This is a genomic window from Pseudodesulfovibrio nedwellii, from assembly GCF_027923765.1.
In the GTDB taxonomy this organism is placed as follows: domain Bacteria; phylum Desulfobacterota; class Desulfovibrionia; order Desulfovibrionales; family Desulfovibrionaceae; genus Pseudodesulfovibrio; species Pseudodesulfovibrio nedwellii.
Window position 1 is genome coordinate 825,785 of sequence record NZ_AP026709.1, and the last position, 461,373, is coordinate 1,287,157.

The window sequence follows — 461,373 nt, forward strand, 5'->3', positions numbered from 1 at the left end:
CAGGCTCTCCCCATTCACCACGACTGCGATCAAGGACTGAAAATTCTCCATTATCAGTGACAAGCACATTCCAGGGATGAAAATCGCCATGAACAACACTCAATCTATGGGCGTAGCCTTTGAGTTTCCATCGCCAATCAATGAGACGTTTTTCCAAAGCCATGAATTCATTATCGTCAAACGGCGCATACGGATGCGGAAACGCTTCATCAATCAGCCCGAGAATGCATTCACTTGAACCAATCAGGTTGCGAATACGCCGATAATACAAATGGGAATCGTCGAGCTTAACGCTGTGCGCCCGGGCAAGCCACCGGGCAAACTCTCGTGCAGTCTCAACATCTGATTCACAAAAATCACCAGACTTGATTCTGTCGAGATCAAGGAAGTAATCATGCCCTTCCAATTTCTCATTGAGAATAAAAAATTCTTTGGGCTCATCCACCGGAATCAGGGAATCCGAACCATCGACATACCCAAGCCCAAGCGGATGAACATGACGTTCCATGCGTGCTGAAGTCTCATACTGAAACATGAGGATTGCTCCCCGGTCCCAATAGAACTGATGACCATATTTGTCCCCTTTCATCACGGACAAAACAGCCTCTCGCATCTCGCCACCGACCTCGAATTGAAGCAGTAAGGGCTTGCCGTAGCCAAACCCTTTCATGCCCTGTTCATCTAGATTGCCAATAGAACCGGCCCCGACAAGTCGGGCGTCATCTCCGAAAGCACGCTTCAAATATGCCTCAATGGATTTGATCTTCAATTCGATCATGACGCCCTCCCCGGCGGGACCTTTTATAACTTATTCCATAGGACCAAAAACGGCCTCATATCGAGCAGTAAACTCATCCATAGTAAAGAAGTGTTCCTGCGTCCCATTCTTTTCCACAGCATAGGTCGCACAGGTCGCTCCCAGCTTGCAGGCATCCACCACAGTCTTACCCAGGGACAATCCCTTGAGCAGCCCTGAGCGAAATGCATCGCCTGCACCAGTGGGATCAACCACGGCTTCAGCGGGAACAACGTCCACGAGCGTTTCTTCGCCTTTGCAGTTCACAGCAGAGCCTTTTTCGCCCAACGTCGTGATGAGATAGGCTACAGAATCCAGAATATCATCTTTGGACATTCCCGTGGTATTCATGATCATCTCCAATTCATAATCATTGGTGATGAGAATTTCAGCGTCCAAAAAGGCCTCTTTAAGCTGCTCACTGGTAAAAGCCGGAATCTGCTGACCCGGATCGAAAATGAAAGGAATTTTGTTCTCTCGGTAATATTTGGGATGATCTATCATATCCCCCAGATTGCCGGGAGAAATAATACCCAGCGCATCATCGCCATTGATCTTGGACATATCATATTGGCAGGGGTATTTCATAGCTCCGGGGTTGAAACCTGTGATCTGGTTATCAGACTGATCGGTAGTGATGTAGGCTCCGGCTGTGAACTCCTGATCAAGAGTACGAATCCCTTCCACAGAAAAACCGAATTGATGTAAACGGTCGTCATAGGCTGCGAAATCCTTACCAACCTGGCTGAGAATAACAGATTTTTCGTCAAGCAATGCAAGGCTATAGGCAATATTACCGGCGGTGCCGCCAAACCTCTCGGTCAGACCGTCCACAAGAAAGCACACATTTAAAATATGAATTTTGTCAGGAAGGATATGATTGGAGAATTTATCAGGGAATGACATGATGCGGTCGAAAGCAAGAGAACCGGTAACATAAATATTCATTGTAACTCCTCAAAAGGTGGCTGGATTTTTCACCGGGAAGGTACGTTCTTGGTCCCATTACTGTCAACGGTCTGCCAATATTAAAAAAGTATATTCATGATACCATGGTTTCTCCGTTGATCCATTGTAAAAAATCCAGATTGCCACCGGTGATGGGGAATGCCACGACACACGGCACCTCATAACTGTGCATAGCCTTAACAGCTTCCGTCAACTCATGAACTAAACTGTCACGAGTCTTGGCAAGAAGCACTACTTCCTCTGCCTTCTCTACCTTGCCTTTCCACCAATACATGGATTTCATGCCGCCAAGGATATTCACACACGCGACCAATCGACGTTCCAGAAGAACTGTTCCGATATTTTCCGCTTCGATCATCGTTTCACATGTCATATAAATAAGTGTTTCATCCATAGAATCTCCCTTGTAGAAAGTCTCACCAATGATACATGCTTTAAAGACGGGCGCAAAGTATAGCGAACAATTGGGACTTGAGCGATGGAAAAGCAGGTGCTAACACCGTCCATCACGGAGACATCATGAAAAAGAAAGAACGCGCATCAGAAATATACGCACGACTGGCCAAGCGGTACCCTTCACCGAAACCGGCTCTGACCTGGGCTACCCCATGGGAATTGCTCGTGGCGACGGCTCTCTCCGCCCAATGTACTGACGAACGGGTAAACAAAGTTACTCCTGTTTTTTTTGAACGATGGCCCGAAATCGAAGATGCAGCCAATGCCGAAGTGACAGACATTGAGGAAGTAGTTCGCTCCACCGGTTTTTTTCGCAACAAGGCTAAAAACATCAAAGCGGCAGCCCTGCGTGTCATGACAGAATACGACGGCACAGTTCCGCAAACCATGGCGGAACTGATCACACTTGGTGGCGTTGCTCGAAAAACCGCCAGCATAGTTCTCTCTAATGCATTCGGCGTTAATGAAGGCATTGCCGTAGACACCCATGTCAAACGGCTCGCTTTCCGTATGGGACTTACCACCAAAACAGACCCCATTCCCATTGAAAAAGACCTCATGCCACTGTATCCACGTGAACAATGGGGCGATATCAACCATTATCTTGTTTTTTATGGTCGCGAGGTCTGTCCGGCACGGAAGCCCAAATGCGATATATGCGAACTCAACGACATCTGCCCCAAAAAGGGAGTCAAATAATGACCAAACCCGGTAAATTTACAGTCCACAATACCGACGGCAAGGCACGACGTGCGACTTTGAGCACGGCACACGGCGACATCCAGACACCTATTTTCATGCCCGTAGGCACTCAGGGCACGGTCAAGAGTTTGACCCCACTTGACCTAGAGGAAATGGATGCTCAAATCATACTCGGCAACACATACCATCTCTATCTTCGCCCCGGTGACGAACTGGTCGCTCGGCGCGGCGGTCTGCACAAGTTTTCCAACTGGAAACGCCCGATCCTGACAGACAGTGGTGGCTTTCAGGTCTTCAGTCTGCAAGGCATTCGTAAACTTTCTGAGGAAGGCGTGGAATTCAGATCGTATCTGAATGGTTCCAAACATTTTTTCTCGCCGGAAAAAGCCATCGATATCCAGAAAAATCTCGGTTCAGATATCATGATGGTCCTTGATGAATGTGTGGGCTACGGTAATGACCGTAAGTACACTGAAAAATCTCTCGAAATGACCACACGCTGGGCGCAACGGTGTCGCGATCACTATCCCAAGGGAAGCGGTGAACAACTTATGTTTGGTATTGTTCAAGGCGGTTTTCACAAAGATCTACGAGAAAAAAGCCTTTATCAATTGCGAAAAATCGACTTTGAAGGCTTTGCCATCGGTGGTCTGTCTGTTGGTGAATCCACCGAAGAGATGTACGATATTCTGCACCACATTGCCCCGAAAATGCCGGAAAAAAAACCCCGCTACCTTATGGGGGTTGGTACTCCTCTGGATATTCTGGAAGGCGTATCCGCCGGAGTCGACATGTTCGATTGCGTCCTGCCTTCACGTAACGCACGCAACGGGACCCTGTTCACTTCCATGGGTAAGATCAACATCAAACGTGCAGAATTTACCGAAGACGATTCACCGCTTGATCCTAATTGCAACTGCTACACCTGCCGCAACTTCACCAAGGCATACCTACGGCATCTGTATCAGGCCAAAGAGCTTTTGTCGTACAGGTTAAACACCTACCACAATCTCTACTTCTATCTGGATCTCATGAAACAAATCAGGGCAGCCATTGAAAACGGAACATTCAATGAACTCAAGGCGCACTACGAAACCGCCTACGCAAAATAAAAGGATCAGAACGATGTGTGAGAGCAGGTTCCCATATGTTCATCCTCAGGCGCAATGCCCAGAATGGACGAGGAATACTGCTCCGCGCAATCAAGCAGAGTGAGATTTGCCTCACTCTGACGGGTATCGTCGGCCAAAGTCCCAAGTAACCTGTCCAGAAAACCGAACTTCTGGTCAAACTCCTCAAAAACCCTGTGTTCACCATCCATGTTCACCACACGGATGATATCCAACACACGAATTTCATCCAACGATCTGGCCGGAGCATATAACTCACACCCCTTTACGTCAGCCAACACCGTATACCCTGCCTTTTGCAACAGATTGAACAGGTCAGAAACCAATGTCGCCGGAGCCATAAGTCCATCCGATATCTCTTCTACGGACGGCAGAGGCTTGCCCGCATAAAATCTCTTGGCAAGCACGATCATCATCAAAACCGCTATTTTTTGACGTTCATACGGCGTGGCTTCGCCAAAAAATCGCTGCTTCACGAAAGAATTAAGATTTTGCCAACTGTAGCTCACCTCAGACCCAAGCAAAACAATAAGCCAACTTATATAAATCCAAATAAGCAAAAGGGGCAATTGAGCAAAACTGCCATAAATAGCATTATACTTGGCCGCGCCGATTTGCCAATTGATATACAGCCATTGCGCCATCTGCCACAACACACCACCGACAACCCCACCGATAAGAGCGGCAACCATATTCACACGCGTATAGGGAATAAAGGCATACATAAACATAAATGCCAATGAAATAAGTATGTATGGAGCCACCTTAAGAAAAATTGTCTCAAGAAATCCGACCGCCTCAACACTCAAAAGATCGGTCATCATCTGTTGCTGTTGAAGACTGACGTTGAAACTCGAAGCGACAATCAACACAAGAGGACAAATTAAAATAACCGGGAAAAAATCGGCTATTTTTCGCCAAGGAGAACGGCCCTTGGTTACATTCCAGATGGTATTAAAGGCCTTTTCCGTGGTCCCAATGAGGGAGAATACCGTAAAAAGCAATGTGGCCACACCAACCCACCCCAACGCTTGAACATTGGTTCGGTCAATATATTCAATAATTTTGTCTGCGACCTCAACACGGCCTGTGGTAAGCTTAAGAATGAGAGTTCTAATAAAGTCGGTATTTTGCAGTCCAAACCCTTTGGAAATGGAAAAAGCAACGGCAAGAAATGGAACAATTGACAGAATGGTTGTAAATGTCAGAGCTGCTGCACGAATAACAGTCTGGTCCTTGATAAAACCGAACCCAACCAAATAAAGCAGACGGCTTGCCCCGCGCCAAAGACGAATATAGCCCGGAGTTTCCGGTGTATTTCTTACCCAGATACCTTCAAGGAAAAGCCGTTTCACATTTCGGGATGTTCGTTCCAACTTGGCTGCACTCATGAGGACTCCACTCGTATCCACCTGTTTCACTACCTGCCTATCTATCGAGTAACATACCTTATTTTTCGCTCAACAGGCAAGGCAACGAATCGCATTAGAAAAGATCACGTAAAAACTCAAAAGACGTCTTTGGTATGCTCAAAATATTGTACACGGTATCGTGGACGATCTTGCCCGTAGGAATTTCAACCTGTGGATCAGTCAGCTTACCTACCAATTTAATGGTAACACTCGGAACCACCACAAAATCATTACGGATTGCGAGATCTATAGAATTATCCGGCAAACTAAAAGAACCTTCTCCATAGGACTGAAGGACAGGAGGAGCTTCAACACGGAATTTATCAGCAGTAAACACACCTTTTTTGACAGAAAAATCGGTGACGGCTTTTTGAAACGGTGTTCGCGGAAGAGGTTTCTGCTGAGTCTCTTTACCCACAGTATCAGTCGATCTTTTCGCTGAAATTTGCTCAGGTTTGGAATTATAGCCAGTAAATTTAAATGAACCATTGGATACGCGTACATTGGTGGTTCCTTGAAGATTGGCCAGAATGTCATCATCAGTCGTGCCCCGACTCTTGAGATCTATGTCTACATCAGTTTTACCGCGGATATAATCTCGTTTGGTCATATCTTTCAAAAGCGGACCAACCTGCATATTCTCCACATCAAGAACAAGATCCGTACTCAATGATATTTCGCTTACCTGTCCTGTCCAATCACCCGTCAAGGAACCTCCATGAAGCTGCCCCTGCACTTTGGAAACATGGATATCGCCGTTATCGGCTCTCAACCGCCCGGTTAAACGAGTTGCACGTATGTCGGCCAAAGTGAATGAATCGAAGGCGACTTTACCGCTTAAACGAAGAGCTCGTAAAAATTCCAAAGGGAGCCTTACCGGCTGAGCCTCTGGTATTTTACCTGTACGAGAATTCGGTTTGCGTGAGGGTGGAAGATATCGATCCAAATCGAAATCCCCAGCTGTCATAGTAAAGGCAAGTACTGGATTTTTAAATCCAGCTCCAGCCACACGGCCCTTAATAGGCATGCCATCAAGTTCACCGCGTAATTCACTCAACACAAAACCTTCTTTATCAATAGAAAATCGAGTATTAAGGACAGCCTTGGTCAAAGCTGTTGTATCTTTTGTTCTGAGAGCCTTACCCGTCAATAAATAGATCACACGCTTGGGATTAGCTCCAGAGATTGAGACGCCCCCACTACCCTTGAATTTCCCGTGCAAATCAGTCAATTGACCTGAACCGGTTATCGAGGTTTCCAAAACTCGTATAAAGCCTTCCGACAAAGCCAGTGTTCCTTTTTCAGAATCAAAGACAACAGTTCCGTTAGCTGTCACTCTTTTGGCTTGCTTAGGTAACAACGAAGACGTCACATGACCATTCATAGCCATGCCGGAACTCCTAACCTCTCCATCATCAATCCCAAAGGACAATGGACCTTGCGCAATCAGAGAGAGAGTTTCGACATTTTTCCCACCACGAGTTTTGGCAGTAACATCAACGATACTGTTCCACTCTGTCTCTAAAATCCCTTGAGCAGGAGTCACACTCACGTTTACATCAGCTTTGGAATAATGCAGCTCCCGCGGTTGCCCAGATTTCTCTTCGTATCGAGAAAATCCTCTGCCCAACGAAAATCCAACAGAACTTTTCAAATGACGTAAAATTGAAATGGATCGCTCTTCAGGAGGACATTTCATTGTGGCAACCGATGTTGAGATCGTGCATCTCCCGGCCCCCCCTACAAAAAGAGGGGAATGTTGCAACAGAGTAAATCCGTCTTTCGAAGAATGAGCATTAATCAAAGTTTCGATAGCCAAAGTAGGAACGCCAGACTGTGAAGAGCTACCGAGAGTTACGTCCATAGAGCCCGTAAGTGACGTCAATTTGTGCCGAGCAGATTCCGCAATAAAAGATATTTTTGAATTCTGTGCAGCTACTTTGAGACGTATATCAGAAATATGTGCACCCATGACTTTGAGTCCGTCTGCTCGAATGGCACCCTTTCCTCTAAATTTTTTAAAAAAATTCAAATGGAAATCATTCCAAACAAAGGGAGTTCCTGTCACAAATAGAGGAAGATACCGATCAAGTTCAATAGTATTGCTGCGTAAAACAAAATCGAATACCGGCTTTGAATACCCTGTGATGCTCAAATTGCCCCGCACAATCAGATCATCAAGTGTAAAGGCCAAATTTTCAAAGGACACTCCTTTGTCCGACACTTTGACAAAGGTCGTCATAGCCCCGCTAGTAAGACCATTCACCTTGCTGAGTGGTAACGACGGAGCATGCCGAGCAATCAACTCGGAAGGGATGAACGGATGCACAGTCACAAGCCCTTCCGCCGTAAAGCCCTTACTCAGATTACCACTTTTAAGATTACCTTCCGCTCGAAGTCCCAAAAAAAGAACCTGTAAATCTCGTAACCCAACAGAACGATTCTTCCAGTCCACATCAAGATACGCTGTTAATTCACCAGGAGCAGCTCCTTCTGGTAGAAAATCACCTGAAACAGTGCCGTACACTGAAGAATCCTTAAGGGTAACCTCCGAACCATCTGAAGAAACTCGGACAACCCCCTTCAACGTCAATGCTGAAAAAAGTCCTTGTTCAGCCCATGAAAAATCACTGCTCACGGAAAACGGGACATCTTCTCCGGGCCGAAACATGCCGGTCCTCAAATCAATACCACTCAATCGGTATTCACTCTGGGTGGGGATATCGCGGTAAAGAACTTCCGCGTCAACAATCTCGACAGCTTCTACAGAGAACTTCCAACCGTCCAACAACGTAGAGGAATCATCATCCTTTTGGTTGACGGTACTATCCAAGAGAGTTTGCCAGTTAAACAGACCATTTTCACTATAAATCACAGAGCCCTGCATACCTTCAACAACTACAGACTCAATTTGGAGCTGCTTGGAAAGCAACGGCAGAACCTCAACCATAATGCGAATAGTATCGAACTCGGCAGCAGGCCCCGTTCCAAAAGCCGGGGTCTCCTCAACAGTCAACCCTTCAACTTCTAAGGCTAAATCAGGCCAAACGACAATATCAAGCTCGCCGGCAAGCTCCACCTTTCTATCAAGGATCACACTTAACTTTTGGGTAAAAGTTGTGCGAAAATCGTCGGTATCAATATAGTATGAAGCCCAAAACAAAGCGACGGTCGCCCCGAAAAGAAGGGCAACACATAACTCCACTAAGAGAAGAAGCAATCGTTTAATCGCTACTCGCATCAGGGACACCTCCGTCCCTATCGTCAGTTTCATCTACTTTTGTCTTATAAAACACACTTGTGCCTAAATCCAAGCCGGTCTTCTCTGCAATCCGTTTACACTTGACCTTAAAGGCACAATAAATTCCAGGCCAACGTCCATCGAGTGCTTCAAAATTACCCAGGCCCTTGGACAAAATCACATCAGCCTGTTCCATGATTTTCAAAAATTCAGGGGTACATCTCTCAAGGATGGTTCCGGGCGTATCCACCCCACTCTCAACCACTCGACAAAGCCGTGTCATCCCGACCGTCACAGCATCTTCCATAGTTGCATCATTAATAACCGGGTAGGAACGGACTGCAAATGTGACATCACATCCCATCCGCTTGAATTCTTTAACCAAAAGTTTATCCAAAACAATTTCACCGGTATTATCACCAAGAATAAGCACCTTGGCCCCAGAGAAAATATCGCCCTTCAGACTATTAAGAACCTCAGGTGAAATTGTCCTTGCAACATTGGAAATTTCTTCTTCCAAATCAAACTCGAGCTCGACTCCCCTGTCTATATAGTTACCTATTATCGCAAATTCCAAAGCAAGGGCCAAGGCATCACCATCGTCATTCGCTCTCTCTTGTGCGATCCGAGCCTCCAGGCCAGGCATAAGAGCGGCTACACACCTGTTAGCCTCATCCTTGTCATCACGATAAAGATCGCCACATCCCGTTTTAATGCGTATCAACTCAGCCAAATGACGAGCTATAGCAGGCGGCGGATCGTTCAAATCTAGCTTGGCGAGGGTCTTTCCCCACTCCACGACGATATCCTGTTGCAAAACAATATCATCAGGACAGGCAAGTCGGGCTTCCCGAACAGCCATTTTCATAAAACACGGCATGCAATCCAGAGCAGTATCCATCTGAACACCTATTTACGATATATGATGACGGCAACAAATTTAACGCCGCCAAAGAATTTCAAAAACTTCACAGAACAATCGCACAGCGTCCCGCTCATTGGCAAGACGTGTCAAAAAAACTATATATGAAATTATGAAGAATCGGCAGGAAAATTAGAATGCAACCCAACAATAGATATGCCGGCTTTATCAGCAAATTCGAGGGCCGCTTCTCTATCAAAGAAAAGACTTTTTCCGGCTTCAATACCAAGACAGGTAGCCTTGCCTTCAGCCATAATTTTTAACGTATCCATTCCCAAACTCGGAAGATCGACCTCTTCCTGCTGACCCGGTTTAAAAACTTTAACAACGACACACCCACTACCGCCAAACTCACATCCACGGCGAATAGCGGTATCCGTCCCTTCAAGAGCTTCAACAGCAGCAACAACGCCCTCACGAACAACAAGGCATTGTCCAACATCAAGACGTCCAAGCTCTTTGGCAATCTTCCAAGAAAATCGAAGGTCGTTCCATTCCTGTTCGTCAGGTTCTCGACGAGTCAAAACTCCTTCCGGAGTCAAAAGTTCCGGCAGGAATTTATGCGCAGGTACAACCTGCATTCCCTCTTTATCGAACTCACCTGAAATAAGATTAAGCAAGGCAGAATCACCACGATTCTTTTTGCCAAGAACCAACTTCACAGCACGCATATCCAAATGTCTGATATCCATGACCTTTGGCTTTTCAATTGTCCCTGCCATAATCACATTCTCAACACCGTTGGACTTCAAGTAATTGATAAGCTTGTTCAACTTACCCAACTTAAGTTCCATCCAGACATCGGCCAAAGGGACAACATCCATATTGGTGTGCCCAGTAAATCCAGCCACAACGAGTTTGTGACCTTTAGCTTTAACGCCTTGAGCAACGAGAACAGGGAACTGCATTCCCCCAGCGATGAGACCGATGGTCTTTACGGATTCTGACATAATAAAAGGGACTTAGTTAGCGTTTCCGCTACGTTGTTTATGATCAGGTGTCACACCATTTTTGCTTTCACGAATGAAAGAAACCAGACGGTCTACTTCTGCAATACCTGTAATTTCTTCCTCAACGAGGGCAAGCCCGTCATCGCGCTTCAAACCTGAACGGAAAATAGTCTTGTAGGCCCGTTTCAATCCTTTACAAGCATCACTGTCGAATCCATTCCGGCGCAAGCCAATGAGATTTGGACCAAAAAGCATTCCACGAACGCCATGAGCCAACATAAATGGAGGAACATCAAGTTTATACCCACTGGCGCCGCCCAAAAAGGCATACTCGCCAATACGAATAAACTGCTGCACAGCCGACAAGCCACTGATTATGACATTGCGCCCGACCTCAACATGCCCTGCCAACTGTACAGCATTGGCAAGAATCGCGTTGTCACCAACAGAACAATCGTGAGCAATATGAGAATAAGCCATAAACATGCAGTTAGAACCAATCTTTGTTTCCTCGGAACCTTGAACAGTACCGCGATGAATTGTGACACACTCACGAATGATGTTGTTATCACCAATACGAGTATATGTTTTTTCACCTTTATAGGCGCTATGCTGCGGCTCTCCACCAATCACGGCATGGGGATGAACGTGGTTATTCTTGCCAAGCTCAGTATTAGCCTGAATAACTGTATGCGATTCTAAAAATGTTCCATCGCCCACTTTTGCTTCCGCCCCAATAACGACATAAGGCCCAATGTGGACGTTTTCACCGATTTCAGCAGTCTGATCAATAACGGCAGTTGAATGAATATCGGTCGACATCTTACATGACCCCTTTGTCCGCAATGGCTGCGGAGAACTCGCCCTGACACGTAACTTGTCCATCAACTTTAGCTACGCCGCGCATTTTCCAAATATTCAACTTATGTCGTTCATAGTGAACGCAAAGTTCCAACTGATCACCGGGCACCACGGGTCTGCGGAATTTCACTTTATTCAACCCTGTAAAAAGAAAGACCTTATCTCCAAGCGGTTCATCAATGGAATTTATGACGAGTATTCCACCAGCCTGCGCAAGCGCTTCCAATTGCAACACACCAGGCATGACCGGCATATTCGGAAAGTGTCCTTGAAAATACTCTTCGTTCATGGTGACATTCTTGATAGCTTTAAGACGGACTCCCGGCTCAAGCTCAAGAACTCTGTCTACAAGAAGAAATGGATAACGATGTGGAAGCATCTCCATTATTTTCTGAATATCCAAAATATGTTCATTACTCATTACTATCTCCACCTGCAGCCTGCTCTGTAAAGGACGCAAGTTTCTTTTCCAGTTTCTTCACCCGCTTAAACAAATCAGGCAGTTTGGGCATGCACACACTGGCTGCTTTAAGAAAAGTCCCCGCCTTCATGGCTGGAGTACCGGCAACTTTACTTCCCGGTTCAATGCTTCCGGCCACACCACTCTGTGCACCGACCATCACACCATCACCAATCTTTGCATTGTCAGCGACACCGACCTGTCCAGCCAACACAACTCCGTTGCCAACAATAGTGCTCCCACCAATGCCGACCTGACCGATGACAAGACAATGCTCACCAATCTCGACATTATGTCCAATCTGCACAAGATTATCGATCTTGGTTCCCCGTTTAATACGGGTCGTGTCCAAAGCTGCACGGTCAATTGCCGTATTGGAACCGACTTCAACATCGTTTTCAATCTCCACAGTACCAATCTGTGGAATTTTCATGTGGCCAACCGGAGTCTGAGCATATCCGTAGCCATCTCCACCTATCACAGCACCCGGCTGCAAAATAATATTATCACCAAGGTGCAGACCGCCCATAACGACACAGTTTGGGTACAAAATACACTGTGCCCCTACATGAGTTTTTTCACCCACATAAGCACCGGCAAAAACCACAGTTCCTGGTCCAACAACCGCTCCTTCACCAATAAAGGCAAACGGGTAGACGGTTGCAGAATCATCAACGAGAGCATCAGGATGAACATAGGCCAACTCACTGATTCCACTCAAACATCCCTGAGGACGGGCAAAGAGATTAACAACTTTTGCCAGATCCATATAGATATTATCGCTGATAAGGGCACATTGGACCTTGTCGGCATAAGGGCCGGATGTGAGAACACATCCGGCCTTCGTTGTTTCGAGTAGGTGCTGATATTTCGGATTAACAAGAAATGAAAGCTCTCCATTTCCGGCCTTATCCAGGGTATTCACCCCAGTAATATCAATGTCAGCACCAGTATATTCAAGCCCAAGCTCCGTGGCCAAGGCTGACAATTTCATGCTCATGGTCTACTTTCCGGATTTTTTCATCTTATCGAGTTCTTTGATGATATCGGCAGAAATATCCAAACCGTCCGCAATAAACGCAAGACCGGGGGTATTTTTGTCAAAAGCAATGCTAAACTTGTTTGCGGTGCAGAATTCCATGACAACCTTTTCCAACTTCTGAAGAACGGGCTTGCCCAGTTGATTCTGGTCGCGCTGAATGGACTTCTGATAAACCTGAAAATCTTCAGTCCAATCACGGCTTCTACGACGAATTTCAACAATCTTGTCCTGCATGGTCTTTTCGTCAAAGGCCTTGCTCTCAATCTGCACTTTCAGTTTCTCAAGAGCCTCTCTCTCCTTCTTGAGCTGCTCGCCACGAGCACCAAACTTGGCATCAAGCTTTGCCCTTACATCTTTGCCATAGAGGCAATCCTGCATGACCTTTTTGGCGTCAAAAACACCAATCTTGGTTTCGGCAAATGCTACGGCCTGGAAAAGAAAGACAAAACAAACAGCCAGCAGACACACTTTTTTCATTGTATAACTCCTTAAATGAAAATCATCTTTAAATTAGAACTGTTGTCCCATAAGCAACTCAATCTTATGACGACCGTTATCATCAAGTGGGTCCAAAGCGTAGCCGTACACAAGGCCAACAGGACCCATGGGGGAATTCCAGTTAACACCAGCGCCCACACTCTTATACAAGCCCAAGGAAGGTTTTTCGCCATACCGAGTAACGGACTCGAAAAACATTTCCTCTTCCTTCCAAGAGTTACCAGCATCAAAGAAAACTAATGCCATTATACCCAATTCTTCACTGATGGGACGCTTCAATTCAATATTGGTATAAAATGCTTTGTCACCACCAACGGTTGAACTGGAAGTCGAATCTTCTGTCGGAGAAATGTCGTAGTTGCTGTAACCACGCACACTGTTAACACCACCCAATTCAAACCGTGGTGCTGTCGGAATCTCTTCTCCACCAAAGTTCTGGTGAATATAACCAGCCCAAAACTTCGTATGAAAGACCACTTTTTCAAAGGCTGGCATATACCAATCGTGTGATCCTACATATTTCACATAATCATCAGTACCACCAATTGGACCACCGGCAAAAATCATCCGTAACAAAAGCTTTGTTCCAGTGGTTGGTGAAGTATAATTATCAAGGGTGTTACGGGTAACACTTGCAGAAAGAGTAGAAGCGAGATGGTATCCGGCATCGTCTTTTACGTCATCGGAAGCATCATCTGCCACATTTTTAATATTATACTTTTCCAAACCGTAATCCCACTTGAGCGTTGTATATTCACCAAGAGGATAGAAGAAATAGACATTACCACCGAGGGCATCTTTATCGTACTGATTGTATTCCGTATCAGTATTATGAGCCTGCAGACCGAAACCAAGATCAGTGTCATTTATACGCGGATTAATAAACTTAGCCACATATGATGTCTTAGAACCACCGATCTGCCCTTCAAAACTAGCCTGATACCCTTTACCGAAGAGGTTACTCTCACCAATGGTACCACCGAAGAACACACCATCATACGTTGAATAACCTATACCACCACTGATCTTACCAGTAGATTTATCCTTAACCTTGACGACCAAATCCATCTCTTCAGGGTTGCCAGTTGGAACCGGTGAAATGTCGACTTTTTCGAAGAAGTCGAGGTTAGTCAGGCGTTGGTTGGATCGTTTCAACTTATCGCCACTGAACTGATCGCCATCAGCCAAGCGCATTTCACGCATGATAACGTTGTCACGGGTACGAGTATTTCCTTCAATAAGGACACGACGAATATGAACACGTTGATGTTTGGAGATGGTATAAACGACATCAACAACTTTGCTTTCTTGGTTGTCCTGTAAATTTACACCTACATCAGCGTAAGCGTATCCGTAATTATTATAATAAACTGTCAGTGCTTCAATATCTCTTTTGAGCACAGTCCGGTCAAAATATTCATCTTCATCATGAAGCGCATCAATAGCAGTCACTTCAATAAGTTTGGAAGGATCTTCAATGAGGTCACCTTTAAACAAGGTCTGCCCCATTTTAAAACGATCTCCTTCCCACACACGATAAATAACATCAATGCCATCATCCTTGATTTCAACATCAGGACGTCCGACTTTGGCAGTAAGGAACCCCTTACTCTGATACAACGCCATGATAGCAGCTGCATCACGCTCTAAAAGCTCTTCTTTTAAAACACCTGAATCATCAATCCAAGAGAACATGCCACGTTCTTTAAGAGCCAGTATATCTTTGACATCATCTGGATCCATTTGTTTGGCACCATCAATGATGATGTTTTCAATATATAACTGCGGACCTTCATCAATGACAAAAGTCAGACGGGCCACGCCCTTCCCGGCATCTTCAACCTCGTGAGTGACCTTGGCTTTGTAATACCCTTCTTTCCGGTACATTTCACGGATGACACGAATATCATCAGCTAAAACCTTAGGGTTAACAACGCCACCCTTTTTGGTGGAAAGAGCTTCAAGGATATCTTCGGAATCAATTTTATCGGCCCCACGTACTCCAAGAGCTTGAATACGTGGCTTTTCCTTGACATCAAAAATGACTTTTTTGCCATTCTCAACAGAATCAACTTTAACCTGAACATCATCAAAATAACCAAGATCATAAATATTTTTAAGCGCAGTATTGACTGACTTGGCTGTCAGGATATCGCCTTTCTGCATAGTAAGACGCATCATGACGACTTCCTTGTCAAGAACCTGAGTTCCCTCGACATCAACTTCGGCCACCACGTCCTGACGAAGAAGGTCCATACGCATACGGTCCACCAAGGCATCAACGGCGGGCAGCAGGTTGATAAGACCGTCTTTGGTCACAGAAATTTTCTTACCAGGACCTTTGGCATATGCATCGACAAGACGAGCATCCAAAGTCAGGCTCTCTCCTATTTGATTCAGAGAGCCGTAAACTGAAAATTCACCACCGGCCAACAAAGAAATCTCACGCGCTGTAGTGGGAGTAAACTGAGTATAGCCTTTTTCGCCGACAATACGAGCAACTTCAGCCTGATCAACGACATTAAAACCAGCCTCATGAAGACGGTCAGTCAAAAGCTCAGGGAGGCTGTCCTTAAGATAGGACAAATCGTCACCGGCATTAACCTCGAAAGGTAATACGGTAACCTTAATATCCTGATTGAGACCATCAGCAGCAAAGGCCGCACCAGCGACCATCAACAAACAAGCTGCAATCGCCCCAATGGCAAGTCTGCGAAGACTAATGAGCATAGAGTTCTCCTGAACGCAATTCAACACGCCGATGCATCATACCTGCGAGTTCCGGATTATGTGTAACGACAACAAACGTCATGCCTAATTCATTATTAAGTGAGACCAGCAATTTACCAATCATGGCTCCAGTCTCCGCATCAAGGTTGCCCGTAGGCTCATCAGCTAGAAGCACTTTAGGACGTAGCAAAATGGCACGCGCAATGGCGGCCCGTTGCCTTTCGCCTCCCGAAAGAGTCGTCACTTTATGTTCTAGTCTATGAGTAAGTTCAACCATATCCAAGGCTTCTCTTGCGAGCCGTATACCTTCAGAACGTCCTTTCCCTGCAATAAAAGCAGGCATGGCAACATTCTCCAACGTTGAAAATTCAGGGAGCAAATGATGAAACTGAAAGACGAAACCAATATCTTGATTTCTTAATTCAGCCCGTTTTCTGTCTCCCAAAGTATTCAAATCCACCCCATTCAAAAATATCTGACCAGCCGTCACATGGTCCAACGTACCAAGCATGTGGAGCAATGTTGTCTTGCCCGATCCTGAAGCCCCCAGAATAGCCAAGGACTCACCTCGATCAATTGTCAGGTCAACGTTTCTCAGGACACTCACCGTTTCAGGCGGTCCTTGAAACTCCTTACTCACGGCAACCAGTCGGTATATAGCCTCTTTATTCATAACGCAAGGCTTCACTCGGACTTAAAGCAGCAGCTCGCCGCGCCGGATAAATGGTTGCCAGAAAGCACAACAAAAATGCCGCAACACCGATTGCCACCATATCAAAAGTTTCAAGACGAACCGGCAGGTAATCAACCGGATAAACATTACTTGGCAGCTTGATAAACTGATACTTCTTCAGCAACAGGCTGAGCGGTACTCCAATAAGAAACCCAATCAAAGTTCCTGCAAGACCTATAAAGGTCCCCTGAAGCATAAATATATTTCTGATACTTTTGGCATCTGCTCCAATGGACATAAGTACTGCAATGTCCTTGGTCTTTTGTATTACCAACATTACCAACGTTGTGACAATACTGAATGAGCCGACCAGCACTATCATGGCAAGAATGATAAACATCGCCGTTTTTTCTAGCTCTAAGGCCGCGAATAAATTCGCGTTCATCTCCTGCCAATGACGAACGTAGACTGTGAACGTAGCTACTTTTTCCCGTAATGCGTCAGAAATAGCTTCAACATTGTAGACATCGTCTACACTAATTTCTAACCCGGAAACCACATCGCCCTTGAATCCAAGCAATTTTCTTGCCTCAGGGAGACTGACGTAGCCCAATGACGAGTCATACTCGAACATACCGGTACGAAACACACCCGCAACAATAAAGCGACGAATTCTTGGCGTAAATCCTGCCGCCCCGGAACGCCCTGATGGCGACAGCAGATTGACTTCAGACCCTTCAATCAGTCCAAGTCTTTTTGCCAATTCAGAACCGATGATAATCCTCGGGAAATCATCGTTGTCACCAAGCCTCCGAACATCGCCACTGATCATGTCTTTGGACAGACTCAAAACGGTGTCTGAAGTTGACGGATCGATTCCGCGGAGAACAACGCCTTTGACTCCAGTTCGCGTGGACAACATGACCTCTGAATAAATGAAGGGCGTGACGCCAATGACGCCAGGCACCTTTTTCGCTTCATCGGCCAAAATGTCTGAATCCTTGATGCCCCCCCGCAGGGAGGTCACCAGAATATGGGCGTTAACGCCCAATATTTTATCACGCAAATCCGTAGAAAAACCATTCATCACACCGATGACGACAATGAGCGCGCCAACTCCAAGAGCTACACCGCACACAGCGAACAACGATATAACAGATATGAACGACTGCTTACGCAAAGCGAACAGATATCTGAGTGCAATAAAGGCTTCAAATCGCATATAATTTACTCGCGGGCCCAAAGCCCTACCCGGCCTCCGGCCTGAGCAACGGGAACAGAATGACTTCACGAATGGAGGCACTGTCCGTCAAAAGCATTACCAGACGATCGATGCCAATTCCTTGACCGGCTGCCGGCGGCATACCGTATTCAAGGGCTCTAACATAATCTTCATCCATAAAATGCGCTTCTTCGTCTCCAGCTTCCTTTTCCTCGACCTGAATCTCGAATCGACCACGTTGATCGACTGGATCGTTCAACTCAGAAAATGCATTAGCCAGTTCTCGACCAGTCATGAACAATTCAAAACGGTCCGTAATATCAGGATTATCTTCATTGCGCCTGGAAAGAGGCGAAATATCTGTAGGATAATGATAAATGAAATGAGGTTGTACGAGTTTCGGTTCTACAAGCATGTCAAAAAGCTTAGCCTGAAGCTTGCCGAGTTTTTCGTCTTCAACGACCTTCTCGCCCTTTTCTTTCACCAAATCACGACACTTTTCATAATCGGTGTAGACATCAGGAGACACTCCACCAATCTTTTCCAAAGATTCGTGAAACGGCATACGGGTCCAAGCGCCGATGGACAGATCAATCTGCTCTCCCTGATATGGAACAACAGTGGAACCGGTAACCTTCTTCGCGAGGCGCGAAAACATCTCTTCGGTCAAATCCATAAGGTTTTCAAAATTAGCATAGGCCCAGTAGAATTCAAGCATAGTGAACTCAGGATTATGCTGGGTGGAAGTGCCCTCGTTACGGAAATTGCGGTTAATTTCGTATACCCGCTCAAATCCACCCACCAAAAGGCGCTTGAGATACAATTCCGGCGCGATACGCATATACAACTTCATATCGAGCGCATTGTGATGAGTCTCGAAAGGCTTGGCAGTAGCACCGCCGGGAATAGCCTGCAGCATGGGGGTTTCAACTTCCATGAACCCCTTCTCATCAAGAATGTCTCGCAACTCACGAACAATAGTGGTCCGCGCCTTGAAGATTTCCATAGTTCTCGGCGTAACAATGAGGTCCACGTACCGCTGACGGTATCGCGTCTCTACATCCTTAAGGCCATGATATTTCTCCGGCAGAGGTCGCATGGACTTGGTGATCAGCTTGAAAGCCTTGGTTTTGACAGTCAATTCACCGGTCTTAGTCCTGAACACCCCTCCAGTCACACCAACAATGTCGCCGATGTCTGTTTTTTTGAAACGCTGATACTCTTCGGTACCGAGTTCGTCTCGAGCAGCGTAGACCTGAATCTTGGCACTGCGGTCTTTAAGGTTAAAGAAAGTAACCTTACCGAAAGAACGGTAGGAAACAACGCGTCCTGCAATAGCGAATGTCTGTTCACTAGCCCCGAGGGTTTCATCATCGGCTTCGGATAATTGATCCAGAATGGACTTCACTTCCGTGTCGCGTTTGAAATCATTAGGGTATAGGTGAACATTATCGTCCATAAGACCACACGCCTTTTCAACGCGAGTCTTAATAACAGAATTCAACTCATCCTTGGCCTGAAGGGCCTCGAGCATCGGCATAAACCGAGCCGCGTACTGCGACTTGGTTGCGAGCTTGATTTTCTTATTCTTTTTCTTATTTTGTCCCAAAGTATTTTTCCCTGTCTCTTATAAAGTCTAGAAAAAAACAAGAGACGTTGATTCCGTAAGCCAAATAACACTTCCCGTCAAGAAAATGGGCCTTTTAACACCCGGTGAATTCTTTTTAAACTTTTCTTAAAAAAAATGTTTTTTTTGCTTGACCGCCACATGAGATTTATTTAGACCCTCATTCGCTTCACACGAACAAATGTTCCCCAGTAGCTCAGTTGGCAGAGCGGGTGACTGTTAATCACTAGGTCCGCGGTTCAAGTCCGTGCTGGGGAGCCACTGAAATTACAAGGGTTGTATCGAAAGATACAGCCCTTTTTCTTTTAGGGAGTTGATACATTGTTTCGTTTTAATTGAGTTTTTCTCTTGACGACTGCCAGCGTTTTATTTAGATAAATAATCGCTTCGGCAATAAATGTTCCCCAGTAGCTCAGTTGGCAGAGCGGGTGACTGTTAATCACTAGGTCCGCGGTTCAAGTCCGTGCTGGGGAGCCAAGCAAATACAAGCCCTTACGAGAAATCGTAAGGGCTTTTTCTATGCACGCCGTGTATAACAAGAAGCCCCTCTTTCGATTCCTTTTTTGAAGACTCAGCAAAAAAACGTATGAAGACAGATTCACCCCGCCAATCCAACACCATAAACCTGTTTACTTTGCCTCCATGCCAAACTAAGAATGTAATATCGATAAATTGCAAGGAGCTATGAACCGACTATGATCTTTTCACTTGGAGCCGGTCTTATCGGCGGACTTGGACTTTTCCTTCTCGGCATGAGACTAATGACCAAAGGACTGCGCAACGCAGCTGGCAACGCCCTGCGTTCCATCCTCGGTAAATGGACAAAGACCCCCCTCAGGGGACTTGCGTCCGGCTTCATGGTTACAGCTCTAGTCCAATCGTCCAGTGCCATCACTGTAGCGGTCATAGGTTTCGTCAATGCGGGACTCATGACAATGCCGCAGTCTGTGGGTGTCATTTTCGGCTCCAATATTGGCACAACTGTGACCAGTTGGATCGTTGCCGCTGTCGGCGTCAGCGTCAAAGTCAAAGCTCTAGCCCTCCCCCTCATTGGCCTTGGCGCAATTCTCAGACTCACAGGTGCACATTCCCGCCGAAAACACATTGGCGATGCCCTTACCGGCTTCGGCATCTTCTTTCTTGGTATTGAAATACTGCAATCCACCTTTCAGGATCTGGGCACAGCAGTTGATCTTGCGTCATTAAACATCGGCGGCATCCCTGGAATCCTGCTTTTTGTCACTCTCGGTGCGATCCTGACTCTGCTCATGCAGAGCTCCAGCGCGGCCATGGCCATCATCCTCACTGCCGCAATGTCGGGTATCGTCACATTGGAAAGCTCTGCGGCTGCGGCCATCGGCACAAACATCGGCACAACATCAACAGCACTTTTTTCTGTTATAGGTGCTACTTACAATGCTAAAAAAGTCGCTGCAGCACATATTATTTTTAATTTAGTGACTGGCATTGTCGCCATCATGACCATCCCACTTCTACTCAAGGCCGTCAGCGTCTTATCCTCACTGGATAGTGATTATAATTTGGCAACAACACTCGCTATTTTTCATACTGTATTCAATGTGCTTGGTGTGGCTATATTTCTGCCTTTCACGTCAAAACTCGTCAATTTCCTAAATCGACATATTGGTCGGGAAGTCACCGAATTAGGTAAACCCAAATACCTTGACAACAACGTCCTTAGCACCCCTTCACTCGCCATGGATGCTTTATTTATGGAATTGGGACGGTTAGGCGAAATGACTCGTGAAGTCTGTCAAAAAGCCGTGACTTCGAAATTCCGCCACACGGATTTTATTAAAGACAAAACCGCCCTCGACACATTGATCGTCGCCATCCGTGGATACTGTGTCAAAATCCAACGACTCGACCTGCCAGATACTGTTGCGCTCAGACTCCCCGCTGCACTTAGAGTTATTCAATATTTTAGAAAAGCCATCAATATCATTACTGAAGTTTCTCAACAGCATACACTTCTCGACCACTCACTTCCCGAGGCAACAACAGAAACTGCCCGGGCATTCAGACGGGAAGTCCGTGACATCATCAATGTGGCGCACACTCCCTGCTCTCCCGAATTTGTGGACCTGAAACAACAACTGCACCAACTCGATGATCTGTACCACGACCTCAAAGACGATCTTTTGCGGACAGGAGCTCAAGGCCATGTGGAATTGAACACCTTGGTTTCGCTTCTCGAATACTACTCCAGCATGCGACAAATGTGCGAACAGGCTGTCAAAGGAACGACCTATTGGGCCTTATTACGAGACATTGACCTCACATGTGCAAACGCTGATGAAGACAATGAATACAGCTGGAAACAGGACGCATAAACTGATAGAAACCTCTCAGGAGATATCACCATGAAAGAACGCCAAACTGCCTTGATCCTCATTGGATGCGCCATATTGCTTGCCCTCGGCTCATACCTGCTTTTGTCTGATTCCCCGGAAGAAACACCGAAGAATACGGCCCAGGTAAAACAAACGGTAGAAAAGCCAGCACAAGCTCCCGACTGGGTGAATGGAGGCCAAGAAGCCACTCCAGACTACTCACCATCTACAGCCACTCCAGTAGACACGACCCCACCACCGGCGCCGGTTCTGATTCCTGTTGTTAAAGAACCACAGACTATCGAAATTTCAGAAGATAAAGTCGTTACTTTCACTTTTGTGGAATCATTGGCTGATTATTTCCTGCACCGTTTTCTGCCATCCGGTCCCAACGGCAAACCGACTTCACTTGCCTCTGCCATGACGCTCAACAAATATTATGGAAGAGAACTCGATGGTTTTGCAGTTTCCGGCAATGATATCCGCGCCTCACGTCGAGCAGTCCTCGACTATGCGTTCACTCCGACCATGCTCAAAACGCTCTATGAACTCTACGCCGAGGCATTTGTCGTTCATCTGGCGGATACGGCAGCTACTGACGAACGCCAATACATCGAAGGCAAAATACAGGTCATGCGCACACTGACCAATGCAGAAATTGCAGTTATGCTTCGACTGAATAGTCGCAGGATTGAACGCACTGCCACCGTATTAAGAGCCATAGGTCAACAACCTCATCTGACCGATATGGCTGGCCGATATCTTCGGGCGGTCAAGGCCGTAGAACGAGCCAATGGACAAATGCAGGTAGCACTTGCTGATGAAAAAGACACAAAAAAGGCTGGCGCTGATCTAAAACGAGCTATTTTACAACGTCAGCAGGTCAAAGCGGAACTTCTCACACAATTAAAACAAACCTGTCATTCATGCACTGAGGCCGAACTTTTCTATTTGGCTCAATGGTCCTACCGTCGCGTTCTCAACGAACCGGAAAAGAAACTCAAAACCTTTGAAACAGCTGCAGACATTCTGGATGACCTCGCGACAAGATTTATCAACAAGGCTGACGAGTTAAAATAATCATTCTCACTTGTTGCCACAGCTTCGTTTTCGACTTACCGTCTTAAGCAATTAAGAAGAGTGTTGAAAAAGGAGCCACTTATGTATTTCAAACAGATCACCACTCCCGGCCTCGGGTGCTTCTCTTATGTTATAGGTTGTCCCACAGCCGGAGAAATGGTTGTTGTCGACCCCAAACGAGATGTGCAGGATTATCTGGACATCTCGCGAGATGAAGGGATGAAAATCATCCATGCCATTGATACCCATGTTCATGCGGATCACGTCTCGGGTGCTCAAGAACTAAAATCTCATACCGGTTGTGATGTCATGGTCTACGAGACTTCGCCGGTCTCATACGCTTTTACCCCACTCAAGGAAGGTGACAAACTCACCATTGGCAATGCAGGTCTCAAAGTACTGCATACCCCCGGCCATACCCCAGACGCACTATCCTTGCTCGTGACAGACTTTTCCCGTGGTAACGAGCCGTGGATGCTGCTCACAGGTGACGTTTTGTTCGTCAATGACATTGGTCGCCCTGATTTGGTCGGCGACGCTAAACTTGATGAGCAAATTCAGAACCTCTGGAATACGCTCTATATCAAATTCAACAAATTCCCGGATAGTCTGGAAGTATTCCCGGCCCACGGAGCTGGTTCTCTATGTGGACGCGGCATGAGTTCCAAACCTAGTTCTACACTTGGTTTCGAGCGTCGCCATAATGCTATGCTCGGCTTCGATAGCTATGAAGCCTTCCATCTAGCCATGAGCCAGGAATTTCCAGCTCGTCCCAAAAGTTTTACACACATCATCTCTACCAATGCCAATGGCGCTCCTCTGCTTGAACGCTGCCCCATGGACCTTGCCATGGACCCGTTCAAGTTTGAAGAAAAGATGCAGGATGGCGCTGTCGTTATCGATGTCCGAGACGCAGCAGCCTATGCAGGGTACCACATTCCCAGTTCCATCAATATCGGATTTGAACCAAGTCTCGCCAACTGGGTTGGCATGGTCGTCGATCCCAAGGCAGACATATTACTCGTCGTGGATTCCAAAGAAGGCTATAATCGTATGCGTACGGAATTACACCGTATCGGATACGACAGGATTTATGGTTACTTATCTGGCGGCATCCAGTCGTGGGTCTTCAGTGGACGTCCGGTAAATAAATTATCCATTGATTCGGCTCAAGACCTCCAAAACTGTCAGGCAGACAATAAACCACTTAGTCTAGTGGATGTTCGCACCCCGGCAGAATGGGAAGGCGGAAGAATCCCCGGTGCGAAACACATCCCGCTGGCCGATATTCTGAACGGCAAATATGACCTGTCCGAAGACGATCATCATATCCTCTACTGCGCAGGTGGTTACCGTGCCAATATAGCGGCTTCATATTTACAAAAACATGGTTTCTGGAATGTCCGCAGCTTGGCCGGAGGCTATATCGCCTGGAATAAAGCCGGTTACAGCACCGAAAAATAATCATCTTATTAAAAACAACAATGGCCCTGTTATTCAGGGCTTTTTTTTGAGTACCCACAAATCGAACGGATACTACTTGCTCAACTTCTTGCGACTAAGATAATAGTCGACATAATTCCAATTTGCTAAAAACATCAAAATGGAGAAAATCTATGATCAACATTATTGAAATTCCTTCAACAAAGACTGTCGGAATAAAGATATCTGGAAAAATCACCAAAGACGGTATGGAAGAAGTTATTAAAAAAGTGAAAACAACAATGGGAAAAACAGATGAACGTCTGAATATTTACGTCGAGCTCGACAAATGGGAAGGATTTACTCTTGCCGCGCTCTATGAAGATATCAAGTTCGCCCTTCCGAATATGCGTCGTTTTGCCAAAGAAGCCATTGTGACCGACAAGGGATGGATTACAAATTTGGTAAAAGTCAGCGACAAACTCTTCCCAAGTATCGAGTTACGAACGTATACCACTGAAGAAAAAGGTGAAGCCTTGATATGGATTCAGGAATAACTTAAGATTTTAGAAGACCCTGACAGCCAATTATACTCGAAACATTTCATTTTGAGAAATCAAGAGTCAGTACATATGAATTAATGGAGATCCTCCTCAAATAGCCCCTTGGTTGCTTCAAATGGTATGGCATCTTGAAAAGACTGTTAAACACGCAAGCTAAAAACCAAAGAACTAAACCGGTCCAGTCGGGTATTCAGTAATGTGAATTATATCACAATACTATCAAAAAGGTTTTTGAGTGGAATTAATCGGTAAGTGGCGTAGATTCATCGGGGAACGGAAGTCAAAACCCTTGACCCGAGACCCATAAATCGAGACAAAAGTCATAACGATGCGCGGTTATAGCCCGAGCATAATATCACGGCAAAGCCACTCTATTCATCACTCTACTGTAGAAAATGAATAACGGGTACTTTGCAAAAAATAATTCTGGCAATTGATCTCAGAAATTATTGGCTGATTAAGTCCTATCAAAAACTGTGGAGAGTTACATGCCAAAAAAAACGATGAAGACAATGGATGGCAATACCGCTGCCGCTCACGTGGCTTATGCCCTGAGTGAGACAGCTGCTATCTATCCTATCACCCCTTCCACCCCCATGGGAGAAATTGCCGACGAATGGGCGGCACAAGGGCGAAAAAACATTTTCGGACAAAGAGTTCAGATCCGTCAAATGCAATCTGAAGCGGGTGCGGCTGGTGCGGTTCACGGCTCCTTGGCCGGTGGCGCACTGACCACCACCTTCACTGCTTCTCAGGGCCTGTTGCTCATGGTCCCCAATATGTACAAAATTTCCGGCGAACTGCTTCCCGGCGTCTTCCACGTATCCGCCAGAGCAATCGCGGCTCACGCATTGTCCATCTTCGGCGACCATCAGGATGTCATGGCCACCCGACAGACTGGTTTTGCCATGCTCTTCTCCAACTCTGTACAGGAAGTGATGGACCTCTCGCTGGTAGCACACCTTGCCGCCATCGAATCTTCAGTTCCTTTCATGTCCGTGTTTGATGGGTTCCGTACTTCGCATGAAATCCAAAAGATCGCCGTCATTGATTACGATGACATGAAACCACTGGTGAACATGGATAAACTGGCTGAATTTCGCAAGAAAGCCATGAACCCCGAGCACCCGGACATTCGCGGCACAGCACAGAACCCGGACATCTACTTCCAGGGCCGTGAAGCAACCAATACATATTATGAAGCCATTCCCGACATGGTCACAGACGCCATGAAAAAGGTCGGCAAAATCACTGGTCGCCGCTACAAATTGTTCGATTACGTCGGTCATCCCGAAGCGGACCAAGTCATCATCGCCATGGGTTCTTCTTGTGAATGTATTGAGGAAACTGTCAATCATCTCAACGCATCCGGACGCAAAGTCGGCCTGATTAAGGTACGGCTGTTCCGTCCCTTCTCCATCAAACACTTGATGTCCGCCATTCCTAAGACCGTAAAGAAGATCGCGGTTCTGGATCGAACCAAAGAACCAGGTTCTCTGGGTGATCCTCTGTACATGGACATCTGCGTTGCCTATGCAGGCAAAAAGGATGCACCAATCATCGTCGGTGGCCGTTATGGCCTTGGCTCCAAAGACTTCACCCCGGCACAGGCCAAGGCAGTCTTTGATTCACTGGCGAAGCCCAAACACGGTTTCACTGTGGGTATTAACGATGACGTTACCAATTCATCTCTGGCTGATTGCGACTGTGTTGATACCACCCCTGAAGGTACTGTGCAGTGCAAATTCTGGGGCCTTGGTTCCGATGGTACTGTAGGCGCAAACAAACAGGCCATCAAAATCATCGGCGACAACACGAAAATGTACGCACAGGGATACTTCGCTTACGACTCCAAGAAGTCAGGCGGCATTACCATTTCCCATCTGCGCTTTGGCAAGAAACCCATTCAGTCTACGTATCTAGTAACAGATGCTGACTACATTGCCTGTCACAATCCAAGCTACGTCAGTCTGTATGACGTCTTGGAAGGCATCAAGGACGGCGGTACCTTCGTACTCAACAGCCCTTGGACCGCCGAGGAAATGGACACGAAACTGCCCGCTTCCATGCGCCGGACCATCGCTAAAAAGAACCTCAAGTTCTACACAGTAGACGCGGTGAAAATAGCTGGTGAAGTCGGTCTTGGTGGACGCATCAACATGGTCATGCAAACTGCCTTCTTCAAACTGGCAGACGTTATTCCTTTCAAAAAAGCCGTTACCCTTCTCAAGGAAGGCATTGAAGCCGCTTACGGTAAGAAAGGACCAAAGATCGTCACCATGAACAATGCCGCAGTTGACAACGCCGTGGATGCCATCGTTGAAATCCCAGTTCCTGCTGCATGGAAAAAATTGAAAGACGACAAGGCCACCTCTCGCCGTGAACCCGCATACGTCTCCGACGTAATGCGTCCTGTTCTGGCTCAGAAAGGTGACACTCTGCCGGTTTCAGTATTCTCACACGACGGCACTATGCCCGTTTCCACCAGCAAATATGAAAAACGTGGTGTTGCCATCATGGTTCCCGAATGGATTGCAGACAACTGCATCCAGTGCAACCAATGTGCATTTGTCTGCCCCCACTCTGCTCTGCGTCCGGTCCTCACGGACACAACAGAAATGGAAAAAGCCCCCAAATCTTTTGGAACCGTGGACGCCATGGGCAAAGATGTGAAGGGAATGCAATACCGTATGCAGGTCAACACTCTTGACTGTCTCGGTTGCGGCAACTGTGCAGACATCTGCCCAGCTAAGGAAAAAGCTTTGGTCATGAAGCCCATCGCATCCCAAACCACCGAGCAGATACGCAACTTCAACTTCGCTGACAAAGTCTCCTACAAAGATGCTTTTGGTCGCGAATCCGTCAAGGGCAGCCAATTCCGCAAATCTCTTATGGAATTCTCCGGTGCCTGCGCCGGTTGTGGCGAAACTCCCTACGTCAAGGTCATCACCCAACTCTTCGGCGAACGTATGATTGTTGCCAACGCTACTGGATGTTCCTCAATCTGGGGTGCTTCCGCACCGACCACACCGTACTGCACTAATGTTGACGGGCACGGTCCGGCATGGGGCAACTCCCTGTTCGAAGACGCCGCTGAATTCGGCTTCGGTATCGAAATGGCAACAGATCAACGTCGTGCTCATCTCGTAGAGTTGGCCAAAGAGGCCGCAAAATCCGAAACAGGGGCACTCAAGACAGCTCTCAACAACTGGATTAAGGCCAAGGACGACTCAGAAGAATCCAAAATTGCAGGCGACAAGCTTAAGGGAGCTCTGAAAGGCTCTCGCAAAAAGGATCTCCGCGAAATCGCATCCATGGCCGACTTGTTCACCAAACAATCCATCTGGGTGTTCGGTGGCGACGGTTGGGCCTACGACATCGGTTACGGCGGTCTGGATCACGTGATTGCCTCCGGCAAAGACATCAACATTCTGGTCATGGATACCGAAGTGTATTCAAACACAGGAGGGCAGTCATCCAAGGCAACCCCTATGGGTTCCATTGCCAAGTTTGCTGCAGCCGGCAAATCCACACCTAAAAAGGACCTCGGCCGCATGGCAATGACCTACGGCTATGTCTACGTCGCTTCTGTTGCCATGGGAGCCAACAAAAACCAGTTCCTCAAGGCAATCAAGGAAGCCGAAGCATATCCCGGCCCGTCCCTGATCATCGCATACGCCCCCTGCATCAACCAGGGTATCAAGAAAGGTATGGGCAAAACTCAGTCCGAACAAAAATTGGCAGTCGAGTCCGGTTATTGGCCGCTTTACCGCTACAACCCGGAACTGGCCGACCAAGGCGAAAACCCATTCATTCTGGAATCCAAGGCTCCTGACGGAACCTTGCAGGAATTCCTGTCCGGTGAAAATCGTTACGCCATGCTGGAACGATTCTACCCAGAATTCTCCAAGGAATATCGCGAAAAAATTGAAATCGATTTTAACAAAAGATATGAGACCTTGAAACACATGGCTGGCGGCTGCGACGACAAATAACGTTATATAAAACACACAAAACAAGGCCCTCTCAGTTATACTGAGAGGGCCTTGTTAATGGGCGAATAATTCTTCCTTGATTAGAAAAGAGGCAGACCCAATAAACCAGACTCGTCAACAATACGTAAAATGGTATACACTCTTCGACACTAACTAGAATCTGTAACTGAACTTAGGAGGACGTTATGCCGAATATGGACTACCCCGGACCGTGCCCCAGTTGTATGGGCATTGATGGTTGCCCGTCAGACGCAGGAAAACAGGAAGCCGTTGCCCACTACTGCAAAGGCCTTGAGATGGAGCTGAACACATGGAAAGCCCGTTTGTATGATGTTCTGGCATCAGACAAGGGAAAAGACGTTGCAGACACCATTACCCTCATCAAATCCACCGTCAAAGAACTCGATGCCATCGCATCAGAAATGCAGCAAACCTGCCCATCCAGTCTTGGTGCGCAGGAAAAGGTTATCGGCGGTAAGCTTGAAGACCTGAGGGTCCACTATACAAAAGCACTTGAAGTCATAGCTCCCGGCTGGTTCGGCGGCTAAAACAATAGCTCAACACAATGGAAAAGGCCGGGACAGTGTTCCGGCCTTTTCCATTGTGTTGTAAAGTTGCACAAGCTTGCCACCATTATCAGTGGCGGTTACAGTCTATAAATAAAAGGATTTCACCCAATGACACGTCCCATTTTACACTCTACCAACAAAAAAACCCCGCCTTTTCAGACGGGGTGTGATATTCAGAGTGGTGGGTCACCAAGGAATCGAACCTTGAACCTCCGGATTAAGAGTCCGCTGCTCTGCCAATTGAGCTAGTGACCCACTCGGTGCTGAACGTTGTTACGCTCAACGGGAAAAATCTCTATAAGTCGACGTGGAATTTGTCAACAACTAAATATTTAAGAAACCCGGTTTGAAAACGGGCATTGATCTCAGAGTGGTGGGTCACCAAGGAATCGAACCTTGAACCTCCGGATTAAGAGTCCGCTGCTCTGCCAATTGAGCTAGTGACCCACTCAGTGCTAAACGTTGTTGCGCTCAACGGAGAGAATAACTATAAGTCAGACTTGAATTTGTCAACAATATTATTTTTAATTTTAACCATTTTTAAGATGAAGATAACCAAGCAAATTACCACGCTGTTTTTCGCTCTACTGCTATCTCTGTTTTGGACGACTGCCCATGCACAGATATCACCCAAAAGCATCCCCATGACCACTCCGGTGGAGGCCTACAGGCTTGCCCCGGACGCATTGCTCCTAACGCTCTCTCTGAACATGGAACCAGATTGGTATACCTATGCTAACGATCCCGGTGGCCTAGGTAAACCTACACGCCTTTCAGGGACCACGGCTTCCGATGCTGCTATTACACCGCGCTACCCAGACCCAATCGTCAAACCAGATGCCTTTGACCCTGACTCCATGGTCAACACATACAAAAGTGGAACCAAACTTTTCGCCATAGTTCCGGTTGGTAAACCAGTATTCCCAATAAAGTTGCAATTGGACCTTCTTTTATGCCACCCGACAAAATGCGTCCCGGTTCGTCTGGACCTTACCTTTGGTGACACCAGCCTTGATATTGCGACTCTACCGCTTGCAGATAAACAACCATGGTGGAATACATTTAAACAATTAACCCAACAAACCACGGCACAACCAGCCGAGGCCGTCACTGATTCCACGCAAACAACAATGGTGGAATGGCAATTTACTCCAACGTATCTCCAGCCCGGACTAGAAGTGGCGAGCTTGCTGTCTGCCATACTCATGGGATTGTTGGCTGGGCTTATACTGAACATTATGCCCTGCGTCCTGCCCGTGGTAAGCCTCAAGCTCTCTGCCCTTCTTGGCGCAAGCACATCCACAAACGGCAAAGACCCCATCGCCGCATTTCGCGAACACAACCTCTTTTTCGTCTTAGGCGTCCTCAGCTTCTTCCTCTTTCTCGCCATTGTACTTGGAGCAACAGGTCAAGCGTGGGGAGCGTTGTTTCAATATCGGTGGCTTGTCCTTGGCATAGCCGCCATCATGGGAGCACTCAGCCTCAGTCTGTTCGGATTATTTCATCTGCCAGTCATTGATTTAAAATTCGGTACAGGGCACGCCAATCCTCGCAAACAGGCCTTTTTCACAGGCATGCTGACCACACTCCTTGCAACACCCTGTAGTGGCCCGTTCCTGGGCGGCGTGCTTGGTTGGGCGCTTATTCAAGGACCACTGGTCATTGTCATTGTTTTCATCTCCATCGGTATCGGCATGTCCAGCCCATACCTCTTGTTGATCCTCAATCCAAAACTCGCCCGCTTTCTGCCAAAATCAGGCCCATGGATTGAATATGTGGAAAAAGGTATCGCCTTCTTCCTTCTGGGCACAGCCTTCTACTTAGTCGCCATCGCCATTGGCAGCGAAAGCTTGCGTATTCTGGCCCCACTCTGGGCTGTTCTACTTGGTGGTTGGCTATGGGTACGCACCCAATCTATCAAAGCGACATCGCGCTGGGGCGTTCGCGTAGGTGCACTGATTCTACTGGCAGCCTCTATTATATGGACGATGCCGTCCTCAGTTGAAAACAACCCATGGACTCCATTTGCCCCCATAACTGTTCAACAAAGCATGGGCAAAGAGCTTCTGCTTTTAGATTTCACAGCTGACTGGTGCCCCACCTGCAAAGTATTGGAAGCAACTGTTATGACAGACAAAAACGTCAGTCGTTGGAAAAAGGAATATTCTATTAAATTCATCAAGGTCGACATGACTGAACGTGACGCTGAAGCCGAGGCTTTACTTAAAGCTCTGGGAAGCAGAAGCATCCCCACAGCAGCCATTTTCACAAAAAACGATCCATCGTCACCAATAGTCCTTCGCGATCTCTTCACGGTAGACCAACTTGAAAACATCATGAAATCGCTATAGTACTCCAACAAAACAAGGAGCCTTCAATGTTAAATTTTCAATATTTCATGCCCACACGGGTAATCTTTGGTCCAGACACCCTGAAACAATTGGGTGACACACCACACCTTCCCCGTGGCAATAAAGCCATGGTAGTCATTGGTGAATCTGGCGTCATGGTCAAACAGGGATATCTGGCTACCGTCCAAAGCCAATTGGCTAAACAGGACGTACAGACCATCGTGTTCGACAAAATCCGTCCCAACCCGGAATCAGACATAGTGGACGAAGCCGCAGCCATTTGTCGTGAAAACGGCGTGAACTTCATCGTTGGTCTCGGCGGAGGATCAACCATTGACTCTGCCAAATCCATCGCTCTCATGGCGACCAACGACGGCAAATACTGGGATTACATGCAGTCCGGTAGCGGCGGCGGTCTGGAACCAAATAAGGACGCGTTACCCATTGTTGCTATCCCAACAACAGCAGGCACCGGCACTGAAGCCGACCCATGGACCGTTATCAGCAAATCCGGCACCAATGAAAAAATCGGCTGGGGAAATGATTCCACCTTCCCGGCCTTGTCTATCGTGGACCCGTCCCTGATGCTGTCCGTACCGCCCAAGCAGACTGCCTACACTGGCATGGATGCTTTTTTCCACGCGACCGAAGCGTATCTGGCAACCTGCCGTCAGCCAGCCAGCGACATGCTCGCTCTGGAAGCCGTGCACCTTATCGCACACACCCTGCCCCAGGCTGTCGCCAACGGAGATAATCTCGAAGCACGAACCATTATGGCGTGGGCCTGCACTGCGGCCGGTTTGTGCGAATCCTATTCTTCCTGCATCTCTCAGCATTCTCTTGAACACGCCCTGTCCGCTTTCCACCCGGACTTGCCTCATGGGGCTGGCCTGGTGCTTATCTCAAGAGCCTACTTCGGTTTTCTGGCTGCATGCGGTGAAGAAAGGTTGGAAGACCTTGCATTGGCCATGGGCGACACTCTGGCGGAAAGCATTGATGAAGAAGTCAGCGGTGTGGCCTTTCTGGACGCATTGGATAAACTCATCACGGACATCGGCCTGGCTGACGAAAAACTGTCTGACTACGGCGTAACTCGTGAAGAGATCCCTACGCTGGCAGAAAATGCCCTGACGACCATGGGGGCACTCTTTGATATCACGCCAGTCCAAATGTCCATTGAAGACGTTATCGCCATTTTTGAAGCAGCTTACGAATAAAATCAAAAGGCGCACGGTCTGCACCGTGCGCCTTTTCAGGGAAATATTATGCCAACACATTACTTTGCATCCATTCCTGAACTCGCCCCGCTTTTCAAAAATAGTGACTACACCGATATCAAATCCATTAACACACCAAAAACACTTCGAGAATTTCTGCCGGGATTCATCTACTATGCTCCCCAATGGTTATGTTTTATTTATAAGATCCGAGCGGTATTCATCAGATTCCTTGGCATGCGTCAGGAAAGCGTCGATTTAACGCCAATATATTTTGAAAAACAATTCCCAGACCCAAAAAAAAGACTCCCATTGGGGAATCTTTTTACCATGAGAACATAAACTCTTCACACTACAAGCCATTCCTTTGCCTCCGCCAAACTTTGGAATATCTTATATGATGCAGAACGATTAGTGAGTGATGTTTCTACCAGACGACTTATTTCGACATTCATCGGGGATGTAAGCGCGGCAAGACGTAGTCCAAACGTCGCAGCCCCCATATCCTCAAGATACTTAGCAAACGTAATAACGTCCAACGAAGAAAGTTCAAGAACAAAAGTTCTATTATCGATCAAAAGCCTTGAATAACCAGTTTCCTTGGCTTTGGAGACAAGACTCATTGCCCACTCGATAAAATGCTCCACGTCAGCAACTGTGCCGTCTGAAACACACAGAAGGTACTCTTTCTTTTCAGTAAAAGCCTGTGAATACATCATCACACCCCGACACTCTTGGCAGTTTTCTTATTAAAAAAAATAATCCTACCATATGAAAATTATTCGATAGGAATCATTTCATATGAATCGCCAGAAAGACACCTACATCCATCGTCCGTAATCTCAAACGTATTCTCCACACCCACCATAGCAACACCACGAATACTCTGCTTTGGCTCAATAGCGATAACCATACCATTCTCAAATGGAACATCAAATCCCTTGGCGATGGGCGGGAACTCATCAATAGTCAGCCCTATGCCGTGACCGATAAACGGCACTTTATTCTCATCCAATCCCATAAACCCATCTGCAAAGCCTCGCTTGTCCGCTTGGTCGACGCAATATTCATACAATTCAGCAGGAGTCACACCCGGACGAGCTGTTTCACAACACCAATTCTGCATCTCAATACAAAAATCATGTGCCTTACGGATTTCGTCAGTCTTGGCTGATTCAGGCCCAGCAAAATACGCTTGCGTCTTGTCTGTATGATATCCTTCGATCTGAAAGCCTATGTCGAGCATAAGCGGCTCACCTAATTCCCACACCTTGTTCGCATTCCCCATAAAAACGGAAGCGGGATGTTCACCACGCAAACCAAGCGGCCCATTAAAGCCACTAGGATAATTCCCTGAATCGCCAGCTGCGATATGACCAAGAAAGATTTCTTCCCCGTGTGCCTGCATACGCATCATGCCCATATGCCCCTCCGCAAAAAACGCCTCCCAAGCGAGATGAGATACTTCTCGCTCTGTCATACCTGGCTTCAGCTTCTCGGGTAACATCTCGTAAAGGCATTTATGATGCAGAGCACCACAACGACGCAGAATTTCCAATTCATAATCGGACTTGACCATCTTTGCCAATGCGACAGCATGATCCCCAGGAACGATGGTGTAATCCTTAAGTTTAGCAGACAGCATCAAACCGAGCTGCCATGTCAATCCCGCCATAACAGCCGCAAGAGTCGCAGTAAAAGGACTGCCGGCATCAGCACATAAACCCGGAAGCTCTGAATAGGACTTGAACGACAGTATATGTTCCACCCCAGCCTCAATCCGTGCACGTTGGATACCATTACGGATGAGCAAAACAGGTTTACCATCCAAAGGAAGCCACAGCACTCCTTGACCAAAGGTTCCTGTCAAATAAAAAATATTAAGACGGGAAAAAACTAGAATACCGCCGGCCTCAGGGGCAACTGTCTGTAAATGACGTCGAACCGCATCATGACGACGTGTCAATTCGATTCCAGGAATACGGGCAATAGCTTCAAACATGGAGACTCCTTCACTCTATTACAACTAGGCAATCGGCATTGTTTGCTGTACAAGTCGTCACAGTCAAACGAGGTAGAGACAATGTTGATTGATATGAAAGAGCTAGCCCCGCTGCTGCGCAAGGTCAAGACCATTGCGGTGGTCGGAGCCATAGACAAACCATCCAGACCAGTAGACGGTGTTGGTCGAACCATGATCAATATGGGATTCGACATCATCCCTGTCCACCCGAAACGCTCGGATGTCTGGGGCCTGCCCACTTATCAGACGGTGACAGACATCCCGACTCCCATAGATGTTGTGAATTTGTTCAGAGCAGCACAATTCTGTCCCGATCATGCCCGTGAAGTTTTGAATATGACCCCGCTTCCCAAAATTTTCTGGATGCAATCCGGTGTTATCAGCCCTGAAGCACGAAAGATTCTGGAAGGAAGTGGCATTATCGTTGTTGAAGATCGCTGCCTTAAAGTCGAACTCCAAGCACTGGGGATCACAAGATGAGTGAAATAGCTTTTGATTGTCAAATGTGTGGGCATTGCTGCCAAGGTGAAGGAGGCATAGTCATGACCTCCAAAGACCGTAAACGTCTGGCCGAGCACCTCAATATTTCCGTCGACGAATTGGTCGGGAAATATGCACATCAACGCGGTGGAAAACTCCACCTCAACGTGGGAGAAGACAACTACTGTATCTTCTACAAAGAAGGCTGCGGAGTGCATCCAGGACGCCCGGACATTTGTCGTGCATGGCCATATTTTCGTGGCAATCTCATTGATGAATTGAGTTGGGAAATGATTCAGGATTACTGTCCCGGTGTAAATCCCAAGGCCGGACACAAGGAATTTGTCCGTCAGGGCCGCGAGTATTTGCACAAGGAAGACCTTTTGCGCTATGATCCAGAAACTTCACCAAACGCATTGATTTCAGACGAATAGAAAAGGGTTACCCCATGAATCTCCAGGAATGTCTCACAGTGCTCCAGCTCGACGCAAACGCATCCCTGGGCGAAATCAAAACCGCTTTTCGCAAACTCGCATTTAAATACCATCCAGATCTAAATTCCGGTCCGAATGCGGGTAAGAAATTCCGTGAAATCAACGAAGCCTACGTTACGGCCAAAGGCCTGCTGGAAACGAATGGCTCTTCACGCAATGGTTCCGGACAAACTGAAACGGAAGAACCAAAGGCCAGTCGCAAACAAGGCGCCAAAGCGTATGCGCGACAGCAAAAGAAGGCTTCACCCGGAAGACCCAAACGAGCCAGATCCACACGCGCAAGAACCCAGAAGTATTATTACAAGGAAGAAGAAGTCCTCAAAACCATCCTTGGCGACCCTTTTGCAAAAAAAGTCTTCGAAGATATTTACAGTCAAATCCGCAAGGAACAGCCAGGATATCAAGGCCCACTAGAACTCAAAAAGCGCAAACTCCAACTCCATTGGGGCGAACGCACACTCAACCTTGACTTCTCCAAAGGCATCAAGGGCTGGTTCAAGAGCCAGATGGACCATGAACAAACCGTCCACTTCCCGGCTCACCATCTTATGCCTGGTCGTAAAATACGTATTACGGTAGAACAAAAATTCTCCAAAGGTCCAAAAACAATCGAAGTTACCCTACCCCGAGACTTCGTCGTAGGCCGTCCCATCCGTCTCAAAGGACTGGGACGAAAGCTTGGCCCCATTACCGGAGATCTTCTTTTACGAATTTTAGGGAAATAACCCGATCAATCGTTAAATATCGTTCACAATTTTCTCCTCGCTTGGGAGATTGTCCCGAAATTGGCTAAATCGGATTAACATCTTTGTAAATTTCAAAAAACTCCTTGTTTTCCCCCCGGTTTTTTACTAGTCGCTGTAAGGTAAGAGTACATAATTCGGAGGGACAGATGCTCGCCATATTTGACTACAAAGCTGGAAACCAGACCAGTGTCCGTCGGGCACTTGACCATCTGGGCATTCCAAATGAAATTACCAATGATGCTGAAAAGCTCAACAAAGCTTCAGGTATTATTTTCCCCGGAGTCGGGGCAGCAGGTCAAGCCATGGAGGAACTCCATTCTGGTGGCCTTGATGAAGTCATAAAAGGACTCATTTGGCAAAAAAAACCGGTACTCGGCATATGCGTTGGTTGCCAAATTTTATTGGATTACTCCGAGGAAAACGATACCAAAGCGCTGGAAGTAATCCCAGGCGAATGCCGCCTGTTCAACCCTTCTTGGGTTGATTATGAAGACACCACAATCCGCGTGCCTCACATGGGCTGGAACCAAATCGAACTGGTCAAGGAATGTGAACTCTTTGCAGGTATTGACCCTGATGCGGATTTTTATTTTGTCCATAGCTACTTCCCGCACCCTCAAGATGAGTTCGTCATCGGCAACACCCGATATGGCATCGATTTCTGCTCCGTGCATGGACGCCAAGGACTCTGGGCTGTCCAATTCCATCCTGAAAAATCAGGACGGCCAGGCTTAAAAATGTTACAAAATTTCTACAACTACTGTCAGGAGGCCGCCAATGCTCAGTAAGCGTGTCATTCCCTGTCTCGATGTCCGCAACGGCAGACTGACCAAGGGCATCAAATTCAAAGACAATGTGGATATCGGCGACCCCGTTGAAACCGCCAAGAAATATTATGAAGAAGGCGCGGATGAAATTGTCTTTTACGACATCACCGCCTCCCATGAAGCTCGCGGTATTTTCCTCGACGTGGTTGAAAAAGTAGCCTCTCAAATATTCATCCCCTTTTCTGTCGGCGGTGGGATCAATACAGTTGATGACATGCGCGACGTACTCGTTGCGGGCGCAGAAAAGGTCTCCGTCAATTCCGGGGCTGTCAAAAACCCAGATATTATCAGTGAAGGTGCTGCCCGCTTTGGTTCCCAATGCGTGGTGCTCGGCATGGATGTAAAACGCGTGGAAAAATCTGAAAAAATTCCTTCCGGTTTTGAAATCGTTATTCACGGAGGCCGCAAATTCATGGGCCTTGATGCCGTTGAATGGGCCAAAACCGGCGAGGCTTTAGGTGCTGGTGAAATCTGCCTCAACTCTATCGACGCAGATGGTGTCAAGAAAGGATACGATCTGGAACTAACCCGGATTATCGCTGAATCCGTAACCATTCCGGTTATCGCTTCCGGTGGAGCCGGCAACCCACAACATATGGTTGACGCTGTCACCACTGGCAAAGCGACAGCCGCGCTCATCGCCTCAATCGTGCATTACGGCGAATACACTATTCCCGAATTAAAAAAACAGATGGCTAACGCCGGAGTACAAACTCGCGCTGTCTGGTAAATCATACTGCACCGACCAATATAAAAGCCGCCCTCCATATGGAGAACGGCTTTTTTTACATTCATTTAATTTGTAACTACTCAGCCCGGAAGATTCCACTCTTGCCACCTGACTTGAAGACCAACCGGCAGGCATCAATGACGACATCTTTCTGTACAGCCTTGCACATGTCATAGATAGTGGCAGCAGCAACCTGAACGCCAATCAAGGCTTCCATCTCAATACCGGTCTTGTATGTTGTCCGCACTTCACACTCTAGCTCAATGGCATTTTCATCGTCCAAAACAGTGAATCGGATGTCCACATAGCTGATAGGCATCGGATGACACATGGGAATCAGATCGGCGGTCCGCTTTGCGGCCTGAATGCCCGCTATTTTAGCGGTAGTTAACACATCGCCCTTAGGCAATGCGTTCTGCTTGAGCAAACGCAATGTCTCGGGAGCCAAGCGGACTATACCCCGAACAATCGCTGTCCGTTGAGTGTCTTTCTTCTCCGACACATCAACCATGCGAGCGTTACCGTCATCATCCATATGCGAAAAACCGTCAACCATGTGACTAATCTCCCATTACTTTTTCTTTGGCCTTCTTGAAAAAGCCCTTGGCCTTGGTGGACAATTTACTCGCCTCAATCTCAGCAAACTCTTTCAACAGTTCTTCCTGTTGAGCATTGAGTCGAGTCGGAGTCTTAACCTTGATTTCCACCAAAAGATCACCATTGTGCGTACTCCCCAAATGAGGCATGCCGAGACCACGAAGACGGAAAACTTCTCCGCTCTGTGTTCCACTCGGAATATCCAGATTAACCGGATCATCCAATGTAGGTACTTCCATACGATGACCGAGTGCAGCCTCGACCATGGAAATTTCACGACTGATAATCAGATTTTGTCCCTGACGTTCGAATACGTCGTCCGAGGTTACTCGAATCACGACGTACAAATCACCTGGGGGACCACCAAACATGCCAGCCTCACCTTCGCCACGAAGACGAAGTCTGGAGTTGTTATCCACTCCAGCCGGGATTCTGACCTTGAGGTCCTTGTCCTTAATGACCGAACCTCGGCCCAGACATTCATCACAAGGATCAGTAATAATCTGGCCTGCCCCCTGACAATGAGGACATGTCACGGAAATACGGAAAAAACCCTGTGACTGCTGCATAGAACCGGAGCCACCACACTGAGGACACGTTTCCGCCGTAGACCCTGGTGCTGCACCGGACCCATCACACTCCTCGCAAAGGACTTCAACTGGAATCTGAATATCAACTTCAGCTCCCTTCGCCGCTTCACGGAAAGAAATCTCCAAATTATACCGAAGATCGGACCCGGCACGAGGACGATTGCCACCGCCTCGACCAGCAGAAGAAAAACCGAAAACTTCACCGAAAATATCGCTGAATGCTCCAAATATATCTTCATTACTGGAAAAACCGGAAAAACCGTTCCCGTTTACACCTTCGTGACCAAAACGGTCATAGGCTTGCCGCTTATCATCGTTGCCGAGAATCTCATATGCTTCAGCTGCTTCCTTAAACTTGGATTCAGCTTCAGGGTCATCCTGATTCCGGTCTGGATGATACTTGAATGCCTTTTTTCGATATGCCGACTTGATTTCGTCCTGAGATGCAGACGTATCCACTCCCAACACTTCATAATAATCGCGTTTGGACATGATGAGTTACTTAGGCATCCTCAGGAAGTTCAGAATCAAGATTGGCTTCGGGAATCGGACGGTCGGGAACGACCTTGCCCGCTGCGATTTCACGCAAAGAGCTGACGATTTCCTTATTACTGGATGTCACCAAAGGTTCGTACCCTTCACGGTACTGCTTGACCCTTTTAATTCCCATCTGTGTAATAAGAAAACGATTACTCACTCTTGCCAGACAATCTTCAACAGTAATACGAGCCATGATATTCTCCTTCTTCGTTACGAAGCGATAATTCATCGATATATTAAATCTTACCGGCCGGGAACATGCCCTGCAAATCTTTCAACAACCGACTGGAAACCGGATAATACATCCCGTCTCCATTCTTCATCCAGCACTGCCCCTGAGGCAACTTCGGATCAGCATAGAAGGTCATAGCCTTCAACAGTTGCCCGTCATCATCCAAAAGCTGACACTGCATGAGCTTTACAGCCGAAGTTGCCAAATTATTGAGTGGCAACGCTTCGAACTGTAATTCAGTAAATCTCCATAGCGACATGTCAATGCCGGGAATATCTTTTTCTTCCCCGTGTACACGCCACCCTGTATCACTCCGTTCAAGCACATAACGATTACGGCCGTGCTCAATAACAAAACTGGCTACGTCACCAATCTCCAGAGTAAAGATATTTCGTCCCTGAACATCAAAAGCGCTACGAACCAATTGACTGACACTTTCCACGTCAAGCAGAAAAGGCACTGTCAGCCAGGATGATTTGCCAATATACCGCTTGGGGTCATCCTTAAAAGTAAAAAATTCCACGGAATGGGGTATCTCATTCCGTTTACTCCAAAGCCTAATAGTCAACGCAGCCATTCGCTGTTCAGTCACGACAGGATCAAGCACCAGTTTCCCAGCCCGCAATAAGGCCAAGGCGTGGATATACAGATTAATCTTCGAATCCGAGGCACTTTTTCCCTTAAGATACCCCGGCAAATTAAACGTATATCCTTGCGCGGACAGATCAACCAGCCAACTGGACCCAAAAGGCTGAACCAATTGAACCCTATGAATTTCATCTTCATTAAAAGAAAAGACCCGTGTATCAAAAAAAGTCTCTGCCGGTTGTATCAGTTCATCAAACGACTGCTTGTCGAATTCATACACCAATGCCGGATTTTCCGAATTCCAACCGTAAACAGTCCCAGATTCACAGGAAGTAAGTCGAAGCGTCAGCGGTTCACCGCCTTTTTTACCAAAGGTCAGGATCACCTTAAATTCAGGCTCTTCCAAACCGAATTCTTCGGGACCACCTCGATCAAAGCCACCAATGGACCGCCGTGGAGTCAAATCAACAAGCAAGGACTCATACGACAAGACTCGCCCGGTCAATGCACGAGCCTTGATATTCCAGGATGCCCCCGGCACATGAATTTCCCATCCGGCCCCCACAGAAACCAAGGTATATGAACCCTCTGGAATCTGCACATGAATTGACTCGACTTGGTCGAGTGATCGAGACAACCATCTGGAAACAACCTGACTGGTATTTCCATAAGAATTATACCAATAAGCACCTCCGGCCAAACCGACCACAAGCACCATGGCTGCGAAATACACGTATCGTTTCAAATCAGGCATCCCTCCATGAGGAACCCGCTATCGATAAGGGAAAAAACCGCACCGCCACCACATTCGGTCGGAAAGCTAGTTAAATTGCCCCAGGAGCACTTGCAAGTCAAGGAAGAATACTCTATCTGGCTAACTTGGTCCGCCCTTCATAACAAAACCGGCAGGAGAAGAACAGATGGCCTCATGGGGCAAACTCACCTTTGCACAAAAAAATTGTGTTTCAGCCACAGGAAAACTCATGCAAAAGACCGAAATGGTCTCGCATGGATCACGAATAGGCCTTGCCATATCTGGCGGGGTTGACAGTTTCCTCATGCTCAAAGTCATGATGATTCGCCAAGCGATCATGCCCTTTCCCGTTGAACTGATGGTTCTTCACATAAACCCCGGTTTCGAGCCGGAATCACACACACCGCTTGTTGACTGGTGTGCTCAAAACGGCATCCCTGCACACATCGAACTAACCGATTTTGGCCCCCGTGCCCATACAGATGAAAACCGAAAGAACTCCCCCTGCTTCTATTGTAGTATGCATCGCAGAAAAAGACTTTTTGAACTGTGTCGCGACTACAACCTCAGCCACTTGGCCTTTGGCCACAATGCCGACGATAATGTCGTCACTTTTTTTATGAATATTGTTCAAAACGGACGAGTCGCCGGACTTTCAGCCAATGAACCTTTTTTTGACGGTAACCTACAAGTCATTAGGCCGACCATGCTTCTCGAAAAAAAGACAGTTATTAAAGCGGCAAAACAGTGGGAACTTCCTATTTGGAAAAATATTTGCCCCTCTAACGGTGCGACTAAACGAGATGAAATCCATGACTGGCTACGCACCATGTGGCAAACCGATAAACGAATTAAAAACAATGTCTTCAATGCTATAACTCGCCAACAGGTTGACTTGACAAGTAAAAAAGTCTAGACTAACTACATTCGGAAGCTACATTCTGGCTTAAAAAAAATACTTATAACTCACTGGAAAGGAAATGCTTTTCAGAAAATATCATATAGTTGTCTTTAAAGACAAACAGGGTTCCTGCAAAAAATTCCAGCTTCGAGGCTGGCTTATCGCTACTCTTTTCTTCCTGATGGTCGGCATGGCCACCGGGAATGTTATTTTATGGAAGAAGTATGCACAACATTCACGGGTTGAACAGGGCCTAAACATAGCTGAAAAAACAGTTCAAGAACAAAAGACCCAACTGTTAAGTCTTTCACAAAAAATATCCACGCTGCAAAAGAATCTGGGGCGTATTCGCGACTTCGATTCCAAATTGCGTGTTATGATCAACCTTGATCAAGGCGAAGGCCAGGCTGCGGCACCTAAGGGTGGATCAACCAACGAAAACTTTTCCAAAGGGTATCTTCCACTTTATCGCCAGGAACTTCTAGCCCGCAAAATGCATGAATTCCTGCGCCAGTTAAATATTGAGGCACGGCTCGAGGAAGTGCGGCAGCAGGAAATTATGCACACCCTGCGCAGCAACAAGAATATACTCGAAGCAACCCCGTCCATCTGGCCGACTTCCGGCTGGGTTACTTCCGGTTTTGCATGGCGCACATCGCCTTTCACCGGAAAACGAGAATTCCACAAGGGTATCGATATCTCAGCACCTCGAGGCACCCCCATTTACGCTCCAGCCCGCGGGGACATCATCTTCTCAGGTCGAGACAGTTCCTACGGACTGAGTGTCCAATTAAAACACAATTCCAGCCTGACTACGCGTTATGCACATATGTATCGCATCGCGGTTAAAAGCGGTCAGGAAGTCACAAGAGGCGAGTTAATCGGCTATGTCGGTTCCACAGGACGAAGCACAGGCCCTCACCTCCATTATGAAGTCCGCCTGAATGGCGTTCCGGTTAATCCGAAACGGTACATTCTCAACTAGCGGTCACTGTCTTGTGAATTCATCAGGCCCTTTTGGAATTCAATTTTCCAAAAGGGCCTATCTTTTGATAACCGCTTCCTGCCAGACTCCGGCTGGTTCAGGTTTTGCAATGAGCTGACATATGGATATTTTCGGATTTAACCCGAGCGACATGCTCAGCTTTTTTCTGACGCTTTTCCGAATAAGCGTGGTCCTTTTCCTTATGCCTTTTTTCGGCGGAAATTCTACCCCAAAAACAGTCAAGGCAGCCCTCGTTCTTGTGCTGTCCATGGCAGTTTGGCCACAACTATCTTTCCCCGGGACATTGATGCCCACAGGTTGGAATATCGTCATCATGTTTATTGGGGAACTGGTGCTCGGACTCATCCTTGGGTTGGTCGTCAATTTTTTGTTCGCTGCGGTTCAACTCGGTGGTCAAATCATCGGCTTCCAGATGGGTTTTGCCATGGTTAACGTTGTAGACCCTATTACAGGCACCAGCAACGCAGTCACCGCCCATTTTCTTTATATGACAACCATGCTGACATTTCTCGTCCTTAACGGACACCTCTACCTGCTTCAGGCAGTCGGTATGAGTTTTGAACACATTCCACCCGGTGGCCTCCTACTCAACAACCATCTGGCCACCGATATTTTCCAATTTTCAAACCTTATGTTCACCTTGGCGATCAAGATCGCAGCACCTATTATGGCCTCTCTTTTTCTGGTTGACCTCGCGCTGGCTCTTATCTCCAGAGTCGCTCCGCAAATGCATGTGCTCATTCTCGGCTTCCCCATTAAAATCACTGTTGGTTTTTTCTTTCTCGGCTTCATTTTAACTCTGATGTCTACATATGTAGGAGACTTCCTCCATACGCTCAACTACATGAACGAAACCATCATGAAATACGGATTGGTCGACACCCAATAGGGGGACAACATGATAGGCCAAGAAGATCCGAGTAAAACAGAAAAAGCTTCAACAAAGCGACGAAACAAACAACGCAATGAAGGCAATGTCGCCAAAGGGCAAGAAATCAGCAAAGTCATGGTCCTGCTTGCAGGTGTAATAGCCATGCGTGTCATGATTAACTATTACCATGAAGAATTTATCGAAATATACCGATGGACATTCACTGAAGCCATCCTTTTGGAAGTCGACCAAAATGTCGCATACACCTTGTTTACTTGGGGTGTGCACAAGATGGCCATTCTGGTCATGCCATTTATATTATTCATTGCCTTCGTGGCTTGGCTCACCGGACGGTTGCAAGTAGGTTCCCTGTGGACAATGACACCTCTCAAACCGAAATTTGCCAAGATTTTCAACATTATCGGCGGCATCAAAAAGATACTACTCAGCCCGGAAACATTCATTAATCTGGCAAAAAGCATACTTCAAGCTTTAGCCGTTGGCATCGCGCCTTACATTGTCATCAAACAGGAACTCCCCAATCTCCTACCACTTTTCCATGCAAGTACTTATGGTGTCATAGTTTTCATCCTGTCAGCCGCATACAAAATGACCTGTTATGCTCTCGTCCCAATGCTTATAATCGCTATTATCGACCTCTGGTATCAGCGTTGGAATTACGAAGAACAAATCAAGATGTCCAAAGAAGAAGTCAAAGACGAAAGGAAACAGGCGGAAGGCGACCCAAAAGTCAAAATGCAGCAACGTAACAAAATGATGGAAATGATGGCCTCAAGAATGTTCCAAGACATCCCCAAAGCGGACGTCGTCATTACCAACCCCACACACTATGCCGTTGCCTTGCAATACGATGCCATGGTCGCTCCTGCCCCTCTTGTTTTGGCCAAAGGTGTCAACAAGGTTGCTGAACGAATCAAAGAAGTTGCACGGGAAAACAACATACCTATCCAACAAAACGTTCCCTTGGCACAGGCTTTGTATAAACAGGTGGAGATCGGGGAGACCATCCCGGAGGAACTGTTTCAAGCCGTGGCTGCGATTCTGGCAAAGCTAGAAAAATTCAAGAATCGTTAGGCACTTACATAAGGCGAACAGCACCTCTGACCCCTAAGGGAAAACCATTCAAGAGGTGTCAAAAACATGGCTCAGCCTTCCAAAAAATCAGCGATTCCAAAAATCGACTATTCGAAATTCTCAAAACAAGGTGATTTGCTTCTGGCCGGCGGAGTCGTGACCATCCTCTTTGTGATGCTCATCCCCCTACCGACTCCGTTCATTGATTTCATGCTCACAGTGTCCATTTCTCTGGGATTGGTTATCTTGGTCACCTCAATGTTTATGACATCCCCACTTGAATTTTCTATATTCCCTTCCCTGCTTTTGGTAACAACCCTGCTTAGATTGGCACTTAACGTTGCGACAACCCGCGCCATTCTTCTGCACGGTGACGAAGGAACGTCAGCCGCCGGATCGGTTATCCAAAGTTTTGGAGAATTTGTCGTCGGTGGTAATTACGTCATCGGAATCGTCATTTTCATGATCTTGTTCATCCTAAACAAAACAGTCATCGTCACAGGTACTACCCGTATCGCTGAAGTAGCTGCCCGCTTCACCCTTGATGCTATGCCCGGTAAACAAATGGCCGTTGAAGCAGACTTGAACGCCGGCCTCATCGACGAAGAAGAAGCCACAGAACGACGCGACCACATGCGCCGTGAGGCAGACTTCTACGGAGCCATGGATGGTGCAGGAAAATTCGTTTCTGGAGATGTTAAGGCAGGCCTTATGATTACTGTCATTAACATCATCGGCGGCTTTCTCATCGGTGTTATCCAAAAAGACATGCCATGGATGGACGCAGCCCAAACATACACCCTCCTGACTATTGGTGATGGCCTTGTTGCCACAATCCCTTCCCTGATTATTTCCACCTCAGCCGGTATTATCGTTTCTCGCGCAGCAGCAGAAGCCAAGATGGGTGAAGAATTCATCGGCCAGTTGTCCTTCCATCACCGGGCACTCAAACTGGTATCAGGCATTCTGGTCATATTTGGCATCGTCCCAGGCATGCCGACAATTCCTTTCCTTACGCTAGCAGTCATCACGTATACAATTGGTCATCTCTCTGCCAAACAGCAAAGCGAAATCATCGGTGATACGGAAGACCTTGCTCCCAAAGACATGCCGACGTTGGATACTCCTGAAGAAGTTCAGGCACTCCTCCCCCTCGACCAATTGGAATTGGAAGTTGGTTATGGCCTTATTCCTTTGGTGGACGAAGAACAAAATGGGAATCTGCTTTCACGCATCCGCTCAATCCGTCGGCAATTCGCTCTTGATATGGGGGTGGTCGTTCCTTCCCTGCACTTACGCGACAACTTACAACTCAAGCCCGGCGAATACCGCGTACTCATCAAAGGCAACCCCGTTGCCAGCGCCGAGTTGCTCATAGACCATTACCTTGCCATGGACCCAGGTGATGTCAAACAACGTATTGAAGGTGTCGAAACCGTTGAGCCTGCTTTTAATCTTCCGGCAGTCTGGATTCCAGAAGCCCAGAAGGAAGAGGCTATGCTCGCAGGCTACACCGTGGTCGATCCGTCCACAGTTATCGCCACCCATTTGACGGAAGTTTTCAGACGGAACCTGCACGAATTCCTGGGACGTCAAGAAACACAGGAACTCTTGGACAACCTGTCCAAACGAGCCCCCAAGGCAGTTGAAAGTCTAGTGCCTGCCGTACTCAGTATCGGTGGCGTCCAAAAAGTCCTTCAGGCTCTCGTTCAAGAAAACGTTTCCATTCGCGACCTACTCACTATCGTGGAAACTCTCGCCGACTATGGTGCAGCGACACAAGACCCTGTTCAGTTGACCGAATATGTTCGCGCCAAAATGGGCCGTACCATCGTCAAACCTTATATGGGAGAAGAAGGAGTATTGCCTATCATCACCATGAGCCCACAGATCGATGAAATACTGAGCAATGCAATGCGTCCAGCAGAACAAGGTGGCTATCTGGCCCTGGAACCGGGTGTGGCTCAACAGCTCATTCAGTCCATCAACCAATCAACGGAAGACGCCATGGTTGCCGATGGCCAGCCCATTCTGCTGGTCACCCCGCAGCTCAGAGCGCAACTCGCCCAATTGTTGACCAGGTTCATACCGACCCTTCCCGTCATCTCTCAGGCCGAAATCCCCGCAGATGTCAAAATTCAGTCAGCCGCAACCGTTGAAATTTAGGAACGCATTATGAGAATGAAGACATTCAAGGCCGCCAATTCGACAGCCGCATTCGCCAAGGTCAAAGCCGATCTAGGTAAAGACGCAGTTATCCTTTCCAATAAAACAATTACGGATAACGGATGTAAATGCTGCGAAATAGTAGCTGCTGTTGAACACTCCCCTGTGGCCCCCCCAAGACAGGTCACCAGAGATAGCGTGGTCGACGACGCCTTGCAGGACACTGTCGGTTGGCAGCGAGAATGGAGCCAAATTAAAGGCCAAATAATGGCCTTGATGAAGCCACAAATAGATTTGAGTCGCCTTTCTCCCAAGCAAAAAATGGCCATGGAATATCTTGAAAGAGAAGATGTCAACGAGAAGGTCCTAGCCCGTATTTACTGTAATCTTCGGGACGACCCTAGTCGTTCCATCATGACTGCTTTGGATCCATTGCTCAAAGCAACTCCCTTTGAACCAATGAACTGGGCCAACAAATTTCAGGCGTTCACAGGCCCTGGCGGCGCCGGAAAAACAACCAGCCTTGTTCGGTTGGCTCTCAAAATCAAAAAAGAAAAACCTAACACTCGTATATGCCTAGCAACCGCTGATGGCGGACGCGGTAAAGGACGGCTTGTCCTTAAACATTACGCTGAACTTAGCGGTCTCGCCTTCCGTGAAATCATCACTCGTGATGACTTCGCACTTTTGCAAAAGGAATCCGGACAGTTCGACATGATATTTGTCGACCTACCAGGTCTCCCGGGCAAGACAACACTTGAAGAATGGGTTCACCTCTACGGCATGCAAAACTGCCCCGATATGTCCATGCATCTTGTCTTAAATCCATATTACAGCACCGCTCAATTTGAACGCTTTACCGAAAAATATAAAAGTGAACAACTTGCAAGCGTTATCTGGACGAAACTCGATGAAGCCTGTACATTCGGATCAATATTGAACATGGCGTGCGCCAGCGGGCTGCCGGTTTCCGCTCTTTCATACGGTGCCGGCCTAAAAAACAGCATCAAAGCTGCTTCGGAAGAAATGGTATGGAGACTTTTATTCATGCGCACCATGCCCAACGGCGACATCCAACCTTAAAGGAGTTATAGATACGCCATGAGTACAAATTTACCTCTGGTTTTCTCAGTAACCTCCGGCAAGGGCGGCGTTGGCAAAACCAACATGTCTGTTAATCTTGCCTATTCCCTCAGTGAGGCTGGCAAAAATGTTGTACTTCTTGATGCAGACCTCGGCCTGGCGAACGTGGATGTCATCCTCGGCCTCGCCCCCGAGCACAATCTATTTCATCTGTTTCATGAAGACATGAACCTCGACACAATCCTGTTTGACACACCTTACGGATTCCGTATTCTTCCAGCATCTTCAGGTATTAGCGACATGGTCAGCCTCGACATGGGGCAAAAACTGGACTTGCTGGATGCTATGGATACGCTCGAAGATAACGTCGATTATCTCATTGTAGACACAGGTGCAGGCATCAACGACAATGTCCTATATTTCAATCTGGCCGTACAGGAACGTTTACTCGTCATCACGCCGGAACCGACTTCGCTGACAGATGCATACGCACTGATCAAGGTTCTCAAACTCCACCACGGTGTGGAGAGATTTCGCGTAGTGGTCAACATGGTCCAGAACAAGAAAACAGCACACGAAGTTTACCTCAAACTTCTGGGGGCCTGCGACCACTTTCTTGACGGGATATCCCTAGATTTGGTCGGCTTCATCCCTTATGATCAAAATGTTCGCAATTCGGTCATCGCTCAAACACCGTTTTGCCATAAATTTCCAAAAACTCCGGCTAGTGTCGCCGTAAAACAAACGGCGCAGAAGATTAACGCTTGGAAAGTTACACCGAACACAGATGGCAATATTAAATTCTTCTGGAAAAAACTCCTCTTCCAAGAACGATCCGTGGCTTGATCTGGAAAAGGGCGTCAAAGCTTGGGACGATTTTTCCCCGAGAGATCGGGAAAACATCGTTCGCTTTTACGCGCCCAAAATCCGAATTCTTGCCTTACGACTCAAAGCCAAGTTACCACAAAGCGTTGAACTCAACGAACTTATCAGCGCGGGCAGCCTCGGTCTCCTTGACGCTCTGGGAAAATTCAATCCCACACTTGGCATCAAATTCGACACCTATTCAGAGAATCGTATCAAAGGGGCCATGCTTGATGAACTCAGGAGAATGGACTGGTTTTCCAGAGGATTACGCCAGAAGGTAAAAGTACTGGAAGACGCAACACGCCAGATTGAACATGAAACAGGTGCTCCTGCCACCGCGGAACAACTGCAAAATCATACGGGCATGTCCGAAAAAGAGGTACGCCAAGGGCTTGAGGCTCTACATAATCAAGTATGCCTGAGCCTCGACTCTTTTCAAGAAAATCTCATGGGTCAAAAAAACATGACTGACGATGAGCCTTTCCAGTCTGCCGCATTTCAGGAGATTGTTGACAAAGTAGCCAATCTCATTGAAGAATTGACGCCGCGAGAAAAATTGGTCATATCTTTATATTATGGTGAGGAGTTGAACATGAAGGAGACCGCTGAGGTTATGGACATAACCGAAGGCCGAGTTTCTCAACTTCATTCCCAAGCATTGAAAAAATTAAGAAAAACGTTCCGAGCTCGCTATGAATGCGAGTAGAACTCACGAAAGGAGCTATTGAATGGGTTACGATACCAACATGCGCGTTCTTGTGGTCGATGACTTCTCCACCATGCGAAAAATCATTAAAAATATTTTGCGTCAAATCGGCTTTACCAACATGGTCGAAGCTGATGACGGTTCAACCGCATGGGAAGTCCTCAATAAAGACAACATCGACTTTATCGTTTCTGATTGGAATATGCCTACCATGTCCGGCATTGAACTGCTGCGCAAAGTTCGTGCAAGTGAAGAATACGCCGACATCCCCTTCCTGATGGTTACAGCTGAAGCACAACAGGAAAACATCATCGAAGCAGTCCAAGCCAAAGTGTCCAATTATATCGTCAAGCCGTTCACCCCTGAAACCCTAGGCCAGAAGATCGACAAAATCTTCGCCTAAACGTCCAGCAACAGCCGGTTAGGCGTATACAATGGTCTTGCTTGTCCCTAATGATACCGAAGACGTAACCAATGTTACTTCGACGGACGATCTTTCTGAGCAGCCAAAAGCGCAGCTTGATGATAGCGAGGCAAGCAGGGCCACGCAAAAAGTTGACCTAGACCTCGACGACGCTCCTTTTTTAGAAGACGAAGAAGAGGAAGAAGAAATAACAACAGTAGAGGAGGAAACTCCTCTCCTTCAGGAAGATGATGGCGAGCCAAAACCAGGGCTTGCCGCCCTCTTCAAAAACAAACTATTTCTCATCAGTCTGGGCGTCATACTTGTTCTTGTTGTCGTCATCATTATCCTTCTCCTGCGTGAACCTGACGCACCTCCTCCCACTCCTCCAACTTCAATTGAAGAAATTCAAACAGAAGAAGAAATACCTGTCGCCGTTGAAACGCCACAGATTCTCATTCGACTTGATCCTTTCCTCATTGAACAAAAGGATCAAGAAGGAAACATCAGATTTCTTGAAATACGTGTGTTGGTTTCTACCGAAGACGAGGGACTCTCCATGCAATTCAAGCAGGAGACCTATACAGTCAGAAACGCTTTGTTCTATTATCTAAAGAATAAGGATTTACAATTTTTATCCGATAAGAAGAATAGTGACAAACTCAAAAGTGAACTGCTGGCAATCATCAACCAATACATGGGATTTGGTCAGTTCAAGACACTGATGTTCGAACAATATCTTGTGAGGTAAGCCATGAGCCCGACTCCGCTGGATCTACCGATTCTGATATCGCAATTGCCGTATGTGCAGAAAATCGCCCATGCGGAAAAAGCAAAACCTGAAATCCAACAGCTATTGTTCGGTCCACTCATCCGTGAACAGATGAAACGACAGGAAGGACTTGTTCAACAAGTCGAAAAAAAGACACAGACAGATCCAATCGACAGAGATGGCCGCAACAATGAGCAGCAACAAGCGGCATCTGAACGCAAAAAGAAAGACAAGGACGAAGAAGATTCACCGGAAAATGGATCCTCTAATGCTTCTCCTTGGGCGGGAAACATTGTCAACGTAAAGATTTAACACTATATTCCCCACCTCAAAATAATTTCTCACAGAGGAATACCTCCATGTCCGATCTGCTCATTATCCTGTTTTCCTTCAGCGAAGTCGTTCTGCTTGTCATCGTCATTCTGTTCTTTTTACGGCTGAAAAAATCAGAAACACTATTATCAGGTCTTCAGGCTAACCAACAAGAATTTATCAAACGACTTCAATTCAATACTCAATTAGAAAACGAACTCGTTTCAACCTTTGAGCAACGCCAACAGGAATTGGTTGCCCTCAACACAGAGCTTGAAAAAAAAGCCGCATCCCTCCAAAAACTGGTCGATCTCGCCAATGAATACTGCAAATCACCCCAGTTTATGCGAGAAATAATCATCCAAGGGAACAGGACTGGCAAATCACCTGTTCAACTCGCTAAATCGACAGGCTTAAGCCTGGAAGAAATCGAACTTATCATTGACCAATCCTAGCGGATGAAGAGCAATCAATGCGTATTAAGGGATATGGCAATGGAACAGGAGGCTTCAACGGAGGCGGTAGTCGATCTGATTCATTTTGCAACAAGCACCGCCTCGGCGAAAAAATTCGTGGAAAACTGATCAAAAACATCCCAGAAAACATGGCATGGGTTGATTTCAACGGCGACCGTTTGTTGGCTCAGTTGGCAACCCCACACCCGGAAGGAAGTCTCCTTCTTTTTATCATCAAACAACTTCGCCCTCAGATCATCCTAAAAGAACTGACGGCCAGTCACACTGGTGGAACAAATGCTTTAAATCTAGCAAGTACTTTTGATACGACTCGCACGCTTTTCGAAAATCATTTTTCAGCAGCAATAAAGACTCATCGTCTGACTAAAATATCCTTTTCTTGCACTGATTTCATAAAATTTCTTGCTACAGACGCCCAATTATTTGCTTGTTACATGGATGCTGCTCATTGCGCTCGTTCCATCTCTAACTCCTTGATAAAGACAAAACGTGGTTTAATTGCATACCAACCTTGGCTAGCTCCAGAAAGCCACCGTCAAGCTACTCTTGTTAAAGTAACGGACAAACGAGCTAACATGACAGAATCTATAGTGGAATTCGATCACCCCAATATGGGACTCGTTCGCATAGAATTCCTCTACAAAGTAAAAACAGTAGCATACAAACTCAAAATGCAACGTCCTCAACACAGCCCCGCACTCATACATTTTTTATCCACTAAAAAGTATCGTGGGACCAACTTGAATCTTCAAAATTTAGGAATATCCAAACTCCCGCAAAGTGGACACGGGGGAATCATCGCGGAACTATTGTTTCGCGCATGAAGGATATTTCGAGTTATTCAAAAAAAGTACTTCCCAAGAAATGCATTGCACTCGATGACAAAAAATCTTTTGAACTTATTCTTTTTGCAATCAAAAAGCCCCGGAGCAAATACTCCGGGGCTTTTTGATTTTCTTTAAAATCAAAGTCTAGGCAACGGCTGTAGCTGGCTCCAAGATTTCGCCACCAAGCACTTCCTCGGCAACCCGAGGCTGAGTCAAAACCTTCTCTTCCAGATACAGTTCCCTGTTTTCGTCCAAGTGACGCAGGAAAGAATTGTTCAAAGCGTGACCAGAAGCGAACACTTCAAAATGGCCGCGAATTGGTGCACCAAAAATAGCCATGTCACCAACAAAATCCAGCACCTTATGACGAACGAATTCATCTTTGAAACGAAGCCCTTCCGCATTCAGAATGCCATATTCATCAAGCACCACGGCGTTGTCGAGTGAGCCCCCAAGGGCCAAACCATTTGCGTGCAGATAATCGACCTCTTTCAAGAAACCAAAAGTGCGAGCCTTGGCAACTTCCTTAGCGAAAGTATCGGGAGTAATTTCAAGTTCCATCTGTTGACGGCCGATAAGCGGATGAGCGAAATCGATAATGTAGTCGATACGAAAACCATCATGAGGACGAGCCTTGATGTATTTACCATCCTGCTCAAACTCGATATTTTTCTTGATCGCCATGACCTTACGGGCCTTGCTCAATGTGCGAACGCCCGCCTGCTTAAGTAAATAGACAAAAGAAGCCGCGCTGCCATCCATGATAGGCAATTCGCGGCCAGAAACTTCAATTTGAATATTGTCGATACCCATACCATTAATTGCGGCCATGAGATGCTCGACAGTAGCCACGGTTTCGCGACCATCACCCAGCACGGTCGCCAGACTGGTCTCAACAACCAAAGACGGCGCGGGGGTCAGGAATGTAGACCCGGAACCGTTGCGTAGCGCAAAAAGAATTCCAGTATCCTCGGCGGCAGGACGCAACACCAACTCCACCTGCTTACCGCTGTGAAGTCCGATGCCCGTACAACGGACCGATTTATGTATAGTAGTCTGAGACATTATTCCTCCGGTGATTAACCTACAATCAAAGAAAGCAAGAATGATGCCACCGGCAAACAGGTACATAAATACATAAAATAATTGTATTTATTAAAAATACAGCTTTTTAACCGAGTGTTGCTTTATCGCAACTATTTGTATTTTTACAACAACGATTTTTAATTATTGTTGCATTTCTACGATTATAACTTTTGAGCAGTGACAATACGATCATGGCCAGCCAGGTCCTTGAGCACTCTAACCCGTCCGAATTGCGGAAAGAGATCGAGCATTATTTTTTTTACGCTCTCTCCCTGCCCGCAACCAATCTCCATAAAAAAAAGACCACCGGATTTCAGTGCGACAAGCATTCCGGGAAGCATTTTTCTGACATGGTCGAGACCGTCAATCCCGCTGACTAGAGCCATGGTTGGCTCAAACTCGGTGACCTCATGGCTCGCCTCATCAAATTCAGCCTGCGTAACATAAGGAGGATTGGATACGATAAGATCGAAAACATCTTCACCAAGGATATCCTGCGTAAAATCGGCCTGACAAAAACGGATACGTTTTTCAACGCCATGTTGAATGGCATTGCCCTCAGCAACAGCCAATGCTGCAGAACTGAGATCTATAGCCACGCATTCTGCTTTTGGAAAAAGAGAGGCAATCGTTACGGCAAGTATTCCAGAACCAGTTCCGAGATCGACATAAGAAAAACACGTGTCTTTCGGATAAAGAGATTCCACTTCTTCAACTATATGCTCAGTTTCTGGTCTCGGTATCAAAACATCCGATGTGACGTGAAAATCTAAACCGTAAAATTCTTTTTCACCCAAAATATAAGCGACAGGTTCACCTGCTACTCGTCTTTCGACAAGCGCATAAATCTCCACCAATTCCTCACCAGTCACTTCTCGCTCTCGATCAATGACCAACGAAAGGCGTGAACAACCAAGAACATACCCGACAAGCACCTCGGCGCTCAGGCGCGGCGAATCGACCCCGCTCAAACGGGTTTCGCACTCTTTAAGAATATGCTGAATTGCGGGAGACACCACTGGTTCCCCGTACCAACGATTAATCACCTTGACGCTTCATTGCCTCAGCCTGATAATGGCTGATCAAGGCCTCGGTCAACTCCAGGAGTTCACCTTCCATGATTTGCGGCAACTTGTGTAACGTCAAGTTGATACGATGATCCGATACACGTCCCTGAGGATAATTGTACGTACGGATACGTTCGGAACGGTCTCCGGAACCAACCTGGCTACGGCGAGTTGCATCTTCTTCGGCTTTGGCCTTTTCCTGTTCCAACTGCAAAAGTCTGGAGCGCAGAACTTTCATGGCCTTGGCCTTGTTCTTGTGTTGAGACTTTTCATCCTGACAGATAACCACCAACCCAGTCGGTACATGGGTAATACGAATTGCCGAGTCAGTCGTATTAACGGACTGACCACCGGGACCAGATGCACGGAATACGTCGACACGCAAGTCCTCATTACGTATATTCACATCAACCTCCTCGGCCTCAGCCATAATGGCCACGGTCACTGCGGAAGTGTGAATACGTCCCTGAGACTCAGTTGCCGGCACACGCTGTACGCGATGGGTTCCAGACTCATACTTAAGCTTGCTGTAGACCTTGTCTCCAGAAATGGAAGCAATGACTTCCTTCAGCCCACCGGAACCTGTAGAGTTGGAGCTCATCTCCTCAACCTTCCACTTATTGGCCTCAGCGTAGCGGGAGTACATACGGTAAAGATTGGCGGCAAAAAGCGCGGCTTCATCGCCACCGGTACCTGCCCGAATTTCAAGGATAATATTTTTCTCATCCATGGGATCCTTGGGCAAAAGAAGCACCTTGAGTTGTGCTTCGAGCTTAGACAATTCCCCTTCAATTCCAGAAATTTCGGCCTTGGCCATCTCCTGAATTTCTGAATCTGAATCGTGCAAAAGCTCTTGATTATCTTTCAATTCCTGAGAAAATTCTTTGTACTTACGAAACACTATGACCATATCACCAAGGTCAGCGTGTGCTTTGGAAACCTTCTTATACCGTTCTTGGTCATTGAAGATATCAGGTTGGGCAAGCTCCTGCTCCAATTCTTCGTATTTAACTTCAATCTCTTCAAGCTTGCCAAACATAATTAGCACTCCTCGGGATTAACAGCGCATTGCAAAGCGGCTATAGCCACTTCGATCTGACTGTCGTCAGGTTCCTTGGTGGTCAACAACTGCATCATGAGACCCGGCCAGCACATAAGCTTGCATAAAGAATTCTTGCTGTACTTACCGGCGAACTTAATCATCTCGTAGGCCACACAACTGACCGGAATCATCAGAAAAAGTTTCATGCCAACAATATATAAATGCTTAACCATAAAATTTTCAGGGGAATAAAAAGTAAGCAGATACGGAACCAGAACTGCATACAACAAGATGGAAACGACCAAAACAAAAAGCAAAAAAGCAGTCCCACAACGTGGATGCAAACGACTATAAAAACGGGTGGAATCAGGGGTAAGATCTTTTCCATCTTCCCAAGTCCAAATAACTTTATGCTCTGCACCGTGGTATTCAAAAACCCGACGAATGTCAGGGATAAGAGAAATGGAAACTATATAACCAACAAAAACGAGCATCTTGATAAGGCCATCCCATGCGTGAAAACTCAAAGAATCCACATCACCGGCCCAACCGAGATACTCCATTCCCACAGACAAAAAATGAGGCAAAACTACAAACAGCCCCAAAGCGGCTCCAAGGGCAATAACCATCGTCATGGCGAGATGCCATGACGTCAACTCTCCACCCTCTTCCTCATCGTCCGCAGCCTGCATGGCAGAATAATTTAAAGCCTTGATGCCATTAACCATGGTTTCCATAAGCACTGGAAAACCACGAAGAAAGGGCTTCTTAAGCAAGGGATGTCTTACCATAGTAAACCACGGCCTAACATCTGTGACGATTTCCCCATCTGATTTACGAATGGCAATGGCCAGCTTATCCTTAGCGCGCATCATGACGCCTTCGATCACGGCCTGGCCGCCAACGGCCTGAGGAGCGGCCATCGTCAAAAGTCCTCGCAGATTCAAGTAGTTACCCTCCGCTAATGGGTGGTAGTATTGACAGATCGCCAGAAAATCCCAGCGCATCTCACAGGCAACAGAATTAAGTATTCCCTGAAGATTGTAAAGCCCGTCATACAATAGAATATGCCTTCGCAGGGTGGTTCACCCTTACGAAGGCATATGCTTTCGGCACAAGGCCGGGAAAAGCTACTTTTTCTGAGCGAGAGAGTTCAGATCGCCGTACTTCTTACGGAAACGATCGATGCGGCCAGCGGTGTCAACAAAACGCTGCTTGCCTGTGTAGAAAGGGTGGCAGTTAGAGCAGATTTCTACTTCCAGCTCTTCGCCCTTCGTGGTCAACAATTCAGACTCGTACCCGCAGTGGCAACGAATTTTTGCCTTGTAGGTCTTGGGATGAATATCGTTCTTCATGACTATCTCCTGTCATTCTTTTTGCGTGGAACTCGGTCTTATACGCACTGCCCCACCGGTTGGCAAGTAAAAAATCAAGCCTTTTTCCAGACAATGAAAGCATTTCATTTCTTTCGAGGACGCTTGAGGCACTTACACCATATAATATAAAGCTGCGTCAAACAGCCTCGAGAAAAATGAAAGGCGGACGCCGGAGCGTCCGCCTTGATGATCAAGCTCAGGTGCGGACTAAACGCAGCCGGTGGGCTTGGGCAGGCCAGCCATTTTACAGGCTCCCTTACCAGGTCCGGACGGGAACAATTCGTAGATCTGCTTCAGCTTGAAGCCAGTGACCTTGGAAAGAATACGGACCATCGGAGCGATGCCGTTCTTCTTGTAGTAATCCTGCAGGAAGTCGATGACTTTCTGGTGATCTTCGGTGATTTCCTTGATACCTTCGGACTCTTTTACGTAGTCAACCCACTGCGGGGTCCAGTCTTCAAATTTCTGCAGGAAACCGTCTTCATCAACTTCAAAAGAAGCACCTTCAAATTCAACTAAAGCCATTGTATCCTCCTAATGGATGTTTTTCATGCTGTACCCCCGAAACATTCCGGGGTAACCATATCCGTTTAAACAGCGATCCGCTGCTTAGATGCATTATAAAAAAACACACGGCCTCAAACCGTGCAGGGACATTACGACCACGCATATCCTTTGTCAAGCACAAGGCGAATTTCAACTCAATAAAAAAAGCCCTGCCTTAACCTATCTAAATCTCTATGATTCCAAGAGTTCATCTCGTTGCTTAAGAGCAAATTCAAGGCTTGAATCCATATCGAGAGCCGCGTTCAAATAATCAAGGGCTTCTGAACGATTCCCCATAAACTTGTGACACAATCCCAGATTGGCCAGATCATGTGGCGAACCACTATCGATATCAAGTGAAGCCTGGAAATTTTCGGCAGCCTCACTGTAGCGTTCATTCTTAAAATGAGCGACACCACGCAGGTTGAAAAACTCTTTACACTCTTTATCCAACTCAATGGCTCGATCAAGATGTCCAATGGTTTCTTCCCACTCTTCCATCTGCGACAAAGCGTATGCCTGATAAAATGCAGCCAGGGCTCTCTCTTGGTCTGCTGGCTGAAGAGGCTCTGCTTCCTCAAACTGTGCAGTTGCATACAAAGGATCTCCCATGCGCAACGCTAACAGTCCTCTGAAAAAAGGCAGGAAATACGCCTCAGGATAAACCTCGGCTAACACCTCCAACCCTTCCATAGCCTCATCAAACTCGACGTCTTCAGCCAGAATACGTCCAACAAACAAGCCAATAGACCTATTGGGAGTCCGTTCGCGAAAATCAAACCCGGGGACAACATTATAATTAGTCGTCACCATCAACTCAGGATGTCGGGTATCGACTGCATAAAGAGTATTTCCCTTGTCCTGCAATCCATTAGCGAGAGCCATCAATTCATTATATATATCAGAATTCTCAACTGTAGGAAGAGAATCCAGAGACACAACTGCCCCTTCTTCAAGCCACTGGATCTGTTCAAGTTCAGTAAATTTTGACAGCCCGGATGCTTCATACACACGGCTGGTCTCAAAATCTCCCGCCAACTGCGCGACTTCGGTTACAGCCCGAATAGCCGCCTTGGCCGGAGAAGCCGCGGTCCCGGCGGTAAACACGATTTCACTCAATGCAGGAAACGACTTCGGGTCCCACGCCACGGCTGCAACCGTGGGCACAGGGTACCCCATGGTAAAATCCTTGAGGATAAGTTTGACGCCATTGCGTTCAAAACATTCAACCAACCGGAGAAGGACCGGATCATCCAATGAATCAGGGTCAATCGTTGGAGTGGTCAACCGACTACGGTCAATCACAGCACAAACATGCCGTTCGACCAATTCACAGGCTCCCTGACAAATGGATTCTTCAAAAGTATTCCCGGCTGACGATCCGTTAAACTCGTTAAGCTTCTTGAACCAGTCTAATGGAACACATTCCTCCTGCCCGGCGCCAACGTTCAACGCAGGATGAAAACGCCATTTAACGAGATCTAGGAGACGAATCGCCTCTTGTTCGGAAATATCTTCTTCAACAGATAAAATGATCTGTTGAATATCCATTATTGTATCGGGCCACTTAGCGGCGGCTTCTGACCATGTCAATTCAGTAAAGTTTGTCGCGTCTGCCCAAAAACTAAAATAAGAAAAACGTTCAACCAGCTCCATGAGCGCGGAAGCTTCAGCCTGTTCAGGGGATGCTCCCTTCCCCATCTGCTTACGAGTGGGCATGATTTCTCGCGCTTCAGGGCCGCAGACACTGACAAAAACAGGGATACCAAGTCTGCCGGTATCCACTTGATCTGTCTCGCCAAGAACGCCTTTGCACTTATCCGCCAAGGCCGTCTTAACCCGTGCCACTGTATCCTGAGGGCTACACGCCTTATCCTGATCAGTGGTAAATTCCTTGAGACATTCCTTGAGTTCAATCACGCCTGCTTCCTCTTCATGCGGAACAAATTGACAACATTCTCTTCACCAGTCTCCCTGTCCTTATACTTGGCAGCGGATTTCATCATGGCGTACTGTTCGTTGGCCATATCAAAAAACTTCCGGCCTTGACGCTTCTGATCCATGGCAAGGACAATCTCTGCGGTCGAATTGTCAGACAGATGACTGCTCAGGAATTTCAGCAAAGGCTCAAAAGCCTCCTCTGCATAAAGAACTTCGCAACCAATGATGTAGTCAAAATGTTTTTCAACCGTATCTTCCGTAAAATCGACACGATGCAAGGTAAACTTATCTTCTACCCCATTTTTCAAAGCATTAATTTTACTAAACAGCAGAGCAAACGAATCGACATCACTTACCGTCACATCGTGACCAAGCTTTGCCAAAACAAGGCTATTGACCGCCCCGCCTGCACCGACTTCCAAAATGGAACATTCATTTGAGAATGGGAATTTAGTCAAAGTGTAGCCAAGAATAAGACAGGAAGGCCATATCTTGGCCCATAAGGGCAGAGTTATTTTCTTTCCAGCCCGAGTCTTGTCGATGAGTTTATCAAGATATTGTTGCATATTCTTGATTTGCAGTACTTCAAGAGACATACCGCCCACGTTAACCGTCTCGAATTCGACTTCACCGAACTCGCGCACAGCTATGTCAATGAGCGCACCAATAGGCTGGTCCAAATTATGAACTATATCCGCCACGTTTCCTCCGAATATGATTTGTCTCGAGAAATTGAGACTACTGATCTACTTTGTTGATCTTCTCCAGCACCCACAATGCGCCCAAAACAGTGTCGTCCCGAGAAAATTCCCAGACGACTCGCTGGTGAACGGGCTGTCCGCCCTCCCCAACCCTGAGCTGCGCATCATAAAAGACCGTGGCCGTAGTCCGACCTTCTTCCGACTTCATTTCCATCATCTTTGCATTGAGCAGCATCACCTCTATAGGCCCCTGCCCGGCTTGACTCATGGCATCGTTGAAAACTTCGTCGGAAATGAAATCCCGAAGAGACTGAAAATCCTGTTCGCCACTCGCCTGCTGGAATCGAGAATAAAAAACTTTGGCCCCTTCCAAAAATTCGGTTTCATCAAAACCATCTGTCTTGGCCGAAGGTGTGGATGTCGGTGTTGTAGGAGTCGGCCGTACATTTTCATCGGAACTCAACAAATCCCATGCCTGACGCGCCGCCTCATGTCGATCCATGGGACGAACAAGACGCCCTGCCGGGCGCTCTGAAGAATCGTCAACCGCATCCTCATTCTGATCCCGATGCCCCCACAAACCAGGACGCGTCTTATCACCACCGGAACGGCGGCGAAAGGATCTCACAAGGAAATAAGCTATGCCCGCAAGAAGCAGGATATTAAGAATACCACCGCCTCGACTTGCTGGCGCTTCTTGAGCAAGAGCAGGTGAAGCCAACATCATTAAGGAGAAAACAACTCCCAGACAACGAAAGCTCATCCGCTCAATCCACTTCGGCAAAGATACGAAAATATGTATGTGCATATACTGATATGTAATCGAGAATCCCGATCCAGGCAATCACTCAATAAGTGCCAGATCCCGAAGGACGGCATAGAGGCTTTCAACTTCAATGGGCTTGGGAAGATAGGCGGCCGCCCCGCCTTTATAGTAGGCTTTGACCACTGTTTTGGGGTCATTAAGGGCGGTAATCATAATAACCTTCGCTTCATCAGAGGACCGGACTCCGGCATCCTGTTCGATAACACGAATGTCCTTCAAGGCCTGATGTCCATCTTTATTAGGCATCATGATATCCATACAAACCAGGTCGTAAGGCGAATTTTCTTCAAGAGCCATTTTAAAAGACTCGACACACTCAACACCATCAGATGCCGTGTCACATTGTCCATAATCGGACAGCAATGCCGTCAACAACTTGCGGCTGGTAAATTCGTCTTCAACAATCAAAATACGCATGGAGTCTCCTTTCTCCCGAGTGAATTATTTCAACGACGAGAGAAACATTGGGACCATAGTCTGTAAAAAGGACAAACACAAGAAGATGATTTAGGATGACTCTACACGGCAAAGACTTGCCTCACTGACGTTTGGCACGTAGGAAGATGCACCGGTTCCATAAGCCGTCTGGAGGAAAACAAATAATGACATTTTCGGAATTGCCTTTTTTGCTTGCCAATTTTTTTGATTTTCTTGATAGCCCCGAATGGAGGGCTTGGCCTTTCAATTCGGGATACGGAGAACACCTTCTCCCTGCTGTTGCCCGCCTAGCATTCATTACAATTATTATGGGCGCTATTCTTCTTTTTCTCCGTTTCCTTTTCGGACCGGGTGGTCCTCTCAGGGATAAAGAATTGGAACAGGAAGCAATGGAAGAAACCGCTAAAGAACGCGCCGAAACCGAAAAGTTATTCGTCCAAGGTGAAATCACGGAAATGGAATACAAAATACGCATGAACCACCTTAAAGACTAATCATGCCCTTGTTCGACCACCAAGCATCACTCACAGCTTTTGCGAACAGCCATTTTAAGAGTGAAAAAGACCACGATTATCACATCAAGCTAAAATTCGAACACTCTCTGCGTGTGTGTGAAAACGCCAAAGCGATTGTTGCAGACGAAGATATAACCGGCCACGTTGCAAGCTTGGCAACTCTAGCAGCACTGTTTCACGACATTGGCCGCTTTCCCCAATATACCACATACGGCACATTCAAAGATGCCGAGTCCATCAATCATGGTCGATTGGGTGTTTTGACTCTTCGAGACCAAAAACTACCGCATGCCACGTCTAAAAAAGATCTCAGGCTGATTCGAGCCGCAATAGGTCTCCACAACGTTAAAGCGATACGGGACACGACACCACAACCATTGGCAACCATTGCAAATATCGTCAGAGATGCAGACAAGATCGATATTTTTTCAGTCATTCTGGACCACCTCGACCCTGAAACCGAATCCAAACCAGTGGTGATCCATAGCCTTATCCAAGACCAAACCAAATACTCCGACGAAGTATACCAAACAACGCTTGCAGGAGAAATCGGTGACTACAGCCTTCTACGATACAGCAATGATTTTATTCTTCTTCTGATTGGTTGGCTCTTCGTTCTTCACTACCCCACTTCTGTGCGACTTATTGCCGAACGTGGCCTTATTGAACAAGCTTTCTCAATTTTGCCTAAAGATGATAAAATTCAAACGCTTAACGAAAAATCTCACACATTCATGCGTTATAAAAATACGCGAACCCCTTGATATGATTATCATGAAGCCGTAGGTTGAACAAAAGGAGTACAGGAGCAACCATGCCGCAAAAAAAAGACAGCAAGGCGTTCGGCATCTATAATAGGATTCTTATCCTGACCAATGTCGAGGTACACGCCAAGCGTGATCTGAATACCATAAAGAGCTTTGGCCCCAAAGACGTTCAGGCATTCTCATCCGGTGCCATGGCTATTGATTATCTCTCCGAACATTCTGTTGATTTGATTTTCTGTGATTCTTCATTGAATGACATGAGCGGTCTCAAGTTTGCTCAAACCGTCAACACCAACATGAGCGGACGTCCTCTACCCATCATCATGGTCACACTGGAAAATCGTCGAGATTACGTTCTGGATTCCATTGCCGCAGGCTGTATTGGCTACATACTCCGTCCCTATTCTCTCGACACCTTTGAAAAATATCTTATTCTTGCCGATCAATTGGACAGCTATCCCGAAATCGAAGAAATGGAGCTCAAAGAAGCGCAAGAAATGGTCGAACGTGGTAATTTCGATGAAGCCATTGAAGCCTTTGAAGAACTTATTTCCTATCAGGACGAAGCCCAGAAATACTACGACATGGGCTGCCAGTTCATGGTTCAGGCCAAATATGGCAAGGCGATCGTATCCTTTAAAAAAGCGGTCAAGATTAATGACCTGTTTGCTGAAGCATACAAAGGATTGGCCGAGGCATACAAAGGCCGTGGAGACATGGAATCTTTCAAAAAATTTCTCCGCAGGGCAGCAGATGTCCACGCCCAGTTCGACAATCTGGAAGAAACAAAAACGCTTTTCATCGAAATTCTCAAATACGATTCCGACACACCCAACCCTTTCAATTCTCTTGGAGTAACTCTTCGGAAGCAAGGTGATTATCCTGGTGCTATTCACGCCTATCGCCAAGCTCTTGAACTCACACCGAGTGATGAGAACATTCATTTTAACATGGCAAAAGCCTTGTATTTCATGGGTAAATTGGAAGATGCATCCACAGAAGTCGCGGCCTCTCTCTTGATGAATCCGGATTTTCACGAAGCCAACAAACTCTATCAACGCATACACGGACAACCTTGGACGCCACCCAAGGGGGAAAAAGGGAAAACCCGCACCGTATCCGAAGGTGTCAAAGAATCAGCCAAGGATATCGGTCCATAACACCGTTGCCCCCCTCGGCTTTACTTTCTCTTTCGGGTGGTTATTGTATTCCTGCAACACAACAAATACCCCCTGGAGGTATGATGCCAAATACAATATATGATGTCACCATTCTTGGTTCAGGTCCCGGCGGTTTGCAGGCCGCAATTCATGCTTCCCGCAAAAAAGCCAAAGTTCTTATGCTTGGTCGCATAGATAACAGTAGCCTGTATTGGGCACATGTTGAAAACTATTGCTGCCAACTCAAAATATCAGGTGAGGAAATCCTGCGAACAGGACGTCAACAGGCCGAAAATTTTGGCACATTGTTCCGCGACGAAGATGTTCTTTCCATCGACCCCATGGACAATATTTTTTCGATAAAGCTTGAATCCGGCGACACAGTTTTGTCCAAGACTGTTATTATTGCCACCGGTTCCAGCCGCAACAAACTCAAAGTTCCAGGTGAAAAAGAACTCCTCGGTAAAGGCGTCAGCTATTGCGTTGATTGTGATGCAGGCTTCTTTAAAAATGAAGTCGTGGCTGTGGCAGGATGCCGAAGTGCGGCGGTACATGGAGCCGTAATTTTGACGAATTTCGCCAGAGAAGTTCATCTTTATTGCGAAAAACTCGACGTAGCCACGGCCTTGCGTGAGCAACTCGGCACGACTAGTGTTCATGTTCACGAAGGTGTTCAAATCAAAGAAATCCAAGGCGAGACAGCTGTACAATCGATTCTACTTAACGACGACTCCACGCAAAACGTCAGCGGAGTTTTCATTGAACTGGGTGCTAAAGGTGTTTTGGAACTTACCTCCATGCTCGGCGTACAACTTGATGAATCAATGAAGTATTTAGATGCTGACAAAAAACAACGGACCAATATTACAGGCATCTATGGTGCTGGCGATATTTGCGGCCCCCCACTACAAATGGCAAAAGCTGTGGGTGAAGGCTGCGTGGCTGGAATAGAAGCCGCCAACTACGCAAAAAAAATTGTCGTTGAATAATTGAAACCGGGTGCAGAATTTAATGCACCCGGTTTTTCCTAAAAAAACATAATGTCAGCCGGTCGAAATTCTTGCTACTTCTCTCCACCCTACATCGGGGGCAACACGCAACAAATATGTCCACCAATGAAGCCGGATAAAAGTGCGCGTGCGTCCGGTTCATCGTTATTGAACTTGAGAACCGCGTATCGTTCTCCACTCTTCATGAATGCCTTATGCACCGTGCATCCAATAGAATAATTTTCCTCGCTCGTATCAAAAAGAAGAAAGGTAAGCCGAACAGGCCTTCCCAGTTCTTCAGGAAAGTCCGTTAACCCACCATTCAAATAACGTACTCGAGAACAACTTGCAGACATATCCTCGACAATGGCCTGCGCAGCTTTGTTTCCTTCAACGACAATGGCAGGATATGAACACGAACACCTTGGTTCTCCACGGTCCTCGGCATCAAAAACAGATTCCGGTCCAATCAATTCTACAGTCGCTTCACATCCACCGCTCATACGAAGCACTTGAGATGCAAAACCAAGCAAATGTCCGTCAAAGACATATCGAACCAGCGCATACGTATGAAGCTTCACTCGTCGTATAACACTGTCAGGCACAGTTACATTGACGACAAGATTACCATTGGTCTTTACATTAGAGACCACGCCTAAAAAACGATCTTCAAAGGTGGAAAACTCCAAAATTATTCTGTCGCCGGATGCGATGTCCATAGGGTCCATCCTTTCACATATTCCAAAATATTTCATGGCAATCTTGCAAGCAATTATATATATGCACTCCATGCTCAAAAATATGGGAATTCTTGCATGGATCGGTTGTCTGGTCACTCTCGCCTACCAAAGTATATCCTGGACCCTCTCTGCTGCATGGCCGTCTGTAACGCTTCTTGATGTTCTGCACTCTCTCTTCGGCATCGACCTGCTAAGCTTTATCAGCAACTTACCTCTGGATATGTCGGCCAAAGCTATCTACGTATGTTTTACCACTCAACTCACCCTTTTCTTCTGGTGGCTTGGAGTCGTTCTGTTTATGACGCAATTCCTCACGCAAATCTTCATCAGAAAATAGCTTGCACGACACCCAAAATACTCCTCTGAAGTTCATCCACAAGCCATCTCATTTAAATATGCAGTGGACTTTTCACCCCCTTTTCAGCTATGAAATAGTATTACGCCTAAAATCCAGAGGTTTATGCATTGCAGAAACGGTATCTTCCCATCGCCATCGTGACAGGTGTCCTCTTTCTGATTGCCGTCGGAGGCTATATAATTCCAGCCAGTTCCGACGGTCCACCTATACGCACCCTGCTTGACAACAAGGGGGGCAAAGTTATTCTCAACCACGCAAGTCATGTTCAAACCATGCAGGAAGACTGCGGGGTCTGCCATCACACGACTGGCAATGCCCAAAATCCTCCGGCTTGTGCAGATTGCCATGCCAAAAAATTTGATGAGACCTTTACCGCAAAACATCAGAACACATTGGATGACGCGCTCTGTGTATCCTGTCATCACCTCGGTGCCACCATCGACAACTTCTCCCATGACGATCACGTTGACGACTACTCGGAAGGAGACTGTCAATCCTGTCACCATGATCCTTCAATTGAATCAGAGCCTCAAGCCTGTTCCAATTGCCACATGGACGGCAGTAACAGCGTACTGAACCTCAAAAAGGCCTCCCACACCAGATGCGCGGATTGCCACGACGACATGTATAAAGACGGCATCAAGGGATGCTCCAATTGTCATACCCGATCCACAAACGAGTTGGAACCGGCTCAACAATCGTGCAAAAGCTGTCACGACACACCAGCCGACCAACTCATTCCAACCACCATGAATGCGTTTCACACTCAGTGCATGGGGTGTCATGAAGACAATGGCACAGGACCATTCGGCGACGAAGCCTGTTACCAATGCCATATGAAATAGGGGATCACTCCATATGACCAAATTCAATTTCAGCCTCAAATCCGGCGACACCGGTCCCCTCATCAAGGCATCCAGCCCTGACATCCTGCATATCCCCATGGATGGCATGACGCCTATTATGGCAGCAGGAGATCAAGTGCTGGGAGGGACCAAAGTAGCCATCGCCAATGCTAACGACGAAGGCGATATGCACTCGCCGCTGGCGGGAATCATTCGAGAAATCCAACCCTACGCCATGCTCGTTGAAGTCCGGGGAAACGACCGGATCAAGCCGCACGAACCATGCTCTGATAGTGGGGACACGCTCCGGTCCTGGCTGAAAGACAAAGGAGTCTGCACCCGCCACCTCGTCAAGGCTGCGACATTCATCATCAACGCAGTTCCACCGGAGCCGGGTATATCCATCTATGATCCTCTACTACGCGATTACCGAAAAACGTTGGAACTCGGTCTTGGAACCGTTCAAAAAATAGTAGAACCGAACAAGATGTTTCTCGTGGCCGCCAAAGGCAACCGGGCTAATGCGTTTGCCAACTGTACGGTCATGCACGTCGCTCCCGTCTATCCGAATGGACTCGATCCACTGATCATCAAAACCGTCACGGGACAAGAAGTGCTTCCAGGAATGCTCCCGGATAATGGCACCATCCTTTCTGTCAAAGATCTCTATTTCATAGGCCGTGTCATGGAAACGGGTCGTCCTCTTACGGAAACCGTCATGACCATCAATGGAGACAATCATCTTGTCGCCGTTGGGACACCTGTAGGCTTTCTGGCTGCCAAGGCTGACACAATCATACACCCCGGCGACAGGGTCGTCATTGGTGGCCCACTCCGAGGATTAGCCGCAGTCAATCTCGAACAAGGAGTGGACAAAGATGCTTCCGGCCTCCACATCCTGCGCCAAAGCGAAGGAATGAAAACCACTGACAATTTCTGTTTGGGATGTGGTGAATGCGAACGTCACTGCCCCGCCAGAATCATGCCCGGCCTCATCAGTCGATGTGCCGAATTCAAACAGTTCAAACGAGCTGAAACATATCATATTCATTCCTGCATGGAATGCGGCCTGTGTGGTTACTGGTGCACGGCTGGACGCCCGCTCCTGCAATATATCCGGCTGGCAAAATATGAATTAGCCCTGCTGGCGGGAGCTGTACAACCTCCTCGTCCCACACCTGAAGACATCCAGAAAGGACAATCCGGAGACGAGCCATGCTAAAACAACTCCAACCTATCCTGACAGTATCGGCCCCTCCGCACGTTCATTGTGGGAGAACCATTAAACGGTATATGCTCGACACAGTGCTCGCCTTACTGCCTGCGGCAATCATGGCTGTGATTATATTTGGCATGGATGCACTCAGGGTTATGGCGTTATCCTGCTCTGTGGCAATCGCGACGGAATTCATCTGCAATAAAATCATGAAACGGGAACAATCAGTGGACGACTTCAGCGGCCTGCTGACAGGTCTCCTCTTTGCATTTCTTCTTCCTGCCTCAGCTCCATGGTGGTTGGTCTTCATCGGTTCGGCTTCCGGCATCATCCTTGGCAAAATGATCTTCGGAGGACTCGGAGGCAACCCGCTGAGTGCCCCCCTTGTCGGATGGGCTTTATGCCGCATCTCATGGGCAGACTTCATGGACACCAACACAACCATGTTGAACTCGCTACTTCCGGCTCCGCTTCAGCAACTCAAACATTTTGGCCTGGAATCAATCCAATCAATCGATTTGAGTTCGTTACTTCTCGGCCAACAACTGGGCGGACTGGGTGAAGTTCATATCGCAGCCCTGCTCGCTGGCGGCATTTTCCTGCTCGCACGTCGTCACATACGATGGTACATTCCGGCAGGGTTTATCGCAGGCTTGCTGGTAACAGCTTGGATTTATCAAATTATCGACCCGACCATGTACGCATCGCCTCTCTTTCACTTACTAGCCGGTGGCTCAATTTTTGGTGCTTTCTTTCTGGCAACGGATGCAGCATCGACTCCAGTTGGATTGGTTCCTTCCCTGCTTTTCGGCCTCATCGCTGGAGCAATGGTCATCATCATCCGAGTATATGGCATTTACCCGGACGGAGTTCCCTTTGCCATTCTGTTGGCCAATCTGTTCACTCCACTTCTGGACCGCATACGTCCCAAACCATTCGGCGGCCCATACTCATTTGAAAACACGGAGGACACAGCATGAAAGAAATGCTCAAGATGATTCTTGTGCTGTCGCTTATCTGCGGCCTCTCCGGCCTGACGTTGGCAACAATCCGACAGGCAACCAACCAACGCATTGAAGAACAGGTCATGACGTATGTGCAAGGTCCTGCTCTGGCGCAAATTTTCAACGATTACGACAACAATCCGGTCAAAGATCGCAAAATAATTGACCTCTCTGACGGCTCCATCACGATTTTTCCTGCCATAAAAAACGGCACCCTGACCGGAATAGCTCTTGAAACCTTTGGTAAGGGCTACGGCGGTGACATTGGCGTCATGGTCGGATTCAGCCTCGACGGTACAAAACTCAAAGGCATCGGTATTACCACACTCAAAGAAACACCCGGTCTCGGCGCACGTGTGGTTGAACCAGACTACCGAGATCAATTCAAGGGACACACTACCACGTCCCTTGCCTTAAAAAAACAAGGTGGCGACATCGCAGCCATCTCTGGCGCGACGATCTCGTCCACAGGCACAGTCGCCGCCGTCAACGACGCAATACAGATATTTAACAAGATTAAGGACAAACTCCCCACCGCCTGGGGATCGTAGGATATGTCATGAGCATGTGGAAAGAATTCTCCAAAGGCCTGTGGCACGATCTGCCACCTTTCAAGCTGGTACTTGGTCTCTGTCCGGTGCTGGCTGTAACAAAGACAGCATACAACGGCTTCGGCATGGGTATGGCCGTCATATTTGTCCTTGCCCTGTCCAACCTGTTCGTCTCGTTGCTCCGCAAAGTCATTCCAGCCAAAGTACGCATCGCCTGCTTCATCGTGGTGGCAGCATCGCTGGTTGTCTGCGTAGAATTACTCATGCAGGCATATGCCTACCCGCTGTATCTGCAACTCGGCATCTTCGTCCCGCTTATTGTGGTCAACTGTATTATTCTGGGACGAGCCGAAGCATTCGCTTCCAAAAACCCAGTCCATCTGGCTGTCGCTGACGGTCTTGGCATGGGTGTAGGGTTCACTCTCTCACTGACGTTCCTTGGCTCTATCCGTGAACTCTTCGGATACGGCACATGGTTCGGCCTGCACATCATGGGAGACTGGTTTGAACCGTTCACCTTTATGGTCGAGGCCCCCGGCGCCTTCGTCTGTCTCGGACTCGTATTGGCTGGCATGAATGCACTGACCAACTGGCAACGCAAGACCAAAGGACTGGAGGCCATCGAGGGCCCGGTCCACGACTGCAAAACCTGCGGCATGTGCTCAACGAAACCGGGAGTGTAGGGAGAAACCATGGATTACTTCGTACTCATCATCGCCGCCATATTCGTCAACAACATCGTGTTGGCACAGTATTTAGGTAACTGTCCGTTCATTGGCACATCCAAAGAATCAAGTGTAGCTATCGGCATGGGACTGGCCGTCGTCTTCGTGGCCGCCATGGCCGCATGTATCACATGGTGTGTCCAAAAATTCATGCTCGCCCCTAATGATCTGGGGTATCTTCAGACCATCGCCTTTATTCTCGTTATCGCCGCACTGGTTCAATTCGTAGAAATGTTCCTGAAAAAAGCGATACCACCACTCTATAAATCACTTGGCATCTTCCTGCCGCTCATCACCACCAACTGCGCGGTACTCGGTATTGCTATCATCTGCCAACGTGAAGAATATTCTTTCGTAGAGACCCTGATTTTCTCGATAGCATCAGGCTTCGGCTTCATGCTTGCCCTCGTAGTGCTGGCAGGTATTCGCGAACGACTCGACCTTGCACGCGTCCCGGTAGCAATGAAAGGCACCCCGCTCGGACTGATTCTGGCCGGTCTCATGTCCCTGGCATTCTTCGCCTTCAAAGGCATGGCCTCATAGGAGTATTGAAATATGATCACAGCTTCCGTACTCGTCCTTCTCGGCATCGGCTTTACCGCCGCCGTCATTCTGGCCGTGGCCTCCAAGGTGCTCTATGTCTATGAAGACCCACGCATCGCTCAAGTTGAATCTGTCCTTGCTGGTGCTAACTGTGGCGGCTGCGGCTATCCAGGTTGTGCAGGAGCTGCTCAGGGCGTTGTCGAAGGCAAAGCCGGCGCCACTGTCTGCGTCATCGGCGGAGATCAAGTGGCTACAAACGTCGCGACCATCATGGGCCTCGAATTTTCATCCATGGAGAAACAAATCGCCTTTGTGGACTGTACAGGCGGCACTCGCGCAGAAGATGTTTATATTTATGAAGGAGCCAAGGACTGCCGCGCTCAGCACCTACTTTACAGCGGCTCAAAGATGTGTCCCGAAGGTTGCCTCGGCTACGGCACCTGTGTAACAGCTTGCCAATTTGGCGCCATTGAAATGGGACCGAACGGTTATCCGGTCGTCGATCCAAACCTTTGCACTGCCTGCGGCGGTTGCGAACAGGTCTGCCCACGCGGCGTCATAACGATATGGGGTATGACCGCACGCATCATGCACCTCAACGAAACCACGGATTGTTTGGCTCCTTGTCGCCAACGCTGCCCCGGCCAAATCAACATCCCACGCTATATCGAACAAGTTTCACGCGGCGACTATGCTGGTGCCTTGGAAACCATCCGCGAACGCATCCCCATGCCGCTCTCCATCGGACGCGTCTGTCCTCACCCCTGCGAAGACGTTTGTCGTCGTGGCCATGTGGATGAGCCTGTGGGCATCAATATGATAAAAAGATTTGCCGCAGACTGGGAAATGAACTCGGGACAACGGCTTCCTATTTCCTGTGCGCCTGATACTGGCCGCAAAATTGCTGTAGTCGGCGGCGGCCCAGCCGGGCTGTCCTGTGCATTTTCCCTACGCCGTCTTGGACACAACCCAACTATCTTCGAATCCATGCCCGCCCTTGGTGGCCAGCTTCGTTACGGCATCCCGGAATACCGATTGCCAAAGGATATCCTTAATTGGGAGATACAGGGTATCATCGATCTTGGCATCGACGTTGAATACGAAAAGTTTTTCGGTACAGACTTTACGCTGAACTCCTTAAAGAAAGACGGCTATGAAGCAGTCTTTCTCGGAATTGGCGCATGGATGAACATGACTTTACGCATTGAAAACGAGGAAGCTAAAGGTGTTGAAACCGGCACAGAATTTTTGACCAAGGTCGGCCTTGGCATAGAAACCGGTATCAACAAAAAAGTTGTGGTCATCGGCGGCGGCAACACAGCCATCGACACAGCTCGGACCGGTGTCCGACTCGGTGCAAATGTGACTCTTATGTACCGACGCACTCGAGATGAAATGCCAGCCAACATCGAAGAAATCATCGGTGCAGAAGAAGAAAACGTCAACTATCTCTTCTTGGCTGCCCCCACACGCATTGTTACCGACGACTCCGATCACGTCACTCATGTTGAATATATCGAAATGGAACTGGGGGAACCTGACGACTCAGGCAGACGACGCCCCATACCCATCGAAGGATCTGAAACGCTCATTGAAGCCGATACCGTATATACTGCCATCGGCCAAAAGCCGGAACTTTCTTGTCTATACGAAAACGGGACCTGTGACCTTGAAGAAACACGTTGGCGCACATTAGGCGCCGATTCAGACACTCTCCAAACAGCTCTCCCACATGTCTTCACCGGCGGAGACATGCATACCGGCCCCGCACTTGTGATCACGGCCCTTGGCGAAGGCAGAAAAGCGGCTCGCTCAATCCATCAGTATCTCAATGAGGACGCTCCGCATATCTCAGCTAACACCCAACGTGAAATGATCGATTACACAATGTTCACCAACGTCCCTGATGTTGGCCTGCGCGACCGCTCAAAAATGCCAAACCTCATTGAATGTGATGAACGAACCTGCACCTTCAAAGAAATTGAAGGTGCAATAAGTGAAGCCGAAGCAAAACATGAAACCTGTCGCTGTTTGCGTTGCGGCCTAACCTGTTACAACCGTGATCTTGTCGACGGACAGGAATGTATCGTTGATGAGTGTGTGAAAAATCCGTAAAAAACAGTTGCAAACTAAAAACGTTACAGATATACATTTTTTCCCTTGAGACGAAAGTCACAGGGCAAAAAAAAGGGCGATTAACTCAGCTGGTCAGAGTGCCATCCTCACACGGTGGAAGTCACAGGTTCAAATCCCGTATCGCCCACCAGCTATTTCAATTAGTTACGAGTCGTTTGATGTGTCAGCCGCCAAGCCTACTCACCTTATGACTCACCTTTTTCTAAGCCTTTGGTTAATCGCTGGAGGCTTTTTTCATGTCCGATACCCTGCCGCAAGCTACTCGGTCAACGGTATCCAATCTCCTCTCGGCCAGAAGTCCGCTTCTTCGTGAACAGGCGTATACGCTCGCTCTTGAAATCCACATCCTACCACTTAAGGTTGAATATTTCGCTTCGCTGTGCAGCTGTATACAGCTACAGTGGAAGTCACAGGTTCAAACCCCATATCGCCCACCACTTTGTTTCAAACCAAACAGGTGCTTAGAAATTCTAAGCGTCCGTTTTTTGTTGCACAAGAGTTCCCGCCCACTATATACTCAATTTCTTGAAACGAACTCGCTCCAACCGGGACAGACTTCACTCCATCCGAAAGGTATATATCTCCATGATTGACACACATATTCAAACGATATCCCGAGAACTCTCTCTCAGGCCACATCATGTCAAAGCTGTTGCAGCACTTCTTGATGAAGGGGCGACTGTGCCTTTCATTTCTCGGTATCGTAAAGAAGCAACCGGCACCATGGATGAAGTAGGAGTGGCCGGAGTCCGCGACAGGTTAATCGAACTCGCAGAGCTGGATAAACGACGGGAAGCAATCCTCTCCTCTCTACTTGAAAGAGACCTCCTTTCCGATGAGCTCAAACGGGCTATTAATCAAGCCAAAGACAAAGCTCGACTGGAAGATATCTATCTACCCCATCGCCCAAAACGGCGAACGCGTGCGGCCATGGCCAAAGAACGAGGGCTGGAATCTTTGGCAAACACACTTTTCAGCCAACGAGGCATCGACCCTAAACGTGAAGCTGAACGGTATATAAATCAAAACAAAGACGTGGCCGACATTGAAGCGGCACTAGCCGGAGCTCGGGATATCATTGCTGAAAACATCAATGAGAACCCAAAAGCGCGAGCAGCCATGCGAACCCTATTCGTCAAACGTGGCCGATTTATATCTCAGGTAGCCAAAGGCAAAGAAGAAGCCGGAGCAACCTACCGAGACTGGTTTGACTGGGATGAACCGTTGGCACGTATTCCCGGTCACCGAGCACTTGCCATGTTTCGGGGGGAAAATGAAAAGCTGCTCAAACTCTCTTTACGTCCACCGGAAGAGGAAGCCACAGGGCTCATGCGCAGATCTATCTTGCGCGGCAAGGGCGAAGATTCCCACGAGGTAGGCATGGCTCTCGATGATTGTTATAAACGCTTGCTCGGTCCATCCATGGAAAACGAAGTGCGGGCTGAAGTCAAAAAACGGGCAGACGCTGAGGCTATTGGCGTCTTTGCTGCGAATCTACGAGAATTGTTGCTGGCTGCTCCGCTTGGGCAAAAACGCGTACTGGCTCTCGACCCCGGATTTCGTACAGGGGCCAAACTCACAGTCCTTGACGCTCAAGGCGCACTGAAAGAACACACAACCATTTTTCCCACCGGATCAAAAAGACAACAGGAAGAAGCTGGCGCAACTCTTCAATCTTTGTGTTCCAAGCACGCTGTTGAAGCTATTGCCATTGGCAACGGCACGGCTGGACGCGAAACAGAAACTTTTGTCCGCGGCCTGGACCTTGGTCTCCCTGCGGTGCTGGTCAACGAGTCCGGAGCTTCCATCTACTCTGCTTCGGAAGTCGCCCGTCGAGAGTTTCCCGATCTTGACCTGACCGTTCGTGGTTCTGCTTCCATCGGCCGCAGGCTTATGGACCCACTGGCCGAACTGGTCAAGATTGATCCCAAATCCATTGGTGTAGGCCAATATCAACATGATGTTGATCAGACGGCTCTCAAAAAAGGCCTCGACGACGTGGTGGAACGATGTGTCAACTCGGTTGGGGTAGACTTGAATACGGCAAGTCGGGAATTACTCGCTTCCGTCTCTGGGTTAGGACCTGTTCTGGCTGAAAATATCGTCAATTATCGCGACAAGAATGGTCCTTTTACCTCTCGACGAGAACTGCTCAAGGTCAAACGACTCGGCCCAAAGGCCTTTGAACAGGCCGCCGGATTTCTGCGCGTCGAAGGCAAAGAAATTCTGGACGGCAGTGCGGTCCACCCCGAGCGATATAAACTCGTCAAACAAATGGCCAAGGATGCAGCCTGCTCAGTAGCAGACCTAATCAATGATGCAACAGCCCGTGAACGAATAACAATCGATAATTATATCGCTGAAGAAGTAGGATTGCCGACGCTACGAGACATCATAAATGAACTCACCAAACCGGGACGAGACCCTCGAGCCGAATTCAGCACATTTTCATTCACCGAGGGAATCAACGATATCAAGGATCTATATGAAGGCATGAAGTTGCCCGGAATCGTGACCAATGTTACAAAATTCGGCGCGTTTGTGGATATTGGCGTGCACCGTGACGGCCTTGTTCACATAAGCCAACTGGCCGACAAATTCATACGAGATCCATCAGAAGTGGTTGCTGCAGGCCGTGAGGTCACTGTCACTGTCATCGGCGTTGACGAAAAACGCGGGCGTATAAATCTGAGTATGAAAACGCACACAGAGGCTTAAAACGACTACTATTTTATATATAAATATGCTCTCATGTAGTTATAGACTAAAAAGCAAATTGTTTGCCTAATACAAAAAACGCAACGCCAAGAATACGGGAAACATATTGCCATTATAGTTAATTCAGGCGATATGCATATTCAGTCATGTACAAAGAGAGATTGTTTGGTTCCGACATCTTGACCAAACAAGATATCATTTGATGAGCAAACCACTAACCTATTAACGCTATGCTTATTCCAAACATCTGGTTAGTAATCCCCTGCTTTAACGAGGAAAAAAGACTCCCCGTTGAAGCTATTACGCTTTTTTTGACAGAATCTCCCAAGGCTCACCTATGCATGATTGATGATGGAAGCACAGACCTCACACACGCCGTCTTGCTTACAATCAAAAAAAACCACCCGAAAAACGTAACAGTTCTCCGCCATGATACCAACAAGGGAAAAGGGGAAGCCGTCAGAACTGGTATTATTCACGGCATTACAAATGCCACATGCTCATACTTTGGATATTGGGATGCTGACTTGGCAACACCGTTCTCCCAACTCTCTCTCTTTACAAATGAAAGTAATAAAAATCCGGACTGGGAAATCCTCATGGGATGTAGACATCAACGCCTCGGTACAAATATCAAACGGAAATTAACACGTCATTATTTGGGACGTATATTCGCTACTATTATTTCTTATCTCCTAACTCTCCCTGTATATGATACTCAATGCGGTGCAAAACTATTCCGCAAGGATACGGCTGCAGAACTCTTCTCCAAGCCTTTTCTTTCCTCATGGATATTTGATGTTGAACTTTTAGCCCGCTTCATTGAAACAAAGGGACATAAATACGCACTCGACCACATCCGAGAAGTCCCACTTGAATACTGGGAAGACATCAATGGTTCCAAGCTCTCATTTGCAGCGTATATACAAGCCCTGAGGGATATCATCTCCATCAAACGCGCATACGACGTATAACTCAAGCTGCGCAAAGACATACAATGGTAAGATTATGCTGAATGGAAAAAAAGTCGTCCTCGTCATGCCTGCTTATAATGCAGCCAAGACACTCAAACGAACCTTTAATGATATTCCCCATGGCTACATCGACGAATTTATTCTGGTTGATGATAAAAACCAGGACAACACCGTCGAGATATCCAAGTCACTGGGAATATCTACCTATCTACATCAAAATAATCGAGGGTATGGAGGCAACCAAAAGACATGTTATGCCAAAGCATTGGAATGTGGTGCAGATATAGTTGTCATGCTACACCCCGACTATCAGTACACGCCAAAACTCATACCCGCTATGGTCTCCCCCATAGCTGAAGGCGTTCACGACTGCATGCTCGGCTCTCGCATTCTCGGAAAAGGCGCACGCACGGGAGGTATGCCACTCTACAAATACATTGCGAACAGATTTCTTACCTTGTTCCAAAATATCTTGGTAAATGAAAAATTATCCGAATACCACACAGGATACAGGTCCTTTTCCAAAGAGGTCTTGGAAAAACTTCCCCTGGAACAAAACAGTGATGATTTCATTTTCGACAACCAAATGCTATGCCAAACAATCTATGCGGGTTTCAAAATCGGTGAAGTGACCTGCCCGACCAAATATGAAAAAGGATCTTCATCAATCAATTTTATCCGATCCTGCCAATACGGCATTGGCGTCCTTCAATGTTCCATAGAAACATTTCTTCACCGGTTTGACATCAGAAAATCTGCCATGTTGGAACCTCTCGACATGAATAAAGAAAATTAATGTTCATGGCGATACCCATGATAAAGATATCAAGACGACTCACAAACAGTCCCCTATTCAAATCACTCAATCACTCCCTGCAATCACAGCGGGAACACCTATATGGCTAGTTCAAACAACTCCATACTCAAACGCTTCGGCTACCTTCTCTCAGCGCATTGGGTCAGAGAAATTCTGCAAACGGTTTTCATGATTTCCCTAGCTCGCCACGCAACGGAAACCTATGGCCAATTCATGCTCGCCATCAACATTGGTCAATTGCTGCTCTTTGCTACCGAATGTGGACTCAACCAACATCTTTCCACGATGCTGGCACGAAAAGAGCATTTCCCAACCCATATTCTTGGCCAAATAACCTTCATCAAATCAATTTTTATGGTTATTGGCTGGCTGGCCATGCTGGGCTTCATTTTCTGGCAAGGCTATTCAGCAGAATTACGCCTCATCATAATTATCATCGCCACGGGTATCGCATTAAACGGCATTGGCAATTCTTTCTATGTCGCCTGCCAAGTTCTCGGACGTCAAGATATCGAAGGTAAAACTCGAGGTATAGCGGCCCTAATAGGCTACGGGTATGGCATTGTCGCTCTTCTTCTCGGCGCTCCATCTGCAATCATAGCCCTATTCAAGGGATTAGAAACACTGACCAACCTCATTGTCACTCTCAAAGCATTTTGGACACGTATTCGAAAAGAACTCCATTTAAAAAATATCCATAACGTATGGCGAATTTGGCGCGAAGGTCTTATTTTTACCGCCATGGCGATTTGCGCTATTTTTTATAATAAAATCAACTTATTTTTCCTACAAAACAATGCCGGAGCCGAAGGCGTTGCCCAATACAGCGCAACGTGGCAAATCGTGGATGGAATTTCAATAATCGTCTCCAGCATGCTTCTTGGAAAAGTCCTTTTTCCGCTGTTCACCAAATACTGGAATTCCGATCGAAACCTTTTCATTGGATTAGCCCGACAATCTGCTGCGTGGCTCGTCGCTGTAGCTCTCCCTGTAAGCTATGTCCTTTTTATCGAAAGCGATCGTATTATTACCATAGCCTATGGCTCCAATTACGGCTCAGCGATTCTCATTCAAAAGCAATTGGTAGGATGCATCCTGTTTGCTTTCATTCATAACCTCGCAAGCTATTTGATGATCAGTATGAACTATCAACGCATACTGCTCGGCATGTACATTACAGGACTTATTATCAATATCACAGCCTGTATTTTCCTAACCCAATACAGCCCCCTCTCCAATGCCGCTTATGCTATTCTTTTAACCAAAGGCATCATGGCTTTGATGACAGTCTCCTTCTGTCAAGTTGCACTGGGACTTTTCACCTTCAAAAATATTTGCAAACAAGCTCTGGCAGTGGGAATTGCCGCTGCCATCCACTTCTCTTTTTCGCCAATCCTTATCAGGGAAGTTGTCGAATTCCTGACACTTATTCCTCTGTTATTCTATGCTTTCTGTCTTTATCGAAAGCAACAACACAACTTCGTCACATCAAAATAACAACACTCATTCCAATCCATTGACGTGACCTAGACAGAATTGTACATTTATTCCTGACTCATAGACTAACAACACAACTCAAACAGGAGCCGACGTGCTGCCCAATCATCCCGATTTCAATTTGCTTTACACAATTTTCGAATTGGGGATGATCTTTCATGTGGCGGCAATAGTTCTTCTGCTGCTTCTGACCAAAAATTTTCTACAACGCGCCGTCAAACGCAATACGCATTTCAAAAAAACGACACATCCACAAACTGTTCCCATCATGCTGCCCATAGGAGCCGTTACAAAACACACTGAAAAAAGTGTCCGATCACTCTTGGAACAGGAATATGAAAATTACCGAGTCATTCTTATCTCGGAAACCGACAAGGAAGAGGCCGCCGTATTAATTCGTAAGCTGTGCGCGGAATACGATCATGTCAGTCATATTGTGGCTGGCCCGTCAGAACGATGCTCACAAAAAAACCACAACCTTTTAGCCGCTATCGCCACAATACAACCAGATGAGAACATCCTGGTATTCTGTGACAGTACACATTTAGCTCGACCAGACTTTTTGGCCCGCCTAATCTTACCCATCATCATAGGGGAAACGAAACTGACTTCAGGATATCGTTTTATCCAGCCCGAAGACAACCGCATGGGTACCATCATTCAAATGATTGCGGTCATGTCTCTCCACATGCTTTATGCACTCAAACCGATCAGTCAGCCATGGGGCGGTGCGACGGCTATAGACAGGTCCACATTCTTTGAAAACCGAATTCCAGACCTATGGAGCCGCACGGTTGTTGACGACTACTCCATGGGGCCCTATCTCAAAACCTTGGGAATTCATTCCCTTCCTGTCGCTGAAGCATGTCTTGAAACCCAATTGTCCGGTCAAACCGTTTCCGGCGTATCAAACTGGTTTTACCGTCAGTTACAATTTTTCAAATTTTATACACCGCTGACCTGGATTGCCGCTTCAGTGCTGCCATTATTCTATTTATGCATGGTCACATATATTGCAACCGCCTTAATTACGCCATGTACACCAACCGCACGATTAACAGCTCTCCTTTATCTTGGCACAATGACTATCCTCGGCCTTTGGTACACACAAATTATTCCCAACGAGCTCCCACGACCCAAGAGAATCGCGGCGTTTTTCCTTTTCAACATACTCGCATCAGTACAACTCCTGCGCACTTGGACCTCCAACACTATCTCTTGGCAATCAATTGACTACCACATGAGCCTCGGAGGTGGAATAATCAGGACAATTCGACACAATTCACGGACCCAATAATGACATTACCCCGCATCGCATACGTATCTTTATGGCTCCCAAAACCATCAGAAACCTTCATTTTTCGAGAAGTAAAAACCCTCACGACACTCGGTTTACCGGTGAAGACATTCAACCTATACGCTCCATTAACCAATGGCTTGTCACCGGAAATGTCAACTTTTTCCCCCTCAGAAACTCTGGGCATAAAAAAAACTCATAAAATTGTTGGCGCATTTCTGAAAAACTTCATTTCCAAGCCCAGCCCAATATACTCTCTCTTAAAAAAAGGCCCTTTAAACAAGTGGCGTTCACTGGAAGGATTGGGAGAAAATCTCTGGGCTCTGATGGCAGGCATATACTTGGCGGGTCGATTCAAAGAAGAAAAGATTGAACATATTCACGCCCCATGGGCCAATGGCCCAGCGACTGCACGAGGTCGTGTCAAGATATGTCCGATCTTTTGAATGAACGGTAAAATATAATTCCAATTTCTTTCTGAATTAATCAATGGGATACGCTTGCCGACAGTAGCCAACCGCGAATAAAAGTCTCCCTCAAACAAAAATCCTTGAACGATATCTATGTCATTATTATCAATATACTGACGCAGCCGACGGATCATTTTGATATCGCATTCATACCGCTTACTCCCGACAACAACAACGACCCCGCTTCCCTCAAGCTCTCGTATCCGAGGCACTCTGTCTGTTGTGGAATATATAGTAACGTTGTGCCCTTTTAGGACCAACGCTTTCGCAAGGGCCATCACCTGCGTTTCAGCTCCGCCATAAACCAATGACCCTATCACAAACAGAATATTCATCATGACACCTGAAGGTTGAAATTAGTACACGCCCTTCTGACTCGAACTTCCCATTATTCCTTAAAGGATTTGGTAGCACGATGAAAGTAATTTCAATTTTGCATATCACTCACAAGTAAGACTGAAAAAAACTATCTCACCCTATAAAGGAAAGAACATCAAATACATTCCCATTAAATCCTCACCGTCAAAATCCAGCGAATTCGCCTCACAGGCTCACTCGATACCGGCCTTATCAGGAGAGTAAGAAAGAACACTTGATTACCAAGTGCCCCTTTCTTAATTATTTCATAATCATTCCAAGAAAACTCACTCAAATATTACACGAATTCCGATTTTATCTTTCATGGTACGGATATACTCAACCAACTCTTTCCCTTTTTTGCCGTCTGCCTCAATAATCAAATCGCTTTTTTCTTCAAGGAAATCGGCCAAAGTCAGAGATTCAACCAATATTCCACGTCCAAGGACGTCAATACCGGTTTCCACAGCCAGCGTACTAAATATTTTCATAGATATAGTAATAGGTTCAATATTACGAGCCTTTACTTCTTTCTGTACCGATATATCACTGCGAAAACTTTTATACGGATTGTCACGCCCCATAACTATACCGACAATACCGGGCATAGCACCACCAAGGGCAAGCCTGTCTCCATCTTTTATAAAAACATTGTCGATATCATCGACCGGTCTGTTGTTTCTAAAGATTGTCCGCACAGTCTGCTCAATAAAATTATCTTCGTATCCCAAGACGTCATGCAAAAGATTTCTCACGGACATCCTGGATGTTCCCTGAAGAAAAAATCCTTTTTGTAACAAAAAATTCCAACCTGATGCAGCCCTGGACATCATTTGTATAGTCAAAAAAGAAACATTATTCATTCTTTCCCCCACGTTGGATAAACATCTGTTTCATTAACAATTACATTATGCCCAAAAGAACACAATCGACTGTTTTTTTTGACATTAATTCTTGAAGCGGTGTATGAAAGTCTTGTTAGACAGTTTACCATTATTGCGTCAACACGAACGCATCAATATTAACAAAGCAGAGGGTAATACAATGCCTCAGATTCTCAGAATCAACTGCCGAACCAAAGAATACAGCTTTGATGAAGTCGGCCCTTACGTCAATCTTGGTGGTCGTGCTCTGACCTCCCGTCTTATCAACAAAGAAGTTCCTGCCGACTGCCACCCGCTGTCCGCAGAGAATAAACTGGTTTTCGCGACTGGCCTGTTGGGCGGTTCCACCGCTGCTAACTCCGGCCGTGTGTCCGTTGGCACCAAATCCCCGCTGACCGGCGGCATCAAGGAATCCAACTCCGGCGGCCTGTTCGCCCACAAGATGCCAAAAATGGATCTGTTGGCGATTGTCCTTGAAGACAAGCCTGCTGACGAAGCGCCTTTCTCCACTTTGTTCATAACTGATGGCAAAGTCGAATTCCGCGATGCAACCGACATCGTCGGCATGGACAACTACCCTGCACATGACAAACTGCTTGAACAGTATGGCAATAAACTGTGTGCAGCCATGATCGGACCCGCCGGTGAAACGGTTCGCCAAACCGCGACCATCCAGTTCACTGATCCTTACAAGCGCCCCGCACGTTCCGCTGGCCGCGGCGGCACTGGTGCTGTCATGGGCTCCAAAAAGATCAAGGCCATCGTACTTGATCCCGAATTTGCCAACAAGGTCAGCCCGGTTGACAACGACAACTTCAAAACGGCTCGTTCCACCTGGATCGATATTATCAAGGGCCATCCTGTCACTTCAGAGGGCCTGCCCGGTTTCGGCACCGCAGTACTCGTGAACGTTGTTAACGAAGCAGGTGCACTGCCTACCAAAAACTTCCGTTACGGTCAGTGTGACCACGCCGCTGATATCTCCGGCGAAAAAATGGCCGAGATCATCGAATCCCGCAAAGGCAAAACCACTGAAGGCTGTCATGTAGGTTGTATCATCCAGTGCTCCCAGCAGTACAACGACGCCGATGGTAATTACCTGACCTCCGGTTTCGAATACGAAACCATTTGGGCTTTCGGTGCAAACGCACTGATCAAGGACTTCGACGACATCGCCACCATGGACCGCATCTGCGACGACAAGGGTATGGATACTATCGAAGCAGGAAACACCATCGCTGTGGCCATGGATGGCGGCATCCTCCCTTGGGGTGATGGCAAGGCCGCCATTGAATTGCTCAAGAAAGTCGGTACCGGCGACCCCATGGGCATGATCATCGGCAACGGTGTTGAGTTTGCTGGCGGCGCATTCGGTGTTGACCGTCTGCCCACAGTCAAACGCCAGTCCATGCCCGCCTATGATCCGCGTGCGGTCAAGGGTGTCGGCGTAACCTACGCAACGACGGCCATGGGCGCTGACCACACCGCCGGATATGGTGTCACTGCCAACCTTCTTGGTGTCGGCGGCTCCATCGACGGTCTCAAGAAGGAAGGCAACATTGAGTTGTCCAAAAACCTTCAGGTCGCCACTGCCGCCATCGATTCCATGGGTTTCTGCCTGTTCGTGGCATTCGCTGTGCTGGATTCCGACAACGGAGTCCAAACCATGGCCGACCTGGTTCAGTCCTGGACCGGCAACACCTTCACTCCTGACGATCTGATCGCTCTTGGTGTCGGTGCCATGAAGGATGAACAGGATTTCAACGAACGTGCCGGTTTCACCAAGGCAGACGACAAACTGCCCCGTTTCTTTGAAACTGATCCACTTCCGCCTCACAACGTCACTTGGGATTACGACGAAGACGAGCTTCAAGCCGCCAAAGTCTAAAATTCCCCTATCGTAAATCAAAGGCCGGGAACTCGTTCCCGGCCTTTTTTTTCGTATGTTGACCCACTCACTTCAAATGACTAGATTGGACATATGGGAATAGAACTCAAATGTTTTGCAACGTTGGCTAAGTTCCTGCCTGAAAATGGCGACGATTACCCGATTGAAACGGGGGAGACCGTCAGGTCACTCGTCGGCAAACTCGGCATGCCTGAAAAAGATGTAACACTCATATTCATTAATGCGGTCCGCTCCAATCTGGATAGCGAAGTGAATAATGGCGACAGGGTTGGCCTGTTTCCACCGGTCGGTGGAGGTTAAAACGTGGCAGGGATTCTGGACAAAATCCATGCATACGCCCAAAGCTCTCTGTTACCATGGGGAGAAACGGGTACCATTATATCCAATGAGGCCATCTCCATGCTGGCCCAACAGAATACTATACCCGGTCATGTTGTTGAGCGTCAGGCATTAGCAAAAAGCATTTACCCTCTCAGATATCTACGAAACATGCAGTCCATTACAATCAAAGGACAACAACGCCTTCTGGAATCCACCGTTGCACAAGTTGGCCTTGGTGGACTTGGCGGCAACCTGCTTGAACAATTCCTGAGAATGGGCATCGGAACCATTCATGCTGCTGATGGCGACCACTTTGAAGAAAGTAATCTTAATCGACAGGAACTTTCCACGCTCAACACTCTCAACCAATCCAAAGCGTACGCGGCGATCAAAAGAGCCGAGAAGGTCAATCCGTCAGTAGAATTTTCTGCCACAGAAGAATTTCTGACTGTAAACTCATTACCCGACTTTCTGGCTGGAGCTGATATTGTAATTGATGCTTTGGGAGGACTGGAAACACGCCTTCACCTGCAACAATCTGCTGCTAAAGCCGAAGTGCCACTTATCACAGGAGCTTTAGCCGGCTGGACAGGGTATGTTAGCGTGGTCATACCTGGCGAAATTGGTCCGGCAGACATCATGGGCGTTAACAACGAAGCAGAGGGCATCCTCGGTTGCCCAGCCCCTTCCGTCATGTTGATTGCATCACTTATGGCGGCTGAAACAATAAAGATTCTCACCGATACCCATCCAACATTACAAGGCAAAATGCTTGTCGTAGACCTTGCTTCATCCACCTTTGAAACGGTCATTCTGTAATTTATCGGTGCCGTATCACAAGCGATTATGCTTCCGTTGACTTAATATTAAAGTTCCTGCATATACTTTTTTGAACAACAATTCATGTGAACAATCACTTAATTAATATATAGCCTTGGCACTTTACCATGACAAAAGAACTAGATACAACACTTCGTCTTCGCATATGGCTTGAACAAAAAGACAAGACCTATATTGGCATTGGAAGCACGCTGCTGCTCAAACATGTCGAAGATCTCGGTTCTCTTCGAAAAGCGGCCGAAGCGCTCGGGATGTCTTACAGGCGGGCTTGGGGTAAACTCAAAAATGCTGAAGAACGCATTGGCCAACCTCTGGTTGAAAAGACCAAAGGTATGGGACAACGATTCAACCTGTCTCCTTACGGCAAAGAGTTGATGGAAAAATTTCTGAGCTTCTATCTCGATGTTGAAGACTATGCCACCAAGCGGGCTGGAGAACTCCTGGAAATGGATGTCAAAAAATCCGGCGAATTCTATCGTGACGACACGCAATAAGCGTCACACACTCACCATCAATTAATTTTGTGAATAACAACAAACATCGTACTAACAATTGTCAAATAAAACCCTACCTTTGGAGGATACAATGAAGCGTTTACTTCTCATTTCTCTCACACTCATGCTCACTGTCGCCCTGGCTGTACCTGCTCTGGCCGGCAAAACACTGATGATGGCAACAACGACCAGCACCGCCAACACCGGTTTGCTGGACGAGCTGATCGTTCCGCAGTTCTTAAAAGACACTGGTATTGAAATCAAATTCGTTGCAGTCGGCACAGGTAAAGCCCTGAAAATGGCTGAAAATTGTGATGTCGATATCGTTCTGGTTCACGCCCCTGCTTCCGAAAAAGCATATATGGATAAAGGCGTTCTCATCGACCGTACTGAAATCATGTATAATGATTTCGTCATTATCGGACCTGCCGCTGATCCCGCAGGCGTGAAGGGCATGAGTGTTGCCGAAGCGTTGAAGACCATCGCAGCCAAGAAGGCTTCTTTTGCCAGCCGTGGTGACAACTCCGGTACCAACAAAAAAGAACTTTCCTTGTGGAAAGCAGCCGGCATGGCTGTTCCCGAAAAAGACGCATGGTATGTCCAGACTGGTCAAGGCATGCTCCCGACCATCAATATCGCCAATGAAAAATCCGGCTACACCATGACTGACCGCGGTACTTTCATCAAATATGCAGACAACAATGGTGGCAACCCGCCGCTGATCGTTCTGGTGGAAGGCGACAAGGTTCTGTTCAATCAGTACAGTGCGTTGGCCGTGAATCCCGAACACTGCAAAGATGCTCAGTATGACCTGGCCAAGCAGTACATTGCATGGATGGCTTCCCCCGAAACCCAGAAAGCCATTGGCAACTTCAAGCTTTTGGGCAAGAAGCTTTTCATTCCCAACGCAAAGTAGATAGAGTATGGTAATCCACCGGGGGAACGGACTCCCGTCCCCCCGGTCAAAAAAGGATTGTGAATGGACTATCTGCTTCAAGGTTTTCTTCAAGGTTTTGTTCTCCTCTTCACCGGCGACCCTGAAACTTATTCCGCAATCTGGGCAACAGTGGGGGCATCCTCTCTGTCCATGTTTTTCAGTCTTACCATCGGCGTTCCGCTCGGCTTTTTTCTTGGCCACAAAACATTTTTCGGGAAACGAGTTCTCAGAACCATCGTAGACACACTTCTGTCATTCCCCACGGTTGTTATTGGTTTATTAGTCTATGCTTTCCTGACAAGACATGGTCCTCTGGGCGGGACAGGTCTTCTCTTTTCCATACCAGGGGTTGCCATAGGGCAAACTTTGCTCGGCCTGCCCATCATCATCGCCATGACCGCAAATGCGGTGGAAAGCTTGGACAAAAGACTTCCCATGACACTCATCACACTCGGTGCCAATCCACGACAGATGCTCTGGGCCACTGTTATGGAAGCACGATTTTCCATTATGCTCGCCGCCATGGCCGCTTATGGCCGCATCGTGTCGGAGGTCGGCATATCCATGCTCGTTGGTGGCAATATCAAATGGCATACGCGAACCATCACCACGGCTATTGCACTGGAAACAGGTAAAGGGGAATTTGCTGTAGGGATCGCACTCGGCATTGTCCTGCTTGCTGTGGCCCTCCTCGTCAATGTTGCAGCCACAGGCCTCAAAAAGAAGGCCGTCCAATGAAAACTCCCATCATTTCCCTGCACAATGTTCGGCAAATCTTTTCTGGCCGACAAGTTCTCAGCATCGACAAACTTGATATCAATCATGACGACATCATCGGCCTGGCTGGTCCCAATGGATCTGGCAAATCAACGCTGCTTCGTATACTTGCATTTCTCGATGCCCCGTCTTCAGGTACTCTTTCCTTCATGGGAGCAAAGACCTCAACCAAACCGGGTGCAGTACACCGTCAGGTCACATTGCTTGTTCAGGAACCGTATCTACTTAAACGCACGGTCCATGCAAATGTTGCCTACGGACTCAAGGTTCGCAAAAAATCAGACATTACAACAAAAGTGCATAACGCCCTGATTGAAGTCGGGCTAGACCCAGAATCCTTTTCATCAAGACACTGGTTTGAACTCTCAGGTGGCGAGGCACAACGAGTGGCTCTGGCTGCCCGTTTAGTCCTCAAACCCAAAGTTCTTCTCATGGACGAACCCACGGCCAGCCTAGATGCCAAAAGCGCTACCCTTATTCGACAGGCTGCACTCAAAGCTCGCACAAACAACGGGACAAGCCTCGTCGTTGCCAGTCACGATCTCGACTGGCTCGGCAAGGTCAGTGACCGTATTATTCATCTTGAACACGGCTCTATTGTTGAGACATCATAGCTTTCCCCACGGAGATACGACATGAAAGCAATATCTATAGTCGGACCAAAAAATTCCGGCAAAACAACGCTTGGCCTCGGACTGGCTCATCACTTCAAGGCTTCAGGCCTGACTGTCGCTGCTGCAAAATTCAGCCACCACGGATTCGACTGGGCTGACACCGACACAACCCAATATGCGGAAATCTGTGACGCAGTCGCTGGACTCAGCCCCGAGGAAACCTTCGTCAATTGGACAGACCGACGATTTCTTCCTGACATCCTGCCCCTCCTGACCGCCGACGTTCTTATTGTTGAAGGCGGTAAATCTCTAGGGTATCTTCCTCGTATCCTCTGTTTGAATGGCGACCTTGCCGACGGAACTGACTGGCTCATTCCTGATCTCGCAATCGCCACATATGGCGACACGAAGCTTGAGGGTGTCACCGCTTATGACACCATTGATTCTCTTGCAGAAGCCGTTCTTGAAAAAGGATTTTTCCTACCCGGTATGGACTGTAAAACATGCGGCAGACCTGATTGTCATACTCTGGCTGCCGAAATAGTGGCTGGGAAAACGACTACCAAGGCATGTCTCGCCATGCACAATTCCATCAAAGTAGACATAAACGGCTCTGCGGTAGGAATGAAACCCTTTGTCGAAGACATCATTTCCGCCTCTATCAGGGAAATGATCAGAACGCTCAAGGGATACTCTCCGGGCAAAGCAACCATCAAACTGGACGTATAACTCATGCGCATTGTTCTTTTCGAGCCGGAAATTCCACCCAATACCGGCAATATTGCTCGATTGTGTGCGGCGACAAAAACACCACTTCACCTCATCGAACCGCTGGGATTCTCTGTTGATAACAAACACCTCAAACGAGCCGGCCTGGATTACTGGCCTCACGTGGATGTCACTGTGCACCCGAATTTCGCCGAGTTCATGAACCGGGTGCAACCTCCGCGCCTCGTCATGGCCAGTGCGAAGGCCGCAACGCCACACCATCGCTTCGAATTCATGGCAGACGACGCCATTGTTCTTGGACCTGAGACTCGTGGACTTACACCCGAATTCATGAAAGGATATCCTCAAATTCGCATTCCAATATGGGGTAAAGTCAGAAGCCTGAACCTGTCGACTGCCACAGGCATCCTTCTTTTCGAAGCCTTGCGCCAGACGGATGGAATCATGGAAGACATATCCATATCTTGAAATTTATATCCACGCCCTGTATTGTGCCTTTGCTGAACAAAACACATGACTTTCAACCCGAACACTTGGGATAGAATATACCTATGAAACTTCTCGTCACAGGCGGCTGCGGCTTCATCGGAACAAACTTTGTCCGACTCATGCTCGCCAAGCATCCAGACTGGTCCATCATCAATCTGGACAAGCTTACCTATGCCGGAAATAGACTCAACCTCATGGACCTTGAACAAAACGAAGCCCGTTACACGTTTGTTCAAGGAGATATATGTGACCGCGAACTAATCATGGACCTCCTTGCAGATCAATCCATCGATGCCGTCGTCAACTTTGCTGCCGAATCCCATGTGGACCGTTCCATCAACGATCCATCTCCTTTTGTGACCACCAACGTGGGTGGAGCACAAAACCTCATGGAATGCGCCCGCCAACGAAATATTGGCCGTTTCGTGCACGTATCCACAGATGAGGTGTATGGAACCCTTGGCAAAACAGGGAAATTTACTGAATCCACACCGCTCGCACCCAATAGCCCGTATTCATCAAGCAAGGCCGGAGCCGATCTCATGGCTCGCGCATACTTTGAAACTTACAGATTTCCCATCTTGGTCACCCGGTGCTCCAATAACTATGGGCCATATCAATTCCCGGAAAAACTCATTCCGCTCATGTTTCTCAATGCTAAGGCGGGCAAATCACTTCCTGTCTATGGCGATGGAATGAACGTCAGGGACTGGATCTACGTCGATGACCATTGCCTCGGAGTTGAACTGACCCTGACCAAAGGACGCGAAGGACAGGCATACAACTTCGGAGGTGATGCCGAAGAGGCCAACATCACAGTAATCAAAACCTTATTGTCTCTTTTAGGAAAACCGGAATCACTGATCACATATGTCACAGACAGACCTGGGCACGACAAACGTTACGCCATGGACTTTTCTCTGGCTCAACGGGAACTCGGTTTTGCACCAACACTGAATTTTACAGACGGTCTGAAAAAGACCCTTGATTGGTACGAAGCCAACACGGAATGGCTTGAACAGGTCCAAAGCGGTGAATACCGCACATTCATGGACTCATGGTACGAGGAACGCGCCTAATGAACATAAAAGGACAAACCGTTGCCGTCCTTGGTGGAAAAACGGGCCTGCTCGGTCAAAGCTTGTGTTCTGCTTTTGCAGAGGCAGGAGCGCACCCAATAGCGCTTTCCAGTAAAGACTGCGATATCCTCGATCCTCAATCCGTAGAAGAAATACTAAATAAGGAAGATCCCGATATTCTGATTAATGCGGCTGCTTACACGCAGGTGGATTTGGCAGAAGATGAACAGGAAAAGGCCTTCGCTCTCAACGCCACAGCACCACCTCTTTTGGCAACCTTGGCAGCGAGACGATCCATTCCCTTTGTTCACTACAGCACGGACTTTGTCTTTAAAGGGGATAAGACGTCGCCGTACACAGAATACGACGAAACAAGCGCATTTTCAGTATACGGCATTAGTAAGGCAGATGGAGAACGAGGACTCCTCAAACTAGGCTATGAGCGCACACTCATTATACGAATCTCCTGGTTATTCGGACCGGGTCGAATCAACTTTGTCGAAAAGATTCTCAATTTATGTGATACTCACAACACCCTGACAGTCGTCGAAGACCAATTTGGCTCTCCATCATATACGCCGGACATCGCGACCGGCACTATCAAGCTGTTAAAAAAAGACGCCACAGGTATCTTCCACCTGGCTAACTCCGGCCAGACATCATGGCACGGACTGGCCAGTATGGCCGCAACTCTAGCGGGGAAAAAAAACTCTGTAACCCCCGTGTCGTCAAGCGAATATCCAACCAAAGCTGTCCGTCCGCGCTACTCTGTGTTGGATATATCCAAATACACACGAACAACCGGTATGACTCCTCGTAGATGGGAAGATGCTTTAAAAGAATATGTTCAGAACGAATTAGGCATGCACTCCGAGGAATAACTTGATGCCTACTGCATCAAATCCCGCACCCGCATATTCGCGTCAATCAAACGTTCTGACAAAAGGTTGATCAGAAAACGATTAATAGCGGTCACAAGCCGAGGTGCCCGATTTTCAATGGCATCAAGTTTTGCCAAAGTCATACGGTACAACACACAGTTCTCCGCAGCTCGAATAGTGGCAGAACGCGGTGCCAAAGTATAAATCCCCATTTCGCCAAAGACAGCTCCCGGGCCGACTTTTTTCAACCGCAAGATCTTGCCGCCTTCCATTTCCAGTTCAACATCGAGTCGACCTGACTCAACAAAAAACATGGAATCCGACACATCTCCCTGTCGAAATACGGCTTCACCGGGTTTTGCGACTTCTCGTTTGAGAACCTTCATCAAAGCCGGAATATATTTTTTTTCTGGGAATATTGGAGCCAAAAGTTCAGACAAATTCAACTGCTTGAGTTCCAGCATATTTTCTTCATCAAGCACACGGTTTTCACACCATTCCAAAGCATAATCCAAATTAAGAAACGACTTGAAAACACCTTCTTGATCACCAACAAGTCCAATCGCTTCCAAATGCTCTTCGAGTTCCAACGGGGCGTTGGTAATAATGAGTTCCATATCATACTCAGCGACCAGAATCCGCAGCTTGTCAAACCCGATACCCGCTGCCGAGGCAAACCCACTCACCAATTTGAAATCCAGAATAAGGTACTCCACCGGCAACTGATTCCGATCATCGATTCGAAAACGCACATCCTTGAGCAACCGCTCCATGGCCCCCAGAAAAAGGAATCCCTGCAACCGCATAATATGGATATGATCCCCATATTCCTTGAGTGTCCGTTTTTGAATGGATGCACGATCAACATTACTATTATGATGAGCACCAGACAGGACGTTACGAACAACCCCATCCTTGCTGGCTCTGCTCACTGTAACCATAAGGGCCAATGCCACACCAAAACCAATACCTTCCAAAAGCCCCAAGCACAACGTCGCCAAAAAGGTCAACCAGAGAAGCCAGATATCTGATCTACCAGTAAAAGCCGTCCGAGTTCGGAACATCCAGTCACGAATCAAATCTAGACCAGCATAAACAAGCAATCCTTCAGGGACGAATCGCGGAATCAAGGGCAGAACGACGTCTGCACAACAAAAACCAACGCCACACACCAAACCGGCCACGATACCCGCGATAGGACCACGCCCACCTGAAGCATAACTGCCGGAGCTTCGCCCATAGGTAAGCGAAGCAGGCATCCCGCCACACAGACCGGAAATAATATTAGTCAAGCCAAGTGCACGATACTCCATATTAAGATCACTTTCCCGGCCTCGCAAAATTTCCAATCGAGTTGTTCGATACATGACAGTCAAAACGGCCAGCACGACCATGGCGCCTATATACAAACTGTTGGCCTTAATAACCGCCCACTGAATATTATGAAAAAACAACTCTGAATTCAGAACTTCGAAAGGGTACACCATTGTCGGCCCTTCAGGAAAAGCAACGGGAACTGCTAAAGCTCGAAGAGCATCGGTTCCGCCCCAAATGCCAGCCGCATACCCAACCCCTGATGCAACAAGAATCATGGCCACCAGAAAAAGTGAATGCTTGGTCCGACACAGAGCGAGAAAAAGTACAACGCCAAAAACAAGACTGGGACCTATAGTCCGCAATGTTCCACCTGCATCAAAATCATTCGCAAAAGAGGTGATCACGGTATACGAATTGCTCCAATCAAGCCCCAAATGACCGATCCAATCAAATGCTCCCAAAAGTACAATAATACCGACTGCGCCAATGACACCGCCGATGATTTGCAACGGGATATATCTGACATATTCACCCAGTCGAAATTTCGAAAGGACAAGAAGGCTCAAACCGATAAGCACGGCCGCCAGTGCCACGCCGGCCAACAGAGTAGGAAGAACAAGCTCGGCAGACTCCATAGCCATAGTCCGATACATGCTCCCGACAAATAAAAAAATAACGGCTGTGAGTACTGTTTCCGGTCCGACCAATCCAAAAGGGATTCTCGAAAAAAAAGCATTGAAAATACTTCCGACAATCACACCAGTAAGAGCCGTACCAATAACATATGGTAAGAAATCGTAAGTTCCAGCATTGGCAGAAGCGAGCAAGGAAAGTGAATACACAAAAAACAATGCCAAAACACCCGAAACGATGCCGGCATATAAATTAAGCATAAAAGATCCCCTGAACAACCGCCAACGGTCAGGATCTTTCACGTGATCGATGCTCTCTGAACTGCCATCAAACTGAGCGTCCCAGACCTGCGCTTCTTCAACTTCGGCGAGGTCACTGACATCAACATCACTCTCATCAATTCCCAGCACACCCGACACTGGAACAAGTGAAGCTCCGCACTTGGAACACACATCTTCATGCCCGGCATCCTGAACATGCCCACACTTGGCGCAAATCACATCATCTGAATCGTCCAGTTCTACAGTCACATTCTGATTGTCGAGATCAATGAATTCTATAGGAGTACCATCGCCACCAACTGATTCCGGGACACCAGTTGTTACTGAAGAGTCATCCTCTTCAAACTCCACGTCATACGGAATTGGTTCCTCAGGAAGTTGGTCCAGAATAACTACACCATGTCCGCAATCAGGACACTTGGCCTTTTTTCCAGTCAACTTGGCCGGAACCTCGCGCTCATAGCCGCAGGAATCGCATTTGAAAATCGCCACTATCTACCACCAGAACCCATAAGATATACAGTAGAGCCGGACCACTACTCCGGTAAGAACATTGTCTCAGTCTTTTAAGTACATACGTGAAGCACCGCACGCACGCAAGCTGTCCAACGATTTTCTGCCGTAGAACTTTTTTCATAAAACACATCGCAAGGTATAAAGTTCTCCATCTAACCGTCGATAAGATGTGCACGAGTAAGGTGTAATGTGCACACGGACCGTGCCGACTCCCCCGTTTAAAGCGATATCCCACGGAAGGGACGCAATATGAAGCCAAACACCGTTTCTATAATAATTTCCGATCTGGAAACACACAGCAGTCTCATGCGACTGCTGCATTCCATTTCCCGACAGTCCACTGGACTGGAAGATATGGAAATTATCGTAATTGGCAACGGAAGACACGCACCATCCGATCCTTCCTTATGGCGAAATGTCACCGGCATCGACGCAATACGTCTCGAAGAAATAGACTCTTCCATCACTTCCTCAGCGGCCAAGAATATGGCAGCAATACGCGCTAACGGTGACAAGCTCATATTCCTTCACCCAGACTACCGTCTTGACCCCAAATACATTACCACGGCCCTTTCTGTTTTCGATGACCATCCCGAAACTGACATTATGTACTCGGACTATATCCGACTCGCTCCGACTGACAAAACCGGACGCCCCGGAATTATCCAACTCCCCGCCTTCCGTGAAGGATTACTTCAGGCACGAGGATTTCTCGGGCCAGCGGTATTGTTGACACGTAAAGCATGGGAAAGCACACTGGGTTTCAGAGAAAACACTGCATATTCCGACTGGGATTTATGGGTGCAGGCCGCACTGGCCGGAAATAATTTCTATCATGTGAACTACCCTCTGGCTTCCTGTGAGCACCATAAGGTTTCATTCAAGGAACGCGCCGAAGATGGCCGATGCAAAGCAATGATTGTTATCAATAACCAAGGGTTCTTCCATGAGCACATCGTGCGTTGGGCTCTCTCCTACCTGCGCGGCAAATCCTGGGCCGAAGCATATAGCTTCATGACTATTCCCGGCCCCATTGATGTTACACGAATGATGCACGACCACGCCATAAAGACTATGGGTGTGGACGTCATGACAAAAAAAGCTGTTCAGCAATTTGACCACGCAGTGACAAACACCAAGGTTGCCCTCTAAAAAAAGGCCACCCGAAACCGGATGGCCTTTGCACATATTTTTCTACTTAATTTCTACAACTGAATTCCGTTCTCCATCAAATCCTGCTTGAGCAATTCACGAAGTCTTTTGGCGATTGGGCCGGGCTTAACATTGTGAATAGGCTTGTCATTATACCGGACAACCGAAATTGCATCGCCAGTCGTACCGACAATAATTACCTCTTTTGCCATCAGAATTTCTTCTTCACGAATGCCCCGGAAAATGACAGAGACATCGTCCTTTATCAGGTCCACGGCCCGCAACATGGTGGTGCCGGGTAAGGCATTGGTGAATTCAGGGATAATCAACTTACCATTTTCATTAACGATACAGACATTTTCAACAGCCCCTTCGGCCAGAAACCCCTCATCATCGTAACAAAATGGATAGTCATACCCTTTCTCTGTAGCCTCACGTTTCATCAAAACGTTGGGCAAATAATCAATGGATTTGATAGTCGCCAAATACGACTGCTTGGCCGGAATCGATGTTTTGAATGCGGTCACACCGTTTTCATAAGCCGACTCGGTTTTGATGTAGAGATCATAAGCCACCACATAAAGGCTCGTTTCAGGACACTCCACAGGATCTACGCCGAAGCCTCCCGGTCCACGCCCAATCATCACCCGCGCCATACCGGTTTCACGACCTCCAGCACGACAGACTTCCATGACTAACTCGCTGATTTCTTCCCAGGAACACGGGGGTTCCATAAAAATGGATTCACAGGAACGCTTCATGCGCTCCATGTGCGCGTCAAGCTGATACAACTTGCCGCCAACAAACTTCATGACCTCAAAAATACCATCACCACGATGCACCAGATGGTCATCCCACGGCATGAGCATAACTTCAGGGTCCAAACAAATCATGCCCACACTGTGATCGTAAAAGGCGTGAACTTTACCGCTAACAGGCCGTTCGACAGCTGTCAGGGCATCTATATAACCTTTGGAATCGGTGACTTTTACCACAACAAAATCCTTTTAAGGTACGCGAACCAAATCTCGTTCAATCAGAGTCTCAGCGATCTGGACAGTGTTCAATGCAGCACCCTTGCGAATGTTATCGGAAACAACCCACATATTGATGCCATTCTCAATGGTCTCATCCTCACGGATACGGCCGACATACGTCGCATCGTCACCCGCTGCATTGACAGGCATGGGGTAGGCGTTCTTCTCAGGATAATCTTCAATAATAATACCAGGGGATTTCGCTAATAATGAACGAACATCGTCCGCGCTCAACTTTTCCTCGGTCTCAATATTCACGGCTTCGGAATGACCGTAAAAAACCGGGACACGCACACACGTGGCGGTCACTTTAATAGTCGGATCACCCATGATCTTAACAGTCTCATGGACCATCTTCATCTCTTCTTTGGTGTACCCATTGTCCATAAAGACATCGATATGCGGGAGGCAGTTAAAGGCAATCTGATGCGGATAAACATCAGCAACCACAGGTTGGCCAGACAAAAGTCGACGCACCTGATTTTCCAGCTCTTCAATGGCTTTCTGCCCACTACCGGAAACGGCCTGATATGTAGAAACAACAACGCGCTTGATCCGCGCTTCATCATGAATGGGCTTGAGAGCCACCATCAGTTGAATGGTCGAACAATTGGGGTTGGCAATGATACCCTTATGCCAATCGAGATCCTCCGGGTTCACTTCGGGAACTACCAAAGGGCATTCGTCATCCATGCGCCAAGCAGCAGAATTATCTACCACCACACAACCTGATTTTGCAGCAATAGGAGCATATTTTTTACTGGTTTCACCACCTGCGGAAAACAACGCCAGATCAACACCCTCGAAAGAATTCTCTGTCAATTCCACGACAGACAATTCCTCACCCTTGCAGGTCACTTTCTTGCCAACGCTTCTCGACGAAGCCAAGGGAATGACCTTGCTGTAAGGGAAATTACGCTGTTCCAAAACCTGCAACATTTCCTGACCAACTGCGCCTGTTGCGCCACATATGGCCACTACCAGATTCTTATTCATATCCTACTCCCAACTCTAAAACTTTAAATTCTGTCCGATTTCGAGACACGCCTTGGTCTGATTAAGCGTATACAAATGAACGCCCGGCGCACCACCGTCGATAAGTTCCTGTGCCTGCCTTGTCGCGTAATCAATACCCAACCTATATACGGCATCATCCCCGCCCTCTTCGTGGGCTTTCTCAAGACTACTGAGAAACTTCCCGGGAATGGCAGCGCCACACAACCCTAAAATAAACTTGGCAGATTTAAGAGTCATGATAGGCAGGATACCAGGAATAACTGGCACGTAAGAACCAAGAGCCTTGAGTCTCTCAACGTAATCAAAATAGACACGGTTATCGAAAAACAACTGCGTCACCAGAAACTGCGCCCCCATCTGTACCTTCTTGTTGACCATTTCCAGGTCGGATTGAATGGAAGGTGACTCAAAATGAGGTTCAGGATAAGCAGCCCCGCCAACGCACATCTCTGGATAATGCGCTTTGATATATTTAATGACATCCGTTGCGTGCTTAAATTCTTGAGAATCAAAATCGAAATCGTCCTCGCCACGCGGCGGATCACCACGTAAGGCCAAAACATTCTGTATATCAGCATCGCGGAGGCTTCGTAGGAAGTCGTCCAGCTTATCGGCAGACGCACCAACACTCGTCAAATGAGTAATCGGCTCAATGCCATGATCCTGTTTCATTCGGGTGGCAATTTCCAAGGTATTATCCTGAGTCCCACCACCAGCACCATATGTAACAGATGCAAACAAGGGGTTCAGAACCTTGAGCTGATCAACGACCTCAAAAAATTGAGGCCAGATTTCCTTTTCCCTTGGGGGGAAAAACTCTAAAGAGATGAAAGGGGACTGCCCTTCGATCAAATCACAAACTCGCAATGCTTCTCTCCTTCAACGGTATATGCATAATCGCACCCTTCTTAGGGTAAGAGACATTACATACTCTTTCTTGCAGCAACCTTCAATGGAGAAATTCGAGGAATTCCCGCTTAGGTATTCTGCCACCGTGAATGAAGAGCTTCAACGATAGCAATATCGGCAGGAAGATAGTCCAAAGTTGGCAAACAGGACGGGCTAACCCAAGTAAACTGTTGTTTTTCCATCATCTTCAAACTGCCTGAATAGCTATAAATATGATAGAAATACAAACAGACAAAAAATTCATCATACTCATGCTCAAGATCACACCAATATTCAAACTTGGTCGGAGTAACCCCAAGCTCCTCCTGAAATTCACGAACTAAAGCGTCGTCACGGATTTCGCCTTTTTCTATCTTACCGCCCGGGAACTCCCACCAGCCCGCCATGCGCGCGCCTTCAGGGCGCTGAACAGCAAGATACTCCCCATCACGCCAGATAATACCGGCCACGACTTCCAAACGCGGCTTCATCATTCCTCTCCCACTTCTGACGTAAGAGCTTCAATCTTCTCTTCAAGTTCTCCCATACGCAACATCAGATTTTCAGCCCATTCAGAAGCTTCCTTGTACGCATTATTCAACTTAAGCGCTTCCTCCGGCTTCTCATATGTAACGGGATCATTCATTTTTTCTTCAAGCAAAGCCTGCTCGTCAAGCACCTTTTCCCAATCTCCCTCAAGCTTGTCATATTCCTTCTTGAGCGGTTTGAGAGTGCGATACAATCGGTTGCGCTCTTCTGCCTGACGACGTTTCTCTTCCTTAGATAGCTTCCGTTTTTCACGCACTTCTTCAGAGTTACACGCAGCCAGTCCTACTCGGCATGCCTCTTCCTGCTTGCTCTTGGCATGATACGCCTCAAACCCACCGAGATGCTGAGTTAAACCATCTTTATCCAAAGCCCATATTTCTTCAGCCACTTCGTTAAGCAAATATCTGTCATGCGCCACGAAAAGTAAGGTACCCGCATAATTTTTAAGCGCACGAATAAGTCCTTCACGAGTCTCAATATCAAGATGGTTGGTCGGTTCATCAAGAATCAGGAAATTCGATCGAGATAAAAATAAAGTAGCAAGCAAGAGTCGACTTTTTTCACCACCAGACAATCCCTTGATCTTACGCTCAAAAAAAGACTCGCCTAACAAAAACAAACCAAGCACACTCATAACCTGTTCTTCGGTCAAATTTGAATCAGACAACCGCCTGATTTCACCAATGACAGAATTATCAAGATTGAGAATTTCATGCTGATGCTGACTAAAATAACCAAGATCAGTACCACTACCGACTTTGACATGGCCTGCTGTAGGCGTCAGCGAACCGGTTATCAGTTTAAGCAACGTTGACTTTCCCGCACCATTGGGGGCAACCACAGCGACCTTCTTGCCGCGAAAAAGCTGAAAATCGAGTGTAGGCCACACAGATTCAACGCCATCATAATGAAATTCGAGATCTACAGCGGAGGCCGGAACCTTGTCCCCGCGCTTGGGTTCAGGCAGACGAAAATTCAGACTTCTTCCTCGGTGGGAAGCGGCCTGAGCTTCCTTGATCTGGTTCAACTCCTGTTCCAGCTTTTCCACCTTCTTCAATTTACTCTGCGCCTGTGCAGCCTTACGCGCTTTAACACGAAACTTATTGATATATTTATATTCGTTATCAATCCGTGCCGACAGCTTATCCGCTTCTTTCTGACGTTGCGACCGGTTCTCTTCGTCCCAGACCAAAAATTCATCAAAAGAACCTTTACGAAAAACAGGTTTTCCTGTTCCAAGGAACAAAACATGTGTGCCTACACGATTAAGAAAAATACGATCATGAACAACGAATGCCAATGTGCCACGAAAGCCGAGGAGATACTCCTCAAGCCACTCTACAGCTTCGAGATCAAGATGGTTGGTCGGTTCATCAAGGAGAAGAATATCGGCACCCTGCAAAAGCACTCTGCCGAGTTTTGCTCGTTCACGCCAACCACCGGATAATTCTCCGATATCTTTCAACAAATCGTCATCACTAAACCCTAAGCCGGTTAAAATAGCTCGAGCCTTATGATCAGGATTATAACCATACCGCTCCTCAAATTCGGCCTGACGATGGGACAGTTTTTCAATACGCGCATTATCATCGGCTGCAACAGCCTTTTCCCATTCTTCCCAAAACTCATTCCATGACGGCAACGCCGACAGAACCCAAGACAACAATTGATGCTCTAACACCGTCCCGGTCATTTCCTGCGCAACATATCCAACCTGCGCCCCCTTGGACAACGTCAACTGTCCTGTATCCGGTTCAATCTCCCCGGCCAGAACCTTGAGCAACGTACTCTTCCCGCAACCATTTGGCCCGGTCAGGGCAAGACGCATGCCCGGTGTGACCTCAAAAGCCACATCAGAAAAAACAGGTTCTCCACCATAGGATTTACTAAGACTCTGAACAGTAATTCGCGACATGAAATATAATACCTCTTTAATGTTGAATAAGGGAATATATTGAGCGGTGCAGATTGGCAAGACCGTTTTGACCAGAGCCTCTGTTCAGGCTATAAAGTCGCATGCAACACTGGTACGTTTATCTCATGCGCTGCGCTGACGACAGCCTCTACTGTGGCATTACCACTGATATCGAGCGACGCTTAAAAGAGCATAATGCGGGAACTGCATCAAAATACACACGCCCACGACGGCCTGTAAAAGTGGCTGTCTGTGGAGAAGTGCCCGACAAAAGCACAGCGTTAAAGCTAGAAATCGAAATCAAGAAACAACACCGCAACCACAAAATACCCCATCTCAAAGCCTCGACGAATGCGTTACAATAGCGTGATACTTTCCCTTCAAACGCCTCAAGAGGGTTGCCAACAATCAAAATCACGGGTAGTCAAAAAAATTAACCCATAAAACAAATATACAAATCATCTATGTTAGATTCCAACACGTTATATATGATTCTGGCTATGGCCGGATTCGTACTCATTGCAATTATCGTAGTCCATCACCACAATTGCTCTGACCTTATCAGACACAAACGGGCTGAGGTCAAAGGCATTACAAAACGACTGAGTTACAAGATAGACACCCTTGAGCAGGAAGCCATTGATCTCAAGACACAGATTGAAGAAACCGATGAACAGATCGACACATTAAAGGTATAAGGCTGACCATGACCATTCCCCTCATTATCCTTTGCCTCACCGTATTGATCTTTATTTTCCTTTTACGGATGATAAGTCAGTACAAAATTTCCAATCTGAATTTCTTGTCTAATGAACAGCAAAAAATCCAGTCAAAATATGATTTTATGGTCAAACACAGAAAAGAATTAAAAGCTGAACTGGAAGAAAAGATACAACGACTTACCAGGCTCAGAAACAATCAAGAAGGTGTCAAAATCATTTCATCGGACGACTTAAATATCGAAGATGTCGATGACACTGAAAAAATCAGTCGTTACCTTCTGCAAAATAGTAAAATAACCCTTGAACAAAATGAACGCGCCCTTAAAAAAATGGAAATCCTTAAAATGGACTTCCTGGCAGTCTGCCTCGCTCTCGGGTTTGTGGACATGGAAACCAGCAAACAGGCTCTCAAGGCAAACAATATCCAACTTAAATCATCGTATAAAAAATAAAAAAAGGGCTGTGTCACATGACACAGCCCTTTTTCATATTCATTCCACTCTCTACATATTTGCAAGTACGGCTTCGGCCATTGCAATGCATCCAACGGATTTACAACCGTCTTGCCATATGTCTCCAGTACGATATCCCTGCTCCAAAGTCTTTTCCACCGCCTGCTCAATGCAATCAGCTTCTTCAGTCATATCAAATGAATGACGCAGCATCATGGACACAGACAGAATGGTAGCCAAGGGATTGGCCTTATCCTGCCCAGCAATGTCGGGCGCAGAACCATGGATAGGTTCGTACAAACCAGGATTAGCCTCGCCGAGAGAAGCAGACGGCAGCATACCGATAGAGCCGGTAATCGCAGCGGCCTCATCAGACAGGATATCGCCGAACAGGTTACCGGTGACAATCACGTCAAACTGAGACGGGTCGCGCACCAACTGCATGGCAGCGTTGTCCACGTACATGTGAGACAACTCGATATCCGGGTAATTCTTATGCTCATCAATAACGATTTCGCGCCAGACTCGGGAAACATCAAGCACGTTAGCCTTGTCCACAGAACAGACACGACTGGAACGCTTCCGGGCGGCCTCAAAAGCCACACGGGCAATACGGCGAATTTCATGCTCATAATACGTCATGGTATTGTAGCCAAAACGCTCACCATCTTTTTCGCCATCAAAACGCGGTTCGCCAAAATAAATACCACCGGTCAACTCGCGCACAACCATGACATCTAAACCTTTGGCCACAATGTCCGGACGCAGATAGCAGGCGTCCGCCAACTGCTTAAACAAATTAGCGGGACGCACGTTGGCAAACAAGCCCAATTCTTTACGGATACCAAGCAACCCTTTCTCAGGACGGATGGCTGGATCGATAGTATCCCACTTGGGACCACCCACCGCTCCAAGTAATACGGCATCGGCTTCCTTGCACTTGGCAATGGTTTCGTCCGGCAAAGGTACACCAGCGGCATCAATTGCACATCCACCGATCAAGGCCTCGGAGGTCTCAAAAGTCCGACTATATTTCTCACCAATCTTATCGAGTACGCGCAAGGCTTGGGTAACTATCTCCTGACCTATGCCGTCACCCGGTAAAACACATATTTTCATATCTCTCTCCGATACTTGTCGTTAAGCCAATTTTTTCTTGACGTATTCCACGAGTCCACCGACATCCAGAATTTCCTGCATAAACGCCGGTACAGCGGCAGCCTGTACGGTTTCTCCAGTGGTGATATTCCTAATCACGCCAGTGGCGGTATCAACTTCAACTTCATCGGTATCGCTAAATTTTTCAATATCATCGCCGATCTCCAGCAACACCAGCCCCATATTAAAACCGTTACGGTAGAAAATACGAGCAAAACTATGCGCAACAACAACAGGAATGCCCGCGCCCAATATAGAAATGGGGGCATGTTCACGGGAAGAACCGCAACCAAAGTTCACACCACCAACCATGACATCGTTTTCTTTGACACGTTTGCCCCAACCAGCCTCCAACCCTTCCATACAGTTCTCACCGAGCACTTTGGAATCGGTGGTCACCAAGAAACGAGCCGGGATAATGGCATCAGTATCTATATGATCGCCCACTTTGTGAGCAGTTCCGGTAACTTTCATTCTATTCCCCTTCCTACAGCTTTGCGGGGTTGGTAATCTCACCGACAATGGCACTGGCAGCGGCCACAGCGGGATTGGACAAGAAAACTTCCGCTTTGAGGGACCCCATTCGTCCCTTAAAGTTGCGATTAGTAGTCGCGATACACCGCTCGCCGCCAGCCAAGATACCCATATGGCCCCCCAGACAGGGACCACATGTAGGCGGCCCAACAATGCAACCTGAATCCATGAATATTTCCATCAAGCCTTCGCGCATACACGCTTTCCAGATGGCTGGAGTAGCAGGCAGAATAATACAGCGCACTTTGGGGTCGACCTTGCGGCCTTTCAAAATGGCTGCGGCCACACGCATGTCTTCGATACGACCATTGGTGCAGGAACCGATGACCGCCTGATGAATCTTCAAACCGCTGGTTTCATCCACTGATTTAACGTTGTCCGGCAAATGCGGACAAGCGACCTGCGGAGCCATGTTCGTGACATCGATATTCAGCACACGCTCATATTCGGCATCCGCATCCGGCAGCATAATCTCACCACCAGAAAATCCAGCAGTATTGGCATATTTCATTGTTTTCTCGTCCACAGGGAACAGGCCAACCTTACCACCTGCCTCAATGGCCATATTAGCAATGGTCATACGCCCTTCAATGGACATATTGTCCACGACCTCACCAGAATATTCAAGCGCCTTGTAAAGCGCACCGGCCACACCAAGCTGACCGATCTGATTCAGTACAAAATCCTTGGCACTGACATGGTCACCCGGCGTACCGGTAATATTAACCTTGATGGTCGGTGGCACTTTAAACCAAGTTTCACCAAGCGCCATTGCCGCACCGATATCTGTTGACCCCATGCCGGTGGCGAATGCGCCAAGTCCACCATACGTGCAGGTGTGAGAATCAGCTCCCACCACCACGTTGCCAGGACCGACAATGCCCTTCTCTGGCAGCAACGCATGCTCCACACCGACTTCACCACATTCATAGTAATGAGTCACCCCCATTTCCTCGGCGAACTCACGGACAACCTTAACCTGTTCGGCAGAATCAATATCCTTGTTTGGGGTGAAATGATCACAGACCAAAGAGATCTTGTCCTGATCGAATACTTTTTTTGCACCCATAGCCTTAAAAGACTTGATGGCCAAAGGCGCAGTAATGTCGTTGGCCAGCACCATATCTACCGCACACTGGACAATTTGTCCGGCACCGGTAATCTTCTGGTCTGTGTGTTTCTGCAATATTTTTTCAGCTAAAGTCTGACCCATGGCCTATCTCTCCTCTTTGGCTTTTTCCATGCGATTCAATGCGTTGATCATAGCGAGAGCACTCGCCTTGACCACATCGGCGTCATTGGCGCGCCCAACGGATTTAGTACCGTCGTGCGCGATACGAACGGCCACGCTTGCCAATGCGTCGGACCCTTCGGTTACGGCGTTTACCGTATATACTTCAAGTTTCGGAGCCACACCTACCATTGAGTAGATGGACTGGAACACCGCGTCAATGGAACCTTCACCAAAACTGCTGTTTCGCTTGACTTCGGCCTCGCCCTTGGCGCCGAATTCCATAACGGCGGCAGCATGCGGCGGGACATCCCCTGTACCGGAAAACACTGACATATCAATCAAACGGAACCGATCTTTGCGACGGTACACAGACTCCAAAATCAACGCTTCCACGTCTTCGTCGAAAACCTGCTCCTTCTTGTCAGCCAAATCCTTGACCGCCTTGAAGAGCACTTGAATCTGTTCATCATCCAAAGTGTATCCCAACTCTTTGGCCTTATTCTTAACAGCATGAGAACCAGAATGTTTACCAATGACAATATCATTACTCGTCCGGCCAATGGAATCCGGGGTCATTATTTCATACGTCAAACGATTCTTGATAACACCATCCTGATGAATACCGGACTCGTGGGCAAAAGCGTTAGCACCCACAATAGCCTTGTTGGGCGGAATGGGCATGCCGATAATTTGCGACAAGCGACGACAAGAAGGATACAGCTGCTCGGTTTTAATATTGGTCTCGACGTCATACAACTCCTTGCGAGTGTTGATAGCCATGACCAAATCTTCCAAGGCTGCATTCCCTGCTCGTTCGCCAATCCCAAGCACCGTACACTCGACCTGACGAGCCCCTGCCTTGACCGCAGCCAAGGTATTCGCCACCGCAGAACCAAGGTCGTTATGGCAATGAACAGACAGAATTGCATCGTTCATATTCTTTACGTTATCCTTCAAATACTTGATCAAATCATAATATTCAAAAGGCTGAGTGTATCCCACGGTGTCAGGGATATTGACAACTGTAGCACCAGCCTCAATGGCGACCTCTGTCACCTTGACCAGAAAATCCCAATCTGAACGGGATGCATCCTCAGCGGAAAACTCCACATTATCCGTATACTGCTTGGCGTGTCTGACGGCTTTGTCGATCATGACGATCACTTCGTCGGCTGTCTTACCCAGCTTGTGTTTCATATGAATTTCACTGGTAGCGAGAAATGTATGAATCCGCGGATTTTTTGCATCTTTCACAGCTTCCCAGCAACGGTCGATATCTCCAACAACGGCCCGGCACAGTCCTGCAACCTGCACAGTGTCCACAGCCCGAGCAATGGCTTGGACCGCCTCAAAATCGCCTTGACTGGCAATAGGGAATCCTGCTTCGATGACATCAACACCTAATGTTTCAAGCTGTTGAGCCATGCGGATTTTCTCATCCTGGTTCATGGTTGCGCCAGGGGACTGCTCACCGTCACGCAAGGTGGTATCAAAAACGTACACTCTGTCTGCCATGGTGTCCTCCGATTCTTCCCTTTTTATAGGGGGATTCAGTCTATGATTGCAAATATAGAAAATCGCCAGACGCACCGAATGCGTGGCGATAATGGTCAGTACGACGTACCAATATGGGAGAGGAGGGGGGAGGAGCTAGTTGAGCTCTTCTTCCTTTGAACTGTCCCTATGTAGTCGTTTGTTTCTGCGGGATAGTAGGAAAATAGTATAGAGAGGGCCGGAAATAATATAGCCCAAGAAAATAACAAAACCGAGAACCTTGGGACGCGATGCGACCAAGGAGAAAATCAAAATAGCAGTTACCATCCAGCTGAAGGGATGGGCCTTGAAAGAACTGAGTTCCTTGAATGAATAGAAACGAACAGTGCTGACCATAAAGAAAGACAACACGTACACCAACACCAAGGCACCAGTGGGCATAACAGTATGAATATATTCTGCGGGCACATATTCGGAAAAGAGCACCAAAGTGGCAAGGGTGCAGGCTGCTGCAGGAATAGGCAGGCCTACAAAATGCTTCTTGGAAGTAGTGGCGGCCTGAACATTAAACCGGGCCAACCGAAGGGCTCCGCACGCCATGAACAAGAAAGCGGCCATAAGACCGAGCCTGCCATAGTCGTTGAGTACCCAAAGATATGTCATGACGGCCGGGACCACACCAAAGGCCACCAAATCAGCCAAGGAATCCAACTGGACCCCGAACTCACTGGTGGTGTGGGTGATACGCGCAACTTTTCCGTCCAATCCGTCGAATATACAACTCGCCAGAATACATAAGGCGCAGGAGGCATAGTCTCCCTGAATAGCCCAAGTCAATCCCAGAAAGCCAATAAACAAGCTGGCCGTGGTCAGCAGATTCGGCAGGAGGTAAACGCTCTTGTGGCGCGGCAATTTTTTTTCTTTAACCATGACAATCTTTTATTCTGTTTCCTGATGCAAGCTTAGCGCTTTTCAGCCAAGGAAGTTTCACCTGCGACGACCTTCTGACCGACGCTGACAGTTGGTACATAGCCATCCGGCATGTAAAGGTCAACTCTTGATCCAAACTTGATCAAACCATACCGTTCACCGCGCTTAAGCTTATCACCGGGCTCAGCCCAGCAGACAATGCGTCGGGCAATGAGACCAGCAATTTGCACCATGGTGAACCGTTGATTACCCTTGCCGGTAATAACCACGACGTTACGTTCGTTGTCTTTGCTTGCTTTGTCAAAGGAAGCATTAAAAAACTTGCCGGGAATGTAACGAATGACTTCAACCTTGCCACTGACCGGCATACGGTTCACATGCACATTAAATACATTCATGAAGATGGCAATAACCTGACGTTCTTCGCCAGAAACCGGATCGGTTTCACGCGTAACCTTGATAACCTTGCCATCTGCTGGTGAACACACAGCCTCGGCATTCTCTGGGCCAACCCGTTCTGGATCGCGAAAGAAATGGCCGATAAAACAAGTCAGGCCAAGCCCAATGATAGCCATGGGCCAACAATCTATTAAAGCAAATATCAAAGTGGTAAACGCAGAAATGATAATATAAGGCAGCCCTTCAAGAGCGACGCCGACAGAAGGTTTCAACATGATATGTCATGCTCCTTTGCGTGTTTTTTCCAATTCTTATCTGCCACACAGGCAAACCGCAAGGTTTGTTTTTACAATATTACCACCAAAACGTATATACTGTATATGGTATATCACTTATATATAACGCCGCAAAGGGCCGCTCCATGACATGGTTCCTACTCTCCATGGCTGCCGCCTTTCTGATGGCCTCGAATTCGGCTTATATGAAACGCTTCTTCTCAGACGTTTCACCATGGGAGATGAGTATCATCCCATTTTTCTACATTATACCTTTATGTGCCACAGGCATGCTGTTCATCGACATACCAGAGATCGGCCCTGGATTTCTTCCCGCCCTAGTCTGGGTCCTCCCAGTGCTCATGGTCGCCATCGTCCTGCATTTCAGGGCCATTCACATGTCGCCGCTTTCTCTCACCCTGCCCTTCCTGAGCTTCACGCCAGTCTTTGTCCTGTTCACCGGCGACATCATACTGGATGAGAAACTCAGTACGTTTGGCGTAACCGGCATGCTCCTCGTGGTCGCAGGTGGTTACGTCCTAAACCTCGACAGTGCAAGAAAGGACCTGTTTGGCCCCATCAAAGCAATTTATCAAGAACCGGGATCAGCCATAATGCTCGTAGTTGCAGCCTTATACGGATTAAGTTCCGTCGGCGGTAAAGTCTTGATTCTCAACTCCTCCCCCATGTTCACGGGTATGGTCCTGTTTGGACTATATGGCATTCTGCTTACCACAATTCTTGTTGCCATCGGCAAAGCATCATTCAGGGTAATTCTCCGCAAACCCCTTCTGGGCATGGGGACTGGATTAATCGTATTTGCGGAAATCATATGCCACAATCTGGCCATGTCCATGATAGCCGCAGCCTATATGATCACCATCAAACGCATGGCCGGAATTTTTTCGGTCATTTATGGTTGGATATTATTCAAGGAGCGCGGCATTCGTTACAGATTTGCAGGCACAACAATAATGACCATCGGGGCCGCCATTATCGCGCTGTATGGTTGAAAATATCAAAACCGCCGCCGATTAAACAAAAAAACAAGACCGCAAGAACAATCCAAGCGGCCTTGTTGTACTTAATTCGATGATTAGAACTTTTCAAAACCCCCGTCGTCATTATCCATAGATATGACCACACCGGATGAAATCACAGGTGAATCAATCCGGGACGAAGAAAAGGCCTGAGGCAGTTGGCGTGGAGTAGAAGTTGTTGCGGAATTGTACTGCCCCACATTGCCCGTATTAAAGAAACTCATAACATTCTGCAGTTGCTCACTATGGCTGTTGAGCTGCTCACTGGTAGAAGAAAGTTCCTCTGCTGCAGCCGCTGTCTGTTGAATATTTGAATCCAGCATGGATACGGCTCCGTTAATCTGACTGGCGTTTTCATTTTGATCAATACTGGCAGAGGCTATTTCCTGGACCAATTCTGCTGTTTTCTGAATATCCGGGACAAGCCTTTTCAACATTTCTCCGGCTTTATCCGCAACGGAGACACTCGACGTAGAGAGCTCACTGATCTCAGCTGCGGCTTGCCCACTTCTCTCGGCAAGCTTGCGTACTTCTGCAGCCACAACAGCAAACCCCTTGCCATGCTCACCAGCTCGTGCGGCTTCAATCGCAGCATTCAATGCCAGCAAATTGGTCTGTCGCGCAATTTCTTCAACGATAGAAATCTTTTCTGCGATATTAGTCATCGCGACCATAGCCTCAGAAACAGCATCACCACTTACCTGAGCATCAGAAGACGCCTTACGGGCAATGTTCTCAGTTCGTTGAGCATTGTTGGTATTTTGAGATATATTATTGGCCATTTCTTCCATTGACGATGAGATCTCTTCAATTCCAGCGGCCTGATCATTGGCATTGTCAGACAAACTCCCCGCAGCTGAAGACAACTCCTGACTCCCTGTAGCCACTTGTACAGATCCTTCCTGTACACTGAAAAAAACCTCACGAAGTTTGTCACTCATAGATTCCATTGAATGGCAAAGTTGGCCAATCTCATCTTTTTGATCGACACTGATGGAAGTCGTCAAATCGCCGCATTCGATAGCCTTGCTCAACTGAAGGGCTTGTCCCAAAGGACCTGTGATACCACGAGCAATAAGCCATGTGGCAGCCATACCAATAAGAATGGCGATGCAAACAACAATAACGATCAGAGTCACAGCTCGTTCATTTGCTGCTTGAACCTTTGGTCCAAGTTCATCCTGATCCTTTTTGACAGAAAGTTTCACTTCTTCAATATTTTGGGCAATACTGGGACCGAGACGATCAAGAGTACCGGTTATAATTTGGTTATTACGGTCAAAAACAATTTCAACAACCCGATCAAAAGTTGAAAAATAGAGCGCCTTGGCTTCCTGAACCAACTGAAGTGAATTACGAAGTTCAGGATTTTGCAATTCCTTAGTCAAGATCTCAATGTATTCATCCATTTTGCCCCCTTCGCTTCGCACACGATCAAGGTAAGCCCTATCGTTAGAGGCAAAAAACTTGGCCTGATAAAGACGGGCCAACATGAGATGCTTGATACAAACAGCCGTATTAAAGGCCGCCAACGTATCGTTATCACGATTGGTAACATTTAAAATACTTGTCAACGTCTTCTCCATAAAAGGTCCTTGAACGTCCAAAGTATTCGTTACAAGATTATTCCGCTCGGACTGCATCCTGACCAACTGAGTAAAACCCGCATTATACTCGGTGACCTCTCTATCAATTTTCGCAACAAGTTCAGCGCGCTCTGGTTGCTGAATCTCATTCTTCACTTCATCCATGAGTTTCTGAATAATCTGCCAATATTCTTCATATTGCTGTTTGTCGCTATCGCTATTTGTAATGATGAAATCTTTAACGTTCATGCGTACCATCAACATATTGGCCTGCACTTGTCCGGACAAATTCGTATCACGAGCCAAACCGCGGTACGCTGTAAACCCATCTAAACCATTGGACATCGCAAAATAGCCAATGCCGCCGACCAACAGCATTAATATCAAGACTCCACCAAACCCAAAAGCAAGTTTAAAATTCACAGAAAGATTCTTTAACACCCCGTCTCCTTGGATAATTTTAATTTAACCACACCATTTCTGACACCAGCCCCATCTGCCATATTTCAGACTATAGCAGGAGATAATAGCAATAGTGACTATTATTAAAAAGTTGTGATTTATAAAAGAGAACTGAAGCTGTCAACATATATAACAAATTGATATTTTGGATTTAAAAGGAGTCATCCAATAAACACGACCAAAAAATAAGCATAGGAAAAACGAAACTCCCCTCCCAAGCAAAAAATGCTTGAAAATGGGGAGAAAAAGACATCTCACGCCTGAACAACGTGATATAGTGTATGAAGGTAAAAGAAATATCCCAAATCAGGACCAAACAGCTATTTAAAAACTCTTATTACATGGTCTTTATCTCACGTAACCGATCGGGAAAAAGCTCATCATGGGTTGCTCAAACATTCATCAAAATAAACCGATTCATAGTTAATAAATCTGCACCACTATCAGGTTAAAAATTGATAAAAATCCTGTCCCAATTTATGCATAGGCAGCAATTTTCCTTCAAAAATAAGACCTTGAGGAACAAATTTCTCATTCATGAATTCCTGCGGCGGCTGAAATCTATTTTCCTTGGCGAGAATCACTGAAGCATGGGCCATGGCACTATATGCAATCAACCCTTCCGGGAAAAAGACCGCCGAGTCTAAATTGTTTCCCACAGCATTAAAAAAGGCCTGATACTTTCTGAAGCAATTTTCCGCGGACAAAGATTGCTGAATGCCGGCCAATACTTCATTGGCTACATAGCTTATATTTCGCCCTTGAACGACACCATATGCTCCTTCCCGAGTCGGGTCCGCCAACATGACACTCCCTGCCCCCAAAGAATGAACAAGATCGTGTGTCCTTTCGCCAGACACAGGGTCGGTCTGGTAGCCCAAGGTTTGAATATCAGCAAAACCATTACGCCGAGCCTGAATCTGTAAGGCAAGTAACATGATGCCAGTCCCGGCCCCCAGATCCACGCCAACAAATGGCCCTCCACCGCACTGAGGTGCATCAGTCTGTGTGAGGACCCCACGCATCACATGAGCTGCACGCGGAGCGTCCGCTAACACACGCAAGACCGACGACCACATACGCAATCGATTCATGGTCTCGATATCGTCCGAAGGTTCATTCATGGACTGATGTCGAGAGAATTGCTCATACAGTCCTGCGACTTCACCATACGGAACAGGCTCGTCATAGGCATCGTGTACATAAGAAAAGAAATATTTCACCGCCACATTAAGAAGACGGGCATTCGTAACAGTCTCAGAAGGGTCGCAGAGGCGTTCTACATCCTGCGCCAAACTCTTTGTCGAATAAAAACCTGGATCAATGCCAGCTTCCGGCTCATTGATAGCAGCCGTAAAATTTCTGGCCTGGATTCCTGCCGAAGCCAAGGGAGAACCGATCAGTCCCATGCAGTCGTCATGTCTGCGCTCGTATGTATTTTCTATCTTATTCATAATATCAGGACGGTGTTCTCGGTTGGGAAATTGTTGCCGCCGCGATCATAAATGCACGGACCATACCGAGAACCGCCAAAAGCGGACAGAAAAATGATATTCTTAAAAAGACATAAAACAGCAGACTCAAATAGGCGGGTAACAACTCACAAAATGCCTAAAAACGAAAAAAGCCGACCTCAATGAGGTCGGCTGGATTCTCTGGAGCGGGAAACGAGATTTGAACTCGCGACTTCAACCTTGGCAAGGTTGCACTCTACCACTGAGTTATTCCCGCGTTTGAAGCGAGGGACTGTTTACCTACAGCCCACTGGGATGTCAACAAAAACTTCTAAAAAAACAAAAAGTCTTCAAGAGAAAAGCCGATCTCAATGAGACCGGCTGAATTCTCTGGAGCGGGAAACGAGATTTGAACTCGCGACTTCAACCTTGGCAAGGTTGCACTCTACCACTGAGTTATTCCCGCGACTTGGAGGCGACATCCGGATTTGAACCGGAGAATGGAGGTTTTGCAGACCTCTGCCTTACCACTTGGCTATGTCGCCGAATTTTGGAGCGGGAAACGAGATTTGAACTCGCGACTTCAACCTTGGCAAGGTTGCACTCTACCACTGAGTTATTCCCGCTCTCAAAAGCGAGTCACTGTTTACCCACGCACCTTCTGGGTGTCAAGCGGATTTTTTCATTTTTTGCAATTTTCTAGACTTTTAGAACCTCTTGTAATTTTTCAACTAATGGAAAGACTTTACTTTTAGTAACTTTTCGGTATACCAACGCGCTTTGATTCAGTAGAAGAAGGTTTACACCCTTAACTCCTCAACCACTGTATAAAACTCTGAGGGGAGGTAGCTATGGAAGCGAAAGATCTGCAATACTTCAGGGAGACCCTGACCGGGATGCTCGATGATATTCTCAAGAAAAGTGAGGAAACCATCGAAGACATGACAGAATCCGGCGAAGTTTATGCTGACCCGGCAGACCGGGCAACCGCGGAATCCGACCGCGCGTTCACTCTTCGACTGCGAGACCGCGAGCGCAAGCTGATCAAAAAGATCCAGCAAGCAGCGGACCGCATTGAAGACGGCGAGTTCGGAATCTGCCAGGAATGTGGCGATGACATCTCCATTCCCCGTCTCAAGGCCAGGCCTATGACCACGCTCTGCATCAACTGCAAGAGCAAACAAGAAGAAGACGAGGCCGTTCGCGGCGACTAGCCGTCAACACCCGTCAAATCGACGTCGCCAGACATGGAAGCCAATTTCTTCCGATTCCTCGGAGAAGAACTTGCGTCTTCGCTGGTTGGCCGCCGCATTGACAAAGTCTTTGGACCGGCTCCTGGAATCTGGACAATCAAAATCCAGAACACCGGCGATCCTCTTCATCTGATCTACAGGCCCGCCAAATCGGCGGGCCATTTATTTCTATCGACCATCAAACCGGCCAATCCCCAAGATGCTCCGACTATGGCCATGTGGTTTCGAAAACGCCTGCGAGGACGGAAAATAGTATCCGTACACACAGCCTGGCCCCGCCTTCAACTGGCACTGCTTCTCACACCCCGCGACGAACCAGGATCAGGAAACTATCTTCTCATCGATTGCCGGACTGGGATGAAATTAGTCGACACTCTGGAGCATGAGTTTGATCTTCAACCTGAATGGCCTGCTCTGGAAGATGTCTTGACCGAAACTGACATCTGGCGTGAGTATCCCCATATTTCGCCACGTCTGCGCAAAGCCCTCAACTCCCTCCCCGAAGACCAAGCCCATGCGCTCTATTTTGGCGTAGCAACAGGCAGCACCGAATCATTCTATTTACCTAAGGCCAAAGACGGTTGGTCCCCACCACTTGCGTGGTCTTCCGTCACGGAAGAAGAAGTCTTCCCTTCTGCCTTAGATGCCGCAAACGCTTATGGCGAACGAACGCTTTTCCCCATGATGGAAATGGAAGAAGACAAGCCTCAACAAACTCTGGTCAAACGGGCCAAGAAAAAGCTCCGTCGCAATTTGGCTAGGCTGGGTGAAGAAAAAGCCCGACTTGAAACCTTGGCACAAGAACAAATCAAAGCCGAAGCATTGCAGGCTGAACTTTACCGCTTCAAAAATGCTCAAGGGTTGGAAGAAATTGAAGTAACGCACCCTGTGTACGGAACCATGACTGTTCCGCTCAATCCGTTTCTTTCACCGACAGAGAACATGGCAAAGTATTTCAAACTTGCTGCCAAGGCACAGCGAGGCTTTCCTCATCTCAAACGCCGACGCAAGGAACTCATGCGTCAATTGCAAGAGGCGGAAGACGGTACTCTTGAAATTCACCCAGCTATTCAGGCCAGCCAATCCATCAAACAAGATGGCCCTTCAGCCCTGCCGAAACGGTATCGTGATTTGGCAGTAGCTCTATTCCGATCCTCAGATGGCTTCACCATCCTTCGCGGCAAAAACAAGAAAGCCAATCATGATATGCTCAGTAAAGCAGCCAGCCCATTCGACTATTGGTTCCACATTCAGGATGGCCCCAGCTCCCACGTTATCCTTAAACGAAACCATCCCGGACAAAATGTGCCGGAAACCACATTGAACGAAGCTGCCATCCTGTGCGGACTGAAAAGCTACCGCAAAGACGATGGCAAAGCTGACGTCATGTACGCACTGGTCAAAGATGTACGTAAAGTCAAAGGTTTTAACATCGGTCAAGTTGCCGTGGACAAAAAGATTGGTACTCTCCGCGTAGAACTTGACCACTCTCTCGAAAAATCTCTCGGTTAATCTTCTTTCTCCCTCCCGGCACATAAATGCCGTTATTATTGAAAGCCTCCCACTAGACAGTGTTGAAAACGCCGTGCACAGTGCAAGAATACCAAATTCTCCTTTTTCATGAAGATGACAAACTTTCATTCTTAAAACACGCTGATGCACCAACAAATAACACATGGAGGCAGACATGGAGATGGCCCAATTCGAAAAATGGGACACGTATCTCGTCCACGAACACGAACTGATCGAACGAGCCATGGCTGTGCTCAAAAAAAACCTCGAAGGGCTTGAATCCGGACAATACGACGCCACACAGCTGACCCGTGCCTTAGATTTTCTTCTTGAATTCGGCGACAAAGTTCATAACAAAAAAGAAGAAGATCATCTCTTCCCGCTCATGAACCAACTTGGCATTCCCATTGAAGGTGGACCGCTCGGCGTTATGCTCATGGAGCACGAAGCTGAACGAGAATTGCTTGCCCGCATGATGCTCGACATTCCCAAGCTGGAAGGTTTCCCTATAGAAAATCTCAGTAAATTCAAACAAGAAGGCATGGAATACCTCCGTATCCGGGCAGAACACATCTGGAAGGAAAACGATGTACTCTATGCCATGGGTAGACAGATCATCCCAGCGGATGCAACAGCAACGCTGGTAGACGACTTCAACGCCATTGATCAGAATGCATACGGTGCCTCTGCCAAGAAAAACTACCTGTCCATGGTTGAAGAGATGGAAAGCGCAGACAACGTCCGTACCAGACTAGTAGAAAATCTGACCACAGAACAACTTCATGGCATTCTGGAAACACTGCCCTTTGAGGTTACTTTTGTGGATGCCGAAGACACTGTGGCTTACTTTAACAAACTCGATAAACCAAAAGTTTTTGCTCGAACCCGATCCGTGGTTGGCCGCAAAGTTCAAAAATGTCATCCCCAAAAATCAGTGGATACCGTCCAGCAAATCGTTGAAGGCTTCAAAAACAAAACTCACGACAAAGCGGAATTCTGGATCGACATGGGCGACGAAACCATCATGATTCGTTATTTCCCTGTCTTTGACGACAAAGACGAATACCTTGGCATCTGCGAAGTCACTCAGGAAGTTGGCTGGATTAGACGGCTCGAAGGCGAGCAGCGCTTACTCGACTGGTAATTAATCAATGAATGAAATAAAAAAGGGGCATGTTTAACCATACCCCTTTTTTGTGACCAAATCGCTGTCTCCCCAGACAGTTATACGATCCGGTTGAATTTCGTTTGACCCAGCATATTTAAAGCCAATTGCTTTTCGGAGTTCAATCTGCTGACAACGGATTCCTGCACCCGTTTGGTTGAAGATCCGAACTGTCCTTTCCGGCTGTCATACACCCCCTCAATGAGGGAAGCATTGAAATTAACTTTCTGTCCGCCTTTCACAAAACGGTCGATGACCTTATTAAAAATTTTAGCAGCCCCGGTCGGACCATGTTGAACCGATGTGGACCACAACACCTCGCGTAAAGCCGGTGGAGCGTTATCAAAATCAAGACCAGTCTGTCGCAAAATCATATTTCGTGCCGGCTGATACGTTTCTGCGGCAATAAAATCGTGTTGCATTTTCTCAAAGCGTACTGGCGATTCTGCGGCTATAGCTCGCCACTCTAGTGGCATACCGCCCTCCTTGGACCCGGTATTTGCTGGACCAGCCTCTCGTAACCGCTCACCAAGATCAGGAGCGGTCTTATCAAGGTAGGACAAAAATCGATCCATTGTGCCGGGCTTTGAAGCAATTTGATACTTTCCATATGAAGTCCCGCCGACACGATCATAGCCGATAGCAGACACACCATTTCGACCAGATTCAAACTGCGCCGACAATTCACCGGGAACATGAACTGGAGATTTCAAAACATCGCTTTTTGAAGGACGTCCAACGCTGGGACTTGAATCCGACACAACTTTGCGCTGCGGAAGAGCAGCCTCATCACGCATGAGTCGCGTAATGGTTGCCAAGGCCTCCAGCATTGATGAATCATTGATCATGGAGACGTCAAACGAACCAGAGGAACTCCCCTCCCCATATGAATCAGACCCTTCTCCAAAAAGACTTTGCGCCATGGTCATCTGGGAATCTAAAGCTGTCTGAAACTGCTTATTACGCACCCCATCGGTCACCCCGGATTGCATCCCGTTGCGAACCTGCCCACTAACCAAAGCGGCATAATCGTTGATCTTGCCAAAAGACATGCAGAACTCCTGCGTCAAAGTTTTGGCCTGTATACAGACCTCCGCAAGGAGAAAAGCAAAGGGTGTGCCGATTAAGACAACCCTCTATAATTAAAAAGATATTTACACATCTGAAAACAACGCGTCAAAAGATCTGTCGTTTTTCATGAATTCAACAAGACGACGTTGCCCAGCAGGAAAAGCATAGGATTCCAATTCAGCAGGAAGCATAAATCCGCCCTCAGCAGCTTCATTGAACACAGGCTCGGACGGCTCTTCGGCAAATCGACAGAGAAAACAATGCATGGTCACATGATAGCGAGTATAATTATAAACAATGGTGATAATTTTTTCCACCGGATCAATCGCCAGCTCGACCTCTTCCATATACTCACGTATAATAGCTTGTTCGGGAGTTTCCCCGTCTTCAATCCCTCCACCCGGAAATTCCCACAGGCCAGGCCAAACATCATCGGCCTTACGCTTCTGGATAAGAAGCCTCCCTTCATGCACCAACACACCGGTCGCCATATTAATACGCATGATCTTTTTGGGTGCGGGCAAGACTGGACGTTGCAACACGGTTCCTGCGCCATAAGATTTACAATACACCAGAACCGGACATTGCTCACAATCAGGATTCTTGATGCAAACCAGCGCACCCAATTCCATTATGGCCTGATTAAAATCACCGGCTCTATCAGTCGGAATAAGTGTACGTACCTGCTTTTCAACGCGAGAACGCCCTTTGGCGCCACGAACCGATTCTTCCATGTTAAGCAACCGGGCAAAAACACGAAGCACATTGGCGTCAACAGCAGGCTCTGGTTGTCCAAAAGCTATGCTGGTAATGGCACCGGCTGTGTACTCTCCAATACCGGGTAAACCACGAATGTCCGCATAATCTGTCGGAAATTCTCCACCATGGCCCTGAACAATAACGATTGCCGCCTTGAGCATGTTGCGCGCCCGTGAATAGTACCCCAGCCCTTCCCAATGTTTAAGGACATCCTCTTCGTGAGCACAGGCCAAAGAATTCACATCAGGGAATCGTTTCATCCACCGGTCATAATACCCAACTACACGGTCAATCTGTGTCTGCTGGGCCATAATTTCAGAGACCCAAACAGCATATGGCTCTGGAGTTTTACGCCACGGCAATTCTCGGCGATTGGCATCATACCACTCAAGTAAATGTCGGGAAAATTCAGCTTCGATCATGATGAGGCAGGGTGTACCCGCTCAGGGAAGGATTTGCAACACGGCCATAGAACACGCCTGTAAAAGACTACTGTCGAATCAATAACGCTTGCGAGATCGCTGACGATACTCTTCATCCATCTTATCAAAAAGTTCGCGTTTTTTCTTATCAAAAGTCACAGCACTTTTCACGGCAGCAAAAGCCACACACAGAATACTCAAAATAATGATAATCCCTTTGGATATTTCCCACCGCTTACTTTCATCGTTAAACAAATCGACAAAATAGTTCCCCTGAATATCTCTGGTAAAATAGATAAGCGAAGGGATGCCGACAAGCAACAAACCAAGACCAATAAGCTCCAACCATATGAAATTTCGACCCAACATCAAAACAAAAAGCGTTGAATCACGAATGATACGCAAAGTAACAAGCCGCCTCTGAAGGCTATCAATATGATCTTCAATTTGCTCTACGAATTTTAACGACTTCCTAAAATTCTCCGCCTCATTCAAATGTTGCGTGCTAATCCAATTGATTTTATCCACGCAAGCATTGAATTCCTTGTTAAATTCCAAAAGCAATTTAGGGAATGGAAACCAGGCTGCTTCCTTCTGAATTTGTCGTACTCGTTCCGAAAGATATTCCAGATTGGAATTGACACGTTTAATTTCACGTTTGACTTCGATATCAAGGGCAGCCTCGAATTTATCTGTCCCCCGTAAAAGCAATTGGTACGCTACAAAATTATTTGTCTTTCCGAGCAATTTCAACCGTTCCAATTCTTCATTGGCTGTTTCTGAATACTCATGTTCCTGATTGAAACGTTTGGTAATATCAGTTGAAAGATCATTCACCTTGATACGGACGGACTCCACAGACTCTTCAGCCTGCGTCCACTGCTCCCACAAGGCATTCATAAGCTGTACCCGTCCCCGATCAAGTTCAGGATCAACCAGAATACGGTTGAAAATATTAGGATCACGTCCAATAAGATCAAAAAACAAGTCCATTGCCTGACCTGTGAATCCCATCTTCACCATGCAAACGGCTTGTCTGTATGATGGTTCCAACCACGTCGGAGATTGCGAATTGGCATGCTTGTAAAGATTGATGGCATCCTTGAGATTCCCCTCAACTTCCAAGAGTCTTCCTTGAAGATAAGCCATACACCCTTGCTGCAAAGACGTGTAGCTCAAACGTTCGGCTTCCTGCCAATGGAACAACGCTTGGTTAAAATCTCCCTTCTCCATATACCAGAACCCCCATAGGGAATGTGGCTGGTAATTTCGAGGTGACGCTGATTGCGCCTCCTTGATAAGGTATTCTGCTTTTTCCAGTTCTCCATCTTCAACAGCTTGGATGGCGTCCCAAACAAATTCGCCTTCTTCCGGTGCCAATTGCTTAAACCCGTCCGCCCAATCCTTACCCCGACTTCGCCAGACAAATCTCAGCGTTCGAAGCTGACTTGAAGCATTAATTTCAAAAACAGCGCGGGCCATAATGCTTTTTAAATCATTCTTGGCGTTCATCAATTGTGAAATGCTTACGGAAAAATTCTCCACATCCACGCCAGCATCGATTTCATCAAAGCCACTGGAAAAATCCTGAATATCCGTCTTAGCAAGCTGCCGCCATATTTGAGGTTGAGGTTTAGCAATTCCCTTTGACGGACAATCTCGAGGACTATGGTTTTTCAAACCACAATAAAAGCACTCGGTACCTTCCACCGCGACTAAAATATTGGGTAATGCCACCTGCATAGACCCATACCCAATGTCCTCACCTCCTTCCTTCAATGAAATAGTGCACCACGACTCAAGGGAAATTTGCTCGGTTCCATATCGGGCTTCATTCATACGGAACCATTCGGAAAGGAGAAAACCATCCATGAATCGAACATAAGGGAAATCCGGGGTCATCCGGTTCCAATCCAGACCAACCTTTTTGGGCAAATCTGCCGTAAAATGGTAAGGACCTTGCAACACCGCCGCCATAACAATTGGCCAATACCGTTTGGTATCATCTTCTTTAGTGGCCTTAATTAATCCAAGCAACTCAGTGCACAAAGTCCGAAGCAAACGGAAATTATCCAAGGGGAAAAAGAGTGCGCCTTCCTTGACGTCAGAAATATATTTAAGCCCCAATCTTTGGAGCAATTCAATGATCTCTCCAGAGAAATCACGCCAGCCAAGGATGCTTTCCTTGTCAGACATTTTGCCCAACGGTTTGACGATGAAGTACCACTTCCTCGTGGACTCATAATCAAGCCCCTGATCCGCCGTTATCTTGAGCCATTCCACATTAGCGAGCCCATCAATTCCACCGATGTTTTCGGTACTTAATCCCTGAACACCGTTAACTTTTTCCTTCAGCTTAGGATGAACCACCATCTCAAACTCGTCAGGGACATTAATCGTTTGCCGATCAAGTTCCACAGACAGGGAAACCGTATATTCAAGATCGTATCCGACCAGAAAGGTCAAAGGGACAAGCTGACAAAATACGGGAGTTGGATTGACACGCGTCCAAACTTGCAACCGCGCAACCGCACGAAACACCTCGTCGGAATTACAAAACCATAAAGCCTGATCGCCCTGCCGAGTGATACAAAGCGCCCCATACTCCTGAAAAGTATTGGGAATAGCATTGTGCAGATCACCCTTCCAGGCCACCCAGACTCCATAGCCCGAGGCCACCAATCTAGATTGGCTGACTTCAGGAAGAGTCTCTATGAGTTTGGCTATATCCGCCACGCGCTTACCTCACACCGTGAACAGGCGTCCATGATTTGAACCATAATCGTTCATATCGTTGCTAACATAATGTATTCAAGGGAAATTTCTTCCCATCACGCACTATGCAAAACAGATTCCAAACGCGATTGGCCTCATCACTTTTTCCTCTTTTTTCACACCCTTGCATATATATATCAACCTTTCGTTGCAAGGAAGACAGGGCCATGTCCCATTGTTCTGCGTCAAGTTTTCGACTTTGCAGGATTTTTATCAAAGCACGAATACGATAGAGATCAGCACACGGAACACAAATTGACAACTGATCAGGACGCCCGCCATGCTTGATGGTCAAATCTTCTCGCACCAACCCAACGGGATAGTACAGGCAGGCTCGAAGCCACATATCATAATCTTCACACGACGGCATATTCGTATCAAATGGCCCAATGTCACTCCACGCCCGTCCAGTAAACATTGTACAAGATGGACTTATTAAACACATTTCCAACGAGGCTTCAAAGAACCACCCTTCGGGCTTGGCGTACTTCTTGGGTTGATTAACGCGCTTTCCACCACGATACCATATTTCTTCTGTTTGACAGATGTCGTATCCGTGGTCCTCCATATAAGCAACTTGTGTAGCCAATTTGTTCGGCATCCATTCATCATCAGAGTCCAGTAAGGCCATTATTTCACCTTTGCAGGCCTCGATACCGGTATTACGCGCTCCCGATACCCCCTGATTATCCTGATACAGATAAACAAAACGAGGGTCATTATACTTAGAAAGAACGTCAACGGTCTCATCCGTGGAGCCGTCGTCAATAATAATGCACTCCCAATGACCATAGGTCTGAGCCAAAACTGATTCCAGAGCAGCCCCGATAAATCCGGCACGATTGTACGTGGGGAGAATAATAGATACGAGCCTATTTTCCATATATCGAATACCTTGCGTTCCCCGCCTTGAACTGTCATGTTGTGAATCCAACATTCCAACAGGCGATTTTTATGAAAATATTCCAAGTTATCAATGTCCGCTGGTTCAACGCTACCGCGTGGTATGCGATCACCCTGAGCCGTCTTCTAGCCGATGCAGGCCATGACGTTGTTGTCCTGACTCAAGCAGGAACCGCACCCGATAAAATAGCCCGCGACATGGGATTAAACACGATCCCGGTTGATCTGAATACAACAAATCCAATCCGCTTTGCTGCCGCCACAAAGCATATCATACAACTATTGCGCACGCACCGCCCTGAAATCGTAAATTGTCACAGAGGTGAAGGTTTTTTCCTCTGGGGTCTGCTCAAACTTATAGGTTTCAAATTCAAACTGGTCCGCACCCGAGGCGACCAACGTCCGCCCAGAAACGATGCTTTCAACCGCTGGCTTCACGCAACGGTTGCCGACAGTGTTGTTGTTACCAATCGCCATATGGCCGACTACTTTCTGGAAAAAATGAGCACTCCCGGCAAGGGTCTTTGGCTCATCCACGGCGGCGTAGACTCTGAAAAATTTCGTTTTGACCAGGAAGGCAGAAACCGTGTCCGCGAAGAGTTCGGATTCACTTCAAACCATACCGTGGTCGGCCTACTCGGTCGATTTGATCGGGTCAAGGGACACAAGGAAACAATCGCTGCAGTAGCCCGCTTGCGAGAACAAGGTCACGACTCAATCCGCCTATTCCTCATAGGTTTTGACACCGCCATGACCAGCTCTCAGATTCAAGAACATATCGACGAATATTCCATAGGCGACATTACTCGCATCAGTGGCAAAAGAGCCGATGTCGAGGCTTGCATCAGCGCACTTGATATCGGGGTGGTAGCATCACTCTGGTCTGAGGCCATTGCCCGATCAGCTCTGGAAGTCATGGCAGCAGGACGTCCTCTGGTATCCACAAATGTAGGTGTCATGCCCGACTTGGTCAGCCCCGCCATGCTAGTCAAACCAAACGACGTAGACGGCTTGGCACAGACCATTGGCTTGTTGATTGAACAATCCGAACTCCGTGAAGAGGTTCTGGAAGCCCAAAAAAGGACCATGTCACAACTGACTTTGGAAGAATTCCTGAAAAGGACACTCAACCTCTACCACAGTCTACTCGACGAGTAGTTAACAACAACATACGGCCTAGCCACCAAATAAGTCTTTTGTTTTACTGATTTTGTCAGCAACGGAAAGAATGGTCATAGCATAACTATCTGAATGGTTATACCTATACAGGACTTTGTGCTTACCTTCAGGTGACAGACTATTTTTCCAACCATGTTCAGCTATAAAATTTGCCATACTATGCAAAGCGTCACGCGTTTCAAACAAATCTACACGCCCATCGCCTGTACCGTCTCTGCCATAGTGCTCCGCACTAGTCGGCATAAACTGACACTGCCCAATAGCACCATACATTGAACTCGGAATGGAAAGCGGATTTTGATCATTTCCCTTGGCGTAAAGAAGTAGAGCTTTTAGTTCTGTATACGCCCAACTCGCCTTTTGCTCAGTTCGTTTAATCAACCATTTCATGATGTCATCTGAAACATCTGTCCGCGTTATACGTGATTTGATAAGTGAGAAATCCCGAGACAAAGCCATACTTGCCAAGATGGTAAAGGCATTACTGTCACCGACATTCATCCCGAGACGTGTTTCCACGAGCAAAAGCGCAGTCAACAACTCACCCGGCACACCATAGCGCTCCTCAATTACAGCAAATTCAGCTCTGTTTTCACGATAAAATGCATAGGCCCCGGCAATCAGGATAGGATTAAGATACCGAACCATGACCTCTGGTTGTTTGGGAGGCCCTGCCTTCTTAGTAGAAAGCTTTATGTTAAGTAATGAATTCATTTTTCGAGCCATAATCTTTGGTGAGAACTCCAGATCTGGACTGGAAAAAAGATAGGTCATATGGGCTTGATCAAAACCGTCATCAACCAACTGCTTAACCAACGGCTGCCAAAGTTCTTGCTCTTCTGCCACAGCGAGATTGAACATCGAACAAAAGAAAACGGCGGCCAACGCAACAACGAAGGCCGCACGTTTCATGCGAATAATATTCATGGAATCAGATTCGATCCATCGGGACAAAACCCATTTCCTCCTCGAAGTCCTCATCCATATCGGACACGAACTCCTTGAGATCATACGTTTCCCCACATTGAGGACATCGCAGGGTTACCTCTTGGCAGCCCCTGTAGGCAGTCAGGTCTAACCCGCACTGCTTGCATTCCATGCCATCAGCTCGCCAAGTGCGTTTTCGATGAACAAACACTCTATTTGGCGTCTTTCAGTCCGAGGTTCTTCTCACCCATGGCAACATACAAAGCAGAAACGGCTGTGCCGTAATCTGCCAATGCCTGAGAAAGTTGAGCCTCACTGGCTGTCAGTCTTTCCTGAGCATTCAACACATCGGTATTGGTACCAACCTGAGCCTGATACCGAGCCACCGCCATACGATAAGCTTCTTCAGCAGCAGTCACGGATTTCTTGGCCACAGTGATACGGTCGGCGGCTTCCTGAATGCTCAGCAAAGCCCGCTTGACTTCAAACCCTGCATTGAGGCGAGTATTTTCCAAGTCCGCTTCCAACTGCTTCACAGTCTGATCAAACTGCTTGGAGTTGTAGTAATCGGAACCCCATTCAAAAATCGACATGGACGCACTCACACCGGCAGTCCAGTATTCAGAGCCTTCATGAGTATAATCTCCACCGCCGTTCAAACCAGCAGCATCACCCCGGTTAACGTAATCCCAGGAGGCGTCAACAGACGGATAAAAACTACTTTCGGAGATAGTCACGTCCTTCTTGGCAATTTCAACACTTTTTTCACCGATCAACAGATCAGGACGGTGATCATATGCGCGAGTCAGGCATTCTTTGAGCGAGAGATTAAAAGGAACGTATTGAAGTTCGCCCACGTATTCCACATCCATTTCAATGGGAATATTCAACAAAGTATTCAGTTGGGCTTCTTGAGTAAAAACATTATTACGCGCTGTCAAAAGCCCCTGTTTGGAAGTCGCCAAATCAACTTCGGCGTCCAAGACTTCAGCTTTAGGCCTAAGACCTACATCATAAAAAGCGCTGATAACCTTAAGCTGTGATTCCAGTCGAGCCACGGAATCCTCCGCACTCTTCACATCCATCCGAGCCTTGAGCAAAGACAAAAATGTCGTCTGAACATTCTCAACAAGGGTCAACTCAACACTGGTCAAAGATGCCATCGTGGATTCTTCGGTCAACTGAGCTTTCTGCCAAGTAGCAAGTAAATTGAACCCCTTGAAAACTGGCTGCGTGACGTTGACACTGGCAACCCAATCAGATTGTTGTCCACTTGAAGTATAGCCGCGATCATAATGCTTATAACCATAAGTCGCACCAAGAGCCGGACCAAAATCACCCATGGCTGAACGGGTTCCAAACTTGGTACCTTGCAACTGAGCACGAATTGAAGTCATACTCGGATTCAGGTCCAAAGCGCGTTGCACACCGCGTTCCAAATCAAAAGGACCGGTAATTTCCGCAGTCTTTGATTCAGAACCCATGGCGGGATCAGCATCTTGGGCAAAAGCCAGACCAAAAAAGGCCAGTACAGCCACGAAAGTCAAAATAAAAAGAGAAAACCGGTTACGGCTCATAGTACGTTCCTGCTTGGTATCATATGAAGTTCAGTTGCATTAGCAACGATTAGCAATTCAACCTTGTACCAACTCTCTTCGGGAGTCGCAACCCCTAAAGGACTCAGTCTTTCCGTAAAAGTGCGCAGTCAGACTGATCTCCCTGCAACTTTTCCAAAGTATGACGAAAGGTCGGCAAGAGAGGCTCCAGGCATTCGGCAACAGCCTTGGGACTCCCCGGCATATTAACAATGACCGCTTGTCCCAGAGTGCCGGCAACAGCACGCGAAATAGCACCGTGCGGAGTTTTGACAAGGCTAACCGCTGTCATGGCTCGTTCATACCCCGGCAACCGTTTCTCGATTACGGCCAGAGTCGCTTCGGGGGTCACATCCCGAGGGCCAACTCCAGTCCCCCCGGTTGTCAAAATAAGATCAACTCCCTGATTCAGCGCCAAGTCAGCCAGAAGTCCTTTAAGTTGGAAGACATCATCTGGAATAACAAACCCTTGCACAAAATTAAGCACGAGTTTTTCAGCTACCAGTGTTCCAACAAGCGGGCCGGACTCATCCACCCTTTTACCCTGCGAACCTTTGTCACTTAGAGTAATCCAGGCCAACGCATACCCTTCCCGAATAACGAGACATTTTAACAACCCGGCTTTCACATCTCTCACAGCTTCAACAAGATACATAGCTGTTGACGGCTCACCAAGATCACCAGGAAGCCATGTTACAGCCTGTACCAGAAATTCCCCAGCATCAGAGGTCAAACGGGTACCGACTCGCAAATTCGGCAAGAAATCAGCCGTTGCAATCACCGAAGCAGGCGATGTCACACCGGCACAACACAGATACCCACGGTCACCAGAAGCAACCGACATATTTACAGTCAGAGAAAGATTGGAGGCTGACATTGTCACTCCCTATTAATGTAGTTAGGCTAAAAGCACAGACAGAATTCCCGCAACAAACACACCGCCAAACGTTCCTGGTCCACCAATGGAAACCACGGGCGTACCAACGGAATTGCGAAAACGGGGAATAAGTAATGGAATGAGGTTGCCACCGATAATGGCTCCCATGGTTCCAGCTATATACGCGGCAACAGGCCTGAAAGGTTCAGGCACGAAAAAATACACGGATAAAAACGTCATGATTGCCGGAAGAACCAGAGGAATACGCAGCCCTGTCAGTACATCCGGCTTGGCTGTGATGTAACAACCAAGTGTAACCATGATCATGGCAAATCCGATCCAGAGATAGACTCCATCCGTCTGCCCAATCATGTGTTGACGAATCAAAAAGGTGAAACTGAGCAAAAGCGGCAACAAAAACCCACCAACATTGACAGCGAAAACCTGCTTTTTCAATTCGTTGGTGCCATCTTCTTCAATCTGAACCGGCCTTCCGAATTCATCCAAACCAAAGCTGACCGAACGCGGTTTTGGAACCACGACAAGCCTCTCACTCGTAAAAAACGGTATATTCATAGCCCTGCCAACAAGAATGGCGATGAACATCAACACACCTTGAGCGGGTGTCAAACCGAGCTTCGAAAACGCCTCAGCTACCATAGAAACCGGCAAAAAAATAAAGAGAAAAAAGAGCGCTACCAATAAAAGCAGTGCCGGAATCATGCCGCCTGAAAACTGAAAATACGGATACATTCATTCACCTTGCATTTCCATTCGTCAAATGCCGGTTGATTTTTCTGTTATCCCGCCCCTATACTAGAGCAGAAGTCATGCAATTGGGATGTAACCCAACTCGAACTTGATGTAAATTACAGGACCAAGAGGCACCCATGAAAGGCATTATCCTCGCAGGCGGCTCCGGCACGCGACTCCATCCCCTAACTCGCGTCGTCAGCAAACAACTCCTTCCCGTTTATGATAAACCTATGATATATTATCCTTTGTCTACACTTATGCTAGCAGGCATAAGAGACATACTCATCATATCCACCCCTCAAGATTTGCCCAATTTCAAAAATTTGCTGAGCGACGGCTCGCAACTCGGGCTGAATATTTCATATAAAATACAACCGAAACCAGAAGGATTGGCCCAGGCCTTTGTCATTGGCGAAGATTTTATCGGCAACGATTCCGTATGTCTGGTTTTGGGCGACAACATCTACTATGGACACGGTCTTGGATCCATTCTCAAAAAGGCTGGAGACTTGGAAAAAGGCGGTATTGTTTTCGCCTATCTGGTTAAAGATCCTGAACGATACGGTGTGGTTGAGTTCGACACCAACTTCAAAGCATTGTCCATCGAAGAGAAGCCCGAAAAACCAAAATCAAAATATGCAGTCACAGGGCTGTATTTTTACGACAATGACGTCATCGAGATAGCAAAATCACTCAAGCCATCAGCTCGCGGCGAATTGGAAATCACCGACATCAACAAAATATATTTGGAAAAGGAAGATCTTGAAGTGCAAACGTTAGGCCGTGGATACGCATGGCTCGACATGGGCACCCACGAGTCCTTGCACGGAGCATCAAGCTTTGTTCAAGCAGTCCAAGCTCGTCAGGGGTACGTCATATCAAGCCCCGAAGAAATTGCGTACCGCAGGGGCTTCATATCCCGCGATCAACTCAAGGAGCTGGCGTGCAAAATGAGCAATAACAGCTATGGTCAATATCTTCTGGACGTGGTCCTTGAAGACTCCACGGATTCCTGTCCAAGCACATAAAAAACCGCCTTCCCCCCAAGGAAAGCGGTCTTACATCAAAATCAAAACGCGGCGAATTCGTCGCGTTTTTTTTGTTTAATGATGGTCTTCATTCATGGCTTCACGGACCCGGATAATACCGATGGTCAGAATCCATGCGAGATAAATGAAAATCAGGGATACGCCGACAAAGCCGGGACCCGAGCTGTGAGCCATTCCGGAAAGCAGTTCGCCAATCATCTTATTCCTCCTCGATCATCCGCTTTTTGCTTGAAAAGATGTATCTTATTGCTCACCAAAAGGACGAATTGTCAACCCTATTCCGCAAAAATGAACCAAAGAATTTCATAGCTCACACGATCACTTGTCATAGACTCTTCTTTTCAATACACTTCCATGCAAGTTTTCATCAATCAGCAGCAAAAGTGGTGAACAATGGGTCTTCTCAACTTCTTGAAAAACATATTCTCCTCGTCCGAATCTGCCACCCGTAAAAAGAAAAACCAAGGGCTGACACCCACCCCAAAAACCAAGAAAAAAAATGCGACTCGCAAGAAAAAAGCTGTAAAAAAAACATCCGACATGTCGCTCGAGGTCAAGACGAAGGCTAAAGGCCGGAAAAAATCCAAACAAGTCTCTTCCGACCCTATTGATGAAACGGCCCTCGGTTTCAGTATTTCTCTCAAATCAGATGATGCCTATGCTAAAAAGCGCAATGCCATCCGCATTTCGGTGGAAGGCTTGACTGTCAACATCCCCCGGCTCAAAAAAGCCTTTGAAGTCTCCGATATCAGCGCGACAGGTCTTGGCTTCAAATTCGCAAAACCCCGCATCAAGGCCGGAGTCAAAATCAAAATGGACCTCATTCTCAAGGGTACAAATTTGGCGACAAACATATTGTGCCAAGTCAGACGCCACGAAAAAGGGAATGTCGGCTGTATTTTTGTTGAGCTTGACCGAACGCAAGACGACGCTGTTCACAAGATCGTACTTATAGGTCAAAAAGAGCAGGCCGCTCGAAAAGCAACCAGAAAAGATCAGAACTTCAAGCTACCGACCTAAACGAGTTGGCGTAACTCCGCAATATAGGTCTCGAGATCATTGGGTTCACCGGGTTTGTGATCTTCAGGGTAAAGCAGGGCTGTCATAAAAAACACGCTCCCGATGCGCAAGGCTGCCCCCGCACTCATGGAGAACTGCTCAAGACGCGTTGAGATTTCTGCTCCCAATGCTCCTTCGATCTTTTCAGTATATTTCCACGCATTTTCGCCAAGGGCGGAAAGAATTTTCGCTTTTTCCTCCAGCTTGATTTGAAAATCACGTTGCCCATCGGCTTGAAGAGCCTCTTCTCCTTCTCCTTCCAAACGAAGGACATCCGCATTGGTTTTCTCAAGGAATTCTATTAAATCCAACAAAACATGATCGGCCATGATTTTCTCCTATTTGTGGACATGTACCCTCTGCTCTTCAGGAAAACAAGCAGACAGGCACAAATATGAGGCCATCCACATCCCAAAATTTCTGGACAAAAGCGCACTTTGATCTTACCTCAAAGACTCCCCACGAAACACACATCTACTTGAGGAGACTCAGTTGAGCATACTTTCCGCCAGCCTCGGGCTGACACGATACCGTATCATTGAAGAAGTTCCCAAGGACCTACTTCAAGAGGTCCCGGAAAAACTCCAGAAATTCTGCTTTGTCGACATAGACGCCACAGCCGACGAGCGATCATTCGGCTGGACCAACATTGACGACATGCTGGACATGAACTGGACACAGTCTCCGCCTGAAAAAGCGGAATACTTCGCCTTTGGTTTACGTTTGGATACTCGCCGCATTCCGCCAGCAGTACTCAAAAAGCACACAACTATTGCGCTCAACAAGGAGCTTGAGCACAACAAAGAACAGGGCAAGAATTTCGTATCCCGCGACCGCAAACGGGAACTCAAGGAGCAGGTAACACTCCGACTACGAGCTCGGACATTACCGATTCCAGCCATGTTTGATATCATTTGGAATCCATCAACCAACCGTCTCTATGTGACCACCACCAACTCCAAGGTCTGCGCTCTTTTTGAAGACTACTTCGCCCTGACCTTCGATCTACATTTGGAGCCGTTGACTCCATTTTTCATGGCCATGGATGTCCTCGGCGAAGAAGCCGCGCCCAAGTTGGAAAATCTCGATCCCACCATTTTTGTATAAGGATTTCAGTTCATGGATCTTTCACTCGTCGAACGCGAAAACACTCTGCTTGGTCAGGATTTCCTGACATGGCTCTGGTACAAGACTGACAATGAAAACGTGCTGTTCGCCCTAGAGGACAAACGTACCTTCACCCTACACATGGAGCAAAAGCTCTCAGTTCAAGGCGGCGAAGGTGAAACCAAGGCCACAGCCACTGTGTCCAGCCCTGCCGGAGAGTTGTCCGAAGCCAAAACCGGCTTGGGTACCGGCAAAAAAGTCAGCAAGGCCCAACTCCTCTTTTCAATGGATCAGGACGACTGGCTGGTATCAGTAAACGCCGCCGATTTTGGCCTTTCCGGCCTCAAAACACCAAAGATTGCCACCAAGGACGACGAAGGGGACGACCCGGACGCAAAATTCCTTGAAAAAATGTTTCTCTTGGAACGATGTCTGGAAATGCTCGACATCGTCTTCACCCAATTCCTCAAATTGCGCATGAGCAAGGCGTGGAAAGAAGAATCTGCCAGCGTCAAACTTTGGATCAACGGATAACAATGAAACAAAGGCCCCTGCGTATAGCCTGCTTCGGTGACAGCCTGACCGAAGGATATGGCCTTACCTCAGACGAAGCCCTACCCAAAGTTCTGGAACGTCTGCTGATTGACGAAGGCATCCATGTAGACTGCCTTAATTTTGGTATTTCCGGTGATACTTTCGAGGACGGTCTCAACAGAATCGATACAGTTCTGCAAGTCCAACCGGATGCTGTCATCCTTGAATTCGGAGCCAATGACAGCTTCATGGCCTACCCGGCTGAAAGCATCATGGCTACGGCCTCTTCCGTCATCAAAACCATCATCAAACAGAATTTACCTGTTTTGCTGGTAGGTATTACTGCCCTGCCAGACATGGGGGCTGAATACAAACGGAGCTTCGATCCGATTTTTCCGACATTGGCAACAAGTTTCAGGCTTCCGTTGTTCCCGGATATCCTAAGTAGCTACTTCGGAGACTCTTCTTTGACATTACTCGACGGGATGCACCCCAATGTCGAGGGAGTGGAAGCTATTGCTCACTCTCTGCTTCCGCAAACCCGTGAATTGATCAACACAGTACAGACGAGGGATTGATGCGCTATAAGCTGCAAATGATGGATACGGACTTCGGAGTCGGCATGTTCGCCGCCATGCCGGACGCCAATCTGAGTTTCAACGAAATGACAGACTATCTGCGAAAGCACCCGCATGACGACTACATGCATGAATTCGTGCTTCAGGGATTCAAGGATTTTCGTACCCGCAAGCTTCAGAAGCTCATCAAAGAAGCGATGAAGGACAAAGGGCAGTCCGATCCAATTCTCACCGCTGTCATGTATGAAGCGTGCATCTGCCATTCTCGACAAGCTCCCCTGCTTCCCTTATTTGACGGTCTGGACCCGGCAGCTTTGCTCGACTTCACCCCGGCTATCCACATCCGATCCCGACTCGTAAAAGATCAACCGCTGCATCGCGAATGGATCAATCTTTTTGGGGAAAACATCTTCACCCTGGCTCCGCTGCCCGCACCTGAAGACGCACCAGAACCGCTGTATTCGCAAACCGACTTGGACTTACCCACTTCAATCTCCGCAAGCGTGATACGCAAAGAACTGAACAGTCAACTCCCGCCAGCTAAACCTCGTTGCCCGCTGGAAGAAACAATTGAACGAGCCTTCGGAGCACTAGACAAAGCGGATGCCTTCCTTGGGCCGGTCATGGCACACAAGGCCTCCTTGTCGCCCATAGCCAGCCTGCGTCACTGGATGGTCAAAACGCGCTCGGTGAACGGAACGCTTTCTAATTCACTTGAGGGTATCCAAACGAGTTACGGTCGAGGCTTGTCCCGAAAACAGGCAGACGCTTCCTGCTGTATGGAAATGGCCGAAAGATTCTCTTCATACGCCAGCGCCAACAAAGACGGTCTTGTCGGTTACAAACAAAAGTACCCGCTGACATATGGAACATATGACGAATTAAGCCAGGACGCGATCAATCCAAACGACGTTCGACTGGAAGTCCCTTACGCAAGTCAAAAACTCCATTGGTTGGAAGGCCAACGACCAGATGGAAACGGCGGGACAACATCCATCCTGATCCCGGCCCAATTTATATTCCTTTTCTGTAATCTGGACGAACAAAGTCTGTTCAGCGCCCTAGGTTCTACTGGATTAGCCTCAGGCAACACCATTACCGAGGCTAAAGTCGCCGCCCTGACAGAAGTCATCGAACGAGACTCTGATGCCACCATGCTCTACGACCCAAAACGTTGTTTCCACATTGAAACAGATGACCCGGAAATTTCCAAATTGCTGGACGGCTACAAGACTGACGGCATCGACGTCTGGTTCATGGACATGACCACGGAACTCGGCGTGCCCTGCTACAAATCTGTCGTCCTCGGCAAGCATGGCGATGTAAACAAAGGGGGCGGTTGCAGCCTGAATGGCCAATCCGCCCTGGTCTCTGCCTTAACTGAAACAGCATATCCGTACCCAGGCCCCACAAGCGGACCGGCACCGGAAGGCCTTGAAACCAGACGCCTTGAAGACCTGCCTAATTATTCCACTGGAAGCGCAAAAGGCGATCTCATGGTCCTCGAAAAGACCCTCATGGCCAATGGTTACACTCCAGCCTACGTAGATATGACCCGCAAAGACCTAGATATCCCTGTCACCCGTGCCGTCATTCCCGGCCTTGAGCTTATTTCCGACTTCGACCAATACTCCAGAGTCAGCCCCCGACTATTCCAAAATTATCTAGCAATATTCAAATAACTAAAACCATTGACGTCCTGCCTTTTTGCGGGATAATGAAACAAATCTTCACGCCTGGGTGGTGGAACTGGTAGACACCAGGGACTTAAAATCCCTTGATCGCAAGGTCGTGCGGGTTCAAATCCCGCCCCAGGTACCAGAAATTGAAAGGGCTTTTGAGATTCTCTCAAAAGCCCTTTTTCTATGAAAATTATTTTGTACACTCACTGTACAACCATATCATTTGATAAGAGCCATCAAGCCTCGCTCGTCTTCCATCTTATTCATAAATTGAATACTATACCCAAAAGCGTGCCATCCCGTCATCTCCTTCAATTACGTATCATCGCAGTTGTAGTGATAAAACAGGTACTTAGAAGGGATTCCCGAAACAAACAAAGAGGTGGCCTCGGTTCTTCGGGCCACTGAGCAGCGAATTTAAGGTGGACGAGTTTACGGGTTACGCTGCCTTTTGATTCCAAGCCAGAGGGGGTACCCCCTCTGGCTTGGAATTTTGATATACATCCATCGGCTTTATTTCGTCAAAAGTGAAATGAGGCCGACGATTATTATAGAAATCAAACCACCACGCCAATGCCTCACGCAGCTCACTTCCTGTACGACAATCGCCAAGAGAGAACTGCGCGACTGTGCCAGTCCATGACAGCTACGAGATACAGGAATCCACGTTTCATGGGGATATACGTAATGTCCGTGCACCAAACTGGGTTCGGCTTTGTGATCGGCAGATTTCGAAGCAAGTATGGATAAACCTTATGCCCAGGATGAGGCTGGCTCGTTCGAGGCTTTTGATAGACAGCCATCAAACCCATTTTTCGCATCAGCCTCCTCACCCGCTTTTGACCAACAGAATCCCCCGTATCTCGCAGGATATTCCGCATTTGTCTGGAGCTGAAAAACGGCAATTCCATAAACAACTCATCAATCTTCCGCATCAATACAAGATTGAGCAGAGACTCGCCGATGGCTGATAATAGTATGTTGATCTTTGTAATTGCAGAACTTTGCATTGTCGTCGAACGCTGAGATTTGGATGCCCGTTGTCGACGACCTTGTGCCTTCGCCCGCAGCTCAAATTTTGGCGAAGGCTTGTTGCAAAAAATCCTTCTCCACAGTCAACTGGCCGATCTTTGCATAAAGATCCTTGATCTGCGCTTCGTTGTTTTGTGGGATATTCTTGGTCTTGCCGGAAAAGGATTCGACGATCTCTTCCTTAGCTTGTTTCTTCCACGTGGAAATCTGGTTGGGATGAACGCCATGTTTGCTGGCCAGTTCTGAAATCGTGTGTTTACCGGACAATGCATCAAGTGCGACACGGGCTTTGAACTCTGCTGAAAAATGTCTTCTTTTGGACATGATCGAGCCTCCTTCGACGACTATATGTCCACCTAAACAAGTGGTCCAGTTTTCTGAGGCCACCTCTAAGAGCCCCCCCATGTGAAGGTGTGCTCTTCGTTTAACTACAGATTGCCACCCAATAAATTTTAATGGTCCACATATGACCACAGCCGCTTGCAGACACGTTTCCTGTATGAATGCGTCAGGCTATTAGCCCCAAAACATCTTGCCATGGCCCAAATATTCGCCACTACTCAGGCTCAAAAAAACGTACACGCCTTGACGCCCCCGTCATCAGATGTTGAATATACTCTCCCATGAAGTATATAATAGTATTAAGCCATTTGATGGGACTTTCGCTGCTGCTCCTAACGAACGTCGTTGGGTGTGCGCGAAGCGATGTGGTTGCATCAATGGCGTTAGACTCAACTTGGAACCGCCTCGATTCAGGTGGACCTCTACCTGCTGTTGGCTGGATGCGAGGGCAAGGCGATGTTGTTCATATCTATATTGAAGGCGACGGCGTGGCCTACTCCACGCCTACAACTCCTTCTCTCGATCCAACACCCATCACCCCTACAGCGTTACTTCTGGCCCGCGTAGACGATGCAGCTGCCGTGGCATATGTCGGTCGCCCTTGCCAATATATATCAGGAGATTCCTGCACCAATAAAAGCTGGACCTCTGGGAGATTTTCCGAGGCGACTTTACAAACCGAGAACAGTCTTGTGAATGCAGCCAAAAAATCGGCTAATGCAAAACGTGTAGTCTTAGTCGGGTTTTCAGGGGGCGGAGCAGTTGCAGCCCTGTTGGCCGAGCGGCGAACGGATGTCGCAGCACTGATTACTGTCTGCGGCAACCTCGACCATGCTGTGTGGACAGCCATGCACAATCTTACGCCACTTTACGGATCACTTAATCCAACAGAACACGTCAAACGACTTTCTTCCCTACCGCAAGTGCATTTCTTGGGCGCGGCAGATACCAACATCAACACAAAAGTTACAAACTCTTTTGTAGCAAAACTCGGCCCAGATGCCCCTGCGACGGTCCATATAGTGCCAGAGTTGGCGCATGGGGGCGAAGACTGGGCAAAAGCGTGGCCTGAATTACTTCACGAGTTGCGCTTGAATAACTGATCTCGACGTTTTCACACACAACCTGTATTATATTAAGAAAATGCGTAACGCTCTTTACATTCGAACTTTATTCAGGCGATATTCACTTCATGCGAACACTCTCCTCTTCAATTGACACCTCGACTCTATACCACAGCCAGCGACTGATGCGTGCCCTTTCCGTGATTCACATCAAGCCAATCTCGTTCATTCATGCCCCCATGGGGTACGGGAAGACTGTCGCCGTTAGAGAATACCTTCAGAAAGAAAAAATTCAGACCATCTGGGTTTCCGTATTAACCAAAGATAAGGACGCCTTTTGGCGAGACTTCTGCTGTGTGCTTCGTAAAAATTTGCCCAGAGAAGTCGATGTTCTGGAAGCTGTGGAAAAACTTGGCTACCCCACCGATCCCGTAAAAATGGACACAGTCCGAGGTATGTTCGCCCGTCTGAATTATCCCTCCAAAGCAGTACTGGTTTTTGACGATGTGCACCTTTTGCAGGAATCAGAGGCTGGACAGCTTATTCAACTTTGCCTGCTTCTCGCTCGCCAAGGCGTTTTCCCTCCGATTGTATTCATTTCTCGCCATGCGCCGAGTCAAATGCTCGCAGAACCTTTACTTAAGGGGATTATAACGGAAATCGGCCCCACCTTTTTTGCACTTAACAAGAAAGAAATGCAGGCCTACTTCAAACAATGCGGCATCTTGCTAGATGAAACGGATACTGCAAAATTGCTCAAGGCGACAGGCGGCTGGATAAGCGCATTGTATCTGTATCTGCTGCATTATTCTCAGCATGGAAAAATGGCAGCTCCCACGGGACTATCAGCACTGTTGACAAATCAGGTCTTCGACAAACTGCAAGATGAGACAAGGCACCTGCTTATAGCTCTTTCTCCTTTGGAAAAATTCACCGTACATCAGGCAAGACTCTGTTATGATAATGCGGAGGCAGTCCTTACAGATATCCTACGTCGTAATGCATTTATCAGCTACGATTCGACGACAGAAAGTTACATACTTCACGCTCTGTTCCGAGATTTTTTGCTACAACATTTTAAAACATTGCCGGTGGGACAGCAGCAAAAAATCTATCTGAATAATGCCAAATGGTTAATTGAACATGACGAAATACGAAAAGCAGTCAAACTCCTAAAGGAAATTCACGACGACACTGAGACACTCGATCTATTGGACACAGTAGTTGAACACCTGCCTGTCACGGAAGGAAACGGCCTGTTGATGGACCTTTTCCGTACATGCAGTCCGGATTCCATGAATCAATATCCCGGCGTCATGTTTCGATATGCCATGGCAGCCCTCAGCTCCAAGGATCTGCCAACTTTTTCTGACTTACTTGCTCGCCTGGGACACTATTGCTCCTCCTTACCCGAGAATGATCCGACAGCTAACGGTTGGAAAGGTGAGATGGAGCTTTTACGCGCTTTCACCAAGTATAACGATATCGTGGCCATGTCGGCCCACCACAAACGGGCTGCACAATTTTTCCAGCAATCGGAAAACAATGGCAGCCGTCTTTCAGGACAAGACCCATGGACTATGGGATCTCCTTCGGTTCTATATATGTTTCATAGAAAAAGCGGGATGTTGGAAAAAGAACTGAAACAAATGCACGACTGCCTGCCACAATATTCGCAACTCACAGGTATGCACGGAGCCGGAGCGGAAGATATCATGTTGGCAGAGGCGTTATATAATGCCGGGAAATTCGAATCTGCCGCTATCGCCAGTCATCAGGCTCTGTCAACGGCTCAGACGTACAAGCAAATTGACATTGAAGTATGCGCTCTTTTTCTACTTGCCCGATTAGAAATGCAACATGGTGAATACGACAAATCCATAAATCAATTACAAATCATGCGAAAACGTGTGGAAGAAGAAAAGGCCTTTTCTCTGCTGCAAACAACGGATTTATGCACTGGTTTTTTGCATATGAGTATTCACCGACCGGAAAAAATCCCCAATTGGTTGCTGCAAGACGGTGAAAAGAAACTCTATGCTTTCGCCGGGGGCTGGGCCTACATTGTGTTTGGTGGTACCTTGTTACTCAACAGGGAATACGCAAAATTGGTTGCCCACTTTTCTCGCCTTATACAAAAGGGCACGTACCGCCAAAACATCATGTTCTCCATCTATGCAAATCTATTTATTGCTGCGGGTAACACGGGGTTGGGTTTATATGCAAAGGCGGACACAGCGCTCTTTGCCGCTCTTGAATTAGCACTGCCGGATAAAATATATATGCCCTTTGCAACAAACTCCACATTTTTGCCACAGCTGAAAGGCCTGAAAGACGACGATTCATATGGCTACGATATTCACCGCATCTTGCAACTGTCCACCAAGTTGGAAAAAGTCCGCAACGGTATCATTTTCCGTTTTTTTTCAAAGGTCACTCCTTCTCTCACTCCTCGGGAAAGCGAACTTGGACGATTGGCCATGACCGGTATGACATATAAAGAAATCGCCGGTGCCGCCGGTTTGGCTCCGAATTCTGTTAAACGCTATTTTGCCGCCTTGTATAAAAAACTCGGTATAAACAATCGAGAACAGTTAAAAAATTACTTTTTGAAGCAAGAAAACAATATTTTTTAACCATCCGCCTGTTTCGTCGTTTTACTCAAACAATTCAACCTAAAATATTTTTTCTTAAGACCCAAAAGACAACATCTATCTGCCCTACTTTTCGATCACACAAAAATGTGCATAAGAAGTGAGGCAAATATTTTCAAGAAGTCAGTATTCTTTCACTCATCTAAAAGAACGGCATTGGAGCATATCCAATGCCGTTCTTTTCTTGTTCGTTTCACTGAAGGAAATAATCGAAATTTTTCATACACAAACAAGAAGATGCAACACGAAATAACATTCGCCACTCTCATTATTTTTTAAAGGCCCGCCCACGTTGTTAACCGCCGACATTAGTATAAATAAATTTTCTTTAATAAGCACTCAAAATAAATGAATTTTATTCGCGATATCACCCAAGGTGATATTGCGACCCAAAAATCAAATGGGTACTAGGCAATTTATGTCTTCATATTTCGATCTACAATCTAAAAAAAGACTATAAAAACAATACGCTGAATCGACATTTTATTTGCCTATAGAAACTGAAATTCTGTCCAAACTGCGAAAACAATAGCGACACAGACGTCTACCTAAGGAGATTCCCCATGCGGCCTATCTACCATATTATTTTCTCTCCAAGCCGTCTCGCCCTTTTAATTTTATTGCCCATGCTCCTAGCCCTGCTCCAGTGCTTACCAGCCCAGGCGGTCAGCCTTACCCTAACTGAGGGCTCTAATAGTGCTATTAGCGGCGACGGTTCCACCGTTATTATCAATCGAAACAATAACATTTACGCAAGCCCCAGTTCCCTCGGCAGCAGCACCCTCATAGATTCTTCAGCCGAGATTGTTGGTATATCACAAGACGGGTCTCATATTCTTGGAAAGAAAAATTCGAGTTTTTTTTATATATACTCCGGGACGAATCACCAAACAACAACTTTTTTGACTCCGCTAATAGCAACCCCGGACTTAGCAGGGATCAGTTCAGATGGTCATGCCGTTTTCGGTTCACGGCTTAGTGTCGGCGCACCAAATGAAGCATTGATAGCGGTATCCTCCGACAACTGGACCACTGCAGGTGGTATTACTGATTATTCGATCTCGTACGGTCCCACAGGGTCAATGCCCGCACTCAATGCCATCAGCAACAACATCGCTGGCGTAAGAACAGCAGTAGGAACTATGGCAAACAAACCAATGATATGGAAAACACCCACCGTCGGAACTACTTTGGTTGACACGCCTTTATCCCTTGGGAGTTATACTAGTGGGTCCGCACGGGACATCACCGACGATGGATCGACGGCAGTCGGATATGTCATAGAAACATACCGTCATGCAGCTAAGTGGGATATAACGACCAATTCACTGACTGTTCTCCCGTCCGGTGGCTATCATAACAACCTCGCTCGTTTTGTTAACAAAAACGGTTCAGTCATTGTTGGTGATGTTTGTAGTGCAATCTCAGAAGTAGCCATTTGGACAGAAAATGGTAACTCCTACACGGTTCAAACGCTTTATGACGCTCTCATAAGCAAAGGCGTACAAACGGACCCCAATAATTATTTCATGACCGCCACAGGCTTAAGTGACGATGGCGACCTCATTACGGGACAGAGAGCTGATAGTACAATATTCATTGCCAACCTTGGCGCGGGTGGAGTGATCACCACTGACCAGCTTAACCAATCTCTGGCAACCATGGGGCAAGTCGGATCAGCGGTTTCCGGAATGGGCCAGCTTTCCATGAGCCGTCTGGGCAACGTGGCGGGCGGACAAGGCGCACATTTTCACGTAACCACCCCCGGCACCGAGACTGCCGGAGGTGGAGCCGAACGGGGCCTGTCGAGCGGTGATGAAATGCCGGGAAGTATGGACCTGTGGGTCATCGGCTCCGTGGGATCAAACATTGAGCTGAACGGCGATGACCTCGGTCTGCGCGGCGGTGTCGGCCTCACTTGGGACAACGGCAACGAATGGCGTTTCGGTGGCGGCCTATTTGGTGACATGCGGGATTTGAAGACAAATCACGGTGGCGACCAAAGTATCCGAGCCATCGGACCCGGTGTTTTTGCCGTCTACTCTCCGGAACAAACCGGATTTGAATTCCGCCTGTCTGCTTTATGGCAATCCGTGGCGCTAGACCTGACACGAGGCTATGCCAATGGCGCAGGAAGTGCCACTTCATCCGGCTCCACAGACGCAAATGTCTTCGGTCTTTCCGGTCGAGTACAGTGGACAAAAAACATGACCGATTCTTTCGACCTGACGCCTTTCGCCGAATACACTTGGCAAACCACGCATATCGACAGTTACTCAGAATCCGGGGGCCCTTTCCCGGCCAGCTTTGAAAGCCGAACTGAAACATCCAACTCTATCCGGGCAGGCCTTAGAGCCGACGCGGCCCTCTTCGACAAAGTCGGCACTTGGGCCTGGTTGGCCTGGGATCATCGCTTTGAGGACTCCTCCGCAGGTATGGGCGGCAGCACAATCGGCTTGGGAGCGTTCACCTATCCCGGCGCAAAATTGGACCAAGACTGGGCCGATGCGGGTGTAGGTGCAAGCTGGGACATCACTGAACGTTTGGAAGCTACTTCCAGCCTCGGATTCGCCATGGGGTGTGACGACGAAACCGTCCCCGACCTCACCGCCACCATGGGGCTCAGCTATCAACTCTGGTAGTAGGAATTTTAAATCAAGCAACCAATCAAACCTTAAAAATCATACGATTTGAGAACCGCAACCATCTATTAAATAAATATAAAGGCATGGTCTTCTGATGAAACTGGTAGCGAAGGTACAATATCTCTTCTTCTTGGTCCTGTTGCTTGTCTGTTCGGTTCCGGTTTTATCTTTCGCAGCAGACTTGCCCGATGCCATCGGTGAAGTGGTTTCCATAATGGGAACTGCGACAGCAACCCAACCTGATGGAGCCATGCGCACATTGGACTTGAATGCTCCGGTAAGAACCAAAGATGTCATAAAAACCGGGTGCAAAAGCAATATTGAAATCGTTTTCAAGGACGATTCCGTATTTTCGCAAGGCCCGGATTCCAGCACCTCCCTGGATGAATTCGTGTATTCCGCAACGCCCTCTGCATCCAAAATACTATTAAAAGCCGGAGTCGGAACGCTTCGCTACGTAACTGGTCAAGTGGTCAAGCAGAACCCTGATGCTTTTGCTCTCGTAACTCCAATGACGACAATAGGCATTCGAGGCACTGAAGTATTTGCCGAACTTACGAAAGAACAGGAAGAAATCGGCGTACTTTCCATAGCTCCCGGACATGTGGTCGAAGTCTCTACCTCCAAAATGCAGAAAACCATTTCAAGAGCCGGTTTTTCCGTAAAGGCAGCTCCTGACGGAGGTTTGAACAATCCATCCCCCACAGCTCCGGAGACACGAACCAGAGTTATCAAAGCCGCCCCTCAGACCACACAGGGAGAAACAAGCGATGCCCAAAGCAAAACCGACAAAGACCGCAAAATCAATGCGTTTGCAGCGGCCATTAGCCGAAGCAAAGGAAATCTCGGTGGACTCAATCAGCATCCAAATTACGGAAATCTTAATAATATAACTTTGCAAAAAAGTGCCCACAAAGCAGCTGAATCCGATCAATCCTCAAATAATGGAGCAGGCCTCGGTAGCGACGGTCCTGCCGATGTCGACGATATGTACGGTGATTATTAGGCCAGAATGAAATGAAACTGCATAATGATGCATTCGAAGGAGGTTGTAAAAAGTGAAGGGACGTTATCTCAAACACATCCTGATTCTTACATTCCTGATGATATTTCTGACCGGCTGCATGAGCGTCATGGTCGAACGTCAGGGAACCAAGGCATATATGAAAAAAGATTATACTACTGCCCGCCTGAAGTACGAAGAAGCCGTGGATCAAGGCAATTCTAACGCGATGTATCATCTCGCTGTAATGTATGCGGAAGGCCAAGGCGTCCCACAGGATTACCCCAAGGCCGCCGGCCTGCTTGAACAAGCTGTTGATCAAGGAAACAACAACGCCCGACTCATGTTGGGATTGTTTAATATCTACGGTGACGGCATCCCCCAAAATCCCGACAAAGGCGCGACCTTAATTACTGCCGCGGCCGATGACGGCAACGACACAGCAATGTATTATCTGGCCAACTTGTATGCTGCGGGCCTTGGCGTAGGCAGAGACCTCAACAAAGCCGAATACTGGATGCATGAGGCAAAAAGTGCAGGATTCCCGGTCAAAGATAAGCTTCTGACACAGGAAGGTCTTGCGACTTTATACGAATTATAATGAACGTTTATATAAACGCCTCAAAATCACTTGATCACAAGATTGTGCAGGTTCAAATCCCACCCCAGTACCAAAAGTAAAGGGCTTATGTCTTATAACATAAGCCCTTTACTTTTTGATGAAAATTATGAAATCGTACCAAACGAAATATCAAAAAATCGTAAGTATGACAAATGCTTTGAATTATTAAAACTAATTTAAACTCTAGATAGGATTAAAGACATGAACTGGTGGACAACACTTCCTGTTTTTTAGAAAGGCTTTATTGGTGGAGGAATTTCTGTCCCCGCCGCCATTATTTTTATTAAAATCATACTCAAATTCGTTATTCGCAGGGAAAAACCACACAATAGCACCAACTAATTTTAAGAAGTATCCCCCCCCTCACTCCTTATCCAAAACTGGCAATATTAGAATTGACCTTTTATTTGAGACCACAGGTCACCTTTTGCTGACGCCCCCCTACACACTGACACCCTGTTTAGGCCAACACTCTGTATTAGACAAAACCCCGCGCTAACCGTGGGGATAGGTTGTCGTCTTCACTCTTGATCAAAAGAAAAATCACCTCCCGGCTACGCCATGAAGAAAAACTACAAAAACATCAAAAATGGTATAGATGGCAAGACAAAACCTCCTTCAGAAGAGGGACATGTAGTATTGCTATCTTTTAGTAAAGAAAAATAAATCATTAATTACAGTTATATATAAGTATTAACCAAAAAGAGAAAGTCATATTGACACAATGTCGTAATAATGTTGTAATTTTACAAGAACGACTGACTAACGTGTCAAACAGAGGCTTCATTAAGGGGATCACATGGATATTTTTGAAACAATTCGTTCAGAAATGCCTACAATGCGAAAATCTGAACAGAAGGTAGCAGACCTTGTTTTAAGGTCTCCTGACGTTGTCATGAATGGTTCCATCTCCGAAGCCGCCACACTGGCCGAGACCAGTGATCCTACGGTTGTCCGTTTTTGCAAACAACTGGGCCTAAAAGGATTCATGGAGCTCAAGCTTCGTCTCGCCAGTGCACACCCTATCGATAAAACAGTCCTCGAAGACATCACCGAAACCGACTCGGTCAACTCCATCTTTACCAATGTCATGCGCTCTGTGGTCGAGGCTGTAAGCAGCACAGAACGAGGCATGGACCGGCGTATGCTGGAAGATGCAGTGGACACTATGGTTGCCGCCACCCGCTGGGAATTTTACGGCATGGGCGGTTCCGGTGTCATCGCGCTCGATGCACATCATAAATTTTTCCGTCTCGGCGTCTCTTGTGTTGCCTACAACGACTCTCACATGCAAGTAATGAGCGCAGCCCAGCTCGACGAAAACGCCGTCGCGGTTGTCATATCCCACTCAGGTGCCACCAAAGACATCATCGAATCCGCCGAAATAGCGAAAAAAACCGGCGCCAAGGTTATCGGCATTCTGGGCAAAAAGAATTCTGAAGTCGCAAAACACTGTGACATCCCGTTGTGCGTTTCCTCTCGTGAAATAGCCCTTCGACTCGCCCCCAAAGCTGGCAGGCTCATGCAGCTTGCCCTTCTCGACACGCTCTTCGTGGCCGTAGCAATGCGCCTTGTCAATGAAGAAGGCTTCGACCGCCTCGACAAGGTGAAACGTGCCCTTCTCGGAAAAATAATTTAATCATGCCGGTCCATTCGGACTCGTATGAAAAAATAGGTGTGGTATTAATAAATTGCGGTTCAATCATCAAAAATCAGGAGGATTCTATGCGTAAAATCTGGTTACTGTCTGCCCTGGCACTCATCATGACTTTCGGCCTCGGTTCTGTCGCTTCCGCCCAGACAGATCTTCTGGACAAAATCAAAAGCGACGGCAAAATCGTCATCGGCACCACTCTGGCTGCCCCGCCTTTTGCCTATCGTAACGACAAAGGCGAGCCCGAAGGTTTTGAAATTGATCTGATGAACAAGCTCGGCGAGTACATGGGCGTTGAAGTTGAAGTTGCAGACATGGCATGGGGCGGCCTGATTCCTGCCCTGCTTTCCCAGCGTATCGACCTGATCGGTGCTCGCATGTCCGCCACTATGGAACGCGCTACCAAAGTCGTTTTCGCTCACCCCTGGCTCATGACCGGTACTTTCGCTGTTGCCCGCGACGGCAAAGGCTACAAGTCCTGGGAAGACCTGAACAAACCCGGCGTAAAAATCTGTGCGATCGCTGGCGCCATCGGTGCTACCGTTGCCAAGAAAAAACTCCCCAATGCTGAACTCGTCACCTATGAACTGGACGGCGACCAGCTGAAGGCTCTCAAAGACGGTCGTGTTGACGCTGCCCTGAACGATGAACTCATCGTCATGAGCTTCCCCCAAAAGGTCAAAGGCCTGACCATGCTCGAAGGCAACATCCAGCCTGACGCATATGCATACGCAGTTCGCCCGGACTTCGAATCCTACCGCATGAAGAACTGGCTCGACCTGTTCTTCGCCACCATCATGCGCACCGGCGAATATGGTGAAATCTACGAGAAATGGCTCGGCAAGCCTTGGCAGGCCGACTGGAACATGCATCCGTAGACGATACTGACACATGTCATCGGGGCAGGGGAAATCCCTGCCCCGTTTTTTCACCTGTTAAAACGGTCTAAATAATGAATTACGATTTCAACTACCAGATGATGGTCAATTACATGCCTGATATTATGACAGGCTTGCAAAATACCATCCTCATTTCTCTTATCAGCATCGTACTCGCCGTGGTGTGGGGTGTCATGGTCGCATTGGCCCGCCTCTCACACAAGCCATGGCTGAAACGATCAGCAACCGCTTACGTGGAGTTCATCCGCTCAACACCACTTCTGGTGCAAGTGTATTTTCTCTTTTTTGGTTTGCCGGAATTCGGTATCATCCTGCCCGCCTTTCTGGTGGGTGTAATGGCTTTGATGCTCAACTCTGGTGCCTATGCCGCCGAAATTATTCGAGCGGGCATTGAGTCCATCCATACAACTCAATATGAAGCTGCAGACTGCCTGGCAATGTCGTATTCGCAAAAAATGCGGTACGTAATTTTACCCCAGGCATTTCGAAACATCTTTCCTCCGTTAATCGGACAAGCGTCCTATCTGGTCAAAGACTCAGCTCTTGTTTCTGTTATGGGCGTCGTCGATCTGACCAAGGCTGCCGCCGTTACTCAGGCTGTAACCTTCCGTCCCATGGAAGCATTCCTGCCTGCAATGGTATTTTACCTCGTCATCATCCTGACTCTTATCTACGGGACCTCGTTCCTCGAAAAACGCATGAGGAGATGGTAAGATAATGGATATACTTTCATTGACCGGCAACCTCTTTGTCCTCCTTGCGGAACGAGGACTGCCCGCGACCCTTCTTCTGGCCGTAGCAGGCTTCGTCATAGCCATACTCTTCGGTGTTTTTACTGGCCTCGTCCGGTTCCTCAAAATACCAGTACTCTCACAAATTCTTCGCATTTATGTCGATTTCATGCGAGGGCTGCCTTTCTTGATGATTCTGTTCTTTCTGTTCTACGTGCTGCCGTTTTTCGGCCTACGGCTTTCCGCCCTGACAACAGGTATTTTAGCTCTGTCTATGCATTCGGGGGCGTATGTCTCTGAAATCATCCGCAGTGCTTTACAGTCCATTCCCACAGTTCAGCACGAAGCGGCAAAAGTACTAGCTCTGACCACATACCAACGTTTGCGGTATGTCATCATCCCGCAGGCCTTCAAGCTAACACTACCGCCCCTTTCCGGGCAGATCGTTCTGCACATCAAGGACACGTCCGTTGTTTCTGTCATTGCTTTGACCGAATTGACCCGTGTGGCTCGGGTTCAGATGCAGTCCAACATGGAACCACTGATTACATTCGCGGTCCTGTCCGTGTTTTATTTTGCGCTCTGCTACCCGATTCTCCACCTTTCCGCGAATCTGGAAAAGCGGCTCAAACAAAAGACTACTTAGTTTCAAGGAATATATTATGCCTATAGTATCTGTTAATAATCTCCACAAAAGCTTCGGAGCCCTTGAAGTGCTTCGAGGTGTCAACTTTGATGTTGAACCCGGAGAAACCGTCATCTTTGCCGGTCCCAGCGGCTCAGGCAAATCAACCCTGCTCCGTTGCCTTAATGGTCTCGAAAAAATTCAGGCTGGCGAAATCATTGTCGACGGGACATCCGTTCACGCGCCGAATACAGACCTGCTCGACCTGCGTCGCAGAGTTGGCATGGTCTTCCAGAGCTTCAACCTGTTCCCGCATCTGACCATCATGGAAAACATCACCATGCCTTTGACCAAGGTCCTGAATAAGGAATTGGATGAGGCCCGCGAAATCGGACAATCCCTGCTGAAAAAAGTCGGCATCGTGGATAAGGTCGATGTTTACCCGGACAATCTTTCCGGCGGCCAGCAACAGCGTGCGGCAATAGCACGTGGTCTGGCCATGAATCCCCATGTCATGCTGTTTGATGAACCAACTTCTGCGCTGGACCCGGAACTGACCGGCGGTATTTTGGACGTCATGGACGAACTCAGCAACTCAGGAATGACCATGCTTGTCGTCACTCACGAAATGGGTTTTGCCCGCAAGGCTGCTGACAGAATGATCTTCATGGACGGTGGAGTTATCGTTGAAGAAGGCGCACCAAGTCAGCTTATTGACAATCCGCAGAATGAACGCACTCGTCAATTCATGCACCAGATTTCCCACGACTAATCAAGCACATACAAGGAAAGACTATGCAAAAAATATTGAAAGCAATTCAAATCGCCGGAATCTTCCCGGTCGTCGAGATCGAACGACTTGAAGACGCTGTACCGGTCGCCAAGGCTCTCAGAAATGGTGGTATTGCCGCCATGGAAATCACGCTCCGTACAGATGTCGCTTGCGATGCGATCAAAGCCGTACTGGAAGCCTATCCTGACATGCTCGTTGGCGCCGGGACAGTTTTGACCCCGGAACAAGTTGAAAAAGTCAAGGAAGCCGGTGCCTGTTACATCGTCACCCCGGGCTTTAACTCCCGCGTTGTATACCACTGTGTTGACAACGACTTCCTGATCATTCCCGGAATTGACAGCCCCACGGGTATTGAGCTGGCACTCGAAGCAGGTCTGCCCGCCGTTAAATTCTTCCCCGCTGAATCCAGAGGTGGCATGAAAGGCTTGGCATCAATGGCAGCACCATTCAAGGAACGCGTTAAATTCCTGCCTTTGGGTGGTATCAACCCCGACAACATCACCAGCTATGCGAAAAGCAATTCCGTTCTGGCAGTAGGTGGTACATGGATCGCCAAACAAAAGTATATCAGGGCTGGTGAATTCGAACAGATCACCCGTAACGCCAAAGAAGCCATGGCCTTACTCCACGGCTTTGAATTGCTGAGTGCTGAAATTGGCACGGGTGCAGACGAAACCGGTTCGGCAATGCTCAATACGCTTGCCATGGCCTTTGCGCCTACAAGTATTCCCGACTTTACACCGCTGTCAGCCACAGGAGATGCCCCCGGCACCCTCCGTATTGCATGCAATAACATTCAACGTGCAGTCGTATGGCTTGAAAGCAACGGACAAAAGGTCGAAGCTATCGACACCAAAACAAATTCCGCGTGGATGACAGATACCGCTGGCGGCATTTCCATCCAACTCATTGAAAAGCAGTAGGAGCTAACCATGACACGGTATGCCATGTTTGGTGAAATCATGATGCGGCTCAAGGCCCCCGGCTATGAAAGACTCTTTCAGACACCGTCACTTGAAGTAACCATGGCCGGAGCCGAAGCCAACGTTGCAGTCGGCCTCGGAAGACTGGATGAAGATGTTTCCTTCATCACCGCACTTCCGACAAATGACCTCGGAAACGCCGTGCGTGACGAATTGCGGAAACACGGCGTGGATGTTTCAAAAATTGCCCACCACGAAGGTCGTCTCGGATTGTACTTTGTTGAAACCGGTGCCAACCAGCGCCCTATCAAGGTAGTCTATGATCGAGCTGACTCCTGCATTGCCAAAGTCGAGCCAACAACTTTCGACTGGCGCAAGTTGTTGGCTGATCGGGACTGGTTCCACATCACCGGCATCACACCCGCTATTTCAGAGACAGCCATGCGTTGCACCCTTGAGGCTATGAAAACAGCCAAAGAAATGGGGCTGACGGTTTCATGTGACCTGAATCTTCGTGCAGCACTCTGGCAATACGGCTTCAATCATGTAGACGTATACCGGCGCATGATGGAATATGTGGACGTGCTGGTCGGCAACGAAGGCCACTTCGATTCCTGCCTCGGCCTGTCTGCTCGGGTTGCCGAAAACGATATCTACGACAACCCGTCTGCATATCGCCCGATGGCCGATGAAGTGTTCGAACAATGGCCTAACATCAAAAAAATCGCCATCACGGTTCGCCGGACACAATCCGCTGATCACCAGTCCACTGTCGCCATACTCGCGACACCGGACAAAATGTGGACTTCCCCAGTCTTTGAAATGAAAAATATTATCGACCGTATCGGTGGCGGAGACGCCTTCACCACAGGCTTCCTGTATGCACTCGACAAGACTGGCGACTCTCAGGAAACCATTGATTTCGCGGTTGCGGCCGGAGCCATGAAGCACTCCATTCCCGGCGACTTCCTCCGCGCGACAAAAGAAGAAATACAGGCCCTTGCCGATGGCGCAGCGGGTCGTGACCAACGATAACCACAAGTATCACAGGAAAAAATTATGAAGACTCTCTGCGAATCCCTGAACAAGATGCCCCGTTCCGGAATCCGTGTCATCATGGATCTGGCCATGGGAATGGAAGACGTCATCCACATGGAACTCGGCGAGCCCGGCTTTCAGACCCCGGACCACATCAAAGAAGCCGCCTGCAAGGCGATCCATGACGGTTTCACCAAGTACACTGCCAACAACGGGCTGCTCTCACTGCGAGAGGCTGCTCTCAATAAAATCACCAGAGACGGTGCTGAAATCGGTATTGACCAGATCGGCATTGCCCCCGGTTCAGTGTTCGCTCTGGCTCAGGCCATGATGGCCGTCACGAACCCCGGCGATGAAGTTTTGCTGTCCGATCCAGGCTGGCCGAACTATTACATGCAGACCATCGCCATGGAGCGCACCCCAGTATTCTACCCCCTGCGTGAAGAAAACGGATTCGAGCCGCTCATCGAAGATCTGGAACCGCTGATCACACCCCGCACTCGGGTCATGCTCATTAATACTCCGTCAAATCCCACCGGCGGCGTGTACTCCAAGGAAACCGTTGAAAAATTAGTTGAATTCGCCAAAAAGCATGACATTTACATCATTTCTGACGAAGTCTACGATAAAATCATATTCGACGGCGAGCATCACTCCCCGCTAAATATCGACCCCAACGGCAATGTGATCTCCATCTACGGCGTGTCCAAAGCATATGCCATGACAGGCTGGCGCGTTGGTTACTACAGCGCTCCATCAGAAGTTGCTCCGCAGATGAACAAAATCCTTGAGCCTTACGTTTCTTGTGCTTCCGCAGTCTCACAAAAAGCTGCAGAAGCCGCATTGAATGGACCGCAGGATTGTATCGGCACAATGGTCGAAGCTTACCGCGAACGTCGGGACCTCGTCCTCGACAAGTTGTCCGCAGAAGGCTTTGAGTTCTCCCGTCCCAAGGGAGCATTCTACCTCATGGCCAACGTATCCAAGGCAGGAATGGATTCCTACACATTCGCAAAGGAACTGCTCAAGGAAACAGGCGTTGCCACCGCACCCGGCCTGACCTTCGGCCAAGATTCCGACAAATTCATCCGCTTCTCCTTCTGCGCTGACACCGAGCAAATCAGAGAAGGCATCAATCGCTTCTGCTCTTTCTACAAAAGCAGAGTTTAACAAAGAATCGACCGTTTCCTTCCTAGGACACGGATATCCCGATCAATCAATGCTTAAAGGCCCGGAAGGTTTTCCTTCCGGGCCTTTTTGTCTGTCATTTATAGCAAAACAATACACCAGATATGAGAAACAAAAAAACCCCGGACTCGGCAAATGCCGAATCCGGGGTTGTACATTTTGATTAATTAATTCTTGTCAGGTGAATCAATGATGGTCTGAATCAAGGAATTCAAGGACTCGTGGTCGCTGGAGATGTCCATGTGACCAGTCGGCAAATCCATTTGATCGACGCCGTGGAGTGAGTAGTCCGTCAAAGTGATGGTATAATCATCACCAGGATTCACATCGCCAGCCCCTTCATTGATAGTCAAAACCGTGTCATTCCCAGAGTGGTCGATGGAGATGAACATGTCGCCCATATCATTCAGGACCAATTCGTCGCCGTCACCGAAACCGGATACCGTGATGTCGCCACCGGCAGTACCGATGTAATCAGGATCAACAATAATGGTATCATCGCCGCCATCTGTCAGGTTCACCATAGTGGCGTCATCCGCGATGTAAATGAGGTCTTCACCAGTCGTTCCGTTCATGACGAATTCACCCGTCGCGGTGTCGGCCGTCGCATCGGTGACAACATTGGCGTTGACGTGAATCGGAATCTCAAGATTCGCCACATCAACCGCACCATGACTGTCAGACACCGTGTACTCGAAGGTCTCGGTAACCGTGTGGTCAAGGTCCTGCCAACCATCATGGAGCGTATAATCATACGAACCATCAGCTTCAATTGTCAGATCACCGTAAGTACCATGAATAGTAGTCTGACCGGATGCACTGACATCGTCACCGTTAACGTCAATAACACTCAGGGTATCACCGGTATCGACATCGAAGTCGTTGGCGAGGACATCGCCGGTTATAACTCCTCCGTCAGCAAGACCAAGATCAATAGCAGCTGGGATATCCGCAGTGCCAGGATCAGTCATAATAGCATTTGGAATTGATACAGACTGAATAGTGAAGTTGTCATAGTTGTCAGAAGCCTTTACGTAAACGCCACTAATAGCCCATCCGTTCGGTGCATGCACTGTCAGAGTATCATGAGAGAGATTTCCGAGGTCTACCTTATTCCATGAACCAACGGTTTCAGTCGAACCATCAGTATAAACAATTCTAATTCTAGCATCGTCGTTACTGTCAATGTTCCCAAAACGAATATTCAACGAATCTGAACCTGCAGAATCTTGAACATCAATGTAAACACGTTCATTAACGTCTGCACCATCCATCTGATTATCATTGTCTTCTATAATCCGAGTTCTGGTTTCATAATGCCCACTAAACCAGCCATCCGAGACCCACTCCTGATAAGTCTCTGTGTAACTTGAATCAATTCCAAGGCCTCCATTGACTGCTACTAATTCCATGTTGGAACCGGCAACTCTAATTTGAATTCCATCATTACCAACAGAGACAGCCCCGTCCGGCATTTCGCTGAAATCGTTCAAAAAAGCGTCCCTGTAGGTGGGAGCATCTCCATCAATACCAGGGGTAACATTGATACCGTGATAACTATCATCAATTGCCACTGGCGCATCGTTGGCACCATTAACTTCAAAACTAACCGTTGCCGAATCTTCTCCCCCGTTGCCATCAGAAATGGTGTAGGTGAAGGACTCGGTTTCGGATTCGTCTTGGCCCAAAGCATTTGCGGCAGCCTGATCCGGTGTGTACTCGTAAGAGCCATCACCGTTAATGGTCAATGTACCGTAAGTACCAACAATGGTTGCAGACGGATTGTCTACACCGTCATTAGTGTTGTCTACGAGGTCTACTGTCTCTGTATCATTAGTGATGGAAATGACACTCAAAGCATCGCCATCGGGATCGGAGTCATTGGTCAACACGTTGCCTTCAGCGGTCGTGGCCGGAATGGTCGTCTGGGACAAAACGTCCTGAAGCAGACCATTTAAACCGTTACCATCCAGCATGGAAGCGTCATTTCCTTCATCGATAAGGTCCATATTCCCTTCGTACTGAGCAGGCATGTTGACACCAACGGCAATGAGATTGACATCTGAATTCTCCTGAATGGGAGTAATCAGATTCTTCCAACCATCTCCGCCTTCCGTAGGTTCGCCATCAGACAAGAAAATAACTTGAGTAGGATCAGGATCCGGACCAAGTAATGCCGTAGCGGCCTGGAATGCTGCCGTATAGTCAGTGCCGCCACCAGGGGCAAACGTTCCAATAAAGGCAACCGCGGCATCATAAGCCGTTGAGTCTCCACCAGTAAGGGTGAAGGTATCGACATCCGTCTCATGCCAGAAATTGATGATGCTCACCTTGGATGTAACACCATCAGCCAAGCTCCCCTGCAAAGTCTGAAGCATATTAGTAAGAGCTGTCTGCGTCTGAGCCATTGCTGTATGGCTCAAGGACCCAGATGTATCCACGATAAGCATGTAGTCAGACGGGTTGGTTGAAGTACTGATTCCGCCTTCAGTTACTGAAGTGTCTACTCCACCAGCCAAATCGTTTACAGCGTTGGGGACTCTATTGTCGTCTTCACCGTTAACGGTGACCTTGATATCCGTAAAATCGTTACCGTCCTCGGTGTAGACACGGAAGTACTCGTCAAAACTCTCACCACTATCCTGATTCTGAACTTCAGGCAGGGAGTTATCAATCTTGTATTCCCACACTCCGGCATCATTAATGGTCAATGTTCCAACGTTTGCAGTCGACAATACGTTACCGTTTGCATCCACTGCATCAATATGTGTGGTGCTCATGGCACCGTCGCCGTCAGCGTCGGAGAAAGTGACACTGCCGGACTCAACCAAGAAACCATTTCCATCCAAGTCAGCAGGAGCATCTTCATGAACGGCTCCATCGGTGTGATCGGTAATGCTGGTCGGATCATCTACGCCAATCACCGTAATGGTGGATTGAGCCGGATTACTCCAATCTTCGCCGTCATTCACACGAATGGTTATTTCACGCGTACCGTCCTGTAATGCCTCTGAGTCATTTTCAAAGGTCAGGCTTTGCAGCAATTCTTCGTAATCAGCCTTGGAAGCATCGCCGGAGATAGTCCAAGTCACGCTGCCATCAGGATTAGTAACAGTCCCTTCATCGACAAAGGAACCGAGATCAACATCCAAAGCATCATGCTCTTCTGGTGTATAAGTAATTTCAACCTTGGTGATTGTATCGGAATCGACATCCGAGATATCCACGGCACCGGCAACAGAGAGAGGTGCATCACCTTCAGTAAAGGTCGCGCCATGATCCGCACCAGCCGCGCCAGGATTTTCATTGGCAAGGACGTCATCAAAATCGTCATCATCAACAGAACTCTGTTGATCATCAACTTCGATATCATTGTTATTATTAAGACTATCGCCAAAGGTAGCTTCGGAATCATTCGGATTCAACGTTGCATCGTCAAAATGAACGTTCTGAGTCGTGGCGCCACCATCAAAGGAGATATCCCACTCATTGTTGGTTGCATCCCACACGAATTCAGGGGTTCCGGTAGGAGTGGAACCATATTCGACATCAACCAGGAAGTAATGCAGATCCTGACCGTCACCAAATGTGGTGAGGACATCGCCAACATTTGCATCCTGTACGTCTTCCATAATGATTTCAGGATTCACGGGCTTACCGTCAACCATCTCGTAAACACCAATCATGTTATGGTAGCCGGCGGTATGACCTTCGAAAGTCACTGTACCAGCTGAGAGGTCGAGGGTAGGAGCGTCATTAGAGCCGGTAATGGTAATGTACAGAGAAGCCTTAGAATGAGTCTCTCCGTCAAATACCGTGTAATCGACCTTAATGGGGCCGTCACCATAGACTTCGCCTGCTGCCAAAGACTGGTAGGAGGACGGGTCAAAAGTGTAGGAACCATCGTCGTTGAAGGTCAGACCTTCGGGTGCATCGGCCGGGTTGTCGAGAGAGAACTCAAGTTCACCAAGTGTATTATCAAGATCGATATCATTGTCGCCGACGTTCAGACCGGTCGCCGTTGTATCGTCTTCATTAATGGTCAAGAAATCATCTGCCGCTTCGACTTCCTGATTCACAGGGCCGTCAGGCTGAATGTTGATGGTAACAGTGGAGGCTCCATCAGGATCAACCAATGCGCCGTCGTTACCAGGCTGACCGGAATCAACAGGAATGTAATCAAAGGAATCAGTATCAGTGAACTCTGCATCGATGTAGCGAAGTTCCCAGTTAGAACCATCCGCATCGGAAACGGTGCTGAAAACTATTGTATCGAATTCAAAACCAGAAACCGTGATGGAATTGAACAAGTCTCCGTCGCTGCTAACAGAGCCGGAATTAACCTCTTCACCGTTTAGGTATGCGGTCCACTCAGCGGTCGCATTCTGATAATTATTGCCATCAGGATCAAAATGCCCACCCAAGCCATCGAAGCCGATTTCTGCGTATGAAACGGTTGCGCCATTAAAACTCACGGTCAGTTCGTCACTACCGGGTCTATCTGGCCCAGCATTGAGGCCCTTGTCGTTACCACCGTTACCAGTGGCATCAGCAATACCAAATCCTATGTGATTTTCCTGTCCATGGAACTGTTGGAGTTCTGCGGCTACTCCATCGCTGGTCACGCTGGTGGTTACGGAAACACCATCGCCAAGGTCCATAACGCGGTTCAGGCCATCGGATTCACCCCAGTTATCAAGAGTCGCATCACCTGCAAGACGAGAACCAAGGAGCACACCGTCAATGCCGTCGGAGTCAGGAACATAGGTCAAACCATTCAGATCAAACTGAGTGCCGTTGCCGTCGATAACACCGTCGCCATCAGCATCGCTTGCCAAATCGTCTTCAGTCACTTCCTGACCGTTGTACATCAACTTGCCGCCCGTGGGCAGCTCGGTGATCATAACGTCAAGAGCATCAGCATCGTCTTCTGGATCAGAAACATGATCGGCGTTGTCACCAATGCCACCTTCTGATCCATCAGCGCCGAGGAAGTCTACCGAGCCACCGTCAAGACCGACGGTCATGGTAAAGTCTTCGCCGCTCGGGGCTTCATTCACATTGCCAATCTGGACATTGATATCAACAGACTGACCAACACCGCCCTGCGAGTCCACTGGGGACACGGAGACTGTGTACTGGTTGTTTGCTTCGTAATCGAAGGTCGCACCGTCTGCGGTCACAACCTGATTTCCATCGATAGCGAACAAGAGGTCGGCGCTATCAACCGGGTTGCCATCTTGATCATAATATTGGCCGTCAGCACCAAGCTCGACATATTCGGTATCCGAAATCTCGATCTTGTTGATGACGTAATGCACATCCTGCCCTTCCATGTCGCTGGAGGCCAGTTCTGCAACAGCAACGGAACCTGTCGCGTTTTCAACAACCGTGAAAATCGGATTGCCATCAGCATCAACCGAGCTGACAGCCAAGTTGTCAATACCAAAGGATTCATCGTTGAGATGGCTATCCAAGTCGGCGGAGAATTCAAGATCAACCTGACCATCCGGGTTCGGGATAGTGATGGTCACATGGTGAATCTGATCAGTACCCCACTGCCAAGTATCGCCAGGCTCCAGATTTTCAGCATCGCCGGTCATCGGTGTAACCGTAAAGGTCACACCATTGGGACCGGTGAATGTACCATCTGTAATCTCACCGTCGATTCCGCGCCAAGACAAAATGGTCCCGTTCAAAGCATCATTATGTCCCAAATTAATTTCAGCGGTATCGCCGTTGACGGACATACTAAAGTTTTCGTTATCCCAAGAGTCAATTTCGTAGAGATCAAACTCTATGGTCATGGTGTCGGCGCCATCGGCAACCGCAAAAGTCTTAGTCAGTGTATCATTACCACCGAGGCGACCAAGGTAATCGGTCAGCGGACCATCAGTTTCAGTGACAGGGACATCGCCTCCGTTGACCAGCCAGCCATCAGCGCCGTCCTCAAAATCTTCCACCGGAGCGGAGACATTCGTGATAACCGGAGCATCGTTGGTGCCGTTAATCGTTACGGTAATGACCTGCGTTGCCGTGCCGTCGTAAGAAGTAACCGTTACGGAATCCGTCAAGCTTTCGCCATCACCAAGCTGTTGGATCGCTGCCTGTTCATTGCTGGCAGTATATGTCCAATCGCCATCGGCATTGATGGTAAAAGAACCGTACCCGTTGCTGCCCGGTGCGTCGGTCAAGGGTTGGAAAGTATCTTCAATATCAGGATTGGTGTTGCCCGGAACTGAAGGATCAGGATTGACTTCATGAACATCAGGATCACTCACTTCAAGAGAGCCCTGGGTGGTCAGATTTCCGACATCAGGTTCGACGACATCACTACCAGACTGGTACTGAGCACCATCAGGCAAATCTTCGAGAGTATTCGCGTTGTCATCTACCTCATTGACAGAAGCGGTAGCCACACCTTCATCATTCACCTCGCCCTCAACAACAGAGATGATCGCGGAATCATTTACGCCTGAGACTGATATAGTCAATGTGGCGGTACTCGTGGCGTCACCATCGGTCACGCTGTACGTAAAGACATCGTCAACCGGGTCACTGCCAGCGGCCAACTCATTGGCTGCATCTTGATCCGCTTCATAGGTGTAATTACCGTCAGCATCAATCTTCAGAGTACCGTAGGTTCCGACAATGACGAGATTACCTTCTGCATCAAAGGAGTTAACAAACTCGGTACCGTATTGGATTCCAGCGATATGCAAGACGTCGCCAGTGTCAACATCAGAATCACCAGTCACAGCGTCTGTAAGGACATTGCCGGTAGCTGGGACCAAAACGGCATCATCAACGGCCTCAGAGGCAGTATTCACATCGTTCACTGCGATCGGAGCATCGTTGGTACCATTAATAGTAATAGTCAAATCAGCTGGATCGCTGCTAACGCCATCCTGCCAATCATTCGTGGTAACGTAAGAAAAAGTCTCGGTGAGAATGCCGTCGTCATCAAGAGCATTTACCGCGTCATTTTCATTATCAAGAGTATATTCGTACTCGCCGTTTTCCCAGACCCTCAATGTACCGTAATCGCCGTCAATATCGACATATTCGCTGGTACCGTCATAGTCATAAACAGCCTGAGTGTTGTCACCGTGGCTGATAGTCTCAACAAAAATCTGTGCATCATCTGCATCAGAATCCACTTTGCCATCAGCATTCACATCAGTAATGACATTTCCAGCCACAGTACCAATGTATTCGGCATCTTCGAAGATATGCCCGAATTCACGAATTGAATTCGCATCAGAAAACGCCTCGGGAGCATCGTTGGCACCGTTCACTGTAAAGGTGAGGTTGGCATAACTCAGGGCACCGGAGTCATCCATAATCGCGTATGTAAAGGAATCCGTACCGGAATTATCATAATTCAATGCCTCAAGATCAGCATTCTCACCATCATTATCCAATGTATACGTATATGAACCATCATTATTGATGGTCAAAGAACCGTAGTGACCTTGAACGGTGAATGAAGCCTGTGAAGGTTCAACCGCTCCCTCTAAACCACCGTTCACGAGCGAGGCATCATAATCAAGCTGATCGTCGATGTTATCCGAAGGATGTTCTGAATAAACACCCATGACGAAAAGACCGGATTCTTCACCGGGCTCATTGACCATGTCGTTGTCATCAACGTCCGAATCGTTTTCCAAAACGTTGCCGGAAGCATTATACGGTCCTTCGGAATAGGGATGATACTCTTCTTCTCCGTCGGAAAGTCCTGTTTGTTCAGTATCAATGTATGGGAAAGGTCCGTCAGAATCTCCATGCTCAACAGCCTGCACGTTTGTATCAGCCACGGCCGTCGGCGCATCGTTAGAACCATGAACCGTAATGGTCAAACTGGCCTGATTGCTCACCGAACCGGAAGGATCTTCGATAGTATAATTGAAAACCTCGTCGTAATCTTCGCCTTCTTCAAGGCTATCAGCCAAGTCTTCATTTAATGTATATATAAGAACCATCAGATTGAATAACCAAAGTCCCGTACAGCCCTTCAACAGTCTGCCCGGTTGACGGAATCTCGACCGGGCCAGGGTTCTGACCTGTGGAATCAACGCCATCGTAATCGATGGAGTGCATAAGCAATGTATCATTAGAGTCTGAGGCGTCAGGATCGAAATCATTATCAATGACATTGCCTTCAATCGGTTCTTGAATTTGTGGACCATCAGTTTGATAATTGACGACAAAACCTTTGCCTTCCTCACCAAGACTAAAGAAATCACCTTCAAGGTCGCTATCGTAAAGTTCTTCTTCCTCAGACACGAAAGTGACGTGCTCACTCCCGTTAAAATCGGCATCACCTATTTCAGTGATCTCATTAAAATCGTCATTGGCTATGGGGTTTGTATTATCTCCCGCCGTCCCGGAAACAGCTGTCAAAGCGCGACTGGCATATGCATCACTCTGTCCGCCCAAAGCATCAACCCCATCACCGATCTGACCGGGATCATCCGAGTACTCACCTGCACCAGACCCTCCACCGTTGGCATCACCTGCGGTCTCCAACCCGGCATCAGCGCCATCAACGCCGTCGGCAAAAGCGAACAGATACACATCACCGGCAACCTGTTCTCCATCCAGCATTTCAAAAATAGGCATGGACCCCGCATCTGCGAGAGCCTGATAATTTTCGAGAACAACCGTCCCACCATTTTCAATGGCAATCGTAAGATTACCGTTGTTGCCGGTAAAAACGGCTTCGGAAATATCGAAAGTAAATTTGACGGGAACATCAGCGGTCATCTGATAGGTGGTTGTCTGTCCTGCGCCGGGGAGAGAGACTTGAAGCATTTGGGTCTTGGGGTCGGCCATGGGGTCCTCCAGTTGGGAATATTGAGCATGGAATATGAGTTGCACAAGCGATTCGAATAATTTGAGCAGTTCAAAGAACTCTAGAGATTCGACACACTTTATACATATCGCGCTTTTTTTAGTCAATCTCAAAAAAAGCCAATAAACCAACCATTTGCCATGTGGAGAGTTCAACTCACTTCCCTAAACCCCTTCAACTCGCTGACAAAATCACCTACCTCTATTTATCACGTTTATATCTGATTAATTTTATTTTTCCACAGCATGTTGTTAATAACTAACTTATACATTCCCAGTTTTCCACTGCCAAAAACCATAAAATAAATAACTTAACACCCCGACATGATTGTATAAAAAATAAAAAAAATTCTATACCTAACATCACTAAAAAAGGGACAATAAAAATATTAAACGAGAAAACAACTCAAAAAAACAATGGGAAAAAACAAATATCCCGGGCAAAGACATCCCATTCTTATTAAAATACACACAAATCAATTCATTCCACGTCAAGACAGAAAGAGCTTTTTGGCGGCAGTTCTAAGTATAAACATTACCGCCCACAGCTCCGAATTGACATACAACTAATTCCCACATAAAAACTTTTTTTGCACAGCATGTAATACCTAACCAAAGAATACAAACCATTAAAATAAAACAGTATCTTTATTAATATGAACAAAACACACACTCAAATATGGGATATAGCTATTCCCTTTCAAGATAAAAGGGATGATGCGGGGCATGCCTTCATCACTCTGGAATTTGCCAAGCAATTGGTTGATCTGGAGAATGGCAATCAAGACGTTGTATTGCCCGCCATCATTTTACACGACACAGGTTGGAGTCAATTGTCACGCGCCGAGTGGCAAGTGGTTTTCAGCCCTGATAAAACCCCAGAAGATGAAATGACCGTCCGCCTCCGACATCAGGAAGAAGGCGTCAAGATTGCCCAGCGAATTTTGCAACAAGTCAACTACCCGGAAGACCTGATAACCGAGATCGTGGAGATCATAGCCGAACACGACACACGGCAAGGCTTCATCTCCAAAAATGAAGGACTCGTCAGAGACGCTGACAAATTATGGCGTTTTTCAAAGACTGGCTTTGATGCAGATGTTGAACGTTTTAAGTTTGCCCCTCAAAACCTTCACGACACAATCCACCCTCAAATAGCATCTGACGGTTTCTTCTACTGCAACACTTCACGCGAGCTGGCTTACCTAGAACTCGAAAGAAGGCAACGGGAGTTCACGCGGGCCGCACTCGCACATCAAAGCGGCACTGACTACGCTCATGTCAGTTAATTTTCATACTGTTTCATACCAGCACGACAGCGAAGGCTGACCATACGGTCAGCCTTCACTTTCTTATTATCCTTTACTATGAAGCCCCAACACCTTATTTGATGAATGCACGGCGGTTACCAGTCGCCATACAGCGATATCCAAGGAGATATTTTGGCTCAAAACGTTAAACTCCATAAAATGAGCAACCGATACCTGCTCAAACGCAGCATCGGCTATTTTGGTCCTTACAAAGGACGTGTCGTCCTTGCAATTGTTGCCATGCTTTTGTACGCGCCAATCGCTCCTGCTCTGGCCTGGTTGACAAAATTCATTACAGATGAAGTACTTATAGCAAAAGATATAAACACATTAGAACTCTGCATATACGGCTTTGCTGGCCTCATAATTTTCAAAGGATTGCTTCAATTGGGTCAGGTTTACGTGATGAACGCAACAGGAATACTGGTGTTGCGAGACTTGCGTCATGACCTTTTTCGAAAAATAATTCGCCTCCCTATGCCTTACTTCGCTGAAAGTGAAATAGGCATGCTCATGAGCCGGATCGTGGCAGATGTTGTTGCAGTCCGCGTCTGTCTGCCCAGCGGAATCATGTTCGTCAGACAAATTTTCACCCTGATCGGCCTGATCGGTACGACCATCTATCTTGATGCATACCTGGCCTTCTGGAGCTTGATAGTCATGCCTGTGGCTATCTATCCTTTCGTTTTCTTTGGCCAGAAAATCCGCAAATACGGACGCAAAATGCAAGCCGAGCTTTCAGGCATTAACGTTGTTCTTGAAGAAAGTTTCTCCGGCATCAAAGTTATCAAAGCCTTTGCCAATGAGTTCCGTGAAGAATCAAAATTCAACACGGAAAACAACAATCTGACGCGGATGATTATTCGCCGAATCCTTTATAGTGAAAGTTCTTCCAGAATCATGGATCTGATCGCTGCAGTGGCTGGTGGAACCGTTCTCTGGGTCGGCGGCAGCCGCGTCATCAACGGCTTGATGTCTCCGGGTGACCTTACGGCGTTCCTCGTCTGTCTTGTTCAATTGTATGACCCAATTAAAAAACTTAACGCCTCAAATCACCAGATCCAAGGCGGCCTTGCAGGCGCAGAACGTGTTTTCGACATTCTTGATTCACCAGATATTCTGGCAGAAAACGATGGCGCCATCGCCTTTAATGGCAAACTCAAAGAGCTTACCTTCAACAACGTCAGCTTTACCTATCCGAACACATCGGAACCTGCGATCCAGGACCTTTCTCTATCTATCAAGGCAGGACAGCGTGTGGCCATTGTCGGCCCCAGCGGATCTGGCAAGACCACATTGGTCAACCTGATTCCGCGATTTTATCTGGCCCAACAAGGCGACATAAAAATCAATGGCACGTCACTTCAGGATTACACTTTGGACAGCCTGCGCCTCAACCTTGGCTTGGTCTCTCAGGATACTTTTCTATTCAACGCATCCGTGACAGAAAACATCGCCTATGCGCAGGACGAATACGACACCAAAGCAGTCACTCAGGCAGCACAAGGTGCATTCGCTCACGAATTCATCATGAAAATGCCCGAAGGCTACGACACTGTAGTAGGCGAAGGCGGCGTCAAGATATCTGGTGGACAAAAACAACGCCTGACCATTGCCCGCGCCATCATGAAGAATCCGAGTCTTCTCATTTTAGATGAAGCCACAAGCGCACTGGATACCGAATCCGAAAGAATTGTTCAAAAAGCACTGGATAATCTGATAGAAGATAGAACCTCCATCGTCATCGCGCATAGGTTATCGACGATTATGTCCGCAGATGTTATTGTGGTCATGGAAAAGGGCCGGATTGTAGCTCGAGGCAAGCATGACGATTTGCTTGAGTCCTGCCCGCTATACAATCGCCTCTACCAAATGCAGTTCGAAAACCTCTGCTCTTCAGGGGATAAATAAGGATACGACCATGCGCCGCCTGATTCTGGCATTCTCCATTCTGCTGATCTTGGCCTCCCCCGCTCTGGCGGACATAGTCAGAACCGTCAGCACGGAATATTATCTGGTGGAAGGACGTGATCCGAAAACTATTTTCACAAATCTGAAAAATCATTCTCCTTTGAACAAAGGAATCAAGACGTATCAGGCACACACACTGACGAATATCAAATACAACCTCAAATGGCGCAACAAAGGGGGGCAGTGTACCCTCACAAAGGCAACGGTTTACCTTCACCTTACGTACAAATATCCCAAGCTCGTTCACAGCGTGGATTACAAAACCCGCAAATGGTGGAAAGAATTCATGACTAACTTGGAAGAGCATGAACTCATCCACGGAGAAATATCAACCAAGGCGGCCCACTTACTGGACGAGACCTTGGAATCTTTCCCGACAACAAACTGTATCAATTTCAAAGCCGAGATCAAAAAGCGTGCGACCCGTATTCTAGACAAAATGAAAAGGGATCAAAAGGAATACGATAGGTTGACAGAACACGGCTTGAAGCAAAAACGAAATATGGGACGATATCCATAACCCCTTTCCTACAGACAAAAAAAAGGCGGCGAGAAATTCTCGCCGCCTTTTTTAATCATTCCAAAAGTTACTCCAACGGAGCCGGATTCTTCATATCCCATATACCACAAGGACAAGAATCAGCGCAGAATCCACAAGCAATACACTTGTCAGGATCAACCACCCGTTCAAAACCACCGTCCGATAATTTGTTCCGACTAATGGCAGCCTGTGGACAAATCGTGTCACAGATATAGCAATCCCGACAGGAGCCACAGGAAGAACACTCAGCCCCGCAATGATCCATATCACTAAATTCAATGACACGAGGATCAAAATACTCCAACGTCATCCGAGTGTAGTCAATCATCTCGCGAGTGTCGCTCTGAGGACGACGATTATTGAAGATGTCATCGATAACCTCGGCTGCACGGCGCCCATGACCAATGGCATGGGTCAACAAACCGGGACGCACGATATCACCGATGGCAAACACGCGAGAATCCGTGGTCTGATAGTCATCGTTGACCACCACATGACCACGGTCCAAAGCAATGGTATCCGGTAGGAAGTCCACATCCGGCTGATCTCCGATGGACATGATAACCGTGTCAGCTTCCAGCAATTCACCGCTTTGAAGCAAAACTCCTTCATCAGTAATTTCCTTGGTAAAACAAGGCCACTTGAACCGAGCACCCACGGCTTCGGCTTCCTTGCGTTCCTTACCGAAAGAGGCCGGTTCCTGAATATCGATGAGCAAAATGTCTTCAGCACCAACAGTGGCCGCAACAGTCGCCACATCACATCCGACATTGCCCGCGCCGATAATGACCACACGCTTACCGGATTTCATCTCGCCCTTTTTCACTTCCTGCAAAAAAGTCAGGGCGGGAATAATCCGTTCATGACCAGGTACGGGAATCATCCGAGGTTTCTGCGCGCCAATGGCCAGAACCACGTAATCATATTCCGCTTTCAGTTCTTCAAATTCCTTTGATTTCAATTGCTGTTGCAGATGCACATGCGGCAATACCTTGGCGGCACGTTCAACTTCAGCTTCGACAATTTCTTTGGGGACACGACTATAGGGAATGGCCGAGGCAATCTTTCCACCAAGTGTCTTTGCCATATCAAAGACAACGGCTTCGTGCCCCTTCATACGAATCTGCCACGCCACGGAAATACCGGCCGGTCCGCCACCGATGACAGCGACACGCTTGCCGGTCAATTCTGGCAACTTCGGAGCAGCAGACTTGTATCCTTCTCGACCAAGTTTGGTGATATCCACAGCGGCCATGCCCTGTTGTGTGGAGCGGGTACATCCGTCCATACACAAATTAGGACAAAGATAACCACAAACCGTGGCCGGGAATGGTGTATATGCCAAGGCAAGGTCAACGGCTTCATCAACCAGTCCATCACGCACCAATTGCCATCGCTTCTGTACAGGCATCCCCGTAGGGCAACTGGACTGACACGGAGCCATATATTTACGATTTTCCCACACAGGAACTCGACGAAGAAGATCACCATGGACCACCAACGGAATCGGCGAACGATCAAGTGATGTCAAATCACCGATCATACCGCCCTGCCCCAGTTCGGCATCCCAAACATTGGACCGAAAATCAGTCATGGACCGACGGACCTTTCCCTTCTTTTCAAACGGGGTCTTCGCCCGAATAAGCTGCCACTCCTCACGTCGAGTGAGTCTTTGAAGCAACCGGCTCCGCCGTATCTTCTTGAGAAAAACGGTCAAATTTTCTGTCAACCATGCCCATGTCTCGTCATCAATGGATTCCATCATGGCATCGGCCTGCGAAAAGCCCTCAATAGGACCACGAACAAAAATTTGACCACCCACCATGCCAACACACGGACGATAGCCAAGGACATTGTTCGGACTTTGAGACTCATGTCCACAGACGACGGCCGTACCACCTGCCATGAACTCAGCGAAATAATCCCCCACTGATCCGAGCACCCAGAGTTCTGGCGGATCGAACCGAGGATTAGTCTTGGTCATGGTCATACAACGGGAGCCGGTATTACCACCAATAAAGACCTTGCCTTGAGCCATGGCATTACATGCCCCGTTGGAAGCATTGCCGTGCACAGTAATTTCGGCTCCGGCATTCAACCAACCAAGGTCATCAGAGACAGGCCCCATGACTTCAATGGTCGTACCGGGAAATCCCTTGGAACCAATACGCTGACCGGGCGAGCCGGTGATGGTCAAGGAAATAGGCTCTTCCTTGGAAATCCAAAGCCGTCCGCCGATGCCGTGCTGGCCCATGGCCTCGATTTCAAACTTGCGGGCACCTTGACGAACAGCACTTTGAATGCGCTCCTCAAGGATACGCGATTCAAGGCGGCCATCATCATCGTGACCTTGTATGCGATATATTTTCTTTGCCATTGTATTCTCCGATTGCCTGAAACTTCGGTTAAATCACGTACTTGATATCGAGACGGTCAGCCGCATCCTTGTCCGAGATGCCCAGAGCGTCGGACATACCGACAGGCAGGGACGTGGACCGGCCAAGCGGTGCGAACACCTTGCGCAATTCCGTGTCAAAGCTCAGGTAGAAGTCCACCACCCTTTCAGCGACCTTTTCCGGATCAAGACGGCGATAGACCCGCGGATCCTGTGAAGTAATACCCTTAGGACAAACACCAATGTTGCAGACATTGCAGCGATCCTTTTCACTCCCAACACATCCAGCTGCGGCCTGCATGACGTATTTGCCAATCTGGACCATGGATGCACCAAGCATGATAAGTGCCGCCGCATTAGCAGCCAAATTGCCCTGTTTACCGATACCACCACCAGCAATGAGCGGAATCTCATTCTGGGCACCGGCCACACACAACGCCTTGTAGCAATCACGCAGATTCGAAGCGATGGGATGGCCCATGTGGTTCATGGAGACGTTGTACGCTGCCCCCGTACCACCGTCCTCACCGTCAATGGCGAGGCCTGCTGCATACGGGTTACGCACAAGATTATTAAGCACTGCCAACGATGTTGATGAAGCAGAAATTTTGGGATAAACAGGCACCCGGAATCCCCAGGCCATGGACATGGATTGAATCATCTTGGCCACAGCTTCCTCAATGGAATATTTGGTCTGATGCGTCGGAGGGCTGGGTAAACTCACACCTTTGGGTACACCACGAATCGCGGCAATAAGGTTATTCACCTTGTGCCACATGAGCAGCCCACCATCACCGGGTTTTGCTCCTTGTCCATATTTGATTTCAATGGCGCATGGGTCTTCCTTCATCTCAGGAATGGCGTGAATGATTTCATCCCAACCAAAATATCCGGAAGCGACCTGCAGAATCACGTATTTAAGAAAACGGGAACGCAACAGGCGCGGAGGACAGCCTCCCTCACCCGTACTCATACGCACCGGCATGTTCATCTCTTCATTGAGATATGCCACCCCCATCTGAAGGCCTTCCCACATGTTGGGAGAAAGCGCGCCAAAGGACATACCACCGATAACCAGTGGATAGATTTCACGGACTGGTGGTTTCCAGCCGTTATTTTGAAAACACTTGATTTCTTCTTCAGGTGGCAACACACGACCGAGCAAGGTCCGCATTTCAAACTCATGGCGACCAGCATCCAAAGCGGGATCGGTCAGCATAGAAATACGAATAAACTTGATCTGGTCCAACAAAGATTCGGAACTATTCCGACGACCACCACGGGTCCGGGACTGTCCGCCGCCATTATTGTGAAACTGAAGCGTGGTCGAGTCGTACTGCCGACTCGGCTCAATAGCGTTATTCGGACAGACCATATTACACATGGAGCAGCCAATACACGCATAGGCTGGGTCCGTACGCTGACGGATGCCATAAAAAGTTGAGAATTCGGTTGTCGGCTTGGCTGCAAGGCCCATAGTCGTCTTAATATTCCGTTTACGGAATACACCAAGTTCAATGGCGTTAACCGGACAAACCGCCGTACACCGACCACATTGGGTGCATGTATTAATGTCCCACTTGATCTGCCAAGGCAGATCCTTACGACTTAACGTTGAGGGCGTAATGGGTCTTTCTGAGAGCATTGGAGAACCTCCCGGCAATCAGGTCCGACGATTGCCGTGTCGAGATGCATGGGTTGAAAATCCTGGGTCCGATCACGTTCGGGAATGGCTGCATTTAGCCCACATATCTCGGAAGAAAATCCGTAGATACCAAGTTCCGGGTTACCACCGACAACACCAGGACGTAATTTTTTACGATCCTGCGCCATAAACATGGAACCGTCAGGCAAACACCCTATAATACAGTTAGGGCCATCGATAATCAGCTTGCGGCATGATCGTTTCAAATTGGACAAAAACTCACGATCTTGGTGCCCAGCCATTTCTTCATCACTCATAGGCGTGATGACATGTTTATAGGAACTGATATCCAGACCCAATTTTTTGGTGGTAAAATGTGCAATATGGGTCAACACTTCAGAATCGGACTGGTAGCCCTGATACCCAGTGACACCTCGGGACATAAGATATTCGCGAATGGGAAGAAACGCCGTATTTTCACCATTGGTCATGGTCGAAATCCCTTCAATAAAGAATGGATGACAGGCATACAGATCAATGGCGTAGTTGGTATTCTGGCGGCCCTGCGCCATAATATGTCTGGCGTGCAACTCCTTACGGCCAAGTCGAAGATATTCCCCGATGGCCATGGGATCGCCCACCTCCTTGATCATAATAGTATCCCGCCAGAAGGAAAAAACCATGATACCACCAGACTCTTCGCCCATGGCACGCAGGTCGAGCCGCATCTGTACCAGACCACGATCAATCTCTTCCTGCGTCCGAGCACCCCACTCTTTAGGGATCTTATAAGCAATGGAAGCGTAGGTCCCCCGCTTGGGAGTCCCGGTAGGTGGTTCTGAATCAGGCTTGAACATAACGGAGTATTTGGACCGGAATCCCTTATCTGCCATGTATTCAAACACACGGGCCAAACCAGGTTCGGTAAAAATGCCAGAAAGGACAGGGTACTCCTTCAATTCCTCGAAGGCTCCTCCCAATCCGCTCAAAAACAGTCCCACGCCAGAACCATCATGCCCTTCTTTCATCACGTTAAGGGCATCAATGGCACGCATGGGCGACACCGGATCACGGCTTGTCAGCGCAAATAAACGGCACATGCTCTCGCCTCACTCCATCGTTACAGGATGATTGGATCACACACGGGAGAGTCAAAGCGACTATTGGTGGAAATTGAGAAGAACCCAATGACTCCGAGAGCCGCCAAACTCCCGAATTCGAGAAGCAGTAAGCGCACTCCTTTCGTCTGACCGTTGCTTTATCAGCCTTGGCACCGTCGAAATGAGGAGACATTCACAATTATGCAAGAGGGCTGACAACAACTATCATAAAAGAAGAAGCACGCTCACTTTTCTCCCTCTATGAAAACGGTAGGGGAAAACAGATAAAGCCGCAACCCCAACACATTCATAGATTTTAACAAAAATGTGCAACTTTTTTCGGACAACTAAAGGAGGATACTGTAGGTCTCATAAAAAACAGGATAAAAATAATCCCATTTTTCAGAGTAGAATTATAAAATAATAACAAAAAAAGTGAAATTTTTCAGAATCACTCGGCAAACTCATCAGAATCGAGCGTCTTTCTGGCCGCCATTGCTAAAAAGTCAGCCGGAGAAATATTGTTTTTACGACAACACTTCTCAATTCGCTCTAAAAGATGGGTATGCATGACAAGCTCGAACTCTTCAAAATCAGTTCCATCGCCTTTCACGGAAATATTAATAGCTTTTTTAGACTTATTCTCTGTTTGCGCCAGAATTTTTTTCTTTTCTGAAGGCTCTGGCAAGATTTTACCGCGTTCAACAAGGTCTTCAGCAAACATAGCCAAAGCTTCATGTGCGTGATCAACAGCCTCACTGAGCGTTTCACCACACGTGGTACACGCTGGAAAGTCCGGAAAGGTAACCGAATATCCCTGCTTGTCTTTTTCAAATAACGCCACATACTGCATTGATCTGTCCTTTTATTGTAAAAAACTAAACACTGACTTAGTTCGCATTTCCCGCAGCCAATGCAAGCACCTTCCTGCTCACGAGCATAAACACCTCGGAATCAGCCTGAAGATGACCAGCCAAAACTTCGGCTTCATCACCAGAGCCACAAAACAAATCCATTCGAGTTCCCTTGATAGCTCCACCCGTATCTTGAGCCAATACTAACGACATAAACGGCTCGGAACCGCCATCCGCAGTAAGCAATGACGTTTTAAGCGCCACAACGCTTCCCAACGGGATCATATTCCTGTCAACGGCCACGCTCACTCGCGGCGTCAGGATACCACCAAATGAACCGTAAGGGCCTTCATCGGCCAATCGAAAAAAAACATAGCTCGGATTTGCATAGAGAATCTCTTCTATCTTATCTGGATTCTCAGTAAGAAACGTTCGAATGCGCTGCATACTCATCTCTTCTTTGGGGACATACCCCTTGTCGATAAGCAAACGGCCAATGGAAACGTATTGACGACCATTTTTCCCTGCGTACAGAATATGCTTGGTGCTCCCGTCAGGAAAAGCCAACCGCCCGGAGCCTTCTATCTGAAGGAAAAAAGCGTCTACCAAGTCTGAGGTCCAAGCCACTTCCTGTCCTTTTCCATACAACACACGCTCCCCATCGATTGCTGCACGATCATGGTATGGTTCAATGCCGTTCTCTCCCATTCGATAGACAAGAGACTGTCCTTTCCACCGAGGATGAAAACCACTCAAATTGGTCGTTTTAAGATCATCAGGCACTCCATAAAGCGGAAACTTGTACGTTTCATCAGGGGTCAAAGAAGCAGCCAACCATGGCTCGTAATACCCCGTCAGCAACGTACGGGGTGCAAGTTTAAGCCATTGAAACCGCTCCGCTGCCAAACGCGGATTTTGATCCAGCTGGTCAAGCATACCGAGGAGTTCTGTGACGGATTCTCCAAGCTGTGCCCATGTCAATTGCAAACCGGATTGATCTACACAAATCGCTTCCTGCGGACGAGAACGTATGTAGCGAAGATTCTGTTCCAACGCAGGTCGAAGTTCCGTCCATGATTGCATTCCCTGCAACCCACTGGACAAATTGTCGGCTAGGTCCTCGGCTTCATTCATATCAAGAGGAATATACGTCGGCTTGTCATCTATGACAGGCATTCGAGTAGTTTCAGGTCCACATCCAAAAAACGAAATGAGTAAAGCAGCCATAATAACAGGTAAAATCAATCGTACACGCATTATTCACATTCCTCGGAGTCCTTGAGGTCTTCGGCGTATTCCTCAATGTAGATTTGCAGCATGACCATGACGAAACTCAGAATAAGAGGGCCGTAAAAAATGCCCAGCATCCCAAAAGAATAGACGCCGCCAAGAATGGCCAGAAGTATATAAAAAGTAGAAACGCGAGCCGCCTCACGCATAAAAATCGGTCGAAGGATTGTGTCAATACCGACCACAAATATTCCACAATACAACGCAAGGAATAAAGCCATTTTCCAATCGCCCACCAAGAAAAGATATATCACGGATGGTACCCAGATCAATCCGGTTCCAAGGACGGGAATTAGTGAGGACAAAGCCATAATGGCTCCCCAGAAAAAAGCAGGGATACCAACTACCGCCAGCCCGATCCCTCCGGCTACTCCTTGAAGAATGGCCACCAGCAGGCATCCCATGAGCACTCCACGGGCCACCCGCTTGAGCGAATCAATAATAAAATCTTCCTGCCGTCTTCTCAACGGAGACAAATGCTTAATATATTCAACCATCTTCGCACCGTCACGCAGAAAATAAAACAGAATAAAGACCATAAGCAGAAAATGTAAAACAAACTTCGCACCGTTTCTTACTAAATCGGTACCAAAGGTAAGCATCCCCTGAGCAAACTGTCTGGAATACTGAATCACACTTGCCTTGATATCGACTTCATCAATCCGCAGAAAAGGCAATTCTTCATTGATCATATGGACATATTTATCCAACATATCAAGGCTCATATGCGACTTGTACAGTCCTTGCGCCACCCATTGATTCAAAGAAACAAGCGATTCAACTCCTTGACCAATAAGCGCCATAAACAAAAAGGCCATAGGCAAAATCAAGGCAAAAACGATGATGGAAACGGTCATGACCGATGCCAAATTGCGCCGCCCCTTACAGATCTTCAAAGCCCAGACAAAAACCGGGGCAAAAAGCACAGCAAGCACCGTAGAAAAAATCAAGGTATGCAAAAAAGGCGCGATCAAAGAAAACCCCAGATACAAGGATAAGGAAAAAAGCAGGAGAAAGAAGACCTTATAGATCCCTCCGTCCAGCAACGGGACTGATTTCTTTTTGTCACTCATGATAAATCACGCTCCACAGGGTGCCGAAATGCCAACATTTTTACTCATTGTTCAGCGTTGATTGTATGATAGCGGCGATGGTGTCAATATCCACGGGCTTGGAAACGTAATCATTCATGCCCACATGAATGCATCTTTGTTCGTCTCCCCACATTGCACGCGCTGTCAATGCGACGATAGGAACATCGGGATTCAGGCAGCCCGTATCCGCTTTCCGTATAAGTCGAGTCGCTTCGATACCATTCATAATAGGCATTTCAACATCCATAAAAACTATGTCGAACTCCTGCTCTTTGAGTACATCCACTGCCTGCGCTCCGTTTTCTGCCAAGAAAACATTGCACCCCATCTTCTGAAGTAATCTGACAATATATCGCTGATTGACCAAATCATCTTCCGCCACAAGGACATTCGCTCCCTTGAGCGGAGATTGATCACTCAATACGGTCGCCGATGGTGCCTGATCTTCATAGCGACTTCTCTTGAAGGGCAGAATAACGGAAAAGATACTCCCCTTTCCTTCAACACTGGAACATTTGATCACACCGCCAAGAACACTCACAAGCCTGCTGACAATAGCGAGACCTAAACCCAATCCCCCTGTCGCATGACGCAAATGGTCCTCGGCCTGATTGAAACTCTCAAAAATATCATCCAGCTTTTCTGCGGGAATACCGATTCCAGTATCCTGAATCAGTACTTGAACAGCCAAATCGACATCGCGATCAGCCGCAAACGTTTCATCCCCATTACTGGGCGGAGACACATCCACCATAACCTGTCCGGAGGAAGTAAACTTCACGGCGTTGTTGATGAGATTGCCCAATATTTGCCTAATTTTGGCGGTATCACTTCTAATCCAGCCGGGAACATCCGGGGAGATGGAATACTCAAGCGTAACGCCTTTAATTTTAGACGTCCGTTTATACTGGGACAACAAACCGGACACCATATCTTCCAGACGAAAATCCATTTCCCGCACCGGAAGAGAACTGGCTTCAATCTTGGAATAATCAATTATTTGATTCAGAACCGATAATAGGGACCTGGATGATTCACGGATAAGCTGAACATTCTCCCGATACGGAGCATCAATATCGGACATAAGCAACAATTCGGTCATACCGAGTACACCATTCATAGGTGTTCTCAATTCATGGCTAACTGTTGCGAGAAAAGATGTTTTGGCCCGATTAGCTGCCTCGGCTTCGCGCTTCGCCTTTTTCAGTTCCCGTTCCATCTGGTGTTTGTAAAGACCTATTTCAATAGCTAATTTAAGTTCATTACGATCAACGGGCTTGACCAGATAACTCAATAGGCCTGTGTTTTTTGCCCGATGAAGGACATCCTCGTCCACCACTTCGGTCAGATAGATGACTGGAATGTCAAAATGACGAAGGATCTCCTCGGCGGCCTCTACGCCATCCATGACTCCTTCAAGTTGAATATCCATAAGCACAAGATCAGGATTAAGTGATTCCGCCATCTCGATGGCTCTATCTCCACTTGTGGCGTAGCCGCTGACATCATATCCAGCCCGTTCCAAAGCAGCCTGAATATCAAGCCGGACAACAGCATCATCTTCCACAAGCAGAATCTTTTCTGTCGGCATACAGCATCTCCCTCGCGCATTGGTTCAACAGCAACATAGTTACCATAACCAAGAACCAAGAGTAACCCCGTTAAAACCATTATTTTCTAAAGGACGACGCATTATTACACTATTGGCAATAGCCCACCGACACCCACTCATATTCAGCTTTAAATGCCTAAAAAACTCTACTTTACAGTAAAAGCCACTATTTCATTTTCCTCAACAATGACGTTGAAAACGTTGCTGTAGTTGAACTATATGAAAACTCTCTTGATATTTCCAACTATTAAAGCTAAGTAATAATTTCGCTCAATAGACAAAAATGTTCACTGAGCGGGTGTCAAGGACCCAAGACCTCATCGTGTTGTTTTAACCCGGACAACATCGCGAGGCACAGGGCCCAAGCCAACAGGCATGTTATTTTAACCCGAACAACAGCCGTGGCAAAGGCTCCAAAGCCTCTGGCTTGTCGTTTTAACCCGGACGACATTTCAAGGTATGGGCATACCATAACCCCAATTTCACTGGAGGAAAGGATGAAACGCATCATTACAATTCTGGCTGCGCTGTCTCTGCTTCTGTGCGCCGCCATGTCGGTCCAGGCGGCTGACATCGATCTCGCCAAAAAATCCACCCTAGAAAAAGTCATCCAAAGCGGCGAACTGCGCGTTGGTACCGAAGCAGGCTACATGCCTTTCGAAATGACCGACAAGAAAGGTCAAGTCGTCGGTTTCGATATGGATATGTGTAAAGAAATGGCCAAGGCCATGGGTGTCAAACTGACTATCATCAACACGGCATGGGATGGAATTATCCCCGGCCTGCTGTCCAACAAATACGATATCATCGCTTCCGGCATGACCGTCAATCAGGAACGCAATCTTAAAGTCAATTTCGCCAATCCATATATAGTTGTGGGTCAGACCGCTTTGATCAATAAGAAATGGGCTGACGAAATTAAGACATACAAAGATCTGAACAACCCCAAATACACGATTACTTCCAAACTCGGCACGACAGGAGAACAGGCCGCCAAACGCATGTTCCCCAAAGCGCAATACAAATCTTTTGAGATGGAAGATCAGGCCATGCTGGAAGCTCTTAACGGAAAGGCCACTGCCACCGTTTACGACCTGCCCATGACCTCCATTTTCTACGCTCAACGCGGTAAAGACGCTGACATGAAATTCTTGAACGAACCTTTCACTTACGAGCCTCTGGGCTGGGCCATCAACAAAGGTGATCCCGACTTCCTGAACTGGCTCAACAACTTCCTCGTTCAAATGAAAAACGATGGCCGCTACGACCGCATCTACAACAAGTGGTTCGGTTCCAACAAGTGGCTCAAAAACGTTCAGTAAACCACACAGAATCTTCCGGGGATCGTGTATACACGGTCCCCGGACTTTTTTCCGTTCTTTACCTTACCGAGTAAATCAATGACAGATACTGCGACCGTTGGAACTCCCAAAGGATTTAACAAAAATACTTTTTGGAAGGCAGTCTATTTCGTCCTGCTCTTCATTGTCATCGGCGGCTTCTATTGGGCCACGGAGCAAGCTGATTACATCTGGAGATGGAACCGTCTTCCCAGATATTTCTACTACGTCGAGACAATAGACGTAACGGCCGAAATCGAAGGCGAAGTCGCCTCCATCACCCAAAAAGATGATGATTCCGTCGTCATAATCGAAGGCGGAGGCGAATCAGAATATTACACCATCCCTGGCTCTGACGTTCGCGTAAGCGTAGGCGACACCATTTATATGGGCGATCCCATAGGCGTCTATGAAGAAGGCAGGATGGGCCTGCTTCTTGATGGTCTGTTGGTGACCATCGAAGTCAGCCTTGTTTCCATTTTTCTTGGCATTCTTCTCGGCCTGTTCACGGGCCTTGCAAGAATATCAAACAACCCCTGCCTAAAATGGGGGGCCATTACCTATATTGAATTGATTCGAGGTTCTCCCCTACTCGTCCAAATCATGATCTGGTACTTTGTTCTTGGAACCATTATCAATAATCTATTGGCAAAAGCCGACTTGTTCCAAATTCCTGAACTGTGGTTTGCTGTAGCATCCCTTGCCATTTTTGCCGGTGCCTATGTAGCCGAAATTGTTCGTGCAGGTATCCAGTCCATCCACAAGGGACAAATGGAAGCGGCCCGATCTCTCGGAATGACCAAGGCTACGGCCATGCGCAAAATCATCCTGCCCCAGGCCTTCAAACGCATACTGCCCCCATTGGCCGGTCAGTTCATCAGTCTGATCAAAGACTCATCACTGCTAGGCGTCATCGCAATACGCGAGCTGACCAAAGCAACGCGTGAGGCGGTCACCACCAGCCTCATGCCCTACGAACTGTGGTTTCTGTGCGGTATCATGTATCTCGTGATCACGTTCACCCTGTCCATGTTCGTTCAATATCTTGAAAAAAGGACAGCGGAGGTCTAAACATATGATAGATGTCAAAAACGTATATAAGACCTTTTTCGTCCCGCATGAAATTCAAGCCCTGCACGATGTGTCCTACCACATCAATCCAGGCGAGGTGGTCGTCGTCATCGGCCCATCCGGGTCCGGCAAGTCCACTTTCCTTCGGTGCCTCAATCGTCTGGAACATGCCAACTCCGGCCATATCATGATCGATGGCGTGGACGTTCTCGCCCCCAAGACCAATATCAACAAAATCCGCATGGAAGTAGGCATGGTTTTCCAGTCCTTTAACCTCTTCCCGCACCTAACCGTGCTGGAAAACGTCACTGTGGGCCAAACGTCCGTTCGTAAACGTGGTAAAACGGAATCTGCAGAAAATGCCATGAACTTACTCAACAAGGTCGGCATCCACGCCAAGGCTGACAACTACCCCGCCCAACTCTCCGGTGGCCAAATGCAGCGCGTCGCTATAGCCCGCGCTCTGGCCATGGACCCCAAGGTCATGCTCTTTGATGAGCCAACCTCGGCACTAGACCCGGAAATGGTCGGCGAGGTTCTCGACGTCATGAAAGCCTTGGCCAAAGAAGGCATGACCATGGTCGTCGTCACCCACGAAATGGGCTTTGCCCGCGAAGTGGCCGATCATGTCGTCTTTATGGATGAAGGAAAAATTGTCGAAGTCGGTACCCCTGAACACTTCTTCACCGACCCCGAGCACGAACGTACAAAACTCTTCCTGAGCCAAATACTATAAATGGACCTATCAATCTCACATTCCAAATGAAAGGGTTGCGGTTTACCGCAACCCTTTTCCTGTAAAGAACAGATATCCGACACTCTCCTCACTCCAAATAAACTCTCCACCGTTCTCTGCTATCTCTCATCATCATTTGACACCATTCAGAAAACGAAAACAGTTCCCCTTGTGTGTGAGTAAAAACACGTATACAAACTCCCATCATCAACTTATATGTGAAATGAATAACTCATTGTCGGTGTTATTCGGCTCAATATTTTCTCCATCGTTGCACAATAAACGATTATAGAGCTCCAATGAAAAATATTTCAAATATACACCCCAAAAAAATCTTAGCCTGCCAACTCCGACAAATCGGGGATGTCGTGCTTGCTACGCCATCTATCCGGCTGCTCAAGGAACGATTCCCGGACGCTGAACTGGATGTGTTGACAGAAAAAAAATGCGCATCTGTTCTGGAGAACAACCCGCATATCAGCCATATCTGGACTATCGACAAAAAAGCTCTCAGCAACCCTCTTACCGCACTCAAATACTATAGAAAAGTCGGCAAAAGCGGCTATGATCTCATTGTTGATTTTCAACAGCTCCCACGCTGTAAATGGGTCGTTCGTTTTTCAACGGCTCCAGTTCGTTTGACCTTTCAACCACCATGGTACAACCGTCACCTCTACACCCACTGGACGAAGCCCCTCAACGGCTATGCAGCCAAATGCAAAGCAAGCGTTCTCCGCCCCTTGGGCATTGAGTGGAAGAACGAACCACCTGAAATCTTCTTCACAAAAGAAGAAAAAGACTGGGCCAAAAAGTTCATTGCCTCACAAGGCATGGAGCCATGCCGCTTTGTAACTGTCGACCCCAGCCATCGCCGAATCACCCGGAAATGGCCTGAACGTCACTTTGCCGGCCTCATTCAGCTCATGAGAAAAGACTATCCTGATCTGAAATTCTTCGTATTGTATGGCCCCGAAGAACTACCGGTTGCGCAAGAAGTAGCCAAAATCGCCGGAGACGGTGTTATCATTTCCGACAACATGCTTTCCCTCCGCGAAATGGCTGCAGTCCAATCTATGGCAGCACTCCATGTAGGAAACTGTTCGGCCCCCCGACACTTTGCCGTAGCGGTAGACACTCCTTCTTTGGTTATTCACGGCGCCACTGGCTTTGGTTGGCGATTTCCATCAGACGAACACGTCAGCTTGGATAAGGGGTTACCTTGCCGTTCCTGCAACCAAAACAAATGCGAAACCAGAGAATGTCTGGAAACTTTTCATCCCGAAGAATGTTTAGACGAAGCCTTACGCCTCCTCGCCTTAAGGTATGCTCCCTAATTTTACATTTGAAGATGTCCAAAATCAAAACATTGACATAAACGGACATATCATCCTCTGACGCTCTCATATTCCTCTCTTGCCTTCCTCTAATGGAGGACATATGTTCACAATAAATTACAAGATCTTCCGTCTCAAATAGGAATGGGTATAGTATGAATCTGAAAGGAAAAAAAATTCTCGTCACCGGCTCAGATGGTTTTATCGGTTCCCATCTGGTCGAATATCTGGTTCGCCAAGGGTATTCGATCCGCGCCTTTGTCCTTTACAATTCCTTCAACTCTTGGGGATGGCTCGACGAATCTCCCAAGGAAATCACGGACAATCTGGAGATATTCTCTGGTGACATTCGCGATCCCAACGGGGTACGTGAAGCCATGAAGGGATGTGATGTGGTCATGCATCTTGCTGCACTTATCGCCATCCCGTATTCCTACCACTCTCCGGACACGTATGTTGATACCAATGTCAAAGGCACTCTGAATATCGTTCAAGCGGCCAAAGACCTTGGTGTAGAACGTGTTGTGGTCACTTCCACAAGTGAAGTCTATGGTACGGCGCAATTTGTTCCCATCACCGAAGATCATCCACTTCAAGGTCAATCACCATACTCAGCCACAAAGATTGGGGCTGACCAGATAGCCATGAGCTTCTACAATGCTTTTGAAACGCCTGTGTCCATCATTCGCCCGTTTAACACCTACGGTCCTCGCCAGAGTGCTCGTGCTGTCATTCCAACCGTTATTACGCAAATTGCCAATGGCGCGGAGACTATCAAACTCGGCGCACTCACACCCACTCGCGACTTCAACTATATATCCGATACAGTTCGCGGTTTTGAAGCAGTAGCGGCATCTGACGCTTGTGTAGGTGAAGTGGTCAACGTAGGAAGCGGCTTTGAAGTATCCATAGGCGACACCGCACAAGCCATTGCTGATGTGATGGAAGCAGATATCAAAATAGTCTGCGATCAGGAACGAATTCGCCCTAAGAATAGCGAAGTTGAAAGATTATTTGCCGGAAATGAAAAGGTCAAAAAACTTTGTGGTTGGGAACCAGAATTCAACGGGTTAGACGGCTTCAAACGCGGCCTTGAATTAACAGCCAAATGGTTCGCTGACGGTGAAAATCTTAAACGCTATAAAGCAGACATATACAATATTTAGGACAGCCTAATGTTTGACGACGTACTCTCTTTCATCAGACAACTCTATCGGGAACCCGAGGGTTTCATCCCTCTCCATGCACCTATTTTTTTCGGACACGAAAAGGAATATCTATGCGACTGCATCGACTCCACTTTCGTTTCCAGTGTGGGAAAATATGTTGACCGATTCGAAGATATGGTCTGCGATTTCACAGACGCGGCCCGAGCTATTGCCGTGGTCAATGGCACCTGCGGCCTAACCGCAGCCTTGGGCATGGTCAATGTACGCCCCGGCGACCTCGTCCTGACTCAGGCATTGACTTTTGTAGCCTCGGCCAACGCCATCAGCCACACCGGAGCCAAACCAGTTTTTCTCGACTCGGACAGGGACAGCCTGGGAATGAGTCCGGACGCACTGAAAGCATTTTTAAAAAATCATAATCCTGCTGACGGGCATATTGCCGCTTGTGTACCGGTTCACATTCTGGGCCACGCCTGTCGTATCCGTGAGATCTGCGAAATCTGTGCAGAATACGACATTCCGGTGGTAGAAGATGCCGCCGAAGTCCTTGGAAGTCGTTACGAAGGACAGCATCTCGGCACTTTCGGTACGTTTGGGGTCCTCAGCTTCAACGGAAACAAAACCATTACCACCGGTGGCGGTGGTATGATCCTGACAAAAGATGCTGAACTGGGTGCGCACGCCAAGCATATGACCACCACCGCCAAAATCCCACACAAGTGGGAATTCCGCCACGACAACATCGGCTGGAACTACCGCATGCCAAACGTCAACGCAGCCTTAGGCTGTGCGCAGATGGAAAAACTTGACGCTATCCTCATGGACAAACAGGTCATTGCTTCAGCGTACAAAGCTTTCTTTGAAGAAAAAAAAGATATTACGTACGTCGATGCGCCAACAAATTGTACGGCCAATTATTGGCTAAACACCATTCGATTCGATTCACAGGAACAACGCGATATTTTTCTGACCAAGAGCAACGATGCAGGCATTATGACTCGCCCCCTGTGGACCTTAATGTCCGACTTGCCCATGTACACAAACAACCTCAATGATGGTTTGATCAACGCCAGATATCTGGCTGCTCGAGCCGTCAACCTGCCAAGCAGCCCCCGTAAGGAGGAATGCGCATGAACCGCAACTCAGTCTTTATAATCGCCGAAGCAGGAGTCAATCACAACGGAGACATGGACCTCGCTCGCCGACTGATAGAGGTGGCAGCAAAGGCCGGAGCGGATGCGGTAAAATTCCAAACCTTCAGAGCCAAAGAAATCGTCACGACTCTGGCCCAAAAGGCAAACTATCAAAAAGAGACTTCTGGAGCTAAAGAATCCCAGTTCGCCATGTTAAAAAAGCTGGAACTGGATACAAGGGCGCACGAAAATCTCATAGCCCATGCTCAAAAAAACAATATAGAATTTCTCTCCACACCTTTCGATGCAGAAAGTCTGGACATGCTCCTTGAACTCGGTATTGCCACCATTAAAATTCCATCCGGAGAAATAACCAATCTCCCCTACCTGCGCCGAGTGGGCAACAAGGGAGTCCCCATTGTCATGTCTACAGGCATGACCACGTTGGAAGAAGTCAAAGCTGCTGTCACGGTCCTCATGGAAACAGGGGCATCAGCTAAAGACATAACCCTACTCCACTGCAACACCCAATACCCAACACCTCTTGAGGATGCCAACCTCAAAGCCATGGACACACTGGCTCTCACTTTTCCTGAATGTGCAATTGGTTATTCAGACCACACTCCCGGCATAGCCTGCCCAATAGCGGCTACAGCCATGGGTGCTTCCCTCATCGAAAAGCACTTCACTCTGGATAAAACCATGGAAGGGCCGGACCATGCAGCGTCCATTAACCCTGAGGAACTGACTGCCATGGTTTCCGGCATCAGAGATATTGAAAAGGCACTGGGTGATGGGACCAAACAGCCAAGCGTAAGCGAAAAAGAAAACATCAACATTGCTCGGCGTTTTCTCGTGGCGGCCGCCCCCATTATGGCAGGAGAACCGTTTACCAAAGCCAACGTGGTCGCCAAACGAACTGGGCAAGGTGGGATTTCTCCCATGCGATGGGATGAAATTATGCAAAAATCAGCATCTAGGAATTTCCATACCGGGGAGATTATTGAGCTATGAAAATTTGCGTTTTCACAGGTACACGCGCCGAATACGGCCTGCTACTCCCATTGCTCAAACGCATTGAGCAAGACTCTGATACCGAACTCCAACTTCTGGTCTCAGGGTCACATTTGTCTGACCGACACGGGCACACTGTCGACGCCATCATCGCGGACGGCTTCACAATCCAGGCTACAGTACCGCTTCAACTCAATGACGACACTCGCCTTGGAGTAGCAACAGCCATGGGTGAGGCTCTCACTGGCTGCGCTCATGCTTTGGATAAAATCAGGCCAGACATTCTCATACTACTCGGTGATCGATATGAATGTTTTGCCTGCGCCACTGCTGCCTCAATCCTGGGATATCCCATTGCCCATATCCATGGCGGAGAAGTAACCGAAGGAGCCATGGATGATTACTATCGCCACTCCATTACAAAAATGTCCCACCTCCATTTCACCTCTTGCGAAGCATACCGAGATCGAGTCATTCAATTGGGAGAACATCCAGACACTGTCTTCAATGTGGGAGCTCTCGGGGTAGAAAACATCATGACCACCCCCCTGATGGACAAAATTGAACTTGAGGCTGATCTCAATTTTTCCATGGGTGACAACTGTTTGCTCACGACCTATCATCCTGTAACTCAGGATAAAAATGATAAAACCCAACTCAATGAATTTTTCTCTGCCATTGAGACACTGCTCTCGGATGATCCGACTATGACAGCAATTATCACCGGGGCCAATGCCGATCCCGGCGGTAACGCCATTGATGAACGGGCCGCTCTACTTGCAAATAAACATCCTCGACAAACTTGCGTTGTTCCATCGCTTGGCCTTGTCCGATATTTATCCGCAATGAAGTACTGTAAAGCTGTCATTGGCAATTCCTCTTCCGGTATTTTAGAGGCACCAAGTTTCAAAATCCCTTCTATTAACGTCGGCATACGACAAAAAGGAAGAGAACAGGCCAAATCCGTATTCAACTCACCGTCTGTGTCTGAAATTCTTGTGCGAAGAACCCGCCGAGCCTTGGAAGCCGGTCAGACTCGAGTTGTCAAAGAAGTCCTGAACCCGTATGAAAAAGAAGGAACCAGCTTGCACATTTTCAATGAGATCAAGCAGGCTGCCTTCCAAGTTGCCAAACCATTTTACGACATCACGCACAGCCTGCTTGCAGGCGAGGAATAACCTATGACTCGTTGGAAAGAATCTATTATATCACCATCAGCCACTATCCGTGATTCAGTAGAGGCACTCAATAAATCATTGACACAGATAGCTTTGGTCGTCGAGGACTCAGGCCACCTCAAAGGAGTCATCACTGACGGCGATGTCAGGCGTGGTTTACTGGCAGGGAAAACACTGGAATCGCCTGTTTCTGGAATCATGGAAACAAATTTCTTCTCGGCCAATGAACACGACGACCAATCTGTTCTGCTGACAACCATGCGAGAGCAACAATTCCGCCAGGTACCTTTAGTTGATGACGAAAATCGTATTGTGGGTTTACGGACCCTCATGGACATGGTCACCCCTCCCAAAAAAGATAATTGGGTCGTACTCATGGCAGGCGGGCTGGGCCAACGATTGCGCCCCCTTACCGAGGATTGTCCCAAACCGCTTCTAACAGTGGGCGGCAAACCATTACTCAGCACAATTTTGGACCAATTCGTAGAATATGGCTTTGAACGTTTTTATATTTCCGTCAACTACCGCGCCGAAATGGTCGAAGACTACTTTGGCGACGGCTCAAAGCGTGGCGTGGAAATTCGGTACCTTCGAGAAGACAAACAACTAGGAACAGCCGGAGCTGTTGGCCTTATCCCCCAACAAACTGACAAACCAATTTTTGTCATGAACGGAGACCTGCTTACCCGCGTAGATTTCCCAGGCATGCTTGCTTTTCATCAGGAACAAAAAGCCCGAGCAACAATGGCAGTCCGCAGATTCGACATTCAAGTTCCATATGGTGTGGTCAATGTTGAAGACAACATAATCACGCATCTTGAAGAAAAACCAACACATAAATTTTTCGTCAACGCGGGAATCTACGTGTTGGATCCGGACATTGCCGCATCTATCCCTAAAAATGAGTACCTGGATATGCCGACCCTGTTTAGTCAGCTCATGAACAAAGACGAAACGACATCGGCTTTCCCCATCCATGAATACTGGATGGATATTGGCCGTAAACAAGATTTTGATCAGGCCAATTATGATTACGACATGCACTTTCGCGTAAAGGAAGAGTGCTAACATGAAAGCATTGATCATAGGGTATGGATCTATTGGAGCACGTCACGCACAAATTCTCGATTCATTGGGCTACTCTTTAGCGTGCGTAACCAGCAATCCAAGTTGCCCTTACCCGATCTTCTCAACTATAGCCGAGGCCGTACAAACAACTTCGCCTTCACTGGCTATCATTTCCAATGCCACAGTCGAACATCTTCCAAGTCTGACTATGCTTATGGACACTGGCTTTACCGGACTTATCCTGGTTGAGAAACCCCTATTCGATGAACCATACGCACTCGTTCCTCCACGCGACACCATTCGGGTGGCGTACAATCTACGCTTTCACCCACTGGTCACACGCACACGAGAGTTGCTCACGGGTCAAACGATTCTCAACGCACAATTTCACGTTGGCCAATACCTGCCCGACTGGCGGCCCGGTACAGATTACACGACCAGCTATTCAGCCAGCCGTGCGCAAGGCGGTGGGGTACTACGAGATCTGTCGCATGAACTCGATCTGTCCTGTTTTCTTCTGGGATGTTGGAAACGCGTCACAGCCATTGGTGGTCATTTCAGCGATCTCAGAATCGACTCCGATGATCAATTTTCCATCCTCATGGAAACCGCTGGTTGCCCTGCCGTCACCATCCACATGGACTACCTGAGCAGGACCACACGTCGAGGATTCGTCATCACCACGCAAGAATTCTGTCTCCAAGCTGACTTCATTGCAGGAACGCTTACGATGGATACTACAACGGAAGAATTTTCCATTGACCGAAACACCACATATGAAAATCAACTCAGGGCCATGATGGTCGATAATCCGCACCTTTGTTCGTTCGAACAAGGTATGAACGTCGTCCAATTAATCCAAGCTGTTGAAAAAAGTGCACACACTAATACCTGGATAACGGCACCATGAAACGATATGGATTCATTTTTGCCAGAGGCGGCTCCAAGGGCGTACCAGGAAAAAACATTCGCCCCCTTGGCGGCATCCCACTCATTGGTCACGCTATCAAAGCAGGTCAAGACTCCGGTTTGCTAGACCGAATTATCGTGTCTACAGACGACGAGGCCATCGCTGACACCGCTCGGCAACTCGGCGCGGAAGTTCCCTTCATGCGGCCGACAGAACTGGCACAGGATAACAGCCCTGAATGGTTGGCATGGCGACACGCCATAAACGCCGTGGATGATTTCGACATATTCGTTTCTCTCCCTTGTACCGCCCCCATGCGTATCGGAGACGATGTACGTCGCTGTATCGAAACATTCGAAAGTGACAAGTGCGATATGGTCATCACAGCACGTGAGGCTGAACGACATCCTTCTTTCAACATGATAACAGTGGACACTGCCGGATACGCAACCATTGCCATGCCCATAGGTACGGACATTATACGTCGCCAAGAGGCCCCCCCAGTTTTTGACATGACCACAGTTTGTTATGTTACCACCCCAAACTTCATTCTCGAACACGATGCTGTCTTTCAAGGCAAAGTTAAAATGGTAGAGATACCACCAGAGCGAGCCGTAGATATCGACACGGAACTCGACTTCGCCTTTGCTGAATTTCTTATGGAGCGAAACTCATGAAAAGCATAAAACAACTTATGGACCTGACTGGTCGCACTGCCCTGATTACTGGCGGTGCCGGATATATTGGAACAGCCTTTTGCGAAGCATTGGCTGAAGCAGGCGCGAACATCGCAGTACTCGACATCGCCACTGATCGCGTACAGGAATCGGCGTCGAAACTGGCTGCCACTTACTCAATCAAAACCTTAGGCCTAACAGTCAATCTTTCCGACGAGGCCGCAATTGTTGCTGCCCCCAAAAAGGTCAAAGACGAACTGGGCTCACTCGACATCGTCGTCAACTGCGCCGCATTTGTTGGCACTTCAGGCCTAACCGGTTGGGTCACGCCTTTTGAAGAACAAAGTGTAGCCACCTGGCGCGCTGCCTTGGAAACCAACCTGACGGCCTGCTTCGCCCTCATTCAGGCTGCAACTCCATTCCTCCGTGAATCCGGCCATGGTTCAGTCATCAATATTGGTTCAACCTATGGCGTGGTCGGCCCGGACATGTCTCTCTACGAAGGCACGGCTATGGGCAACCCTGCAGCCTACGCCGCCTCCAAGGGAGGTCTGACTCAACTCACTCGCTGGCTCGCCACGACACTAGCCCCGAATATCCGCGTCAACTGTATCAGTCCCGGTGGAATTGCCCGCGGCCAAGATGAAAAATTCGTCAACCGATACAAGGAACGCACCCCGATGAAACGCATGGGCACTGAAGAAGACATGAAGGGTGCACTTCTCTATCTCGCTAGCGACTTATCGGCCTATGTTACAGGGCAAAATCTGTTGGTTGACGGCGGCTGGACTGCTTGGTAGACCGAATCACCATGAATTTTCGCATAATCCCCCGACTTGACATAAAAGGTCCAAACCTCGTTAAAGGAATACATTTCGAAGGTTTGCGCGTCCTCGGTAAACCCGAAGACTTTGCCCAATATTACTATGAAAATGGTGCTGACGAATTATTTTTTCAAGATGCAGTCGCATCCTTGTATGATCGCAATAGCCTCCATGACATCGTCAGAAAAACATCTTCGCAAATATTCATCCCACTCTGCGTGGGTGGTGGACTTCGTAATGTCGACGACATCCGAGAAGTACTTCGAGCTGGTGCAGACAAAGTTGCCATCAATACTGAAGCTATCAAGCGTCCAGAATTGATCAAGGAAGCATCCATTGCTTTCGGCTCCTCAACCATTGTGGTGTCCATCGAAGCCATCAAGAGAAACAATGGCAGCTGGGAGGCCCTCATCGAATACGGACGCGAAACCACAAAAATAGACGCGCTCGAATGGGCCAAACAAGCTGAAGAACTTGGAGCCGGTGAATTGATGGTCACAAGCATTAATAATGAAGGCACCGGCAAAGGCTATGATTTAGAACTGACACAAGCCATTGCTACCAGCGTTTCCATCCCCGTCATTGCTGGCGGCGGTTGCGGTAACCCCGAAGACGTTGCTACAGTCATCGCCAAAGGACACGCCGACGCTGTATCCATGGCGGCGGCTCTGCATTACAAAACCATTGAAACATTGATAGAAAAATCCACCTCGCACGAATATGCACAAGAAGGAAACACTGAGTTCCTCAAAACCGGACGAGGATTCGCAAAAGTCACTCCATGTTCCATACACGACATTAAACGTACCCTGAAGCAACGAGACCTGCCTTGTCGAATGAGGGCAAACAATGAATAATACCGATGTCGCTATCATCGATTACGGTCTTGGCAACTTATTTTCCATCAAACATGCCTGTGAACACGTCGGATTGTCTGTTTTGATTACAAATCAATCCGATGAAATACTGACTGCTAAATCAGTCATTCTGCCAGGTGTAGGTGCTTTTGGTGATGCCATGAACGCGCTTAACAAGCTCGACCTAGTCGCTCCCATAAAAGACGTAGCTGCCAAAGGCACCCCTTTGCTCGGTATCTGCCTTGGACAGCAACTTCTATACTCTGAAAGCGAAGAGTTCGGTTCCCACAAAGGACTTGACTTGATTCCCGGCACAGTACAATATTTTTCGGTTCAAAAAATCGACAATATAACGTTGAAAGTTCCCCAAGTAGGCTGGAATACCATTGATTCCACCAAAGATAACCCTAATGCGTGGGACGGGACACTTTTGCAAGGTGTAAAGCCCGGAACTGACATGTATTTCGTTCATTCCTGCTATGTTATACCCGACGATGAAAACACTGTACTGACAACAACCACATACGGTACTATCAAATTTTCTTCCGGCAGCCGTCTCAATAACATCACCGCTTTCCAGTTCCATCCGGAACGAAGCGGCATAGATGGACTTGTCGTCTATAAAAATTTCTCTCAACTCATACGCTCTTCGGAGGCACAATAAATGACGCAATCAAAAACCTTGTTCGGCTTACCTGAAAAAGTCCGCTTCTGTAAAAAGTGTGTCATGTCCAACCAACGCCCGTGCTCATATCCTGAATTCAAGCACACTAAAGATCGGATAACGCCGACTCTACATATTGATGATGATGGCTTATGTGATGCCTGTCGTTACAATGAGCAAAAGAAAGACGACATCGACTGGAAAGCCCGTGAGGAACAACTCATGCAGCTATGTGATAAACACCGCCGTAACGATGGAGGTTATGACTGCATAGTTCCTGGCAGTGGAGGCAAAGACAGCTGTCTGGCTGCGCATACGTTAAAATACGAGTATGGCATGAATCCACTCACCGTGACATGGCCACCGATAATGTATACCGAATACGGATACAAAAATTTTCGGAATTGGATTGAAATCGGAGGTTTTGACAACATCACTTTCAACCAAAATGGCCGTGCGCACAAACTCTTGACCAAACTGGCCATCGAAAACCTCTTCCATCCGTTCCAGACATTCATTCTCGGGCAAAAAAATCTCGCTCCCAAGATCGCACTGGAATATAATATTCCCCTCATCTTCTACGGAGAACCCGAAGCTGAATATGGCAACCCCATTGCCGAAACGTCATCTTCACTGCGAGACAAGTCCTATTACAGCATGAAGAACATTGATGATCTCTACCTCGGTGGAATTTCCATCAAAAAACTCATGGAAGTACACGGCCTGCGTCTCAACGAGTTATCAACTTACTTCCCAGCAGATGCCGAACGCCTGGAAAAATCAAAAATCGAAGTGCATTACCTAGGATATTATGTCCCTTGGACTCCCCAGGAAGCATACTACTACGCCGTGGAAAACACCGGTTTTGAAGCACGTCCCTTCCGCACACAAGGTACGTATAGCAAATACAACAGCATCGACGACAAAATCGACGATCTGCACTATTATACCACGTACATCAAATTCGGCATTGGTCGTACCACTTATGACGCCTCTCAGGAGATCAGAAATAAGCACCTGACCCGCGAGGAAGGCGTGGCTTTGGTCCACAAATATGATGGGGAATTTCCCAATATTTATTTTGATGACATTATGGAATATTTAGGAATCACATCCGAACGATTCCAAGAATTGACTGATCAAAATCGTTCCCCGCACCTTTGGGAAAAAGTGAATGGTGAATGGAAACTCAAGCACAGGGTAGAAAATTTGTAAGATAGGAACCGCTATGCTGTGCGCTTTTCAACTCGAAATCATAATACGTGAACTCGACGGAGTACTCTATCAGGCCCTGCATCTTGCAAACAAAGGATTGCCCACGCTCGTGGGCGATCATATGGTCAACAAATATATCCGTTCATCAAATCAACCGCTTATCTATTTTGACAGTGATCAACACGAACCAACGAATAGACACGTTCTAAATAATGGTGGTATTGTGCTGAACCTAAATTCCGAAGGACAAGGTTTTATTGACGATCCGCCAGAAATGCAACGCAATTTTGCCAACGTTATCGAAACCTCGACCAAGATATGCCAATGGGGCAAAGAACAAGCCAATATATTGAACAGACTGATTCCTGAATCTCGATTGGATGATATCCCGATAACAGGTCATCCTTCCTTTGATTTAGTCTCGCCCCAATTCACAAAATACTTTTCTAACCAAGAGATAGTCCGCGAACACGGCGATGATTACATTCTCATCAATACAAGTTTCGGCATGTTCAATCATGAAATGGGATTTGACTACTATGTCAAAATGCTCAGTAAGATGGATGAATGGAAAGTGTATGGTGACTCAGAGCATATTGCACACCTAAAAAAACGGTGCGAGCATCAAGAAAAAACAGCTCTGGCAATGATCGATATGGCTCGAAAAATTGCAGAGGCATATCCGAAACGGCATGTCATAATCCGACCACATCCTGCTGAAAAATCTTCATTTTACACACAAAAAACATCTGACCTGCCAAATATTTTCGTCACCAAAAAAGGCACAGCCAGAGAATGGATCGCTTCTGCGGCAGTCGTCATTCATCACGATTGCACGACTGGCTTGGAAGCGACACTCATGGGCAAGCTCGTATTACAATTTGCACCCTATAAAGACTCCGTCGGCGCTGCCATACTGATGGCTTCTATAGGTCAGCGGACCACAACAGCAGAAGAAGCTCTCGCGCGCATTGAGCAAGGGACCATGCCTGAAAAAACTTTAGCCCCGCTTCTTGAACGACTTGCACCGTACCTAGAAAATATTAACCAGAATGCAGCAAATACAATCGCCAACTTGGCGGCCAGCTATACTGATCACACAGCATGGGTTCCAGCCCCACTCAGTCTTTGGAACAACCTGAAATGTTGGCGAAAATATGTCAGCAAATTGCTCAGAGCTAAACAGCCAGGGAGAAACGGCAGAAAAGTTCGCTACGCGCTCAATAAATTTTCACGACTAAAGCAAGAGACTATTCTAGAAAAAATAAATAAAATTCGCGAAATCGAACCCAATCTCCCAGAAGTTTCAGTCACACAACTCTGTCTGAATACTTTCCTGATTGGCCCCCCCCAAAAAAAAGAGCCTACTTTTCCTCGTCCTTCTTGTCATCCTGACGGTTCTTGAAGGTAATGGCTGCGAGACAGCCTGCGAGTCCGCCGAGGACGACGGCTTTACCGGGAGGCATCATATCGGTGAGGCTAAACAAGTAGCCGATGGCAGCGCCAGCGATGATTCCCTTGGCAAGGGCATCTATCCATTTCATGAAATCTCTGGAATCGTCGTCCATGGTCTACTCCGTGTACAAGCCTTTATAATAGCACAATCAACCGAATCTGTATCTCAACCCAAGTCAGGTATCTCAGCATAAAACCGTATCGAACACAAGCAAGCCCAAAAGACTCCATCCTAATATGGTATGTTTTTTTCGCAGGACACTTGACACTGATTCTCAACATCACTACTACTCTCTTGTCCGGCCTGAAACTCAGGTCAAAACTTTGAGGGGATTAAAATGATCGATACCATACTTGTCGTTTGCATTGTTTCTATTGCTGGGATATTCGTTGCCCGCAAGCTCTTCAAGCAATTCACGTCAAAACAGCCTTCTTGCAACTGTACAGGTTGCGGACACTCCGGTTCATGCTCAGGCATTCAGGACAGTCCGAACAATGACAGTTGCCCAGGTGCGCAATAATTTTTTTTGCGCCATCGTTGATATTAATTATCAACCAGAATATTTCAAGGAATACATAATGTCTCAAGATTTTTGTTTAAGAAAAGCCAAGGTCAACCAGAAGCTCAAGATTAAAACTGTTGCTGCCGAAGGAGAACTCGGTAGAAGAATCCGTGATATGGGCCTTATCTCTGGCACAGAAGTTCATGTTATCGGCAAGGCCCCACTCAAAGACCCTGTCGCCCTGCGCCTCAAAGATTTCACGCTCACCTTGCGCAACAGCGAAGCAGATCACATCACCGTCACCCTGTTGGAGGATTAAGCGATGGCAGAATATACCATTGGTATCGCAGGCAATCCCAACTGCGGCAAAACCACTATGTTCAACTCCTTGACCGGAGCACGACAGCATGTTGCCAACTGGCCCGGCGTGACCGTCGAAAAAAAAGTCGGCCACATCCAAACCAACGGCGACTCCATTGTCATGGTAGACTTGCCAGGCACCTATTCGCTGACAGCATACACGCAAGAAGAACTGGTTGCCCGTAACTTCCTCGTGGATGAACGACCGGAAGTCGTCATCGACATCATGAATGCCGATGCTCTTGAACGGAACCTATATCTTGCTGTCCAAATCATGGAATTGGGTGTTCCGCTTGTACTCGGCCTCAACATGATGGATGAAGTTCGCAGCAGCGGTAAACAGATCGACAGTGAACGACTTTCCAAGCTCTCGGGTTGCACAGTGGTGGAAACCGTAGCCAGAAACGATCTAGGTACACAGGCCCTCCTGAAAGCGACTCTGAAGCTTGCCAAAGAACAAAATGACACATGGAAACCGTTAAATATTTCCTACGGGCCAGATCTTGACCCTGTTTTAGATGATATGGTCAAACTCATCGAAGCTGAGAACTTCCTTACCGAAAAAGTCCCAGCCCGTTGGACCGGCATCAAATATCTTGAACGCGACGAAGACGTGGTCATCAAGGGTCGCATGACCAACACAGCCTTGTCCGACAAACTCGAAGCTATGGCTCGCGAAGTGGCCGATCACACAGAAAAGACCCTCAAAGCCCGACCGGATGCACTCATCGCCGACCATCGCTATGGATTCATCGCAGGCATGATCAAAGACGTTGTATCTTACCCCGTCCTTGACGAGGATCGCATCAGCCGTTCTGACCAAATGGACAAAGTGCTCACCCACCGCTTCCTCGGTCCGGCTATCATGCTCGCCATCGTCTATCTCATATATAAAATAACGTTCACGGTGGGTGAAATCCCCATGGGCTGGCTAGAAATGCTCTTCGGATGGATGGGAGATACCGCGTACAACGCTTTACCTGACGGCCATCTTCGTTCGCTGGTTGTGTCCGGCATCATCGACGGCGTCGGTGGCGTCCTCGGATTCGTTCCGCTCATCATGTTCATGTTCCTGATGATCTCAGCCTTGGAAGACTCAGGATATATCGCTCGCATGGCCTACATGCTCGACCGTATCTTCAAAATATTCGGTCTGCACGGCACGTCAGTACTGCCCTTCATCGTTTCCGGCGGCATCGCTGGTGGTTGCGCCGTCCCCGGTGTCATGGCCGCCCGTACGCTGAGAAGCCCCAAGGAAAAACTGGCAACCCTGTTCGTAGCTCCTTATATGACATGCGGCGCCAAGGTCCCGGTCTTCCTTATGCTAGCCGCCGCCTTCTTTCCGCAAAACGCTGCCACGGTCATGCTCATGATCACACTGTGCGCTTGGGCAATGGCCCTCATCGTAGCCCGTGTTCTTCGCTCCACTGTCATCAGAGGAGCTTCTACTCCGTTCGTCATGGAACTGCCCCCCTATCGCATGCCCACAATGCGTGGAGTACTTATCCACACCTGGGAACGCACCTGGGAATACGCTAAGAAAGCGGGTACCGTCATTCTCGGCATCTCCATTTTGCTCTGGGCCATGATGACCTTCCCACAGATGCCGGAAGAACGCCTCGCCCAATATGAATCCATGCGCTCAGCCGTTCAAACTGAAAAAGCCATTACACAGATTGACAACGCTGAATCCGAAGAAGCCATCCGTCATACTTATGCAGGCCGCATCGGTACAGCTCTGGAGCCAATATCCAAGCTGGCCGGATTCAACTGGCGTGTTAACATTGCCCTGACCGGCGGTTTTGCAGCCAAAGAAGTCATTGTATCGACTCTGGGAACAGCCTATTCTCTGGGCGAAGTAGATGCAGAAGAAGCTCAGCCTCTGTCTGACAGACTGGTGGCAGATCCTCTGTTCACCAAGGCCTCGGCACTCGCTCTCATTATCTTCACCATGCTTTATGCCCCCTGCTTTGTAACCGTTGTTACCATGGCACGGGAATCAAGCTGGAAATGGGCGGCCTTCAGCGTCGTCGGATCGACAACTCTTGCATTCGGTATGGCGGTCATCGTCTATCAAATTGCCAAAACATTCGTCTAAAAAAACGAATCAGTAAAACAATCAAGGGAGTCCTTCGGGACTCCCTTTTCTTTTAATAAAAGATACTCTATGGTCGCTCCGATTAAAGGAGTATCATGTCTAAAATTTTCACCATCGCCCAAGAACTCATCCGCGACGCTATCTCCGCTTGTTACGAGTTATTCAAGGTTATGATTCCGGTCATTATCGGAGTTAAACTGTTACAAGAATTCGACCTGATCCAATATGTCGCCCTCCCTCTCAAACCTATCATGGGCCTCCTTGGTCTTCCTGCCGAACTCGGCCTGGCTTGGGCAACAGCCATGGTCAACTCCATGTATGCAGGCCTCATTGTCTTCCTCTCACTGACTCGAGACATGACGCTCAACACTGAACAGGTCACTATTTTTGCCGTCTTACTCCTTATAGGACACGGCTTTCTCGTCGAAGGAGCCATTGCTCAACGATCCGGCGCAAAATTCGTTTTTCAAATTTTATCCCGACTATTCGGCGCGTTCGCACTCGGTCTGATACTTCACTGGACCTACTCTTCCAGCGGAACGCTCCAAGAGCCAGCTGTCATCCTCTTTCAAAGTTCCAGTCCAGTTGATCCCACCCTGCTTCAATGGATTTGGGATGAAACAAAAAACCTACTTTCGATCTTCGGCATTGTCCTCGGCCTCATGATCATGATGCGTATCCTGTCGGCCATCCGCGCTGTCGACTTGATGAACGCCCTGTTACGCCCAATCCTCAAACTTATTGGTATCGGCCCGAAGGCATCGACCATCACCATCATAGGATTCACTCTTGGCCTGGCATATGGCGGCGGACTGATTATCAACGAAGCCCAATCCGGACGCATTGACCGTAAGGATGTATTCTATTCCCTAACACTCATGGGATTGTGCCACTCCATGATCGAGGATACCCTGCTCATGATGCTCATTGGTGGTCATCTGAGTGGCATATTCTGGGGGCGCATGCTCTTCGGCCTCGTCGCTATGACCATTTTGGTCCAAATAACACGCCGACTGCCGCAATCTTTCTGCAACAAGTATCTCTGGGGAAACCCCAGACAAACCGTTCAATAAAGGAGAAACACATGTCCGACATTAAACTGATTCACACAGACACAGCCCCGGCCGCCGTCGGCCCTTACTCTCAAGCATCAACGGCCAACGGCATGTTGTTCGTATCCGGCCAGCTCGGTATCATCCCCGGTGAAGGTAAACTGGCGGAAGGATTCGAGACGCAAACAAAACAGGCTCTCGAAAATATGAAAGCCATTTTGGAAGAAGCTGGTTCTTCTTTAGAAAAAGTATTGGCCGTCGATGTATTCGTCATGGATATGGGTAAATTTGCTGACCTGAACGCCATCTACTCCGAATACTTCACCGACCACAAGCCCGCCCGTGCTGCCATTCAGGTTGCAGGCCTGCCGCTGGGTGGTCTGGTTGAACTCAAATGCATCGCTCTCGTAGACTAGACGACCGAGAACCGACTGCCCCGTTACAGAAACTCTACTTGACAGGGCGTAAACGAAACAGATAACGAAACCATATGCACAACATCACCACTCGTTTCTTTTTCTTTTTTAGCTTTTATTTCAGGAACGCCTGCGGTCTTGGTGTGCAATAGTCTTTAAATCGAAAAACACTCAAGAGGCCGCGGCGAAATCCGCGGCCTCTTTTTTTTTAAAGAAGTCGCACCGTCGGTCAAAAAGAACAAGGAGAGTCCAATGCATTTAGGAAAAGCCATTCGTATGGAACGCATCATGAACCGCAACAATGGACGCACTATCGTAGTGCCTTTGGACCACGGTGTAACTGTCGGCCCTATTTACGGACTGATTGACCTGCGTGAAACCGTCAATCAGGTGGCCGAAGGCGGTGCCAACGCCATGCTCATGCACAAGGGGATACCCAGATGCTCCCACCGTGCAGGAGGCAAAGACATCGGCCTGATCATCCACCTGTCCGCGTCAACATCTCTGTCTCCGCACCCCAATGCCAAAACTCTGGTGGGTACCGTTTCAGACGCCCTCAAACTCGGCGCAGATGCCATATCTGTTCACGTCAATCTGGGAGATGAAACCGAATCGCACATGCTGTCCGATCTCGGCGCTCTCTGCTCTGAAGCCAACGAGTGGGGAATGCCAGTCCTCGCCATGATGTACGCACGAGGCCATAAAATTGAAAACGAATATGACCCGCAAGTGGTGGCCCATTGCGCCAGAGTCGGCGTGGAGTTGGGCGCGGATATCGTCAAGGTGAACTACACTGGCGATCCAGAATCCTTCAAGGCCGTGGTGGAAGGATGCTGTGTTCCCGTGGTCATAGCAGGAGGTCCGAAGCTGGAAAGTGACCGGGATCTCGTCCAAATGGTCTATGATTCCATCCAAGCCGGAGGCTCAGGTCTGTCCGTGGGTAGAAATGTCTTCCAGCACAAGAATCCGGCCAAAATTGTGGCCGCACTCAACAAGGTCGTTCATGAAAATTGGGATGTGGATGCAGCCATGAGGCTGCTGTAGATAAAAAAAGATCTGAATCGTGGGCGGGCAATCAGGCCCGTCCACGGGTCGAATTACTTCCCGAATTCAACTTGAACACGTTGAAGGTACATAAAAAGTCGACCGATCTGCTCGCGACCTTTCTCAAAGTCACAGGCTTTGGCCGCAAGTTCAATGGCCCGGGCTATCTCGCCCATTCCCTTGAAACCATAGCCACACCCAGTCCCTCTGGTGGTGTGCCCTAATCGGTTAAGCGTTTCGAAATCTCTTTCTTTCAAGGCAACCTGCATTCTCTCCAAATCTTCCATTGAAACTTCGAAAAAACGAGGCAACAATTCTTCAAGATCAGGATCAATGAGTTCGATAATAGGAGAGTCAGGCATAGTGAGATACTCATTGTGCAGGGAGATGCACGGGCTTGAACATAGTAAGGAAGGCCTCTATTGTGGTGCGGGAGTATTAACAGTGAATTATACCATGTCAAATTTTATACTCTTTACAACGATATGACACGACCTTTTATTCTCTTTCTCTGTCTGGCAATCATAGCCGGATGTACACGATATGATGCCATGCGCATTGCCCGCGCTGCGGCCACTGGCAATCCTGCAACTGCAGCCGAAAGTCTGGCACGAGACAAAGCCATCGGGTACGCCACGAATCCCGCATCTATCGCTTCTGATATTAAACAATTTCAAAAAATCGTCGATGATTTTATTTATGTAGTTACTTCGGTCTGGGGAAAAGATGATGTACGAACACCCCGTCCCAAAGAATACGTCAAATACACTCAAAACTATCTCTCACGCGCCAGTGTTGATTTTGATACCGGCATGATCACCGTAGAGACAGTGGATACAGACAACCCTCAAATGAGCCTACATAACGCCATTGTCACCACCCTTCTCACCCCAAACGACCCTCGAGCAGTAGATCTGTATTCAGCCAAAACAGTCAAACTGGGAGATACTCCGTTTCTGCTGGGAGAAGTCAAAGATAATGATACCAAGAATATTCGATGGGAATGGCGTGCCAGCCGCTATGCCGACGTGCTCATGGGAACCTGTCTAAAAAAACGAACCAGTGAAGGTAAAATCATTAATTACGTAACCATTCCAATGGTCAAAGATCATCTAAATATTCGAGCCAACAAATACAAAAAACAGGTTGTCTCCGCAGCCAAGCGATTCGACATAAGCCAAAATCTCATCTATGCGATCATGAAAGTGGAATCTGATTTCAATCCATTTGCAATCAGTTCAGCCATGGCTATCGGATTGATGCAGGTCGTACCGGCTACGGCAGGAAGCGACGTATACCACTATCTGAACGGCAAAAATGGTCAACCTTCGAAACAGGACTTGCTGGTTGCCTCTACCAACATTACGTACGGCTCCGCCTATCTCCACTTGCTAGGAACACGCTTCCTCAAAGACATAACAAATCCGACCTCACGAGAATACTGCATAATCGCCGGATACAACGGCGGCGCGGGGACAGTACTCAGAACCTTTGACAAAGACAGGAAAAACGCGGCACAAACCATCAACAGGCTGTCACCCGGAAAAGTATACACCACCCTCCGAACAGAGACACCCTATGCGGAAACACGCCGTTACCTTGGCAAAGTACTTGAAGCCAAGAAACAATTCGTCAACTTCTAGTCAGCACACGCAATGAATATACAGGAAACAGCACTCTCCCTGACCCGACAACTGACCGACCTGGGCCAACAACTCTTCCCCGGAATGCCGGAAGGAGTGATACGCAATGCCGAAGCAATACTACTGGGCACAATGGCCTTTGTTTTACTGCTGCTCGGTCTTTTGCTTCTTCGTCGCCCAAAAAAGAAGAACACCTCTTCCAAAACGAACATCCCGCAAAAACTACAGGAGAAAGGTACGGTTGTAGACATCATAGCCGGACCAGACGACGAAAAAGTTTCCCTGCGATGTGTATTTACTGCGGTCAAATCCAACAAAATCACGTGCGAAATCATCGAACGACTTGAACCGCTCCAGACTGGGAAAAATCGGCAATTGTTATGTATCTTCGCCCCAACCAAAAACCAGAACGATAAAGTCAATTCATTTGCCACCACCTTGCTGAAGCTTGGTCACTCCAACCGGACTGCGAATCTCATGGTATTATCAACTCCAACGGAATACACCATGATTCCCCGCCGCAAACACGCTCGAAAAAAAGTTGCCGACCAACAATTCATCCGTGTTAAACTCTGGCTGGAAGATCCTATCTTCTCCGACACATCCTATCAGGACGCCACTCCCCATATCGGTGTGAACTCTTTTTCATCCGACAGCCCGGAACAGAGTTCCAATGGTGTGGTCAACATTTCCAATGGCGGTATCGGCCTCAGCATCCTTGATCGCCTTATACCGGAAACCTGTGGTCCGGATTCTCCCGTGGTCATCAACCTGTTCATGTTCAATTTCAGGGAAAAGACCTTCAAACCTTACTGGTACGCTGGCACTATCCGGTCACTGGAAGAAAGCCGTCCCGGATTCGTCCGCATGGGGATAGAATTCACATCGACCGCCACCCCAAATTCATCCACGGGACGTCTCAATTGGACTGATCGTTGATTTCATTTTCAACACCACAAAAAAAGCCCCGACCAAAAGGTCGGGGCTTTTTTAAATTCATTACCCTTCGAGACACTAACTTTTCTTATTCAGAAAACGCTCTTTCGCCAGCCTCGGCATGTTACCGGAACCGTAACTGTATCCGGCAATTCGACGATTCTGCCGTTTCATACTGGTCAAATCCTGCTTCATGGACCGATGAAGCTTTCGGGCTTCATCGGTAATCTCATCATGAAGAGATTTCATCTCGACCAACTTGTCCGCCAGAATTTCAAGATTATCCCGGGACAAATCGCCAATAGCTTCATCCAAAATCCGTTCCCTATCATAGGCAAGCTTTTCCGCACCAAAGACGTCACCTTCAGTCAAGCACCCGAGTTCACGGCGTCCAATGGACAAAGCCTCGTCCAGCATATGGCTTCGAGCAGTCATGTTTACCTCGTTGTGACGCGGATGTCGTCGCGCAGACTCTTGATGACCTTTTTCCATTTTTCCACCGCCGGAAGAAATTCATATTCAAGCAAATCGGCCAAAAGTATCCAATCCTCATTTTCCAAGACATCACCCATTTCAGTGAACATGCTGTTCATTTCCTCTGCACTTGTCAGATATTCGGGGTAATCCTTGAGAGAATATTCATCACGCAGGACACCTACCATGTTCAAGAAATTACGAATGACATCAATAAGGTCCTGATATGTTTCCAGGGCCTCGGCGTCATCGGCCTGACGGAAAAGATCGGCAACTCGTTTGCCGCCTTCGGCCATGATATTGACGACCTTGTACAGCTCCAGAGTAATTTCCACGGCCATTTCATTGGTCGCCATGGTCATGATTTCCACAGACTGAATCTCGGACATTTCAATGTCTTCGGCCTGATGCGGATAAATTTCGGAAAATGATTCCGAGTTGACCTTCACATCGGTCACAACACGATCTTCAAGATGACCGTCTTCGACCACCTTGTTGAAAACTTGTTCCAAATTCTCGAAATTATTGGAACCGATGTCATACTGTTTACCGTCAATAATGATCATGATGATCTCCTCCTCGAAAGGGTATGATAAAATTTGCCGTTTACGTCGGCTCTCAAGGGACTATTCAAAATCCATGCCGACTAAATAAATTCATCGTGCAAAGAAGTCAGAAGGACTCGGTAGCGTTCAGCTAAACCGAGAAGAGAAGCAAGGTCATCACCATATCTCTGCGTCTCAAATAGCCATAATAAAGCAATTATATTGAGATGTTGACAAGAAGAGAGAATATTTTGCAACCGTTGCCACGATGTCAGAAACTTGGTTTTGGCCGCAGGGCGTGGACTTTTCTGCAACAGCATCCCCTGCTGAGAGAGCAGGAAAAGCATGTCCACTGCATTCGTCAAAATTTTGGATATCTCATCTCGCATTTCAGGACGAATTGTCCTGGCAAGTCCTAGACCTTCCGCATAATCGTGTCCATCCAAAAAGCTCTTAAAATACACCCGCTGGATGGCAATCCATGCAGCTCTGTCCGTAATGTTATGTCCCGATAATGATTCAAGTTCCATAAATCCATCGTGCCCAATACGAGTACGCCACCCTCTCGCTCCAGAAGCGATCTGAAGATCATTGGCTGACACCAAGGATTTTGCATATCCATACATAATTTCTGGTGTCACAACCTTACGGCACATTTCGTCATGCGGACAATCCGCACCAAATTCGCAGGGATGACATTCCATATCCGGTTCCAAACAGATGTTTCCAGCCCGATACGGCCCTGTATCCCACGGTTGAGCTGTAGCCAAAAACACGGAGCACAACGGCACCCCAAGGCCTGCGGCAAGATGCATGGTTCCGGTGTCATTGGTCAGCAACATTAAACAGCGAGAAAGTACACCGGCCAACTCATTCAAAGAAGTCTGTCCCATACAATTAATGAATGGACACTGTGCATGCTCGACAAATCGACTCCCCAACGCCACTTCATTCTTGGTACCAAGTAGAACAGGAACCAAACCATCCCGCTCCCACAGCATCCTTGCAATCTCACCAAAATATGCCACGGGCCATCTGCGGCGATCTTCACTGGCCCCCATTTGCAGGGCCACAAACCCTTTGCAACCCTTCGGTATTTCGCTCAACAGGCTATCAGCTGTCGCCAACGCTTCTTCACCGGGATCAGCCAATTCCAAAGAATTTCCTTCTTGATCCAGACCCGCGGTACGTCGAAAAATATCACATATATTAAACGGACTGGCACCCCGGTGAGCGCCGGCCATCTGAAGAAATGCTGCCCAGGAAGTGGTATCTGCATTAAAACCGAACTCATCAACAGTGAACCCCACATCTTCAGCACCCTCTTGCGTCAGATCATACGTCAGCAGACGAGAAGAAACCGAAGGCGTCAGGTTAACAATACTTTCAGGCCGAAATGTCTCAAGGACATTCCGCTTGAACTCCACGACATCCCTGACCGCCAGTCGCCAATCGTTATCCACTCCCGATAACAACCCCGCCCCCGGAAAAGGGAAAACGCTATCGACACCGTCAAGCAATGTTGTCGCGGATACAAAATTTTCCAGACAAACCACGCCCACCCGATATCCCCGACTCTTGAAGCCAGAAATCACAGGCTGTGTCTGAATGAGGTCCCCGAAACGGGTCAAATTGATGATCAGAACATTCACGAACACTATCCTTATATACAAACGTCCGCCGGAATTTTGTCGGACTGACGAAGAAATGCAAGATTAAAGCCGAGATCACAACCCAGCGCCGGCCTGAACCAGCCGGACCAATTTCTCCACGGCCTGAATAGCCATTTTAAGTTGTTTCTTTTCCTCGGCTTCAAGAAGCATCGGGTTCACAAAATTATGCGGAGGAATGGATTCACGATCACACTCCAACCCGATTTCAAGCCGTTTTCTCTGAAGATATTCCCATGCCTCCATCAATCGATACCCATGCCTGACTGACACATGCCCGGCTTCGGCCAAAGCACGAATACGATCACAAGTATTGGATGGTGACAAATTATACTTGAGGACAAGTATCCGTGCACTATTAGTCAAATGCGCAAGGACACTGTTTTTAATATTCAAATGTCCCTGCCACAAACCACCCTTTTCGGTGATAAAAGCCCCATAAAATGTCAAAGGAAAACGATAGTCCGTAAGTTCTTGAATGAGTAAGGATACCGCAATCGGCTTTGTTCGCACATACTCCCAAAGTTTATCACGCAATATACGAACGTCTTCTTCGGAACCGAAAATCGCCATAAAATCGAGAATAAGGCCGGATTGCCATGAACCTTTTTCCGCTGGATTGGAAAGCCACCGAATCAAACGGGCCAACCAGGAATCAAAATCTCCACGCCATTCCTCATTGCTGATCATGACCCCACCTTCGCACAAAGTCAGTCCCGCGCCATCCAAGGCGATAACAATGGACTGGGTGCAGTCATCCAACTCATCGACATCCGGCGAAACATGCATGAGCAAGCCATTATCCTGATCCGATCCGAGCACCTGTTCCTCTCGACCACCGGAACCGAACTCAAGGAAAGTACATTCTCGAAGCCACGTATACTCCTCGGCATGTGCTTCGAGCACGGCCATGATAACATCCCGGTTGAACCGAGAAAGCCGCTTACAGGTCTCCTCGGCTGACAATCCAAAATCAAGCCAATCCTGCACAAGTTCCAGACGGGTTCGACGGATTCCTACCAGTTTACCTTCGCGGGCCATGGTCAGCAATTCAGCGTCGAGGCCATCGGGAATCCCCGATTTTCCTCTGGCACTACCGTTTACCGTTCGTTTTTTACCCGAATCCATGTTCACCGAAAATCTCCGTCGTTGGAGTATCAACCGTTGACCGGAGGAAATTGCCCGTTAGCCGACTGTTTCAAACAAGTATACCCTACGACCGAGCGAGTTTGACCGTTTACCTGAAAAGGAATGCTCTCAGCATTTCCACTACTGTAAAAGAAGTGCAACGGCAAACACCACAACCGTACTGGGGGGTAAATCATGGACCAAATCGAAGCAATCCGCAAAAAACAACTCAAGTTTGCTCTGGGCGTAGGCATCCCGTATTTCGCCTTTGTCATCAGCATCTTTCTGCTCGTCTATCTGGCGAGCGAAGCGGTAACACGCATCAGCATCATGGGATTCCCTCTTCATTATTGGCTGGTAGCTATAGCCATCTACCCTATTACATGGGTGCTCTTCATCTGGTACGTGGGCAAGGCAAATGCCATGGAAGACGAAATAGCCGAAAAGGTCGGAGGAAAATAAGATGGAGACCGGATATCAAATACCATTTACGGCTCTGGTCCTGATCGGGTGCATGCTGGCTTTCACCATCGTTACCACGTTCATGTTCCGCAAACAAAAAACGTCTGCCGACTATTATCTGGCCGGACGTAAGGTCAATTCCTTCATCAATGCGTCGGCAATTTCCTCGGACTACCTGTCCGCAGCATCTTTCCTCGGCGTTGCAGGTGTCGCATTCCTGTTTGGATTCGACGGCATCATCTATGCGCTGGGATTCTTCGTGGGCTATATCGCCCTGTTATTATTCCTGGCTTCTCCGCTCAGAAAATTTGGCCGTTACACCGTGCCTGACTTTGTTTCGGAGCGTTTCCACTCAAAACGGGCACGCGTGCTCGGCGTTATCGGCGTCCTGTTCGTGTCGCTCTTCTACATGGCACCGCAAATGCTCGGCGCAGGCAAGGTCATGGGACTGCTTCTGAATTTGGAGTATGAAACTTCCATCATCATCATTGCCTGCATCATCACATTTTATGTCACCGTGGGTGGCATGAAAGCGACCACCGTCAACCAACTGGTCCAGTTCTGGATTCTGTTTGGTGCCATGTTCCTGCTCGCCTTCATCCCCTTCATGATTAAAGGATACACTTACACCGACATCGTCAAATTCATCGGCGACTTCAAAGGTGTAGAACCGGTCACCGGAAAAATGTTCGACGGTGCGGCTTACACCAGCCCTGCATATTGGCTGACCAACCTGAAAGACACGTTGTCCCTGCTGCTGGCCCTGATGTTCGGCACCGCTGGCCTGCCTCACATTCTCGTGCGCTTCTATACCGCACCCGACGGCAAGGCAGCACGTAAAACAGTTATCTACGTGCTGCTCCTGATCGGCATGTTCTACATCCTCAGTCCATATGTAGGTCACGTAATCCGCTACGCCTTCCTGCAAGGTGATGCGATGGGTGTTTCTCCTCATTTGATGCAATGGCTGGCCGACAACGGTAAAAACCTGGCCGTACCTGTTGCTGGTTCCTACTTCGGTGGACAGATCCTGCTCGGCATCGTCGTGGCCGGTGCATTTGCCGCCATCCTGTCCACAGTTGCCGGTCTGATCATCGCCTGCGCTGGTGCCATCGGCCATGACTTGGTGGTCAACGTCTTCAACCCGAACATGCCTGAACGCTCCCGCGTCAAGGTAGCCCGCATCGCGTCCGTCATCGTCGGCCTGCTCGGGATCCCGCTCGGTTTCTGGGCGGAATCCATGCAGATCGCCGTTCTGGTAGGACTGGCCTTTGCTATTGCTGCTTCCACCTTCTTCCCGGTGCTCGTCATGGGCGTGTGGTGGCCCAAAATGACCAAGAACGGTGCTTGCGCCGGTCTGATTACGGGTATTGTCGGATCATTCTTCATGATCCTCGGCAAGGGACTGCTCCCCGAATTCCTGCAATTCAAGAACCCCGGAGGATTCGTCATGATCCTGACCTTCATCGCCATCTATTCCATTTCAAAGATGGAATACGCCTCCAAAGGTGAAGCCGCCCTGCCTCCTGATACGGCAGAGGTCATGGCCATCCTCCACGGCCCTGAAAAAGCATAATACTCCTTCCTCCATCCTTGAGGGACGGGACTGATTCAAAACAGTCCCGTCCCTTTCTGTTGACTTGATGCCTTCATCCTGTCTTAATATTAAAGCTGAATCTCATACTCACGAGGAAACCGGCAATGCCTAAAACAAAAATCATGAATCGTTGGCTCGTCGTGGTCGGCGCCATTCTCATCCAACTCAGCCTTGGCGCAATTTACGCATGGTCTGTCTTCACCCCAGCCTTGAAAAATGTTGGCTGGTCAAAAATGCAGACTCAAATCATCTTTGCAGTAGGCCTCGCCTTTTTCGCCATTATCATGGTCTGGGCAGGCAAAAAATTATCTACATGGGGCCCTCGTAAACTGACCATGATTAGCGGGCTAGTACTTGGCTCTGGTTATGCTCTGGCCGGACTGTTTGGCGGCACTAATTTCTGGTTTTTGCTCCTATTCATCGGCATAATTGGAGGCTCTGGTATCGGCATCGGCTACGTAGTCCCCATTGCGGTGGGTATGCGCTGGTTCCCTGATAAAAAAGGCATGATCACCGGCTTGGCCGTGGCCGGATTTGGTTTCGGCGCTATGGGTTGGGTCAAGCTCGCCGGATCATGGGGGCATCTGCTGGCCACCCTCGGTCTCTCCACCACCTTCATCATATATGGTATAGCCTTTGCCGCACTGGTCATTACCGGCGGCATGTGGATGGTCTTCCCGCCCGAGGGCTGGCTGCCTAAAGGCTATACTCCACCTGAAACAACGGACACAACAAACGGCACAAATGGCGGATTCACTTCAGGTGAGATGCTTGCCACCCGTCAGTTCTATTACATTTTTCTGACCTTTGTTTTCAGTGCGGGTGCAGGTCTCATGTCCATCGGACTGATGAAACTCTATCCCATGGAAGCGTTACAAGGCGCGGGATACAGTGCCGCCGAAGCCAGTGCCATTGCAGGCACGGCCATGGCGATTTTTTTCAGCCTCGCCAACGGCATCGGCCGCATCGCATGGGGTATGATGAGTGATCTTATGGGCCGCAAGGCCGCCATCGTCATCATGACCGCCACGCAAGGAATCTGCGTCATCGGATTCCCGACCATGGCGACCAACGAACTTATTCTTTATGTGGGGGCAACCTTCATCGGCTTCAATTTCGGCGGCAACTTCGCCCTATTCCCCACCATGACAGCCGATACTTTCGGCGCAAAAAGCGTCGGCCAGAATTACCCGTTCGTCTTCCTCGCCTATGGCGTGGGCGGCATTTTCGGCCCCATCCTCGGCGGCATGCTTGGTGATATGGGCAACTTCCCCTTGGCCTTCACTATCTGCGGCGTACTCTGTCTGGTGGGCGCAGTATTGACGTACAATGTTCAGCCTCCAAAGCATGGTTAAGAGGTCTCCGATGGATGGGGGAAAGAGATGCAGATACGCCACTCTCCCAAGCCGGGACTTGACAGCGCGAGGGCTGATACCTACTTAGTGGCACCAACACACCAAAGGAGACATTTCATGAGTAATTACGATATCAGACTGGCCAAGCTGGTCAGTGGCGAAATGATCGTTGCCAAATACGACGGCATCGCACGCAAATACGAAGATCCTGCAACCATTCAGGCCATGCCTACCCAAAACGGCAACCAAATGGTTCTGCTGCCTTACGGCTACCCCTTTGATCAGGAAATGCACGGTGAAATTTCCTTCGACCACGTTCTGTTCGAGTACAAAAACTGCCCGGAAGAACTGAAGACCAAATACATCGAAGCATTGACCAACATCTCCCTGTCCAGTGGCGGCCTCGACCTGGGTGGCGGCACCCCTGGCGGCGGCGGTCTCGATCTCGGCTAGCCGACACCAGCAAAAACTGGTATTTCAAACGGGGCTGGCTCACCAGAGCCAACCCCGTTTTTCCGTCCTCTAACCAACGATTAGCATGAAAGAATTACTGCCCATCCTCCCCCGTCCGTCACGATATCTCGGCAGCGAATGGGGAACTACGTCAAAAAATCCTGACACCGTCACTGTACGGTGTGCCCTCGCCTTTCCCGACATGTACGAAGTCGGCATGTCTTACCTTGGGCAGAAAATTCTTTCACAAGCCATCAACGCCCATCCGCAATTCTGGGCAGAACGGGTTTACACCCCGTGCCAGGAAACCGCTGCGATCCTGCGCGAGCATAACACTTTACTCACCACTCTTGAGTCGGACACCCCCCTCAAGGATATGGACACCATCGGATTCAGCCTGACGCACGAGTTATGCTACACCAACATCCTCTATATTTTGGATTTGGCAGGCATCCCCTTCCGTACATCTGACAGAGACAGCTCACACCCACTCATCATTGCCGGTGGCGGCGCGACCTTCAACGCAGAACCCATGGCACCTTTTTTCGACGCCATGGTCATCGGCGATGGAGAAGAAACAATGCCTGCTGTCCTATCCTGCATTGAACAAGCGAAAGCCGAAGGCCTATCACGCCCCAAACTCCTGAAAAATCTAACGACCATACCCGGCATCTACATCCCATCATTTTTCGAAGATCAAGGACCAGGAAAACCGATCAAGCCGTTGGTTGAAGGCTATGAAACCGTTGAAAAAGCCGTGGTTGACGATCTCAACTCCACTCCGTTCCCCACTGGTCAAACCATACCCTTCGATGCCATCCATGATCGACTGACCATGGAAATTGCCCGAGGCTGTACTCGTGGTTGTCGCTTCTGTCAGGCCGGTATGATCTACCGTCCTGTACGTGAACGCTCGCTGGATGAACTCGACCGCATCCTGACCGATGGACTGGCCGAAACCGGCTATGAAGAGACGTCCCTCCTCTCCCTGTCTACCGGTGACTATTCCGGCCTGGACTCATTGTTTACACGCAGCTTCGACAAATGTGCATCCGAACAAATTTCCATTTCCCTGCCGTCACTACGTGTCGGCTCACTGTCCGCCCCCATCATGGAGCGTATTTCCTCCATCCGGCGAACCGGCGCAACACTGGCCCCGGAGGCTGGCAGTCAGCGCATGCGCGATGTCATCAACAAGGGAATTGATGAAGAAGGTCTCCTTGAACACGTACGCATGCTGTTCGACAACGGCTGGCAGGGTGTAAAACTGTATTTCATGGTCGGCCTGCCCACCGAAACCGACGAGGACTTGGATGCTATCGTGGACTTGTGCCTCAAGGTGCGTGATTCTGCCGGACGCCACATCAAACGGCTGCAAGTCTCAGCAGCTGTTTCGCCTTTCGTGCCGAAGCCTCAAACGCCTTTCCAATGGGAATCACAGATTTCATATGATGAAATATACCGGCGTGTTCACTACCTGCGCGACCAATTCAGACGGCATAAACGAATCAGCATCAAATACCACGAACCTGAGATGACCTCACTGGAAGGCGTGTTCTCCCGTGGCGACCGTCGACTGGCCGAAGTAGTGGAGCGAGCGTATGCCAAGGGTGCACTTTTCTCCAGTTGGAAGGACCATCTTCGCTTGGAACCCTACAAAGAGGCCATGGAAGAAGCCGGACTGGACTGGGATAAATACACAGGTTCCCGCGACCCTGATGGCCCACTGCCATGGGACCATATTTCCAGCGGCCTGACCAAGAAATATCTGCTCAAGGAACGTGAACGCGCTCTGGCTGAGAAAATCACCGAAGATTGCCGATACGGCGCCTGTCACAACTGTGGAGTCTGCGAATTCGATGGTCGAAAGACTACGCTGACAACACAGGCCAAAGACAAAGACATTCGTCCGAGACTTGTTTTTCCCCAACGCGATCAGGAAGGCGAGCAGCCGCCCTACACCATAGAAAAACCCGACTTGACCATTAAAGAAGCCCACTTTCGACTCTGGTACGAGAAAAACGGTCCGGCCGCGTACCTCAGCCAATTGGAACTGCAGGCTGTGTTTGAACGAGCTTTCCGTCGTGCAGGATTACCCATGGCGTTTTCTGCCGGATTCCATCCCATGCCCAGGTTATCATTCGGCAAAGCACTTCCCGTAGGCGTCTCCAGTAATGCCGAATGGATCAATGTATTTCTCCGACAGGACTTTGAATCGACTGAAGTCATCAAAAAGCTGATACCCAATATGCCCGAAGGACTTGCCCCCATCAAAGCCGATCGATTATCCATGGGAAAAAAACAACCGCAATCAGTAGAAGAAGTCTTTGAAATCCAGTTTACCAAGGACGCAAAAAAACGTCTGACACAATGGCAGGACTTCATCAATGCCGAAGAATTTATCGTTGAGAAACGAACAAAAAAACGCGGCATGAAGCAGGTTAACGTACGGCCCATCATCAAGGAAATGACCGAAATGGAATTAGGTCTGATCTTAGTTATGGACTGGCGTGAACTGTATATGAGTCCTTTGGCCTTGTGCATGGCTATCATGAAAGACGCGAGTCAACTCGATTTCACTCTGACCAAGACCGCCCAACGATTCGAAAAATAATCGACTACCTCACATAAGTGAGGATTAGAACAGCCCTTCGCTCTCTCCTGTACCGATAGTTACCTGCCGGTACACTTCTTCTGTGCCACCCTGTAACGGCTTCATTTTAATCAGGATGTCACTGGAGCCATCCATGAGCACTGTAAACAGGTATCGCGCCCGATTTTCATCGTCTTCAGAGTATTCCAGAAACCGCTCCATACGCAGCATTGACGGGTCAAACGAAGCTCCCGATATTCTATATCCCTTAACCAAAGGATTGGGCATATCCACGGCCAGGATCTCCCCCCGTTCCAATGTCACTACCGTTGAATAATCATCATCAATTTCTATAAGTTCCGCAGGATTCAATCCCGTTTCAACAGACGAAGAGCCAAAACAGGCCGTCAGCATAAAAAGGCATACCATAATCAACGATAACATACTAAAAAATTTAAGCATTATTCATTTTCTCCAACATCGCCTTCATGGGCAAAACTCTATTGTTAAAATCAAGTTAAAAGTGTATGAGTGAACAGATTTCTGCCTAACCCATTTATGCCGTGTTCTGCAATGGAAGCAACCCCTTCCGTAGTATCGGTCTGGTAAAGGCGAATCGTGTCCTCTGGACACAGGAGAGGTATGGTCACGCCGTTTTATGGCGTAATAGCTTTAATTAATGGAGGAATAACTCATGAAACTGTCGACGTTCAAATCCGCCGGCAAATTCTCCCTGCTCCTTCTCACCATCGTCGTATCCGCCATGTTGCTGGTCGGTTGCGCCGGAGAAGAGAAGAAAGATGATGCAGCCGAGAAAGCCGAATCTGCAACCCCCGCTAAAGTCACTCTGAAACTCGCCATGGACGCCGATCCGGTTTCCCTGGACCCTCAGGTCCAGCTGTCCGGTGGTATGCTTCAGTTCTCCCACATGGTCTTCGACTCTCTCGTTCGTTACGACCAAGACATGAATTTCGTCCCCCGCCTGGCCACCAAGTGGGAACGTATCGACGACCTGACCATGCGCTTCCATCTGCGTGAAGGCGTCAAGTTCCACTCCGGCAACGAATTCACCGCTGAAGACGTTGTTTTTTCTCTGGAACGCCTGAAGAAATCTGAAGACTTCAAGGGACTGTTTGAGCCTTTCACCGGTGCCAAGGTTGTGGACGCCCACACCGTGGACCTGATCACCAAGCAGCCTTACGGCCTGGTGCTCAACATGGCTACCTACATCTTCCCCATGGACAAAAAGTTCTACACCGGTACGGATGACAAAGGTAAGCCCAAGGATCTGATCCTCAAGACGGATTACTCCTACGCCAACGTCAATGAATCCGGCACAGGCCCTTACGTTGTTGGTCAGCGTGAACAGGGCGTGAAGGTCATCTTCACCCGTTTCGCCGATTACTGGGATCACACCGGTAACATCGAAGAAATCATCCTCACCCCGATCAAGAACGACGCTACCCGTGTTGCAGCCCTGCTGTCCGGCGATGTCGACTTCATCATGCCCGTGCCTCCGCAGGATCTCGAGCGCATCAACTCCACTGATGGCCTGCAGCTCGTGACCATGTCCGGCTCCCGCATCATCACTTTCCAGTTGAACAGCGAACGTAACCCTGCACTGGCTGACCCCAAAGTCCGCCTTGCCATGGCTTACGCCTATGACAACAACGGTGTTGTCGACAAGATCATGAAGGGCTTCGCTACTGCAGCTGGCCAGATGTCCCCCAGGGGTTATGCTGGTCACGTAGAAGAATTGGCTCCCCGCTACGACCTTGAGAAAGCCAAGGCTCTGATGGCCGAATCCGGTTTCCCCAATGGTTTCGAAGCAACCATGATCGCTCCTAACAACCGTTACGTAAACGACGAAAAGATCTCTGAGGCATTTGTTTCCATGATGTCCAAGATCGGTGGCAAGATCTCCCTGAAGACCATGCCCAAGGCCCAGTACTGGGATCAGTTCGATGCACAGGTCGCCGACATCCAAATGATCGGTTGGCATTCTGACACCGAAGACTCCGGCAACTTCTACGAGTTCCTGTCCATGTGCCGCAACGCCGAAACCGGCTACGGCCAGTACAACTCCGGTAACTACTGCAATGCCAAGGTCGACGAACTGACCATCGCTGCCCAGACTGAAACCGACATGACCAAGCGCGCCGCACAGTGCCAGGAAGCTGAAAAGATTCAGTATAATGAAGCTGGCTTCATCCCCCTGCATTGGCAGAACCTGTCCTGGGCTTCCAAGTCCAACATGGACACTCCGAAGGTCGTCAACGTCATGAACTTCCCGTACTTCGGTGATCTGATCGTCAAGTAATGTAAATCATCACTTGCAATAGATCGAAAAGAAAATTAAAGGGGAACCCCGGTCTTAAACTGGGGTTCCCCTTCACACAGTTGGCGACCATTGGGACGCCCTAAAAAATTCCAATGAAATCAATCACCTGTTGCATAATCCCATGTGCAGGAAACTGACGGCAATCGAGTAGACATGTTTGCATTCACTGTTAAAAGAATCCTTCAAGCAGTGATGGTCATGCTGATCATCAGCTTCATCGGATTCGCTATCAAACACAACTTCGGTGATCCTATCCGCGATCTCGTGGGCCAACGGGTCACTCCTGCCGAGCGTGCTCAAATGCGCGAGAAACTCGGCCTCAACGATCCCTTCATGGTCCAATATGTCCGTTTTCTGGGCAACGCCATGCATGGCGATCTCGGTCAAAGTTACTTCTTCAAAAAACCCGCAGCGCAAGTCATCATCAAAAAAGCACCTGCTACACTGGAATTAGTTTTTTGTGCAGCACTGATTATTGTGCTTCTTTCTGTTCCACTGGGTATTTATGCAGCCATCAAACCCCATAGTTGGTTCAGCCGATTTGTCATGGGAACTTCGATCGTCGGGGTATCAATGCCGGTATTTCTCACCGCCATTCTCCTCATCTATATTTTTTCGGTTGAACTCCATTGGCTTCCCTCATTTGGACGAGGCGACACAGTTCGACTCTTCGGATGGTGGGACACAGGCCTGCTGACGTGGGATGGTCTGAAGCATTTAATCATGCCCTCCATCGCGCTTTCCTCCATCATGCTCCCGCTCTTTATCCGCCTTATCCGATCCGAGATGATGGAAGTACTGGAAACAGAATACGTCAAATACGCCTGGGCCAAAGGCATCAAGCCGCGACGTGTGTGGTTAATTCATGCCTTCAAGAACACTCTGCTTCCAGTTATCACCGTTGGCGGTGTGCAACTCGGTATCATGGTGGCCTTCACTATCCTGACAGAAACCGTCTTTCAATGGCAGGGCATGGGTTCCATGTTCATTGAATCGGTTGAACGTTCCGACACCTCGTTGATGGTTGCTTATCTGGTTTTCGTCGGCATCATCTTCGTTATGGTCAACACATTGGTCGACATAATCTACGGCCTCGTCAATCCCACAGTGCGCGTGGCAGGGAGAAAGTAGTATGCGATCCAAATGGCAAAGATTCAAAGAATCCTACATGCTCTATAACTTCCTCCGGGATCCTGTCGCTCTCATCAGCTTCACTATCTTGGCGGTCCTGTTCTTCTCGGCTTTTGCCGCCCCACTGATAGCCCCGCACGATCCATACAACTCGACCACAATTGACATCATGGACGCCCAGATTCCTCCTGCATGGGAAGACGGTGGTGGCACCAAGTTCCTCCTTGGAACCGATGCTCAAGGCCGCGACATTCTCTCCACCATGCTTTACGGCATGCGTGTATCCATCATCATCGGTGTCGGCGCTGTCTGTCTTCAGGCCTTCATCGGTATCATTGTTGGCTTACTTTCGGGCTACATCAGACGGCTTGACAACATTCTCATGCGAATAGCTGATGTCCAGCTATCATTCTCAACGTACATGGTTGCCATTTTCATCGGCGCCATCGTCCAGACCGCTTTCGGTGTAGCCGGATACGACAAAGTGGCCGTACCGCTGATCATTGTCATTATCGGTTTGGCTGAATGGCCTCAGTACGCCCGTACTGTACGAGCCTCGGTTTTAGCAGAACGCCGAAAAGAATACGTAGAAGCCGCCCGAGTCATCGGTCTATCAAAAGTCCGCATCATGTGGCGACATATTCTGCCAAATACGCTTTCCCCTGTACTAGTTATATCCACTGTTCAGGTGGCAAACGCCATCATGTCCGAAGCGGCCCTTTCCTTCCTTGGGCTAGGCATGCCCGTAAACAAGCCTTCTCTGGGATCGCTGATTACAGCCGGATTCGAATACATATTCTCCGGCTCTTGGTGGATTACCATCTTCCCCGGTATTCTGCTCGTCACCCTAATTCTCGTCATTAACCTGCTTGGCGACTGGGTCCGAGATTTCCTCAACCCCAAACTGTACAAGGGGTAAAACGTGGAACCTCTCATAAATATCAAGAACCTTCGTGTTGACTTCGAATTGCGCTCCGGCAAAGTCCGAGCCGTTCGAGATGTCAGCCTGACTATCAATAAAGGCGAACGCCTCGGCATTGTTGGCGAATCCGGTGCTGGTAAATCCGTGCTTGGCTTTTCCCTCATCAATCTCATTTCCAAACCCGGTAAAATCTCCGGTGGCGAGATCATCTTCAACGGACAGGACATCGCCAAGTTCAAATATGATCAAATGCGCAAGATCAGAGGAAATGATATTTCCATGATCTTCCAGGACCCCATGATGACCCTCAATCCGGTGCTCACAATTGGCACCCAGATGAAGGAAACCATCTTGGCGCATATGGATGTCTCGGACAAGGAAGCAGAAGCAATCTGTCTCGACAAATTGCAGAAAGTCTACATCCCATCCCCGGAAAAAAGGTTGAAACAATACCCGCATGAATTCTCCGGCGGAATGCGTCAACGTATTGTCATTGCAATATCCCTGTTGACCAGCCCGCAGTTGATCATCGCCGATGAACCAACCACCGCACTCGACGTGACCATCCAGGCCGAAATCATGGATCTGCTGCTGGAACTCTGTGAAACTGAAAACATGGGCCTAATCCTGATCACTCACGACTTGGCCGTTGTTTCGGAAGTCACTCAGCGCATCGCAGTCCTCTATGCTGGTAAAATCGCAGAACTTGGTGACACTGATCAAATTATCAGCAATCCGCAGCATCCCTATACACAGGGTTTGCTTCAGGCTCTTCCGCAAATGGCGGGAGGAGAACAGCGGCTCAACCAGATCCCTGGTATGATGCCGTCACTCCGAGACATGCCCATCGGCTGTCCCTTCGAACCGCGCTGTTCTGAAAGCATGGAGAAATGTAAGACACAAATCCCAACGCTCACCCTGCTTGATAACGGAACACAAGTGGCTTGTTTCGCTCGCGAAGGAGAAAAATAACCATGAGTGCAATCCTTGAAATCCGCGACATCGATAAACATTTCGATATCTCTGGCTCAATCATCGATCAAATCAAATTCTCCGGCGGTAAATTCAACCGCAAACAAACTTTGGTCAAGGCCGTAAACAATGTCACTCTCGACGTTCAGCCCGGTGAAACCCTGAGTGTTGTCGGTGAATCCGGCTGTGGTAAGTCTACGTTGGCCCGTACAGTCATGGGACTCTATCGCCCCAACAAGGGGGAGATTCACTACAAAGGCGCACGGATTGACAATCTTAGCTCGCACCAAATGCGCCCCTATCGCACCAAAATGCAGATGGTTTTTCAGGACCCATACGCATCACTGAACCCGCGTATGACCGTCCGTCAGATTCTTGAAGAGCCTGTCAGATTCCACAATCCGGGTATGTCTCGTGCCGAAATTCAGGACAAAGTTGCTGAAGTAATGCTTCAGGTCGGCGTTGACCCTGTATGGGCCACCAACTACCCGCATGAGTTCTCGGGAGGCCAGCGCCAGCGCATATCAATTGCCCGCGCCTTGGTCGTTGATCCTGAATTCATTGCCGCAGACGAACCCATTGCAGCTCTCGACGTATCCATTCAGGCACAAATTCTGAATCTACTCATGGACGCTCAAGATCAACGAGGTCTGACATACCTATTCATCAGCCATGACTTGAGCGTGGTCGAGCACATCTCCAGCCGCGTGGCCGTCATGTATCTCGGCTGTGTCTGTGAATTGGCCCCTGCCAAGGAACTGTTTTCCAACCCGAGACATCCGTACACACAAGCTCTGCTCTCTGCCATTCCCAAGATCGGCGGCACAGCAGGTGGACACGTTAAATTGTCCGGCGACGTCCCCACACCTATCAACCTGCCCACAGGTTGCGTGTTCAATGGCCGATGTCCGCACGCCAACGAACGGTGTATGCGGGAAATTCCCAAACAAGAAATTCTGGCAAACGACGTGAGCGTCGCCTGCCACGCCGTCGAAGAAGGTCGCCTGTAGGCGACATGCCTCCGACGGCTGGGGTAAGGGAAAGAAAAACCTTTTGCTAAAGGCTCTTTCTCTCCCTTACCCCAAACCCCATCCCTCTCTTTTCCAAAACTTTTTATGCGCGCATTTGCGTAGATTTGTTGTTGAAGTCAGCCATGATTTTTGCGCATTATTCATTCGTTTGCGTTATAAACAAATAAAAATACGACGTGTCATGTATAAAACATAACACGTCGTATGATCATTTTTATAACTTAAACCGAAAGCGACACAGGATTCCAAGGGGGCCGCCCTTTAGCAAGGTCTAGGACAGCGTCCTGATTTCGCAGAAAGTGACCGCAGGTAAGCCATCACTCCCCGTCAGCTACACATCCACTCCATACTTCTTGATTGAAGCCATGCCACCGTGAATATTGGTAACATCCTTGTACCCTTTGGCATCGAGCATAATTTGCGCTTCGTAGGACCGTGCTCCGGTGTTACAAATAAGCACAATAGGCTTGTCTGTTGGGATCTCATCCAAGCGGTTATAGATTTCCCCCTGAGGCACGTTATGCCACTGACCTGGATTGCGATCTATAACCGGTTGAGCATCAGGATTTTCACGACAATCAAGGAAGAAACACTCACTTGATTCACGGTTATCCCACAACTCCTTGAAACCATCAGGGCCAACGCCACGGTTAATGCCGCGTAAAGCGTTGTCCGCAAGATTTGCCAAAGTATTGAGAATATCCATGGCAGCCGCAAACGGCGGGGAGTAAGCGACTTCGAGGTTTGAGATATCATCAATAGTCGGCTTGGATTTAAGAATAGCAGCCACAGTATTGATACGCCCAACCATGGCATCACCGGAACTACCAAAGCCCTGTACACCGAGCACACGACGCGTAGATTTCTCAACAACCAATTCAAGAGTCATAAGTTCTTTAGTCGGATAAAAATGCGCCCGGTCAAGCTGAATAAGCAGGACACTGATGGCATCAAACCCGGCAGCTTGAGCGGTTTCGAGACTCATGCCGGTTCCGGCCATGGATGTCTCGAACAGCTTAACCACGAAAGAACCAATCACACCGTCAAACTTACTCTCACTTCCGGCCAAGTTGGAACCGATAATGCGTCCCTGACGATTCGCCATGGACCCAAGCGGCAAAAACGCAGGCTGATCTGTGAGAAGATTTTTAACAAGGCAGCAGTCACCGCCAGCGTAAATATCCGGGTCATTGGTGCGCATGAATTCATCAACGAAAACACCACCGCGCTCGTGCACGTTCAGACCAGCTTCTTTGGCGATATCGGAATTCGGGACCACACCCGCAGCGATAATCACGGCCTCGGCATCAAGGGTCCGCTTGTTGGTTACAACACGAACAACCTTACCGTTCTCGCCTTCGATAGCCGTGACGGTTTCACCGAAGTAGAAGTTTACGCCACCCTCTTCCATGTGTTTCTGGCCCATGGTTGCCAACGCTGGGCTGACAAGACGCGGCATAATCTGATCAGTGATCTCTACAACAGACGTTTCCACACCCCACATATCAGCAAAAGCCTCAGCCATTTCCAAACCGATAAATCCGGCACCAATGATAACGGCGTTACTGACTTCGCCCTTGGAGATGGACTCTCGAATACACGTGGCATCATGCGGATTACAGACGTAATTCACACCCTTAAGATCATCACCGGGCAAATTCAGTGTGCGCGGTGATGCGCCGGTAGCAATAACCAGTTTGTCGTAGTTAATACACGCCTTTTCACCGGTCGTCACATTCTCGACTTCAACGCACTTCTTCTCGCGATCGATACGCGTAGCCTTAGTCAAAATCTGAACGTCAATCCCTTTTACTTCCTTGAAGAACTTAGGATCACGCACCATGTGAAAACTGGTCTGTGACAGTTCTATCGCATCGGACACATCGCCAGAGACATAATATGGAATGCCACATCCCCCGTAGGAGATGAGCGAACTCTGGTCGATCATGGTCACCGTGGATTCCGGTTCAAGCCGCTTGAAACGGCAGGCGGCCTTGGGCCCAAGGGCCACACCGCCAATGACAACAATATGCTGAGACATGGTACTTTACCTATAAGTTTGCGCTCTGATCGTCCCTCACGACCAAAGACGTTACTTCAAGAATGAGTCAATGCTCAGACCCAACCGTTTGATACCTTCTTCAATCCGCACTTCGTCGGCATTGGAGAAATTGAGGCGCAAAGTGTTCTCGCCAGACCCATCGACATAAAAAGGCCTTCCTGGAACAAACGCAACCTTATCCTTGATGGCCGCATCAAAGAGATCCATACTCGAAACACCTTCAGGCATGGTTGCCCACAGGAACATACCACCCTCGGGACGAGTAATGGAAACATCGCTCGGGAAATACTTTTCAATCATCTCGACCATGCACGCACGTTGGCGCCCATACCGTTCCTTGATGAGTTCTACATGGGTTTCAATATCGTTGGTTTCCAAATACCGCCGCATAATGGCCTGTGCCAAGGTGGAGGTATGCAGATCAGATGCCTGCTTGGCGATAACCAACTTGTCGTAAACAGCCTTTTCAGCGACCACCCAACCGATACGGAAGCCCGGTGCAGCAATTTTGGAAAAAGAACCGCACAAGATACCAGGCTTCTTGCAGAAAGAGTAAACGCTCGGCATATCTTCGCCCAAGAAACGCAATTCGCCATACGGATCATCTTCAACAAAAAGAACGTCATACTTGTCCGTCAACTCGGCAACAGCCTTACGCTTTTCCAAGCCATAGCTCACACCTGACGGATTCTGGAAGTTCGGGACAGCATAGAAACACTTTGCTCCGTCCTTAAAGGCCACTTCCAATTCTTCGAGATTCGGACCATCGTCTTCAAGGGATACGGTCACGAACTCAGGTTCAAAAATGGAAAAAGCCTGAATGGCTCCGAGATAACCAGGCCGCTCAATAACAACCTTGTCCCCTTTATCCAGAAAAACCTTGGCACAAATATCAAGAATCTGCTGAGAACCGGTGGTCACAAGAATGGAATCCGGGTCCACAGTCAAACCACGATTGGCGTATCGTTGAGCAATAATGGCCCGCAGACCGGCATCACCTTCGGTGGTGGAATATTGCAGGGCAGACGCACCAATATTCGCGAAAACTTCCTGAGAAGCCTTAGCCATGGCATCGACTGGGAACAATTCGGGATTGGGCAACCCACCTGCAAATGAAATAATTTCGGGGTCGGCAGTAACTTTCAAGATTTCTCGAATGAATGAACGATGAACCGTTCCCATTCTCCGAGCGAATTTTTCTGACATAACTTTTCTCCTTTCAGGAGAGTCAGATACTCGGAAAACCCAGACCTTGCAAGGCCGTATGAAGAATAAGAGGAAAAGGAAGCAGAAGATTTCAACACCATCAAAAAAGCAAGTCGGCAAGAAGCCACCTTCAAAAACAAGAGGAGGGAAATATCATATAAATAGCATCGAAATGGTCACCAAACAAAAGCACTCCCACAATTAAGACTATTTCAGCATTTTAATAACAACCATTATCGTCTTTGTGTCGATTTATATTGTGTATCCTTCAAAAAAACGACCATCCTTTGTATCCGGTGGCAAAAAAGTCCGGTACGATATTTGCTTTCAATAATTTGATTTTATACATATTTACACCTATTGAGAGCCATGCATTACATTCAGCTTTTTCTCGTGTGTTTCTTCAGTTCCCTGCTCAGTTGCATCTCTATTGCCAAAGCGGAAAATTTTTTAGCTATGGCAGCTCCATATCCCCCGTATAGCATCAGCAATGGTTTGCGAGTCGAAGGGATATCGGTCACCACACTGATGACCATCATGCAACGGTGCGGCACCCCTATTAGCAACCAGGAAATAAAACTGGCACCGTGGGCATATGCTTATGAATGTACAGCCCGCACACCACAAAGAATTATCCTCAATGCCGTTCGCACCCCCAAAACGGAACAGCTCTATAAATGGGTAGGTCCTATCGCAACGAGCAAGGTCGTGCTCATCGGTCGAAAAAAAGATAAATTTTTAATTAATACAAAATCCGATCTCAAAGGGCTCCGCATCGCAACTGTACGCTGGAGTCGGCCGGAAAAAGCTCTGTTGGCAGGCGGCATAAATGCAAACAAGCTTCATCGCAGTCCAGCACATGTTCAGGCTCTCCGTAAACTGAGTAATGGGGAAGTGGACCTCTTTGCTTTTACGGAAAAAGGCGCTCCATATTTGATGGACGGATTGGGGATGATGCAAGACGACTACACGATCTGCTATACTTTTGACGAGCAACCGCTTTACTTCGCCTTTAGTAAAGACACTGATGACAGTCTCATCTCTCAACTGAATAAAGAACTTAAAATCCTCAAGGCAACAGGAGCCAGTGGTCAGAGTCAATTCGATATACTCTTGGCCGAAGAGATACAACACCAAAAAACCGACCACACCTGTCGCAGGATGTAGCCGGTAACAATATCAAAAAAGGGGCCACACGGCCCCTTTTTATTTACTCTTTATCAGGTGACCAATTCGGGTCACGGTATTTGTCAGGGTTGTAGAGACGCCAATCGGAACCATCGTCATACTTCTCATCCGCACCAGGATATGGTGTGAAGATCTTTTCATCTTTCTTGTCGTCTTTGTGACGATCAATATTTTCAAAATATGACTTTTCCATGACAAACCCCTGATATCATTCTTTTTTTACTTATCTCGAATTATCTCATTAGGACTTAAACGTCACTGCGTTCAGCCACTCTGTGAATGAATTATCCTACGCTGTCAAGCTTGGGTTTGACATACAATTCCCCGCCATGACAGTCGTTAATGACCAACAACGGAAAATCTTTCACTTTCATTGCACGAACAGCTTCTGGCCCGAGTTCTTCAAAAGCGATAACCGTGGATTCCACGATGGAATTGGACAGCAAAGCCCCTGCTCCACCAGTTGCTCCAAAGTACACGCCCTTGTATTCCTTCATGGCATCTTTAACTTCGTCGGAACGTTTACCCTTACCGATGGATGCCTTCATACCGAGCGAATGTAATCTCGGAGCATAGGTATCCATTCGATAACTGGTGGTAGGGCCAGCGGAACCAATAGGACGGCCCGGAGGGGCCGGAGAAGGACCGACATAATAAATGGCAGAGCCTTCCAATTCAAAAGGAAGCTCCTTGCCAGCATCCAACAGATCGAACAACTTTTTATGGGCCGCATCACGTGCGGAATGAATCGTACCAGTCAGGAAGACAACGTCCCCAGCCTTCAATTGCACCATGTCTTCATCAGTCAACGGGGTGGTCAATTTATATTCAGCCATTACAGTACGACCTCCTCATGACGCTGGGAATGACACTGGACATTGACTGCCAGTGGCAGGCTCGCCAGATGACACGGTTCCAAAGTGATCTTAACACCAAGCACGGTCGTCTTGCCGCCCAATCCCATGGGACCAATGCCAAGTCCGTTGATGGCTTCTTCCAATTCTTTTTCCATTTCCGCGACCCTCGGCTCAGGATGCGTATCATCCAATTCACGCAGAAGTGAACTTTTAGCAATCTTGGCAGCGTGTTCGAAAGTGCCGCCGATACCAATGCCAATAACCGTAGGCGGACACGGATTGGGACCAGCCTCTGCCACGCGATTGATCACAAAGTTCTTGATACCTTCCCAACCTTGAGCCGGAGCCAGCATAGTGACACGAGACATATTCTCGGCACCGCCGCCCTTGGCCATGTAGGAAATTTTCAATCTGTCACCGGGAACCATGTCAAAATGAATGACAGCCGGTGTTCCGTCACCCGTATTGGCACGGGTTAATGGATCGCAAGCGGATTTACGAAGGAAACCTTCATCATATCCTTTACGGGTCCCTTCATTGATGAGGTCGCGAAGGTTACCGCCGACGACTTTGCAGTCATCACCCACCTCAACATAATACACGGCCAGACCGCAGTCCTGACACAGAGGCAACTTGGTCTCCATGGACAGATCTGCATTTTCCAGCAACTGACGCAGAACTTCCTTGGCTGAAGAAGATGTCTCTTCAGCCATGGCCTGCTCCAATTTGTTACGAACGTCCTGAGGAAGCTCCGTGTTGGCCTTGATACACATCGTGGCCACAGCTTCAACAATGTCCGCTGCCTGAATTTCTCTCATAAGATTGCCTCCGGCGGCTTAGGGAACCTTTTGAAAAAGGTTCCCTAAGATCCCTCCAAAACTTTTTGTCGCTCGCTTCGCTCGAAGCCGTGCAAGCGCGTTACATTAATTTTCGAAATACAATTAAAATAAAACCAACTCTCAACCCGACAGCCTGACCGTTTACTATTCTCCCCCCTCCGCAACGCGGCACAAAAAATTTGGGAAAGAAAATGGAATGGGAGTCTGGGGGAAGGGAAGAGAAAGAACCCTTTCCAAAAGATTTCCCTCTTCCCTTCCCCCAGCCGTCGGAAACATCTTTACTTCTTGAATATTCTTTTCAATGAAGTGATACCCATCTTCCTGCGAAGGAAGCCGAGCTGATTTTGTAACGGTAAATGCTTGGGACAGACATCCTCACAGGCCAAAAGACCCATGCAGCCAAAAATCCCCATGTCATTACCGATAATTTCATAATAATCATTTTCAGTCCGTTTATCGCGCGGATCGATAAGGAAACGAGCAACACGGTTCAGCGCCGCCGCTCCCATGAAATCCTCACGCAGACGGGCCGTACCACATGCAGAAATACAACAACCACATTCCACACACCGTTCCAACTCATAGATATCCACAGCCTGTTTATTATCCATGCGCTCTTCAAGAGCAACAGGATCAAACTTCTTGTTCGTATGAATCCAGGATTCAGTCTTGGTATACATCTCACGGAACCAGGAACCGGTGTCCACGGACAAATCTCCCACGAGCTTGAAAACCGGCAACGGCAACAAGGTAATTTCACCGGGCAAATCTTTGGTTTTAGTATGACATGCCAGACCGGGACGGCCATTGATAACCATGCCACAGGAACCACAAATACCGGCGCGACAACAAAAATCAAACTGCAATGAAGAATCCTGCTCCTCACGAATGCGATTGAGCGCAATAAACAACGTCATGGAGTCGGTTTCTTCCAACACGAACTCCTGCATATGCGGCGCGGACTGCTCATCCTTGGGATTATACCGGAATATATTGAATTTCAGTAATCTGGACATGCTTTATTCCTTCTTGTCGTCGGCGCTGATGATTTCGGACTTGCCGTAGCCACGGTCTCCCGGAGGAATTTCGACGACCTCGGTGGCGGCTTCATATTCGAGCGTCGGCAGTGTGTCGCCTTCGTTCTTCCAATAAGCCAATGTACGATTGAGCCAATCACGGTCATTACGCGCGGTGAAGTCTTCGCGGTTGTGAGAACCACGGGATTCCGTCCGCATAAGCGCACCGTAAGCGACCATCAAAGCCATCTTGGCCTGACCTTCAAGCTTAAGTGCTGCGGCCAATTCCGGGTTGACTCCCTTGCCATCGGACCGCAAACCTACATTCCTCGCTCGTGCCAATGCTTCCTGAAGAGAAGCGACACAGGTCTCCAAACCTTCCTGAGTACGGAAGATATTCGCACCCTTGTGCAAGGCATCCTGCATGGCTGCACGGACCTTGTAAACATTCTCGGAACCGTTGGTGCAGTTGATAAGATCATCAATACGAGACTGTTGCTTCTTAACCGTATCATTGATGAGCGAGGTCTTGAATTCAGTCTCGCATCCTTGGAGGTATTCAGCAATCTTGCGACCGATGAGACCACCTGCAACGACGGTTTCAGCAAGAGAGTTACCACCCAAACGGTTGAATCCATGCATATCCCAACATGCCGCCTCACCAGCTGCGAACAGGCCTTTAAGACCATACGCGGCACCGTCCCTGTTGGTACGGACACCACCCATGGAATAATGCTGTGTGGGACGAACCGGAATCAACTGGTGAATCGGATTAACGCCAAGGAAGGATGTACAAATTTCGTACACTTCACGAAGCTTGCCAGTGATATGTTCTTCACCCAAATGACGAATATCAAGCCAGAGATGTTCGCCGTATGGAGACTTGACGCCATGTCCTTCGCGCATGTGATGAGTCATCCAACGGGAAACCACGTCGCGAGAAGCAAGTTCGGCCTTATCAGGCTCGTACTCGTGCATGAAGCGTTTTTCATTGACGTCGAGAAGCGTTCCGCCATCACCGCGACAACCTTCGGTGACGAGAATATCGGTCGGCACGATGCCGGTCGGATGGAACTGAACGGCTTCCATATTACCCATGGGAACCACGCCGGTATCCACACACATGGTGTGCGCTCCACCATCACAAATAACCGCGTTCGTGGTATTCGGATAAATACGTCCGAAACCGCCTGCCGCGATCATGGTCGCTTTGGACAAATAAGTCAGTAGCTCACCAGTACGCAAACAACGGGCAACAACGCCGTAGCAAGTATCGCCATCCTGAATCAAGGCTATGGCTTCAGTCTTGTCATGGACCTCGACGCCCACTTGGGCACACCTATTGTCCATGGTACACATAACCGCATGGCCTGTGCCATCCGAAGTATAACAGGTACGCCATTTGGCCGTACCGCCGAAGGAACGGGCCATGATCAACCCTTCTTTGTCCTCGGCTTCAATTTTTTCAAACTGCTTGCCGCCCTTGTAGTAAATGGACTTACCAGGAACAACACGGTTCCAAGGCACGCCCCAATGGGCCAGACGACGCATTTCAATGGGAGCCGTGTCTGCGAACAGACGGGCCACTTCCTGATCGCAACCCCAGTCGGAACCTTTAACGGTGTCCGCGAAGTGAACGTCTGGACAGTCGCCCTCACCCATGACCGAGTTACCCAAGGAAGCCTGCATGCCACCCTGTGCTGCGGAAGAATGGGAACGACGAGCCGGGACCAGGCTCAAACAGATGGCGGAGAAACCAGCGTCTGCCGCTTCAACAGCAGCACGCTCGCCCGCCAGACCTGCGCCGACAACAAGAAAATCGGTGTAGATAGTCTGCATGGCTATTTCTCCTAGTTAACGCTCAAAAAAAGGAATCGAACCAGAGTAACCAGTCCGATACCAACAAAGAGCAAAGTAAGCATATTTTCACTGCGCTTGAACTTGGGACGATCCTTGTCCTTCACAAATCCCCACTTCACGCCAATACGGTAAAAACCGATGCCGACATGCAGCTCTGCCAAAGGCAGGAGAATAAGATAGAAAACGGCCCAGAATCCACCCTGAATACGAGCGGCGGACTTGGCTGCGGTAATAGGAAGGTCAGTAAGAATCACCCACATATGGATCGAACCCATAACCAAAATAATCATAGCGGACACAACCTGGACTACCCACAGCCAGGTGTCACCATGACGCATCATCCGGGCATGCTGCCAGATGGTTTTTTGACCATCAGCACGGAACGGAATCTTCCGGGCGGCCAGTACAAAATGTGTCAGGAAAACAAGAAAAATAAGCGGACCGCCAACCTGAGCCATACCCGTCGCCTCAAAAAAATGAGCGATAGAGTTCATGACATTCGGGCTGATAACAACACTGGAAACCAGTAGCATGTGACACCACATAAACAAAATCAGACTGACGCCGGACAGCATCTGGAGCCAGTCCAATGCGCCATCCCACTTGCCGGATTTGCCAGCTGGTGCGTAACTGATGGACATTCAATCCCTCCGTTAGGTTAAACACAGAAGTTCCCTCGACAATCAATCACTAAACCTATGCCTGCCAAAGGTTTTTTGTCAATATCTCCAAGTCTCTCTCGCAGGGTCTCACCTGTGAATATGGGGTAATAAAAAAGAAAAAAAGCTATTGATTGCACGGTCAAACAATGTTCTTTAAGTGCAATATTTTTTTTCTTACTTTATCATTTTTCCGTATTAATTAGGGATATGATCGAAACAAATCTGCACACGATAAGAGCGACACGGTCAGTGACGGATAATGGTTTTCATTTCAGCCGCGCTCGGTTACGGTGCCCCTCTGCTCAGATGGCTGTAAGTCGAACCAAACTTGCCAGCACGTTTTTCCGACTTATCTTGTTGGAACCAAATTAAACCATTGAAACAAACTGACCATTCTCGAACATGATGAACCATATGGAGACTGCCCATGTTCCGAACATTATTATTGCTGGCCGGTCTGACCATGATCGCAACCGGCTGCCAAATAACACACATGAATAAAACACAGACCACCGATTTCACGCCTGTCCAGAAGACCACCCTGTCCACAACCACACAGGGTGACACAAATATCGTCAAGCTTAAAAACGGGCTGACCGTGCTCATCAAGGAAGACGACCGCTTTCCGTTGGTCAACGTTCGACTGTATGTCCACGCGGGAAGTGCCTACGAAACTCCCGAAATCGCGGGCATCAGCCACCAGCTTGAGCACATGGTCTTCAAAGGAACCGAGAAACGCGGTCCCGGCGAAACAGCTCTTCAAATTGAATCCGCAGGCGGCATGCTCAATGCAGCCACAAGCTTTGACTACACTGTCTATTATGTAGAAGTACCCGACGACAAATGGGCACTCGGCATGGACGTAGTCACTGACATGGCCTTTCATCCGGCCATTGATCCGGTTGAGCTTGAAAGCGAAAAAAAGGTTGTCCTTGAAGAACTGGAACGTGGTGAAGACACCCCGAGCAGTAAACTCTTCAAGACCCTGCAGTCCATGATCTGGAAAGACTCCTCCTACGAATGGCCCATTATCGGTTATCGGGAGACTGTCCAATCCTTTACGCAGAAAGACATCAAAAAATATATAGCCGATCACTATCAGCCGCAGTCCATGCTTCTGGTCGTAACTGGCAAAGTGGACCCGGATCAGATTCTGGTTGAAGCCAACAAACTGCTCGGCTCTCTGGAAAACACCCGTTCCTTCACCCCACCCGAGGCTATCGCGATCCCGGAAACAGGTTCCGGCCCGCAGGTCGTCAAAATGAGTGGCAACTGGAACAAGGTTTACCTTGGAGCCGCCTTCCCCATTCCGCACGGTTCGTCCGGCAAAATTGCCGGTCTTGAATTGCTGTCACAACTCATGGGTGGAGACGATACTTCTCGCCTGTACAGAAAGTTTAAATACGAAGAACAGTTGGTCGACAGCATTTCGGTGTCGCCTCTCTCTCTTGAGCGCGGCGGCATGATGTACATCCACGCCATCCTTGATGCGGACAAAGTCGATCAGTTCTGGTCCGAACTTATGACCGAACTGGCAACCTTCGATCCCACGGAATTCACGGATCGCGAAATCGAGCGTGCCAAACTGAATCTTGAAGACTCCCTGTTCCTGACCAAGGAAACACTGTCCGGTCTTGCCAGCAAAATTGGATATTTCCAATTCTTTGAAAATGGTGAACAGGCCGAAAAAAATTATCTCTTCGCACTCAGTCAGGTCACACGCGACGAAATGAAAAATGTCTACGACGAATTCATCCGTCCCGACCAGTTGTCTGTGGCCATACTTGTACCTGAAGGCAATGGCATATCTGCAAAGAATCTGACGGCCATTACCAATAAAGAATGGCCCGTAAAGGATGCACTCAAGAAAAAAGCGGCTGTCAAACTGACAGAGACCCCCACGGAGATTACTCTGCCTGGTGGCAGCAAACTCGTGCTCCTGCCCGACGAAACCCTGCCGTACACCGCCATGAGCATGTACTGGAGCGGTGGTGATGGCGAACTGACACCCGAACAGCAGGGACTCGCTTCCTTGACCGCCACGGGACTGACTCGAGGCACCATGAAAATGACTGCCACTGAAATTCAGGATTTCATGTCCGACCACGCGGCCAGCCTCGGTTCCACCGCAGGCCGTAACGTCTTTGCCGTTGAATGCAAATTCCCCACCCGATTTACCGACAAAATATTACCGCTCATTAGCGACACGTTGACATCACCGGCTTTTGACGAAACCGAGGTCAACAGGGCTAAACAGGATCAAATTGCGGGTATAAAGCGCAGTGAAGACCAGCCCATGGGGCTTGCCTTCCGTCATCTCTTCCCCTTCCTGTACAAGACAGGTCCTTACGCCTTGTTGCATCAAGGGACACCCGAAGAAGTGGAAGCCTTCACCAATGCGGATATCATCCGCTTCTGGAACAGGCAGTCCATGCAGCCTTTCACACTGGCTGTTTGCGGACAGTACGATCAGGCGGCCATTGAGGCATTCGCCACCAAGATAGCCGAAACATTGACGGCACAGGACAAACCGTACGAATTCACCACACCTGAATGGGGCAAAAAACGGGAAATGACCATGCAACTGCCGGAACGCAATCAGTCGCATATTCTGATGCTCTTCCCCACTCCCGGCAAAACCGACATGAAAATATCTGCCGATTTCGAAATGCTCAAGACGGCCCTATCCGGTCAGTCCGGCCTGCTCTTCCGCGATCTGCGAGACAAGCAGGGACTCGCCTACACCGTCACATCCATGTTCTGGCAAAGCACAAACACCGGATTCATCGCCCTGTACATCGGCACCAGCCCTGACAAGGTCGATCAATCGATGGCCGGATTCAAAACGGTGCTTGCAGACCTTGCAGCCACCCCGCTCCCGGAAGTCGAATTGGAACGCGCCAGAAACATCATTGTCGGCAATTACTATCAGGATCACCAATCCCTGATTTCTCGAAGCCGTCAAGCGGCCAGTCTCATGGCTCGCGGATTTGATCGTGACTATGAAGAAAAACTCATTAAACACGCCAAAAATGTCACACCTCAAGACATTCAGGAAGCGGTCAAAAAATATATGACCGTTGACAAGGCATACATCATGAAAGTCACGCCATAGCTACATATACCTCAAACAGATACAACAAGGCCGGGAGATGACTCCCGGCCTTTACATTTCTGAACACTTGCCCATATCCCCTTTTCCGCGCTACATATCTTCAAGCAATACAACGCACCAAATCCAAGGGGACCATATATATGTCACTCATTTTCGGCTCACAAAAACGACACAACATCGCCAGAGAAGACGTCAAAGTCGACCAACGCATGAAACTCGCCAAAGACATGTATATGGCGGGCAAGATAAAAATCATGACCACCGAAACCATTCCGGGACGAGAGATTCTGTCCGCATTTGGCCTGATCGTCTGCCGCAGCTACGTATTCGACAATGCCTTTTACGGCCTCATGGCTCAAGCTATTGACGTGAACGCTGACGCCATCATCGGCTATCGCGAAACTGTGTCATTTCATCCTGAAGGCGATAAGTACTACTCCTGCTACGGCACAGCCGTCCGCATGAAAAAAGTCAAATAGTCCATGGACAACGAAAGCCCCTTTTTCCGCTATTTCCCGCACGGACTTGCCGCAGCCTTCACTCTGCTCTGGGGAATTCTCGCTATCAATCCGGTGATGCGTGACGTCTGGTGGGCAGAAAATCTACCGATCATCATTATCTTCCTGCTGCTGGTCGTGACCTTCAAGATTTTCAGATTCTCCAATCTTGCATATGGACTGATGGCCTGCTGGCTTATCCTGCACACCATTGGTGGTCATTACACTTTTGCCAACGTACCTTTTGATTTCATCACGGATTTCTTCGGATTCGAGCGCAATCATTTTGACCGATTAGGACATTACTCCATCGGCTTCTACGCATTTCCCATAGCAGAATTTCTGACCCGCAAACGACTGGCGAAACCTGTCGTGATTTATCTGTTTAGCCTGTTCGCCATCATGGCGCTGGCCGCAGGATATGAGGTCATCGAATGGTGGTACGCAGTCATGGCTGGCGGAGATGCCGGAATCGAGTTCCTCGGGTCACAGGGTGACATATGGGATGCCCAGACTGACATGCTCGCGGACACTCTCGGTGCCGTGACCACACTCATTCTGTTCAGATTCTCAGGAATCCGGGCCGACGATTAATCGCGTACGCCCAACCTTCTATCCAACAGCAACATATCCGCAATGGTCATGGCCATCATGGCCTTGAGCACAGGATTAATGCGCGGAATAGCCGCTATATCGTGCCTGCCACCAATAGAAAGAGACGTAGCAATTCCATCGGTGGTGACAGTACTCTGTTCCTGCGAAATGGACGGAATAGGCTTGATGAATGCCCTCGCCACGATATCCTGACCGGATGAGATTCCACCAAGAATACCGCCGGCATTATTAGACAAAAATCCATCAGGCCCTATGGGGTCATTGTTGAGACTCCCCAGTGAGCAGGACGCATTCATACCGGAACCAATTTCCACACCTTTGACCGCCCCCACAGACATAAGGGCATAGGCAAGTCGTGCATCCAGTTTGTCGAACACTGGCTCACCGAGTCCGGCAGGAACTGATGTAGCCCGAACTTCCACCACGCCACCCAAGGTATCACCCTGAGACTTTACGTCTTTCACCCGATCATTCCAGACATCAACAATATCAGGGTCAGGACTAAAGTAGGGACGATCCTGTGCACCTTCAAAATCATACGCATTCACAGGGATACCGCCCAACTCCACGGTATAGGCATAAATGGCAATACCTTCGCTTCGTAGAAGCTCTTGGGCAATGGCTCCTCCGGCGACACGAGAGACTGTCTCACGCCCCGACGAACGACCGCCTCCGCGATAATCACGAAAACCATACTTGGCTGTAAAGGAATAATCGGCATGACCGGGCCGAAATACGTCCTTAATCGTGGAATAATCATGTGAACGCTGGTTCGTGTTGGGGATGGTAAACCCAATGGATGTACCAGTGGTCTTGCCTTCAAAAACACCGGATAATATCTCGACCTTATCCGCTTCCTTGCGCGCTGTTGAAGCCAGTCCACCCTGCCCGGGCTTGCGTTTATCAAGTTCCAATTGAAGCATGGATTCATCAAGGGGGATTCCTGCAGGGCAACCATCGACCACGCCCCCAAGTCCGGGACCATGAGATTCTCCAAAGGTGGTCAATCGAAAAATGCTACCGAATGTATTGCCGCTCATGTCCACTCCCTAAAATTTTTCGACTTGAATAATATCTTCGGTCTTTCCAAGCAGGACAAGTACATCCCCCTTTTCCAGCACCCGATTTGCCTGTGGAACAAAACGAAATTCCGACTCCCCGGAATGACGAAAAGCAATAACCTGCACCTGATAGGCATTGGTTAAATTGAGTTCCCGCAAGGTCTTTCCCGTCCAGTCATCCACCACGACCTCACGAGTTGCCACATCATTGCCAAGTCCAAAATATTCATGCAATCCCGGCACTGCTAAACGATGCGCCAATTGAAATGCCACAAACGCCTCGGGAAAGACTACAAATGGCACACCCAGCTTGTACAGCACTCGCTCATGTTCCTGGCTGAACGCCTTGACCCATATATTTTTTACGCCAATGGTTTGCAGATTCAGCACAACAAGGATACTCGCTTCCATGGAATCACCCGTGGACACGATAACCTTTTCAAGATCCTGAAATCCAATCTGACTAAGCGTCTTCTCATCCGTGGCATCAGCTTCATACACTTGAGCCAGAGTATCCTGCGCCCGGCGGACATTTTCTGCATCATTGTCCACACCGACCACATCTTGTCCAAGGTCGGTCAGAGCCTTGGCTAATGCGAATCCGAATTTGCCGAGTCCTATGACGCCGACTTCATTATTACCCGCCATGATCTTCTCCTTAAATTCTATCCAAACGGCAAATTGGAAGTAGGCACCTTGTACCGCCGTTCAGTCTGCCAGCTCTGAAGAGCCGACAACAGCCATACTGGTCCCAGTCGCCCGACAAACATAAGTATGATAACCGTCACTTTTTCCACATCATCAAGCAAGGGAGTCAGGCCGGTTGAAAGTCCTACCGTACCAAAAGCGGAAACGGTCTCAAACATATTAAGAATAAATTCTTCACGCGCCATGAGGTACGAGCTGTCCCCGCTCTCAAGAGCCGTCAACACCATGGTTCCAACAGCAACTAAAATAAATGTCATGGTGGTTAACGAGATAACCTTATTCAACGCGCCCTGCGTCAATGCAAATCGCCCCAACTGAACCTGCTCACGCCCTCGAAACTGCGCCCAGACAAATCCACACAAAGCCCGAAATGTCGTAGTCTTGATACCACCCGCACACGAACCGGGCGAGCCGCCAATAAGCATGAGCAGCATCATGAAAACTAATGATACATTGGCCATGTTGCCGATATCAACCGTATTAAAACCGGCAGTTCGACATGTCACAGACTGGAAAAGTGCGGTCCATAAATGTTCGGAAAAATCTGCGGGAGCATTCCCGGCAGCTCCTTCGGCAAAATAAAAAACCACCGCACCAACCACCACCAAAAACAATGACGTACTGAGTACAACGGATGAATGCCAACTCAATTTTGGCATGGCCTGCCGTTTCCGCACCAGCCGAACAGTCAACTTCCTGAAATAAGACGCACAATCGATAAGCACGTAAAACCCCAGACCACCGACGGTAATGAGTATCATGAAAACTGAATTCACCCCGCCATGGCCTGCCCAGTGCGTCAAGCTATCCGAATACAGAGAAAAGCCGGCATTACAAAAAGCGGAGATGGAATGAAATATTGCGGAATAAGGAGCAAACCCCACCGGGTCCATAGCCCAGAGCGCTGCAGCTCCGGCTCCTTCAAAGAAAAATGTCCACAACACAACTCGCGCCAAGAATTTGGGCAAGCTGAATGATGGATCGCGCAACAAACTCTGCCCTACGGCGATACGATCATTCAACGACACATGCTTGCCGAGCAGATGAATAATAAGCGTGGTGAAAGTCATGATCCCCAGGCCGCCAAGCTGGATGAGCACCAACAACACATCCAGCCCAAAGGTGGAAAAATATGAGCCAGTATCGACCACGGCCAAGCCGGTAACGCACATGGCGGACGTCGCAGTGAAAAGCGCATCCACAAAAGAAAGCGAACCGCCGGGATGACTTGCGTCAAGATGCAGGATGAATGCGCCGATCAGAATGGTTCCACCAAAGAACCAGACAGGCAGCCAGTATGGAGAAAATAATTTAGCGCGCATGAGCAATCACATGTATATGCCTGTCAGCATATCCTGTCAAAACGGTCAGGAAAGCCGCCCAAGCTCACGGATGATTTGCTCGACGACCTCATTGATGCTCACACCATTCGTCACGATATCAGCGCACCCTTCATATAATGGAGCGCGTTCGATCAAGACTTCACGCACCTCATCGGCTACGGATTTCCCCGTCAGGGATGGACGCTGTTTCTCATTGGGATCATTCATCAACCGACGAGCCAATTCTTCCGCGTCAGCCTTAAGATAGATTGTAATGCCCCCATGCAAGATAGCACGATTTTCCTTTCGCAAAACAATACCACCGCCACCCCCTATGACACGCCCGCCGGGTATGGCTTCACGGAGTAGAGTCTCACTCTCACGCTCCCGAAAAGCATCCCATCCGTGACGCTCCACGTATTCCGCGATTTCTACGCCTACGGTTTGCACCAAAGCATGATCCGTATCCACAAAATCAATGCCGAGACGATCTGCGAGCAGCCGCCCGACACTCGTCTTGCCGCACGCGCGCAGCCCAATAAGAAATATATTCTGCTGTAAGTCCATGCTAGGGACCGTAGTGGAAAACGGCGCGGGCTTCAATCTTTCAAGCGTATTACATATTTTCCAATTCCGACAATTGCTGATAGGCTCCGACCACTCAAACGATATCAATGAATGGAGGCGTATATGAAGACTGCTATTTTCGGGTTTTCTGGCTCAGGCAAAACAGATCTTTTCGCAGCTCTGGCAGGCCCGGACGCTGCTGCCGCAGGGAACAGGGCCATGATTAAAGTTCCAGACGCTCGCCTTGACCCGTTGATTCAGCTCTTCAATCCTAAAAAAATCACCTATAGTGAGATAGAATATCTCGACATCCCCGGAGGCGGAGGCAAAGGCACCGGACTCGGAAATCGAGTACTCAATGAAGTGCGCCCCTACGATTGTCTTATTGGTGTTCTGGATGCATTTTCAGGCATGAACGACCCGCAACAACAATGGCAAGCCATCGAGGCCGACATGATGGTTACAGACATGGCTGTCATCGAAAAACGACTCGAAAAACTCGAAGCCGACGGCAAAAAAAACAAGGCATTGGTTGACCCCAAAGAACAGGATGCACTCCAACAAGCTCTGACCCTACTTGAAGAAGAAAAAGCGCTCAGGACCAATGAAGAAATCTCCACCCTGCCAGAACTCAAAGGCTACAAATTTCTGTCTGCCCGACCGATACTTTATGCATGGAACTGCCCCGAAGGCGAAGAGGCTGGGGTCGAATTACCCGAAGAAACCACCGGCATGGCCCACATCGCAGTAGCGGCAAAGCTTGAACGTGAACTCGCCGAAATCGATGATCCCGAAGAAAAGGCCATGTTCCTTCAAGACCTCGGCATTTCCGAATCAGCACTGGATAAGGTCATCGGCAAGACATACCATTTGCTTGGACTTATTTCCTTTTTGACCGCTGGCGAAGATGAGTGCCGCGCATGGCCTGTACGTGTCGGTTCCACAGCGCCTCAGGCAGCCGGTGTCATCCACACTGACTTTGAAAAGGGATTTATCCGTGCCGAAGTTATTGGCTATGACGACTTCCTAAAATTCGGTGATTTCAAAAAGGTCAAGGATGCGGGCAAGGCTCGGTTGGAAGGCAAGGAATACATCGTTAAAGATGCAGATATCATTGAATTTCGATTCAATGTGTAAAACGAATACTGCATTTCGACGGAATCTTCAGGTTATTTTCAATGTAATAAAAAAAACGCTGTAATGCAGCGTTTTTTTGTTGCCAAACCTGCATGTAATAACTATTATCAAATTATGACAAACGAAAACACTTGCACAAAGCACCGCGAAATTGGAATCGAGTTAGGTGATTGCCGCCTATGTCAGGGGTGTATCGAAATGAACCCGGATGTCTTTGAATGGGACGACAATCTCGACATGCCTTATGTCTGTCGCTCAAAGGTGACTGAAGAAGAGGTTCGGGACATCATGAATTCATGCCCTGAAGGCTGTATCGTCTTTGTGGACTGCTAGTAAATATAAGAACTCAATTTTTTAACATCTCTTCAGTGGCTCTTTGCCAACGTCCTATCAACTGGTCACGCATTGCCTCAATCGGCATACGCGTGACCAATTTTGTTTCGACCTCAATCACATCACTTTTCCCGACAACTGCATGGGCAACCCGATGTAGTACGTTCTCAAACTGGAAATCTTTTCCATTAACCAGTTCAATGACAATTCGTTGATTATATGGTCTCGCCGCACTCCATTTCTTTTTCAGCCCACCATCCATCCGAACTTCTGGTAAATAAATTTTTCAATATTCAGCCATAGTATAAACCTGCGTGCCCACAAACCAGTCAGAACACCCAACGAAATTGTTATCAACACAGGAGCATCGGGGATAAGACTGATCAATCTCCTACACTCAAGACAAAACCAGATAAAAAGAGAAGGAAAAGCACTTGAAAGGGAAAAGCGACCAAAACAACTTCAAAAGACAGCATGAATCCACACAAAAGGCCAAATATGACCGATGAAAAAAACATCATACCGCCCAGGCCAAACCTGCTGTCATTTTTTCAATATAATTCATCCAAACGGATTCCTAATTTTTCAACGGCCCGGATGAGAACTAACAGGACTCGCTACAACATGTTCCGTAAACAAATCCACAATAGGTATGAAATACACGGGTCTGCTTTTCACGCTGCTCATCCGTCAATGGTTTCATTTCAACTTTTGCCACCATATCAACCAGATCTGCGTAATCAGGCACTGCGTCCATGCTCCAAGCAATCCTCTCACCACTCTTCACATCCATCAATGACGCATCCATGGTATCAGTGACCAAGGCATACGGCACAGGTCCGCCATCAACAAGTCGAGCCGCACACACGGTCTCACGCTCAAAAGTCCCGACATTTCCGGCACAGAACATAATAATAAAAATAGGTTTACCCTGTTCATCGTAAAGCACGTAATCAATTGGCCGTTCAAAATTCTCACCGTCCACACTATAGGACAGCAGAACTTTGGCCTTGATCCGATCCTTGGGATATCCCTTCTCTTCCACTAACAACTTTACGAGCAACTGCCGAAACTCTTCGAAAGTTGTCTCGTCAATTTCGTCGCCACTCAAATAATCACGGAGCGTTCCGCCCAAACTCGTTTCATGCATTGAATCACATCCTTATACACAATAAATAACTCTCCCCCAAATCATAAGCAAGGGGGGAATTACTCTTTCGACAAAGCATCTACCGGCTATCCCGTAATATAAGTAGAAAAATTGATGAAAAGAAAAGTCCCCATAAATCATAGCCTGTGTTTGGGAGCAGGAATGGGGGCATCACAATTGCTACATTGAACAGTCTTTCCCTTACAGCAAAGCTTCACCTTTTGGACTTTTCCGCAAACCGGACATTTGCGCCACAAATCCAGAGCTGCCTGAAAAGCAGAATAAAATGCCCACATGGTGTTACCTCTCTGGTGTCGCCCGTTGTCAAGAGCACTATGCACTCGCCCTTTTTTACAGACTCACTGTTACACTATGTTACTGTCAAGAATAAGTGATGAAAGCGTTACCATCCCGACTATCTCGCCCAAGTGCTCCACCGGTGCACGGTGAACTCCCGTACGATATATCAAACGAATGGCATACCGAATATCCATGGTCGCGGGAACAGTAATAACAGGCTTTGTCATCACCTCATATACACTAACATCCTCGCCTTCACGGCCAGGTACAATAACATCTTTGACAAGATCCATTACTGTAATAATGCCCCATGCGTCGTCTTCATTGCGTTTATTGACAAGCAATTCAGCAATATTGTTTGCTCGCATCACGGCCGCAGCATCTTTGACCGACGCCATGCCATCAACACATAGGACTTCAGGGTGCATGACGTCTCTTACTCGCACTATAGATGGTGACATTCATCCTCCTTATTCTTTCCCGGAAACACTTCTTCCGTATTAAAAATATGAATCGCGAACCTTTTCCTTAAAACGCTCAATCTGACTTTCCATGCCAATAACATCTTCAACAGGCAAAACAAACGCTATGCCCGTCCCCGGCTCATGAAACTGTCCAGCAGTCTCGATGGCTTTGAGCACAGGTTTGACCGTATGCTCCTCCAACAAAAAAAGCACAATGTCGGTCTGGTCCTCAAGTGTCAGGCCAAAAAAGGTATGAGCCTCTCGCATACCGGTACCGCGTGCGGTGATAATGGTCGCACCGGTTGCCCCAACTTCCTTGGCAGCATCAACAATGGAATCTGTTATATGCGTCTTGACCGATGCGAGGATAAGTTTGAATTTCATAGGCTTCTCCTATGTTGCTTCGCCTTTCGACGGGCTACCCAATCTGTATATTGGGCATACCCCATGACGGTTATTATCGGAAATAGACTGGCAAACGCGATAAGACCAAACCCATCTAAAGCCGGATTTCTGCCTGGAACGGCCTCTGATAGACCAAGACCAAGAGCAGCCACCAATGGTACTGTGACAGTGGAAGTCGTCACCCCGCCAGAGTCATATGCAAGGGCAACAATTTTTTTCGGCGTCACAAATGTTTGTAAAATCACTATGACATACCCTGCCAAAATGTACATATATAACGGGGTACCCGTGACGATACGAAAAGTACCTAATGCAATTCCCAACGCAACGCCCACCGCAACAGTAATCCGTAGCCCCCACTGACTGATGACGCCACCAGAAACGTCACTCGCCTTAATAGCAACTGCCAATAAAGAGGGTTCAGCAATAGTTGTTGAAAAACCAATCATCGCTGCAAAAAGATATACCCAGCCGTAAGATGTCCAACAAGTCATTGCGGACAAATCTCCACTCGAACAAATAAATGACGGATGTGAAAGCTGTGCGGCCATGATTTTCCCAACAGGGAAAAGGGCCTTATCAAGACCAATAAGAAACAGAGTGAGGCCAAGGACCACATACACTCCACCCAACACAAGTCGACGAAGGTGGGGAATAGGTTGTCGCAAAACAAAAAGCTGAAAACACACGATCAAAATCACTATCGGAAGTATATCCCGAAAAGTGACCAACAAAGTCTCTAAAAATTCCATCAAGATCGTCATATTTACTCACTCAACCAAAAACAAACAAACCATATCCCATGACAAAAATCATGGGGAGTAAGGATGCAAAGGCAATGAGTCCAAAGCCATCAAGTAACGGGCTGCGCCCTTTAATTATCGAGGCAAGACCGACTCCAAGAGCAGCAACCAGAGGAACAGTAACAGTCGAAGTAGTGACACCTCCGGCATCATACGCAATACCAACGATTTCTTTTGGAGCAACGAGAGTCATCAGCATGACAATAACATAGCCTCCAATAATCAAATAATGAACAGGCCAGCCACGAAGAATGCGCAATACCCCAATAAGAATGGCCACGCCCACAGAAAAAGCTACAGAGAGCCGTAAGCCCAATGCATACCGATTCATGGAATATTCGTTCGATGCTATAAGATCACCCTGCGCCGCAATACTTGCAGCTTCAGCAGAGACTGCTATAAGGGCCGGTTCAGCGACAGTTGTCGAAAAACCAAGGGCAAAAGCAAAGGTCAATAGCCAAAACAAACTCCCCTTCCGAGCCAATGCATGAGCCATATTCTCACCGATAGGGAACAACCCCATCTCCAGGCCCTGAATAAAAAGCGTCAAACCAAAAACTACGAGCAGCCCACCGAAAAGCACATTGCCAAGGTCTGGTAATGATTGCTTAAGAACTACTATTTGAAAAAAAGCGATAACCAGAATAATCGGTAATAAGTCCGTGAATGAGCTCCATAGTTTTTTCCCTACGCCACGAAAAACAATGCCTAGTCGAGATGACATCAGTTGTGTTTTCATGATCTGATTTGCTTCCTTTCCTGCTGGCAAAAAAACTGTAAATAAGAATTTTCGTCAAACTTTAACTATTACAAAAGTTGTTCCACAATGAATGTTGCTAGAAACATAATCGTTATGAAATCAGGAATGGCCGCATAACATACTCAAATTGTGGGAAATTAAAACACAGAAAACCAACTAATTTATTCCCATTGCACTCATTGAATTGGATAGCTTCTCCATGCGCGCGGAACATAATCTCCCGATAAAGTATCCTCAACCACACATTAAAGCCATTTATACTGCAAACAATATGATAAAGGGATGTTTTACCCCGGTGAGACAATAAGTATCAGCAAAAAAACAAAAAACCGCCCGATTCAGCATAAAGCCAAACCGGGCGGTAGTTATTCGTTTACTATCAGGGACTAGTGACCGCCGCCGGAGACAATGCCGAACAGGCTTTCACCAGCTGCGATGGCAAAGTTGAACATTGGTGCCGGAATGATACCAATGATCAAAACGGCTGCTGCCAACATACCTGCACCTGCGGATGCAAACCAGCTATTATCCGGTGCCGGGACATCGCCGGGTGCCGTCTCTTCAGTAAAGGCGTGACGGAACAGACTCAGATAATAGTAAATGGCAATAGCGGAGTTCAACACCAAGGTGATGACCAGCCAGTTATATCCATGATCCCATGCAGACGTGATCAGGAAGAACTTGCCCATAAAGCCCATGGTCGGCGGCAAGCCGACAAGAGCAAAGGCTCCGATTGCAAGCGAAAATGCAAGCACCGGCGCCTTCTTATACAGACCGTTCAAATCATTCAATTTCAAATTACGGCCATCAACGGCTACACGACTGACAATCCAGAATACCAACAGGTTCATGATCAGATAGGCCAAACCGTAAAATGCGGCTGCACCGACACCCTCGGGAGTGCCACTGACCAAACCGACCATGATATACCCGGCGTGTGCCACGGATGAAAATCCGAGCAGACGCTTGAGATCTGTCTGGGCCAGTGCGGACAGGTTACCCCACGTCATGGATAAAGCACCAAGGATCGCAATGATCGTGGTAATTTCCAAACCGGGTTTGAGCAGCACGGCAAGACGGCACAGGACCACGATGGCACCCATCTTGGGCATGGTGGCCACGAATGCGGCCGTCTCGTTGCTGGCTCCCTGATAGACATCCGGACACCAGAAGTGGAACGGAAACAAAGCCAATTTAAAGAACATACCGGTCAGGAACAAGGTCAGACCAACAACGGCCATAGGCTGGTCGGCAAACGACCAGGACTTGTTCATAAGTTCGGCGATGTACGTAGTATGCTGGGAGGCCATGATGTAGGACAAGCCATACAGGGCCAATGCCGTGGCTACGGCACCGAACATAATATACTTGATACCTGCTTCAGCCGCGCCTTTGGACTTAGCGCGCAGCGGAATGATTGCATACATGGAATAAGAAGCCAGCTCCAAGGCCAGATAGATAGTGATCAACTCCACGGAGGAAGCGAGCATCATCAAGCCGAAGGTGGAGAAGCCGAGCAACATGTAGTAGTCGGCCCGTTTACCTTCAGCAAGCGTCGGCTGACGCGAGGCATTAAGCACTGTCACGTAAAAGCCAAACGCAATCGCTATTTTAAAGAATTGGGACATCAAATCAACTTTATACACATCCCAGAACATAGTTCCGTGAAGGCCGTAACCTGTGATGGCTACAAAGAAGGCGAGTCCCGCACCAAAGGGGATCCATTTTTCAACCGGAGGTTTCCACTCCCTGTTGCCGAGAGACTGGACCAGAAGGACCAGAACAAGACAAAAGAAGAACAGTTCCGGGACAAGCGCAGTGAGATGGAAGTTCACGTCTCAATCCCCCCTATTTCTTGCCCGCAAGGACGTTCAAAACGTCAGCGGCAGCAGTTTGCAACGGTTGTTCAGTTTCGATGGAAACGACCTTTCGCTTATCGAAATCACCCAACAACTTGTCAATTGAAGGATTGATGATCTTGTAGAACGGAGCAGGAACCAGTCCGATCCAGAGTACGAATACGGCAGGAATGGTCAACATGATCCATTCACGAGCATTGAGATCACGCCATGTTTTGGCGGAACTAGGTCTGCCCCAAGCCATCTTCAAACTCACACGGAACATATAGGCTGCGGCCAGTAATGCGCCGGGGATGCAAAAGAAACCGATCACGACGGACGACTTAAATGCACCGGTCAACACCAGCATTTCACCGACAAACCCGTTGGTTCCCGGAAAGCCAAACGATGCCAGAGCCATGAAGCCCCAGAAGAACATGAAGGCAGGCAAATATTTGCCAAGGCCCAAGTTGTCCTTGATGTCACGGCTGTGACTGCGTTCATAAACAGCACCAATCAACATAAAGAGTGCGCCTGTAACTATACCATGATTCAGCATCTGGAAAAGCGCACCTTGAACACCTTGCTGATTAAACAGGAAGATGCCCAGAGTAACAAAGCCCATATGGCCTACTGAAGAGTAAGCGACAAGCTTTTTAATGTCAGTTTGTCCCAGTGCGATAGCTCCGCCATACAAGATGGACACGATGGAAATCGCAATCATCATGGGGGCGAAGTACTCACTGGCAGCCGGAGTCAGCGGCAGGCAGAAGCGCAGAAAACCGTAGGTTCCCATCTTCAACAGGACAGCCGCCAGGATGACGGAACCGGCCGAAGGCGCCTGAACATGCGCTGCGGGCAGCCATGTATGGAACGGGAACATGGGGACCTTAATGGCGAAGGCCAAAGCCATTGCCAAGAAAGCCCAGAACTGAAAGCGGAAGCTAAAGTTCATGTTCATGAGTTCCGGGATGGAGAAGGTACCACCCGTGATCCTGAATGCAACGATAGCTGCCAGGAGCAGAGTCGAACCTGCCAACGTATACAGGAAGAACTTGAGCGATGCGTATCGACGATCATCGCCACCCCAAACTGCAATAAGCAGGTACATGGGGATAAGCATGGCTTCCCAGAACACGTAGAAGAGGACCAGGTCCAGGGCGCAGAAAACGCCGAGGACCGCAGAGGTCATGAACAGCAAACAGAAGTGAAATTCCTTCTCCCGTTTGCCGATGTAGGTCCATGAACACATGACACACAGCGGCAGGACCGCGATGGTCAACAGGACCATGAGTATGCTGATTCCGTCTATGCCGAGGTAGTACTGAAGTCCCCATTTGTGGACCCAGTCGATTTTCTCGACGAACTGGAATTCAGCGTTCATTGTAAAGCCGGTCAAAGGTATGGCCAGCAGACACTCTATAATGGACGCTGCCATAGTATAGTAGCGTACCACCTGCGGCGACCGCAGGAAGAAGAGTCCGCATGCCGCGACCAGCGGGAATGCTATCAGTATCGTAAGAACCGGATATCCGAAGTCCAAAACTAGCTCTCCTTAGATTGTCCGGCTTAGCCGAAGTACCAAACCAGGGCGAAGATGCCCAAGCCGAGAACGGCGGCCAATGCCAGGTAATCCTGCAAATTGGCAGTCTGGACTTTCGCCCCTGCCCTGCCGATATTCCTGACAGTGTAAGCACTGCCGTCCACCACTGTGTCGATGCCCTTCTTGTCAAACCAAGAAGTGCCATCCCCCATACCGATAAGCGAACGCAAACCAATGGTATTGTAAACCTCGGTCCAAACGTCATCCACCTTCGAAATCGGCCAACAGACAACACGCATGAGCGTGGTGCCGATGAAACGATAGAAGATATCGAAGTCCAGGTTGAGCTTCGCGTGCGGAGTAATGATCTCGCGGGTCAAGTAGAAGGCCAAGCCGGAGAAACCGAGCAGCAGGCCGGAGTTAATGACCTTATCGAGATGCCAGGGCTCAAATGCATGTTCCACCGGGAAAGGCAGATATTGATACAGCATGTGAGGGTAAACACCTTGAGCGATGCAAAGCAGGCCGCATATTGCCATACCAACATACATGTTGACTGGCAGTGGCTTGACTTCACCAACATATTCTTTTTTACCGCCCCAGAACGCGAAGTACGGGAGCTTGATACCGACGGAGATAAATGTACCCACTGCGGCAATCTCCATTCCGAGAGCCAGAATCGTACGATGGGCTTCAGCCGCACCGGCGATAGTCATGGTTTTCGAAATAAAGCCGTTGAAGAGGGGCATACCGGAGATGGACAGGGCTGCGATCATGTACAGAACCATGACCCAGGGCAACTTGTAGGCAAGCCCACCCAATTTATCCAGCTTGGCAGTACCGACCGAATAAAGAATCGCGCCGGTACCCATAAACAAAAGTCCCTTATAAAGGATATGGGCATAAGCATGAGCCACTGCGCCGTTGAGCGTCATGGCCGTACCGATGCCGATACCCGCCACCATGTAACCCACCTGGGAGACAATGTGGTAGGACAAAATCCGTCGAGCGTTATTTTCAATACACGCGTACAAAACACCAAAAACAGCCATACAGGTACCGGCGATAGCGAGGACTTCCCATCCTGCATAGCCACGTGCCAGCACATAGACTGCCGTTTTGGTGGTGAAGGCGCACATGTACACCGCACCCGCAATGGATGCACGAGGGTAAGCGTCAGGCAACCATGCATGCAGAGGCACGACAGCGGCGTTGACGCAAAAACCAATCAGAATCAACCAGTCGTAGAGATGGGCCCCAGAGGGATCCACTGCGTTGAAAGCGAAGCTTCCTGTGGCCTTGTACTTGAGCAGCAACCCGCCGAGCAAAAACAATCCGCCCACGGTATGGTACACAAAGTACCTGAAACCGGCACCCACTGACTCTTCAGTCCGGGCCTGCCAAATCAGGAACGTGGAACCGATGGACATAAGTTCCCAAAACAGGAAGACCGTCAGCAAATCGCCGGCGAACACGCAGCCGAAGCCGCCTGCCACATACAACGAACCGCAAACATAATGGCCCCTGTCCTCGACGTGCATGCCGTAAATAGCGCCTATAAACGCAATAACCGAGAAAACCTGGCCAAAGACGATGGACAATTTATCCACACGCCCCAGTACCAGAGCTTGATCAAGATATTCCAAAGCACCATACGTGCCCGGTTCCACCGTAAAGATGGAATAGAGCGCGATAAGCGGTGCAAGCAGTGCCAGAGCGCCACGAAACGCTTTGTTCATCCAAAGCGATTTGGGGACGAAAGGCACAACGAGGGCCAAAGCAAGGAAGGCCATGGAGGGATGGATGAACATACTAGTCTCCATAATAGTCCTCCTTCCTGGCTATAAACGGCTGAACCACTTTTTTCATAATGATAACCATGGCCAGCCCCACGATAAGACCAAATCCGGCAAAGAACCCGGGATACTTATCGAGACCAAAGTGCGGGTGATGTGTGACAAATGGAACGTTGAGCACCAAAAGTACTCCCAACGTCACGAAGAAAATGATTCTCCACGCTTTCCAGTTGTCTCTCCATTTGGCGAGTAATCCGCCCAAACCTTTTTGACTCATATCATTCCCCCTAGAACTTGCCGAGAACGTTGACGAAGTTCAGGAATGTCTGCGGATACAAACCCAAGAACACCGAGATGAATGCCGTAATCATTAACGGCACGACCATGGTCATGGACGGCTCGTTGTATTGCCCGATATTGGCCTCCGGTTTGGGAGCCTTGAAAAAGGCACGATACAGGATGGGCACGAAGTAACCGGCGTTCAATGCCGTACTGAGAAGCAGTAAGACAAGCAGCGGCCACTGGTGCGCATCAAGCGTACCGTTGATCAAGTACCATTTGGAGACAAAACCGCAAGCGGGCGGCATGCCGATCATTGACAGGGAGGCGATACCGAAAGCACCGAAAGTGAGCGGCATTCTGCGTCCCAGACCATCCATGAGGCTGATCTTCTTCAGGTGGCAGGCGACATAAATGGCACCCGCAGCCATAAAGAGTGTGATCTTGGAAAAGGCATGGTGAGCGATGTGCATGACACCACCCTGTATAGCCGAATCCACCAGCATGGTTACACCGACAACGATGTAAGAAAGCTGGGCTACTGTTGAGTAAGCCAGCCGCGCCTTGATATCATCTTTGGTCAAAGCAATAAACGAAGCAACAGTCAGGGTAAAAGCCGCAATATAGGCCGTCCCCAGTCCGATACTCAAATCACCCAGCCAGGTGCCGGGTGCGCCCACATAAACCTGACTCATGGTCAGCATGGCAGCGGTCTTGGTCCCGAAGGCCGAGAGCACGATGCGGCAGACACAAAAGACACCGGCCTTAACAACGGCCACCGCGTGCAGCAAAGCCGAAACCGGAGTCGGTGCGACCATGGCCGAGGGAAGCCAGTTGTGGAACGGCATAAGAGCCGCCTTACCGATACCGAAGATGAACAACCAGTAGGTGAGAGCCACCAATCTGGGATGCTCGGCAATGACTTCTGCGGAGAACATACCGTTCTGGATGTCTCCAAGGTTAAAGTCCAAGTTACCAACCAACACATAGGTAAGCACCATTGCAGGCAGGAGGAAGAGTTTGGAGGTACCCATCAAGTAAACGATGTACTTGCGAGCGCCAATCTTGGCAGCCTGATCTTCATGATGATAAACAAGCGGGTAGGTAAATACGGTAATCACTTCGTAGAAGAGATACAGTGTAAACACGTTGGCGGATAAAGCCACACCGATGGCACCAAAGATAGCCACCGCGAAACAGATATAATATCTGGTCTGTGCGTGCTCGTTCAGCCCCCGCATGTAACCAATGTTATAACTGGTTACAAAGAACCAGAGAAACGGCGCGATCAGAGCAAAGACCATGCTCAGTCCGTCGGCCGCAAATGCTATTGTTATTCCAGGCATAATGGTGGTGACTTGATAGTACAACACCTCGCCGCCCAATACTTTCGGCGCCATCCAAAGCACCGATCCGAACGTCAGAAACGCGCCGATGAAGCTCATGGCCTCGCGCCTGTTCTCATCCCCTCGTCCGAGGTAGATAAAAAGCGGCACAAGGAGAGTGATCACCACCGGCAGAAGAATTTGACTATATGTAGTTACGCCTTCCATCATAGCTATTCCTTCAATGTAGTGATGTCACTGGTTCTGGCGGATTTGAATCGCCGTGCAACGACCACGATGATTGCAAGGACCAGTGTAGCCTCAGCTGCGGCAAGTCCCATGACAAACAAAGTGCCGAGTTGTCCGAGAACCGCACTGAATTCAGTCAACTGCGCTGCTGCCACCATGGACAGACCTGCACCGTTGAGCATGAGTTCCACCGAGATCAGCATACCGACGAGACTCCTGCGCTGCGTCAGACCAAACAGGCCCGCGCACAGAAGAATCAACGCGACAATTTGATAAAGGGTCAGAGCACTCATTTATTTCTTCCCCCTTTTTTCCCATGTCAGAAGCACTGCTCCGGACATTGCCACCATGAGGATGACCGAAATCAACTCAAAGGGCAGGAAATAGGAACCGAGCAGTCCCTGACCGAGTTCTTTAATGGTTACTTCTACGGGGATCGCTACGGATTCAACTGGTCTGGTCATAACCAGCCAGCCCAAAATGGCAGCTGGTGCCAAGGTTGCCGCCAATCCATAGACATACGTCTTCATGGAGGCATATCCGCTTTCGTCACCGCCCTTTTCCGCTCGAGTCAACATGACTGCAAAGAAGATCAGAACACTGACTGCGCCGACATAGATAAGAAGTTGCATAAAAGCCATAAAAGGCGTCGCCAACAACAGATACATCCCAGCCACACCAATCAAGGTAGTGATAAGTCCCACCAAGGCGCGAACCAGACTACTGCTTGTGACGGCAACAATGGCCCCGCCCAAAATGATGAGCGTGTACACGCAAAATGCTACTTTTGCCATGACTTCCATATTACGCCTCCTTCTCTGCCGCGGCCGGTTTGACCTCGGTTTTGGGAGCCGGGGCGGACAATTCCGTGGCCTGCTCCTTGAGCCTGGCGAGAAGATCAATGTTCATCTCTTTCCGTGAAGTCGCCACCCAATACATATTATTAGAGAACTTCAACGACTTGGCCGGACAGTTATCAATGCATGTGCCGCATAGCGAGCACAGCGTATAGTCGTAAGTGAATTTCAACGGATTCTTGGGAGCCTTAGGTTTAACAACCTTCTCTCCAGCTTCCTTGGCAGCAACCATGGCTGCTTCCTGCTCAGGCGTCGGCTTAGGAGCCTTCTGCTTAACGACTTTCAAACAATTGCTTGGGCAGTTGGTCACGCACATCATGCAGGAAATGCACTTGGGCATGGCCGGGTCCTTAGGCTTACCGATCAATTCGATATGCCCGCCGTATGTATTCAGATTCTCATCGTCAATGACCTGCCGGGGATAGTGAACAGTGATCAGGGGCTTGCAAAAATACTTACCCGTAATCTTGAGTCCAACGATCAGACTCCAGCAGTCGAGAATCGGCTGTATTACTTTTTCTCTGAATTTACCCATATCTACACCCCTACAACTTGATGATCAGCGCGGTGGCCAACAGGTTGAATGTGGCCAATGGCAACAACCATTTCCAGTTGATGTTCAGCAATTGGTCAAACCGAACGCGGGGGAAGGTCCAACGAGCCCAAATCATGACGAACAACAAAGCGTACGTCTTGATGAGCATCCACCACCATCCTTCGATGCCGGGGATAGGCCCATGGAATCCGCCCAGAAAGAGGACGGAGCACACGGAGCACATGACAACCATATATCCATACTCAGCCATGAAAAAGAGACCGAACCCCATGGAGGAATACTCCGTATGGAAACCGGCGGTCAGTTCGGACTCGGCCTCGGCCAAGTCAAACGGAGCACGGTTGGTCTCACCAAACATTGCGATGATAAAGATAATGAATGCCAACGGCTGCTTCCAAATAAACCAATTGCCAATATGACCAGCCTGCAAAGAGGTAATCTCGGTCAGGCTCAAGGTGCCAGCCATAAAGGAAATGGCGAGTACGGTCAGAAGCAACGGGATTTCGTATGCAACAGTCTGCGACACGGCACGAGCCGCGCCAAGAACACCCCATTTATTGTTGGATGCCCAACCGGCCAGAATAACCGCCAGTCCGTTAAAACTGGAGAAGGCCAGAATAAGCAGCAGGCCAAGGTTAACTTCCATTCCCGTCAGCATTGGGCCATACGGGATGGGCATGAAAAGCAACAGCACAGGAAACATGGACAAAATCGGAGCGAGCCAATAAAGAATCGGGTCCGAATTATCCGGAGTCAAGAGCTGTTTACCCATCAGTTTTATGCCATCTATAAGAGGCTGGAGAGCACCATGAGGGCCAACTTCGAACGGACCGGGCCTGCGCTGAATGTGGCCCGCGAATTTTCGTTCGCAGTAGACCAGCACCAGGGCATTAAGACCCAGCCAGACCATGGCCCCGATCATGGCGATGACCAGAGGTATCAGGTTCTGTAAGAATGCGTTCATTATTCCCCCTACCTATCGATTTCCGGAATAATCAGGTCCAGGCTGCCCAAAATGGAGACCGCGTCGGCCAGGATGGTTCCTGTAGCGGCCTCGGCAAATGCACTCAAATTGGAGAAGCCCGGTGCGCGCAACTTGATGCGGTACGGGACCTTGGTTCCATCGGAAACGGCGTAAACGCCGATCTTTCCGCGTCCGCCTTCAACATTGAAGTATGCTTCGCCTGCCGGCGGCTTCATGGACGGCTTGGGGGCCTTCTTAATTATATGACCACCCTCAGCGGAGTCCAGTTGCTCCAGAGCTTGCTCGATAATACGCATGGATTGTTCCATCTCGGCCACGCGGACATGATACCGTCCGGCCGAACAGGCACTATCCTGCGTCGGGATATCGAAATCAAAACGATCGTACACGGAGTACGGCTCGTCCTTGCGCAGATCATAAGGAACACCAGCACCACGAACGACAGGACCAGTACAGCCATAACGGCGGCACATATCCTGATCCATGACGCCTATTCCTTCAATACGTCTACGCAGAATAAGGTTTTCTGTGACGAGATCATGGTACATGGGCAGTCTTTCCCTGAAATGCGGAATGAACGCCTTCATCAACTCGATACACTTGTCGTCGAGATCCATCTGCACGCCACCGACACGGAAATTAGAATAGGTCAACCTTGAAGCCGATGGCCTCTGCAGGATGTCCAAAATCATTTCACGATCGTCAAATGCGTACATGATGGGGGTAAACGCGCCAAGGTCAAGGATGTAGGCACCCCACCACAACAAGTGGGAGGTCAGACGGTTGAACTCGGTCATAATGACTCGCAAATACTCCGCCCTTTCCGGCACCTCAATGCCCATCAGTTTTTCGACTGCGCCCACGTAAGCCCAATTCCAGGCCATAGCGTGTCCGTAGTCGACGCGGCCCATATTGGGGATATAACCACCCCAAGTCTGAGTCTCGCCCATTTTCTCATGCATGCGGTGCAGGTAACCCAATACGGGTTCGGCACGGACGATGTACTCACCGTCCACCTCGATCACGATCCTCAGCACGCCATGCGTTGACGGATGCTGCGGACCCATATTGATGATCAGGGTTCCGTCCTGCTTCCCGGCCTCGAACTTCTGGGTGTAAAAATCACCCTTCATTTGTTCTAAATTTTGGTAAGCCGACATACACTCTCAGTCCGGTTTATATACCGACCGGTTGCCCCGGCCTACGCATCGGCGGCCTCCTCGGCCACCGCTTCCGCAAACAATTCTTCCACTTCCTTGGAACAAGACACGATTTCACCAAGGGTCAGAATGTCCTTAATGGACTTACGAACCTTGGCAGTCTTGATCAGGGGGTGAACATCCACATCCTCTACTGCCATCAAAAGTGGCACTAGGTTAGGATTGCCCTCGAAGATAACACCGTGGAAATCGCGGGTTTCCCGCTCATGCCATTCGGCACCCTGAAAAACAGAAGCAATAGATGGCACCACCGCATTGTCCTTGGGAAGCAACACACGGAGGGTGACACGTTCTTCAATGTTCCATCTATTAAAATGATAGATCACCAAAAAACCCTCTTCAACATCTAACGCAAAGACATCTTCAAGAGAGTATTCTGCTTCATACAATTTCCGGGCTGCTTTGACGATCTGGTTCGGAGCCAGAAAAATCGACCAGACATGTCCGGTCGCGCCTTTGTCCTGCTTGGCGACACACTGAGTCGCCACGCCTTCCAAGACTTGCAACATGATTAACCCTCCACCTCGGCGGCGACGGGCCACCAGCGTTTACCGGTGATCAGACGCTGCAACTCGAAGAACCCTTCAAGCAGACCTTCCGGTCTCGGAGGACAACCCGGAACATAGACATCAACGGGAATCAGCGTATCCACGCCTTCGACTACATTATAGTTATCCTTAATCTTGAAGGGACCGCCGGAAATGGCACAGTTACCCATGGCAATGACCCACTTGGGTCCGGGCATCTGCTCGTACAGCCTTACTACGGCCGGCGCCATCTTCTTGGTCACGGTGCCTGCGACGATCATGACATCAGCCTGACGCGGTGAGGGTCTAAAAACCTCCGCCCCGAACCGGGCCATGTCGAATCGAGCCATACCGGCAGCCATCATTTCGATAGCACAGCACGCAAGTCCGAATGTCATGGGCCACAAGGACATAGATCGACAAACGTCGAAAAGGTCCTGCGCCAATTGAAGATTGACGATGGGCGGCTCCATATAATGGTTGCCCGTCGTCAAAAAGTCCTTGGGAACTACTGAATCCTGCGCGGCCATGTAAACACCCCTTTCGCCCAAAAATAGATGACGGAAAGAATAAGGAAGAACAGGAAGATGAACAACTTTACAAATGGAACCCATCCTTCGGCGTCAGCGTACGCCGTAGAAACCGGAAACAAGTAAAGGACATCTACGTCGAAAGCGAGGAATATCAAGGCATATACATAATAAGATACACCCCACCTCGCCCACGAACTACCGTAAGGGACCATGCCACATTCATATGGCATACCAACGTCCCCGCCCCGCGCTTTGGGAGCGAACAGCACTGCGAGAATCAAAGGCCCGACGGCAAAGAGTAGTCCGCCAAGCAAAAACAGTATGATTGCAAAATGCAGCCAGTCGAAAACCATACCCCATCCTTTGGCTTTAAATTTGCGAAAACCCTAAAACAAAACATTTTTCAAGGGTTACCGAGTTCCATGCCCCGAAAAAAGGCCTAAGTCAAGCACATTGCTCTTTTTTTCGCGAAAGACTTGTACTCTAAGTATATAATTTCCTTGAATCTGATTCTGATACAAAAAAAAGGGGAATGCAGACCAACTTACAATTATTCAACGCCCAAAAAAGCCACAAAAAAGGCGCCTTGCCTATGCAAGACGCCTTACCAAATCAAAAAAAACCAAAAAAGATCTACTTTAACTTTATTGAATCGATGAATGTTCCGAACTTTTCACGACCCTTCTTTTTCGCACCATACATGGCGGCGTCCGCTCGACTGATAAGTGAAACACTATCCTTACCGTCAGTGGGATAAAAACTGATCCCGATAGTCGCCCCCACATGAATCTCTTGCCCTTGAAGAATAAACGGCTTGTCCATCTCTTCCAGCAAGCTACGAGTCACAGCAATTGCACTTTCTTCGTCAACAATGCCTGCGAGCAATACGCCAAACTCATCGCCACCCAAGCGCGCCAAGGTGTCTGATTTTCGAATTCTCAAATCAAGTCGTTGTGCAACCATTCGCAACAAATCGTCACCCATTTGATGCCCGAAAGTGTCATTTACCTTCTTAAACTCATTGAGATCAATAAATAATACCGCCACAATCTGATCATACCGCTTGGCAATAGCCAAAGCATGTTCCAGTCTGTCAAAAAATTTATGCCGATTGGCTATACCGGTCAGACTGTCCACTGTCGCCAGATGCTTCAATTCAAGTTCAGTCGTTTTCTTGTCAGTGATATCCTCAAGGACACCTTCGATAAAATCATCCCAATCATCCGAAGAAACAATGCGGGAACTCTCCGAGCACCAAATAATCTCACCATTTTTTTTACGAACCTGATACTCAAAACCGGACACAACGCCATTTTTCTCAAGAGAGGCTACATATGCCTTCTGCTCGTCAGAATCAGCCATCATATCCACATGTAATCGAGGTTTGCCAATAATTTCCTGAGCGTTCTCATATCCAAGGATGCGGACCATAGCGGGATTAACTTCCAAATATTCACCTTCCGGTGTACATTGAAAAATCCCTTCCACCACGCGTTCAAAAATCAACCGATATTTTTCTTCTGCCTGACGCAGAGCCACCTCGGTTTTCCGATGAAGTTCGACAGCTTTTTCAAGCTCAACTTTCTGCTCATGCATTTTCAGAAATGCCTGCACCTTGCTGGTGAGAATCTGTACATCCACTGGTCGGAACAAATAATCCACTGCCCCAGTTTCATAACCTTGACGAACATTTTCCTCGTCCTGAAATATGGCGGTAATGAAAATGATGGGAACGTGCCGCCCTCGCTCATAATCCTTGATTCGGGCTGCTGCCTCATATCCGTTCATGCCGGGCATTTGAATATCAAGCAAAATCAAAGCAAAGTCATAGGACTTGACCAACGAGACAGCTTCCATGCCGCTTTCGGCCTTGACCACTTCGCAGCCGATATCCCGCAGCATATGCTCTAGCAAAGCTAAGTTGGTCGGAGAATCATCGACAATAAGGACTTTCTGCAAAATATCACTCATACGACATCCTATGCCTTTTCTCCGCAATCGACATTTATTTTCTGCAACCGTACGCATCCTTCACGAACAACTTCGGCCTTGAGCACGAAGTCGAACCTGTCCAGATCCATACACAGCTCAAAATCAGATTCAGGAGCATCCGATCTATCGTCATCAAAAAATTTCTGTGCGCTATCCACGCCGGCCAGAAAGGACTTAAGCGTCTTGAAACTATTGGGATAATCTTCCAGTTCATTTTTGATGTACATGGCACACATCATGTCTTCCTGTGCCCGCATGGTGCCGCCAGTACCCATGGCAACCAACGTGACAACTTCTGGTTCCCGACTACGAATATATTCCACGACAGCGGCCGTATTGACAAAAGAGCCGATAATAACCTCGTCTCCTTTTTCGCAGGCAGCGACAACACCTCGTGTCCCCGCGTTGGTCGAATGGACAAATGTCTCTGAGGAGAGATCCATATTTTCAAAAAGGGTTGGTGAGTTCCCGTAATCAAAATCCGTGACCGGTACCCCTCGCTGCTCTCCGACAACCTTACCGCCCTGAGTTGCAGCAATCTCACGAGCCAACTCAAGGCCATCGGTCATCAGATACTCCCGAACACCGCTATTCACCGCAAAATATCCGACCGTACTCGACCGGAAAACATCGATGACAACGACCAGCCCTTTGGCTCTCCGCATTCCACCCAGACATTCGACAACATTTACTATCATTATTTATACCTGCCATAATTCTATAATCAGGGACGTTTTTTTCACATGCCTGTCGATGTCACGTCAACTGTTTGCACAATTTAATTTATTTACGCACAAAATCAATACAGGGAATACTCCTCACGAAAAACCTACTCCCATTGACGAACGAAGCTTGTCATTGTAACCCACTGATCATGAAGAAAAAACGTGTGCTCGTCACTGGTGGCTCTGGATTTCTCGGTTCGCATCTTTGCGAACGCCTGCTCGAAATGGGCCATGAAGTCCTCTGCCTAGACAACTTTTTTACAGGAAGTAAGGCCAACATCCTGCACCTGATCGACAATCCTTATTTCGAGATCATCCGCCACGATGTAACTTTCCCTTTATATGTCGAAGTCGACGAGATATTCAATCTCGCCTGTCCGGCCTCTCCTATCCACTATCAATTCGACCCGGTACAGACCACCAAGACAAGTGTTCATGGTGCTATCAACATGCTTGGGCTGGCTAAAAGAATCAAAGCCAAGATTTTCCAAGCATCTACGAGTGAAGTTTACGGCGACCCACAAATACATCCACAACCGGAAAGCTATTGGGGCAACGTTAACCCTCACGGCATCCGTTCCTGCTATGACGAAGGTAAACGGTGTGCCGAAACACTTTTCTTCGATTACAACCGTCAACATAGCCTTCGCATCAAGGTTGGACGCATATTTAACACCTATGGCCCCCGCATGGCTATGAACGACGGACGAGTTGTTTCCAACTTTGTTGTTCAAGCCCTGCTCGGTGAAGATATCACAGTGTATGGCAATGGCGGACAAACCCGCAGTTTCTGCTATGTTGATGATCTGGTGAACGGCATCATTCGCTTCATGGAAGAAACTCCAGACGAGTTCACCGGCCCCATGAACTTGGGCAACCCCGATGAATTCACTATTCTGGAATTGGCCGAAACAGTCATTGAAATGGCCGGATCAAAATCAAAAATCGTGTACAAGTCTCTCCCCGCAGACGACCCCATGCAGCGCCGTCCTGACATCAGCCTTGCTAAAAATGCCATTAATTGGGAACCGAAAATCAAACTCAGAACCGGCTTAGTAAAGACCATAGAATATTTCGACAACCATCTGAAGTCGTTATAAGAAGAATCAAAAAGGCCGGGGCATATGCCCCGGCCTTTTTGATTCTCTCAATCTGCGTTTATTTCCCAACAAGACGATTCTCAATCATCTCTATAAATGGCTCCAGCCCAGACACAACATCTTCGGGCCACTCCAATGGGCCAGGACGTTCTTCACCCGACACTTGCAAAACAAGCTCTGCCATGGCCGGAACATCCGCAGGGTCAGGAAATATCCACCTCTCCGGCAGAAAGTATGCACTCCCGTTCAAACGGCTGGATAACGACTTACATCCACAGGCCATGGCTTCAAGCACAGCATTCGAACAGGCATCATAAAATGTCGCCAAAATAAATATGTCAGCAGCTCGATAAAAAGCAGGCATATCATCCACACGGCCCAAAAAGCGAACTCTGTGCTCAACACCAAACTCTTTTGCCTGACGTATATATTTATCAGGATTTCTACCTCCGGCTACGTGCAGGACAAAATTTTCGGGAAGCCGTGCCAACATAGCAACCAAATGACGAACTCCCTTGAGAGCAAAGTTGGTGGCAGCCGTGGCAATAACCACCTGATCATCCTTGATACCAAAGGCCGACCGCAATCGCAGCCGCTCTTGCTCTCCAAGCGGAGAGAACCGGGATAGATCCGGCCGATTATATACAATGTCGATGTCCGTCACGTTCAAATGAGGGTGTGCCTCAACAATCCAATCCCGTACAAGATGAGATACGGCGATTATACACGGTGTCCGCCGCATACGCACCTTGTCGAGGCAATGAATGGCCCAGTTCGCTGGTGAACATCTTCGACGCAACATCTTGAAGGATCGGGCAAAGCCTTTGGGCCACGCTTGCTTGGAAAGTTCCCAGAACTTGGACTGCGGCCCACCACCTATACGCAGAATATCCTGACTGACCGTCTTTCCCATCCCAAACACGAGATCGTAATCACCCTTTTTCAAAGCTTTCTCAGCGGCATACGCAAACCACAGTACTTTGACGAATCGAAATACGCCGAATCGCCCCAACACAATAGGAGTAACCCCTTCCGGCGGTTCTCCATCACATCGTGCACATATAAAATCCACGTCATGCCCACGTTTGGCCAAGGCCTCACTCAAACGCCAGGCAAAGGCCTCAGCCCCGCCATAATGGCTCAATTTGGGCATGGTTACGGCCAATCGTGCTTTTTTTGAAATATCTGTCATATTTTTTTTTGTCCGATTTTCGCCGGTTTGACAACCGGCACGATTGCCCCGTGGGACAAAGCAGGCTATAAATTCAAAAAACACAACGGGAGCATCATGTTTTTTTCCACTTTACCCATTGATCTCAATCTGTTTCTTCTCATCAACCAGCATTGGCGACTGAATATTCTTGACATAATCATGCCAATTCTTTCTTCCATGCCGGTGCTGCTGACTGCTTTAGGAATCTCGCTTGCATGGGCCATTTTCAAAGGCGGCAGGAAACAGATCATATATTTTCTCATTCTATTCGCAGGAATGGGGCTTGCTGACTTCTCAACAAAAATTATCAAAGATGAAGTCGGCAGAGTCCGTCCTCTCAATGCCGTAGCAGAGACCTTTTTTGTCGAAGACGGAAGATGGCAGACCCGGCCATCCGACTTTGTCCAGACCAAGGAACACGGCACCTCATATGCGTCAGCCCATTGTGCCAACACCATGAGCCTTGCTTTGCTCTCCATACTTCTGTGGCCTGCACTCAAAAAATGGCCATTGTTTCTCCCGCTCGCAGTAGGATATTCCCGCGTCTATCTCGGTAAACATTACCCCACTGACGTTCTGGCAGGATGGCTTACAGGTGTCGTCGTTGCCGGGGTTATCTGGCTTCTTTGGAAAGAGCTGGAGCGGCGGTACATGCCGCCCGATCCGATCTAATCTTCCGACTCGACCAAAGACTTCGCCTCTTTTCTGTACCGGTTGTAGACACGAATTCCCAACCACCCGGACACAGCGAAAAGTACAACACTCATCCCCACAGACAACGCCACGCCCATGGTGGACTCTCTGTTCATGCCCGATCCGAACAGGGCAAAGATGAAATTCTGCGGGATATATCCCAATGTAGAACCAAGGATAAACGGCATCAGGGGAATGGAGCTGACCCCGGCTGCAAGATTGGTGATCAAATTGCTGCCCAAAGGAAATAGTCGAATTGCCAGCGCGGTATTGAACGGCTCATGTTGCAAAAAGCTGTTCACTTTGCCTATCCGATGCCCCAATTTGCGCTGCACCAACTCCCGGCCTCCCATACGAGCATAAAGAGCCGCAATAGCACACCCCAACCCGGAGCCGACTGTGGCAAGCAGTGTTCCACTGAAGGCTCCGAAGGCAAAACCACCGAGAAAACCGACAAGCTGTCGAGGCAGTCCCACAGCCGTAAAAGCCGCACCGACTCCTAAAAAAATGACTATGGAAAGTGGTCCATTGCCGAGCACATGATCATTGAACCATTGCGTATTTGAAAGCATGTCACCCAGACCAACGGCCCGAGAAAGATACACGGCCAGTCCGAGCCCAGCCAACATCACCAGTCCCTTTGCCAGAGACTTCATGCTTTTCATTGTAGAATTACTATTTTCTTTGGTCATCGCCTTGCCGTTGTAGCAAATGATAAATAGCCAGCAAACAAAGCTGACCGAGACAGAACAACGGATCACGCTGCACTATTCCATAAACGAACCCAGCCATACAGGATGCCACAAGCATTCCCGCGACTGAACGCGCCAAGGGTTGTACTCCTTTCCGCCACATCCGTAAAATAACGATTCGGACGAAAAAAGCCCCCTGCACAAAAACAACGAGGGCCAAGAGCCACCAATAGGCGGGCAGTTGCATAGGCTACTTCTTCTCTTTCACCGTGAATTCGATATGCCGATTGATAAGCCACTTGACGCCGATCAAATCGTAAATGCCAGCCATGGCACGGTCCAAAGTACCATACTTTGACACCCCTGTAGCCCGTTCTCTATGGTTCACTTTCACTTCTCGAATAAGAACTCCCTGCATCTTCATAAGAATAGGGAAATACCGGTGCATATTTTTAAATCGAGGAAGTTTACGAAGAAGATCCGAACGCATCACCTTAAGGGAACATCCAGTGTCATGCACGCCATCATCCATGATTCCATCGCGGATAGCATTAGCGATCTTCGAAGAGATACGCTTGATAAATGTATCCTTTCGCTTGGCACGCCAACCAATGACCATTTCACATCCATCACCAAACGCGGCCAACATATCTGGAATATCCGCAGGGTCATTTTGCAGATCGGCATCCATGGTGACAACGATATCAGACTGCACTGCATCGAATCCAGCACAAAAGGCCGCCGACTGTCCACGGTTCTCAGCAAAGGCAACAAACCGGACTTCATCGAAGTCGTCGGCCATTTTCTTTATAATAGAAAGACTGTTGTCGGTGCTGCAATCATCCACGAACACAGCCTCCCAAGGCCGTCCGGTGGCATCCGCTGCCGCCCGAATCTCCGCAAACAAAGATTGCAAGTTGTCCTGTTCATTAAAAACCGGCAGGACTACCGAAAATTTTTCTGTATTGTTCATAGGATGATGATGTACGGAATTCGAAGGCGGTTGTAAACTTTTTGCTGGCCATTTCACCATCAACCACGAGCTTTTCTCAACTTTCCGGTTTTTTTTCGAATAATGAAGAAATAGATGTTGACAAAAAGACACCATCCACCTAGAACCTCTTTCTCACGTGTCGCGGGGTGGAGCAGTACGGTAGCTCGTCGGGCTCATAACCCGAAGGTCGTAGGTTCAAATCCTGCCCCCGCTACCAAGGAAATCAAAGGCTTACAGATTAATTCTGTAAGCCTTTTTCTTTTTATTTTATTTTCTGTTGACAAAAGTTCAGCAGCCACCTAGAACCTCTTTCTCACGTGTCGCGGGGTGGAGCAGTACGGTAGCTCGTCGGGCTCATAACCCGAAGGTCGTAGGTTCAAATCCTGCCCCCGCTACCACAGAAAATCAAACGGTTACATCTTAATGGATGTGACCGTTTTTTCTTTTTGTGACAAACGCAAACAAGGGCAAGCCCAAGCACTCACCCTCTCATTAGCAACATTTCATGTCATGAAAACAATACTTATAAAAGAAGAGGCGCAATGCGCTATTTTTGAACTGTCTGCAAAAAACGGACGAGCGTTCGGCAAATGACTTGATCGTACTTCCGCTCGTTAGTGACAAGCTCGGCAGCAGCGTTAATCGGCGGAATACAGGTGCGGTAGGCACAATCCGTAATCATGGCGCAATATGAGTCAGCCACGGCGGCAATGCGCCCCAACTGGCCAATACTCTCGCCCTTCAATTTATTGGGATAACCGGTACCATTAAGCCGTTCATGATGTTGAATAACTGGTTCGACAATTTCCTGCCGCGCCAAATTCAACTTTGTCAAAAGCTCCACCCCGGCATTAGGATGTTCTCGCATAGTTCGCCTTTCGGATGTAGTAAGTTGCTGAGGCTTACCGAGCATCAACGGAGAAAGTCGCGACATGCCTATGTCATACAACAAAAAACCCAACGCGACTGTTTCCAACAGTTCAAGCGAAATCTCACCCTTATTCAATTCAACATATATGGCCAAAGCAATGATCGATGCGTTGATACGCCGTCTTTCAACGGAAAGGTCTGCATGCACATCCTTGACTAGTCGGGCAATTCTTTGCGGATCCTGAATCAGATAAACACAAAGAGATCCTACGGCTCGCTGCAAATCTTCAAGATGCCCCCCCAAATGATGAGCATAAAGCGCTCCCTGCCGACGATTCAATTCATTAACAAAAAGCCCGGCTTTCTCTTCCCATGTCAAATTCGGATCTTCAAGTGCAGTATCAAGATTACAGGCCACGCATTCAGTATATTGTTCAATTTGATTACGAGAAAAAAACAATAAGCCTTTTTCACTCAAATCACGGACCTTGATCCGCAAATGCCGATCAAGACCTCGCCCAGCAACATACACAGGCGACAAAACCCGAATATCCTCCTTCCAATGGAAAAGATTCACCGGATACTGTTGCCGAGGAAAACAATCTAAAATATTGGGATCTATCTGATTGTAATCTTCTGTACTTATACCGTCTGAACAATCAATTTCTTTGACGCCCAGCATATTTTCCTTAATAGCCATCACCTCGCCGAATCCGGGGACATCTCTCCGGGCTCAAATTCATAGAAGAACAAACAAATAATCACCGATAAAGCGTGTTTAAAACACTTAGCATCAACTCCCTAAGACCGACCCAGACATATTGTCAAGCACACTCCTATGGAAAAACCGAAAAATCAATACACTACAACTTGATATGTTGCCAAAAAAATCAATACGCTGAGATATAAACACAGTATTATCATTAAATCCCCATACGACAAAAAAAAGGTCCAGCCTTTCGACTGAACCTAAGATTTTATATACTAAACGAAAAACTATGCGTATTCGGGTGAATCTATAATGAGTTGGATAGTATCACTGACCGAGTCATACCCGTCAGCAAAAGATCCCATCGGCATTTCATGTGCGACCGAAATCGAAGTTGCCCCCAAAAGACTGACCGCAACGAATTCACTCCCCACATCGCCCTGACTGTCACCTAAGAAAAGATCATCAGGAGTCAAGATATCGAGCGAGGACGAAGAATCTCCGGCTTCTGGCACCATGAGCGGCTCGAGCCACTCACTAGGTGAAATGGTATCGCCATAGTCATCGCCTGTCGCAGAATTATCCATATTGCCACCAGCAGCCGTCTCAATAGATTGATCTGCATCATTAAAGGCAAAAAGATAAATATCGCCGGGAACTTCTTCACCACCCTTCAATTCAAATGAAGGAAGTGCATTTTCTTGAGCTAGAGCCAGATAGTCCTTGATAACAACAGAACCACCTCCCTCCCCAGTAAAGACAAGGTCATTACCGTTGCAGGAAAAAACAACTTCGGAAACGAAGAATGTAAATTTAACAGGTACATCAGAAGAAATCTGATACTCGACGACCTCTCCCGCTTTAGGTAGAGATACTTCGAGATTTGATGTGGAACTGATCTTGTCCGCCATAAGATCCTCCTGGAGCATTTATAGAAAAAGTCTAAAAATAATCATTCCATAGTGCTTTCTTGAAAGTAGCCGAAATCAACAGTTTTCGTCAACTCAAAAAAACTTTATAATCCAAACGGTTACGATGTGGACAATTCAACAGCCATAAAAAGCACCACAACCAGACCCTTATGGGTAATAATTTTCGGCTAAACGCTTTTATGACGATTAATAAAAATTTTCCACAGCATCCTGTTTATAAGAAGAAAGGCGCCACGCATACCCCCCAGCCGTATTCACCGACATAAAACTGACAATTATTTGATTTTCATGCAAAAATAAAACCAAATAAATTTATAAAAAAACATATTCGCATTTGCCTTTGTTCCTGTTGAAACATATTATACCAACATTTCTTCAACCATTGTCGGACGTTCATAATCATGATCACATTCAAAGATACAACCATTGGCGCTCTAGAATTTTCTGTCCGGTGGGAACAAAACAACATTCAGCACGAAGAATGGTTCCTTGGCCGGAAATTTAATCCGGTCAATGACATTTTCCCTCGCGGTATGCGTGAAGCTCTGGAAGGGAAAAGGGTTGGTGACTCGGTAGCAATCACCTACGAGCCACGTATGTGTATTCCCCGATACAAGGAAAGCATGGTTCAAACTTTTGATTTGGACCGCTTACGACCCAAAACGGTACAAGGCGATCCCATTATTCCTCGTGAAGGAAGATTCTACCCACAGGGACATGTAAATGGTCTGCTAGATATTTATCCAGACACTCTCACACCTTTTCGCCTGACGGAAATGGATGAAGACACTTTTACAGCAGACCGCAATCATCCTCTGGCCAATATCCCTGTCACTATCACTGCCACTATTCAATATATGGAAAAACGCGGGACAGGCACATATGGCTCCCTTACCCACTGGCGCGAAAAGACATGCGACTGGGGCCCAGGTATGCAGGCAACGCATGACGACGATCCCACGGACTTCTTCCATCCTACGTTCTTTGATCGAAAAACCACAGAAGACACCCCCTTCACCCCACCGCCTGTGGATGACACAGCCAAAAAAAATCTTGATAAAGCATATGATCGATTCATTAAACCGGATATGCGCGTCCTTGATTTCTCCATGGGAACAAAACGCCCCCAAGGGAAATTCGATGCAGCGGTATGTACTTTCTCCGTCGAATACATGCACAGACCTGTGGATACAATCCGGTACGTCAGCCACTTTTTGGAACCCGGTGCCCCCATTGTCATAGGATTCTCAAACACATTCGACGAATCCAACGTCATTCAAGGCTGGAAAGAAATGCATGAATTCGAACGCATGGGGCTGGTGCTGGAGTATCTACGCTTCACCAAACTCGACAACGAAGCGGGAACCCTCTCCTTCCGTAACGATTGGCGACATGAGGATGACCCGCTGTTCAGAAAAACCAAAGGTATCAGCGATCCAATCTATGTCGTCTACGGACACAAGGCGAAATAAAGAAAGCCCCGGAGAAAAATCCTCCGGGGCTTTCTTATCTTCTATAAACCAAGCCTAGTCATCCAGTTGGATGTCCTTGCCTTCCAACACACGATTCATGTTGCGCACTGCGCACATTTTACCGCACATGGAGCAGGAGTCCTCATGCTCCGGCTTGGATGACTCACGGAACTCACGAGGACGAACCGGGTCCATGGCGATGTTGAACATGGCTTCCCAATCGAGAGCGGCACGGGCCTTGGACATTTTGTCATCCCAGTCACTTGCACCAGGGTATCCCTTGGCGATATCAGCAGCGTGAGCAGCGATACGGGTAGCGATGATGCCCTCTTTCATATCTTCCATAGTAGGCAGACGCAGATGCTCCGCCGGAGTGACATAACACAGAAAATCCGCACCGGACATACCCGCGATAGCACCACCAATAGCAGAAGTAATATGATCGTAACCGGGAGCCACATCTGTCACGATAGGACCGAGCACGTAAAACGGTGCACCGTGGCACAGCCTTTTTTCCATCATCATATTGCCGGCAATCTCACCCATGGCCATGTGACCAGGGCCTTCGATCATAACCTGAACATTACGCTCCCAAGCACGCTTGGTCAGCTCGCCCAAAGTAATGAGCTCTTCCACCTGACAAGCGTCAGTGGCGTCATGCAGACAACCGGGACGACAACCATCACCAAGGCTCAAGGTAACATCATACTCTTCACAAATGTCGAGCAGACGGTCAAAATGCTCGTAGAACGGATTCTCTGCATTATTAATTTCCATCCACGTAAAGAGTAAGGAACCACCGCGTGAAACAATATTAGTCAGTCGTTTGGCATCCTTGACCTTTTCTGCAGTATGCTTGTTCAAACCGCAGTGAATGGTCAGAAAGTCCACACCGTCTTCAACATGACGTTGCACAACATCAAAAAACTCGTCCACAGTTATATCCTGCAAATTCTTGTCATAGAATCCTACAGCATCATAAATGGGTACGGTACCGACCATTGCCGGAGACATTTTCACCAATTTCTGACGAAACTCCTGGGTCTTGCCATAGCAAGACAGATCCATAATGGCCTCGGCCTTGAGGTCCAACGCAGCCTGGACCTTGTCCAATTCAGGATCTACATCGCTGCAATCCTTGGAAATGCCCAAGTTAACGTTGATCTTGATACGCATGCCTTCGCCAACGGCTTCGGCATCCAGGCTGGTATGATTCTTATTGGCCGGGATAATAACGGTTCCCCTGGCCATACGCTCCATGAGGTCCTCGATACGGATATTTTCCTTACGAGCCACGGTTTCCATCTGGGGGGTGACGATGCCTTTACGAGCCGCGTCCATCTGAGTGGTGTATGATGCTGCCATGCTTACTCCTTCGCTGCTTCAATCTCATGACGAAGCGCGTTGATTTTTTCGTTTATATTTTCTTCACCGACAATTTCAGTCACTAACGCCACGCAAGACGCGCCACGCCGTACAACTTCGCCAATGTTATGTTCTTTGATACCGCCGATAGCTACGAATGGGATATCAATATTGTTGACGACATAATCCAGATATTCGAACCCCACGGGATCTACGACATCTTCTTTTGTAAAGGTTTTGAAAATCGGTCCGACTCCGATGTAATCCGCACCGCGCTTGACTGCATCACGAGCCTCAGCCGGACTGTGGGTAGACAAACCAATGGTCATCTCTTCGCCCACCAGTCGTCGCACAGCCTCCACAGGCAGATCTTCCTGGCCGATATGAACGCCGTCCGCGTCAACCAGTCGAGCCAATTCGATATCATCATTGACGATAAATGCGGCTCCGGCCTCACGGGTCATATCTCGAATAACGAGACACTCCTCGTACTTGGCGCCCATCTTCTTTTCCTTTTCACGGTACTGGACCAGCTTGATTCCGCTGTCCAACATCTCCCGCACGACATCTATATTGGACCGTCCCAACGAAAACTTTTCGCCAGTCAGACAATATAAATCCGTATCAAGAATGGTATTTCGCGTAATTATCCGCGCCATCATTTGCCTCCTTCAGCTTCATATCGATTCAGGAAATAGCTGAGCACCACGTCCGCCTGCTTGGCGGCGGCAATGCCCACTCGTGGTGAAAACGGCGGATTTTCATCCGTACATTCGGTCACCCCGTCACCGATAAGATAGAAGTTATCGCGCACTTTACGCGTGATCATGGCGTCACTGTTACCAGTACCGCCCATGCCTGATGCGGCAACAACAAGCACTCCTTTAGGGAGCAAGGTCTCCACCAATGCCTTTTTGGCTTCCGGGTCATCAAAAGCCTCAACCACCACATCGCACTCAGCAAATAATTCTGCCATGTCCTCGCCTGTCACCTTGCCAATACACGGCTCCAGATCAAGGTCAGGATTGACGGCCAACAGATTGGCGGCCAAGGCTTCCACCTTATATTCACCCACCTGCTGCGCTATGTACGCCTGCCGATTGAGATTGGACGGCTCAATACGGTCAAAATCGACCAGCACAAACCGCTTGAACCCGGAACGCACCAAATGCATGGCACAATTGGACCCAAGTCCGCCCGCACCAGCAATGCCTACGGAGACCGTCTGCAAAAAAGCCAGACGGTCTTTGCCCAAGTAAGCAGCTATACCTTGCTCGGTCCGGTTCATGCGCTCGCCTTTGCCTGCAACTCGATGGGTTCCCAATCCTTAAAGATCGGCTGATATCCACACCGACGCAGCATTTCACACATTTCTTCCACGCTCCGGGTATCTGCAATCTCAAACTGACCGACCTGATCGTGGTCCTGAGTGTGACCGCCCACAGCAGTGGTGACACCGGCAGACATTTTGGTCACGCCCAACGGCAGAATTTGTTCACGGAATTCAGCTGATTCACGTGTGGAAACAGTAATACCAAGACGTGGCAAGAACAGTCGCAAAGCAAGCATGTACTGTACGAGGTCTCTGTCATCTGCAATACTCGCAGGCTGATACTCTCCTGCATGAGGCCGCATCCTTGGCGGCGACACAGAAATATCCACCTCAGGATACTTGTGCATAAGATAAGCCGCATGCATCCCAGTAAAAAAAGCGTCCCGATGCCAATCTCCCAAACCAAGCAACGCACCAATGGTTACCACGCGCATTCCGGCCTGACAGCCGCGCTCTGGGGCATCCAACCGATACCTATAGTCCTTCTTCGGACCTTTGGGATGCAAGGTGGCGTACAATTCCTCGTTGTATGTCTCCTGAAACATGGTCAGACCATCAGCTCCAGCAGCCACCAAACGTGCATATTCATCCTGATCCATGGCAAAAACTTCAATGGAAACGGACGGAAAGTGCTTCCGAAGTACTCCCATGCAATCCTCAAGATAATCCACTCCAGCCTTGGCCGGAGCCTCGCCTGTAAGAATAAGCAAATGCTTGAGGCCTGTGTCGGCAATGGCCTTGGCCTCCACATCCAATTGTTCCAAGGACAATTGATCACGAGGAATGTCATTCTTGCAGTTGAAACCGCAATACACACAGTGATTTGAACAAAAATTGGACAAATACAGCGGTGTAAACAAATGTATGGCCCGCCCAAAATTCTGGGCAGTCAAACGACTCGCCTTTTGCGCCATTTCTTCGAGAAGAGGCACGGCAGCAGGACTCATAAAATTCATGAAATCTTCAATAGTCGGCGTCATCTTGTTCAAAGACCGACGAACATCCTCCGCTGTAACTGCGGCAAACTTCTCATCGAGAGGTACAGAAGCGTATTCTGCAAGTACTGAATAGAAACTCACTTTACTCACCGCCCAAAAAGCCCGTCAGGGGAGATGATGCGTCCGCATGCACTTTGGTGGCACCCGGACCGGACAGATAGGCTTCACGCCCTGCCTTGACTGCGCGACCGAAGGCCTTAGCCATCACGCGAGGATCAGAGGCCGTAGCAATAGCCGTATTCACCAGACAGGCATCTGCTCCCATTTCCATGGCTTCACACGCCTCGGAAGGACGGCCAATACCTGCATCAACAATAATTGGAAGGTCAATTTCCTCAATAAGAATACGAACCATCTCGCGGGTTTTGAGGCCACGATTCGTGCCGATAGGCGCACCCAAAGGCATGACAGCAGCAGCACCAGCATTTACCAAACTTTGGGCCACATACAAATCAGCATTGACATAAGGGAAGACGATAAAACCTTCCTTGGCCAAGATTTCCGTGGCCTTGGCTGTTTCATACCCGTCGGGCAACAAGTATTTATTGTCAGAAATGACCTCGATCTTGATCCAATCTCCACAGCCCATGGCGCGGGCCAGTCGAGCGATACGTACAGCTTCCTCTGCGGTACGAGCGCCTGACGTGTTGGGCAAAAGTTGCATATGCTTTGGAATGAAATCCATAACATTGCCAGTACTGGACTCAAGGTCAACACGCCGCAAAGCCACAGTAATAACCTGCGAACCTGAGGCTTCGCAGACATCTGGAACAATCGCGTCGTCACCATATTTACCGGTGCCAGTGAACAATCTGCTGTTCAGCTTCACGCCACCAATTTCAAATATATCTTCACACATGATTCTCTCCTAACCTCCACCCACAAAACGAAGAACCTCTAAATGGTCCCCATCATTGAGCGAAGTAGTATCGAAGTTTTCACCGGGCACGATGTCACCATTCCGCTCTACCACGACAACTTGCGGCGAAACATCTTTGCTTTCGAGCAGAGCGAGGATCGTCATCCCCTCCGTCACATTTACTTCCTTGCCATTCAGAACGACAATCATGAGCATCTCCTTTGAGTTCCCGATCACAAAAAAAGCGCTTACCCTATAAGGGCAAGCGCGGTCTGACGGAATATCAGTTGCAACCAGCTTCCCTACGGCGGAATTAACCGCATCAGGTTCGAAGGGTTGGACTACTTCGTCCATCTCAGCCCCAATCAAGAGGCTCCCCTAGCTGCGGAGAAGATTATGCCTTTTGTTTCTCCCTGTAAAGCCCACACAATAAAAAACATCATATCAATAAAAACCTAAAGTTATCGCAACAATCGGCCGATATAGTTGCCGTGACCACATAAAAATAGGGGAAATCTCTCATGTTCTCGACCATGTTTCAAGCCACAGGTTTCAAGCGAACTCTTGATCTGTGCAAACAAGGTAAAATTGATGAAGCGGCGGTGCTTCTCAAAAGTCTCCAGGATGAATTTCTGGCAGTCTGCGAAGAGAATGAAGCACTTAAAGAACAGTTGTCAGAGGTAGCCGATGTCCTTGATCTTGCCGAAAAAATACAATTCGACGGCCAAAAATATTGGCTTACGGATGAAGGCGAAAAAAAAGGACCGTTCTGTCAGGTTTGTTATGATCGCGACGGACTGCTGGTTCACCTCCATGAACATAAAAACCATTGGGAATGCCAGAGTTGTCATGGACTCTATATGGTACAACAGGACTCACAGACAGAAACCAAGAAAAAAACAATATTGCGAACAACGTTAAAAAAAACCATTCCACTCTTTCTCGAACAAGAAATGGTTTAAGATGATTCTCACAAAAAAAGCCCTCGCTCGGATATCCGGACGAGGGCTTTTTTATTATTTCCTTTTAAAGAAACTGGGTGCCAAACAATGTGGCTTCACGAACCCATATTTCAAGAAGCTGCTTGTCGTCGAACTTTATCACTCCATAAGCCAAATCTTCGACATCCATACCAGGCAGATAAATAAGCACAGCCACATTCTTTGTGACCCTGCGGTTTTCCTTCCACAAAGTGGTCGAAAAATCCTTGAGTGAATCACGCGTCGGTTTCTTCGTGGTAGACATGAATACTTTAAGGGTAATCCATGCCTCACCAAGCTGCCTGGTTTCCGACTTTTCCATTACACGATACTTGTATCCGTGAGCCGTTTTGTTCGGTGTGGGATCAGGCTTTTTCGTTTTGGCAAATTTTTTCCGATCAATGGTAATCGTCTTCTGCCCACTCGCCGAAGACTTTGAAGTCGATGCGGCAACTGGTTTAGGTTTAGAGACAGGTGCAGTAGATTTTGAAACCGACTTTGTAGAAACTGTCGGCGCAGGTCCAGCAGATAACGCCAGTTCCCGTGATTGACCCGTCGCCGCCCGCGTCCCCTTATCCATAATGGATTGCAAGGAATAACCGATAGCCCGTCCTTCTATTAGGACTAATTCATTACGATTAAACACGGCATACCAACCATGCTGCAACAATCCGACCTGAACCGTATCGCCCGGTTTCAAAGTCCTGTTCAAAGACGAACCAGTTGTCCGGTCAGCATGCACATTGATCAATGTCGTTGCCGTGACAAACTTCGGTTTGGGTGCTGCTACAGGAGTTGGTGGCGGAGTTGTTGCCACATTGCCGCTGACTTGTCCCTGACCACTGACGACATCATCTGGCTCAGTCACCACAGGTATGTCTTCTTCAACCTGAATCGGCTGTGGCTTGGAGACTTTAGTCGCCTTGGCCAATGTCTTTTTGCTAGCTGGTTTGAAATATTTGACACTGCTGTAACCAAGGCCATTTAAATTGGATCGAATGGTGGCATTTGGCAAAAAGACACGGGCCCAATCTCCGTCAGGGAAATCAATGCGCACATGCGTTCCGGCCTTAAGCGTTTCAACCTTCCTGCCACTGACATCCGGTTTTGTCCGAACATTCAATGCGCGATAGGTATATACCAATTCCCCCAACTCTTTGGGTTCGTACCGCGTCCGTTTTTTCTGAAGATATTTCGCATTGGAAAAACCAATGGCCGCGCCTTCGCTCCCATCCGTTGCATCCGGCTCATATATAGCCACCCAACCGTCACGTGAATGAGCTATTCTGACTTTTTGGCCAGCATACAGATTACCGACCCATTTTGCCTTGGGAGACCGACCATCTCGTAAATTCAAAGGCCTATCCGTGTACCGAATTTCACCAAACGCAAAGGCCTGTGCAACTGCCATCACAAGGAGACAAACGATGGTCGCCGTAAGTATCGCTATTTTTCGCATTATTCCGTCCCCGCTACATCATCGAATTAAGTTCACGGATAACGCGATCCGTAATATCCATGGAATCAGCTACAAACCCGATAATTTCCGGGTCTGTCAGGATCAAGGTAAACCCCATTTCCTTGGCAATGGTCCTGAGATACGAATCTGCCCGTCGCATGACAAATTGAATAAGACGGCGCTCCTCGCTCTGAATTTCCATATTGCTGTTTTTTACCAAGCGTTCATAATCTCGAACGGCCAAACGCATCTCTTCTTCCTTGGATTGCTGCTCAGTCACGGAAATGGTTTCCACCTTGAGGCTCTCCTGCAACGACTCAACAACGGCTAAGGCATCCCGAACTCTCCGGTCCTTCTCTCTACCGAGCCGCGCCAGATCATCCTGAGCGATCCTGCCAATTTTGGATTCATTGATAATCCGCTGAGGATTAACAAATCCCACCTTGGACGTCTGGGCCAAAGCCGTTCCACCTAAAAGCAGGAACAAACCAAACATGGCCAGAGATATTTTCATAATTTTCATGGAGATGACTACCTTGTTAGCTCATATAATGGGGCAATGTATCCGAAAATGGACATCCTTGTCGACCATTTACAATGTCGTCAAAGGATCAAGGTCAAGACTTGTGCGCACGGATTTCAAATTTGGGTTGGCCGCGGCCATATGTCCATACAACGTCCGCACTTTGGCCCAATCGTCTGACTTGAGCAAACAATTGAACCGTTTACGACCACGCAGCATAGAAAGTGGTGCAGGCGCAGGCCCGAGGACATCAATACCCAACTTCCGTCCGTGCTCATGCAGAACTTGAGCGAAAAGCGACACAGCCGCAGGGCCGTCCTGATACTGAGCCGGGAAACTGATACGGACAAGAGCCATCCTGGAAAATGGCGGATACTTGAACATGGATCGCCGAGATATTTCCCGTTCAAAAAAACCGGCATAGTCACCGGCCACCACTTCAGTCCAGATAGGATGCCCCGGATTCCGTGTCTGAATGAGAACTTTGCCCGGGTTGTCTCCACGCCCGGCACGCCCTGCCACCTGTACCAACAACTGAAATGTCCGTTCCGTAGATCGATAATCCGGCAAATTCAAACCAAGATCACCGTCAGCAACCACAACAAGAGTGACACCGGGGAAATGGTGTCCCTTAGAAATCATCTGAGTGCCGACAAGAACTTGGGCTTCCTTACGGCCAAAGGCTCCAAGGATTTCCTCCATCCGCTCCTGTCGCCGGGTAGCGTCCCGATCAAGACGCAACACCTTGGTGCCTTCGGGCAAATGTTCCTGCAAAACTTCTTCAAGCCGCTCAGTACCTTCGCCCATGGGCACGAAACTCGTTCCACCGCACTTCTTACACGTCAATGGATACGAATATGTCAGGCCACAATAATGGCAAACAACGCGCTGACGATCCTTATGATATGTCATGCCCACTTCGCACTCTGGACACCGCACGGTCTCCGTACAATCCAGACAATACATGAGCGGTGCATATCCACGCCGGTTGAGCATGACAATGACCTGCCCTCCGACCTCAACGGTCTCACGAATGGCCTCTTCCGTGGCAGGTGCCAACAGCTTGCTGCCACCTTTCATATCGGTGATGTCCACCAACTCCACACTCGGCAATTCGCTATCACCAACACGTTCTTTTAACGCAGACATGGCAATGATGCCCTGTTTGGCGGCCTGAAATGTTTTTACATCCGGTGTAGCAGAACCGAGCAACAACAAGGCTTTACTCAACCCGGCCCTGAACCAGGCGACTTCCTTGGCGTGATATGCCAATCGTTCTTCCTGTTTATAGGACTCGTCATGTTCTTCATCGAGCACAATCATGCCAAGAGTCGGCACAGGCAAGAAAAGCGAGGATCGCGTCCCAACCACAATAACGGGACCGGCTTCGCAGGATAATCCCTTAAAAGTCCGTTCCCGTTTCTTGGGACTTTGATAACCATGATAGAAAAATGTTTGCGCAGTCGGGAACCGTTCTTTTACGGTACGATATAACTGACAGGCCAAGGCAACTTCAGGAGCAAGCAGCATAACGGATCGACCGTTTGTAAGACATTTTCGAGCCATCTCAAGATACAGAACAGTCTTGCCGCTACCAGTCACTCCATGAACAAGATGCGGCCCGCCACCGTTCTCCATGGTCACTGTCATGGCTTCCATGGCCGCCTGCTGTTCATCAGTCAGCGTATATTCACATTCATCACCACAGGGCGCCACCGAACCAGCTTCATCAACTTCTGCCAGCGTATCCGCCGTCAGTTCCCCTGTACGAACAATGGATACACCCTCCAGCTTGGCCACAGTAGCCGCAGTCCAATCGCCCAAAGCATATCGCAAAGAATACAAACTCTGTGGACCATGCTCCAAAAGATATTCCAAAAGACGAAGCTGTCGTTTTGCATTGGGTCTGACTGCCCATGGAGGATCAGATTCCAACGACACAAACCGTTCTTCGGCTTCACGCTTGGCATTGACGCGCACTCGCATCCGCCCGGCAAGCCACAGGTCCATGAGTGCGATCTGATCCGCCTCTTCAAACCGTCCAATTTCCGCAGGGCGCACCGAACCGGGCAACTTACGATCAGACATGTGCTTATCTACTCGAAAAGTGACCGCAGCCGTGCGCAAACCTCGCGGTAACGCTATTTCAAAAATACGCCCGACATTCACCATTTGACGCGCCGCAAGATTCACGGCCATATCCACATATTCTTCACTAAAAAGCTTTGTCCGCTCCAAAGGCCAGATCATAGGCTTAACCGCGACCCCTTCCGGGGCCTGCTCAGCTGGACCGACAATAATGCCCACGCGATGGGATTTGCCAAATGGAATGATAACCCGCTGTCCGGCGGACAAATCTGGAAAAAAAGAAGGCCGCTCGTATGTCCACGCTTCATAGGGCGGACTGACGAGCGTTACCTGCCATAGATCGGCCATATGTGCCGCCTATTGGCTTGAAGGATAACGGAAAGAATTCCGTAAAAAATCAAAAGGAGCAGGAGGTTCTGCGCATGGAATCGGACTCAGTGACTCTTTGACGTACAGCTCTTCACTGTCAGCACCGTTGACCGCAATCCATTTAACCGTCACCTCAAGGGAAGCTTCACCGACAGTGACTACAAGCTTTTGCGGCACACTGTACCCTGCCACGGTTTTATGATTGAAAAACTCCACTGAGGTCAGTCCGGCGCTAGTTTCATATCGTACCAAAAGCGGCGTCAGGTCCTCATTATTGAGTTGAACCGCAGGACTCGCATCGTCACCAGGTTCAGCCCCAATCAGAAAACATGGCTGATTGCCACAAAATCCGTAATTGCGCATATCCACAGCCACGCCCCAACTCTTCCAGATGTCCAAAGGATTAGGCGGCATCCAAACAAATAATGGCGACAATGCGAACTGTCCGGCTGTACATGCACCGGTGACATTCCCACCAATACCAACAGCCGAAGCGGTATCACCGGCCTGCCATTCCTGACGCCATTTGCCTCGGGCATACCATACATGGACATTTACACCCGAATAATTCGGAAAAGACATCTCTGCTTCCCAAGATCGCATGGGACCGTACTGTTTTTTCAAAGAACCGGTCAATTCATCGTCATCAGGAGTAAACGCGGACACAGGCAAAGCGGTCAACACAACAAAAAAAACGATAACAATGGCAGACAAACGTTTCATCATGCTTCTTTCCCACCACAAGGCAACAATTCCAACAGCCGCTTGACAAGATCATCCCTGAGTTCTTCGTCGTGAAGAGCAAAATAAATATTAGCCGTCAGGTACTCAACCCAGTCGCCAGCATCAAAACGCTGACCACCCAACTTTACAGCGATAAGCTTGTCTTGATCTGCCAACCCCTGCAATGCGTCGGTCAACTGAATTTCTCCACCAACACCAGCTTTTTGTCCTTCAAGGATATCAAATATTTCAGGCAGCAACACATACCTACCGATAATCGCCAAGTTGGACGGAGCCTCTTCCTTGGACGGCTTTTCTACCAAATTGGTCACACGGTATGTGCCATCTTCCAATTCGTCACCCTTGATAACACCGTATCGACTGACTTTCTCTTCCGGCACTTCGATCACGCCGACCACGGCCTTGCCGGTGGCCTTTGCCGCACGGAGTAGTTCTCCTATGCCTGTGTCTACACCAAACATAAGGTCATCACCGAGCATGACGGCAAAAGGTTCATTCTTGCAAATTTCACGAGCCGAAAGAACGGCATGGCCCAACCCAAGCTGTTCTTTCTGACGGACGCCAATGACATTGACCAACGAGGCAACTCGCTTGACTTCTTCAAGCATCTCGACCTTACCCGCCCGCTCCAAAAGCTGTTCCAGCAGAAAGTTGCGATCAAAATGATCTTCGATGATGGTCTTATTCTGGTTGGTGATGAAAACAACATCGGTCAACCCGGCATCAATGCCTTCTTCCACGATGTATTGCACAATGGGCTTGCGGAAGATGGGCAGCATTTCCTTGGGGACGTTCTTGGTGGCCGGGAGGGAACGTGTTCCCCAACCGGCGACGGGAATGACGGCTTTCTTAATTTCCATGGGATTCTTCCTTGAAAAAAACTGCTTATTTCAAATATTTTTCACAGGCTTCAACAATGTCACCAGCGTACAACTCAACCTTGTCACTCTCTGGTCCTTCCACCATAACACGACAGACAGCCTCTGTTCCAGAGTAACGAAGCAAAACACGCCCTTTACCTTTGAGAGCCTCTTCAACCTTACGAACAGCTTTCTGCACTTCAGGAGCATCATCAAACGGGATTTTCCGCTTCACATGAACATTTTTAAGGATCTGGGGAAATGGTTCAAGCAGACCTGCCAATTCCGACAAAGGTCTATCTTTTTCCCGCATGAGACGGAGCAGTTGCAATGCGGCCAACAGCCCGTCACCCGTCGTGGAGTGCTCCATATAAATGAGATGCCCTGATTGCTCACCACCAAGCATGGCTCCTTCGCGACGCATGGCCTCAACCACGTACCGATCACCAACGTCTGTCCGCAGCAATGTGCCACCATGATCCTTCATGAACAACTCAAGCGCCATATTGCTCATGACCGTAGACACAAGCATATTCTTGGGCAAAGTGCCCTTCTCCAGAAGTTCCAAAGCGGATAACGCCATGATCTGATCACCGTCGAGAATACGACCGTTTTCGTCACAGACGATAAGCCGATCAGCATCGCCATCCAAAGCGATACCAATATCAGCTTTTTCTTCAATAACGACGCTGGAAATAACTTCAGGATACAGCGAACCACACTTCTGGTTGATGTTCAATCCATCGGGTTTAACGCCGATTCTAACAACCTCGGCTCCCAACTCTTCGAGAACCTTGGGTGCAACGCCATAGGCAGCACCGTGCGCACAATCAAGAACGATCTTAACACCATCCAAAGTAAGGCGCTGTGAAAAACTGTTCTTCAGATAGACAATATACCGCCCTGAAGCATCAGTGATGCGATGAGCACGGCCCACTTCCTCGGCGGCAGGGTAATCCCACTGGGTATCAGGGTTCAAAACAAGTTCGCTGATCTCATCTTCCACTTCATCCGGTAACTTGAACCCACTGCGGTCAAAGAACTTAATGCCGTTGTCCATAAACGGATTGTGAGATGCGGAAATTACCACGCCGAGATCGGCACGCATGTTCTGAGTCAAAAAAGAAATGGCAGGAGTCGGCATGGGACCGACCAAAAAAACATCCATGCCGTTGGCGCACAGTCCACTGGTCAACGCGGTCTCAAACACATACCCTGACAGGCGAGTGTCTTTGCCGATAACCACACGATGGCGCTTGGATCCATTACGAAAATATTGACCGGCAGCCAGACCGAGCCTAAGCGCAATCTCGGGTGTCATAGGAAATATATTGCCCTGACCACGCAAGCCGTCAGTACCGAAAAGCCTCTGCTTCATGGATGACTCCAAAACTTCGCCTCGAAAGACGATCTATTACTTTTTCAAGATAGTTGTCACGGTTTCCGGATTTTTCTTTTCCAACCGACATCCGTCAGGAAGAACGACGTCATAATCCAAATCGAATTTGCCCGGCGTCGTTTCACTCCCGAACAAGAGACTGACAACGACATCCTTGCGGTACTCATTGTCACGGAAAAGATAGATAGGCCCTTCGATCAACAGTCGCACAAACTTCTGTGAGACCGAAACCTTGTACCCCTCCGGAGCCTGTACTTCAAGTGGGACTTTAACCCATATCTGACGTATCTGAGGACCAAAAAATGCTTCAACCCGAACTTGCCCAGGAGAAGCCTCAATTTCAGGAGCAAGCTCCAAACCGACATCTCCTGCCCAAGACTCTGGAACATCTTCGGGAAAATCTTCCTTCATAACCGCACGAGCCTTAGAAATCTTACGAAGCACTGTTTCAGGACCACGCACGACTACAATCTTGGGATCGACGATAATTTCCTTCAATTTGTAATCAGGATTAAGGTCACCGGACCAAGCGGCCTCCACTTCGATCTCCTTGGAAATACGACGGTCCACCGTAAGCTTCAGCCTATTCGGTTTGACCTCAATAATTTCATACGTACTAGGCAAAGGAATATTCGAAGCATCAATGTCCACAACCTGCACACCGATCTTTAATTTGCTAACATCAACGTGATAGGGAATATTTTGTGTTGTCAGATTGCCCACCAGCCCTTTAGGACCACGCAGACGCACCTGAATCTTATCCACAAGACCGTCCTCGATAATGAGTCCTTCAGGCGGATTGGTCATGACAACCGGCATGTCCACCCATGATTCCACCACCTCACGACCCGTCACCAAAAACCAGGTAAAAACGGCCAATGCAAGAGCAAGTATCGCTGTTTGCCAGTTCTTCATATTATCGTCCCAGTGCGTTTCTGAGCACACGCATCAAACGGACTTCGTCCAAACTGGTTGTCAAACGTCCATTCATGGCCACAGAGACCTCTCCCCGTTCTTCGGAAACAACCACGGTAATAGCGTCAGAACCTTCACTGATGCCAAGCGCGGCACGATGCCGGGTTCCATACATGGGCTGACCTCGCAATTTGCTGGACAGCGGTAAGATGCATGCTGCCGCGACAATCCTATCACGGCGAACAATAACAGCTCCGTCATGTAATGGCGTGTCAGGTACAAAAATAGTTTCGATAAGCTCGGTATTTACCTTGGCATCCAGCTCAATACCACGCTCGATAATGTCACCCAATGGCATATTCTTTTCAATAACGATAATCGCACCGGTACTGCTTTCGGACATGGTCATCACAGCACGAACCATCTGGTCCAACGTATCATCACGAACCTGCGATTTAGTCCAGAACCGTTTGGTACCAACACTGGCAAGCGCCTTACGAATATCCGTCTTGAACAAAATAACCACAATAAGGAATATGGATGTCAAGAACTCGCCGAGCATGGCGTTGAGGGTGTACAGATTAAACAAATCGGAAAAATAATAGATTACCAACACGACAACCATACCATAAAGGACGGCGGCAGCTCTGGTACCCCTAACGAGTACAATGAGATTGTAATATATAAAGGCGACCAGCCCGATATCGAGCAGGACTCTCCAAGTGATCTGAATTCCGAAAAGTTCAAACATATCTTTGACTACGCTAATTCACGAACAATGGTCAATGTTTGCTGCGTAAGCGCAACTTCATGCACACGATGAATGGGTACACCCTTTGCGGCCAGCACTGCTGTCGCTACCTGCGTCGCATTCTGTCGCTCTCCTACAGCCAAACCAAGAAGCCCCTGCCACATTGATTTGTTGGACAATCCCATGAACACAGGAAAACCCAACGCCATAATTCGTTCAATATTTTTTAAAATTGAGAGGTTATGCTCAAGTGTTTTACCAAAACCAATGCCCGGATCAAGGGTCACACGGTTCATGGGCAACCCAGCCTTGTCCAACACGGTTAACCGTTCCTCAAAAAACGCCATCAATGCACCAACGACATCATCGTACCGAGGCTCATCCTGCATATCCTCGGGTCTGCCAAGAGAATGCATGAGCACATACCCCGGCTTGTACTCGGCGACAACGTCCAGTAACTCCGGCTCGAACCGAAAGGCAGACACATCATTGATAATATCTGCACCTGCCTCCAACGCACTAGCCGCAACCTTAGCTTTATAGGTATCAACCGAGATCACGGATTCATGGTCCGCTTCCGCCAATCCGCGAATAACCGGTATAACCCGATTTAATTCCTCGGCCTCCGAAACCTGATCCGCATAAGGACGCGTGGATTCACCGCCCACATCCAAAATTGCCGCACCCTGCCGAGCCAAATCCAGCCCATGAGCAACACCTGAGTGTGCGTCTTCATGCGTACCACCGTCATAAAATGAATCCGGGGTCACATTCACAATGCCGGCAATAAAAAAGGGAGCAGGTCCCAAGACCTTGCCCCCCTTCAATGTCCATGTTGTATCAATCATCGTTACTTTGAACCGATTATTGTACCTTATTTTCTCCGTCGTCTCCATCGGGACCGCTCTCAGAATCATCGTCTTCAAGGATAAAATCATCACCCTTGTCTTCGGATTCTTCACTGACAGGCTTGTATCCGGGCCCTGTGGCACGACCTTCGGCCGTATATCCATCAGCTGTACCAGAAGTAGAGGAACCACCATTGTCAGACTCCATGGGCGGCAATTCCTTGCCTTCCATAAGCAGATCAATATCCGCTCCGGTAATGGTTTCCCTTTCGAGCAAAGCTTGAGCAATGGCTTCCAGAGACTCGCCGCCACCCTTGAGCAGTTCGGTAGCTCTTTCATAAGCCTCATCCACGAAACGACGAACTTCAGAATCGATCAACTTGGCCGTTTCCTCGCCGTAATCCTTGTTGTGGCTGAGTTCCTTGCCCAGGAAGACTGGCTCCTGATTATCACCAAAGCTTATAGGACCAAATTTCTCAGACATTCCCCACATACAAACCATATTGTGTGCGGTCTTGGTGGCGCGTTCAATATCATTACTCGCCCCCGTGGTCAGCTGGTTGAGAACAAGCTCTTCAGCCACACGGCCACCCATAAGGACTGCCATGTTCTTGAGAAGGAATTCCTTGGAATAGTTGTGCCGATCTTCACCGGGCAACTGCATAGTCACACCAAGAGCACGACCACGCGGAATAATGGAAACCTTATGTACGGGATCAGTGCCGGGCAGCAACTTTGCCACCAAAGCATGACCTGCTTCATGATATGCTGTCGTTCTCTTTTCTTCATCGGAAAGGATCATGGAACGACGCTCACGCCCGCCCATCATGACCTTATCCTTGGCCTCTTCGAAGTCTTCCATGTCCACCCGATCCTTACCAAGCTTGGCAGCACCGAGAGCAGCCTCGTTGACGAGGTTCTCAAGATCCGCACCGGAGAAACCGGGAGTTCCTCGGGCGATAACTTCAAGATTAACCTCAGGAGACAGCGGCGTTTTACGGCTGTGTACCTTGAGGATACGTTCACGACCACGAAGATCGGGATTTGGCACGACCACCTGACGGTCAAAACGTCCAGGCCTGAGCAAAGCTGGGTCCAAAACGTCGGGACGGTTGGTAGCAGCGACCAAAATAACGCCTTCGTTCGATTCAAAACCGTCCATTTCCACAAGCAACTGGTTCAAAGTCTGCTCACGTTCATCATGCCCACCACCGAGGCCTGCGCCACGTTGACGGCCAACGGCGTCAATTTCATCAATAAAGATAAGACAGGGAGCGTTCTTCTTACCTTGAGCAAAAAGATCACGCACACGACTCGCGCCAACACCCACAAACATCTCCACGAAATCCGAACCGGAAATGGAGAAGAACGGGACACCGGCTTCACCGGCAACCGCTCGCGCCAACAGAGTCTTACCTGTACCAGGCCCACCGACAAGAAGCACACCCTTGGGAATGCGACCGCCAAGGCGGGTGAATTTGCGGGGTTCACGCAGGAAGTCAACGATTTCTACCAATTCTTCCTTGGCTTCATCCACACCGGCCACGTCCTCAAAGGTAACCTTGGAGGTTTCCTCGTTGATGAGGCGTGCTTTGGATCGGCCAAAACTCATTGCCCCGCGTCCACCGCCACCGCCGCCTTGCATCTGACGCATGAAGAAAATCCAAACGCCGATAAGCAGAAGCATAGGGAACCAGGACAAGAGCATGGTCAAATACCAAGGAGACTCCTCGGGCGGTTCCGCATTGACTTCAACGCCTTTGGAAATAAGCGTATCAATCATTTTGGGATCGTCCGGGGCATAGGTCTGGAACTTTTCACCAGACGTCTTCGTGCCGAGAATCTTTGGACCCTGAATTTTGACTTCAGCCACACCGCCACTGTCTACCATGGTCAGGAACTCGCTATAAGAAGGAGTATCCTTGGGAACAGGAGGCTGATTGAAGAGGTTAAAGAGGACGACCATCAAAACAAAGATGATAGCCCAAATAACAAGATTTTTCATATGGTTGTTCAAAGGAGATTCCTCCGTATAGTCTCAGATCCAATCCGTCATTAAAACGGACTCATTATCGCTGTCACTATGATGCAGGGTAAAGAATAATGCTCCTGCATGAAAAATCAAGAGATACTGGGAAAAAATCCCTTCATTTCACCTATCACACAATTTTAAGCCACCCTTTCAAGGTGTCAATCTGTTTTGCCACGGAAGCTGGACCGGTCCCTCCAGGGGATGTCCGTCGTTCAATGGCCGCTGCATAATCAAGTACGCCAAAGACATCATCATTGATGTCCCCGGAAAATTGCTTGAGTTCAGCAAGGTCCAAATCTTCGATACCAACGCCTTTCTGTTCAGCGTGAGCGACAACCGCACCAGTAATATGATGTGCCTCACGGAAAGGCACACCTTTGGCTGCCAGATAATCAGCCAATTCTGTAGCATTCAAAAACCCACGTTTCACCGTTGCCGCCATCTTTTCCGGCACGAATTCGATCTGCTTGAACATATCTGCCATAATGGTCAGCGATGCCGAAACAGTCTTGTCCGCATCAAAAAACGGCTCTTTGTCTTCCTGCATGTCCCGATTATAGGTCATGGGCAAGCCCTTGATAAGCACAAGCAGTCCCATAAGGGAACCGACAACGCGCCCAGTCTTGCCACGCATAATCTCACAGGCATCAGGATTCTTTTTCTGCGGCATGATCGACGAACCAGTAGAATACTGATCCGGTAATTTCACATACCCGAAATTCGGATTGGCCCAGATGATAATTTCCTCGCACATGCGAGAAAGATGCGCCATGACCAAGCTGCCCGCGAACACGGCTTCAAGCACAAAGTCGCGATCAGAAACCGCGTCCATGGAGTTGGCAAATATCTCGCCTATGCCAAGATCATCCGCCACGGCCTGAGGATTCACGGGATGAGTTGTCCCTGCAAGTGCAGCGGCACCCAACGGCATGACTCGTACGCGCTTCAGACAATCAGTCACCCGTTCGTGATCACGCTTGAACATCTGACAATATGCCAGCAAATGGTGCGCCAAACTCACGGGCTGAGCAGGTTGAAAATGCGTGCAACCGGGAAGCATGGTTTCTTTATGCTCTTCGGCACGCGTCACAAAAACCTCGACAAGCATGGACAAAGCCTGTTGCCAGCCAGCAAGACGAGCACCTACATGCAACCGGAAATCAAGAGCGACCTGATCATTGCGACTCCGTGCGGTATGCAACTTGCCACCCAGCGGCCCAATGATATCGGTCAAACGAGACTCAATGTTCATGTGAACATCTTCCATCTCGGTCTTCCACTCAAAATCACCGGATTCGATCTCGGCTTTAACTTGATCCAAACCGTCACAAAGGGTTTTGGCCTCGGCTTCGGTCAAAAATCCCTGCTTGGCCAACACTCGAGCGTGAGCCTGGGAGCCCCGAATATCTTCAGCGTAGAGAAGCCGGTCAAAGGACACGGACTCTGAATATGCTTCCATGGATGCGGCGGTCCCTTCAGCGAACCGCCCGCCCCACATTTTTTTATCTGCCATATATTACTCGCAGGAGTCTTCGGTATCTTTGCCGCCCCATTTGGACTGCTGCATCCGGCCCTTGAGCCTGAGGCCCACCAGCTTGATGAAGCCCTCGGCGTCGGCCTGATCATATACATAGTCTTCTTCAAATGTAGCCAATTCAGGGCTGTACAAAGAGAACGGAGATTTGCGACCCAACGGCACGCAATTGCCCTTGTACAACTTAACCCGCACTGTGCCAGTGACCTTTTCCTGAGACTTGTCGATCATGGCCTGCAATGCCTCGCGTTCAGGCGAGAACCAGTATCCATAGTACACCATCTCGGCATACTTGGGAATAAGGCTATCACGAAGATGCATCATCTCGCGGTCCATGCACAATCCTTCCAGATCGCGATGGGCTGCAGCCAAAATGGTACCACCGGGAGTCTCGTACACACCACGGGACTTCATGCCCACGAAGCGATTCTCGACCATATCCACACGACCGATGCCGTGCTTACCACCCAACTCATTGAGCTTGGCCAGCAAGGCTGCCGGGGAATATTTAACATTGTTGATGGCAATGGGATCACCGGCTTCGAAATCAATGGAAATCTCTTCCGGTTCATCCGGGCACATCTCAGGTGGCGTGATGTTACGGTAACAATCAGGGCCGGGAGCATTCCACGGATCTTCCAACTCGCCACCTTCAAAAGAGGTATGCAGCAGGTTGGCATCAATGGACCACGGCTTCTTGCGACTTACCGGAATATCAATGCTGTTTTCTTTGGCGAAATTCATAAGATCAGTACGGGACTTAAGTTCCCACTCACGCCACGGAGCAATGGTCTGCAACCGGGGATTGAGGGCCATAGTGGCCAGTTCAAAGCGTACCTGATCATTTCCCTTGCCAGTGGCACCGTGAGACACGGCCTGCGCGCCTTCCATCTCGGCGATTTCAACCATGCGCTTGGAAATCAGCGGTCTGGCGATGGCGGTACCAAGCAGGTAGCGACCTTCGTACAAGGCGTTTGCTCGAAACATGGGAAAAACATAGTCACGCACGAATTCCTCGCGCATGTCCTCGACGTAGGCCTTGACAGCACCCGTGGAGAGAGCCTTCTCCTCAATGCCATCCATCTCCTCACCCTGACCGAGGTCAGCGGTCATGGTCACCACTTCACAGTCATAATTGGTCTTGATCCACTTGAGGATAATGGATGTGTCCAGTCCCCCGGAATAGGCCAAAACAACCTTTTCAATCTTTTTCATTGTATATATCTCTCTTCTCTCAATTATTTATAAATCCATTCAATGATGGCTTTCTGCATATGCAGTCTATTCTCGGCCTGATCCCAAACAATGGACGCCGGACTTTCGAACACGGCTTCCGAAACTTCTTCACCACGATGGACAGGCAAACAGTGCATAAACTTGGCATTGTCTGCGGCTCCGGCCATCAAGGCGGCATTGACTTCGAAACCGGCGAAAGCGGCCTCACGTTTCTTCTGCTCTTCTTCCTGGCCCATGGATGCCCATACGTCTGTATTGACGTACTGCGCACCACACACGGCCTCGGCGGGATCACGCACGACTGACACCTTGGCTCCAGCGTTCACACCGATATCCAAAAGCTTCGGATCGGGGTCGTACCCTTCAGGACAGGCGATAACCAGCTCATAGCCAAATGTCGCCGATCCATTGATAAAGGAATGTGCCATGTTGTTGCCGTCACCGACCCAAGCAACCTTAAGGTCTTCCAGATTCGGGGTACGCTCATACATTGTCAGCATATCAGCCATGATCTGACAAGGATGGTACTCGTCTGTCAGGGCATTGACCACCGGGATATCGCCGTATTCGACCAGGGTTTCCAACTTTTCCTGGCCGAATGTTCGTACGATGAGACCATCCGCATATCGGGATAACACCCGAGCGGTATCCTTGAGAGGTTCGCTGCGACCCAGCTGGGAATCCTTGGAAGCTATGAATACAGGATCGCCACCGAGCTGACGCACACCCACCTCAAAAGACACGCGGGTCCGGGTGGATGCTTTCTCAAAAATCAGGAGCAGTGTCTTGCCTGCCAAAAGATCAGTGCGGACTTTGTTGTCCTTCATCTCTTTGGCTCTGAGCAGAACCTGCTTGGCCTCATCCCTAGGGATGTCCAGAATAGTCAAAAAATGTTTGGGCATCGTACGTTTTCTCCATCTCGATTGCCATTTATAGGGAAAGAGCAGGAGTGTGTCCCATATTAATATGAATGTAAAGGAATTTGGATGAAGGAAAAGCTGTAAAAACGGTGTAACAGCAAGGTTTGCGGCCCAAGCCTCCAGTCGAACGAAATATCTATTCCATAGGCATCAACCCTCTTCTTTGAGACAAAAGCGGGATGCCAGTTGGAATTGTCGTATAAAAGATTCTAATGCTCTTTGAGCCACTCATAAAATTGACGTAGGCTCAAGCTACGACTGGCTGGACCACTTCGAACATAGAACTCCTCGCCCTTTTTCATATCCAGAATAGCCGGGGTCGGAGAAGAAACACAGTGTATACGAAGAATATCCTGTCCGCGCACATGAATAATCATCGTATCAATATACCGGGTAAATTCCGGACCAACATGCTGATTGACCAAATTATTGAAATGCAAAAGGGCGTGATCAGCAGTACCAAATTTATCTTCTTCAAATCCAGCCACAGTGCCGTCATCAGCCACACCGATCAGCAACGTTCCTCCGTCTGAATTCATAAACGCTGAAACGGTTTTCAAACTGGCATGTTCTATCTCTCGCCCGTTCTTCCCAGACTTAAGATTAAACCTGAGTGTCTGCTTAAACTCTAGCCGCCCACTCTCGCCGGAAGTAATAAGAGCAAGAACTTCAGCTTCGCTCACGGCAGCTTCTCGACGCAGACCAAGCGCCTCGATTCTCCCACGATTCCGATGCAGAACAAAGAGAATCCAACCAGCCACAATGATCAATATGGCCGCACCACCTTGCAAAAAAGTATCACTGGTCAACGTCGAAATTACGTTCCTTCTGGGCACAACAACACCAAGTGACATCGTGTCGCCAAAAATGGACAGAGGCAGGGAATAAGTCCACCAAACTTCACCGCCTTCAACAAACGAAAAAGGAGCCTGCGGCGATTTTTCAATTTGACCCAACTTCAACACAGCTTGGGAAATTATGGGGTCAGTAATTTCGGATGGAGAAAGAGCTCGACTTGTCGGATTGATTGCAGTTCCACCGGCTCCCAATCCGGTTACAGGTAAGGCTGTCCCATTATTCCAATACAGAAAGACACGATCAGCACCGCCCCGTTCAGCCCCATCAAGTTGCGACACAATGCCGGACACGGGAAAGGCAAACGATACCATTACCTTTCGGCCTTGCACGGTTTCCATCAATGAAGATGCAGAAATAAGTGATTCTCTGGAATTAAACGCCTTGTTGGCACTCCGCCAATTGACTTGCCCCGGTTTCAGATAAGAATATTCATCGACCAGAATGCGATCTATTGCACGTTTGTCAAAACGCCACCCAGTAAACGAAGTATCACTTGAACCGTCACTCTTAAACATGGTCCATGTCATCTGTGAACTGCGGTCCTCATCAGGAACGGCCTCCACAACGCCCTGACCACGCCTAGCAAGCATATACATCATGCCCTGCCCATCACTGACGGAAATGGCTTTCACTGATGAATGCTTGGCAAACAGATCACGAAATTCCTTGCGCAAAGCCATGGGTTTCAAACTGGATAACGTGCCGTCACTAATTTCATCGTTTGAATTCCTCACCGCGTTAAGAAGAATGGTGACCGCACCGGACAACCCGCGAGCAGAACCTTCCACGGCAACAACAGCTGCATCGCGACGAATTTCCCGCACGCCCCAGTAAGCGAGAGACCCGATAGCCGCCACAACAAGAATCACACCGTAAAAAACGAGTCGATAGAGTTCCTTGCCACGTATATGCTTCACTCTCGCCATGATTATTCTCCGCCGTCCATATCACCGTATTCAAGCAGTATCCGGTCCACTGCGCCATCAGTCAGATCAAACATTTCGTCACTGTGATCAAATCCGGCCAAATGCAATATCCCGTGCGCCAACAACCGCGCCAAATGCTCCAACGGTTGTTGACCATAGAGTTCGGTCTCACGAGCCAAGGTATCCACGGACAACACCAGTTCTCCCAAAGAACTGCCGTCATCATCCGCAACCACCAATTCCACGTCTGCATCTCCTGAATCGGGGAAACTAAGAATATTGGTCGGTCCCGTACAGCCAAGAAATTCGGCATTGACCAGAGCTATTTCACGATCATCCACCAGTGTCAGGGAAAACGTTCGTCCCTCCAGCCCCAAAGACTCCAAAAGAAGATCAGACAACACCTCCAACTCCCTCTGAGACAAAGGGAACCGAGGATTGAGACGAACTTTGCTGACAATTCTGACCACGCCACTCATAACTATTTCCTGCCGCCTTCGTGAACATCATACGCACGAACAATCCGACCGACCAAGGGATGACGAATAACATCATGTTCATCAAAGGTCACAAAATTCACCCCTTTGACGCCAGTCAAAATCTTTCGGGCCTGCAACAAACCGGATTTGGCGTGAACGGGCAGATCAATCTGCGTCACATCACCAGTAATAACGGCTTTGGAACCGAATCCAAGCCGAGTCAGAAACATCTTCATCTGCTCTGGCGTCGTATTTTGTGCCTCGTCCAAGATGATGAAAGCATCATTAAGTGTACGACCACGCATGAAAGCCAATGGCGCAATTTCAATAATACCGGCTTCTTGATAATCCTGAACTTTGGTAAAATCGAGCATGTCATGCAGGGCGTCATACAATGGGCGCAGATACGGATTAATTTTCTCCGCAAGATCACCCGGCAGAAAACCAAGCTTCTCCCCTGCCTCCACGGCAGGACGAGTCAACACGATCCGTTTGACTTCCCGACGGGAAAGAGCCCCCACCGCCATGGCGACGGCCAGATATGTTTTACCCGTTCCGGCCGGACCAATTCCAAACGTCATGTCGGAATCATGGATTGCATCCAAATACTCCCGCTGGGTCAACGACTTGGGAGACACGGTTCGCTTGCCCGAAGTGGCGTAAACATCACCTTTGAACACTTCACCCACATCCGCGGACGGCTGCCGTTCAAGTATGCGACAGGCAAAATCCACATCCTGCGGATGCACGGACTTGCCACGCTGAATCATTGCATACAACTGCGACAAAACCTGACCGGCCAAATCGGCCTTGGCCTCATCTCCTTCAGGTGCCGCAACAGTGACCGTGTTACCACGACTTTCAACGGTTACCCCAAGGCGCTCACTCAACAACTTCAAATGTTGATTATGCGGGCCAAAAAGCTGGCTCGCCATATGACCGTCGTCAAATTCAAGTTTGGTGGAAGACAGAATCTTTTCCTCCGGTTAATTTTTAATACGCAGAAACATCCATTTGCATGCCCTGCGTTCTAAAAAATTTGCAATTTCATACAAAGCCGCGCCCATCATGCTCATTCCCAGAATGCCGGAGAACATAGTCAGATAATCCATGGAACCCCAAGCATCCATTATCATATAGCCCAGCCCTCTGGTCGTGGCAAAAGATTCCACAAAAAAGAGCACAGCCACAGCCACACCGGTGCCCAGTCGCAAAGCGGTAAATCCATGGGGCAAAGCCGCAGGAAGCAGCACCTCGCGCAGGACATCCATACGGGAACCTCCGAGAGAGCGAACGGAATCAAAATATTTCGGATGAATGGAACGAACACCATCCCGTGTTGTCACAAGTATCTGATACCCGAGGATCAATCCAATCATGGCTATTTTCGCAGTGTCCCCCAACCCCAACAAAAGCAGGAATACCGGCAGCAAGACGATCTTTGGAATAGGATATGTCAAAAATACAAACGGCGCGAATATAGCGTCAACACGCTTCATGCTGCCCATAATCAACCCAAGAGGAAATGCCGTCACCCATGCCAAAATCATTGCCATCACAGCACGATACCCACTGACAAAGAAATGTTCCCAAAACTCACGCGTCAGCATGGCCGACAAAAAAGCCCGGGAAGCATCTTCGGGATGTGGCAAGATGACTCCACCCATCCCTATCGCCGCGAACTTCCACAGCACGCCGATGACAAAGATAACCAGCCCATATCGTAAACACGCTTTACACAGGCCTACCATAGGTCCTCCACGGTATGCCTGAGCTTTTTCAAAAGCGAGAAACACGCCTCGGTATCACGAATGGACGCATCACCGAATCCGGGATTATCGAACACAGCCACAGGACTGGCCGGGCGACCAGACATGACCATGATTCGTTTCCCAAGCACCACGGCTTCTTCTAGGGAATGGGTGACCAAAACAAACGGAACTTTACGGACTTTCCATACATCGAGCAAAGCCCGCTGCAATCGTTCACGCGTCAAGGCATCCAATGAGGAAAAAGGTTCATCCAGCAACATGAGACGAGGTCTAGTGACAAAAGCCCGGGCAATAGCCACCCGCTGCTGTTCACCACCGCTCAAATTGGCCGGATAATCGTCATCCCGACCAATAATGCCGACCTCAGTCAACTGTGCGCGGGCCTGCGCCATGCGTTCTTTTCTACCCACGCCTTGCACCTTGAGACCAAGGGCCACGTTGTCAATGACGGTACGCCACGGTAACAAGCCATAGTCTTGCAATATAATAGAAATATCAGAAGATGGCGCATTAATGGGACGTCCTTCAAGCAAAGCACGCCCGGTATCTGGCGCAGCCAGTCCGCTCAGCAAATAGAGCAAGGTAGTCTTGCCGCAACCAGAAGGCCCGACAACAGCCAATGTTTCTTCTTGCCCAAGAGAAAAAGAAACATTTTCAAGAACGGCCTGCCCGTTGTATAATTTCCCCAAATTCTCAGCAGTCAGCATACACTAAGGGATAACCGGAGAGAGAGCCGTCTCATCCGGCACTTTTACTTTGAGAAGCCCTTTTTCAACCATCCAGGTCTGAACTTCATCCAACTCGGCAGCGGACGGCAGCGAGGGCATTGGATACGGATACACAGGGAATTCAGCCATCAAAGGCTTGGGAATGCGACAGGTCTTTGCCATAAGAGACCGATACTTTTCCGGTGAATCAGCCAGACGCTGTACAGCCTCTTTGTATGCAGCGATAAACGCCGTATATCCCTTGGCGTCATCAGCAAAATAGGAATCATGCAGACAAAGAACCGTCAGCGGCATGTCGAGTTTTTCGGCAGTAGCCAACGTTGCCCCACCCTTGAGTCGTGCTAGAGAAAGCAACGGTTCAGGCAACAAAGCACTGTCCACCTGATCTGTCATGAGCATTTGCATCCGAATGGGAATTTTTTTGATTTCAAGCAAAGAAAAATGACCACGGTTCACACCAAGTTGATTTTCCATCTTATCAGCAAGATATTCCATTACGGTGGATCTCGACAAACCAAGGGTACGCCCTTTCATGTCGCCGATATCACGATCTTTGTTCGCCGGAGACAACGCGATGCCAAACATGGGGTAACCGGGAGTCGTACGCCAGGAAGTCAGGGCAATGCGCATGGGCACTCCCTGATTTATCAATAAATATGTGGCAATAAGATCGCCAAAATATCCGTCCAGTTGCCCTGCCTGCATGGCGGTGTCCCGCTCCAACGCAGACGCGAACCGAATCAGTGCCATATCAATGCCGTGTTTTTCAAACAACCCGTCCTGAACACCCACCTGTAATGGCAGTGTGTCTATTACCGGAAGGATGCCGAATCGAATTTTCAGATTCTCCGCATGAGCAGACACGCTCATCAGAAACAACAAGGCAATGGCTATACAGACTTTTTTCATTAATTTCTTCCTCTTGATTTCGAAAGAGCCTGTACCATGCACCAAAAAGAAAGAAAAGGCGAAGAGGTGCAACCCTTCGCCCATTATCGACGCTCTCACGTCACTATAAATAACAAATTAAAAGCCCCTCCCTTTCTAATTCTCAAAAAGAAAGGCCTTCAAAGTCTAATGATTATGGGAATGAGGACGCACAAAACTCCATGCAACCAAGAGCAAGGTGATCACAGCAGATGTCACTCCCAACCAATACGGAGTTACTTCATTCACTTCACCGACAACAGCCGTAATATCCAGTCCGAGAGAGAGATAAAGCAAATCCGTGGCCCACGCCAACGCCAACGAACAGACCACTATGGACAGGACATACATACCTGCCGCACGCTTACCTAACGTCTTAAGCATAACCGTGATGGTTGCACCATTGGTGGCAGGACCGGCAAGCAGAAAAACCAAAGCCGCCCCCGGAGACAACCCCTTGAGCAGCAAAGAAGCGGCAATAGGCGTAGATGCCGTTGCGCACACATACAATGGCAAAGCCACGACCAACATAACGAAATACGACAGGAAGCCGGTTCCGACATATTGATCCAACGCATCGGACGGCACCACTGCGGAAATAATACCGGCAATGACTACACCGACCAGCAGCCAACGGCCGATATCAGCAATCATTTCGCCGAAGGCATAGTTCATACCCAATCGAAACTTGGCACCAATACTCAAATTCTCATCAGTACTACAATGATCATGTCCACAACCGCAGCTACCCACTCCGCACTCATCCGGAGCAGCGACAACACTGGCCATAGGCAACGGCTCCTTCTTGTCGGGAAACGCGTTAACCAATACACCAGCAAAAACGGCGGTAATAGACGCAGCGATGGGCCGAATAACTGTCATAATCGGATCAATAAGTGCATATGTCACCGCCATGGAATCCACGCCGGTTTCGGGAGTGGAAATCATAAAGGCTGTTGTAGCCCCCTTACTTGCTCCCTGTCTGCGAAGTCCCAGTGCTGTCGGGAGGACGCCGCATGAACACAACGGTAAAGGAACACCAACAACGGCTGCCTTGAGTACTGAACCAACAGATTTTTTCCCAAGATGACGAGCCATGTACTCGTCGGGAACAAACCCCTTAAGCAAACCGGCAACAAAGAAACCAAACAAAAGGTATGGGCCAGCATCTACAAGCACATGCCATGATTCGGTCACAACACGTATAATAATATCCAACATAGCTATCTCTCGTCAATGGTTATAATGTTCATATATGAGTAAGTATTCATAGATTGAGACAAAAAAAAGAGGACAGGGGCTCTTACCCCTGTTCCCTGACATGCTCAAGTCCCTGACTGACCAAATTACGCACGTGGTCATCATCCAGAGAATAAAAAACGTTCTTTCCTTCCTTACGATACCGAACCAGCTTTGCAGCACGGAGCAATCGCAACTGATGGGAAATGGCAGATTGAGACATATCCAGAACTTCAGCCAACGCACAAACACACAACTCACCAACAGACAAGGCATAGAGAATGCGGACACGGGTATAATCACCAAGAGCCTTGAACAATTCTGCCAAAAAGAGAAATTCCCTTTCGGACAGCATCTTTTCCTTGGCAGCAGCCACATTCTTTTCGTGTTGTTCAGTATCACTACACGCCATATTGGACATAATTCGCCTCACATGAGTAGTTGTTCATTTGTCGTTAGAGTACGATCTGCTCATATGTTTGTCAAGATCATTTCATACCAATCAAAGAAGAAAAAGCGGTTCCTGATGATATAAAAAATCATCAGGAACCGCTGATATTTATGATTCAACCAACCTTAACCCAGTCCAAGTTTACCCAATGTAAGCTGCTTACGACCAGAATTTTCCAGGATCTTCGCAATGAGTTCTCCGTGCTCCAATCCAGCCTTTCGGACCTCGGCCAGCAGGCCTGCCACAATTTTTTCTTGAGCCAGATAGCTGAAGACTACATCACGGATATCCCGCAACTCGACAAGATGGTCAGCCCACCCCATGCCTTCCTGATACAACATCTTGGCCGAAACAAACGATGCCAACAGAGCCATTTGATGACCTCGCGGCAGATCATTAACGATTCGATCACGATATTTTTCCACGAACACCGCTGGGCAGTAGGACAAAAGGACCTCGACCAGTTCGGAATCATCAGCAACCTTATCAACCGAATCATTCAGGACCAAAGCGACTCTGTCTGCAAGTGAATTAATGGATTCAGACAATTCAAATGACAACTCGGTAATAGTCCGTTTTCCACCAGCCAGCTTGAACTCGCGCATGAGTACTTGCGCCTCGGACCGAGCACGATCTCGCAGAATTTCGATCAATTGCGCCACGTACTCGTCCTTGATTTCCAAGAATTCCTCTTCATTAAGAATGAGTCCTGCCAGGATTTCATAGGAAGAACAGATAACACCGGTCTTATTGGCCGAAGGCCCCGGTACAGCCAGAACCCCAGCTTTTTCCATTTCTGCACGGGCATCAGTGGAAATGAAAATATTCGCACCTTCTACCAAGCCACGTGCTGACGGAGTACCATCCTTCTGCAAGAACTCCTTCCAGTTGGACATATTAATTGTATCAGGCCGCCCACCTGAAGGTATGAAGATATCGGCAACCGCCGTATTGTGCAGTGTGTTGCGTATACGAGTACCTTCCGGTTCATCCGTGGACACCACGAACGCCCCTTCACCCGTCAACTTGGATTTGTCGAAATGAGAGGCTTTGTACTCACCATCCATGAGTCGGAGGAGTTCAGCATGATCCATTCCGTCTGGATCATATGCAGCACCGTGCCCATCGGTCATGGCAATGATCTTCGCATTTTCACCGTAATCACGCATAAGGAAACGCATGACATTGGATGCGACGTCACCGGCGGGCCCGCCGGTAATCTTGACCGTAAACGGGTCCTGATCAGGATTAATGCCAAGGGTACGCAACAACTCATCAGCAAAAACAATAACGCCTTCGGAAGTCACACCGTATTCTTTATGCGCAATACCTGCTCCGGGTTTAGAACTCATGAATGCGCTGGGCCACTTGTACCCACGCTGTTCCGCCCGTGCTGCAATCCACCGAATATGATCAGGAGTAATATTCTCATCCGGGCCAAGGAAAATAATCTCTTCACGACCGAGATGATCAACGATACCAGGCTGAACAAAACCATCCGTACCTTCGGGAATAATCAAAAGATCCAAGAAAGAATCCACCATGGATTTGACGGCCAGATCAATATCCCCATCAGGTCCGAGAAGTATAACCGCTTTGGAGCCCCCCTCGGGAATGTCCTTATTCTTGAACTGTTGGGCTGAAGCGAGTTTGGTCACTTCATCAAACAGTCGGTTGGACTCCATCTCAAACCCTTCCTGACTCCAGGTCCGAACGACACGCACTCCACCACGCGCCGTATCACGATACCGCACCTGGAAGGCAAAACTATATGGACCATGGAAACAATAAACGCCGAACGGTCGCTCTGCTTTGGGCATGGGAGCCAAAATTAGTGGATCAAGTCGGAAACTCAAGCCAAGCTTATGTTCCAAATAATAATTTGTCCGTAATGTGTACCGGAAGAATTTATAGATATATGTCAGGATATCGCGATGAATAGCATTTCCAACATCCCGAATGGCAGCCCGCGCGATCGCACGTTTCTCGGCCATTGCGGCTTCTCGATCTCCGGTAAAATCCGGGTTAAACCGTGCATCAAAATAGTCGAGCAGCTTCTGCGCAACATCCCGATGCTTGAGGATGACGTACACGATCCGACTGGACGTATAAGCGTGCATGTCCTTCTTGATAAGGAACTGGTGTGCAAACTCTCCGGCCGCCTGCATAAGCATGACTTGCTCAAGTTCCCAACCTTCTTCATTGGCAAGGGCATCCAACCCATGAGGGGCAAACCATTTGGTCATTTCAAGCTGACGCTTGAGGCGTAACCACTGCTCACAGGACTCATCAAGATCAATACGTTTCTTGTCCAAATAAAAACTCATGATGACTACAGGCGGCTTCTCACCACGCTCAAACTGATCCGAATACGCTCGATCAACAGGGATACTTTCGCGAGCAAACACATTCACGACCCGCAACAGCAAGGATGTCCGTGGAGGATTAGCCATGGCCACACTGATGCGATCAAAGCCCTGATGGACATCTTTTTCAAGCAGAACCTGCACCCTTTCCTGAGTCTCAACGCAGCCACAGGTTTTGAAATGCCGCAAAACACGGCCCGGTTCAAATTTCTCGATATAATCTTCACTTACCGAACCCAGAAAATTTTTAAATTCTCCACTGTCTTCCGACCCGAGATTCACTGAACCGTCCTGAACCATTCCCATCACGTTCTTGACGGATTGAGCATCGACGGCGCACAAAGGCTGCGGACCGAAAACAAAAGTATCAAGTCGCAAAGAATCGTCACGACTGGAATAAATACGAGCAATCTGGATATCCCGGTCCTGGTACCCTTTGAGGACACCTGCCAGAGCATCCATATCTCCGCCCGGCGTAATGTGTGTCACCTTGGTTCCACACGGACTATGCAGGGCCAAAGATTGCTTCTCCTTGCGAACCATGCCTGAAAGCAGTGCCATGACGTGATTAATCTGTTCTTCTTCGCCATGCGTCAAAAAATAATATTCTGGCATATCGTTGTAGAACCACGGTATAAGATCTGAAATTGATTTTTGGAACCTTTCAACGACCTTTTTCTGAACATTCGTCGGGTCAACAGTGATTTTGTCGCTCATTATGCATCTCCATTACATTTTATGAACATTTTCAACCAATATCCTTGTGCATGGGCTGTGTGAAGACGTCAAGGCTTTGCATAAAATTACACCACACATTTTCGATGGATAATTCACCATGAAGGCATTATAAATTCACACGAAACTCTCTAACGACATGGACATAAAATCCATGACAGCGTATATAACTAACACTTGGTTGAAATCGTCGATATGAACCTGATTGGGAGACCATTCATGAGTAAGAGTGCAATAGACACCGGAATCCTGTTGGAAACAGGAACCAATGAACTTGAAATTCTCGAGTTCTCCATCAATGAAATCCGCAAGGAAGGCGAAGAGCCTGTCCCCAATTTTTTCGGAATCAATGTGGCCAAAGTTATGCAGGTCATTGAAACTCCGAACCTTGACCCGCCGGAATCAGCTCCTCATCCCTCATTTATGGGGACCATCCCTCTTCGTGACCTGATTCTTCCGGTTCTCGATCTTTCTGTTTGGCTGGAACTGAACATGCCAAAAACCGAACGAGACATTGTCATCGTTACTGAATTCAGTAAATCCGTCACAGGATTTCTGGTTTCCGGTGTCACGGAAATCCATCGGGTCGGCTGGGGTGAAGTCATACCACCTTCAAATATCATTTCCAGTAACACTGATGCCATCGTCGGCCTCATCGACAAGGGTGATTATTTTGTCCAACTCCTTGATCTGGAAACCATCCTGACACAATTTGAACCGAAATCTGATAAAGACGTAAAAATCTCTGACGTCCGATACAACGTACTCGTCGCCGATGACTCCGCCACCATCCGGGCCATGATTAAACAGAACCTCACCGAAGCCAACTTCAACCCGATCATCACGAATAACGGCGATGAAGCCTTACGAACCATCAGAGGATTCAGAGATAAAGCTGAAGCAGCGGGTAAGGATATTACCGAATTCGTTGACATTGTCATTTCCGACATCGAAATGCCGCTTATGGATGGGTTTAGCCTGACCAAAAACATCAAGGACGATCCCCTCTTGCACAAGCTACCTGTTATACTGTATTCATCCATCATCACGAAGGAACTGAAGCATAAAGGCGATTCTGTTGGTGCAAACAGACAGATATCCAAGCCTGATTTGAATACGATTCCTGAAATCGCAATTAACCTCATTGAAGGTGGCATAGATTGATTCAGCGCGGCGACGAAGTAGTTGAAATCTTCATAGAAGAAACAGCCGAACGGCTCGACTCCATCGAGTCGGGCCTTTTGCATTTGGAAGAATGTGGTATCAACTGCGATCAGGAGACGGTCAACTCTATTTTTCGCGACGCTCACTCGGTCAAAGCAGGATCCAACCTGCTCGAACTCAAAAGTATTGAGGAGTTGTCACATAAAATTGAGAATATACTGGAGATGATCCGCAAAAAAGAACTCACTCCAAACGAATTGATCATCACAGCGTGTCTCGAATCCGTCGACAAACTCAGAGAACTGGTCGACAACATTGATAACAGCGACACCATTTCCATTCGACTCCACAAACGCATGCTTGAAGTCGCGATAGAAAGAGCACTCAGTTCATAAACGCATACACAAAAAAAAGGCCGCACTTCAATGAAGTGCGGCCTTTTTTTTGTGTATGCGTTTTAATTTTTAATCACTTCCAAAAAATCTTGGGCTTCGCTCATCTGAGAAAATGATGTATTCTTGAACACTTCACTTTCAATAGCGGTCGTAAATTCTTCGTAATTCATTTCTCTAAAATTAATCATCACACCCTTAATCTTGAAATACATCTCCAGAAAAGCCAAAAGAGGCTCATCGACCAGGTGCCTGACCAGCTCCTGTCCATTGGACAGAGAAGTAAACGGCTTATTCATGCCACCAAGATAAAACATATCCAGACCGCTCTCACCATCGGTAATCACACCGAGCAGATTGAACGTATGCAATTTATCCACAAATTCTTCGGTCAAATTGGGAAATTCCATAATATCTTTTTTAGGAAACATCCCGGCAAAGACCATCTGTCCGTCTTCGTCGGCCATAGTATGACGAAAGACATGCTCATCACGATTCTTACGAGCAGCCTTAACCGTTTCATACACATCGCAGGCAAAGGCGAGCTTCAATTCCTTTAAGACTTTCTCGTCCATTCTATCTCCACTGCTAGATGATTCCATAAAGAGGGCCGCCCTTCGCGCCGAGAGCATCGACACGTTTCTCCACTTCAGGATCTGGGTCAAGAGGCGGTGCGTGATACGTCTTGAGACGGGCGTCAACAACAATTGCCTTGTCCGCGCCCCAGTGTTTAGCGTGAGTAAATCCACCCACTCCATAAATATCCGTAGCCGGATCTGAACGGGTAAAAGCTACCCACAAAAAATTATCCCAATCCCTTGCGGTAAAACCGGCATCATCGGCCACCACGATCATAGGGAACTTTTCGATCCCTCGCACCGTGTTCAACATATCGCCAATGCGGTCTAATGCAGGGTCTTGCTGATCCCGTTTCCGACGATGCTTAGGTCCTTTAATAACCAGAATTCCCGGAGCAAAGACCTGCGGGTCTCGGAAGCCTCGCGGTAAATCAATTCCCGAAGGTAGCTCCGTTCCAAGTTCTCGCTTCACACTTCCGGCAGCGGCAAATATCAACTTGGACCCTTGATTCAAGCTAATGCCGGAATAATCAAGGGTATCAATGGTCGTCCGTGTAATGAAATGCAAGTCACGCGTAAGGTCTACCCGTTCCAGCATATGACGGAAAAACCCTGGGATATCATGACAAGAACTGCCACTCGCCATATCTTCACGAGCTGCAATCAGAACGTACTTCGACAGTGATGTCTGAGTATTTCCGAGCAAACCCAGAGCATTGGTCAACAACTCCTGTGGCTGCCGCTCTTCGGCATAGGGGACATACCGTTCACTTCCTACTGCCAAAAGCAAGGGGTGAACACCTGCTGCATCAACAGCATGGACTTCATGTACACCGGCAAAAACAGACGGCACAAGATCGGCTGTCAGCTCATGAATAAACTGACCGAACATGGTATCTTCCTGCGGCGGACGACCCACTGTTGTAAACGGCCAAATCGCATCATCACGATGATAAACCTTGTCCACCTTAAGCACCGGGAAATCGTGCGCCAGACTGTAATATCCAAGGTGATCACCAAACGGTCCCTCGGGCTTCTGCACCCCCTCGACAATGGTACCACAAATACAAAAGTCAGCTTGAGCCGGGACTGGCAAACCGCCATCCCGCTTAACCATGGATATACGGTGCCCTGCCATGGCACCGGCAAAAAATATTTCAGCGAGCCCTTCAGGTAATGGCATAACTGCCGCCAGCGTCATGGCAGGCGGCCCGCCCACAAAGACGTTTACTTTGAGAGGCTCCCCCTTATGCAAAGCTTGAGCATGATGATGCCCGATACCCCGATGAATCTGATAGTGCAGACCTATTTCCTCATCAGGCACATAGTCGTTACCCGACAACTGGACCCGGTACATCCCCATGTTGGACCCGGCAAACCCCGGATTGTCAGGCTCTTCTGTATACACCTGCGGCAAAGTCACATAACCGCCGCCATCCATGGGCCAGGACACAAGCTGCGGCAATGAGGAAACGGAGGTTTCATTCTCCATGATCGGCCCTGAAGAAACTCGCTTCGGCATGGTATTATACCCGGTCAAGGGCGCACCAATATATTTCCACGGACGCTTAAGCAATTCCATGGGATTCATCTTGAGTTTCATTAACCGCTCTACCATATCAATGGTATCACGGAATATAAAATGCATCCGATCTCTGGTGCCGAAGATATTGGCGGCCATAGGGAAACGGCAACCCTTCACATGATTAAAGAGCAGGGCCGGTCCGCCAGCCTGAAAAACCCGACGCTGAATCGCGCCGATCTCAACATTGGCATCAACAGACGCATCAATGCGAACCAGTTCTCCCCTGGCTTCAAGTGCGTCAAGGCACTCACGAGTATTCTTGTATCCCATTGCGGTTCCCGTTCTGTTTACTTTTGGCGAGTTAATCTAGACGGAAATAGCAGAAAAGTTAAGCGGATATTCGAGACTTTTCGGGAACCAGTGATTCAGAGAAAACAAAACGCCTACTGCAAATTCGTCGACTGCCAGACACATTCAAATTGCAATGCATGAAAATGTTTGAATGTCGCCTTTAAATCCATTTCAAGCGGTTTCATCTTGCAAGAGGCAAGATTACGACAAGTGTTACAAAACTCCTTGGGATAATTACACACCAGACAATACGGTCTGAAATCATCACAACTCAAGGAATTCCAGGGACGTTTGTGCCCAAGTACACATTTTTTGTGGAAAAACACACACTCACGGCATTTGTTTGACATAATTACCATTTTACTCATTAAGCCACCTCCAAACCGGGCATATTCTCAGTATTGCATGCAACCACAACAAACATGCTTTTGGAATTATAATCTGAATATTCTTCTAAAAATGATAAAAAGAAACGAGCAACAAAAAAGAATTCCTCAAAATCACGGACACATAGCATAAATCATCAAGCAACACCTTGCCATCATCTCTGTTGATTATACAATTTTATCATTTAAAAACAGTATTATGGAGTCAAAAATGCCCCTCATGCAATGGGATGAAACAATGTCCGTCGATGTAAACGAATTGGATACACAGCATCAGGAACTCATCGCCCTGATGAATGAATCATATGAAGCAATACAGCGGCACGATGAACCTGCCCTGTATCTTCTGATAGGCAAAATGCGCACATATGCCGCCATGCACTTTGAAACCGAAGAAAAGTACATGCGAGAAAACAATTTTCCTGATTTAGAAAATCATCAAAAATTACACAAAAAATTTAATGAAGATGTGAATGAGTTCCAACGCAACCTCTTCAACAAAACAAACTTTTCTCAAATATTTGTCTTCCTGAGTCGATGGTTAACCAATCACATCATGGAACAAGACAAAAAATATTTGGCCTATATTAAAAATGATCCTGTCTCCACTGAAGAGTCAGGATCACTTTCATAAAAAATCATTAAGTCAAACAAAAAAAAGACCCGCCATAAGGTAGGTCTTTTTTTATCGTTATTGCCATCCACGTTTTTCTCGAAACGCATCTGCAAACTTTTTGATGATGGCTTCAACATCCTCCTGCAATTCCTTCTTAAAATCGAAAGTATTCGGAGCGATGCCCATCATAGCCGTTTCCCAGTACACCTGACGAGGCGGAACACCGAATTCAAAATTCAAATGATAGGCGTTCACACCACCAACGGTCCTGATGTTCATAATCTTAAGGATAATATATCCGACATTCTCAATCTCATACCCTGCGGCAGGGTAATTATCCACCCAAGCCTCATCATTCAGTCGCATATCACCCATAAAAGCCTGAAAATACTTACGGGCGTACGCCTGAACTTCATCAGCTTTCACCATATCATCGGCATCGACATAAACCCGTATACTGTCGACAATCTTTATTTTCTTATATTTATCTACATCGTCGGAAGCCTGAGCAACTGTGGTCCCCAGCACCATAGCCAACACAATCACCATACTTAAAAAACGCTTCATTTTCATCCTCACACGGTTATTCGTTCATAGAGAACACGTATTCTTACGATGATAACCACAGAGCGACAATTTTGTAAGCAAAAAAGAAAAGGACTCATGTGTGATTAAACACATAAGTCCTTAATTCCTTAATGGTGGGCTATGCAGGATTCGAACCTGCGACTTCTTGCTCCGGAGGCAAGCACTCTATCCAACTGAGCTAATAGCCCACAAGAAGCAAGTAGCTATACTTCGCTTACTTCTTTGTCAAGGTTACATTAAATACTGTAAAAAAAGAACACGAAAAACATAGGAAATACCGTAACGGTCTTTTCTCTTGCAAAAAAGTCTAAAAAAAGTCTATATGGCAAAAAGACAATTCGGCAGGGAGACAATGGACACAAAACGCATCATCCTCGCGGTTAGCGGGGCAAGCGGCACTTTGTATGCCGCTTCATTAGTCAAGGCCCTGGGTGGTCGGAATGACGTGGAACTGCACGTCATCATTTCTGACGCGGCCAAAAAAGTCCTTGCCCTTGAAACGGACCTTCCCATTGATGCCCTGACAAAAGGGGCAACCGCCATTCATGCACAGGATGATATCGCAGCTCCACCAGCAAGTGGTTCATGGCGACATAACGGCATGATCATTTGTCCCTGTTCCATGGCAACAGTATCTGCTGTGGCCACGGGTTTTGGGCACACGCTTATCCATCGAGCCGCAGACGTCACCCTCAAAGAACGTGGCAGACTCATCCTCGTTCCACGGGAAGCTCCCTACTCTATTATTCATCTCGAAAACATGCTCACGGCCACCAGGGCCGGGGCTGTCATTGTACCGGCGAGTCCGGGCTTTTATCATCGTCCGGCAACCATTGAGGATTTGGCTGATCATCTGGCCGGAAAAATCCTCGACCAATTGGACATCCCCCACACTCTGTTCACACGGTGGGGGGAATAGGAGACGCACAATGGAGATTACATGGTTCGGCCACGCAAATTTCAGAATCAAGGCCGCTGACGCAACCCTGTTCATCGACCCCTTTTTTGTGGGCAATCCCAGTGCCACCACGTCATACAAAGAGGTGGAAGAGTGCTCTCTCATTCTGGTCACCCATGACCATAGTGATCATATAGGCCAAACGCTGGAGCTCGCTATCAAACATGATGCCGAAGTTATTGCTATCTTCGACGTTATTCAGGAACTCATTAAACTCGGCTTGCCGGAACATCTCGGTGTCGGCATGAACATCGGCGGCACTGTCACCCGACAAGGGCTTGACATAAAGATGGTTCAAGCCATGCATTCCACAGTAAATGGCTCGCCCGCCGGATTCATCATCACCGACCCAAAAGGATTGTGTGTTTATAATTCCGGCGACACGGGTCTCTTCGGTGACATGGAACTCTTCGGTAAATTTCACGACATCGACATTGCCATGCTACCCATCGGGGGACGTTTTACCATGGACGCCAAACAGGCTGCCTATGCTTGCAAACTGCTTGGGTGCAAAAAAGTAATCCCGCAACATTGGGGAACCTGGCCTATTCTGGACCAGAACACCCAGACCATGGCGGAACAACTTGCCCTGACCTCACCCGACACGGAACTCCTGACATTGGGAATAGACAAACCGTTTGAGATCTAGACCTTTCTTGAGGCTTTCAGTGACTGTAAAGCCGTATAAATTTTCTCAGCCCGCTTCTGACCAATACCGGGCAATGCAGTGATATCGGCACTATCAGCTTTGAGCATATCATCCAACGATGCAAACTGGTCCCATAAAATCCTGGCTGTTTTAGGACCAATGCCAGGAAGGGACGTCAATTCACTGCTCAAAACAGCCTTCTTCCGCGATCTGCGTTGACGCCCGATAACAAATCGATGCGCCGCATCCCGCATTTTCTGCAAGAACAGCAACTCCGCACTACCCGGCTTGAGCGGCATGGGATTTTTACGTCCAGGCCGAAAAATAAAATCCCCCAATTCGCCAGCCCGCCGGGACTCTCCTTTGGCTATCGATACCAACTCCCAACAAACATCATCCACACATTCATTCAAAGCCGCTTCCACTGCGGACAACTGGCCACGTCCGCCGTCAATAAGCACCAGATCCGGCCATGGCGGCCCGGATTCAACTCTGCGTTTAGCCCATGCCGACAAAGCCGCATAATCATCTCCGGTTCCTTCCAGTTCCGAAAACGCATACAAACGAGATGCCTCCGGGCTCCGCCGTCCTTCTTCGAACACAACTTGCCCAACCCGCATATTCGTGCCTGACAAATGCGATGCATCCACACACTCAATGCGTACTGGTTCCTCGGGTAATCGCAGCACTTTCTGTAACCGTGCAGCAATGGTATCTTTTCGCTCACGCGCCTGCGCTCCGACACTCCGGGCCAATCCAACCAAGTGTTTTTCTTTAGTCGTTTGCGGCAAGGCAATACGGACCGATCCTACCCCACGGTCGGCCAACACCTCGGACAACGGCGAATCATCAAACTCGTAGGGTGCTATAATCAATGAGGGAATAAATCGTCCCGGCCCATAGAACTGGGAAATAAAACTCTCGACCACCTCCGGCCCTTCATCCAACGTCAGCCCAGGCCAGAAAAATTGTTTCTCATCAAGTAACCTCCCTTGCCGCACAAACAGCAAACCAAGTCCAAGGCCCTGTTCATTCTGAACCAACCCGATAACATCTCGATCACGATTGTCATGAATGACGGCAATCTGTCCTTCTACGGTCTTTTTCACCGCACGTATCTGATCACGAAACACCACAGCTTTTTCGAACTCCATATCCTTTGAAGCTACTTTCATCTGACGAGTCAGGGAATCCACCAGCTCCATACTGCGACCAGAAAGCAACATTTCAATGCGCTGAACCATATCATTATATAAATAACGATCCACTTCCTTGACGCACGGCGCCCAACATTGATGGATGTCATGATAGAGACAGGGACGAATCCGATTTTTGAACGCCGTATCCGTACATTTACGCAAAGGGAAAACCTTGCCAAGCAACTTCCACACGGTTCTGGCAGCAGTAGATGAAGTGAATGGTCCAAAATAAACGGAGCCGTCACGAACAACTTTACGAGTAATAGACAACCGTGGGAACGCAGACTGCTTGTCCAGCTTAAACAAAGCGTACTGCTTGTCGTCCTTGAGCACTATATTATAGCGGGGTCGGTGCTTCTTGATCAGCCCGGACTCCAAAAGCAGAGCTTCCTTCTCCGTGCTCGTCAGCAAAATGTCCACCTTCCGAATATGACTGACAAGGGCAATGGTCTTCGGTGTATGATTCGCACTCGCTCGAAAATACGAGGACAACCGCTTGCGCAGACTCTTGGCCTTGCCAACATACAAGATACGCCCTCGGTCATTCTTCATCAAATAGACCCCGGGTGTATCTGGATAATCAGCGGACAAAAATTTGAACTTTGTATCCATGGCAGTGTTGCTTTTTTTCGACACATTCTCTCCAGATTCAAAGCATACTGTATTTTTCAGGACAAATCATCTTTTCATATTGAACATTTAAATACTTGAAATATAACTATTTATAACGAAAATACACAGACAAGAGTTCAATTTTTTGAACGGTAAAAAATTTTATACTTTTTACATTTATTTCACCGAAACCCCTTGCAAAAGCCTAAGCCATACGGTAAACAAAAAAACAGTTTAGGCGTTTACTTGGTTTGAATTGCAAAAAAAGGAAGATTTATTATGAAACGTTTGACTCTGCTTGCAGTCGCCCTGACCATGGTCTTGGGCATGGCTGCTACCTCTTTCGCAGCTCCCGAAGTTACCATTTCTGGTAACGTTCTGGTCAACGCTGTTTGGCGTGCCAACTGGGATTTCGCTGATGGTAACGATGGTCGTCAGGCCAACAGCCGCGCCATGGACATCCGTGAGCGTGCTGACCTGTACTTCACTGTTACTGCCAATGAAAACCTGAAAGCCGTTCTTGGCTTCCGTTCCGTTCGCGGCGACTGGGGTCAGGCTGGCATGGTTGCTGACCAGTCCGGTGGTGGCGCAGCTAACACTATCGACCTGCGTGATGCATACATCGATTTCAACTGGCCCGGCACTTCCGTTAACGTGAAAGCCGGTCTCATGCCTGTTGGTCTGCCCGCCGCTGTCGGTGGCGCTAGCATGGTCCACAACGCTCGCACCACTGGTGTGATGGTTAGCTCCCCGATCACTGACAACGTCAGCGTTCTCGGTGGCTGGGTTCGCGCTGCTGATGGCAACGCCGATTCCCGCATTGACGCTACCAACGATTCCGCTATTGACGGTTTCATCTTGGCTCTGCCCCTGAACTTCGAAGGCATCGCTATGGCTCCGTACGTCATGTACGCTCCCATGGGCCAGAATGCTGGTGGCACTTCTAACGCAGTTGTTGGCCTGACCAACCGCGCCCTCACCGTTGCCCCTGGCGTCTACCCCGACAATGCAATCAATAACGCTTACTGGCTCGGTACTGATTTCACCATGTCCATGTTTGATCCTTTCGTAGTTCGTGCTGACCTGAACTACGGTCACGTTGATGGCGACAGAGACCTGTACGACCGTACCGGTTGGTTGTTCGACATCGCTTTGGACTACACTGGCTTCGATTTCATGAACCTGTCCCTGACCTACGCCTACACCACTGGTGAAGACGATGACAACACCAACGGTTCCGAGCGTATGCCTGTTCTCATCAACGACTGGGCTATCGGTTCCTTCTGGTTCGGCGGTGGCTTGATCACCGGTGACGATCTGGACAGCGACTCCGACAACATCGGCTTCCACGCCGTTGCTTTGTCCGCTACCGGCATCCAGTCCTTCGCTGAAGGCCTGACTCACGATGCTCACATCGTGTACGCCAAGGGTACCAACGACACCAACGCTGGTGGCATGGTCTACGGCGCTTCCTTGACCGAAGACGACACCATGTGGGAACTCGACTTCAACACCATGTACAAGATCTACGACGAACTGACCCTGTACAATGGTCTTGGTTACGTCAATCTGGACCTCGACGAAGACGCTTGGGGCGCTAACAGCGACGGCGGCGACGCTTGGAAGTTCCAGATTGGTATGGTTTACCAGTTCTAATTTGATTAGAACTTAAGCTGAAAAGCTTAATTGCCAAGTAACGCCAGAGGGCCGGGGAGTGCAAACCCCGGCCCTCTTTTATTGTTTTATGTCGTCACAGCTGTGCTCAAAAACACGCAAAAACACTGAGACAATAAGATGATTATCAACAGCGATGCTCGACTTTTGGTTTTGCCTCGGATATATAATTCCTCCTTGGACAACAACATACCACATTGAATTGAGGTCATCATGCCTTGCAGAGCATTGAAATATTCGACCAGCGACGATTGGACCGCCATCCGTGAATGGCTCGATCAGCGCAAAGACCCTGACACCAAGGTCGACACCCTGGTGCGAGACATTCTGAACAACGTCAAGAATCGCGGCGATGAAGCGCTTGTAGAATACACCCGAAAATTCGACTGCGAATCGCTTGAAGTCTCACAGATACGTATCCCGATTGACGTCATTAAAGCGGCACTGTCGAACATCCCCGAATCCGATGTCGCCATTCTTGAAGAAGCCATTGATCGCGTACGTACCTTTCATACCAACCAAAAAGAAAAATCTTGGTGGACCACCGACGAAGACGGCACCATTCTCGGCCAGATGGTTCGCCCCATTGATCGTGTCGGCCTATACGTCCCCGGCGGTCAGGGCGGTGAGACCCCACTTATTTCCAGCCTCATTATGAACGCTGTCCCGGCTCAGGTTGCTGGCGTCAACTCCATTGCCGTCACTTCGCCTCCGCGCAAAGACGGCACCCTGAATCCACATATTTTGGCAACCGCTGCCCTACTCGGTCTGGACGAAGTCTATCTGGCTGGTTCTGCATGGGCCATTGGAGCTCTTGTCTATGGTACAAACACCATTGCACCGTGCGACATGTTGGCCGGTCCCGGAAATATATTCGTTGCCACTGCTAAATCCCAACTTATCGGACATGTGGGCATTGACATGGTCGCCGGTCCCAGTGAAATCGCCATCCTTGCAGACGAGTCCGCGACTCCAGCATGGTTGGCCGCTGATATGCTTTCCCAAGCTGAACACGATCCGTTGGCCGCATCCATTCTCGTCACCCCGGACACGGAACTGGCCGCAAAAGTTAGAGACGAATTAATTACCCAATGCGCGGAGTTGCCTCGTGGTGAAATCGCGGCTAAATCCCTTGAAGACTGGGGTGCCATCGTCACTGTACCGGACCTCAAAACCGGTGCGGAATTTATCAACCTACTGGCTGCCGAACACCTTGAACTGGCCATTGCCGATCCATGGACCATGCTTGGTTCCATACGACATGCCGGAGCCATCTTCATGGGACATAACTCGCCCGAACCCGTGGGCGACTATTTTGCAGGCCCCAACCACGTACTGCCGACCCTTCGCACAGTCCGCTTCTCGTCGGCTTTATCTGTTCAGAATTTTTGCAAGAAATCCAGTGTGATTGCGACCAGTCCAAACTTTGTTGCCGAACACGGTGACAAAATAGCCCGACTGGCACGTCTGGAAGGATTGGAAGCCCACGCCCGTAGCGTGGAAAAACGAACCAAGTAATATTACATTAATAGAGAGGGAAGACTCATGGCCGGCGTTCTGGAAACTAACATCACCGAATATCCGCTCATTTCCAAGGGTAAAGTGCGCGACATCTATGAAATTGATGACGACACTCTGCTCCTCGTAACCACGGACCGCCTCTCCGCGTTCGATGTGGTCATGCCTGATCCCATCGAAGACAAGGGCAAGGTCCTCAACCAGATCACTTTATTCTGGATGAAAATGATGGAAGACCTTGTGCCTAACCATATCATCGCCACCAATGTGGATGACTATCCTGAATCGCTGCACAAATATAAAGCGGAACTTCAGGACCGCAGTGTGCTTGCCAAGAAAGCTAAGCCTCTGCCCATCGAATGCATCGTACGCGGTTTCATCACTGGTTCCGGTTGGAAAGATTACCAGAAAAACGGTGAAGTCTGCGGACACAAGCTGCCAGAAAACCTGAAAGAATCCGAAATGCTTGAAAAGGCGTTGTTCACCCCGTCCACCAAAGCTGATCTCGGTGACCATGATGAAAACATCACGCTAGATCAGGCTGCCGCTCTGCTCGGTGAAGAGATGATGCGCAAGGTGGAAAAGCTCACACTGGACATTTACACGCGCGCTCGCGATTATGCCAAGGAACGCGGCATTCTCATTGCCGATACCAAATTCGAATTCGGCACCATTGATGGTGAGTTGATCTTCATCGACGAAGCCCTGACCCCTGATTCTTCTCGCTTCTGGCCAGAAGAAGGGTATGAGCCCGGCAAATCACAACCAAGTTTTGACAAGCAATACTTCCGCGATTGGTTGGAAGAAATCGGATTCAACAAGCAGCCCCCGGCACCAAGCATCCCGGCGGAGATCGCTGCGCAGACTCGTGCCAATTATCTGGAAGCATACAAACTGCTGACAGGTGAAGACCTCGAAGTATAGGAGGCTCCCATGCCTGAATGGTTGCAACTCGTAGGCCTTGTTATTCTTGGCCTTGTTGTCGGACGAATGGTCCGTGGCAAGTTCGGCGGTGGCGGTTGAGGCCCCTCAAGTGATAAATGCGGCTGGACGCCGCCTGAAAAAGATGATCAAGATAAATAGATAACCGTAGGGGATGCCGTCCCGACTTGACAGGTACGGCAAATACAACTATTAATCCTCTCTTGCCTTGCCCTCCTCCAATTTGTGGAGCAGGGCCAATGACCAAAAGGAGTAATAATAATGGCTAACAACTACGAGACGCTCGTGCTTCTCTCCCCGGAGTTGGCTGAGGAAAACAGGAAAGAAATCCTGGAAAACCTCACCACCATCGTGGACCGTGAAGGCGGCAAAATGGTTGAGACCGATGATTGGGGCATGCGCCAGCTGGCCTACCCCGTCGAAAAGCAGACCCGTGGATACTACGTTCGCCTTGTGTACGCCGCTCCCGGCGCACTGGTTGCCGAACTGGAACGCAACATCCGCATCACCGACGGCGTCTTCAAGTTCATGACCGTCAAACTGGCTGCCTAGGAGGTTTCACCATGGCATTTCGCAAAAAATTCACACCGAGGAAGAAGTTCTGCCGCTTTTGCGCGGACAAGGAACTGCCTCTGGATTACAAGCGCCCTGATATCCTTCGTGACTTCGTGACTGAGCGTGGCAAGATCATTGCCCGCCGCATCACTGGCACCTGTGCAAAGCACCAGCGTCGCCTGACCAACGAAATCAAGCGCGCCCGTCAGATGGCTCTCCTGTTCTACACCACCGTTCACAGCACTGATGTGAAAAAGCGTAGCTCCATGTAGGAGGGAGGACTTATGAAACTTATTTTACGCGCTGACGTCGACTCTTTGGGTCGACTCGGAGACATCGTTACCGTCAAGAATGGCTATGGCCGCAACTACCTGATTCCTCAGGGCCTTGCAAAGCCTGCCACCAAAGCAAACCTCAAAGCTTTCGAACTCGAACGTCGTAAGCTGCAGGAAAATGCTGATTCCCTTCGTGCACAGGCTCAAGGCCTGGCCGATAAAATCGCCGCCACTCCGGTTTCTATCGCAGTGCGTGTTGGCGATGGCGACAAGCTGTACGGCTCTGTCACCACCTCCAACATCGGCGAAGCCATGGAAGAAGCCGGCATCGACATTGATCGCCGTAAAATCCTGCTTCCCGAGCCCATCCGTGCTCTGGGTGAGTACGACATCGAAATCCGGCTGCACCCCGATGTGCGCGGCGAGCTGAAGCTCACCGTCGCTCGTCACGGTCGCCCCATCGAAGACATCGAAGAAGTGGCTGAGGCCGTCGAGGAATCCATAGAGAATGCCGAAGACGCCGAAACCACAGAGGCCTAAATCAGGCCGATACGAGGTTAATCCGGAAGAGGCCTTAGATAGGGCCTCTTCCGATCTCGTACGCAAAGTCCCCCCGAACTCCCTTGATGCAGAGCAAGCCGTTCTCGGCGGCGTATTTCAATCTGAGCACATGTTCCATCAACTGGTGGATGTGATCACTGCCGACGACTTCTATTCACCGGCTCACAGGGATATTTTCAAAGCATTTACGCAGCTATATGACAGCCACAAGCCCATTGATGTGGTCACTGTTGCCAACCAGCTTGAACAGGACGGCACCCTCGATACCGTCGGCGGTCCTGTCTACCTTGCTGAGCTTTCCGATTCTGTCATCAGTGCGAGCAACGCGCTCTACCATGGCCAAATCGTACGCGACAAATGTATTCTGCGTCGCCTTATCGACATTTCAAGCGGTATTATTTCCAACTGCTTTTCTTCCCGCGATGTTAACGAAGTCCTTGACGAATCCGAAAAGGAAATCTTCAAGATCGCACAGAGCAAGGAAATGCGTGGCATGATGCCAAGCAACCAGCTCATCACTAAAGTTTTTGAAGAGTTGGAAGCAAAGTTCAACAACAAATCTGCCGTCACGGGCATCCAAACCCACTACACCGAATTCGATAGCATGACAGCCGGGTTGCAAAACTCGGACTTGATCATCATAGCGGGTCGCCCATCCATGGGTAAGACGGCCTTTGCACTGAACGTGGCACTGCGATCTGCAGCCCGTTCTGAATGCCCTACTGCCATCTTCTCTCTTGAAATGAGCATGGAACAGCTCATGACTCGTCTATTGGCCGTGCAAAGTAAGGTACATTTAAGCAACCTGCGTACTGGTTTTCTGCAAGATGAAGACTGGCTTGCCTTGCAAGAAGCAGCGGATGTCATTACAAACGCCCCGATTTTCATCGACGACACACCAGCTCTTTCTACCTTAGAACTTCAGGCCCGTTGCCGTCGTCTCAAGGCAGAGCACAACCTCGGACTGGTCGTGGTCGACTATCTCCAGCTTATGCGTTCCAGCGCACGCCCAGATTCTCGTGAGCAGGAAATCTCTGATATTTCACGCCACTTGAAGGCTCTGGCCAAAGAGTTGAACGTCCCGGTTATTGCCCTCTCTCAGCTCAACCGTAAAGTTGAAGAACGGACAGACAAACGTCCCATGATGTCTGACCTCCGTGAATCTGGGGCTATTGAACAGGACGCTGATATCATTATTTTTCTCTACCGTGATGCCGCATACAACAAGAGCGAGGATAACCCGCTCAAGAACCACTGCGAAATCATCATCGGCAAACAACGTAACGGCCCCACCGGCCGCTGCGAGCTCTTTTTCCAAAAAGAGTTCACCGCTTTCGAGAACATGGACGCTACAGTATATCCGTCCGAACTTCCCGAAGGATTTCACGAAGATAACAACTAATCTCAAACACAAGCGAACGCCATGTATTTCGACTCAGTAGAGGCAATGGACCGCGCCGAACTGGAACAACTCCAGGTCGAACGCCTCAAAAAGACCATTGAGAATGCCAAAAAGTCACCGTTTTATTCGGAACGTCTGGCCGACTTCAATGTCAATGACATTCGCACAGCAGATGATATCACCAAGCTGCCCTTCACCACCAAGAATGATCTTCGCAGCCAATATCCGCACGGTCTGCTGACCAAACCGTTAGAAGACTTTGTACGCATGCATGCGTCTTCCGGTACCACTGGTACACCTACCGCAATTTTCTATACTCAAAAGGATCTGGATACATGGGCCGAGCTCATGGCTCGTTCCATGTACGCTTGTGGTTGCCGCAAATCCGACACGCTCCAAAACATGTCCGGGTACGGTCTGTTCACGGGCGGACTCGGTATCCACTACGGTTCCGAACGACTGGGCATGATTACAATCCCATCTGGTGCAGGTAACACCAAGCGCCAAATCAAGCTCATTCGTGATCACAATGTTTCCGTACTACACATCATCCCGTCCTTTGCCCTATACTTTGCTCAACAAGTTCAGGAAGCAGGCTTCAAGACGGAAGATATGCCGTGGCGCATCGCCCTTATCGGTGCTGAACCGCATACGGAAGAAGCCCGCGCCAAAATTGAAGAAATGATGAACATCAAGGCATACAATTCCTACGGCCTTTCCGAAATGAACGGCCCCGGCGTTGCCTTTGAATGTATTCACCAGACCGGCATGCACCTTTGGGAAGACGCCTATATTGCCGAAATCATCGATCCCAAAACCGGCGAACATGTTGCCGAAGGTGAAATCGGTGAATTGGTCATGACCACCATCAGACGCGAAGGTATGCCTATCATTCGCTACCGGACTCGCGACCTGACCCGCTTCATTCCGGGCCAATGCGAGTGCGGCCGCACGCATCGTCGAATCGACCGTATTACAGGTCGTGCCGATGACATGATGATTTTGAAAGGCGTCAATATTTATCCCATGCAAATTGAGCAATGCCTCATGTCCATGCCCGAGGTTGGTCAGAACTACCTTATCGAACTAGTTCGCGAAGGCGTGTCCGATCACATGACGGTCAAGGTCGAAATCAAGGAAGAATTCTTTGTAGAAGATATGCGCGTCTTGCAAGGATTGCAGAAAAAAATCGCCAAAACTTTATGCAGCGAAATCCTGCTCACCCCACGCGTTGAATTATGCCAGCACGACTCCATTCCAAAAACGGAAGGCAAGGCTGTGCGAGTCATCGATACACGCGACGAGGACTAATCCATTATGGAATATGTCTGGGCTATTTTCCTCATACTCGGTCTAATCTTTTCGCAGGTGCTGCAACTGTTCAGCCTGCCTGCCAATTGGATCGCCATCGCTCTGGTGTCACTGTGGAAATATATCTACCCGGATTCCATGACATGGGATTTCGTCATCATCATTTCAGTAGTGGCAGCCGTAGCCGAAGCATTGGAATTTTTCCTCCAGGCCCGATACGCCGGTAAATACGGTGCATCAACCCGAGGCAATATTGGCGGCATTGTCGGTGCCGTTGCCGGTGCAATATTTGGCGCACCATTCTTTCTCGGACTAGGTGCTCTCATTGGCGCACTGAGTGGAGCCTACCTGGGCTGTCTGATCGCCGAAATGCCCGGCCGCTCTCGTCCGGAAGCACTCATGGCCGCCAAAGGCGCCTTTGTTGGCAAAGCACTGGGCTTTACGGTCAAAACGGCCATAGGAGCCACGATAGTGGTCATCTCCATTCCCAGGATTTGGCCATAAGCCATACTCAATTACATAAAAAAGGGCTGGCTCTCATATGAGGGCCAGCCCTTTTTCATGACTCATCAAGCACACCGGACAAACGCTCTGCGGCGAGGTCATACCCATATCTGATCAACGGTGCCGCTTTATCAAAATCGAGAATCATGCATAAATTTCTCGGAACTTCTAGGACATGATCAGGAGGATACGCGGCAATCTTTTGTCGAGCGATAGTCCCTTGCATGGCATCAAAAGATTGCAAAACAATATTACGCGTCTTCATACCATTTTTTAGATGCGGTAACGAAGATTTGATCTTGCCCGTAAAATCGGAAATGGCATTGCCCAACATGGAGCTTTCGCCCTCTTCCTTACCAGACAAAGAAAGCCCTTCCTTGGGTTTTCCACACAGATTCACGGCAATGGTAATATCTGTATGATCACTAAAAGTAGGGGCAATGGGGACTGGATTGAGAATACCCCCATCGATAAGATCAACACCATGGAACTTAAACGGCGTGAAAAACAGGGGTAAAGAAATAGATGCACGAATGGCGTCAAAAAGAGGGCCTTCATCTATCCACACTTCTTTCGCCGAATCGATATCCGTGGCCACAGCTGTGAACGGAATATCCATTTCCTCAATCAACTTCTCACCAACCAACGCCTTAAGTGTGTCTATAATTTTGTTACCCTTGAAAAGCCCGTTGCTATCAAGTGCAAGATCAAGCAATCCAATCATATTGGTCATGGTAATAGCTCGCACCCACTCTTCAAACTCGTCAAGTTTGCCAATGGCATGAATGCCACCAACCAACGCCCCCATGGAGCAACCGGTTATGGACTTAATTACGTAGCCATTTTCTTCAAGCCAATGAATAATTCCAATATGAGCAATTCCACGAGCACCACCACTGCCAAGGACGAGAGAAACTGTTTTTTTTCGTACCATGTCACACTATTTCCTTGATAGAACTCAACAAGAACCTTTATCTACCGTCACCGCTTTGAAAAGGTCAATAACAGACAGGTCTTCATGTAACAATTTGACTTGCACAGCGAGGACTTTTAAGCGAACGTGGTGGCCGTTGAAGCGGCCCAGATTGATCAACCAAAAACAGTATACCGGATGGACCAATGACTGCCGACCTTTTTCCTACTTATCGTGGACACATGGAATACTTCTGCCTTGGCTGCGGCAAGCGATTCCCCACCGATGAACTGCATTACACATGCCCCGAATGCGGCGGCGTGTTCCTGCTCGACAACCTGCTTTTCGATGATCTGAAAAAAAGATCGGGCAAGCAGTGGAGAGAAATTTTCGACAGTCGTGCCGCTTCCAAGAAAACTGCCTTGCGCGGAATTTTCCGTTTCTATGAGCTCATGGCCCCGGTACTTGAAGAGGAAGACATCGTCTATCTAGGCGAAGGCAACACCCCTGTTATCGAATCCAGCCCGGGCCTGAATCAAACAACCGGAATGACTACCGCATACAAGAACGACGGCCAGAACCCATCTGCATCCTTCAAGGATCGCGGCATGGCATGCGGCTTTTCCTATCTCCGTTCACTCATCCGGCAGAATGCTTGGGACCAGATTCTCACGGTCTGTGCGTCCACAGGTGACACTTCGGCAGCGGCGGCTCTATATGCCTCCTATGTCGGCGGAGCCATCAAATCCGTGGTTATCCTGCCGCACGGCAAAGTGACCCCGGCACAGCTTGCCCAACCGCTCGGTTCCGGCGCAGTGGTATTAGAGGTCCCCGGCGTTTTTGACGACTGCATGAAAGTAGTCGAACATCTGGCCGACAATTACCGTGTGGCCCTGCTCAACTCCAAAAACGCATGGCGCATCCTGGGCCAGGAATCCTATGCTTTCGAATGCGCCCAGTGGTTCGATTGGGACATGAAAAACAAATGCATTTTCGTCCCCATCGGCAATGCAGGCAATATAACCGCCATCATGGCCGGCTTCCTCAAGCTATATGAATTGGAAATCATCGCCGACCTGCCACGAATTTTCGGTGTCCAGTCCCATCACGCAGATCCGGTCTACCGTTACTACGCAGTGGATGATCCCAAAGAAAGACAGTACGAGCCAGTGACCGTAGCCGCATCCGTGGCCCAGGCTGCCATGATCGGCAACCCGGTTTCCTTCCCCCGTGTAAAATATTTCGCCGAAAAATTCGAAGCTATTGGTGGCGAAGACTCCTTCCAAGTCCTTCAGGTCACGGAACAGCAAATCATGGATTCCATGATCCAGGCCAACATGCATGGACACATCGCATGCACACAAGGCGGCGAATCATTTGCCGGAGCAAAGCGCGCCTTGGAATTGGGCCTGGTTACGCCTGAAGAGCTCTGTATTCTCGATTCTACAGCCCACCAACTCAAGTTCGTGGACTTCCAAAATATGTACTTCGACAACAGTTTCCCCCCCGAATTTGAAATTACCCCCGACATGACTCTGGCAAACACGCCAGAACTGGTCATTTCCCCAGAGGAAAAAAGCGCTCTTTCTCCCGAGGAATACACCCGCACCACTGCGAACAAAGTGGTAGCAAAACTCGGTCTGGAAAAGAAATAGTTGGGGACGATGGTGGCGAAAAAACAACGGGCTGACCAACTGCTCGCCATATCTGGTGCGGTAGAAAGCAGAGAAAGAGCCAAACGACTTATCATGGCCGGGAAAATCCATTATATGGACCGAGGGCAAAAGATTCCCGTAAACAAACCCGGACAACAGTTCTTCCCTGATACGGAATTCGTTGTCCCGGACGACTCTCGTTTTGTCTCACGTGGTGCCTATAAGCTACTGACTGCTATTGAAGAATTTTCCATCGATTTCACAGATAAAATTGCTTTAGATGCAGGAGCGTCAACTGGCGGTTTTACCGACTGCATGCTTCAGCACGGCGCGATACGGGTCTACGCTGTCGATGTCGGCTATGGTCAGTTGCACGAAAAACTTAGGCAGGATGATCGGGTCATCAACATGGAACGGACTAACGTCCGCCATGCCGAGCCAGACCTTATCTCCGAGTCTGTGGATGTCATTGTAGCCGATGTATCTTTCATTTCACTGACAAAAATTCTTCCGGCCTGCTGCCAATTCCTCAAGAATGACGGAGAACTTGTCGTACTCATCAAGCCTCAGTTCGAAGTCGGCCCCGGCCAGACTGATAAAGGCGTGGTCCGAGATGAAAGTTTACGTCAAGAGACAGTAGATATGGTCACCGGATTCTGCGAAAACGAACTGGGCCTGACAATCAAGGGCGTCGTCCCCTCAAAAATCCTCGGCCCCAAAGGCAACCAAGAATATATGGCCTACATGGCCAAAGCATAAATTCATGATCCAAGGGCTTATTTACTCGTTGATTTCTGCAACGGCGTTTGCAGCCTTGCCGATTTTGGTCAAACTCGGCTACGCGGCGGGCATGACTGGAACGGTTATGATGCAATATCGCTTTTCATACGCAGTTCTCTTCCTGCTTGTGTTCATGCTGATCAAAGACCGGTCTCTCTTCAGAATCTCCAGAAAAAGTTTGGCCAAATGTGCTTTTATAGGCATCATTATTTATTGGACTCAGACAACCTGTTTTGTTCGAGCGCTGGCTACCATTCCGGCTTCAACAACTTCTCTAATCCTGTACGGCTATCCCGTAGTAGTTACCCTGGCCTCTGTCATATTCCTGAAATTACGACTGAACAAACTTATCGTCTTTTCACTTTGCTTGGTTATGGCTGGATGCTGTCTCGTCTTTTTCGATGCATTTCTACGCGAAGTTGACCTTATCGGGCTTGCTTACGCATTTGGCGCAATGGCCATTTTCTCCGCATATCTTGTCCTAAGCCAAGTGCTTCTCAAAGGTCTCAAGCCGTTGACTGCCACTTTTTATGTTATGCTCTTTGCCGCCATAGTCTTCACCTTGTCCGGCGATTTTATGGCATGGTTCCACACCTCTGGCGAACAAATGCTTATCGGTCTTGCTCTTGGATTATTTCCGGGCGTGTTGGCTGTCACTCTTCTGTATCAAGCCATTGAAAGAATCGGCTGTGCTTATGCCAGTATTTTTTCTTCCGTTGAACCAGTGATCACATTGGCGGGAGCTGCCGTTCTCCTCGGCGAACATGTCGTCGTGTTGCAATTAGCCGGCATGGCCATGATCCTTATAGGCATCATCGTCCCCAATCTCCGATTCGGCCAACCAACTCAAAAATAATTCCTATCACGAACTCTTTTCCGTTTTTTCTTCCGCATCTGCCATTTCACTAAAAAAAGCTAACACCCCGGCAGGAAGTGTCACGTCTCCCTGAAATCGAACACCTAGCCCTTGAAGAGGACCAGCCTCACAACGGGTCATAAATTCGCCCGTAAACGAATACGGCTTCTGACCGTCCATTGTCTGAAAGGTTCCGGCAACCGGGGCCTTATCATTCAACTCCAATATGGAGGCATCAGCCAGAACGATACAACACCCACCCGGACTAATGTCCGAGATATGCCCACCATACACATCTTCATCAATGGACACCGTGGCAGGGAAATGGCACGTCATCCGGTCCTCTTGCCGAAGATTATGTTCAACAAACTCAGTGGGATACGATAAAAAAACCAAAGACACAGGTGCTGCCTGATAGAAAATAACATCCACACTGAATCCAACAATTCTACCAGCTCCCAAATATCTCACCTGCAAATGAGTCCCTTTGGCAAGACGCTCTCTTATACCAGGCATCATTGGCACTTTCAGAAGAATAAATTCCCCTTTGGACTGCCCTACATACCGACAATTCATACGCTCCTTGTCCGCATATTCAACGATAATCCGGGAACCGGATTCAATATGCATAAATCCTCCCAATTAGGCTTCTCGCTTATCCATATATCGTCCCAATAACTTCAAATGAGCTTTTTCTTCCCGAGCTAAAGTTTGCAATACGGCTTCAGTTTGCGACTCGGCAGCCCTCCGTGCACATCGCAAATAGTAATCCAGAGCCTGCGCTTCAATCATGGTCGCCAATTGCAGGATCCCTTCTTCGTCGTCAAAGGCGGCAGGATGATGAGCCAGGAACTCGCTGATCTCCACACCTCCCTCCGCAGCCAGACCGATTGATGTAAAAGCCGTTTTCTCAAACATGTCACGGTCCATCTCACGGCCGACAATCTTGCAGTAGAGAGTAAATAATGTATCTTTATGTCGATCTTCGAACCCAGCCAATTCCATGAACAATTCAATTCGTTCAAGGGTTTCCGCCATATCTGCTCGCTCCACATAGAAACGTTGCAGATTACTCTCCATGGCGTACGCCTTGAGCACGACCTCGGCTGGAGTTTCTGTCCCAGTAAACTCAATCAGCCCAAGTTCCATTGGGCCAAAAGCGATCTCTCCATTCCAACCGGCCATGCCGCCCACGAGATTATTCACATCGGAAAAGCCCTGTCCTTCCAATAATGCCGAAGCGGCCATACTCCGGCCGCCCGATCGGCAGTAGGCTAAGACAGGTTTCTCTTTGTCAATTTCATCTATATGATCAATGAGTTCTACCAAAGGGACAAGGCGAGCTCCAGGAATATGCTCATCGGCATATTCCCACTCCTGACGAACATCCAGCAATGTATAGGAGTCAGGCTTACGGCTTCCCATAAAAACTCGAGCGGCGTCTACGGTCATCATATTGATCTGTGCCATATGAATTTTCTCCGATCAAAGCGGTATAAAGTCGAAACTTTTCCAATTGAACAGACAATACGGCAGGAAGACGCATGGCGTCAATATGAGTGGATTTAACGATCAGATCTGGAACATAACGACAATTGCTGTCAGAGAAAGGACAGCAATTATACCATCTCGAACACACCAAGAAAAATCAGATTCCCATGCTCTAGGGGAATCCAACCGACGACAGGCCACAGCCAGCGTTTGATTCCAAGTTTTCTGACCAAGATTACGGACCAAAGCCAATGGAATAATACGCATCCGCACACTCAGGCCGGACCCAAGACATCGCCGCGACGCCACTTCCTTGACGTTGGCGAGGGTCTCCAAACAAATAGGCAGAAAATGAATCATTAATGCAAGGGATAAGGCTGAGCGCCAAGCTCGTTCCTGACCAATCACCGGCCGCAAAGCCCAAGACACAGCCAATCCAAGAGAACGCGCAGATGTGGATAACGCTAGTCCTAACCCGAGCAGAAGCAATGCAACCAAACGTGCCCCTAACTGGAGGCCGTCTATCACTATGAACTCCACAGGCACACCGGACACAGCATCCAATGTCATCTTGATTCCCACCCAAAACAGGACAAAAACCAAAAGGCTCCGAATCATCTTGAATCCGACAGACTGCTCTGCCGCCAAAGGCCAGACAATGAAAAATAAAAACAGAATACATACAACCACCGCAATGGCATGGACCTTCCACAGGCATGGACCAAGTACAAGGGCAATAGCCAGCTTCAAGCGCGGATCAAGTTCCCGAATATATGCAGACACACCGGGCATCAATTGTTCCCCGTGTCCCATGACCCAATAACTCGATCAACAGCCCAGGAGTGCGGAGGTCGAACGCCATGCTCCCGAACAGAATCCAGTACGGATTCAGGCGGACCGGTCACAACGAGCTTTCCACTATCAAGAACAGCCAACCCATCCACCAGATCAATGAAACTTTCCAGATCATGAGAAGACACGACCTGTGTCAACCCGGCTTGACGATTTTCACCAATAAGAGAACGCATCTCGCGTACTCCTGGATAATCCAGCCCGCTGAAGGGTTCATCCAGCAGTAAAACATTCGGATCATCCAACAATGCCGCAGCCAGACAAAGCTTGCGCTTCATCCCCCAGGAAAGAGTCTGCACAGGGCACTCCCATGCCGAAAGCAAATTGAACCTGTCGGCCATATACTTGGCCTGAGCAATGGCTTTTTCATCGCGCCTAGCTCCCATGAGCAGATCTTCTTCCACAGTCCCGCCAAGAATTTGCAGATCGGCATCCTGCATGACCAAACGACATATGGCGCGAATGGATTTCTCCGAACCGGGGCTGACACGATCGGCAACGATCAATGAACCTCCAGTCGGGGCATATAATCCGGCCATAAGTGATAGAAGCGTTGACTTCCCGCTTCCATTAGCACCAACCACCCCCAAAAGAGTACCTTTGGGAATATTCATGGAAAGACCGGACAGGACATTCCCACCGGATGGATAGGCAAAAGAGAGTGCGTTCAATGTAATCATGCGGTTCCTCGAACGGTAGATTCAACCATTGCACCAGAAAGTGTCAACGAAATAAAAAAGGCCCCCGCCGAAGCAGGGGCCTGAATATCGTCAAAAAGGATAACTTTAGAAGGCATACCCGACTGAGAGACCGGCTCCCCAAGTACGACCATTCTTGAAATCTGCATCATATGTAGTACCAATAGCATCAGTCATCTTCATACCATGGCGTTCCTTGGTCACGATATACATACCGGACAGGTCGAACGTCAGGTTATTAATTGCGTATCCAGCACCAAGAGTGAACATCTGCCGATCATTCGCAGGCAACAAAGGAGAAGTGTACTCATGTCGAATAGGAGTTTGGTCGTAGACATAACCAGCTCGCAGGGCCAACGCATTGGTAACCAAATACTCTGCACCAAGCTGAAAGCGCCATGTGCTCTTGTAGTTAAACTCTTCTTCAGTATCAGGCAGGGCGAAACCGTCAAAATCAAATTCGATACGGTCAAACTGTTCCCACTGAGTGTACACAATATCAAATTCAAACGTCAGATTTTCAATGGGAGAATATCCCAATCCAGCGGTATAACTGGCAGGGAAATCAGCGGTAAGCGTTGCATTTCCAGAAGAGAGAAGAACGCCAGCTGCATTATGATAAGTAGCCTTACCTTTTCCTACAAAATGAACCGGAGACCGGTAGATAAAACCAAAATTCAAATCATCGGTGATATCGTAGAGCATGGACAAATTGAATGCGAGAGCGGCTGAATCTACATCTACTTTAAATTTTTGACCAACCGGAGAAAGCATTTTCTTAATCATAAAGCCACCCTTAATGAACTCAACGCCACCTGAAAGCGCCAAATCATCAGTCACTTTGTAAGCGACTGTGGGTGTTAATGAATATGTTTCCAGCAGAGCTTCCTGAAGTAAAGTGGCACCGGCCCAATCATCGTCATACTTCGTACCAAGACCAAAACGGGTGTATTCACCCAAACCTATATACAGATCATCATTGACCTGGTGGGTAATGTAGGCATGCGGAACAACATGGTTCACGGAACGAGTGGTTGACTTGTCGCCGTCGATGTAAACATCCGACATCGGATTAATGACCGCTGTCCCGGCATAAACATTGGTGCCTTCCAGCTTGGTCATCTGAGACGGGTTATAAGCGATGACTGAAGCGTCATTACCTGTCGCATAGTTGGCGGTACCCATACCCAGTGCACGGTTACCCCACTCATAAAGAGCAAAACCGCCCGCATGAACAGTCACTGCGGACGCTAAAATACAGAGTACGAAACTACAGAAAAAAATGGCGGATGCACGTTTCATCCTTCCCCCTTGAATCCTGCCGATTCGCATCGACAGCGGTCTTGTTCAATGAGTCCGGCACCCTCCCAGATATGGCAACATGAAAAGCCGCCCCGAATACATTGAAATAGTTATTTTGCACAAACTCCCACGTCTTAACCGACACAAAAAAAAATGTAAAACATTAAAACTATTTCAAACACTTGTTTGATATGTAATTTGAATATGATGGGACATTTTTGCACGGCATGATTCTGGCATTTCTCCATGATGAAAACTTATTCTGGAAATTTATTCCCACGGAGATATCATGCACAATCTGATTCCCACATTGGATATCAAAGAAAAGAGCTTTCACGGCACTCTGGCCGTCGGCGGTCTGGCTGGCATTGTCGAAGGATCCATTCAATACGGACAACTCACCCTCCACACTGTGTTTCCAGGGATGATGTTGACCCTCATCGGGGCCTTTCTAGGCGGATTCACCGGATTCTTCCTCAAAGACCTGTTCAGGACCCTTCGGGGTAGAAAGCCTTATCGAGGTGTCAATAATGACGGATGGACAATGGGGGCATTTCTGGGAACGATGGTGGGAACATTACTTCAAGTGGCAGCCAGCACAGATGGAGCCAATCTAGTGATCGGCTCCATCGTAGGTGCTTATTTCGGAGCTGCGTGTGGTGCCTTTCCTGATGAATTCATCACGCCTATCCTGCTCAGGATGCGCGCAACAAAACACGAACACACGCCCACAAAACGAAGGCAGCTTCTATAGCTGCCCTCTTCAATTACTTCATTTCGACCCAGATCACTGCGCCGAGTTCAAGCTCACGACCTTTGTACGGTTCGTCAGCAGTCGTCAAACCAGCAAAACCCCACCAGCCTTGCCACGGACAGGCAAAAGTAAAAACGCCATTGGAATCAGCAAGGACTTCCTGCGTCACCATACGCTCGTTCGGTGCGGTACGTTTGCCATCTTTATTATAAAATTCAACTTCGACACGAGTAAACGGTGCAGGTTTACCCTTATACATAATAATGCCTTGGAAAACATTTCCGGCATAGTTGCCAAAAGGACGCGTCAAAGGAACGATTTCAGTCTCCAAACCTAAAGGCTTGTTCCATTCCTCTCCTTCACCAAAACCATCGACCACAACCTTGGTGATATGACGAATATAGTTGTTCTCAGCGTCTTCCTTGTACGGAACTGGATCAAAAACGAATGAGTACATTCCAGGGCGCTTGGGTGTGTAGGAGGTTTTCCAACCCGTATGGTCCATAACGCGGGTTTCCTTCAGCGTAGACAGAAGATCCATACGCTTACCGTCATCTATGACCACAAAAAATTCAGCTGGCTTCTCCAGCTCCATACCCTGCAGTTCAAATGGATGGGAAAAAGACAAGGTCAACTCCACATCACGTTTTTGCTGAGTTGTCTCATCCGTATCAGGAATCAACATACCAAAATGAGCGGAAACGGTTGTCGCCCAAAAAACGCAGACCAATGCCAATACGATTCTCTGTAGACTCATCATCATTCCTTACCTGTTTATTGGATACCAGTTTCATTTCTGTGATCGATCGATGTTACTAATACTGAATTTGTAACACGTGTCAAGAACCAAACGTCACAAAGTGACATTTAATGAAACATATCTACTCCGAATCTTGAGCGTTCTTCCAACGACGAGCAAGGGCCACCCCTGACAAATTATGCCACAAACTGAACAACGCTCCAGGCAAAGCGCTGACAGCTCCAAAATGCTTCACCGCCAAAGCAACACCAAGGCCGGAATTCTGCATACCCACCTCAATTGCCAGAGTTCGAGCATCCCGTTTTGAACACCGAGCCAACCGTGCCAGACCATATCCAGCAACAAGCCCTATGCCATTATGTAGAATAACAGCCAAAAGAACGAGAGCCGGGAAAGCGAGTAATGTTTTCTGGTTCAAACCAATAATACAGGCGATAAGCAGTGCAATAACCATGATAGACAAGGAGGGAAAAAACCGCAAAAGCGGCTCCAGTCGTTTACGAAAAATACGACGCAGGATAAGACCGTCCAGCATGGGAAAAACGACAATCCAGAAAACGGATTGCACCATTGACCAAAAATCAATGTGTACCTGTTTATCAAGAAGCAGGTAGATAATAACGGGGGTGAACAATGGAGCCAGACAGGTGGAAGCCAGAGTCAAAGTGACCGACAAAGGGACATTGGCACGGGCCAGATAAGCAATCACGTTTGAAGCGGTTCCACCAGGACATGCTCCTACAACGACCATACCAATGACCGCCTCAGCAGGCAGTCCAAGAATAAAAGAAATACCGACAGCTAACACAGGCATGAGCACATACTGCATGAACACTCCAAGACCGACCAGATGCCACTTGCGCAGGATCTCGCGAAAGTCTCCAAAATCAAGCGTCAACCCCATGCCAAACATAATCACGCCTAAACCAAGAGGGATATGCGGCTTGATCCAAATAAAAGACGGAGGATAAATCAGGGCTATTCCTGACAACAAAACTGTGATGAGAATAAAATATTTTTCTATGAATCTAGGAACGACTTCCAACATCATGGACTGACACCATATCCTTTACAGAGAAGTAAAGCGGGTTGCGACAAAAAGCCAATCGAGCTGGAAGATGTAACTATATGATGAGAAGATGGCTGTGAAGAGTTGACGAACCAGCAGGAACGCTGTAAGTATCCGTTTCCCGAATGAGGGAAGCCGGATGGCGGTTGCGCTGAGAACTCCGTCAGATCCGAAAGGAAGCAGCGGTATTGGTTGCTGCCGGGTGTCCGGTTTCCACTCAAAGGCGCGTTCGATCATGAACGCGCCTTTTTTCATGCGCGATCAACGGCATCCGATCAAACCATGCGCTTTTCCAAGTCCTTAACCAAGACCAAAGCTTTCTTAAAATCATATTCTGCGATGAGTTTCAGCATCCGTACGACATCATCATGCAATTCTCCGGGCCATACAAGCACTTGAACGTCTTTTGCCTTCTTCCGACATACGACAGGGGCCCCTTCGGACAATGGCACCTTGAGAGCCTCCAGCGACGCCAGTAAATCAGCAGCATCAGCGACCTCGCCCACCTGTTTGAGGACAGTCTTGGTGCCTTCTATTTCCTTAATCACTGCAATGCTCTGCATTACCACTGACATATCGTACGAAAACCGCTCCAGCTTTTCTTGCACATCATCAGAGGACTCGTCCAACGCGTGCTCCAAGTCGCTGGACGACTCAAACAACTCCATGGCACCAAGCATCCCAGATGTGCCTTTTACCGAGTGAGCAAGCCCTACAGCCTCCTCAAGTCGCCCTTCAGCTCTCGCCTGCTCGATTTCCTGAGCAGCATCAGAATACTTTTCATCCAATAACAAAAGAAGGTTTTTGTATAACTCCTTGTTGCCCCTCGCTCGTCGCAGTCCAAGTTGAACATCAATACCGTCCATGGAGGCCGGAAGTGAATCGCCAAGTACAGGCTCTTCGGTCAGAGGTAACGGTCGTGACTGATGAACAGATGTCGGCTCAATCCACTGCGCAAGGACCTTAAAAAGATCCTCAGGATCAAAAGGTTTGGCCACATGTCCGTTCATACCCACGGACTGACTCCGTTCAATGTCCTCAACCATGGCGTGGGCCGTCATGGCAATAATCGGCAAATCATTGAACCGATCCTGTTCACGCAGTCGACGAGTCGCCTCGTACCCATCCATAATAGGCATCTGCACATCCATGAGGACAAGATCTACAGGAGTCTTGGCGAGAAAGTCCAAAGCAGCCTGTCCATTGACGGCTTCAAAAACTTTAATTTTTGCAGACGCCAAAATCTCCAAAGCCACCTGACGATTGATTTCATTATCTTCAACAAGCAACACTCTGGCCCCGCCCAAATTGTCCGTAACGCCTTCACGGACCACGGAGTCACTGGTTGTCACCATACCTTTACCGAGGGTTTCAACAACGAGATTAAAGAGAAATGATTGGTTCACAGGCTTAAACAACAACCCCTTAAAACCCATTTCATTGGATTTTTTCACCAACGAAGCATTGCCATACGCTGAAACCATGAACATGGGGGGCTTGGGAGATATGGATTCATCCGACAAAATGGCCCCAGCAGTCTGGATACCGTTCCTCCCAGGCATACGCCAATCAATAACCAAAAGGTTGAACGCCTCTTCTTTGGGGACATTACGCAATATCTCAAGCGCCTCTTCTCCCGAACCGGCAAGAGCGACACGCAGCCCCATGTGCTCCAACATCCCTTTAAGAATAATCTGAGAGGTATCGTTGTCATCCACCACAAGCGCACGCTGTCCTTGCAACTCGCCCGGGAGCAAAGCAGGCTCCTTGTCCCTATGGTAAATCGGAAATGGAATTTCAAACCAGAAAAGGCTGCCCTTGCCGGGCTCACTTTCAACACCAATCTCTCCGCCCATCAAACTGACGAGCTGATTGCACAGATTAAGACCCAATCCAGTCCCGCCATATTTGCGGGTGGTCGAAGCGTCTGCCTGCGTGAATGGTTGAAAAAGTTCATCAATCTGATCTAACTTAATCCCTATGCCATCATCCTTGACGGTAAAACGCAATTTTGCCTGTTCCTGTTTCAACTCCAACGGAACAATAGAAACGACCACAGCCCCTTCGTCCGTAAATTTGACGGCGTTGTTACACAGATTGATAAGAATCTGTGCCAAACGCATGGAGTCACCAACGACAGAATTTGGAACTTTCTTGTCCACGTTAATGAGAAACTCGAGTTTCTTTTCGTTGGCTCTTGGAGAAACAATGGTTGTCAACTGCTCCAACACCTGATCGATCGTAAAACCGACCGACTCCACACTGAGCATGCCCGCTTCAATTTTGGACATATCCAACACATCATTAATAATCCCAAGCAAAGACTTGGCCGAAATATCTATCTTGTTGAGGTAGTCCTTCTGGGTGGCCGACAGATTGGTCATCTTCGTCAGATGCGTCATACCTATAATCGCATTCATGGGAGTACGAATTTCATGACTCATGTTGGCAAGAAATTCACTCTTGGCTCTAGTTGCATCCTCAGCCGCTTCCTTGGCGTCGATAATCGCTTTTTCAGTCTGTTTACGAATATGGATTTCAGACGTCAGAAGCCTATTCGTCTTATTCAACTCATCAGTCCGCAGAATGACACGTTGCTCCATTTCATCATACGCAATTTTGAGTTCAGCCTGAGCTCTCCGTAAATCAGAGATATCCGTAATCATCCCAAACGATCCGTCAAAGGCTCCCTTCATCCCAATCATGGGGCTTGATGAAACAATTGTCCAAACGATATGCCCGTCTTTGTGCATAAGCCGGCGCTCATACTGCGAGGAAAGACCTTGAACCCGCTTTTCCATCTCTTGGTCATGGTGTTCCAGATCATCAGGATGCAACAAATCTGCTATCGGCATACCGTACATTTCCATCTCGATATAACCAAGCATGTCGGCCAAGACCTTATTGACCATGATCAAACGTCTGTCCTTATCGATAACGATTATACCTTCAGTCGTTGTCTCGAAAAGACGCCTGTACTTCTCTTCACTCAATCGCAACAGGTCTTCGCGCGACCGAACCTTTCCAGCCATTTCATTGAACTTGGAAAGAATTGTTCGCATTTCCAGAAGATTTCCTTCTTCCTCGTGTTCCGCATATTCACCAGCAGATATGCTTTCGATTCGGGCAATAAGCAAATCCAATGGTGTTCGTAAATTTTTGTTAAGAATCAATTTAGTAAAAACACCGAGAACAATGGCAACAAATAACAGGGACAAAAGGCTGATCCAAGTGGTTTCATATACCTTATCTTCAAAAATAAGCGGCGTCAGGCCAAGCTGAATATATCCAACTTCGACATCCTCGTAGCTTACGCTTTTCCCCTTGACGATAGTCACCCCTTCCTCAATCTCTCCAAAGGAATAAACCTCGTTCCCACGGTGGTCGACAACGTTGATGAAAACGACAATATCTATTTTGGAAAAGGCGTCACACAAACTGACAACAGACTCTTCTTCCATATGCCAAAGATAGGATTCAAGACTATTGGATAAGTGGGTGAGGGATTCACTGGCCCTTTGCTCAAATTGGGCCTCGGATTTTTCATATAGGACAAAGAAAACAATGGAAGAAATGGCGATGGCAGAGGCTGCAAGGACACAAAAAAGACTCGCAGTCAGATGCTGAACAAGGGATCTGTTCCCTCTATGTCTCGGCCTGGTCAAAAATTTCAATGAGATTTCCTCTATCCTGCCGGACCGCTAAACCAAACAGAAATTATAATAGCTCCATTGTCCCCGGTCTTTTCCACCGAGCAAAACGCCAAAAAAAGAATACCCCTCTGACGCCTCTATCTTTACACTTTCTATAACACTGGCATATTTCAGTCGATTATATTTTCGCCTGTCTGCACAGAGATTTCTCCGAATAGTATAATGGAGTTACGCCATCAGTCCAACGGCGTCAAAGCAAAAAGGCCTACCGAAAATTTCGGTAGGCCTTTGTGTTTGCGTGGCGGAGAGGAGAGGATTCGAACCTCCGGTGGACGTTAGCCCACACACGCTTTCCAGGCGTGCTCCTTAAGCCGGACTCGGACACCTCTCCGCGCTGAGAGGCAGTAACTAACCAATATGATGTGCCTTGGCAAGCAAAAAAACGTTCTAATTTTACTTTTTTACAAAGGGAGTTGCAGACTGCCCCGGAATTCATCCAGGCTCACTGCTCCCAACTCTTCCAAAAGCGATTCCATCTCGTCCGCAAGGGTAAAAGCAAAATCCGGACGAAGGAAATTCGCCGTCCCCACCTGTACAGCATGAGCACCAACAAGAATGAATTCCAACGCATCTTCTGCGGAAGCAATGCCGCCGATACCAACCACCGGAATATCCACAGCTTGAACCACCTGATGGACACACCTCAGGGCCACGGGCTTGATAGCAGGGCCGGAAAGACCGGCTATAACGTTGGCTATGCGCGGTTTGCGATTTCTGATGTCCACAGCCATGCCAGAAAGCGTATTGATCAGCGACAGGGAATCTGCACCGCCATCGGCAGCAGCTCGTGCGCACACGGCAATATCCGTCACATTGGGTGACAGTTTGACCATGACATGTTTATTACCCGCTTGCTTCTTCACCGCTTCTGTCACCCGGCCGATCTGGGCCGGATCCTGACCAAAGGCAATACCGCCTTCCTTAACGTTGGGACAGGAAACATTGACTTCCAAAGCAGCCACACTGTCTTCACCCGCAAGGACTCCCGCCAGTTCGCCGAATTCTTCGGCATCACAGGCATAAAGATTGGCAACCACGGCCACATCTTTCCCTGCCAATACAGGAAGCGCCTTAGTAACAAATTCTTCAACCCCGGGATTCTGAATACCAATAGCGTTGAGCATACCGCATGGAGTCTCCGCTATACGGGGCATAGGATTGCCCTCACGCGGCTTGAGCGACAATCCCTTAGCGACGATACCTCCGAGCTTCTCAAGATCGCCATAAGGTGCAAATTCCACTCCAAAGCCAAAGGTACCGGAAGCGGTCATGACGGGATTCTTGAGATCAAGCCCGCCGAAAGAAACGTTCATATCCATTTGACCAACTCCCTAGAGTTCCACTTTATCGGCCCAGAACACGGGCCCCTTGGTACAGACCTGCACATGATGCCCTTCGCCATCCTTGGTCACACAACCGAGACAGGCCCCTACGCCACAGGCCATACGGTTTTCCAACGATACCTGAGCGCGTGCATCAAACTCGTTCGCAAAACGTTGAACGGTTTTCATGAATGGGGTCGGTCCGCACGAAAGGATCAAACCGCCTTTCTCGGCGTATTCCTGAATCAACCCCTTCATCGTATTGATGATAGCATCCAAATCTTCGGGTTTTTCTTCAATGATACATTGCCCTTCCACTTTGTCGGACAGTGTTTCAAAAGGATAGCACTCAAGAGGCATCCGGTGCGCCAGAAAAAGTTGCAAATTTTCCGGATGCGGATGAGACTCGACATAACCGCGAAAAGGTGCGATGCCGATGCCCCCGGCAAGGAGCAGAGTCGGTGTTTCCGGCTCCATGGCAAAGGAATTGCCAAGTGGTCCCCACATGGCGACCATATCGCCGGGCTGAAGTTGGGCGATGCGACTGGTGCCGCGCCCCACGTTCTGAATGAACAGGGTCACGGATTCACCGTCTGCGGAACAGATGGAAAACGGTCTGCCCCAGAGCAGGTCCAATTCCCAGTCCACCGGACGAATCATAACAAACTGGCCGGGCTTCCACCCGTCCCAATCCGGATATTCAAGCTTCAACTCGAAGAATTCACCCGCAGCTTTTGATTGACCGACCGGGGAAACTTCCAATACCTTTACATTGCGGCAATTCCTCAATGACATAGAGATACCTTATGAGTAAAAAACATTTACCTGAAATTATGGCCCCCGCAGGGGACAAATACTCCTACCTCGCTGGCGTCGCCGCCGGGGCGGACGCTATCTACGTAGGTCTGAAACACTTTTCGGCCCGCATGCAGGCCAAGAACTTCTCTATCAGTGAGCTTGCACAACTGGCAAGCCTCGGCAGAGACAGGGGCACCAAAACCTATGTAGCCATGAACACGCTGGTCAAACCCGGCGATCCCGAATCCGCAGGGCGGCTTATCGACCGTTTGCAGCGAACCGTCAAGCCCTATGCTCTCATTGTACAGGATCTGGCGATGCTGACTCTGGCTAAACAAGCTGGATTCACCGGAGAACTTCATCTCTCCACTTTGGCGAACATCAGTCATCCGACAGGACTCGCTATTGCCAAAAAACTTGGGGCATCCCGCGTGGTCATACCTCGCGAACTCAATCTTGACGAAGTCAAACTCATGGCCGACGCATGCCCGAAAGACCTCGATCTGGAAATTTTTGTTCACGGCGCACTCTGCCACTGTGTGTCGGGTCGTTGCTACTGGTCCAGTTATCTGGGCGGTAAATCCGGCCTTCGCGGTCGCTGTGTCCAACCGTGCAGACGTCTTTACACTCAAAACAAACAATACCCGGAACGTCTTTTTTCCTGTTCCGACCTCTCTCTTGATGTATTGACTAAGCCTCTGCTCTCCATGCCCAAGGTTGCGGCCTGGAAAATCGAAGGCCGTAAAAAAGGCCCCCATTACGTCTTTTACACCGTCAAGGCGTACCAAATGCTTCGCGATAATCCCAACGACGCAAAAATCAAGAAAGCAGCTCAAGACCTCCTTGATCAGGCACTCGGCCGACCGACGAGTCACTCCACTTTCTTGCCGCAACGTCCCTTCCAACCGGTTCAACCCAAGGAACAGACCAGTTCCGGCAGGCTCATCGGTGAAATTAAACGCGACCAGAAAAAACCCTTTTTCCAGCCTCGTGAAGTACTCAATCCCGGCGATCTTATTCGAATTGGATATGAAGACCAACCAGGCCATCGTACCATCCCCATTCGTCGTCGTGTACCAAAACGCGGCCGCATGGATATTCCCTTTTCCAAACAGCAGAAAGGACCAGCCCTGCCCACCGGCACCAAGGTCTTTCTAGTTGATAGACGTGAGCCTGAACTGACAAAACTCATCAAGGGACTGAGCAACGAACTCGACCTGTTCCCGGCCCCCGAGTCCAAGGAATCCCGTTTCACGCCCACATGGCCCAAAGCCGCAGCACGCAGCAAAACACGGAACCGGGCTGAATCCATCAACCTGTTCCGTCAACCACCGCGTGGTCGTATTTATGACAAGACTGCATTTTGGTTGGAAAAAGCCACCATCAGCAAAGTGCCACAGTCATCTGTAATTCGTGCACAGTGGTGGCTGCCTCCTGTCATCTGGCCGGACGAAGACAAGAAATACCGCTCCCTGATTAAAGAAGCGGTCAAAAAAGGCGCACGTGAATTCGTGTTAAACGCCCCCTGGCAGGCTGGATATTTCGAAGACCGTAAAAACACCAAACTGGTGGCTGGTCCATTCTGTAATATATCCAACAGACTTGCTCTCGGCGTGCTCAAGGATCTCGGTTTTTCCTCGGCCATAATCAGCCCGGAACTTTCGTTCGAAGACATAGAAGCGCTGTCGCAGAACTCGCCTATTTCACTAGGGTTCGTCATCAAGGGCTTATGGCCCTTTGGACTCGCTCGTTTCGAGGCAGAATCCGTCAAGATGAATGAGACCATCAAGAGTCCCATGCACGAAGTCTCTTTCGTACGTAAGCACGGGCAGAATAATTGGATTTACCCTGGTTGGGAATTGGATATGACCAAAGAATTCCGCAAGCTGGAACGACTCGGATTCAAGTCTTTCGTTACCATTAAGGAAGAATGGCCCAAAGATGTCCCTCGTCCCAAGCGGACCAGTGAATTCAACCTACGACTCAACTTACTGTAATCTCTGAATGCAAACAAAAAAGCCTCCAAACCGAAATCGGTATGGAGGCTTTTTTGTTATCAATCTCAAATTATTATAAAACAATCATTCCCTTCATATACGTAACAGCCTGACCAGATAATTTGACCCGATCACCCAAATCTTCGCACTTCAGTACACCTCCACGAGCCGACGCCTGAAATGCGGTAAGCTGAGATTTACCCAAACGCTTTGCCCAATATGGCACCAACATGCAGTGCGCAGAGCCTGTAACAGGATCCTCAGGGATACTCACATCCGGTGTAAAAAAACGGGATACAAAGTCATAGTCCAAACCAGGAGCCGTACAGATAATACAAAGTCCGTCCACCTTGGCTACCAATCTAAAATCTGGCTTCAATTCGCGAACCTGCGCTTCATTCTCAAACACGGCCATCATATCACGATGTCCCATGTAAAGTTTATCAGGACGCGCTCCGAGGGCTGCGGCCACACGTTCAGTCACCTGAATCTCATGGAATGGCCATGCCGGAAAATCCATGGAATAAAAACCGTTTTCACGGTCCACAAACAATCGCCCGCTCTTGGTCTCGAAAACCACGACGGGATCATCATAATCCAGATGTTCATAAAGGACATGCGCGCTTGCCAATGTTGCATGGCCGCACAGATCAACTTCACTTTCGGGAGTAAACCATCGTAACTCGAAATACTCGCCTTTGCGTACGAAAAACGCTGTCTCAGACAAATTATTTTCCATGGCAATATTTTGCATCAAATCATCGGAAAGCCATTCGTATAAAGGAATGACCGCCGCTGGATTGCCACTGAACACAGTGTCAGCAAATGCATCTACCTGATAGAGTTCGAGATCCATGGGTTCCCCCTATGCTAGAAGGTCTGCTTAAACAGATCATCATCGGAGACAGGACCGTCACCGCTGCTGCCACTCCCTCCGGACCGAGACATTTCTGTTGGCTCCGAACCGACCTTGAACGGCAGGAAAAATTCCTTAGTCGAAGACGGCGATGCGAGCTTGCCCGTCGTGCCATCTACCCGGACCATAACAATTCCCGGCGGCTCGGTGAAGTCCTCATACGGATAATCTTTTTCAACGGCCTTACGGTAGCTAACCCAAATAGGACTGGCCGCACGCGAACCGGTTTCCCACTTGCCCATGGGCGTCAATTCGTCAAAACCAACATACACACCAGTCAACAAATACGGAGAGAACCCCATATACCAGGCGTCCTGCTCATTGTTGGAGGTTCCAGTTTTGCCTGCCACAGGGCGCTTAAGCACCCGGGCACGCCAACCTGTCCCGTTTTGAACAACCTGCTTCATCAATGTAGACATAATAAAAGCGGTCTGAGGACTGATGGCATCCGATACTTCAGGAGCCGACGTAAACAGATCTTCTCCCCATGCGGATTTCACCGACAAAACGGTGCGCGGTTTCACATAGGAACCACCACGAGGAAAGGCTGTATATGCTTCACACAAGTTTATCAGTGACACCACGGCTGAACCGAGAGAGACTGACAGATCATGCGGAAATTCCGTTTTAAGGCCCATGGCCTTGGCCCGTTCGATAATCTTACGAATACCAATTTTCTGGGCCACACGAATAGTGCACAGGTTCTTGGACTTAACCAGAGCCGTCCTCAACAGAACCGGGCCATCAAATGTCCCTTCAAAGTTCTGGGGACGCCACAGCTTACCTTCTTCGTCATTGGCGTAAACTATCGGAGCATCCAATACCAATGTAGATGGCGTAAAACCGTTGTCGATGGCCGTTGAATATACGATCGGCTTGAACGCGGAACCAGGCTGACGTTTGGCCTGCGTGGCACGATTAAACTGACTTTTCTCAAAAGCATATCCACCGACAAGGGCTACGACTTCACCAGTGTCAGGCTGAATGGACACCATAGCACCTTCAACCTTTGGCTTACGCTCAAGATCAAGGGTCCAGATGCCGCCCTCTTCCTTGGGAGCCTTGGCAACAGTCACCCAAACCACATCGCCCTTCTTAAGAACCTTGCGGGCATCTTTCGGATTGGGAACATCTTCGTGAGATTTCTTGATATTCGGTTCGCGCACCCACCACATAGCTTTGATCGGGATTTCTCCCTTGAAAACACCAAAACTCACCGAAGCCTTCTCGGCAACAACCTTGGTGACAAAAGCCTTCATCAGTCGGGTCTTGTCCATGATCTCTTCGGAGTCCTGCGGGCCTTCTTCAAGAATGCCAGGCATGTCTGCAGGCGTAAAATTCCCGATAGGCCCGGTCCAACCACGTCGTTTGGCCGAATTAATCAGCCCACGTTTAACCGCATTTTCCGCAGCTTTCTGATGTTTCATGTTGCAAGGCGTTGTCACAGTCAGGCCACCATTATATGTCGCATCCTCACCGTATTCGGAAATCAGCCAACGCCGAACTTCTTCGAGATAATAAGCACCAGTCTTCCAAGACGGATCCGGCATGGATTTAAGTTCGATCTCTTCATCCATGGCTTCTTGATACTGCTCGGGAGTGATCCAGCCGAGATGACGCATCTGGCCAAGCACATATTCCTGGCGTTTCCGGGCATGCCGCATATTTCGATACGGATTATATCGGGTCGGAGCCTGAGGCAATCCAGCCAACATAGCCGCCTGCGCAATACTCAGTTCATTGGAATGTTTTGCAAAATATGTTCTGGATGCAGCCTCAACACCATACGAATGTGCACCAAGAAAAATATGGTTGAGATAGATAGTCAGAATCTCTTCCTTGGTCAGATAATTCTCCAACCTAAAGGCGAGAATCGCTTCCTTGAGTTTACGTTTGTAGCTCTTCTCCGAAGTCAGCAACAGCCGTTTGATAATCTGCTGCGTAATAGTAGAACCACCCTGACGAGTATGCCCTGCCCTGAGGTTCGCCACAAAAGCTCGTGCAATGGCGGTTAAATCCACACCATCATGTTCATAAAAACTCGCATCCTCAGAAGCAAGAAAAGCCTTGGGAAGCCAAGGACTCATCTGATCCAAAGTCACAAGAAATCGTTTTTCCTTATAGAAATACCCAAGGACTTCATTGTCCTGAGCATACACAGTGGTCACCAATGGTGGATTGTAGTCCGTAATATTCTTGAAACCGGGCAGATCGTTGGCCGCCCAGTTATACACCCACACAGCACCACCAACTCCAGCGAACATGCACAAAAGGAATATTATCAGTAAAACTTTCAGTACTTTCATGAAACCTATCCGTCAGAACTTTTTATTGACCCGGCATGCGCCCTTTCTTGGCGCGAGCCCCCATACAAGCCGCAATCGCCCATACAGGTCCTTAATCGTCGCCCTGTTAGTATCAAGCCGATCAAGTATTCGTATAAGTGTTCTCCCTTCCCGCCGAGCCAGACAAGTAGGGGAATCAAAAAATGTCACGCCACTTCCCGCCATCCAAAACGGGAACAAACGACAATAATAAGGCCGTGCTTCCTTGGGAATTTCGCACCCTTCCGGGCCAAGAAACCGACAGGCTCCCATGGAATCCACAGCCAATCGAAAATGTTCCTTGCCCTCAGGAAACAATTCCCGCGCCGCGTCTTCTTCTCCCGGAAACAACCGGCAGACGTGGTCAACAAACGCTTTGGAATTGGGGGACAGCACAAAACCGCCAGTAAAAGGAACATGCTCTTGAATACGCTCTTTCTCAACCTGTGAAAGAGGAAAACAAAATTCTTCCTGACCAGTCGCGATACGGCAGCACGTCGGTCCTTGAAGGGAACACCGTCTACAAACATCCGAATCGTCAATCTGATTTTTGGACACGGTCAGCACCCGCCGGATTATCCGGCTTCTCCGTTATGACCGTTTGAAAACCGCAGTTCACCCTTGCCTAACAGGTCATGCATATGAACCATACCTGCCAAGGTACCATCTTCGCTCACAACAGGCAGCACGGTAATTTCGTTGCGTTCCATCACGTCGAGTACATGGGCCGAACTATCACCAGTAACCGCACGTCGAGGCGATGCGGTCATGACTTCACTGATGGTCTGATTCCCGTCCAATAAATCATCACACACAAGACGACGCACATCGCCGTCCGAAAAGACACCTTTGAGAAGATTTGCGGCATCCACAATGGCCACAAGACCAAGGCCTCCACCATTAAGGATTTTGAGAGCAGCGGTCAGAGAAATATGCTCCCGGACCGTGGGAAGATCTTCCGTATGCATGAGTTGATCCACACAAATAGCCAGACGCTGTCCAAGCGACCCACCGGGATGATATTTCTTAAAATCATCCTTGCCAAAGGACTTCCACTCCATGAGACACACGGCGAGAGCATCACCCACTGCCAATTGTGCGGTGGTGGAAGACGTCGGGGCCAAGCCAAGGGCACACGCTTCACGCGGTACACTGACCTTAATGGCGATATCAGAAAGCTGAGCCATGGCTGACGCGGTATTGGATGTCATGGCGATAACCGTGGCTCCAAGGGACCGGAGCACCGGAATAATGGTGTTCACTTCATCCGTACCGCCGGAGTTGGACATGGCTATCACCACGTCTTCCTTGCGGATCATCCCCATATCTCCATGCGCTCCCTCAACAGGATGCAGGAAAAAAGACGGGGTTCCGGTGCTGGACAATGTGGCAGCAATTTTGCGACCGACCAACCCAGATTTACCAACACCGGTAATAACTACACGACCTTCACATTCAGCCAAAGCAGTCAGAGCTTCCACAAAGGATTCACCCAGCTGTTCCTTGACCGCCGCCAAACCCTGAATTTCTATATCCAGGACTTCACGAGCCAGATTCAACCAATCAGTTCTTTTGGAATTGCATGTCATATACACACGCTCCGCTAGCAGAACTCTTTGATAATACCAGGTTCTGCTTCAAGACAATCCTTGCCCATATGATCCGACAGAGGCACAGGATACTTTCCATCAAAACAGGCCAGACACCAATCATGCTGAGTCACGGAATCAAGCAGACCGGGAATGGTCAGATAATGCAAAGAATCGATACCCATGAAACGAGCGATATCTTCCGGCGTATGGTTGGCTGCAATCAGCTCGCCCTTGCTGGAGAAATCAATGCCGTAAAAACACGGATTCATAATCGGCGGACAACTGACGCGCAGATGAATTTCCTTTGCGCCCAACTCACGCAACTTCTTGACACGAGCACGAATGGTGGTTCCGCGGACAATGGAGTCTTCCACGATAACAATGCGCTTACCCTTGATCATGGATTTGACCGGATTCAACTTCACCCGAACGGAAAAATCACGCATATCCTGTGAAGGCTGAATAAAGGTACGGCCCACGTAGTGATTACGGATCATGGCAAGTTCCAGCGGCAGGCCGGATTCCTGAGAATAACCGACAGCCGCGTAGTTACCCGAATCCGGGAACGGCATGACAAAATCGGCATCCACAGGTGCTTCCTTGGCAAGCATGGCCCCCATGGCCTTACGACGTTCGTAAACCACATCGCCGAAAACATAGGAGTCGGGACGAGCAAAATAAATCAACTCAAAAATACACTTGCTGGTCTTCTTCTTTTCGGCAAAACGGTGAGAAGTAAGTTTACCTTTGTGGATGGTCACCATCTCACCAGCTTCCAAAGGACGCAGATACTCGGCTTCGATCAGATCGAAAGCACAAGTCTCGGATGCGAACACGTAGGAATCACCCACTCGCCCAAGGGCCAGAGGACGAAAACTGTTGGGATCCTTAATCGCGATCATCTTGTCATTGGCGAGGATAAGCATGGAATATGCGCCACGCACACGACCACACGCCTTGCTGATAGCCTCCTCAAGAGACTCGGACTCATGCAAATACTTAATGATCAGATGGGCAAAAACCTCGGTATCCATGGTGGTCTGAAAAATAGAGCCACTGGCTTCGAGTTCTGAACGCAGTTCATAGGTATTCACGAGGTTACCGTTATGAGCCACGGACAATTGCAGGTCACCATGGCGAACCCGAAACGGTTGGGCATTACGAATAAGTGACGCGCCGGTCGTGGAATAACGGATATGCCCCATCCCGATGGAACCTTTAAGTTCCTTACTCAGATGGCGCTCATTAAAGACATCGGCCACAAGGCCCATACCTTTCTGTTCGCGAATCTTCTCACCATCCCAGGTGACAATACCTGCAGACTCCTGCCCACGATGCTGAAGGGCATAGAGACCGAAGTAGGTCATTCTGGCGGCCTCTTTGTTGCCGTAGATTCCGAAAAGACCGCAATACTCTTTTTTCATGGAAGACTCTCTCGTCCTATCCGGCGGTTAGCCGTAATATTTTTGCAGGCTTTGAACTTTCAGCCCGGTTTCTCTTACTTCAAGAATGGCCTGAGCAATGGCCTTGGCCCCGGATACCGTAGTGGTATACGGGATATCGTACAACAATGTATTCTGACGAATCATCTTGGCATCGCTCACGGTCTTTTTGCCAGACGGAGTATTGATAACCAAGTCAAATTCGCCGTTCTTGATATGGTCGACAACGTGGGGACGCTGGCCCTCATGAACTTTGTAAACTTTCTCGACGTTAACGCCTTTTTCAGCCAGAAAATCGGCAGTACCGCCAGTGGCACACACTCGGAAGCCCATAGCCTCAAAGTCACGGGCAACCAGAACTATCTTGGACTTGTCCCAATCGTTAACGGACATAAAGACCGTCCCTTCCAAAGGCAGTTTCTGTCCTGCCGCCAACTGCGCTTTCATATAGGCCAAACCGAAACTTGGATCGATACCCATAACTTCGCCGGTGGAACGCATCTCAGGTCCAAGTAGCACGTCCACGTTGGGGAAACGGCTAAAGGGGAACACGGATTCCTTGACGGACACATGGCCCTTTTTGCGCATTGCCTTGGGCTTCAAATCTTTCAGCTTCTCACCAAGCATGACGCGGGTAGCGAGCTTGGCAAGCGGAACACCCGTGGCCTTGGACACAAACGGCACGGTACGGGAAGCGCGCGGGTTAACCTCAATGATATAAACTTCGTTGTCCTTGATAGCGAACTGAACATTCATCAAACCGACAACGCCAAGCTCTTTGGCCATGACTGTAGTCTGTCGTTCGATTTCACGAATCAATTCTCCGCTCAGGGAGTACGGGGGCAGCACCGACGCAGAGTCGCCGGAATGAATACCAGCCTCTTCGATGTGCTCCATGACACCGCCGATATAGACGTCCTCGCCATCGGCCAATGCATCGACATCCACCTCGATAGCGTATTCCAGAAACTTGTCGATGAGGGTCGGATGTTCTGGCGAAATACGTGCTGAATGACGGAAATAATGATCGAATTCATCCATGGTGTAGACTATGTCCATACCACGGCCACCCAACACATATGAAGGGCGAAGTACCAACGGAAAATCGAGACTTTCAGCTATTTCACGAGCCTCGACCATGGACATGGCCGTGCCGTTCGAAGGCTGCTTCAAATGCAGTTTGTTCAGGAACTGCTTGAACCGCTCGCGATCTTCAGCGCGGTCAATGGCGTCAGGGGTGGTACCGATAAGCGGCACGCCCGCATCCATAAGACGCAAAGCCAAATTGAGAGGAGTCTGCCCGCCAAATTGAACAATAACACCGTCCGGCTTTTCAAACTCGATAATGTTCATGACATCCTCGAAAGTCAGCGGCTCAAAATAAAGCTTGTCCGAGGTATCATAGTCAGTGGAGACCGTTTCCGGATTGGAGTTGACCATAATGGACTGTACGCCAAGCTCCTTCAAAGTGAAGGAAGAGTGGCAGCAGCAGTAGTCGAACTCAATGCCCTGACCGATACGGTTGGGACCGCCGCCCAGAATGACGACTTTCTTTTTCTCGTCACGGACATTTTCCTGCCCGGTCTCGTAGGTAGAATAATAATACGGCGTGTATGCTTCAAATTCTGCGGCGCAGGTATCAACAAGATAGTAGGTCGGAATTATATCCAATTCCTTGCGCAAAGTGCGGATTGCATCCTCACTGGTCCGCCACATGGCGGCAAGCTGCGCATCGGCATACCCATATTCCTTGGCTCGACGGAGCATTTCATCCATGCCATCAGCATCTTTGGAAACGCCCTCACGCTTGCCATATTCAATGAGCTTTTTCTCCATCTCAAAAATGTCTACGAACTGACGGATGAACCATGGGTCGATTTTGGTGGCTTCGAAAACTTCGTCTTCAGTCATTCCGCAGCGTAACGCATTACGCAGAGCAAACAGACGTTCAGAGTTGGGACGACGGAGCAGACGCAAAATTTCATTTTTGTCGATGTCGCAAGTTTCAAAACGCTTACCTAAACCGATGTGTCCGGTTTCCAAAGAACGCAAACCTTTCTGCAATGCTTCCTTGAAAGTTCGACCGATAGCCATGGTCTCACCCACGGACTTCATGGCCGTGGTCAAATAATCCTCGGTGCCGGGGAACTTCTCGAAAGTGAATCTTGGAATCTTGATGACACAGTAATCAATGGCCGGCTCAAAGGAGGCCATGGTCTCGCGAGTAATATCGTTGGGAATCTCGTCGAGCGTATAGCCGACTGCCAACTTGGCCGCAATCTTGGCAATGGGAAATCCGGTTGCCTTGGAAGCGAGAGCCGAAGAACGGGACACACGGGGATTCATCTCGATGATGATTACCTCGCCATCCTCGGGATTGATAGCAAACTGAACGTTTGACCCACCCGTTTCAACACCAATCTCACGCATGACAGCCAAAGAGGCATCACGCAATTTCTGATATTCGTCATCAGTGAGCGTCTGGGCCGGAGCCACGGTCACGGAATCACCAGTGTGTACACCCATAGGGTCCAAGTTTTCGATGGAACAAATGATCACGCAATTATCGTTTTTGTCACGCATGACCTCAAGCTCGTATTCCTTCCAACCAAGGATGGAACGTTCAAGCATGATCTCGCTCTTCATGGACAGGGCCAAGCCATTGGAACAAATTTCCTCAAGCTCTTCCATGTTGTAGGCAACGCCACCACCGGCACCGCCCAACGTATAGGCGGGACGAACGATAATCGGAAACGGGATCTTCTCACCCCATTCTCGCACGTCATCCATGGTACGACAAATACCACTCTCGGGCATACCGAGACCGATATTATTCATGGCCGTACGAAATTCTTCTCGGGATTCCGCCTTGTTGATAACCGGAATATCCGCACCGATAAGTTCAACGTTGTACTTGTCCAACACTCCCATTTCGGCCACGGCCAAAGCGGTGTTCAAACCAGTTTGTCCCCCCAAAGTCGGCAAAAGAGCGTCGGGACGCTCTTTTTCGATGATTCGGGCTACTGTTTCGGGCTCAAGGGGTTCGATGTAAGTGGCATCGGCCAACTCCGGGTCGGTCATAATCGACGCAGGGTTGGAATTGACCAGAACGACTTCGTATCCTTCTTCCTTGAGCGCTTTAAGCGCTTGGGTTCCAGAATAATCGAATTCGCAAGCCTGGCCGATAACAATCGGGCCGGACCCGATCAACATAATCTTTTTGATGTCTGTACGTCTGGGCATTCTCGTCCAAAGAGTTGAAGTTACGGCATTTTTCGCAAGCCGGGGAATCATGTGCCTACCCCGTCCGATCAGGCAATACCGCCACCCACCGGACAAGCAAACTTTATTACAGGCTTACCCCCCGAATGGCAATGGTTTTATGCCTCCTACAGTCGTGTGAAAAACGGAAAAAACACCCCCAGAAATGTCCACGCCACCTTCATCAAGGGTACATTCTTCACGTTCTCCACTTTTTTTATTGTTAAAAATCTTAAATAGCGAACCAAATGACACACTTTTATTCCAAAAACATCCTGAAATCGTATGATTAATTTCCCCTTTAATCTCGGCAGCAAAAAACAAAACTCTCCCATTGACACGAGCATAGTTGAGACTTAATTTCACTCTCAACCATTTTTTGAGGGATTATTTGAAATGCAAAAGCCTTTGACACAATACCCTACCGGGGCTGTTGTTCGTATAACCGGAATCGACGGAGGCCGACAGGCCCGTGCCCGCATGCTCGCTATGGGCATGACGCCTGGATGTCCGGTCGAGATTCTGACCGGTGGACCAACAGGTTGCCGAGTCCGTGTCCGCGGTTCCGAAGTTGTCCTATGTTGCGGCCTGGCCGGAAAGATAATGGCCGTAGACAATGACTCTAACGAAGGTCCGCACTGCAGTTGCTGCCCCGGGCCACGAGCCAAAGCTTCATAATGGACGAGATAGACCCGAACGTATCAAGCCGCCTCATGGCGGCTTTTTTCATGCCCATCTTTTTTTCAAATTCTTTTTGTTTCAAGTAAATTACGGGAAATATCCTGAGCCAATACTCAATGGACACAACGTCCGAAAGTATCAAAATCGGTGTCAGTGCCTGTATCATCGGCGAAAAAATCCGGTGGGACGGCATGCATAGACGAGACCTTTATCTATCTGAAATTCTGGCCAAGCATGTCGAATTCATCCCGTTGTGTCCTAAAATAACTTGCGGGATGGGCATCCCAAGAGAAGAACTACGCCAAGCAGACTGCGCGGGAAACATCCGTCTCATAGGATATAAATCTGGCGATGATCTGACCCAAAAAATGACAGAGTGGGCGGAACGCGTGCTGCATGGTCTGGGAGAAGAAGAACTCAACGGCTTTGTCCTAAAACAAAGCTCTCCATCCTGTGGCATGCATCACGCCAAGATATTCTCCACCACAGGCAAACCGCACCGGCTCGGGTCAGGATTCTTTGCCCGCAAACTGATAAAATACGCCACCCTGCTCTTCAAAACTCTGTCGTTCAAGACAACACCAAAAAAAAAACACAGATGTACGATCTCATGCCATAGGCTTTTTCAAAAAACAGTTGAACTCGGGGGATAAACAAGAATTTCAGGGTATGATGCTCGCTTATAAAAATGGAAAAATACCGCTACTGATACCGATGACGCTTCTGAATCATTATGCCAGAAAGTATCAGAAACCATACCTGACGCAGCAGTATTATTTGAATCCATCACCAACTGAACTTGAGCTGCTTAACCACGTCTAAATGATTAAAGTACTACCGGCTGCTTCCAGTTCCAAACGTATACCCTTGATATCGCCACCGCTTTCGAGCCACGACTTAAGCAACGCCCGATTGCGAAAGACCACAGGATGTGGACACCCATATCCGGCCTGAACTAACAATCCTGCGGCCTGATCCGGGTAATGCTTTGCTGCTGATAAACAAGCCAACAAATTAAGACAAAGTTCATTCACGGGGAAACCAAGGGTCATGGCCTTACCCAAAGGCAACATCACATCAGAATATCGACGTGCACCGTAATAGGCCACGGCAAGATCAAACTGTGCCGCGTGCAATCCGGACAATCGCTCGGCAATCGCCTCTCGCTCGCCCACAGTGTAGGAAATTTTTTCAGCGATATACGGAGTGCCGTTCACATTTCGGACACGTACATCAAACCCATATCGACGAGCCCAAAACAATCCTTCCACGGCATCATCGGAATCGAGCATCATATCGACTTGTTGACACCCGGCCAACCTCATGGCTTTGAGCAATCCGTCGGTAGGAACTCTGTCGAGATTTGCACTCCACAGAATTTTTATTTCACGAATACGCATATTCTCGCACATAGCAACGACTTTTGCGTGATCCCTGAACATCTCAGAATCATTGAACGTCAAAGTAGCAAGACCGCGGTCACTCACGGCCTGCTCCAATTCATCCAAATTCCAATCCCCGTCGAAACGAACAAAACTCTGCGAGAATATACCGGAATTATTATCGATACAATTCGGCCTGACAGTCTTTATTTCCACACGCATATTCCACCCCACGCCGCCTGTTTTTTGACGATTCAACGGCTCTGTATCGGGAAATGCAAGGAATTTGCCAAAAAAGGAAAATGACTATTGCTTATAGCAATGATCCAACAAAAAAAATCGCCCCACAAGCTCATGGCTTGCGGGGCGATTGACTCATTTCAATAAAGACTCTAGCTAATCTTGCTCCCTGAAGGGACGTCACCCGAAGGGGTGAGCAACTGCATACCGTCTTCGGTCTTCACAGCCAAAATCATACCTTGAGACAACTGTTTTCTCAGCTTGCGCGGCTTGAGGTTGGCAACCACGACCACTTGCTTACCAACAAGCTCGTCAGGACTGAAGAAATCGGCAATACCCGCAACGACTTGGCGCAGTTCTGCATCACCAGTGTCCACGCGAACCAACAGAAGGCGGTCTGCATCAGGATGCTTTTCCACTTCCTTGACCGTGCCAACACGCAGGTCCAGCTTCTGGAAATCCTCGAATTCAATATTCGAAATTTCTTCATCTACCTTTTCCTGCTTCTTGGCCTTCTTGCCATTCTTGGACTTCTTGGCAGCCTTTTCTTCCTTGGCTTCGGGCATCTCTACACGAGGGAAGAGGTTAGATGTCTTGGCAACGGTTTCGCCGGATTCCAACAAACCCCAAACATCCAATTCCTTGGACAAATTAACCTTTTCCGGGTCAAACGCTATACCGAGCTGTTCCAGCATCTTTTCGGATGCTTCGGGCATCACCGGCCACAGATGGACGGCGATCTTGCGCATATTCTCCAACAGCACATAAATGACTGTTGAGAGCCGCTCCATGTCCTTTTCTTTGTACAGAGTCCAGGGAGCGGTGGCGTCGATGTATTTATTCAGGCCGCGCACCAATTCCCACAAACCTTCAAGGGCGCGGGAAAATTTGAATTCTGAATAGAAATTCTGGAAGGATTTCATGGCATCCTGACCAATTTTCTTGATCTCCGCATCCACGATATCTTCCACATCGGGACGAGGAATGCTTCCACCAAAATACTTGTGGGTCATGGCCAAAGTACGGCTAAACAGGTTGCCAAGGTCATTGGCTAAATCTGCGTTAAGGCGTCCCACCAAAGCTTTTTCAGAAAAACTGGAATCCTGACCGAATGACATTTCCCGAAGCAGGAAATAACGGAAAGCATCCAGACCGTAGGCGTCCTTCATGGCTAAAGGTTCCACGACATTGCCAATAGACTTTGACATCTTGGTGTCTTCCACCAGCCAGTACCCGTGTACATTAAGATGCTGATACGGCTCAATGCCAGCGGCTTTGAGCATGGTCGGCCAGAAGATGGCATGCGGCTTGAGAATATCTTTTGCCACCAGATGATTGGCTGCCGGCCAGAACTTCTTGAATTTGTCGCCTTCGGGATAACCAAGTGCGGCCAGATAGTTGATCAAAGCGTCAAACCAAACATAGGTGACGTACTGATCGTCAAAGGGCAACTCAATCCCCCAGGTCAAACGAGACTTGGGACGGGAGATGCACAGATCTTCAAGCTCGCCGGATTCCAGCAAGCTCATAACCTCATTCTTGTACCGCTCTGGACGGATAAAATCAGGATGTGTGTTGATATGTTCGATCAACCAATCCTTGTATTTGGACATCTTGAAGAAATAATTTTTCTCCGCAATGTATTCAGGCACGGTCTGATGGTCAGGACATTTGCCGTCGACAAGTTCCTTCTCAGTGTAGAACCGCTCACAACCAAAGCAGTAATGACCACCATATTCGCCGAAATAAATATCTCCTGCATCATAGACCTTTTGCAGGATGCTCTTCACCACCTCGATATGCCGAGGCTGCGTGGTACGGATAAAATCATCATTTGAAATATTCATGTCCGGCCACAGGTCTTCAAAGAGCTTGCTGATGATATCAACATATTCCTTGGGAGTCTGGCCGTTGGCTTCCGCGGCTTGAACGATCTTGTCGCCATGTTCGTCAGTACCGGTCAGGAAGTAAGTCTCCTCACCCATCAGTCTGTGAAAACGATTCAATGAATCGGCCACAGTTGTGGTATACGCATGCCCCAAATGAGGTTTGGCGTTTACATAGTAAATGGGCGTGGTGATATAAAAACTTTGCAAATCAATTCTCCTTGTCGTGACGGACACAGTCCGCCTGCCACGCAGTTATTTTTTGGAAGGCCTGCGCCTACGCCTTCTGGGCCTGCGCCCTCTTTTTGATTTTTCATCGCCGGAACGGGATTCGCTCTTTCCCTCAGGGGTTGAACGATCCGGCGTGCCATCCCGCTCTTTCCTCTCGGGACGCTCCTGACGGGGACGCCGCTGGCTATCCCTCTTGTCACTGCCACTCTTGTCGCTACGCTTCGGCTTCCCACGGCCTTGAGGACCACCAGCTTTTTCTTCAGATTTTTCCTTGCCCCGTTTGGTATCACGACGCGAATCATCTGGCTTGGACGGTCTACCGCCACGCTTGCTGCGCGGGGGCCGAGGCTTGGCTTCAGCCAAGGCTTCTTCACTCGGCGGCTTGTTAACTATTTCATTCCATTCGTCAATGGAAACTTCCCGCTCCTCAAATTTCTCGGTGAGCAGAGACAGAGTCTTTTTGAAAAAATTGGAACGAAGAACTTTCACCTGACCGAGGGACGTCGTATACTTCTTGCCCACACGCGGACACATGCGATGGAATTCTTCATAGCCTTCTTGCTCAAAACTGAGACAACAAAGCAGACGGCCACAAATGCCCGAAATTTTTGTAGGATTCAAAAAAAGATTTTGTTCCTTAGCCATTTTAATGGTCACAGGGACAAATTTCCGCATAAATCGACGGCAACAACATATCTGCCCGCAGTTACCTATAGCGCCAAGCATCTGGGTCTCATGACGCACACCAATCTGTCGCAATTCAATACGAGTCCTATATTCCCGGACAAGGTCCTTGATAAGCTCTCGAAAATCGATACGGCCAGGTGCTGTAAAATAAAAAACCATCTTGGACCGGTCAAAAAAGACTTCCACATCCACAAGCTTCATACCCAATTTATGGGTAACTATGCACTTGCGAGAAAATTTGAAGGCATCCTTAGCCAGCGCCTCGTTCTCGGCAGTGGACTCCATGTCCTTTTCGTTAGCCAAACGATAAATAGGCTTATGGCCTTCATTATCGTCCTCTTCCTTAGGAGCCTGACGAATAAGAATGACCTTGCCCAACCCCATGCCCTGATCGGTCTTGACGATAACGTGTTGTCCTTCACGCACCACGAAAGGACCGGAGGTAAAATAATATACCTGTCCGTAATCGTTGAATTTAACACCAAGTATTTGGCTCATTGTTTTATATCCTATATATAAGCACCCCGTATGATCGGGGAAGAAAGTATCATGCAAAGAGAATCAATATATTAGAAAACGGCTTGGACTTCAAATGATGCCGTCAAAAGAAAAACGGGTGCCGTTTCAGTCGCACGGCACCCGGCTTTTTTACTTGATAAACAAATGCTTAGAGCAGCCCCAAGCTCTTTATCTCATTGAGGAGTTTTTCCTCATCAATGGGCTTGACCAAATAGGAAGTGGCCCCACCGAGGAAAAAAGCGTCGTGGGTTTCTTTCTCATCCGCGAGCATGGTGGTAACAATAACCTTGGACTCGTCCTGGGGAGCCACATCGTGCTCCTTTTCCAGTGCACGAATCTCACGAAGGGCCTGCTGCCCATCCATTTCCGGCATGAGTAAATCAAGACAAATCAAATTATACGGTTCGCCATGAGCCAGCCCTCGGCCAAAGGCTTCAATAGCCTCTTCTCCGTTGACGGCAATATCGCACTGGGCAACTTGGCGTAAGATCTCATGAATCATATTCCGGCTGTAAAAATCGTCATCCACGATAAGCGCTTTCATGCACACCCTCCTGAGCAAACTCACAGCTTACAGCAACCTGAAAATTAATGTCACTTTACACGACAAAATGCAACTCCTGCCATCCCGCCGAATTCAACCTAAATCTGTATGACCTCTCCTTCACGCGCCAATTCAAACCTCACACCAGAGTCACGCCACTTCTCCTTGAGCCTATCCTGAATGACATCCAACTGTTTATCAGTCCGGGTCGTATCGTGATGCGTCAAATATGTCTTCCCCGCACCCGTGTCCCGAGCCAACTCAAGAGCACTTTCATAGGTTGAATGCCCCCATCCCCGCTTCGTTTCGTACTCTTCTTCCGTATATTGCGAGTCCGCTATCAACACGTCAACGCCACTAATAAAATCGACAATGACTTGACTGCGCTCCTGCACGACTTGTTCATATTCTTCAAACTCTGCATCTTCAGGCTGATATATATTCTGCAAATGTTCATGATCACCCGTAAAGAAAAGACTCTTGCCGTCGCATTCCACTTTGAATCCAAAATTCATGGCAGGATGGTTCATGAGAATCGTTGAAACCTTTGCAAATCCAAGATCAACGACCTGCCCGTCTGACAATGTGTTATAAGAAATATTCGCTTGCAATTCGGCTACACGCACCGGAAAATGTGGATATTCCATCTGCTTGGCAAGCACAGCCTCAATGCCTGTCATGGTCACGGGATCGGGAGGACCGTAAATAGTCAGTTCATTCCCCGGCACAAACATGGGGATAAAAAAGGGAACACCTTGAATATGGTCCCAATGCGTATGGGAAACAAACAAATGGCACTTGACCGGCATGCTCGCCGACAACTCAACACCCAACTCCCTAATGCCGGTTCCTGCATCGAGAATGACAAGATCATCGGTATCGGATCGCACCTCGATACAAGTGGTGTTGCCACCATATTTAATAGTATCCGCTCCGGGTGAGGGCAAAGAGCCACGTGTCCCCCGAAATTGAAAATACATGATCAGGCCTCCCCAAGCTTGATAAATATCCGGGCACGCTCCACCTCCTCATCAAGAGTTGGAAGCTCTTCGATGAGTTCCTCCATATCCATGAAGAATCGTTCCCTGACGGAATCGGGCAAAGGCTCTATTTCAAAATCTCCAGCCGCACCGAAAGAAAGTTTTTTGGTAATCTGATTGGCCGCAAACAAACAATCAAGAAGCTGGGAAGACTCTCCCGAACCTACTGAATGATGCCGAGCTATGGCATCATGCAATTCCACGGGAAGATTCCACTTCTTGGCAAGCATGGCACCAATGTCGGCATGATTCGCCCCAATTACATCCTGTTCACACTGGTAAAACGCCGCACCGGGTTCAGCGGCTCTTCCCGAGACGTCCTCGAACTCCTCCGGCATATACAGAGCAAAAACCGCCTTCCCAACGTCATGCAGCAATCCGGCTGCGAAATAATCAGCGGCATCGTCACGCGAAACACCAAGCTTCAACCCGAGCATGCGCGTAGCCGTAGCCACGGCCAACGAGTGCAACCAAAATCCACCCATATCCAAATGCTTTCCGGCGGACTTGGGTATGGCTCCGACAGCCGCCAAACCTAATGCAACATTCTTCAACGTATTCAGGCCGAGATACACGCTGGCCTGATTAATGGAAGTTATTTCGCGAGACAATCCGAAATAGGCAGAGTTAACCAACCGCAATATTTTGAGCGTAAAGACAGGGTCCCGTTTGATGACCTCGACCAGATCTCTCTGCGAACAATTAATGTCCCCAGTCAGCTTCAAAACCTGATTTACACTCTGAGGAAATGCAGGCATTTTCTCAACGGCAGTCAATAATTTATTTTTAAGTTCCGTCATTGATTCCAATCATTTGAATGTAACATGTTTCATCAAATTATCTGTATCCAAGGACAGTGGATCAAACCACCTAATATACACGAATGAACGGTAGCTCAGGAAAAACTCCGTGGCAAGCGACATCTATGGATAAAACGACTGCACAGTGTATCCATTGCCATCCCAACGACACTTGACCTGCCCATATCGAGAAGTTGTCAGCACCCCGCCTCCGGCCGCACGCGCTACCTCCGGGTGCGGGAACCCATACCGATTGAGATATCCATTGGAACACAGGACAGTCTGTGAAGACACGGCTTCGTAGAGCCGGGGATCAAGACTGCTTCGGCTCCCGTGATGCGGCAAGACAAGGGCCTCGGCCCTTATATCACTTCCCTCCTGCAAAATGGTATCAATCCCGGCCTTCTCAACATCCCCCGGTAACAAGGCCAATGGGCTACCTTTCCACACCATTCGCATGACCAGTGACCGTTCATTGGCTTTCCCGCTCTTAAATTGAGGATTAGGATGCACCACTTCAAAAACGGCATTATCGGTCAATTTCACCACAGCCTTGGCGACCAGGGGCTGAGGGGAAAGATGCTTCCGAGCCAGGGCTTTCCGCATCCTTTCACCTGTACGCCCTCGCGGCATCATGCCGTTAGTATAAAATTCCCCTACCTGAAATCGATCAAAAATAAACGGCAGGCCATGACTGTGGTCCACGTCTGGGTGCGTCATAAACACTCCATCCAAACGCGGAGGCCGCCCATACGTCAAAGCCGGTGCCACCACAGCCTCACCCAAATCAAACGTTCGCGAGCCACCCCCGCCATCAACGAGCCATCGATGACCGCCGGGCAAAGAGACAACCAAAGCCTGTCCCAACCCGACATCCAGCATAGTTAACTGCACTTGATCACGGGTGTCAGCCACCATGACTGAAATATGTGGAAAAACGAGCAAAAGGAATCCGATAGCAGCCAGTTCAACCGGTACCCGTCGTGAACTTCGAACAATGGACACCGCCACAATCAGCAACACGGCGCACCCAAGCATTTCCGGCCATAACGGTCTCAGCACGGCAAATACAGGCATCAATCCAGCATTACCGGCTGTATGCAGCAGAACCAATAACCCATCCGCGCCTTGTGCTGCCCACCCAAGAAAAATACCGCCGATAAATTGTGTCCACGGAAAGACCGTCAAAAACATACCCGCCAACCCCAGCGGCATAACCACAAAACCAAGCACAGGCAGCCACACCAGATTAAGCAAAATATTAGGACTCATCGTCCCGAAATACCAGGAAACGAGAGGCAGTAGCGCAATATTCGCGCAGACACTCATACACATGATGCCGATAGCCCATCGAACAAGTTGTCGCGGCCATGAATCACCGGCAAGAAACAAAGAACGGAAATGCGGATACATGAGGCCAATCCCGGCCACAGCCACAACAGACATTTGCAGACTGAGATCAAAAACCGACATGGGTGAAACAAACACAATGGTCAACAGGGCAAAGAAAAGCCCGTCCATAAGCACTCGGCCCCGCCCTTGAAGCAACAGGAATCCCCAAAATCCAAACATCGTTGCTGCCCGAATCAATGATGCAGATGGTTGACCGAGCCATGCATACCCAAGCACCAACGGAGCAGCCATCAGCACCGCCAACTTTGGGCGGGGAATAGACAAAAGCAACGGCGGATATATCCAACCCACAAGCAACGCCAGCCCGAACCCCATGGCCGCCACAAACCCCACGTGCAACCCGGACAGGGCCAAAGTATGCGCCAGCCCCGCACTCCGTGTTGCGTTCATGGTGTCGCTGGACAACAGTGATTTGTCACTCGTGGTCAAAGCCAGAACCATGGCTCCACCCTGCGTCTCAGGGACAGACTCTGCCACGGCATGCCGCAGTCGGGCTTTCAACTGCCACAGGATATCATCGGGAGACTCTCCCCATTGCAAGGACGCTTTCCCCACAGGCCATGCCCGCCAAAAAACACCTTGGCGCTGCCAGTACCATCCATAATCCCAACCACCGGGATTACCAAAACCACGCGCCGGAACAACTCGCAGCAAAGCCTCAAGGTCCTGCCCCGGCGAGGGCCTGTAACGAGGGTGACGAATAGATAATACCATTCTGCCCGGCAAAATCTCTTCGACACCGTCTACCTCGCACCTAATATGACCAAGCACGACACGAAGCCGGTTGCTTGAACGTGGTTCCACCCGTTCTGCCACTGCCCGTACCATGATCGGCTTTCGACTCTCCGCCCATTCGGGTGTCTCATAGGGTAATTCAGGCGTGCGCTGAGAAGCATAACCAAAACCAAAGACCGCGCAGCAGATAAAAACCAACAACGGCAACCGACACATTCGATCTCGCAACAAATAATCAGCCAGATACACTACACCGAGTGCCGCCATGGCCGGAATAGGATGCTTAAAGGACACAATCCCGAGAACAAACGCCAACCCATAGAATTGCCATGGCAGCAATCCAGGAACGATTGATCGTGATGTCCAACAAGCTTTATCCATGGCCACTCAACTTTCATCATATCGGTTACAAAAAATTCCCCCAACAACCATGGAATTAACAGGAAGCTTTCACGTTATCCAGCATCCTTTCAAAAAGCATATCCCGTCCGTCTGTCAGACAAGAAGGAAATAACGACAACAAAAAACGACCAACATCACACGGATGTCGGTCGCTAAAATGATAAGTATATTTTAAGAACTATCCGCTGACACGCTTGATACGTGCGCCCACACCGGAAAGCTTGGCTTCGATGTTTTCGTAACCGCGATCCAAGTGATAAATACGTTCAATAGTGGTCGTACCCTCGGCTGCTAGGCCAGCCAGCACGAGAGATGCACTCGCCCGCAGATCAGAGGCCATGACCGGTGCTCCCCTGAGCTGATTCACCCCATGAACCATGGCAGTGCGCCCCTTGAGCCGAATGTCGGCACCAAGACGAACCAGTTCGAGAACATGCATGAATCGATTCTCGAAGATTTTTTCCTCGATAATCCCCGTCCCCTTACCAAGGCACATGAGAGCCATGAGCTGAGCCTGCATATCAGTAGGAAACCCGGGATGAGGCAATGTGGTCACATCCACATTTTCCAACAAACCATTGGCTCGGCGGACCAAAACATAGTCTTCTTCCTCCTGCAGCCACACACCCATTTCACGCAATTTGTAGCTGACAGCATCCAAGGCGTTGAAGGGACAATCCAGCACTTCCAATTCTCCACCAGTAATGGCCGCAGCCACCATATAGGTTCCGGCTTCAATGCGATCCGGCATGACGCGATAGTCGCATCCAGAAAGAGAAGACACTCCTTGGACCTTAATCACACTAGTCCCCTGCCCGGTAATTTTCGCACCGCAGGCATTGAGAAAATTCGCAAGATCCGCGACTTCGGGTTCACGAGCCGCATTCTCGATAATACTTTCACCCTCAGCCAAACAAGCTGCCATGAGAATATTCTCGGTGCCACCTACGGTTGGAAAGTCCAAAGTAATTTGGGCACCTTTAAGGCCACCCTTACAGTGTCCCTTGATGTAGCCTTCAGTAATTTCGAACTCGGCTCCCATGCGTTCAAAACCACGAAGATGAAGATCGACCGGACGCGCACCAATGGCACAACCGCCGGGGAGTGCAACTTTAGCTTCTCCCAATCTGGCCAGAAGCGGGCCAAGACACAATACAGATGCACGCATGGTCTTAACCAGATCATACGGAGCTTCAGGTTTGAGTCCTGTACACAAACTCGTAGCCTTGTTGTCTTCAAAGGATGTTTCGCATCCAAGAATATTCAAAAGTTTCAAAGAAGTTCTGATATCAGCCAATTTGGGAACATTGCTCAGATTGACCTGCCCCTCTGCCAAGAGACATGCCATAAGTATAGGCAGAGCCGCATTTTTAGCTCCGCTGACCTGAATACTTCCCTGAAGCGGAACGCCACCTTCAATAATTAGTTTATCCATCTGTTACCTTTTTTTATTCTTTTGCTTGACCGTAGTAAAAAGCTTAGTTAAATACTGCCCCTCACACGGTGGGTGTAGCTCAGTTGGTAGAGCACCTGGTTGTGGCCCAGGTGGCCGTGGGTTCAAGTCCCATCACTCACCCCAAGTGACCATAATTGGACGGAACATCAGTTCCGTCCTTTTATTTTGCCTGAGTAAAAGCATTCTCATTCAGTGCTTTGATTTCGTTCCCTGCCTGAGACAACAGTTCACGCAAACGTTTCGCAGCTTCGGGTTGAATTTTCTGTTCCAAAAGGATGGATCGTGGCCCGCCGCCTTTCACGCCGGTATACGCTTCGTTCAAAACTGTCCGATCTGTAAAGCCGCCACTATTGACTGCCAACCCCGCATACAATCCACTCCGCTCTCCCACGAAATATACGTTACCAGATTCATAAAATTCATCAGTCTCATGGATTTCATAATCGATATTAAGAACAATCAGACGAGCATGGGCCTGCAAAATGGCACCAGTCAGCAACATGTAACGGACATCATCCTCATGCATAAACAAGACGACACCAGACTGTTTTGAAACTCCAGCCTGAAATCCGAATCCAACCGACCCTTTGGTCAGAAAGACCGGACCGGTCCAGCCTTCATCCGTCGAGGCCATCAAAACAGCGTTGCCACCACCAATGGACACAAGCAGGCTCGCCTCGCCAATGGCGGGAATGATCAACACGCCCTTGGCCTTGTCGATCATCTTGCCGATAACACCTTCGTGATCATTTCGAATCGTCGTTTCAAGGACGTTCGCGGCCTCGTCCACCAGTGCATTTGCAGCGGCAATATCACCGTCTGCACCACGGGTGGTTTTCCCGGCGCACCCAGCCATCAGGACGAATCCCAGTATCAGGGGCCAAATAAAACAGTGACGTGTATCCATGAGAAAGGCCTAAAGGGAGTGTGTCCCTGTGTCAAGAACGTTTGCGGAGATGACGTACGTCTCCAACGCGGACTGTCAATTTCTCTTTATCAAAATACTCCAATATCGGAATAAGATACTTACGCGAAAGCCCTGTTATCTCCTTGCAGTCAGGGGCGGACATTTCTTGATTATCCGCAAAAAAAGCAACTATCCGGCCTTGAAGGTCATCCAAGGCCGCCTTATGATAATACATGTCACCTTTGATGCGTACCAACGCTCCTTGCTCCTGCAACAACTTCAAAACACCAGAAGCCTGCTTAAAGTCCATGCCAAGCGGTTCAAGTACATCCTTGAGATTGGGCGGGGTACCGCCTCCTTTAGTATAGGCATCAAGGATGGTTTCACGGACTTTTGCCTGATCTGAAGCCAACGAAACTTTATGCCCTTTCAACTTGAGCAATTCCTGCTCGGCAATGATTTCACCAGTCTTAAGCATCCGTTCAACCACAAAATGAAACAACTTGGGAGGCAAATCATTGCCCCAAGAGGAAGCCAGTTCACCTCGTTGCACACCGGGTTTCATAGAATCCCTGGCATGAAAATCCTTCAAAAAGACAAGCAGACTCTCACCAAGTGACGCCGCCAGTTGCCCACCGGCATACCGACGCGTTTCCTTGTCAAACAACACAGACTTCTGCTGACCACCAAGTAGTCCCAAAGTCTTCTCCAACCCCTTTGTTTCAAGATTGGTCATGGTCAGCAATTGTGCGAAAGTCAATCCGACAGGACCTGCTAATTCCAATTGGGCTGCTGCCACCTCTTCGGGCGTCTCGGCAGCAAGCTGCTGCATAAGCTCCACCTTATCCGAGAATCGTTTTATAGTATGCCCGACTGGTCCTATAACCCGACCACCTGCAAAAGCGCGGAGCGGAGAAAATGCGCGCAACACGATACGATCACCATATACTGCGGCCAACGGTTCCGAAAATCGGACCTGACAGACGCAAGTTTCACCGGGTTTCAGATCTTCTCGATCCAACAGATAAACACGAGCCAACACTTCACGCGCACCGTGATGAAAATGTATTTCCCGCCGATGCTTGAGCGGCAGATGTGAAGATTCCAGAACGGTTAACTCGATGTCCCACACAGTTGAAGGGAACAATGACCCCGGGCGAGCCAACACATCTCCCCGCCTGATATCGTCCACTTCCAGGCCATGCAAATTGATGGCCGTCCGTCGTCCGGCCTGAGCTGTCTCCACAGCCTCGCCATGCGATTGCAAACTACGCACTTTGGTCTCTACTCCGGCTGGATAAAGAATAATATCGTCACCAACAGAAATGGAACCGGAAACCATAGTCCCGGTGACCACGGTACCGTGTCCTTTCATGGTGAACACACGATCCACGGGCAGACGAAATAGATCGGAACGACGACGGGGCTTGAATTCTGCCATCAAGGTCCGCAACTGATCCTTGAGCGCATCCAATCCGTCACCGGTATGCGCGGATACCGGTATAATCGGTGCGCCAGCAAGAAATGTTGGTTCAAGATAAGACGCAACTTCTTCTTCCACCATCTCCAACCATTCCGCATCCACCATGTCAGTCTTGGTCAAAGCAACAACGCCAGTTGTCACACCAAGCAATTGACAAATCTCCAAATGCTCACGGGTCTGGGGCATGATGCCTTCATCCGCTGCAATGGCCAAAACCACAAAATCAATACCTGCAGCACCGGCCACCATGTTCTTAACGAATTTTTCATGGCCAGGGACATCGACGATACCCAGTCTGTTCCCCTCTCCCAAATCAAGAAAGGCAAAACCGAGTTCTATGGTGATACCGCGTTTTTTCTCTTCGGATAATCGATCACAATCAATACCGGTAAGCGCTTTAATGAGTGTTGTCTTTCCATGGTCGATATGACCGGCTGTTCCCATGATAACGGGCATATATGGTAATCCTTGACTATCTGTTTTTAATTACAACGAGAACTTAGATGATAGGGAAAAACAGGCTTCGCCACAAGAGCACAAAACAAGCTCTCAACTTTAAAGTCAAAACACAATTCAACACTGGATGCAATTTCTCAAAAAAACACTCAATCAATATACAAATACGTTTATTGTCTCACCATTCAAAGGCAAGTGGAAAACCCAAAAAAACGCACTATTCCTGTTTATGATTACCATCTTTCCAAAACTCTCATGGGGTGTAGACAATAATGTTTGCACCCTTTTTTCATCATATCGTGACAATTAGAATAGTTTCATATAGGACCAGTATTATATTTTTTCTTAATCAATATACACACTCAATCTGTGGAGTTATTATTTCATGATATCCATGAGAATTACACAGTGCGTTATGGCTCTCCTCATAACGGCTGTCTGCATAAGTCCCTCTTTGTCGATGGCAGCCGCACCTTCTCAAGCCCCCGACCCAATAGGTGAAGTGATCCACATCATGGGGTTTGTCTCGGCCCAAATACCGGGCATGGACGCCAGAAAACTTGAATTGAAAAGCCCAGTTTTCATCCATGAAGTTATTGTCACAGGAAGAACCGGCAACGTGGAAATCCGCTTCAAGGATGACACCATTTATTCTCAGGGAACCGAGTCGACTCTCTCCATGGACGACTATGTCTTTTCCGAAGACGCTTCCTCTTCGAAACTCCTTTTCAAAATGGGCGAAGGAACATTCCGTTTTGTCACAGGCCAAATCGTCAAACAAAATCCTGACGCCTTTGCTTTGACAACCCCCATGACCTCCATCGGTATTCGAGGCACTGAACCTTTCGCTATTGTCGAACCCAAACGGGAACGCATAGGGGTTCTCGAGATAGCTTCTGGACACACGGTAGTTGTCACTTCAGAAATAAACGCCATGTCAATGTCTGAAGCAAATCTCATGACCGATATTGAACTTGGCCGTCCTCTTTCACCACCAGCCCCTATCCCTGCTGCGGTCCGCGAAAAAGTCATCAAGGCAGCCCCCATGACTAGTCAGGGAGAGTTCGGGTTGTATGGCTCAAAAAAAGAACTTCAACTCAAAGCTGATGGTTTCAAGAATCTTCTGAATTTTGAAAAAAAACAAATTGGTGGGTTGAACGTCCATCCAGACTACCAACAACTGCGCAAAATTGCTGTGCAGGAGCGAGCCTTCAATAACGCCACAAATGAACGAGATGGAAAGACAAAGGCGGAAGCAGGCTTGGGTGGCGGTGAAAACACAGATACCGCTAGCAGCGAGAGCGAAGGCGGCGGAGCAAGTAGTCCTGCAGGGTCTACCCCATAACGAAAGACTCAAATGGCTAAAAGCATGAACCGTTGACGCCGATGAAGGAATAAAACGATGAATCGATTTCTCAAATATAGTGTTTTTTTTATACTTATTACCCTCCTGCCTGCCGGTTGTGTCGTCGAGAAAGTGACGAATCAAATACCGGAACGACAAGGAACAAAGGCGTATCTGAAAAAAGACTACGACACCGCTATCACCAAATATGAGTATGCTGCGGAAAACGACAATGCCAACGCAAAGTACGCATTGGCCACAATGTATATGGAAGGTGAAGGGGTTGAAAAAGACATGAACAAGGCCCTGCAACTTCTTGAGCAGGCATGCGATCAGGAACAAAAGGACGCACTGCTCATGCTCGGCCTGTTTTACGTCTATGGGGACAATGTCCCGACCGACGAAATCAAAGGCGCCGAACTCATATACAGAGCTGGCGTCGCTGAAAATGATGTAGCTATGTACTACATGGGCCATCTCTACGCAGCAGGTGTCGGCGTGAAAAAGGATCTTCGCCGAGCACAAATGTGGATGAACAACGCCAAAAAATTCGGTTTTCCTGTCAAGGAAGAACTCCTGACGCTCAAAGGATTAGAAGCTTTGTACGACAACTAACCCACTGTATAAAACAAAATAAGGGGTGCCAACAGACTGTCGGCACCCCTTTTCTATCCAATTCGCAGCTACCGTTTCAGGAATTCCCTGAAAGCCAGTGTGCAGGCGTAAATATCAGCCTTGGAGGACAACTCGAAAGGTGAGTGCATGGACAATACAGGCACACCGACATCAATGACATCCATACCGTATACAGCCAAAAATTTAGCCACAGTTCCACCACCACCGACATCGACTTTGCCAAGCTCGGCCATATGCCACGGGATACCAGCGTCATCAAAGATACGCCTAAGCCAACCGATGTAATCAGGATGGGCGTCATTGGCTCCCACCTTGCCACGATGGCCAGTAAATTTATTGAAGCACGGCCCATATCCAATACGAGCAGCGTTCAGGGGCTCGTATACATCCTTATGATCAGGGTCCATAGCGGCAGATACATCCGCAGACAGCACTGAGCCATTCATGAAAATTAAGGACAAGCGTGCGCCCGGTTCCCATGCCTCGGCCAATTCTTCCATACAATATTCAAAAAAGTACGACTTGGCACCAGTTGAACCTTCGGAACCAATCTCTTCCTTGTCCCAAAACAAAACAATCTGCGCATACTCAGGCTCTTCTTCAGCAAGCAATGCTTCCAGAGCACAAAACACACTGGACCGATCATCCTGACCATATCCGCCAATAGTGGCCTCATCCAAACCGACAAATCGAGCCGGACCAGCCGGAACAGCCTGCATCTCCGCACTGAAGAAATCGGACTCGTCAATGCCATACCGCTTATTCAACAGCTCAAGCACCATGCGCTTGACTGGTTCTTTGGGACCATCATCGTCCTTTTTGTCTTTGGATACCGGAGAATGTCCAAAAAACAGATTCAACTTTTCTGCCTCAAAGGCATCAGAAACCTTTTTACCCATTTCACTGGCTGCCAAATGTGGCAACAAATCGGTAATAGTAAAGACCGGATCCTTGGGGTCCTCACCGATGCACACGGTAACTTCCTCGCCGGACTTCTTGATCACGGTACCATGTAGAGCCAATGGGATGGTCAACCATTGATACTTGCGGATACCTCCATAATAATGGGTCTTGGCAAGACAAATATCCGTATCTTCATAAAGTGGACGCTGCTTCAAATCCAGACGCGGGCAATCTGCATGCGCACCAACCAACCGGAAGCCTTCGGATAACGGACGTTTGCCCTTCCGTGCCAGAAAACATGTCTTGTTCCGATTAAACCGATAAGCCAACGAAGCCTTAAGATCATCCTTGAACCCGGCCTTATCCACTCGTTTGCGCACATAGTCCATAACCAGGCGTTCGGTCTTGCATTCACTGAGAAATTTCACATAATCTTTTGCCATGGCATCCATGGCTTTGCGATCTTTCTTGGAAGAATACACTTCCCACGCAGTCTTTGGTTCATATTCAAGTACTTTTTTCTTGCTCATGACGAATCCTTATTTTTCGGTCAGGGAAACCATAGCCTGCTCCAACGCGGAGGCGGCCATTTTAAGTTCTGTCGAAGCCAATGTACGTGGATCAATAAGAAACTCATCATCCTCAATACGCGCCACCAACGGAGGGTCGGTCTGAAGAAGCGCGTCCTTCAAATCTCCCACGGAAATATTCTTTACGGCAATAGAAACCATGGTACCGGGCAGATCATACTCGGGGAAGGCCCCGCCTCCCACTCTGGATACTCCCTTTTTCATGGAAACCACAGCTCGCTCGCCGAGAGAATGACGAATGGCGTCAGCCAAACGACGCGCCTTGCTCTTGAGCGCTTCTTGTGATGCGGTAATCATTTTCAACGTAGGAACCTTGCGTCGAGCTTCATCCATGTCGAGGTAAAGTCGCAAAGTCGCCTCAAGAGCAGCCAACGTCATTTTGTCGATGCGCATAGCCCGATTAACCGGATTATTCTTGATGCGATCAATATATTCCTTACGTCCAACAATGATACCCGCCTGCGGACCACCGAGCACTTTATCACCGGAAAAAGACACTACATCCGCACCTTGTGCCACGGTCTGTTGCACCGTGGGTTCACCGAGCAAACCGTCACCCTGCAGTGAATACAGAGAACCGCTCCCAAGATCTTCGATTACCGGCAGATTATACTTGTCACCCAGTTCTCGCATTTCCGGCAGCGTCACTTCCTTGGTGAATCCGACCACCCTAAAATTGGACGTATGAACCCGCATAAGTGCACCGGTTTCATCATTGATAGCATTCTCGTAATCATGGACATGGCTTCGATTTGTAGCACCGACTTCATGCAAAATGGCCCCGGACTTGGTCATGACATCCGGGATGCGAAATGAACCACCGATCTCCACGAGCTGCCCGCGAGACACGATAACCTCTCGTCCCTTGGCCAAGGTTTCCAACATGATAAAGACTGCGGCGGCGTTGTTGTTGACCACAAGTGCAGCCTCAGCTCCGGTAATATCGCACAGAATTTTCTCCACATGAGAATACCGGCTACCCCGATGTCCGGTGGACAAATCAAATTCACAATTGGAATAATGGCCGCACGCCTCCGCCACAGCCTTGATGGCGGACTTGGCAAGAAGTGACCGGCCCAAATTCGTATGAATGACAACGCCCGTACCATTAAGTACCCGCCTGAAATGTGGACGGGACTGCGCACGAACAAATGCGACCAGCCGAGGCAACAATGCCGTAAGGTCCAATTGCTCCGATGTTGTGATGGCGCCGGAACGAATCTCCTCTCGACAAACATTCAAAAAATCATTGACCAAATCCTTGATCAAAGCACGCGGCAGATCTCGAAAATCTTCAATGGCCTCAAGGGAAGAAAGGACCTGATCCACGGACGGAAGATATCTAAAAATTTGGCTCATATATTTCTCATGTTAGACTGTAAGACATTCGGGATACAATCTATAGAACTCCGCCAACAAGTACAAGGACCCACAAACGAGTGTCGGACCGGGAACATTCGCCCCCATTTCAAGAGCCTCTCCCATAGACAGAGCAGGGCGCGCCTTACCTCCCAAGGCTTCGGCCAACACATCGGCACCCATCGCTCTTTCGTTTTCCATTGCAGGAACAAAGATCGGCCCATCGGTCAACGCCTGTACCAACGGCACCATGGAGGCCAGATCCTTATCTTTCAAACAAGCGAAAACAACGCACTCCGGCCGGATATTTTGCGCATTCAATGCTGCGGAAAGCGCGGTCAAGGCATGGCTGTTATGCGCCCCGTCAAGCATGATACTCCGCCCGTCGATATCCACTGTCTGCAACCGGCCCGGCACAAAAACGGTCTCCATACCAAAATTTTCGAGACGAGGCTCACTCCGAATATCTCGACCAGCAGCGAACCATCGCCACCCGGCCAAAGCAAGCTGAGCATTCATGGTCTGATGAATACCATTGAGGCCCAACTTCACACCACGAACAGGTTCAGCCAAGTCCACGGAGTACATCAACCGTGCACCGACAGATTGAGCACGATCCTGCAACTGAATCATGGCATCGGCTTCCTGCGGACCTGTCAGGGCCACACCTTCATGACGCATGGCACCAGCCTTATCCTTGGCAATTTCTGCCAGCGTCGAACCAAGGAGCTTCTCATGATCCATACCAATAGGTGTGAACAACGTCAGCCCGGGAGCCAGAACATTGGTGGCATCGAACTTCCCACCCAATCCGGCTTCCATGACGGCTACGTCTACACCTTCTCGTTCAAACGCAAGCAAAGCCAGACAAGTTTGAAATTCAAAATAAGTCAAATCTTCACCACCGGACGTGGACAAGACTGCGCTGGCAAGCTCAACCCATACCTCACGAGAAAGCATGGCCCGATTCACCTGAATCCGTTCTCGTGGAGAAATAAAATGTGGTGAAGAGAAAAGCCCTACCTTGAGGCCATGAGCGCGGGCAATGGAACCAAAAAAGGCAGAAGTAGACCCTTTGCCGTTGGTTCCGACCACATGCACCACGGGTATATTCGGCATACCGTGTGCAGCCATAAACGTTTCCATGCGGTCCAAACTCAAATCCATATGGAAAAGTCCGAGCCTGTCCATGTATTCAGCCAATTGAGAATAATCTTTTATATATGTCACGGAAGCTCTTTTATCAGGATTTGGTCCGGCATGAAACATCTATGATCATCTTCTGAAATCTCGGCATCATGTCGGGACTTCTTATAATCTGGCTCTACTAGTGGATTTCCTGACAAAATACGTGCTATCGTATGTTGGAATTTATCCATTGGAGGGATATATGCTCAGAAAAGTCACAATCAAGACTCGTATCCTGGTACTCATTACCAGCATCGTCATTTTCATTCTTGGATTCTCGCTTGCCTTTCTCAGTGGAGTTGGAAAAGTTAAAGACATCGGCGTCGAACGCTCAGACCAGGCCATGTTTCAAGGTGAAGAACGAAAACTGCAAGTCGCCACCCACTCCATGGCCGTCAGTATTGGCGCAGCCATAGCCGAAGCCCCTATCCTGGAAGAAAAAATAGATATCATTCGAAAACTAGTGGATAAAATTCGCTTTGAGGAAGACAAATCCGGTTACTTCTTTGTCTACAACAACACAACATGTGTAGCTCTACCGACTAAGCCTTCCTTACACGGCAAAGATCTCAAGGACCTCAAAGACAAAAACGGGGTGGCTCTGGTCGCCGAATTAAATAAAAAAGCACATAATGGAGGCGGTTTCGTCGAATATATCTGGCCCAAGCCAGAAAAAGGAGATCAACCGAAGCTTTCCTATGCAGAACTCATCCCCGGCACAGACATGTGGATCGGCACCGGCGTATATCTGGACAATGTAGCTCATGCAAAAGAAGTCATCGCCAATGACATCGACTCATTGGTTTCGACATATGTATGGGCCACTGGCAGCGTCATCATTGCCGTCCTTGTCTTGATTATTCTTCCATTCTGTTTGCTCATTGTTCGTTCCATTGTCCAACCGCTCAATGAAGCCGTTGTCTTGGCCAACCATGTGGCATCCGGCGACCTGACTACAGACATTCAATCCGACTACAAGGACGAACCAGGACTGCTGACGGCGGCCCTCGGCCAGATGGTCGAAAGACTGCGTTCCATTGTCGGCCAATCAAAGTATGGTGCGGACCAAGTGGCGTCCGGCAGCACTGAAGTCACGGAATCAGCCCAATCGCTGGCAGAAGGCGCAAGCCGTCAAGCCGCAGCCGTAGAAGAAGTCTCAGCGGCTATGGAAGAAATGATCGGCCAAATCGGTCGGAACACGGAAAACGCCACCCAAACAGAACAGATGGCAAACCAAACGGCTCAAGATGCTCAACAAGGTGGCGATACGGTCATGGAAGCCGTTGACTCCATCAAGAATATTGCTGAAAAAATATCCATCATTGAAGAAATTGCTCGCCAGACCAATCTATTGGCCTTGAACGCAGCCATTGAAGCAGCCCGCGCAGGCGAAGCCGGCAAAGGCTTTGCGGTTGTCGCAGCAGAAGTTCGCAAACTGGCCGAACGAAGCGGCGAAGCGGCCTCCGAAATCGGTGAACTTTCTTCCAGCACTCTAAAAAAAGCAGATCAGGCTGGAGCCATGTTGACCAAGATGGTCCCGGATATCCGCAAGACCGCTGATCTGGTGCAGGAGATTTCCGCAGCCAGTATTGAGCAAAATACGGGCGCCCAAGAAATCAACAGGGCTATTCAGGATCTGGACAATGTCATCCAACAGAATGCGAGCGCGTCTGAAGAATTAGCGGCCACGGCCAACGAATTCACCAACCACGCGACCGGCCTGCAACAAGGTATGCAGTTCTTCAACATCGGGCACCAAACTGATCAAAACTTTACGCCGACACATTCAGTTCGACCAACAACACCCACAACACAGTTGCCGCCATCCAAACCAACACCGACAACAGCCCCTGACAATGGTTTCTCCCTCGACATGGAGGGAAGTTCCGACGAAGGATTTGAACGGTTTTAAACCCCAAAAAAGACAAGGTCGGGTACATTCAAACGAATATGCCCGGCCTTTCTTATTTTCAGGAAAGAGAAATCAAAAGTTCGGCGAGCTTTGTCCCATCAATGTACGGAGCACTCATCTCGGTTACCAAGGGGTGATCAATGACAACCAGTCCCATGTCCCGCACAGCTTGTTCGTCAATGCCATCGGGGTACTCGCCGTTTGCGACATCCACCACCACAGCCTCAACCGGTCGACACCCTTCAGGCGCCCCGCTCACAGCAAGATAATGCAATAACAATCGGACCTGATCAGCTACAGACAAGCCAACAGCTTCCGGGTCGTGCCCCATACTCGGGACAAATACCTTGGGACATGGATTCTCGCATATTACCGCTCCCACGCCCTGAGGCAACAGATTAGCTATCACGCTGGAATACAGACTGCCGGGCGGATAACAAATAAGATCAGCATGACTGATACGCTTTTTGATATCTTTGCCTAAAATAGGATAAACAGGAGATGTTCGCTCAAAAGAATCCGTCAACCACATGGACCGAATGGGGGCCTCAAGCGGCGAAACCTCCTTGCCGGTCATCAAATGCTGACCAACAATAATGGTATCATCCTCCAGTTCTACGACCAGATGCAGATCCATATCCACAACAGGGCGGACTTCTCCACGCACTGTCGCCAACTCGGAAAACATCTCAATAACCGGTCCCATTTTCCGGTCTTTGGAGAGGTATCCGGCGGTCAGGATCAAATTGCCAACACTCGCCCCGCACAAGTCGAAATCAGCTGGCATAATCGCCAAAAATCGTTGCAGGTAATCCATAATGATCACGCCCACAGGACCGGGGATGCAGTGCATCAAAAAATGTTCGCCCGATGCCAGCCTATCGAGGTCATTACGCAACTCGACCTGATCCGCCTGCTGACTCAAGCGGTGGGTGAACAGCGCGTACACACCGTTATTTCCCTGCACGGACTGATCAGCCAATGCCATGAGTCGATTACGAATATCACCAACTGCTGGCATACCAAACGCATTGCGAAGCACGGCAGAACTGCCGCCCGAATCAAAAGGAGTAATACAATGAATGGAATTATGCGTCAGTCCGACAAGCGCACGCGATGTGTCACGCAACGCAGTGCCACCACTAAAAAACAGGATGGACGGTCCTGATTCCGGATTCTGTCTCCACCGCTGCACCTTAATGGAATTAATCATGCGCACCTCCTGCGCAGAGTCCCCGACCTTTTACATTACGCATACTTTGCGTGACACCGCCCCTTTTCGTGAACGAGCGCATCAATAGCCGTATGCATCCGACTGATGTCGCCAGACTCATACGCATCTTTGAACGCCGCACACGCCTCGGTGTATATGTCATAATATTCATCACCGTAACCAGGATAACTGACCATGAACGCAGAATCCGTCAAAAATGATTCCACTGCCTCACGCGGTGGCTCTTCGCCATCATGAATCATCTTGACCAGCATCCTGAAGCTGGACTTCATACGTTTCTTGAGGTCCTTGTATTCCGGTTTGATTTCGCCACAGGTCTCACATTCCACATCAAATGGCGCAGAGCATTCCTGCTCACTCTGAAATTTCATTTTAAGAACGACCTGACCAAAATCGGCCCGCCCTTTAATCTTGAACTTCTTGAAATCATCGACACAGGCAAATTCATCCGTTCCGCCATTCTCCAACGCGTCGGCCAATTCCCGAAAAAAAGTGGGAAGATCTTTTTGTTCCACTTGTCTGAATATCTTAGTTCCGCTGCTCATGAATTCTCCGTAAAGGGTTTTGACTCAATAATGAGAACAATTTTCCACGAAGGATGCAAGGAGAGTTTTTCCTCTATACAGCCTGTATGACCGCATACCAAACAGGCAACGTAACGAAAGCCAACAGCGTCCCGACTCCGACCAAAGCCACGGCAAGCGATGGCCTCAACCCATGGCTCATACAGATGATTCCACCAGTGACCATTGGTCCCATGGCAGCTTCGAACACCGTGACTTGCGAAATCACATCAGTCTTACCCAAAATCACCATATATAGAATAAGGATGATCAATGGAGCAAAAACAAGCTTATACCCTAATCCAATGAATAGCTCTCTGACATTGCCATGAATGGCACTGAAACACAGCGTCATCCCCACGGACAACAAAGCCAAGGGACTAAGCGTCGAACCAAGACGGGAAAGCACCCCTGTAAGCCACTCAGGATATGCAATCGGCTGAAGCGCGATGCCAAGCAAAATAGCAATAAATGGAGGAAACAGGAAAACTTTTTTCGCAACCATCAACCCACTGACTTTCTCACCAGAGACCTTGGCCGCAAGAATGATTCCGGGAATAGCGAGAGCCAAAAAGGTACCGCCCGTGTCACAGAGCATGCCCACACCGATATACTCTGGCCCGAAAAAAGTCTCGATCATGGGCAATCCCACAAACGAAGTATTACCAAGCCCGACGCACAGGGTCAGGCAAACCACAGTCTTTTCATCCCATCCGAATCGACGCCCCAAAAGAACAAAGAGCGCATACCCGACACCAAAAACAATCCAAGCCATGGCAGCAGGCAACAAAAGATCCACCCCCAACGGCAGGGAGTGGGCATAAAGCAAAGCCAATGCGGGCATGGACATATAAATAATAACAGCATTCAGAGCCGCTGGCCCTTTTTCATCAATGACTCCAGCCACACGCATGGCAAGACCCAGCGCAAAACAAATACCCAACAATAAGAAATTTTCCATCCGTCTCTCCAATTTGTGCGCGGACGGTAGGCGTTTTCCACTCCGAGTTCAAGCGATTATCTTTTGCAACCAACACTCCCGACAGGACAAAATAGAAAAGAAAAGACTTGCAAACCACTCGCAGGGCATATATAAGCCATTTCTCCTGAACGTGCCGAAGTGGTGGAATTGGTAGACACGCATGGTTCAGGACCATGTGGGGGTTTCTCCGTGGAAGTTCGAATCTTCTCTTCGGCACCAGTAAAGAACAAGGACTGTGACATACGTCGCAGCCCTTTTTCTTTGTACTTCAGACGTCATACTTTCCGCAGCATGGTAAGGTTATGCCATTCTAGCAAACGCCATAGCCGTTCAACCTTACCACAATATTGCCCGTGCGGACTTTATACGCAAAAATTATTCGCTCTTCACTTCAGCATTCGCACTTACTTTTGCCAATACCGATACAAATGACTCAGAGTCGAACCCTTTAAATAAGCTGTGGTCCAATTTCTTAGCTCCACTTCTCTTAATTTCAAATCTTTCAACTCTGGGTTGTATAAAAAGACAATAGTTTGCTCCTGACAATCACAAGACGCAACCATATAAAGTTAGTCATCTTTCACTTTATGATACAGATATACTTTTTTCCCATTCAGTTCGAAAAAAGCAGGAAAATTTTCATTATCACAGCATCTTATGTGATCCCATAAATCGATCAACTTCATATTAGGGTCTATTTGGGAATCACTAGGGCTTCTCTTGGCTGTAAAACTCGAGACTCCCGTCTGCTCTCGAAAAACCAATACTCCTTGAGAGATGTCGTCTAATGCTGCTTCCAGACAATCAAGAACACCCTGCCATTGTTTTTTATAAAGGATGGGATAGTTATCCGTTTCCTCAATAGCAACATTTGATTGGCAAGCAATTGGCCCTGCATCAATACTGTTGTTTGGCCTAAAACAACTCACTGTAATATTGGGTCTCTTATTGCTTACAGTCCAGAATATCGGCGCATTTCCTTTGCCTTCTGGAAGTGGCGTTGCGTGAAAAAAAAGCATTCCAAATTTTGGGACATTGAGAATGTCTTCAGGAATAATTTCATATAATCCTGCACCAAAAATCAAATCATACGTTTCATTTACACAGTCAAAGCTTTCAATAACAATCGGGTCAGAAATATCGCTTACTTTCATTGAATGTTTGGCTAATTCTTGAGCAAAAGAGCCAATAAATCCTATCTTCAGGTCACTCATCTTACGATCAAATTGAACAATCATTCAACCACCTCTCTCCAAAACAGATACTTTAAACAGGTACTTAAAAAATAAACCATTAAGAGAAATCTGTCTAGGACTTGATAGAGCCACACGTGTTTTACGTAATCATTTTACTGGGGCTGTACCCCAAAAATCACCCCATCAGGATCCCAATAAAAAAAGGACTGCTTCTCCACAAAGGCCGGTAGAAAATCCCTAGTCGGCATATTTAGCTCATAAATATTTGACCGTGTTTGTTCTGGCTCAGACAATGGTTGCTGCCAATTAAATCAGCGATACTTTTCAAAAAAAAACATCAATACGACACAATTGATTCAAGCTTAAGGGGGGGGGGTAACACACGTCGCAGCCCTTTTCCTTTGTGCTTCAAAACAATACTTCATTAAGCAACACCCTGTAGGACCAACCCCATACAGCTTATCTAATGCTTGAATGGGACCAGTTTTCCCGACTACAACAAATGAAGCTATTCTTTATTTGATACACAGTGGCACATGTCGTCATTATTCCATGAAAAATTGATCTGCCATTTTAAATAAAGAACTCTATGTCTCAATTCCGTTCTTTCCGACTGTCCATTGTAGCCAGCTCATTCTTGCTCCTGTTGCTCTCGCCTCCTACTCAAGCCCAAGACGGCTTGTGGTCGCTATCATCAGGAATCCACTTTCCGCTCAAAAGCTTGTAACCATTGAAGAACGAAGGTCTCCCCCCGTTAAAGGCATACGAAGAAACATTCGGCCATATTCCATTATTTCACTGCGTAAGGACGGTTACAACAAACACAAACGCTCTATTAAACATGAAGAAAAAGGCTAAGACAGTTAACGGGTTCCATCTCCCATTGGATTCAAAACGGATGCCCTCTTGTATACATTTTGAAGCCTAGAAAAGGCCTTTGCGATAGAATCTACCACATTCTTTATAGATGAGTTATGGTAATCAGAGAATCGGCACCTTTATCGACGTTGATTCAAAAAACAATAAGAGCCACCAATGAGAAAGCACATCCCTTTGCATGTCAACATCCTCACGATCTTTACGGTTCTAGTTACAACAATCGTTTTAATTGTGATTGGTTACGGGCACAAAAGCAATTCTGACTCTGCTGTTATTGCCGCACACCAGCTTTTGCGCCGAGTTGAGATGTCCATGGTTGAAAAAACACAGGCCCTTTTCGACACGGCATTCAGGACCGTGGACACTTTCATCAATTTTAAAGACATCGGACAAAAAGCATCAATTCATTCTCACCCTTTGGAATCTGTTTTTTTTAAATTTCTCGAGCAGAACAAGGATTTTACTTCCATTTTTATTGGATTTGAAGATGGAGATTTCTTTCTCGTATCTTCACTGCACGGACGTAATGAATTAAAAAAGAGTCTGGGCATTCCAGAAAATGCAGTCTGGTATACACAAACAATTGCTCATCAGGCCGACAAGCAACGGTACGAACTCAGAAAATATCTGGATACAGGTTTTGTTACAGTTGGTTCTTCCGCTGAATTACACGTACAATATGACCCCAGACGTCGTCCCTGGTTCAGATCAGCCAGCGAAACAGATATTGCAACATTGAGTGATATTTATATTTTTTCTTTATCAGACGAACCGGGGATAACGGTTTCCCGTCGTTTTGACGCCACGGTTAAAGGCGTTGTCGGCGTGGACTTATCTCTCGCCAATGTGTCGCATTTTTTAAAATCACAGCTCATAGGCCCTGGCAATGAAATCATGATTTTTGACACTATCGGGAATGTCTATGCCTACCCTGATTTAAACAAACTGATCACCAGCATAGGCATTACTGAAAGCGACTCGACAAAAAATGCAAAAATTGCTGCACTCGGCTCTCCGGCTCTGACAGCTCTTGTACAATTACTTCAAACCAAAGACACAGACGTCATTCACGATCAATCACTTCTTGTGGATGGCACCACTCATCTCGTTGGCATTGAACCACTTCCCAAAGAATATGGAAAAGAATTATTCATAGCTCTCACAGTCCCGGAGTCAACTTTTACCGGCCCGATAGCTGAAGTTGGCAAACGAACATTCTTTGTCTCATTAGGGATGCTTTTCCTGTTTTTGCCAATACTATATTTCGTTTCCAAACGTATCAGCCGCCCACTCAAAATTCTCACTCAAAAAGTAGAAAATATTAAAGCTTTCAAACTGGATTCACCAATAAATGTTCAATCGAATATTCTTGAAATCCGAGAATTGAGCAAGGCGACTGAAACCATGCGTGAAGCCCTCAACGCTTTTGGGAGTTATATTCCCAAACCTCTCGTTAAAGCGATGATCGTCAACGACATTGTTCCAACGCTGGGCGGCGATCGCAGGGAAATGACCTTTCTATTCAGCGATATAAAAGATTTCACCACTATTTCAGAGACCCTCACTCCTGAGCAGGTGACAAGCAGTATTACAAGCTACTTAGAAAAAATGAGTTGGACCATCCTCCAGAACAAAGGGACCATAGATAAATATATCGGCGACTCAATCATGGCTTTCTGGAATGCTCCAGTAATCAACACCGAACATGCATTTCACGCATGCCTCACAGCCTTGCAATGCAGAAATGTACTTTCGGTATTTAATCAACATCGTCGAAACAATAATGAACCGGAATTCCTGACCAGAATGGGGGTGCACACAGGAGAAGCCGTTGTTGGAAACATAGGCTCTTCGGACCGCATGGACTATACGGCCATGGGAGCATCTGTAAATCTCGCTTCACGCCTTGAAGGGCTCAATAAGTACATGGGAACGGATATCCTTATCAGTCGACCGACAATGCTCGCAGCCGGAGATGAATTCCTCTTCCGCTTTGCAGGCAAAGTTGTCCCCAAAGGAACGACTGACGGGCTGTGCGTTTATGAACTGCTTGGGACAAAAATCAATGCAACAGGTATGTATGCCCCATTCTCTGTATCTGAAGAAATCATGCAAAAAACAGAAAAGTGGGAAGCTGCTATCCGTCTTTTCCTTTCACGGGATTTTGCGGGAGCAAAAGCCGCTTTCACTCCCCTTCTTGAAGAATATGGAGCTGATCCTCTCATTGAAAAATATCTGAAACTCACTCAGGAATTTTCAATACAATCACCGGATGATTCCTGGAACGGTGAACAAAGTTTCGACGTGAAATAAGGAGAGGTCATGATACGGTTCAAGACTTTGCTACAATGGTACATACTCGTTTCATTTTTAATGGTATGCATGCCTGTTTTCGCAACAGCGGCCACCCCCATCACCTTCTGGACAACGGACCTGGGTACAGACCGACAAGCGGTTATCAAATATCTCGCAGATGCTTTCATGATCTTTAACCCGGACATTAAGATACAGATTGAGGGAATTGAAGAAAACGCCATGGTAGATGCATTGACCCAGGCCCATAAAGAAGGGACTGGACCAAACATTATCAGTTGCGCTTCGGATCTGCTTGTCTCCTTTAGCAAACTCGGGTGGATGAACAATGCGGGGACTGAAGCCTGTATTGTCAGCATAGGAAAAGACAGATTTTATTCTGGAACGCTCAGCAAATTGCAACATACAGACGGAACGTATAGCGGTATTCCTTTCAATGGATGGATTCAGGGTATTTGGTATAGAAAAGACTGGTTTAAGGAATACGGTCTGAATCCGCCCGATAGTTGGGAAAACATCCTGAAAGCGGCCAAGACCTTCCACGCCCCTGAAAAAAAACAGTACGGTCTCCTCATCGGTACGCAGGATGATGTTTACGCCGAACAGGTCTTTACGCATCTGGCTCTCTCTGCTGGAGTGAAAGAATTCACCCCCGAAGGAAAGGTCGTGTTTGATTCCCCTGCGACCGTCGAAACCCTCAAATTTTATACGGAATTGGCACGATATACACCTCCCGGTCCTCAGACATGGCGAGGAAGAGATTTTTATTTCCAAGGGCAATTGGCAATGATGTTCTATTCAACATTCATCATGGATGACATGGCGGTTCCTTCCATTGCCGCAAATTCTTTGACTGGAGACAATTTTGAAGAACTCTGTGGAGCCCCTTACGACTATAACCTCTTGAAACATACCGGATTTGTTTCAAACATTACTGGTCTCCATAAAGCAAGTTACGGTATCATCAATGCACTCGGACTCTTGAAGACTGAAAATACTGAACAGGAAAAAGCAACTGAACGTTTCGTAGAATTCCTCTTCACGAACGACGCCTACATAACGTGGCTTCACACGGTTCCCGGCGGCATGATGCCTGTACTAAAGGATATTGCAGTCCATGACACCTTTTTCAGAGACCACCAAGGCGTCTTCCAAAGATACTCCCGACAACGAATCCATAGTATCCTGTCAGGGTTCGATTCATTAAAAAGCTTAAGCTTTGTGGATGGTCATATCGTGCCTCAAGCAGCGCAGGCTTCAGCCATGGGATTGCTGGCAGAAATGATCATGAAAACTCTTCAAGGAAAACTGTCGCCGGAAGAAGCTGTTTCAAAGACTGCTATGAAAATGCGAATGATCAATTCGGAAATTTAAATCGAAAAACAACAAACGTCCCACTTTTTAGAAAGCCATCTGCGCTTCGCACATGAAGCTTTGACTGGAGGCGTGCTCTTCAACTTCTCCCTGATACCAAAGGATGAAGTCGCTCCTACTATGCCTTCACCCCTTGCCTAGATGACCGCCCTTTCTAGTACCTATTATCACTATAAACCCTTTATATTTTTTCATAAAAATAGAAACAAGGAGTTGCGCAGACTTGTTTTTACTTTTATTGAAGCTTTCGCTCATCGTAGAGCAGCTTCAAGAAGAGGCCCGTTGAATTTATGGAGGACAAAGAATGAGACTATACAAAGATTTAAGCTTACGAAACAAGATCATGATCCCTGTAGGATTTCTCGTGATGCTTGTCATGGGTGTTACCCTCACCGTCCTGATCAGACAGTTCCAAACTGTTGCCACTGAAGATGCCTATTCCATAGGCGAAGAAATGGCTGGTCGATTCGGTCAGGAAATCAAAGGGGAATTGGACAAGGCTTTAACCATTAGCTGGACCTTGGCCCAATCCCTCGAAGCAACGATAGCTTCTCCAACGACACCAAGCCGTAAAGAAACAAACAATTTCCTCGTTGAACTTGCTGAATCACATGATGATCTTGCTTCCACATGGCTTGCATTCGAACCAAATGAATTCGATGGGAACGATGCTGCAGCCATCGGAACTGAAGGCTCCAATGAAAATGGACAATATTTGGCATGGTATCAAGCCGGAAACAAGATGTCCTACGGTACCAACCTGGAAAGAGCGTGGTATCAAACCTCGCTTCGCTCAGGAAAACCATTCCTCACTGACCCGACTGAATACATTTTCGACGGACAAAAAATCATTCTGGTTTCGGCAACTGTTCCCGTTAAAGTAAAAAATCGCACTATTGGTGTAGCCGGTGTGGATCTCAACATCGGACAATTAAAAAAAGTCGTTGCCCGAATTCAACCATTTGAGACAGGCTACGGATTTCTCATCAGTAACTCCGGTATGATCGTGGCAGATCCGTCCCCGAAACATGTCGGCAAACAAGTCGGCGAAACCTTTGGTTCAGAGATGGAGCACCTGATCACAAGCTGCCTGAAATCTGAACGCACCGTGCACACGACCTTCACCAAAAATGACACAAAATTTGAACTGATAATTGCTCCCTTTACCATTGGTGAAACAGGACAAAGCTGGGCTCTTGGCGTGGCAATCCCCACAGCCAAAATCATGGAAGCCGCAAACGACGTCACATGGCTCTCTGCCGTCATGAGCATTAGTTCCATTATAGTACTCCTCGCCATCATCTTTTTCCTGGCACGGTCCATCGTAAATCCTATCCGCCAAGGCGTAACCTTTACCAAACAAATTGCTTCCGGTGATCTCAACGCCAACCTACACATCGAACAAAAAGATGAAATCGGCGAACTTGCCGCCGACTTGACCAGCATGGGCCAACAGCTTCGTTCAGTTGTCAGCGATGTTCGTCAGTCGGTTGAACAGGTGGCCAGTGGCAGCGAAGAACTCTCCGCCACTGCGCAAACACTCTCCGGCGGCGCGACCGAACAAGCTGCCAATGTAGAAGAAGTCTCTGCCAGCATGGAAGAAATGGCCTCCAACATCAGCCAAAATGCCGACAACGCCGGTGAAACGGAAAAAATAGCTCTTCGATCCGCACAGGATGCAGAAGAAGGCGGCGAAGCTGTCACTCAAACCGTGCAGGCCATGCGGGAAATCGCTGATAAAATCACCATCATTGAAGATATAGCCCGTCAGACAAATCTGCTCGCTCTCAACGCAGCCATCGAAGCTGCCCGAGCCGGTGAACACGGTAAAGGATTCGCTGTGGTTGCAGCAGAAGTTCGCAAACTGGCTGAACGCAGTGGTGAAGCGGCCGCAGAAATCAGCGATTTGTCCGCCTCCAGTGTTGCTGTAGCAGAATCCGCAGGCGGTATGCTCAACAAGATGGTCCCGGACATCAAGCGCACTGCCGAATTGATTCAGGAAATCGCTGCAGCATCCAATGAACAGAACGCCGGAGCCGAACAAGTCAACAAGGCAATGCTCAAGCTAGATGAAATGACGCAACAGATCGCAGCCGCAGCCGAGGAAGTCTCAGCAACTTCAGAAGAGTTGGCCAGACAATCTGTACAACTCCAGTCTGCCATCGCCTTCTTCAAAGTCAACGACATGCCCACCGCACGGTCCACAGTCCACGTCGCAAGAAAGACGGCGGCACTCCCCAAGGGACGTCAGTCAACCAACCAATCCAATGGTGGCATGACCATCCCCGGCATGACAGATGAAGGATTTGAAAGGTTCTAATCCATATAGATAATAGATAATTAACACAGGGCAGAGGAGTAATCCTCTGCCCTATATTTGTATCTCACGCTCACTGTTCCGACTTTTTGCACAGTTTCAACACACGCCACATGTATGAACAGTCGTCAATGTAAACAAGCGTTTACGACACCACCTCTGCACACGACTTGCTCATTCTCCCGAGCATATGTATGGTCGCTCACCTCATATTGAGATCATCCACACTTTCAACACACAATTTCCTCATGAACGGATACTTCATTACCGGCACCGATACGGATGTCGGAAAAACATGCGTCACTGCCGCCCTTTTGCGGGCATTTCTCGACACTAACCAAAGTGCCCTGGCCATCAAACCGGTCCAAAGCGGCTGCATTGAAAGTACACATGGCCTGCGAGCTGAAGATGTCGAAGCATACGCCAGATTTTCTGCGCCCTATTTCCCTGATGGGTACCCCGAAGCCTGTTGCCACAAATACCGTCCAGCCTGTTCTCCGCACCTAGCGGCTGAAATGGCAGGAGAAACAGTAAGCGTGGACGAACTTGCCGATCAAGTCAGGAACATTGCCGCAGACCGGGATCTCGTCCTTGTTGAAGGGGCTGGTGGTGCTGCCGTACCACTCGGCAACGGGCAGACCATGCTTGATCTCATGCAGCGACTTGACCTACCGGTAATCATCGTTGCCGACAACAAATTGGGCGTCATCAACCACGCACTCATGACTATTGAAATGATTCGCGGTTGCGGACTCACTGTTGCAGGGATGGTCATAACAAACACTTCAACTCCTACCACAGACGATGCACACCTCCGACAAAACAATGTCGAGACCATTGCCGGTTGGGGCGATGTTCCCGTTCTGGCTGATATCCCATACGTCGAGGGCGCTGACTTCGACACGGTTTTCATCCAGCACATGACCTCAGCTCTGGATATCCTGCCGGAATTTTCTTCACAAAACGTCGACGATATGGATTTTGACCGGGATCACATCTGGCATCCGTACACTTCTGCATTGGACCCACTGCCGACAGTCAAAGTCCGTAGTACTCGCGGCACCCGCATCGTTCTGGAAGATGGAAGTGAACTCATCGATGGTATGGCCTCATGGTGGTGTGCCATTCACGGCTATGCAAACCCAGCACTAAACAAAGCCGCACGCTCTCAATTGGGCCGCATGTCACACGTCATGTTCGGTGGACTGACGCACGAACCTGCCATAAATTTATGTCGCACCCTACGCGATATGACGCCTGACGGACTTGACCATGTTTTTCTCGCGGACTCGGGGTCCGTCAGTGTAGAGGCTGCCATCAAAATGGCTCTGCAATACATGCAGGCGGACGGGCAGACAGAGCGCACCAAACTCTTCACGGTTCGCGGCGGCTATCACGGCGATACCTGCGGTGCCATGTCTGTCTGCGACCCCGACAACGGCATGCACCAACTTTTTTCAGGCCTTTTGCCACAGCAGATATTTGCTCCGCGCCCAGCCTGTCGTTTTGGTGAAGAGTATGACCCAGCCAGCCTTGATGAGGCCAGACGAATCTTCAAAGCCAACAGCCAAAAGATCGCTGCCATCATCGTGGAACCTATCGTGCAAGGCGCAGGCGGCATGTATTTCTATCACCCCGAATACCTACGTGGTCTGCGAAAATTGGCCGACGAACACGATGTTCTGCTTATCCTTGATGAAATAGCCACTGGCTTCGGACGAACGGGTAAACTCTTTGCCTGTGAATGGAGTGACGTGACACCGGACATCATGTGCGTCGGCAAGGCTCTCACTGGCGGCACCATGACACTGGCCGCAACTCTTGCGACAACTCACGTGGCACACACCATTTCCAAAAATGGCGGTGTCTTCATGCACGGCCCGACCTTCATGGGCAACCCGTTAGCGTGCGCCGTTGCTCAAGCCAGTCTCACCATCCTGCAACAGAAAAACTGGAAAACACAGGTCCACGACATCGAGCACTGGCTGAAAGAATCATTCGGCTCGTGTCGCACGCTCCCCGGAGTCGCAGATGTCCGGGTACTCGGCACCATCGGCGTGGTAGAAATGGACCGCCCGGTCAATGTCCAGAGCTTGCAGGACTGCTTCATCAAACGCGGTGTGTGGTTACGGCCCTTCGGCAAACTCATATATGTCATGCCGCCCTATATTATTACCCGCGAAGAAACGGAGCGCCTTGGTGCAGCCGTGTACGACGCAATCGCAAACAATGCTCATATATAAGGATAGACCATGAATCTTCTCGCAGTATACTTTGCCCTTTTCATTGGAATGGGCATCTACGAATATATCAAACGCAAAGACTTCGAAGAATTTGCAGTGGCTGGCCGTCGATGCAGCGCAACAGTGGCAGGCATATCCATCACCGCGTCCTGCGTTGGAGCATCCGCAACCATCGGCATGACCGGGCTGGCCTTCAGCGTCGGCACCCCCTCTTTCTGGTGGCTGGGATCAGGTGCGGCGGGCCTGCTCGTTCTTAGTACATTTCTTGCGGCAAAAACCCGTCGAAGCGGCGTTTTCACACTACCGGACATGGCTGAGAAGTTCATCTCACCTGCCGCTCGTAAAATCACGGCATTGATAATTATCCCGGCATGGGCATCAATTCTGGCCGCCCAATATATCGCGGCAGCCAAGGCCGCCACCGCCTTATCCGGCATGGACTATTCAACAGCTCTCATCGGTTGCGCTCTGGTCATCACCGCCTACACCATGCTCGGCGGCCAAAACTCCATCCTGAAAAGTGATGCCGTACAATACTCACTGGTTGCCGTCGGACTCGGATTGGCTCTCTATTATACAGGTACGGCATCTCCGGTTTCCCTCACCGATGTAAAATTACAATTCGTCAATGAAGCATTCCCCATGTCGAAATGGACCTATTTCATGATCATTGTGGGCGGCAGCTATGTGGTCTGCCCAATGTTGTTCGGACGACTCTTTTCCGCGCGTGGTGAAAAACAGGCAAAACAAGGGGCTTTTATCGCCACAGCTGGCATTGCCCTCTCCGCCGTAGTCATCGTCTGTATCGGCCTGTACGCCCGAGGGTTGGCTCCCGCAGGAACGGACGCTGATTCCATTCTCACACAAATTGTCCCTTCGGTCATGCCAGGATGGGCCGGAACCGCCCTGCTCTTCGCCCTACTGTCGGCCATCATTTCATCGGCAGACTCCTGCCTCATCACCGCCGCCACAATTTTGGAACATGATGTCATCGGTGGCAGCAATACGACCAGATGCCGCCTGATAATGGTTGCCATAGGCATGGGTGCACTTGGTATTGCCGCATCCGGGGGTAGCATCCTGTCCCTACTGCTCGCGGCCAACGATATTTATGTTTGCGGGGTAGTCGCTCCAATGTTTGTCACCATCCTCGCCTGGGGAAAACGACCGATCAACCCGCGCACCATGCTTCTTGCCATTATCATCGGAGGTGCATTGGGAATAATGGCTGCTTCGACCGGCATAAAAGCGTACAGTTTCGCTGGAGTCGGGACATCTCTGGCGTTATCCGTGGCCGCATTGATACCGTCACGCAGGTTGGCCGAATCCCAATAGGCATATCGGCCCGGACAATCTGTAAAAAAGACAAAAAAAGGCTTGCCAACCCGCCTGTTCTTTAATAGACAGACTCTTCCTGAACGTGCCGAAGTGGTGGAATTGGTAGACACGCATGGTTCAGGACCATGTGGGGGTTTCTCCGTGGAAGTTCGAATCTTCTCTTCGGCACCAGTAAAGAACAAGGGCTGTGACATACGTCGCAGCCCTTTTTCTTTGCACTCCAGATACTCAATGATAATGATCATACCCACGTCAGCTCAAAAGAGCTGTTTCTCACGAACATATCACCGTTTTCAACATATAATTTTCTGGTAAAAAGAGTTATCATCTACTATTAACAATAGAGAGAAAATCAGCCGAGACTGATTATGTTTATTTCACAGAATCATACTATGGGGATAGGATGTTTGAAAATCTCAGTTTAAAATGGAAAGTGATGTCCCTCGCTCTGGTCGGCCCCCTGCTCGTTGCCGCCATTCTGGCAGCGCAACAGGTAATCCAGATTCAAGACAGTGGCGAAAAAGACATTATCGACCAAAGCCGCGCCGTAGTGCTCATGGCTGAGGCGGCCCGACAGGAGATGTCTAAAAAGTTGGAAATAGGTGTTATCATGCCTTTTGACCAACTGAAACATTCCAAAGAAAAAATCATTGAGGCGATTCCGGTCATTACCGCCATCAAGATGGCAAAACGCCAATCAAATGAACTCAATTTTCAATTCAGAGTTCCCAAAGTCAGTCCTCGAAATCCCGAAAACACGCCTACCCCGCTAGAAAGCAAAGTTCTGGCGGAACTCAAAGCAAAGAATCTTACTGAAAAGATCCTGATTGAAGACAATCAAATCCGCTATTTCCGCGCCATTCGATTGACCAAGGAATGCCTGTACTGCCATGGAAATGCCAGAGGCGATATTGACCCCACGGGCGGCATCAAGGAAGGCTGGAAAGTCGGTGAAATCCACGGCGCATTTCAAATAATATCTTCACTGGAAGGAGCCAAAGCAAACATTCTCAAGGCAGAGCTGTATACGGCAGGTGAAACCCTGTTCATTTTGCTGCTCATTGGTTTCCTTGTTTGGCTTCTGGTCAAAAAGATCATCGTCAACCCGCTTTTCCGCATCCGTATCTTTGCGCAAAGCGTGGCTTCCGGTGAACTGGACGCTACCCCTGAAGGCTCTTTTTCCGCAGAACTTCGCTCTGTGAAAAACAGCATTGAAACCATGGTCGACAAACTCAAAACCCAAATGTTTGAAGCCGCAGAGAAAAAAGAAGAAGCCGAATCCGCAAAGAAAAAAGCTGAATCCGCCATGGAAGAAGCCAAAGAACATGATATCACAGCGACAAATCTGCTAACCAAAATGCAACGCATTGCGCAAGAGGCATCGCTCATCGTAGAACAAGTCACTTCAGCCGCGGACGAACTCTCAACCCAGGCAGACCAGGTCAGTCAGGGTGCAGACGTTCAAAGAGATCGTACAACCCAGACGGCAACAGCCATGGAAGAAATGAACGCAACAGTACTTGAAGTCGCCCGCAATTCAGCCAGCTCAGCGGATTCAGCCTCCAACGCCAGAATACAAGCTCAGGAAGGAGCCGTTGTTGTCCGAGAAGCCACGACAGCCATTCGCGAGGTGCATGATCTTACAGTCACACTCAAAGATTCCATGGGTAAACTCGGTGAACAAACTACCGATATCGGCCAAATCATGAATGTCATTGAAGACATCGCGGATCAAACCAATCTCCTTGCCCTGAACGCAGCAATCGAGGCCGCCCGAGCAGGTGAAGCCGGACGCGGGTTCGCCGTTGTTGCGGATGAAGTCCGCAAATTAGCGGAAAAGACCATGGCCGCCACCAAGGAAGTTGGCGATGCCATTCAAGCTATTCAAAACGGTGCATCATCCAACATCAAGAGTGTGGACACCGCAGCCCTCGCAGTGGAACAAGCCACGGAACTTGCCAATCAATCCGGAGAATCTCTAGACCGCATCGTATCCTTTGCAGACGAAACATCCGGCCAGGTCCAATCCATTGCCACGGCAGCTGAAGAACAATCAGCGGCATCCGAAGAGATCAACCAAGCCGTCGACGATATCAACCTGATCGCTTCCGAGACCGCCGACGGCATGAATCAATCCGCCGAGGCTATCAATGAACTGGCTCGACTCTCCAACGAACTCCGCCATCTCATCAAGGAAATGAACGAGTAACACCACTCAGTAATGATAAGGCGGAAGCTCTTCTACGAGCTTCCGCCTTTTTTAAGCTACGTCATAGTCATCTATAATATTACCAGTTGATATTCCCTTCTGCCTTGTGTTCCTTGCAATGTTTCACTAGGGTTCATTATGAATCGAATTGAACCAATCACACCGAAACAATCGCCATGCCAATAGCCGATCCGACCGAGTTGATACACAGCCTGACTGACAAAAAAGGACTTGCCGCGCTCCTTGATGTCCTCCCACTTGGCGTTGCCATCATGGACAAAGAAGGGACCCTGCTCGCTATCAACAGCACCTATGAAAACATCACGGGCGTTGAGGGGAAACAGGTCCTCGGCATAAAATGCCTCCATGCCTTGCGGTGTGATTTCTGTATGAAAAACTGCCCGGTCATGACCGAATGGGAAGACCTAACTCCCCAGACCGTCGAAGCCAACATTCTCAATCGCAACAGAGAAAAGGTCTTCGTCAACCTGACTCTTGCCCCCCTCATGGGCGAAAACAACACCATACAAGGTGCCATCGAGACCATCACACCAAGCGGAGGAGGCCCCCTCGACGAAGTCGCAGGCCATGTTCTGGGACTCGGCGAACTGGTTGGCCGAAGCCCGCAGGTGCGAAAGATATTTTCTATGACACCGTCCATTGCACAGACGGATTCCCCGGTACTGCTCACAGGAGAAACTGGCACTGGCAAGGACATGTTGGCCGAAGAAATTCACAACGAATCAGATCGTGACGGACCATTCGTCAAAGTTAATTGCGGCGCCCTGCCCGACCCTCTTCTTGAATCCGAACTCTTCGGACACAACAAAAACGCCTTTCCCGGAGCGGATCAGACCAAACAGGGACGACTACGAATGGCCCATGGCGGCACACTGTTTATCACGGAAATTGGCGATCTTCCCATGCGACTGCAAACAAAACTCCTTGCTTACATGGACAATCATGTCGTGCGCCCCATGGGGTCCACCAAAGGAGTCCGTACAGACGTTCGCATCATGGCGGCCAGTAACACAGATCTGGAAGAAGCCGTACGCAACAAAACATTTCGTCAAGACCTCCTCTACCGCCTCAACGTTATCCGACTCCACCTCCCTCCCTTGCGAGAACGTGGTGAAGATTTACTTTTGCTTCAGGACCACTTCCTGAAAATGTTTCAACTTCGCTACAAGAAAAAAGTTGAACGGTTCTCCAAAAATGTGGATAACCTCCTCAAATCGTACGTATTCCCAGGTAATATTCGGGAATTACGAAACCTCATCGAGTATGCCGTCAACTTTTGCGACACCCCGGTCATCAGAATGCGCCATTTACCCGGGTACATCCTGCACGGTCATGGGTTACCGAAAAACCTTGTGACATCGCCCGACCAACACCCTCACACCCCGGGCGAAGTCAGAATGGCACGCCCTGAACGGTGGGAAGATGTTCAACGCAAAATGATACTGGAAGCCTTGGTCAAGACCGGCGGCCGCAAACAGCAGACGGCTGAACTCCTCGGATGGGGGCGAAGCACCTTGTGGCGCAAAATGAAACATTTCGGCATAGAGTAAACAGCTATGGAAAAAATTCTTATCCCCCTCACAGGCAACGAACTAGCTCCCAGGTTTGACATCGCCCTTGAAGTACTCATTGTTTCCGTAACCAGAGAAACAAGCGCCATGGGTAAAATCGATGAAAAAGTCGTCATTCTCGACACCCCTTCCAGTGAAGCCATGTACCGAATGGTCATGTCAGAAAACATCAAGACCATCATCTGCGCAGGCATTGAAAAAGAGATATTCGATTTCTTGCGACGCAAGCGAATCAGTATCATAGATAACGTCTGTGGCCCGGTTGATGCTGTTCTCGAAGCATATCTCATGGGGAACCTCTCTCAGGGACAAATCTACTATTAACAAAGATTTGTTCCAAAATGTTTCACTTTGAAACATTTTAAACATCTTCCAACGTCCCAAAATGTTTCATTGTGTCCTTGAACTTTTATTCACATAAGAGTCTTGACGCAAACAATGATTTACTATTTATAGGAATGCGAACCCTCTTAAATGCTTGGCCCGCGTAATGTTACGCAATGTGAAATTGGGGGCAATTTCCGGGCTAATCCTCAAGGGGTTCAACTGACACAGCTGGTACACTTGAAACTTTCCATGACAAGGGAGGTAAGCGTGCATCATTGTGCAAACAACACTTCTCGGGAGGAAGGATTACATGAAAATCAAAGACCTGATGACTCCGGTAGAGGATTACCAGACCCTTGGTCTGGAAACCTCTCTGAGCGACGTCGTGAGCGCCTTGCACGGCAGCAAACACCGCGACATCCTCATTGTGGATGAAAACGGTGCCTTTGCAGGCGTGGTGACCATGACGGACATCATCGTTGCGCTGGAACCCAACTACAAGAAGCTCAACAAAACCGATCTGGGCAGCGACATTCTGTCCAACCGATTTGTGGCCGAACAGTTTAAAGAATTCAATCTCTGGACCAACACCTTGACCGACCTCTGTAGCAAGAGCCTCGACCTCAAGGCCAAAGACGTCATGCATGTCCCCGAAGACACCCATTACTTAGATCAAGATAGCGACTTGGAGCATGGTGTACATCTCTACATTATCGATACTCCCCAGCCCTTGATCGTCCGTAGTAACGGCAAAGTGGAAGGAATCCTCCGCATGGCCGATGTCTTTGATGAAATCATTAATCGCATGAGCGCCTGTGCCGGCTAGGCCTTGGTGAACAAGGAGATAATCATGGAAACAGCTCAAGCTGCCAAACCCTCATTCGACTGGAAACGCCTGGTGTTCATGCTCCTCGGCGTCGTACTCTTCGCCGTTGTCTACTTCGCTCCGGCATGGCCGGACGCAATTGACCCCATGGGTCAGCACTTTCCCCTGCCTACGGAAGCTAAAGGTGCCATCGCCGTTTTCCTGCTGGCCGGTACATGGTGGGTCTTTGAAGTCGTCCCCATCGGCGTCACTTCATTAATGATCGGTATTCTTCAGGTCATGTTCCTGATTCGCCCAGCTAAAGTGGCGTTCAAGGATTTCATGGATCCGTCCGTTCTCTTTATTTTCGCCTCCATCATGATCGGTCTGGTTTTCACGAAGACTGGCCTGACAAAACGACTTGCATACAAAATGCTTGATGTCGTAGGCGAACGTACCTCAATGATCTATCTCGGCGTCTTCGTGGTCACGGCCGCCCTGACCCACATTATGGCGCACACCGCTGTGGCAGCCACCATATATCCGCTGCTGCTCGCCATTTACGCATTGTACGGTGAAGGCGACAAACCCACTAAGTTCGGTAAGGGATTGTTCATAGGTATGGCCTACGTGGCCGGTGCCGGTTCCGTTGTCACCCTGCTTGGTGCAGCCCGGGGAGCAGTAGCTCTCGGCTTCTACAAGGAAATCGTCAACGTAGACATCGGCTTCTTCGAGCTGAGTTACTACATGGCACCCATAGGTTGGGCCATGACCTTCCTGCTGTGGGGCTTCTTCATGATCGTATGCAAGCCTGAAAAAGACCGTATTCCCGGCCTGAGAGAAAAAGCGCGTGAACTCAACGCAAAAATGGGCCGCTTAACCCGTGATGAGATCATGGCTGCCGTCATCGTTGGTGGTGTCATCTGTATCATGTCCTTACGCTCCTTTGTCCCGGCCCTTCAAGCTGTAGACAAAACCGCCATCATTCTTTGCTCCTCAGTTCTCTTCTTTGTCTTCAAGATCCTTGATCTAAAAGACCTCGAAGACATCCCCTGGAACATCATCCTGCTGTTCGCCGGTGCCATGTCCATTGGTTTCTGTCTCTGGGAAACCGGTGCAGCAAAATGGATGGCCGTTAACTGGCTGGTCATGTTCCAGGATGCGAACTGGTTTATCTTCGTCATGTCCATCGCCTTCTTCGTCATGATGATGACCAACTTCATCATGAACGTGGCGGCCATCGCCATATCGTTACCGGTTGCCCTCGTTATCGCGCCTTACCTTGGCGTGGCTCCCGAAGTCATCCTGTACGCCTCTCTGGTTGTTGCTGGTATGCCTTTCCTGCTCCTTGTCGGCGCAGCTCCCAACGCCATTGCATACGACTCTGGACAGTTCACCACGGGTGAATTCTTCGGCTGGGGCGTTCCCGCTTCCATCCTGCTCATGGTTGTTGTCGGTCTTGCAATCCTCGTCATCTGGCCGATTATGGGTATGCCCATCACGCTGCCCGCAGGCGGTTAACAGTCGACAGTTTGTATAAGACAATATAATAACGGCTGCCATCTTCGATGCATGGCAGCCGTCTTTTCATAAAACATAAAACCACGTGAGAATCATGGAAAAACTCGAAGCCCTCTTTGATCACATCGCGGCCCGGGTCAACGTCAACTTGAAGCCCATGGGCATTGACGTTCGCCCCCTGCTTAATAATGCTATCCCAAGAGAGAGACATCTCCTCTACTATGCGTTTTATGCTCTGACCGAAGACCATCCAATTAGCTTCAGATTCACCAACTCCAATCTCTCCGGTTCCTATTTCCTCGGCAAAACACAGGTTGATCGCTCTGTTCTGTATAAATCAGATATTCGAGGCGATGAGCTCAAACAAAAAGGTGACGTAGTTGAATTCAATGGCGTCAAAACCAAACTCTTCTACGACGAAGTCATCCGTATCACCAACTCTTTCCTGGTAAAGACACTGGTGCACAATCAATCAAAGAACCCTGAAATTCCTGAGGTATTCCGCATCCTCAACACCGTGGCCATGCACTATTCGAATATCCACGGGACCACCACGGAAGGCGTTTATCTCGGTCCCTTCTCCACAGTAGATCTCTCCGTCATGCACAATTGTGTTGTGGGCGACTTCGCTTATGTACAGGCAGGCGACCTTTCCCGTGTAAACATTGAACCAGGACGCATCTGGCTCAAGGCAGGAGACCTGTTCGAATTCAACTATGTCTATCCCGAAGGCGTGGTGGATAAATACGTTAAACTCGACGAGAACGGCAAACTCACAGGACAATTCATTGAATACGTGGACGACTTCAAAGAAGACTTCGTTCCAATCTATTCGACTGCCGCACCTGAAACAGACGTCATCATTCCAGAATCCGCTTATGTCAGCCCCTATGCCGTCATCAAGGGACACTGTGAAATCGGTGAAAACGCTCTTATCGTTCAACGAGCCCACGTCGAAAATTCCATCATCGGAGAGGGAGCCAACGCACAGGAGAACTGCTACATCAAGAACTCCATATTCGAAGGCAACAACGTCACAGCTCACGGCGGCAAGGTCATCCATACCCGCAATGGCAAAAACGTATTCGTCGGGTTCAATTCATTTGTCCACGGCACCGAATCCTGTCCCATCATCATTGGCCAAGATTCCATTGTCATGCCCCATACTATTATTGATGCCGAAGAGCCTATCGAGATACCTGAAAATTCGGCAATCTGGGGATATGTAACCAAGCAAGCCGATCTCGCAACTCAGTGCGTCAGCTTGGATGATCTGGCAAAAACAACCGAAATAACCTTAGGTAATGCCACATTCAAAGGTGATGGCATGGCTTTTGTAAAGGCATTCAAACATCGCATCGATCACATCCGTGAAGAAAACGGTGCGTATTTCGACGGCTCGGATAAAACCCGCGGCCATGCACAGAAGACTCAGGACGCATGCTTCAACATCCTCCAGCCCTTCCAGTCCGGGCCGGAAGCAGGCATGTATCCTACCATGACAATCGGCGACTAGACTGTCTGGAAATCGCCACGGTATTCACATTGATTTGAGGAGAAAGTAACAATGTCCCAATCCCTGACCCAGGCCTTTGGCAGAAACTTTCTCGGCAACGCGCCGAGCTGGTACAAGTTAGCCATTCTGGCTTTTCTTGTCATCAACCCGATTCTTGTCTACACCGTCGGTCCGTTTATAGCGGGCTGGGTGTTGATCGCCGAATTCATCTTCACCTTGGCAATGGCTTTGAAATGCTATCCGTTGCCTCCGGGTGGTCTGCTGGCCATTCAGGCAGTTTTTCTTGGCCTGACCAAACCAGAAACGGTCTACCATGAAGCACTAAACAACTTTGAAGTCATCCTGCTCCTGATCTTCATGGTCGCAGGCATCTACTTCATGAAAGACTTCCTGCAATTCACCTTCACCCGCATCCTGACCAAAGTACGCTCAAAAATCGTCATCTCCCTGCTGTTCTGTTTTGCAGGCGCATTCCTGTCCGCTTTCCTCGATGCTTTGACCGTTACCGCTGTCATCATCGCCGTGGCCTACGGGTTCTATAATGTCTATCATCGATACGCCTCCGGCAAAACAATGAGCTGCTCCCATGACCTCTGTTCCGATGAGGCCGTCAAAGAAGCTGCCCGCCAGGAACTTCTGGACTTTCGAGCCTTTCTGCGCAACCTGATGATGCACGGTGCAGTTGGTACTGCTCTCGGTGGCGTCTGCACTATCGTTGGTGAGCCACAGAACCTGCTCATCGGTTCCGAAATGGGCTGGCACTTCATTCCTTTCTTCCTCAAAGTTGCTCCTGTCTCCATGCCCGTGCTCGCCACTGGCCTGTTGACCTGTGTGCTCGTGGAAAAGTTCCATATCTTCGGATACGGTGCACAAATGCCGGGCAATATCCGCTCACATTTGCTTGAAACCGCCATTCAAATGGAAGAAAAACGCGGCATGCGCGGCAAAGCCAAATTGATCGTTCAGGCCCTGATCGGTGTCTGGTTAATCGTTTCTTTGGCCATGCATCTGGCCGCTGTCGGTATCATCGGCCTGTCTGTCATCGTTCTGTTGACCTGTTTCAACGGTTTCACTGATGAACACCAGCTTGGACCAGCATTCGAAGAGGCTCTGCCTTTCACCGCCCTGCTCGTGGTTTTCTTCTCCATTGTCGGTGTCATCCACGACCAACATCTGTTCGCTCCGGTCATGGACATCGTTCTGTCCATGAAGGGACAAACACAGCTCGCAGCCTACTATGTGGCTAACGGTGTCCTGTCCATGATCTCGGACAATGTGTTTGTGGCGACTGTGTACATCTCGGAAACCAAGATGCACTTCACCAACCTGCTCGGCACCTTCCCCGGTGTGGAAGATAGCGTCGCTCTCATGGAAAGGCTGACCGACGGTCATCTGGACCGCGCACAGACCATTTTGTCTCTGCCCGCAGCCATCCAGGGTCAGGTTACCGACATGATGAACCACTTCGACAAGCTGGCAGTCGCCATTAATACGGGTACCAACATCCCGTCCGTGGCAACTCCCAACGGTCAGGCCGCCTTCCTATTCCTGCTGACATCGGCTCTTGCCCCGGTCATCAGGCTCTCATACGGCCGCATGGTTGTACTGGCTCTGCCTTACACCATCACAATGTCGATAATGGGTCTCATCGCCACCTACTACTTCATGTAATTCAAACGCACGAAAAATAAAAAGGGTCTGCACTGTGTGCGGACCCTTTTTTTCTGTCATATATTAATTTCGAAAAGAGATCTCGACACCCTAAAATTAAAAAGATGGCTCAATATAAGAACTCTACATCGCATCAAAATAAACAAAATGCACCATGCTCGACATGATACGCTTTATTGACTGGTTTAAAACACAACCAATCCTGCGGTCCTCAGCTCTACTGAGGCCATATATATCGCGACGAATAAATCGCTTATATGTCAAACGTGTCCGCTAGGCGTCATTCACCTTGGGAGAATCTGTCAAATGCTCCTTGCACAGCCAGATAAGAGACTGATGCTTGGTATCAAAATGGGGATGAACACCGTGGTTCGTTCCGCAAACAGCGCACGTATGTTCGGCTTCCCATTCGCACTGCGGATAGCAGTCCATATTGTTGAGCATCTGATTGAACCGGCTGATAATTGGAAACATGGGATGATCCGCATGTCTCCGCCGGTCCTTACTGTTCAGTTTCCCGTTGTCGTTCACCTTGACCGTAATCATGCGGGAACGATTAATGAGACCTTCCTTTTTGTTCATGACAATCTTGGTCGGCTCTTCCCATCGACAAATAATCCGTTTTCGGTCCTGATCAAAACGCATAGACATGGCATCCTCCTTGGCGCGGCTTTTCGTTCCTTCTCTGCCGCGTTCGTTTGGATTCACACCGCCGTGCATCACCCTCTCTGAAACCGATTCGATCCAATCCAATTTCCTAAACGACATAATCCAAAGCCTTACGGCCTGCTGCAACCTTCTTCACGAAAGCAACGCATGCCTGATGCTCAGGATGGCCCTGATAATGATTCAAAGCATCCACGTCGTCATGTTCCGAACACAAAACAATGTGGCATTCCGGCTCAGCAGCAACTATGTCATTACTGACTTCAATATGCTGCAACCCTTCAATTCGCCCGTTGAGCAATTCCAGCATCTCTTTCATTTTTGCCCCGTTCTCCTGGGCAGATGCTCCCTCGGCTTCCTCTTTCAACGTCCACATTACTATATGTCTAATCATTATTTTTTTCCTTTATTCTTTCCTCAATAATTACAAAATCATAGCCGAAATACTAAAAAAAGGACATTTGTATACTTAATTCACAATAAGCATTTTCGGACTATTTGTCACCCTGCCACGCCAAATACAGAGAGAAAGAGTGGTACCTACAACCAAATACAAACCACTCTGGGAAAAAGGACAAAACTTGACATTATCAACCAAAGGCCCATCCTTTGCATATGTTTCGAGTAGTTTGAAAACACTTTGCATGAAGGGTGCCACCGCCGAGGATATATGAACAAATTGAAATGGACTTTACTCATTCTCGCCATATTCTGGCTGCTGCCGGGGTTGGCCGCTGCGGAAAAGCCAAAGAAAAGTATTCTGTACCTCAATTCCTACCACCACGGATACAGATGGTCTGACTCAATTCTTGAAGGCGTCCGTTCAGTGCTGGATAAAAGCCAATACAAAATCGACCTCCAAATTGAATATATGGATGCCAAGCGGTATAATTATGAAGACGTTACCGCCTTATTTCTTCGGCTCTATAAAGAAAAATTTGCGAACAAACAGTTTGACGCAGTCATGGTTTCCGACAATGACGCTTTCACGTTTGCCAGCCAATATAGGGGCGAACTTTTCCCCGGAGTTCCAATCATTTTCAGCGGCGTTAATGACTTTAAAGCCAATGATTTGAAACAGGATAATATTACCGGAATTGTTGAATTATTCGACATGGCCAAGACTCTGGAAGTAGCATTAAAGCTTCATCCGGAAAAGAAACGTATGGTCGTAGTCGGCGATTCATCTACGGCAGGAACAACCATCAAACATCAAATCGAAGCAGTTGTTCCGCAGTTCAAAGACAGGCTGGTCGTTGATTACTGGATTGATATGTCCATGCGAACTGTTCTGGATCGCGTAAGCACCCTTCCAAAAGACACATTTCTGTTCGCCATTCCATCGTATCAAGTCATCAATGGTCGCTTTTCGACAGCTCAAGAAGTTGTCGAATCCATTTACGAATATTCCAGCGTACCCATTTATACATGCTGGGAGTTCCTGCTTGGTCACGGTACTGTCGGCGGACGCATGATTTCAGGCTATCTCCATGGTCAAACAGCCGCCAAAGTAACACTCAAAGTGCTCAGTGGCATTCCAGCAGATTCTATCAAGGTTGCCAGAACTCCCATGGGTGAATATCTCTTTGATTACAACGTCATGAAACGACTCAAAATTCAAGAGAACCAACTTCCTGAAGGCAGCCGAATTATTAATGCACCCAAAGCATTTTACGAACTGCCAAAAGAACTTTTCTGGACCATCATGATCAGTTTTGCCTTGCTTCTCCTCATTCTCATATTCCTAATTATGGGCATGCTCGAACGCCGTAAGGTCGAACGCAAAGTCAAAGACCAGCTTGCCTTCCAACAAACCCTGATGGACACCGTTCCACAACTTGTTTCTTTGAAAGACGTAAAAGGCCGTTATCTTGGGACAAACCGAGCATTTGCTGAATTTTTCGGTATGGAAAGCAGTCATAGCGCAAACCGCAAAACTTCCCGAGACGTCATGCGGGACCCTGATTACATTGACTGGGCCGTGGGGGCAGACAAGGCTGTCATCCACAACCAGCATGCTTTCAGAAAAGTCAGACGGAAACTTTTGGATGCCAACGGTGATCCCGCATGGATTGAAGTCAACAAAGTCCCAATCAACGATCGTTCCGGCCAAATTGTCGGCGTGCTCAGTACCGCAGAAAATATCACTAAAGAGCGCAACCTGGAAAAACAACTTCTGCAATCCCAAAAGATGGAAGCTATCGGCACTCTTGCCGGTGGTATCGCTCATGATTTCAACAATATACTCACATCCATCATCAACTCCACAGAATTAGCTGTAGGGGATATCGACCCTGATACGGTCACAGGTAAAGACTTGAAACGAGTGCTCAAAGCAGCTCGAAGGGGTGGACGTGTCGTGAAGCAAATTCTTGCTTTCAGCCGACCGTCAACGGAAGGATTCCGGTCCACTGACGTGGGGGCGGTTATAACAGAAGTGCTTGGACTCATGGAATCTTCCATGCCAAGAAACATCGAAGTCCGATCAACCATAGCCTCTTCACTGGCCCATGTGCATGCCGACCCCACCCAAATTCATCAGGTGGCGATGAACCTTTGTACCAATTCATTTCACGCTTTACGTGAAACCGGCGGCAGAATAGATGTCCGTCTGGATCAAGCAGATTTGGCAGAAGATGATGCTGACATGCTTGGATTAATCCCCGGAGAGTATGTCCGTTTGGTTATTGAAGACAATGGGCCGGGTATCCCGCCAGACATACTGGATAAAATTTTTGACCCATTTTTCTCCACCAAGGACAAAACTGAAGGAACCGGACTAGGACTGGCGGTTGTACATGGTATTGTTCGAAGCCATAAAGGCGGACTTCAAGTCACCCCACGCCGAGGCGGTGGCACTGCCTTTTTTATCTACTTGCCAAAATGCGAAGAAAACCAAGCTCTTAAAGGACCAGCTGCCAACACAAGTTCTTCGGTCGGCGCCCATATTCTTTTTGTTGAAGACGACCATGACCAACTGCATACTACTCCACGCCTGCTGGAAACAATGGGATGCAGGGTCGTTGCTCTGGATAACGCTGAAGCCGCTGCTGCCATGGTCTCCAACGGTCCGAACTCTTTTGATCTGGTCATCACGGATTACGACATGCCGGATGTCAGCGGCACACAATTGGCCGCACAACTCGCTGACATTGAACCAAATCTGCCCATTATTCTCGTTTCCGGCCGTGAAGATGCGGCAACTGCAGCTGCCCACTTGCCGAATATCCAACGGGTGGTTATCAAACCGTACGACAAAAAAGATTTGTCCCAAGCCATCAATAGCGTATTGACAATGACCGAGGGAGAGTAACAAGTGGCCCGGATTCTGATTATCGATGATGACTTCGAAATCTGTGAGACCATGGAAAGCCTGATAACCAGGCTCTCGCATGAATGTGCTTCGGCGCACACCATGGATGAAGGCATGCGTCTGGCAAGTAAAAGCGAATTCGACGTGATATTCCTTGATGTCAGTTTGCCCGACGGCAACGGGCTGAACATATTGCCTGACATTATGGCCCTGCCCAATCCGCCCGAAGTCATCATCTTGACCGGCAAGGGCGATCCTGATGGAGCCGAACTGGCTATCAAAGGCGGAGCATGGGATTATCTACTCAAACCGTCCAGCATCCGTGAAATATCCCTCACCCTTGGTCGCGCTCTGAAATATCATGAGAAAAAAGGCGGAGCCAACAGTATTGGTTCTCTGGATCTGACCGGTGTTGTTGGCGAAAGCCCAAGCATTAAAGCGAGCTTCAACCTTTTATCACAAGCGGCCCGATCTGATTCCAATGCCCTTATTACCGGACAAACCGGCACGGGCAAGGAGTTGTTCGCAGCGACAATCCATGAAAATTCAAAACGAAAATCCGGGAATTTTGTCGTTGTAGACTGCGCAGGACTGACGGAATCCCTATTAGAATCAACACTATACGGGCATCGAAAAGGCGCTTTCACCGGGGCGCAAAAAGATCGTATAGGCTTAATCAAACTGGCTGACAATGGCACGCTTTTCCTTGATGAAGTGGGAGAAATGCCACTTTCCATGCAAAAAGCTTTTCTCAGAGTCCTTCAGGAACGAACTTTCCGCCCTGTGGGCGATACACGGGAACAAACCAGTAATTTCAGACTGGTGGCTGCAACAAATCGCAATCTTGATGACATGGTCGACAAAGGCGAATTTCGCTCAGATCTGCTCTACAGACTCAAAACCATGCACATTCATCTGCCACCACTCATGAACCGCCCTGAAGACATCCGCGCCCTCAGCATTTTCCGTGTTCAACAACTCTGCAAGCAGTACGGTATGGAGTCAAAAACGCTCGGATCTGATTTTCACCCGGCTTTGGCAAGCTACAATTGGCCGGGTAACGTACGGGAATTATTCAATACACTAGAACGAGCCGTAGTCGCGTCCGGTGATGAAAAAACGCTCTACGCCATGCATCTGCCTCGTGAACTCCGCATCAAGATGGCCAAGGCACAAATCGAACGCATGACCGGAACTGAAGTCGTATCCGACAAAACAGACACCACAGTAGCCGAGCCAGTCCGAAAAATCGGACAAGACATATTTGAAGATATTTTCGATCAGGAATTGCCCACTCTCAGAGACTTCAAAGGCATGGCAGAAAAGATTTATCTAGGCGAACTCATTCGACAATGTGACGGAGACCTTGCAAAAATACTTATCACATCCAAACTGTCTCGATCTCATTTCTACAGCCTGCTTAAAAAGTACGGCCTTTCACTCTAGGAAATATCCATGGCTAAATTCAACTCATATTGTGAAGCATGTTGGACTTTCGACAAAACTGATGTGGACAAAATATATCACGACACTCAATACGGTTTTCCCATTGAGGATGACAACGAACTGTTCGGAAGGCTTATCCTGGAGATCAATCAAGCCGGACTGAGTTGGCGTACCATTCTCAATAAACAGGAAAATTTTCTAAAAGCGTATGACCAGTACGATATCGAAACTATCGCCAATTATGAAGATGAAGACAGATCGCGTCTGCTCAGCGATGCCGGAATCATTCGCAACCGTTTGAAAATCGGTGCTGCCATTCACAACGCAAAAGCTATTCTTATTTTAAAAAAGGAATATGGCTCCTTCAAAGGCTGGCTGGACACACATCACCCACTCAGTAAAGAAGAATGGGTCAAATTATTCAAAAAGCATTTCAAATTCGTTGGTGGAGAAATTGTCAATGAATTCTTGATGAGTAGCGGTTATCTACACGGTGCACACATTGAATCTTGCCCCACGTATCAAAAAATACTCAATAAAAATCCTGCCTGGGCCACAATAAAATAACTGAGCCCCCTTTCTCGCATCCTCCCCCTGAGAATTATTGATTAAAGGACAAGTCTGAAAATTCAGACTTGTCCTTTTTTTCATGCAGTCCACATTATCATGTCCAACCCCCGCAATTCCTGTATTTTCAAGTAAACAACTCCGCTTTTTCCTGTTCACCTGTCCTATTTTTCGGACTGATATCAAAAAGCTTCTCATATTCAAAAACAACGGAAAATTCTTAACATGTTGTTTTTATGTGATAAAAGGCGGTTCTGCCTAATTGGCACGGATGTTGAGTAAGGAGTTACTTCAAGACATCGCGTCCGCCATGAGCGGAACAACAAAATCAAAAAGTTCTGTATCAAGAGGAGAAAAACTCTATGTCCAAGATGAAAACAATGGATGGCAACACCGCCGCCGCCTGGGTGGCCTACGCAATGAGTGAGACCGCCGCCATTTATCCCATCACTCCTTCGTCCACCATGGGTGAAATCGCCGACGAATGGGCCGCGCAAGGTCGCAAGAATATTTTCGGACAGACTGTGGAAGTCCGTCAGCTTCAGTCCGAAGCCGGTGCCGCAGGCGCTGTTCACGGCTCCCTGGCCGGTGGCGCACTGACCACCACGTTCACAGCCTCGCAGGGCCTCCTGCTCATGATCCCTAATATGTATAAGATCGCTGGCGAACTTCTCCCCAGCGTTTTCCATGTTTCTGCACGCGCTCTCGCTGCGCATGCCCTCTCAATCTTTGGCGACCACCAGGATGTCATGGCTTGTCGCCAGACTGGTTTCGCCATGCTTGCTGCAGCGAGCGTGCAGGAAGTCATGGACCTTTCATTGGTATCCCATCTGGCCACCATTGAATCGTCCGTGCCCTTCCTGTCCTTCTTCGACGGTTTCCGCACTTCCCATGAAATTCAGAAAATCGAAGTCATTGACTACGACGATATGAAACCGCTGCTGAACATGGACAAGGTCGCCGAATTCCGCGCCCGCTCCATGAACCCGGAACACCCAGACGTTCGCGGCACCGCCCAGAACCCGGACATCTACTTCCAGGGTCGTGAGGCATCCAACAACTACTATGATGTCATCCCCGAGATCGTAGAAGAATACATGAACAAAGTCTCCGCCCTGACCGGTCGCGACTACAAGCCCTTTGATTACGTCGGTGCTCCTGATGCAGAACGTGTCGTCATCGCCATGGGCTCTTCCTGTGAAACTATCGAAGAAGTGGTCAACCATCTGGTTGCCGAGGGCGAAAAAGTTGGCCTGATCAAAGTCCGCTTGTACCGTCCCTTCTCCGCCAAACACTTCCTGACCGTGTTGCCCGAGACTGCCAAAGTCGTGTCCGTTCTGGACCGTACCAAAGAACCCGGCGCACTGGGCGACCCCCTTTACCAGGACATCTGTACTGTCTTCCTGGAAAAAGGCGAAGGTCCTGTGGTTACTGCTGGTCGTTACGGCCTCGGTTCCAAGGAGTTCACTCCTGCCATGGTCAAAGCTATTTTCGACAACCTGACTGAGTCCACCCCCAAAGCCCACTTTATCGTGGGCATTAAAGACGACGTCACCCTTGCCTCCCTTGTCACGACCGAGGCCCTGGACACCACCCCGAAAGGCACTGTGCAGTGCAAATTCTGGGGCCTCGGTTCTGACGGAACCGTCGGAGCCAACAAGCAGGCAATCAAAATCATCGGTGACAATACCGATATGTACGCACAGGGATACTTCGCCTATGACTCCAAAAAGTCTGGCGGCATCACCATTTCCCATCTGCGTTTCGGTAACGCGCCCATCCAGTCCACCTATCTGGTGACCGCAGCCGATTACATCGCCTGTCACAATCCGAGCTATGTCCACCTTTATGATGTATTGGACGGAATCAAGGACGGCGGCACCTTCGTGCTGAACTGTGCTTGGACCGCCGAAGACATGGACAAGGAACTGCCCGCAGAAATGCGCCGCACCATTGCTCAGAAAAACTTAAAATTCTACACGGTCGACGCAGTCAAGATCGCTGGTGAAGTCGGCCTCGGCGGACGCATCAACATGATCATGCAGACCGCCTTCTTCAAGCTCGCCGACGTCATCGACTTCGCCGAAGCCGTGAAGCTGCTCAAGGACGGTATCAAAACCGCCTACGGCAAAAAAGGCGACAAGATCGTCAACATGAACAACGCAGCCGTGGACAACGCTATCGACGCCATCGTCGAGATACCGGTTCCCACAGCGTGGGCTGACCTGTCTGACGACGCCGCAATCGAAGTCAACGAACCCGATTACGTGAAAAACGTCATGCGTCCGGTTCTGGCCCAGAAAGGTGACGACCTGCCGGTTTCCGCCTTCTCCGTTGACGGAACCATGCCGCTGTCCACCGCCAAATACGAAAAACGTGGCGTTGCCATCAACGTCCCCGAATGGATCGCTGACAACTGCATTCAGTGTAACCAATGTGCATTCGTTTGCCCGCACTCCGCTTTGCGCCCGGTCATTGCCGATGATGCTGAAATGACGAACGCTCCGGCGGGCTTCGGCACCATCGATGCCAAGGGCAAAGACGTGAAAGGCATGCAGTACCGCTTGCAGGTCGCTGCTCAGGACTGCCTGGGTTGCGGCAACTGCGCCGACATCTGCCCTGCCAAGGATAAGGCGCTGGTCATGAAGCCCATCGCCACCCAGCTTGACGAGCAGGTCCCCAACTGGGACTTCGCCGAGACCTTGTCCTTCAAGGAAGCCTTCAAACGCGACTCCGTCAAGGGCAGCCAGTTCCGTCAGTCCCTCATGGAATTCTCCGGTGCATGTGCTGGTTGCGGCGAAACCCCGTACGTCAAGGTGCTAACCCAGCTCTTCGGCGAACGCATGATCATCGCCAACGCCACGGGTTGCTCCTCCATCTGGGGTGCATCCGCGCCGTCCACACCATACTGCACCAATGCTGAAGGCCACGGCCCGGCATGGGGCAACTCCCTGTTCGAAGACGCAGCTGAATTCGGTTTCGGCATCGAAATGGGTGTCAATAACCGCCGCGAAACACTGATCGCCAAATGCGAAGCCGCTGTTGAGACCACTTCCGGCGATGCCAAAACCGCCATCGAAGCATGGCTCGCAGCCAAAGACGACGCAACCGCTTCCACTGAAGCAGGCGACGTCCTCAAGGCCGCTCTGAAAGACTCTACTGACGAGACCCTGAAGTCCATCGCCGCAGACGCCGACCTGTTCACCAAGAAATCCGTCTGGATCTTCGGTGGTGACGGTTGGGCCTACGACATCGGCTTCGGCGGCGTTGACCACGTCATAGCTTCCGGCAAGGACGTCAACATCCTTGTCATGGATACTGAAGTTTACTCCAACACCGGCGGACAGTCCTCCAAGGCAACCCCGCTCGGATCCATCGCCAAGTTTGCCGCTGCCGGTAAAGGCACTGGCAAAAAAGACCTCGGTCGCATGGCAATGACTTACGGCTACGTTTACGTCGCTTCGGTCGCCATGGGAGCTGACAAACAGCAGATGATGAAGGCATTCCGTGAGGCCGAAGCCTACAACGGACCGTCCCTAATCATCTGTTACGCCCCCTGCATCAACCAGGGCATCAAGAAGGGCATGGGCAAAACCCAGCTCGAACAAAAGTTGGCCGTAGATTCCGGTTACTGGCCGCTCTATCGCTACAACCCCGAACTGGTTTCCGAAAACAAGAATCCGTTCATACTGGAGTCCAAGGCTCCCGACGGTTCCTTGCAGGAATTCATGTCCGGCGAAAACCGCTACGCCATGCTGGAACGCTTCCACCCGGAACTGTCAAAGGCATTCCGTGCACAAATCGAGAAAGACTATGCCGACCGCTACACAATCCTGACTCACCTGGCCGACGCTGACTTCAGCAAGGTTGAGGAAGAAGACGGAACAACGTGTGACGCCGGTATTTCTGCTGAAAGCCCGGGTTCTGGGGAACCCTGTGATGACGGCAGATAGACAATAGATGTTTACGCGGGGCGGAGTTGTTGCGGAGGCTTAGCCTAATCCGCCCCGCGTATTTGTTTCAACACGGTGAGGGACCCCTCTCACGCTTTAGGAGGAATTCATAATGTCATTGGAAGTGCTTGCATTAATCGCACTGCTGCCTATTCTGGTTGCACTCGTTCTCATGGTCGGCCTGCGTTGGCCTGCCACCAAAGCCATGCCTCTGGCATGGCTCACCGCAGCCGCCGGGGCTGTCATTGTCTGGGGTCTCCCCATGAAATACGTTGCCGCACTAACTCTTCAGGGGTTTGTGACGGCAATCGGCATCCTAATTATCGTCTTCGGTGCCATTTTGATCTTACGGACGCTTCAGCAGTCGGGCGGCATGGAAACCATTCAGTACGGGATGCAGAACATCTCGCCTGACCGCCGTATCCAGGCCATTATCATTGGTTACATGTTCGCAGCCTTCCTTGAAGGTGCAGCCGGCTTCGGTACCCCCGCAGCTCTGGCCGCTCCGCTGTTGCTCTCCTTGGGCTTCCCGCCTCTGGCCGCAGCAATTGTCTGTTTAGTTTTCAACTCCTTCCCTGTCACCTTTGGTGCAGTCGGTACTCCTGTCATCCTTGGCCTGAAATATCTTGCTCCCGGCGTTGCCGATGCAGTGGCCACCGGAGCCCCAGGCGTCAACTTTGCCAACCAGGGCGACTTCATCGCACTCGTCGGCCAATGGGCGACCCTCATGCACCTCGGCATGATCTTCATCCTGCCTGTCTTTATGCTCGGTTTCGTGACCCGTTATTTCGGTCCCGAACGGAGCTGGAAGCCCGGTTTGGCCGCATGGAAATTCTGCATGTTCGCAGCCGTTGCCTTCACCGTGCCTTACCTGTTCTTCGCATGGAACGTCGGTCCTGAATTCCCGTCCCTGATCGGTGGCCTTGTTGGTCTCGGTATCATCATTGCTGGTGCCAAAGCCGGTTTCTGTGTCCCCAAAACAACCTGGGACTTCGGTCCTTCTGACAAGTGGGACCCGGAATGGACCGGTTCCGTTTCCGGTGGTTCCACCGAGTTCAAGCCACACATGAGCCAGTTCAAGGCATGGTTGCCTTACATCCTCATCGGCGCAATCCTCGTTGTCACCCGTATTCCTGAGCTTGGCCTTAAGGGCTTCCTTGCCGCACAGGCTATCAAATTCAGCGCCATTCTCGGCTATGAAAGTGTCAACGCTTCCATCAAATACCTCTACCTGCCCGGTTCCATCCCGTTCGTTTTGGTCGCCCTACTGACCGTCATGATTCACGGTATGCCCGGCACCAAAGTTAAGGCCGCATGGTCTCAGGCCATTGTCACCATGAAGAACCCCACCATCGCTCTGTTCGCAGCGGTCGCACTGGTGTCCATCTTCCGCGGTTCCGGTATCACTGATGCCGCTTTGAACCCCAACAACTACCCCTCCATGCCTTTGGCAATGGCAGAAGCAGTTGCAAACATCACCGGCAACGCATGGCCAATGTTCGCCTCTTACGTCGGCGGTCTGGGAGCCTTCATTACCGGCTCCAACACTGTCTCTGACCTTCTGTTCGCTGAATTCCAGTGGGGCGTTGCAACCCAGCTTGATCTGCCTCGCCAGATCATCGTAGCCGCTCAGGCTGTCGGTGGCGGTATGGGCAACATGATCTGCATCCATAACATCGTCGCAGTCTGCGCGGTTGTTGGTCTGTCCGGCATGGAAGGTCAGATCCTGAAGCGGACCGTATGGCCCTTCCTGCTGTACGGTCTGGTCGTCGGAATCGTCGCCTCTTTGATGAGCTTCGTATTCCTGCCGAATCTGTTCTAAGTTATGCTATAAAAAGGGGGGCGGGATTAATGCCCGCCTCCCGTTTCACAACACGACTTACTGTTACTGTGAGAACAAATAACAATACGCTATAAGCTCGACATTCAACCCGAGCATACAAATATTTTCAGGAGTCACTCATGACCAAAGATGCCATTGTCAAAGAGTTCGAAGCCATAGCCGGTGCCGACAAAGTTATGACCAGCGAGACTGACCGTCACGCCTATTCCTACGATGCAGCCGTGCTTGACTCCGTCATGCCCGCACTCGTTGTCCGCCCCGAAGACAGCGAAACACTCGGAGCTGTCACCAAACTATGTAACGATAACGGCCTGCCCCTGACCGTTCGCGGTGCCGGTACAAATCTTTCAGGTGGAACCATCCCCCATCCCGGTGGTGTCGTGGTTCTGACCAACGGCCTGAACCGCATTCTCGAAATCAATGAAGAAGACATGTATGCTGTGGTTGAACCCGGTGTCGTCACTGCCCAATTTGCAGCCGAAGTCGCCAAACGTGGCCTTTTCTACCCTCCGGATCCGGGTAGCCAAGCAGTCTCCACCCTCGGTGGTAACGTTGCCGAAAACGCAGGCGGTCTGCGCGGCCTCAAATACGGCGTAACCAAAGACTATGTCATGGGTGTGGACTTCTGGGACGTCAACGGCGAAATGATCAAATCAGGTTCCCGCACCGTCAAATGCGTCACCGGTTACAACTTGGCTGGCCTGATGATCGCTTCCGAAGGTACTCTGGGCGTATTCGACAAAATCATTCTCAAACTCATTCCACCTGTCGCCGCCGCCAGATCCATGATGGCGATTTTCCCCTCCATGAAAGCCGCTTCCGAAACAGTCGCCGCAATCATCGCCAACAAAATCGTCCCTGCCACCCTTGAGATGATGGACAACTTCACCATCCGAGCAGTTGAAAACTTCCGAGGCGCAGGACTGCCGGTCGATGCTGCAGCCCTGTTGCTCATTGAAGTGGACGGCCACCCCGCACAGGTGGAAGACGAAGCCGCCATGGTTGAAAAAATTTGCAAAGCCAACGGTGCAACTGAACTCAAGGTCGCCAAAGACGCTGCCGAACGTGATGCTGTCTGGCAGGCCCGTCGCGATGCTCTGCCCGCATTGGCCAAGCTCAAGCCCACCTGTGTGTTGGAAGACGCCACCGTGCCACGTTCCAAAATTCCGGCCATGATCGAAGCACTTGAAGACATCTCCAAAAAGCTCGACCTGACCATCGGTACTTTCGGTCACGCCGGAGACGGCAATCTGCATCCCACCATTCTGACCGACAAACGCGACAAGAAGGAATGGGAACGTGTGGAAAAGGGCATCGACATGATCTTCGACAAAGCGCTCGCCATGGGCGGCACACTGTCCGGCGAACATGGCATCGGCCTGGCTAAAGCCAAATATCTGGAGCAGGAAACATCTCGAGGCACACTGGAATACGCCCGTCGCATGAAGTCTGTTCTCGACCCCAAGGGTATCCTCAACCCCGGCAAGATTGTCGGTCCCAGGTCCTAGGGGGCAGTCATGGCTGATATCAATAAACTCGCACAAATGTTCAAGGAGCTGGACGACCAGCTGGTCGGCTGCATGAAATGCGGCATGTGCCAGGCTGTTTGCCCGGTCTTCGCCCAAAGTGGTCGTGAAACTGACGTCACCCGCGGCAAGCTCGCCCTGTTGGAGGGGCTTGCCAACGAGATGTTCAAAGACCCGGAAGGCGTCAACGAAAAGCTCAACCGCTGCCTGCTCTGCGGTACCTGTCAGGCTAACTGCCCGTCCGGCGTATCCGTCATGGATATTTTCCTGAAGGCACGCGCCATCATGACCGGCTACTTCGGACTATCCACAACGAAAAAAGCCATATTCCGTGGCATGCTTAAAAACCCCAAGCTGTTCAACACACTGACCGGCATGGGAGCAAAGTTCCAGGGACTGTTCACCAAAAAGGTGGACGACATGCTTGGCTCAAGCTGTGCGCGGTTCAATGCACCGATTATCGGCGACCGCCACTTCAACACTCTGGCCTCCAAGCCTCTGCACAAAATCGTGCCGGAATTAGATACACCTGCCGGAAAATCAGGCATCAAGGTAGCCTTCTATGTAGGCTGCGTTATTGACAAGATCTTCCCCCATGTGGGCGAAGCCATCCTCAAGGTACTCGACCACCACGGCGTGGGGGTATTCATGCCCTCGGGGCAGGCATGCTGTGGCATCCCGGCATTGTCCAGCGGTGACACCGATACCTTTGATACTCTGGTCGGCATCAACATGGAACGACTCCAGTCAGGTGAATTCGATTACCTCGTCACTGGTTGCGCCACATGTACCGCCACCATCAAAGAATTATGGCCTCGTATGTACAGTGGCAGTTCTGCCCTGAAATACGACCTTGAACAGTTGGAAAAGAAGACTCTGGACATCAGCCAATTCCTGGTGAATATTCTCGGGGTAGAACCCAAGGAAATCAAAGGAGGCCGAGGCGTTACCTACCACGACCCCTGCCACCTAAAAAACTCCCTCGGCGTCACCGCGCAGCCCAGAAAAATCATTCAGGCTGCGGGATGCGACTTCAAGGAAATGGCGGAAGCCGGTACCTGCTGCGGTTGCGGCGGAAGCTTCAATATAGCTCATTACGACGTGTCCAAAAAGATCGGCAGCCGCAAAGCGGACAACATCATGGCAGCTGGCGTACAAACCGCCGCAACCAGTTGTCCTGCGTGCATGCTCCAGATCACTGACATGCTCTCCCAGAAGAACGCGAAGATGGACGTAAAACACGTCATCGAACTCTACGCCGAAAGCCTTTAATAACAAACGGATAGGTAACAAGGAACCAACCATGTCCAAAAACCTGTATGTGAGCGCGACGGAAGAAAGAAGTGGCAAATCAGCCGTAGTTCTGGGCGTCATGCAAATGCTCCTCAGAGAACTGCACAACGTCGCCATCTTCCGCCCCATCATCAATGACCCGGGTGAGGGAAACAAAGACCACGACATCGCTTTGATGATCGATCACTTCAAGATGTCCATCCCTTATCGCGACACCTACGCGTATACTCTCAAACAAGCGCGTGAGCTGATCAACTCAGGTCAGCACGCGCTTGTTCTTGAGAATATTCTGAACAAATATAAATCACTAGAAGAAGAGTACGACTTCGTTCTCTGCGAAGGTACCGACTTCAAGGGCAAAGACCCGGCCTTCGAATTCGACCTCAACGCCGACATCGCGGCCAACATTGGCTCGCCCATGCTCGTGATCACTTCCGGCCGAGACAAGAACCCGGACGAAGTGGCCAACATCACTCAGTCCACTCTGGATACCTTGTCCGAAAAAGGTGTGGATTTCATCGCCTGCGTGGTTAACCGCGCTCCCGAAGGCATGACCGATGAGATGTGTGGCACCATTGAATGTGACCGAAACGGTGAGCACATGCCGCTATACGTCATCCCTGAGAATGAAGCCCTTGGCAAACCAAGCATCGGTGACGTCAAACGGTGGCTCGACGCTGACATCCTTTACGGCCACAGCGGCATGCAGACTCTGGTAGATAATTACGTGATCGCGGCCATGCAGATCGGCAACTTTTTGCAATACATCAAACCAGGCAGCTTGATCATCACACCGGGAGATAGGTCGGATATCATTCTGTCCAGCCTCGCATCCCGACTCTCCAGTTCCTATCCTGACATAGCAGGTATCGTGCTGACTGGAGGCCTGGATGTCTCTGCCAACGTTCACAAACTCATCGAAGGTTGGACAGGAGTTCCTGTCCCAGTCCTCTCGGTCAAGGGACACACCTACCAGAACGTTCAGGAACTCAACCGGTTGTATGGCCGCATTGAGGCTAACGACCACCAACGCATTGCCACTGCACTTGGCGGCTTTACCCAGCATGTAAACGTGCAAGAACTTCGTGACCGTCTGGTCGAAAAACGGTCTACGCGAGTCACGCCCAAAATGTTCGAATACTCCCTGTTCGACAAAGCTTCTCGCAACAAGCAACGCATTGTCCTGCCTGAAGGAACTGGCGAACGCATCCTGCGCGCCGCCGACATCCTGCTCAGGCGCGGTGTGGCTGAAATCATTCTGCTTGGTCGTGAAGATGAAATTCGCGATAAGGCTTCCAAGTTCGGTGTGGACATCTCCGGCGCTACCATTATCAACCCCGCAGAATCCGAACTGCTCGACTCCTTTGCCGAAGAATACCTCGAACTGCGCAAGCACAAAGGCGTCATCGCCGAAGTTGCCTGGGACCGCATGTCCGACCCGACCTATTTTGGCACTATGATGGTCCATAAAGGGTTCGCCGACGGCATGGTGGCTGGTTCCGTCACAACGACAGCCCAAACTATCCGTCCTGCCTTTGAATTCGTGAAGACCAAACCGGGCAGCTCCATTGTCTCCTCGGTCTTCCTCATGTGCCTCAAGGACCGCGTACTGGTATACGGCGACTGTGCTGTAAATCCCAACCCCGATGCCCGCCAGTTGGCGGAAATCGCTATCAGTGCCGCTGAAACCGCCAAGATCTTCGGTGTCACACCGAGAGTCGCCATGCTGAGTTACTCTACTGGTTCCTCCGGCAAAGGCGAAGACGTTGAAAAAGTCACTGAGGCCACACGCATTGCCAAGACCCTTATCGAAGGACGCGGACTGGACTTCCCCATTGAGGGACCACTTCAGTACGATGCCGCCGTGGACCCGGAAGTCGCCAAGGTCAAACTGCCGGAATCCGATGTCGCCGGACGGGCCACAGTCTTTGTCTTCCCCGACCTGAACACCGGCAACAATACATACAAGGCAGTGCAGCGTGCCGCCAACGCCGTTGCAATCGGCCCAATTCTTCAAGGACTCAATAAGCCGGTCAACGACCTGTCTCGCGGTTGTACCGTGCCGGACGTCGTAAACACCGTTGCAATTACCGCCATCCAGGCTCAAGCCGAAAAAGGTGAATAAATGAAAGTACTCGTCATCAATTCAGGCAGCTCATCCATCAAATATCAGTTGCTCGACATGAACAACGAATCCGTTCTCTGCACGGGTCTCGTGGAGCGCATCGGAGAAGAAGTGGGTCGCCTAACACACAGGATAGCACCCGACACCGAGGATGCTAAAAAAATCAAACTGGAACAGCCGATCTCTGATCATGAAGTTGGTATGACGCTCGCCATTGATCTCATTTGTGGCGAAAATGGTGTCGTCAAAGACAAAAGCGAAATCGCAGCCATCGGGCACAGGATCGTGCATGGCGGCGAAAAACTGCATGAACCGACTTTGGTAGATGATGCAGTTGTGGAAGAACTGGAAAAGATTATTCCGCTGGCTCCACTCCACAACCCCGGTCATCTGGCCGGTATCCGCGTGGCTCGACACCTCTTCGCCGACGTTCCACAGGTGGTTGTCATGGACACCGCATATCACCAGACATTGCCGCCCAAAGCATATATGTACGCACTCCCTTATGAATTGTATGATGAGATGCGTATCCGTCGCTATGGCTTCCACGGCACTTCCCACGGTTTTATTGCCAAGGAAGCAGCCCGGATAATCGGCAAGTCTTTCGAAGAATTCAACTGCATCACAGTACACCTTGGTAACGGTTGTTCAATGACCGCCACCAAGGAAGGTAAAGCAATCGACACATCCATGGGCATCACCCCGCTGGAAGGTCTTGTCATGGGCACACGTTCCGGCGATGTGGACCCGGCCCTGCACGCCTTGCTGGCACGAACCCGCAATATGACATCCGAAGATGTTGATCGAATGCTCAATAAAGAATCCGGCCTCAAGGGATTGTGCGGCATGAACGACATGCGCGACATCCACGCGGCCATTGAAATGGGCGATGAAAAGGCCAAACTCGCTCTGGATGTCCAAACCTACAGAAACCGTAAATACATCGGCAGTTACATGGCTGTTCTGGGCCATGTCGACGCCATAATTTTCACCGCCGGGATTGGTGAAAACGACTATATCGTGCGCCGCGAATCATTGAAAGGCCTTGAGTGCTTCGGTGTAAAGATCGATCAGATGAACAATGCACAGCGAGCTGCAGAACCATTAAAAATCAGTACAGAAGACAGTTCTATCGAAGTCTGGGTTATCCCGACCAACGAAGAACTCGCCATTGCACGCGAAACAAAGAATTTTGTGAATTAATCAGTAACGACCTGTTGCGGGAGCCATTGGCCCTTGGTCGAATCAATCTGGAGGTGGATACCATGTCATCCAAGGATACATTGTATCAAACGTTTGTGGAAAAAGCGGAACTCGTTTCCGCGTTCGTGACGAATATCGACAGCGAAGAAGCTGCCGTCGATTACGTCATCAACCTGTGTGATAAAAAAGAAGCATGTCAGCTTCTAGCCAGCGGTTGCGAAGCCGATCTTTCTGAAAAAGCTGAAACTTTGTGTGATGCGAAGCAAACCAAAGTCATCGCCGCCCCGGGCCTGAAAAGCGATTTGTACGAAACGCTGGCCGCCAAATCCAAGAAATCCGGTTTCGACTGTATTGATTCCGGTATGCGCAAGCATCTTGCTGGCATCGACATCGGTTTTACCATTGCCGAATACGGCATTGCCGACACCGGCACCATGATGGTCGACTGCCCGAGTGAAGAACTCCGTCTTGCCACCATGGTCAGCGAATACCACGTCTGTGTCGTTCCGAAATCCAAGATTCGTGCGAATACCTACGGCGTAGAAAAAATGATGCTCACCCGGATGAAAAAAACACCGAACTATCTTGCCTTCATCACTGGTGCCAGCCGCACCGCAGACATCGAACGCGTGCTTGCCCTTGGCGTGCACGGTCCCCTTGAACTCCATATCCTTATTCTGGAGGACCAATAATGCAGAAAGCTGACAACCTGAAAGAATACCGTAAGGAATTACAAGAGTCTCTGGACAATGAATTCCTGCGCACGACTCTTGATAATTTTGCCGTGGCCTACAAAGCCGGACGAGCCAACGCCTTCAAAGGCATGGATGTACGCAGCCTGATCGACGACATCGCCTGTTCCAAAGACGCAGCCGGTGAAAATTTCGAAGCTCTCTACAAAGAATTCAAAGAAAATGCAGAGGCCGCTGGCATCCACGTTCACTTTGCCAAAACCGGCGACGAGGCCAACCAGATCATCGCCCAAATCGCCAAAGACTCCGACTGTAAAAAGATAGTTAAATCAAAATCCATGACAGCAGAGGAAACTCTGCTCAACCATGATCTGGAAGACGCTGGCCTTGAGGTCACTGAAACAGACCTTGGTGAATGGATCATTCAGTTGCGCCATGAAGGCCCGTCTCACATGGTTATGCCTGCCATTCACCTGTCCCGCTATCAGGTTGGCGATCTCTTCACCGAAGTCACCGGCTCGAAGCAGGATGCTGAGATCGAAAAGTTGGTCAAAGTAGCCCGCCGAGAACTCAGACAAAAATACGTCGAAGCAGACATGGGCATCACCGGCGCCAACTTCGCCGTGGCCGAAACCGGCGGTATTGGTCTGGTTACCAACGAGGGTAACGCCCGCCTAGTGTCCACCCTGCCCCGCGTGCACGTCGCGCTCATGGGTATCGACAAACTTCTGCCGAACCTTCACGATGCCCTACGCATCCTGAAAGCGCTGCCACGCAATGCCACCGGTCAGCAGATCACATCGTACGTCACCTGGATCACCGGCGCCAACGAATGTCTTTCCGCTGAAGACGGTAAAAAAGAAATCCACTACGTCATATTGGACAATGGCCGCTCCGAATTACTCAAGGACTCCTTGTTCTCACAGGTTAACCGTTGTGTCCGCTGTGGTGCCTGTGCCAACGTCTGTCCGGTTTACCGACTGGTTGGTGGTCACAAGATGGGCCACATCTATATCGGTGCCATTGGCCTAATCCTGACATACTTCTTCCACGGCAAAGACAAGGCCAAAAACCTCGTCCAGAACTGCATTAACTGTGAAGCATGCAAGGACGTCTGTGCTGGCGGCATTGATCTGCCCCGACTCATCAAAGAAATCCATGCCCGTATTCAAGATGAAGACGGTCATCCGCTTCCGAGCGTCCTGCTGAGCAAAGTTCTCAGAAACCGCAAGTTGTTCCATACTCTGCTTCGCACTGCCAAATGGGGCCAAAAGCCCGTGGCTGAAAAAGACGGATTTATCCGCCATCTGCCCATGATCTTCTCCAAGGAACACAGCTTCCGTGCTCTGCCGACTATTGCTGAAAAACCATTCCGCGACTGGTGGAAAGACAACCGCCCGGAAGTAAAGAAACCCAAACTCAGGGTTGCACTGTTCTCCGGTTGCGTGCAGGACTTCGTTTATCCTGAACAAATGCAGGCTGCTGTTGAACTCTTTGCCGCCAACAACGTGAGCATGGAATACCCCATGGAACAGTCCTGTTGCGGTCTGCCAGTTCAGATGATGGGTGAAATGGAAGCATCCCGCGATGTCGCCAAGCAGAACCTTCGCGCTTTCGAGCCTGATGCCTATGACTATATCATTACCTTGTGTGCCTCCTGTGCGGCCCACCTCAAACATAACTACCCTAAACTGGTAATGGACAGACCCGCTCTCAAATATAGAGCAGACGCCTTTGCCGACAAGATTATCGACTACTCCTCTTTTGTGAACGACGTTCTCAAGGTAAAGAAAGTCGATTTCAATGAAAGCAAGGAAAAGGCCACATACCACGCGCCATGCCACCTCTGCCGAGGTCTTGAAGTGCATGACGCACCGCGTCAGCTCATCGAAAAGGGCGGTATGGAATACGTGGAATGCGCCGAAGAAGAAGTCTGCTGCGGATTTGGCGGCACTTTCTCCATGAAGTTCCCGGAACTCTCTGCCGAACTGCTGAACAAAAAACTCACCAATGTTGAAGAAACCGGTGCCACCACGCTCCTCACAGATTGCCCCGGTTGCATCATGCAGTTACGCGGTGGACTAAAGACCCGCGGCTCAAAAATCAAAGTCAGGCACGTGTCCGAAGTTCTGGCAGACAACAGCAAGAAGAAATAACCGTAAACTAAGATTACATGAGGCTCTCAGAAGGTAAGGACCGCAATCCATAGAAGCTCACTACCCCGCTTCCTCCCAATGATATGGCCTCTATGTAGGTTCCCCGACTACCCACAGTCGGGGAACCATTTTTTTGACAAAATCAGAACACAAAAAAGCCCCTCCGGTCAGACCGGAGGGGCTTTTACATACCTCTTTAATCGCAGCTACTTGACGGCGTCCTTGAGGACCTTACCGGGCTTGAACTGGGCGACCTTGGTGGCAGGAATCTTGATTTCTGCGCCAGTGCGGGGATTGCGGCCAGTGCGTGCTTTTCTTTCGCTGACACTGAAGGTACCGAAGCCGGTCAGGGTCAACTTGTTGCCAGCGGCCAGCTCGTCCTGGATGATGTCGAGAATGGCGTTCATGGAAGCTTCGGCCTGTGCTTTGGAAGTACCGTTCTTTTCAGCAATCTTTGCTACGAGTTCAGCTTTGGTCATAAAAAACTCCTACAAGTGGTTTATTTGATGTCTTAAACAAGTGACACGTTGTTCATTTCGACGGTTTATACACGCTCGAAATGGTTATGGGAAGTCAAAAAGCACCGTATAGCGTAACTTTTTCCATAAAATAGACTATCCGAAACGTCTTTCTCTGTGGGTTAGCTGATAATATAGCTGGTAGGAAAGTCGTCTTTCAATTTCTCCAACACCTGCTCAGCCTTATCCCGATTGGAAAAAGTCCCTGCCTGCACGACATGCAGCACACGGCCATTCCGCGTAATCGTTCTAATTTGAGCATTACCAAAACCGCTGGCCACAAGATCCCGATGCACTCTTTCTGCATTCCCTCTATTTGCAAAAGCCCCCACCCTTACATGGTACTGCTTTGCAGACGAGGCAGCAATCCGAGTCGTTGCCCCGGGTACCGTTCCTACAGCCGTAATCCGAACTTTAGCAACCCCCCGGTCCACAGTACCGAGTTTCTTGGCTGCACCATAGGAAAGATCAAGAATACGTCCATGCACAAATGGCCCTCGGTCATTAATAACAAGAACGACACTTCGATTATTCTCGAGATTCGTCACACGAACCTGTGTTCCCAATGGCAAAATCTTGTGGGCCGCAGTCACCCCATACATATTGTATATATATCCGTTGGCCGTCTTCTTTCCATGAAAATCCTTGCCATACCAGGAAGCCATCCCAACTTCGTCATACCCATGGGCGGTCTTGAGCGGATAGTATGTCTTCCCCATGACAGTATAAGGATTAGTCTTGGGATCATACCTTGGCGACACAGCGCCGTCCTTTCCCGAAGACGGCGTGGAATACACATGCTTCGGATAAGGATTCAGCGAGCCACAACCGGCCATTGCGAGCATGGCCAGAAGCACGAAAAAAGCTATAAGGTGACGCATAATCCCTCCGTGCAGCCCCCAACTGGAGCCAGGATCATTTCTCGACTTTGTCTAGAAATCGTAATCGAAGCCATGAAAAAAGGCAAATGTATGCACATATATCCAATTGAATTACATAAATTCAATTAGTTGTGGACGACAAAGTTCATAATGCCTTATATAGACATCAACAAAAATCGTTTATTCTCCACGCTGGGCGGTCATGTTCAAAAAAGCACCATTTGTCATACTACTTCTTTTTTTTCTTACAATTACGTTGCCAAACGCTGGAATTGGAGCCTCAAAAGAACCTCTAAACGAGCTAATTCTTACCATCACCCGTGCTGGTTGGCCCCCCTTCATGATCCCTGCCGACAGATATGGTGAGGCCCGAGGAATCATGATCGACACCTTACGAGAAGCCGCACAATGTGCAGGTTGTACGATAAAAATCGTCCATTACCCGGAAAAACGCAGCCTCATGAATCTTCGTGAAGGCATCGTGGATGTCTATCCCAAAGCTCAGGAATGGGTTGCCGAACCAAATCAATTCGACTGGACAGCCCCGGTCGTCATCTCGGAAGACACACTTATTTTCAGGAATGGAGATCAGACTCGAGTCACGCAATCACTGACAGGCATGAGCATTGGTGTAGTTCACGGTTTTTCCTATCCAGCACTCAAAAAGCTATTCGCTTGCGGTAGTCTCCAAAGACACGATGCTCACAATACAAAAAATCTTCTGCTCATGCTTTCGCGAGGCCACGTGGATGCCATTCTCACCAACCGCCATGTGGCAAAATGGATCATCCGCAAATCTCCGAACCTTCGTGAGGCTGAATTTTACTTTGCGAAGAAACCGCTTGAAAACGCTCCTTTCCGCTTCGCTTTCACACGGAAGAGCGACCACTCCAAATTCATCGCCGCTTTCAACAAAGAAATCGAAACCATGCGCAAGGATGGCCGTTTTCAAGCCATCCTTGACCGTTACAAATAGGATTTACGACCGTTTGATATACCGTGGCTTGACCATGTTCTCCGGCTTCAGGATATCATCAATTTCCTCCTGACTCAGATAGCCTTTCTCCAACACGATCTCATAAACAGATCTTCCAGTCTTCATGGCTTCTTTAGCTATCTCGGCAGATTTTTCATATCCAATAAACGGATTAAGGGCTGTAACCAGACCAATGGAATTCTCCACGAGTTCGAGGCACCGTTCACGATTAGCCGTAATACCGGATACGCACTTGTCTGCCAAAGTCCGGCTGGCGCGTTGCAACATGTTCATGGACTGAAACAAAGAATACCCAATAACCGGTTCCATAACATTCAATTCAAGCTGACCGGCTTCGGAAGCCATTGAAATTGTAACATCATTACCGACAACAGCAAAAGCTACCTGATTGACAACTTCAGGAATCACCGGATTTACCTTGCCCGGCATGATGGACGATCCCGGCTGCATTGGTGGCAGGTTGATTTCGTTAAAACCGCACCGTGGTCCACTGGAAAGCAAGCGTAAATCGTTACAAATTTTTGACAATTTGACTGCCACGCGTTTAAGAACGCCGGAAAGCTGGACATACGCTCCGGTATCCTGAGTGGCCTCGACAAGATCAGGCGAGGAAACAAGCTGTAACGTTGTTGATTCGACAAGCTTTTCCGTCACTGTCCGAGTATAATCAGGATGAGCATTAAGCCCTGTGCCAATGGCCGTGGCTCCCATATTAATCTCATGCACAAGATGCTGGGCCTCATCCAGCCGTTGCACATCTTCACCAACCATGACAGCCCAAGCGGAAAATTCCTGTCCAAGCGTCATGGGTACTGCGTCCTGTAACTGGGTCCGCCCCATCTTAATCACATCCGAAAACTCTTTGCCCTTAGCTGCAAAAGCCTTCTTCAAATGACGCATGGCGTCCATCAACTCACGGACTTCCAGGATCAGAGCAATATTCAAAGCTGATGGATATACGTCGTTCGTGGACTGAGACATATTCACATCGTTCAAAGGGTGCAAATGGTCATAATCCCCCTTTTCATATCCCATAAGCTCCAAGGCTCGATTGCAGATAATCTCATTGGCGTTCATGTTGGCTGAGGTACCGGCTCCGCCCTGCATGACATCCACCACAAACTGTTCGTGCAACTTCCCAGATAGGATCTCCTCGCAAGCGCGGGAGATGGCCCGACTCTTCTGCTCATCCAGTAACCCAAGAGAAGCATTGGCATCCGAAGCCGCTAATTTAACATAGGCTAAAGCGTTGATAAGCCTCGGATAATGAGACATGGCAATTCCGGAAATATGAAAATTATCAAGAGCTCGCTGGGTCTGCACACCATAATATGCATCCTTCGAAACTTCTATCTCGCCCAGGCTGTCGTGTTCGATTCTGTATTCTTTGCTCATGGTTCGCTCCATGGTCAGGGTGTTACGGCAACCCCGAACCTATATGATTATTCCGGAGATTTGAATGCCATTTCGGCAACAGAGGCAATATATCCTTGCCAGAGCCATCCAATTCGGGTACCCCCAGCCTGCGCTTCAAGCGCCCATTACATATTATTGGAGAGACAATGAGCAACACAGTACAGAACACCGAGCTTCGCAATATCGCCATCATAGCCCACGTTGACCACGGCAAAACCACCTTGGTGGATGCCATGTTCAAACAGTCGGGCCTCTTCCGCGAAGGCCAGAACGTGGATGAACGAATCATGGATTCCATGGACCTGGAACGCGAGCGCGGCATCACCATCGCCGCCAAGAACTGCTCGGTTTGCTGGAAGGAAACGAAGATCAATATCATCGACACCCCCGGCCATGCCGACTTTGGTGGCGAGGTTGAACGTTCCCTGTCCATGGCCGACGGCGCCATCCTGTTGGTTGACGCATCCGAAGGCCCGCTGCCCCAGACCCGCTTCGTCTTGAAGAAAGCACTGGAACAGGGTCTTTCCCTCATGGTTGTTATCAACAAGGTTGACCGCCAGGACGCCCGCCCCGACGAAGTACTTGACGAAATTTATGACCTGTTCATCGATCTGGATGCCAACGAAGACCAACTGGACTTCCCGCTGCTTTATGCCATTGGCCGTGACGGCATCGCCATGAAGACCGCAGAAGAACGCGGAGAAAACCTGCACATCCTGCTGGACATGATCGTGGACAAGGTCCCTGGCCCGTCCCACAACCCGGATGAGCCTTTCCAGATGCTCGTCTCCGACCTTTCCTATTCCGACTATCTGGGTCGCCTTGCCATCGGCAAGATCCATCATGGTATAGCCCAGTCCAACGACCAACTCATCTGCCTGGCCGACAACGACAAGGTTCTTCCGCTCAAGGTCACCAAACTGCAGACCTATGATGGACTGAAAGTTGTCCCCACCGAAGTCTGCTCTCCCGGTGACATTGTTGTTGTCGCGGGTATTGAAGACGTTCATATCGGTGATACCATCTGCACCAAAGAATCTCCCAAGGCACTGCCTCGCATCACTGTTGATGAACCTACCGTATCCATGCGGTTCGGCATCAACACTTCTCCGCTGGCAGGCAAGGAAGGCAAGCACGTTCAGACCAACAAGATCAAGGAACGCCTTCACAAGGAAACCTTGCTCAATGTAGCCATTCAGGTAGAAGACTCCGAAAACCGCGACGCATATCTGGTCAAGGGACGCGGTGAATTCCAAATGGCCATTCTGGTCGAACAGATGCGCCGTGAAGGTTTTGAGCTGTCTGTAGGCCGTCCTGAGGTCATCATCAAGGAAGAAAACGGCAAGAAGATGGAGCCCATCGAACACCTGTTCGTGGACTGCGACGAAGATTTCATGGGTATCGTCACCGAGAAAATTCAGACACGCAAAGGCCGCATGACCAACATGGTCAACAACGGCACTGGCCGCGTCCGCCTCGAATTCTCCGTGCCTTCCCGCGCTCTCATCGGCTACCGCGACGAATTCCTGACCGATACCAAGGGTACCGGCATGATGAATTCCTATCTTGAAGGATACGGCGAACATCGCGGCGAGTTCAGCTCCCGCTACACTGGCTCTCTGGTAGCTGACCGTGCAGGCAAAGGCGTTGCCTACGGTCTGTTCAACCTGGAACCGCGTGGCCGCATCTTCATCGTTCCCGGCGACCCCATCTACGAAGGAATGATCATCGGCGAGCACAATCGCGACAATGACATCAATGTCAACGCGAGCAAGGAAAAGAAGCTCACCAACATGCGCGCATCCGGTAAAGATGAAGCGGTTATCCTCACCCCGGTCAAGCCCATGACCCTGGAATACGCCCTGAACTTTATCAAGGACGACGAACAGGTCGAGGTCACTCCCATCTCTATCCGACTCAGGAAGTTGGAATTGTCCGCTCTGGTTCGCCACCGCGAAGAAGGCAAAAAGAAAAAGCCTAAAGAACAGTAACTCGCATCAAACAATACACACATCAAAGGGAAGTCCAAACGGGCTTCCCTTTTTTATTGCGCACTGTCCCTCTTCATCACCACAATGACGATTCATACATATGACAACACAATGAAACATGCATGTGCCTCCATATATATTCGACAAAAAACCACTTTTTTTATGGGAAAATAGGATTAGCTATTGCCTGCTTTGAAAAGTCACGTAGAGCATCAGCCCAACCATGGTCAAAGCTATTCCACCCCACCCCAAGATACCGGGCATGACGTGCCCCAAAAGTATCGCTTCTCCTGCCAGAGAAAATACAACCTCCATTGACTGAGTGCAATCAGCGGCAGCGAGTTCCGCGGTACTACGGGCATGATGTCGTGCGTAAAGGAAAAGTGAAGTGGCGATAACACCGGAACACGCTGCGACAATGGCTGTCTGCATAACCTGCCCAGCGGACGGAGGCGGTGGCGTGGTAACCGCGATAAGTATCACCCAGAGCGGTAAAGACCCGAGGGTCAACAAAAGCACACGGCAAAACGGATCATCCATGACCGGATGATCAATGGACGGCACGAATGATTTCTCGCCCTTGCGTGCTTCCCAGACCAACTGGTTGCCAAATGGATAGGCAAAGGCCGCTACCAGCACAGGCAATGCGCCCCACAGTACCTCACGCAAACCAGTGGCTGAGGCCTGTTCCAGATTCACTAGAATCACACCTATGAATATAATTACCGTCAGAGCCAATGCTTTGAGTGGCACCTTGCGACCAAAGGCCAACAGGACCAATGGGGTTGCGAGAATAGTAGTCTGCCACGTGGCGGCCACGACCCAGCCCGGAGCAAAGACGGAACTAAAGGTAATGAGCGCATAAAAAACACCGAAACCGACAGAGCCGGCCACAGTCCAAAATATCCAATGCCGAAAAAAAATTTTGATCGCATCAAGCCCGAGTCGAGCCTTACCCATAATTACAAGCCAAACACCAAGAATCGCCAGCATCCAAAAATAACGCAGACTTGCAGACCAAACCCAATGACCACCCTCAAGAGACATGGCCCGATTAAATACAAAAGTAGAGCTGAAAAAAAAGGCCGCTATGACCCCGATGAATATAATTCGAAACATGCGACGTTATTTACCAAAAGACATACAGGAGAGCGCCACAAAGAATAAAACCGAACAGCACAACTTCCGGGAAAACATACAGTCCTCCCCCGGAAAATCCGATTTCCTTTTCCAATTGATAATACCGCCATCCGGCGAATAGCATCAATAATGGACCGCCAATAAAAGCGAGTTTGCCGAGCACTCCCAAGTCGGAAAGCACAGCCTCGGCCACGGCGCTATGCCCAGACGCGAGGAAAACATCAACTTTCTCCAGCAGGAAACCAAAAGTCATGAAGGCAAGTGATGTCCGACACCACGCGAGAAAGGTGCGTTTGTTGGCAAGTCGGGTTCTATTCTTGGCAAGCCTGTTGCGCTCACGGGCTAATTCCATCTGTTCATCGTTCATAATGCTCCCGTTAATATGCTAATCTGAACGATCTCTAGCAAAAAAATACTGAAAAGTCGCGCCCCACCATGTTGACTTTGTTTGGCAGGTCGGTAAAATTAATAGACTACTCGTTGCACATTCAACAATCCAAATTTGCCATGAAAATACCCTTCGTCAAGCAGTCGACCATTGATTACTACCAAAGCTGTCGAAAGCAGGGGGTATCCCTGTTCGATTTCATTCACGGATATGTCTATGGACGCTGGTGTTACAATTACATCGGTCTAGCCGGAGACAAAGAGCCATGGTGGCGGTATCTCTGGGCGCCACTGATCCTTATCATCAACAAGCACACGCCCCTTTTATCAAACGATAAAAATCGGACTGGCGACTCTAACCAGCAAAAAGCGACATGGGGTGACTCCTATCACGGTAAACCTTTGCCGCTGGATGAAGCCGTCAAAATGGTCAAGATAAACCGTGCAGTGAACACCGAAGTTTCAGAGCAAGTGCTCCCGTATACCCGCGCCCGAGACATAGTACTCAACAATCCGGAAAAAATTGTTCTGTTGGATTGCCCCTGTCGATCCGGCATGAAAAACCCATGCACGCCCATCGACGTCTGCATCCTCATCGGTGACCCGTTTGCCACTTTCATGCTGGAACACCATCCGGACAAGACCCGCCAAATCACGGCGGATGAAGCCGTCCGAATCATTAAAGCGGAACAGGCTCGCGGCCATGTCTCTCACGCCTTTTTCAAAGATGTCATGCTCGGTAGATTCTACGCCATCTGCAACTGTTGTTCATGTTGCTGCGGGGCCATGAAGGCCCAGAGTCACGGCCTGAACATGCTCTGTTCATCCGGTTATCTAGCTGAAGTCAACGCAGACAATTGCGTCCGATGCGGTCTGTGCGCCGAGAAATGCCAATTCAAAGCTATTGGCTTCAATAAGGAGTCCGCCTTTATTCGCGAAGACAAATGCATGGGATGCGGCGTCTGTGTGCAGGTGTGTTCCAAGGATGCACTTTCGCTCAGATTGGCTCCGGAAAAGGGCACTCCCCTTCTCGTAGACTCCATCTAATAAACAAAAAAAGGCTCAGGGAATATTTCCCCGAGCCGTTTTTACGTACACTCCAACAGCTTATTCAGGCCGGATATTCAACGGGATGACATGCAGTTCCCGCGAAAGTTCTCGCGTTGCACCAAACTTCCAAACAGCAGTTTTTTTACCGACAGCATTGGCTACGGCATCCGCAACACCCTGCACATTAATAATAGGGTGCCGGGCAAAAACTTCAGGCAAGCCATAAGTCAGGTTACACGCCAGACACTTACCAGGACGCTGAAGAAGTCTCATCTCGAAATTGAGACAGGAGTCACCATCCCCAACATACGCAAGCGCAATATCGTAACTCCCCTCTTGCGCATCCCCAAACAGTGCCTCGAAAAACGCATCCGCCCGTTCTTCGGGAAAAATTGTCAGCAACAGGTCGTCAGTAAAGATTTCACCGTACTGGCTCATTCATTGTCCCCCTCGTACATGGTTGAGATAATCCACTTTGAAGAGATGCTGTTTACAAAAAAAAAGTCTATTCAGCAAGCCTCGGTCTGTAATCTACTTATTTCAGCACTGCGAACAGAGCCACACCCGAAGCAAAAAAGATAAAACATGGCCATACGAGCTTTCTCCATGTACGAGCCAAATCACACTGGAAATATTCACAAGTCAGTATAAAACAGATATGAATTGGCGAAATCATGACTCCGGTAAACCCGGAAAAAGTCCCCAGTACAATATATCGAATGGTCTGATCTTGCATACCAAGAGACTCAAGCACACCAAGCAGAAGCGGAAAAGTTGCACCAACAAAAGCCACATTGATGCCTGCGACTAACCCCACAAGAAATGGTAAAAACACAGCAGACGCAAACAGTGCAGCCTCACCACCGGCCACACGGGCCATTTCACTGACCACACCAGCAGCCTGCATAATGTCCTTGAAAATAAAAATCGCGACAATAACAAAAACCATAGACCAAAGACTCTTCTTGGTCAGCACTTCTCGGAAAAACGGGAGTCCCAACTGTGTATTCTGCAACAACACACACAGCACAGCGGAAGCCAAAGCCACAACCACACCCAACTCAAAAGGAATAGCGGGAAAAAATGTAGCAATAATACTCTCAAGCCCAATAGCACCACCAATGGCGGTCAAGAGCGGTAACCCCTCCTTGAAAGCCGCCTTCTTGCTCCGTTTAGTGGGCAAATTTTCTACAACCAGTTCACTCGCATTAAGGACTCCAGGCCGCAGGAAGAACCACCACCCTGCAAGCAGCATGATAGGGGTTCCTGGCCAAGTGTAGGAAATAAGATCCAATATCTGGATATCAGCCAACCCAAGTGTCAGGATAATACCGGGATATAACGGCCAGACCAATTCCCACACATGTCGAAACCAATAATTGACCACGGCTCGATCAGAATTGCTGATTCGCATGTCTTCAGACACTGTTTTAACCATGGGAGCGGAAAAGACAGCCCCGCCAGGCATAGGCAGCAACCCGATAAGGGCTGGAAAAAAGATAAGCCGCAATCTTGGACTTGTCAGGAATCCAGACAATGCGCTCATGAGTCGTTTGGACTGTCCAGACCGTTCCATTGCATCGGAAAGAATAAGAATCAGCCCGACAATAGCTATGAGAAAATGGAACTTTTCCTGAGTCAGGGCCATGACGCTCGCTTTGGCAAGTGGGACAGGCGCGAGTCCAAACATGAACCCCATAACAGCCCCACCCATAAGAATGGACAGACCGAGACCGACTTTAAACCGCATACCAGCCAGCATGATAACAAAAGCGAACAGGACCTTGAGAAATGGTGCAAGTGTGGTAATGAGAGATTCCATGGAGAGTATCCTTAGGGAACTTTATTTCTATTATGGGGAATTTGCATACGCCGATTTGACGTGAAAGAAAATGGATTTCTCCTAGCCCCTTGCCCGTCGAAGGACATTACGATACATTCCGATTTACCGAAAAGATTGAAGAACAGTGGAGATTTTCCGAAATGAGCATGACGCCCAAGCAGATACGAGAACATATTTTTGCCATCATCATCAATAAGGTGGAAGAACAGGACGAAAACAAACGTCTTGAAGCGCTGAACGAATTCATGGCCGTGACTGGAACGTCTGGCAACGCTTCCGAAAAAGTAGCCAGCCTCATTCCACCTATCATGCACGATCTCTATGAAAAATGGATCATCATGTTCATTGACCGGCTTTTGGAAACCGTAGATGCCAAAAACATTGAGTTGCTCTGTGACGGTTGTGAAAACAACAATGCCGCGCTGATACTCGCTTACATCATGTTTTTGGAATCCGAGCGTATGGAAAAACAGATCGATAAGGATCTAACAGAACATGGCCTGACCGCATCCGGCAACGAAGATCTCGGAGATGTCGCAGCCAACTACATCCGCGCCCAGATGACCAAGATAGCCCAACAAGCGAGCGACGATAAAATCAAAGGGCACTGTTAATTATAGCCCAATATCAAAGACCAATCAAAAGCCCCGTCCTGCAACAGGATTGGGGCTTTATTTTTTTTAATCAAATAGCTTCATATCAGCCAACAGCGTCGCCAGCATCCTTGATCGCCGCTTCCACGGCCTCGGCAATGACTTCGGGTGGATCAGTAACACCCGTTTCCAACAAACCAAGTTGCAAGTTTAACTCACGTTGAACCACCACGGCCTTGATGTTGAAATATTGTGTCCAAAGCCCCGGAGCCTTTTCCGGTTTCCCGAGCCTAACCAACGTTAATCCCAGATATAAAAACGCATCTTGATATGAACGGTCGATACGTAAAGCACGCTCAAACTCCACTTTGGCTTGGCGATATTTACCAATCTTGTACTGACAGACTCCCAGCCGGTAGCGCACGTCAGCATCATTCTGATCTGACTTGAGGCATTCCTTATATTTATCACGCGCTGCCTCAAACTCTCCGTCCACGTAGAGACCGTTGGCCTCCTTGATCGACTCCACACACTCTGCGGTGGATGCCACAAGCTGATCCGGGTCCTCGTTCTTGAAACGACGAACCGCTCCAAACAAAAAGTTACGACGAGCTTTATCTATTTTTTTTTCGGCCATGTATCCTCCGGCGATCAAGAATACCCATTTAACCTGTGGGGTCAAGGCGCTCAACCGGTTGCCTTTTCAGGCGGTTCATGGAATCTTCAAATCATGAAAGAATGCTTCGGCTGGACAGGCACAGTCCTGCTTATTGATCTGACCACCAAAGAGGTCACCCTTGATCACCCGGACCCCGCGATATACCGCAAATACATTGGCGGGAGAGGACTGGCTGGACACTACCTCTCGCCGCATGCAACACGGGAATGGGCCGACCCAACCCTACCGATCCTCATATTTACCGGCCCCTTGACCGGCACGCTTGCCCCCACCTCCGGGCGTGGCACCATCATGTCCCGCTCCCCTTTAACAGGAGCCATATGTGACACCTCGGTCGGTGGCAGGCTCGCCACTCAGCTTAAATACGCCGGATACGACGGACTGATTATCACCGGAAAAAGCGACACGCCTTGTGGCATCGAAATTCTGGATAGCGAAGTCCAAATTACACCATCAAATCTCCATGGTGCGACATCAAATGAAGTCTTCACACACCTTGAATCATCCATACTGACAGGAGCTTCCGTGGCCTGTATTGGTCCGGCAGCTGAGAATGGCTCTCGTCTCGCTTCCATCATGGTTGACAGGCACCACTCAGCTGGCAGAGGCGGACTCGGCCTTATATGGGCTGAAAAAAACCTCAAATATCTCATGGTAAAAGGCACTGGGGAAACCCATGTGCACGATATGGACGCCCTCAAGGAAACACGAGAAGACATCTTCCGGCTCACTGCGGCATCCCCGGTCCTCATGGGACAACATGGATTTTCTTGCTGGGGCACTGGTTCTCTCTTCGACCTCATGGACTCCCGAAGCATGATGCCCACTGACAATTTTCAAAAAACGCGCTTTCCCAATGCCCACCAGCTCAATGCCGCCGCGTACAAAAAAAAGTTCGTCTCCCAAAAGCACGGCTGCAGCGGTTGTCACATCTTGTGTAAAAAAATCGCACAGGATGGACGACCCATACCTGAATATGAAGCCATGGCCCACTTTACTGCCCTTATCGGCAACCACAATATAGACTTGGTTCTCGATGCCAACGACGTGTGCAATCAACTCGGTATGGACCCCATTTCCGTCGGTTCGACCCTTGCCTGCCATCGCGAAATCACCGGGCAGGAGTACACCCAAAAATCGTTAATGAATGCTCTGCATAAAATGGCTCAAGGCGACGACCTCGGACACGGTTCTTTTTTCTTTGCCAATACGTGCGGTCGATCGGAAACATCCATGTCCGTCAAAGGAATGGACCTCCCAGCTTATGACCCACGCGGAGCCTACGGTATGGCCCTAGCCTATGCCACTAGCACACGAGGAGGATGTCATCTACGGGCTTATCCCCTCAGCCACGAGGTCTTGCGTAAACCCGTTGCCACCGACCGATTTTCATTCAGCGGCAAAGCTCGCATTATCAAAATAGCTGAAGACATCAATGCGATCGTGGATTCTCTGACAGCATGTAGATTTACCTTTCTCGCGGCCAGTCTGGAAGAATACACCAAGGCTTTCATAGCTGTTACTGGCGTACAGATATCAGGGCAGGACCTGTTGGAAACCGGAGAGCGCATCTATTACAATGAAAGGATTATGAACGCTGCCAATGGATTCTCGGCCAGTGACGATGACCTCCCAGCCCGTTTTTTTACTGAGCCGGGCACTTCCGGTGGTGGCGTAGATATCCCCCCTCTTGACCGCACAGAATTTCTCGCGGCACGGGCCAATTACTATCGAGTTCGAAAGTTGGATGAGAACGGCAACCCCACCCCTGAAATCACAAAACGACTTGGACTGGATCAATGAAACGCCTGTGCGATAAATACGCCACAAAGCTGGTGACCCAAGGTCTGGCCGCACCCAATGATCCCATCATAGGCGGCCTTGATGCCGAGTTAGTGTGGAATAGACCTGATCCGCGTATTGAAGAATTCACCAAGCTGTTCGACGTATTGTCCATCAATTCGCTGGTCTTTTCAAAACCAGCAGAACCGTATGCAACCATCCTCGATTTCCTGGCCGGGCGCACTAAATCGGCCATCCGTCCTGAAGACACCGAGACTCGCACATTTCTACACGACATCCCGATTTGTCGAGAATTTACGGCTTCGGCCATGGAAGTCAATCTCAAGAAACGCAAGGCTGTCATTATTCCCGGCGAAGGCATTATCTCCTGCGGCACGGTCAGCCCTGAACAAGGATTTGTTTTCTACTCGTCCACCATATTCGCCTGTTTCGTACTCTTTTTTTCAGACTACCTGAACAAGTTACGCAACAAGACTCTCGACGATGAATACCGCGAAATATTTCAGCGTGTTGTAAAGAATCTGCCACAACCACACACTACATTACCTCAGCAAGTATCCGGTCCTTTTACCGATGAGGATACGGTTCTCGCGGCCATGGCTGAAAGCGGACGTCATGTGGTCGGGTATGGATTGGTCGACTCCTTTTTCGGCAACATATCCTACAAGCTTAATGGCACCGTCTACATTTCACAGACGGGGAGTTCTCTAGAAGAACTTGAAGGCTGCATCGACCCATGTCCTATGGATGGAAGTGCAACCACTGGCCTGACAGCTTCTTCGGAACTCTCGGCACACGAAGACGTATACCGTCGTTCTAATTACCGCTGCATCCTCCACGGCCACCCTAAATTTTCCGTCATTATGTCCATGTATTGTGACAAACAAGACTGTCCAAACCGAGGGAAATGTCACATAAAATGTACTGAGTGTCGTACTGTAGAAGGTATCCCAATCGTTCCCGGTGAAGTTGGAACTGGTCCCACAGGACTCTGCAACACACTGCCACCTGCCATAGCTTCATCAGGCTCGGCAATTGTCCATGGACACGGACTGTTCACAGCCGGTTTAAATGATTTTAACAAAGCCTTTGAAAGACTACTCGACATTGAAAACCAATGCCGAAAGCACTATTTTAACATGGTAAAATCCTATGAATAACCAGAGAGAGTCACTGCAAATCAAACCTCTTTTGTTGTTCATAGCACTCACTTTCGGAGCCACTTGGGCTGTGGAATTCTTTCTTATCTCAAACGGCATGCGCTTCGACAGCCTGACAGGCATGTCCAGTCCAGCGCTCTGGCTCATGGCAGTCATGTGGATCCCGGGCGCATCAGCTCTGCTGGTCACTGCATTTGTCGAAAAGAAAAATTTTGCAGATCTACGCGACTTCCTAGGTCTGCGTCTGGGGACATCACTGGGTGCGTATTTTTTGACTATCCTTCTCGTTCCCACGCTTTTCGCTGGAATATATCTGCTCTCTTGGGGACTCGGATTCGGTGATTTCAATCCGCAAATTCCCGGCGTCGAAACAGGCGAAACAAATCTGGAAAGCGTCCTGCAAGTCATGCTTCCCATGTCTATTGTTCTAGGACCATTCATCAATCTCATTTTCGGATTAGGCGAAGAAATCGGCTGGCGTGGCTTTATGTTACCGCGCCTCATACCTCTGGGTAAACCCTTGGCATACTCGCTGCTCGGCATCCTCTGGGGGATATGGCATGCCCCGCTAATTCTGGCCGGATTCAATTACCCCGGCTACCCTGTGGGCGGCATAGTCATGATGTGCATCCTCTGCTTCGCGTTCGGACTATTCCTCAATGAAATGACCCTGCATTACGACTCGTCAATTCTGGCTGGATTCATCCACGGAGCAGTCAATGCTCAAGGCTATGGCGTCTGGCTATTGCTCTTCCCCGACGTTCATCCGCTTCTCGGCGGCTCAGTCGGTTTAACTGGAATAATTGTCTGGTTGATTACAGGATTACTTTGCTCGATCATTTTGAAACGACTCGCCCCTCCTCTCTCCACCCCCCAACCGAACTAATTTTTTTTCCTGTCTTTTCCCAAAAGTAAAGCCCCCGATAAATCGGGGGCTTCTGCTCGATGCGTTCGTAGGGAGGTTGCCGAAATACGGGCCTCTACCAAAGGATAAAGTTTGATTGAAGGTTGCCTGGAAACACTTTCCGATTCAAAGAATCACAAGGTTTGTAGGGCGTTACCTGAAAACACTCCTTTGACTGATTTAACCATACGCTATTGGCGTCTGATTGCAAGAGGCTTTATTCGGTTTTACAGTTTTTCGAAGTATTCCTTTTCAGCGCCACATTCGGGGCAAGTCCAATCATCAGGCAAATCTTCGAACTTTGTGCCAATGGCAATATTGTTCTCAGCGTCACCTTCAGCCGGATCATACACATAGCCACAAGGGCATTCCCACTTATCCATGATTGATACCTCCATGGTATTGCTAGTTGTGTACATGGTAGCAGAAAAAGCAGTCGTTTCAAGCTCTTTATTGGGAACCAGTATTATTTATAACACTCTAAAGGAGTGGCAATTGATCATCTTCCATACGCATCTTGAGATGTTGGTATGCCTTTGCCGTAGCCACGCGACCACGTGGGGTACGCTTCAAAAAACCGCACTGAATGAGATACGGCTCATAAATATCCTCGATGGTACGTACTTCCTCGGCGCAAGCTGCGGCAATAGTTTTGAGACCAACCGGACCGCCGTTGAAATTCTCCACCATAAGCGAAAGAATCTTACGATCCATGTTGTCCAATCCATACTGATCAACATCCAGTCGTTCCAAAGAAGATTCGGCTTGCTCTTTGGTAACAATGCCATCGCCATGTACCAAGGCATAATCACGGACCCGCCGAAGCAATCTGTTGGCGATACGCGGAGTGCCACGAGCTCGGCGCCCGATAGCCAAGGCTCCTTCAGGATCTACTTTCACGTCAATAATAGTCGCAGACCGTTCAACGATCCGTCCCAGTTCTTCGGGACTATAAAATTCTATACGGAAAATGCAGCCGAAACGGTCTCGTAAGGGAGAAGTAAGCAAACCGAGTCGCGTGGTCGCACCAACCAAAGTAAAAGGCTCAAGATCAAGCTTGACCGTGCGAGCACCGGGACCGGAGCCGATAACCAGATCAATCTGAAAATCCTCCATGGCCGGATACAGCACTTCCTCAACCGTGGCGGGCATACGATGAATTTCATCGATAAACAAAATATCCCCACGCTCCAAATTGGTCAGAATAGCCGCCAAATCACCGGACCGCTCAATAACGGGACCGGAGGTAGACACCATATTCACGCCCAATTCACTCGCCATGATACGTGCCAGTGTCGTCTTGCCCAACCCGGGATTGCCGTAAAAAAGGGTATGATCCAAGGAGCGTTCTCGCTCTCGAGCCGCCTTGATGAAGACGTCGAGATTACTACGCAAGTCCTGCTGCCCGATAAATTCACCAAGGCTTCTGGGCCGAACGTTTTCCTCTGGGAGTGTACACTTGCTCATGAGCGTGCCGCGTTGATTTTCTTAAGCACTGCACGGATACCACCGGCAGCGTCGAGGTCGGGTTCTTCGTCAAAAACATCAATGATCATAGGACGAACTTCATCTTCAGCGTATCCCAGCCCTTTCAGTCCGGCAAGCGTATCAAGGTATTCGCCCTGCGGTCCTTGCGGTGTGGAAGAGATGGTCGCGCCGGTAGTAGGCTTGAGCTTGGCGACCTTATCCTTGAGATTCCACAAAATCTGCTTGGCAGATTTCGGACCTATACCCGGCACTGTGGACAGCATAGTCACATCTTCCCGGAAAGCAATCTCGCGCAGATGGTCAGCGTCAAACATGGACAAAATGGCCATGGCTTTTTTCGGCCCCAGCTTGTCGATGGAAATAAGTGTGCGGAACAGATCCAAATCGTCGGCGGTCAGAAACCCAAACAGATCAATGGCTTTCTCTGCTACCTGAGTGTGGATGAAGATTTCTATGTCTCCCCCCTTCCCAGGCAATTTGGCAATGACCGACGTAGGCGCGGCCACTTCATACCCAACACCTCCGGGTGTCAAAACGACCAGTCCCTTTTCGTTGGCGGACAACACTGTTCCCTGCAAATATCCGATCATGAAAATCCTCCGTTGCAGGTATGTAGCGCATTCACGCACGCAATTCAAAGAGAATACACGGCTGAATAATGCCCGGTTCTCCCAATTATCATGGAAAAAGACCGCATGCCTTGTCATAGTATGTTATGAAGAATTATTTAAAACCATGAGGGAACGCCATGAAACACAGAATCATTATCGCCTGCATGTTCACCATGCTTGCCATACCAATAAATACGGCTCTGGCCCAAGGTGAACCGATCTTCACTCAAGAGGAGCTTATAGGCTTGGTTGGCGAAGCCGTTGTTCAAGAAACAACAGAGGCCTCGGATGAAGTTCGCAAGGCAAAGGAAATCCTTGATGCTATGCGCAAAGAAGGCACTGTTGCCGAACAGCAACAAGCTCAGACAAACGTTGAAAATGCTGAAAAAAAATTCACGAAAGCCCAAGGGAAACTCGATGAAGCCCGAGTGGACGCCTTCGCCAGAGAAAGCGGGAAATCCCCTGCCGACATTCAAGCCATGCGTGATTCCGGCATGGGCTGGGGGCGCATAGCCAAAGAAACGAACGTTCATCCCTCGACCAGCGGCAAAGGGAAGGGGAAAACGAAAAACAAAGGAAAAGGGAAAGGGAAAAATTCTGGCAACTCGACATACGCTGATTCCGATGACGATATGGATGAAAACGAAACCACAACTTATGAGACTGACACGAACAACCAAAATGACGAGGAACTGGACGAAGCATCCCAAAATCAAACTCAGGGCAAAGACAAAAGCAAGGGAAAAAGCAATAAGTCCAAAGGAAAGGATAAAAAGAAATAAGCCGCTTACACTTCACAAGAAAGGCTCACCCCATTCGAGGTGAGCCTTTCTTGTAATAAAAATCCAACCGACTACAGACCAATCAGCTTACGCATACGCCGTTCGTTCAAATGACATATGGCAATAGCGAGGGCGTCGGACGCATCTTCGGGCCAATCAGGTTTTTTCTCGCCAAGCGTATTCGCGACCATAAAAGCGACCTGCGACTTGGGAGCATTACCCACTCCCACAAGATTCTTCTTGACCTTGGTAGGTTCATATTCCCCCATCGGAATGCCGTTTGTGGCGCAGGCTGCCATGCAAGCACCCCTCGCCTGCCCCAGTTTCAGGGCGGACGAGGGGTTCTTGGATACAAACACATTTTCGATGGCGGCCTCTGCCGGTGCAAACTTTTCGATAAGCTCTTGAAGCCTGTCAAAAATCACACCCAGCCGAACGGCCATATCTTTTTTGACCGGTGTACGAATAGTGCCGGTCTCCACCAGTTCGACCTGCCCGGATATTTCCCGGACGATACCGTAACCTGTAACCCGTGTTCCGGGGTCCAAGCCAAGGACGATCAAACCTTTATCGCTCATACTTACTCTTCGTCGAACAATTCGTCCGGGAAGTCAGCATTGAGGTAAACTTTCTGAGTATCATCGTTGTCTTCCAAAGCTTCAAACAAGGTCATAACTTTCTTGCCGTTGGAAACATCCACTGGCACGAGATTTTCCGGGACCTGATCCACTTCGGCGGACTGGTATTCCATGCTTGCGTCCACAAAAGCCTGCTGAACGGCCATAAAATCACCGGGTTCCGTCTGCACAGTGAAAGTATCACCATCATCGATGATATCTTCGGCACCGGCTTCCAGACCGACTTCCATCAAATCATCTTCAGTGTATTTTTCCTTGTCAAAAACAATGACGCCCTTCTTGTTGAACATGTACGATACGGCACCGGCCTCAGCCATGTTGCCGCCGTGCTTGGTGAAGGCGTGGCGAATTTCAGCCACGATACGATTCTTATTGTCAGTAGCCACTTCAACCATCATGGCAACGCCACCGGGGCCATACCCTTCGTACAGGATCTCCATGATATCGCCACCGGCCAGTTCGCCGGTACCTTTCTTGATGGCGTTCTCAATCTTATCTTTGGGCAGATTCACTTCCTTGGCCTTCTGAATGGCCAAACGCAAAGTGGAGTTATCCTCTGGATTACCGCCACCGGCCTTGGCAGCCAGGATGATATCTTTGGCTGCTTTGGTGAAAAATTTCGCGCGCTTAGCGTCCTGACGACCTTTGCGATGCTGAATATTTGCCCATTTACTGTGTCCGGCCATGTTTCCTCCTGAATATTCTCAACAAATTCTTTTTCTATTGCAGACCGAATAGCTTACTCTTCTATTCCCCGAAAGCCAAGCGCGACAATAAATATTTCCTTACTTTCAGCGCGAGAACTATGAGGTTTGAAATTCTTTATCTTGCCAAAATGCGGCCTGATTTCATTCCGATAATCATTTATCTCGCCACCTTCAAAAATCTTGACCGCGAAGTTGCCGCCTTTCTTGAGGTATTTTCTCGCAACCTCAAAAGCGCGTTGGCACAATTCCAAAGAATTTGCCTGATCCGCGAACTTGATTCCGGTTGTCTTTGGCGCCATGTCACTGATAATGACATCGAACGGCGCAAGCGGCTCTATGGCTTCCAACAGTTCCGGCGAATCCGAAAAAACATCGGCCTGTAAAAAAGTGATATTATCCGCAAAGGAATGTTTGGTGGACTGAAGGTCCACGCTGAGCACACGACCCTGCTTACCCACTTTTTCCCCGGCAAACTGTGTCCAGGAACCAGGGGCTGCACCAAGATCGAGCACGGTCTGTCCCGGCTTAAAGATATGGAACCGTTTATCCATCTCTTTAAGCTTGTAGACCGAGCGGGCGGCGTAATTTTCCTTTTTGGCTCGTTTGAAGTACTTATCCTGATATTGTTTCATGGCAACGCTCCTTAAGTCCGGCGTGGAGCGATTCCTAGCCGAATACGCCGAAAAAGCCAAGTGAACCCTGTGCCTCGACCCCGTTATCAGACCATAATCGATGAAATCGGCATGAAAAAGTCCATGCCCACGTCCAAAGAACAATTTGAATGGTACGTCAATGACGGTCCTGAAGATTGTCCGATTGTTTTTCTTGGGCTTGGCCCTGAACCGGACAAGATTCCAAAATGGTTTGGTTTATCAGACACAGACACGCTGTATTTTGTGGAATGTCAGGACTTCGTAGACCAGACCGACAACAACTGGAATGGAGCCATACCTGACAATTTTACCCGTATCGCCGCCGATGTATTTACCGCCGAGATCGCAGCAAACTCGCATGTAATCCGATACCTGCCCGTCCAAAGAGCATTTCCGTCCTTCTATGGGCCACTTACGGCGCGGTTACTCCTGTGCAAATCATCATTCCCCGCCCCGTCAAAAATTGTTTGGCTTCCAATCACAGAGGACGATCTGCTCGGCAAAGAATTAGGCATTGCTTTCGAAGAAGCCGGATACACCGTCAAATTCATTGATCATGAAGCCTTGGGAAAACACCCCGGAGCTGTACTGCCAGAACTGCTTGAAGATGGGACGCCTAATCTTTTCTTTTCCATAAACTTCAAAGGAATCGATCATTTCGGCCTCTGCAGCCACATTCTCCATGAAGCAGGCGTTCAGGTCGCGGTCTGGATGGTAGATAATCCATTTAACGTACTTCCTACCGTCAAATCTGATTATTGGAAAAACATCAAGTTATTCGTCACGGATCACAGTTTTATCGGTCCGCTCATCGAAACTGGCGCTCGTTGGGTGACACACCTGCCTCTCGCCGCCAGCCCACACTTTTTCGAAAACACCGGCCAACTCCCCGACCATGCTCATGGCATTGAGGACGCCCTTGTCTTCGTTGGCCGCTCAGCATTCCCGGACAAAGAAAAATTTTTTGCAGGAATCAGCGTAAATCCCGCCCTCCTCACCACGATTCACGAAGCCGACGAAGCACACCGTTTCGACTATTTGTGGTGGCGCGAACAGATGAAAGACGTACAGCTCTGGCCCGGCAATCAGGTTCGTCAAATCGGTGCAGGGACAGAACTAACCAGCTCAAGATGGAAAAGCGACTGCCTGCACGCTGCCGGAGACATCACCATCTTCGGCGATGATGGGTGGAAAATCCTTGAGAACGCGGACGTACGCCCGGTAGTCGACTACTACGCACACCTCCCCGCCATCTATCGCACAGCTCCAGTCACACTCAACGTCACCGGCATGCAACTCCCGGCGGGCCTGACTCAGCGCCATTTCGACGTCTGGTGCGCAGGCGGCTTCCTGATCTCGGACACCAACCCCGGCCTACAAATCTTCCCGAAAGAACTGGTCGAACAAGTAACCTATACTCACCCGAACGAAATACGCGATCTATTCCTTCGCTACCGCGAAGAAACAGAGACCAAACGCAACCTCCGCCAAGCATGGCGCGAATGCATCCTGCACGACCATACCTATCGTAATCGAGTCGACACCATACTCACAGCCCTGAATTTGTAACCCACCCGCATAAAAGGGTTGTTTCGCCTTTCGAAAAGGAGTAACAATCCATCCCCAACGGGGACGTAACTCAGCTGGGAGAGTGCTACCTTCGCAAGGTAGAAGTCGGGAGTTCAAATCTCCTCGTCTCCACCAAAAAATAATTATCCTTTCAGCATATTAGCTGAGAGGATTTTTGCTTTTGTTCATTTTGTACAACTCCTGTACAACTTTTTCAATCAGCACTCACCGTTAGCAAATAGACAATCTCGATACTTTTGATGTTTTTTTCGATACAAAAAAAAGAACCGATAACTCTAGCTACGGTTCTTTTTTATAAGTTAACGCACGATCAACCTTCCATCGTCATCCCCTTCTTCTTCGATTTCATCCTCCAGTTCATCCACCTCGTCCTCATCATATTCCACAGAACGAGGTCTTCCATCCTCATCCAGAGCGTAAACGCCAGTTACAGCAAGGATGCCAACGGCTACTCCACCAATGAATGTCCAAAAGTCTCGCATAGATTTCTCCTATTTTAGATTTCAAAAACAGCACCACACCGATTGCAGCGGCACTCGCAAATGACATGACGATCGACGTGTTCGCCAACCTGATTGCCGACAGCAGCTCCGGTGAAAAATCCGGTAATTGCTCCGACCAGACTTCCACCAATGGCACCTACGACTGTTCCAACGACTGGAACAACGGAACCAATTGCAGCACCAGCAGCGGCTCCTGCGGATGCGCCTGTGTATCCAGCGGCTGCACCGATGGTTCCACCGACAGCTGTTCCAACTTTTTGGCCGGTATTAGCTAACACGACATGAGCCGAACTTTCACAATTCGGGCACACAAGAGTCTCTTCACTCATATTTCCCTCGGGATTATTTGTAGTTATTTGAGCAGCGCACTACGAAGCATTTCAAACATGGCTGGTGCCAGTTCAGGCAAATCATTGATAGTGCGGCTGTGGTTAGGAAGAAGTTTGGTGATGGCTTCAGACATGATGCCCAAGCCGTAAATCTCGACACCGAAACGTTTACCTTCTTCAATAGCATTGAAAGCCACGTTGAAGGAATCTGGATCTCCGTCGGTCAAGATCAAGACGATCTTTCTGGACTCAGAAAGCGGTACAACTTGCTGCAAAGTCCACCAAAGCGATTCACCAAGAGGTGTACAGCCTGTAGCACTTATAGCGAAGTTAGAATGTACCCGCTCGCCATGTCCTAAAAGAGAACAGACTGTCGGTCCGTTATTGTTTTCGTTACCACCATCAACCGAAGTTCCTGCAGGAAAAGCAGTCACGCCAACGTTAATGCCGTCGATAGCATTCAGAGCCGTGGCAACTGCATGGCAAACCTGCGTGGTCAGCTTGATGCGCCTACGCATTGAGCCTGAGCAATCCAGAAGGATGTGGACGGCAGTATTGATGCCCACCTGTTGCCCGGCCCTTTTGAAAACGCGAGCATCTGCTACCGACAACCGGTGTAGTTGTCTTGAGTCCAGGCGCCCATGACGACCAACCTTACTTCGCGTCAGCACGGACGATTGCAGCAAGCCTTGAAGCTGCGTCCGTAAGGCAGTCGATGCCTTCCTCGCTATGGCTGCGTCTTCTGATGGGATTGGTTTCGTGGCCTTGGTTCCGAGTTGGGCAACCCGCAGGACTTCACCAATATCCTTCGGCGTCTCCTTGCGTAGATTGTCCGCCAACACTTTGCCGAGATCAGTAGGCAAATCGGTTTCATCTGCATCAATCAACTTCTGCAGTTGTTGGCCTGAATCGGTAAAAACAGCGTCTGAAGGGTGTCCACCAGGGGCACCCTTTTTAGCCGCCTTTTCCGATCTCGACCCCCCATTTTCAGGGGGCAAAACAGCCGTTTGTTCCTTAAGGATAGAAACGACCTCTCTTGCGTACAAAATGCAATCTTGGGTCGAATCGCAATATGCATGAACCTTGTGAAGGACATGATTCAGCTGATCAATCAAACCTGGATAATGAGCCTCAACAAGTTTTCCGACTTCATCTCGTTGACTATTCAGCGAAGAAACGTCCCAAGCACGAACCGACAACAACAGCCAATTCAGGATTGCCATGGCTGGGTCAGAATTTTGCTCAGCGTCATTGCTGAACAGATGCTGAATCAACCAGTTGAAGTTTTGCCTACAACCTGGAAACAACCGGGCCAGCTTATGCTCAACCCGCCAATCCTCGAAGGCGTTCCAGACATGCATCTCAAGCGGTGTCAGATTCGCAAGACGCAACCAATCGAAGCGAGTTTCTCGGATATGGGCTGCTTCGTGATCGATATAGCCTCTGGCCAAACCGATGAGTGTTTCATCGCAATCCAGCGGGAGTGCAGGCAGATGGATAGTGTTCCCATCCGTATACGCGCCCTTGCCACCAATGATGACTTTTACACCGTATTTCCGTCCAAGAACGGAGGCCACCATGGGCAGTGATTTCATGAGAAGTTGGTTCTTCATGCTGATCACCACAACCCATGGCTGTCGATCAAATGCTGCTGCACAGGCTCAGGGATATAATCGGCTTTAACCGCAGCCTTCCCTTCTTGTAAGGGAGGAATCGTATCCGCAACCAGTCCAGTCAGAATGTCGGTTGTATCCTGTCCGCTCAGAATCTTCTGACCATGGGCTACCATTGTCGCAGGATCACGAAGCATCGAAACGACGCCCTGAAGCATAACCAATGCGCTTCCATGGATGTATCCACGTGAAGGCATCCGATTGAACGCCGCATCCAAGAGGTCCATGATTGGCACAACTCGCGGTTCGACAAAACTCAACCCCGACAGCTTGGTGTGGATGGAGCGTAAGGGAGACAAGGCTTTGTGTGTCACCTTATCCTTACCTTCAAAGCATCGATGCCAGGTATCCGTTGCCGCCTTAGCCACTTCACCGAACAGCGTGCTACCCAATCCATTTACTTCGTCCTGCAACCCTTGGTGTACGGCATTATCTACAGGCGGCAGCAGTTTAAACAGTTGCCATTTGAAGCCGATACGACTGCGCACGTAATCCGCACTGACTGTAGAACTGCCGATCAAATTTTCCCAACCTGGATGCTGAACGATCCAATCTCGTACTGCTTCGTCATATCGATTGAGGAACTGTTCTTTTGCAGCCAAGAAGTCATCACGAATCGCGGTCAGTTCCGACACGATGTCATCAGCACTGTCTTCAGGAATCGCCCAGCCACCAAGGAAGCGGACTCCAGTTCTGTCCAGCAAATTGACGGCACGAGCCTTGAGTGTACCGAAGATACGCAATTCCTGTGGGTTGCAAATCTTCTTACTGCCAAGCGAAGCAAGCTCTTCTGGAGGTAAATCAACACCACCGAAGTCAGCCGGTGTCAGTTTCTTCCGAGCCGTCCAGATGTTTACGTCCAGGTTCAGGGCCATCAAATTGTCCAGCACAGTGATATCCGTATGGGTATCCATAATTACTCCTTGGTTTCTTGTGGGAATAAACGTTGCGCCAGTTCGTGCAGAACGGTCCGGGTTTCGGGACTGGCACGATAGCCAAGAGCACGATCAAGCGCGTAGGTCACAGGTTGGATGCCTTGTCTAGCCAATGGTTGAAAGCGAACAGTCAGATCAGCCCAACGGATCAGGGTACGAGTCGAGAACGTGACTTCGATGGTCTCGCGATAATTGCCGTCGGCTTCTCCCATAAAGAGCTTACGGACCTCGTTGGCGTAGTCCACCATCTTGGTCCGCACGTCTTTGGGAAGATTTCCGGCCTTACGATGCAACAACTCCCGTTCCGCCTTCGGGCTCGGGTAGCCGATCTCGCAGAGCCAAAAGCGATCCATGAAAGCCAAGTTCTGACGAAGCGTCCCCTGGTAGAGACCGGTCTCATCAGTCCCGCCATTGGTGTTGGCCGTGGCTGCAAATCGAAACAACGGATGCGGCTTAATGACTTCGCTACCATTCTCAGGGATGCACAGCGGATCGCCATCCAGGATACCGTTCAAACCCGCAGCGGTTGCCGGATCAAGCAGATCGATCTCATTGAGCAGGAAAAGCCCGCCGAATTTCATCGCCAGCGCAAGCGGTCCGTACTGGAAGCTCATATTGGAATCCTCTACAGTCAGATGTCCGACCATATCCGGGAATTCCAACCGTCCATGACCAGTAATGTCAAAGACAGGATAGTTGAGCTTAGCCGCAAGCTGCTTGATAAGGCTTGTTTTACCCGAACCGGCAGGCCCGAAGACGTACAACGGATCAGACGAATCCATAAACCAGACCACGGCGTCACGACTGGAGTCATGAAACAGGTATGCAGGATTAATGTCAGGGGTGAATGAAGACGGTGATTCAAAGCCATGCACTTTACGCTTGGACTTCCTTCCGCTGAAGATTTCACCTGCGTCATGTTCGATAGTTTGCAAATCTCGCAGTTCCTTGATGATTTCACTCATGCTTTTCTCCTTTGAAAAAGCAGAAGCCCACACCTTGTAAGGCGTGGGCTTCTCTTTTTGCTATATTACGGTTCAAGCTACATGGCTGCGATAGATACGATAGTACGGATAACCTCTTCCTGATTTGTTTCCCATGCAATATTTTCCAAAGGCTGAGGGGAATCCTTAAGGCATGCATCGTATTTTTCCCGATACCCCTCATCCGCTACTTCGTTTACGGCATTAAGGATTTCATAACCTGTCATCTCGTATCCAGACCAATTGCGGTATGAAGAAACCATCTGCTCAGACACCTCTTCGAGGCTCCCCTGTTTAAGCCTGTCGACGACTTCGTCATACAATGCTTTCATGTGAGTCAAGATGAATCGCCCTCGTTCCGTTTTGAGAAATTCACTCTCTTCATCGTTTACGTATTTTTCTGGAGTCATCGCAATGGTCCGGGTACGCTTTCCAAATCGGAATTGAAAATCAGAAAACCTGTTTACAGGTGCCATATGTAGTTCTCCTTTCGTAATAACTTATTAGTGGGAACGGCTCATGTACATGAGTGAAACCGCTATTCGTAATGCATCAGATGTGTCGAATGTGATGGGATGTCTCCCGACCAACTCAACAAGACTGTCAATATTTTCTTCGTATGCTTCACGGAACTCCGAATCTCCGACCTCATAGAGAGCCGCAAGTATTTCGCGACCATATATCTCTGTGCCCGGAGAATTATCGTAATCAGATATAATTTCACTACATACGCTTTCCTGTTGACCTTCTTTGAATCTGGTTTTGAGTTCTTCAAACAATGCTTTCATTTGAACAAGGATGTATCTCCCCCGATCGGAATCAAGGAAACAACTCTCGTAATCGTTCACGAATTTTTCCGGTGACATGGCAACCTCGCGGACATGGTCACCGAATGGTATTTTAAAAATAAGTTCTTCATCTTCCGGGGAATTACCAATGGCATTACCAACGTTCAAAGATGCATTAGTAAAATTGCTTATAATCTTAAGCGCATTCATATTGTCCTCCTTTGTGCTCCGGTTTGTATTGAGGTAAGATATACATGTTGTCTATTCCGCAAGCTGGAAAGTTCCACGAGGAATAGTTACGTACTTCGATACCTGTTCATGACAAAATATAACGGGATATACTGAGCGCTGGGTCCACGTAGAGACGAAAAATCCTCGTCTTCAAAGAAGTAATATATATCTGAAATAGAATGAAATGCAGACCCAATTTATTTTGACGAAGAATATATGATTCGGTTATGAATAATTGTAAACATGTCCACCAGATAGTCTGAATTATTTTTCTGTTAAAAAGGAACCACCATGTCAAATATATTGCCTGACGATGTCGATTTTTTTCAAACAGAAGGCGAAGAGCGATTCTATAATTTTCTCAAACACGTCGCTAAGCCAGAAGGCAGATTCCTAAGTTGGTATCTTCCCGACCTCAAAGGCAGAGAGCCTGATTTCATCATGTTCAGCAAGGATGTGGGGCTAATAATATTTGAAATTAAAGACTGGGCTCTCAACCAGATTATCGAAGCTAACCCACAATATTTCGTTCTCAATATTGCAGGTAAACCTGAAAAACGAAAAAATCCTCTTTTCCAAGCCAAGGAATATTTTTCTTACTTAATCGAAAAGCTAACAGACGACGGAAGACTCCTCTCTCGTGAACCTGAACACTACGGGAAACCGAGAATCCCGATAAGTTACGGTGCCGTTTTCCCTAACATCAACAAATTCGAATTCCTTGAGAAGGGGCTCGGAGACGTTATCCCTGCGGATAAGACACTGTTTTGGGACGACATGCATTCTTCTTCCGATATTTGTACAGATCCGTCCGGCAGGAAATTCTCGGAAATGCTCAAGCAGATGTTTCCCCCCGTCTTTCTTTTCCAACCAACAGGCAAGGACTGTGAAATTCTTCGAAATGTGATCTTCCCTGTTATTCGTATGAAACTTCCAAACAGAACAGCAGAAAATGATTACGAAACAGACAAGACGCGCCTTCAGCAGTTGGACTACAATCAAGAAGCAATTTCCAGAAAAATGGACGAAGGGCACAGGATCGTCACAGGCCCTTCCGGCAGCGGAAAAACGCTCATACTAGTACATCGAGCAGCTCAACTTCTGAAATACAACCCAAAGGTCAAACGAATTCTTTTCGTTTGCTACAATCTAACCTTGGCAAACTACATACGCAGACTCTTAGCCGACAAGAAGCTTCCTTTGGGGAAATCAGGAATAGATGTATTCCCCTTTTACCAGCTTTGCTCTCGTATAGTTCATGAAACAGTGGATAATGATGGTGAAGGAAAGGATTATTATGAACTCATCCTACAAGAAGCGATGGAGCGATGCCAAGAATGCGATCTTCAATATGATGCCATTTTGATAGATGAAGGTCAGGACTTTTCCGATGACATGCTAAAGGTCGTCATGGGACTGTTGTCACCAACTTCAAAAAGCCTGACGATTGCCATGGACAAAGGACAACGAATTTATCAACGTAGGATGTCTTGGAAAGAAATTGGCATTGATGCAAGCGGACGAACTCACCATTTGGACTGGGTATACAGAAACACAGAAGAAATAGCTGGTTGGGCTGCCCGATTCATGGGAGAAGCTGTCAATCAAAATCACAATAGCACTCAGCACGAACTACTCCCCAATCTCTTGGGACATCATGGACCAGCACCTTCAATGCCTCTTTGTGGCGACTTTAATGAAACATCTTCAACCATCATCCAGAAAGTGAAAGAATGGTTGGGAAAAGGATATCCGGCATCTGAAATCGCAGTGCTTTACACAACGAGCAAACCGACAACCATTCCAGATTTACATATTCCCACCCATATCAAAGATGCACTGGAAGAAAACGGGATTCTCTGCCAGTGGATTTCAGAGGACGCAAGAAGCAAAGAGGCCTACGACGTAACTACGGACAAAGTATCCATTTCAACCATCCACAGCGTCAAAGGTCTCGATTATGCTTGTGTTCTATTAGTAGGTGTTGATTTCATTGATCTTGATCGCATAGGTAAAGAGCAGGCACGGAATCTAATTTATGTCGCCATGACTCGAGCACGGACCGAACTAGTAATCCCTTGGGTTCAAGAAACGAAGCTGACGTCCCGGCTCCAAAAGGCTCTACAAATTTAGACGTTTTTCCCTCACTTACTCCAGTGTGTTGCCGAAAAGTTATGGTGTGACTTCTTCTAATTGAGGTCACACCCTTTCTTTATCCCATTGCGCGGTTCAATTATTTTGTCTGCAACTTTCCTTCTCTTGGAAAAGTACGGTGTTATCTCTTTTCCTCATGCACATTCTTAAGTTTAAAGAGATCGCCCCCTTATGGCCCAATTGGGCTTGGCTAGCATTTGGATTTATCCCCATCTATTTTTGGAAGCATCATTCCTTCTCTTCCTGTATGCGTACACCACTTTCGCGAAACTTAAGAGCCTTAGTTGTCATAACAGTTTTGAGTTTTACACTCATCCTTCTTTTCTGCAGGCATTCTACAGAAAAGCACCGAAGTCACGCTATACAAGAGTCTCCAATATCACACCCACTTTCCCAAAGAGATCGAGAATTCGTGATCAGGTGGCTTCAATCCATGAGTAACAAATTTGAAGCTACCAACATGACATTCTTCAGTCTCCCGATTTACCGCAATGAAGCCAATGGGAGTCTTTTGGGCTTTATCGCATTTAAAAAACAAAAAATCATTTTCGCTTCAGGTGTTAACCAAGTTCAAGAAGCAACATATGGAATCTTCAGCCACTTCATCTACGCCAATGACGAAATTTACCTAGAAGACTGTCTCACGACAACAGGGCGCTACGACGACCAAACTGATACATTTAAATTCCAGTCAGGCAGTAAGAATTATACTCTGTGCAATATAGATGCTGGTGCGCAAGGGAAGTATAGGCGGATAGCAACATGTTTATGCGAATTGAAAAATGGGGAATTTAGGGTGAACCAAATTCTTTCCAATTAACCTAGGACTTATCCTCAACATTCACAGTCCATCAAATACGATTTGCGGAAAAGACTAATGAAACAACTGTTAGAAAAATGCGACCAACTCTATTGATTTTAATATGTTTTCATGGTCAAAAAAACAACTCACTCGACATCTATTCATATTTGGATTTGTCAATCTGACACAGGAGCTTAACGTGGTTAATAAAAACTCATTGGATTCACATGGAACAAAGCTCCTGCGCCTATTCCAAAAACTTATGCTTGAAGGAAGACGGCACTATCAAAGCGACCTTGCAGAATATCTTGATTGCTCACCGCAAACAGTTATGCGTCTTATCGGAGAGATAGAAGGGACTGTAGGCACTGGTCTTGAAATTGGGACGGAAAATCGCCGCCGATACTACCAACTCAAATCTCTCGCATCTAGACGTACACTGGGGTTAGAATTCGAGGAACTTCGTTACCTCGCCATCTGCCATGACTTGGCATCGCCTCATCTGCCTCAACAAATTTCAGCAAGAGTCGAAAAAACGATATTTGAGCTTTCAACCCTCATGGCAGATCCTGATTACGCTCGCAGAAATGACGCACAACAGCAGCAGATAGGATTCAAGTCCAAAGGATACATAGATTACACCGGGCATTTCAAACATATCGAAAGCCTCATAGACGCTGCTCAAAAACGCAACATCTGCCTTGTTGACTACAAAGCCAACTCCCAAAAAGAAGCAAAAAACTATTTTTACGCTCCTGGTCGCATCATCACCATGAATGGCGCTCTTTACGTGCGCGGCCATAAGGTATCAAAAGGGCTAGCAGAAAAGGAACGAGCAACGACTTTCGCCATTCACAGAATCCAAGATGTCACACAGACAGATAAAACTTTCAATTTTGATGCGACAATCGACGATGAGGGCTCATTCGGCATGAGTTGGCACGAACCCAAACGCTTCCGCATCGCCTTTGACGAGAAGACTGCAGACTACGTACGAGAACGGACATGGAGCGAAGACCAGAAAATTGAAGACCAAGAAGACGGTGGACTTATTTTGGAATTAACGACGGTCAGTGAACGAGAACTCATGGCCTGGGTGTGGAGTTTTGGAAAATTGGCGACGCTATTATAAATAGAGGTAACATATGAACCAACGAGTAGAAGATATGCATGAGCAAAACATCGAATTAATGAGGAAAGAGGCGATTCGCCTCATTGAATGGGAGATTGAGTTACTTGAGGAGCTTAGAGATAAAAAAATTGTCACTGAGGCTCAACAAGAAAATGCGAAAGCAACATTCACTCTTCCGAAAATAATCAAATACATCGAAGTGCTGCAAGGAGAACAGCACAAGCTAAAAAATCTCGAAATAACTTTGGCGATTGTCGGCACAATGAAAGCTGGCAAGTCGACGACGATTAATGCGATTGTCGGTTCTGAGATTCTCCCCAGTCGGAATAGGCCTATGACAGCCTTGCCGACTCTCATCAAACATAAGCCAGGACAAACCATCCCTGTCCTCCGGTTCCCTAACAAAAAACCGGCACATGATTTTTGCTGTAGTATCGCAGCGAAAGACAATCGTGAAGAACTTGAAATCAAAGACCCTGATCTTGCAAAAACAATGGATGATATTTGTAACGGTTGGAAAATCAAGGAAGAGTACACAGGGGCAGAGGAAATTTTTCAATTCCTTCGTCAGCTAAATGACCTCGTCAGAGTCTCAAATATTACCGGTATCCCCTTTCCCTATGATGAGTATAACAAAATCCAAGAATTGCCGGAGATTGAAGTCCAATTTGAAACACTAAGAGATTCAAACAATCTTGGTGAATTCATACTTCTTGATACTCCAGGTCCGAATGAGGCTGGCATGAAAGCACTCTCTAGGATGATGGAGGATCAACTTCAAAAGGCTTCTGCCGTTTTGACTGTTATGGACTTTACTCAGTTGAAGTCAGAAGCTGATGACTCCGTCCGAAACATTCTGAAAAGTATTTCTGCTTACACGAAAGGGCGTTTATTCGCGTTAGTAAACAAGTATGACCAAAAAGATCGAAACAGCATCGATTTAGATTCCATGAAGGAATTAATCTCAGAATCACTCATGGACGGGGAAATAGATAAGGATAAAATTTATCCTGTCTCTTCCAAATATGGCTACCTGGCCAATTGTGCACTCAGTGCGGTCAATGAGGCGCAAAAAACGACGACTGCACTCGCGCTAACTGAAACTCCATGGCATGTGGATTTTGCTGACCTGGCTTTTAGAAGATGGAAGAAAGAAGATCTGGCCGACCTGGAAAAAGTTAGATCGGCTGCCATCGACTTATGGGAAGACTCTCTTTTTGCCGCCCCTCTAGAAGAAGTCATCCAAAAGTCGCATGCCGATGCTGCCTCGATTGCCTTAAATTCCGCAGCGAGTAAGCTTTCAAAAATAATAGGAGAGTTTGAAAAACACTTGGCCGTACGTGGTCGCTGCATTGTTGCAGATGTGAAGACAATTCAGACTATGATTGATGCAATGCAAAATGACATTGATCAAGTGGATCAACTTAAGGCCGCTGCTGAGGAGTCCAAAAAAACATCTATCTCTCAATTGACCAACGAATGCACTTCCTTGTACAAGGAAGGGGAGTGCAAAACAGTTGAGGTCATTCGCAATTATTTTCAAACAGGAAAAGCCGAAGAAGAAAAAAGGAGCAAAGAACGTAAGCAGGAACAACAAAAGGCAAAAACGGGTTTTGCTAGTTCTATTGAAAAGTTAAGAAGCAAACTTAGTGGAAACAAAGAAAGACATATTTCAGGTCCCAATTTTGATCCCAAAGTACCTAAAATTCGTTTTGAAAAAGACGAGAAGCATGAAGCAGTGAAATTTGTTGGAGATGTCTCTGAGGCATTGGAAGGTGTCTTGAACAAAACGATGGAAGCGGTAAACAAAACTTTAGACGAAGTCATCCGTGACTTCGACGAGAATATGACCAAAGGAATTGCGGAGCCTTCCAATATGTTGCTGAGCGATTTACAGGAAAGGATGAATAAGGAGGGCGTAAAAATATCATTAAGTTTGCCCAATCTTGACAGGCTTAACTTGCCATTCAGCGGAAAGCAGCTTGTCGCGAAAGTTGAATCCAAAACGGAAAAAGATACAAAACCAGTACCTCGAGAGTCTACCGGAGGCTCGGTTAAAAGATTTTTTGGAAGTCTTTTGGGTCAAGGCGATTGGGGCTACGACGATGTAACTTATGATAAAGATTTCTACATTGTAGACATAAAAAGACTAGAGAAACAAGCTGCCGAAGAAATTAAAAAGGCATTTTCCAACCTAACGTCCACTGGGATTAAGAAAACAATCGAAAAACCGCTCGCCAAGAGCTTGAATGACTTTTTTATCGAGCTTTCCGAGATTGTAGAAAACATTCGAGGCGACCTGCTTCAAGGCCTTGAAGACAGTCAAGAGAAGAGTAGTGAAAAACAACGACTGCTCAAAGAGATCCAACAGTTGCAGGAAGTCACTCCGGAATGCAAGGAAGACACAGAAAAGCTGAGCGAAAGGCTTCAATAATGAGCTGTCTCACCCCGATATTGAAAGAGGCGGGCTTGGCGGACACGATAGACGTGATGCCTGGCCTGCACCAGAAAATCGTTCTTGATGTGGTTAACAGCATTAACGTTGCGCAAGATGTTGAACGGGTCCAGAGCAACCGTAGTAGGATACGTCATCGGCTTATGGATTCGATTACAGGAGCTGGGGGCAGACGGCAAAACGCGATTAATGAAAATCACACCGAAGCCATACGCGGACTTTTTGACTTTGCTGTTGAACTGACGAAGTCAATTGAGCTCACCAACTCTGTGACGACTCAAATAAACAAACAACTTGTTGAGGTTCACAAAAACATCAAAGACCTAGCCCTAGGCGTCTGTGAAATTAATGACAGGCTTGAACAGTTTATAGGCTGGAGCGAGCAACGAATTGGTCAACTTGAAGAAAGACTTAAAGAGACTTCCATTGAACATTCTGCTCACACTCATCTTGAACGGGCTTTCGCCAAATGGGCTGCCGGACGTTTAAATCAGTATTCACCGATAACTCAACTTTATCTGGTTATTGACGATTTGTACTGGGGAGATTTTGGCGAATTGTGCAAAAGATACCCGGACTCACAGGCCTGCAAGAACAACATAGGGCATGCTCAGGACAAGTTGCTAATCCAACTCCATACAATTATGGAAACCGAAAGCCAAATCGAACTACCAAAGTGGGTTACAGGTAGTCACAACATCCCTCCAAAAGAGCAACAGTCGCTTAGTTACATGGGAGACTGGGCAACTAAACACCTGCATTTTCCTCGAACTGCGACAAATATTTCTGGGTCGCCGACGGTAGGTGTTCCCCTTCAATTTGATTGCGCATTCGCTGTGACTAGGATGTGGAAGCAATCCATGGAGATACGCTTGAATGACAAAATCAACTAAATTTGGTCTAGTTCTCTCCGGCGGAGGTGCAAAAGGCGCTTACCAAGCAGGAGTTATAAAGGCTCTCGCCGAGTTAAACATCACTATTGATATTGTATCAGGAGCGAGCATCGGAGCTTTGAACGGAGCCATGGTTGCCTGTGCTCCAGATTTAGAGGAAGCAGCCGTTCGTTTAAAAGAGCTCTGGAAAAAGATAGGAGAAGACTCGCCGCTAACTCTTAACAAGTCTGCGCTTTTGAAGCTCTTACTTCCACTCACTTCGATAGTTGGAAATACAAGCCCATTAGGAGCTGTGTCCAATTTCTTAGCTTTCTTTCCTAGCGCAGATCGCGAAGTCGACTTGCTCAGCAACTCTCCCATTAAGAACATTCTAGAACAAAACATTAGTGTCGAATTGCTCAAAAAGGGACTTCCTCTTTATGTTTCTGTTTATCCCAGTTCTGGTAATCTCCAGACTCTTATTGAAGCACTGGCTGCATCGATGAGTGTTGTGGATACGGACAAATCGCATTTTTATCATGTGCAAAGCCTACCACATGAAGAGCAGATAAAAGCACTTTTAGCGTCATCTGCTCTCCCTGGCCTCCTTCCTGCACAAAAGATCAATGATCAACAGTACCATGATGGCGGAATCGGCGGCTGGAGGTCCACACAAGGAAATACGCCGATTACTCCTCTAATTGAAGCCGGGTGTACCCACGCCATAGTAACCCACCTTCGAGACGGCTCTATGTGGCGACGGCAAGATTTCCCAGAATTAAATGTGATAGAAATACGCCCCCGAAGCAGCATCCAACGCGGAAGTGTCATCCCAGATGTGCTGGGATTTGATCCAAGCAAAGTTTCTTCGTGGATTGAACAAGGATATGAAGACACTCATTTAAGCTTGGCCCCAATGATAAAGGGAACAAATGCGATTAACTCTCTGACTGCTTCTCAACAGGCTCTTCTTGACTCTCACCAAGCTACTCAGGAACCTTCTGCAGCCAAAAATAGTGCAATGGACAAATTTAAACGCCGTGTTGGGGCGTCTAAAGCTAAAGGCCTTCATCCCTTGCAAGGGAGTACAAAGACTCTTGAAGAGTAGCTGGTGATTGATAGACCATTAGTAGAACAAAAGCCCGATATCTTTACTTCCGCATTTCGGGCACTGTAGTTCCTGTTGCTTTTCCTTAGCAGCGGGCCAAGGGAAGGTTTTCCTAAAGATTTTTCTTAAGAGGTTGCTTTGTAAAAAAAGATGACCACATTCTCGGCAAGCATAGTCCGAAGCACCTGGCGGTTTAATAGGCATAAAATTACCCCATACGGACACTATGGTCCATTCTCTGGAGAGATTCTTGGTCGACTTCAAGCCCAACAGGCGGCTTCACTCCTTGAAAAGCAATAGGGCCACGCACAAGAGTGTTCTCAGGCAATCGCGAAAGACACATTGGCCGCTTGCAAACCACTACATCTGGCCACATATCGCCTTTGCAAGTCAAAACGAGACGCCCATCATTTATGTCGGCTTCAACCTTGTGACCATAAGCCATACGAGCCGCTTCACACCACTCTTTCAAAGTCAAAGACTCTCCTTCATCGACCCTACGCAGCAACTCCGGCACCTGTATAAATGTATATCCACTAAAATGCGCCTTTAATTTTGGAACAGGCTCTATTTTAAACGCACCTTTTCTATTTTCGTCATAGCTGTAATGGACACATTCTACGGCCTGTACCCCATTGGAAATCTTGCACAGACAACCTCTTTCATCAACGAATAGTGTCCCGGTACAAATGTTTTTCGGAATCTCGTAAAGAGGTTGACTCTCCTCAGAATACCGGCCCACATATAGCTCTAGGTCTACATATATTTGCCGAGTCGAATATTTCCAATGCACTACTACGTCTTCACTCTTGGCCAATTTCGCCATAAAGGCTTCATCGGCTGAAGTCGGATTACACATAAAATCCTAGCTCCTTTGAAATGTTAATATCCTTACATAGTAGGCTGTCCAAATTCATGGGAGCAATCCCTGCAAATTCAATACGGTGGAGAACTGTCAACATCTCAGGGATACAAATTAACTCGTCTGGCCTATCGATAACCCTAAACCCATGACCTCCTTTTGAAGAATCAATGACAATTCTATGATCTCTATCAAGGCTAACTTTGTAGCCAGTAAACACTTCACTAAAAAGTTTTACCCATTGTTCGCGCGTAAGTGAGGTTGGATTCAATCTGGCTTGTGCAATCAAAGGATGGACATAAGTGAATTTAGTTTTCCACTCGCCTCGAACCTGTCCTTCGCGCTCAGGGAAACAACTAAAATGATGAAGACTGTCAATGCTTATTCCAGCGGGGAGATCAAAGGCACTAGTCCACTCCGTCAAAACAAAATCCGATACGCGGCAGTCTGACGGAAGACAGTTAAACAGGAGTTTATCAACTGGAGCCCATTCTCCCCAATAAATAGTTTGGATAAAAAGCTTATCGACTTTGTAATCCCAAAAGCAGTGAATCCCTAGTTTTTTCAGTTCGCGAACCAGAAGATGTCTGTCAGAGCTGTCCCCTTTAGTTTGCACGTCCAATTCTTGGTTAAGGTAGTCCGAAATAAGCATGTTGTGGTAAGCCTCACAATGGTTGCTATATATTTAAGCTTTGTTCCCTGTAGTGACGGAAGATTAAGCCTCCGTCACTACGGTTGAAACTAGCACGCCGCTTCTTCCGGCTCCTCTGTGCTGTGTTTAACATTGGAATCGCATTCATCATCGTCATCACAATCGACAAAGGAAAGGCTCTCAGCCTCTTCTAATGCATACACGCCTGTCACAGCCAATACGCCAACAGCAACGCCACCGAAAAAAGTCAATAAGTCACGCATAATTTCTCCTTGTTTGAATTACATGGTGGGAAATGGAATTCCCCTCCTCATTTAGTTCAAGATAATTGAGAACTATTCCAAGAAATGGAAACTTGAGAGAAAATTTGTATGGGGGATGAAAAAATAATATACGAACGTCAGTGGCTTATTCTGGGATTTAGAATAAGCCACTGACGGCGGAGCCTAAGCTACTGACTTTAGAATTTTATTGATTTTCCCAATATACAAGCGCTCATGAGGCTTGCCAGTCTTCTCACATTGCTCCAAAGCATCTTGAGCCGTAAGGTCGTCGATCAACTCCGTCAAAGTATCCATCACTAGAGATCGATCCAATGTCTTTCGACCTGAAACCGTTGCAACCCGAAAACGATGGCCTCCAACGGATACCCAGTCCTGAGATCCAATCGAACGATACGTCTGTCTGATACGCTCTTCAGCCTCAGCAATACGCTTTTCTATGGTTGTTTTGCTCTCCTTGAGTATGGCGAGTTCTTCCAGCTCAAGCCCACAAGCAGAGTCCGATGGGATGTTCACATCCTGGAACTTCGGACAGTCCTTGTTGACGTCACACCAATCGCATAACGGGTGAAAGCCTCGGCAGTAATCGAGATCGTTTAACTCCAAAGTACCGGAACGGACATCTTCCATCGTTCGCCAAATTCCTACCGCTGTTTGTAAGCAGGCCTCCAGCATGCTCTTCTCCGGTTGATACGGCCCAAACGGTTTAACCTTGGCCATGGATATGGATATGGAAAGTACCCAGCCTTCAATGTCTACATCCTCAGGGGATTCTGGGAGATCCACGCCGAAGATCGAACGCACAGCTTGTGGGAATGTGGCCTTTTTAACTCCTGCTTCCGTTACGGAAAAGCACGGCTTGTTCCAATAGGATTTCAACAATCCCACCTGGCCATAGAGTTGCGCTTCATACGACGCATACAACGACTCCGGGATACGCTCATTACTCTTGAGTTCCAGAATCCGTACAGCAGGACGATCTCCGCCCCAAACCAGGGTAAAATCCAAGTGCGCCTTCATAGGCACCCCACTGTGTTCAACGGAGATCTCAAGCTGTGGGATCAATTTAACGCCAGCAGCTTGCAGAGCCTTTTGAACTCCATCTTCCTGCCAATGGCCACGTTGTAGGATGATCTGGCGACCGAGAACGTGGGCCAAGTCACCCTGAGCGAGCTCACCTATGGCGGCTGAGACGGGAATGGCAGATGCTCCAAGCTTACTCGCTACGGCTGATCGCATACATTCCATCCCTTTTCCGATGTCAGACATACCGATGTACTGACTACGATCTCCAAGCTCACTGGCTGTTTTATACTCAGCGTGTGCCAGAAGCCCTTGAGTCAACAATCGCAACAGACCTTGTGCCTTGATGTCATCACGCTGCATCTGCATACCTCCACCAAACTTTACGAGTGCCATCCCAACGGAAACCGGCTTTACGAAGGAATTCCTTCTTGGGATGAGTATCACCAGTTGCCAAGACACATTGCTTGCCGTCATTGGCTGTACCTTTTCGATACTGAACGCCATCAAGACGTGGTAGATTAACTGCCCCAGGGGCATTACCCTTGGCCATCGATAATGGCTGTGCAGCGGGTGAATTGTTCCCGCAGTTCCGGGACTGGAAAACTCCATTTTGCGGTTCTCTCTGCTGAGAGGCCATTTCACCATCATCATCGTTCTCCGTCACAATCCCGATCAACGCGGATAATCCATATCGACGTGCATAGGTCATAGCCGAGCCATATCCTTGTGGATCATTTTTGGGTAACGGCATGGTCAACAATGAGGCTTGCCATTGACCTGTTTCAGCATGGACGATCTTGGTTACAAGACCGAGCTGGTTCAATTCGACAGAAACCGGATACTGGGTCAGCCAAATACCGTGCTGAAGAAGAGCATCACGACATGCATTCATGACCGAGTGAAGCGTTGCATAGCGACTGTTGGTAAAAGTGTTTTCAGCATCCTTGAGCGCAGGTGACAACGTCTGCTGCACCTGGATCATAGCCTCTACCAATTCCGTAATTTCAGGGGAACACATCTGGGATTCCATATTACCTCCTTAAAAAGAGAAAACCCCAGTACTGCTTTTCGCGGTACTGGAGACAATTAGTTAATTTGAAGCTAAAAAGGATTAGTCTTCACTGAGGTAATATATGTCTTAAATATTTTGAGAAGCACAGTGACAATGGGATATTGGGACAACAGCAGATTTATAAGTACATGCCATCTAACCCAGCACGCTCCTTCAAAGCATACACCACTCTTGTCAGGCTATGGTTTACTTTTCCCCACAACGAAGATTCTTTGCAGTTTTCATCATGAAATGAATATGTTGGAATATGTTGCCGATTTGTGGCAATCTCCCCGCAAGATGTCGAGAACGTTGTTCCATATTCTGGAATGATGGTGCGTTATCTACCCTTGAAGATCGTAGAACGCAGAAGGAAAACGTGCTTCATGAGAATACAGGTTGGATATTGTTTTGATGGTGGCAGCTTCCCTGGCGAATTGGGAGCAGCAGAAGCGGTAGAAGGTGTAGTAACGACTGGCCCGCTTGGTTTGGTCAGTATCCTTGAAACCCGCCTTGGACTGGTCGGTGCCCATTATGGGCAGCCGATTCGTATTGCCCGCTACCTTGCGGCAATGGATGCGCTTTGCAAGACTGGTGAACCTTTCTACAAAAAATCCTTTGAAGCTGATGGGTGGTCTTCGGCGAAGAGTCTTCTTGTATTACGGGATCAGCTTCGATTGTCAGGTTGGGATGGGAGCAATCTAGGCTCCTCGTCGCGATTGACAGATATGGCGATCCTTGAAGAAGCCAACATATTGCCCGGCCTTGCTGAACGCATTGAAGTCGTTCTCGACTCGCTCGTCAAATACAGCATTTCAGGTGTTTCAGAAGTGACGCTGCATGTGCATGAACAAGCGCAATGGCCATCTTGTTGGCGTAGGCTTTTTACAACGTTGGAGCAAGAGGGCGTCAGCATCAGTGTGACTCAGTTCGATTTCTCGACGAAAGCACCCACTGACCTGGATGTGCTGCATGGAGCCCTCTGTGATTCAGGCGTTGGCGATGGTTTTTTTAAAGCGGACGGTTCGCTGATTTGCTTGAGTGCTTCGACTGCTCTGGAGGCGGCAGACGCTTTGGGAGCGTGGCTTGCTGCTGAAGAAAACAATGAGGGAACCGTAGTCATTATTGCAGAATCTGGAACAGAAGTTTTGGATGCCGCCATGCGTAGGCACGGCTTGCCTCGCCCTGGTGGTGGAAGTCGATCCCAATGGCGTGCTGCGTTGCAGTTGTTGCCCTTAGGGTTAGGAATTCATTGGGCTCCGTTCGACCCGCAGCGGTATCTTGAATTTTTGACTGCACCAATATGCCCTTTGCATCCAGCCATGGCTGGTCGTCTTGTACGCGCCCTTGAAAAAGAACCTGGCCTGGGTGGAAAGAAATGGCTTGAGGCTGTTGCCAAGTGTGAAGAATGGGCACGAAGGCAGGAGAATGCGGACGTGTTGCTGGAGGATTTACGTTTTTGGACCGAAGTAAAACGTGTGCCTCCACATACAGGATTGGATGTTGAAACCATCCGTGACATTTGTTTGCGCTTGAGTGACTGGGCGGCAAAGGGAATCCGGGCTCAAGAAGGGAAACTGATGAGTGCAGTGTCAGGCATGGCATTGGAGCTTGCGGAAGCGGTGGGCGAAATAGGCCGACAGGCCATTCCGAAGCCTCAATTGGATCGAATGCTTGATTCAGTCATAGGTGGCGGTGCGGCAGTCTCAGACAAGGCCGAAGCTTCACCGTGGACGGTCTTGTCACATCCGGGACAACTCGGCGGTAATGTTGGCACAGTTATTTGGTGGAACTTCACTATGACAGGACTGCCGTCTGGCCGTTTGCCATGGACGAATGCCGAGATAGAAGCCCTGAGCAGTGCTGGCGTTCGCATGAAGGATGTTGATTTACAACGGAACTTAGAGCTTTCATCCTGGCAACAGGCTGCGTGCAATGCCACGAAGAGGCTGATTCTCGTTATGCCGGAACAGGATGGAGGAGAACCCCTAGCTCCCCATCCCTTCTGGGAAAACATAGCTGCCGCAACGAAGCTTTCCGAAGAGACAGATATTCCATCCATGACGGTTTCGGCTTCACAACTTCGTCGTGGCGACGGCAAGCTGTTGGAGAGGATTATTCCTCTTGAACCCGTGACGGAGAACGCGGCTCTGACATTTCAGGATCAATGGCAGGCTCCGGCGGGTATCATCGAAAGGCGAGAGAAGGAATCTCCGTCAGGCATGTCAAAGCTTATCAAATGTCCGCTGGCTTGGGTGTTGAGTCATGTCCTTAAGATCAGCGCAACAGGAAGCCCGACTCTCTGCCAAGGCAATCAGCTTATCGGTTCATTCTGCCACTCCATAGTCGAGGATTTGATCAACGAGTCTCAGAACTGGAAATCCGACGAAGCCGTATCTAGAGCCACAACCCTATTCGACTCTCGCCTCAAGGAGATGGCTGCAACGTATCTGCTGCCCGGTATGGAAACTAAGCGAGAGTTTTTAAGATCTAGACTCCGTCGGGCCGTGGGCGATTTGTTCGAACGTATAGAAGGCGCAGGGCTGTCAGTCGTTGAAAGTGAAAGGGAAGTTGAACGGACGGACGCAGGTGGTCAGACATATCGCGGCTACGTCGATATCAGCCTTGAAGACGACAAAGGCAATCCTGTTGTGTGGGATATGAAGTGGACGAACAAAAGCAAATATCGCCGTGAAGAGCTAGAGAAGGGAATAGCTCTGCAACTCGCGGCCTATTGCTGGATGCTCGACAAGGACGATTTTCCAGCCTTTGGAGCATACTACATGCTCGCTCAGACCGAACTGATATCTTCACAGGCTCCATGGTTGCCCCCAGAAGACGTTGTTGATTCTGACTTGAAAGCCACATGGGAAATGGTGCGTGAGCGGTATGACGCCACCATTGACCGACTGATGGCCGGAGACGTGGAGGCCATTGCACCCAGCGATGAGGAAAAGGAATTCGATTTCGGCACAGGCTGCTTTTTCTGTGATTACGCAATGGTATGCGGGGTGGGATATGAGTAAAAATATCAAATTGATAAGCGCGAGTGCTGGTTCAGGAAAGACCTACTCTTTGACGGAAACCTTCGTGAACAGCCTTGATGAGGGCGTCCGTCCTGAAGGCGTTGTTGCAACCACCTTCACCAAGAAGGCCGCTCAAGAGATTGGCAGTCGTTTTCGCTCAAAGCTTTTTGAATTGGACCGGACGGAAGATGCACAGCGCGTATTTGGTGGTTACATTGGTACCGTTAACTCTGTCTGTGGCGCACTTCTCAAGGATTACGCTTTTGAAATCGGGCAATCCCCGACAGTCGAGGTGCTCCCCGAAGGTGAAGACGGGGCTGTCTTTCGTGTCGCAATTTCAGATGCCATCGGGCGACGTGCCAAGCAGATTGTTCCGCTTGTGCGTTCGTTGGAGATTGAAGGTTGGGAAGACATCGTCAAAGACATTATCGACAAAGCTAGGTCGAATGCTATTGACCGTAAAATGATGTTGGAAAGTGGAAAGCACTCCTGGGAATTACTCAAGGAATTACTACCTGATCCCATTTCTGAAGCCGAAGGCAAAAAGCTTGATTCCGAAATTGTACGGGAATTGGAGCGAACCATTGCTGCTCTTCCGGCAGACGGAGATACAACCAAAGGCACAATGGGAGCTAAGAAAAACCTCCAAACAATTAGCCGCACATTGTATCGTGGTAGCGTGCCTCATTGGTCCACATGGTCCAAACTTTCCAAAATATCACCCACGAAAAAAAGTGCGTATGAAGTTGAAACGCTTCACGAATTGGCAGGACAATTTTTAACCCATCCCCGATTCCATAAGGAAGTTCGTCAATTCATCACATTGCTTTTCGATTGTGCCTCCGAAGCGGCAGGTCTGTATCAACAATACAAACGGGTTTTGGGTCTTATTGACTTTACCGACCAGGAAGCTTTGGCCCTGCAAATGGTCGAAGACAAAGACGTAGCCAGCCAATTGCAGGAACGGTTGGACATGGTGATGGTCGATGAATTTCAGGATACCAGCCCAATTCAACTAGCGTTATTTCTCAAGCTGTCGAAGCTGGTGAAGCAGTCTGTCTGGGTCGGCGACCAGAAACAGTCTATTTACGGATTTCGAGGCTCAGATCCAGCTCTGATGGATGCTGTTATCGAGGCCTTGGGTGAACCGGAGACACTGCCGAATAGTTGGCGGACACAACCTGCCTTGGTTGATTTTGCCAGCGAATATTTCACGGCAGCCTTTGGACAGTTCGGACTCCCTGAAAAAAGGGTACGACTGACCTCCAAAGTTAAGGCGACCAAGCCGAAGCACCCGCACCTGAAATGCTGGCGATTTGAGTCAAAAAACAAAACCAATGACACACTTTGTCTTGCCGATGGCATTAAGTCCATGATCGAAAATGCGCCCGACTATGTGGTCCTTGACAAAATCACAAGGGAAGAACGCACACTCAAGGCTGGCGATATCGCAGTCCTCTGCATGACCAATGCGGATTGCCGTGATGTTGCTTCTGTACTGGAAGAGCATGGTATTCGTGCCGCTATTCCGCGAATCGGACTCATGGTACGTCCTGAGGTCGTTCTTGTTATGGCTGCTTATCGCTACCTTCTTAGTGCTGAAGATACTTTGGCTGTGGCTGAGTTGGCCAAGGTCTTCGAACTGGAGGATTGGTTCACAGTTGCCCTGGGAAAAGGGATGGATGCCGTCAAGGACCTGCATCCCATGTTCGAACGGATTGATGACGCGCGGCAGGGACTCGCTTCGCTGACACCATCTGAGGTGTTGGATTTAGCCATTGATCTTTCTGATGCAAGCCGCATGGCATTAGGTTGGGGCAATCCGGCTCTCAGGCAGGCAAATCTGGATGCTCTGCGCGGTCACGCTTTGGGATATGAATCGACCTGTAAAGCTCGTCGATGCGCTTGCACGCCTGCCGGGCTTGTTCATCATTTTCACCAATTGGAAAAGAATGAGGCGGACGACCAAGCTGTTGGCGTTGGTGACGATGCCGTGCAGGTTCTGACCTATCACAAATCTAAAGGGCTTGAATGGCCTGTTGTCATTTTGACCAGGCTTGATTCCAAGGAGCGCAAAAATCCGTTTGGTTTGAGCATACAGTCCTCCGATGCTCACTTTGATCTCGACGATCCTCTGGCTGGCCGATGGCTCCGCTATTGGCCCTGGCCTTTTGGGGCACAGAAAAAGATCGCAGACTTTTCTGATGCAGTTGATGAAAGCGATATTGCCAAGGAAGCCTTTGAACAGGAGCGTCGGGAGCGGTTGCGTCTGCTATACGTCGGCATGACACGGGCTAGGGACTACATGATCCTTGCAGCCCGAGAGGAAGGCAAAGGCTCACCAACAGCTTGGCTGGACGGTTATGAAAATGCGGGCGGCAACCAGATCATGTCTTTGCCTGAGATATACGGAGTGAGTCAGATAGAAGTGGGCAAGCAATCCTTTCCTGTCGAAACCGTGTGCCTCACACCAACTGAGGAAGGGGGAAAAGCCGCAATCACTCAAAGTCATGCCCCAGTGCTTCCAGAGAAAACAGCACATCATCCTTTGGCGCGATTCGTGCCAAGTGGCGATACAATAGACGAAGAAAAGGTCTCCGTTGAGTTCTTTGAACTTGGACCGCCCTTGCTGACTAAGACAACTGACTCCCGCGTAGATTTGGGTGACGCCGTCCATGCTTTCCTAGCTGTGGCAACGCCGGATCAAGATGATGCTGCTCTCAAAGCAAGAGGGAAAAGGATTGTCAGTAGTCTGAGCCTTAAAGACCTTAATGCAGACATGCTGCTAGAAATTCATCATCGCTTGCAAGCCTTCATCACGAAGACAATTGACCCGGCAGGCATCGGCGAGGTCCTCACAGAATGGCCGATCCATCTCAAGAGAGGATTACAAAAAGGAAGTGGTTGGATAGACATGCTTTCCCGACAGCCGGATGGAGATGTCATCATCGATCATAAGACGTCATTGGGCGGTAGAGATGTGTTGAAAAAAAAAGCGGTAGGATATGCTGGGCAATTAGTCACGTATGCTCAAGCTCTTGAAAAAGCCACTGAGAAAAGGAGCAAGAGCTTGTGGCTACATTTTGCATTGTCTGGAGCAGTGGTTCTTCTTAGCCAGAAAGAATAAAAGGAACATTTTAAAGAGATCGTTTCTTTAAAACAGTTAAGATGGGTGTCTGAAATATGGCTGAAACGGCACTCGTCTCAAATAATATCAGCCAAATATGAAGGAGAAGATTATGGGAATGTCTTGGAGTTCATCAAAACCATGCCCCAATTGTGGCGTAAAACAAGGACCTGCAAGGAAATGTAACAACTGTGGGACATTGGGATGCTATAAGTGCGTTTCTCAAAACAAAGGTGGTACTGCTGAATGTAAGATATGCAGAAAGAGAGGGGGCATCATAGAGCCTTAAGAATATATTATTGAAAGATACAAGTTAAGTAGCATTGCTTAAACATCTGCTGCTTAACTTGTCCATATGATACTACAAAATACAAGAAGGTTCCTATGAGTATTCTTTCCATGCCAGCGAGCGTGTCAAAAACAAAAAAGATATGCGCTCATTGTAATTATTGGGGTGGCCCAAGAGAGTTTAAGCCAACAGTGAAAATAATCTCATATGATCAACACGCTCAAGGGTTATGTGTGCGCCAGGGATCTCCTAAATATAACAATCAATCCGGTGCCACGTCGTATTGTACACAATTTCAGATATGGTCAATATTATAGTAACTATTCAAGACAAAGAGAGGCTATCCAAAACAACTTGGGTGGCTTTTGGAATAAGAAGTCAAGGGAGGTGCTAGTCAATTGCTCACGCATGGCGAAGGCCTTAAGACGGCTACAGGAAAATCAAACCAGTTTTTGCGCTGGCAGGACTGATGATGAGAGAATTAAAAATTGAAGCACAGCGTCTTAGAAAAGGACAAATGATCACATCATAAATTGGGAGAGCAACCAATGATCGAAATTTCCACCGCATACTCATCTGGCTTCAAGGTGTACTCCTCCGTCACAGTCGAGGATATTGAAGACCTCAAGAAGAAACTTGTCGAGTCAGGCCATGGCGTTGTAAGTTTAATTAGAGTAAGTCCTTGGGATGATAGTTGGTCTTACGTAAAGTCAGACATACCAGTCGGCGAGATATCTGATGCCGATATTACTTGGTTGAATAAGTGCTCTAATTCCCTTTATAGCGATAGCCGCTATTTAAAATGCAAGCTAGTTGATTGAATACGACTGCATCGTCGATCGAATTCTAGTTAAAAAAAAGTTAGTGTTTTAGGATAATTTATGACGGAAGATACAATGCAAGAGCGGCTGCAAGGGTTCATTGAGTTTTGGAAGACCTTGAAAGGGTATGAAAAAGGAGAGGCTCAACTGTTTTTGGACCACTTGTTTCGTGCGCTTGGACACGAGGATGGTGTCCACAGTGCGGGTGCTTCTTTTGAAGACCAAATCAAGAAAAAGAAAAGCACTAAGTTTGCTGACCTTCACTGGCCAGGTCGCGTGCTTATTGAAATGAAAAAGCGCAAAAGCGATTTAGCGAAACACTACGATCAGGCCTTTGATTACTGGACACATCTTACTCCAAATCGCCCACAGTACGTTATCTTGTGCAATTTCGATGAGTTTTATGTTTATGACTTTAATTTGCAAGTCGAAGAGCCTGTAGACAAGCTGAAAACCGAAGATATCCTAGCCCGTTTTACGTCGTTAAATTTCCTGCTTCCAGGCAATAAAACACCCATTTTTGCGAATAACCTCATTGAGGTTACAAGGATCGCTGCGCAGAAAGCCACTGATGTTTATAAAAGCATCGTGAATCGCGGCTACGATCAAGCAGATAGTCAAAGATTCATATTGCAATGTGTGTTTTGCATGTTTGCAGAAGATTTTGAGTTGCTGCCAACCGGATTGTTCACAGAAATTGTTGAGGATTCAATTTCGCAAGATGCCGGCTACAGCCTTGACGTTCTCCCGTGAAATAGGCCCAAAGATAATGTGAGTTTTTGGCGAAATCGATTATTACAAATCAGGAGGATTTCGCCATGAGAAAATCTAGGTACACTGAAGAACAAATTGCCTTTGCCCTACGCCAGGCCGAACACGGCACTCCCATCAAAGAAGTCATTCGTAAAATGGGCATTTGCGAACAGACCTTCTATCGTTGGAAAAAGCTATATGGCGGAATGGGCACCAGTGAACTCCGCAAGATGAAAATGCTTGAAGAAGAGAACCGCAAATTAAAGAGGCTTGTCGCAGATCTAAGCCTCGATAAAGTCATGTTGCAGGATGTGCTGTCAAAAAAGCTTTAAAGCCTGCTCGTCGGCGCAAACTGGTCGATGAATTCAGAATCAATTACGATGTAAGCATCCGTCATGCTTGCAGAGTGGCATTGATTTCACGATCTTTGTACGGTTACCAGCCCAAAACCGATGATCAGGCAGAATTACGCATGCGCATTCATGAAATAGCCGCTGCGCGAGTTCGTTATGGCTACAAGCGTATTCATATCTTATTGCTTCGTGAAGGATGGCAAATCAATCACAAACGCGTTTACCGACTCTATCGGGAGGAAGGGCTTACCCTTCGCAGCAAACGTCCTAAAAGAATTGTAAGCGCGGCTCATAGGCAGCATGTTGAGAATGCTGAAAATCCTAATGAAGTTTGGTCAATTGATTTCATGAGTGACGCCCTGTTTGATGGTCGGCGGCTAAAATTGCTGACTGTGGTAGACAATTACACCCGTGAATGCCTTGCCATCAAAACGGGGCAAGGCATCACTGGGGATCAAGTCGCTGATACTCTGGGATACATTGCAGTCGGTCGATCATTTCCTAGCCGGATCAAATGCGACAATGGACCGGAGTTTACATCAAAGGCCTTGGACAAATGGGCCTATGAACACAACGTTGTTTTGGATTTTTCAAGACCTGGAAAACCTACAGACAACGGATATATTGAGTCTTTTAATGGACGTTTGAGAGACGAATGCCTGAATGTAAACTGGTTCTTGTCTCTGGACGATGCACAGCGTAAGATCGGGGCGTGGCGTGAAGACTATAATGTGAGTCGTCCTCACACATCTCTGGGCAACTTGACGCCGTTCGAATTTGCTAGCCATGCCGGGCAATTGCCCGGCATGGCTGAACCTGAAAAAAGCCAAAAAATCGCATAATGCCCAGCCCTAAAACGGGGAGACCCTCAGCCTTATCACCAGCCTGTTCAATCAAATGGACTCAAAGAAGGGTGCTTTTGAAGGGAAGCTAAAAGGCGTCCCCTATTTCAACGGTGGATTGTTTAGCAACATCCCCTCAGTCACTCTCAACAAAGAAGAGCTTGAACTGCTAAGGGATGCAGCAATTGAAGACTGGTCACAAGTGAAGCCAGAAATTTTTGGTACGCTATTCCAGTCGAGTATGGAGGGTGATGAGCGTCATGCATATGGTGCGCATTTTACGAGTGAGGCTGACATCTACAAGATTGTTATGCCAACCATTGTTCGGCCATGGCGCGAAAAAATTGATAAAGCCAAAACCTTGAAGTCCCTGATTGCCCTAAAAAATGAGATAACGAAATTCAATGTCCTTGACCCTTCCTGTGGAAGTGGCAATTTCTTATATGTTGCCTATAGAGAATTGAAAAAGATTGAAAGTCTTATCGTTGATAAGATTTATGAGAACTTCGGTGAAAAAAATATCAGGAAAGTTGGTCTGTCCCGTGTCAGCACAAACCAGTTTTGGGGAATAGATAATAATCCCTTTGCGGTTGAACTAGCGAAGGTGACATTGCTTTTGGCAAAGGAAATCTCCATTATCAATCAGAATAAGCACTTCAAGAAGCACGTCCCTTTACCGGACATGTATGAAAAGACTCTCCCCTTAGACAATATCGATGAGAATGTCGTTTGTGCAGATGCATTATTCAAAAAATGGCCTGAAGCTGACGCAATCATAGGCAATCCACCATACCAATCGAAGAACAAAATGCTTCAAGAATATGGCAGGGAGTATTTAGATAAGTTGCGTGGCTTGTATCCAAAGATACCTGGTCGGGCAGACTACTGTGTTTATTGGTTTAGGAGGGCTCATGATGTGCTCGAGCAGGGTGGACGGGCCGGTCTTGTTGGAACAAACACCATTAGGCAGAACTATTCTCGAGAAGGGGGATTAGACTACATCGTTAGCAACGGTGGAACCATCACGGACGCAGTAGGAACACAGGTCTGGTCCGGCGATGCTGTTGTCCATGTCTCTATTGCCAACTGGGTTAAAGGCAAAGCGAATGGTGAATGCACTTTAATGAACCAGTTAGGTGATGGGATAGATAGCCCATGGGAATCCTACACACTTGATGTAATCCCTTCCTCGCTTTCACCAAAAGCCGACTTAACATCTGCAAGTTCGTTGGCCATAAACAATCAAGCTAAATCCTGCTTTCAGGGGCAAACCCATGGGCATAAAGGCTTTTTGATAGATAAAAGTGAAATCCAACAACATCAAAAAAACGACCAGCTTTCTGATGTTATTTTCCCCTATCTGACCGCTCGTGATATGCTTACGACTTACCCATCTGGGCCCGAGCGTTATGTTATCGACTTTGGCAATTTTGACATTGTGAAAGCCAGTCAGCACAAAATTGAATTTAAAAAAGTAAAAGAGAATGTCCTACCGGATATAGAAGCAAAGGCGAGGGCTGAACGCGACAAGTCTGGTAGAGACACTGGCCCGCGCCAAAACCATCTTAGTCATTGGTGGAAATTTTGGAGGCCTAGGCGAGACATGATAGATACGATTTCTAGCATGACGCGCTATATAACTTGTGGGCGGGTGACAAAAAGGCCTATTTTTAGCTTTGTTTCATCGAGCATTCACCCCAATGACGCATTGATGGTTTTTGCTTTTGAAGATGATTATTCTTTCGGCATACTTCAGTCTTCAACTCACTGGCTGTGGTTTACAAATAGGTGCTCAACCCTCAAAGGCGATTTCAGGTACACCTCTGAGACTGTTTTTAACTCTTTCCCTTGGCCTCAGAAGCCAACCCCCCAAAAGGTAAAAGATGTAGCTGCTGCTGCGGTTTCGTTGCGTAGAATTCGACAAGATTTACTCTCCACAAACGAGTGCACTTTACGGGAATTGTACCAGGCCATGGAGTTGCCCGGAAAAAACCCTTTGAAGGATGCTCAGGCCGCACTCGATTTGGCCGTGATTAAGACCTATGGCTTTAAGGCGAAGTCAGACATCTTGATTCAGCTGCGCGATCTTAATTTGGAGTTGGCTAAAAAAGAAGCAATAGGTGAAGAACTCACAGGGCCAGGCGTTCCGAAATCCTTTAAGAAAATTCAGGATATCACGTCTGACGACCGCATCTCTGTGCCTGTGGAGTAGAGTTCATCTCAGTCGCACTTTTCATCAGTTTCCAAAAAGAAGGTCCTCATAATCCTTGAACCCGTAGTTGATGAAAACGAAGCCTAATTTTCTGGAGACTGTGTGATCTCTTCCGATTGGAATGATGGACGAAATGGTTTTGATGATTTCACTATCATCTTTACCTACAACTTGTTCTTCGATCAGGATCGCGGAGTGGCCTGTGAACGCATCCCAACTCCAGATTTCTAGCAGAACATCCAGATCGTCAATGACTACAGCCTGAGCTCCCAGAACGGTTGTACCGGGTTCCATAGGGCGATCTTTGAACAGGTGTTCCTCCTTCATTTCGAGAAGTATTTGGCATATGTGAATGCCAATCCGGCACAGATAGCTCAGGCCAAACTGCTGCTTGGTGGATTCTCGTACCATAAGACACACAATCGGAGTGTGCTCGGGACGCTCAACGACATGAAGTACGCCAGTGAATTCATGCTGACCGACCGGCTTGGCCTTTTGCCTGAGACCGAAGAGGAGCACCGCTGGGTTGCCTCATTTCTGAACCAAACGCCGTGCCGATGTAAAGACCTAAAAGGCGTTGTGTTTCCTGACCGGGAAATCCTCAAGATGATTGATCGGGTGGGATAATTTCCAGCCAACCATCGCATAGACTTGAGAGAGGCTTTACCCTCTCTCAAGTCTATCGACAATTCATTTAATCATTTGGTGTTGGATTAATTTAAGCATCCAAGTCATCCGGATGAGCTTGAGTTAATCCAGGAATCCACGACTCAACAATATATCTTGGTTCAATCGTATTGACTGTCGGCTCCACTAGTGCCAGCGGACAAGACTCCATACATATTCCATCAATCATAGTTTCGGCAAGACATACGATTGTATCCGGAAAAACATTTAATTGAGGACACCCAAACTCATCAATAGGGATCAAGATGCTCGTTCTCATAAACCTGTTACCTTCAACTGATTCATAGTATTCTATATTAGATGGAATACTTCTAGGTGGCGTAAACTTGCAACCAGCCATCAAATCAGGAAGTGCTACTTGAATGACATTGCTTGTACCTTTCGCATGCTTCTGCATGGTCTTTTTAGTTTTCCTAATCACATTTTTTTTCTTTTTCTTAGACATTTCAATTACCTCAATGTAAAATTAATTTTTTGCATTCCTCTAGCCTATTATATGGCCACAGCGAGTAATTAAATATTCACACGAGTTCACTGGAGGCTTGTATAAGGTTAATATTGGAAGCGATTGAATAGCCGTCATCGATTCAGCGCCCACGATCTTGCTTGAGTATCTGTGGTCAACAACATCTCTTAAGCCGGTAGCGGCGGTTTGGGCGCTAAGAAAGCAATGGGTCAACCGCTACTGCCGCTACTCCCCCCAAAGCATATTCCAATGACATCTATTCTTTTTAAGCATTTTAACCGTGCGATTTACCGCCTTAACCGCCCGACCTGCCGACAGAAAGAAGGCAGCCTAGGATTATACCCAGACTGCCCTTTATTTCACTTATCAAAAAACCTCCCCATTGCTTTTTCCCACATGGGAATTTGCAACAGGTTCAGTTTTTTCATTTGTTATACTAATGATCCGATCACCTCCTGTCTGTCGGTCAATTTTGATGCCGGACTTTCGAAGGAAAGCCTGGCAACGCGTCAAACGCTTGCCAAATGAAGCTGGCGTTTGCGGCCAAAACTTCAGCCTGACGATTCGTTCATCCACAACATTTTCAAGATCCTTTAGTAGCTCAGAAGGTGTCCCTTCCCAACCAAAGGCACCTGACATCAGCGCAATGATCGCGTTGGAGACATGATCTGATTCCAAAGCGAGCCCAATAGACTCGTTCTGATTGCTTCTATAAGCTTCAAGAAAGGCACCGGAATCCCACGGCATGGCATTCTCTGCCGCTACACACCAAAGAGTGAAATCCGCCATTCTTGGTGACTTTTCGACCTGAACACTTTCTTTATTCTTCAAGGCACATACAACGCCATCGCACAGACCACCCAACACCTTAGGAACAGCCTCATTGATAGCGTTGGACAACTCGGATTCTGTCATTCTGCGTTCCGTAGTAATCTCAGGTAGCGTCACTCGAAGACCTCGATCCACAAGGTCATGACGGCTTGCAACCTGATCAATCCCGTTAAGGACGATAGGACGCATGATTGTAAACAGTGCCTCTTCGTCATTGGTAAACAACTTCCGAGCCGAGAAACTGCCGCCAGTCGCCATGCGACACAAGGCATCTGACAACCAGGTTGGCACTCCGGAAAGATTGTCCAGAGTCACGATCCAAGAATTGTTAGCGGATATGATCAAGTCTTGTTCATTACGTGGAGCTGCTCGAGTTGGAGCGACCGATGGGTCAAGCAACATTCGTAACAGGCGGGTCGTACTACTCTTAGCCGAGCCTTGCTCGCCCTCTAGGATTAATACAGGATACGGCCCTGGCGAAAGTACACCTAACAGCCATGCTTCGATCAAAAGCGCATCCTCTTTCTCAATATTCAGGAGCTTCCGTATCTCATCAACCTTTCCACCCACCTGAGGTTCTGGAAGAGATAGCATTCCTTTAACACGACGAAAGCGAACTGGTGGACTGGTCACAATCCTCCATCCATCTGCAGTGATTTCAACGATACGCCACTGTTCATCGCACAGATCAATGTACACAGCGTCATCGAGGTGAGCGATGCGTGTAAAGACTTTTTTCTTTTTCGCACCACCAAACAATCCGCGAGCAGTGACGAACTGGATCAGATCCTGCGCTGCAGCTGTCTTAAGGTGCTTGTTTGTTTCCTTGTAGTATCGATAACCGATCAGGTTCTTGAACTCAGAACTATCCACGCGGTAGGTCTCACGATGGTCGTCCACATGGATGTCTGCATAAACCGTCATGCCATCTTCCGCCGGATAGAAATCGAACGGCTCAATCAGGCTTGAAACCCGCTCGGATTCCGTCTGTTTCACGGCTTCTACACCCTTGGCAGCAGCCCAGATCATTCCTGGGAACGGAACGCCGCAATTACACCCACAATCGTAGAGATGTCGGATTTTTTCGCAGCTCATATTAGGCTGAATTCTTTCAATCTTCTTATCTGTTTTATCGGGATCATATTCGGGATGACTTGAACTCAATTCATGGCTCAACCAATGG

General features: G+C 48.5%; 414 protein-coding genes, 18 tRNA genes, 1 other RNA gene and 1 riboswitch (2 of these 434 only partly in view). Of the genes, 211 read left to right on the top strand and 222 right to left on the bottom strand.

What is annotated here, in order from left to right:
• The 3 genes from SYK_RS04055 to cutA form a co-directional block, all read right to left on the bottom strand.
• Nucleotides 1–778, bottom strand: partial view of a phosphotransferase family protein gene (locus SYK_RS04055; RefSeq protein ID WP_281762328.1) — the 5' portion only. It extends 305 nt beyond the left edge of the window; the window shows 778 of its 1,083 coding nt (coding positions 1–778); the start codon lies at nucleotides 776–778; its stop codon lies off the left edge, out of view.
• Between the two features lie 30 nt (nucleotides 779–808).
• Nucleotides 809–1,744 carry a carbohydrate kinase family protein gene (locus SYK_RS04060; protein WP_281762329.1) on the bottom strand — a complete coding sequence of 312 codons (936 nt, stop codon included), beginning with the start codon at nucleotides 1,742–1,744 and terminating at the stop codon, nucleotides 809–811.
• 94 nt (nucleotides 1,745–1,838) lie between these two features.
• Nucleotides 1,839–2,159: a divalent-cation tolerance protein CutA gene (cutA, locus tag SYK_RS04065; protein WP_281762330.1), complete on the bottom strand. Its 321-nt coding sequence runs from the start codon at nucleotides 2,157–2,159 to the stop codon at nucleotides 1,839–1,841.
• Nucleotides 2,160–2,284: 125 nt separating this feature from the next.
• On the opposite strand from cutA, the gene nth reads away from it, so the two are divergent.
• Nucleotides 2,285–2,920, top strand: a complete 636-nt coding sequence (nth, locus tag SYK_RS04070) for an endonuclease III (protein WP_281762331.1) — start codon at nucleotides 2,285–2,287, stop codon at nucleotides 2,918–2,920.
• On the top strand, nucleotides 2,920–4,035 hold the full coding sequence (gene tgt, locus SYK_RS04075; RefSeq protein ID WP_281762332.1) for a tRNA guanosine(34) transglycosylase Tgt: 1,116 nt from the start codon (nucleotides 2,920–2,922) through the stop codon (nucleotides 4,033–4,035). The genes nth and tgt overlap by 1 nt, the downstream gene beginning before the upstream one ends.
• A 5-nt stretch (nucleotides 4,036–4,040) precedes the next feature.
• Here the strand turns inward: tgt and SYK_RS04080 are convergent, their stop codons facing one another.
• The 12 genes from SYK_RS04080 to lysS form a co-directional block, all read right to left on the bottom strand.
• Nucleotides 4,041–5,444: a YhjD/YihY/BrkB family envelope integrity protein gene (locus tag SYK_RS04080; RefSeq protein ID WP_281762333.1), complete on the bottom strand. Its 1,404-nt coding sequence runs from the start codon at nucleotides 5,442–5,444 to the stop codon at nucleotides 4,041–4,043.
• A gap of 94 nt (nucleotides 5,445–5,538) precedes the next feature.
• The gene (locus SYK_RS04085; RefSeq protein ID WP_281762334.1) at nucleotides 5,539–8,706 is read right to left on the bottom strand and encodes an AsmA family protein; all 3,168 of its coding nucleotides are present in this window, start codon (nucleotides 8,704–8,706) and stop codon (nucleotides 5,539–5,541) included.
• Nucleotides 8,690–9,607, bottom strand: a complete 918-nt coding sequence (locus tag SYK_RS04090) for a damage-control phosphatase ARMT1 family protein (RefSeq protein WP_281762335.1) — start codon at nucleotides 9,605–9,607, stop codon at nucleotides 8,690–8,692. The genes SYK_RS04085 and SYK_RS04090 overlap by 17 nt, the downstream gene beginning before the upstream one ends.
• A gap of 131 nt (nucleotides 9,608–9,738) precedes the next feature.
• Nucleotides 9,739–10,578, bottom strand: a complete 840-nt coding sequence (locus SYK_RS04095; RefSeq protein WP_281762336.1) for an LpxI family protein — start codon at nucleotides 10,576–10,578, stop codon at nucleotides 9,739–9,741.
• 12 nt (nucleotides 10,579–10,590) lie between these two features.
• On the bottom strand, nucleotides 10,591–11,400 hold the full coding sequence (gene lpxA, locus SYK_RS04100) for an acyl-ACP--UDP-N-acetylglucosamine O-acyltransferase (protein ID WP_281762337.1): 810 nt from the start codon (nucleotides 11,398–11,400) through the stop codon (nucleotides 10,591–10,593).
• Between the two features lies 1 nt (nucleotide 11,401).
• Nucleotides 11,402–11,860 carry a 3-hydroxyacyl-ACP dehydratase FabZ gene (fabZ, locus tag SYK_RS04105; RefSeq protein WP_281762338.1) on the bottom strand — a complete coding sequence of 153 codons (459 nt, stop codon included), beginning with the start codon at nucleotides 11,858–11,860 and terminating at the stop codon, nucleotides 11,402–11,404.
• Nucleotides 11,853–12,899, bottom strand: coding sequence for a UDP-3-O-(3-hydroxymyristoyl)glucosamine N-acyltransferase (gene lpxD / locus SYK_RS04110; protein WP_281762339.1), 1,047 nt, complete (start codon nucleotides 12,897–12,899; stop codon nucleotides 11,853–11,855). The genes fabZ and lpxD overlap by 8 nt, the downstream gene beginning before the upstream one ends.
• Before the next feature lie 3 nt (nucleotides 12,900–12,902).
• Nucleotides 12,903–13,418, bottom strand: coding sequence for an OmpH/Skp family outer membrane protein (locus tag SYK_RS04115; protein ID WP_281762340.1), 516 nt, complete (start codon nucleotides 13,416–13,418; stop codon nucleotides 12,903–12,905).
• Nucleotides 13,419–13,451: 33 nt separating this feature from the next.
• On the bottom strand, nucleotides 13,452–16,169 hold the full coding sequence (bamA, locus tag SYK_RS04120; RefSeq protein ID WP_281762341.1) for an outer membrane protein assembly factor BamA: 2,718 nt from the start codon (nucleotides 16,167–16,169) through the stop codon (nucleotides 13,452–13,454).
• Nucleotides 16,159–16,842 carry an ABC transporter ATP-binding protein gene (locus tag SYK_RS04125; protein WP_281762342.1) on the bottom strand — a complete coding sequence of 228 codons (684 nt, stop codon included), beginning with the start codon at nucleotides 16,840–16,842 and terminating at the stop codon, nucleotides 16,159–16,161. Before SYK_RS04125 ends, bamA begins: the two co-directional genes overlap by 11 nt.
• Complete coding sequence (locus SYK_RS04130; RefSeq protein ID WP_281762343.1) at nucleotides 16,835–18,064, bottom strand: lipoprotein-releasing ABC transporter permease subunit; 1,230 nt, start codon at nucleotides 18,062–18,064, stop codon at nucleotides 16,835–16,837. Before SYK_RS04130 ends, SYK_RS04125 begins: the two co-directional genes overlap by 8 nt.
• Nucleotides 18,065–18,089: 25 nt before the next feature.
• The gene (lysS, locus tag SYK_RS04135) at nucleotides 18,090–19,598 is read right to left on the bottom strand and encodes a lysine--tRNA ligase (RefSeq protein WP_281763230.1); all 1,509 of its coding nucleotides are present in this window, start codon (nucleotides 19,596–19,598) and stop codon (nucleotides 18,090–18,092) included.
• Nucleotides 19,599–19,876: 278 nt separating this feature from the next.
• Here lysS and SYK_RS04140 point away from each other — a divergent pair.
• The 8 genes from SYK_RS04140 to SYK_RS04175 all read left to right on the top strand — a co-directional run bounded on the left by SYK_RS04140 (nucleotide 19,877) and on the right by SYK_RS04175 (nucleotide 29,653).
• A tRNA-Asn gene (locus SYK_RS04140) sits at nucleotides 19,877–19,952 on the top strand.
• Nucleotides 19,953–20,092: 140 nt separating this feature from the next.
• A tRNA-Asn gene (locus SYK_RS04145) sits at nucleotides 20,093–20,168 on the top strand.
• 218 nt (nucleotides 20,169–20,386) lie between these two features.
• Nucleotides 20,387–22,045: a Na/Pi cotransporter family protein gene (locus SYK_RS04150; RefSeq protein ID WP_281762344.1), complete on the top strand. Its 1,659-nt coding sequence runs from the start codon at nucleotides 20,387–20,389 to the stop codon at nucleotides 22,043–22,045.
• A 30-nt stretch (nucleotides 22,046–22,075) separates the two neighbouring features.
• A complete protein-coding gene (locus SYK_RS04155) occupies nucleotides 22,076–23,125 on the top strand; it encodes a hypothetical protein (protein WP_281762345.1) in 1,050 nt (349 codons plus the stop codon).
• 81 nt (nucleotides 23,126–23,206) lie between these two features.
• Nucleotides 23,207–24,589 carry an MBL fold metallo-hydrolase gene (locus SYK_RS04160; RefSeq protein ID WP_281762346.1) on the top strand — a complete coding sequence of 461 codons (1,383 nt, stop codon included), beginning with the start codon at nucleotides 23,207–23,209 and terminating at the stop codon, nucleotides 24,587–24,589.
• 152 nt (nucleotides 24,590–24,741) lie between these two features.
• Complete coding sequence (locus SYK_RS04165) at nucleotides 24,742–25,104, top strand: SpoIIAA family protein (RefSeq protein WP_281762347.1); 363 nt, start codon at nucleotides 24,742–24,744, stop codon at nucleotides 25,102–25,104.
• Between the two features lie 494 nt (nucleotides 25,105–25,598).
• Nucleotides 25,599–29,105, top strand: coding sequence for a pyruvate:ferredoxin (flavodoxin) oxidoreductase (nifJ, locus tag SYK_RS04170; protein WP_281762348.1), 3,507 nt, complete (start codon nucleotides 25,599–25,601; stop codon nucleotides 29,103–29,105).
• A 185-nt stretch (nucleotides 29,106–29,290) separates the two neighbouring features.
• Nucleotides 29,291–29,653, top strand: a complete 363-nt coding sequence (locus tag SYK_RS04175; RefSeq protein ID WP_281762349.1) for a hypothetical protein — start codon at nucleotides 29,291–29,293, stop codon at nucleotides 29,651–29,653.
• 200 nt (nucleotides 29,654–29,853) lie between these two features.
• On the opposite strand, the gene SYK_RS04180 is transcribed toward SYK_RS04175, so the two are convergent.
• Together SYK_RS04180 and SYK_RS04185 are read right to left on the bottom strand one after the other, a co-directional pair.
• Nucleotides 29,854–29,929: transfer RNA gene (locus SYK_RS04180), tRNA-Lys, on the bottom strand.
• Nucleotides 29,930–30,045: 116 nt separating this feature from the next.
• A tRNA-Lys gene (locus SYK_RS04185) sits at nucleotides 30,046–30,121 on the bottom strand.
• Between the two features lie 98 nt (nucleotides 30,122–30,219).
• Between SYK_RS04185 and SYK_RS04190 the strand changes: the two genes are divergently transcribed.
• Both SYK_RS04190 and SYK_RS04195 read left to right on the top strand, forming a co-directional pair.
• A complete protein-coding gene (locus tag SYK_RS04190) occupies nucleotides 30,220–32,025 on the top strand; it encodes a protein-disulfide reductase DsbD family protein (protein WP_281762350.1) in 1,806 nt (601 codons plus the stop codon).
• A gap of 26 nt (nucleotides 32,026–32,051) precedes the next feature.
• Nucleotides 32,052–33,242: an iron-containing alcohol dehydrogenase gene (locus tag SYK_RS04195; RefSeq protein ID WP_281762351.1), complete on the top strand. Its 1,191-nt coding sequence runs from the start codon at nucleotides 32,052–32,054 to the stop codon at nucleotides 33,240–33,242.
• A 347-nt stretch (nucleotides 33,243–33,589) separates the two neighbouring features.
• Here SYK_RS04195 and SYK_RS04200 read toward each other — a convergent pair whose 3' ends face one another.
• Together SYK_RS04200 and SYK_RS04205 are read right to left on the bottom strand one after the other, a co-directional pair.
• Nucleotides 33,590–33,961, bottom strand: a complete 372-nt coding sequence (locus tag SYK_RS04200) for a hypothetical protein (RefSeq protein ID WP_281762352.1) — start codon at nucleotides 33,959–33,961, stop codon at nucleotides 33,590–33,592.
• A gap of 59 nt (nucleotides 33,962–34,020) precedes the next feature.
• Nucleotides 34,021–35,244 carry a M24 family metallopeptidase gene (locus SYK_RS04205; protein ID WP_281762353.1) on the bottom strand — a complete coding sequence of 408 codons (1,224 nt, stop codon included), beginning with the start codon at nucleotides 35,242–35,244 and terminating at the stop codon, nucleotides 34,021–34,023.
• Nucleotides 35,245–35,325: 81 nt separating this feature from the next.
• Here SYK_RS04205 and SYK_RS04210 point away from each other — a divergent pair, with 81 nt between their 5' ends.
• The 5 genes from SYK_RS04210 to hisF (SYK_RS04230) all read left to right on the top strand — a co-directional run bounded on the left by SYK_RS04210 (nucleotide 35,326) and on the right by hisF (SYK_RS04230) (nucleotide 38,542).
• Entirely contained in the window at nucleotides 35,326–35,745 is a 420-nt protein-coding gene (locus SYK_RS04210; RefSeq protein WP_281762354.1) for a CoA-binding protein, read from the top strand.
• Nucleotides 35,742–36,179 (top strand): YkgJ family cysteine cluster protein, encoded by a 438-nt coding sequence (locus SYK_RS04215; RefSeq protein WP_281762355.1) that lies wholly within the window; start codon nucleotides 35,742–35,744, stop codon nucleotides 36,177–36,179. Before SYK_RS04210 ends, SYK_RS04215 begins: the two co-directional genes overlap by 4 nt.
• A gap of 14 nt (nucleotides 36,180–36,193) precedes the next feature.
• Nucleotides 36,194–36,964 carry a DnaJ domain-containing protein gene (locus tag SYK_RS04220; protein WP_281762356.1) on the top strand — a complete coding sequence of 257 codons (771 nt, stop codon included), beginning with the start codon at nucleotides 36,194–36,196 and terminating at the stop codon, nucleotides 36,962–36,964.
• A gap of 167 nt (nucleotides 36,965–37,131) precedes the next feature.
• Nucleotides 37,132–37,773 carry an imidazole glycerol phosphate synthase subunit HisH gene (gene hisH / locus SYK_RS04225; protein WP_281762357.1) on the top strand — a complete coding sequence of 214 codons (642 nt, stop codon included), beginning with the start codon at nucleotides 37,132–37,134 and terminating at the stop codon, nucleotides 37,771–37,773.
• The gene (gene hisF, locus SYK_RS04230; protein WP_281762358.1) at nucleotides 37,763–38,542 is read left to right on the top strand and encodes an imidazole glycerol phosphate synthase subunit HisF; all 780 of its coding nucleotides are present in this window, start codon (nucleotides 37,763–37,765) and stop codon (nucleotides 38,540–38,542) included. The genes hisH (SYK_RS04225) and hisF (SYK_RS04230) overlap by 11 nt, the downstream gene beginning before the upstream one ends.
• A gap of 76 nt (nucleotides 38,543–38,618) precedes the next feature.
• Here the strand turns inward: hisF (SYK_RS04230) and moaC are convergent, their stop codons facing one another.
• The 4 genes from moaC to SYK_RS04250 are packed head-to-tail and all read right to left on the bottom strand — an operon-like array spanning nucleotide 38,619 to nucleotide 41,843.
• Nucleotides 38,619–39,098 (bottom strand): cyclic pyranopterin monophosphate synthase MoaC, encoded by a 480-nt coding sequence (gene moaC / locus SYK_RS04235; RefSeq protein ID WP_281762359.1) that lies wholly within the window; start codon nucleotides 39,096–39,098, stop codon nucleotides 38,619–38,621.
• 4 nt (nucleotides 39,099–39,102) lie between these two features.
• The gene (gene dnaJ / locus SYK_RS04240; RefSeq protein WP_281762360.1) at nucleotides 39,103–40,221 is read right to left on the bottom strand and encodes a molecular chaperone DnaJ; all 1,119 of its coding nucleotides are present in this window, start codon (nucleotides 40,219–40,221) and stop codon (nucleotides 39,103–39,105) included.
• A gap of 10 nt (nucleotides 40,222–40,231) precedes the next feature.
• Entirely contained in the window at nucleotides 40,232–40,462 is a 231-nt protein-coding gene (rpoZ, locus tag SYK_RS04245) for a DNA-directed RNA polymerase subunit omega (protein ID WP_281762361.1), read from the bottom strand.
• A gap of 43 nt (nucleotides 40,463–40,505) precedes the next feature.
• A complete protein-coding gene (locus tag SYK_RS04250; RefSeq protein ID WP_281762362.1) occupies nucleotides 40,506–41,843 on the bottom strand; it encodes a DUF4340 domain-containing protein in 1,338 nt (445 codons plus the stop codon).
• A gap of 166 nt (nucleotides 41,844–42,009) precedes the next feature.
• On the opposite strand from SYK_RS04250, the gene SYK_RS04255 reads away from it, so the two are divergent.
• The 13 genes from SYK_RS04255 (at nucleotide 42,010) to SYK_RS04315 (ending at nucleotide 53,325) form a co-directional block, all read left to right on the top strand.
• Nucleotides 42,010–42,759, top strand: coding sequence for a tRNA lysidine(34) synthetase (locus tag SYK_RS04255; RefSeq protein ID WP_281762363.1), 750 nt, complete (start codon nucleotides 42,010–42,012; stop codon nucleotides 42,757–42,759).
• A 64-nt stretch (nucleotides 42,760–42,823) separates the two neighbouring features.
• Entirely contained in the window at nucleotides 42,824–43,729 is a 906-nt protein-coding gene (locus tag SYK_RS04260; RefSeq protein ID WP_281762364.1) for a M23 family metallopeptidase, read from the top strand.
• Nucleotides 43,730–43,850: 121 nt separating this feature from the next.
• Entirely contained in the window at nucleotides 43,851–44,639 is a 789-nt protein-coding gene (gene fliR, locus SYK_RS04265) for a flagellar biosynthetic protein FliR (protein ID WP_281762365.1), read from the top strand.
• 9 nt (nucleotides 44,640–44,648) lie between these two features.
• Nucleotides 44,649–45,716 (top strand): flagellar biosynthesis protein FlhB, encoded by a 1,068-nt coding sequence (gene flhB, locus SYK_RS04270; protein ID WP_281762366.1) that lies wholly within the window; start codon nucleotides 44,649–44,651, stop codon nucleotides 45,714–45,716.
• Nucleotides 45,717–45,782: 66 nt separating this feature from the next.
• A complete protein-coding gene (gene flhA, locus SYK_RS04275; RefSeq protein ID WP_281762367.1) occupies nucleotides 45,783–47,882 on the top strand; it encodes a flagellar biosynthesis protein FlhA in 2,100 nt (699 codons plus the stop codon).
• A 9-nt stretch (nucleotides 47,883–47,891) separates the two neighbouring features.
• Entirely contained in the window at nucleotides 47,892–48,965 is a 1,074-nt protein-coding gene (locus SYK_RS04280) for a flagellar biosynthesis protein FlhF (RefSeq protein WP_281762368.1), read from the top strand.
• A gap of 18 nt (nucleotides 48,966–48,983) precedes the next feature.
• On the top strand, nucleotides 48,984–49,811 hold the full coding sequence (locus SYK_RS04285) for a MinD/ParA family protein (RefSeq protein WP_281762369.1): 828 nt from the start codon (nucleotides 48,984–48,986) through the stop codon (nucleotides 49,809–49,811).
• Nucleotides 49,753–50,538 (top strand): FliA/WhiG family RNA polymerase sigma factor, encoded by a 786-nt coding sequence (locus SYK_RS04290; protein ID WP_281762370.1) that lies wholly within the window; start codon nucleotides 49,753–49,755, stop codon nucleotides 50,536–50,538. The genes SYK_RS04285 and SYK_RS04290 overlap by 59 nt, the downstream gene beginning before the upstream one ends.
• Nucleotides 50,539–50,560: 22 nt before the next feature.
• Nucleotides 50,561–50,941, top strand: coding sequence for a chemotaxis response regulator CheY (locus SYK_RS04295; protein WP_281762371.1), 381 nt, complete (start codon nucleotides 50,561–50,563; stop codon nucleotides 50,939–50,941).
• 31 nt (nucleotides 50,942–50,972) lie between these two features.
• Complete coding sequence (locus SYK_RS04300) at nucleotides 50,973–51,692, top strand: flagellar basal body-associated FliL family protein (protein WP_281762372.1); 720 nt, start codon at nucleotides 50,973–50,975, stop codon at nucleotides 51,690–51,692.
• Nucleotides 51,693–51,746: 54 nt separating this feature from the next.
• Nucleotides 51,747–52,025 (top strand): hypothetical protein, encoded by a 279-nt coding sequence (locus SYK_RS04305; protein WP_281762373.1) that lies wholly within the window; start codon nucleotides 51,747–51,749, stop codon nucleotides 52,023–52,025.
• 47 nt (nucleotides 52,026–52,072) lie between these two features.
• Nucleotides 52,073–52,480: a hypothetical protein gene (locus SYK_RS04310; RefSeq protein WP_281762374.1), complete on the top strand. Its 408-nt coding sequence runs from the start codon at nucleotides 52,073–52,075 to the stop codon at nucleotides 52,478–52,480.
• Nucleotides 52,481–52,497: 17 nt separating this feature from the next.
• Nucleotides 52,498–53,325 (top strand): hypothetical protein, encoded by an 828-nt coding sequence (locus SYK_RS04315; RefSeq protein WP_281762375.1) that lies wholly within the window; start codon nucleotides 52,498–52,500, stop codon nucleotides 53,323–53,325.
• Between the two features lie 147 nt (nucleotides 53,326–53,472).
• Here the strand turns inward: SYK_RS04315 and lpxC are convergent, their stop codons facing one another.
• The 10 genes from lpxC to SYK_RS04365 all read right to left on the bottom strand — a co-directional run bounded on the left by lpxC (nucleotide 53,473) and on the right by SYK_RS04365 (nucleotide 62,330).
• Nucleotides 53,473–54,393, bottom strand: coding sequence for a UDP-3-O-acyl-N-acetylglucosamine deacetylase (gene lpxC / locus SYK_RS04320; RefSeq protein WP_281762376.1), 921 nt, complete (start codon nucleotides 54,391–54,393; stop codon nucleotides 53,473–53,475).
• A 182-nt stretch (nucleotides 54,394–54,575) separates the two neighbouring features.
• Nucleotides 54,576–55,433, bottom strand: coding sequence for a peptide chain release factor N(5)-glutamine methyltransferase (prmC, locus tag SYK_RS04325; protein WP_353618277.1), 858 nt, complete (start codon nucleotides 55,431–55,433; stop codon nucleotides 54,576–54,578).
• Nucleotides 55,434–55,452: 19 nt separating this feature from the next.
• Nucleotides 55,453–56,520 carry a peptide chain release factor 1 gene (gene prfA, locus SYK_RS04330; RefSeq protein ID WP_281762377.1) on the bottom strand — a complete coding sequence of 356 codons (1,068 nt, stop codon included), beginning with the start codon at nucleotides 56,518–56,520 and terminating at the stop codon, nucleotides 55,453–55,455.
• Nucleotides 56,521–56,522: 2 nt separating this feature from the next.
• A complete protein-coding gene (locus SYK_RS04335) occupies nucleotides 56,523–57,446 on the bottom strand; it encodes a DUF1385 domain-containing protein (RefSeq protein ID WP_281763232.1) in 924 nt (307 codons plus the stop codon).
• A gap of 207 nt (nucleotides 57,447–57,653) precedes the next feature.
• A complete protein-coding gene (rpmE, locus tag SYK_RS04340; protein WP_281762378.1) occupies nucleotides 57,654–57,878 on the bottom strand; it encodes a 50S ribosomal protein L31 in 225 nt (74 codons plus the stop codon).
• A gap of 228 nt (nucleotides 57,879–58,106) precedes the next feature.
• Nucleotides 58,107–58,424, bottom strand: coding sequence for a TusE/DsrC/DsvC family sulfur relay protein (locus tag SYK_RS04345; protein WP_281762379.1), 318 nt, complete (start codon nucleotides 58,422–58,424; stop codon nucleotides 58,107–58,109).
• Between the two features lie 213 nt (nucleotides 58,425–58,637).
• Nucleotides 58,638–60,365 (bottom strand): YcaO-like family protein, encoded by a 1,728-nt coding sequence (locus SYK_RS04350; protein ID WP_281762380.1) that lies wholly within the window; start codon nucleotides 60,363–60,365, stop codon nucleotides 58,638–58,640.
• Nucleotides 60,362–61,087 carry a class I SAM-dependent methyltransferase gene (locus tag SYK_RS04355; protein ID WP_281762381.1) on the bottom strand — a complete coding sequence of 242 codons (726 nt, stop codon included), beginning with the start codon at nucleotides 61,085–61,087 and terminating at the stop codon, nucleotides 60,362–60,364. The genes SYK_RS04350 and SYK_RS04355 overlap by 4 nt, the downstream gene beginning before the upstream one ends.
• 37 nt (nucleotides 61,088–61,124) lie before the next feature.
• On the bottom strand, nucleotides 61,125–61,895 hold the full coding sequence (locus SYK_RS04360) for a Tim44 domain-containing protein (RefSeq protein ID WP_281762382.1): 771 nt from the start codon (nucleotides 61,893–61,895) through the stop codon (nucleotides 61,125–61,127).
• 36 nt (nucleotides 61,896–61,931) lie between these two features.
• Nucleotides 61,932–62,330, bottom strand: a complete 399-nt coding sequence (locus SYK_RS04365; protein WP_281762383.1) for a response regulator — start codon at nucleotides 62,328–62,330, stop codon at nucleotides 61,932–61,934.
• Between the two features lie 185 nt (nucleotides 62,331–62,515).
• On the opposite strand from SYK_RS04365, the gene SYK_RS04370 reads away from it, so the two are divergent.
• From SYK_RS04370 to SYK_RS04385, 4 genes are all read left to right on the top strand, one after another.
• A complete protein-coding gene (locus SYK_RS04370) occupies nucleotides 62,516–62,845 on the top strand; it encodes an SHOCT domain-containing protein (RefSeq protein ID WP_281762384.1) in 330 nt (109 codons plus the stop codon).
• A gap of 2 nt (nucleotides 62,846–62,847) precedes the next feature.
• Entirely contained in the window at nucleotides 62,848–63,630 is a 783-nt protein-coding gene (locus SYK_RS04375; RefSeq protein WP_281762385.1) for an HD domain-containing protein, read from the top strand.
• 50 nt (nucleotides 63,631–63,680) lie between these two features.
• Nucleotides 63,681–64,793, top strand: coding sequence for a tetratricopeptide repeat protein (locus tag SYK_RS04380; protein ID WP_281762386.1), 1,113 nt, complete (start codon nucleotides 63,681–63,683; stop codon nucleotides 64,791–64,793).
• Between the two features lie 83 nt (nucleotides 64,794–64,876).
• Nucleotides 64,877–65,782 (top strand): NAD(P)/FAD-dependent oxidoreductase, encoded by a 906-nt coding sequence (locus SYK_RS04385; RefSeq protein WP_281762387.1) that lies wholly within the window; start codon nucleotides 64,877–64,879, stop codon nucleotides 65,780–65,782.
• A gap of 89 nt (nucleotides 65,783–65,871) precedes the next feature.
• Here the strand turns inward: SYK_RS04385 and SYK_RS04390 are convergent, their stop codons facing one another.
• Nucleotides 65,872–66,501, bottom strand: a complete 630-nt coding sequence (locus tag SYK_RS04390; protein ID WP_281762388.1) for a PilZ domain-containing protein — start codon at nucleotides 66,499–66,501, stop codon at nucleotides 65,872–65,874.
• 34 nt (nucleotides 66,502–66,535) lie between these two features.
• On the opposite strand from SYK_RS04390, the gene SYK_RS04395 reads away from it, so the two are divergent.
• The 14 genes from SYK_RS04395 (at nucleotide 66,536) to SYK_RS04460 (ending at nucleotide 81,203) form a co-directional block, all read left to right on the top strand.
• A complete protein-coding gene (locus SYK_RS04395) occupies nucleotides 66,536–66,859 on the top strand; it encodes a potassium:proton antiporter (RefSeq protein ID WP_281762389.1) in 324 nt (107 codons plus the stop codon).
• A 128-nt stretch (nucleotides 66,860–66,987) separates the two neighbouring features.
• Nucleotides 66,988–67,725 carry a cytochrome c3 family protein gene (locus SYK_RS04400; protein WP_281762390.1) on the top strand — a complete coding sequence of 246 codons (738 nt, stop codon included), beginning with the start codon at nucleotides 66,988–66,990 and terminating at the stop codon, nucleotides 67,723–67,725.
• A gap of 13 nt (nucleotides 67,726–67,738) precedes the next feature.
• On the top strand, nucleotides 67,739–68,947 hold the full coding sequence (locus SYK_RS04405) for an electron transporter RnfC (protein WP_281762391.1): 1,209 nt from the start codon (nucleotides 67,739–67,741) through the stop codon (nucleotides 68,945–68,947).
• Entirely contained in the window at nucleotides 68,941–69,921 is a 981-nt protein-coding gene (locus tag SYK_RS04410) for an RnfABCDGE type electron transport complex subunit D (protein ID WP_281762392.1), read from the top strand. The genes SYK_RS04405 and SYK_RS04410 overlap by 7 nt, the downstream gene beginning before the upstream one ends.
• A complete protein-coding gene (gene rnfG / locus SYK_RS04415) occupies nucleotides 69,918–70,496 on the top strand; it encodes an RnfABCDGE type electron transport complex subunit G (protein WP_281762393.1) in 579 nt (192 codons plus the stop codon). Before SYK_RS04410 ends, rnfG begins: the two co-directional genes overlap by 4 nt.
• Nucleotides 70,497–70,504: 8 nt before the next feature.
• A complete protein-coding gene (gene rsxE, locus SYK_RS04420) occupies nucleotides 70,505–71,179 on the top strand; it encodes an electron transport complex subunit RsxE (protein WP_281762394.1) in 675 nt (224 codons plus the stop codon).
• A gap of 9 nt (nucleotides 71,180–71,188) precedes the next feature.
• Nucleotides 71,189–71,764 (top strand): electron transport complex protein RnfA, encoded by a 576-nt coding sequence (locus SYK_RS04425; RefSeq protein ID WP_281762395.1) that lies wholly within the window; start codon nucleotides 71,189–71,191, stop codon nucleotides 71,762–71,764.
• A gap of 12 nt (nucleotides 71,765–71,776) precedes the next feature.
• Nucleotides 71,777–73,879 (top strand): FAD-dependent oxidoreductase, encoded by a 2,103-nt coding sequence (locus SYK_RS04430; protein WP_281762396.1) that lies wholly within the window; start codon nucleotides 71,777–71,779, stop codon nucleotides 73,877–73,879.
• 74 nt (nucleotides 73,880–73,953) lie between these two features.
• Nucleotides 73,954–74,030: transfer RNA gene (locus tag SYK_RS04435), tRNA-Val, on the top strand.
• 455 nt (nucleotides 74,031–74,485) lie between these two features.
• Nucleotides 74,486–76,618, top strand: a complete 2,133-nt coding sequence (locus SYK_RS04440; protein ID WP_281762397.1) for a Tex family protein — start codon at nucleotides 74,486–74,488, stop codon at nucleotides 76,616–76,618.
• 230 nt (nucleotides 76,619–76,848) lie between these two features.
• Nucleotides 76,849–77,592, top strand: coding sequence for a glycosyltransferase (locus SYK_RS04445; RefSeq protein WP_281762398.1), 744 nt, complete (start codon nucleotides 76,849–76,851; stop codon nucleotides 77,590–77,592).
• A gap of 34 nt (nucleotides 77,593–77,626) precedes the next feature.
• Nucleotides 77,627–78,388: a glycosyltransferase family 2 protein gene (locus SYK_RS04450; RefSeq protein ID WP_281762399.1), complete on the top strand. Its 762-nt coding sequence runs from the start codon at nucleotides 77,627–77,629 to the stop codon at nucleotides 78,386–78,388.
• A gap of 102 nt (nucleotides 78,389–78,490) precedes the next feature.
• Entirely contained in the window at nucleotides 78,491–79,906 is a 1,416-nt protein-coding gene (locus SYK_RS04455) for an oligosaccharide flippase family protein (RefSeq protein WP_281762400.1), read from the top strand.
• A 94-nt stretch (nucleotides 79,907–80,000) separates the two neighbouring features.
• A complete protein-coding gene (locus tag SYK_RS04460) occupies nucleotides 80,001–81,203 on the top strand; it encodes a glycosyltransferase (RefSeq protein WP_281762401.1) in 1,203 nt (400 codons plus the stop codon).
• Nucleotides 81,204–81,582: 379 nt separating this feature from the next.
• Here SYK_RS04460 and SYK_RS04465 read toward each other — a convergent pair whose 3' ends face one another.
• Complete coding sequence (locus tag SYK_RS04465; protein ID WP_281762402.1) at nucleotides 81,583–82,011, bottom strand: glycosyltransferase; 429 nt, start codon at nucleotides 82,009–82,011, stop codon at nucleotides 81,583–81,585.
• Nucleotides 82,012–82,317: 306 nt separating this feature from the next.
• The gene (locus SYK_RS04470) at nucleotides 82,318–82,893 is read right to left on the bottom strand and encodes a hypothetical protein (RefSeq protein WP_281762403.1); all 576 of its coding nucleotides are present in this window, start codon (nucleotides 82,891–82,893) and stop codon (nucleotides 82,318–82,320) included.
• Between the two features lie 181 nt (nucleotides 82,894–83,074).
• Here SYK_RS04470 and SYK_RS04475 point away from each other — a divergent pair, with 181 nt between their 5' ends.
• From SYK_RS04475 to rfbD, 11 genes are all read left to right on the top strand, one after another.
• Complete coding sequence (locus SYK_RS04475; RefSeq protein WP_281762404.1) at nucleotides 83,075–84,802, top strand: aldehyde ferredoxin oxidoreductase family protein; 1,728 nt, start codon at nucleotides 83,075–83,077, stop codon at nucleotides 84,800–84,802.
• A 93-nt stretch (nucleotides 84,803–84,895) separates the two neighbouring features.
• Nucleotides 84,896–85,123, top strand: coding sequence for a MoaD/ThiS family protein (locus tag SYK_RS04480; protein ID WP_281762405.1), 228 nt, complete (start codon nucleotides 84,896–84,898; stop codon nucleotides 85,121–85,123).
• A gap of 3 nt (nucleotides 85,124–85,126) precedes the next feature.
• Nucleotides 85,127–85,963 (top strand): HesA/MoeB/ThiF family protein, encoded by an 837-nt coding sequence (locus SYK_RS04485; RefSeq protein WP_281762406.1) that lies wholly within the window; start codon nucleotides 85,127–85,129, stop codon nucleotides 85,961–85,963.
• Nucleotides 85,964–86,091: 128 nt separating this feature from the next.
• On the top strand, nucleotides 86,092–86,478 hold the full coding sequence (locus tag SYK_RS04490; RefSeq protein ID WP_281762407.1) for a winged helix-turn-helix domain-containing protein: 387 nt from the start codon (nucleotides 86,092–86,094) through the stop codon (nucleotides 86,476–86,478).
• Nucleotides 86,479–86,569: 91 nt separating this feature from the next.
• The gene (locus SYK_RS04495) at nucleotides 86,570–87,394 is read left to right on the top strand and encodes an ABC transporter substrate-binding protein (protein ID WP_281762408.1); all 825 of its coding nucleotides are present in this window, start codon (nucleotides 86,570–86,572) and stop codon (nucleotides 87,392–87,394) included.
• Between the two features lie 63 nt (nucleotides 87,395–87,457).
• Nucleotides 87,458–88,153, top strand: a complete 696-nt coding sequence (locus tag SYK_RS04500; RefSeq protein WP_281762409.1) for an ABC transporter permease — start codon at nucleotides 87,458–87,460, stop codon at nucleotides 88,151–88,153.
• Nucleotides 88,150–88,806, top strand: a complete 657-nt coding sequence (locus SYK_RS04505) for an energy-coupling factor ABC transporter ATP-binding protein (protein WP_281762410.1) — start codon at nucleotides 88,150–88,152, stop codon at nucleotides 88,804–88,806. Before SYK_RS04500 ends, SYK_RS04505 begins: the two co-directional genes overlap by 4 nt.
• Before the next feature lie 21 nt (nucleotides 88,807–88,827).
• Nucleotides 88,828–89,535 carry a molybdopterin-guanine dinucleotide biosynthesis protein MobB gene (locus tag SYK_RS04510; protein ID WP_281762411.1) on the top strand — a complete coding sequence of 236 codons (708 nt, stop codon included), beginning with the start codon at nucleotides 88,828–88,830 and terminating at the stop codon, nucleotides 89,533–89,535.
• 3 nt (nucleotides 89,536–89,538) lie between these two features.
• Entirely contained in the window at nucleotides 89,539–90,003 is a 465-nt protein-coding gene (locus tag SYK_RS04515; RefSeq protein ID WP_281762412.1) for a tRNA (cytidine(34)-2'-O)-methyltransferase, read from the top strand.
• An 83-nt stretch (nucleotides 90,004–90,086) separates the two neighbouring features.
• On the top strand, nucleotides 90,087–91,103 hold the full coding sequence (gene rfbB / locus SYK_RS04520) for a dTDP-glucose 4,6-dehydratase (RefSeq protein ID WP_281762413.1): 1,017 nt from the start codon (nucleotides 90,087–90,089) through the stop codon (nucleotides 91,101–91,103).
• Nucleotides 91,103–91,984: a dTDP-4-dehydrorhamnose reductase gene (gene rfbD, locus SYK_RS04525; RefSeq protein ID WP_281762414.1), complete on the top strand. Its 882-nt coding sequence runs from the start codon at nucleotides 91,103–91,105 to the stop codon at nucleotides 91,982–91,984. Before rfbB ends, rfbD begins: the two co-directional genes overlap by 1 nt.
• Nucleotides 91,985–91,992: 8 nt before the next feature.
• Here rfbD and SYK_RS04530 read toward each other — a convergent pair whose 3' ends face one another.
• Nucleotides 91,993–94,707, bottom strand: coding sequence for a SulP family inorganic anion transporter (locus tag SYK_RS04530; protein WP_281762415.1), 2,715 nt, complete (start codon nucleotides 94,705–94,707; stop codon nucleotides 91,993–91,995).
• A gap of 273 nt (nucleotides 94,708–94,980) precedes the next feature.
• Here SYK_RS04530 and SYK_RS04535 point away from each other — a divergent pair, with 273 nt between their 5' ends.
• On the top strand, nucleotides 94,981–95,883 hold the full coding sequence (locus tag SYK_RS04535; RefSeq protein ID WP_281762416.1) for a glycosyltransferase family 2 protein: 903 nt from the start codon (nucleotides 94,981–94,983) through the stop codon (nucleotides 95,881–95,883).
• 53 nt (nucleotides 95,884–95,936) lie between these two features.
• On the opposite strand, the gene SYK_RS04540 is transcribed toward SYK_RS04535, so the two are convergent.
• The 5 genes from SYK_RS04540 to SYK_RS04560 all read right to left on the bottom strand — a co-directional run bounded on the left by SYK_RS04540 (nucleotide 95,937) and on the right by SYK_RS04560 (nucleotide 101,289).
• Nucleotides 95,937–96,878 carry an aminotransferase class IV gene (locus SYK_RS04540; RefSeq protein ID WP_281762417.1) on the bottom strand — a complete coding sequence of 314 codons (942 nt, stop codon included), beginning with the start codon at nucleotides 96,876–96,878 and terminating at the stop codon, nucleotides 95,937–95,939.
• 12 nt (nucleotides 96,879–96,890) lie between these two features.
• Entirely contained in the window at nucleotides 96,891–97,916 is a 1,026-nt protein-coding gene (locus SYK_RS04545) for an aspartate-semialdehyde dehydrogenase (protein ID WP_281762418.1), read from the bottom strand.
• A 15-nt stretch (nucleotides 97,917–97,931) separates the two neighbouring features.
• Nucleotides 97,932–98,804: a methylenetetrahydrofolate reductase [NAD(P)H] gene (gene metF, locus SYK_RS04550; RefSeq protein ID WP_281762419.1), complete on the bottom strand. Its 873-nt coding sequence runs from the start codon at nucleotides 98,802–98,804 to the stop codon at nucleotides 97,932–97,934.
• A gap of 110 nt (nucleotides 98,805–98,914) precedes the next feature.
• Nucleotides 98,915–99,316: a (deoxy)nucleoside triphosphate pyrophosphohydrolase gene (locus SYK_RS04555; RefSeq protein ID WP_353618279.1), complete on the bottom strand. Its 402-nt coding sequence runs from the start codon at nucleotides 99,314–99,316 to the stop codon at nucleotides 98,915–98,917.
• Nucleotides 99,316–101,289, bottom strand: coding sequence for an ABC-F family ATP-binding cassette domain-containing protein (locus SYK_RS04560; RefSeq protein WP_281762421.1), 1,974 nt, complete (start codon nucleotides 101,287–101,289; stop codon nucleotides 99,316–99,318). The genes SYK_RS04555 and SYK_RS04560 overlap by 1 nt, the downstream gene beginning before the upstream one ends.
• 125 nt (nucleotides 101,290–101,414) lie before the next feature.
• Here SYK_RS04560 and SYK_RS04565 point away from each other — a divergent pair, with 125 nt between their 5' ends.
• The 3 genes from SYK_RS04565 to SYK_RS04575 all read left to right on the top strand — a co-directional run bounded on the left by SYK_RS04565 (nucleotide 101,415) and on the right by SYK_RS04575 (nucleotide 102,463).
• A complete protein-coding gene (locus tag SYK_RS04565) occupies nucleotides 101,415–101,654 on the top strand; it encodes a GIY-YIG nuclease family protein (protein WP_431194125.1) in 240 nt (79 codons plus the stop codon).
• A gap of 99 nt (nucleotides 101,655–101,753) precedes the next feature.
• Nucleotides 101,754–101,987 (top strand): hypothetical protein, encoded by a 234-nt coding sequence (locus SYK_RS04570; RefSeq protein WP_281762423.1) that lies wholly within the window; start codon nucleotides 101,754–101,756, stop codon nucleotides 101,985–101,987.
• A 146-nt stretch (nucleotides 101,988–102,133) separates the two neighbouring features.
• Nucleotides 102,134–102,463 carry a hypothetical protein gene (locus tag SYK_RS04575; protein WP_281762424.1) on the top strand — a complete coding sequence of 110 codons (330 nt, stop codon included), beginning with the start codon at nucleotides 102,134–102,136 and terminating at the stop codon, nucleotides 102,461–102,463.
• A 51-nt stretch (nucleotides 102,464–102,514) separates the two neighbouring features.
• Here SYK_RS04575 and leuB read toward each other — a convergent pair whose 3' ends face one another.
• The 6 genes from leuB to SYK_RS04605 form a co-directional block, all read right to left on the bottom strand.
• Nucleotides 102,515–103,582 (bottom strand): 3-isopropylmalate dehydrogenase, encoded by a 1,068-nt coding sequence (gene leuB / locus SYK_RS04580; protein WP_281762425.1) that lies wholly within the window; start codon nucleotides 103,580–103,582, stop codon nucleotides 102,515–102,517.
• A 21-nt stretch (nucleotides 103,583–103,603) separates the two neighbouring features.
• Nucleotides 103,604–104,095: a 3-isopropylmalate dehydratase small subunit gene (locus tag SYK_RS04585; protein ID WP_281762426.1), complete on the bottom strand. Its 492-nt coding sequence runs from the start codon at nucleotides 104,093–104,095 to the stop codon at nucleotides 103,604–103,606.
• A gap of 13 nt (nucleotides 104,096–104,108) precedes the next feature.
• The gene (leuC, locus tag SYK_RS04590; RefSeq protein WP_281762427.1) at nucleotides 104,109–105,368 is read right to left on the bottom strand and encodes a 3-isopropylmalate dehydratase large subunit; all 1,260 of its coding nucleotides are present in this window, start codon (nucleotides 105,366–105,368) and stop codon (nucleotides 104,109–104,111) included.
• A gap of 3 nt (nucleotides 105,369–105,371) precedes the next feature.
• Nucleotides 105,372–106,904 carry a 2-isopropylmalate synthase gene (locus tag SYK_RS04595; protein ID WP_281762428.1) on the bottom strand — a complete coding sequence of 511 codons (1,533 nt, stop codon included), beginning with the start codon at nucleotides 106,902–106,904 and terminating at the stop codon, nucleotides 105,372–105,374.
• 135 nt (nucleotides 106,905–107,039) lie between these two features.
• Nucleotides 107,040–107,813: a CDP-diacylglycerol--serine O-phosphatidyltransferase gene (gene pssA / locus SYK_RS04600; protein WP_281762429.1), complete on the bottom strand. Its 774-nt coding sequence runs from the start codon at nucleotides 107,811–107,813 to the stop codon at nucleotides 107,040–107,042.
• A gap of 32 nt (nucleotides 107,814–107,845) precedes the next feature.
• Nucleotides 107,846–108,487 carry a phosphatidylserine decarboxylase family protein gene (locus SYK_RS04605; RefSeq protein ID WP_281762430.1) on the bottom strand — a complete coding sequence of 214 codons (642 nt, stop codon included), beginning with the start codon at nucleotides 108,485–108,487 and terminating at the stop codon, nucleotides 107,846–107,848.
• Nucleotides 108,488–108,633: 146 nt separating this feature from the next.
• Here SYK_RS04605 and SYK_RS04610 point away from each other — a divergent pair, with 146 nt between their 5' ends.
• Nucleotides 108,634–109,500: a DMT family transporter gene (locus SYK_RS04610; RefSeq protein WP_281762431.1), complete on the top strand. Its 867-nt coding sequence runs from the start codon at nucleotides 108,634–108,636 to the stop codon at nucleotides 109,498–109,500.
• Nucleotides 109,501–109,583: 83 nt separating this feature from the next.
• On the opposite strand, the gene SYK_RS04615 is transcribed toward SYK_RS04610, so the two are convergent.
• The 6 genes from SYK_RS04615 to SYK_RS04640 all read right to left on the bottom strand — a co-directional run bounded on the left by SYK_RS04615 (nucleotide 109,584) and on the right by SYK_RS04640 (nucleotide 113,655).
• Nucleotides 109,584–111,554: a HAMP domain-containing methyl-accepting chemotaxis protein gene (locus SYK_RS04615; protein WP_281762432.1), complete on the bottom strand. Its 1,971-nt coding sequence runs from the start codon at nucleotides 111,552–111,554 to the stop codon at nucleotides 109,584–109,586.
• Nucleotides 111,555–112,018: 464 nt separating this feature from the next.
• Nucleotides 112,019–113,029: a hypothetical protein gene (locus SYK_RS04620; RefSeq protein ID WP_281762433.1), complete on the bottom strand. Its 1,011-nt coding sequence runs from the start codon at nucleotides 113,027–113,029 to the stop codon at nucleotides 112,019–112,021.
• A gap of 202 nt (nucleotides 113,030–113,231) precedes the next feature.
• A tRNA-Gly gene (locus SYK_RS04625) sits at nucleotides 113,232–113,306 on the bottom strand.
• Between the two features lie 114 nt (nucleotides 113,307–113,420).
• Nucleotides 113,421–113,495, bottom strand: a tRNA-Gly gene (locus SYK_RS04630).
• A 4-nt stretch (nucleotides 113,496–113,499) separates the two neighbouring features.
• Nucleotides 113,500–113,574, bottom strand: a tRNA-Cys gene (locus tag SYK_RS04635).
• Between the two features lie 6 nt (nucleotides 113,575–113,580).
• Nucleotides 113,581–113,655, bottom strand: a tRNA-Gly gene (locus SYK_RS04640).
• A gap of 225 nt (nucleotides 113,656–113,880) precedes the next feature.
• Between SYK_RS04640 and dksA the strand changes: the two genes are divergently transcribed.
• The 3 genes from dksA (at nucleotide 113,881) to SYK_RS04655 (ending at nucleotide 116,938) form a co-directional block, all read left to right on the top strand.
• On the top strand, nucleotides 113,881–114,243 hold the full coding sequence (dksA, locus tag SYK_RS04645; protein WP_281762434.1) for an RNA polymerase-binding protein DksA: 363 nt from the start codon (nucleotides 113,881–113,883) through the stop codon (nucleotides 114,241–114,243).
• Nucleotides 114,244–114,276: 33 nt separating this feature from the next.
• On the top strand, nucleotides 114,277–115,794 hold the full coding sequence (locus SYK_RS04650; RefSeq protein ID WP_281762435.1) for an NFACT RNA binding domain-containing protein: 1,518 nt from the start codon (nucleotides 114,277–114,279) through the stop codon (nucleotides 115,792–115,794).
• 175 nt (nucleotides 115,795–115,969) lie between these two features.
• On the top strand, nucleotides 115,970–116,938 hold the full coding sequence (locus SYK_RS04655) for a PAS domain-containing protein (protein WP_281762436.1): 969 nt from the start codon (nucleotides 115,970–115,972) through the stop codon (nucleotides 116,936–116,938).
• A gap of 80 nt (nucleotides 116,939–117,018) precedes the next feature.
• Here SYK_RS04655 and SYK_RS04660 read toward each other — a convergent pair whose 3' ends face one another.
• The 4 genes from SYK_RS04660 to SYK_RS04675 all read right to left on the bottom strand — a co-directional run bounded on the left by SYK_RS04660 (nucleotide 117,019) and on the right by SYK_RS04675 (nucleotide 122,869).
• Nucleotides 117,019–118,011, bottom strand: coding sequence for a VgrG-related protein (locus SYK_RS04660; RefSeq protein WP_281762437.1), 993 nt, complete (start codon nucleotides 118,009–118,011; stop codon nucleotides 117,019–117,021).
• A 102-nt stretch (nucleotides 118,012–118,113) separates the two neighbouring features.
• Entirely contained in the window at nucleotides 118,114–119,211 is a 1,098-nt protein-coding gene (mutY, locus tag SYK_RS04665; protein WP_281762438.1) for an A/G-specific adenine glycosylase, read from the bottom strand.
• Between the two features lie 78 nt (nucleotides 119,212–119,289).
• A complete protein-coding gene (locus SYK_RS04670) occupies nucleotides 119,290–121,947 on the bottom strand; it encodes a tetratricopeptide repeat protein (protein ID WP_281762439.1) in 2,658 nt (885 codons plus the stop codon).
• A 61-nt stretch (nucleotides 121,948–122,008) separates the two neighbouring features.
• Nucleotides 122,009–122,869, bottom strand: a complete 861-nt coding sequence (locus SYK_RS04675) for a glycosyltransferase family 2 protein (RefSeq protein ID WP_281762440.1) — start codon at nucleotides 122,867–122,869, stop codon at nucleotides 122,009–122,011.
• 71 nt (nucleotides 122,870–122,940) lie between these two features.
• Between SYK_RS04675 and SYK_RS04680 the strand changes: the two genes are divergently transcribed.
• Nucleotides 122,941–124,047 carry a glycosyltransferase family 4 protein gene (locus tag SYK_RS04680; RefSeq protein WP_281762441.1) on the top strand — a complete coding sequence of 369 codons (1,107 nt, stop codon included), beginning with the start codon at nucleotides 122,941–122,943 and terminating at the stop codon, nucleotides 124,045–124,047.
• A gap of 18 nt (nucleotides 124,048–124,065) precedes the next feature.
• Here SYK_RS04680 and SYK_RS04685 read toward each other — a convergent pair whose 3' ends face one another.
• From SYK_RS04685 to SYK_RS04705, 5 genes are all read right to left on the bottom strand, one after another.
• Nucleotides 124,066–124,995 (bottom strand): lytic murein transglycosylase, encoded by a 930-nt coding sequence (locus tag SYK_RS04685; protein ID WP_281762442.1) that lies wholly within the window; start codon nucleotides 124,993–124,995, stop codon nucleotides 124,066–124,068.
• Between the two features lie 4 nt (nucleotides 124,996–124,999).
• Nucleotides 125,000–125,206 carry a dual CXXC motif small (seleno)protein gene (locus SYK_RS04690; protein WP_431194119.1) on the bottom strand — a complete coding sequence of 69 codons (207 nt, stop codon included), beginning with the start codon at nucleotides 125,204–125,206 and terminating at the stop codon, nucleotides 125,000–125,002.
• A 1-nt stretch (nucleotide 125,207) separates the two neighbouring features.
• Nucleotides 125,208–126,572 (bottom strand): TolC family protein, encoded by a 1,365-nt coding sequence (locus SYK_RS04695; RefSeq protein WP_281762443.1) that lies wholly within the window; start codon nucleotides 126,570–126,572, stop codon nucleotides 125,208–125,210.
• Between the two features lie 103 nt (nucleotides 126,573–126,675).
• Nucleotides 126,676–127,467 (bottom strand): MogA/MoaB family molybdenum cofactor biosynthesis protein, encoded by a 792-nt coding sequence (locus SYK_RS04700; protein ID WP_281762444.1) that lies wholly within the window; start codon nucleotides 127,465–127,467, stop codon nucleotides 126,676–126,678.
• Between the two features lie 21 nt (nucleotides 127,468–127,488).
• Nucleotides 127,489–128,220 (bottom strand): DUF1614 domain-containing protein, encoded by a 732-nt coding sequence (locus tag SYK_RS04705; protein WP_281762445.1) that lies wholly within the window; start codon nucleotides 128,218–128,220, stop codon nucleotides 127,489–127,491.
• Nucleotides 128,221–128,357: 137 nt separating this feature from the next.
• On the opposite strand from SYK_RS04705, the gene rfbA reads away from it, so the two are divergent.
• Nucleotides 128,358–129,251 (top strand): glucose-1-phosphate thymidylyltransferase RfbA, encoded by an 894-nt coding sequence (rfbA, locus tag SYK_RS04710; RefSeq protein WP_281762446.1) that lies wholly within the window; start codon nucleotides 128,358–128,360, stop codon nucleotides 129,249–129,251.
• Between the two features lie 75 nt (nucleotides 129,252–129,326).
• Here rfbA and SYK_RS04715 read toward each other — a convergent pair whose 3' ends face one another.
• Nucleotides 129,327–129,470 (bottom strand): hypothetical protein, encoded by a 144-nt coding sequence (locus SYK_RS04715; RefSeq protein ID WP_281762447.1) that lies wholly within the window; start codon nucleotides 129,468–129,470, stop codon nucleotides 129,327–129,329.
• Between the two features lie 195 nt (nucleotides 129,471–129,665).
• On the opposite strand from SYK_RS04715, the gene SYK_RS04720 reads away from it, so the two are divergent.
• Nucleotides 129,666–130,292, top strand: a complete 627-nt coding sequence (locus SYK_RS04720) for a PilZ domain-containing protein (RefSeq protein WP_281762448.1) — start codon at nucleotides 129,666–129,668, stop codon at nucleotides 130,290–130,292.
• On the opposite strand, the gene SYK_RS04725 is transcribed toward SYK_RS04720, so the two are convergent.
• On the bottom strand, nucleotides 130,289–130,660 hold the full coding sequence (locus tag SYK_RS04725; RefSeq protein ID WP_281762449.1) for a hypothetical protein: 372 nt from the start codon (nucleotides 130,658–130,660) through the stop codon (nucleotides 130,289–130,291). The two genes, SYK_RS04720 and SYK_RS04725, sit on opposite strands and share 4 nt — an antisense overlap.
• A 163-nt stretch (nucleotides 130,661–130,823) precedes the next feature.
• Here SYK_RS04725 and rdgC point away from each other — a divergent pair, with 163 nt between their 5' ends.
• From rdgC to SYK_RS04750, 5 genes are all read left to right on the top strand, one after another.
• The gene (gene rdgC, locus SYK_RS04730; RefSeq protein ID WP_281762450.1) at nucleotides 130,824–131,438 is read left to right on the top strand and encodes a recombination-associated protein RdgC; all 615 of its coding nucleotides are present in this window, start codon (nucleotides 130,824–130,826) and stop codon (nucleotides 131,436–131,438) included.
• 12 nt (nucleotides 131,439–131,450) lie between these two features.
• Complete coding sequence (locus SYK_RS04735) at nucleotides 131,451–131,972, top strand: hypothetical protein (RefSeq protein ID WP_281762451.1); 522 nt, start codon at nucleotides 131,451–131,453, stop codon at nucleotides 131,970–131,972.
• Nucleotides 131,973–131,974: 2 nt separating this feature from the next.
• Nucleotides 131,975–132,550, top strand: coding sequence for an arylesterase (locus tag SYK_RS04740; protein ID WP_281762452.1), 576 nt, complete (start codon nucleotides 131,975–131,977; stop codon nucleotides 132,548–132,550).
• The gene (locus SYK_RS04745; RefSeq protein ID WP_281762453.1) at nucleotides 132,550–134,232 is read left to right on the top strand and encodes a YcaO-like family protein; all 1,683 of its coding nucleotides are present in this window, start codon (nucleotides 132,550–132,552) and stop codon (nucleotides 134,230–134,232) included. The genes SYK_RS04740 and SYK_RS04745 overlap by 1 nt, the downstream gene beginning before the upstream one ends.
• Nucleotides 134,233–134,284: 52 nt before the next feature.
• Nucleotides 134,285–134,371: transfer RNA gene (locus tag SYK_RS04750), tRNA-Leu, on the top strand.
• A gap of 448 nt (nucleotides 134,372–134,819) precedes the next feature.
• Here the strand turns inward: SYK_RS04750 and SYK_RS17680 are convergent.
• Entirely contained in the window at nucleotides 134,820–135,242 is a 423-nt protein-coding gene (locus tag SYK_RS17680) for an IS3 family transposase (RefSeq protein ID WP_353618282.1), read from the bottom strand.
• Between the two features lie 61 nt (nucleotides 135,243–135,303).
• Nucleotides 135,304–135,588 (bottom strand): transposase, encoded by a 285-nt coding sequence (locus SYK_RS04755; RefSeq protein WP_281762454.1) that lies wholly within the window; start codon nucleotides 135,586–135,588, stop codon nucleotides 135,304–135,306.
• Between the two features lie 329 nt (nucleotides 135,589–135,917).
• Between SYK_RS04755 and SYK_RS04760 the strand changes: the two genes are divergently transcribed.
• The 13 genes from SYK_RS04760 to SYK_RS04820 all read left to right on the top strand — a co-directional run bounded on the left by SYK_RS04760 (nucleotide 135,918) and on the right by SYK_RS04820 (nucleotide 151,427).
• Nucleotides 135,918–136,709, top strand: a complete 792-nt coding sequence (locus SYK_RS04760) for an alpha/beta hydrolase family protein (protein ID WP_281762455.1) — start codon at nucleotides 135,918–135,920, stop codon at nucleotides 136,707–136,709.
• Between the two features lie 146 nt (nucleotides 136,710–136,855).
• Nucleotides 136,856–139,306, top strand: coding sequence for a winged helix-turn-helix domain-containing protein (locus SYK_RS04765; RefSeq protein WP_281762456.1), 2,451 nt, complete (start codon nucleotides 136,856–136,858; stop codon nucleotides 139,304–139,306).
• 920 nt (nucleotides 139,307–140,226) lie between these two features.
• Nucleotides 140,227–141,966 carry an autotransporter domain-containing protein gene (locus SYK_RS04770; protein WP_281762457.1) on the top strand — a complete coding sequence of 580 codons (1,740 nt, stop codon included), beginning with the start codon at nucleotides 140,227–140,229 and terminating at the stop codon, nucleotides 141,964–141,966.
• A gap of 97 nt (nucleotides 141,967–142,063) precedes the next feature.
• On the top strand, nucleotides 142,064–142,975 hold the full coding sequence (locus tag SYK_RS04775; RefSeq protein ID WP_281762458.1) for a FecR family protein: 912 nt from the start codon (nucleotides 142,064–142,066) through the stop codon (nucleotides 142,973–142,975).
• A gap of 52 nt (nucleotides 142,976–143,027) precedes the next feature.
• Entirely contained in the window at nucleotides 143,028–143,573 is a 546-nt protein-coding gene (locus SYK_RS04780; RefSeq protein ID WP_281762459.1) for a tetratricopeptide repeat protein, read from the top strand.
• 820 nt (nucleotides 143,574–144,393) lie between these two features.
• Entirely contained in the window at nucleotides 144,394–145,233 is an 840-nt protein-coding gene (locus tag SYK_RS04785) for a MurR/RpiR family transcriptional regulator (RefSeq protein WP_281762460.1), read from the top strand.
• An 86-nt stretch (nucleotides 145,234–145,319) separates the two neighbouring features.
• Nucleotides 145,320–146,126, top strand: coding sequence for an ABC transporter substrate-binding protein (locus tag SYK_RS04790; RefSeq protein ID WP_281762461.1), 807 nt, complete (start codon nucleotides 145,320–145,322; stop codon nucleotides 146,124–146,126).
• A gap of 74 nt (nucleotides 146,127–146,200) precedes the next feature.
• Nucleotides 146,201–146,860, top strand: coding sequence for an amino acid ABC transporter permease (locus SYK_RS04795; RefSeq protein ID WP_281762462.1), 660 nt, complete (start codon nucleotides 146,201–146,203; stop codon nucleotides 146,858–146,860).
• A gap of 4 nt (nucleotides 146,861–146,864) precedes the next feature.
• Entirely contained in the window at nucleotides 146,865–147,524 is a 660-nt protein-coding gene (locus tag SYK_RS04800; RefSeq protein WP_281762463.1) for an amino acid ABC transporter permease, read from the top strand.
• 16 nt (nucleotides 147,525–147,540) lie between these two features.
• Nucleotides 147,541–148,275 carry an amino acid ABC transporter ATP-binding protein gene (locus tag SYK_RS04805; RefSeq protein ID WP_281762464.1) on the top strand — a complete coding sequence of 245 codons (735 nt, stop codon included), beginning with the start codon at nucleotides 147,541–147,543 and terminating at the stop codon, nucleotides 148,273–148,275.
• Nucleotides 148,276–148,298: 23 nt separating this feature from the next.
• The gene (gene eda, locus SYK_RS04810; protein ID WP_281762465.1) at nucleotides 148,299–149,219 is read left to right on the top strand and encodes a bifunctional 4-hydroxy-2-oxoglutarate aldolase/2-dehydro-3-deoxy-phosphogluconate aldolase; all 921 of its coding nucleotides are present in this window, start codon (nucleotides 148,299–148,301) and stop codon (nucleotides 149,217–149,219) included.
• Between the two features lie 9 nt (nucleotides 149,220–149,228).
• The gene (locus SYK_RS04815; protein WP_281762466.1) at nucleotides 149,229–150,254 is read left to right on the top strand and encodes a sugar kinase; all 1,026 of its coding nucleotides are present in this window, start codon (nucleotides 149,229–149,231) and stop codon (nucleotides 150,252–150,254) included.
• A gap of 24 nt (nucleotides 150,255–150,278) precedes the next feature.
• On the top strand, nucleotides 150,279–151,427 hold the full coding sequence (locus tag SYK_RS04820) for a pyridoxal phosphate-dependent aminotransferase (RefSeq protein WP_281762467.1): 1,149 nt from the start codon (nucleotides 150,279–150,281) through the stop codon (nucleotides 151,425–151,427).
• Between the two features lie 185 nt (nucleotides 151,428–151,612).
• On the opposite strand, the gene SYK_RS04825 is transcribed toward SYK_RS04820, so the two are convergent.
• Both SYK_RS04825 and SYK_RS04830 read right to left on the bottom strand, forming a co-directional pair.
• On the bottom strand, nucleotides 151,613–159,427 hold the full coding sequence (locus SYK_RS04825) for a VCBS domain-containing protein (RefSeq protein ID WP_281762468.1): 7,815 nt from the start codon (nucleotides 159,425–159,427) through the stop codon (nucleotides 151,613–151,615).
• Entirely contained in the window at nucleotides 159,402–160,280 is an 879-nt protein-coding gene (locus SYK_RS04830; protein WP_281762469.1) for a hypothetical protein, read from the bottom strand. The genes SYK_RS04825 and SYK_RS04830 overlap by 26 nt, the downstream gene beginning before the upstream one ends.
• 674 nt (nucleotides 160,281–160,954) lie before the next feature.
• Here SYK_RS04830 and SYK_RS04835 point away from each other — a divergent pair.
• From SYK_RS04835 to SYK_RS04845, 3 genes are all read left to right on the top strand, one after another.
• Nucleotides 160,955–161,587, top strand: coding sequence for an HD domain-containing protein (locus SYK_RS04835; protein ID WP_281762470.1), 633 nt, complete (start codon nucleotides 160,955–160,957; stop codon nucleotides 161,585–161,587).
• Between the two features lie 153 nt (nucleotides 161,588–161,740).
• On the top strand, nucleotides 161,741–163,519 hold the full coding sequence (locus SYK_RS04840; protein ID WP_281762471.1) for an ABC transporter ATP-binding protein: 1,779 nt from the start codon (nucleotides 161,741–161,743) through the stop codon (nucleotides 163,517–163,519).
• A 10-nt stretch (nucleotides 163,520–163,529) separates the two neighbouring features.
• Nucleotides 163,530–164,099 (top strand): DUF922 domain-containing protein, encoded by a 570-nt coding sequence (locus SYK_RS04845; RefSeq protein ID WP_281762472.1) that lies wholly within the window; start codon nucleotides 163,530–163,532, stop codon nucleotides 164,097–164,099.
• 67 nt (nucleotides 164,100–164,166) lie between these two features.
• Here SYK_RS04845 and SYK_RS04850 read toward each other — a convergent pair whose 3' ends face one another.
• The 7 genes from SYK_RS04850 to SYK_RS04880 all read right to left on the bottom strand — a co-directional run bounded on the left by SYK_RS04850 (nucleotide 164,167) and on the right by SYK_RS04880 (nucleotide 174,089).
• Nucleotides 164,167–166,497 (bottom strand): FAD-dependent oxidoreductase, encoded by a 2,331-nt coding sequence (locus SYK_RS04850; protein ID WP_281762473.1) that lies wholly within the window; start codon nucleotides 166,495–166,497, stop codon nucleotides 164,167–164,169.
• A 28-nt stretch (nucleotides 166,498–166,525) separates the two neighbouring features.
• Nucleotides 166,526–168,160: a glutamate synthase-related protein gene (locus SYK_RS04855; RefSeq protein ID WP_281762474.1), complete on the bottom strand. Its 1,635-nt coding sequence runs from the start codon at nucleotides 168,158–168,160 to the stop codon at nucleotides 166,526–166,528.
• Nucleotides 168,124–169,260, bottom strand: coding sequence for a class II glutamine amidotransferase domain-containing protein (locus SYK_RS04860; RefSeq protein WP_281762475.1), 1,137 nt, complete (start codon nucleotides 169,258–169,260; stop codon nucleotides 168,124–168,126). The genes SYK_RS04855 and SYK_RS04860 overlap by 37 nt, the downstream gene beginning before the upstream one ends.
• 451 nt (nucleotides 169,261–169,711) lie before the next feature.
• Nucleotides 169,712–170,113: a type II toxin-antitoxin system HicB family antitoxin gene (locus tag SYK_RS04865; protein WP_281762476.1), complete on the bottom strand. Its 402-nt coding sequence runs from the start codon at nucleotides 170,111–170,113 to the stop codon at nucleotides 169,712–169,714.
• Nucleotides 170,114–170,150: 37 nt separating this feature from the next.
• Nucleotides 170,151–171,371: a murein transglycosylase A gene (gene mltA / locus SYK_RS04870; protein ID WP_281762477.1), complete on the bottom strand. Its 1,221-nt coding sequence runs from the start codon at nucleotides 171,369–171,371 to the stop codon at nucleotides 170,151–170,153.
• A complete protein-coding gene (locus SYK_RS04875; RefSeq protein ID WP_281762478.1) occupies nucleotides 171,371–172,477 on the bottom strand; it encodes an AI-2E family transporter in 1,107 nt (368 codons plus the stop codon). Before SYK_RS04875 ends, mltA begins: the two co-directional genes overlap by 1 nt.
• A 40-nt stretch (nucleotides 172,478–172,517) precedes the next feature.
• Nucleotides 172,518–174,089, bottom strand: coding sequence for a hybrid sensor histidine kinase/response regulator (locus tag SYK_RS04880; RefSeq protein WP_281762479.1), 1,572 nt, complete (start codon nucleotides 174,087–174,089; stop codon nucleotides 172,518–172,520).
• A 518-nt stretch (nucleotides 174,090–174,607) separates the two neighbouring features.
• Here SYK_RS04880 and SYK_RS04885 point away from each other — a divergent pair.
• From SYK_RS04885 to SYK_RS04960, 16 genes are all read left to right on the top strand, one after another.
• The gene (locus tag SYK_RS04885; RefSeq protein WP_281762480.1) at nucleotides 174,608–175,432 is read left to right on the top strand and encodes a transporter substrate-binding domain-containing protein; all 825 of its coding nucleotides are present in this window, start codon (nucleotides 174,608–174,610) and stop codon (nucleotides 175,430–175,432) included.
• Between the two features lie 78 nt (nucleotides 175,433–175,510).
• On the top strand, nucleotides 175,511–176,521 hold the full coding sequence (locus tag SYK_RS04890; RefSeq protein ID WP_281762481.1) for an amino acid ABC transporter permease: 1,011 nt from the start codon (nucleotides 175,511–175,513) through the stop codon (nucleotides 176,519–176,521).
• 4 nt (nucleotides 176,522–176,525) lie between these two features.
• On the top strand, nucleotides 176,526–177,257 hold the full coding sequence (locus SYK_RS04895; protein ID WP_281762482.1) for an amino acid ABC transporter ATP-binding protein: 732 nt from the start codon (nucleotides 176,526–176,528) through the stop codon (nucleotides 177,255–177,257).
• Nucleotides 177,258–177,556: 299 nt separating this feature from the next.
• Nucleotides 177,557–178,591, top strand: a complete 1,035-nt coding sequence (locus tag SYK_RS04900; protein WP_281762483.1) for a glycosyltransferase family 9 protein — start codon at nucleotides 177,557–177,559, stop codon at nucleotides 178,589–178,591.
• Nucleotides 178,592–178,746: 155 nt separating this feature from the next.
• A complete protein-coding gene (locus tag SYK_RS04905; RefSeq protein WP_281762484.1) occupies nucleotides 178,747–179,757 on the top strand; it encodes an NAD-dependent 4,6-dehydratase LegB in 1,011 nt (336 codons plus the stop codon).
• 9 nt (nucleotides 179,758–179,766) lie between these two features.
• Entirely contained in the window at nucleotides 179,767–180,894 is a 1,128-nt protein-coding gene (locus SYK_RS04910) for a LegC family aminotransferase (RefSeq protein WP_281762485.1), read from the top strand.
• Nucleotides 180,891–181,907 carry an N-acetylneuraminate synthase gene (neuB, locus tag SYK_RS04915; protein WP_281762486.1) on the top strand — a complete coding sequence of 339 codons (1,017 nt, stop codon included), beginning with the start codon at nucleotides 180,891–180,893 and terminating at the stop codon, nucleotides 181,905–181,907. Before SYK_RS04910 ends, neuB begins: the two co-directional genes overlap by 4 nt.
• A complete protein-coding gene (gene neuC, locus SYK_RS04920; protein ID WP_281762487.1) occupies nucleotides 181,904–183,085 on the top strand; it encodes a UDP-N-acetylglucosamine 2-epimerase in 1,182 nt (393 codons plus the stop codon). The genes neuB and neuC overlap by 4 nt, the downstream gene beginning before the upstream one ends.
• A 3-nt stretch (nucleotides 183,086–183,088) precedes the next feature.
• On the top strand, nucleotides 183,089–184,153 hold the full coding sequence (locus SYK_RS04925) for a nucleotidyltransferase family protein (protein ID WP_281762488.1): 1,065 nt from the start codon (nucleotides 183,089–183,091) through the stop codon (nucleotides 184,151–184,153).
• 1 nt (nucleotide 184,154) lies between these two features.
• Nucleotides 184,155–185,063, top strand: coding sequence for a Gfo/Idh/MocA family protein (locus SYK_RS04930; RefSeq protein WP_281762489.1), 909 nt, complete (start codon nucleotides 184,155–184,157; stop codon nucleotides 185,061–185,063).
• On the top strand, nucleotides 185,060–185,740 hold the full coding sequence (locus tag SYK_RS04935; RefSeq protein WP_281762490.1) for an acylneuraminate cytidylyltransferase family protein: 681 nt from the start codon (nucleotides 185,060–185,062) through the stop codon (nucleotides 185,738–185,740). Before SYK_RS04930 ends, SYK_RS04935 begins: the two co-directional genes overlap by 4 nt.
• The gene (locus SYK_RS04940) at nucleotides 185,737–186,540 is read left to right on the top strand and encodes an SDR family oxidoreductase (RefSeq protein ID WP_281762491.1); all 804 of its coding nucleotides are present in this window, start codon (nucleotides 185,737–185,739) and stop codon (nucleotides 186,538–186,540) included. The genes SYK_RS04935 and SYK_RS04940 overlap by 4 nt, the downstream gene beginning before the upstream one ends.
• An 11-nt stretch (nucleotides 186,541–186,551) precedes the next feature.
• Entirely contained in the window at nucleotides 186,552–187,421 is an 870-nt protein-coding gene (gene hisF, locus SYK_RS04945) for an imidazole glycerol phosphate synthase subunit HisF (protein ID WP_281762492.1), read from the top strand.
• The gene (gene hisH, locus SYK_RS04950; RefSeq protein ID WP_281762493.1) at nucleotides 187,414–188,085 is read left to right on the top strand and encodes an imidazole glycerol phosphate synthase subunit HisH; all 672 of its coding nucleotides are present in this window, start codon (nucleotides 187,414–187,416) and stop codon (nucleotides 188,083–188,085) included. Before hisF (SYK_RS04945) ends, hisH (SYK_RS04950) begins: the two co-directional genes overlap by 8 nt.
• Nucleotides 188,086–189,300 carry an N-acetyl sugar amidotransferase gene (locus SYK_RS04955; protein ID WP_281762494.1) on the top strand — a complete coding sequence of 405 codons (1,215 nt, stop codon included), beginning with the start codon at nucleotides 188,086–188,088 and terminating at the stop codon, nucleotides 189,298–189,300. It abuts the gene before it with no gap.
• A gap of 13 nt (nucleotides 189,301–189,313) precedes the next feature.
• Nucleotides 189,314–190,705, top strand: a complete 1,392-nt coding sequence (locus SYK_RS04960; protein WP_281762495.1) for a surface carbohydrate biosynthesis protein — start codon at nucleotides 189,314–189,316, stop codon at nucleotides 190,703–190,705.
• Here the strand turns inward: SYK_RS04960 and SYK_RS04965 are convergent.
• Entirely contained in the window at nucleotides 190,665–190,868 is a 204-nt protein-coding gene (locus SYK_RS04965; RefSeq protein WP_281762496.1) for a hypothetical protein, read from the bottom strand. The genes SYK_RS04960 and SYK_RS04965 overlap by 41 nt on opposite strands.
• Before the next feature lie 225 nt (nucleotides 190,869–191,093).
• Here SYK_RS04965 and SYK_RS04970 point away from each other — a divergent pair, with 225 nt between their 5' ends.
• The 6 genes from SYK_RS04970 (at nucleotide 191,094) to SYK_RS04995 (ending at nucleotide 196,228) form a co-directional block, all read left to right on the top strand.
• Entirely contained in the window at nucleotides 191,094–191,276 is a 183-nt protein-coding gene (locus SYK_RS04970) for a FeoB-associated Cys-rich membrane protein (protein ID WP_281762497.1), read from the top strand.
• Between the two features lie 58 nt (nucleotides 191,277–191,334).
• Nucleotides 191,335–191,577 (top strand): FeoA family protein, encoded by a 243-nt coding sequence (locus tag SYK_RS04975; protein ID WP_163809273.1) that lies wholly within the window; start codon nucleotides 191,335–191,337, stop codon nucleotides 191,575–191,577.
• A 3-nt stretch (nucleotides 191,578–191,580) separates the two neighbouring features.
• Nucleotides 191,581–193,716, top strand: a complete 2,136-nt coding sequence (gene feoB / locus SYK_RS04980; protein WP_281762498.1) for a ferrous iron transport protein B — start codon at nucleotides 191,581–191,583, stop codon at nucleotides 193,714–193,716.
• Nucleotides 193,717–193,811: 95 nt separating this feature from the next.
• Nucleotides 193,812–194,789 carry a hypothetical protein gene (locus SYK_RS04985; RefSeq protein ID WP_281762499.1) on the top strand — a complete coding sequence of 326 codons (978 nt, stop codon included), beginning with the start codon at nucleotides 193,812–193,814 and terminating at the stop codon, nucleotides 194,787–194,789.
• 11 nt (nucleotides 194,790–194,800) lie between these two features.
• Nucleotides 194,801–195,184 (top strand): Rid family detoxifying hydrolase, encoded by a 384-nt coding sequence (locus SYK_RS04990; RefSeq protein ID WP_281762500.1) that lies wholly within the window; start codon nucleotides 194,801–194,803, stop codon nucleotides 195,182–195,184.
• A gap of 252 nt (nucleotides 195,185–195,436) precedes the next feature.
• The gene (locus SYK_RS04995) at nucleotides 195,437–196,228 is read left to right on the top strand and encodes a 2-amino-3,7-dideoxy-D-threo-hept-6-ulosonate synthase (RefSeq protein ID WP_281762501.1); all 792 of its coding nucleotides are present in this window, start codon (nucleotides 195,437–195,439) and stop codon (nucleotides 196,226–196,228) included.
• 53 nt (nucleotides 196,229–196,281) lie between these two features.
• Here the strand turns inward: SYK_RS04995 and SYK_RS05000 are convergent, their stop codons facing one another.
• Nucleotides 196,282–196,590: an Hpt domain-containing protein gene (locus tag SYK_RS05000; RefSeq protein WP_281762502.1), complete on the bottom strand. Its 309-nt coding sequence runs from the start codon at nucleotides 196,588–196,590 to the stop codon at nucleotides 196,282–196,284.
• Nucleotides 196,591–196,713: 123 nt separating this feature from the next.
• Here SYK_RS05000 and SYK_RS05005 point away from each other — a divergent pair, with 123 nt between their 5' ends.
• Nucleotides 196,714–197,871 (top strand): murein transglycosylase domain-containing protein, encoded by a 1,158-nt coding sequence (locus tag SYK_RS05005; protein ID WP_281762503.1) that lies wholly within the window; start codon nucleotides 196,714–196,716, stop codon nucleotides 197,869–197,871.
• Nucleotides 197,872–197,883: 12 nt separating this feature from the next.
• The gene (locus tag SYK_RS05010; protein WP_281762504.1) at nucleotides 197,884–198,810 is read left to right on the top strand and encodes a hypothetical protein; all 927 of its coding nucleotides are present in this window, start codon (nucleotides 197,884–197,886) and stop codon (nucleotides 198,808–198,810) included.
• A 75-nt stretch (nucleotides 198,811–198,885) separates the two neighbouring features.
• On the opposite strand, the gene SYK_RS05015 is transcribed toward SYK_RS05010, so the two are convergent.
• From SYK_RS05015 to SYK_RS05030, 4 genes are all read right to left on the bottom strand, one after another.
• Complete coding sequence (locus SYK_RS05015; protein WP_281762505.1) at nucleotides 198,886–199,242, bottom strand: hypothetical protein; 357 nt, start codon at nucleotides 199,240–199,242, stop codon at nucleotides 198,886–198,888.
• Nucleotides 199,243–199,244: 2 nt separating this feature from the next.
• On the bottom strand, nucleotides 199,245–199,847 hold the full coding sequence (locus SYK_RS05020; RefSeq protein WP_281762506.1) for a DUF8043 domain-containing protein: 603 nt from the start codon (nucleotides 199,845–199,847) through the stop codon (nucleotides 199,245–199,247).
• Nucleotides 199,848–199,927: 80 nt separating this feature from the next.
• Nucleotides 199,928–201,478: a glycosyltransferase family 9 protein gene (locus tag SYK_RS05025; RefSeq protein ID WP_281762507.1), complete on the bottom strand. Its 1,551-nt coding sequence runs from the start codon at nucleotides 201,476–201,478 to the stop codon at nucleotides 199,928–199,930.
• A 75-nt stretch (nucleotides 201,479–201,553) separates the two neighbouring features.
• Nucleotides 201,554–202,624, bottom strand: coding sequence for a putative nucleotidyltransferase substrate binding domain-containing protein (locus SYK_RS05030; protein WP_281762508.1), 1,071 nt, complete (start codon nucleotides 202,622–202,624; stop codon nucleotides 201,554–201,556).
• Nucleotides 202,625–202,819: 195 nt separating this feature from the next.
• Between SYK_RS05030 and SYK_RS05035 the strand changes: the two genes are divergently transcribed.
• From SYK_RS05035 to SYK_RS05055, 5 genes are all read left to right on the top strand, one after another.
• Nucleotides 202,820–203,086: a sodium/substrate symporter small subunit gene (locus tag SYK_RS05035; RefSeq protein ID WP_281762509.1), complete on the top strand. Its 267-nt coding sequence runs from the start codon at nucleotides 202,820–202,822 to the stop codon at nucleotides 203,084–203,086.
• A 1-nt stretch (nucleotide 203,087) separates the two neighbouring features.
• Nucleotides 203,088–204,662 (top strand): sodium/solute symporter, encoded by a 1,575-nt coding sequence (locus SYK_RS05040; protein ID WP_281762510.1) that lies wholly within the window; start codon nucleotides 203,088–203,090, stop codon nucleotides 204,660–204,662.
• 125 nt (nucleotides 204,663–204,787) lie between these two features.
• A complete protein-coding gene (locus tag SYK_RS05045) occupies nucleotides 204,788–206,038 on the top strand; it encodes an L-lactate MFS transporter (protein WP_281762511.1) in 1,251 nt (416 codons plus the stop codon).
• 117 nt (nucleotides 206,039–206,155) lie between these two features.
• The gene (locus SYK_RS05050) at nucleotides 206,156–206,491 is read left to right on the top strand and encodes a hypothetical protein (RefSeq protein WP_281762512.1); all 336 of its coding nucleotides are present in this window, start codon (nucleotides 206,156–206,158) and stop codon (nucleotides 206,489–206,491) included.
• Between the two features lie 85 nt (nucleotides 206,492–206,576).
• Nucleotides 206,577–209,105, top strand: a complete 2,529-nt coding sequence (locus SYK_RS05055; RefSeq protein ID WP_281762513.1) for a TIGR03960 family B12-binding radical SAM protein — start codon at nucleotides 206,577–206,579, stop codon at nucleotides 209,103–209,105.
• 24 nt (nucleotides 209,106–209,129) lie between these two features.
• Here the strand turns inward: SYK_RS05055 and SYK_RS05060 are convergent, their stop codons facing one another.
• A complete protein-coding gene (locus tag SYK_RS05060) occupies nucleotides 209,130–209,546 on the bottom strand; it encodes a hypothetical protein (protein ID WP_281762514.1) in 417 nt (138 codons plus the stop codon).
• 232 nt (nucleotides 209,547–209,778) lie between these two features.
• Here SYK_RS05060 and SYK_RS05065 point away from each other — a divergent pair, with 232 nt between their 5' ends.
• The 5 genes from SYK_RS05065 to SYK_RS05085 all read left to right on the top strand — a co-directional run bounded on the left by SYK_RS05065 (nucleotide 209,779) and on the right by SYK_RS05085 (nucleotide 215,460).
• A complete protein-coding gene (locus SYK_RS05065; protein ID WP_281762515.1) occupies nucleotides 209,779–211,404 on the top strand; it encodes an ABC transporter substrate-binding protein in 1,626 nt (541 codons plus the stop codon).
• A gap of 174 nt (nucleotides 211,405–211,578) precedes the next feature.
• Nucleotides 211,579–212,556: an ABC transporter permease gene (locus tag SYK_RS05070; RefSeq protein WP_281763234.1), complete on the top strand. Its 978-nt coding sequence runs from the start codon at nucleotides 211,579–211,581 to the stop codon at nucleotides 212,554–212,556.
• Between the two features lies 1 nt (nucleotide 212,557).
• Nucleotides 212,558–213,475, top strand: a complete 918-nt coding sequence (locus SYK_RS05075) for an ABC transporter permease (protein ID WP_281762516.1) — start codon at nucleotides 212,558–212,560, stop codon at nucleotides 213,473–213,475.
• A gap of 3 nt (nucleotides 213,476–213,478) precedes the next feature.
• Nucleotides 213,479–214,450 (top strand): ABC transporter ATP-binding protein, encoded by a 972-nt coding sequence (locus SYK_RS05080; protein WP_281762517.1) that lies wholly within the window; start codon nucleotides 213,479–213,481, stop codon nucleotides 214,448–214,450.
• Between the two features lie 2 nt (nucleotides 214,451–214,452).
• The gene (locus tag SYK_RS05085; protein WP_281762518.1) at nucleotides 214,453–215,460 is read left to right on the top strand and encodes an ABC transporter ATP-binding protein; all 1,008 of its coding nucleotides are present in this window, start codon (nucleotides 214,453–214,455) and stop codon (nucleotides 215,458–215,460) included.
• A 352-nt stretch (nucleotides 215,461–215,812) separates the two neighbouring features.
• On the opposite strand, the gene SYK_RS05090 is transcribed toward SYK_RS05085, so the two are convergent.
• Complete coding sequence (locus tag SYK_RS05090) at nucleotides 215,813–217,522, bottom strand: FAD-dependent oxidoreductase (RefSeq protein ID WP_281762519.1); 1,710 nt, start codon at nucleotides 217,520–217,522, stop codon at nucleotides 215,813–215,815.
• Between the two features lie 51 nt (nucleotides 217,523–217,573).
• Nucleotides 217,574–218,749 carry an aminotransferase-like domain-containing protein gene (locus SYK_RS05095; RefSeq protein WP_281762520.1) on the bottom strand — a complete coding sequence of 392 codons (1,176 nt, stop codon included), beginning with the start codon at nucleotides 218,747–218,749 and terminating at the stop codon, nucleotides 217,574–217,576.
• A gap of 456 nt (nucleotides 218,750–219,205) precedes the next feature.
• Here SYK_RS05095 and SYK_RS05100 point away from each other — a divergent pair, with 456 nt between their 5' ends.
• Nucleotides 219,206–219,916 (top strand): substrate-binding periplasmic protein, encoded by a 711-nt coding sequence (locus tag SYK_RS05100; protein WP_281762521.1) that lies wholly within the window; start codon nucleotides 219,206–219,208, stop codon nucleotides 219,914–219,916.
• Nucleotides 219,917–219,959: 43 nt separating this feature from the next.
• Here the strand turns inward: SYK_RS05100 and SYK_RS05105 are convergent, their stop codons facing one another.
• The 6 genes from SYK_RS05105 to SYK_RS05130 all read right to left on the bottom strand — a co-directional run bounded on the left by SYK_RS05105 (nucleotide 219,960) and on the right by SYK_RS05130 (nucleotide 225,150).
• Nucleotides 219,960–220,130, bottom strand: coding sequence for a hypothetical protein (locus tag SYK_RS05105; protein ID WP_281762522.1), 171 nt, complete (start codon nucleotides 220,128–220,130; stop codon nucleotides 219,960–219,962).
• A 91-nt stretch (nucleotides 220,131–220,221) separates the two neighbouring features.
• Nucleotides 220,222–220,773: a Fe-S-containing hydro-lyase gene (locus SYK_RS05110; protein WP_281762523.1), complete on the bottom strand. Its 552-nt coding sequence runs from the start codon at nucleotides 220,771–220,773 to the stop codon at nucleotides 220,222–220,224.
• Complete coding sequence (locus SYK_RS05115; protein ID WP_281762524.1) at nucleotides 220,773–221,612, bottom strand: fumarate hydratase; 840 nt, start codon at nucleotides 221,610–221,612, stop codon at nucleotides 220,773–220,775. Before SYK_RS05115 ends, SYK_RS05110 begins: the two co-directional genes overlap by 1 nt.
• Before the next feature lie 299 nt (nucleotides 221,613–221,911).
• Nucleotides 221,912–222,649 carry a fumarate reductase iron-sulfur subunit gene (locus tag SYK_RS05120; RefSeq protein WP_281762525.1) on the bottom strand — a complete coding sequence of 246 codons (738 nt, stop codon included), beginning with the start codon at nucleotides 222,647–222,649 and terminating at the stop codon, nucleotides 221,912–221,914.
• A 3-nt stretch (nucleotides 222,650–222,652) separates the two neighbouring features.
• The gene (locus SYK_RS05125) at nucleotides 222,653–224,488 is read right to left on the bottom strand and encodes a fumarate reductase flavoprotein subunit (protein WP_281762526.1); all 1,836 of its coding nucleotides are present in this window, start codon (nucleotides 224,486–224,488) and stop codon (nucleotides 222,653–222,655) included.
• Between the two features lie 11 nt (nucleotides 224,489–224,499).
• Nucleotides 224,500–225,150 carry a succinate dehydrogenase/fumarate reductase transmembrane subunit gene (locus SYK_RS05130; protein ID WP_281762527.1) on the bottom strand — a complete coding sequence of 217 codons (651 nt, stop codon included), beginning with the start codon at nucleotides 225,148–225,150 and terminating at the stop codon, nucleotides 224,500–224,502.
• A 448-nt stretch (nucleotides 225,151–225,598) separates the two neighbouring features.
• On the opposite strand from SYK_RS05130, the gene SYK_RS05135 reads away from it, so the two are divergent.
• The 3 genes from SYK_RS05135 (at nucleotide 225,599) to SYK_RS05145 (ending at nucleotide 229,377) form a co-directional block, all read left to right on the top strand.
• Nucleotides 225,599–228,286, top strand: a complete 2,688-nt coding sequence (locus tag SYK_RS05135) for a M16 family metallopeptidase (RefSeq protein WP_281762528.1) — start codon at nucleotides 225,599–225,601, stop codon at nucleotides 228,284–228,286.
• A 140-nt stretch (nucleotides 228,287–228,426) separates the two neighbouring features.
• On the top strand, nucleotides 228,427–228,765 hold the full coding sequence (locus SYK_RS05140) for a hypothetical protein (protein WP_281762529.1): 339 nt from the start codon (nucleotides 228,427–228,429) through the stop codon (nucleotides 228,763–228,765).
• Between the two features lie 3 nt (nucleotides 228,766–228,768).
• Nucleotides 228,769–229,377, top strand: coding sequence for a DUF2238 domain-containing protein (locus tag SYK_RS05145; protein ID WP_281762530.1), 609 nt, complete (start codon nucleotides 228,769–228,771; stop codon nucleotides 229,375–229,377).
• Here SYK_RS05145 and aroC read toward each other — a convergent pair.
• From aroC to aroL, 4 genes are read right to left on the bottom strand one after another with little or no spacing between them, the layout of a single operon-like run.
• Nucleotides 229,374–230,438 carry a chorismate synthase gene (gene aroC / locus SYK_RS05150; protein WP_281762531.1) on the bottom strand — a complete coding sequence of 355 codons (1,065 nt, stop codon included), beginning with the start codon at nucleotides 230,436–230,438 and terminating at the stop codon, nucleotides 229,374–229,376. The genes SYK_RS05145 and aroC overlap by 4 nt on opposite strands.
• 9 nt (nucleotides 230,439–230,447) lie before the next feature.
• On the bottom strand, nucleotides 230,448–231,107 hold the full coding sequence (locus tag SYK_RS05155; protein ID WP_281762532.1) for a potassium channel family protein: 660 nt from the start codon (nucleotides 231,105–231,107) through the stop codon (nucleotides 230,448–230,450).
• A gap of 17 nt (nucleotides 231,108–231,124) precedes the next feature.
• A complete protein-coding gene (locus SYK_RS05160; protein ID WP_281762533.1) occupies nucleotides 231,125–232,489 on the bottom strand; it encodes a TrkH family potassium uptake protein in 1,365 nt (454 codons plus the stop codon).
• A gap of 45 nt (nucleotides 232,490–232,534) precedes the next feature.
• Entirely contained in the window at nucleotides 232,535–233,056 is a 522-nt protein-coding gene (gene aroL, locus SYK_RS05165; RefSeq protein ID WP_281762534.1) for a shikimate kinase AroL, read from the bottom strand.
• A 123-nt stretch (nucleotides 233,057–233,179) separates the two neighbouring features.
• On the opposite strand from aroL, the gene SYK_RS05170 reads away from it, so the two are divergent.
• Nucleotides 233,180–234,193, top strand: a complete 1,014-nt coding sequence (locus SYK_RS05170) for a DUF933 domain-containing protein (RefSeq protein WP_281762535.1) — start codon at nucleotides 233,180–233,182, stop codon at nucleotides 234,191–234,193.
• Nucleotides 234,194–234,307: 114 nt separating this feature from the next.
• A complete protein-coding gene (locus SYK_RS05175) occupies nucleotides 234,308–234,526 on the top strand; it encodes a ferredoxin (protein ID WP_281762536.1) in 219 nt (72 codons plus the stop codon).
• A gap of 13 nt (nucleotides 234,527–234,539) precedes the next feature.
• Here SYK_RS05175 and SYK_RS05180 read toward each other — a convergent pair whose 3' ends face one another.
• From SYK_RS05180 to SYK_RS05280, 21 genes are all read right to left on the bottom strand, one after another.
• On the bottom strand, nucleotides 234,540–234,788 hold the full coding sequence (locus tag SYK_RS05180) for a hypothetical protein (RefSeq protein WP_281762537.1): 249 nt from the start codon (nucleotides 234,786–234,788) through the stop codon (nucleotides 234,540–234,542).
• Nucleotides 234,789–235,130: 342 nt separating this feature from the next.
• Nucleotides 235,131–235,676: a type I restriction enzyme HsdR N-terminal domain-containing protein gene (locus tag SYK_RS05185; protein WP_281762538.1), complete on the bottom strand. Its 546-nt coding sequence runs from the start codon at nucleotides 235,674–235,676 to the stop codon at nucleotides 235,131–235,133.
• Between the two features lie 365 nt (nucleotides 235,677–236,041).
• Nucleotides 236,042–236,437, bottom strand: coding sequence for a CBS domain-containing protein (locus tag SYK_RS05190; RefSeq protein ID WP_281762539.1), 396 nt, complete (start codon nucleotides 236,435–236,437; stop codon nucleotides 236,042–236,044).
• Nucleotides 236,438–236,476: 39 nt separating this feature from the next.
• Nucleotides 236,477–236,824 (bottom strand): P-II family nitrogen regulator, encoded by a 348-nt coding sequence (locus SYK_RS05195; RefSeq protein WP_281762540.1) that lies wholly within the window; start codon nucleotides 236,822–236,824, stop codon nucleotides 236,477–236,479.
• Complete coding sequence (locus tag SYK_RS05200; RefSeq protein ID WP_281762541.1) at nucleotides 236,821–237,609, bottom strand: DUF1538 domain-containing protein; 789 nt, start codon at nucleotides 237,607–237,609, stop codon at nucleotides 236,821–236,823. Before SYK_RS05200 ends, SYK_RS05195 begins: the two co-directional genes overlap by 4 nt.
• 10 nt (nucleotides 237,610–237,619) lie before the next feature.
• Entirely contained in the window at nucleotides 237,620–238,387 is a 768-nt protein-coding gene (locus SYK_RS05205; RefSeq protein ID WP_281762542.1) for a DUF1538 domain-containing protein, read from the bottom strand.
• Nucleotides 238,388–238,794: 407 nt separating this feature from the next.
• Nucleotides 238,795–240,243, bottom strand: coding sequence for an NADH-quinone oxidoreductase subunit N (locus SYK_RS05210; protein ID WP_281762543.1), 1,449 nt, complete (start codon nucleotides 240,241–240,243; stop codon nucleotides 238,795–238,797).
• Between the two features lie 13 nt (nucleotides 240,244–240,256).
• Nucleotides 240,257–241,789, bottom strand: coding sequence for a complex I subunit 4 family protein (locus tag SYK_RS05215; RefSeq protein WP_281762544.1), 1,533 nt, complete (start codon nucleotides 241,787–241,789; stop codon nucleotides 240,257–240,259).
• A gap of 26 nt (nucleotides 241,790–241,815) precedes the next feature.
• Complete coding sequence (locus SYK_RS05220) at nucleotides 241,816–243,612, bottom strand: Na(+)/H(+) antiporter subunit D (protein ID WP_281762545.1); 1,797 nt, start codon at nucleotides 243,610–243,612, stop codon at nucleotides 241,816–241,818.
• On the bottom strand, nucleotides 243,602–243,862 hold the full coding sequence (locus SYK_RS05225; protein ID WP_281762546.1) for a hypothetical protein: 261 nt from the start codon (nucleotides 243,860–243,862) through the stop codon (nucleotides 243,602–243,604). Before SYK_RS05225 ends, SYK_RS05220 begins: the two co-directional genes overlap by 11 nt.
• A gap of 10 nt (nucleotides 243,863–243,872) precedes the next feature.
• The gene (locus SYK_RS05230) at nucleotides 243,873–245,420 is read right to left on the bottom strand and encodes a monovalent cation/H+ antiporter subunit D family protein (RefSeq protein ID WP_281762547.1); all 1,548 of its coding nucleotides are present in this window, start codon (nucleotides 245,418–245,420) and stop codon (nucleotides 243,873–243,875) included.
• A gap of 2 nt (nucleotides 245,421–245,422) precedes the next feature.
• A complete protein-coding gene (gene nuoK / locus SYK_RS05235; RefSeq protein WP_281762548.1) occupies nucleotides 245,423–245,731 on the bottom strand; it encodes an NADH-quinone oxidoreductase subunit NuoK in 309 nt (102 codons plus the stop codon).
• Nucleotides 245,732–246,241: an NADH-quinone oxidoreductase subunit J family protein gene (locus tag SYK_RS05240; protein WP_281762549.1), complete on the bottom strand. Its 510-nt coding sequence runs from the start codon at nucleotides 246,239–246,241 to the stop codon at nucleotides 245,732–245,734. It lies immediately after the preceding gene.
• A gap of 1 nt (nucleotide 246,242) precedes the next feature.
• A complete protein-coding gene (locus tag SYK_RS05245; protein ID WP_281762550.1) occupies nucleotides 246,243–246,830 on the bottom strand; it encodes a 4Fe-4S binding protein in 588 nt (195 codons plus the stop codon).
• 10 nt (nucleotides 246,831–246,840) lie between these two features.
• A complete protein-coding gene (gene nuoH, locus SYK_RS05250) occupies nucleotides 246,841–247,815 on the bottom strand; it encodes an NADH-quinone oxidoreductase subunit NuoH (RefSeq protein ID WP_281762551.1) in 975 nt (324 codons plus the stop codon).
• Nucleotides 247,816–247,823: 8 nt separating this feature from the next.
• Nucleotides 247,824–248,996 carry an NADH-quinone oxidoreductase subunit D gene (locus SYK_RS05255; protein ID WP_281762552.1) on the bottom strand — a complete coding sequence of 391 codons (1,173 nt, stop codon included), beginning with the start codon at nucleotides 248,994–248,996 and terminating at the stop codon, nucleotides 247,824–247,826.
• A gap of 41 nt (nucleotides 248,997–249,037) precedes the next feature.
• On the bottom strand, nucleotides 249,038–249,565 hold the full coding sequence (locus SYK_RS05260; RefSeq protein WP_281762553.1) for an NADH-quinone oxidoreductase subunit C: 528 nt from the start codon (nucleotides 249,563–249,565) through the stop codon (nucleotides 249,038–249,040).
• Between the two features lie 2 nt (nucleotides 249,566–249,567).
• Nucleotides 249,568–250,113 (bottom strand): NADH-quinone oxidoreductase subunit B, encoded by a 546-nt coding sequence (locus tag SYK_RS05265; RefSeq protein WP_281762554.1) that lies wholly within the window; start codon nucleotides 250,111–250,113, stop codon nucleotides 249,568–249,570.
• On the bottom strand, nucleotides 250,092–250,469 hold the full coding sequence (locus SYK_RS05270; RefSeq protein WP_281762555.1) for an NADH-quinone oxidoreductase subunit A: 378 nt from the start codon (nucleotides 250,467–250,469) through the stop codon (nucleotides 250,092–250,094). Before SYK_RS05270 ends, SYK_RS05265 begins: the two co-directional genes overlap by 22 nt.
• Before the next feature lie 280 nt (nucleotides 250,470–250,749).
• Nucleotides 250,750–252,087: a GGDEF domain-containing response regulator gene (locus tag SYK_RS05275; protein WP_281762556.1), complete on the bottom strand. Its 1,338-nt coding sequence runs from the start codon at nucleotides 252,085–252,087 to the stop codon at nucleotides 250,750–250,752.
• Between the two features lie 8 nt (nucleotides 252,088–252,095).
• Nucleotides 252,096–252,806 (bottom strand): 2-phosphosulfolactate phosphatase, encoded by a 711-nt coding sequence (locus tag SYK_RS05280; RefSeq protein WP_281762557.1) that lies wholly within the window; start codon nucleotides 252,804–252,806, stop codon nucleotides 252,096–252,098.
• A gap of 176 nt (nucleotides 252,807–252,982) precedes the next feature.
• On the opposite strand from SYK_RS05280, the gene SYK_RS05285 reads away from it, so the two are divergent.
• Nucleotides 252,983–253,933 carry a UDP-glucuronic acid decarboxylase family protein gene (locus SYK_RS05285; protein ID WP_431194120.1) on the top strand — a complete coding sequence of 317 codons (951 nt, stop codon included), beginning with the start codon at nucleotides 252,983–252,985 and terminating at the stop codon, nucleotides 253,931–253,933.
• A gap of 58 nt (nucleotides 253,934–253,991) precedes the next feature.
• On the opposite strand, the gene SYK_RS05290 is transcribed toward SYK_RS05285, so the two are convergent.
• Nucleotides 253,992–255,125, bottom strand: a complete 1,134-nt coding sequence (locus tag SYK_RS05290) for a glycosyltransferase family 4 protein (protein ID WP_281762558.1) — start codon at nucleotides 255,123–255,125, stop codon at nucleotides 253,992–253,994.
• 96 nt (nucleotides 255,126–255,221) lie between these two features.
• Between SYK_RS05290 and SYK_RS05295 the strand changes: the two genes are divergently transcribed.
• Nucleotides 255,222–255,818, top strand: a complete 597-nt coding sequence (locus SYK_RS05295) for a phosphatase PAP2 family protein (protein WP_281762559.1) — start codon at nucleotides 255,222–255,224, stop codon at nucleotides 255,816–255,818.
• Here the strand turns inward: SYK_RS05295 and SYK_RS05300 are convergent.
• From SYK_RS05300 to SYK_RS05310, 3 genes are all read right to left on the bottom strand, one after another.
• A complete protein-coding gene (locus SYK_RS05300; RefSeq protein ID WP_281762560.1) occupies nucleotides 255,815–256,495 on the bottom strand; it encodes a TVP38/TMEM64 family protein in 681 nt (226 codons plus the stop codon). The genes SYK_RS05295 and SYK_RS05300 overlap by 4 nt on opposite strands.
• A 19-nt stretch (nucleotides 256,496–256,514) precedes the next feature.
• The gene (locus SYK_RS05305; RefSeq protein ID WP_281762561.1) at nucleotides 256,515–256,670 is read right to left on the bottom strand and encodes a hypothetical protein; all 156 of its coding nucleotides are present in this window, start codon (nucleotides 256,668–256,670) and stop codon (nucleotides 256,515–256,517) included.
• A 111-nt stretch (nucleotides 256,671–256,781) separates the two neighbouring features.
• On the bottom strand, nucleotides 256,782–257,504 hold the full coding sequence (locus SYK_RS05310; protein WP_281762562.1) for a glycosyltransferase family 2 protein: 723 nt from the start codon (nucleotides 257,502–257,504) through the stop codon (nucleotides 256,782–256,784).
• 161 nt (nucleotides 257,505–257,665) lie between these two features.
• Here SYK_RS05310 and SYK_RS05315 point away from each other — a divergent pair.
• Nucleotides 257,666–257,742, top strand: a tRNA-Met gene (locus SYK_RS05315).
• 104 nt (nucleotides 257,743–257,846) lie between these two features.
• Nucleotides 257,847–257,923 (top strand) — tRNA-Met (locus SYK_RS05320).
• Between the two features lie 149 nt (nucleotides 257,924–258,072).
• On the opposite strand, the gene SYK_RS05325 is transcribed toward SYK_RS05320, so the two are convergent.
• Together SYK_RS05325 and SYK_RS05330 are read right to left on the bottom strand one after the other, a co-directional pair.
• Nucleotides 258,073–259,095, bottom strand: coding sequence for an HD-GYP domain-containing protein (locus SYK_RS05325; RefSeq protein ID WP_281762563.1), 1,023 nt, complete (start codon nucleotides 259,093–259,095; stop codon nucleotides 258,073–258,075).
• Nucleotides 259,096–259,391: 296 nt separating this feature from the next.
• Nucleotides 259,392–260,015 (bottom strand): hypothetical protein, encoded by a 624-nt coding sequence (locus SYK_RS05330; RefSeq protein WP_281762564.1) that lies wholly within the window; start codon nucleotides 260,013–260,015, stop codon nucleotides 259,392–259,394.
• 422 nt (nucleotides 260,016–260,437) lie between these two features.
• Here SYK_RS05330 and SYK_RS05335 point away from each other — a divergent pair, with 422 nt between their 5' ends.
• Nucleotides 260,438–261,508, top strand: a complete 1,071-nt coding sequence (locus SYK_RS05335) for a peptidylprolyl isomerase (protein ID WP_281762565.1) — start codon at nucleotides 260,438–260,440, stop codon at nucleotides 261,506–261,508.
• 54 nt (nucleotides 261,509–261,562) lie between these two features.
• On the opposite strand, the gene thiC is transcribed toward SYK_RS05335, so the two are convergent.
• From thiC to thiS, 6 genes are read right to left on the bottom strand one after another with little or no spacing between them, the layout of a single operon-like run.
• Nucleotides 261,563–262,873 (bottom strand): phosphomethylpyrimidine synthase ThiC, encoded by a 1,311-nt coding sequence (thiC, locus tag SYK_RS05340; protein ID WP_281762566.1) that lies wholly within the window; start codon nucleotides 262,871–262,873, stop codon nucleotides 261,563–261,565.
• 2 nt (nucleotides 262,874–262,875) lie between these two features.
• Nucleotides 262,876–263,535, bottom strand: coding sequence for a thiamine phosphate synthase (thiE, locus tag SYK_RS05345; protein WP_281762567.1), 660 nt, complete (start codon nucleotides 263,533–263,535; stop codon nucleotides 262,876–262,878).
• A complete protein-coding gene (thiF, locus tag SYK_RS05350; protein WP_281762568.1) occupies nucleotides 263,532–264,161 on the bottom strand; it encodes a sulfur carrier protein ThiS adenylyltransferase ThiF in 630 nt (209 codons plus the stop codon). The genes thiE and thiF overlap by 4 nt, the downstream gene beginning before the upstream one ends.
• On the bottom strand, nucleotides 264,158–265,285 hold the full coding sequence (gene thiH / locus SYK_RS05355) for a 2-iminoacetate synthase ThiH (protein ID WP_281762569.1): 1,128 nt from the start codon (nucleotides 265,283–265,285) through the stop codon (nucleotides 264,158–264,160). Before thiH ends, thiF begins: the two co-directional genes overlap by 4 nt.
• Nucleotide 265,286: 1 nt before the next feature.
• Nucleotides 265,287–266,063 carry a thiazole synthase gene (locus tag SYK_RS05360; protein ID WP_281762570.1) on the bottom strand — a complete coding sequence of 259 codons (777 nt, stop codon included), beginning with the start codon at nucleotides 266,061–266,063 and terminating at the stop codon, nucleotides 265,287–265,289.
• A 9-nt stretch (nucleotides 266,064–266,072) separates the two neighbouring features.
• Nucleotides 266,073–266,273, bottom strand: a complete 201-nt coding sequence (thiS, locus tag SYK_RS05365; protein ID WP_281762571.1) for a sulfur carrier protein ThiS — start codon at nucleotides 266,271–266,273, stop codon at nucleotides 266,073–266,075.
• 72 nt (nucleotides 266,274–266,345) lie between these two features.
• A riboswitch (TPP riboswitch) is annotated at nucleotides 266,346–266,453 on the bottom strand.
• Nucleotides 266,454–266,584: 131 nt separating this feature from the next.
• Between thiS and SYK_RS05370 the strand changes: the two genes are divergently transcribed.
• Nucleotides 266,585–267,025, top strand: a complete 441-nt coding sequence (locus SYK_RS05370; protein WP_281762572.1) for a hypothetical protein — start codon at nucleotides 266,585–266,587, stop codon at nucleotides 267,023–267,025.
• Nucleotides 267,026–267,089: 64 nt separating this feature from the next.
• On the opposite strand, the gene SYK_RS05375 is transcribed toward SYK_RS05370, so the two are convergent.
• The 22 genes from SYK_RS05375 to SYK_RS05480 form a co-directional block, all read right to left on the bottom strand.
• Nucleotides 267,090–268,502: an SH3 domain-containing protein gene (locus SYK_RS05375; protein ID WP_281762573.1), complete on the bottom strand. Its 1,413-nt coding sequence runs from the start codon at nucleotides 268,500–268,502 to the stop codon at nucleotides 267,090–267,092.
• A 13-nt stretch (nucleotides 268,503–268,515) separates the two neighbouring features.
• Nucleotides 268,516–269,025 carry an OmpH/Skp family outer membrane protein gene (locus SYK_RS05380; protein WP_281762574.1) on the bottom strand — a complete coding sequence of 170 codons (510 nt, stop codon included), beginning with the start codon at nucleotides 269,023–269,025 and terminating at the stop codon, nucleotides 268,516–268,518.
• A 69-nt stretch (nucleotides 269,026–269,094) separates the two neighbouring features.
• Nucleotides 269,095–271,461, bottom strand: coding sequence for a replication restart helicase PriA (gene priA, locus SYK_RS05385; RefSeq protein ID WP_281762575.1), 2,367 nt, complete (start codon nucleotides 271,459–271,461; stop codon nucleotides 269,095–269,097).
• A gap of 9 nt (nucleotides 271,462–271,470) precedes the next feature.
• Nucleotides 271,471–272,208: a hypothetical protein gene (locus SYK_RS05390; protein ID WP_281762576.1), complete on the bottom strand. Its 738-nt coding sequence runs from the start codon at nucleotides 272,206–272,208 to the stop codon at nucleotides 271,471–271,473.
• Nucleotides 272,205–273,086: a UTP--glucose-1-phosphate uridylyltransferase GalU gene (gene galU, locus SYK_RS05395; protein WP_281762577.1), complete on the bottom strand. Its 882-nt coding sequence runs from the start codon at nucleotides 273,084–273,086 to the stop codon at nucleotides 272,205–272,207. The genes SYK_RS05390 and galU overlap by 4 nt, the downstream gene beginning before the upstream one ends.
• Before the next feature lie 25 nt (nucleotides 273,087–273,111).
• On the bottom strand, nucleotides 273,112–274,464 hold the full coding sequence (glmM, locus tag SYK_RS05400; RefSeq protein WP_281762578.1) for a phosphoglucosamine mutase: 1,353 nt from the start codon (nucleotides 274,462–274,464) through the stop codon (nucleotides 273,112–273,114).
• Between the two features lie 36 nt (nucleotides 274,465–274,500).
• Entirely contained in the window at nucleotides 274,501–275,400 is a 900-nt protein-coding gene (locus tag SYK_RS05405) for a CdaR family protein (protein ID WP_281762579.1), read from the bottom strand.
• Nucleotide 275,401: 1 nt separating this feature from the next.
• Nucleotides 275,402–276,151 carry a diadenylate cyclase CdaA gene (gene cdaA, locus SYK_RS05410; protein ID WP_281762580.1) on the bottom strand — a complete coding sequence of 250 codons (750 nt, stop codon included), beginning with the start codon at nucleotides 276,149–276,151 and terminating at the stop codon, nucleotides 275,402–275,404.
• Nucleotides 276,152–276,159: 8 nt separating this feature from the next.
• Nucleotides 276,160–276,999: a dihydropteroate synthase gene (gene folP, locus SYK_RS05415; protein WP_281762581.1), complete on the bottom strand. Its 840-nt coding sequence runs from the start codon at nucleotides 276,997–276,999 to the stop codon at nucleotides 276,160–276,162.
• A gap of 16 nt (nucleotides 277,000–277,015) precedes the next feature.
• On the bottom strand, nucleotides 277,016–279,016 hold the full coding sequence (ftsH, locus tag SYK_RS05420; RefSeq protein ID WP_281762582.1) for an ATP-dependent zinc metalloprotease FtsH: 2,001 nt from the start codon (nucleotides 279,014–279,016) through the stop codon (nucleotides 277,016–277,018).
• A gap of 142 nt (nucleotides 279,017–279,158) precedes the next feature.
• Nucleotides 279,159–280,544 carry an argininosuccinate lyase gene (gene argH, locus SYK_RS05425; protein ID WP_281762583.1) on the bottom strand — a complete coding sequence of 462 codons (1,386 nt, stop codon included), beginning with the start codon at nucleotides 280,542–280,544 and terminating at the stop codon, nucleotides 279,159–279,161.
• Between the two features lie 3 nt (nucleotides 280,545–280,547).
• Nucleotides 280,548–281,780 (bottom strand): argininosuccinate synthase, encoded by a 1,233-nt coding sequence (locus tag SYK_RS05430; protein WP_281762584.1) that lies wholly within the window; start codon nucleotides 281,778–281,780, stop codon nucleotides 280,548–280,550.
• A gap of 23 nt (nucleotides 281,781–281,803) precedes the next feature.
• Nucleotides 281,804–282,703 carry an ornithine carbamoyltransferase gene (gene argF, locus SYK_RS05435; protein WP_281762585.1) on the bottom strand — a complete coding sequence of 300 codons (900 nt, stop codon included), beginning with the start codon at nucleotides 282,701–282,703 and terminating at the stop codon, nucleotides 281,804–281,806.
• Nucleotides 282,704–282,930: 227 nt separating this feature from the next.
• Nucleotides 282,931–284,505: an AlbA family DNA-binding domain-containing protein gene (locus SYK_RS05440; RefSeq protein WP_281762586.1), complete on the bottom strand. Its 1,575-nt coding sequence runs from the start codon at nucleotides 284,503–284,505 to the stop codon at nucleotides 282,931–282,933.
• A 2-nt stretch (nucleotides 284,506–284,507) separates the two neighbouring features.
• Nucleotides 284,508–284,984, bottom strand: coding sequence for an rRNA maturation RNase YbeY (gene ybeY, locus SYK_RS05445; protein ID WP_281762587.1), 477 nt, complete (start codon nucleotides 284,982–284,984; stop codon nucleotides 284,508–284,510).
• 2 nt (nucleotides 284,985–284,986) lie between these two features.
• Nucleotides 284,987–285,919, bottom strand: a complete 933-nt coding sequence (locus SYK_RS05450) for a PhoH family protein (protein WP_281762588.1) — start codon at nucleotides 285,917–285,919, stop codon at nucleotides 284,987–284,989.
• A 51-nt stretch (nucleotides 285,920–285,970) separates the two neighbouring features.
• On the bottom strand, nucleotides 285,971–286,735 hold the full coding sequence (locus SYK_RS05455; RefSeq protein WP_281762589.1) for an ABC transporter permease: 765 nt from the start codon (nucleotides 286,733–286,735) through the stop codon (nucleotides 285,971–285,973).
• Nucleotides 286,729–287,463: an ABC transporter ATP-binding protein gene (locus SYK_RS05460; RefSeq protein ID WP_281762590.1), complete on the bottom strand. Its 735-nt coding sequence runs from the start codon at nucleotides 287,461–287,463 to the stop codon at nucleotides 286,729–286,731. Before SYK_RS05460 ends, SYK_RS05455 begins: the two co-directional genes overlap by 7 nt.
• A gap of 3 nt (nucleotides 287,464–287,466) precedes the next feature.
• Complete coding sequence (locus SYK_RS05465; protein WP_281762591.1) at nucleotides 287,467–288,393, bottom strand: ABC transporter substrate-binding protein; 927 nt, start codon at nucleotides 288,391–288,393, stop codon at nucleotides 287,467–287,469.
• A gap of 165 nt (nucleotides 288,394–288,558) precedes the next feature.
• Nucleotides 288,559–289,629, bottom strand: a complete 1,071-nt coding sequence (locus tag SYK_RS05470) for an SO_0444 family Cu/Zn efflux transporter (RefSeq protein WP_281763236.1) — start codon at nucleotides 289,627–289,629, stop codon at nucleotides 288,559–288,561.
• Nucleotides 289,630–289,714: 85 nt separating this feature from the next.
• On the bottom strand, nucleotides 289,715–290,071 hold the full coding sequence (locus SYK_RS05475) for an ArsR/SmtB family transcription factor (protein WP_281762592.1): 357 nt from the start codon (nucleotides 290,069–290,071) through the stop codon (nucleotides 289,715–289,717).
• Nucleotides 290,072–290,226: 155 nt separating this feature from the next.
• A complete protein-coding gene (locus SYK_RS05480; RefSeq protein WP_281762593.1) occupies nucleotides 290,227–293,184 on the bottom strand; it encodes an NAD-glutamate dehydrogenase domain-containing protein in 2,958 nt (985 codons plus the stop codon).
• Between the two features lie 237 nt (nucleotides 293,185–293,421).
• On the opposite strand from SYK_RS05480, the gene SYK_RS05485 reads away from it, so the two are divergent.
• Together SYK_RS05485 and SYK_RS05490 are read left to right on the top strand one after the other, a co-directional pair.
• On the top strand, nucleotides 293,422–294,366 hold the full coding sequence (locus SYK_RS05485) for a chemotaxis protein (protein WP_281762594.1): 945 nt from the start codon (nucleotides 293,422–293,424) through the stop codon (nucleotides 294,364–294,366).
• Complete coding sequence (locus SYK_RS05490; protein ID WP_353618287.1) at nucleotides 294,363–294,761, top strand: Hpt domain-containing protein; 399 nt, start codon at nucleotides 294,363–294,365, stop codon at nucleotides 294,759–294,761. Before SYK_RS05485 ends, SYK_RS05490 begins: the two co-directional genes overlap by 4 nt.
• A 62-nt stretch (nucleotides 294,762–294,823) precedes the next feature.
• Here SYK_RS05490 and SYK_RS05495 read toward each other — a convergent pair whose 3' ends face one another.
• Nucleotides 294,824–295,333 (bottom strand): hypothetical protein, encoded by a 510-nt coding sequence (locus tag SYK_RS05495; protein WP_281762595.1) that lies wholly within the window; start codon nucleotides 295,331–295,333, stop codon nucleotides 294,824–294,826.
• A 13-nt stretch (nucleotides 295,334–295,346) separates the two neighbouring features.
• On the bottom strand, nucleotides 295,347–297,191 hold the full coding sequence (locus tag SYK_RS05500) for a UbiD family decarboxylase (protein WP_281762596.1): 1,845 nt from the start codon (nucleotides 297,189–297,191) through the stop codon (nucleotides 295,347–295,349).
• Between the two features lie 627 nt (nucleotides 297,192–297,818).
• On the opposite strand from SYK_RS05500, the gene SYK_RS05505 reads away from it, so the two are divergent.
• Entirely contained in the window at nucleotides 297,819–298,232 is a 414-nt protein-coding gene (locus tag SYK_RS05505; protein WP_281762597.1) for a bacteriohemerythrin, read from the top strand.
• Between the two features lie 57 nt (nucleotides 298,233–298,289).
• On the opposite strand, the gene SYK_RS05510 is transcribed toward SYK_RS05505, so the two are convergent.
• Both SYK_RS05510 and SYK_RS05515 read right to left on the bottom strand, forming a co-directional pair.
• A complete protein-coding gene (locus SYK_RS05510) occupies nucleotides 298,290–298,781 on the bottom strand; it encodes a hypothetical protein (protein ID WP_281762598.1) in 492 nt (163 codons plus the stop codon).
• A 132-nt stretch (nucleotides 298,782–298,913) separates the two neighbouring features.
• Nucleotides 298,914–298,990: transfer RNA gene (locus SYK_RS05515), tRNA-Arg, on the bottom strand.
• Between the two features lie 164 nt (nucleotides 298,991–299,154).
• Between SYK_RS05515 and SYK_RS05520 the strand changes: the two genes are divergently transcribed.
• Both SYK_RS05520 and SYK_RS05525 read left to right on the top strand, forming a co-directional pair.
• On the top strand, nucleotides 299,155–299,721 hold the full coding sequence (locus SYK_RS05520) for a UbiX family flavin prenyltransferase (protein ID WP_281763238.1): 567 nt from the start codon (nucleotides 299,155–299,157) through the stop codon (nucleotides 299,719–299,721).
• A gap of 10 nt (nucleotides 299,722–299,731) precedes the next feature.
• The gene (locus SYK_RS05525; RefSeq protein WP_281762599.1) at nucleotides 299,732–300,409 is read left to right on the top strand and encodes a metal-dependent hydrolase; all 678 of its coding nucleotides are present in this window, start codon (nucleotides 299,732–299,734) and stop codon (nucleotides 300,407–300,409) included.
• Here SYK_RS05525 and uvrC read toward each other — a convergent pair.
• Nucleotides 300,406–302,220 carry an excinuclease ABC subunit UvrC gene (uvrC, locus tag SYK_RS05530; RefSeq protein ID WP_281763239.1) on the bottom strand — a complete coding sequence of 605 codons (1,815 nt, stop codon included), beginning with the start codon at nucleotides 302,218–302,220 and terminating at the stop codon, nucleotides 300,406–300,408. The two genes, SYK_RS05525 and uvrC, sit on opposite strands and share 4 nt — an antisense overlap.
• 279 nt (nucleotides 302,221–302,499) lie before the next feature.
• On the opposite strand from uvrC, the gene SYK_RS05535 reads away from it, so the two are divergent.
• The 9 genes from SYK_RS05535 (at nucleotide 302,500) to SYK_RS05575 (ending at nucleotide 310,962) form a co-directional block, all read left to right on the top strand.
• Nucleotides 302,500–303,876, top strand: a complete 1,377-nt coding sequence (locus SYK_RS05535) for an outer membrane homotrimeric porin (protein ID WP_281762600.1) — start codon at nucleotides 302,500–302,502, stop codon at nucleotides 303,874–303,876.
• A gap of 231 nt (nucleotides 303,877–304,107) precedes the next feature.
• A complete protein-coding gene (gene hisD / locus SYK_RS05540) occupies nucleotides 304,108–305,412 on the top strand; it encodes a histidinol dehydrogenase (RefSeq protein ID WP_281762601.1) in 1,305 nt (434 codons plus the stop codon).
• A 27-nt stretch (nucleotides 305,413–305,439) separates the two neighbouring features.
• Nucleotides 305,440–306,336, top strand: a complete 897-nt coding sequence (locus SYK_RS05545) for a phosphoribosylaminoimidazolesuccinocarboxamide synthase (RefSeq protein WP_281762602.1) — start codon at nucleotides 305,440–305,442, stop codon at nucleotides 306,334–306,336.
• Nucleotides 306,337–306,615: 279 nt separating this feature from the next.
• A complete protein-coding gene (gene rpsF, locus SYK_RS05550; protein ID WP_281762603.1) occupies nucleotides 306,616–306,906 on the top strand; it encodes a 30S ribosomal protein S6 in 291 nt (96 codons plus the stop codon).
• An 11-nt stretch (nucleotides 306,907–306,917) separates the two neighbouring features.
• Nucleotides 306,918–307,181, top strand: coding sequence for a 30S ribosomal protein S18 (gene rpsR / locus SYK_RS05555; RefSeq protein ID WP_128327797.1), 264 nt, complete (start codon nucleotides 306,918–306,920; stop codon nucleotides 307,179–307,181).
• Between the two features lie 12 nt (nucleotides 307,182–307,193).
• Nucleotides 307,194–307,724 carry a 50S ribosomal protein L9 gene (gene rplI, locus SYK_RS05560; protein ID WP_281762604.1) on the top strand — a complete coding sequence of 177 codons (531 nt, stop codon included), beginning with the start codon at nucleotides 307,194–307,196 and terminating at the stop codon, nucleotides 307,722–307,724.
• On the top strand, nucleotides 307,693–309,147 hold the full coding sequence (dnaB, locus tag SYK_RS05565) for a replicative DNA helicase (protein ID WP_281762605.1): 1,455 nt from the start codon (nucleotides 307,693–307,695) through the stop codon (nucleotides 309,145–309,147). The genes rplI and dnaB overlap by 32 nt, the downstream gene beginning before the upstream one ends.
• Before the next feature lie 21 nt (nucleotides 309,148–309,168).
• Nucleotides 309,169–310,458, top strand: a complete 1,290-nt coding sequence (locus tag SYK_RS05570) for a phenylacetate--CoA ligase family protein (RefSeq protein WP_281762606.1) — start codon at nucleotides 309,169–309,171, stop codon at nucleotides 310,456–310,458.
• Nucleotides 310,459–310,464: 6 nt separating this feature from the next.
• Entirely contained in the window at nucleotides 310,465–310,962 is a 498-nt protein-coding gene (locus SYK_RS05575) for a DUF456 domain-containing protein (protein ID WP_281762607.1), read from the top strand.
• Nucleotides 310,963–311,017: 55 nt separating this feature from the next.
• Here the strand turns inward: SYK_RS05575 and SYK_RS05580 are convergent, their stop codons facing one another.
• Complete coding sequence (locus SYK_RS05580) at nucleotides 311,018–311,896, bottom strand: patatin-like phospholipase family protein (protein WP_281762608.1); 879 nt, start codon at nucleotides 311,894–311,896, stop codon at nucleotides 311,018–311,020.
• Between the two features lie 185 nt (nucleotides 311,897–312,081).
• Between SYK_RS05580 and thrC the strand changes: the two genes are divergently transcribed.
• From thrC to SYK_RS05595, 3 genes are read left to right on the top strand one after another with little or no spacing between them, the layout of a single operon-like run.
• A complete protein-coding gene (gene thrC, locus SYK_RS05585; RefSeq protein ID WP_281762609.1) occupies nucleotides 312,082–313,530 on the top strand; it encodes a threonine synthase in 1,449 nt (482 codons plus the stop codon).
• Between the two features lie 12 nt (nucleotides 313,531–313,542).
• Nucleotides 313,543–314,289, top strand: coding sequence for a TlyA family RNA methyltransferase (locus SYK_RS05590; RefSeq protein WP_281762610.1), 747 nt, complete (start codon nucleotides 313,543–313,545; stop codon nucleotides 314,287–314,289).
• Between the two features lie 4 nt (nucleotides 314,290–314,293).
• Nucleotides 314,294–315,166, top strand: a complete 873-nt coding sequence (locus tag SYK_RS05595) for a DMT family transporter (protein ID WP_281762611.1) — start codon at nucleotides 314,294–314,296, stop codon at nucleotides 315,164–315,166.
• 6 nt (nucleotides 315,167–315,172) lie between these two features.
• On the opposite strand, the gene SYK_RS05600 is transcribed toward SYK_RS05595, so the two are convergent.
• The 5 genes from SYK_RS05600 to SYK_RS05620 form a co-directional block, all read right to left on the bottom strand.
• On the bottom strand, nucleotides 315,173–315,796 hold the full coding sequence (locus SYK_RS05600) for a flagellar brake protein (protein WP_281762612.1): 624 nt from the start codon (nucleotides 315,794–315,796) through the stop codon (nucleotides 315,173–315,175).
• Between the two features lie 12 nt (nucleotides 315,797–315,808).
• On the bottom strand, nucleotides 315,809–316,636 hold the full coding sequence (locus SYK_RS05605) for a rhodanese-like domain-containing protein (RefSeq protein WP_281762613.1): 828 nt from the start codon (nucleotides 316,634–316,636) through the stop codon (nucleotides 315,809–315,811).
• A gap of 102 nt (nucleotides 316,637–316,738) precedes the next feature.
• Nucleotides 316,739–317,449, bottom strand: coding sequence for a cobalt transporter (locus SYK_RS05610; protein WP_281762614.1), 711 nt, complete (start codon nucleotides 317,447–317,449; stop codon nucleotides 316,739–316,741).
• Nucleotides 317,449–318,189, bottom strand: coding sequence for an energy-coupling factor ABC transporter ATP-binding protein (locus SYK_RS05615; protein ID WP_281762615.1), 741 nt, complete (start codon nucleotides 318,187–318,189; stop codon nucleotides 317,449–317,451). Before SYK_RS05615 ends, SYK_RS05610 begins: the two co-directional genes overlap by 1 nt.
• 105 nt (nucleotides 318,190–318,294) lie before the next feature.
• A complete protein-coding gene (locus SYK_RS05620; RefSeq protein WP_281762616.1) occupies nucleotides 318,295–319,509 on the bottom strand; it encodes an OmpP1/FadL family transporter in 1,215 nt (404 codons plus the stop codon).
• 289 nt (nucleotides 319,510–319,798) lie between these two features.
• Between SYK_RS05620 and SYK_RS05625 the strand changes: the two genes are divergently transcribed.
• Complete coding sequence (locus SYK_RS05625) at nucleotides 319,799–320,263, top strand: hypothetical protein (RefSeq protein ID WP_281762617.1); 465 nt, start codon at nucleotides 319,799–319,801, stop codon at nucleotides 320,261–320,263.
• A 13-nt stretch (nucleotides 320,264–320,276) separates the two neighbouring features.
• Here the strand turns inward: SYK_RS05625 and SYK_RS05630 are convergent, their stop codons facing one another.
• The gene (locus SYK_RS05630) at nucleotides 320,277–321,020 is read right to left on the bottom strand and encodes a DUF4198 domain-containing protein (protein ID WP_281762618.1); all 744 of its coding nucleotides are present in this window, start codon (nucleotides 321,018–321,020) and stop codon (nucleotides 320,277–320,279) included.
• A 124-nt stretch (nucleotides 321,021–321,144) separates the two neighbouring features.
• Nucleotides 321,145–322,071, bottom strand: coding sequence for a bile acid:sodium symporter family protein (locus SYK_RS05635; RefSeq protein ID WP_431194126.1), 927 nt, complete (start codon nucleotides 322,069–322,071; stop codon nucleotides 321,145–321,147).
• A gap of 147 nt (nucleotides 322,072–322,218) precedes the next feature.
• On the opposite strand from SYK_RS05635, the gene ffs reads away from it, so the two are divergent.
• Nucleotides 322,219–322,314, top strand: an RNA gene (gene ffs, locus SYK_RS05640) — signal recognition particle sRNA small type.
• A 53-nt stretch (nucleotides 322,315–322,367) separates the two neighbouring features.
• Here ffs and SYK_RS05645 read toward each other — a convergent pair.
• From SYK_RS05645 to SYK_RS05660, 4 genes are all read right to left on the bottom strand, one after another.
• Nucleotides 322,368–325,766, bottom strand: a complete 3,399-nt coding sequence (locus tag SYK_RS05645; protein ID WP_281762620.1) for a hybrid sensor histidine kinase/response regulator — start codon at nucleotides 325,764–325,766, stop codon at nucleotides 322,368–322,370.
• Nucleotides 325,767–326,044: 278 nt separating this feature from the next.
• Nucleotides 326,045–326,136, bottom strand: a tRNA-Ser gene (locus SYK_RS05650).
• A gap of 70 nt (nucleotides 326,137–326,206) precedes the next feature.
• Entirely contained in the window at nucleotides 326,207–327,124 is a 918-nt protein-coding gene (locus tag SYK_RS05655) for a dihydroorotate dehydrogenase (protein ID WP_281762621.1), read from the bottom strand.
• Between the two features lie 12 nt (nucleotides 327,125–327,136).
• Nucleotides 327,137–327,922, bottom strand: coding sequence for an iron-sulfur cluster-binding protein (locus SYK_RS05660; protein ID WP_281762622.1), 786 nt, complete (start codon nucleotides 327,920–327,922; stop codon nucleotides 327,137–327,139).
• A gap of 11 nt (nucleotides 327,923–327,933) precedes the next feature.
• Here SYK_RS05660 and SYK_RS05665 point away from each other — a divergent pair, with 11 nt between their 5' ends.
• Complete coding sequence (locus SYK_RS05665; RefSeq protein WP_281762623.1) at nucleotides 327,934–329,922, top strand: peptidase U32 family protein; 1,989 nt, start codon at nucleotides 327,934–327,936, stop codon at nucleotides 329,920–329,922.
• Between the two features lie 73 nt (nucleotides 329,923–329,995).
• Here SYK_RS05665 and SYK_RS05670 read toward each other — a convergent pair whose 3' ends face one another.
• From SYK_RS05670 to SYK_RS05700, 7 genes are all read right to left on the bottom strand, one after another.
• Nucleotides 329,996–330,778, bottom strand: a complete 783-nt coding sequence (locus SYK_RS05670) for a PhzF family phenazine biosynthesis protein (RefSeq protein ID WP_281762624.1) — start codon at nucleotides 330,776–330,778, stop codon at nucleotides 329,996–329,998.
• Between the two features lie 14 nt (nucleotides 330,779–330,792).
• Nucleotides 330,793–333,144 (bottom strand): penicillin-binding protein 1A, encoded by a 2,352-nt coding sequence (locus SYK_RS05675; protein ID WP_281762625.1) that lies wholly within the window; start codon nucleotides 333,142–333,144, stop codon nucleotides 330,793–330,795.
• A gap of 12 nt (nucleotides 333,145–333,156) precedes the next feature.
• A complete protein-coding gene (locus SYK_RS05680; protein ID WP_281762626.1) occupies nucleotides 333,157–333,720 on the bottom strand; it encodes a YkgJ family cysteine cluster protein in 564 nt (187 codons plus the stop codon).
• Between the two features lie 17 nt (nucleotides 333,721–333,737).
• Nucleotides 333,738–334,751, bottom strand: a complete 1,014-nt coding sequence (locus SYK_RS05685) for a KpsF/GutQ family sugar-phosphate isomerase (protein ID WP_281762627.1) — start codon at nucleotides 334,749–334,751, stop codon at nucleotides 333,738–333,740.
• Nucleotides 334,752–334,765: 14 nt separating this feature from the next.
• A complete protein-coding gene (gene purF, locus SYK_RS05690; RefSeq protein ID WP_281762628.1) occupies nucleotides 334,766–336,178 on the bottom strand; it encodes an amidophosphoribosyltransferase in 1,413 nt (470 codons plus the stop codon).
• 27 nt (nucleotides 336,179–336,205) lie between these two features.
• Nucleotides 336,206–339,439, bottom strand: a complete 3,234-nt coding sequence (carB, locus tag SYK_RS05695; protein ID WP_281762629.1) for a carbamoyl-phosphate synthase large subunit — start codon at nucleotides 339,437–339,439, stop codon at nucleotides 336,206–336,208.
• A gap of 114 nt (nucleotides 339,440–339,553) precedes the next feature.
• Nucleotides 339,554–339,823: a hypothetical protein gene (locus SYK_RS05700; protein ID WP_281762630.1), complete on the bottom strand. Its 270-nt coding sequence runs from the start codon at nucleotides 339,821–339,823 to the stop codon at nucleotides 339,554–339,556.
• A 30-nt stretch (nucleotides 339,824–339,853) separates the two neighbouring features.
• Between SYK_RS05700 and SYK_RS05705 the strand changes: the two genes are divergently transcribed.
• The 3 genes from SYK_RS05705 to SYK_RS05715 all read left to right on the top strand — a co-directional run bounded on the left by SYK_RS05705 (nucleotide 339,854) and on the right by SYK_RS05715 (nucleotide 340,960).
• Entirely contained in the window at nucleotides 339,854–340,135 is a 282-nt protein-coding gene (locus tag SYK_RS05705; RefSeq protein ID WP_281762631.1) for a FeoA family protein, read from the top strand.
• A 119-nt stretch (nucleotides 340,136–340,254) separates the two neighbouring features.
• Nucleotides 340,255–340,791, top strand: a complete 537-nt coding sequence (locus SYK_RS05710; RefSeq protein ID WP_281762632.1) for a 2-thiouracil desulfurase family protein — start codon at nucleotides 340,255–340,257, stop codon at nucleotides 340,789–340,791.
• Nucleotides 340,754–340,960, top strand: a complete 207-nt coding sequence (locus SYK_RS05715; RefSeq protein ID WP_281763240.1) for a DUF1722 domain-containing protein — start codon at nucleotides 340,754–340,756, stop codon at nucleotides 340,958–340,960. The genes SYK_RS05710 and SYK_RS05715 overlap by 38 nt, the downstream gene beginning before the upstream one ends.
• Here SYK_RS05715 and SYK_RS05720 read toward each other — a convergent pair.
• The 8 genes from SYK_RS05720 to murA form a co-directional block, all read right to left on the bottom strand.
• Complete coding sequence (locus SYK_RS05720; protein WP_281762633.1) at nucleotides 340,957–341,778, bottom strand: hypothetical protein; 822 nt, start codon at nucleotides 341,776–341,778, stop codon at nucleotides 340,957–340,959. The genes SYK_RS05715 and SYK_RS05720 overlap by 4 nt on opposite strands.
• A gap of 134 nt (nucleotides 341,779–341,912) precedes the next feature.
• Nucleotides 341,913–343,856, bottom strand: a complete 1,944-nt coding sequence (gene metG, locus SYK_RS05725; protein WP_281762634.1) for a methionine--tRNA ligase — start codon at nucleotides 343,854–343,856, stop codon at nucleotides 341,913–341,915.
• A gap of 45 nt (nucleotides 343,857–343,901) precedes the next feature.
• Nucleotides 343,902–345,062: a PSP1 domain-containing protein gene (locus tag SYK_RS05730; protein ID WP_281762635.1), complete on the bottom strand. Its 1,161-nt coding sequence runs from the start codon at nucleotides 345,060–345,062 to the stop codon at nucleotides 343,902–343,904.
• A gap of 169 nt (nucleotides 345,063–345,231) precedes the next feature.
• Nucleotides 345,232–345,627 (bottom strand): response regulator, encoded by a 396-nt coding sequence (locus SYK_RS05735; RefSeq protein ID WP_281762636.1) that lies wholly within the window; start codon nucleotides 345,625–345,627, stop codon nucleotides 345,232–345,234.
• Nucleotides 345,628–345,725: 98 nt separating this feature from the next.
• Entirely contained in the window at nucleotides 345,726–346,607 is an 882-nt protein-coding gene (locus tag SYK_RS05740) for an MBL fold metallo-hydrolase (RefSeq protein WP_281762637.1), read from the bottom strand.
• A 2-nt stretch (nucleotides 346,608–346,609) separates the two neighbouring features.
• Nucleotides 346,610–347,467 (bottom strand): HDOD domain-containing protein, encoded by an 858-nt coding sequence (locus SYK_RS05745; RefSeq protein WP_281762638.1) that lies wholly within the window; start codon nucleotides 347,465–347,467, stop codon nucleotides 346,610–346,612.
• A gap of 123 nt (nucleotides 347,468–347,590) precedes the next feature.
• On the bottom strand, nucleotides 347,591–349,996 hold the full coding sequence (locus SYK_RS05750; RefSeq protein WP_281762639.1) for a DNA internalization-related competence protein ComEC/Rec2: 2,406 nt from the start codon (nucleotides 349,994–349,996) through the stop codon (nucleotides 347,591–347,593).
• Nucleotides 349,997–350,195: 199 nt separating this feature from the next.
• Nucleotides 350,196–351,452 (bottom strand): UDP-N-acetylglucosamine 1-carboxyvinyltransferase, encoded by a 1,257-nt coding sequence (murA, locus tag SYK_RS05755; RefSeq protein ID WP_281762640.1) that lies wholly within the window; start codon nucleotides 351,450–351,452, stop codon nucleotides 350,196–350,198.
• Nucleotides 351,453–351,520: 68 nt separating this feature from the next.
• Here murA and SYK_RS05760 point away from each other — a divergent pair.
• Nucleotides 351,521–351,596, top strand: a tRNA-His gene (locus SYK_RS05760).
• 37 nt (nucleotides 351,597–351,633) lie between these two features.
• Here the strand turns inward: SYK_RS05760 and SYK_RS05765 are convergent.
• Nucleotides 351,634–352,380: a lipid-binding SYLF domain-containing protein gene (locus SYK_RS05765; protein ID WP_281762641.1), complete on the bottom strand. Its 747-nt coding sequence runs from the start codon at nucleotides 352,378–352,380 to the stop codon at nucleotides 351,634–351,636.
• 31 nt (nucleotides 352,381–352,411) lie between these two features.
• On the bottom strand, nucleotides 352,412–354,319 hold the full coding sequence (gene selB, locus SYK_RS05770) for a selenocysteine-specific translation elongation factor (protein WP_281762642.1): 1,908 nt from the start codon (nucleotides 354,317–354,319) through the stop codon (nucleotides 352,412–352,414).
• Nucleotides 354,320–354,779: 460 nt separating this feature from the next.
• On the opposite strand from selB, the gene SYK_RS05775 reads away from it, so the two are divergent.
• On the top strand, nucleotides 354,780–355,664 hold the full coding sequence (locus SYK_RS05775; protein ID WP_281762643.1) for a FecR family protein: 885 nt from the start codon (nucleotides 354,780–354,782) through the stop codon (nucleotides 355,662–355,664).
• A gap of 57 nt (nucleotides 355,665–355,721) precedes the next feature.
• The gene (locus SYK_RS05780) at nucleotides 355,722–356,279 is read left to right on the top strand and encodes a tetratricopeptide repeat protein (RefSeq protein WP_281762644.1); all 558 of its coding nucleotides are present in this window, start codon (nucleotides 355,722–355,724) and stop codon (nucleotides 356,277–356,279) included.
• 68 nt (nucleotides 356,280–356,347) lie between these two features.
• Here the strand turns inward: SYK_RS05780 and SYK_RS05785 are convergent, their stop codons facing one another.
• Genes SYK_RS05785 through SYK_RS05795 form a run of 3 tightly spaced genes read right to left on the bottom strand, consistent with a single transcriptional unit; the run spans nucleotide 356,348 to nucleotide 360,382 of the window.
• Nucleotides 356,348–357,733: an aminopeptidase gene (locus tag SYK_RS05785; protein ID WP_281762645.1), complete on the bottom strand. Its 1,386-nt coding sequence runs from the start codon at nucleotides 357,731–357,733 to the stop codon at nucleotides 356,348–356,350.
• A 9-nt stretch (nucleotides 357,734–357,742) separates the two neighbouring features.
• Complete coding sequence (gene selA / locus SYK_RS05790) at nucleotides 357,743–359,152, bottom strand: L-seryl-tRNA(Sec) selenium transferase (RefSeq protein ID WP_281762646.1); 1,410 nt, start codon at nucleotides 359,150–359,152, stop codon at nucleotides 357,743–357,745.
• Between the two features lie 12 nt (nucleotides 359,153–359,164).
• Nucleotides 359,165–360,382: a bifunctional folylpolyglutamate synthase/dihydrofolate synthase gene (locus tag SYK_RS05795; RefSeq protein ID WP_281762647.1), complete on the bottom strand. Its 1,218-nt coding sequence runs from the start codon at nucleotides 360,380–360,382 to the stop codon at nucleotides 359,165–359,167.
• 160 nt (nucleotides 360,383–360,542) lie between these two features.
• On the opposite strand from SYK_RS05795, the gene SYK_RS05800 reads away from it, so the two are divergent.
• Nucleotides 360,543–362,252, top strand: coding sequence for a methyl-accepting chemotaxis protein (locus SYK_RS05800; RefSeq protein WP_281762648.1), 1,710 nt, complete (start codon nucleotides 360,543–360,545; stop codon nucleotides 362,250–362,252).
• 58 nt (nucleotides 362,253–362,310) lie between these two features.
• Here the strand turns inward: SYK_RS05800 and SYK_RS05805 are convergent, their stop codons facing one another.
• From SYK_RS05805 to SYK_RS05815, 3 genes are all read right to left on the bottom strand, one after another.
• Entirely contained in the window at nucleotides 362,311–363,465 is a 1,155-nt protein-coding gene (locus SYK_RS05805; RefSeq protein ID WP_281762649.1) for a GAK system CofD-like protein, read from the bottom strand.
• 35 nt (nucleotides 363,466–363,500) lie between these two features.
• Nucleotides 363,501–364,031, bottom strand: a complete 531-nt coding sequence (locus tag SYK_RS05810; RefSeq protein WP_281762650.1) for a GAK system XXXCH domain-containing protein — start codon at nucleotides 364,029–364,031, stop codon at nucleotides 363,501–363,503.
• A 73-nt stretch (nucleotides 364,032–364,104) separates the two neighbouring features.
• Nucleotides 364,105–365,010, bottom strand: coding sequence for an AEC family transporter (locus tag SYK_RS05815; protein WP_281762651.1), 906 nt, complete (start codon nucleotides 365,008–365,010; stop codon nucleotides 364,105–364,107).
• Nucleotides 365,011–365,163: 153 nt separating this feature from the next.
• On the opposite strand from SYK_RS05815, the gene SYK_RS05820 reads away from it, so the two are divergent.
• A tRNA-Leu gene (locus SYK_RS05820) sits at nucleotides 365,164–365,250 on the top strand.
• A gap of 350 nt (nucleotides 365,251–365,600) precedes the next feature.
• Here SYK_RS05820 and SYK_RS05825 read toward each other — a convergent pair.
• Complete coding sequence (locus SYK_RS05825; RefSeq protein ID WP_281762652.1) at nucleotides 365,601–366,269, bottom strand: formyltransferase family protein; 669 nt, start codon at nucleotides 366,267–366,269, stop codon at nucleotides 365,601–365,603.
• A gap of 1,149 nt (nucleotides 366,270–367,418) precedes the next feature.
• Here SYK_RS05825 and SYK_RS05830 point away from each other — a divergent pair.
• The 13 genes from SYK_RS05830 (at nucleotide 367,419) to nhaB (ending at nucleotide 386,332) form a co-directional block, all read left to right on the top strand.
• Complete coding sequence (locus SYK_RS05830) at nucleotides 367,419–369,419, top strand: adenylate/guanylate cyclase domain-containing protein (protein WP_281762653.1); 2,001 nt, start codon at nucleotides 367,419–367,421, stop codon at nucleotides 369,417–369,419.
• Nucleotides 369,420–369,428: 9 nt separating this feature from the next.
• Nucleotides 369,429–370,793, top strand: coding sequence for an ABC transporter substrate-binding protein (locus tag SYK_RS05835; RefSeq protein WP_281762654.1), 1,365 nt, complete (start codon nucleotides 369,429–369,431; stop codon nucleotides 370,791–370,793).
• Between the two features lie 304 nt (nucleotides 370,794–371,097).
• Complete coding sequence (locus SYK_RS05840; RefSeq protein ID WP_281762655.1) at nucleotides 371,098–373,113, top strand: methyl-accepting chemotaxis protein; 2,016 nt, start codon at nucleotides 371,098–371,100, stop codon at nucleotides 373,111–373,113.
• A 245-nt stretch (nucleotides 373,114–373,358) separates the two neighbouring features.
• Nucleotides 373,359–375,353, top strand: a complete 1,995-nt coding sequence (gene bioA / locus SYK_RS05845; protein WP_281762656.1) for an adenosylmethionine--8-amino-7-oxononanoate transaminase — start codon at nucleotides 373,359–373,361, stop codon at nucleotides 375,351–375,353.
• Nucleotides 375,354–375,362: 9 nt separating this feature from the next.
• Nucleotides 375,363–376,688 (top strand): sodium:solute symporter family protein, encoded by a 1,326-nt coding sequence (locus tag SYK_RS05850; RefSeq protein ID WP_281762657.1) that lies wholly within the window; start codon nucleotides 375,363–375,365, stop codon nucleotides 376,686–376,688.
• Nucleotides 376,689–376,775: 87 nt separating this feature from the next.
• Nucleotides 376,776–376,862 (top strand) — tRNA-Leu (locus tag SYK_RS05855).
• Nucleotides 376,863–377,094: 232 nt separating this feature from the next.
• Entirely contained in the window at nucleotides 377,095–378,900 is a 1,806-nt protein-coding gene (locus tag SYK_RS05860; RefSeq protein WP_281762658.1) for a methyl-accepting chemotaxis protein, read from the top strand.
• A gap of 176 nt (nucleotides 378,901–379,076) precedes the next feature.
• On the top strand, nucleotides 379,077–380,471 hold the full coding sequence (locus SYK_RS05865) for a sigma-54 interaction domain-containing protein (protein WP_281762659.1): 1,395 nt from the start codon (nucleotides 379,077–379,079) through the stop codon (nucleotides 380,469–380,471).
• A 6-nt stretch (nucleotides 380,472–380,477) separates the two neighbouring features.
• The gene (locus SYK_RS05870; RefSeq protein ID WP_281762660.1) at nucleotides 380,478–380,816 is read left to right on the top strand and encodes a NifB/NifX family molybdenum-iron cluster-binding protein; all 339 of its coding nucleotides are present in this window, start codon (nucleotides 380,478–380,480) and stop codon (nucleotides 380,814–380,816) included.
• A 313-nt stretch (nucleotides 380,817–381,129) separates the two neighbouring features.
• Nucleotides 381,130–381,645, top strand: coding sequence for a CBS domain-containing protein (locus SYK_RS05875; RefSeq protein WP_281762661.1), 516 nt, complete (start codon nucleotides 381,130–381,132; stop codon nucleotides 381,643–381,645).
• Nucleotides 381,646–381,669: 24 nt separating this feature from the next.
• On the top strand, nucleotides 381,670–383,145 hold the full coding sequence (locus tag SYK_RS05880) for an SLC13 family permease (RefSeq protein ID WP_281762662.1): 1,476 nt from the start codon (nucleotides 381,670–381,672) through the stop codon (nucleotides 383,143–383,145).
• A gap of 94 nt (nucleotides 383,146–383,239) precedes the next feature.
• Nucleotides 383,240–384,661 carry a transferase gene (locus SYK_RS05885; protein WP_281762663.1) on the top strand — a complete coding sequence of 474 codons (1,422 nt, stop codon included), beginning with the start codon at nucleotides 383,240–383,242 and terminating at the stop codon, nucleotides 384,659–384,661.
• A gap of 51 nt (nucleotides 384,662–384,712) precedes the next feature.
• Nucleotides 384,713–386,332: a sodium/proton antiporter NhaB gene (gene nhaB / locus SYK_RS05890; RefSeq protein WP_281762664.1), complete on the top strand. Its 1,620-nt coding sequence runs from the start codon at nucleotides 384,713–384,715 to the stop codon at nucleotides 386,330–386,332.
• Nucleotides 386,333–386,605: 273 nt separating this feature from the next.
• Here nhaB and SYK_RS05895 read toward each other — a convergent pair whose 3' ends face one another.
• Together SYK_RS05895 and SYK_RS05900 are read right to left on the bottom strand one after the other, a co-directional pair.
• Nucleotides 386,606–386,983, bottom strand: coding sequence for a hypothetical protein (locus SYK_RS05895; protein WP_281762665.1), 378 nt, complete (start codon nucleotides 386,981–386,983; stop codon nucleotides 386,606–386,608).
• A 106-nt stretch (nucleotides 386,984–387,089) separates the two neighbouring features.
• Nucleotides 387,090–387,392, bottom strand: a complete 303-nt coding sequence (locus tag SYK_RS05900; protein ID WP_281762666.1) for a Dabb family protein — start codon at nucleotides 387,390–387,392, stop codon at nucleotides 387,090–387,092.
• Nucleotides 387,393–387,668: 276 nt separating this feature from the next.
• Between SYK_RS05900 and SYK_RS05905 the strand changes: the two genes are divergently transcribed.
• From SYK_RS05905 to ldhH, 11 genes are all read left to right on the top strand, one after another.
• The gene (locus SYK_RS05905; protein ID WP_281762667.1) at nucleotides 387,669–390,311 is read left to right on the top strand and encodes a hybrid sensor histidine kinase/response regulator; all 2,643 of its coding nucleotides are present in this window, start codon (nucleotides 387,669–387,671) and stop codon (nucleotides 390,309–390,311) included.
• A gap of 3 nt (nucleotides 390,312–390,314) precedes the next feature.
• Nucleotides 390,315–391,757: a sigma-54-dependent transcriptional regulator gene (locus SYK_RS05910; protein WP_281762668.1), complete on the top strand. Its 1,443-nt coding sequence runs from the start codon at nucleotides 390,315–390,317 to the stop codon at nucleotides 391,755–391,757.
• Between the two features lie 9 nt (nucleotides 391,758–391,766).
• Nucleotides 391,767–392,324, top strand: a complete 558-nt coding sequence (locus tag SYK_RS05915) for a DNA-3-methyladenine glycosylase I (RefSeq protein ID WP_281762669.1) — start codon at nucleotides 391,767–391,769, stop codon at nucleotides 392,322–392,324.
• A 362-nt stretch (nucleotides 392,325–392,686) separates the two neighbouring features.
• Nucleotides 392,687–396,277: a pyruvate:ferredoxin (flavodoxin) oxidoreductase gene (gene nifJ, locus SYK_RS05920; protein WP_281762670.1), complete on the top strand. Its 3,591-nt coding sequence runs from the start codon at nucleotides 392,687–392,689 to the stop codon at nucleotides 396,275–396,277.
• A 112-nt stretch (nucleotides 396,278–396,389) separates the two neighbouring features.
• Nucleotides 396,390–398,099, top strand: coding sequence for an L-lactate permease (locus SYK_RS05925; RefSeq protein WP_281762671.1), 1,710 nt, complete (start codon nucleotides 396,390–396,392; stop codon nucleotides 398,097–398,099).
• 140 nt (nucleotides 398,100–398,239) lie between these two features.
• Nucleotides 398,240–399,628, top strand: a complete 1,389-nt coding sequence (locus SYK_RS05930; RefSeq protein WP_281762672.1) for an FAD-binding oxidoreductase — start codon at nucleotides 398,240–398,242, stop codon at nucleotides 399,626–399,628.
• Nucleotides 399,629–399,637: 9 nt separating this feature from the next.
• A complete protein-coding gene (locus SYK_RS05935) occupies nucleotides 399,638–400,918 on the top strand; it encodes a (Fe-S)-binding protein (protein ID WP_281762673.1) in 1,281 nt (426 codons plus the stop codon).
• A gap of 31 nt (nucleotides 400,919–400,949) precedes the next feature.
• The gene (gene pta, locus SYK_RS05940) at nucleotides 400,950–403,064 is read left to right on the top strand and encodes a phosphate acetyltransferase (RefSeq protein WP_281762674.1); all 2,115 of its coding nucleotides are present in this window, start codon (nucleotides 400,950–400,952) and stop codon (nucleotides 403,062–403,064) included.
• Entirely contained in the window at nucleotides 403,065–404,267 is a 1,203-nt protein-coding gene (locus SYK_RS05945) for an acetate kinase (protein WP_281762675.1), read from the top strand.
• A gap of 62 nt (nucleotides 404,268–404,329) precedes the next feature.
• A complete protein-coding gene (locus tag SYK_RS05950) occupies nucleotides 404,330–404,959 on the top strand; it encodes a LutC/YkgG family protein (RefSeq protein WP_281762676.1) in 630 nt (209 codons plus the stop codon).
• Nucleotides 404,959–407,115: an L-lactate dehydrogenase (quinone) large subunit LdhH gene (ldhH, locus tag SYK_RS05955; RefSeq protein ID WP_281762677.1), complete on the top strand. Its 2,157-nt coding sequence runs from the start codon at nucleotides 404,959–404,961 to the stop codon at nucleotides 407,113–407,115. Before SYK_RS05950 ends, ldhH begins: the two co-directional genes overlap by 1 nt.
• 206 nt (nucleotides 407,116–407,321) lie before the next feature.
• Here the strand turns inward: ldhH and SYK_RS05960 are convergent, their stop codons facing one another.
• A complete protein-coding gene (locus SYK_RS05960) occupies nucleotides 407,322–407,594 on the bottom strand; it encodes an HU family DNA-binding protein (protein WP_163810402.1) in 273 nt (90 codons plus the stop codon).
• Nucleotides 407,595–407,755: 161 nt separating this feature from the next.
• The gene (locus SYK_RS05965) at nucleotides 407,756–408,514 is read right to left on the bottom strand and encodes a septal ring lytic transglycosylase RlpA family protein (protein WP_281762678.1); all 759 of its coding nucleotides are present in this window, start codon (nucleotides 408,512–408,514) and stop codon (nucleotides 407,756–407,758) included.
• Between the two features lie 256 nt (nucleotides 408,515–408,770).
• Between SYK_RS05965 and SYK_RS05970 the strand changes: the two genes are divergently transcribed.
• A complete protein-coding gene (locus tag SYK_RS05970; protein ID WP_281762679.1) occupies nucleotides 408,771–409,490 on the top strand; it encodes a substrate-binding periplasmic protein in 720 nt (239 codons plus the stop codon).
• A 3-nt stretch (nucleotides 409,491–409,493) separates the two neighbouring features.
• Here the strand turns inward: SYK_RS05970 and aspA are convergent, their stop codons facing one another.
• Entirely contained in the window at nucleotides 409,494–410,906 is a 1,413-nt protein-coding gene (aspA, locus tag SYK_RS05975) for an aspartate ammonia-lyase (RefSeq protein WP_281762680.1), read from the bottom strand.
• Nucleotides 410,907–411,073: 167 nt separating this feature from the next.
• Between aspA and typA the strand changes: the two genes are divergently transcribed.
• Complete coding sequence (gene typA, locus SYK_RS05980) at nucleotides 411,074–412,918, top strand: translational GTPase TypA (RefSeq protein ID WP_281762681.1); 1,845 nt, start codon at nucleotides 411,074–411,076, stop codon at nucleotides 412,916–412,918.
• A gap of 180 nt (nucleotides 412,919–413,098) precedes the next feature.
• Here the strand turns inward: typA and SYK_RS05985 are convergent, their stop codons facing one another.
• Together SYK_RS05985 and SYK_RS05990 are read right to left on the bottom strand one after the other, a co-directional pair.
• On the bottom strand, nucleotides 413,099–414,037 hold the full coding sequence (locus SYK_RS05985; protein ID WP_281762682.1) for a DMT family transporter: 939 nt from the start codon (nucleotides 414,035–414,037) through the stop codon (nucleotides 413,099–413,101).
• A gap of 10 nt (nucleotides 414,038–414,047) precedes the next feature.
• Nucleotides 414,048–414,425, bottom strand: coding sequence for a YidH family protein (locus SYK_RS05990; protein ID WP_281762683.1), 378 nt, complete (start codon nucleotides 414,423–414,425; stop codon nucleotides 414,048–414,050).
• Between the two features lie 140 nt (nucleotides 414,426–414,565).
• On the opposite strand from SYK_RS05990, the gene SYK_RS05995 reads away from it, so the two are divergent.
• Nucleotides 414,566–415,492, top strand: a complete 927-nt coding sequence (locus SYK_RS05995) for a 4Fe-4S binding protein (RefSeq protein WP_281762684.1) — start codon at nucleotides 414,566–414,568, stop codon at nucleotides 415,490–415,492.
• 60 nt (nucleotides 415,493–415,552) lie between these two features.
• On the opposite strand, the gene SYK_RS06000 is transcribed toward SYK_RS05995, so the two are convergent.
• On the bottom strand, nucleotides 415,553–415,933 hold the full coding sequence (locus SYK_RS06000; protein ID WP_281762685.1) for a pancreas/duodenum homeobox protein 1: 381 nt from the start codon (nucleotides 415,931–415,933) through the stop codon (nucleotides 415,553–415,555).
• Nucleotides 415,934–416,030: 97 nt separating this feature from the next.
• A complete protein-coding gene (locus SYK_RS06005; RefSeq protein WP_281762686.1) occupies nucleotides 416,031–417,317 on the bottom strand; it encodes a DUF401 family protein in 1,287 nt (428 codons plus the stop codon).
• Between the two features lie 89 nt (nucleotides 417,318–417,406).
• On the opposite strand from SYK_RS06005, the gene SYK_RS06010 reads away from it, so the two are divergent.
• A complete protein-coding gene (locus SYK_RS06010) occupies nucleotides 417,407–417,952 on the top strand; it encodes a hypothetical protein (RefSeq protein WP_281762687.1) in 546 nt (181 codons plus the stop codon).
• Nucleotides 417,953–418,037: 85 nt separating this feature from the next.
• Here SYK_RS06010 and SYK_RS06015 read toward each other — a convergent pair whose 3' ends face one another.
• A complete protein-coding gene (locus SYK_RS06015; protein ID WP_281762688.1) occupies nucleotides 418,038–418,568 on the bottom strand; it encodes a tetratricopeptide repeat protein in 531 nt (176 codons plus the stop codon).
• A 93-nt stretch (nucleotides 418,569–418,661) separates the two neighbouring features.
• Here SYK_RS06015 and SYK_RS06020 point away from each other — a divergent pair, with 93 nt between their 5' ends.
• The 3 genes from SYK_RS06020 to SYK_RS06030 are packed head-to-tail and all read left to right on the top strand — an operon-like array spanning nucleotide 418,662 to nucleotide 422,459.
• A complete protein-coding gene (locus SYK_RS06020; RefSeq protein ID WP_281762689.1) occupies nucleotides 418,662–420,413 on the top strand; it encodes an aldehyde ferredoxin oxidoreductase family protein in 1,752 nt (583 codons plus the stop codon).
• Nucleotides 420,410–421,573 (top strand): class II aldolase/adducin family protein, encoded by a 1,164-nt coding sequence (locus tag SYK_RS06025; RefSeq protein ID WP_281762690.1) that lies wholly within the window; start codon nucleotides 420,410–420,412, stop codon nucleotides 421,571–421,573. The genes SYK_RS06020 and SYK_RS06025 overlap by 4 nt, the downstream gene beginning before the upstream one ends.
• Entirely contained in the window at nucleotides 421,566–422,459 is an 894-nt protein-coding gene (locus SYK_RS06030; protein WP_281762691.1) for a CPBP family intramembrane glutamic endopeptidase, read from the top strand. The genes SYK_RS06025 and SYK_RS06030 overlap by 8 nt, the downstream gene beginning before the upstream one ends.
• Before the next feature lie 245 nt (nucleotides 422,460–422,704).
• On the opposite strand, the gene SYK_RS06035 is transcribed toward SYK_RS06030, so the two are convergent.
• The 3 genes from SYK_RS06035 to ruvA all read right to left on the bottom strand — a co-directional run bounded on the left by SYK_RS06035 (nucleotide 422,705) and on the right by ruvA (nucleotide 424,555).
• Nucleotides 422,705–422,860 (bottom strand): rubredoxin, encoded by a 156-nt coding sequence (locus SYK_RS06035; protein ID WP_163810376.1) that lies wholly within the window; start codon nucleotides 422,858–422,860, stop codon nucleotides 422,705–422,707.
• Nucleotides 422,861–422,957: 97 nt separating this feature from the next.
• The gene (gene ruvB / locus SYK_RS06040; RefSeq protein ID WP_281762692.1) at nucleotides 422,958–423,944 is read right to left on the bottom strand and encodes a Holliday junction branch migration DNA helicase RuvB; all 987 of its coding nucleotides are present in this window, start codon (nucleotides 423,942–423,944) and stop codon (nucleotides 422,958–422,960) included.
• A complete protein-coding gene (ruvA, locus tag SYK_RS06045; protein WP_281762693.1) occupies nucleotides 423,941–424,555 on the bottom strand; it encodes a Holliday junction branch migration protein RuvA in 615 nt (204 codons plus the stop codon). The genes ruvB and ruvA overlap by 4 nt, the downstream gene beginning before the upstream one ends.
• Nucleotides 424,556–424,713: 158 nt before the next feature.
• Between ruvA and SYK_RS06050 the strand changes: the two genes are divergently transcribed.
• Complete coding sequence (locus SYK_RS06050) at nucleotides 424,714–425,358, top strand: hypothetical protein (protein ID WP_281762694.1); 645 nt, start codon at nucleotides 424,714–424,716, stop codon at nucleotides 425,356–425,358.
• 71 nt (nucleotides 425,359–425,429) lie between these two features.
• Here SYK_RS06050 and ruvC read toward each other — a convergent pair whose 3' ends face one another.
• From ruvC to SYK_RS06065, 3 genes are read right to left on the bottom strand one after another with little or no spacing between them, the layout of a single operon-like run.
• Nucleotides 425,430–425,936 (bottom strand): crossover junction endodeoxyribonuclease RuvC, encoded by a 507-nt coding sequence (gene ruvC, locus SYK_RS06055; RefSeq protein WP_281762695.1) that lies wholly within the window; start codon nucleotides 425,934–425,936, stop codon nucleotides 425,430–425,432.
• 2 nt (nucleotides 425,937–425,938) lie between these two features.
• Nucleotides 425,939–426,682: a YebC/PmpR family DNA-binding transcriptional regulator gene (locus SYK_RS06060; RefSeq protein WP_281762696.1), complete on the bottom strand. Its 744-nt coding sequence runs from the start codon at nucleotides 426,680–426,682 to the stop codon at nucleotides 425,939–425,941.
• A 53-nt stretch (nucleotides 426,683–426,735) separates the two neighbouring features.
• A complete protein-coding gene (locus tag SYK_RS06065) occupies nucleotides 426,736–427,335 on the bottom strand; it encodes an RlmE family RNA methyltransferase (RefSeq protein ID WP_281762697.1) in 600 nt (199 codons plus the stop codon).
• A gap of 69 nt (nucleotides 427,336–427,404) precedes the next feature.
• Between SYK_RS06065 and SYK_RS06070 the strand changes: the two genes are divergently transcribed.
• Together SYK_RS06070 and SYK_RS06075 are read left to right on the top strand one after the other, a co-directional pair.
• A complete protein-coding gene (locus tag SYK_RS06070; RefSeq protein WP_281762698.1) occupies nucleotides 427,405–428,925 on the top strand; it encodes a glycosyltransferase family protein in 1,521 nt (506 codons plus the stop codon).
• A gap of 59 nt (nucleotides 428,926–428,984) precedes the next feature.
• Nucleotides 428,985–429,060, top strand: a tRNA-Ala gene (locus SYK_RS06075).
• Nucleotides 429,061–429,245: 185 nt separating this feature from the next.
• Here the strand turns inward: SYK_RS06075 and SYK_RS06080 are convergent.
• The 7 genes from SYK_RS06080 to SYK_RS06110 all read right to left on the bottom strand — a co-directional run bounded on the left by SYK_RS06080 (nucleotide 429,246) and on the right by SYK_RS06110 (nucleotide 434,367).
• A complete protein-coding gene (locus tag SYK_RS06080; protein ID WP_281762699.1) occupies nucleotides 429,246–429,428 on the bottom strand; it encodes a hypothetical protein in 183 nt (60 codons plus the stop codon).
• 14 nt (nucleotides 429,429–429,442) lie between these two features.
• On the bottom strand, nucleotides 429,443–429,778 hold the full coding sequence (locus tag SYK_RS06085; RefSeq protein ID WP_281762700.1) for a hypothetical protein: 336 nt from the start codon (nucleotides 429,776–429,778) through the stop codon (nucleotides 429,443–429,445).
• A gap of 23 nt (nucleotides 429,779–429,801) precedes the next feature.
• Nucleotides 429,802–431,391: a hypothetical protein gene (locus SYK_RS06090; protein WP_281762701.1), complete on the bottom strand. Its 1,590-nt coding sequence runs from the start codon at nucleotides 431,389–431,391 to the stop codon at nucleotides 429,802–429,804.
• Between the two features lie 5 nt (nucleotides 431,392–431,396).
• Nucleotides 431,397–432,365: a DUF3150 domain-containing protein gene (locus tag SYK_RS06095; protein ID WP_281762702.1), complete on the bottom strand. Its 969-nt coding sequence runs from the start codon at nucleotides 432,363–432,365 to the stop codon at nucleotides 431,397–431,399.
• 2 nt (nucleotides 432,366–432,367) lie between these two features.
• Entirely contained in the window at nucleotides 432,368–433,351 is a 984-nt protein-coding gene (locus SYK_RS06100; protein WP_281762703.1) for an AAA family ATPase, read from the bottom strand.
• Nucleotides 433,352–433,428: 77 nt separating this feature from the next.
• The gene (locus SYK_RS06105) at nucleotides 433,429–433,845 is read right to left on the bottom strand and encodes a hypothetical protein (RefSeq protein WP_281762704.1); all 417 of its coding nucleotides are present in this window, start codon (nucleotides 433,843–433,845) and stop codon (nucleotides 433,429–433,431) included.
• A gap of 27 nt (nucleotides 433,846–433,872) precedes the next feature.
• A complete protein-coding gene (locus SYK_RS06110; RefSeq protein ID WP_281762705.1) occupies nucleotides 433,873–434,367 on the bottom strand; it encodes an outer membrane protein assembly factor BamD in 495 nt (164 codons plus the stop codon).
• Nucleotides 434,368–434,679: 312 nt separating this feature from the next.
• On the opposite strand from SYK_RS06110, the gene SYK_RS06115 reads away from it, so the two are divergent.
• The 6 genes from SYK_RS06115 (at nucleotide 434,680) to SYK_RS06140 (ending at nucleotide 442,911) form a co-directional block, all read left to right on the top strand.
• The gene (locus tag SYK_RS06115) at nucleotides 434,680–436,521 is read left to right on the top strand and encodes a DEAD/DEAH box helicase (RefSeq protein WP_281762706.1); all 1,842 of its coding nucleotides are present in this window, start codon (nucleotides 434,680–434,682) and stop codon (nucleotides 436,519–436,521) included.
• Between the two features lie 454 nt (nucleotides 436,522–436,975).
• Nucleotides 436,976–437,362, top strand: a complete 387-nt coding sequence (locus tag SYK_RS06120; RefSeq protein ID WP_281762707.1) for a hypothetical protein — start codon at nucleotides 436,976–436,978, stop codon at nucleotides 437,360–437,362.
• 181 nt (nucleotides 437,363–437,543) lie between these two features.
• Nucleotides 437,544–438,476: a helix-turn-helix transcriptional regulator gene (locus SYK_RS06125; RefSeq protein WP_281762708.1), complete on the top strand. Its 933-nt coding sequence runs from the start codon at nucleotides 437,544–437,546 to the stop codon at nucleotides 438,474–438,476.
• 13 nt (nucleotides 438,477–438,489) lie between these two features.
• Entirely contained in the window at nucleotides 438,490–440,910 is a 2,421-nt protein-coding gene (locus tag SYK_RS06130) for a dynamin family protein (protein ID WP_281762709.1), read from the top strand.
• A 56-nt stretch (nucleotides 440,911–440,966) separates the two neighbouring features.
• Entirely contained in the window at nucleotides 440,967–441,824 is an 858-nt protein-coding gene (locus SYK_RS06135) for a diguanylate cyclase regulator RdcB family protein (RefSeq protein ID WP_281762710.1), read from the top strand.
• On the top strand, nucleotides 441,808–442,911 hold the full coding sequence (locus SYK_RS06140) for a patatin-like phospholipase family protein (protein ID WP_281762711.1): 1,104 nt from the start codon (nucleotides 441,808–441,810) through the stop codon (nucleotides 442,909–442,911). Before SYK_RS06135 ends, SYK_RS06140 begins: the two co-directional genes overlap by 17 nt.
• Before the next feature lie 208 nt (nucleotides 442,912–443,119).
• On the opposite strand, the gene SYK_RS06145 is transcribed toward SYK_RS06140, so the two are convergent.
• The 5 genes from SYK_RS06145 to SYK_RS06165 all read right to left on the bottom strand — a co-directional run bounded on the left by SYK_RS06145 (nucleotide 443,120) and on the right by SYK_RS06165 (nucleotide 446,762).
• Nucleotides 443,120–443,770 (bottom strand): hypothetical protein, encoded by a 651-nt coding sequence (locus SYK_RS06145; RefSeq protein ID WP_281762712.1) that lies wholly within the window; start codon nucleotides 443,768–443,770, stop codon nucleotides 443,120–443,122.
• A complete protein-coding gene (locus tag SYK_RS06150; protein ID WP_281762713.1) occupies nucleotides 443,763–444,425 on the bottom strand; it encodes a hypothetical protein in 663 nt (220 codons plus the stop codon). The genes SYK_RS06145 and SYK_RS06150 overlap by 8 nt, the downstream gene beginning before the upstream one ends.
• Before the next feature lie 89 nt (nucleotides 444,426–444,514).
• Nucleotides 444,515–444,688 (bottom strand): hypothetical protein, encoded by a 174-nt coding sequence (locus SYK_RS06155; RefSeq protein WP_281762714.1) that lies wholly within the window; start codon nucleotides 444,686–444,688, stop codon nucleotides 444,515–444,517.
• A gap of 183 nt (nucleotides 444,689–444,871) precedes the next feature.
• The gene (locus SYK_RS06160; protein WP_281762715.1) at nucleotides 444,872–446,092 is read right to left on the bottom strand and encodes a hypothetical protein; all 1,221 of its coding nucleotides are present in this window, start codon (nucleotides 446,090–446,092) and stop codon (nucleotides 444,872–444,874) included.
• A complete protein-coding gene (locus SYK_RS06165) occupies nucleotides 446,082–446,762 on the bottom strand; it encodes an ERF family protein (protein WP_281762716.1) in 681 nt (226 codons plus the stop codon). Before SYK_RS06165 ends, SYK_RS06160 begins: the two co-directional genes overlap by 11 nt.
• 407 nt (nucleotides 446,763–447,169) lie before the next feature.
• Here SYK_RS06165 and SYK_RS06170 point away from each other — a divergent pair, with 407 nt between their 5' ends.
• The 5 genes from SYK_RS06170 (at nucleotide 447,170) to SYK_RS06190 (ending at nucleotide 458,206) form a co-directional block, all read left to right on the top strand.
• Nucleotides 447,170–449,809, top strand: a complete 2,640-nt coding sequence (locus tag SYK_RS06170; RefSeq protein WP_281762717.1) for a PD-(D/E)XK nuclease family protein — start codon at nucleotides 447,170–447,172, stop codon at nucleotides 449,807–449,809.
• On the top strand, nucleotides 449,802–452,936 hold the full coding sequence (locus SYK_RS06175; RefSeq protein ID WP_281762718.1) for a UvrD-helicase domain-containing protein: 3,135 nt from the start codon (nucleotides 449,802–449,804) through the stop codon (nucleotides 452,934–452,936). The genes SYK_RS06170 and SYK_RS06175 overlap by 8 nt, the downstream gene beginning before the upstream one ends.
• Before the next feature lie 1,170 nt (nucleotides 452,937–454,106).
• Nucleotides 454,107–454,799 (top strand): type IIL restriction-modification enzyme MmeI, encoded by a 693-nt coding sequence (locus tag SYK_RS06180; RefSeq protein WP_281762719.1) that lies wholly within the window; start codon nucleotides 454,107–454,109, stop codon nucleotides 454,797–454,799.
• A 65-nt stretch (nucleotides 454,800–454,864) separates the two neighbouring features.
• Nucleotides 454,865–455,994 (top strand): IS3 family transposase gene (locus SYK_RS06185; protein WP_281762720.1). Its coding sequence is split into 2 segments (ribosomal slippage): nucleotides 454,865–455,117 and nucleotides 455,117–455,994, totalling 1,131 coding nucleotides; the frame shifts between segments, so codons are not numbered across the junction.
• Nucleotides 455,995–456,049: 55 nt separating this feature from the next.
• Complete coding sequence (locus SYK_RS06190) at nucleotides 456,050–458,206, top strand: class I SAM-dependent DNA methyltransferase (protein WP_281762721.1); 2,157 nt, start codon at nucleotides 456,050–456,052, stop codon at nucleotides 458,204–458,206.
• Nucleotides 458,207–458,230: 24 nt separating this feature from the next.
• Here SYK_RS06190 and SYK_RS06195 read toward each other — a convergent pair whose 3' ends face one another.
• Nucleotides 458,231–458,533 (bottom strand): hypothetical protein, encoded by a 303-nt coding sequence (locus SYK_RS06195; RefSeq protein ID WP_281762722.1) that lies wholly within the window; start codon nucleotides 458,531–458,533, stop codon nucleotides 458,231–458,233.
• Nucleotides 458,534–458,554: 21 nt separating this feature from the next.
• On the opposite strand from SYK_RS06195, the gene SYK_RS06200 reads away from it, so the two are divergent.
• A complete protein-coding gene (locus tag SYK_RS06200) occupies nucleotides 458,555–458,833 on the top strand; it encodes a DUF6933 domain-containing protein (protein WP_431194127.1) in 279 nt (92 codons plus the stop codon).
• 91 nt (nucleotides 458,834–458,924) lie between these two features.
• Here SYK_RS06200 and SYK_RS06205 read toward each other — a convergent pair whose 3' ends face one another.
• Both SYK_RS06205 and SYK_RS06210 read right to left on the bottom strand, forming a co-directional pair.
• The gene (locus SYK_RS06205) at nucleotides 458,925–459,338 is read right to left on the bottom strand and encodes a hypothetical protein (protein WP_281762724.1); all 414 of its coding nucleotides are present in this window, start codon (nucleotides 459,336–459,338) and stop codon (nucleotides 458,925–458,927) included.
• Between the two features lie 387 nt (nucleotides 459,339–459,725).
• Nucleotides 459,726–461,373, bottom strand: the 3' portion of a protein-coding gene (locus SYK_RS06210) for a hypothetical protein (protein ID WP_281762725.1). It continues 815 nt past the right edge of the window; the window shows 1,648 of its 2,463 coding nt (coding positions 816–2,463); the start codon falls outside the window, past its right edge; it ends in the stop codon at nucleotides 459,726–459,728.

Bases quoted from the DNA above. Each gene is read 5' to 3' on its own strand.
- SYK_RS04855 (WP_281762474.1), bottom strand. From the start codon at position 168,160: ATGCTCTCAGAAAGACCCATTACGCCCTCAACGTTAAGTCGTAAGGAT.
- SYK_RS05605 (WP_281762613.1), bottom strand. From the start codon at position 316,636: ATGGCACAGATCAATATGATGACCGTAGACGCCGCTCGAGTTTTTATG.
- SYK_RS04475 (WP_281762404.1), top strand. From the start codon at position 83,075: ATGCCTCAGATTCTCAGAATCAACTGCCGAACCAAAGAATACAGCTTT.
- SYK_RS05915 (WP_281762669.1), top strand. From the start codon at position 391,767: ATGGCTAAATTCAACTCATATTGTGAAGCATGTTGGACTTTCGACAAA.
- SYK_RS05375 (WP_281762573.1), bottom strand. From the start codon at position 268,502: ATGCGAAAAATAGCGATACTTACGGCGACCATCGTTTGTCTCCTTGTG.
- SYK_RS05730 (WP_281762635.1), bottom strand. From the start codon at position 345,062: ATGAGCCAAATACTTGGTGTTAAATTCAACGATTACGGACAGGTATAT.
- SYK_RS04450 (WP_281762399.1), top strand. From the start codon at position 77,627: ATGCTGAATGGAAAAAAAGTCGTCCTCGTCATGCCTGCTTATAATGCA.
- SYK_RS05100 (WP_281762521.1), top strand. From the start codon at position 219,206: ATGGCAGCTCCATATCCCCCGTATAGCATCAGCAATGGTTTGCGAGTC.
- SYK_RS04975 (WP_163809273.1), top strand. From the start codon at position 191,335: ATGTCTCAAGATTTTTGTTTAAGAAAAGCCAAGGTCAACCAGAAGCTC.
- SYK_RS05685 (WP_281762627.1), bottom strand. From the start codon at position 334,751: ATGACATGCAATTCCAAAAGAACTGATTGGTTGAATCTGGCTCGTGAA.
- SYK_RS04260 (WP_281762364.1), top strand. From the start codon at position 42,824: ATGCTTTTCAGAAAATATCATATAGTTGTCTTTAAAGACAAACAGGGT.
- SYK_RS05545 (WP_281762602.1), top strand. From the start codon at position 305,440: ATGGCCGGCGTTCTGGAAACTAACATCACCGAATATCCGCTCATTTCC.
- SYK_RS04800 (WP_281762463.1), top strand. From the start codon at position 146,865: ATGGATATACTTTCATTGACCGGCAACCTCTTTGTCCTCCTTGCGGAA.
- SYK_RS04595 (WP_281762428.1), bottom strand. From the start codon at position 106,904: ATGGCAGACAGAGTGTACGTTTTTGATACCACCTTGCGTGACGGTGAG.
- SYK_RS04830 (WP_281762469.1), bottom strand. From the start codon at position 160,280: ATGGCCGACCCCAAGACCCAAATGCTTCAAGTCTCTCTCCCCGGCGCA.
- SYK_RS04650 (WP_281762435.1), top strand. From the start codon at position 114,277: ATGGAAGCCAATTTCTTCCGATTCCTCGGAGAAGAACTTGCGTCTTCG.
- SYK_RS06120 (WP_281762707.1), top strand. From the start codon at position 436,976: ATGAGTAACAAATTTGAAGCTACCAACATGACATTCTTCAGTCTCCCG.
- SYK_RS05155 (WP_281762532.1), bottom strand. From the start codon at position 231,107: ATGGCGGGTAATAATGAAGTCGGCGTCATAGGACTCGGCAAATTCGGA.
- thiF (WP_281762568.1), bottom strand. From the start codon at position 264,161: ATGAACCGGACCGAGCAAGGTATAGCTGCTTACTTGGGCAAAGACCGT.
- SYK_RS04315 (WP_281762375.1), top strand. From the start codon at position 52,498: ATGCGTATTAAGGGATATGGCAATGGAACAGGAGGCTTCAACGGAGGC.
- rsxE (WP_281762394.1), top strand. From the start codon at position 70,505: ATGAGCATGTGGAAAGAATTCTCCAAAGGCCTGTGGCACGATCTGCCA.
- leuB (WP_281762425.1), bottom strand. From the start codon at position 103,582: ATGAAAATATGTGTTTTACCGGGTGACGGCATAGGTCAGGAGATAGTT.
- SYK_RS05230 (WP_281762547.1), bottom strand. From the start codon at position 245,420: ATGATGGAAGGCGTAACTACATATAGTCAAATTCTTCTGCCGGTGGTG.
- SYK_RS05390 (WP_281762576.1), bottom strand. From the start codon at position 272,208: ATGATGAAACGTTTGTCTGCCATTGTTATCGTTTTTTTTGTTGTGTTG.
- SYK_RS05905 (WP_281762667.1), top strand. From the start codon at position 387,669: ATGAACAAATTGAAATGGACTTTACTCATTCTCGCCATATTCTGGCTG.
- SYK_RS05860 (WP_281762658.1), top strand. From the start codon at position 377,095: ATGTTTGAAAATCTCAGTTTAAAATGGAAAGTGATGTCCCTCGCTCTG.
- ybeY (WP_281762587.1), bottom strand. From the start codon at position 284,984: ATGAGTGGCGTGGTCAGAATTGTCAGCAAAGTTCGTCTCAATCCTCGG.
- SYK_RS05655 (WP_281762621.1), bottom strand. From the start codon at position 327,124: ATGGATATGAACGTTTCTTTCGGCGGGCTTGATCTCAAGAATCCCGTC.
- SYK_RS05950 (WP_281762676.1), top strand. From the start codon at position 404,330: ATGTCATCCAAGGATACATTGTATCAAACGTTTGTGGAAAAAGCGGAA.
- SYK_RS05175 (WP_281762536.1), top strand. From the start codon at position 234,308: ATGACAAACGAAAACACTTGCACAAAGCACCGCGAAATTGGAATCGAG.
- SYK_RS04655 (WP_281762436.1), top strand. From the start codon at position 115,970: ATGGAGATGGCCCAATTCGAAAAATGGGACACGTATCTCGTCCACGAA.
- ruvB (WP_281762692.1), bottom strand. From the start codon at position 423,944: ATGAGCAAGTGTACACTCCCAGAGGAAAACGTTCGGCCCAGAAGCCTT.
- rpsF (WP_281762603.1), top strand. From the start codon at position 306,616: ATGGCTAACAACTACGAGACGCTCGTGCTTCTCTCCCCGGAGTTGGCT.
- SYK_RS05635 (WP_431194126.1), bottom strand. From the start codon at position 322,071: ATGTTGGAAGTCGTTCCTAGATTCATAGAAAAATATTTTATTCTCATC.
- SYK_RS04380 (WP_281762386.1), top strand. From the start codon at position 63,681: ATGCCGCAAAAAAAAGACAGCAAGGCGTTCGGCATCTATAATAGGATT.
- SYK_RS05160 (WP_281762533.1), bottom strand. From the start codon at position 232,489: ATGCGCGCTAAATTATTTTCTCCATACTGGCTGCCTGTCTGGTTCTTT.
- SYK_RS05075 (WP_281762516.1), top strand. From the start codon at position 212,558: ATGCGATCCAAATGGCAAAGATTCAAAGAATCCTACATGCTCTATAAC.
- SYK_RS04490 (WP_281762407.1), top strand. From the start codon at position 86,092: ATGACAAAAGAACTAGATACAACACTTCGTCTTCGCATATGGCTTGAA.
- dksA (WP_281762434.1), top strand. From the start codon at position 113,881: ATGGAAGCGAAAGATCTGCAATACTTCAGGGAGACCCTGACCGGGATG.
- SYK_RS17680 (WP_353618282.1), bottom strand. From the start codon at position 135,242: ATGCAAAGTTCTGCAATTACAAAGATCAACATACTATTATCAGCCATC.
- SYK_RS04610 (WP_281762431.1), top strand. From the start codon at position 108,634: ATGACATGGTTCCTACTCTCCATGGCTGCCGCCTTTCTGATGGCCTCG.
- SYK_RS06000 (WP_281762685.1), bottom strand. From the start codon at position 415,933: ATGAGCCAGTACGGTGAAATCTTTACTGACGACCTGTTGCTGACAATT.
- SYK_RS04885 (WP_281762480.1), top strand. From the start codon at position 174,608: ATGAAACGCATCATTACAATTCTGGCTGCGCTGTCTCTGCTTCTGTGC.
- SYK_RS05170 (WP_281762535.1), top strand. From the start codon at position 233,180: ATGAAGACTGCTATTTTCGGGTTTTCTGGCTCAGGCAAAACAGATCTT.
- SYK_RS04190 (WP_281762350.1), top strand. From the start codon at position 30,220: ATGAAGATAACCAAGCAAATTACCACGCTGTTTTTCGCTCTACTGCTA.
- SYK_RS05985 (WP_281762682.1), bottom strand. From the start codon at position 414,037: ATGTTTCGAATTATATTCATCGGGGTCATAGCGGCCTTTTTTTTCAGC.
- SYK_RS05840 (WP_281762655.1), top strand. From the start codon at position 371,098: ATGAGACTATACAAAGATTTAAGCTTACGAAACAAGATCATGATCCCT.
- SYK_RS04130 (WP_281762343.1), bottom strand. From the start codon at position 18,064: ATGCGATTTGAAGCCTTTATTGCACTCAGATATCTGTTCGCTTTGCGT.
- SYK_RS06015 (WP_281762688.1), bottom strand. From the start codon at position 418,568: ATGGCCGAAAAAAAAATAGATAAAGCTCGTCGTAACTTTTTGTTTGGA.
- SYK_RS05405 (WP_281762579.1), bottom strand. From the start codon at position 275,400: ATGAAGAACTGGCAAACAGCGATACTTGCTCTTGCATTGGCCGTTTTT.
- carB (WP_281762629.1), bottom strand. From the start codon at position 339,439: ATGCCCAGACGTACAGACATCAAAAAGATTATGTTGATCGGGTCCGGC.
- aspA (WP_281762680.1), bottom strand. From the start codon at position 410,906: ATGAGCAAAGAATACAGAATCGAACACGACAGCCTGGGCGAGATAGAA.
- SYK_RS04880 (WP_281762479.1), bottom strand. From the start codon at position 174,089: ATGCCGACAGAAAAGATTCTGCTTGTGGAAGATGATGCTGTTGTCCGG.
- tgt (WP_281762332.1), top strand. From the start codon at position 2,920: ATGACCAAACCCGGTAAATTTACAGTCCACAATACCGACGGCAAGGCA.
- nifJ (WP_281762670.1), top strand. From the start codon at position 392,687: ATGTCCAAGATGAAAACAATGGATGGCAACACCGCCGCCGCCTGGGTG.
- SYK_RS04480 (WP_281762405.1), top strand. From the start codon at position 84,896: ATGGGAATAGAACTCAAATGTTTTGCAACGTTGGCTAAGTTCCTGCCT.
- rplI (WP_281762604.1), top strand. From the start codon at position 307,194: ATGAAACTTATTTTACGCGCTGACGTCGACTCTTTGGGTCGACTCGGA.
- SYK_RS05000 (WP_281762502.1), bottom strand. From the start codon at position 196,590: ATGCCTGACTCTCCTATTATCGAACTCATTGATCCTGATCTTGAAGAA.
- SYK_RS04775 (WP_281762458.1), top strand. From the start codon at position 142,064: ATGAAACTGGTAGCGAAGGTACAATATCTCTTCTTCTTGGTCCTGTTG.
- SYK_RS04865 (WP_281762476.1), bottom strand. From the start codon at position 170,113: ATGCAGTATGTGGCGTTATTTGAAAAAGACAAGCAGGGATATTCGGTT.
- SYK_RS05580 (WP_281762608.1), bottom strand. From the start codon at position 311,896: ATGGTACGAAAAAAAACAGTTTCTCTCGTCCTTGGCAGTGGTGGTGCT.
- hisH (WP_281762493.1), top strand. From the start codon at position 187,414: ATGAATAATACCGATGTCGCTATCATCGATTACGGTCTTGGCAACTTA.
- SYK_RS06065 (WP_281762697.1), bottom strand. From the start codon at position 427,335: ATGAAACAATATCAGGATAAGTACTTCAAACGAGCCAAAAAGGAAAAT.
- SYK_RS05935 (WP_281762673.1), top strand. From the start codon at position 399,638: ATGGCTGATATCAATAAACTCGCACAAATGTTCAAGGAGCTGGACGAC.
- thrC (WP_281762609.1), top strand. From the start codon at position 312,082: ATGACTGCCGACCTTTTTCCTACTTATCGTGGACACATGGAATACTTC.
- SYK_RS05740 (WP_281762637.1), bottom strand. From the start codon at position 346,607: ATGTATTTTCAATTTCGGGGGACACGTGGCTCTTTGCCCTCACCCGGA.
- SYK_RS05225 (WP_281762546.1), bottom strand. From the start codon at position 243,862: ATGAGTCAAAAAGGTTTGGGCGGATTACTCGCCAAATGGAGAGACAAC.
- SYK_RS06115 (WP_281762706.1), top strand. From the start codon at position 434,680: ATGTCAAATATATTGCCTGACGATGTCGATTTTTTTCAAACAGAAGGC.
- SYK_RS05185 (WP_281762538.1), bottom strand. From the start codon at position 235,676: ATGCATGAAACGAGTTTGGGCGGAACGCTCCGTGATTATTTGAGTGGC.
- SYK_RS05775 (WP_281762643.1), top strand. From the start codon at position 354,780: ATGGCAGCCGCACCTTCTCAAGCCCCCGACCCAATAGGTGAAGTGATC.
- SYK_RS05090 (WP_281762519.1), bottom strand. From the start codon at position 217,522: ATGTCTCAGCATATTGTTGTCATTGGCGGTGTGGCCCTTGGGCCCAAG.
- fliR (WP_281762365.1), top strand. From the start codon at position 43,851: ATGGATATTTTCGGATTTAACCCGAGCGACATGCTCAGCTTTTTTCTG.
- SYK_RS04195 (WP_281762351.1), top strand. From the start codon at position 32,052: ATGTTAAATTTTCAATATTTCATGCCCACACGGGTAATCTTTGGTCCA.
- SYK_RS04405 (WP_281762391.1), top strand. From the start codon at position 67,739: ATGACCAAATTCAATTTCAGCCTCAAATCCGGCGACACCGGTCCCCTC.
- SYK_RS05480 (WP_281762593.1), bottom strand. From the start codon at position 293,184: ATGAGCGACAAAATCACTGTTGACCCGACGAATGTTCAGAAAAAGGTC.
- SYK_RS04455 (WP_281762400.1), top strand. From the start codon at position 78,491: ATGGCTAGTTCAAACAACTCCATACTCAAACGCTTCGGCTACCTTCTC.
- SYK_RS04760 (WP_281762455.1), top strand. From the start codon at position 135,918: ATGGGACTTTCGCTGCTGCTCCTAACGAACGTCGTTGGGTGTGCGCGA.
- SYK_RS05240 (WP_281762549.1), bottom strand. From the start codon at position 246,241: ATGGAAGTCATGGCAAAAGTAGCATTTTGCGTGTACACGCTCATCATT.
- SYK_RS06005 (WP_281762686.1), bottom strand. From the start codon at position 417,317: ATGGAATCTCTCATTACCACACTTGCACCATTTCTCAAGGTCCTGTTC.
- SYK_RS04900 (WP_281762483.1), top strand. From the start codon at position 177,557: ATGAAAAATATTTCAAATATACACCCCAAAAAAATCTTAGCCTGCCAA.
- SYK_RS04175 (WP_281762349.1), top strand. From the start codon at position 29,291: ATGCCGAATATGGACTACCCCGGACCGTGCCCCAGTTGTATGGGCATT.
- SYK_RS04370 (WP_281762384.1), top strand. From the start codon at position 62,516: ATGACATTTTCGGAATTGCCTTTTTTGCTTGCCAATTTTTTTGATTTT.
- SYK_RS04515 (WP_281762412.1), top strand. From the start codon at position 89,539: ATGCGCATTGTTCTTTTCGAGCCGGAAATTCCACCCAATACCGGCAAT.
- SYK_RS04440 (WP_281762397.1), top strand. From the start codon at position 74,486: ATGATTGACACACATATTCAAACGATATCCCGAGAACTCTCTCTCAGG.
- SYK_RS05610 (WP_281762614.1), bottom strand. From the start codon at position 317,449: ATGCCCGGTGTGTCTGCATATATTCGGGAACTTGATCCGCGCTTGAAG.
- SYK_RS04735 (WP_281762451.1), top strand. From the start codon at position 131,451: ATGGATCTTTCACTCGTCGAACGCGAAAACACTCTGCTTGGTCAGGAT.
- SYK_RS06190 (WP_281762721.1), top strand. From the start codon at position 456,050: ATGGACTCAAAGAAGGGTGCTTTTGAAGGGAAGCTAAAAGGCGTCCCC.
- SYK_RS04410 (WP_281762392.1), top strand. From the start codon at position 68,941: ATGCTAAAACAACTCCAACCTATCCTGACAGTATCGGCCCCTCCGCAC.
- lpxC (WP_281762376.1), bottom strand. From the start codon at position 54,393: ATGTCTCAGACTACTATACATAAATCGGTCCGTTGTACGGGCATCGGA.
- SYK_RS05960 (WP_163810402.1), bottom strand. From the start codon at position 407,594: ATGACCAAAGCTGAACTCGTAGCAAAGATTGCTGAAAAGAACGGTACT.
- SYK_RS05145 (WP_281762530.1), top strand. From the start codon at position 228,769: ATGGACAACGAAAGCCCCTTTTTCCGCTATTTCCCGCACGGACTTGCC.
- ruvC (WP_281762695.1), bottom strand. From the start codon at position 425,936: ATGAGCGATAAAGGTTTGATCGTCCTTGGCTTGGACCCCGGAACACGG.
- flhA (WP_281762367.1), top strand. From the start codon at position 45,783: ATGGCTCAGCCTTCCAAAAAATCAGCGATTCCAAAAATCGACTATTCG.
- SYK_RS04495 (WP_281762408.1), top strand. From the start codon at position 86,570: ATGAAGCGTTTACTTCTCATTTCTCTCACACTCATGCTCACTGTCGCC.
- SYK_RS05035 (WP_281762509.1), top strand. From the start codon at position 202,820: ATGGACCAAATCGAAGCAATCCGCAAAAAACAACTCAAGTTTGCTCTG.
- SYK_RS04675 (WP_281762440.1), bottom strand. From the start codon at position 122,869: ATGGAAAATAGGCTCGTATCTATTATTCTCCCCACGTACAATCGTGCC.
- dnaB (WP_281762605.1), top strand. From the start codon at position 307,693: ATGCCGAAGACGCCGAAACCACAGAGGCCTAAATCAGGCCGATACGAG.
- SYK_RS05200 (WP_281762541.1), bottom strand. From the start codon at position 237,609: ATGACGATCTTGATGGAATTTTTAGAGACTTTGTTGGTCACTTTTCGG.
- SYK_RS04970 (WP_281762497.1), top strand. From the start codon at position 191,094: ATGATCGATACCATACTTGTCGTTTGCATTGTTTCTATTGCTGGGATA.
- SYK_RS04985 (WP_281762499.1), top strand. From the start codon at position 193,812: ATGTCTAAAATTTTCACCATCGCCCAAGAACTCATCCGCGACGCTATC.
- nhaB (WP_281762664.1), top strand. From the start codon at position 384,713: ATGTCCCAATCCCTGACCCAGGCCTTTGGCAGAAACTTTCTCGGCAAC.
- SYK_RS04860 (WP_281762475.1), bottom strand. From the start codon at position 169,260: ATGTGCCGTTTATTTGCGCTGACAAGCCGTGATCCGGTGTCGCCCATG.
- SYK_RS04430 (WP_281762396.1), top strand. From the start codon at position 71,777: ATGATCACAGCTTCCGTACTCGTCCTTCTCGGCATCGGCTTTACCGCC.
- SYK_RS04905 (WP_281762484.1), top strand. From the start codon at position 178,747: ATGAATCTGAAAGGAAAAAAAATTCTCGTCACCGGCTCAGATGGTTTT.
- SYK_RS06205 (WP_281762724.1), bottom strand. From the start codon at position 459,338: ATGTCTAAGAAAAAGAAAAAAAATGTGATTAGGAAAACTAAAAAGACC.
- SYK_RS04285 (WP_281762369.1), top strand. From the start codon at position 48,984: ATGAGTACAAATTTACCTCTGGTTTTCTCAGTAACCTCCGGCAAGGGC.
- hisF (WP_281762492.1), top strand. From the start codon at position 186,552: ATGAATTTTCGCATAATCCCCCGACTTGACATAAAAGGTCCAAACCTC.
- SYK_RS05120 (WP_281762525.1), bottom strand. From the start codon at position 222,649: ATGTCCAGATTACTGAAATTCAATATATTCCGGTATAATCCCAAGGAT.
- purF (WP_281762628.1), bottom strand. From the start codon at position 336,178: ATGAAAAAAGAGTATTGCGGTCTTTTCGGAATCTACGGCAACAAAGAG.
- moaC (WP_281762359.1), bottom strand. From the start codon at position 39,098: ATGGTTGACGGTTTTTCGCATATGGATGATGACGGTAACGCTCGCATG.
- SYK_RS05360 (WP_281762570.1), bottom strand. From the start codon at position 266,063: ATGTGTGAAGATATATTTGAAATTGGTGGCGTGAAGCTGAACAGCAGA.
- SYK_RS05865 (WP_281762659.1), top strand. From the start codon at position 379,077: ATGCCAATAGCCGATCCGACCGAGTTGATACACAGCCTGACTGACAAA.
- SYK_RS05065 (WP_281762515.1), top strand. From the start codon at position 209,779: ATGAAACTGTCGACGTTCAAATCCGCCGGCAAATTCTCCCTGCTCCTT.
- SYK_RS04575 (WP_281762424.1), top strand. From the start codon at position 102,134: ATGGTCAAACACAGAAAAGAATTAAAAGCTGAACTGGAAGAAAAGATA.
- rpmE (WP_281762378.1), bottom strand. From the start codon at position 57,878: ATGAAGAACGATATTCATCCCAAGACCTACAAGGCAAAAATTCGTTGC.
- SYK_RS06165 (WP_281762716.1), bottom strand. From the start codon at position 446,762: ATGGAATCCCAGATGTGTTCCCCTGAAATTACGGAATTGGTAGAGGCT.
- SYK_RS05195 (WP_281762540.1), bottom strand. From the start codon at position 236,824: ATGAAATTCAAACTTATCCTCGCATCGGTCAAGACGCATATAACAGAT.
- SYK_RS05460 (WP_281762590.1), bottom strand. From the start codon at position 287,463: ATGCTGACTGCTGAGAATTTGGGGAAATTATACAACGGGCAGGCCGTT.
- SYK_RS05285 (WP_431194120.1), top strand. From the start codon at position 252,983: ATGAAGAAAAAACGTGTGCTCGTCACTGGTGGCTCTGGATTTCTCGGT.
- SYK_RS04960 (WP_281762495.1), top strand. From the start codon at position 189,314: ATGCTGTGCGCTTTTCAACTCGAAATCATAATACGTGAACTCGACGGA.
- SYK_RS05370 (WP_281762572.1), top strand. From the start codon at position 266,585: ATGTTCTCGACCATGTTTCAAGCCACAGGTTTCAAGCGAACTCTTGAT.
- SYK_RS05040 (WP_281762510.1), top strand. From the start codon at position 203,088: ATGGAGACCGGATATCAAATACCATTTACGGCTCTGGTCCTGATCGGG.
- SYK_RS05485 (WP_281762594.1), top strand. From the start codon at position 293,422: ATGAGTAAGAGTGCAATAGACACCGGAATCCTGTTGGAAACAGGAACC.
- SYK_RS05190 (WP_281762539.1), bottom strand. From the start codon at position 236,437: ATGTCACCATCTATAGTGCGAGTAAGAGACGTCATGCACCCTGAAGTC.
- selB (WP_281762642.1), bottom strand. From the start codon at position 354,319: ATGCCCGTTATCATGGGAACAGCCGGTCATATCGACCATGGAAAGACA.
- mltA (WP_281762477.1), bottom strand. From the start codon at position 171,371: ATGCGTGTACGATTGATTTTACCTGTTATTATGGCTGCTTTACTCATT.
- SYK_RS05710 (WP_281762632.1), top strand. From the start codon at position 340,255: ATGGACACAACGTCCGAAAGTATCAAAATCGGTGTCAGTGCCTGTATC.
- mutY (WP_281762438.1), bottom strand. From the start codon at position 119,211: ATGATCGAAGCTGAATTTTCCCGACATTTACTTGAGTGGTATGATGCC.
- SYK_RS05500 (WP_281762596.1), bottom strand. From the start codon at position 297,191: ATGGGATACAAGAATACTCGTGAGTGCCTTGACGCACTTGAAGCCAGG.
- SYK_RS05495 (WP_281762595.1), bottom strand. From the start codon at position 295,333: ATGGACGAGAAAGTCTTAAAGGAATTGAAGCTCGCCTTTGCCTGCGAT.
- SYK_RS05810 (WP_281762650.1), bottom strand. From the start codon at position 364,031: ATGAGCAGCGGAACTAAGATATTCAGACAAGTGGAACAAAAAGATCTT.
- SYK_RS04150 (WP_281762344.1), top strand. From the start codon at position 20,387: ATGATCTTTTCACTTGGAGCCGGTCTTATCGGCGGACTTGGACTTTTC.
- SYK_RS04505 (WP_281762410.1), top strand. From the start codon at position 88,150: ATGAAAACTCCCATCATTTCCCTGCACAATGTTCGGCAAATCTTTTCT.
- thiC (WP_281762566.1), bottom strand. From the start codon at position 262,873: ATGGCAGCATCATACACCACTCAGATGGACGCGGCTCGTAAAGGCATC.
- SYK_RS06035 (WP_163810376.1), bottom strand. From the start codon at position 422,860: ATGGATAAGTGGGAATGCCCTTGTGGCTATGTGTATGATCCGGCTGAA.
- SYK_RS06160 (WP_281762715.1), bottom strand. From the start codon at position 446,092: ATGCAGCGTGATGACATCAAGGCACAAGGTCTGTTGCGATTGTTGACT.
- SYK_RS04820 (WP_281762467.1), top strand. From the start codon at position 150,279: ATGAAGACTCTCTGCGAATCCCTGAACAAGATGCCCCGTTCCGGAATC.
- galU (WP_281762577.1), bottom strand. From the start codon at position 273,086: ATGGAAATTAAGAAAGCCGTCATTCCCGTCGCCGGTTGGGGAACACGT.
- SYK_RS05670 (WP_281762624.1), bottom strand. From the start codon at position 330,778: ATGGATCTCGAACTCTATCAGGTAGATGCATTTGCTGACACTGTGTTC.
- SYK_RS04255 (WP_281762363.1), top strand. From the start codon at position 42,010: ATGGCCTCATGGGGCAAACTCACCTTTGCACAAAAAAATTGTGTTTCA.
- SYK_RS04835 (WP_281762470.1), top strand. From the start codon at position 160,955: ATGAACAAAACACACACTCAAATATGGGATATAGCTATTCCCTTTCAA.
- SYK_RS05180 (WP_281762537.1), bottom strand. From the start codon at position 234,788: ATGGATGGTGGGCTGAAAAAGAAATGGAGTGCGGCGAGACCATATAAT.
- SYK_RS04875 (WP_281762478.1), bottom strand. From the start codon at position 172,477: ATGAGTGACAAAAAGAAATCAGTCCCGTTGCTGGACGGAGGGATCTAT.
- SYK_RS05735 (WP_281762636.1), bottom strand. From the start codon at position 345,627: ATGAAAGCGCTTATCGTGGATGACGATTTTTACAGCCGGAATATGATT.
- SYK_RS05325 (WP_281762563.1), bottom strand. From the start codon at position 259,095: ATGGCTATTAAGGAAAATATGCTGGGCGTCAAAGAAATTGATTGTTCA.
- SYK_RS04805 (WP_281762464.1), top strand. From the start codon at position 147,541: ATGCCTATAGTATCTGTTAATAATCTCCACAAAAGCTTCGGAGCCCTT.
- SYK_RS05115 (WP_281762524.1), bottom strand. From the start codon at position 221,612: ATGAGAGAAATTCAGGCAGCGGACATTGTTGAAGCTGTGGCCACGATG.
- SYK_RS04085 (WP_281762334.1), bottom strand. From the start codon at position 8,706: ATGCGAGTAGCGATTAAACGATTGCTTCTTCTCTTAGTGGAGTTATGT.
- SYK_RS05300 (WP_281762560.1), bottom strand. From the start codon at position 256,495: ATGAAGTCTCTGGCAAAGGGACTGGTGATGTTGGCTGGGCTCGGACTG.
- SYK_RS06180 (WP_281762719.1), top strand. From the start codon at position 454,107: ATGACGGAAGATACAATGCAAGAGCGGCTGCAAGGGTTCATTGAGTTT.
- SYK_RS04955 (WP_281762494.1), top strand. From the start codon at position 188,086: ATGACGCAATCAAAAACCTTGTTCGGCTTACCTGAAAAAGTCCGCTTC.
- SYK_RS05570 (WP_281762606.1), top strand. From the start codon at position 309,169: ATGTATTTCGACTCAGTAGAGGCAATGGACCGCGCCGAACTGGAACAA.
- SYK_RS04220 (WP_281762356.1), top strand. From the start codon at position 36,194: ATGAATCTCCAGGAATGTCTCACAGTGCTCCAGCTCGACGCAAACGCA.
- SYK_RS04310 (WP_281762374.1), top strand. From the start codon at position 52,073: ATGTCCGATCTGCTCATTATCCTGTTTTCCTTCAGCGAAGTCGTTCTG.
- argH (WP_281762583.1), bottom strand. From the start codon at position 280,544: ATGGCAGATAAAAAAATGTGGGGCGGGCGGTTCGCTGAAGGGACCGCC.
- SYK_RS06130 (WP_281762709.1), top strand. From the start codon at position 438,490: ATGAACCAACGAGTAGAAGATATGCATGAGCAAAACATCGAATTAATG.
- SYK_RS06135 (WP_281762710.1), top strand. From the start codon at position 440,967: ATGCCTGGCCTGCACCAGAAAATCGTTCTTGATGTGGTTAACAGCATT.
- SYK_RS04895 (WP_281762482.1), top strand. From the start codon at position 176,526: ATGATAGATGTCAAAAACGTATATAAGACCTTTTTCGTCCCGCATGAA.
- SYK_RS05785 (WP_281762645.1), bottom strand. From the start codon at position 357,733: ATGAGCAAGAAAAAAGTACTTGAATATGAACCAAAGACTGCGTGGGAA.
- SYK_RS04060 (WP_281762329.1), bottom strand. From the start codon at position 1,744: ATGAATATTTATGTTACCGGTTCTCTTGCTTTCGACCGCATCATGTCA.
- bamA (WP_281762341.1), bottom strand. From the start codon at position 16,169: ATGCTCATTAGTCTTCGCAGACTTGCCATTGGGGCGATTGCAGCTTGT.
- SYK_RS06030 (WP_281762691.1), top strand. From the start codon at position 421,566: ATGAATAACCAGAGAGAGTCACTGCAAATCAAACCTCTTTTGTTGTTC.
- SYK_RS05015 (WP_281762505.1), bottom strand. From the start codon at position 199,242: ATGACTGCTCGAAGCCATATGCTGGACGAGGCTTTGTCCATTGGACGC.
- SYK_RS05615 (WP_281762615.1), bottom strand. From the start codon at position 318,189: ATGATTACATTGAACGCACTCTCTTTTGCCTATCCATCCGGTGGGAAT.
- SYK_RS04115 (WP_281762340.1), bottom strand. From the start codon at position 13,418: ATGAAAAAAGTGTGTCTGCTGGCTGTTTGTTTTGTCTTTCTTTTCCAG.
- typA (WP_281762681.1), top strand. From the start codon at position 411,074: ATGAGCAACACAGTACAGAACACCGAGCTTCGCAATATCGCCATCATA.
- SYK_RS04725 (WP_281762449.1), bottom strand. From the start codon at position 130,660: ATGGCCGATCATGTTTTGTTGGATTTAATAGAATTCCTTGAGAAAACC.
- bioA (WP_281762656.1), top strand. From the start codon at position 373,359: ATGAACGGATACTTCATTACCGGCACCGATACGGATGTCGGAAAAACA.
- nuoH (WP_281762551.1), bottom strand. From the start codon at position 247,815: ATGAACGCATTCTTACAGAACCTGATACCTCTGGTCATCGCCATGATC.
- SYK_RS04165 (WP_281762347.1), top strand. From the start codon at position 24,742: ATGATCAACATTATTGAAATTCCTTCAACAAAGACTGTCGGAATAAAG.
- SYK_RS05660 (WP_281762622.1), bottom strand. From the start codon at position 327,922: ATGTCATTGAGGAATTGCCGCAATGTAAAGGTATTGGAAGTTTCCCCG.
- SYK_RS05105 (WP_281762522.1), bottom strand. From the start codon at position 220,130: ATGGAAAAGTCATATTTTGAAAATATTGATCGTCACAAAGACGACAAG.
- SYK_RS05095 (WP_281762520.1), bottom strand. From the start codon at position 218,749: ATGTCAGAAAAATTCGCTCGGAGAATGGGAACGGTTCATCGTTCATTC.
- SYK_RS05475 (WP_281762592.1), bottom strand. From the start codon at position 290,071: ATGTCCAATATGGCGTGTAGTGATACTGAACAACACGAAAAGAATGTG.
- aroC (WP_281762531.1), bottom strand. From the start codon at position 230,438: ATGAGCGGCAATACATTCGGTAGCATTTTTCGATTGACCACCTTTGGA.
- SYK_RS05450 (WP_281762588.1), bottom strand. From the start codon at position 285,919: ATGGCGAGCCAGCTTTTTGGCCCGCATAATCAACATTTGAAGTTGTTG.
- SYK_RS04300 (WP_281762372.1), top strand. From the start codon at position 50,973: ATGGTCTTGCTTGTCCCTAATGATACCGAAGACGTAACCAATGTTACT.
- SYK_RS05130 (WP_281762527.1), bottom strand. From the start codon at position 225,150: ATGTCCATCAGTTACGCACCAGCTGGCAAATCCGGCAAGTGGGATGGC.
- SYK_RS05335 (WP_281762565.1), top strand. From the start codon at position 260,438: ATGATCACATTCAAAGATACAACCATTGGCGCTCTAGAATTTTCTGTC.
- SYK_RS05990 (WP_281762683.1), bottom strand. From the start codon at position 414,425: ATGAACGATGAACAGATGGAATTAGCCCGTGAGCGCAACAGGCTTGCC.
- SYK_RS04465 (WP_281762402.1), bottom strand. From the start codon at position 82,011: ATGATGAATATTCTGTTTGTGATAGGGTCATTGGTTTATGGCGGAGCT.
- SYK_RS06080 (WP_281762699.1), bottom strand. From the start codon at position 429,428: ATGCGAGACTTTTGGACATTCATTGGTGGAGTAGCCGTTGGCATCCTT.
- pta (WP_281762674.1), top strand. From the start codon at position 400,950: ATGTCCAAAAACCTGTATGTGAGCGCGACGGAAGAAAGAAGTGGCAAA.
- SYK_RS05925 (WP_281762671.1), top strand. From the start codon at position 396,390: ATGTCATTGGAAGTGCTTGCATTAATCGCACTGCTGCCTATTCTGGTT.
- SYK_RS05265 (WP_281762554.1), bottom strand. From the start codon at position 250,113: ATGGCCGCGCAGGATTCAGTAGTTCCCAAGGACTTTTTGACGACGGGC.
- SYK_RS06140 (WP_281762711.1), top strand. From the start codon at position 441,808: ATGACAAAATCAACTAAATTTGGTCTAGTTCTCTCCGGCGGAGGTGCA.
- SYK_RS04815 (WP_281762466.1), top strand. From the start codon at position 149,229: ATGACACGGTATGCCATGTTTGGTGAAATCATGATGCGGCTCAAGGCC.
- SYK_RS04565 (WP_431194125.1), top strand. From the start codon at position 101,415: ATGCGCTGCGCTGACGACAGCCTCTACTGTGGCATTACCACTGATATC.
- SYK_RS05780 (WP_281762644.1), top strand. From the start codon at position 355,722: ATGAATCGATTTCTCAAATATAGTGTTTTTTTTATACTTATTACCCTC.
- SYK_RS05020 (WP_281762506.1), bottom strand. From the start codon at position 199,847: ATGATCATTATTGACGGTAAACAGTATGACATCGGTTCCAATAATTTC.
- SYK_RS04995 (WP_281762501.1), top strand. From the start codon at position 195,437: ATGCATTTAGGAAAAGCCATTCGTATGGAACGCATCATGAACCGCAAC.
- SYK_RS04700 (WP_281762444.1), bottom strand. From the start codon at position 127,467: ATGTCAGCCTCCAATCTTTCTCTGACTGTAAATATGTCGGTTGCTTCT.
- SYK_RS04790 (WP_281762461.1), top strand. From the start codon at position 145,320: ATGCGTAAAATCTGGTTACTGTCTGCCCTGGCACTCATCATGACTTTC.
- prfA (WP_281762377.1), bottom strand. From the start codon at position 56,520: ATGTTTGGCAAGCTTGAAGAGATTGAAGTTAAATACGAAGAATTGGAG.
- SYK_RS06195 (WP_281762722.1), bottom strand. From the start codon at position 458,533: ATGAAGGAGGAACACCTGTTCAAAGATCGCCCTATGGAACCCGGTACA.
- SYK_RS05830 (WP_281762653.1), top strand. From the start codon at position 367,419: ATGGTTGAAAAAACACAGGCCCTTTTCGACACGGCATTCAGGACCGTG.
- SYK_RS05050 (WP_281762512.1), top strand. From the start codon at position 206,156: ATGAGTAATTACGATATCAGACTGGCCAAGCTGGTCAGTGGCGAAATG.
- cutA (WP_281762330.1), bottom strand. From the start codon at position 2,159: ATGGATGAAACACTTATTTATATGACATGTGAAACGATGATCGAAGCG.
- feoB (WP_281762498.1), top strand. From the start codon at position 191,581: ATGGCAGAATATACCATTGGTATCGCAGGCAATCCCAACTGCGGCAAA.
- SYK_RS05270 (WP_281762555.1), bottom strand. From the start codon at position 250,469: ATGGTTTTCGACTGGCTGCATTTTGCAATCATACTGTTTTTGCTTGGC.
- SYK_RS05595 (WP_281762611.1), top strand. From the start codon at position 314,294: ATGATCCAAGGGCTTATTTACTCGTTGATTTCTGCAACGGCGTTTGCA.
- SYK_RS04765 (WP_281762456.1), top strand. From the start codon at position 136,856: ATGCGTGCCCTTTCCGTGATTCACATCAAGCCAATCTCGTTCATTCAT.
- rfbA (WP_281762446.1), top strand. From the start codon at position 128,358: ATGAAAGGCATTATCCTCGCAGGCGGCTCCGGCACGCGACTCCATCCC.
- SYK_RS04935 (WP_281762490.1), top strand. From the start codon at position 185,060: ATGAAACGATATGGATTCATTTTTGCCAGAGGCGGCTCCAAGGGCGTA.
- eda (WP_281762465.1), top strand. From the start codon at position 148,299: ATGCAAAAAATATTGAAAGCAATTCAAATCGCCGGAATCTTCCCGGTC.
- SYK_RS05870 (WP_281762660.1), top strand. From the start codon at position 380,478: ATGGAAAAAATTCTTATCCCCCTCACAGGCAACGAACTAGCTCCCAGG.
- ldhH (WP_281762677.1), top strand. From the start codon at position 404,959: ATGCAGAAAGCTGACAACCTGAAAGAATACCGTAAGGAATTACAAGAG.
- SYK_RS04445 (WP_281762398.1), top strand. From the start codon at position 76,849: ATGCTTATTCCAAACATCTGGTTAGTAATCCCCTGCTTTAACGAGGAA.
- SYK_RS05085 (WP_281762518.1), top strand. From the start codon at position 214,453: ATGAGTGCAATCCTTGAAATCCGCGACATCGATAAACATTTCGATATC.
- SYK_RS04740 (WP_281762452.1), top strand. From the start codon at position 131,975: ATGAAACAAAGGCCCCTGCGTATAGCCTGCTTCGGTGACAGCCTGACC.
- ruvA (WP_281762693.1), bottom strand. From the start codon at position 424,555: ATGATCGGATATTTGCAGGGAACAGTGTTGTCCGCCAACGAAAAGGGA.
- aroL (WP_281762534.1), bottom strand. From the start codon at position 233,056: ATGGACTTACAGCAGAATATATTTCTTATTGGGCTGCGCGCGTGCGGC.
- SYK_RS05380 (WP_281762574.1), bottom strand. From the start codon at position 269,025: ATGAAAATTATGAAAATATCTCTGGCCATGTTTGGTTTGTTCCTGCTT.
- argF (WP_281762585.1), bottom strand. From the start codon at position 282,703: ATGCCCAAACATTTTTTGACTATTCTGGACATCCCTAGGGATGAGGCC.
- SYK_RS04785 (WP_281762460.1), top strand. From the start codon at position 144,394: ATGGATATTTTTGAAACAATTCGTTCAGAAATGCCTACAATGCGAAAA.
- SYK_RS05110 (WP_281762523.1), bottom strand. From the start codon at position 220,773: ATGGCTGAATATAAATTGACCACCCCGTTGACTGATGAAGACATGGTG.
- SYK_RS04755 (WP_281762454.1), bottom strand. From the start codon at position 135,588: ATGTCCAAAAGAAGACATTTTTCAGCAGAGTTCAAAGCCCGTGTCGCA.
- SYK_RS05675 (WP_281762625.1), bottom strand. From the start codon at position 333,144: ATGAAAGTACTGAAAGTTTTACTGATAATATTCCTTTTGTGCATGTTC.
- SYK_RS05295 (WP_281762559.1), top strand. From the start codon at position 255,222: ATGTTTTTTTCCACTTTACCCATTGATCTCAATCTGTTTCTTCTCATC.
- SYK_RS05750 (WP_281762639.1), bottom strand. From the start codon at position 349,996: ATGGATAAAGCTTGTTGGACATCACGATCAATCGTTCCTGGATTGCTG.
- SYK_RS05510 (WP_281762598.1), bottom strand. From the start codon at position 298,781: ATGAAGCGTTTTTTAAGTATGGTGATTGTGTTGGCTATGGTGCTGGGG.
- SYK_RS05765 (WP_281762641.1), bottom strand. From the start codon at position 352,380: ATGGATACACGTCACTGTTTTATTTGGCCCCTGATACTGGGATTCGTC.
- neuB (WP_281762486.1), top strand. From the start codon at position 180,891: ATGAACCGCAACTCAGTCTTTATAATCGCCGAAGCAGGAGTCAATCAC.
- SYK_RS04125 (WP_281762342.1), bottom strand. From the start codon at position 16,842: ATGAATAAAGAGGCTATATACCGACTGGTTGCCGTGAGTAAGGAGTTT.
- SYK_RS04685 (WP_281762442.1), bottom strand. From the start codon at position 124,995: ATGAATATTATTCGCATGAAACGTGCGGCCTTCGTTGTTGCGTTGGCC.
- SYK_RS05005 (WP_281762503.1), top strand. From the start codon at position 196,714: ATGACACGACCTTTTATTCTCTTTCTCTGTCTGGCAATCATAGCCGGA.
- SYK_RS04570 (WP_281762423.1), top strand. From the start codon at position 101,754: ATGTTAGATTCCAACACGTTATATATGATTCTGGCTATGGCCGGATTC.
- SYK_RS04990 (WP_281762500.1), top strand. From the start codon at position 194,801: ATGTCCGACATTAAACTGATTCACACAGACACAGCCCCGGCCGCCGTC.
- SYK_RS05600 (WP_281762612.1), bottom strand. From the start codon at position 315,796: ATGCATATTGAATCCGGTTCCCGGATTATCGTTGAATATGCGGACAAG.
- SYK_RS04395 (WP_281762389.1), top strand. From the start codon at position 66,536: ATGGCAATCTTGCAAGCAATTATATATATGCACTCCATGCTCAAAAAT.
- SYK_RS05965 (WP_281762678.1), bottom strand. From the start codon at position 408,514: ATGCGTCACCTTATAGCTTTTTTCGTGCTTCTGGCCATGCTCGCAATG.
- SYK_RS05625 (WP_281762617.1), top strand. From the start codon at position 319,799: ATGCACAATCTGATTCCCACATTGGATATCAAAGAAAAGAGCTTTCAC.
- SYK_RS05630 (WP_281762618.1), bottom strand. From the start codon at position 321,020: ATGAGTCTACAGAGAATCGTATTGGCATTGGTCTGCGTTTTTTGGGCG.
- SYK_RS04925 (WP_281762488.1), top strand. From the start codon at position 183,089: ATGACTCGTTGGAAAGAATCTATTATATCACCATCAGCCACTATCCGT.
- SYK_RS05875 (WP_281762661.1), top strand. From the start codon at position 381,130: ATGAAAATCAAAGACCTGATGACTCCGGTAGAGGATTACCAGACCCTT.
- SYK_RS06105 (WP_281762704.1), bottom strand. From the start codon at position 433,845: ATGGCACCTGTAAACAGGTTTTCTGATTTTCAATTCCGATTTGGAAAG.
- SYK_RS04205 (WP_281762353.1), bottom strand. From the start codon at position 35,244: ATGTTTGAAGCTATTGCCCGTATTCCTGGAATCGAATTGACACGTCGT.
- SYK_RS05620 (WP_281762616.1), bottom strand. From the start codon at position 319,509: ATGAAACGTGCATCCGCCATTTTTTTCTGTAGTTTCGTACTCTGTATT.
- SYK_RS06025 (WP_281762690.1), top strand. From the start codon at position 420,410: ATGAAACGCCTGTGCGATAAATACGCCACAAAGCTGGTGACCCAAGGT.
- SYK_RS05745 (WP_281762638.1), bottom strand. From the start codon at position 347,467: ATGACGGAACTTAAAAATAAATTATTGACTGCCGTTGAGAAAATGCCT.
- SYK_RS05665 (WP_281762623.1), top strand. From the start codon at position 327,934: ATGAGTAAAAAACATTTACCTGAAATTATGGCCCCCGCAGGGGACAAA.
- SYK_RS04850 (WP_281762473.1), bottom strand. From the start codon at position 166,497: ATGGCAAAGAAAATATATCGCATACAAGGTCACGATGATGATGGCCGC.
- SYK_RS06155 (WP_281762714.1), bottom strand. From the start codon at position 444,688: ATGCGTGACTTATTGACTTTTTTCGGTGGCGTTGCTGTTGGCGTATTG.
- SYK_RS04280 (WP_281762368.1), top strand. From the start codon at position 47,892: ATGAGAATGAAGACATTCAAGGCCGCCAATTCGACAGCCGCATTCGCC.
- SYK_RS05535 (WP_281762600.1), top strand. From the start codon at position 302,500: ATGAAACGTTTGACTCTGCTTGCAGTCGCCCTGACCATGGTCTTGGGC.
- uvrC (WP_281763239.1), bottom strand. From the start codon at position 302,220: ATGGATACAAAGTTCAAATTTTTGTCCGCTGATTATCCAGATACACCC.
- SYK_RS05455 (WP_281762589.1), bottom strand. From the start codon at position 286,735: ATGGTAGGCCTGTGTAAAGCGTGTTTACGATATGGGCTGGTTATCTTT.
- SYK_RS05900 (WP_281762666.1), bottom strand. From the start codon at position 387,392: ATGATTAGACATATAGTAATGTGGACGTTGAAAGAGGAAGCCGAGGGA.
- SYK_RS06060 (WP_281762696.1), bottom strand. From the start codon at position 426,682: ATGGCCGGACACAGTAAATGGGCAAATATTCAGCATCGCAAAGGTCGT.
- SYK_RS05135 (WP_281762528.1), top strand. From the start codon at position 225,599: ATGTTCCGAACATTATTATTGCTGGCCGGTCTGACCATGATCGCAACC.
- SYK_RS05060 (WP_281762514.1), bottom strand. From the start codon at position 209,546: ATGCTTAAATTTTTTAGTATGTTATCGTTGATTATGGTATGCCTTTTT.
- SYK_RS04290 (WP_281762370.1), top strand. From the start codon at position 49,753: ATGGCAATATTAAATTCTTCTGGAAAAAACTCCTCTTCCAAGAACGAT.
- dnaJ (WP_281762360.1), bottom strand. From the start codon at position 40,221: ATGTCCAAACGCGATTATTATGAAGTGTTGGGAGTGGATACGTCTGCA.
- SYK_RS05260 (WP_281762553.1), bottom strand. From the start codon at position 249,565: ATGTTGCAAGTCTTGGAAGGCGTGGCGACTCAGTGTGTCGCCAAGCAG.
- SYK_RS04360 (WP_281762382.1), bottom strand. From the start codon at position 61,895: ATGCACATACATATTTTCGTATCTTTGCCGAAGTGGATTGAGCGGATG.
- SYK_RS06100 (WP_281762703.1), bottom strand. From the start codon at position 433,351: ATGAGTGAAATCATCAAGGAACTGCGAGATTTGCAAACTATCGAACAT.
- SYK_RS06090 (WP_281762701.1), bottom strand. From the start codon at position 431,391: ATGAAGAACCAACTTCTCATGAAATCACTGCCCATGGTGGCCTCCGTT.
- SYK_RS04095 (WP_281762336.1), bottom strand. From the start codon at position 10,578: ATGTCAGAATCCGTAAAGACCATCGGTCTCATCGCTGGGGGAATGCAG.
- SYK_RS05290 (WP_281762558.1), bottom strand. From the start codon at position 255,125: ATGACAGATATTTCAAAAAAAGCACGATTGGCCGTAACCATGCCCAAA.
- SYK_RS05280 (WP_281762557.1), bottom strand. From the start codon at position 252,806: ATGATAGTAAATGTTGTCGAATGTCTGGGTGGAATGCGGAGAGCCAAA.
- SYK_RS05895 (WP_281762665.1), bottom strand. From the start codon at position 386,983: ATGTCTATGCGTTTTGATCAGGACCGAAAACGGATTATTTGTCGATGG.
- SYK_RS04890 (WP_281762481.1), top strand. From the start codon at position 175,511: ATGACAGATACTGCGACCGTTGGAACTCCCAAAGGATTTAACAAAAAT.
- rpsR (WP_128327797.1), top strand. From the start codon at position 306,918: ATGGCATTTCGCAAAAAATTCACACCGAGGAAGAAGTTCTGCCGCTTT.
- SYK_RS04425 (WP_281762395.1), top strand. From the start codon at position 71,189: ATGGATTACTTCGTACTCATCATCGCCGCCATATTCGTCAACAACATC.
- lpxD (WP_281762339.1), bottom strand. From the start codon at position 12,899: ATGAGCATGAAATTGTCAGCCTTGGCCACGGAGCTTGGGCTTGAATAT.
- fabZ (WP_281762338.1), bottom strand. From the start codon at position 11,860: ATGAGTAATGAACATATTTTGGATATTCAGAAAATAATGGAGATGCTT.
- SYK_RS05850 (WP_281762657.1), top strand. From the start codon at position 375,363: ATGAATCTTCTCGCAGTATACTTTGCCCTTTTCATTGGAATGGGCATC.
- murA (WP_281762640.1), bottom strand. From the start codon at position 351,452: ATGGATAAACTAATTATTGAAGGTGGCGTTCCGCTTCAGGGAAGTATT.
- SYK_RS05030 (WP_281762508.1), bottom strand. From the start codon at position 202,624: ATGGATTCGGGTAAAAAACGAACGGTAAACGGTAGTGCCAGAGGAAAA.
- lysS (WP_281763230.1), bottom strand. From the start codon at position 19,598: ATGCTCGAGGCCCTTCAGGCCAAGGATGAGTTGAATTCTGTTATTAAG.
- SYK_RS05815 (WP_281762651.1), bottom strand. From the start codon at position 365,010: ATGGAAAATTTCTTATTGTTGGGTATTTGTTTTGCGCTGGGTCTTGCC.
- SYK_RS04930 (WP_281762489.1), top strand. From the start codon at position 184,155: ATGAAAGCATTGATCATAGGGTATGGATCTATTGGAGCACGTCACGCA.
- glmM (WP_281762578.1), bottom strand. From the start codon at position 274,464: ATGAAGCAGAGGCTTTTCGGTACTGACGGCTTGCGTGGTCAGGGCAAT.
- rnfG (WP_281762393.1), top strand. From the start codon at position 69,918: ATGAAAGAAATGCTCAAGATGATTCTTGTGCTGTCGCTTATCTGCGGC.
- thiS (WP_281762571.1), bottom strand. From the start codon at position 266,273: ATGATTGTCGTTCTGAATGGCAAGGAAGTAAATGTGACGGAGGGGATG.
- SYK_RS04295 (WP_281762371.1), top strand. From the start codon at position 50,561: ATGGGTTACGATACCAACATGCGCGTTCTTGTGGTCGATGACTTCTCC.
- SYK_RS05275 (WP_281762556.1), bottom strand. From the start codon at position 252,087: ATGAGTGATATTTTGCAGAAAGTCCTTATTGTCGATGATTCTCCGACC.
- SYK_RS05205 (WP_281762542.1), bottom strand. From the start codon at position 238,387: ATGAAAACACAACTGATGTCATCTCGACTAGGCATTGTTTTTCGTGGC.
- SYK_RS04090 (WP_281762335.1), bottom strand. From the start codon at position 9,607: ATGGATACTGCTCTGGATTGCATGCCGTGTTTTATGAAAATGGCTGTT.
- SYK_RS06175 (WP_281762718.1), top strand. From the start codon at position 449,802: ATGAGTAAAAATATCAAATTGATAAGCGCGAGTGCTGGTTCAGGAAAG.
- lpxA (WP_281762337.1), bottom strand. From the start codon at position 11,400: ATGTCGACCGATATTCATTCAACTGCCGTTATTGATCAGACTGCTGAA.
- SYK_RS05945 (WP_281762675.1), top strand. From the start codon at position 403,065: ATGAAAGTACTCGTCATCAATTCAGGCAGCTCATCCATCAAATATCAG.
- SYK_RS05440 (WP_281762586.1), bottom strand. From the start codon at position 284,505: ATGGCGAGAGTGAAGCATATACGTGGCAAGGAACTCTATCGACTCGTT.
- SYK_RS05430 (WP_281762584.1), bottom strand. From the start codon at position 281,780: ATGAAAAAGATTGAAAAGGTTGTTTTGGCCTATTCCGGGGGACTGGAC.
- SYK_RS04210 (WP_281762354.1), top strand. From the start codon at position 35,326: ATGTTGATTGATATGAAAGAGCTAGCCCCGCTGCTGCGCAAGGTCAAG.
- SYK_RS05705 (WP_281762631.1), top strand. From the start codon at position 339,854: ATGCAAAAGCCTTTGACACAATACCCTACCGGGGCTGTTGTTCGTATA.
- SYK_RS04500 (WP_281762409.1), top strand. From the start codon at position 87,458: ATGGACTATCTGCTTCAAGGTTTTCTTCAAGGTTTTGTTCTCCTCTTC.
- SYK_RS05505 (WP_281762597.1), top strand. From the start codon at position 297,819: ATGCAATGGGATGAAACAATGTCCGTCGATGTAAACGAATTGGATACA.
- SYK_RS04215 (WP_281762355.1), top strand. From the start codon at position 35,742: ATGAGTGAAATAGCTTTTGATTGTCAAATGTGTGGGCATTGCTGCCAA.
- SYK_RS04345 (WP_281762379.1), bottom strand. From the start codon at position 58,424: ATGGCTTTAGTTGAATTTGAAGGTGCTTCTTTTGAAGTTGATGAAGAC.
- SYK_RS04620 (WP_281762433.1), bottom strand. From the start codon at position 113,029: ATGAATAAGATAGAAAATACATACGAGCGCAGACATGACGACTGCATG.
- SYK_RS04705 (WP_281762445.1), bottom strand. From the start codon at position 128,220: ATGTATCCGTATTTTCAGTTTTCAGGCGGCATGATTCCGGCACTGCTT.
- SYK_RS04555 (WP_353618279.1), bottom strand. From the start codon at position 99,316: ATGAAGCCGCGTTTGGAAGTCGTGGCCGGTATTATCTGGCGTGATGGG.
- SYK_RS05010 (WP_281762504.1), top strand. From the start codon at position 197,884: ATGAATATACAGGAAACAGCACTCTCCCTGACCCGACAACTGACCGAC.
- flhB (WP_281762366.1), top strand. From the start codon at position 44,649: ATGATAGGCCAAGAAGATCCGAGTAAAACAGAAAAAGCTTCAACAAAG.
- rpoZ (WP_281762361.1), bottom strand. From the start codon at position 40,462: ATGGCTCGTATTACTGTTGAAGATTGTCTGGCAAGAGTGAGTAATCGT.
- SYK_RS04375 (WP_281762385.1), top strand. From the start codon at position 62,848: ATGCCCTTGTTCGACCACCAAGCATCACTCACAGCTTTTGCGAACAGC.
- priA (WP_281762575.1), bottom strand. From the start codon at position 271,461: ATGGCCGATCTATGGCAGGTAACGCTCGTCAGTCCGCCCTATGAAGCG.
- folP (WP_281762581.1), bottom strand. From the start codon at position 276,999: ATGATTGATACAACATGGACATTGAAGGGGGGCAAGGTCTTGGGACCT.
- SYK_RS04160 (WP_281762346.1), top strand. From the start codon at position 23,207: ATGTATTTCAAACAGATCACCACTCCCGGCCTCGGGTGCTTCTCTTAT.
- SYK_RS05930 (WP_281762672.1), top strand. From the start codon at position 398,240: ATGACCAAAGATGCCATTGTCAAAGAGTTCGAAGCCATAGCCGGTGCC.
- SYK_RS04695 (WP_281762443.1), bottom strand. From the start codon at position 126,572: ATGAGCCGTAACCGGTTTTCTCTTTTTATTTTGACTTTCGTGGCTGTA.
- SYK_RS05995 (WP_281762684.1), top strand. From the start codon at position 414,566: ATGAAAATACCCTTCGTCAAGCAGTCGACCATTGATTACTACCAAAGC.
- SYK_RS04535 (WP_281762416.1), top strand. From the start codon at position 94,981: ATGAAGCCAAACACCGTTTCTATAATAATTTCCGATCTGGAAACACAC.
- SYK_RS05520 (WP_281763238.1), top strand. From the start codon at position 299,155: ATGGACACAAAACGCATCATCCTCGCGGTTAGCGGGGCAAGCGGCACT.
- nth (WP_281762331.1), top strand. From the start codon at position 2,285: ATGAAAAAGAAAGAACGCGCATCAGAAATATACGCACGACTGGCCAAG.
- SYK_RS05140 (WP_281762529.1), top strand. From the start codon at position 228,427: ATGTCACTCATTTTCGGCTCACAAAAACGACACAACATCGCCAGAGAA.
- SYK_RS04910 (WP_281762485.1), top strand. From the start codon at position 179,767: ATGTTTGACGACGTACTCTCTTTCATCAGACAACTCTATCGGGAACCC.
- SYK_RS04080 (WP_281762333.1), bottom strand. From the start codon at position 5,444: ATGAGTGCAGCCAAGTTGGAACGAACATCCCGAAATGTGAAACGGCTT.
- SYK_RS05310 (WP_281762562.1), bottom strand. From the start codon at position 257,504: ATGAACAATACAGAAAAATTTTCGGTAGTCCTGCCGGTTTTTAATGAA.
- SYK_RS04155 (WP_281762345.1), top strand. From the start codon at position 22,076: ATGAAAGAACGCCAAACTGCCTTGATCCTCATTGGATGCGCCATATTG.
- nuoK (WP_281762548.1), bottom strand. From the start codon at position 245,731: ATGAGTGCTCTGACCCTTTATCAAATTGTCGCGTTGATTCTTCTGTGC.
- SYK_RS05045 (WP_281762511.1), top strand. From the start codon at position 204,788: ATGCCTAAAACAAAAATCATGAATCGTTGGCTCGTCGTGGTCGGCGCC.
- cdaA (WP_281762580.1), bottom strand. From the start codon at position 276,151: ATGTTTGAACTTTTCGGAATTCAGATCACTTGGAGAGTCCTGCTCGAT.
- SYK_RS04825 (WP_281762468.1), bottom strand. From the start codon at position 159,427: ATGGTTCTTATATATACATTAAATGAAGACTTGGCTGATAGCCTTGAA.
- SYK_RS06145 (WP_281762712.1), bottom strand. From the start codon at position 443,770: ATGTGTAATCCGACTTCAGCCGATGAAGCCTTTATGGCGAAATTGGCC.
- SYK_RS05125 (WP_281762526.1), bottom strand. From the start codon at position 224,488: ATGCAGACTATCTACACCGATTTTCTTGTTGTCGGCGCAGGTCTGGCG.
- SYK_RS05255 (WP_281762552.1), bottom strand. From the start codon at position 248,996: ATGTCGGCTTACCAAAATTTAGAACAAATGAAGGGTGATTTTTACACC.
- hisF (WP_281762358.1), top strand. From the start codon at position 37,763: ATGCTCAGTAAGCGTGTCATTCCCTGTCTCGATGTCCGCAACGGCAGA.
- SYK_RS05465 (WP_281762591.1), bottom strand. From the start codon at position 288,393: ATGAAAAAAGTCTGTATAGCCATTGCCTTGTTGTTTCTGATGAGCGTG.
- SYK_RS05055 (WP_281762513.1), top strand. From the start codon at position 206,577: ATGAAAGAATTACTGCCCATCCTCCCCCGTCCGTCACGATATCTCGGC.
- SYK_RS06095 (WP_281762702.1), bottom strand. From the start codon at position 432,365: ATGGATACCCATACGGATATCACTGTGCTGGACAATTTGATGGCCCTG.
- SYK_RS05330 (WP_281762564.1), bottom strand. From the start codon at position 260,015: ATGGCGGACAAGATCAGTTCCACATCAAATCTCGAAGTATCTCTACCT.
- SYK_RS04795 (WP_281762462.1), top strand. From the start codon at position 146,201: ATGAATTACGATTTCAACTACCAGATGATGGTCAATTACATGCCTGAT.
- SYK_RS04385 (WP_281762387.1), top strand. From the start codon at position 64,877: ATGCCAAATACAATATATGATGTCACCATTCTTGGTTCAGGTCCCGGC.
- SYK_RS05825 (WP_281762652.1), bottom strand. From the start codon at position 366,269: ATGATTGTTCAATTTGATCGTAAGATGAGTGACCTGAAGATAGGATTT.
- thiE (WP_281762567.1), bottom strand. From the start codon at position 263,535: ATGATGGCGCGGATAATTACGCGAAATACCATTCTTGATACGGATTTA.
- SYK_RS04715 (WP_281762447.1), bottom strand. From the start codon at position 129,470: ATGATTGGCGAACTGCTTTCCGGAATGGCTCACAGCTCGGGTCCCGGC.
- SYK_RS04545 (WP_281762418.1), bottom strand. From the start codon at position 97,916: ATGAATAAGAATCTGGTAGTGGCCATATGTGGCGCAACAGGCGCAGTT.
- SYK_RS04605 (WP_281762430.1), bottom strand. From the start codon at position 108,487: ATGTTGAAACCTTCTGTCGGCGTCGCTCTTGAAGGGCTGCCTTATATT.
- leuC (WP_281762427.1), bottom strand. From the start codon at position 105,368: ATGGGTCAGACTTTAGCTGAAAAAATATTGCAGAAACACACAGACCAG.
- SYK_RS06170 (WP_281762717.1), top strand. From the start codon at position 447,170: ATGAGAATACAGGTTGGATATTGTTTTGATGGTGGCAGCTTCCCTGGC.
- SYK_RS06085 (WP_281762700.1), bottom strand. From the start codon at position 429,778: ATGAGTGAAGAGACTCTTGTGTGCCCGAATTGTGAAAGTTCGGCTCAT.
- SYK_RS06020 (WP_281762689.1), top strand. From the start codon at position 418,662: ATGAAAGAATGCTTCGGCTGGACAGGCACAGTCCTGCTTATTGATCTG.
- SYK_RS06150 (WP_281762713.1), bottom strand. From the start codon at position 444,425: ATGCTTATTTCGGACTACCTTAACCAAGAATTGGACGTGCAAACTAAA.
- SYK_RS06110 (WP_281762705.1), bottom strand. From the start codon at position 434,367: ATGAATGCGCTTAAGATTATAAGCAATTTTACTAATGCATCTTTGAAC.
- SYK_RS04745 (WP_281762453.1), top strand. From the start codon at position 132,550: ATGCGCTATAAGCTGCAAATGATGGATACGGACTTCGGAGTCGGCATG.
- SYK_RS04720 (WP_281762448.1), top strand. From the start codon at position 129,666: ATGGGTCTTCTCAACTTCTTGAAAAACATATTCTCCTCGTCCGAATCT.
- SYK_RS05800 (WP_281762648.1), top strand. From the start codon at position 360,543: ATGCTCAGAAAAGTCACAATCAAGACTCGTATCCTGGTACTCATTACC.
- SYK_RS04845 (WP_281762472.1), top strand. From the start codon at position 163,530: ATGCGCCGCCTGATTCTGGCATTCTCCATTCTGCTGATCTTGGCCTCC.
- rfbD (WP_281762414.1), top strand. From the start codon at position 91,103: ATGAACATAAAAGGACAAACCGTTGCCGTCCTTGGTGGAAAAACGGGC.
- nifJ (WP_281762348.1), top strand. From the start codon at position 25,599: ATGCCAAAAAAAACGATGAAGACAATGGATGGCAATACCGCTGCCGCT.
- pssA (WP_281762429.1), bottom strand. From the start codon at position 107,813: ATGGTTAAAGAAAAAAAATTGCCGCGCCACAAGAGCGTTTACCTCCTG.
- SYK_RS04335 (WP_281763232.1), bottom strand. From the start codon at position 57,446: ATGGCCGCTCCTCAGGCCGTTGGCGGCCAGGCCGTGATCGAAGGCGTC.
- rfbB (WP_281762413.1), top strand. From the start codon at position 90,087: ATGAAACTTCTCGTCACAGGCGGCTGCGGCTTCATCGGAACAAACTTT.
- SYK_RS04510 (WP_281762411.1), top strand. From the start codon at position 88,828: ATGAAAGCAATATCTATAGTCGGACCAAAAAATTCCGGCAAAACAACG.
- neuC (WP_281762487.1), top strand. From the start codon at position 181,904: ATGAAAATTTGCGTTTTCACAGGTACACGCGCCGAATACGGCCTGCTA.
- SYK_RS04390 (WP_281762388.1), bottom strand. From the start codon at position 66,501: ATGGACATCGCATCCGGCGACAGAATAATTTTGGAGTTTTCCACCTTT.
- SYK_RS05575 (WP_281762607.1), top strand. From the start codon at position 310,465: ATGGAATATGTCTGGGCTATTTTCCTCATACTCGGTCTAATCTTTTCG.
- SYK_RS04965 (WP_281762496.1), bottom strand. From the start codon at position 190,868: ATGGACGACGATTCCAGAGATTTCATGAAATGGATAGATGCCCTTGCC.
- SYK_RS06050 (WP_281762694.1), top strand. From the start codon at position 424,714: ATGAAACACAGAATCATTATCGCCTGCATGTTCACCATGCTTGCCATA.
- SYK_RS04200 (WP_281762352.1), bottom strand. From the start codon at position 33,961: ATGATGTATTCACAGGCTTTTACTGAAAAGAAAGAGTACCTTCTGTGT.
- SYK_RS04250 (WP_281762362.1), bottom strand. From the start codon at position 41,843: ATGCCTGATTTGAAACGATACGTGTATTTCGCAGCCATGGTGCTTGTG.
- selA (WP_281762646.1), bottom strand. From the start codon at position 359,152: ATGAGCCAAATTTTTAGATATCTTCCGTCCGTGGATCAGGTCCTTTCT.
- SYK_RS05245 (WP_281762550.1), bottom strand. From the start codon at position 246,830: ATGGGTAAATTCAGAGAAAAAGTAATACAGCCGATTCTCGACTGCTGG.
- SYK_RS04585 (WP_281762426.1), bottom strand. From the start codon at position 104,095: ATGAAAGTTACCGGAACTGCTCACAAAGTGGGCGATCATATAGATACT.
- SYK_RS04940 (WP_281762491.1), top strand. From the start codon at position 185,737: ATGAAAAGCATAAAACAACTTATGGACCTGACTGGTCGCACTGCCCTG.
- SYK_RS05835 (WP_281762654.1), top strand. From the start codon at position 369,429: ATGATACGGTTCAAGACTTTGCTACAATGGTACATACTCGTTTCATTT.
- SYK_RS05070 (WP_281763234.1), top strand. From the start codon at position 211,579: ATGTTTGCATTCACTGTTAAAAGAATCCTTCAAGCAGTGATGGTCATG.
- hisD (WP_281762601.1), top strand. From the start codon at position 304,108: ATGCCTTGCAGAGCATTGAAATATTCGACCAGCGACGATTGGACCGCC.
- SYK_RS04660 (WP_281762437.1), bottom strand. From the start codon at position 118,011: ATGTCTTTTGGCAAGATCAACGATTATGCCGCTTTGGTTAGTGGGCAG.
- SYK_RS05220 (WP_281762545.1), bottom strand. From the start codon at position 243,612: ATGGAGACTAGTATGTTCATCCATCCCTCCATGGCCTTCCTTGCTTTG.
- SYK_RS04365 (WP_281762383.1), bottom strand. From the start codon at position 62,330: ATGCGTATTTTGATTGTTGAAGACGAATTTACCAGCCGCAAGTTGTTG.
- SYK_RS05885 (WP_281762663.1), top strand. From the start codon at position 383,240: ATGGAAAAACTCGAAGCCCTCTTTGATCACATCGCGGCCCGGGTCAAC.
- SYK_RS05805 (WP_281762649.1), bottom strand. From the start codon at position 363,465: ATGATTAATTCCATTAAGGTGCAGCGGTGGAGACAGAATCCGGAATCA.
- SYK_RS04560 (WP_281762421.1), bottom strand. From the start codon at position 101,289: ATGTCGCGAATTACTGTTCAGAGTCTTAGTAAATCCTATGGTGGAGAA.
- SYK_RS05525 (WP_281762599.1), top strand. From the start codon at position 299,732: ATGGAGATTACATGGTTCGGCCACGCAAATTTCAGAATCAAGGCCGCT.
- SYK_RS04680 (WP_281762441.1), top strand. From the start codon at position 122,941: ATGAAAATATTCCAAGTTATCAATGTCCGCTGGTTCAACGCTACCGCG.
- hisH (WP_281762357.1), top strand. From the start codon at position 37,132: ATGCTCGCCATATTTGACTACAAAGCTGGAAACCAGACCAGTGTCCGT.
- SYK_RS04470 (WP_281762403.1), bottom strand. From the start codon at position 82,893: ATGAATAATGTTTCTTTTTTGACTATACAAATGATGTCCAGGGCTGCA.
- SYK_RS05880 (WP_281762662.1), top strand. From the start codon at position 381,670: ATGGAAACAGCTCAAGCTGCCAAACCCTCATTCGACTGGAAACGCCTG.